Source organism: Deltaproteobacteria bacterium, assembly GCA_016709225.1.
Taxonomy (GTDB): Bacteria; Myxococcota_A; Polyangia; order Nannocystales; family Nannocystaceae; genus Xiheibacterium; species Xiheibacterium phototrophicum.
Genome location: JADJEE010000012.1, coordinates 919018 through 1380390 on the forward strand (window position 1 = coordinate 919018; position 461373 = coordinate 1380390).

Here is a 461373-nt window from a genome sequence, read left to right on the forward strand (position 1 = left end):
GCGAGCGCGGCATTGCCGTAGAAGTGCTGCGACAGCTGCATCGCGTTCAGGTGCCACCGCCGCCGCTCGAGCCACGGCAGCGCCTCGCGCAGCGCGGCCCAGGTGGCTTCCAGCTCGCCGGCGTTGTGGCGGGTGAGGGTGGTGCCGACGTGGACGTCGATGCCGCGGGCGCGCAGGCCGTCGGCGGTCGCGACCGCGCGCGCGAACGATCCCGGGCGGCCGCGGATGCGATCGTGCAGCGCCGCCGGGCCATCGACGCTGATCGTGACGATCAGCTCGACCGCATCGCCACCGCGCGCGCGCAGGCGCTCGCGCAGCCGCGAGCTCTCGTCCAGCACGCGGGCGGTGAACCATCCGTTGCTCTGGAAGTGCAGCACCAGCAGCGCGCGCGCGTGGGTGACGACCGCATCGAACACGGCGCCGATGTCACTGCGCAAGAACGGCTCGCCACCGGTGAGATCGAGCCAGACCAGCTCGGGGCACTGCCGCAGGAACGCACCGATCTCGGCCGGCGTCAGCTCGTGCGCGACCGGCTGCGACCAGGTGTGGCACATCGCGCAGCGCAGGTTGCAGCGGCGCGTCAGATCCAACACCACGCGCGTGGGTCCGGCGGGACGCCGCCACCAGGTCTGCGCGAGCGCAGTCACCAGCTTCGCGCGCGCACGCACGCCGGGGCTCGCGAGGGGCGGCGGAGTCGACGACAAGGGCTGCCTCGCATGATACCGCCGGCCGGCAGCCGTGGTACCTTGCCCCCGCGAGCAGTGGCTTTGGCGTGGCCTTGGGCATGAGCACGAGCACCAGCGAGACACCGCGACGCGTGCTGGTGACGGGTGCCGATGGCTTCATCGGCTCGCACCTGGTCGAGCGCCTGCTGGCGGACGGGCACCGCGTGACCGCGGTGGTGCGGGCGAGCTCGACCGTCGGCACCAGCGAGCTGCGCCTGCGCAACCTCGAGCCGGTTCGATCGCGCCTCGAGCGAGTGATCGCGATCGACATCGCGTCCGCCGATGCGGTCGCGCGCATGGCCGAGGCCCGCCCCCAGTGGCTGTTCCACCTCGCGGCCGAGGCCTATGTCGAGCGCTCGTTCACGCAGCCCCACGAGGTGCTGCGGACCAACCTCGGCGGCACCATGAACGTGCTGCAGCTGGCACGCACCTGCGACGCGCTCGAGCGCACCATCGTGACCTCGTCGAGCGAGATCTACGGCACCGCCCAGCGCGATGCGATCGACGAGCAGCACCCGCTCGAGCCGACCTCGCCGTACGCCGCCTCGAAGCTCGCGGCCGACCGCATGGCCTCGGCGTGGCACCGAACCTGGGGGCTGCCGTTGGTGATCGTGCGTCCCTTCAACTGCTACGGCCCGCGACACACCTACGACGTGATCCCCAAGTTCATCGCGCGCGCGCTCGCGGACGAGCCGCTGCAGATCTTCGGCGACGGCACCCAGAGCCGCGACTTCACCTACGTAGACGACATGGTCGAGGCCTTCGTGCTGGCCGCGACGCACACCGACGCGGTCGGCCAGGCGATCAACTTCGGCAGTGGTCGCACCACGAGCATCGCCGAGCTCGCCCGCCGTGTGGTCGCGGCCTGCGAGTCACGCTCGAAGGTGGTCCACGTTGCGGCGCGCGCGGCCGAGGTCGCGCGGCTGCGCTGCGATGCCGGCCGGGCCCACGCGCTGGGCTGGCAGCCCCGGGTCGCGCTCGACGAGGGCCTGCGCCGCAACATCGCGTGGGCGCGGGAGCAGCGATGACATCCACGCGAGCGATCGCGGCGCTGCGCCACCCGTGGACGCCGGTGGTCGCGATCACGGTCGCGTTCGTGGTGCTGGCGGTCATCGAGGTCGCGCGCGGGCGCTTCGTCCATGACGAGGGCCTGCTCACCTATCACTTCGCGAAGCTGGCGTGGCTCGAGCCCCGCGCGGCGCTGTTCCTGCAGAAGTCGCGGCCACCGATCTCGCTGTTGTACGCGCCCGCGGCGGCGCTCGGCTGGCACGCGTTCGCGCTGCTGCACGTGTTGGTGGCCGCGGCCGCGCTGCCGTGCATCGCCGCGATCGCGGCGCGACTGGGTCACGGACGCCCCGCGATCGCGACGTTGGTGCTGGCCGCGTCGCCGTTGTTCGCGGCGGCCGCGGTGGCGGGCGTCTCGAACAGCGACGGCGTGGCGCTGGCGTGCGTGGCGACGTGGCTGCTGGTCTGCACCCGCCGCGGGGCGCTCGCGGGGGCCCTGCTGGCCGCGCTGCCATGGGTGCGCGCCGAGCTGGCACCGCTGTCGGCCCTGCTGCTGGTCGCCAGCGGCACGCGCCACGGTGGCCGCGCGTGGCTGGGCGCGATCGCGTTCGTCGTCGTCTACGCGCTGCTCGGCGCGCTCGAGCACCGCGACGTGCTGTGGCTGGTGCACTACCCGCCCGCGCTCACCGAGCCGATGGCCGACAATCCCTACTGGGCGCACCACGACGGCCGGGTCGACGCCGCGAGCATCGGCGCCACGCTGCTCGCCTTGACGCCGGCATGGATGCTCGCGATCCCGCTGCGACGCGGCCGCATCGCGCGCGAGCAGTGGCTGTGGTGGTCGTTCGCGGCCTTCGAGCTCGGCGTATTGCTGGCGCTGCCGCGCTGGCGCGTGTTCAACTTCGATCTCTCGCCCCGCTACCTGCTCGGGGTCTTGCCCGCGCTCGCGCTCGCGCTCTCGTCGAACCTGCAAGCCTGGCCCGAGCCGCCGCGCGTGGCCACTCGCGTGGTCGAGACGCTCGCGCTGGCGGGGGCGCTCGCGCTGGGCTGGGCGGCGGCGATGGCCGGGCAGCCGCTCGGCGGGTTGGTCGCGACCGCCGTGGCCGCGACCGCGCTGGCAACTGCACGCGCGGGCTTCGTGCGCGTCGGCATCGCGATCGTCACGCTGCTCGTGATCGTCGGCCCGCTGGGCTTTGCCGACGGCGCGCGGCTGCGACGCGACCACGAGTCGCCGGAGATCGCCGAGTTGCTCGCGCGCCTCCGCGAAGATCCGCGGCTGGCGGGCCGTCCGCTCTACACCAACGCACCGCTGCTGTCCGCGACGCTGGCGGGCCGCCACGGCGAGGTCCACTACATCGTGCAGGCCGATCAGCTGCACGAGCTGGTGGCGCTGACCAACCCCGACAACGGCCAGCGCCAACGCCTGCTCGCCGCGATCGCGCGGGACTTCTACGGCACGCCGGTGTTCCCCGACGCGCTCGCGCCCGAGCTGTTGCCCAGCGACGCGGTGCTGCTGCTGGTCGACGACCCGCGGTTGTCGCTGGTGATGCCGGCGGCGATCTGGGACGACGCCCTGGTGACGCTGTCGGCCAGCGGTCGCGTGCGCGTCGCCGAGCTGCGGCCGCGAGGTGCCCCGTGAGCCGAGTGCTGCGCGACGCCGCGCCGGCGGCCGCGATCGCCATCGCGGCGATCGTGCTCATCGCCATCGCGCCCCCGCGCGAGCCGCCCGCGCCGGCCGCGATCGCGACCGTGCCGGTCGATACCCACATACTCGACGGCCTCGTCGTCGGCGATCGCATCGCCGGCTGGAGCGTCGCTGCGATCGCGGCGACCCCCGACGGTGGCCTCGACGTCACCATGCAGCGCGACGAGCTGCGCTTCGTGTACGCCGTGGTGCCGCTCGGCACGCGGCCCGAGAACCCGCCCTTCCAGTCGGACGCGTACGCCATCTACTACGGGCACGCGACCCCGGCGGGCCGCGAGATCCCGGCCGGCGCGCTGCGGGCGACGAGCGCGGACCTGCTGCGCCGGCTCGAGCGCGTGCGTCGACGTGGCTAGTACCGCTGTCGCATTCGTACAAGATCGCCGCGGCCGCGACCGGCTACTCCCCAGGGAGCATGGCGAAACCGCGATCGGCCAAGGGCACCAAGGACGATCCGTGGCGGCTGAAGACGCCGCCCGGCAGCTCCGAGTACACCATCCACCGCGACGATGCCGTCGACCCGCCGCTGCTGGTGTGCCAGGTCGGCACCACCAAGCTGACCTACCTCGCGCGCATCGTCGACGACCTGCACGCGATGCTGAAGGCGCGCGGCGACTGGATGGCGCTCGGCGCCGCCGACGAAAGCAAGCAGCCCGCCGACGACACCGTCGAGGCGTGGGGCCGTGCGCCGAGCAACCCGGTCGGCGGTTGGTACGGCCAGAAGAAGGGCTACCGCGGCCGCGTCGGCATGTACCTGCCACCGCTGCTCGAAGCGCTCGGACTGGTCGAGCTCGAGCACAACCCCAAGAACAACCGCGTGCGCGCGAAGTGACGCGCGATCACTCGCGATCGGCGTCGTCGAACAGCGCGGCGAACAGGCCCTGCGCGGCGTCGGGCGCCGCCTTCGTGCGGGTCTCCTCGCGGCCGGGCACGGCCTTGCCCGCGATCGGCAGTCGCTTGGACGGACGTGCCATCGGCGCGTCCGCGGCCACCGACTGCGCCCCCACGCCGCCGAACATCTCGGCATGGGCGACGGGCATCGCGGGCTGCGGAGCGAACTCGTCGCGCCCGCGCAGCTCGTCGCCGCCGAAGCGCGCCAGGTAGTGGGCATCGACGCCGACGCAGCGCGACCGCGCGGCACAGTCGGCGCAGACCGGGGCGTGCACGCGGGGCTCGGTGTCGCCGGGCAACACCGACCATGCCGCCATCGGGCCCAACAGACACGCCGGCGCGCCCTCGATCGCCGCGCCCACGCCGGCCCGCCGCGCACGATCCAGGGCGTGCAGGGCAAACGGCAGCGCGAGCCCCAGCCGCGGCACCACGTGATCGAAGCCGGTGCGGGCGCGCCCCGTCGCGTGTGGCACCGTGATGCGCCACGCAGCGACGCCCAGCCGCGCGAGCATGGCCGGCAGCTCGGCCAGCACCCGGAAGTTCGAGCGCGTCAGCACCGTGCGCACGACCACGGTCACCCCGCGCCGACGCAGCAACTCGGCGGTCGCCACCGCAGCCACGAAGCTGCCGTCGACGTCGGTGTGGTAGTCGTGCACGTCGACGCGCGCGCCGTGCAGCGAGAGCTGCACGTCGGACACGCCGGCGTCGACGAGCGCCGACCATCGCATCGCGCTCGCGCGCCCGTGGGTCTGCACGCCGATCGCCTCGAAGCCGCACTCGCGCGCCGCAGCGACCCACTGTTCGAGCGCCGCCGGGCCGTCGGGCGCCGCCAGTGGCTCGCCGCCGACGAAGCCCACCGACGTGTGGCCCGCGGCCCGCAAGGAGCCCAGCGCGACCGCGGGATCCGCCGCGATCGTTGGATCCGGCGCGTCGGCCTGCGCGCAGAAGCGGCAGCGGTTGTCACACGTCGCCGCGACGCGGACCCACGCCCGCGTCACGACAACGGCACACCGAGCGCGGCCCCACCGTGCGACTCGCCGCGCTCGCGCAGGGTCAGCAGCTGCGGGCCGGGCCCCTGCTCGAGCGCACGCAACCGCTCGGCCAGCGCCATCACGCCGAGCCCCTGGGCCTCGTCGGTGCTGGTGCTGCCATCGCCATGGTTGGCGAGGAAGAGGCTGTAGTGCGCGGTGTCGGCGATGCCCCCCGGAGCGTCGGGGTCGCGGGCGAGCACGTCGACCTGGAAGCGCGTGCCCTCGGCGGTCGCGAGCACGATCGGCACCGCGCCGAACTGCGGCGGATGCACGGCGATCACCGTCACCGCACCGATGCGCTCACCCGGGTCGAGCGCCGGCCAGCTGCCACGCGCGCTCGATCGCCGTGTCGTCAGCATCACGCTACCGGCTGCCAGCACCGCCGTGCCCGCCGCGAGCACGCCGAGCACCCGTCGCCGTCCCCACCACGTCACGGCGGCGGCCGGGGCCGCTGCGCCCTCCGAGGAATTGCCCTGCGCGGCGGTGGTGCGATCGTCGACGCTCACGATTGCCCAGTATCGCTGCTGCCACGTGGTGCGGTCAATGTACCGACCACGCACACGCGCGGGCCCGCGCCACCTCGAACGACCGGGCGCCCGGCCGCGCGGGGCGGTAGGCTCGTCGGCGTCGACCCTCCCCGGCCGGCACCCGCGTCGCGCGGCACTTACCTCGTCCGAGAGCTCGAACTGCCATGACCACGACCACGATCCCCTCCGCGTGTGCACCCACCCCGACCACCGGCGCACCCGCGCGAGGCCGCGCGCGATCGAGATCGGCGTGGCTGCCGTGGCTGTGCGTGCTCGGGCTGGCGTGCGGCAAGGAGGCCAACGACGATGGCGGCGACGGCACCGGCTCGACCGGCTCGACCGGCGCATCGGCGACGACCACCAGCGACGCGACCACCAACACCTCGACCTCGGCGAGCACGACCGGACCTGGTACCACCGCCGGCACCACGGTCGGCACCAGCGTCGGCGACAGCAGCAGCGATGGCGGCTCGTCGACCACCGGTGATGCCGAGCCCGCGATCCAATGGGTCGGCCGCATCGACACCTCGGATCCCACGCGCACCCGCATGGGTTGGTCGGGCACCGGCTTCGTGGTGCGCTTCGATGGCACCGGTGCGAGCGTGCGCATGGACGACGCGGCGCACTACTGGACCCTCGTGGTCGACGGCACGGTACAGCCCCGCTTCGACACGCAAGGCGGCGAGCAGGACTACGTGCTGGCCAGCGGGCTGCCGGCCGGCGAGCACGTGATCGAGCTGTACCGCCGCACCGAGGGTAGCTTCGGCACCACCGCCATCGTCTCGGTCGATCTCGAGGGCGAGCTGCTGTCGCCACCACCGGTGTCCCGTCGCATCGAGATCATCGGCGACTCGATCACCTGCGGCTACGGCGACGAAGGCGTGGCGCCCTGCTCGTTCAGCGCCGAGACCGAGAACCACTACCTCACCTACGGCGCGGTCGCGGCGCGGGCGGTCGGCGCCGAGCTCAGCACCGTGGCGTGGTCGGGCAAGGGCATCATCTACAACTACGGCGACGACACCTTCGAGCCGATGCCCGAGCTCTACGATCGCGCGCTCGCGACCGAGCAGAACCAGTGGGACTTCAGCACCCAGCCCGACGTCGTGCTGGTGAACCTCGGCACCAACGACTTCAGCACCGGCAACGATCCCTCCCACGACCAGTACGTCAACGCGTATGTCGACTTCGCCGCCCACCTGCGCGAGGTCAACCCCGACGCGTACATCCTGTTGTTGTCGCCGTCGTTGTTCGGCGCCGAAGCCACCATGGTCGATGGCTACCTGCAGGACGTCGTCGATGCGCGGGCCGCCGCCGGCGACACGCAGATCGACTGGGCCAACATCAACGTCACCTGGGAGGGCTCGGGCTGCGACGGCCACCCCAACGTCGCGACCCACCAGGACATGGCCGACCGTCTGGTCGAAGAGCTCCAGAGCCACGTGGGCTGGTGAGCCCGTCGCCCGCGCGCGATCGACCGCGCCGGCACCCGGTGCGAGTTGGAGCCATCGCCGACCCGCCCAGGGTGGCTTCGCCGGGGCGGTGAACCGCCGCGCGCCGCCGACAACCTTTGAGAACAAGGAAGCTCGCGCACAGCGGGAACGTTTGCGCCGGCCGACACTCCCAGACGTTCCGACGTGCCGACCACTGCAAGGGGATCCTCGACCATGACCCACCATCGACGCCTCGCACTGCTGCTGCTGTGCTCCTGCACCGCGGCCGCGGGCAAGACGCACGGCACCCGCTCGCCCGCGGGCACCACCGCTTCACCGACCCACGAGGTCGCCGCGCGGCTCGTGCACGAGACCAAGGTCGCGACCGCACCGGCGACGCCGCTGCTGCAAGCGATGACCGCGGAGGTCGAGCGTGCCAGCGCGGCGCTCGGCAAGGACGGCAGCGCCAAGCCCTACTACTTCGACTACCGCATCAACGAGGCCGACACCGTCGAGATCGTCGCGAGCCGTGGCGCGCTCGAGCTCTCGACCCGCGACCGCGCGCGCGTGCTCGACGTCGCGATGCGCGTGGGCGACCACGAGTTCGACAACCATCACTGGGATCACCGCAGCGTGCCGGGCATGGTCGGCAGCCGCAGCGCCCAGCTGTGGGGACAACGCCTGCCGATCGACGACGACCCCGGGGCCATCGCGACCGTGCTGTGGATGAGCACCGATGCTGCCTACAAGCAGGCGGTGTCCGGCTACGAGCACGCAAAGGCGCAGAAGCAGCTGGCCGCGAAGTCGGACGACAAGTCGCCCGATTTCGCGAAGGAGCCGGCGGTCGAGGTGCTCGAGCAGCCCGCCGCGCTCACGGTCGACACCAAGGCGTGGGAGCAGCGCGTGCGCGCGCTGTCGAAGGCGTTCAGTAGCCACCGTCACATCATCGAGAGCGAGGTGCGGCTGGTGGCGAGCGCCGACAACCGCTACTTCGTGAGCAACGAGGGCAGCCGGCAGCAGAGCGGCCGCGCCCACGTGCGACTGATCCTGAGCGCAACCGCCAAGGCCGACGACGGCATGGACCTCGCCCACGCCGACATCGTCGACGTCGGCGACTTCGCGTCGATGCCGAGCCAAGAGGAGCTGCTGGGACGGGTCGAGACCCTCGCCAAGACCCTCGCGGCGCTGCGCGAGGCGCCGGTCGCCGAGCCCTACGTGGGGCCGGCGGTGCTCGAGGGTCGCGCGGCCGCGGTCTACTTCCACGAGGTCTTCGGCCATCGCGTCGAGGGCCATCGCCAGGAGGACGAGTCCGAGGGCCAGACCTTCGCCGACAAGGTCGGGACCGCGGTGATGCCGAGCTTCATCGACGTCTACGACGACCCGACGGTGCTGCGACTCGACGACGTGTTCCTGAACGGCCACTACCGCCACGACGACGAGGGCGTGCCGGCGACACGCGCGACCCTGGTCGACGACGGCAAGCTGGTGGGCTTCCTGCTCTCGCGCACGCCGACGAAGGAGTTTCGCCGCTCCAACGGCCACGGGCGCGCGCAAGCCGGCTCCGATGTCGTCGCACGACAGGGCAACCTCGTGGTCGCGCCGTCCGAGGGGCTCGACCACGCCGCGCTCGACGCTCGCCTGCGCGAGCTGGTGGTCGAGCAGAAGCGCCCGTACGGCCTGCGCTTCGTGGAGATCAACGGCGGCGTGACCAACACCAGCCGCTGGGCCGCGCAGGCGTTCCAGGTCACGCCCGTGGTCGTGTTCAAGGTCTACCCCGACGGTCGCGAGGAGCTGGTCCGCGGCGTGACGCTGGAGGGCACGCCGCTGTCGTCGCTCTCGAAGATCGTCGCCGCCGGCGATCGCTACGAAGTCTTCAATGGCTACTGCGGCGCCGAGTCCGGCTTCGTGCCGGTCTCGGCCGCCAGCCCCGCACTGCTGCTCGGGCAGATCGAGGTCGCCCGCGCCCCCGCGGCCCAGGACCGCCCGCCGCTGCTCGCCCCACCCGCGTTCGAGACCCGCCCCGGAGGTGCCCGATGATCGCCACGCTGCTGTCCGCCGCCCTCGCGCTGGCCCCCGCCCTCGCGCTGGCCCCCGCCGCCACCGCCCCCGATCTCGAGGGCGACATCGTGATGAAGGCCATGAAGGACGAGCTCGCGCGCACCAGCGCGATGAAGCTGCCCGACTCGCCGGCGCCGTACTGGGCCTCGTACCACGCCGTCGACGTCCACGACGTGGTCGTGCAATCCAGCTTCGGCGCGCTGCTGAAGTCGGAGACCAACCTCGGCCGTGTGGTCGCGCCGCGTGTGCGCGTCGGCGGCTACGAGCTCGACGCCGTCGGGCTCCCGATGATGGCGCAGCCGCCCTTGGTCACCATCGAGGACGACTACGACGCGCTCCGCCACGCGCTGTGGCGCTTCACCGACGGCGCCTACAAGATGGCGGCGACCGGCTTCAAGGAGGCCCAGACCGAGCAGACCCAGCGCACGGTCGACGCCGACCGCCCCGCGTCGTTCTCGGCCCGCACCACGCCGATCGTCACCGTCCACACCGAGGTCGCCAGCGCGCCCGAGCAACGCAAGCTCGAGGCGCTCGCCAACGAGGTCTCGGCGGTGTTCCGCGAGCACGACTTCGTCGACGCATGCGAGGTCACCGTGTGGGTCCACGACGCCAGGCGGCGCTACGTCGCCACCGATGGCGACGCCTCGATCGAGGACACGCGCTTCGCGGTGCTGTCGATCCAGGCGATCGCACAGGCCGACGACGGCGATCGCATCGGTCGCACGGTCACCCGCGTCGGACGTCTGCGAGACTTCGACGACGCCGCGCGCTACGTCGCCGACGCGCAGGGCCTCGCGCGCGAGCTCGCGGCCCTGCGCAAGGCGCCGATGGTGCGCGACTACCAGGGCCCGGTGCTGATCGAGGCCACCGCGGTCGCCGAGCTCATGGGCATGATCGTCGCGCAGGAGATGACGGCGGGCGGTCGCTGGGGCTCCGACACCGAGGCCAAGCTGGGCCAGCTGGTGCTGCCGCGTGGGGTCACGATGTTCGACGACCCGGGCATCTCGACCCACGGCGGCCACGCGCTGCTCGGGGGCTATGCCGCCGACGACGAGGGCACGCCCGCGCAGCGCGTGGCATTGGTCGAGGACGGCAAGCTGACCGCGCTGCTGACCGGCCGCACGCCCGGCAAGAAGCTCAAGCAGAGCAACGGCCACGCCCGCAGTGGGCCGTACGCGATGGACCTGCGGCCGTCGCCGAGCAACCTCGTGATCGAGGCCAAGCGCGGCCTGAGTGACGCCGCGTTGCAGAAGCAGCTGCGAACACTGGCCACCAAGCGTGGGCTCGAGTTCGGCATCGTCGTGACCGACGTCGCGATGGGCCGCGGCACCACGGTGGCGTACCGCGTGGGCAAGGATGGCAAGCGCGAGCTGGTGCGGGTCGGATTCATGCGCGGGCTCGAGCCCAGCGAGCTGCGCAAGCTCGCCGCGGTCGGCCGTGCGACCGCGGTGGTGCACCAGACCGTGCTCGGCGGCATGCCGTTCTCCGCCGACGAGGCGCCACCCGAGGTCAGCGCATTTGCGACGCTGTCCTCCGTGGTGGCGCCGGCGATGCTCGTCGAGGACGCCGAGTTCCGCTCGTTCGGTGATAGCCACCCCAAGCCACCGGCCTATCCGCGACCGGCACTCAACAAGCGCTGAGCACTCGACCGACTACTCGGCCGGATCGTGCAGATCGGCGACAGGCGCGGCCGCCATCAGCCCCACGCCCTGTCGCCGCACCGTGATGGTGAGGTCGGCGGGCGCCGGCGGCGTCGGTGGAACCGCCGTCACCGAATGCGTCGTCGGGCTCGCGGGCGTTGGTAAGGTCAATCGATAGTTGCCACCCGCCAGCGTGGTCCCGCTCCAGCCGGCACCATCGAGGGCGTAACGCAGGTTCGGCACCGCGCTGCTGGCCCGCTCCAGCGTCAACGCCAGCGCCTCGCCGAGGTTCATGCTCGCATCCAACGAAATCAGGTGTCTCGACGCACCGGCCGTGTCGTGCCACAGACCACCGGTGTCGACGATCAGCGTCAGCGCATTCCCTGCGCTCGTCGTAGCACCATCACTCCACTTCAAGGTCGTGCCCATCTCTCGGATCCTCCGGACGCATTTGTGTTGCGGCGGAGCGAATCGATCCGTCGATCGATGCACTATTGTGAATTTGCCAGCGCCAGCGCCCGCTCGGCATCGGCCGACGCGGTTCCGATCTGCCGATACAGCGTCGCCGCATCGCGGGCGAGGGTGCGAATCCGCGATGACCCGGGTGCAATCTCGGTGAGCAGCTGGGCGTAGTGCAGCCGCAGGTCGGCGAGTTCACGCGGCTCGGCGGCGGCGAGGTCGGCCTCGGCGATGGCGAGTGCGGCCTCGAAGCCCTCTCGCGCCGCGTTCGCGTCGCCGCTCGCCCATGCCACGCGGGCCAGGCCGTGGAGCGCGGCGACGCGATCGGTGTCCTCGGTGGCGAGTCGCCGCAGGCGCTCGAAGTACGGCGCCGCGCCGGCGCAGCGCCGTAGCTCGCACAGCGCCCAGCCGATGTTGCGCGACAGCGGCCGCGCATCGCGGGTGTCGCCGATGGCGTCGAGATCGGCCAGCAGCCGCAGGTTGACGTCGAGGAACGCCGCCGTATCGCCCGAGGTCGCGTGCACCCGCGACAGCACCGCGAGCGCACTGCCGCGCTCCGCGTGTCCCGGCGGCAGGCCGTCGCGTTGCAGTCGCCAGGCGCGCTCGCCGGCCGCTTGCGCGCCGATCAGGTCGCCCTGCTGCAGGTGGATCTGCGCCAGCATCACCAGCGTCGGGGCGAGCACCACGGAGTCGTCGCCGAAGCTCTCGCGCTGCGTCGCGAGCAGCTCGGCGAACGCGATGGCGGCGTCGTCGAAGCGCCCCTGCTCGAAGGCATCGAGCGCGAGGTCGAACGACACCGCGAGCACGTTGGCGCTGCCCGGGCCCTCGCGCACCAGCAACCGCGCCCGCGCCTCGCGGTACAGCGTGTCGGCGCGCTCCCAGTCGCGACGCTGCGCGGCCAACCCCGCCAGCTTCGTGGTCACGCCGATGCTGCGCAGATCGTCCTCACCGCCCTGGGCGGTCAGCAGCGCGCGCGCCTGGTCGAGTGCTCGCGTCACGCCCTCGACGTCACCGGCAATCTCGCGCAGGCTCGCCTCGGCCAACCGCAGGTCGATCGACAGCGGCGCCGGGTCGCCCAGCCGACGGACCACGACCTCGGCCTGCGCGAGCGCGTGCTCGGCCGCCGCGGCGTCATCGAGGTCGACGCTCTCGAGTCGTGCGAGGCGGGTCCACAGCTCGGCCTGCGCGTGATCGTCGGCCTGGACCTGGGCGAGTGCGACGGCGGTGCGCAGCACCTCGCCGGCCTCGACGTCGCGGCCGAGCTGATCGAGCGCGCGGGCCTGCAGGCCCATCGCCGACAGCCGCAGGTCGGGCCGCGCCAGCGCCTGCGCGGTGCTGACCGCCTGCGCGGCGCCGGCTTGGGCATCGAGCACTGCACCGACCGCCAGCTGCACGCGGACCCGATCGAGCGCGGCGAGCAGGGCCTGCACCGCCTCGTCGTCACTGGCCTCGTTCGCCGCGACGCACGCCTGCGGATCCGGCAGCGAGCCCAGCAGCTCGGCACCACCCGAGCCCTCGACCCCGTGGGTCGCGAGCACCTGCGTGAGCTCGACGGCGGCCCGATCGGCGCGCCGCAGGCACGCCAACACCGCGTCGGCCTGGGTCGTGCCGCCGTCGCGCCCGTCGCAGGCTTGTTGCTGCAGCTCGCCGATGCGGCCTCGGCGACGCTCGAGCGCCGCGCGGCGTCGGGCGGCCTCGCTCGCCGGCACCCCACGGTCGACGAGTCCCTGCTCGAAATCCGCGAGGGACTCGTCGCCCAGCTCCGAGCTCCCGCACGGCCGCGAAGCCGGCAACAGCACCGCCGGGAGCAGGCCTGCGAGCGCCACCGCGGGTCCCCAGATCAACGCGCGCGGCCGTCGTGACGACACCGCCCGCAGCGCGTCGGCCAGCGCGTGGAGACTGGGAAAGCGTCGCGTGGGATCGGGCATCAGCCCGCGCGCGAGCACGCGGCCCAGCGGCCGCGGGATCCCGGCAGCACGCAGCCGCACCGCACCGCCGCGGGCCATCTGCGCGATCTGATCCGGGGCGAACGGCCAGCGCCCCGTGAGGCCTTCGAACAGGCTCACGCACAGCGCGAACTGGTCGCTGCGCGCATCCCCGACGCCGTGGGCAAGCTGCTCCGGCGCGGCGTAGCCAACGGTCCCGCCGCTCGCGGTGCCGGTCGGGCCGCCACCGCTGCCGGGCTGGGTCGCCGCCCGCGAGGGATCGGCGGCCGCGAGCCCGAAATCGATCAGGCACACGCGACCATCGGCCCGCACGATCACGTTGTCCGGCTTCACGTCGCGGTGGACCAGCCCGGCGTCGTGCATGGCCGCCAGCGCCTCGGCGACGCCGATGTAGAGCTCGACGCACGCTCGCCACGCTCGCGGCTGCGACTGCCACGCCCGCAGCGTGGTGCCGTCGAGCAGCGCCATCGCGAAGTACACGCCATCGTCGCAGGTGCCGAAGCCGAAGACCTCGACGATGTCCGGCCGTGACATCCGCGCGAGTGTCTGGGCCTCGCGCAGGAAGCGGGCCCGCGCGCGGCCAGGGAGCTCGGCGCTCGCGTGCAGCTTGAGCGCCACCCGGCGTCGCAGGCGGGGATCCCAACCCTCGTACACGCGGCCGAAGCCACCATGACCGATGCGGCGCAGCACCTCGAACCGACCGACGGTGATCGGCGGCAGCGATTCGCCGAGCTCCGTGGTCGCGAACGTGCGCCACGACAGGCGCGCGTCGATGTCCTCGTCCGCGACCTCGAGGGCGACCACGCGCAGCGCCTGCTCGAGCGAATCCCCCGGGTCCTGCATCACGTCTCGCCGCAACTGGAAGTGTCGAACGGTGGCGGAATGATCCGGAAGTGCCCGCACCGGGGGTAGCCCGGCCGCGTCGCGGCACCCGAGGGGGCGCAACGGCCCCCGTGGTAGCATGGCGGAACATGGGCGACGAAGCGCTGTGGACCCGCGCCTGCGAGGGTGAGCACGCGGCGTGGGTCGCCGTGTGCCGCTCGCTGCACGGCCGCGTCCACCGGTTCTTCGCACGGCGGGTCGCGGACGACGACGTCGGCGACCTGACCCAGCAGACCATGTCGGCGTTCATCACGGCCCGCCCGCGGCTGTCGCCGGACACCAAGGTCCGCGGCTACGTGCTCGGCATCGCGTGCAACCTGTTGGCGGCCCACGTCCGCCGACGTCACCAGCACGCCGTCGGCGAGCTCGAGCTGGTCAGCGCCCACGATCTCGAGCCCCGGCCCTCGACCGCGCTGCGCATGCGCGACGACCGTCGCGCGCTGCTCGACGCGCTGCGGCACCTGCCGCTGGCGATGCAGAACCTCATCGAGCTCTATTACTTCGAGGACCTCTCGACACCGCAGATCGCCGCCATGCTCGAGATGCCCGACAACACCGTGCGCAGCCGCCTGGCCCGGGCACGCGCAGCCCTGCGCACCCGCGTCGAGGGTACGCCCACGGCTTCGGTGAACACCGAGCTGCCGACCGACGACGACGACCGCTGGGCGCGGAGCTTCGCGGTCGAGCTCGGACTGGACGAGGCGGTCGCCGCCGACTGACGGCGGCGGCCACCCGCGCCCCGCAAGATCAGCCCTTCGGGCGATCCTTGTACTTCTCCACCAGCGCCTCCTGCACGTTGCGGGGCACCGGCGCGTACTTCTCGAACTCCATCGAGTACTCGGCCTTGCCCTGCGTGGCGGAGCGGAGCTCGGTCGAGTAGCCGAACATCTCCGACAGCGGCACGTGGGCCTCGATCGCGTTCGATCCGGCCTTGGTGTCGGAGCCGACGATGATGCCGCGGCGACGGATGAGCGTGGTCTGGACCGCACCCTGGAAGTCCTCCGGGGTCTCGACCTCCACGCGCATCAGCGGCTCGAGCACGACCGGCTCGGCCTTGCGCATCGCCTCCTTGAAGGCGGCGCGGGCCGCAACTTGGAACGCGATGTCGCTCGAGTCGACGGCGTGGAAGCCACCGTCGTTGAGCTCCATCTCGATGTCGACCACCGGGAAGCCGATGAGCACGCCGCGGTCCTTGGCGATCTGGAAGCCGTGATCCACCGAGGGGATGAACTCGCGGGGGATGATGCCGCCGACGATCTTGTCGAGGAAGCGGTAGTGCTCGCCGGGAGGGGCGTCGACCAGCGGACGCATCGCGCCGCCGATCTTCGCGTACTGACCGGAGCCACCGGTCTGCTTGCGGTGCGTGTACTCGTACGGGACCTCGCGCTGGATGGTCTCGCGGTACGCGACCTGCGGCTCGCCGACGATGGTGTCGACCTTGTACTCGCGACGCATGCGCTCGATGTACACGTCGAGGTGCAGCTCGCCCATGCCGGCGATGATGGTCTCGCCCGACTCCTCGTCGCGGCGGACCTTGAAGGTCGGGTCTTCCTTCGAGAAGCGGTTCAGCGCCTTCGAGAAGTTCGCCAGCATGGCGTTGTCCTTGGGCTTGACCGCGTAGAAGATGACCGGATCGGGCACGAACATCGAGCGCAGCGAGTAGTGCACCTCGCTGCCGGTGAAGGTGTCACCGGCGGCGCAGTCGATGCCGAACAGCGCGACGATGTCGCCCGCGCTCGCGCCGTCGATGTCCTCCATCTTGTCGGCGTGCATGCGCACCAGACGACCGACCTTGCTCTTCTGGCCGGTGCGGGTGTTGTAGATGCTGTCGCCCTTCGAGACCTTGCCCTGGTACAGGCGCAGGTACGTCAGCTGGCCGTAGCGACCGTCCTCGAGCTTGAACGCGAGTGAGCACAGCGGCTTCTCGTCGACCGTCTCGAGCACGACCTCCTTCTCGGTGCCACCCTCGCGGACGAAGGCCTTGTTGGTCACCTCGGTGGGGTCCGGCAGGTAGCTCGTGACGCCGTCGAGCATCGTCTGCACGCCCTTGTTCTTGTAGGCGCTGCCGCAGAAGGTCGGCACGAGCTTGAGCTCGATGGTCGCCTTGCGGATGACCGGCATCATCTCCTCGGCGGTCAGCTCCTGGCCCTCGAGGAACTTCTCGGTGAGGGCGTCGTCGAACTCGGCGACCGCCTCGCACAGCTTGGCGCGCCACTCCTCGACCTTGTCCTCGTAGCCGGCCGGGATCGGGGCCGCGCGCACGGTCTCACCGTTGGCGCCGTCGAAGTAGTAGGCCTGGCGGGTCAGCAGGTCGATGACGCCCTCGAAGAGATCCTCCGCGCCGATCGGCAGGGTCATCATCACGGCGTTGAGCTTGAGCTTGCTGCGCAGCGCCTCGTGCACGCGGTAGGCGTCGGCACCCGAGCGATCCATCTTGTTGATGAAGGCCAGGCGCGGCACGTTGTAGCGGCGCATCTGACGATCGACCGTCAGCGACTGCGACTGCACACCCGCGACGCCGCACAGCACCAGGATGGCGCCGTCGAGCACCGACAGCGCGCGCTCGACCTCGATCGTGAAGTCGACGTGTCCGGGTGTGTCGATGATGTTGACGTGATGGTCGGCCCAGGTCACGTGCGTCGCGGCCGACTGGATGGTGATGCCGCGCTCGCGCTCCAGCTCCATCGAGTCCATCGTGGCACCGACGCCGGACTTGCCCTTGACCTCTTCGATCTTGTGGATCTTGCCGGTGTAAAAGAGGATTCGCTCGGTGAGCGTGGTCTTGCCCGAGTCGATGTGGGCCGAGATGCCGATGTTCCGGGTCTTCGCGAGGTCGAGCATGGCGCTTTCCATCATCACGATCGCAAACGCGTGGCACAACCCACGAGGGGACCGTGAAAGTCGGCGGAGTGTGGCCCCACAACGGCTCGCTCGACCACCGGTGTCAGCGTGAGATGACGCAAGCTTCGTCGCGCTCCGTCGCGGCGGCGGCGCATGGCCACCAGCACCCTCGCAAACGGCCCAAGGGGGGCGCAAGGGCGTCACGCGTCAGCCCGTCGGCACGTAGGGCGCACAGGTCGAGACGCCCGCGCCGAGGATGCGCACCGGCGTGGCTGCGACGGCGATCGAGCTGCCGCCGCCGTCGTCGCCGTCGAGATCCACGCGTGTGACGATCGAGCCGTCGTCGACGCCCGAGTCGGAGAACAACCACGCGTCGCCGCCCCAGAACGCGAACGCCAGGCCGTTCTGGCCGTTGTGGCCCGGCAGCTCGCGGGACTCGAGCACCGCCGCATCTGCGACCGCGAGCTCGAGGAACTGCGCCGAGCCGCTGTCACCGGCGAATGCATACAGCCGCCCCGCACCGCTGCCCGACACCTGCGCCTGCTCGTACGCCAGCGTGCCGACCACCGCGTACTCGCCGCCCGCGTGATCGATGCGCGCGATCCGACCGCCGGCGTCGGCGCTGGGCTCGATGCCGGCGTCGTGATCGAACACGAAGAGATCGTCGCAACCATCGGACGTCCCGCCACCCACGTAGCCCATGCCGTACGGCACGCGATCGTCGGGCAGCGCCAGCTCGACCTCCTCGCAGCCCGAGAGGTCATCGAGCGCGACCCGGAAGGTCTGCAGCGAGGGCCCCCAGCCGCCGCCGCCACCCAAGACCTGGTAGGCCAGCGTCGCGATGCCCTGCCGATCCACGGCCATCGACTGGAAGTAGCCCGTGGGCGGCGCACAAGCGAGGACCCCGAGCTGCGTGAACGAACCGCTCGCGGGGTCGAAGCTCCACAGCTGAGAGCTGTCGCTCATCAGGTAGATGCCGTCGTTGCCGGCGGCACACGGGCACACCGAGACGTCCGAGTCGCTCGCGACGTCGAGCGAGCTCGGCCCGTCGGCGCCAGTGCCCACGGGGCCGCCGGTCGAGGTGCCGTCGGCGAGCCCGCCGTCGTCATCGTCTTCGATGGCGCCGGTGCCCATGCCGGAGCCGACCGTGCCGTCGGCGACCGCGGGGTCGACACAGCCAGACATCACCATCATCACGAAGGCCCACCGCATGCGTCGCTGCATGGTTGCCGAGTGCCGCCATGCGTCGCCTCGGTTGGGCCGTGGGCCGTGACGCACGCCACCTTGGGCGTCACTCGAGCGCGGCGACCAACGCCTCGACCTCGCGCTGTTCGGCGGGGCTGCCCTCGCGTCGGCGACAGATCTCGAGCGCTCGCGTCGCGACCACGCGGGCCTGCGCGAGCTCGTGGCGCTCGCGGTGCCACGCCGCGAGCAGCAACGCCGGCGCGACCACGTCGCGGGCGTCGTCACCATAGAAGCGCTCGAACGCGGCCATCGCCGCCGTGAGCGTCGCCCCGGCGGTCGGGTCCCCCCGTCGCGCCTGGCAGCCGCCGCGGACCGTCAGCTCTTCACCCCGCTCGTCGTCGAGCTCGAGCGGCGATGCCACGCCGTCGAGCACCGCGATCGCCTCCGCGCAGCGATCGGTCTGTGCGAGCACCCACGCCAGCGTGCGCTCGGCCACGCTGCGGAGCTCGGCGCCGCCGTGATCCGGCGCAGCGGCGTTGGCGACGGCGGTGCGTGCCAGCAGCTCGGCCTCGACGCCGTCGCCGGTTCGCACGGTCGCGCGGGCGAGCCGCAGGAGCGTCATCGTGACCCTCGGCGAGCGCGCGCCGAAGGCCGCGACGCGCATCGACAACGCACGCGTCAGGGTCTCTCGCGCGCGGTGCGGCTCGCCCCGCTCGAGCTCGAGGCCACCCAGGTTGTGCAGCATCACGGCCACGTCGGGATCGTCGTCGCCGCGCTCGCGCACCTGGATGTCGATCGCGCGCTGGTACAGCTCCTGGGCGCGGGACAGACGACCGGTGCGGAACGCGAGACTGCCGGCGCCGTTCAGGATCGAGACCAGCTCGATGTCATCGGGGCCGTGCTCGGCAATCGCCGCCGTCAGGGCCTCGTCGGCGATGGCCGCAGCCTCGCTCAGCCGACCTTCGCGCTCGCGCATCCAGGCCAGCTCGGTCATGAGGCCGATCTCCAGCCACGGTGGACGCTCGACCAGCGCGGCGAGGTGGGCCGCCGCGAGCCCGTACACGCGCTCGGCCTCGGCGCGCCCTGCCAACAGGTGCATCAGCTGCTTGGCCGCCAGCGCGGCACGCAGGTGATCGCCGGCAGACTCCGCGGTGAACAGCGCCGCGTCACAGGCTGCGATCGCGGGCTCACGACCGTCGCGTTGCGCAATCACGTGGCACAGGACGTCATGGGCCTGGGCCGCGGCGCCGGTCGCCTGCCGCTGCTCCGCCAGCGCCAACGCGGTGCGGGCCAGCTGCTCTGCGCTCGCGAGGTGGGTCGCGCGCTCGTGCAGACGCGCGCGGCGGAGCAACACATCGAGCTCCGGGTCGGCATGCACCTCCACGTGCGGGCGCAGCACGCAGCTGCGGGGGCTGGTCACGCCGCCCAGCACGCGGTTCAGCTCGCGCACGAGGTCGGCATCGGCATCACCGGCGAGCGTGACCAACTCGCCGATGTCCGACAGCGTGCCGTCGAGACACGCGAGCTGTTCGACGACCTGGGCCGGGGGCGGGTCGGCCACGCCGAGCGATGCACATACCTCGGCACGCACCTCGGCGTGGTCGGCCGCGACCGTCACCAGCTGGGCATCGAGACGAAGCGCGGCGCGCTCGGCCTGTGGCGCCCCGGTGGCGAGCAAGCCCGCCCGTAGCGATGCGCGCGCGTCGTCGTTCCACACCGCCGCTGCGCGTTGCTGACCATCGCTCACGCAGCGCTCGACCGCGCTGGGCTCGGCACCGTGCACGGCAAAGGCCACCACCGCGGCCGCACTCGTCGCGACCGCGGCACGGCCCAGCCATCGTCGCTTGCGCCCGCGACCACGACGCAGCGCCTCGAGCAGTGCGGCCATGTCCGCGAAGCGACCCGCGGGCTCCGGCGAAAGACCGCGATGGATCGCCGCGACCAACCACCTCGGTAGCGCGCCGGCGTACTGCGGCGCGTGGGCGCGCTTGGCCGCCAGCAACACCTCGAGGTCGCGGCCGGCGAAGGGTGCCCGCCCATGCAGCGCCATGAACAGTGTCGCGCAGTAGCCGTACTGATCGGTCCGTGCGTCGGTCTCTCGACCTCCGTGCTGCTCTGGGGCCATCGTCGCCGGCGTGCCGACCACCGCGTGACGAAAGCGATCGCCGCGCTGCGATTGCGACAGCGCCGCATCGGTCGACGCGACCGCGTGCGCGAGGCCGAAGTCCGCCAGCTTCGCGCGTCCGTCCCGACCCAGCAGCACGTTGGCCGGCTTCACGTCGCGGTGGACGACCCCGAGGGCGTGCGCGGCCGACAACGCCTCCCCCACCGGCATCAGCGCGTCGAGCACCGCCGACCAACCATGGCCACCGCGCTGCAACCACTGCGCGAGCGACTCGCCGTCGACGAACTCCATCACCACGAAGAGGCCGCCGGGATCCGCACGCGTGCGTGGCACGGTACCGACATCGTGCACCGCGACCACGTTGGGGTGGTTCAGTCGTGCGATCGCTCGGGCTTCGCGCAGCAGCTCGTCGTCGATCTCGGGGAGCCCACGATTGCCCGCACGCAGCAGCTTGATCGCGACTCGCCGGTCGAGCTCTGGATCGTACGACTTGTACACCACGCCGCTGCTGCCCTTGCCGACCTGCTCGAGCACGACGTAGCGACCGATGCGCGGCGGTAGCTCGGCTTCGTCGAACACCGCAGCGATGACGTCGACGCGGGCGCGCTCGAGCTCGAAGGGGTCGATGCTCGGCGAGCCGATCGCCGCATCGATCGAGCCGCCACCGCCGCTCACTCCCACGACGCGAGCCCCCGCAGCGTCGCGGCCCTGAGCTCGACGCCGACCTCGGCGCGCTCGATGAGCGCGCGCAGTTGCTTGCGCCCCTCGTGCAGGCGCCACTTCACCGTGCCGGGCGCGACCTCGAGCAAGACCGCGATCTCGGCGACCGGCAGCTCCTCCCAGTAGTGCAGCTCGAGCGTGGTGCGCAGCGACTCGGGCAGCTGCGCCATGCTCGCGCGCACCAGCTCCGATTCCTCGGCGCGGACGAAGGCACGGCTCGGCGAGGTCACGGCGCCCGGGAGCGTGGCTTCGGCCTCGCTCGGACGTCGCTCTCGGAAGTACCGCAACAGCGTGTTGCGGGCGATGCCGACCAGGTAGACCCGCACGCTCCCCGTGGGCGCGAACGCCTCGCCGGCCTCGAGGCAGGCCAGGAAGGTCCGCTGCGCGAGGTCCTTCGCAGCCGCGGCGTCGTCGGGCAGGCGGCGGCGCAAGAACGCGTACACCGTGGCGAAGTGGCGGTTCACGAAGGCATTGCCCGCCGGTCGGTCGCCGCCGCGCCACGCGGCCAGCAGCGAGAGATCGTCGGGCTCGGGCGACGCCGCCATCGACGTCGAGGATACACCGAGGCGTCGGCGCACCCACACGCGCAGCGCGCCCGCCGATACCGGCGTGCGCTCGATCGCACCGGCGGCCTCGGTCGCAACGGTCAGCGAGTCGACGCGCCGCACGATCACCCCGGCGGAACGAACCGCGCGCATGCGCCATCCACGGTCGCGATGGCATTCGCGAACGCCTTCGCGTAGTCGCCGTGGATGGAGCCGCGAAAAGCGTTGGCGCCGAGCGACGTGACCACGTCGCCGATCATGGGGCTCGGGTCGGGGCCGATCGCGAGCAACGATACGCCCCGGGGATCGCCGCCCTTGGCGTCGAGCAGCGCCTGGTACCATGCGCTCGGGCCACCGGCACTCGGCCACGGATGCTCACCGGGCAGCGGCTCGTCCTCGTCGCCGAGCCACACCACGACCAAGAGCGCCTCGTCGCGCAGGAAGCCCTCGTTGCAACCACCGGGCTCGGTGAGCGCCGGCGAGATCGCCTGCGTCATCGCGGCGGCCGGCCACTGCCAGTAGGAGTTGGCGCCGATCATCGCCAGACATGTGAAGGCCTCCGCGAAGTCGGGCGCATCGGCCTCGAGCCAACGGGTGCCGGGGGCGACGCCACACGCCACACCGTCGGCGTCGTTCACCAGACCAGCCCCCATCACGTCGTCGCATGCGAACGGCGGTGGGTCTCCGGGGCAGGCGTGGCCATCGCAGGGGCCCGCAGGGTTGCCGTGCTCGCAGACGTACGCGCAGCAGGCATCGTCGACGCAAGGGTACGAGCGCAGGCGTTCGGCGTCGGTATCGACCACCATCACGCGCGCGTCGCCGGTCGGCGCGAACGCAGCGAGTGCCGCGAGGAACCCGGGCACCGCGGCCGCGAGGCGCTCCTGGTAGAGCTCCATCGAGTTGGAGTTGTCGATCACGAACACGAAGTCGATCGCCGCACAGCCCTCGCCTTCGTAGCCGACGTCGGTCGTCCCGAGATCGAGACGCACGCCCGCGTCGTCGTCGCTGCTGGACGCGCTCGACACCGCCGACGTGCTGCCGTCGGAGGTCGCCCCCTCGACCTCGACCTCGGGGGCGTCGGGCCGCACGTGGACGCAGGCCGAAGCTCCGATGAACCCTGCCAATGGCACGCCGAGAGCACGCATCGTGCTTCGTGGGTGCCGTCGGCGTCCGCCGAGGTTGGGTCGCGACGGCCAGCGCATGTGATCGGCGTCATGGCCAGACCGCGACGAGCCAACCTCGGCGGCCGTCGACGGCACGAGACGACAGCGAGCCGCACGACCGCCGCCGGTCGACCGGCTCCGAGGACGAACACCATGCACCGCAGCGCCACCGATCTCACCTTCCTCCTCTCGCTCGGGCTGGTCCCGCTGGCGTGCTCGCTCGACGTCGGCGACGCCCTCAGCGCGACCGATGCCTTCACGACCACCGCCAACGGCACCGACGGCGACATGGGCGGTGGCACCGAGGACAACGCGAGCCAGGGCACCGAGGGTGGCGACGACGACGACGGATCGCCCGATCCCTCCGGCCAGCCCGGCAGCGGCGGCAACCCGGGCACCAGCGCCACCGGTGGCGGCAGCGGCGACCCGACCGTCGGCCCGGCCGACGACAGCGGTGGCTACGGCACCGATGGTGGCTACGGCACCGATGGTGGCTACGGCACCGGCGGCGGCCTCGGACCCGTGCCCGAGATCTGCATGACATGGGCGATGCACGCCAACGAGTGTGGTGTTGGCGAGTACGCGGCGGAGTACTGCCAGCAGATGATGCTGTACGCGGGCTACCTCGGTGCCGGTTGTGCGAGCGCGGTCGACGAGTACTACGCGTGCTTGACGATGGCCGACTGCCCGACGCTCCAGGGCCCACCCGAGAGCGTGTGCAATCCCGACGCAGTCAACATCGCCTGCGGCTTGTAGTCGCGACGCGAAGGCGCACTGATGCGTCTCGCGTCCGATCGGCCGCCGATCGAGTGAGTCGGCGCGGCTCGGTGTGCGGCAGCCGAGCGCGCCGGTGGCTCGCGCCACCGATCTTTCGGCTTTCGTGTCGGATCGCGGGTGCTAGCCTTGAAAAGGTCATGGCGCTCGACGAATCCATGCACGTGCTGCTCGTCGAGGATGATCCCGGCGACGCGCACATGCTCCGTGCATGGCTGGTCGAGTCCACCGAGCCGCGCTTTCGGGTCTCGCACGTCACACACCTCGCAGACGCCGGCGCCCACGCCGAGGCAGTGGCCTACGACGCGGTGATCCTCGACCTCTCGGTGTCGGACGGCCGCGGCGTCGACAGCGTCACGTTGTTCCGCGAGCACGCGCCCGACGCCGCCATCGTCGTCGTCAGCGGCAGCGAAGACGCCTGCGTGGCCACCGACACCGTGCACCAGGGTGCTCACGAGCACCTCGTGAAGCGCGACATCACCGGGCCGACCCTGACGGCAGCGATCGCACGCGCGGTGGTGCGTCGCCGACTCGCTGCCGGCGCGCTCAAGCTGGCCGAGCAGGCGCGCACGAGTGCGTCTCGGCTGCGCCGCCTGCTGCACCACCTCGACTCGGGTTTGATCCTCTGCGACGCCGCGGGCGTGGTGGAGTACGCCAACGCCGCGGCCGAGCTCTGGCTCGGCGTGCGCGTCGGCGACGCGTTGCCCGACCCGTTCGTGCGCATGTCCAAGCCAACGCGAGCCCACGTCGACGTCATCTCGCCGGACGGCGGGCGACACCGCTTCGACGTGCGCACGTGGGCCGAGCCGGCCGACGGTGGGCTCGTCGTGATGCTCTGCGCCGACACGAACGCCGGGGTTGCGCACGTGTCGACCGACCTGGCACCCATCGCCCACGTGACGCTGCGCGCGGGGCTCGACTGCATGGGCTGGCGCCTCGATCGGCTCCGCGAGCTGCTCGATGCATCACTCGCCCAAGACCCGAGTGTGCTCGTGACCGAAGCCCTTGCGCTCGGCGAGGACCTCTCGCGACTGCTCGACGACGCGCGCCGCATGATCGCGCGCCCGCAGGTCCACGCCGGCGCATAGGGGCTCCGGCGCGTGCCCCTGCGCGTGCCAGCCCGTGGTGAAATCCGGGCTGCGCCGGGCATCGAGGTTCACGTGGTGCGGCGTCTCACACAGGCGCAGGCTCGCGGGCGTGGATGAAGTGGCGGCGGGTGTGACTGCCGCTCCACCATGATCTCTCGCCTGTGGAGTCGCTCGTTGGTGCCCGCGCTCGCGCTCACATCGCTCGTGCCCGCGTGTGGCTCTTCCGGGGCACCGGCCACGGCGGACGGTGGATCGGGGGCTGACTCGAGCACCAGCACGACCGCAGGGTCGGGCGCGACGGGGAGCGCGGAAGCCACGACCACCGCCACCGGCTCCGGCTCCACGGCCAGCGAGGGCAGCAGCGCCGACGCCGGCAGCTCCGGTAGTGACGAGTCCGGCACCGATCCCGAGCCCACGGCGCCGCCCTGCGACACGACGATCGCCGCCGACCTGGTCGCGGCGGTGGGCGACGCGACCGATGGCGCGGTGATCTGTCTCGAGTCCGGCACCTACCCTGGCGCCGGTTTCGACGCCGTCGTGAAGACGTCCGACGTCACCATCCGTCCCGCCGATGGGGCCGATGTCACGATCGAGGGCATGAGCCTCGACGCCAGCGCGCACCTGCGGTTCACCGGCCTCGGGGGCAGCATGCGGATCGCCGGCATCGACGTCGATCCGGTCGAGGGTAACCCCGCCTCGATCGCCATGACCTTCGATCACATCGACTTCACCGAGGCGATCACACTGCGCGCACGCGCGGCCGACATGGGGTGGCTCATCGACCACTGTCGGTTCGAGCACATCTCTGCGGCGCTCTACGAGGGCCGCATCACCGTCCGCGGCTACGACCTCGACGCGGATCAAGGCATCGTGATCAGCAACAACCTCTTCCGCGGTGGCGGCGAGCAGCATTCCTCGGACGGGGTCCAGCTGATCGGCGGCGCCAACGGTGTGATCGTCCGCGACAACGAGTTCACCCAGCTCGACCAGGGCGACTATCCCGAGCACGTCGACCCGATCCAAGTCTATGGCGCGCGCAACATCGTGGTCACCGGCAACTACTTCCACGACAACGACGGCACCGGTGGCTTCGTCGACTTCGACGGCCCCAACCCCGGCATGGTCGTGACCAACAACGTCTTCGTCGCCCACGAGGGCGAGTTCTATCCCTGGTCGGTCGCAGCCAACGCCGCCCAGGGTTGGCTCATCCAACACAACACCTTCGTCGGCGGCGGCTCGGTGAGGATCGATGGCGCCGCCATGGACAACGTCGTGCGCGACAACCTGTGGGTCGGCGGCGGTGGCCTCAGCGTCGAGGAAGGGCTCGACGTCGAGCATGACCACAACTTGAACAGCGGATGGCCCGGCGACGGTGAGATCGTCGGCGAGCCGACGTTCGTGGGCGGACCCATGCCGGCAAGCTTCGGTGGTTTCGCGCTCGCGCCGGGATCGATTGGCACCGGCGCGAGCTCGACCGGGAGCGACATCGGCATCATGCCGTGAGCCCGCGGCGTCGTTCCACGCCGCGGGTCGGTCGATGCGCACCGTGCCCGATCAGCCGCAGGTGTTGGCCTCGTCGCGGACGTTCACCGTGATGGTCTGCGCGTGGCGGCGCCCGACATCGTCGAGGCAGCCGTCGGCGTCGCAGACCGACGAGCACTCGCCGACGATGCGGATGTAGCAGCCGTTCGCATCGCCGCCACAGGTGCGCTCGGGCGCGTCCGCGCCGTCGGGCGTGCATGCGAAGAGGGTCGGCGCGTCCGCGAAGAGATCGCCGTAGTAGGTGGCCTCCTCGATGTCGAACGTGGCCGCCTCTTCTTCGGTCGGCTCGAGCGCGGCGATGTCACCGAGCAGCGAGATCTGCACCGACTCACCTTTGAAGTTGGTGCGCGCGACCAGGCATGCGCTGACCCAGCCCTGGCACTCGGCGTCGCAGCTGCCGTCGGTCTGGCCCCACGCGGGCGCCAGCCCCAGCCCGCCCGACAGGCGCTGGGTCTCGCCATCGATGACGACGTCGACGTGCTGCTCGGGCGCCAGCGCACACGACACGGTGTACGCGAGCAGCAGGGCCGTGAAGTCGTCGTCCAGAGCATCAGGCGCGAGCGCCTCACCGAGGGCGCCCGTGGTGAGCGCGACCTCCGACAGCGTGCCCGTGCGCAGGCCGTTGGCGCCGAGCTTGTTGAGCGACACGCCGTTCAGCGACACGCCGTTCAGCGACACGCCGTTCAGCGACACGCCGTTCAAGCCGATCTTGCGCTCTGCCACGCAGGCATCGTCGGAAGCGGTCGCACAGCCGGCCGAGGTGATCGCGAGCAGGAGCAGCGTCAGGGATGCGTGGGTTGGTTTCACGGTCGGGGCGTCCTTGTGACCACGAGGTCGCGCCGCGGGGGCCGGTTGATCACGGCGCAGCGAATTTTTCGACGAAAGCCTGCGCCTCGGCGGCGCGCGCGGCATCGCCCAACCGCGCGAAGTCGGCCGCGGCCACCCGCGCGGCGTCGAGCCCCTCGGCGTCGGGGCGCCCGTGCACCCCCGCGGACGCCTGCGCCAACAGCCAGCGGGCGTCCGCGAGCGACCGCTCGTCGTCGGCGGCGGCACCTCGGCTGAGGATCGTGATGCTCTCGCGGGCATGGGTCGCGGCCTCGGCGTGGGCACCGGCGGCCAGCTCCGCCCGCGCCAGCGTGTGCTCGAGCTGCCCGGTCACCGGATGATCGGCGCCGTGCGTGCGCGTCCACAGCTCGAGCGCGCGCACCAGCTTCTCGCGCGCCGCCGCGACGTCGCCGACCGCGAGATCGAGCTCGGCGAGGTTGTTGAGCAGGTAGGCCTTCTGCGGGTGGTCGGGGTCGCGGCGATCGGCGATCGCGTAGGCGCGCTCGTACGCCGCCCGCTCGTCCTGTGATCGACCCACGGCATCGTAGGCGAGCCCGAGCACGAGCAGCGCGGGGAGGTAGCGCAGATCGTCGGGCTCGACGGTCCGATCCAGCACGTCGACCCCGCGCTCGGCCCAGGCCACGGCTGCAGCGCCGTGGCCCTGCATCGCCTCGAGGTTGGCGAGGTTGCCGAGTGCGGCCGCCAACAACGGACTGGGCGCCAATGAACGCTCCGCGTCCGCGATCACGGACTCGAGTTCGTCGCGCGCACGCGCCACGTGTCCCTCGCGTTCGTCGACGCCCGCGAGGTTGGTCCGCGCCATGATCACGTCGGGGTGCTCGGGGCCCAGCCACGCTCGCTTGATCCGCAGCGCCGCGTCGAACGACACCCGCGCCTCGGCGAACTTGCCCTGCTCGTACTGCATGAGGCCGAGGTTGTTGAGGTCCTGACCCACCCACAGGGAGTCCGCGCCGTGCAAGCGCGTCCCCAGCTCGACGCCCGCCCGCGCGATCGCCTCGGCGTCGGCGAGCTGACCGTGGGCCAAGGCGAGGGTGCTGCGGGCACGCAGCACCTGCAGCTCCACCGACGTCGGTCGTGCGAGCCGCTCGAGCGCCCCCTGCACCCGTGGTGCGAAGGCATCGGCCTGCTCGAGCTCGCCGAGGTCGGACGTGACCGTGAGGCACTTCGCGAGGATGTCGAGCGCAAGCTCGTCGGCGCGCCCCGCCTCGGCCCGCCACGCGGCATCCTCCAGCACCGCCAGCGACTCGGCGTCACGGTGCTCGGACCCGAGCAAGCCCGCGCGCAGGCGCAATGCCTCGGCCTCGGTCGGGCGATGGCCCATGGCCAGCGCGTCCGCCACGATCTGCTCGGCGAGCGCGTGGGCCTCGCGGAGGCTACCGAGCCGACCGAGGGTCTCGACGCGATCGATCCGCACGTGCAGCGCATCGATGGCCGCGAGCTGCTCCGGGCTGGTGGGCACCGCGGCATCGACGTCGCCCCCGTCGCACTCCACCGCGGGCGCGAGCTCGACCGCAGCCTCGACGGCGTGGGCCCACGCGGGCGCGGGCGCTTCGACCAACGCGGTCACCAACGAGTCGACCGCGGCGCGCTGGCGATCGAGGCAGCGCATGCGTCGATCGAAGCGCAGCTGCGAGTCCGTACGGCGCACGTACAGCGCCTCGCAGCTCGCGTGGCGCTCGGCGATCCACGCCGCCGTGTGTCGATCGAGCTCGGCCGCGGTGCCCTCGGCGGCCGCGCGCGCGACCGGCCCCAGCGGGTCCGCCGCGGCGAGCAGCGCCTGCGCACGCGTCGGGTCCCACACCCCTGCCAGCTCCGGGGTTGCGTCGGGGCAGGGATCGGCGTCGGTCCACGAGCGACTCAACATCGCGCCGGCCCCCACGCCGAGCGCGAGCGCGAGTGCGGCGGCGATGCGCACCCGCCGTGCGCCCGAGCGCGCACGATGCAACGCGTCGAGCAGCCCACGCATGCTCTCGAAGCGATCGCCCGGTGCGGTCGCGAGGCCGCGCGCGAGCGCCTGCCGCACGCGTGTGGGCACATGCGACGGCACCGCGATCCGCTCGCCGTCGCCGTCGACCCGCGGCAGCCCACCACCGAGGGCCTCGAGCAGCGCGGCGCAAAAGCTGTACTGATCCCCGCGGGCGTCGACGGGCGCGCCGCGGCGCTGCTCCGGCGCCATGTAGCCGGGCGTCCCGACCGTCGCCCCCACGGCCGTGAGGCGCTCGTCGAGGGTCGCGATCGAGGCCCCGGCCGCGATCGCGTCATCGGGCGCGCTCGGCCCGTGGCCGCGCGCGAGCCCGAAGTCGACCACGCGCACGCGACCGTCCTCGCCGATCAGCGCGTTGTCGGGCTTGAAGTCGCGGTGGATCAACCCGGATGCGTGGGCCGCCGCGAGACCTTCACCCGCTTGCAGGTAGATCGCGACCGTCTCGCGCCACGGCGTCTGCGGCGTGACGCGCTCGCGCAGGGTCGCGCCGCGCACGAACTCCATCGCCAGGAAGACGCCGCCGTCATGCTCACCGACCTCGTAGACCGGCACGACGTTGGGATGCGACAGCTTCGCCAGCGCCCGGGCTTCACGCAGCAGTCGCTCGCGATCCGCGTCGCGCTCGGTCGCCCCAAAGCGCCGCAGCAGCTTGATCGCGACCTTGCGATCGAGCTGCGGATCGTAGGCCGCATACACGACCCCCATACCGCCGGCCCCGAGCGTGTCGAGCACGATGAAGCGATCGACGCGCACCTCCGCGACCGGCTCGTCGAGCAGCTGGGCCTTGACGAGCGCGCTCAGCCGCGCGGCCGCGACCGCGTCGCTCGGGATCTCGACGCGCTCCAGGCGGGCGCCGATCGGCTCGTCGCCGGAGCTCATGATCGAAGGGTAGCCGAGGCTGCGGGCATGCTCGAAGGGTCGGACTCGCGTGGCCGGTCGGCCGATCACGCAGACTGCAAAGATGCTCGCCTTGCTGCTACCTTCGCCCCCGCGTGGCCACCGACGCCGAGCTGCTGACCGCCTGGCAGGCGGGCGATCGCCGCGCCGGCAGCGAGCTCATCGACCGCTTCCTCGAGCCGGTGCGGCGCTTCTTCTACAACAAGGTCGACGGCGGGATCGACGACCTCGTCCAGCAGACCTTTCTCGCCTGCGTGCAGCGGCGCGATCAGATTCGCGACCCCGACGCGTTCCGCGGCTACCTGTTCGCGGCCGCCCGCAACAAGCTCTACGACCACCTCCGTGGCCGCGGGGCCATCGCGGCGGGGCCGATCGATCCGGCGGTGTCGTCGATCCTCGACGCTGGCGTCTCGCCGAGCGGCGCGCTGGCGGCCCGCGACGACGAGCGGCTGCTGCTGGTGGCGCTGCGGCACCTGCCGATCGACCTTCAGGTCGCGCTCGAGCTCTACTACTTCGAGCGCGTGCGCGGCCACGAGCTGGAGATCGCGCTCGGTGTGCCGGCGGGCACGGTCCGCAGTCGTCTGCGACGCGGGCTCGCGCTCTTGAAGGACAAGGTCGAGCAGCTCGCCGACACGCCCGAGTCGCGGCGAGGGTCGAGCGCGAACCTGCAGGCGTGGGCCGAGCGGCTCGACGCCGACGCCGACGCCGACGCCGACGCCGACGCCGACGCTGGATGAGCCGCCCGTCAGGCTCGCGGCGCTCGCTTCGACGACGCCTTGGATCGCGGCGGTGACCGGCGGGCCGCCGCGCCGCTCGAGCGCTCGCCGCAGGCCTCCCGCACGCACTGCCGCAGCCACCGGTGGGCGGGGTCGGCCTCCATGCGGGGGTGCCACAGCAGCGCCACGGTCACCTCCGGCGCGGCGAACGGCAGTGCGAGCGCAGCCATGCCCGCGCGCAGCCCCTGCGTGTGCCGGTCGGGCACCGTCGCGACCAGCTCCGAGTCGCGCGCCAGGGCGATCGCGGTCGCGAAGCCGCCGACGCCGACCACGAGGTCGCGACGCAGGCCCAGGGGCGCGAGCGCGTCGTCGACCGGCCCGCGATCGAGCCCGCGTCGCGTGATGCCGACGTGGCGCGCGGCGGCGTAGCGCGCCGCGCTGAGCCGACCGAGCGTCAGGGGATGCCCCTCGCGCACGACCGCCACGAAGCGATCGCGGAACAATGCCTGCGATCGCACCTCGGGACCGACGGTGCGACCGACCACGCCGGTTTCGAGATCGACGGCGCCCTCGCGCAGTGCACCACTGTCGCGGTCGAGTTTCTGCACGAAGCGCAGGCGGACGCCCGGCGCGTCGGCCTGCGTGCGCGCGATCAGGCGCGGTCCGAAGGTCTCCGCGAAGCCCTCGCTCGTGCGCAGGGTGAAGGTTCGCTCGAGCACGGCGAGATCGATCGCCGCGACCGGTCGCAACACCGCCTCGGCGTCCTGCACCAGCGTGCCGACCCGCTCGCGCAGCTCCAGCGCGCGTGGCGTCGGCACCAGGCCACGGCCCGCACGGGCGAGCAGCGGATCGCCAGTGGCCTCGCGCAGACGCGCGAGTGTGCGGCTCATCGCCGACGGACTGAGCCGCAGTCGACGCGCCGCCGCGACCACGCTGCCGGCATCGAGCAGCACGTCGAGCGCGACCAACAGGTTGAGATCGGGTCGCGACATCCGCCCCGTAGCGTACCCCGTCAATACATGGCGTCCAGTGCATCTATCGAGTGCGTTCATTGCGTCTACCGCCTTGCCTTGGACGAGGCCACGCTCCCGGCATACCCGGCCCGCGAGGGCCCCTGCCCGGAGATTTGGACATGCATCGCCCCTCGACGCCCCCTCCCGCGACCCCAGGCCCGAACGGGCCGAGCGCGCCATTTGCGCAGCTGTCCTTGGCCGCGCTCGCGCTGTCCATGCTGCTGTCGGCGCTCGGCACCAGCATCGCCAACGTCGCGCTCCCGACCCTCGCGATCGCGCTGCACGCCAGCTTCGGCGAGGTGCAGTGGATCGTGCTGGCGTACCTGCTCGCGGTGACCTCGTCGATCGTCGGCGCCGGACGCCTGGGCGACCTGCTCGGCCGACGCCGGGTGCTGCTGGTGGGCCTGGCGCTGTTCACCGCCGCCTCGGCGCTGGCCGGACTCGCACCGAGCCTGGGCGTGCTGCTGCTCGCGCGCGCGGTCCAGGGCCTCGGCGCGGCCGTGATGATGGCGCTGTCGTTGGCGCTGGTCGGCGAGAGCGTGCCGGCGGCGAAGACCGGCGGCGCGATGGGCCTGCTCGGCACCACCTCGGCGATCGGCACCGCGCTCGGCCCCTCGCTGGGCGGCCTGCTGATCGACGCGCTCGGCTGGCCTGCGGTCTTCCTGCTCGAGGTGCCACTGGGCGCGGCCGCGTTCGCACTCGCCCACCGCAGCCTGCCCGCCGATCGCCCCCGAGCCCGCGCGGCGACGTTCGACCTCGCGGGCTCGCTGGTGCTGGCGGCGTCGCTCGGTGCCTATGCACTCGCGGTGACCCTCGGTCGTGGGCACCTGGGCCTCGTCGAGCTCGCGTGGCTTTCGACCGCGGCGCTCGGTGGCGCACTGTTCGTCCGCATCGAGGCCCGCGCGAGCGCACCATTGGTGCAGCTGTCGCTCCTGCGCGACCGCGACCTCGCGGTCGGACTGGCCACGAGCCTGCTGGTCTCCACGGTGGTGATGGCGACGATGATCGTCGGCCCGTTCTACCTCGCGGGTGCGCTGGGCATGGACACCGGCGCGGTCGGACTCGTGATGTCGACCGGTCCACTGGTCGCGGCGCTGGTCGGTGTGCCGGCCGGCCGCATCGTCGATCGCATCGGCAGCGCGCGCACGAGCGTCGCGGGCCTGGCCGCGGTCACCATCGGCGCGGGCCTGCTGGCGATCACGCCGGTCGGCCTCGGGATGCTCGGCTACGTCGCACCGATCGTGGTGGTGACCGCCGGCTACGCGCTGTTCCAGGCCGCGAACAACACTGCGGTGCTGCGCGCGGTGGCGTCCCCGCAGCGCGGGTTGGTGTCGGGCGTGCTGCAGCTGTCGCGCAACCTCGGCCTCGTCACCGGCGCGTCGGTGATGGGCGCCGTGTTCGCCTTTGGCGCGGGTAGCGACGAGCCCGCGCTCGCGGGGCCGACGGCGGTCGCCTCGGGCATGCACGCGACCTTCGCGGTCGCGGCCGGGCTCGCCGCGATCGCGCTCGCGTTGCTGGTGGGCCGACGGCGCGTGCACACGCTGATCGTCGCGGGGTCGCTCGCCGTGCTCGCGTCACCTGGCATTGCGAGCGCGGCCCCACGCGAGGGCGCGGCGCCATCGTCCACCGCGCTCGATCACGCGATGGTGCTGCGCAGCGCCGACGGCGGCAGCAGCCTGCGATTGTTGGGGCTGCTGCAGATCGAGCACGCCCACGCGTGGAACGACCGCGCGCCCGACACGGATGCGATCGGGCTCCACCGCGCGCGTCTCGGCCTCGTGGGCAGCGTGCTGCGCAAGGAGCTGCGCTACACCTTCATCGCCGACTTCGCGGGCACAAGCCCCCGGCTGGTGTTCGCCAACCTCGACTACGCGCTCTTGCGTGAGCGGCTGGTGCTGCGCGCCGGCCAATTCAAGCGGCCGTTCTCGCGGTCGTTCCTCACCCCGGGCAGCGAGCTGTCGCTGGTCGATCGCCCGCCCACCGTCGCTGCGTTCGGCGACAACGCCGATCTCGGCGTGATGCTGCACGGCGGCGCGGGCCATCGGCTCGAGTACGCCGCCGGCGTGTTCAACGGCGCCGGCCCGAACGTCGTGCCCGATCGCGTTCATCCGCTGGTCGCCGCACGGGTCGGCTACGGCAGCCGGGGTGCCACGCCCTACACCGAGGGCGACCTCTCCGGCGGCGCTGCGCGGGTTGCCATCGCCGCCGCCGTGATGCTCGACCTCGACGCCGACGGCGAGCACGCCGGCTCCACTCGTGCGGTGGTCGACGCGACCGTCATGGCCCACGGTCTCTCGCTCGGCGCCGCGGTGTACGCCCGCACGCGGCAACGCGGCGCGCAGTGGTCGCGCCAATTCCTCGACGCGATCGGTCATCACACGCAGCTCGGCTACGTGATCGCCGGCCGCGTCGAGCCGGTGCTCCGCTACGCCGTCGTGCAACCGATCGGCGTCACCGCCACGCACGAGCTCGCCGGCGGCCTCGCGGTGTATCTGCGCGGCCACGCCATCAAGTGGCAGACCTCGGTGTCCGCACGCCTGGGTGGACGCGGGGCACGCTCGACCGCCGCGGTGACCTTGACCTCGCAGCTCGGCGTCGCGTTCTGATGACGCTCACGGTTCGCAGCAGTCGTTCCAGCCGCGCACGGCGGCCCCGGCCAGCGGTTAAACCGACCGCCGCCTTCGTGGCACTGACAGCACGATGGTGCTGCGCCTCCTGACCTTCGTCCCCGTGGTGCTTTCGTTCGTTGCGTGTGTCCCCCCGACGTCCCCGGACGCGGCGAGCAGTGGGTCCGACGAGGGCCTCTCGAACGGCGACGATCCGGACACGACGGGGCCGCGGGAGCCGAGCACCACGTCGTCTTCGGGCCCCGCGTCGTCGAGCGACGACGGGACGACCGCGGCCGAGCCCGCGACCACCGGCGGCGAGTCGACGGGCGTCGGCGAGACCACCGGTGCGCCGCAGCCCGAGCAACCCGAGCTCCCGGCCGATCTCACCCCCGGGTTCATCAACGTGTTCTGGTACCTGCCACAGGTCGCCGGTGGCTACGACGACGCCTCGCTCGACATCCATCCGGCGGTCTCGGGTCCCGACGACGGCACGCTGCAGTACTTCTCGTTCGGCGGCTGGCAGTTCACCCAGGGCCCGCCGGGCAACGGCTTCTACGGCGGGCTGCAGACGCGCATGGGCAATCAGACGCCGGCCAGCGGGTACCGCGGCGTGATCTTCTCGGCCTGGGGCGTGGTCGATGCGATCCCGGCCCCGGGCGCCTACGTCGACGTCGACGAGGTCGCGTGCGACGGTGGCGTCGGAGCGGTCTGCGTGCAGCTCAGCCTCGTCTACGACTGGTCGTCGGGCAACACCTACCGCATGCACTACCGCCTCATCGGCGACGCCCCGGGCAGCCCGGGCAATCAGCTGCTGCGCGCCAGCGTCACCGACCTCACGACCGGCGTCGAATCCGTGCTCGGCGACGTGGTCATCCCCATCGCGTGGGGCAAGCTGCCGGCCGAGTACTACAGCTTCGACGAGACGTTCCCGGAGCCCGAGGGGGCGCTGTGCACCAACTACAACCCGAGCGACGTCGACTACACCAACCTGGTCGCGCAGAGCGCAACGGTGGTGGCCGACAGCTGGGCCCAGGGCGATCCGGCGTACACCGGGCCGTGCATCGATCTGTTCCACTACGATCCGCAGCCCGACGGCTATCGCATGCGCCTCGGGATCTACGAGGCCGGATCCTGACTGCTGGCATCCGTGCCGCTGCTGGCATCCGTGCCGCTGCTGGCATCCGTGCCGCTGCTGGCATCCGTGCCGCTGCTGGCATCCGTGCCGCTGCTGGCCGCGGTGGTATCGTCGCCGCCGCAATCGTCCGGATCGGAGCCGGGTGGGCAGCGGCCACCCGCGTCACGCTCCTCGCAGACGCCACGCTGCGTCGCGCAGCAATCGAACGCGTCGGTGCCGGGCAGACACGTGTACGGCTCGTCGCAGCTGCCGTCTTCCACGTACGGGCAAGGCTGCGGCAACGCACACAAGCCGCCGAAGCACAGAAGACCGGCGTCGCAGCTGCCTTGCTCGCGCTCGGCTGCGAACGCGCAGGGACACGCGAAGGTGCCGGTCTCGCACGGCACGCAGGTGTCGAGCATGCACGCGAGATCGGCGTTGCACGCGAAGCCCTCCGCGCAGTGGCACGCCTCGGTGCCGGGCTCGCACGCGGCACCGGTCGACGCCCCGTCGGAGCTCGACGATTCACTCGATGGCGCCGTCGTCGTCGTCGTCGCGGTGGTGTCGCCCGTGGTCTCGCCGGTGTTCGTGGCGGTGTCGTTGCCCGTGGTCGAGCCGGTGGTCGCAGCGGCATCGGGGGCCTCGCCGCTGCACGAGAGCAGCGCGCCAGCCACGGCGACCGCAGCCACGCGGGCGCGATGGCGTCGACGCCGAGCCGCGCGCAGCCACACCAGCAAGACGCCCGCGGCGAGTGGAACGCTGCCGTCGTCGCCCGCGCTCCGACAACCACAGCCGCCATCGCTCGAGCTCTGCGGCGCCACGCCGCCGGAGGTCTCTGCACCGAGGCCGCTGGTCGATCCGAGCGTGCCGGTGCTGGCAGGCTCGGGCGTGTCGCCGCTCGACGACGCCGCGCCGCCGTCGCTGCTGGTGCCCTGCTCGGGCGCAGCTGGGGGATCCTCGTCGACGCCGATCACGACCTCCGTCGACAGCGCGGTGTTGCCGGCCCAGTCCGTGGCCTCGATCTGCAGCGACCACACCCCGGGCGGCAGCAGGACGTTCCATGCCCACGGCGGACTGCGGCGGATGCCACCGTCGATCACGACGCCACCGATCGCGAGCGCGAGCTGTCGAACCCCGCTGATGTCGTCGGTCGCAGCGGCCTTCACGGTCAGCGGATGATTGTCGGCGCCGTCCTCGATGTCGAAGCGAGCGCGATCCTTCGGCTTGGTGATCGTGGCCTCGGGCGCGAGTACGTCGGGGCTGTCGTCGTAGGCGGGTCCACACGCACTCCCCCACGGCGAGGTCGGGCCGCCGGCGCAGCCCTGCGACCACTGCTTGCCGGTGCCATCGTCGGGGTCGAGCGGGAACTCGCCGCAGGTCGGGCTCGGGTTCCAGTCGCCGTTGGAGTAGTGGCACGGCGTGACGTCGATGCCGCTGCGCTCCTCGATGAACGGCACGGCGAGGAATGACGTGGCGTACCAACCCGCATCGCCGCAGTCGCCCACGTTCGGGCCCGAGACGATGCCGAACGCGCGCCAGCTCCCGTCCGGCAGCTGCACGTAGGCCGGCCCACCCGAGTCGCCGTTGCACGAGCTCTCGCCGTTACCGCCGATGACGGCGACGCCAGCATCGTCGATGTAGTTCAGGTTCGTCTCGACCGCACGCTTCACGGCGAACTCGCCTTGCTCGTCGAGGCCGAAGCCGACCAGCGTGACCGTCTGCCCCGGCACCAACACCGTCGTCTCGCAGCCCACCAGGGGCGGCACGATCGGCACCTCGAGCACCGGCTCCGCCAGCTTGCAGAACGCGAAGTCGGTCGCGCGGAACTCTTGGAGCGACGCGGCCAGGTCGGCGGCCGGGTTCACCTCGCAGTACTCCGTCGCGACCGAGAAGCCCTCGATGGGTGCCTCGGGATCCGAGAAGTCCTCGCCGAAGTAGACCTCCGGGATCCCATCGCCGCAGTGGGCGGCGTACATGACGATCTCGGGGTGGATGAGCGTGCCGCTGCAGCCCCCGAGAAAGACGCTGGTCGGCCACGCGCAGGCGGAGACCGCCTCGCCGCCGTACACCGGGCTGGGGCCCCCGGGCGCCGCGACCGCGGCGATCGGCAGGCCGCTGGCGAGCAACACCGCGAGCATGCGCATCGTCCCGAACCTCCACGCCCCTCGACCCCATCGCATGCTCGCGAACGACATGGCCATAGGGTACGGCCGTCGTGCGCCGAAGTTCCCGCGGCGTGGGACGGTTCGTCTGCGGCCGCGTGCGGCCAACGTCGGCGCGAGCCCGGTCGCAGACCACGCGGGCGCCATCTGGCTATGCTCCGGCCATGCATCGACGGTGGCTTGCAGTGGCGATGGTGCTGGGGTTCGGCTGCGGTGACGACGGTGTCGTCGGCGACGCGTCGTCGTCGAGCACGGGCGGCTCGACGGGCGGCGAAGGCTCGACCTCGAGCGAGGGCTCGGGCACCGCATCGAGCAGCGTCGATGACTCGGGCTCGACGTCGTCGAGCGGCAACCAAGGCACGACCGGGACCGGCAGCTCGGGGAGCGCCGACAGCAGCGGCGATGCGAGCAGCGGTGCGTCGTCGAGCGGCGGGTCGGACTCGAGCTCGAGCGGCGGTGAGACCGGGCTCGTGCTCGGCGACTGCTACGAGGCCAGCCACCCCTGGGCCGGCGCGCTGTGTGGCTCGGCGCTGACGCCCTGCACGGTGCTCGTCGACGAGGCCGTGGACGGCGTGGGGTACTTCCGCAACGGCTCACCGAGCGTGACCCACGACGACACCTGCACGCCCAGCGTGTTGTTCTCGGTCGCCGAGGGCGGCTACTTCGGGCATGTCGCGACACGCACCGGCACCGATGCGTGGGACACCGCCGGCACGCCCGCCGCCGTCGCGCTCGGTGCCATCGCTTGGGACACCGATCTCGACGTGCTGCGCGTGCTCGAGTACGACGGTGCCAGCGCGATCGCCCACCACACCTACGATGGCGCGAGCTTCGGCATCGAGCCCGCGCTGCACGACGGCGAGTACCTGCTCGACGGCGAGGCAGCGGCGAGCCTGGGTCACGGGCATTGGCACATCGCGACCGAGTCGTGGGGCGACGGCATCTACCTGTACGGCGAGTTCGACGGCGCGTGGACGACGGTGCCGATGACGACCGCCACGGCGCTGGCGACTGCGGTGTCCGATCTCGACGAGGCCCACGTGACCTACTACGCCACGTCCGCGGGCAGCTGGGCCCACTACTACGTGCCGGCGCCCGACGGACCGCCGGAGCTGGTGTTCGACAGCGGCACCGACTCGCTCATGGCCGCGGGCTCGGGGATCGCGATGGTCGGCTCGACCCCTCACGTGATCGCTGCGCGTCCGACCGGGGATGGTCTGCAGGAGGTCGTGTATGCCGTTCGCAACGCGGCCGACGACTGGACCGTCCGCACCGTCGTCGCCGACGACACCACCGGCGAGCAACAGTGCGGCGAACCCCAGGTCGACGGCGAGACCTGCGACTACGACTACGTGCGCCATCGCCCGCTCGGCATCGTCGCGAGCCACGGCGGTGACGTCCGTCTGCTGTGGGCCGAGACCCACGCGATGGGTACGCTGACCGCGAGCTGCGACTTCGCGTGCACGTGGACGCCGACCGCCGACGACAGCGAGCACGCCATGTGGATCTCGGCGCCGACCGACGACGACTTCGACGACGCGATCCTCGTCGATCGCGACGTCGCGTCGATCGACGTCGAGGTCGACGGCGTCGGGAACATCCACCTCGCCGCCTACGTGTTCACGACCGACGGCGACACCACGGTCGACTACCTCCTGCTGGGGCCGTGACGGCCCGCCGCGAGGTCGACTAGGCGAGGATCTCGGGGATGACCTCGGTGGCCAGCCCCTCGTCCTGGCCGAACGAGGTCAGCTGGGGCGCGAGCGCGTTCATCAGCGTGAACGGCACGCGGCTGGTGTTCTCGCCGGCGACCCGGTGGTGGATGTCGCCGCGCAGTAGGCCGCCGCCCTTGCCCATCACCAGGAGCGGATAGTCGTCCATGTGGTGGTCCCAGGGCAGGCCCACGCACGAGGTGACGTAGATGATGCTGTTGTCGAGCAACGAGCCGTTGCCGTCGGGCGTGTCCTGCATCCGTTGGCACAGCTCGGCGAGGCAGCCCATCACGTACTCGACGCCGGTGTGGAAGCCCTGGGTGGCGTAGTCGACCCCCATCGGACTGAGGCGATGACCGAAGTCCTCGTGGAAGGTGACGCTGCCGAGCCCGGCTTCGATGAACGGCGCATGGCAGGCGGCGCAGGAGAACACGTGCGTGGCGACCCGCGTCAGCTCGCAGGACAGCGCGTAGACCAACAGGTCGGCGAATGCCTGGCAGCGGGCCCGCGTGATCTCGCCGTCGGCACCGCGCTCGGGGTACGCGACATCGGGATCGACGGGCGTGCCGCAGTCCGCGGCGTCGAGCGTGGCGTTGATCTGCGTCTGCAGCTGGTCGAGGCCTTCGAGGTGCCGGTCGAGCCGCATGCGATCATCGCTGCCGAGCCGCGCGCGCAGAGCCTTCGCGTCGGTCGCCACGACGTCGAGGATCTTCTGCCGTCGGAACAGCATCGGATCGGGCTCGATCGTGCCCGACAGCGACAGCAGCGTGGAGAACAGCGCCGCCGGGCTGTAGTTGGGCGGATTGGGCGCGTTGGGCCCGGAGAACGAGATGTTGAAGTCGAGCGCACCGGCGCCGGTGACGTTGGAGATGCCGACGTGCAGACCGGTCGGGAACACCGTGTCTGCGCTGAGATGCGGCGCCAACAGCTGGTCGATGGACGGCAGGCGCACGTCACCGCCGTCCATCGCCTGCGCACCGGTCAAGACCGCCGAGGGGGCGGACTTGTGCGCGTAGAGCTGCGGCACCTTGACCTCGAAGCCCGAGAGCACCGACATCCACGGCTTGAACGCCGCCAGCGGCATCAGAGCGGGGCTCGGCGTCCACGCAGCCCCCTGCCCGACCGCCGCCGGCACCCAATGGCCCGGATCTGCGCCGTTCCCGAAGAACCACGACAGGAACCGCGGCGTCAGGCCGGTGCCGTCGGCATACGCGACACCGTTGCCATCGAGCATGGCGCCGAGCCGTGGCAACGGCAGTGCGATCGCGGCGCCACCGAGCAGCCCGCGCAGGACGGTGCGTCGTCCCAGGTTGGTGCGTGCGCGCGTCATGGCATCTCTCCATCGTCGGGCGCGATGACGGTCCCGGTGGGGTTGGCGAAGCGGAAGTCCTCGTGGGTGACCAGCGCCAGCAACAGTCGATCGAAGCGGTTGCCCGCGTCGGCGAGGTCGGACTGCACGCGTTCGAGCAGTGGCGCGTCGGTCGACAGCGGCACGCGCCCCGCGGAGTACGCGAACAGTCGGTTCACCAGGCACGCGGGCGCGTCGGGATTGTCGCGCAGCAGGGTCGCGAGCTCGGCCGCGTCGGCGAACGGCACACCATCGAGTTCACCGGTGACGTCGAGCGTGAGTCCGTTGTCGGTCTCGCGGTAGCGTCCGACCGTGTCGAAGTGCTCGAGCGCGAGGCCCAGCGGATCGGTGAGCGCATGGCAGCCCATGCACGCCGGGCTCGAGCGGTGCGGCTCGAGTCGCTCGCGCATGGTCATCGGGCCGTCGGGCTCCGGCAACATGGTGTCGGCACCGGGCGGTGGTGGTGGTGCCGTCCGACACAGCAACGTGTCGGCGATGAACTTGCCGCGCTCGGTCGGCGAGGTCCGAGCGGGCAGCGAGTTCATCGCCAGCACCAGCGCGCTGCCGATGAGACCCCGGCGCGCGTCGCCGGCGGGCAGGGTCGCCGCGCGCAGGCCATCGGGCTCCGCCGTCGGCAGGCCGTAGATCGCGGCGAGCTCGTTGTCGACGAAGACCTTGTCGCTGTCGTAGAGCGAGAAGTAGTCGCCGGGCGCGTCGAACACGACGTCGGTCACGCGTGCGAGCAGCTCGGCGCGCATGCTGGCCTTGAGCGAGTCGGTCCACTCGGGATGCAGCTCGGCGTCCTTGTCCTTCTCACCCAGCGCCCACATGCCGTAGAGCTCGGCGGCGAACACCTCGACGCCCGCGCGCGCGCGCGGATCGGCGAGCATGCGCTCGGCCTGATCGGCGATGTTCTCCGGATCGACGAGCTCGTCGTCCGCCGCGGCGTCGAGCAACACCTCGTCCGGCACCGACGACCACAGCGTGAACGACAGCCGCGAGGCCATCTCCCACGAGTCGAACGCGAGTCGGTTGGGATCGACGCCCGAGGGTGCCCCCAGCTCGACGCGGTAGAGGAAGTACGGCGATTGCAGCAGCGCCCAGGTCGCGTGCCGCATGCCCGTGACGACATCACCCGTCTCGGCGCCGACGTCACCGACGATCGCGACGAAACGGTCGAGTTCATCGGCCGTCAGCGGGCGACGCCACGCGCGTCGACCGAAGCGCGCGAGTGCCTCGCGGATGCACGCGTCGTCCCCGAGCCCGCTGGGCACGCACGCGAGGATCTGCGCCACTCGCTCGGGATCCGCGAACGCCTCCTGCGTCGCGAGCAGCAGCACGTTCTCGTACTCGGCGACGCCGGCGGGCGCGACCGCGAGCTTCGCGGCGCCGATGTTGACGAAGCCCTCGACGCGGAAGTCAGCCGGCAGGGTGCCGATCGTCACGGGCCCCAGCAGGTCGACGACCGCGTGGGAGAACTCGGCGGCGGTGAGCCGCCGTAGGGTCGGCGCGTCGACCTCGCGCGCCGCCTCGCCGCCGCCGTCGCTGCTGCCGGTGTCCGCGCCCATGCCCCCGTCGGTCGCGCCCGACGCGTTCGCGCCGTCGGTGCCGTCGGCGGTGGGGCCGAGCCCGGAATAGCAGGCCGTGGAGCCGCACAGACCCCACACCACGAGCTGTATCGCCTGCTTGCGCCGCATTGAGAAACGACCTCTGCACGGTCACACTACGTGCGCCGCGACACGAGCGTCAACCGGTCGATCGCGCGGATTCCTGCCGTGAAGACGACGTGCCCGTCGGTCATTCGACCGAGTCGTGCACGCTCGCGCGCAAGCGCGACGCCACGCCCATGATCCCGCGTGGCCGCGTGGCCGCGTGGCCGCGCGCGTGCGGTGGGTGACAGCCGATGCAGCGTCGGCGCCCCGTCACCGCGATCGACACCCCTGCGCTCGCCCCGATCGCGCCTGCACGCGATGTGATCGCGACGCCCTGGCCCGCCGCGGCGCGCACGACACCACCGTCACACCTGCAGTGGCGTCCGGCCGCGCCCGCTTCCCCGTCGGCAGCGCTAACTATCTGGGATCTAGCGCATTTTTTCCATGCGACAATCGGTCGCAGCCGCGGCCGAGCAGCTGCATGTGCAGCGTCGCGATGGTGTTGGACGTCTCGCGTTGGAATCTCGGGGGCTCGGTGGGTGCGACCGCAGCGATCGTGCTCGGTGGATGCGGACCGGTGGTGCTCTCACCCGGACAGGACACCGAGAGCACCAGCGATACCGACAGCAGCAGCGTCAGCGAGTCGGAGAGCGAGAGCGAGACCGATCCGCCGACGACGACCGAGACGGTCGGCGGTTGCGACGATGGCTGCCCGAGCGGCTACTACTGCGACGGCAACGCGTGCATCCCGTACGGCTGCGCGGACGGTGGTTGCTGCTACGACGGCGACTGCTGCTACTACGACGGCAGCTGCTACTACAACGAGTGCTACAGCGTGGACGACTGCGGCGGCGAAGCGGTGTGCATGTCGGGCATCGATTGGGGCAACTTCTGCCAGGACGTCCCGATGCTGCCGGAGTGCGAGCTGCCCTTGGCACCGACGCCGATCCCGATGGTCGCGGACGGGCAAGTGCTTGCGCTGACCTTCTTCGCGGCCGACGCCGATGCGTCGCGCGAGCTCGTGGTCGCGACCCCGAGCAACGTGACGGTGCTCGCGGGTGGCACAGGCGTGGCCGGGGCCCCGCTCTTCGCCGAACCGATGCAGGTGAACGACGTCGCGGTGGGTGACCTCGACGGCGACGGCGATGAAGACCTCGCGGTCGCGTTGGCCGACGACGGCGGCCAGGTCGTCACGTTCCTGAACGACGGCAGCGGCATCCTGACGCTCGGCGGCAACACGGCACTGCTGGCCACCCGCGTCGAGATCGCCGACATCGACGGCGATGGTCGCGGCGACGTCGTCGGTCAGTTCGACAGCGTCGAGCCGACCGCGCTCGGCGTGGCGCTCTCGCTGGAGGGCGGCGCGTTCGGCCCCGTGCAGCTGCTGAGCACCGGCATCACGCTCTACGACTTCGCCACCGGTGAGCTCGATGGTGGCAACGGCCGCGAGGTCGTCGCGCACCTCAGCACTGCGACCTGGCGCTGGAACGGCGGCGGTGTGATCGACGACAATCCCGAAGGACAGTTCTGGCTGCAGGCCGCCGGCGACGACGCTCCGGGGCCGCTCGCGATCGCGACCAACTCCGTGCTGGGCGACCGTGTCGCACGGGCGCTCGAACTCTCGTTCCTCACGTATGTCGAGGTCTTCGACGGCTACGGCGGCGGCGTCGGTGCCTTCGCACTGCCCGCCGGCCAGCACGCGCTGGTGGCCGCCGACCTCGACGGCGAAGGTCGCGAGGCGCTGGTGTTCGCGACATCGAGCGGCCGACTGAGCGTGATCCGCGAGGCGCTCGACTGCGTCAGCAGCATCGACCTCGGCTACCGCACCTTGCCGGTCGTCGCCGCCGGCGACTTCAACGGCGACGGCCTGGAGGACATCGCGACCGGATCGGGCATCGACTTGACGATCTGGACCACACTGTCGCCATGACGCGAGGTCCTCGCGCGGCCGGCCTCGGCGGTCTCGGCATCAGCCTCGCGCGACCCGCAGCGCGAGGCTGTCGCTGAAGCAGTCGGGGTCGCAGCGGGCTGGCTCGGTCAGCTCGTAGTGGGGCTCGAAGCGACGTTCGAGCACCACCGCATCCTCCACCGTGACGCGCACGTCGAGCGTGGTCGGTAGATCGTCGACCCCCGCATCGCCCTCGAACGCGGTGAGGAAGAAGGTGTACGGGTTGTCCGGGTCGTCGACGATGACCGGCGAGACGTCGAGGTCGCCGGCATCGCAGTGCGCGGTACGGGAGTCCGCGCCGATCTCACAGCGAGCGTGCAGCGTCTGCGCGTCGTCGACCACGAATTCGAAGGCCCACACGCCGGGACGCAGCGCACCGCTGGGCTCGCGAATCGTGATCGCGAGCCGCGAGTTGCAGAGACTCTCGTTGCAGGTCAGGCAGCCCTCGCCGGCAAGCGCGAACGAGCCGGCCACGCCGAGCGCGAAGCCAGCCGCAGCCACCGGCCGTGCACGCATCCGCATCCACCTCGATCGAGCGCTCATCCGCGTCCACCTCGAAGGTCAGCCTAGCATGGCGTCGTGAGGCCACCGCGCAGCGACGCGCCAGCGCCGAGTTCGCCCCGGCGGGCGGGACGACAGCCATCCGGGTGAGCCCGCGGGCGTCGCACGTGGCTAGCCGCAGGTGCCTTCGATCATCACCGCCGCGAAGTCGCGGATCCACAGATCCCCCACCACCGCCGCGTCGAGCTCGCCGGCCTGCCAGGTGACGCCGTCGTCGCTGTACCACGGCGCAGCGCCCGGCGAGGTGATGCCGGCGTAGACGCCATCGACGAACGCGACCGCACGCAGCTGCGTGCCGATCTCGCCCTTGGTCGTCCACGTGACGCCATCGGAGGAGGTCATCAGCTGCGTGCCAGCGGCGGCGATGAAGCCGTCGTCGTCGTGGCCGAGGTCCTGGATCGAGCCGCCGGTCGGCTGGGTGTAGACCTCCCAGGTCAGGCCGCGATCGGGCGAGCGACAGACGTCACCGGTCGCGACCAACAGGGTGTCGCCGATCATCTCGATGTCGCCGCTGTGCTGGATCGGCGAGGCGCAGTTGCCGTCGAAGCCGGTGCCCTCGGACCACGTGGCCCCTTCGTCCTCGCTGACCACGACGAAGTTGCCCGTCGGATGCTGGTTGCCGCTCTGGCTCTCGACCGCGGCGACCAGCAGCGCGCTCTCGGGGAAGCCTCGCAGCTGCCGCAGCTGCTCGGCGCCCGGCGGCAGCGAGACGTCGGTGGTGACCCAGTCGACGCCGTTGGTCGAGTGCCACACGCGTTGGCTGAAGATCATGAAGGACGACGGCAGGGCCGCGACGCCGCTGGTGTAGATGCCGTAGCCGATCGCGACGCCGTCGTCGACGAAGCTCTCGCTCGGCAGATCCTCCCAGCTCAGGCCGTCGGTCGCGTGCAGGATGTGACCGCCCTCGGCGCCCCAACCGAAGCCCGCCACGAAGCCGCCCGGGCCGTACGCGAGCCCGCCGAAGCCGGTCCACTGGGTGTGATCGCCCTGCTCGTCGGAGAACGCGTGGGTGGTCCAGGTGCGCCCGCGGTCGCACGAGCTCGCGGTCCAACCACCGTCGCCCATCGCGACGAACATCGGCGTGAGCTCGACCGGCGTGCCCGTCGAGCTGCCGTCGTCACTGCCGCTGCCGTCGGTCGCGGTGGTCGCGGCGGTGGTGGTGGCGGTGCCGGCGGTCCCGGCGGTCGTGGCCGAACCCCCGCTGCTGTCGCTGCTCGTGGCACTGCCCATCGTCGTGTTCGCGGTCGTGCCGCTGCCATCGCTCGAGTCGCCCGCATCGCCGTCGTCGGGGTCGCTCGCGCAGGCGGCAGCGCCCCCCAGTGCGCAGGCGAGCGTCAGGGATCGCGCGTGACGAAGTGATCGGCGCCGTGGCTGCATCTGCGTCACCAGAGCACCGCGAGCGCGCTGTGGGGTGAAAACTTCTGCGCGCGCCCGTGCTAGCGTCGAGCGGGGCGCGAAGCCGGCCATGGCGACCACCGATCCCAGCCCGCCCGTGGGCGACATCGAGTACGTGCCGACCCCGCCAGCCGTGCTCGACCAGATGATCGAGGCCGCCAACCTCCGCGAGCACGACGTGGTCTACGACCTCGGCTGCGGCGACGCGCGGCTGCTCATCGCCGCGGCCGAGCGCCACGACGCGCGCGGCTGCGGCTTCGATCTCGACCCCGTGCGGGTGCTCGAGTCGCGCGCCAACGTCGACGCCGCGGGGCTCTCGCAGCTCGTCACCATCGAGCAGCGCGACTTCTTCGACGTCGACCTGCGGCCGGCGACCGTCGTGATGCTGTACCTGTCGCCCGAGCTCAACGTGCGGCTATTGCCGCAGCTGCGCCAGCTGAACCCGGGTGCGCGCATCATCGCCCACGACTTCGACATCGCCGGCATCGACTTCGAGCAGGTCTGGGTGGTCCGCGCGCCCAACCACCGCGCGCGGCCCAAGATGCGCGATCACCTGGTGCTCAAGTGGACCGCGCCGATCTGACTGAGGCTCACGCGAGTGAGCGGTAGCGCTGCACCACCGCGTCGACCGTGAAGCCGAACTCCTTCGCGAGGTCTTCGGCCGGCGCCGAGGCGCCGAAGTGATCGAGGCCCATGTTGTGCGCCGCCCACTTCTGCCAGCCCAGCGTGACGCCGGCCTCGATCGACAGGCGCCGCGTCACCGACGGCGGCAGCACGCGATCGCGGACCGCCTGCGGCTGGCGCTCGAACAGCTCCCAGCACGGCATCGACACCACGCGCACCGCCACACCCTGGGCGTGCAGCGCCTTGGCGGCGTCGTAGGCGAGCGCGACCTCGCTGCCGGTCGCGACCAGGATGCCGTGCAGCGCCGACGCATCGACGCCCTCGGGCTGCCACAACACGTAGGCGCCCTCGTCGATGTCATCGCGGCTCTCGGCGAACACCGGCAGGTTCTGCCGCGTCACGAGGATCGCCGTCGGACCCTCGCCGACCTTGCGCGACAGCGCGTGCTTCCACGCGCCGATGGTCTCGCGCGCGTCTGCAGGCCGCACGACATCGAGCTGCGGGATCATCCGCAGGCTCATGCACTGCTCGACGGGCTGATGGGTGGGCCCGTCCTCACCCAGCCAGAAGCTGTCGTGGCTGAACACGTGCACCACCGGCAGGCCCATCAGCGCCGACAGCCGCACGGCCCCGCGCATGTAGTCGGAGAAGATGAGAAACGTGGCATCGAACGCCCGCAGGCCGCCGTGCAGGGCGAGGCCGTTGGTGATGCCACCCATGCCGTGCTCGCGTACACCGAAGTGCAACACGCGGCCGCCGGGGTGCGCCCGGCTCTGGTCCTCGAGGCCGGAGAGGTGCACGCCGTTGCTCTCGGCGAGATCGGCGGAGCCGCCGACGAAGCCGGCGTCGTTGGCCATGATGGCGCCGAGGATCTTCTGCTGGGCCTTGCGGGTCGCGATCGGCGTGCCGACCGGGAAGCTCGGCAGCGCCGCGAACACCTCGGCGGGCAGCTCGCCCCGCATCGCCGCCTCGAATGAGGCCGCGAGCTCGGGGTGCGCGCTGCGGTACGCCGCGAAGCGCTGCTCCCACTGCACCCGCGTCAGCGCCAGCGCATCGCGTCGCGCATCGAGCTCGCGGCGCAGCTCGGGCGGCACGCGGAAGGTCGGCTCGAGCGGCCAGCCCATCGCCTGCTTGGCGGCCTCGACCTCGGCCTTGCCCAGCGGTGCGCCGTGGCTGGCGGAGGTGCCGGCCTTGGTCGGCGCGCCCTTGGCGATGGTGGTGCGACACGCGATGAGCGAGGGCTTGTCGGTGACCGCCCGCGCGGCCTGCAGCGCAGCCGTGACGGCCTCGCCGTCGTGGCCGTCGACGTGCTGCACGTGCCAGCCATAGGCCTCGAAGCGCGCGCCGACGTTCTCGCTGAAGCTCAGCTCGGTCGAGCCATCGATCGTGATGTGATTGTCGTCGTAGAGAAACACCAGCTTGCCCAGGCCCAGGTGCCCCGAGATGCTGGCGGCCTCGCTCGCGACACCCTCCATCAGATCGCCATCGCTACAGATGCCGTAGGTCAAGTGATCGACGATGGTGTGGCCGTCGCGGTTGAAGCGCTCGGCGAGGATCCGCTCGGCGATCGCGAGGCCGACCGCCGCCGAGATCCCCGAGCCGAGCGGACCGGTGGTGACCTCGACGCCGACGGTGTGACCGAACTCGGGGTGGCCGGGCGTGCGCGAGTGCAGCTTGCGGAAGTGCTGCAGCTCGCCCATCGGCAGCTCGTAGCCGGTGAGGTGCAGCAGCGAGTACAGCAGCATGGAGCCGTGACCGGCACTGAGCACGAAGCGATCGCGGTCGGGCCAGTGCGGCGCGCTGGGGTCGTGCACCAGCACGCGCAGCCACAACGCCGCCGCCATGTCGGCGGTGCCCATCGGCATGCCGGGGTGACCCGACTTGGCCTGCTCGACGCCGTCCATCGCGAGCGCCTTGATGGTGTGGACCATCAGGGTGTGCAGTGCGGCATCACAGGGTCGGGCGGGCAAGCTGCTGCGTGGGCTCATGACGGCCCTGCAGCTATCACGAATCACGACCGTCGGGCACTGCCGCGATGCGCGACCGCGTGCACCCCACGTCGGTGGCCGCGTTCACGGTTCTGGCGTGGTGCTCACGTCGTCCGCGTCGGGCAGCTGGCCGAGCGCCCGACGCACGGCCGCGACGGTCTCGGCCGCGCGCGCGGGCTTGCGCAGCCACCCGCGCGCGCCTGTCTGCTGTGCGAGCTCTTCGAGCTCCGCGTGGGGCAGCCCGCTGTGCAGCAGCAGCGGCGCGTCGATGCCATAGGCCGGATCGAGTGCTCGCATCGCACGCACCGCCTGCACGCCGCTCAGACCCGGCATGTTGACATCGAGCACCACCAACGCGGGACGATGCTTGCGCACCGCGACCGCGAGTCCGAAGCCCGAGGTGTGCACCACCACGCGCATCCCGGCCCGCTCCAGGACCGCACGGAGCAGGTCGGCGACGAGTTCGTCGTCGTCGACCACGAGGATGGTGTCCATGATCGGCGGCATCGACCACGCGCGCGCCGAGCTTGAGGCGGCCCCGCACCTACCGTCCCGCTGCGGGCCAGGTCGGCGCCATCGCCCGCCCGCCGACGAACACGGATCGGGAACCGGGACGCCGGCGGCGGCACTCGTGCTCCGAGACCTCCCGATGCCGACGCCGCGCGCCCTTCGCGATTGTGTGCAATCCCGCCGGGTGCTGCAGCTGCGCCGGGTGCTGCAGCTGTGCTGGCTGTGCGCCGCGCTGGCGTCGGGCGGCTGCGCGCGCGGGAGCGGCAGCCCCGACCTGCCGCGGACGTTCGAGATCCATCGGGTCGAGATCGAACGCGAGGCGGATCGCACCGAGTTGCTCGGCTTCGACCTCGACGGGGTCGAGATCTCCCGCTCGGCGTTCGACATCGACGATCTCGCCGGCGCCGCACGCCTCGAGCGCGACGACGAGTCCTTCATGGTCACCATCGCGCCGCTGACGGGCGGCATGTCGGTGTCGTACGAGCGCGGACCTTGGCAGCTGACATGGCAGCCCGACGACGGCGAACCACTCGACGAGCATGTCACCGAGGCCTGGAACGCGGTCGCACTGGGGTGGCGCGAGGTGCTGGTGTCCGACGATCGCCTGCTGACACCGGTGACCCACGCCATCAATGCGCGAATCGTCGACCCGCCGGCGGAGCTCGACGAGCCCGAGTGGGACCGTGCGTGCGCGACCGTGGTGGATTGGCAGTGCGCGCGCGGTCCGGTGGCGGTGACGCTGACCTGTCGCATGGCCGGCGCGGCGTGGTGCCAGGGGCTCGCCGCGCGCTGAGCCGTCGCGCGGGCGCGCGCTGCCGCGGCGCGATGCTTCTTCGTACCGCGCCGCCTTGGCCACTCAAGGCACGCCCGGCCGGGGTCGATGCTGCCGGCCATGGCCGACGGCACCACGCCCCGCGCGCAGGCATTCGAGGTCCGTCGAGGTGCGAGCGCCGCCCCCGAGCCGCGCGCCGCGTTCACCGAGCTGGCCGCGCAGCTCGCCCAGGAGCATCCGGTCTTCACGCTGTTCTACTGCGCGCCCGAGTACGCCTCCGAGGCGCTCTGCGCGACGCTGGCCGAGCAGTTTCCCGCCGGCCTCGTCGTGGGTTGCACCACCGCCGGTGAGATCGGCCCGCTCGGCTACCTCGACGGCTCCATCGCGGGCGTCAGCATCGGCGGTGACCTCCGCGTCGAAGCGGCTCGCATCGACGACCTCGCGAACTTCCGGGCCGAAGACGCCGCCGCGCTGACGCGGCGTCTCATCACGCAGCTCGAGCAACACGGGACACCCGTCGACGGCAGCAACACCTTCGCGTTCCTCCTCATCGACGGCCTCTGCGGCCTCGAAGAGGTGGTGGTGAGCCAGCTGTACCGCAACCTCGGCGACGTGCAGCTGTTCGGCGGCTCGGCCGGCGACGGCACGCGCTTCGGCGAGACCTGGATCTACCACGACGGCCGCTTCCGACAGAACTGCGCCGTGTTGCTGTTGATGCAGACCTCGCAGCCATTCCGCGTGTTCAAGACCCAGCACTTCGTGCGGGCCGAGTCGCGCCTGGTCGTGACCGGAGCGGACCCGGCGCGCCGCATCGTCACCGAGATCAACGGCGAGCCTGCGGGCCGCGAGTTCGCGCGCATCGTCGGGCTCGACGTCGACGATCTCACGCCGCTCATCTTCGCGTGCCACCCCGTGGTGGTCCGCATGGGCGGTGACGAGTACGTGCGCTCGATCCAGAAGGTCAACGACGACGGCAGCCTGACCTTCTTCTGCGCGATCGAGGAGGGCGTCGTGCTGACCGTGGCACGGGGCGTCGACCTGGTCGCGGGTCTGCGCACGCAGCTCGAGGAGCTCGAGTTCGAGCTCGGCAAACCCCAGCTGGTGCTGGGCTGCGACTGCATCCTGCGCCACCTCGAGTGCAAGGAGCGCAACATCACCGCCGAGGTCGGGCAGCTGTTCGATGCGCACAACGTGATCGGCTTCGGCACCTACGGCGAGCAGTACAACGCCGTGCACGTGAACCAGACCTTCACCGGGGTCGCGATCGGACGCCGGGCGTAGGAACGACCGGTGGGCGACGACGGCGAGCTGGAGCGGCTGCGGACCGAGAACGCGAAGCTGACCAAGATCAATCGCGCGCTCATGAGCCGCGTCGAGCGCAGCCTCGATCAGGGCAGCCCCTTCGCGTTGTTCGAGAGCGCGACCTCGCTCGAGAGCGAGGTCCGCCAGCGCACGGCGGCGCTGCGCAGCGCCATGCGCGAGCTCAGCACCACCAACGAAGAGCTCCGCGCCGCGACATTCGCCGCCGACGCGGCCAGCCGCGCCAAGTCGGAGTTCATCGCACGCATCAGCCACGAGCTACGCACACCCATGAACGGCGTGCTCGGCATGACCGAGCTGCTGCTCGAGTCGCAGCTGAGCCCGGCTCAGCGTCGTTCGGTGCACACCATCGGACGCTCGGCGCAGCTACTGCTGCGCGTGATCGACGACGTCCTCGACTTCACCAAGGCCGAGCAGGGCAAGCTCCGACTCGAGCAGCGCAGCTTCGAGCTCGCACCCGTGATGGACGACACCCTCGATCTGCTCGCGGAGACGGCGCGACGCCGCGGCATCGAGCTGGTGCGCTCGATCGATCCCGAGCTCCCGCGGGCGATGATCGGCGACAGTCTTCGCCTGCGTCAGATGCTCACGAACCTGGTCGGCAACGCGATCAAGTTCACGCCCAAGGGCCACGTCGCCGTACGGTTCCGTCAACGCGCGCGCCGAGGCGACGAGATCGAGCTCGAGCTCGAGGTCGAGGACACCGGCATCGGCATCGAGCCCGCTGCCCAGCGCGCGATCTTCGAGGCGTTCACCCAGGCCGACGGCTCGACCACGCGACGCTACGGCGGCACCGGCCTGGGGCTCGCGATCGTGCGCCAGCTCGCCGAGATGATGGACGGCAGCGTCACGGTCCGCAGCGAGCCCGGCGCCGGCTCGACCTTCACCATCGTCATGCGCATGGTCGCGAGCACGCGAGCGCCAGTGGAGGTGATCGCGACCGAGCAGGTGCGTCGGGCCGAGCATCGTGGACTGCACGTGCTGGTCGCCGAGGACAACGGCATCAACGTCGAGGTGCTGCAGGGCATGCTCGAGCGCCTCGGCTGCACCTGCGAGGTCGCCGGGGATGGTCGGGCCGCGGTGCAAGCGGCCGCGAGCGGGCGCTTCGACGCGATCCTCATGGATTGGCAGATGCCGGTGCTCGACGGGCTCGCGGCGTCGCGGCAGATCCGCGAGCACGAGCGCGCGCAGGCACTGCCGCCGGCGACCATCATCGCGGTGACCTCGAACGCGATGGCGGCCGATCGAGAGCGCTGCCTGGCCGCGGGCATGGATTCATTCCTCAGCAAGCCCCTGACGTTGTCGGCGCTGGCGGCAGCGCTGCCCGGCGGCCCGCGGCCACGGTGCGAAGCCGTGCGCGAGGAGGGGCCGCTCGAGCTCGGCGCCCTGCTCGACCTCGCACAGCTCGACGACGACGGCGCCATGATCACGCGCGTGCTGCAGCTCTTCGTCGACGAGTGTCCCCGCGCGCTGGACCGCCTCTGCGAGGCCAGCCGCGGCGAGGACCTCGGCTGCGTCGCCGACGAGGCCCACCGCCTGCGCTCGAGCTGCGGCTATGTCGGCGCACGCAAGATGGTCTCGCTGTGCGAGGACCTCGAACGCGCCGGCAGGGGCGGGGCCGCCGATCGCGTGCCCGCCTTGCTCGACGCGCTCGCCGCTGCGTTCGAGCAGGTTCGCGTGTCGCTCCCGTGCGCGCGCCTCGAGGCGCTGCGCCGCACCTCGGCGACCGCCGCAACCGGCGCGTCGAACCTGGCCGACTAGTACCTCGACACAGGGATTGTGATGGGTCAGAACGCCGTCATGGCCGCGACTCCGCAAGGCGCCGTGCCGCCGGAATACCGGGCGTATTTCAAGGTGCGGCAACGCAGCGAGGCGCGGTCAGGGCGGTGTTCTGACCCGTCACAATCCCTGTGTCGAGGTACTAGCCGGCTCGCGCGTCCCGCCGCGCGACCACGCGGCCGAAGATCACCAGCGCGAGCGCAGAGACGATCGCGACCCCCACGAACGCGTACCACAGGTGATGCGCCTGCGCGTACGCGGCCGGCAGCTCGCCGTGACCGGCGAGAGCATCGAGGCGCTGCTGCTGGTCGGCGGCGCTCAACGTGCTGGGGTCGGGGCAGTAGCGCTGCAGCAGGAAGCCCGAGCTGACGAAACCGACCAGCGCGGCCAGGAAGGAGTGCAGGTGCGAAAAGCCGAGGTAGAGCCCCTGCTGCCCCGGCGGCGCCTGCAGCGAGAAGTACTCGAGATAGCGCGGCGAGATGAAGCTCTCGGCCAGGCCCTGGAATCCGATGCCGACCACCATCATGAACGCGACCGGCTGCATGCCGAGGATCTCGCCGCGCCCGATCAAGTTGCCTGCGGCCATGCACAACGCCGACACCGGCATGATGAACATGCCGACGCTCATCGATGTCAACGCGCTGCGGCGTCGCATCAGCGCCGTGATCGCACCGACGCTCACCACCACCACCGCAGGGTTGACGTTGGCGTACCACGACGGCGCCGAGTCCTCGCCGGCCATGCGCAGCACGTACTTCGGCATGCTCGCGTAGAGCTGGTACTGCACGATCCAGAAGCCCGTGATGATGCAGATCAACACCACCAGACGCCCCCGCCGCAGCACGGCCACCAACGCGCGACCGATCTCGGCCGTGCTCTTGCCGCCCTGGCCAGCGTCGCGGCCACGGTAGAGCAGCAGCACCAGCACGAACGCGGCCGCGGTCATGCCGGCGGAGAAGAGGTTCAGCACCACCAGCCCTTCGTTGCCCAGCCGCTCACGCAGTGGCTGCACCAGCGTCTTGCCGCCGAACGCCCCGATGTTCACCATCGCATAGAAGATCGAGTAGCCACGCGCGCGGGTGCTGGCGGTGGTCTCGCTCGCGATCGTGCCGGTGATGACCGACTTGATGAACGAGCCCCCGACCATCACGAACAGCATGACCGGCACGAACAGCCACCGCTGCGGGCTGTCCTGCAGACCCGTGAACGCGACCTCGCGACCGTACTGCACCAAGCCCGCGCCCTGCAGCAGCACCGGCAGCAGCCACATGCCGCCATAGCCGATCGTCAGCAGCGCGAACGCCACCAGCAGCGCCCGTCGGAAGCCGATGCGGTCGGCCCACGCACCGCTGAAGGTCGGCAACAGGTAGAGCCCGGCCGAGAACGCGCCCGACACTGCCGCCGCCTCGACGTCGGAGTAGGCGAGGATCCGCGACAGGTACAGCGTGATCGCGACGAACACGCCGTACCACGCGCCCCGCTCGAGCAGCTCCGCGACGTTGGCGGTCCAGAACGCGCGGGAGAAGCCGCGGCCGCGCTCGGCGGCGTCATCGGGGTTGCTCGCGGTGCCCATGCGCGGGCCGACCGTACCCCGAAACCCGCGACCGCGGCCAAGCACCGGCGCCGTCTTCAGCCCTCGTCGGAGGCGGAGCCGACCGACGGCGAGTCGACCGCACCGAAGTCGCACTCCCGCTCGATCACCTGCTCCTGCGCCGCGCACGGCGGCTCGACCTCGACACCGGCACCGCCGCCGTCGGGATCGCTGCCCTCGGTGTCGCCGCCGGCCTCGACCGAGTCCGATCCGATGATCTCCTCGCAATCGAGTGCAGCCATGCAGGCGAAGTAGTCGGAGAGCGCGGCGCGACACTCGACACCGCCGGCGCTGGCGTAGGTGCCGACCCCGGCGACGCACTCGCCCACCAACGACACGTAGCCAGGCGCGTAGCCGTCGTCCTGCGCCGCCTCCTGGGCGTAACAAGCGGCGTAGGTCTGCGCCCACGGAGCACAGATCTCGATCGCCTCCTGCAGCGCGGCGGCCTCGCCACCACCACCACCACCACCGTCCTCGCCGCCATCGCCCTTGGGATCACACCCCCCGGCCATGACCGCCGCGCCCATGGTCCAACCCAACAACCAAGCCAGATCTCGCATCCTCGACATGACGTCCACGCTCTCCGTCGGGGGTAGTGCCCGGCGGGTGCGCCACGATCACGGGGCCGCGCGATTGGCCTACGAATCCCGGGGATAGACCGCGATCTCGGAGCCGACCGCGTAGGCCACATGGCACGGCGGCACCTGGTCGAGGTAGCCCCAGGGTTCGCCGTACAGCTCGGCGAAGTCCACCGCCAGCGACAGCCGCGAGGGGTCGGTCGGATACACCGCCCAGATGGGATGGTGCACGCGATAGACCACCAGCCCACCGCGACCGTCGCGGCCGAAGCCCCACTCGTGCTCCTTGAAGAACGCCTCGCGCGAGTCCGACGGCGGCACGACGGTCGCGCGATCGCCCTCGATCGTCAGCGCATGAATGCGGCCCCCGAGTTCGATGCGCATGTGCAGGCGCCGCACGTCGAGCTCGTCGACGACCTCGCACTGCATCGGCACCGTGCGGTAGTGCTCGTGGTACACGAGGTTTGCGACCATCGCGATCGCGTGCTTGGGGACGAGCTCGGCGATGAACGTCACCCCGCGACGCCCACCCTCGCGTTCGCGCACGTACGCGCGAAGGTTGACCTCGGGGAAATCGGTGTGCAGCGGCACCGCGATGCCCTTCACCTTGGTGTCGAGGAAGCGGAACGCCACGAAGCTGACGTAGGCGACGTCGTCGGGATCGTCCGGCAGGCGATCGGGCTCGAGGCCCGGCGGCAGGTACGACAGCAGCATTGCGGCCGGCACCCGCCAGGTGACGAGCGCGAGGTCTTCCCAGCGAGCGGTCAGGAACGCGGCAGGCACGGACACGCGAAACGATCTTGGGCGCAGCCCCAGCGGCGCGCAAGACCGTGGGCACAAGCAGCGTTTGCGGTGTGCTATGACCTCGGCCCATGCGCATCTGTGTCCTCGGTGCGACCGGACTCGTCGGTCGCGAGACCATCGACCTCGTCGCACGTGCGTGGCCCGAGGCCGAGCTCGACCTCTACGCCAGCCGCGATCAGACCCTCGAGCACGGCGGCCGCAGCTGGTCCGTGACCGGCGCGCCTGCGCTCGAGCGCGACGACGCGCGCCGCGGCGACCTCGCGCTGGTGGCCCTCGACGACGATCACAGCGCGCGCTACGTGCCTCGGCTGCTGACGCTCGGCTACCGCGTCATCGACAAGAGCAACACCTACCGCGGTGATCCGCAGGTGCCGTTGGTCACCGCCGGCGTGAACGGGCATCGCGTCGACGACGGTGTGAAGCTGGTCGCGAACCCGAACTGCACGACCATCCCGTTCGCGCTCGCGATGGCGCCGCTGCTGCGCCGCTTCGGGCTGCAGGCCGCCACCGTCAGCACCTACCAGGCCGTGAGCGGCGCCGGCATTGCGCCGCTCGACGAGTTCCTCGCCGCCGCCGCCGCGGGCTACGCGGCCGGCGATCGCTTCGGCCGGCCGTTCGACGCCAGCGGCTACGCCGGCAACACCGTGCCGCACAACGGCAAGACCGACGACAGCGGCTTCTCGGCCGAGGAGCGCAAGCTGACCTTCGAGAGCCGCAAGATCCTCGAGCTGCCGGAGCTGTCGATCTCGGCGCAGTGCTGCCGCGTCGCGGTGGCAGTCGGCCACACGATGAACGCATGGTTCACGCTCGGCGAGCCGGCGACGCTGGCCGAGCTCGAGGCGGTGCTCGGCGACGCGAAGGCGAGCCCGTTCGTGCGGCTGTTCCCCGGCAGCACCGGCGAGGGCATGAGCGCGCTGTCGTGCGTGGCACACCGCGACCGTGCACTGGTGGGGCGGCTGCGCGCGGATCCACGCGACGCCAGCGGGCGGAGCTTCTGCGTCATGGTGGCGGGCGACAACCTGCGTCTGGGCGCCGCAACCAACGCGGTCCGCGTCGCGAGTCGCTGGTATCCGAGCCGCGACCCGGACCTGCAGGATCCTCGCTGAGCGATCGCGCCGCGCGTGGTATCCTGCCGCCGGCGTGGGCTGGCGGAAGCTGCATCTCGGGCTGATGGCGGGCCTCGCCGCGTGCTCGTTCGACTCGAGCGGCAAGAGCCAGGTCTCGGGTGTGGTCTCGTCGACGACCGCGGCCAGCGACACCAACGACGACGGCCCCGCATCCACCGGCGGCCTCGAGAGCTCGGGCGGCGCAGGTGTGAGCGCGACGCAGGGCGGCAGCTCGGGCGACGCGCCCGATGACAGCACCGCAGCCGATCCCGACACCAGCGGCGATCCGACGCCCGGCGGCTCGAGCACGACGGAACCCACCGACCCGTGCGCCGACCATCCGCCGCAGTCGGTCACGCTGATGGCCGACCAAGCCACGCTCGCCGGCGACATGATGCTCGCGTCGCTGTACGACGGCACCACCTACGTCTACGCCGAGACCGCCGGCATGGGCACGGCGACGTTCGCCTTCGATCTGCAGTGCGCGGACGACTTCGCGGTGTGGATGCTGGTGTTCGATCGCGAGCCCGGCCTCGACACCGCGTTGGTGCCCGGCAATCCCGCCGACTCCGCGCACGTCGACGTCACCGGCGCCGCGACCGACTGGCGCTACGGCTGCCAGAACCTCGGCGCACCGCCGTGGTCGTGGCAGGCGGTCAGCGAGAACGGCGACAACTGCATCTCCAACGATCGCATCACCTTCGCGCTGCCGGCGGGCTCGAACACCATCACGGTGAGCATGCTCGAGGGCGGCACGTGGTCGGGCAACACCATCTCGCCGGGCGACGTCGCAGCGGTCAAGCAGATCCTCGTGACCAACGACCTCGACTTCGAGCCCTGACCCGCGCGCCGTCGCGGGCGAGCACGCCGGCCTGCGCACGCGCGCGCGCCATGGCCCACTGCGGCGGGCGAGCTTGCCGAGCGGCGCGTCCCGGATGCATGCTCGCGCCGACGATGACGTCGCCGCTGACCGAAGCCGTGCTCGAGATCGCCGAGGGCGCCGGACCCAGCGGCGTGGCGATGGGCGCGATCGTCGACGTACTGGCTACGCAGGGCTTCGTGGTCGAACAGATCGAGCGCGAGATCTGGGCCCTGCTCGAGCGCCGTCGGCTCACGCCGACCGGCTTCGTGTGCCGTACGATCCGTCGCCGCGCCGACGACGGCACGCCAGTACGCAGCCGGCTGTACGAGTTCATGTTGGTGCCGTGGTCGGCGGCCTTGGATGCTCAGCTCGACCTCGCGCTGGAGCGGCCGCCGTGACGCCGCCGGTCGAGACCCCGCAAGACGCGACGCGCTTCCTCGCGCTGGCGCCGATGGACGGCATCACCGACGCGACCTGGCGTGCGCTCGCCACCGATCTCGACGACGCGCCGTCCGGCATCAGCCTGTGCGTCAGCGAGTTCGTGCGCGTGACGGCGCACGCCGTGCCCGCGGCGGTGTTGCAGCGGGAGGTGCCCGAGCTCGCCCGTGGCGGTCGGACCCCGCGCGGCGTGCCGGTCGCGGTGCAGCTGCTGGGCGGCGCGCCCGAGCCGATGGCCGCGACCGCAGCGCGGCTGGCCGAGCTCGGCGCGTTGGCGATCGACCTCAACTTCGGCTGCCCTGCGAAGACGGTGAACAACCACGACGGCGGTGCGGCGCTGTTGCGGGCCCCGTGCCGGATCGAGGCGGTGGTCGACGCCGTGCGCAGGGCCGTACCCATGCACGTGCCCGTGAGCGCCAAGATCCGACTGGGCTGGGACTCGGCCGACGGCGTCGAATCGCTCGCGCGTGCGGCCGAGGCCGGTGGTGCCTCGTGGCTGACGATCCACGCACGCACGCGGGCGCAGCTGTACGCACCGCCAGTCGACTGGGTCGCGATCGGCCGTGCCCGCGCGGCCGTGACCATGCCGGTCGTCGCCAACGGCGATCTGTGCACGACGGCCGACCTCGAGGCGTGCGCACGCGCGAGCGGCTGCAACGCGTTCATGATCGGCCGCGGTGCGATGGCCGACCCGTGGCTGTTCCGGCGCGCCCGCGGCGACGCAGACCCGGCGGGCTTCGACGCCGGCGTCGACGGGGTGCGCCTGCGCGCGCTCATCGATCGCTACGTCGTCGCGCTACTCGCCGCCGGCACCCGCGAGGGCACGGCGCTCGGCCGCGTGAAGCAGTGGCTGCGTTTCGCCGCCACCAACCATGCCCCTGGCGCGCGTGCGTTCGAACGCATCAAGCGCTGTGCGAGCCTGGCGGAGGCCGCGGCCGTGCTCGACGACGAGCTCACGGACGTCCGCGCGGCGGCCGTCAGTCGCTGCAGCCCGGCGCGTCCAGCAGCAGGTCTTCGCCCTGCAACGTCCACGTGGTCGCGAACGCCTTCGCCTGCTTGATCACGCGATCGCGTACGCGATGCCCCATGGCCCCGGTCGCGGGCACCGGATGCGGCGCCGGCGACCGCTTCACGTAGGCGGGATGGAAGACCACGCGATCGAGGCAGCTCCCCTGCGCCCGCGCGCGCACGCGCAGCACGCCGGTCAGGCGGGGAATCTCGTTGGTGTTCTCGAACAGGAAGTTGCCCATCGAGTAGGCGATGAGCCCCTTGCCGTAGCGCTCGACCCCCTGCAACACGTGGGGGTGCGAGCCGATCACGAGGTCGGCACCGGCGTCGATCAACGCGTGGGCAGCCTTGACCTGCGCGTAGTTGGGCGCCTCCGCGTACTCCTCACCCCAGTGCACGACCACGATGACGAGGTCGTGGTCGGCGCGCGCCTGCGTCACCACCGGCACCACCTGCTCGTCGATCGCATCGGTCGGCAGGTAGGCCAGCTGCGGTCCCCCCTCGCGTACGGGCGCGTTGGTCCGCGTCGTGATCGCGACGAAGCCCAGTCGCCAGCCCTTGGCCTCGACGGACTCCACGCGGAACACCGGCGGCTCCATCTGTGCGGCACCGACCGGCACGAGCCCGAGCTCGCGCACCAGCTTCGGCGTCTGCTCGACGCCCTCGAGCCGTTGATCGTACCAATGGTTGTTGGCCAGGCTCACCACCGTGAAGCCGGCGGTGCGCAGGTGCTCGGCCAGCTCGAGCGACGCACCGAAGCGGAAGCGGGCACCGATCGGGCTGCTGGTCGGCAGCTCGCGCACCAGCGGCGTCTCGAGGTTCGCGAACACGACGTCGGCCGCGATCTTCTCGCCGATCTCGTCGAACACCGGCTTGCCGGCCTCGGGGATGGGGTCGTAGCCGCTCTCGCGGTAGCGTCCGAAGATCACGTCGCCGACGAACGTGAGCTCGAGCTGGTCGGCGCGCGCGGGCGTCGGTGCGACCGTGGGCGCGACCGTCGGTGCCGGCGCCGGCGCGGCGACCTCGGCCGTGGCGACCTCGGCGGGCGCGACCGCTGCATCGGCGCGGGCGGCCGACGGCAGCGCGCTCGCCCGTGGATCTGCAGCGGTCTCGGTGCCGGTGCGCGCGCAACCAAGCGCCAGCGCCAAGAACCACCAGTTCGAGATCCACCCGCCCGAGCCATGGGTCCGCAACACGCTCGGACCATAGCGCACCGCCCCGGCAACTCAAAGCTTCGGGAACGCGCGGCTGCACTGGTCGAGCAGCCACGGATACTCACCCGCCGCCTCGCGCAGGAGCATCGCGACGCACGTCGCCGCTGCCGGTGAGGTCTCGCGCTCGCAGCCGCTGCGATCGGCGTCCACGACCGCGCGCACCACTGCGTCGGCGGCGGGCGCTTCGCCCTCCGGCGCTGCGTAGGACGTCGCGGCCGCGCCCAGCATGTCGCGACACGCCTCCGCCACCGTGGGCAGTGGGTCGGGCAGCCGCGCGGCGACGCGCGAGCGCAGCTCGCGGGCCATCGCGTCATAGTCGGGCTGATCGTCGACGCCGCGCGAAGGGTTGCCGACCCGCAGGGTCCGCGCGCGCCCCGGCGCCTCCGCGCTGCCCGGCGGCGCACCGTCACCATCGGCGACCGTGTTGCGAGTGCACGCCAGCGACGGTGCCGTGACGGTGACGAGCAGGTAGCCCAGCATGCACGATGCCCACCGCGTCGGCGCGACGCTTGGCGTCCGCGCGCCCGCGGCGTGACGGGCCGCATCGACCCGCACGCCCACAAAGCCGTCGCGGCGCCCTGGCATCGCCGCTACGATAGCCCAACATGTCGACCCCGCGCTCGATGGCCGTGGCTTCCGTGTTGCTGACGATCGCGCCGGTGTGGCTGCCCGCGGGCCTGGCCACGGCCGCACCGACGCAGCCGGGCGAGCTCGACAACCCGCTGGTCACGCCGGCGACCTGCCAGAACTGCCACAGCTTCGGCAACATCGCCCCCCACCGCGACGATCCTTACTACGCACCGTTCTTCGGCTGGCAGGGCTCGCTCATGGCCAACGCAGCGCGCGACCCGGTCTTCTGGGCCGGCGTCGCGATCGCGGATCAGGATCATCCCGGCGAGACCATCGAGTGCATCCGTTGTCACGCACCGCGGGCCTTCCTCGACGGCCGCGGCGACGCGGTCGCGATCGACGAGCTGCTGCCCGACGACCTCGCGGGCGGGGTCGAGTGCGAGCTCTGCCATCGCGCCACCGAGGACCTCGCGACCGCGGCCGGCAACGCGCGCTACCAGCTCGACGACGTCGCGGTCGCCGGCACGGTCGCCCGACGCGGCCCGTGGACCTACGAGTCCAACGTCGGCGATCCGCCACATCCGTGGGTGCAGGACCCGTACACCGGCTCGTCGCGCATGTGCGGCACCTGCCACGACGTCACGACCCCGCGCGAACGCGTCGACGACGACGGCACCGCGCTCGGCATGCTCTTCAACGAGCAGCGCACCTACTCGGAGTGGCTCGGCAGCGCGTACGCGGTGCCCGGCGACGACTTCCGCTCGTGTCAGGACTGCCACATGCCCGCGGTCGATCAGATGCCGGGCTGCTTCGACAACGCCAACGCCGGCCTCACCCACGACACCGGCGGCCGCCGCCACGACCTCGTGGGCGCGAACCGCTTCATGCACGAGATCCTGCGCGGCATCTACGGCGACGGCGGCACCGGCGAGGTGGTCGACTTCTTCTACGACAACGCGATCGCGGCGGTCGATCAACTGCTTCCGACCGCGGCCACGCTCGAGGTCGTCGGTCCGCGCAGCGTCGACCTCGGCGCAGGACTCGGCGCGCTGGCCGTCACCGTCACCAACAACACCGGCCACAAGCTCCCGAGCGGCTACTCCGAGGGCCGCGTGATGTGGATCGAGGTCATCGCGCGCTACGACGACGAGGTCGTGTGGAGCTCCGGCACCTGGACGCAGGGCCAGGGCATCGAGCAGGACGCGCGCCTGCGGACCTACCGCGGCGTCGCAGAAGACCTCGCCGACGGCGCGCAGTTCCACCTGCTGCGCAACAACCACTGGCTCGAGGACACTCGCATCCCGCCGCGTGGGCTGACGCCGTCGATCGAGACCGACCCCGTCGGCGATCGCTACACCCTGCAGGGCGACGGCACCTGGCCGAACTTCGACGAGGTCGAGTACGACTTCGACGGCCGCAGCGACGTGGTCGACGCCACCCCGGCCGACCCCGACGACGACGTGCTCGTGGTCGACGTGCGCCTGCTCTACCTCATCAATACCCCCGAGTACGTGCAGTTCCTCGCCGACGAGAACTCGACCAACAGCGCCGGCGCCGACGTGTTGTCGCGGTTCGAAGACGCCGGCGGCGCGCCCCCGCTGGTGCTCGGCTCGCAGCAGCTGATGATCCCGATCACCGCATTCGGCGGCGTCGCGGACGACAGCGGTGGCTCCACCACCGCCGGCTCGACCACCGGCCCCGGCTCCACCACCGGCGACATGACCGGTGGCACGACCGCGCCGCAGACCACCTCGACCACCGGCGCGGCCGACGACTCGAGCAGCAGCGACGGCGCCGACGCCGATGGCGGAGGCGGCTGCGCGTGCCGCCACCTCGCGGACGACGAACCACCCAGCGGCGCGATGTGGCTCGCCATGTTCGCGCTGGGCCTGCGGCGCCGACGGACACGATGATGCGGTCGCTCGCTGCCGCTGTGATGACGACGATGCTGCTGGCGTGTGGCCGCGAGGCCCCGTCGTCGAGCGTGCGTCGTGCCGATGGCACCGACGCCTCGGCCGAGCCCGCAGCAGCCCCGGCCGAGGTGCCCGCGCCCGCGCGTGGCCCCGACGATCCGCCGCTCGTGCAGCGCGACGGCCGAACCCGCGTCGACCTCGAGCTGACGCGCAAGAAGGCGGTCGCCGCGACGCTCGCGGTTCCGCCTGGCTTCGTCCTGCAGACCCACGAGCGTCGGACCACCACCTGGGCGATCGAGGCCGCCGACGCGCCGCCCTGGGTGCTGACGCTGCAGGCCGGTTGCGCCGGGACCTGCAGTGCCAAGGAGATCGGCGACAACGTCGAGCGGCACCTCACCCAGCTGCGAGCGGTCGGCGTGACGCCCGAGTTCGAGAAGGTGCTCGCGCTCGCCGCGGTGACCATGCAGACCGAGACCGTGCTCGACGAGCGCATCGACGGCGCGCGGTTGTGGGGTCGCATGCGGACCTATTCGGAACCCCGTGGCGATCTACCGCCGGAGACCGTCGAGCTGCACTGCTTCACTGCACCCGAGGGCGCATCGAACTACTTCGAGCTGCGCCTGGTCGCACCGGCCGCCGCTGCCACCGAGGCGGTCGAGCGCTTTCGGGCCGCCTGCACGAGCCTGCGCGCGGCCTGAGCCGCAGCCGGCCCATCGCGGAGCCAGGGCCCCTGCCCCCCGTCCGCATCGACAACTGGTCCGGGACCCCGGCGGAACCTAGACGATCCTGCGAGGTCGCCCTCTTCCGTCGTTCCCATGCTCAGCTTCATCGGACTCGTCATCGTACTCGGCTCGGTCCTCGCCGGGTACACCATGCACCACGGCAATCTCGCGGTGCTGAACCAGCCGCACGAGTTCGTCATCATCCTCGGCGCGGCCATCGGCTCACTGGTCGTGAGCACGCCGATGAAGGTGACCAAGGCCATGATCGGTCAGATCAAGGGCCTGCTCGGCGCGCGGCCGGGCAAGAAGGAGTACCTCGAGCTGCTCACGCTGCAGTACGAGCTGTTCCAGCTCGCGCAGCGCTCGGGCCTGCTGGGTTGGGAAGAGCACATCAACGATCCCACGAAGAGCTCGATCTTCCAGAAGTACCCCTCGGTGCTGAAGGACCACCACGCGCTGGTGTTCATGACCGACACCATGAAGGTCGTGGTCAGCGGCTCGGCAGAGCCCCACGATCTCGACAACCTGATGGACGTCGACATGGAGACGGTGCACAACGAGGAGGCCAAGGCTCCCGCGGCGCTGTCGTCCGTCGCCGACGCGCTGCCCGGCCTCGGCATCGTGGCGGCGGTGCTCGGCATCGTCATCACGATGGAGAAGATCGATGGCCCGCCCAGCGAGGTCGGCATGAGCGTGGCGTCGGCGCTGGTCGGCACCTTCCTCGGCATCCTGCTCTCGTACGGCGTGTTCTCGCCGCTCGCGACCGCGATGGGCCACCGCAACGCCGAGCTGGGCAAGTTCGTCGAGTGCATCAAGCACGGCCTGCTGGCCCACGCCAAGGGCGTGTCGCCACCGATCGCCGTCGAGTTCGCGCGGCGCTCCATCACCTCGCTGGAGCGGCCTAGCTTCGACGAGCTCGAGAAGGCGTGCCGCGCCGCGAAGGGCTAGCCATGGCCGACGCCGAAAAACGACCGATCATCATCGTCAAGAAGAAGGGCCATGGCGGGCACGGCCACCACGGCGGCGCATGGAAGGTCGCGTTCGCCGACTTCGTGACCGCCATGATGGCGCTCTTCATGGTGCTGTGGCTGGTCGCGCAGAGCCCCCAGACCAAGTCGGCGGTGGGCGCGTACTTCCGCGACCCGCTCGGCATCGAGAGCGGCGGCAACACCGAGATCAACACCGGTCCCAACACCGGTGGCGCGGGCTTCTTCGGCGGAGGCAACACCGCGGTCGCCGTCGACACCAGCTTCTCGGCCGGCAACGGTGCCGAGCAGCGCCCGACCAAGGAGCTGCCCGAGCTGTCCAACGCGCGCAGCCGCCTGACGCAGGCGTTGATGGCCCTGCACATGGACTCGTGGGCGCGGCACGTCGAGCTGACCGCGGTCGAAGACGGCCTACGCATCGAGATCCAGGACAGCGACGATCTCCACCTGTTCGCGCCCGGCTCGACCAAGATCGCCGCAGATGCGCGGCCGATGCTGACGACCATCGCCAAGGAGGTCGGGCTGCTGCCCAACCACGTGGTCATCGAGGGGCACACCGATGCCTCGCCGGCCAGCGGCCGGGTCGACAACTGGGTGCTGTCGACCGAGCGCGCCAACGCGGCGCGCAAATTCCTGCTCGCCGCGGGCGTCCGCGACGAGCAGGTGGTCGAGGTGCGCGGCTACGCCGAGCGTCGACCACGGCTGTGGCACAAGCCCGAGGATGCTCGCAACCGACGCATCTCGATCCTCGTGATGATCAACGACCAGCCCGGGCGAGAGGGCGACGAGCCCGAGTCGGGCCATCCGCTGATCCAGCGGCTGCGCGCGCTCGATCTGGAGGCCCAAGGGCCCAGCAACGAGCTCGAGCTCGAGCCCGACGGCAAGGTCGCGCTGCCCCCCTGACGGGGCTCACTTCGCGGCCAGGGTCGCGCACGCCTCCATCTGTCGCTTGGAGGCCTCCTCGGTGTAGCCGCCGCGGTTGCCCTGCTTGCACACCCACTTCTGCCCCGCGAGCTCGACGATCATCGAGAAGTTGTGGCTCGGGGGGCTGCCCTCGTTCTGCATGGTGTAGCGCAGCAGCTTGTCGGTCTTCTCGAGGATCTTGTTGGTGCTGTACTTGCTCTCCGCCATCATCTTCTCGAGATCGCCGAGGTTGGTGTTGAACTCGTTGCCCTTGGCGATCTGGACCCCGAACAGCTTGCCGCTCTCGCGCTTTTCGCCGTAGTCGATGCGGATGGTGGTGGGCTCATCGTTGAAGGTGGTGCAGCCCTTGGGCACGACGATGGTCGCGGGGATCTTGCTCTCGCCCTGATCGAGGGCCAGCGTCTCGGTCTCGGTCGGCAGCGTCGCGGTATCCGCGGGCTTGGGGGCGTCGGCCTTGGCATCGCCGGCCTTGGCGTCGCCGGCCTTGGCATCGCCGGCCTTGGCCTCGGTCTTCTTGGCCTCGGCCTTCTTGGCGTCGGCCTCGGCGGGCTTGGAGTCACAGCCCACCGGAGTGAGCAACGCGAGGGTCACGAGCAGGATCGAAGTTCGCATTCGTTGCGAAGGGACGCGAACCTTCCGAACCCGGTTGCACGGGCCGCCCGCGCGACACCGCGCGGGTTGTGAACGGCCGTGCACGACCCGGAGCCCCCACCGCAACGAGCCCGCTGCGGTGGGATCGTAGGTGCCTCGTCGTCTCACGCGCCGAACGAGACGTGGAGATACAGGGACCCACTCGTGTCGGTCCGCAACTCCGCGCCGATCGGGCGATAGCCCTGCGAGAGCGCGTAGATGATCGCGATGCCGACCAGCACGGTGAAGACCGCCGCCCCTACCGCCAGTACCAGCACTGCGATCGCGATCAGGACCATCGCGACATCATCACCGCCCCACGCCTGCGACACCGAGGCGGCTGGGACCGCGATCACGGGCCGCGTTGACAGCGTGGGCGCGATGTACTGCAGGAGCTGCGTCCGGCTCGACGTCAAGATCCGATACAAGTCGTCGCGCAGCGCGGGTTCGTAGATGTCGAGCGAGAAGCCGTGCTTCGAATCAGCCGCGCGCACGATGGCTTGGGCAGCACCCAGCGCATCGGCGTACGCGTGCCCATCGACGCGAACGGGCACCGGCACGTGGTGAGTCGGTGGCACCCACGTCGGCGGCACGAGCAGCGGCGGCGACGTCACGCCGTCGCCGACATACACGAATGGCAGAGTCACGCTTCCGTGGGCGGGGTGCGTGATCCGAGCCGACAACAGCAAGAGGTCGCTCGGATTCGGCACCCGCGTCTCCTCCCAGTGTCCCCGAGGCGCCCGCGGCGGGTACACACTGCCAGGATCATCCACGACCCAGCGTCGGGGCCCGGCCATGCTCGCCTGCCACTCGCTGGTGGTGCCTGCGAACGCGCCATTGCTCCCGATCGTCGTGGACCAGATCACCTGCTCGCCGCTGGCGTCGAGATCGATGATCTCGACCCTCGCTCCATCGACGCCGAGCGCAGGGCCCCAGGGACCGGGGGCGTAGAAGACGTTTCCCTTCACGTTCAGCTTGGACATGGCTTTCTCCTTCTGCGGACATGCGCGAGTGCGGGTCGTGTAGCGCCGCCTCGCGAGCTCCACGGGCGTGCTCGGCCACCTCGGCGAAGCACATCACGCGTCGCACGGATGGTTGCGGCCACACGCCATCCGCTCCGCCCGGCCCGACGCGCGCGCGATCGGGTGTGCGACGCACCACGTCGAACCGCGGTCCGCCTAGTACCTCGACACAGCGATAGTGATGGGTCAGAACGCCGTCATGGCCGCGACTCCGCAAGGCGCCGTGCCGCCGGAATACCGGGCGTATTTCAAGGTGCGGCAACGCAGCGAGGCGCGGTCAGGGCGGTGTCATGGCCCGTCACTATCGCTGTGTCGAGGTACTAGCGCACCGCGCACGATCGACTGGCGTCAGGCGCCCGCGGCGATGCAGTAGCGGACGGTCGCTGCGGTCGCCCGGCCGTGGGCGGGCAGCGTGAGCACCAACAGCCGATCGTAGACCGCGTGATCGATCGGCGCCGCGGCGCCACCGAGCGCTGCGATGAGCTCGGGCACCGTGTTCGAGTGGCCCGCGACCACCGCGACGCTGGCGGGCGGCAGGCCACGTAGCCGCGCGACCCAACCATCATGATCGCCGGCCGGCACCGTGGTGATCGCGAGCCCCCGGCGCTCGGCGAGGGGCGCCACGGTCTGCTGGGTGCGACGCTTGTCGGTCGCGAGCACGTGCGTGACCGCGAGCGGCTCGAGCGTGTCGGCAAGACACCGCGCCCGCGCCATGCCGAGCTCCGACAGCTCCGCGTCCGCATCCTCGCCGGTCTTCTCCGCGTGCCGCACGAACACCAGCACCACCGGCGCGGGCGCATCGGTCGCGGCCGCATCCGACGTCGGCACGGTGGTGGGCGGCGCACCGCGGGCGCAGCCGAGCAGCAACGACGCGGCGATGCAAAGCTCCCGAATCACGCCGGCAGGCTAGCACGGCACGCATGGCGGCCTCGCCATGGTCACGCGGCGTGCGATTGCCCCACCGTCGAACCGAAGCCAGCACCTGTGCGCGCGGTGCTAGACTCCACGCGCGCCCCGCCCGACGATGCCCGCCGCTGCCCACGACCCCAACGCCATCGCGATCCAGTGCGGTGGCTGTGGCGCGCAGATCCTGATCGAGGCCGGCCTGCGCACGGGCAAGTGCCCCTACTGCGCGTCACCGGCGGTGATCGAGCGGCCGGTGGACCCCGCGCGCCCCGAGCCGACCTTCGCGCTCGGATTCGTGGTCGGCAAGGCGCGTGCGCTCGAGCTGGCGCGCGCGTTCATCCGGCGTCCGTTGTTCGCACCCGGCAAGTTCCGCCGTGCCGAGCCCTCGGACGTGCGTGGGCTGTACCTGCCCGCGTACGTCTACACTGCGGTGGCGAAGGCCGACTATCGCGCGCAGATCGGCGAGCACTACACCGTCACCGAGACCTACACCACGCGCAACGCCCAGGGCCACACCGTCACGCGCACGCGTACGCGCACCGAGACCGAGTGGCGCGATCTCACCGGCGACTGGGCGGGCTACATCGACGACGTCGTCGTCACCGCGTCGCGCGGCCTGCCCAACGCCGAGCTGCAGAGCGTGGAGCCCTTCGATCTGCGGGCGCTGCTGCGGTTCACGCCAAAGCTGCTGTCGGGCTGGATGGCCGAGGATCCCTCGATGAGTGAGGCCGAGTGCCGGCAGCAGGCCCGCGCGGAGCTGGAGTCGCTGGTCGGTGCGCGCTTGACCGCGCACATGCCGGGTGACAAGCACCGCGACCTGAACTTTCGCTGGCGCACCGAACACGAAGACCTCGAGCTGGTGATGCTGCCGGTATGGGTTCTCGCGGTGCGCTACGACGACGGCAAGCCGCCGGTGCGGTTGGTCGTCAACGGCCAGACCGGCCAGCTCGGCGGTCGCGCGCCGTTGTCGTGGCAGAAGATCGTTTTCACGATCCTCGCGTTCATTGCGGTCATCACCGCCATCGTGCTGCTGGGGGCGCTGCGATGAGCGAGCTCGAGTGGACCGACGACGCGCCGGCGCCCGCCGTGACCGCGGCGCTGCAGCCCTGCGAGCGCTGCCACAGCCCGCTCGAGTCCGGTGACCTGCGCTGCGCGATCTGTGGCCTGCCGACGCCGCCGCCGAGCGCGGCGGCGACCGAGCTCGATCGACCCACGGAGACCCTCGCGACGATCCTCCGCTGCGACGGCTGCGGCGCGGCCGTCAGCTACGACGAGAAGGTCGCCGCGCCCAAGTGCAGTTTCTGTGGCTCGGTGATGGCGATCGAGCGCCCCACCGATCCAATCGAGGAGGCCGAGGCCTACCTCAACTTCCGCGTCGATGCCGAGCAGGCCAAGCAGGCGTTGAAGCGCTGGCTCGGTGGCCTCGGCTTCTTCCGCCCCAAGGATCTCCGCGACTCCGCCGTCGTCGACAAGCTGCAGCCGCTGTGGTGGGCGGGCTGGTCGTTCGATGCCGAGGTCGCGGTGAACTGGGCCGCCGATTCCGACGCCGGCTCGCGACGATCGTCGTGGGCCCCCCACGCCGGCAGCTTCGAGCTGCGGTTGCGCAGCGTGCTGGTCTCGGCTTCGCGCGGACTCACCGAGAGCGAGTGCACCGCGCTCGCGCGCGGCTACAACCTCGCCGATCGCTCGCCCGCCCCCGGTGCCCACGGCACCGTCGAGCGCTTCGCGGTGCAGCGCTCGGCCGCCCGCGCGATGATCTCGCGGGCGCTGCAGGCCACCGCCGGCGCCTACGCCGAGAAGCACGTACCGGGTAGCCGCGTTCGCAACCTCCGCCTCGCAGTGGTGCCGCGACAGCTCCGCACTGCGCGGCTTGGCTTCCCCGCGTACGTGCTCGCGTACCGCTACCGCGATCAGGTGTTCCGCGCGATCGTCCACGGCCAGAACCCCAACTTCGTCCACGGCCAGGCGCCGCTGTCGTGGCTGCGGATCCTGGTCGTGGTCGGCGGAGCGATCGCGGCGATCGGCTTGGTCGGGTTGATCGTCGCGCTCGCGAGCGGCCGCTAGTACCTCGACACAGCGATAGTGATGGGTCAGAACGCCGTCATGGCCGCGACTCCGCAAGGCGCCGTGCCGCCGGAATACCGGGCGCGTATTTCAAGGTGCGGCAACGCAGCGAGGCGCGGTCAGGGCGGTGTTATGGCCCGTCACTATCGCTGTGTCGAGGTACTAGCAAGGCGCGACGAACCGCGGCCAGTGCCCGCTCGAGGTCCGCGTCACGGGGGTCGACGCCGCGTCCTCAACCCGCCGGAGCGACGCGGTACACGCTGCCGTCGGTGTACGGCCCGTACACGACGCCGGCCACGGTCGTGATGAACACGTCGCCGTACGTGTTCCAGCCCGAGCCCAGCACCAGCTCGCCGGTGTCGAGCAGACTGCCGAGATCGGTCGGCGTGGTCCCGTCCCACCGCAGGCCGTAGACGTCGCGGCTGCAGAAGTCGCCGTAGACATAGATGCCCTGCCACGCCGGCACCTCGCACGAGCGGTAGACCGCGCCGCCGGCGATCGAGCAGCCCGGCTGGTGGTGGTACTCGAAGATCGGCGCGTACTGCTCGTCGTCATTGGGCTGGTTCGGCCCCGCCGACGCGTCGCAGCCGGGGTCGTTCTCGCAGTGGTTGCCCTCCATCGCGCTCCAGCCGTAGTGCCGACCGGCGACCGCGATGTCGATCTCCTCCCACTCGTCTTGGCCGACGTCGCCGACCCACAGATCGCCGTTGTCGGCGTCGAACGAGAAGCGCCACGGGTTGCGGAAGCCCCACGCCCACACCTCGGGCGCGAAGTTCCCGTCGTCGACGAACGGGTTGTCGGCGGGGATCGTGTAGTCGAACGGCCCGAGGTCGGGGCAGTTGACACCCGCGGCGTCGATGCAGGCCACCGGGTTGTCGGGCATGCCGTCGGGTTCGACGTCGATGCGCAGGATCTTGGCCAGGATGACGCCGGGGTTCATGCCCGTCTGTGCGGTGTCGTAGCCGTCGCCGCCATCGCCGGTGCCGAAGTAGAGGTAGCCGTCCGGGCCGAAGGCGATCATGCCGCCGTTGTGATTGCCGAACGGCTGGCCGGCCTCGATCACCACGCGCTGGCTGTCGGGATCGACGTGACTGTCGTCGGCGAGCATGAACTCCGAGACGCGCGTCGGCGGATTCACGCCCGGCGGCGAGTAGGCCACGTAGACCCGCGGGTCGGTCGGAAAGTCGGGGTGGAACGCGAAGCCCAGCAGGCCCTGCTCGCAGCCGATCGTGGTCGTGGTGGCGCAGTTGACCGGGATGTCGAGAAAGGTGTCGGCGGGCGCGGAGGTCTCACCGGGCTCGAGGATGCGCACCGTGCCGCCCTGCTCGGCGACGAAGAGGCGATCGGGCTCGGTCGGGTGCCCGATCGCGAGCACCGGCCGATCGAAGCCGTTCGCCACCAGCTGCAGCGACACCGCAGGCTCGCCCTCGACGGGCTCGTACGGGCACGGCAGGACACCGGTATCGGTGGTCGAGCCCGAGCCGCTCTCGCTGCCCTGCGAGCTGCTCGAGTCGGCCACCGTGCTCGATGCGGTCGTGCTCGCGGTGGTGGTCGAGTCGGTGGTGCTCGCGGTGGTGGTCTGCGTGGTCGATGCGGTCGTGCCGGTGCTACCGCCCGAGCTGCTGCTGTCGGCCGCGGTGCCGCCGCCACCGCCGTCGCCACAGCCGATCGCGGTCCACAGCAGTACGCCCAGGGGCGTGGTCACCAACGCGCTACGGTGCAAGCTCGCCATGGGCGCGACGATACCATCGCGCACCGGCGGTCGGGGTGACCGACCGCGGGCGCGCACCCGGTGTCGTCACGCGTCACTGCGCCGGCGCGAGGCGGTAGATGCGACCGTCCTCGATGGGGCCGTTGGGCGCCGGCACGTAGACGGTCGTGATGTACACGTCGCCCCATGCGTTGGTGCCGCTGCCGATGATGTTCTCGGAGTTGGGGAAGTCGAAGACCATGCCCATGTCGTCGACGCTGGTGCCGTCCCAGCGCAGCGCGAACAGCTCGCCCGAGCAGTAGTCGCCGTAGACGTAGGTGCCCTGCCAGTCATCGACCTCGCAGGCGCGATAGACCCCGCCGCCCGTCACCGAGCAACGGAAGCCGGCGCCGCCGTTGCCGTGCTGGTACTCGGCGATGGGCGTGATCTGGTCGTCGGCATTGGTCGCGTTGGGCGTGTTGATGTCGTCGCAGCCACCGTTGTTGAAGCAGTGGTAGCCCTCCATGTCGCTCCAGCCGTAGTCGCCACCGGCGACCACGACATCGATCTCCTCGAACTGATCCTGGCCGACGTCGCCAACGTAGAGATCGCCGTTGGCGAGGTCCCACGAGAAGCGCCACGGATTGCGGAAGCCCCACGCGTAGATCTCCGGCGCGAAGTTGCCGTCGTCGACGAATGGATTGTCCGGCGGGATGGTGTAGTCGAACGGCCCGACCGCCATGCACGAGTCGCACGACTCGACCATGTCAGGGGTGCCATCGGGCTCGACGTCGATGCGCAACAGCTTCGAGAGCAGCACGCCGGTGTTGCGACCGGTGTTGAAGGCGTCGTCGGCGAGGCCGCCATCGCCGAGTCCGATGTACAGCAAGCCGTCGGGCCCGAAGCCGATCATGCCGCCGTTGTGGTTGCCCGCCGGCTCGTCCACCGCGATCACCGTGCGCGCGGTGGTCGGATCGACTTGGTTCGGATCGTTGGCGTCGAGCATGAACTCGACCACGGTCTGCGGCGGGCTGTTGCCCATGCCGGCGGGCGTGTAGGCCACGTACACGCGGGGGTCGTCGGGGAAGTTGGGATGGAACGCGAAGCCCAGCAGCCCGCGCTCGTCGCCGATGAACTGATCGTCGGCGTTGGGCACGTCGACGTGGAGGAACACCGCCTCGGGTGCGGTGGTCTGCCCGGGCTCGAGGATGCGCACGTCGCCGCCCTGCTCGACCACGAACAGTCGATCGGGCTGGTGCGGATCGCCGAGCGCCAGCACCGGACGATCGAACCCGGTCGCGACCTCGACCAGCGAGAGGTCACCCGCGGTCGCCGTGTACGGACACGCCGGCAGATCGCCGGTCTCGTTGCCGGTCGACGACGAACCGTCGGAGCCACCGCTGCTGTCGGCCGTGGTGGTCGTCATCGTGGTCGACGCGGTCGTGGCATCGGTCGTCGAGTTGGTGGTCGACGCGGTGGTGTCGCTCTGCGTCGTGGACGCGCTCGTGGAACCTCCGGTACTCGAATCCGAACCTCCGCCGGTGGCACCGTCGTCCCCTCCGGGACAGGCGGCCAACAGCCCGAGCGACAACGAAGACAGCAAGTAGACGAGACGATGGCGATGCATGATGAAGACCTCGGATGCGCGCGAACGCGCCGTGAAGCAAGCGGCTCGGACGGTAGCATCGCTACGTGCGCCCACCCAAGCCTGATAACCTGTGGCGGCATGACGCACTCGAGTGGGACGAGTCGTGTGACCGGGGGTACGACGGCGTTGGCGCGATGCGGCCCACGACGCAGCGGTTGGCGGACCACGATCGCCTGTCTGGGGCTTGCACAATGCGCGAGCGCGCTTGCCCTCGTGACGACCGCCTGCGGTGACGGCGGTGGCGGCACAGGCACCGCGACCACGGCCGCGAGCGGTATCGGCACGCTGAGCACGACCGACGGCACCACCGACGGCGGCACCGCGGCCGACAGCGGCGACAAGCTCGACCTCGGTCCATCGGCCGACATCGAGCCCGAGACCGGCGGCGAGTGCGTCTCGCAGAGCGCCGACGCCGAGCTGAGCTATCGGCCGGTCGACGTGCTCGTCGTGGTCGACACCTCGAACTCGATGGGCGCCGCGATCGCAGCGATGCAAGCCAGCATCAACGACGACTTCGCGGCGATCCTCGGCGCCAGCGGGCTCGACTACCGCGTGATCGTGGCGGCCGATTACCCCACGGTCTGCATCTCGCCGCCGCTGTCGGGCACCGATTGCGAGGCCGCTCCGGTGGCGCCGGTCGTCACCGACCACTACGCCCACTACGACGCGGCCACCGGCTCGGGCAGCTTCCTCGACAACATCGTCGCCTGGGCGACGAACCCCGATCCGGGCGGACTGCTGCCGGGCGGCTACGTCGACGCGCTGCGCCCCGACGCCGTGAAGACCATCGTCGGCATGACCGACGGCACTTCGGCCTCGAACGAGGTCACGCTCGCGGCCGCCTTCGATGACGCACTGCTGGCGCTGCCCGGCAGCCCGTTCGGCACGGCCGGCGATCGGCAGTACGTGTTCCACCTCTTCACGTCGATGCCGGTCAACAACCCGCCGGCGATGCCGTGGGGGCCCGCCGACCCGCTCGCGGGCCAAGGCGAGTCCATCCAGCAGGTCGCGGTGCTGACCGGCGGGCTGCGCTTCCCGTTCACGCAGACCCAGGACTTCGGCGCCGTGTTCAACACCATCGCGACCGGCGTCGTCGAGGCCACGCCGGTGAGCTGCGAGTTTGCGATCCCGGAGCCGCCACCGGGCGAGTCGATCGATCCCGACACCATCGAGATCGACTATACGCCGGGCGGCGGCGGCATCCCCGAGACCTTCCACCAGGTGGTCGGTCCCGCGGACTGTGGTGCCGACGCGTTCTACATCGCGGACGGCATGGTGTTCCTGTGCCCCGCGGCCTGCGGCGTCGTGCAGGCCGACACCATGGCACACCTCGACGTGCGCTACGGCTGCGACGTGGGCTTCGATCCCCAGGGCTGAGCCGCCCTCGGGACACGAGCAGCAGACCGGCGGCGATCAGGGCTCTACGTCGGGCCGTACCCGTAGTCGAGCGTGTACGCCTCGCAGCTCTGATCCGAGAGCTCGACGTAGACCCAGATGTAGGCGCTCTCGTCGGACCCCGGGCAGTTCACGTACTGCTGCACGGTGTCGTCACCGGCGGCGGTGCAGCAGATGCCGTCGCCGAGATTGTCACCGACCGGGCACGCATAGTAGGTGCTGTTGGTCGCGACGCAATCGGGGTAGAGGCACACCCGCGCCGGGCTACCTGCGACCACGGTGACGGTCGCGAGCCCGTCTTCGAAGTCGTTGCAGGTCCACTCGCCGGTATAGCGGTACCAGTCGTTGCCGGTGTTGGTGTCGAGCGCGGCGTCGAGGGTCGACGGCGCGTCGTGGCAGTCGACGCTGCCGAGATCGACGGCGGCGTCAGCATCGTCGTTGGGCTCGTCGGGATCGACGCAGCCGCCGGTGTCCTGACCACCGCTGCCGGTGCTGGCATCGCTGGCGCTGCCCGCATCGGTCTCGCTCAAGCCGGTGAGCGTGACGGTGTCGATCGGCGTGCTGCTGCTGCCCGGATCACCACTGCTGCCCTCGGCACTCGCGGAGGTGGGGTCGCCGCTCGGCCCCGCGCTGGCATCGCTGGTCGTCGACGAGCTGCTGCCGCCGTTGGTGCCCTGCGACGTACCGGTCGACGACATGCCGCCACCGGTCACCGGCTCGGTCGACGCGCTACTGCTGTCGCCGCCACCGTTGCCGCCGGCCTCACCGTTGCTCTCGACGGGATTTCCAGTGCAGGCACCGAGGGTGACCGCGACCAGGAGTCCTCGAACACGCACCATCTCGGCGATGCTACCAGCTTCACCGCGCCCGCGACTGTCGATCGCGGCACGATCCCGGTTCGCAATCGCCCATGGCGCGTGCCCGCGCACCGGTCGCGACGAAATCCCCGCACGGCGGGCGATCGTCCTCACCATCACTGCGGTGAGAGTCGGTACACGAGGCCGTCGCTGATGGGCCCGTTCGGCGGCGCATCGACGGTGGTGATGAACACGTCGCCGTACGCGTTCCAGCCGTTGCCGAGGATGCGCTCACCGGTCGAGAGCACCGCGCCGAAGTCGGTGACCGAGGTCCCGTCCCACGCCGCGGCCGACAGCTCGCCGGTGCAGTAGTCGCCGTACACGTAGAGGCCGCTCCACGCCGGCACCTCGCAGGAGCGGTAGACCGCGCCGCCGGTGATCGAGCACGCCGGACCGTGGCCGTACTCCAGCAGCGGCATCGTCATGCCGTCGCCGTTGACGGCATTGGGCTCGGTGAGTTCCTCGCAGGGGCCGTTGAAGCAGTGGAAGCCCTCCATGCTGCTCCAACCATAGTCGCCGCCGCCGACCACGAGATCGACCTCCTCCCACGCGCCCTGGCCGACGTCGCCGACCCACAGGTCGCCGTTGTCGGCATCGAACGCGAAGCGCCACGGGTTGCGAAAACCCCACGCGAAGATCTCCGGCGCGAAGCTGCCATCGTCGACGAACGGATTGTCGGGCGGGATCGTGTAGTCGAACGGGCCCAGCTGGGCGCACGAGACCCCGGCGCCGGGGTTGTCGATGCAGGCGACGGGATTGTCCGGCGTGCCGTCGGGCTCGACGTCGATGCGCAGGATCTTGGCGAGGATCACCGACGGATCGCGACCGGTCTGCGGGGTATCGCCACCGTCACCGCCGTCGCCGAGCCCGATGTAGAGGTTGCCGTCGGGCCCGAACGCGATCATGCCGCCGTTGTGGTTGCCGAATGGTTCGGCGGCCTCGATCACGATGCGCTCGCTGGTCGGATCGACGTGATCGGCGTCGCCATCGGCGAGCATGAACTCGCTCACGCGCGTGGGTGCGGCCGCGCCGTCTCCGTCGGGCGCGCTGTAGGCCACGTAGACCCGCGGGTCGGTGGGGAACTGCGGATGGAAAGCGAAGCCGAGCAACCCCGCCTCGCAGCCGATCGTGGGGTTGTTGCCGCACACGACGTCGATCGAGAGGAAGGCGTCGTCGGGGGCCGTGGTGGCGCCAGGCTCGAGGATGCGGACGTTGCCGCCCTGCTCGACGACGAACAGACGATCGGGCTCGGTGGGGTGACCGAGCGCGAGCACCGGGCGATCGAAGCCGCTGGCGACGGGCACCAGCGCGAGCTCGGGCATGCCATCGATCGGCGTGTACGGGCACGGCAGCTCACCGGTGGTGCTGGTGCCGTCGGTGGTGCCGCCGCTGCTGGAGTCCGCGTCGGTGGTCATCGACGTCGCCGTCATCGTGGCCGACGCGGTCGGCTCGGTACCCGCGGTCGTCAGGGTCGCAGTGCCGTCGGTCGCGGTGGTGCTCCCACTCGAGTCGGCGCCCGTGCCATCACCGCCACCACCGGGGCAGGCACCGCAAAAGAGCAACGCGAGCGGGAGCAACGATTCACGGTGATGCATGTCAGGCCTCCAAGCGACGGCCCATGCTAACAGCCCGCAGCCGATTGCTCGAACCTGGCGGCCGTCGTCTGCGACGGCGCAGGTGGCAACGTCACTTCTTGTCGGTGACGCAGAAGGTCCCGCGGGCCGTCGGCGGCGGGGCCGGGCGGCGCGGATCGATCTTGGGTGCGAGCACCTTCACGACCGCCGAGCCGTTCCACACCTTGCCGCCGCTGACCCACGCAGCTCCGCCGGGCTTGAGGCTCGTGATCTCGCCTCCGCTGGGCAGACGCCAACCGGTCAGGTTGCCGAACTTGCCCAAGCCCTTGCACTTCGCCGACGCCTGCGCCTCGGACACCGTTGCACCGGTCGACGACTTCGTGAAGTACTTGCCGCCGGCGAGCTTGACCTTCTTGAGGTCCGGCCCCTTGCTGGTCGGATGCGTGCCGCCACCTCCGGTGTCGTGGCCGCCATCGCCCTTGCCACCGTCATCACCGCCACCGCTGGCGGCTCCACCGGTCTCGCCGCCGCCGTCGCCCGAGGCCTTGCCGCCGTCGTCCGCTGCGCCACCCGTGCCGCCGCCGTCGTCGGCCTTGCCGCCGTCGTCCGCTGCCTTGCCGTCGTCCGCGGCCTTGCCGTCGTCCGCGGCTTTGCCGTCGTCCGCGGCTTTGCCGTCGTCCGCGGCCTTGCCGTCGTCCGCGGCCTTGCCGTCGTCCGTCGCGGCCTTGCCGTCGTCCGCTGCCTTGCCGTCGTCCGTCGCGGCCTTGCCGTCGTCCGCGGCCTTGCCGTCGTCCGTCGCGGCCTTGCCATCGTCCGCGGCGGCCTTGCCATCGTCCGCTGCCTTGCCGCCATCGTCCGCTGCCTTGCCGCCGTCGTCCGCGGTCTTGCCACCGTCTGCGGCCACGACCACGTCCTTGCCCTGGCCGCGATTCTTCATCACGTACCAGCCACCCGCTGCGAGGCCACCGACACCGAGCGCGAGCACGGCGACGAGCACGCCCTTGCCACCACCGATGTTGCGATCGGGACGACGATCGTCGTTCACGCCGTCGAACGATCCGAGACCACCGAGGGTCGGCGCCGATTGGGGTGCGCCGCCGAGCTCGTTCGACCACGTCGGGCCCGTCGCCTGCGGACCCCCCGGGGTGCCGAAGGTCGGCGCGCTCGCGGCCATCGCCGAAGGCGGTGGCGCGACCATGCCCGGCGGTGGCGTCGACGCGAACGCGGTCGCGCCCGCACCCGTGACGGGCGGCATCATGCCGGGCGGCATGCCGGTGCTGGCCACCGTCGCGCCCGGTGCGGGCGTGGGTGTGGGCGGTGGCACCGAGACACCCGCGCCGATGGCCGTCGCGCTCGCCGGCAACCACGGGGCACCGGTCGCGTTCTCGTAGGGCGCGAGCACCTCGTACAACGCGTGCGCGCTGGGCCAGCGCTCGTCGGGCTTCTTGCGCATGCACCGACCGACGATCTCGACCAGGCCGCTGGGCACGTGGGGCGAGAGTTGATCGAGCGGCGGGGGCTCCTTGGCGGCGACGTTCATCAACGTGGCCGCGAGTGTCTGCCCGACGAACGGATTCCGCCCCGCGAGCGCCCAGTAGAGGATGACGCCCATCGCCCAGATGTCGGTGCGCGCGTCGACCTGCGCGGCACCCTCGGTCTGCTCGGGCGACATGTACTCGGGCGTGCCCATCAGCACGCCCATGCCGGTCTTGCCGGCGTTCTCGCCCTCGGTGAACTTCGAGATGCCGAAGTCCATCAGCTTGACCAACAACCGCCCCGGCTCTGGCTCGTGCAGGAAGATGTTCTCGGGCTTGAGATCGCGGTGGACGATGCCCTTCTGGTGTGCGGCCGCGAGCCCGATCAGCGCCTGCCGAACGATCATCACGACCACGCCCGGCTCGACCCGCCCACCGCGCTTGACGATGAACTCGGCGAAGTCGCTGCCGTTCAGCATCTCCATCACGATGTACGGCCCGAGTGGCGATCGACCGAGATCGAGGATGTCGCAGATGTGCTTGCTGCCGATGCGGCCGGCGGCGGTGGCCTCGTTGCGGAAGCGGGCCAGCACGCCCTCGTCCCGCGAGAACTGCACGTGCATCAGCTTGATGGCGACGGTGCGCTTGACCAGCGTGTTCTCGGCCTTCCACACCGCGCCCATGCCGCCCTCGCCGAGCTGCCGCACGAAGCGAAACTTGTTGTCGAGCACGCGGCCCTCGAGGGGAACCAACCGCTCGGTGTTGGGACACAGCAACACGTCGTCGGGGTGCTGCTGGCCGCAGTGCGGGCACGGGGCCAGGTTCGCGGTCGCCATCGCTGGGCCAGCTATAGCACGGACGGCGTGACCCCGGGCTGAATCGCGCGGACATCCTGCTAAGCTCCGCCGCGCACATGGCCGCTCGAAACTCGAGTTGCTCACCGCTGCGCGCCGGCGCCCTTCGTCGGCCGCAGATCACCGCGCCGCGTCGCGCGTTCGCAGGCCGGATGTGGCGCCGGACGGCCTTGATTGCACTCGTGGTCGCCGCCTGCGATCTGCTGCCCGCGCACGACCAGCCGCCCAACCCGACACCGGCCGCCGCGCCGCAACCGGAGCCCAGCAAGGCCCCGGAGCCGCCCAAGGTGGTCGAGGCGCCGCCGAAGGAAACCCCGCTCGAGCCCAAGCTCGATCCGAAGACCGGCACCACACCCGAGGTCCCGACCGTGACGCCCGACGGTCGCATCGAAGACGAGCGCAACACCATCGGCGTGTTCCAGGCTGCGGCGCCCGCGACCGTCTTCGTGACCCAGAAGCAGACCGTCATCGATCGCTTCTCCATGAAGGAGTTCGAGGTCCCCGCCGGCGCCGGCACCGGCTTCGTGTGGGACGCCGAGGGCCACGTGGTGACCAACTGCCACGTCGCGCTGCGTGACTGCCAGAAGCGCATCAAGGCCGAGAACCTCTCGGTGACGCTCTACGACCAGAAGAGCTACGACGCGACCCTGGTCGGCTTCGATCCGTTCCACGACATCGCCGTGCTGAAGATCGCCGCCGACACCAAGACGCTGGTGCCGATTCGCCGCCCCGACAACGGCTACAAGCTCGAGGTCGGTCAGAAGACCATCGCGATCGGCAACCCCTTCGGCCTCGATCACACGCTGACCGTGGGCGTGATCTCGGCGCTCGGACGCGAGGTCAAGGGCATCGGTGATGTCACGATCCGCGGCATGGTCCAGACCGACGCCGCGATCAACCCCGGCAACTCCGGCGGCCCGCTGCTCGACTCGCGCGGCCAGCTCATCGGCATGAACACGATGATCTTCAGCACCAGCGGGAGCGCGGCGGGCATCGGCTTCGCGGTGCCGGTGAACACCATCGATCGCGTGGTGCCGCAGATCATCACCACCGGCGCGCCCGAGCGCGTGGGCATCGGCATCACCTACATCGAGGACGAACGCATCCTGCGGAAGCTCGGCGTCGAGGGTGTACTGGTCGGCACGGTCGCGTCGGGATCGCCCGCCGCCAAGGCCGGCCTGCGTCCCGCGACCGAGGGCGCCGCGGGGCTCACGCTCGACGTCATCGTCGGCATCGACGACAAGCGGATCAAGAGCTTCGACGACCTCTACGGCGCGCTCGAGGAGCGCGCCGAGGGCGACGTGGTCAAGGTCTCGGTGCAGCGCCTGCCCGAGAACAAGGTCGAGACCGTCGAGGTCACGCTCATGAAGCTGGCGACCCGCTGACGTGCGCCTGCGCGTCCCGTTGTCCTGCTAGAATGTTCGGCGTGGATCGCCTGCTGCGGGGCATCAACGCCGAGCACACCGTGCGGGTCGTGAGCGCGATCGCGACCGACGCCGTGCGCGACGGCTGCCAGCGACACGGACTGCGCGGGGTCGAGGCCGTCGTGCTCGGCCGGGGGCTACTCGCCGGCTGCCTGCTCGCCACGCTCACCAAACAAGACCGTGAGCGCGTGCGCATCGCCGTCGAGGGAAGCGGTCCGCTCGGGCGCCTGCTCATCGATGCGTTCGGCAACGGCGACGTGCGCGGGTGCCTGAGCCGACGCCTCGCCAGCACCATCACGCCGCCGACCGCCGCGGTGCGCGTCGAGCTGGGCCCGTGGATCGGGCACGAAGGGCGGGTAGTCGTGACCCGCGACATCGGACTCGAGAACCAATACCAGGGCGTGGTCGAGATCGACGAAGGCGAGCTCGATCGCGATCTCGAGCGCTACCTGCAGAGCAGCGAGCAGCTGCCGTCGGTGCTCGCGTGCGAGGTCGTGCTCGACGCCCACGGCGAGATCGCCCGCGCCGGCGGGGTGCTCTGTCAGAGCTTCCCCGGCGCGCCCACTGCGGTGATCGAGCCGGTCCGCGAGCGTCTCCACGGCACCGAGCTCGCGAGCCTCCTGCAGCACGATCGCGACCCCCATGCGCTGATGGGCTTCGCCCTCGGCGGTGAGGAATTCGAGGCCATGGGTGACGCCGAGCTGCGGTTCCGCTGCTCGTGCGGTCCCGAGCGCGCCGCCGCCGTGTTGTCGACACTCGGCGCCGAGGACCTCGACGAGCTGGCGCGCGAGCCGGGTGAGACCGAGGTGCGCTGCAGCTACTGCGGCAGCAGCTATCACGTCGACGCCGAGGCGCTGCGTGCGATCGCCCAGCGCGTGCGTGAGCAGCGATCCTGATCATGGCTCGGCCGCTTCGCTTCCGTGTGGTGCCGCAGGAGGAGGGCATGATGCTCGGCCACCTCGTCGCGCGTCGCATGCGCGGCACGCCGCTCGAGGCCGCCAAGGCGTTGATCCGCGCTGGCGCGGTCTACATGGGCCACCTACGGGTGCGCGTGCCGACGGCGCGCGTCGCCGCCGGTGAGCGCATCACCGTCTACCCGGAGGCCGCCGAGGCCGAGGAGCTCGACATCGCCGAGCTGCGCTTCGTGCATCGCGAGGACCTCTTCGTGGTGCTCGACAAGCCCGCCGGTGTGCCGGTTGCGTCGACCCGCGAGAGCTCGCGCGGAACCTTGGCCGAGGCGCTGCGACGCCGACTCGAGGCCGATGGCGTGGTGCGTCCCTACGTCGGCGTGGTGCACCGGCTCGATCGCGGCGCCGCCGGCCTGGTGCTCTTCACCACCCGCTCGGTCGCGAACGCGAGCCTGCACCACTTGTTCGCCAACCACGCAATCGATCGGCGCTACCGCGTGCTCGTGCACGGCGAGCCCGCGGCATCACCCGGCGAACAGTTCGACTGCGACCTGCCGCTGCTCGAGCTGCACAGCGGCAACAGCAAGGCCGCGCCCGGCAACCCCCACGCGCGCGCCGCCGTGACCCACTTCCGCCGCCTGCGCGCGCGCAACCCGATCGCCGGCACGACGCTCCTCGAGGCGGTGCTGGAGACCGGACGGCACCACCAGATCCGCGTGCATGCGGCGGCCCTCGGTCACCCCGTGGTGGGTGATCGTCGCTACGGTGGCGCCCACGCGAACGACGGCGAGGGTGAGCGCGACGACGCCGACGGCAGCGACCGCCACGGCGGAGCGCTGCATCTGTTGGCGCGCGAGCTGCAGTTCGAACACCCCCTCGCGTCCAGTGCCGATATGCCGGCGCGCCCGCGGATTCACCTGTTCGCCCAGACCCCCGCGTGGGCCTGCAGCGTCGACGACCCACCCGCGCGCGATCTGTTACCGTGACGGACGATGCTCGCAGCGTGGTGGTTGGTGGTGGCGCTCGGTCGTGGCCTCGCACCCAGCGGAGGTGACGCGTACCGCGATCACGAGCTCGTGCAGGTCTTCGTCGCCGACGATGACGCGCTCGCGCGCCTGCTCGCCACCGGCGTCGACCCGTGGACCGATCACCCGCGACCGGGCTGGCTGACGGTGCGCGTGCCACCGTCGCGACGCGCGGCGGTGTGGGCCGACCGATGGCCGCTGAAGGTGCTCGATCACGACCTCGGCCAGCGCGTCGACGACGAATCCGACCGGCTCGCCGCGCGACCCGACGTCGCCGAAGGCGGTGATTTCTTCGCCGACTTCCGCACGCTCGACGAGATCGACGCGTGGATCGACGCGCTCGCTGCCGCGCATCCCGAGCTGGTCAGCATCGAGCAGGTCGCGACCTCGATCGAGGGACGCAGCGTTCGCGCCCTGCGCATCACGGCGGCCGGCTCCGACGACCGCCCCACGCTGCTGGTGACGGCGGGACAACACGCACGCGAGTGGATCAGCGTGAGCTCCGCGCTGTGGCTCGCCGACACCTTCGTGTCCCACGCCGACGACCCCGAATACGCCGCGGCGCTCGGCGCCGGTCAGCTCGTGATCGTGCCGGTCGTGAACCCCGACGGCTATCTCTACACATGGACCGACGAGCGCTTCTGGCGGAAGAACCGGCGCGACGGCGTGGGCGTCGACACCAACCGCAACTGGGCCCACGGCTGGGGTGGCGAGGGCGCCAGCGGCAATCCCTCGGACGAGAACTACCGCGGCGCGGCGGCCTTCTCCGAACCCGAGACCCTGGGCCTGAGCAACTGGATCAGCGAGCAGCCCGAGCTGGTCTCCCACGTCGATCTGCACAGCTTCGGTCAGCTGGTTCTGTACCCGTGGGGCGACGTCTTCAACGCCGCGCCCGACGACGACGAGCTGTCCGCCACCGCCGATGCAATCGTCACGGCGATGTCCGGCGCCGCGCAGTACATCGCGCTGCAGGGCGTGGAGCTGTACCCGGCAGCCGGCAACGCGATCGACTGGACCTACGGCGACGCCGGCCTGATGGCCTACACCTTCGAGCTGCGACCCGACTTCAACAACGACGCCGAGGGCTTCGCGCCCGCGCCCGATCAGATCGCGCCGGTCGGCGACGAGGTACTCGCGGGCATCTGGGTCGTGCTCGATGCGGCGCTCGAGCAGGGCGCGAGCGATACCACGGGCGGCGGCTCGGAGAGCGGCGGCTCGAGCAGCACGGGCGCGCCGGAGCCGGGCTCGAGCAGCGGCGCACCGGGCGATGGCAGCACGGCCACCACGACCGGCGACACGCCGGGCGACGGCACCACCGCCGCGGCGGACGGCACCGGCCTCGCGAGCGAAAGCACCGGCGCACCGGCGCAGGACGGCGATGGCTCCGGCTGCAGCTGCCGCACGGGCACCGGCATCGAACCTCGCGGTGGGTGGTCGTGGTGCCTGCCCATCGCCGCCGTGGTCCGGCGGCGACGCGCGCGAACGTGACGACCAAGCCAGAAGCGCCTTGGTCGTGGGTGAACGCTTGGCGTCGCTGCGCGGGTCAGACCGGGCGCACCAGCAACGTGCAGGTGAGGTCGCCGCCCGGTGGGCCCTCGACGTACTCGACGTGGTAGTTCTTGCCGAACGCGAACTTCCGCGTCGCGCCGACCACGATGCCGTGCTCGAAGTGGCGGGGGTACGGCGTCTCGCAGCGAATCTCCCAGGAGCCGTCGGGACTCCGCGAACAGCGGTAGTGCCCGACGTCGCCACGGTGGTTCGCGTAGTAGATCTCGTCCATCGCCCCGAAGCAGACATCGATGCTGTCGATGAACGGCGGCATGTCGGCGTTCTCGATGGTCGCGATGCCCACCCGGTGCAGGAGGTTGGTGCCGATCTCCTGCTGGATCTCCTTCAACGCATCCAGCCAACGCTGAATCGGGATGAAGTTCTCCGGCCGGAGGTCATCGAGGTGCAGCTGGTGCCGCTCGATGAGGCGCTGACCGAGCGACGGACGCAGCTGGAAGGCATCGAGCGTGGCGCGCACGTTGAGCGCGCGCACGGACGCGTTCGGATCGGGGGAGACGAATTCCATGGGGGGACCTCGCGAGGGCGTCGGGTTCGGCGCTCGCCCGGTTTTCGAGCGGCGCCGGAGGCGTTCGAGCTTACCGAACCGGCATCATAGACGGCCGGTTGGCCAAACTCAACGGCGCCCCGTCAGGTGTCCGATCGGCCGTCAGAACGCCGGTCGAATGCGGCAGTCACCCGGACACGCGGAGGTGCCCTCGTCGGCGTCACACACCGCATCGCCGCAGGTCGGCGTGCAATCGGCTGCGCAAGTGTCGTTGGCCTCGCCGCGACTCACCGAACACACGCCGTCACCGCAGAACGGCTCGGGCAGCGGCGGCGAGTTCGGCCACAACGACGGCTCGCCAACGTCGCCGAGCTCGAACGGGAACCAGATCGAGAGCACGAAGTGCGTGCGATCGAGGACTCGGGTCCAGCCCAGCGCATCGAAATCGCCGCCGAGGGTCGGCGCGAACGCGAGCGCAAAGAAGCTGTTGAAGTCGAGCTCGCCGGGCGCGGGCGGGGCCACGCGACCGCCGATGTAGACGATCTCCACCAGCCGCTCGCTCTTGTTGTAGAGCATCCAGACGCCAGTGAGCCCCATCGCCTGCGCGCCCTGGACCAGCTCCGGCAGCATGGCCTCGAGCATCGCCTTCTTGTTGCCGTTGCCCGGCACCGACCACCGCTCGGTCCGCATCACGACGTGGTCGACCGAGATGTCGCCCAGCTCGAACGCGCCGATGTTGGTCCACTCGTGGCATTCGGGCGCGACCACCTCGGGCCGCGCGAGGAACTGCACGCCGTCGAGCACGTAGTCCTGCGTGACCCACTCGCGATACGCGTGCGCTTGCTGCTTGGTCTCGAACAGGTAGCGGCCGCCGCTCGCCATGTCGCCGGTCTCGGGGTTGATGCTGAGCGGCAAGTGCTTGCCGTAGAGCATCCCCGGCTGATCGGCCATGTACATGCGATCGCGCTCGATGGTCGGCGCAATGAGGGCAGGATTGGTGCCCGGCGCGATGCCGAAGTCGCACGAGAAACCGGCCGCAGCATCGATCTGCGTGGCGCCGGGGAAGTCGTCGTCGTCGTCGTCGTCGTCACAGTCGTGGCCACCACCGTGACCACCGCCGTGACCACCACCGTGGCCGTGCCCGCCGTGGCCGTGGCCGCCGTGGCCGTGGCCGCCGTGGCGGAACTCCATGGCGTCGGATCCGGTGCCATCGTCGGCCGCACAGCCAACGGCGAAGCTCGAGGTCAACAGCGCGAGGACGAGGTTGTAGCGGGTGGGAAGCGTCACGGCGTGGGACTCCTATCCAGCCAACGGGCGCCCCTTGGGGGCCCGCGACAGCGGTTGATGCGGCGACGGGAACGGCTCGACCACGGCGGTTCCTCTGCTGAAGTGGCCTCGGGGGATGAAGCGGACGGTCTGCAAATGCTGTGGCCCCGGGCGCGATTTTATCCAGTCGAAAAAATGCAAGCTAGATTATGTGAAAGTCTTGAGCGGACCGTAAAGGGGACGCAAGCGCGGGAGTCCCGCGTAGGGACAACCCCCGGCGGCCAAGTCGCCAATGTGCTTGATCTCATTGATCATCGATTGTGAGTTCGAACGCGTTGTCCGCTTCTGGTGCCGAGACGCGGCCGACACGCGCTACCAAACGCGCGTGATCCGCCCGAACAAAGACCAACAAAACGTAGGCCACTGTCCATTCGGCCACCCCTGGCAGCCTCGCAAGCCCATGCGATCACTGTCCATTTGGCCATCGTACAGCGTTCCTTGCGTGCCCGTGGCCCACGATCTAACCTCGATTGAGTTGTGAGTTCGGTAGCACACTGCTCGGGGATCGAACATTGCTAACGCAGTCAGGACCATTCGGGTACGCCCCGAGCCCGGCGCCGTCCTTGGGATCGCAGGCCTGCGTCAAGGTCGCTGCGCTCACGGCAGGATTCGGCCTCGGCGCCCAGGCCCAGGAACTCACCGACGTCCTCATGGCCATGCTCGGCGCCCATGCGGGCCGAGGTCTCGACCTCCCGCCCGCGTGGCCCTCCGACATCTGCGATGACCACGGCCCGTTCGAGTTCTCGGTCGCGATGACGCGTCGGTCTTGCTCCCTGCGGGTGTTGGTCGAGACCGGAGCGCCCACGGGCGCGCTCGGGGAGCGGCAACGCAGCGCGGAGGCCACCACCGAGCTGCTCGCCGCGCGCTACGGCGTCCCGCTCACGGGTCTCACCTCGATCGCAGAGCTGTTCGGCGGCGAGCATGCAGACCAGTTCGCTCGCTGGCATGCGGTGGGTTTCGAGCACGGCCGGCCGGTGAACGTGAAGGTCTATCTGAACCCGCAGGCCCGCGGCCGCGACCGTGCGCCGATGGTCGTCCGCGAGGCGCTGCAGCGGCTCGGCTTCGCCGACGCATGGGACGAGCTGGCGCCGGCGCTGGCCCGCGGCGAGGCCGACGAACTCAAGTACGTCGGCCTCGATCTCACCGCCGACCCGGGCGCGCGGGTGAAGGTGTACGTCCGTCACCACGCGATCTCCGGCAACGAACTCGAGACCGCGCTCTCGCAGTGCCGTGGCTATCGAAAGGACGAGGCGCGCGAGTTCTGCGAGCTGATGACACAGCGCGCCGGAAGGTATGACGCGCTGCCGATCATCACGTGCTACGCGTGGACCTCCCAAGCGCGGGGGTGTGCGTCGACGCTGCACGTGCCGATCCGGGCCTACGCCCCGGACGACCTGGTCGCGTACGAGCGCATCCTCGGCTATCTGCAGCAACAAGGCATCGACAGCGCCGGCTATGCGCGCGCCTTGCCGGCATTCGCGATGCGGCCGCTGGATGCGGGCGTCGGCATCCAGAGCTACGCATCGATCAAGGGCACCGCCGACGGCAACGCTGTCACGGTCTATCTGGTACCCGAGAGCTACTCGGTGCAGCCATCGCGCGCACGCGACACGCGGGTCACCCCCACATCCAGCCGAGAGATCGAGCACCCATGAGCACCCATACGCTCGCAGACGTGAGTGTGGCGATCGCCGAGCACCGTGACCTCCTGTCGAAGCACGCGTTCCTGCGCCGCCTGGAAGGGTCGCGAGACATCGAGGATCTGCGGCGGTTCATGCCGCACCTGTACTTCTACGTCTTCGCGTTCCAGGACATGCTGCGGCTCTCCCACGAGCTGATCACGGAGCCTCGCCTGCGCGAGATCGCCGGACGCCACCGCGAGGAGGATGCCGGCCACCAACACTGGTTCGTCGAAGACGCCGCGACCCTGGGATCGTCGCGCGATGTCGGCTGGGTCTTCGGCCCCGCCCACGAGCCCACGCGAGACATCTCGTACGCGTTGGTGGCCGAGGTCATGCATGCGCACGACGATCACGTACGACTCGCGTTGCCGCTGGTGCTCGAGGCGGTGGGCTCGACGTTCTTCTTCCGCGTGAACGACCTCATCGCGCGCTCGGGATACGACGGCCCGCTGCGCTACTTCTCGCGCTCGCACCAGCAGGTCGAGGCCGATCACGACATCTTCACGGCCGAGGGCTCAGCGGCCATCAACGCCGTGGAGCTCGACGAGGCCGCCTACCAGGCCGCGCTCGCGGCCACGGCGCGCTGCTTCGCGCTGTTCGATCGGCTTGCGACCCACCTGTTGCAGCACCTCGACGACGGCGGCCTCGGGCCCGCGTGAGGCCGCAGACCACGACTTGGGGGACCGCATGGGCGACGACTCATCCACTTCTGCGCTCGTCGAACGCCTGCGGGCACTCGACGGCATCGACGTCAGCTCGGAGCACGCCGCGATCGATGCCGCGGGCCGTGACTTCGGCGGAATCACCGGCGGACGCGCGCGCGCGGTCGCGAAGCCCAGGCACGCCGACGCGCTGTGCGGGTTGCTCGAGTTCGCGATTGCCGAGCGACTGCCGCTCACGCCCCGCACGCTCGGCTACAGCCAGAGTGGGCAGTCGATCCCTCGCGACGGCGTGAGCGTCGACCTCCGGGGGTTCGACACCCTCGACATCGATCCCGAGCGCCGGCAGGCACGCTGCGGCGCAGCGGTGCCGTGGCGGGCCCTGCTGGCCGCCGCCGCCGCACATGGCCTCGCGCCGAAGGTGATGCCGTTCAACCTCGACATCAGCATCGGCGGCACCCTGAGCGCGGGTGGCATCGGCAGTACGAGTCACCACCACGGCATGGCGGTGTCGTGGGTCGACGAGCTCGAGGTCGTGACCGGCGCGGGGCAGCGGATTCGAGCGAGTCGCACCGAGCACCGTGAGGTCTACGACGCGGTGCTCGGTGGTCTGGGCCTGTTCGGCCTCATCTGCGAGGCCACGCTGGCGCTACGACCGATGCTGCCGGTCACGCGCACCTACAGCCTGCTGTACGACGATCTCGCGACCATGATGGCCGACGAGCTGACGCTCATGGGCAACTCCGCCTGCGTTCACCTCGAGGGCTTCGCATCGGCGGCAGTCCAAGGCGTGCGCCGCGGCCCCGGGGGGCGCCGCTCACCATTCGCGCGGTGGTTCGGCGGCATGCATCTCTCGCTCGAGCGAGAGCCCGACGACGAGTGCGGTGACGCGCTACTCGATGGTCTGCACCACCGCGAGCAGGTCCACGTCGAGGAGACCGACTCGCTCGAGTTCGCCGCCCGCTACGACATTCGCTTCGAGGTCATGCGAGCCACCGGAGCGTGGCAACAACCGCACCCGTGGTTCGAGTGCATGGTCGCCCGCGACGCGGCGATGGAGCTGCTTCCGACGCTGGTCCCCCAGCTCCCGCTCCTGCTCGGCGACGGCCATCGCATCATGCCGTTCGCCGACGTGGATCGACCGCCGTTCGTGATGCAGCCTTCGCCGTCACCGTGCTTCGGCCTGGCGATGCTGCCGATGGGCATCGCACCGCCGTTTCTTCCGCCGGTGCTCGCGGCCCTGCGCGGCCTCCACGACCGCCTCGTCGAGCGCGGCGGCAAGCGTTATCTCTCGGGCTGGCTGTTCGAGCCCGACGAGACCGCGTGGCGCCGTCACTTCGGTCCGCAGTTCGAGACGTGGCAGGCGCGCCGGCAGCAGCTCGATCCCCACGGACTGTTGGGCTCGATGCTGCTGCCTCCGCGAGCCACCGCCTAGAACGGGATGTCGTCGTCGCCCGGATCGCTGGCCGGATAGTTGTCGCCGAAGTCGTCCGGTGGGGCGCCGTGATCGCCACCGCCGCCTCCGCCTCCGCCGCCGCCTCCGCGACCACCACCGCCGCCGCCGCGACGCTCGCCACCACCACCACCACCACCGCCACCACCGCCGCCGCCGCCTCCGGCACCGCCGCCTTCACCACGGCCGCCGAGGAACTGCACGACGTCGGCGACGATCTCGGTGATGTACTTCTTGTTGCCGTCCTTGTCGTCGTAGTTGCGGGTCTGCAGTCGACCTTCGATGTAGACCTGGCGGCCCTTCGAGAGGTAGTTGCCGCAGGACTCGGCCTGCTTGCCCCACACGACCACGCGGTGCCACTCGGTCTCCTCGACGCGGTCGTTCGACTTGTTGGTGTACGTCCGCGTCGTCGCGACGTTGAGCTGACAGACCGCAGTGCCGCCCTGCGTGTAGCGGATCTCGGGGTCGCGCCCGAGGTTGCCGAGGATGATGACCTTGTTGACGCTCGCCATTTCGCTTCTCGATCCTTCTCGTCGCGCTCGAGCGAAGCCCCGGAGTCGGCGTCCGTGTCGTCCTCGACGCGGGGACATTCGCCGTCCGGATGTCGGTGGCGCGGCCCGAAGGTAGCGCGACGCGAGGTGGTTCTCGACCGCCTCGGAGCCTTGTTTGCAGGTCGTGCGCAGCCGCGCAATTGCGGCCGCACTGCGGGCCCACCGGACCGGCGGGCCTGCAATGGCGTCCTCGGATGTGACTTTGCGCCGGAGCCCGCGGCGCGCGCGAGGGGTTGGATCTCGCCACACTTGACCGGCGCCCCGGATCCTCCTCTAGTGGGCTCGACTCGCGATGATCCACATCGACGTCTCGATTCTGCTGCCCCTTCGCGATGCCGAGCCCATGGTGGCGCCGCTGGTCGACACCGCATCGCTCGTGCAGCGGCGTGTGATGGCGCGGCACCACGTCGACGGTCGGCCGCTGGCGTTCGAGTTCCTCGCCCTCGACGAGCGCTCGGGGGACAACACCGCCAGCGTGCTCTCGGTGTTGCACGCGAAGGTGCCGCAGCTGCGCACGTCGGCAGATCTCGAGCGGGGCAGTGCACTGCGCACCGCGGCTCGCATCGCCCGCGGTGACACGTGGCTGGTGATGGACCACCCCATCGATGCCGATCTCGCCGCGTGGGCCATCGGGCAGATCATCGTGGGACAGCGCGCTGCGATCGTCCCCGGTGAGCTGCTCGCCGTACACCGCAGCGCCGGCGTCGACGTGCTGCGCGAGCTCGATGGGGGCCTGGTGGTGGCCCAGCGGGCGATCGCGCGTCACCTCCGCCGGCTCGGCGAGACGCCGGCATTCAGCCCTGCATCCGGCGTGACCCGCATCGAACGCGCCTTCACGTTCCTGCGCGGGCACAGCAACCGCTTGGGCCTCGGCTTCCTCGATCGCCCGCTGCCGAATCCGCTGCGCTCGCGTGGCTAGACCTGCGGCCATCGCGTGGAGGCGGCTCGCCGGCCCCGGCGGCCCTGCTATAGTTCGCGGACGCCGATGACCGCCTTCGCCGCGATCCTCGCCCTCTGCGTGGTGATCATCATCCACGAGTTCGGGCACTACATCGCAGCGGTCGTGGCCGGCATGCACGTCGATCGCTTCAGCCTGTTCGGCATCGGCCCACCGATCGTCAAGCTCGGCCGCTGGCGTGGCACGGAGTTCGTCATCAGCGCGATCCCCTTCGGCGCCTACGTGCAGATCCGCGGCATGGAGGCCGACGACGGCAGCGGCGAGGCCGTACCGGCGCCCCCCGGCAAGATCGCGTTCCGCGATGCGAGCGTCCGCGCGCGCATGGCCGTGATCGCGGGCGGCCCGGTGTTCAACTACCTGTTCGCGATGCTGGTGCTGTTCGGCGTCTACACCACCGCGGGCGTCGCCGGGCCGGTGGTCGCCATCGAGATCCGTGGCGTGCACGACGGCTCGGCTGCGGCAGCGGCAGGCCTGCAGCCGGGCGATCGCGTGCTCGCGGTCGCGGGCACCCCCATCGATCCGGCGCAGGAGGCACGCGACATCGGAGCCGCGACCCAGGCCAACCTCGGCGGCACGATCGCGATCGAGGTCGAGCGCGACGGCCAACCGCTCGCGCTGGAGGCGACGCTGCCGGCCGAGGGTGATGCACCGCTGGGCGTCGACCTCGCCAAGATCGCTCCGCGCGAGCACGTCGACCTCGGCGTCGCGGCCAGCCGGGCGCTCGCCGATCCCTGGCGGGACACGGCCAACCAACTCGAGGGGCTGTACCTCCTCGCGACCGGCAAGCTCAAGGCGAGCATGCAGGGTCCGGTCGGCATCGTGCGATCGATCGCCCGCGAGGCCGACGTCGGCGTGGTGCCGTTCGTGCTGATGGTCGCGTTCATCAGCACGCTGCTGGGGATGTTCAACCTGCTGCCGCTGCCGGCGCTCGACGGTGGTCGGCTCGCGTTCCTCACCTACGAGGGCATCGCGAGGCGCCGCGCGAGCCCCCGCGTCGAGGAGCTGGTCCACGGCTACGGCATGGTCGCGCTGCTGGCCCTGCTGGCGCTCGTCACCATCGGCGACGTGCGGCGCCTGTTCTAGTCGGGCGCCCGCGCACCGCGAGACCCGAAGCGAGACACGAGATCGATGGCACGCCGCGGCAGCGAGAACCCCGACGCCCCCGCGGCGCAGGCGTCGACCGGCGGCTCGCGTCGCAGCAAGGCACCGCCGTCCGACAGCGCGCTCGCGCGTCGCACCAGCCGCGAGTCGCGGGCACCGGCTGGCTTCGTGCCGCGCATCGTCGACGAGGCCACCCTCGAGGCCGCGCTCGAGCGCCTGCCCGGTGACCCCGGCGTGTACCTCATGCGCGATCGCAGGGGCGAGGTCGTGTACGTCGGCAAGGCCCGCAGCCTGCGGGCGCGCGTGCGGCAGTACTTCAACGGCACCGACACGCGCCTGTTCGTGCCGATGCTCGCGAAGCTGGTCGGCGACATCGAGACGGTGGTGGTCGGGAACGACAAAGAGGCGTTCCTGCTGGAGAACAACCTCATCAAGGAGCATCGGCCGCGCTTCAACGTGAAGCTGCGCGACGACAGCAACTACCTGGTGCTGCGGCTCGACCCGCGCTCGAAGTGGCCGCGGCTCGAGCTCGTGCGTCAGGTCGGCCACGAGGGCGCGTGGTACTTCGGGCCCTACCACTCGGCCCGCTCGGCGCGACAGACGTTGCGGGTGGTGAACCGGCACTTCAAGCTGCGGACCTGCACCGACTTCGTGCTCGGCCACCGCACGCGGCCGTGCCTGCAGTACCAGATCGATCGCTGTCCGGGCCCGTGCGTGTTCGAGGTCGACGCCGACGCGTACACGCAGCAGGTCGGCGACGTGCGGCTGTTCCTGTCGGGTCGCCACCGCGAGCTGGTCGACGGCCTCGAGGGCCGCATGCAGGCGGCCGCCGAGTCGCTCGAGTTCGAGAACGCCGCACGCATGCGCGATCAGCTGGCCGCGGTGCAGACGACGCTGCAGAGCCAGCAGATCGTCGGCACCGACGACGTCGACCAGGACGCGTTCGGCATGTACCGCGAGGGCGGCCAGATCGAGTTCGTCGCGATGCACGTGCGCGAGGGCAAGCTGCAGCAGACGCAGTCGTGGTCGCAAAAGGGTATGGAGCTGCCCGACCAGACCGTGATGGCGAGCTTCCTCGCGGCCTTCTACGAGAAGGCAGCCTTCATCCCCGATGAGGTGGTGATCCCGTTCGCGCTGCACGAGGACGACGAACAACCGCTCGTCGAGTGGCTGCGCGAGCGCAAGGGTCGCAAGGTCGCGCTGGTGGTGCCCGAGCGCGGTGATCGCAAGAAGCTGGTCGCGCTGGCCGGCAAGAACGCGGCCTCGAGCTTCACCAGCCGCCGTGACCGTCGCGAGGACAGCGAACTGGCGCTGCAGCGGCTGCAGGATCGCCTGGGCCTGTCGAAGCTGCCGCGGGTGATCGAGTGCTACGACATCAGCCACATCCAGGGCAGCGACACCGTCGCATCGATGATCACCTTCGTCGACGGCGCCCCCGAGAAGTCGCGCTACCGCAGCTTCAAGATCCGCGGCGGCCTACGCGGCGGCGGTGATGGCCTGCCGCCCGGAAACGACGGCCGTCAGAACGACGACTTCGCCAGCATGTACGAGGTGCTCGGGCGTCGGTTCCAGCGCGCGCTCGCGGGCACCGATCGCGGCGGCGACGACGACGACGCGTGGTCGCTGCCCGACCTCGTCGTGATCGACGGCGGCAAGGGCCAGCTCGCGCAGGTGCTCACTGCGATCGGCGATCTCGGGGTCCCGATCGGCGCCGAGGGCATCGACGTGGTCGCGTTGGCCAAGGAGCGCAAGAACGCCCTCGGTCGGGGCCGCGCCGCGTTCGCGAAGTTCAAGCAACGCCGTGCCGACGCCGAGGCCGCGACTCCACCCGCGCCGGCGGCCGTCCTCGACGACGCGGCGACCACGAGCACGGCCCAGGACGCCGATGACACGCCGGGGCGCGCGTGGATCGACGCAGTGCTGCAGGAGGGTAGCGGCGATGCGCCTGGCGGCGACGTGTTCGAGGTGCGCCCGGAGCGGGTGTTCGTGCCCGGCCTGAAGGAAGCGATCGTGCTCAAGCCTGGCAGCTCCGAGCGCTACCTGATGGAGCGCGTGCGCGACGAGGCCCATCGCTTCGCGATCGGTCTGCACCGCAAACGTCGCGGCAAGCGAGCGCTGCACTCGAGCCTCGACGACATCGAGGGCGTGGGGCCAGCGATCAAGCGCGCGCTCATCAAGCACTTCGGATCGATCGCGGCGATCCGCACGGCCGATCTCGAGGCCCTGTGCGCGGTGCGGGGCGTCGGTCAGGCACTCGCCGAGCGAATTCGAGAGGCGATCGGGCGCGAGACCCCCAATCCGCCCGACGAGACGCACTCCGCGTAGCGGCTGCCACGCTCCGATCGCGGTGATCGAGCCCTACGTCCGCGGCCCGACGAAGCTGTCGCGCAGCGCACCCAACGAGCGCGGGTACGCGCGACGAATTCCCTGCGAGTCGGTCGTTCGTCCGCTTGCGACACGTGGTCGCAATCGGGATGATGTCGTCATGCGGTGGCTCGAGGAACACATCCTCTCGAGGGTGACGCGCGCGCTGGTACCGGCCGCGTTGCTCTCGGGTTGCTACACCGGTCTGAACGGCGGCGGTGCCGGGGGCGGCGATGGTGCCGGCGATGCCGGCGACGCCAGCGGTGGCTCGGGTGGCTCGGACGGTGGCGACACCGACACCGGGCCGACCGCGTCGTGCGACACGCCGCAGGTCGGCGTGACCAAGCTGCGTCGCATGACGCAGGCCGAGTACGAGCACACCGTGCACGACCTGCTGGGCTACGACGGCGACGCCGCGCAGGTGTTCTCGTCGGACGAGCGCGTCGGGCCCTTCACGAGCAACAACAACGCCGCGGTCACCGAGGTGCAGGTCGAGCAGTACATGACCGCCGCCGAGGACATCGCGCAGTGGGCCGCGACCGACGTCGCCGCGCTGCTGCCGTGCGACCCCGCGGCGATGGGCGAGGACGACTGTGCCGCGGCGTTCATCGCCGACTTCGCGCCGCGGGCCTACCGTCGACCGCTCGACGCCGCCGAGCTCGCGACCATCCAGGGCGTCTACGAGGGTGGCAAGGCCACCGGCGGCTTCGACAACGGCATCCGCCTGGTCGTGCAGGGGCTGCTGCAGTCGCCCTGGTTCCTCTACCACATGGAGTTCGGCCAGGCCGACCTCAACGACGGCACCGTCATCGCGCTCGACGACCACGAGATTGCGTCGCGCCTCAGCTACTTCCTGTGGGGCACGATGCCCGACGCCACGCTGTTCGCGGCCGCCGGCGCCGGCGAGCTCGTGACCGACGATGGCCTGTCCGCGCAGGTCGATCGCATGCTCGACGACCCCCGGGCGCGCGAGGCCATCGCCTCGTTCCACACCCAGTGGGTCGGGGTCGACGGCATCGACTCGCTCGAGAAGAACGCCGACGCCTACCCGGCGTACAACGCCGGGCTCGCGAGCGCCATGCGCGAGGAGACGGCCGCGTTCGCCACCCACGTCGTGCTCGATGACGACGGCCTGCTCGACACCTTGCTCACCGCCGACTTCACGCTCACCGAGGATCCCGAGCTGCTCGCGCTCTACGGCGTGACGTTGCCGGCCGACCACGTCGCCGGCGACCCGGTGCCGCTGCCGGCGACCGAGCGCAGCGGCCTGCTGACGCAGGCGTCGGTGATGGCCCGCCACGCCCACGCCAACCAGACCTCGCCGGTCCACCGCGGAAAGCTCGTGCGCGAGAACTTCCTGTGTCAGTCGCTGCCGCCACCGCCACCGACGGTCGACAACACGCCCCCCTCGCCCGATCCGGGCGCGACCACGCGCGAGCGCTTCGAGCAGCACCGTGAAGATCCCAGCTGCGCCGGCTGCCACTCGCTGATCGATCCGCTCGGTTTCACCTTCGAGAACTACGACGGCATCGGTGCCTGGCGCGACCAGGAGGGCGACCTCACGGTCGATGCCTCCGGTGAGCTCATCGAGACCGACGTCGACGGCGTCATCGTCGGCGCCGTCGAGCTCAGCGGCAAGCTGGCGCAGAGCGAGCAGGTGCAGCAGTGCGTGACCACGCAGTGGTTCCGCTTCGCGTTCGGTCGCTTCGAGTCCACCGACGATCACTGCAGCACCGACGCGCTGCAGGTCTCGTTCGCGCAGAGCGGCGGCGACGTCCGCCAGCTCATCCGCGAGCTGGTGTTGTCCGACGCCTTCCGCCACCGCCGCGCCGAGGCGGCGGCCGCACAGCCCGGAGAGGAGCAGCAGCGATGAAGTCACGAGCATTCCGAGCGACCGCGCCCCGCAAGCCGTTCAATCCTCGTTTCTCGCGCCGCGCCTTCCTCGGTGCCGCCGGCAGTGCTGCCGCGCTGGTGCCGTTCGTGCCGCTGCTCGAGCGCGAGGCCGCCGGCGCCGACGGAGCGCCCAAGCGCATCATCACCATCTTCACCGCCAACGGCACGCTGCACGAGCGCTGGGCGCCGACCGGCACCGAGTCGGATTTCACGCTCGGACCGATCCTCGCTCCGCTGGCGCCGTACCAGGACAGGCTCGTCATCCTCGACGGTCTGCAGGTGATCCGGCAGGGCGTCGGCGATGGTCACCAGCTGGGCATGGGCTGCCTGTGGACCGGCAGCCAGCTGCTGCCGGGTGACTTCGGCGGCGGCGACGGTGGCTCGGCGGGCTACGCCGGCCACGCCTCGATCGATCAAGCCATCGCCGAGGTGGTGGGCGCACAGACCCCGTACAAGAGCCTCGAGTTCGGCGTGCAGACCGGCGGCGCGAACGTCTGGACTCGCATGTGCTACGCGGGCCCGAACCAGCCGCTGCCGCCCGAGGACAACCCGCAGGCGATGTTCGATCGGCTCTTCGCCGACATCGGCATGGACCCGCAGGGCATCGAGCGCCTCAAGGCCGAGCGTCGCAGCGTGATCGACCTGGTGAAGGGCGATCTCACCTCGCTGCAGTCGCGCTACGGCGGCGACGATCGCCACAAGGTCGAGGCCCACCTCGATGCCATCCGTGCGATCGAGATGCGCAACGACGCGGCAATCCCCGCCTGCGAGCAGCCGATGCTCGATCTGGCGTTCGATCCCTACGCCAACGACAACTTCCCAACCGTCGTGCAGCGCCAGATCGACCAGCTGGTGATGGCGCTGGCTTGCGATCTCACGCGGGTTGCGAGCCTACAGTGCTCGGCGTCGGTCTCGGGGGTGGTGTTCTCGTGGCTCGGCCACAGTGCCGGTCACCACGACCTGTCGCACCTCGGCGACGACGACCAGACCATGCTCGATCAGATCACCGGCGTGAACACCTGGTACGCCGAGCAGGTGAAGTACCTGCTCGACCAGCTCGCTGCGGTGCCCGAGGGCGACGGCACGCTGCTCGACAACACCCTGGTGGTGTGGGGCAACGAGCTGTCGCGCGGCAACTCCCACGGCAACATGCCGGTGCCGTTCGTGCTCGCGGGCGGGGCCGGTGGCGCCATCCAGACCGGTCGCTGGCTCACGTACGATCAGACCCCGCACAACCGACTGCTGGTGTCGATGGCGCAGGCCATGGACGTCGACATGCAGAGCTTCGGCGACAACGACCCCGGCAGCGGTGGTCTCGCGGGCCTGACCTGAACACCACCGCATGAGCGAGGCCGACGACGGCATCGATCGCGCCGCGCTGGCGCGCCGCTCGGTGCGGACGCTGGCGTGGCTGGGCGACGCGCTCTTCGAGAACGTCGTGCGTCACCGCGTGGCCGCGCGCGGCGACTTCGCGGTCGATCGGCTCGACGCGATCAAGGCCGAGGTCGTCCGCGCCGAGCGACAGGCCGAGCTGCTCGAGGCGATCACGCCGGCGCTGCTCGAGGATGAGCTGGCGGTGGTCCGACGCGGTCGCAACACCGCGCCCCCCGCCTCCGCCCGCGGGCGTCGCAACACCCAGGAGTACCGCGCAGCGTCGGCACTCGAGGCCCTGGTCGCGCACTGGTGGCTCGGCGAGGGCCGTCCGCGCTTCGATGCGTTGCTGGTGCCGCTGCTCGAGCGGGCCATCGACGACGCGCTCGCGCGCCGGGCCCAGCGACCACGTCGGGGCTAGCCGACGTCGACGGTCGCGTCGACCGAAGGGCTCGTGGCCGCGGGCTCGCGGCCGTACACGCGGGCCGGCGGTGCCTTCAGATCCCACACCAGGCCGAGCCAGCTCATCACCTTGAGCGCGTAGAAGGTCAGGTCGACCTCCCACCAGAAGAAGCCCTGACGGGTCGAGCCCATGAAGTGGTGATGGTTGTTGTGCCAGCCCTCACCCATGGTGATGAGCGCGAGCACCCAGTTATTGCGGCTGTCGTCCGTGGTCGCGTAGCGACGCTTGCCCCACACGTGCGAGAGCGAGTTGATGGTGAAGGTGCCGTGCCACAGCAGCACCGTCGACAGCATGAATCCGCCCCACAGGCCTTCCCAGCCCCAGATGCCCCACACTGCGAAGCCGAGCAGCGTCGGCGGCAGCCACCACAGCTTGTCCAGCACCACCAGCTCGGGGTAGCGCGACAGGTCTTTCACGCGGGGCCAATCGGTGTCGCTGTTGCGGTCGTAGATCCAGCCGACGTGCGAGTGCCAGAAGCCGAACTGCACCGGCGAGTGCACGTCCTGCGGAGTGTCGGAGTACTTGTGGTGGTCGCGATGGTGCGCCGCCCACCACAGCACGCCGCGCTGGCTCGAGCTCTCGGCGAGCAGCGCGAGCAGGAACTGCATGACGCGGCCGGTCTTGAAGGTGCGGTGCGAGAAGTAGCGGTGATAGCCGCCGGTGACCCCGAACATCCGCACGAAGTACAGCGTCGCGCACAGCACCCAGGTGCTCGCGCTCATGCCGGTCCACAACAGGCCGAAGACGCCCAGGTGCACGAGCACCATCGGCAACGTGGTGAGCCACTCGTAGTCGCGCCAGGAGCGAGCATGTCGGCCGACGGCCACGCGGGGGGCGACGTCGGGAACTTCGAGCAAACGCATGTCCAGAGTCTTCAGCAGCGGTGTCGCCGCAGCCGTCACACTCCCGTCGTCGCCGGTCATGGTTGTGTTGGCGACGGGGGCGTGCGAGCGCGTGCACATGCGTGCACGCACGCGCCGAACGGGCTCGCAGACCCGCACCTCGGCCCCATTTGATAGCCTCGCGCTCGCCGATGACCCACGAGGCCGACGTCTATCGCGCGTTGTTGCTCGCATGCTTCGCGCTGGCGGGCGTGACCTTCTTCGCCACCGGCGTGCTGACGGCCCCGTACGGCCGCCACACCCGCGCTGGCTTCGGCCCGACCGTGCCCAAGCGCCTCGGCTGGTTCTTGATGGAATCGCCGTCGGTGGTGCTGTTCAGCGCGTTCTTCCTGATGGGCTCGCGATCGGGCGAGTGGATCCCGCGGATGTTCGCGCTGATGTGGCTCGCGCACTACCTGCAGCGGGCCTGGCTCGACCCGTTCCTCATGCGCGGCGCGGCCGGCAAGCGCATGCCCCTGCTGGTCGTGGCCATGGGCATGACCTTCAACACGCTCAACAGCTACCTCAACGCACGCTGGCTCAGCGAGCTCGGCCCGGGCTACAGCTGGCGCTGGCTCGTCGACCCGCGGTTCTTGTACGGCATGATCCTGTTCGTCGGCGGCTACCTCGTGAACCGCTGGGCCGACGCAGTGCTCATCCGCCTGCGGCGGGACAACACCGACTACGCGATCCCCCACGGCGGGTTGTACGAGGACATCTCGTGCCCGAACTACTTCGGCGAGCTGGTCCAGTGGTTCGGCTGGGCCATCGCGACGTGGTCGCTCGGCGGCCTCTCGTTCGCGATCTTCACGTTCGCGAACCTCGTGCCCCGGGCCGTGGCCCACCACGCTTGGTATCGGCGACAGTTCCCGGACTACCCGCGACGTCGCAAGGCGATCTTCCCGGGCCTGCTCTGACGCGACGGCCTGCGCTGACGCGACGCACGGGCCGGGCGACCGCCGGGTGGGATGTCGACCGACGGGCACGGCTGTCATGCCGCGACATCGATGTCAGGCGTGGATCGGTCGGATCGGGCGGCGCGCAGGACACCTGCGTCATGCTGTCGCAGCCCTGCGCGGGACCGTTCCCGCCCGCCAAGCACCCAACTCGTTGAAATCAAGCGGCTTCGATCCAGGCGGCACGCCCACTGCACACAAGGGAGACAGCTGCGACAACGGGTCGCGGGGCCCCGGGTTCGGGGCCGCTCGGGTGGGAAACGGTTGGGGTGGAGTTGGGGCGGGCAGGATGCCTGCCAAGTTGGATGGCGGCTGGTTGGATGGTTGGCTGGTGGGTTGGTTGGTTGGGTTGGGTTGGGTTGGTTCGGATAGGTAGCGAGGGGTTGGCAACGCGACTGGGAATCGAAGCATCAGGGTGACAGTGGCAATGCGGAGCACCTGGGCTCGAACGTGGCGATGATCGCCACGCGCGAGCCCAGGTGCTCCGCGTTCGTGCGCGCGACGATTCCGGGCTTCAGCGCGCGATCAGGTAGTCACGTAGGTGCGGCACGATCGGCATCGCCAGCGCAGCCTCGGCGGACTTGAAGCCGGCCCACACCACCTCGCGGTGATCGACGCTGACGCGAGGCTGCTCGTGCACCTCGACCTCTACGATCGTGACCTCGTCGGTGCGGTTCTCGAAGCGATGCACGCCGACGTAGGCCACGCGAATCGCCGCGGGATCGACCCGCACGTCACACTCCTCGGCGAGCTCGCGCGCGGCCGCGTTGGTCACCGGCTCACCGGGCTTCACATAGCCGCCCGGGAGCGTGTACTGGTCGCGGTACGAGTTCTTCACCAGCAAGATCTCGTCGCGGTACCACAGCGCGATGAGGGCCCCACGCGTGTGCGGGCGGCTCACGCTCCACCACGCGCGCAGCATCCGGTGCGCGGCCTTGTAGGCGGTCTGGAACCCGAGGTCGAGGAGCGTGGCGCTCTCCCCCTCGCCGGCATCGCCGCCTCCGGCGGCCCCTGGGCGATCGTTCACGGCGGCATTTGGCCACGGCCATCGGCCGTCGTCCACTGCTTCGTTGGTGATCGAATGATCGAACGGGGGCCCGTCGTCGCGGCGCACCGCGACGATGGGGCCTGCCGCGCGCCACGGCTCACTGGTACGGCGTGCAGCCCACGATCGAGAAGTCCTCGGGGAACCGCGGCTGCAGCTTGAAGTTGTTGAAGCTGTAGCCCTCGATGCCGATGATCTCGCTGAACATCGTGTTGAGCGGGCACGCGTTGCCGAGGCCGCTGCCGACCGCGTTGTCCCAGATCAGATCGTCGACCCGCAGCGTGCCGGTGACCTCGAACTCGTCGAAGTCCGACGGCGCGTCGGGGTTCACGGTCGTGATGCTCACGGCGCCCACCGAGACCAACATCGACTCCCACTGCTCGGCGGTGGCCGAGGCGGTCGCGAGCTCCGACGGGTCGGCGAACGCGATCGGCAGGAACGGCAGATCGGTGCCGTTGTCGTCGACCGTGATGCTGGTCGACTCGATCTCCGCGAGGCCGAAGTACTCGATGTACGTGCCCTGCACGCTCACGCGGTTGCCGACCTGCACGGTTGGTACGGTGTTGCCGGTGTAGATGAAGATGCCGGAGAACGCCTCGAGCGAGTCGTCCTGCACGTAGAAGCCCTGCGAGCCCATGCCGGCCCGTACCGCGGTGACGTAGGCGTCGGTGATCGACACCTGGGCGCCCTCGCCGGGGTACGCCAGGCTGCTGGGGTCGCGGATGTCCGGGATCGCCAGCGGGCACGGCGAGGGGCCGGGGTTGGCGGCCTGGCAGCTGTCGCAGACATCACCGTGGCCGTCGGCGTCGGTGTCGACCTGGAACGGGTTGTCGGTGTAGGGGCAGTTGTCGCTGGCATTGGCGACGCCGTCGTTGTCGAAGTCGTTGGCGTCCGGCACCACGCAGGCGTCGGTGTTGTCGAGCGGGCACAGGTCGCAGACGTCGCCCACGCCGTCGCTGTCGGCGTCGCCCTGCTCGTCCTCGAGCCAGCGAACCGGGTTGAACACGCTGGCGCAGTTGTCGGTCGCGTCGTCGACCCCGTCGCCGTCGGCGTCACCCACGGTGATGCCGTCGGGGTACTCGTCGCGGGTCGGGATGCAGCTGGGCTCGAGCATCGGCGTGCCGCACTGGATCAGCGGGTAGTAGGTGCCGATCGCCGCGCTCAGCGACGCGATGGTGACGGTGTTCCCGAGCTCGGAAAGGCACGCCCGCTTCTGCACGTCGCAGACGTCGAACGCCTCGCAGCTGCCGGCCTCGAATGCCGCCGACGCGACCAGGTCGGCGTCACCGTACATCGGCACGCCCCCGCGCAGGACCAGCACGGTGTCGGCCAACTCGGCCTCCACCACGGCCTCGTGATCGACGTGGCCGCTGGCCGCGAAGATCGAGATGTCGGCGATATAGCCCGGCTTGAGCAGGCCGATCGCGAGGCCGGTGCCGGTCGCGTAGGTCGCGTTGGTGGTCACCATCCGCCACAGCTGCTCGTACGAGAAGTAGCCGTCGAAGTAGTTGGCGTTGAGATCGGCGGCGCACCGCAGCTCGCGCTGCAGGTTCATCGAACCGCTCAGCACCCAGTCGGTGCCGAGTGCGATCGCGACGCCCATGCGGTCGAGCATCGTCACCGGCGCGGTGTTGCCGTACAGCACCACGTTGGAGCGCGGCGACCAGATGACCTTGGTGTTCTCGGTCGCCATCTCGGCGGCGTCCTCGGGCAACACGCCGATGGCGTGGATGACCGCGGTCTGGGGCTCGATGAGGTCGGTCGCGCCCATGCTGGTGCACACGAACTCGTTGCGGGCCGCGAGGTCGATGCCCTCGGCGATGTGCGGCAGGTAGCCGTCGAGCCCCGCGATGTCCGCGTTGGTCGTGGCGTTGTTGCCGTAGTTGCAGCCCATCTCGTGCATGGTGCCGTTGGCGTCGTCGAGCGGGAACGTGTCGCTGTCGGCTTGCTGCACCGGCAGGCCCTCGAGCTGCGCGGTCGAGCCGTCGAGGTTGCGCAGCAGGCCTGCACGACCGCCGGCGCTGGCCGCCGACGTCGCACCGCTCATCACGAAGCGCAGCTCTGCGGCCTGCACGACCGCGTTCGAAGCACCGCTGTTGTACGGCACATCGGCGTGGCCACCGAGGCCGATGCGCCAGTCGTGGCGGTGCTCGTAGCGGTCGACGCCATCGCCGATCGGGGTGTTGTTGGCGTAGGTGATGTGATCGTGCGGGTTGATGAGCCCGGGCGAGATGACGCCATCGGCACAGGTCACCACCGACGCGAGATCGGCTCCTGGTGCGCCGCTGCAGTCGCAATCGACGCATTGGATGATGCCGGCCGCGTCGACGAACACCGAGCCGCCGTGGAAGACCTCGTCGGCGCCCAGCACGTTGCCCTGCAGGATGACGCCGGCGGTGCCGAGCGTCGTGACCTCGCAAGTGCCCGAGGTCGGCGGCGGCAGCACGCCGCACTCCGTGATCACCGAGCCGCGGGTGTTGCCGTCGGGGTCGCCGGTGGTGCCGCTGTCGCTGCCGCTGTCGCTGCCGCTGCCGCTGCTGGAACCCGTGCCGCTGCCGGTGTCGGTGCCCGGGTTGGGGCCGCTCGATCCACTCGAGTCGACCGACGTGGTGGTCGTCGGCGACGTCGTCTCGAGCGAGCCGTTGCTGGTGCTCGAGTCCGCCACCGTGGTCGACGTCAGCGTCGTGGCGCCACCGCTCGAGCTCGACCCCCCGGTCGAGCTGCCATCGTTGCCGGCGACATCGTCACCGCCGCAGGCCGAAACACCGAGGGCACCAAGCAAAGAAAGAAGCGTCCGCGTGTACCGCATCGGCGCGGGAGCCTATCAGGTCTTCAGCAGCGTCCAGCGCCGATGAACCGCGCGGTTTCGTGACGTCTGTGCGTCATCGCGTGGAGCGCCGGCGGCGGCCGGCGCACCGCGTGAGCACGCTTGCACCGTGGTACCCCCGAGATCCCCTGGGTGCCACGCGCGATGCGACGAAAGCTCGATCGCATGCGCGATCGATCGCCCGCGCGCGCACATGACGTGCTAAGGACGTCGCCCGTGTTGATCACACGGGGACTCGTTCCTGCCGCCCGGCCCGCCGCCGTCGTTGCGCTCGTGCTGGCGTGCAACACCGGGCCCGACAACCAGCTCAATTTCGGTGACAGCTCCACGGGCGCCGCGACGATCGGCGCCGAGTCGAGCAGCACCGCCGTCGATCCTGCGACCACCGCCGCGGTCGACTCGACCGGCGTCAGTGGCTGCATCGCCGACGAAGACTGCGTCGACGACCCAAACGGTCCGCACTGCGACACGGCGACACACAGCTGTGGCGGCGAGTGTGTGCCGGGCGCGATGCAGCAGTGCTACACGGGCCCGGTCGGCACCGCCGACATCGGCGCGTGCGTGTCGGGCAGTCGCATCTGCGGCGACGACGGCACCTGGCCGGACCTCTGCAGCGGCGAGGTCACGCCGGGACCCGACGACTGCAACGCCAACGAGATCGACGACGACTGCGACGGCCTGGTCGACGACAGCGATCGCGACGGCGATGGCTACGGCGCCTGCGCCCACGACTGCTGCGACGTCGATGGTGGCGGCTGCGACGGCGCGGCGCTGGTGAACCCGGGCGCCTACGAGGTGCCGGACAACGGCGTCGACGACGACTGCGACGACGAGATCGACGAGGTCGACCCGCAGTGCGACGCAGGCCTGACCTCCGCCAGCAACGATCCCGACGACTACGCGCGCGCGATGGAGCTGTGCCAGTTCACCGAGGAGAACCCGGCCGATCCCGGCGATCGCGTGTGGGGTGTCATCGACGTCGGCTTCTCGACGGCGGCGGGCGACGGGGTGCCGCTGGCGGTGCAGCGCTCGCTGCGGGCCGACTTCGGCGACATCATCGACCCCGAGGCCGGCGATCGCATGGCGGTGCTCTCGAGCGGCCACGCCGCGGACATCACCGACGCCAACCCCGGCTACTTTCCGTTCCAGCCCGGGGCCAACCTCGGCACCCAGAGCGACGCGCCCGCGGACTGGCTGATGGCCAACGGCGACGCGTTCCCCAACCCCGCCGGCTGCCTCGAGCCGTGGGACACGCTCGCGCACGACCCCATCATGATGACGATGCGCGTGCGGGTGCCGACCAACGCGCGCTCGTTCAGCCTGAAGATGCAATTCTTCTCGGCCGAGTACCCCGAGTGGGTGTGCAGCGAGTTCAACGACTTCTTCGTGGCGCTGGTCGACTCGGCCGCGGTGAACACCGACGACAAGAACATCGCCATCTACGACGACGGCAACACCAAGTGGCCGGTCGGCGTCAACCTCGTGATGGTCGCCGACGGCCTGTTCACCCAGTGCGAGAACGGCGAGGTCGGCTGCGCGAGCGATTTCGCGTTCGACTACGCCGGCTGTCTCGGCACGGCGCTGCTCGACGGCACCGGCTTCGACGCGTCCGACAACGGCTGCGAGGCCAGCCAGACCGTGATCGGCGGCGGTACCGGGTGGCTGCGCATGAGCGGCAACGTCGAGCCTGGCGAGGTGATGGAGCTGCGGCTGGCGATCTGGGACACCAGCGGCCACCTCTTCGATTCGTTGGTCTTGCTCGACGAGTTCGAGTGGTCGCTCGACGCCGCGACCCCCGGCGTGGCCCCGGGCTGACCGCACACGTGCCCGGCGGTCGGCGCTTCGATCCGTCGTCGCTCGCCACCGCACCACCGATGGCGCGGGACGCTGGTATGCTGGCGCGACGATGCTCCATCCCCACGTCGGCGTCGGCCTCGCGCTCGCCACCGCGGCCTTCGGTTGCGCCCTGCTCAACCCGTATCCTGGCGGCGGAGATCCGAACAAGGCGCTGTCCGACTCGGGCGCGGGCAAGGGCGGATCGCCATTCGACACCGGCGACCCGCAGGAGCCGCTGTTCGATCCCGCGGTCGACACCAGCGTGAAGGTGGTGTCGAACGTCGACAAGGTCGTCGCGATCCCGGGCTCGTCGTTCGTGATCGATCTGGCCTTCATCGCCGAGAACGCCAACGTCGTCGGCGGCGGCATCCAGTTCCCCGGTTCGTCGGAGATCCAGTGGACCTTCATCGACGGCCTCGAGGGCCTGTCGAGCGGCGACATCCGCTTCGGCTACGTGGTCGACAAGAACGTCTGCAACGGCATCCCGAACCTCTGCCACGAGATCACGACCACGCAGTTCGCGGTCGCGCGCAACGCCGACGGCGGCGACGTCGACGGCGACGGCAGCAAGGACGGCGAGTTCGTGGTCTCGCCCGGCAAGGAGGTCAAGGTCGTGCTGCAGTGCTCGACCTGCGACTCCGAGAGCTGCCAGGATCTGCTGCCCGCGGGCGAGTGCTTCTTCTGCGGACAGCCCGATGTCTGCGTGGAGTACTTCGACCGCTGCCTCGCGGAAGGTCAGCCCAACGCGATGGACGAGTCGGAGGTGCAGCTGTTCGACACGCTGTTCGGTGAGGACGGCATCCTGTGGTCGACCCGCGATGGTTGCGTGGTCGGCGAGGGTGCATGCTCGAAGGCCCAGGAAAACGCGGAGACGATGCCCGATGAGTGCGGTCTGTAGCCTGCGTTCGACCCTCGCGATCGGCCTCGTCGGCGCGCTGCTGCTCGCGCCGCTGCCGGCTGCGGCCGCGCCCCACGGCAAGGCCAAGAAGCCGCCGGCCGAGACCACCGCAGCACCGGCCGAGCCCGTGGCCGAGGCGGCGCCGCCGAGCGAGCCCGCCACCGCGGCACCGCCGGACACCACCGACGTCGCCGAGACGCCACCGCCCGCCGAGGAGCCCCCGCCGGCGACGGACGAGCCCGCCAGCGACGACGAGCGTCGCGCCCGCGCGGCCAAGGAGTTCTTCGAGGGCTCGCAGAAGTACGAACTGGGCCAGTACCCGCTGGCGATCGAGCACTTCGAGCGCGCATGGGAGCTGAGCCAGGAGCCGCTGCTGCTCTTCAACCTCGGCCAGGCCAACTGGAAGTGGTTCGAGGTCGATCCCGACCCCGAGCACCTGCGACGCGCGCGACAGTCGTTCGACAACTACGACAAGCGCATGCGCGGGACCAAGGACTACGACCCGACCGAGGTGCATCGCATCCTCGAGCGCATCGACGAGCAGATCACCAAGGCGGTCGAGACCGCCGATCAGCGACGCGAGCGCGAGCTGCGGGCACTCGAGGAATCCGAGCGCCGTCGCCTGTGGGTCGAGCGCGAGCGCCGTATCGTCACCAACTTCAACGCCACCGGCATCACCCTCATCACGCTCGGCAGCCTCACGCTGGCGATGGGTTTCGCCGGCCTGCTGACGCGCGTGGCCAACAAGATCGTGCTCGACAACGCCTCGGGCGGACCGCGCACCGTCAACTTGCAGAGCGCCGAGGAAGACGCCAAGCACCGCAACGGGTTCCTCGTGGGCGGTCAGCTGGCGTTCAGCGGCTTCATCATCGGCGGCATCTTGCTGCCGGTGGGCATCACGCTGAAGGTGTTGGGTGGTGTCCGCGAGCGACGTGCGCTGGGTAGCAAGCGCGACAAACCCAAGAAGGCCGACGTCGCAGTCACCGGCGACGGGATCCGCGTTCGCTTCTGACGCCGAGGATCTCGCCCCACGCACGCGGTCGGCCCGCCACATCCGCCGCCCCATGCCAAGTGCCGATGGTGCGGCCGCGTCGCGGATCGCCCGTGATCGAGGGGGCGGTGCGCTCGCATCGCGCCCGTGGTGGGCCACCTTCCACGGCGAGCGCCGTTGCCGATCGCGGTCGTGAGTAGCCACCCACGGCGCCCCTGCGACCTGCGCTGGCGCAATGGGAGCCATCGGATACCCTGCCGCGAACCGAGGAGCCCGCACGCCATGGCACTTTCATTCGAAGAGTTCAAGGCAGGTCTGGACGAACGCGAACGTCGACGCGCGCTGCTCACCCGCGACGGCCGCCCGTACTTCGTGCTGCTGAGCCAGCAGTTCACGCGCCCGGACATCGATTCGCTGTGCGACACCGCGACCTCGATCCGCCGGCTCGAACGGCACGTCGACGGTCGCGAGTTCCTGCGCGGGCTCCTGCGCGGCGTTCGCATCATGAACCTGTTCGCGCAGCCGAGCACGCGCACCGCCGAGTCATTCATCGCGGCGGCCGACAAGCTCGGCGCGATCTCGCGGCTGGTCAGCGACCTGCGGACCTCGTCGTTCGCCAAGGGCGAGTCGATCGAGGACTCGGTGCGTACGTTGTCGAGCTTCTTCGACGCCATCGTGACCCGCCACCAGGACGACGAGTTCGCGTTCCGGGCCGCGTGGTCGCTGTCGTGCAGCCGGCGGCCGATCCCCGTCATCTCGGCGGGCAGCGGCAAGAGCCAGCACGTCACGCAGTCGCTGCTCGACATCTACACCCTGCGCTACTCGTTCGCCGACAACGGCGGCGTCGACGGCAAGGACGTCGTCATCATCGGCGACATCGCCCGCAACCGCGCCGCGCGGTCGCTGGCCTACCTGCTCACGCGCTTCGAGCGGCCGAAGATCCACTTCGTGTCGCCGGCCGCCTTCGCGCCCGACGACGAGCTGCTGCGCTACCTCCATCGTCACGAGGTCGCAACCACGCAGCACGAGTCGCTCGAGCCGCTGCTGCGCAGCTCCGGCATGAACCTCGACGCCATCTACGTCACCCGCCTGCAGCAGGAGTGGGACCGCGGCAACAACGGCATCCCCGACGCCGGCGAGCGCGGCAGCAGCGAGGACTACGTGCTCAAGTCGGAGTACCGCAGCCTGGTGCGCCCCGACTGCGTCGTCATGCACCCGCTGCCGCGCGTGAACGAGCTACCCGAGTCCTGGGAAGACCACCCCGGGTTCATGGTCTGGCGGCAGGTCCGAAACGGCATGTGGATCCGCGCTGCGCTGTTCGCAGCGACCTTCGGTGCCGATGGCGAGATCCGATCGCGCGCGGCTCGACTCGGCCTGCTCTGATCCGCCCCGCCGGTCGACCCGCGTGACACCGCGCGGGCCACCACGCGGGCCACCACGCAGGCAAGCACGCAGACAACGGTGCACTCGATGCGCGCGGCATGATCCCGCCCACGCTTCGCTCACGGCGACGCGACGGCGGCGCTCGATTCGGCATCCTGGGCGTCAGGCGGATCCCACCCGAGCCAACCCAGCCGCCGCATCGACGCCGCCCATGAACTCCGGCGCACGCTCTGGGCGCGCGTGCGCGGCGTAGGTCGAGAGCCGCCAGAGGTTGCGGTTTGCCGGGCCGTTGTGCGATCCTGCCGGAAAGTGTCGGACGGCAATCCTCGCGACCCCGGTGACGGCAAGCCGACGGGCGTCGCCGGTCGACCGCCGCCACCGCCACCGAGCAAGCCCAAGGCCGTCGGAGCCCCGACGCCCGCACCGCGCGAGCCCTCGCGGCCGATCGCCGTGGGTGGTCCGAAGGCCCCACCGCCGCCTCCGATCGCGGGCGCGCGACCACCGGCACCGCGACCGCCGGTCGTGACGGCACGGGATCCCGCACGTCCGTCGGCGGTGCCGGCGGCTCCGACCAAGCCCATCACGACCACGCGCACGCCAGCTCCGAATCCGCCACGCGCCGCCGCGCCGAGCACGATCCCACGGCCAGTCGCGAGCGCGCCCAGCCGGCCGATCGCGACCGCGTCGCCGGCGACCAGCCGCGCCGTGGCGGGCAGCTCGTCTGCGCCGACGCCGGCGCCAGCGCCAGCGGCCGCGAAGGCCGAGCGCAGCCGCTTCCGAGCACTGCACCGGCTGTGGCGCCACCCGCTGGGCGAGGTCAGTGCCGGCACCGACGCGACCACCGGCGCACGCATCTCGGTGATGGTGCTGCACGCCGGGGCCACGGTGCCCGACGCGATCCTCGAGTCGGCGCGCACCGCCGCGCGCGTCGCAGCGGGGCTCGCCCATGCCGCGGTGATCCGCCCCGTCGACGTGCAGCGGATGGCCGACGGTCGCATCGCGATCGCGACCGAGCCGTTCGAAGGCACACCGCTGCTCAACGTCGCGCGCAACCAACCGCTGCCAGTGGTGCGGTCGGTCGCGATCCTGCGACAGGTCTGCAAGGTGCTGGCCGCCGCCCACGACGTCGGGCTGGTGCACCGCGCACTCACGCTGGGCTCGCTGGTCCTGCGCGCCAAGACCGATCGACCCGACACCGTCGCGGTCACCGATTTCGGCGTCGGGCCGCTGCTCGAGGGCGAGATCACGATCCTCAAGGAAGACGCCGCGCAGCAGCCGGTGAGCCCCGAGCGCATCTCGGGCGCCCAGATCGACGCCCGCGAAGACCTCTACATGCTGGGGTGCATCGCCTACGCGCTGTTCACCGGCGGTCCGCCGTTTCGCACCGGCACCAGCGACGCCGTCAAGCGCCGCCACGCGATCGAAGATCCGATGCCGATCGCCGATCGACTCAAGGGCACCCGCGGTGCACCGCCCGCGATCGCGCAGTGGATCCATCGCTGCCTCGCGAAGGAACCCGACGACCGCTTCGCCGACGCGGCGGAGGCCGAGGCGGCGCTGTGCCTGGCGCAGATCGAGGCCCACGTGCAGACGCCGTGGGACGATCTGCCGCCCCCCGATGTCGACGCCGCCATCGTCACGCGCATCACCGCGGGCCTGCGCCGCGGACCGGCCACGACGGCGGCCGACGATGCCTATGACGACGAGGTGACGATCATCCGCGGTCCCAGCCACGACGCATTGCTCGAGGGGCAGACCACGGTCGTGCGCGGCGGCGAGGCCGAGCCGATCGAGGAGGTCTCCTCGCAGCAGATCGACGTCACGCGGCTCGATCGCGACGACACCGTCGTCACCCACGCCGACGACACCGTCGCGACCGCCAGCCCCCGCGCCAACGAGGCCACCGCGATCTCCCGCCGCGACGAGATCGAGGGTGCCATCGACGACGGGCCGCTCGATCTCGAGGGCGCACTCGCGCAGCCGACCTTCGCGACCGTGCCCTCGATGGCGCCCGAGCCCAAGCCGAGCCCGGCGCCCGCGCTCGAGCCGCCCGAAGCGGCGGATCGCACGATGGTGTCGCGGATCCCGAGCGCGCCGTTCGACGTGCCGGATCTGCCGGGCATGGCGGCGGCCGACGCCGTCGATCGCACGCTGCCGGCGCTGACGGCCCCGAGTGCACCGCTGCAGTCGAGCATCCCGACGCTGCCGGGAGCGCTGCCGCAGTCGAGCATCCCGACGCTGCCGGGCGCATCGCCGCAGTCGAGCATCCCGACGCTGCCGGGCGCATCGCCACAGTCGAGCATCCCGACGATCCCCGGCGCGCCACTGACGTCGAGCACCTCGACACCACCGAGCGCCGCGGCAGCGGAGCACCCCGACGCGCCGTCGCCCGCCGCCGACGTGCCGCCGCCATCGCCGGAACCCAACCCCATCACCGCGCCCGCGTTCGCGGCACAGGTCATCGCCGGCTCGCCGAGCGAAGCCCCCGGCGAGGCCGGCCCGATCACCGCGCCCGCGTTCGCGGCACAGGTGATCGCGGCGTCGCCCAGCGTCGCCCTACCGACGAGCCCACCGCCCGCGATCGTGGTGGCCGCGATCGAGCCGCCCGCTGCGAGCGAGCCGCCCGCCCCTGCCATCACCCCACCGCCCTTCGCGGCGCAGGTGATCGCGGCGCCCCCGGTCGCAGCGCCCCCGGTCGCGGCGCCTCCGGTCGCAGCGCCCCCGGTCGCGGCGCCCCCGGTCGCGGCGCCCCCGGTCGCGGCGCCTCCGGTCGTCGCGATCGCACCGACGCTCGCGCAGCCGCTCACGACGACGGGCCCGCTGGGTCCCGCGCCACTGCCCTCGCACCTCGCACCGCCGTGGCCATCGTCGCCGAGCGGCCTGACCGGTGCCTATCCGTCGGCCGGCGCGTCGATGACCGACTTCGATGCCTCGATGATCGCGGCGATCCCTGGTCGCAATCGCGGCCTCTGGATCGCCTTGATCGTCGCGGGTGTGGCGGCGGCGATCGTGGTCGCGGTCGTCATGATGCGGCCGCCCGACGATGCGCAGCCGAAGCAGGCCGACGGCGGCGGTGCCAGCGAGCCCGCGACCCCGGCCAAGACCATCGTCGCGGCGCCCAAGCCCCCCGACGACGGCGTGAGTGACTTCGCGGCCACCCCCAACGACCTCGCGGTCGCAGGCGATCGCGCGCTCGCGGACGGTCGCGGCGGCGACGCGGAGGCGCTCTACCAACGCGCCATCGTGCGCGAGCCGAGGCACCTGGGCGCACTGCTGGGCCTCGGTCGCGTGCAGCTCGCGGCCGGTGATGCCGAGAAGGCCGCTTCGTACTTCCGTCGCGCGGTCGGAGCCCATCCCAACGACGGCGGCGCCCGCATTGCGCTGGGTGACGCGTTGGTGAAGCAGGGCAACGTGACCGAGGCGCGCAAGCAGTACAAGAAGGCGAAGTCGCTCAAGCACCCCGACGCCGCGGCGAAGCTCGCCGCGATCTGAGCCGCCCCGAACGACGAAAGCGCGTGCCGGGGGTGCCGGTCACGCGCTTCGTCGGGGACACACGGGCGAGGCTCGCGAGCGGGGCTCGCAGCTCGCATCACGGGGGCTCGATCAGCCGGCCGAGTCCTCGGGCTCCTCGCCACCGCCGTCGGTGCCCTCTGGATCCTCGCCACCGCCGTCGGTGCCCTCTGGATCCTCGCCGCCCTCGTCCTCGTCGTCATCGGGCGTGCCGTCGTTGTCGTCGTCCTCGTCGTCGTCGTCGGACTCGCCGTCGTTGTCGTCGTCGTCGTCGTCGTCCTCGTCGTCGAGGCCGTCATCGTCGACATCGTCCGCGTCGTCCTCGTCCTCCGAGTCCTCGACGCCGTCGTCGTCATCGTCGCTGTCGTCGGCATCCTCGACGCCGTCGTTGTCGTCGTCGGAATCCTCCGAGTCGACGATGCCATCGCCGTCACGATCGACCACGGGGTCGCTGCTGGCCTGATCACAGCCAAAGGTGGCGAGGCCGAGGGCGCACAGAACCGAAAGGGACAGGGAGCGGGTAATCATCGTTGGGCTTCTCCTGCCGCCTCGATGCGCGAGCGGACGATTGCTTACGGCGAATTCTCGACCCGACCCAACTTTCGCGGCGTGTTCGTAGCCGAAGCTCGGCCGATGTAGGCCCGCGCCTGCGCCGCGTTCGGCCGCTCGACGGCCGCTCAAACCCCGCGCATCAGCCCCAGGGCTGCATCGCACGCAGTTGCTCGACTTCGAGCACGCCGCGCTCCAGCTCGCCCGTCGCGGCGTCGAAGATCCGCCACGCCTGCGTGTGGCCGAACAGCGGCTGAGCCTCGACGAACACACAGCGCAGCTCGCCGGGCTCGAACCCGCACTGCGCTTGGACCGCGCGGAGCAAGCCGTCGTGGTGCAGGTGGCCATCGCCGAAATTCCAACCGAGCACCAGACCCGCCACGAGCTCGCCATCGACGTGCTCGTAGTCTTCGTAGCGCTCGACCGCGCGCGGGATCAACAGCGGCAGCGCGCGTCCGTGCAGGTGCATCATCCGAAAGCCCAATACCTTGCCGACCAGCCCCACCGAGGTGCGCCGATCGTACATGCGATCGAGCTGCGCGTAGATCCACGGCGCGCTCTTGGTGAGGCGCTCGAGCTTGGTGTGGCTGTCGCCGCGGAACAGCCACACACCATAGGCCCAGTTGCCGGCGTAGTAGCGCATCGCGAGCAGGAACGAGACCGCGTGCGGCCACAGGTTGCCAACCAGCGGCACCAGCACGAGCATCACGACCAGCAGCGCGCCGACGGCGAGCGACGCGGGGTCGCTGCCGACCGCGAAGGCGGTCACGCCGGGATGGGCCCAGAACAGCGCGAAGCCGCCATAGACCACCATCGCGTTCCACTCGATCGGGACCCCCATCGGCACGTTGCTGGTGATGTAGCCGTGGAGCATCAGCATCAGCGCGATGCCGACCACCAACGAGGCGCCGCCAGGGCTCGACGCCAACACGATCGGGACCCCGAACTCGAGCGAGGCACCGGCGTGGGCCATGATGCCGGCGAGCCTCGAGGGCCGCAGGTCATCGGGGTAGCTGCGGTACATCCGACGGCGCAACCACGCCCAGCGTGTGAACGGCGAGTTGCTGGTCATCACCGCCACCACCGCGGGGAAGTGCGGCCCGATCTTGGATACACCCGCCCAGAACCACAGCGCCAGCGCGACCGCCTTCGCACCGGCGATCGGCTCGGCCGCGAAGGTGAAGCAGATCAGCGTGGTCCAGTAGTGTTCGCCGCGCGCCGCCAGGAACAGGGTGCGATCGGCGACGCCCATCACCACCACCGCAATCACCACCGGCAGCAGCTCGGTGGGGCCCGGCACCTCCGTGACGAGCACGCGTAGCGACAGTGCAATCGTGGCCGCATACAGCAGCACGTCGACGATGGTGCGGCGGGAGCCGCCCAGCAGCGGCGCGCGCTCGAACAGCGGCAGCTTCGTGGTCCCCGGCCGCAGGAAGTAGAGGAAGCCGCCGACCGGCGGGAAGTAGCGCCCCGTGAGCGGGCCGCTGCCGCATCCGAGTCCCAGCAGCTCGAACACCATGCTCCACGTGATCGCCTTCACGAACGCGATCGGCGACAGCCACCACCGCGCGATGTCCGTGGCACCGCCGAGCTCCGGCGAGAAGCCGCAGAACCACACCCACGCGCCGACATACGCCGCGAGCTTGATGGCATAGACCAGATACACGGCCAGCGGCGTGCCGTAGCCCTGCATCGCCCACGACTGGCACACCATGCGTCCGCGCTCGGCCAGCGGCTTGGTGATCCACTCGAGCGGGTCGTACGGTGGCGGGGTCGGATCGAGCAGCCCCATGTGGGGCCACTCTACCGACGGCGTCGCACCAGCGCGAGCACCAGCAGCAGCCACGGCGCGTCATCGGCCGCAGGCGTCATGGCGCAGCGCGACCGCGTGCCGCCGCCGGTGGCCCCCGGCGCACCACCGGTGCCGCCTTCGCTGCCACCGGTATCGCTGCCGCCACCCGCAGTACCGGCGTTGGTGCCGGAGCCCTCGTCGCCGGGTTGTCCTTCGCGGCACTCACCGGCGACGCAGCTGGCCCCGTCGTCGCAGACGACATCCTCGTCGAGCTGGTCGTCGCAGTCGTCGTCGAGGAGGTTGCAGGTCTCCTCGCTGGGCTTGCCGGGATCGCAGTTCGCCGGATCGCAGGTCCAGGCCTCGCGCGCACACCAGCCGACGCCGCAGATCGGCCGCACGCGCTCGTCGACACGACCATCGCAGTTGTCGTCGTACAGGTTGCACACCTCTTCGGCGCCGGGGTGCTTCTCGGCGTCGTTGGGCTCGCAGTCGCCGGCCTCACCGGCGTAGCCGGGCGTGCCGACACAGCCGACCACCGTATCCGTGCTCGCGCCCTCGACCGCACCGTAGTAGCCGTCGCCGTCGGCATCGGGATAGAGCGTGATGGGGATGGCGTCCTCGTCGATCTCGCCATCGCAGTCGTCGTCGCGCTTGTTGCAGAGCTCCTCGGCGCCGGGATGGACGCTCTCGCGGGTGTCGTCGCAGTCGCCGCCCGCCATCGCGTGATCCGAGGGCGCAGCACCGGCGCACTCCAGCCGCGAGGCGTCGTCGCGGCCGTATGCATCGTCGTCGAAGTCGAGGAAGTACTGCTGCCCCTCGCAGCCGTAGACCAGATCGAAGTGCGCCGAGTCGCCCTTGTCGCCGCTCGACGAGCCGTTGCCGTTGCCCACCAGCACCGAGATCGCGAACCGGACCGCACCGGGCGAGTTCGGTGCCGTCCACCGGAAGTCGAACGAGGTCGATCCGCCCGACATCGACTTCGGCTGCGAGTGCGTGAGCCCGGCGGGGACCGTCGCGAGGCCCTCGCCGCTGATGGTCGTCATGCTGCCGGCGTCGGCCTCCACGAACAGGCCGGCGACCGCACCGCCGGCCGACGACACCGAAATCGTGATGACCACCTGCTCGCCGGGATCGATCTCGGACTGCGACGACTCGAGGGCGAGGGTGATGTCGCCGCCGCCGTGGCAACCGACGCAGCCGGGCCCCGGCTGACCGTTCGAGTGCGCGTGCGCGACCGATCCCACGACCAACGTGCCGATGGCACCGAACCCCACTGCGCGCAGCAACCGCATCTGCGTCGTCGAGCATCGCACGAAGCCCGCGCGCGGAGTTCGGCGGACGGCCGCGAACGACTTGGCCTCGAGCGAGCTCGGGCGCTCTGGCCGAGTCACCGTGGCGGCCTACGAAAAATTCATCCACCTTCGGGCCGCCGCGTTCGTTCGCCGCCCTGCGTCGAGCGGGCGCCATGGGGGCACGAGGCGCGGGCGCCGGCGTTTCGACACCGACGGATTCCCGGCGGTGCAAAGCGACAACTCGGATCCGCGAAGCTGCAAGTCGTGACATCGAGGCGCGTTGATGCGCGTGGGTGGCCGCGTTCGGACCCGATCGGCCCGCACGGTCGTTGGCATGACCCGTGCTCTGTCCCGGTTCGTCCCTGCGGCCCTCGCCCGTCGCCCGCGCCCCAGAAGCCCCGATGACCACCGCCCTCACCGCGCTGCTCCGCCGTCTGCTGCCCCGCCCAGGTGACGCGACGGCGTCCGAGCCGATCGCCGCGCGTGCGCGGATCCGCGGTGCTGCCGGTGTGCTCGAGGTGCGGATCAACGGCCTGGGACGCGAGCTGCTCCACGTGTCGCGGGCCGGCGGCCTGCCGCAGACGCTCGAGCGGGGCCGCGCGATGCTGTCGATCGAGGACGAGACCGGCGCGCTGCGCATCGACATCCCGGTCGCGGTGATCACCGGCGGCGACCATGCGTGGGTGCTGCGCATGCTCGCGCCGCCGCTCGTGCTGCGCCGTCGCACCATCCGCGATCTCACCCTCGCCGAAGCACTCGGTGTGGGCGCGCCCCCGCTCGGCATGGTCGCCTGACCGGCGCGTCAGCCCTCGAGCAGCGTCACCGGCATCATCACGACGTGGCGGGGCGCGACCAGACTGCGCACCACGGCGAGGATCTCCTTGGCGCGCGGCGCCGCCTCGAAGAACTCGAGCACGATCGACTTGCCCTCGATGCTGGCCAACGAGTCCTTCTCCCGCGCGGTGTGACCGAGACCCGCACGCGCATCGAACACCGTCACGCCGCGAACGCCATGATCGTCGTGCAGGTGCTGCAGCAGCTGGTTGACCCTGGCCCGACGCTCGGTCAGGTACACACGGACCAGCAGTGCCTCGCGCTTGTCCATGCGGGGCACATCGGCCGAGTCCGCCCCGGACTGAACCCGCGCCCACCATGGCGGGCGCGCCGGGGGGCGCCGCGTGAGCTTGCACCGCGCGGACCCGCGCGGCCCCTAGAGAAGCGAACCGCTAAAGTCACGCGGCAAGTGCGGCCTGCAGCTCGATGAGGTTGGCGACGGCGGCGTGGCGCCGGAGGTCGAGCGTGTTCTTGCGGGCGCCCTTGTATCGCGCGCGGTCGCTCTGGAGGCCGCCGATGCGTGCGAGCCTGTGCTCGACGACGACTCGAGCGCGAAGATGCTGTCGTCCGTGCTCAGTCGCTCTGCGAGCCTCGAGTTTGCGATGCAGGCTCATGGGGGTGGATTCGGATCGCGCGACCAGCCTTGGCATCAGTGCATCGCGCTCGTAGGCGACAGCGATCGCAGGTCTCGGCACCGAAGTACGCGGTGGGAGTGTTGGCGGAGTACTCGGCCTGTTTGCCAGACGGACAAGTCACGAGTCGTCGGCGAAGGTCGATCTTGAAGGCGCTCTTGCCGAAGCGTCCATGCTTGTTCTGCTCGCGCCAGGGACGACAACGGACTTGCACACCGTCTCGATCGAGCGCGGCGATCTCGGGATGTGCAAGAAAGCCGCGGTCGATGAAGAGCTCGTCGAGCTCGCCGTAGGGCGCTACTTGGTCAACGAGTGAGGGTACAGCCTCGCGTTCGGGTTGGTTGGCGGGTCGCGCTTCGGCTGCGAGCACGAGCGGCGCGTCGATCGAAGTCGCGATGTAGCGCTTGTAGCCGTTGAAGGCCTGTGAGCGGGTTTTTCGGCCGTGGCGCATCTCCGGGTCGCCGACGGAGCAGACGCGGTCTTCAGCGACGCCCTTGCGGATCCGTACTCGTCTCGGTCGCTCGGGATCGGGCTCGGTATCTTGGTGGAGGACGCGCTCGAGCAGAACCGCGGCCTGCTCGACCTCACGCTCCTTCATCGCGTCGGGAGCCCGGGCGCGTGCCCAGTCCAGCAGCGCTTGTGCTTCACCGACGAGTCGTTGCAGCGCTTCACTACGCTGGTCATGATCATCCCAGTCGATGTCCAGTGCAGCCTTGATGCTGCTGCCCTGCAGCAGCGTGAGCCTGGCTTCGGCGATGATCGTGTCCTCCTCGACCGCAGCGATCTTCGCAAGTGCACTGACGAGCTTACCCATCGCCTGTCCGATCAAGTTCCAGGTGTCAGCGACGCGGCCGCGACCTCGCAGCGGCGATGAGTCGAACGCGGCCTTGAGCTTCTGCCAACCGAAGCCGCCAGTCCTCTTCGCGAGCTCGACGGTGCGCTCGAGCAATCTGCGGTCGAGGTCGTGCGCGGCCATCCGCTCGCGGAAGCGCGGCAGACTACCCTGCCCGAACGGAGCCTTCTCTTCGCCAAGTAGCCCCAGCACGAGCTGCCAGCGCGGATTCATCTCGGCTTCTTCGACCGCAGCGGCGTCGCTCGTCTGGGTGTACGCCTGCAACAGCACGACCATCGCCAGCAGCGCCGGCGGTACGGGCTCTTGACCGCGCGGCTCGTAAGCCCGAGCGAGCTCCTCTTGGAACTCCGGCGTGAACAGCTCGGCTCGGATCTCTCGCAGGAACACGAAGAAGCGGCTCGGCTTGCGCATGCGCGCCACCAGCCGCTGCTCCTCGGCGCTCAGCTTCGTAGGGACCTTCCACAGCATCGTGAGTGACCTCGCTCGCCAAACGAGATCACAGCGACACACCCTTGTCGATCCCCCTCGACCTTAGCGGATCGCCTCTCTAGCAGCCCGTGGTGAAACTCCGTGGCGCGAGAACGCTGTCATCGGACCCCGTGGCAAGACGCGAGGGCGAAGGAATACCGGGCGTATTTCGAGCTCCGAGCAACGCCGCCAAGGGGTCCGAGGGCGGTGTTATCGCGTCGCGGAGTTTCACCACGGGCTGCTAGGCCAGGAGGTCGTCGAGCGGATCGGTCGACAGCGCCTCGCCGCCGCCGAAGCTGGTCGCGCTGGGGTCGTACGCGTGCAGGCACGCCAGCGCGATGTCGGAGATGTTGCCGGCCGTCGGTAGATCCGGGGTCGCGACGCCGTTGGGGTCGTCGGCATCGTTGGGCGTCGCCTGGTGGTGGTGCCCCGGGTACTTGAGGTGGCCGCCGCCGGTGCCGATGAGGATGACGGGCTGCCGCGAGATGCTGTGCAACCACCCCACCGAGCAGTCGCTGGTGGCGTAGACGATCGTGGAGTCGAGCAGGTTGGCGCCGCCGAAGTCCTCGGCATCGCGCAGCGCCTGCACGAAGTCGGCGAGCCGCGTCATCTCGTAGACCACGCTCTGGTGCAGCTGCTCGCGCGCGGCGAGGTTGTACTGCGCGTCGTGGCTGAGCAGGTGCTTGGTCGCCGAGACGCCGATCTCCGTGTACGGCGTCTCGCCGGCGAGGCCGAGGAAGGTCACCGACGCCACCCGCGTGATGTCGCAGCGCAGGGCGTAGGTCAGCAGCTCGGCCATCAAGTGGGTCACCGGCGTGATGAGCTCCGATCCGACCGGCTCCTCGTTCTCCTCGTTGGGCTCCTCGGGCATGATGCACGGCGGCGGGAGGGCCTGCAGCTTGTGCTCGAGCTCGTCGACACCCTGCAGGTGCGCGTCGAGGCGCTGCCGGTCCTGGGTGCCGAGTCGCCCACGCAGCGCCTCGCTCTGCGCCCGCACGGCGTCGACCATGAGGGCGCGGACCTGACGATCGTCCTGCGGCGCGTCGGGCCCGGGGAAGATGCCGAACAGCGATGCCCACACCTGCTTGGGGCTCGACAGCGGCGGCAGGGCAGTCAACGCGCCGGGCTCGCCACGGAACGAGATCGCGGTGCCGAGCGAACCCGAGCCAGCGAAGGTGTTCGCCTTCGAGACCGCGACTTGCATCGATCGAACCGGCGTGTCGCCACCGATCGCATCGGCGACCAGCTGGTCGATGGAGGGCCCGCCAGCGTCGTAGCCGGCGCCCGCGAGCACGTACGGATGGCCGGTGAGCGCGGTGACGCCTTCGACGTGGCCGCCGATGTACGAGCCGACCTGGCCGAGGTTGTGGAAGCCGGTGCAGACGTTGACGTAGTCTTTGACCCCGGCCAGCGGCTCGAGCTGCTCGCTCAGGCTCCAATTGGCACCGACCTGATCGGGCTCGAAGCGATCGAGCAGGACCCCGTTGGCGGTCAGCCACGACACGAAACGACGCGGCGGCGCGCTGCCGTCGGCCAGCGCCTCGCCGTGGGCGTCGAACATGGCCTCCAGCAGCGGCAGGCCCATGACCACGCCGGCTCCGCCGATGGTCCCGCGCAGCATGGTGCGGCGCGACATGATGGATTTTCGCAGCAGATGCATTGGAACCTCCTACTGCGCCTCGGTGACCTGCTGGAACGCAGGGTTGGCGACCAAGTCGATCATGAGCGCGCGCAGGTCGTGCGACCCGGCTTCGAAGTTCGCGCTGAGATAGGCCAACGCGTCCGCGGTGCCTTCGTCTTCGACGCGACCGATGGCGTGACGGTAGAGGTTCCGCACCAGGCACGGTGACAGCCGCGGATCGTCGCGCACCAGCGCAGCCAAGCCCACGGCGTCGGCGAACGTGCCGAGGTCCTCGACCTCGCCCGAGGCGTCGATCGGGAAGCCGTTGTCGAGGTCGCGCCGCACGCCCGAGGCGTCGAAGAACTCGAACGCGAACCCCACCGGGTCGGTCTGCGCGTGGCAACCGACGCAGGGCCCTCCCTGCTCGATGTGCCCCTCCATGCGCGCCCGCAGCGTGGTCGGCTCGGTCGGCTCCGGCAGCGTGGTGTCGACGTCGCCGGGCGGCGGCGGCACGTCGTTGCAGAGCAATGTGCGCTGCACGAACAAGCCGCGCCGCGTGGGCGAGTTGCGATCGTGGTGCGAAGCGCTGGCCAACAACGCCGGCTGCGTCAGCACACCCATGCGCCCCTGCCCCGCCGGCAGATCGACGCGGTGGAAGCTACCGTCGGACGGCACCTCGAGCCCGTACAACGGCGCGAGCGCGGCGTCGACAAAGGTGTGATCGGCGTCGAACAGGCGCAGCAGATCGTGATCGCCGTCGGGGTCGAACACCACCTCGTCGACCAGCCGCAGCGTCTCCTGCCGCATCGACGCGGCGACCGTGGGCGTGAACAGCGGGAACAGCTCGGGGTCCTTCGACTTGGTGACGACATCGCGCGTGCGCAGCAGCTCGTCGAAGAAGCGCCCCACCGAGCTACGCGCGTCGGGATGGACGACCATCTGCTGCGCCAGCTCGCGCGGTGCGTCGGCGCCATCGAGCTCACCGGCGTCGATGCGCGCGAAGGTCGAGGCGTCGGGGGCTCGGCCCAGCACGAACAACGCCGCGCGGGTCACCCACTCGTCGGTCGTCAGCCAGCGCTTGCCGTCGTCACGCGGCTCACCGAGCTCCACCGCGTAGAGGAACGCAGGCGCGACCAGCATCGCGGCGACCTCGTACTGGAGGCCGACCTCGAAGCTGTCGCCGTTCTTCGAGCGCGCCAGTCGAGCGATGTCGACCAAGCGGTCGAGCTCGCCGGCGTCGATCGGCCGGCGCCACAGCACGCGGCCCAGCTGCTCCGCGACCGCGACGTAGCAGCCCTCGTCCTTGGGTCCATCGACGACACAGGGCGCCACCGCGGCGATCGATTCCGGCGCCGCGGCGGCTGCGGCCCCAACGGCGATCGCCGAACGCTCGTACTGCTCGACCGCGGCGGGCGACAGCGGCAGCGTGGCGACGCCGATCGAATCGAAGCCCTGCAGCGGCAGGTCTGGGGGCGGCACCGCGGCCGACCCCGCCGGGGGTCCGAGCACGGCCGCAATCGTCTTCACGTACTGATCGGCCCGCAGGCGACGGATACCGGCGGGCGCCGCGTCCACCTCGGGCGGCTGCGGTTCACCACCCGAGCTGTCGCTCGATCCGCCAGGCTCTGTGGTGCCCTCGGAGGTGCCGGTGCCGGTCGAGGTGCCGGCGCCGGTGCTGCCACCGTCCGCACCGTCGTCGACGGACGCAGCGTCGTCACGGCAACCCGCGAGCGCCAAGGCCACCACAAGCACGTGCCATGATCTCGAACGCTGGCCCATCGCGACCCCGGGAGCCCAAGAGACGGCTCAACCCAGGGTAATGGTGCGTTGGGGCACTTTCCATCGCCGACGCCACCCAAGAAGTGCACGACCGGCCCCGCGCAGACGCTTGCGCAGGGGTGCCGCTGCTACCATCGGCCCGTGGTTGTCCATCGGATCGCATGGCGCTTGCTGCTGCCGACCTCGCTGCTGGCCGTGGTGGCGCTCCCGGCCGCACCGGGTTGCTTTGGCCAGGACTGCGTCGCCAAGGACGACGTCGTGCCCGAGGGCGACGTCGTGACGATCGTGCTGCGCAACACCACTGGCGCGGTGCTGTTCGTCGACGCCGGCGAGGGCTGTTCGTCGACCCCGTTCGAGCTCACCCACGACGGCAAGGCCGCCAAGTGGAACCGGGGTGTCTGCGACTTCTCCTGCGAGGACGTGATCGCGGGCGACTGTGCCTGCGCGGCCGACTGCGCCCCCGGTTCGTTGGTGCGGATCGAGCCCGGCGCCAGCCACTCGATCAGCTGGGATCGCTCGATCTACGCCGTCGAAGATCTCTCCCTCGAGTGCCCCGCCGAGGGCTGCCCGACCCAGTGCAGCCGCCGCGCGGTCGCGGGCGACGGCAGCTACACCCTCACCGCGGTGGCTGGCACCGCATGCGATCCCGACTCGGGCACATGCACGTGCAGCGACGGGCAGGACGCGTGCACGCTTCCGGCACGCCTCGACGGCGAGCCGACGATCACCACCAGCGTCACGTTCGCGCTGCCCGACGATGCCGGTGGCAGCGTCGAGCTCGCGCTGCAATGAAACCGCGGCGACCCCGACGCGCGTGAATCGTCGGGGCCGCCGCCTCGGAAGCCGGCGCGGCGCATCACCGCGCCGCGTCGTCGCTCACACGAAACACTCGGGGTACTCGCTGGCGCAGTGTTCCTCGGTCCACGCCTCGGCCTCGCAGTGGGCCAACGCCTCGTCGCAGTTGGTACCGCCACCCTCGGCGCCACCACCCTCGGCGCCACCACCCTCGGCGCCACCGAAGCAATCGGGGTACTCACCCGCGCACTGCTCCTCGCTCCAGCCTTCGGCCTCGCAGTGGGCCGCGGCCTCGTCGCAGTTGGTACCGCCACCCTCGGCGCCGCCACCTTCGGCGCCGCCACCTTCGGCACCGCCGAAGCAGTCGGGGTACTCCGCCGCGCACTGCTCCTCGCTCCAACCTTCGGCTTCGCAGTGGGCGGCCGCCTCGTCACAGTTCACGCCGCCGCCCTCTTCACCGCCGCCCTCTTCGCCGCCGCCTTCTTCGCCGCCGCCCTCTTCACCGCCGCCCTCTTCGCCGCCGCCTTCTTCGCCGCCGCCCTCTTCACCGCCGCCCGCTTCACCGCCGCCCTCTTCGCCGCCGCCCTCTTCGCCGCCGCCCTCTTCGCCGCTGCAGCCCTCGCCTTCGTGCTCGCCCTCGGAGGCCGACTCGCCCTCGCGATCGGAGTTGGAGTCGTTGGTCACGTCGCAGCCGTAGAGGAACAACGGCGCGAGAACGAGGGTGCGGACGCTACGATGAAGCAGGGTGCGAAGCATGGTGATGATCTCCCGGTCGATGTGTCGTGATGGACGGCCAGGCATTCGACGCGTGCTCGGTCTCTCCCCCCCGGGAAGTCCTCGAGCGCGTCGAATGCCCGCCGCACGCCATGAGGCACGCGAGCGCGGTCGCGATTACAGCGGCCCCGAACAATTTTCGGGCGGCCGGCCCGTCGCGCTCGAAGGCCAGGCCATGGACACTTGTCCAAGGGGCGTGGCGAGGTCCCACGCCGAGGCCGCGATCGCTGCGCTGGCGCGGGCAATCCGGCCCGCCGCCGCGCCTGGCACGGATGCTGCGAGTACCCGAGGTCATGCGTCACACCAAGCTGTCACTGTCCGCCATCGCGCTCGCCTCGGTCGTCGCCGGCGCGGGCGGCTGCGAGTTCGAGCAGGCCTCCGCCGCCGAGATGCGGATGGCGGTCGACGAGTCGGTCGCCACGGGCGAGGCCTCCAACCTCGAGGACGACATCTTCGAGATCACGACTGACTTCACCATTGGCCAGGGCCTCGCCGATGCGGCCGCGCACATCCGCGGCGTGCTCGAGAGCCAGATGCCGTGTTCGACGATCTCTGCCCCCGACGCGGAGACCCTCGTGGTCGACTTCGGCACGCTCGACGACGCGTGCAGCTACGAGGGCCGCACCTACGCGGGGGTCGTCACGCTGCACTTCTCCCACGACGACGCGTCGGTCACCGTCGAGCACGGGTACGACGGTCTCACCAATGGTCGCGCGACCCTCGACGGCACCGCCACCGTCACGTGGACGCCGGCCGAGGACGGCGGCGTGACGCGGCACATCGTCAGCAGCCTCGATCACACCGGCCCACGCGGCAGCTTCCACAGCGACGCCGATCGTACGCAGCACTTTGGTGCGGACCGTGGCGCGGGCGTGTTCTCGGTCGAGGGCACGCGCACCTGGGAAGGCCCGCGCGGCCAGACCCACGCCGAGTGGACGGCGACCATCGATCTCGACTTCGCGGTACCGGTCGACGGCTCGGCCGTGATCGACACGCCCAAGGGCCACGAACTCACGCTCGGGTTCGCGCAGATCGACGACGACACCGTCGAGGTGACGGTCAGCGGCGGACGGCGCGATCGCGTGTTCCGGGTGACCCAGGCCGGCAGCGTCGACGGCTGAACCTCCTCGATGGGCTGAGCGCGGGGGCGGCCGCGGTCCCCGGGCGCGGGGCACCGTCACACACGCACCGGTGATCGTCGGTCCCCTTGGGCAACGACGATGTCGGCTTCAGTTCGGACCGTACGCGCTCGGCTTCGCGAGGCGCTCCAGACAGCCCTCGACGAACTCCGTCGGTGGGAAGAAGCGTACGCCGTCCTCGTCGATCTCGGTCGGCAGCGCCAGCAGCGTGCCGTCACGCCACCAATAGAGGCTGGGCGACAGCGAGCCCGGCCCCTCGGCGTGCCGCCGGTGGGCGAGGATCGCCATCGCGTGCAGGGTGTCGACCACGGTCAGGTCGACGATGGGTGCAAACAGCATCGTGTGCCGGTTGGGGACTGCGACCAGCGCCCCCATCGACGACACTGGATCGAGGTAGTCCTCGAGCACGAGCAGTCGTGACGTGACGAAGAACGACTCGCCGACCATCACCTGGAAGCGCGTGCCGTCGTCGAGCTCGAGCGTCTCGATCTCGACCTCGTCCTGCTCGAGCACGTTGCGCAGCGCGACTTCGTAGACCTGGTCGAGCGCGATGGGCCAGGTGCGTGGCGCCTCGGTCGGCACCGTCGCGACCGCGTCGGGCAGATCGTAGACCAGCACCGAGACCAGGTCCTCGCCGACCTCGCGATAGACCGTGCTGTCGGCGAGGTCACCCAGCGAGTCGCGGGCGTACAGCCGCACCTTGAGCATGTGGCAGACCTTGGCGTAGTCCCGCCCCAGTGCGTCGAGGTCGTGGGTATGCGTGCTCACGATGACGCGGTCGAAGTGCTCGCGCACGAGCTCGCGCCAGCCCTCGCGGTCGACCTGGTTGCACAGCTGCGCGAGGTTCTGCAGGCCGAGGCGATGCTGACCACCGCCATCGATCTCCAGCTCGGCGACCCCTTCCTCGATCACGACGTCGCCGCGCCGGGCCAGGTCGGCCTCGACGATGCGCATGAAGTCACCGAACTGCTCCTCGTCGAAGAACGTCGCCCAGCTGGGCACCCCGCGGACCTCGAGATCCTGCATGCCGGTCACCAGCCGCAGGTCCGGCCTTGGTTCTGCTCCTCGAGGTACTTCGAGAGCGGCCCGAAGTACTCGACCATCGCGCTCGCATCCATCTCGCGGCTGCCCGTGAGCACCTCGAGCGCATCGGGCCAGGGCTTGCTCGCACCCAGCTCGAGCATGGCCTTCAGCTTGGCGCCCGCGGCCTTGCTCTCGTAGATCGAGCACTCGTGCAGCGGCCCGGTGTGCCCGGCGAGCTCGCACATCGCCTTGTGGAACTGGAACTGCAGGATGTGGGCGAGGAAGTAGCGCGCGTACGGGGTGTTGCCGGGGATGTGGTACTTGGCGCCCGGGTCGAAGAACTCCTCGCCGCGCTCGCTGACCGGCGCGACACCCTGGTAGTCGCGCTTGAGCTGCCACCACGCCGCGTTGTACTGCTCGGGTGTGGTCTTGCCGGCGAACACGTCCCAGCGCCACTTGTCGATCAGCTTGCCGAACGGCAAGAACGCGATCTTGCCGAGCGCGTCCTGCATCTGCTTGTTGATGACGCCCTTGTCGTTGTCGCTGATGGTGTCGAGCAGACCGATCTTCTTGAGATAGGCCGGCGTGATCGACAGCGCGATCGCGTCGCCGATGGCCTCGTGGAAGCCGTCGTTGGCACCCGCCTGGTAGAGCACCGGCTTGGTGAAGTAGTTCATGTAGTAGTAGTCGTGACCGAGCTCGTGGTGGATGGTCACGAGGTTCTCGTGGTCGATCTTGATGCACATCTTGATGCGCAGATCGTTGTTGAGCCCCACGTCCCACGCGCTGGCGTGACAGATCACGTCGCGATCGGTCGGCTGCACGAACATCGAGCGCTCCCAGAAGGTCGGTGGCAGCGCATCGAGGCCCAGTGAGGTGAAGAAGCTCTCGCCCATCTTCACCATCTGCAGCTCGTCGGTCTTCTTGGCCTTGAGCGCCTTGGTGACGTCGATGCTGGGCTCACCGGGGAACGGCTCGAGCATCGGGTAGACGTTCTGCCAGTCCTGCTGCCACATGTTGCCCAGCAGGTGCGCCGGGATCGGGCCGCTGGCGGGGACCTTGTCGCCGTACTTGTCGTGCAGCTTGGCGCGCACGTGGCAGTGCAGCGCCTCGTAGAGCGGCTTGACCTGGCCCCACAGGCGCTCGACCTCCTGCTCGAAGGCCTCCGGCGGCATGTCGTACTTCGATCGCCACAGCACGCCCATGTCCGCGAAGCCGATGTTGCGCGCGCCCTCGTTGCCGAGCTCGACGAAGCGCGTGTACAGCGGGCGCATGTCCTTGGCGGTGGCGTGCCAGCCCTCCCACGCGTCGAGCTGCTTGGCGTAGTCGCGGTCGTTGGTGAGCACGTCCTCGAGCTGACCGAGATCGCGGCAGGCCTTCTTGCCGGTGCCCTTGCAGTACTTGCCCTTGCCGTACATGCCGTCGAGCTTGGCCATGATCTGCGACAGCTCTTCGCGCTTGGCCGCGTCGTCGGGGGCCGGCAGCGTGCTCGAGAGCTTGAGCAGGTCGATCTGGCGTCGGACCTCGGGGTCGCCGGTCCAGCCGTCGAACTTGGTCGCGAGCTTGATGGCCTTGGTCTCGTAGGCCATGGTCTCGGCGTTCGCGGCCGCGGCGGCCTTCTCGGTCTCGTCGGTGATGTTGGTGGCCTTGGCCCACTCCGCGGTGCCGCCGGCGACATAGAGCCGACGCAGCTCGCCGTCGACCTCCTTCACGAACGCACGCGCCTCCTCGTCGAGCGCCGCGGCGGCGGGGTCGGGCTTCGCATCGGGCTTGGCGTCGGCCTTCGCATCGACCTTGGCATCACCCTTCGCGTCGGTCTTGGCGTCGCCCTTCGCGGCGACACCAGCGGCCTTGACGTCGGCCTTGCCATCCTTCGCATCGGGGGCCTTGGAGCCGCACGCGGTGAGCAGTGCGAGCGTGACGAACGTGAGCGACGACGACGATCGGATCGACATGGCGGCTCGGACGGTATGCCCGTGCGCCGCTCTTTGGCAACCGGTTCGGCGCCGGTCGACGCGCTGTCGCTTGCGTAAGCGGGGGTGCTCGCCTCGACGGGGGTGTTGACCTCGCCGAGACCGGGCGACCCCGGGGTTCGTCCCACCCTCGCGACCGGCGGTCGCCAAAGCCGCTACACTTTCGCGCGATGACACGACGTGGTTGGCTCTTCATCGCGTGCACGCTCGCCGCGGGGTGCTTCGACCCCACCGATCTCACGGGCGCAGACACCGACGCGGGCTCGAGCGGATCGACCGCCGCGACCTCGACTGCCAGCGACACCAACGCCACCACTTCGGTTTCGAGCGACAGCAGCGTGACCGGCGAGGTGACGCTCACGGGCACGACGTCGGCGGACTCGAGCGGTGGGTCGAGCTCGGCGTCGAGCGCCGACGGCAGCAGCAGCAGCGGCACCGTCGACACATCGTCTGGCGGCAGCGAGACCACTGGCGGTCCGGTGTCGTGCGACCTGTTCGATCCGATGTGCCCCGACGGGTCCAAGTGCAACGCCTTCGCCGACGACGGCGGCAGCATCTGGACGGCGTCGCAGTGCTTCGACCTCGATCCGACGCCCGCCGAGATCGGCGAGCCGTGCACGATGAGCGGCAGCCCGACCAGCGGCATCGACGATTGCGAAGCTGGCTCGCTGTGCTTCGACTTCATGGGTGGCGATCTCGCCGGCGTGTGCCACGAGTACTGCGGTGGTTCGCCCGACATGCCGACGTGCCCGTCGGGCTTCGCCTGCGCGGGCCTCGACAGCACCGGGGTGGTGTTCCTGTGTCTGCCGTGGTGCGATCCACTGCTGCAGGACTGTGCCGACGGCGACGCTTGCTACCCCGTCGGCGACGCGTTCGCCTGTGCCCCCGACGCCAGCGACGGGGCCGGCTACGGCGACGGCTGCAACTTCGTGAACGGGTGCAGCCCGGGGCTCTTCTGTGCGAGCGCGGCCGGCGTGCCCGGCTGCGTATCGGCTGGGTGCTGCACCCCGTTCTGCGACCTGTCGGATCCCATGCCCAACTGCCCCGGCCAGGCCGGCGGACAGGAGTGCGTGCCGTTCCTCGACAGCCCGCCGGCGGGCTTCGAAGACATCGGCGCGTGCATCATCCCGGCGTGACGCCGAGCGCATCGCGGAGGTACGGCGCGGTGCGGCTGTCGCCGCAGCTCGCCACCTGCCGTGGTGGGCCGGCCGCGACCACGCGGCCACCGTCGTCCCCAGCGCCCGGACCCATGTCGATCACCCAGTCGCTGCCCGCGACCAGCTGCATGTCGTGCTCGACGACGACGACGGTGTTGCCGGCGGCCACCAACCCCCGCAGCTGGGCGACGAGCAGCTCGACGTCGGCGGGGTGCAAGCCGGTGGTGGGCTCGTCGAGCACGTACAGCGCGTCGCCCCGCTGCACGCGCTGCAGCTCGGTCGCGAGCTTGATGCGCTGCGCCTCGCCGCCCGAGAGCTCGGTCGCGGGCTGCCCGAGTCGCAGGTAACCCAGCCCGACCTCGCGCACCGCCGTGAGCGCGCGCGCCAACGCCGGCTCCGCGGCGAAGAAGGCGTGCGCCTGGTCGACCGTCATCGCGAGCACGTCGGCGATGTTGCGACCGTCGACGAGGATCTCGAGCGTCTTGGGATCGTAGCGCGCGCCATGGCAGCTCGGGCACGGCGTGCGCACGCTGGGCAGGAACAGCAGCTCGACCATCACCGAGCCCTCGCCCGCGCAGGTGCTACAGCGGCCCTTGGCGACGTTGAAGGAGAAGCGGCCGGCATCGTAGCGACGCGCCCGCGCGGCCTTGGTGGCCGCGAAGATGCGACGCACGTGATCGAAGAGGCCGGTGTACGTCGCGAGGTTCGACCGCGGCGTGCGACCGATCGGCCGCTGGTCGACCTGCACCAGGCGACGGATGTTCTCGAGCCCCCCGACGATGCGTCCGGTGGTGGGCACCGCGGCGGTGCGCTCGAGTGCGTCGACCTCGTCGTCGTCGCCGCCGTCCTCGAGCGACTGGCCGAGCGCGCTCGCGACCAGCTCGACCAGCGCTTGTGCGACCAGGCTCGACTTGCCCGAGCCCGACACGCCCGTGACGCACGTCAACACACCGAGCGGGATCTCCACCGCGAGATCGCGCAGGTTGTTGCGGGTGATGTCGGCCAGGCGCAGCCAGCCACGCGGGGCCCGGGGCGGATCGGCGGGCGCGCGTGCAGGCGCGAACAGGTGCGCGGCCGTGCGCGACGCCGCGACCCCGCGCAGGCCCGCCGGCGGCCCGCTGTAGATCACGCGCCCGCCCGCACTGCCGGCCCCCGGCCCGACATCGACGATCCAATCGGCGCGGCGGATGACATCGATCTCGTGCTCGACCACGAACAGCGAGTTGCCGGCCGCACGGAGCTGCGCGAGCGCGTCGAGCAGTGCCTCGGTGTCGGCCGGGTGTAGCCCGGCGGAGGGCTCGTCGAGCACGTACACGACCCCGAACAGGTTCGAGCGCACCTGCGTCGCGAGTCGCAGGCGCTGCAGCTCCCCCGGCGACAGCGTCGGCGTGCTGCGGTCGAGCGAGAGGTAGCCGAGCCCGAGCCGCACCAACACGTCGATGCGCGCCAGCAGATCTTCGGCGATGCGCTGCGCCACCAACACCCGCTCGGGGTGCGCCGCGGCCTTGCATCCGCCGTGTTCACCCCGCGCCGCCGGCCGCAGCAACGCTGCGATCTCGGCCAACGGCAGCGCGCCGAACGCTGCGATGTCGCGGCCCGCGAAGGTCACCGCCAAGGCCTCGCGACGCAGCCGCTTGCCGCCGCACTCGGGGCAGTCGATGCCGAGCATGTACTGCGCCACGCGCTTCTTCATCAGCGCGCTGTCGGTGTTCGCGAAGGTGTGCATCACCCAGCGACGCGCGCTGGTGAAGGTGCCCATGTAGCTGGGCTCTTGCTTGCGCTTCAGGGCCCGACGGACCTCCGCGGGCGTGAACCCGGCGTAGACCGGAACCGTCGGGGTCTCTTCGGTGAAGAGGATCCAGTCGCGGGTCTTCTTGGGCAGCTCGCGCCAGGGCAGGTCGACGTCGTGGCCGAGGGTGGTGAGGATGTCGCGGAGGTTCTGCCCGTGCCACGCCGGCGGCCACGCGGCGACCGCCCGCTCGCGGATCGTCAGGCGATCATCGGGCACCATCGAGCGCTCGCTGACCTCGTAGACGCGCCCGAGCCCGTGGCACCGCGGACACGCGCCCTGCGGGGTGTTGGGCGAGAACGCCTCGGCGTGGACGATCGGCGCCTTGCGAGGATAGTCGCCGGCGCGGGAGTAGAGCATGCGCACGAGGTTCGACAGCGTGGTCACGCTCCCGACCGACGAGCGCGTGGTCGGGGTCCCGCGCTGTTGCTGCAGCGCGACCGCGGGCGGCAGCCCCTCGATGGCATCGACCGCGGGCACCTGCATCTGCTGGAACAGCCGCCGCGCGTACGGCGAGACCGACTCGAGGTAGCGGCGCTGGGCCTCGGCGTAGAGCGTGCCGAACGCGAGCGACGACTTGCCGGAGCCCGACACGCCGGTGAACACCACCAACGCGTCGCGCGGCAGATCGACGTCGACGTGCTGCAGGTTGTGCTCGCGGGCACCTCGCACCCGCACCATGCCCGGACTCACGGCACCGAACGATGCGTCGGCGGACTTGCGGCGGGCGCTCGCCATGCGAGGGCCGCGGTGTACCACGGCCGCCCGGCGGCGGCGGCTGGTGCATCGTGCACACCACCCGTCACTTCGGCCAGCGCGAGCGCTTCGGGCCCCGTCGTCGGTGTAGCTCCGAGAACGCGCGCATCCGGCGGCGTGGCGGCCGAGCGGCCCCACCACGACCCCGCGCGCTGGTGGGCTACGCGCGTGCGACGTACCATGCCGGCGCGTGCGCGACGGGCCGATGACCGGCGGCGCCGGGGAGACGAGTTATGGATCGACATGTCTTGATCGCCATCGCTGGATTGTCCTCGTTGATGCTGAGCAGTCGCGCCGCCGCGGGCGGCTCACTGTACAACCTGCAGGTCGACGCGCTCGATCCCCAGGCCTGCGGTGGACAGGGCTGCTGGACCAACCACATGCGCGTGACGGACCTCGACGGCGACGGCAGCCTCGACATCTTGCTCGCCAACTACAACGACTTCTTCGGCGGCGGCGACGACCCCGAGCCGCTGGTGCTCTACACCAACGACGGCGACGGCGGCTTCACCAACGTGTCGGCTTCTGCCCTGGGCAACTACGCGGGCAACCACCATCAGGTCGCCGTCGGTGACGTCGACGGCGACGGTGCGCGCGACATCTTCGGGCCCGATGGCTCGGGCGGCGCGTACGTGCTGTTCATCAACGACGGCACCGGCAACTTCGTCGACGAGGCCGATGCCCGGCTGCCCGGCGGGCCCTACCCGCAAGGTGGCGCCGCACGCTTCGGCGACGTCGACAACGACGGCGATCTCGACCTCTTCTCGTCCGACGGCTACGGCAGCGACGGCCCGCCATGGGGCCACCTCTACATCAACGACGGCACCGGCGTGTTCGAGGAGCTGGCCGACGCCATCCCCGACTCGATCGCCGGCGGCGACATCGACGACGTCGAGTTCTTCGACGCCGACGGCGATCTCGACCTCGACTTGGTCGTGAATGCCCACAGCGGTGGCACCGGCGCCCTGTGGCTCAACGACGGCGCCGGCATCTTCAGCGCCATGACGACCATCGACCCCCCGGGCATCGGCTCGCAGTTCCACTACAACGTCGCGCCTTGCGACGTCGACGGCGACCGCGACCTCGACCTGTGGATCGACAACACCGGTGGCAACTACACCGAGCAGCTGCTCATCAACGACGGCGTCGGCAACTTCGCCGACGAGACCGCGACCCGCGTGTCCGGCGGCATCGGCGGCAGCGACGACAACGGCGTGGTCTGCACCGACGTCGACGACGACGGCGACTTCGACGCCGTGGTGATCGCACTTGGTAGCCCCGAGCGCTTCTACGAGAACGATGGCAGCGGCAACTTCACCTTCGTCGGCGGCGTGTTCCCCGGCCCGACCGACTGCAGCCTGTGGGGCGAGTTCGGCGACTTGAACGGCGACGGGCGCATCGATCTCGTGACCGGCCAAGGCGAGTGCAGCTCGTCGGACGAGGTCTACTTCGCGAACGACGGCGTGCCGGTCGACTCGACGAACCCGGTGATCCGCAGCGTCGAGGCGCCGCCGGCCGCCGTGAGCGCGGACACCGAGGTCGTGGTCCGCTATGCGGTCAGCGACCGCACCGTCACCGACGAGGGCCCGCGACTCGCTCGCGCCTACGCGGTGGTCGATCCCAGCGGTGCCGCGACCGAGATCGACGCGACCGCGATGGGCGGAGACCTGTTCCGCGTGACGATCCCGGCCCAGCCCACCGGCACCGTCGTCTACACCCTGTGCGCCGAGGATCCCTCGGGCAACGTCGGCTGCTCGACCGAGCAGATGTACGACGTCGGCGAAGGCGGCACCACCACCGGGGGCTCGGATTCGGGCGGCGTCGACACCACGGCGAGCACGGATCCGACCGACCCCGACAGCTCGGGCGGTGCCAGCGCGAGCGCATCCGCGAGCGCGAGCAACACCGGCACCGCGAGCGACAGCGCGACCGCCAGCGCGGGCGACAGCGACGGCAGCGGCAGCAGCAGCAGCGACACCGCCGGCGGCACCGACTCCAGCGGCTGCAGCTGCGACGCGGCGCAGCGCGGCACACCGACGTGGTTCGGGCTCGCGTTGCTCGGCGTCGCGGCCGTGCGTCGACGCCGACGTCGCTGACGCTCGACGAGCCCCGCGGGGCAACACGCGAAGGGGCGCCGCGATCGGGCCCCCTCGCGCACGCGCGGGAACACGCCCGCGGGCCCGCGCGTCCGGTTGGCCCCATGCCCAGCACCGTCATCGAGGTCCGTCGCGCCTACCCCCCGCGCTCGAGCAACGCCTGCTCGAGTCCGTGCACGCCGCACTGGTCGAGGCGTTCCAGATCCCCGTCGAGGACCGCTGCGTCCGCCTGGTGACCCACGACGCCGCGCGATTCCTCTGCTCGCCCAAGCGCAGCCAGCCCGAACGCTACACCATCGTCACGATCACGGCCTTCGCGGGCCGCTCGCTGGCGGCCAAGCGCAAGCTGTACGCCGGCATCGTGTCCCGCCTGGGCGAGCTCGGCATCCCGCCCGACCACGTGAAGATCATCCTCGACGAGGTCCCGCGGGAGAACTGGGGCCTGACCGGCAAGCCCGCTTCGGAGATCGAGCTCGGCTTCGTGGTCGAGGTCTGACCCACGGGAACCGATCGCGGCCGCCGGCATCTGCTCGGGGACATGCGACGCGCGCTGGTGCTGTGGGCGGGGGCGGAGTTCAAGGGCTCGTGCGCGGCGGTGGTGCGTCACCTGGAGCGCGAGCGCTTCAGCTGCCAGAGTACCGACGTGGGCGAGGCCTGGAGCTCGACCCAGCTGTGGATCGACGAGTACCCCAACCTGATGCAGCGTGCCGACCTGATCGTGGTGCTGTCCCACGGCGGTTGGGACGGCCCGATGATCTTCGGTGGCACCCGCAACGGCCTCAGCACCAGCCCGCAGATCGGTCGCCACTACAGCAACCTGGCCTGGCCCGCCGTGTGCCGATGGTTTCGCAACATGCTCACGAGCGATGGACTCGCGATGATCCACGCCTGTCACTCCGCGGGCTCCAACCGCTACGAGAGCACCGACGGCGGCCAGGCCCACCGTTGGGTGGAGGAGCTCTCGAGTGACGCGAGGATCTACACCGTCGGGGTCGAGGGCGTGACGTCGTCGGCGATCGGCAGCCAGAGCGTCGCGCTGCTGCAGTATGCGCTGCGGGGCAGCGCGCCGCCACAGGCCGCCCGCGCCTACCAACCCGGCGGGCGTCAGGCCGCGCGTTGGGGCGGCTGGCTGAACCTCGCCCGCCGCTGACGCGCAACCGCCACCTACCTCGCGATCATGCAGATCGCAATCACTGCTTGAGGCGGTAGCCGCTCTTGACCATCCACCGCACCACCCCGAGCAGCAGCAACAGGAAGCCCACGGTCATGCCCAGGCTCACCCCGACCGCGACGTCGGCGAGCCCGTAGAAGCTCCAGCGGAAGCCGCTGACCAGGTAGACCACCGGGTTGAACAGCGCGACCGTGCGCCAGGTCGGCGGCAGCATGTCGATCGAGTAGAACGCACCGCCGAGGAAGGTCAGCGGTGTGACCACCAGCAGCGGCACGAACTGCAGCTGCTCGAAGCTCTTGGCCCAGATGCCGATCGCAAAGCCGAACAGGCTGAAGGTCGTCGCGGTCATCACCAGGAACGCCGTCATCCACAGCGGATGCTCGATGCGCACGTCGACGAAGCAGAACGCGGTGCCGAGGATCACCAGCCCCACGAGGATCGACTTGCTCGCGGCCGCACCGACATAGGCGATCACCATCTCGAGGTACGAGATCGGTGCCGAGAGGATCTCGTAGATGGTGCCGGTGAACTTGGGGAAGTAGATGCCGAACGACGCGTTCGAGATGCTGCCGGTGAAGAGCGACAGCATCATCAGGCCCGGCACGATGAACGCGCCGTAGGAGACCCCACCGACCTCGGACATGCGCGAGCCGATCGCGGCCCCGAAGACCACGAAGTACAGCGAGGTCGTGATGACCGGCGCGATCAGGCTCTGCATGACCGTGCGGAGGAACCGCGCCATCTCGAAGCGATACAGCGCCCATACCCCGCGATGATTGATGCCCATGCTCACGCCCCCTCGTCGACCAGGCTCACGAAGATGTCCTCGAGTGAGCTCTGTCGAGTGTTGAGATCCTTGTACGCGAGCCCGAGCTCGCCGATGCGCTTCATCAGCGCCGCGACGCCCTCGTGGGCCTCTGCGTCGTAGGTGTACTGCAGCGCGTGGCCATCGGCCTCGAGCGTCAGCGGCCAGTCCGCCAGCTCCGGTGGGATCGACGAGCGCGGCTCGACCAAGGTCAGCGTCAGCTGCCGCTTGCCCAGCTTGGCCATGAGCTTGACCTTCTCTTCGACGAGGATGAGCTTGCCCTTGGCGATGATGCCGATGCGGTCGGCCATCTCCTCGGCCTCGTCGATGTAGTGGGTGGTCAAGATGATGGTCACACCGCGCTCCCGCAGGCCGCGGACCATCGTCCACATGTCGCGCCGCAGCGCCACGTCGACCCCTGCGGTCGGCTCGTCGAGGAACAGCAGCTCCGGCTCGTGCGACAGCGCCTTGGCGATCATGACGCGACGCTTCATGCCGCCCGACAGCGCCATGATCCGCTCGTTGCGCTTGTCCCACAGCGACAGCTGCCGCAGCAGCTTCTCGAGGTACGCAGGGTCGGCCTTCTTGCCGAACAACCCACGGCTGAAGCTGACCGTCGCCCACACGGTCTCGAACGCGTCGGTGGTGAGTTCTTGCGGTACCAGCCCGATCTTCGTCCGCGCCGCACGGAAGTCGCGCTCGATGTCGTGCCCGGCCACCATCACGCGGCCGGTGCTGCGCGTGACCGTGCCGCAGATGATGTTGATCAGCGTCGACTTGCCGGCGCCGTTGGGGCCGAGCAACGCGAAGATCTCGCCTTCTTGGATCTCGAGGTCGACCCGCGCGAGCGCGACCGATCCCGAGGCGTAGGTCTTCTCGAGGCCGGAGACCGAGAGGATGGCCGTCACGGGCCCGAAGCTAGCGCACCTGGGGGCACCCGCGGCCCCGCCGATCGGGCGGTGCGCGGCCTCGTCGAGCTGGTGGGCCTGCCGCGCCCGCGACGACACCGGAGACTCCGCCTTCGACCCCATGTGGGCCACGCTCGTGCAGGCGGCCGGCGCCCACCCTACGGATCGTCGTTGCGAGCACAGCGATGACCGCCCCGGCCCACCGCGCCGAACCGAGCCCACCGCAGGTCTGCGAACCCGCGGACTCGCCGGCCAATCTGCCCACGCGCGACTACGCCGACGACGGCGACGGCGACGGCGACGGCGTGGGGCTGGTGCCGCAGATCGCCCTCGCGCCCGGCGCGGTCGTCGACGGCACACGCTATCGGCTGGTGGCGTGGCTCGGCGATGGCGGCATGGGCGTGGTCTACGAGGCCGAGCACCTCGACCTCGGGCGTCGCGTCGCGCTCAAGGTCCTGCGCAGCGAGGCCTGTCGACGGCCCGATCGGCTCGCGATGTTCCGCGCCGAGGCGCGTGCGCTGGCCTCGATCCGCTCGCCGTTCATCGTCGAGCTCTACGACTTTGCCGAGCTCGGCGACGGCCGTGCGATGTTCGCGATGGAGCTGCTGCGGGGTCGCACGCTGCGATCGGCGCTCGCCCACGGCCCGCTCGAGCTGTCGCACGCGATCGCAGTGCTGCGCCAGATCTGCAAGGGCCTCACGGCCGCCCACGCCGCGGGCATCCTCCACCGCGACGTCAAGCCGGAGAACATCTTCCTGACCACCGTCGACGGTCGACCGGACTGCGTGCGCCTGCTCGACTTCGGCGTGTCGGCGATCATGTCGGAGCGTGGCCGCGTACGTGGTCGCGTCGCGGGCACGCCGTGGTACTTCGCGCCCGAGCTGGTCTCGGGCCTGCCGCACGATGGTCGCGCCGACCTCTACGCGCTCGGGTGCACCGCCTTCGAGATCCTCGTCGGTCGGCGCCCGTTCGAGGGCAACGAAGGCGAGGTGCTGCTGGCCCACATCGGTCGCGAGCCACCACGCTTCGCCGAGGTCGCCGCGGTGCCACCCCAGCTGGCCGCGATCGAGGCGGTGGTGCAGCGCTGCCTTGCCAAGCGACCCGAGGATCGCTTCGCGTCGGCGGTCGAGCTCGAGGCAGCGCTGTGCGAGGTGCAGATCGCCTGCGGCCTCACCACCGCCCACGACGACCTCGCGCTGCCGGAGGTCGAGCCGCGGCGACGCGCGCGGCTGCGCGAGGCGATGCCCCACGCCGACGACCATGCTCGCGCGCACCGACGTCGCGTGCGCGGCTGGTGGCGACTGGGCGGCGCGCTCGCGGGCATGGTGATGGCCGGTACGATCCTGCACACGTGGCCGTCCGAGGCCGCGCGCGCGGACGTCGAGACCCTCGTCGAAGCCGCGCGGCACGCCGCAGCGCAGGCCTACTTCGTCTATCCCCCGCCCGACGATCCCGACCGCGCCACCGCCTACGACCACGTGCTGCGGCTCGAGGCCATCGGCGGACTCGCCGGGGTCGAGGCCAGCCACCGCGCCCGTGAGCTCCGCAGCGAGTTCACCGGCACGCTCGTGCGACTCGGTGATCGCTACTGGGGGCTCGAGGGCGGTGCCGCGTTCGCGATCGACTACTACGCGTGCGCGCTGGTGTTCGACCCCGACCACGTGCACGCGCGCGAGCGGGCATCCCTGACGATCGGCGAGGTCGTCGCGTTGCGGGACAAGGCCCGCGATCACGCCTTCACGCGCGACGAGCTGGCCGCGGCCTCACCGCTACTGGCGCTCGCCGAGGACGACGAGCGCTTGCGGACCGAACGACTCGCCGCGCTCGCACCGCTGGTGGCGGAGCGCAGCGCATCGACCCGCGCCGCGCTCGATCGCCTGTCGCAACGCGACGACCCACCGACACGCGCCCGACCGGTCGCACCGGGGTCGACGCCCGCCGGGCGCCCGCTGCCATCGAAGTCACCCGAGCTGGCCGCGCCCGCCGTCGATACCGCGACGCCGGCACTCGCACCGATCGTCGCCGACGATCCGGCGACTGCCACGGCGGCGTCCACCGCGGGCGACGCCGCGACGGTGCGCGCCCGCGTGCGGGAGGGCCGAGTTGCCCTGACGAGCGGTGAGCCGGCCACCGCGTCGCGTCGCTTCGAGGCCGCGCTCGCGCTCGATGCCGACGACGCAGACGCCCACGCCGGACTCGCGGAGGCCGAGTTCGAGCTCGGGCACGCGAGCTCGGCCATGCGCCACGCACGTCTCGCCGCCCGGCGCCGGCCCAACGATGCCGCCTTGCGATTGCTGTGGGGCGACGCCTGCTTCAAGGCCTATCGCTACGCCGACGCGCTCACGCAGTACCAGCGTGCGCTCGAGCTCGGCCATGCCGCCGCGGCCGCGCGCGTCGCCAAGGTCCGCGCGAAGCTCATCGAGTGAGTGCGCGGGCGCCGAGCGCCTCCTGCAGCGCACGGAGCCTGCGACGCGTCTCCCAGCGAAACACCGCCGCCAGAATCGGCTCGAGCACGAACGCGAGCCACCGCGGTCGCGCTCGGAAGTTGTACGTGTACGTGACGCGGCTGTGCCCGTCGTCGATCGCGTCGTGGCGGATCGACGCCGCCCACCGCTCGAACAGCGGCGGGTGGTTGATCATCTTGACCGCCGCCACCACCCCGCGCTCGAAGCTGACGTAGACCGTGCGCACGGTGAGTCCGCCCACCAGATAGCGCCCGCGGCACACCGCGATCGCCCCGTGCCCCGCCGCGCCGCCGCCCTCGACGAACGCCTCACGCAACAGCGTGTCCCACTCCAGCCGGGCGCCATAGTCGTGCAGCAGATCGAAGACCGCGTCGCACGAGGCCGGCATCGACTCGCTGACCCGTGCGTGCACCACCGCGGGCCAGTGTAGCAACTCGTGGGTCACCGATCGCCGGCGGGTACGGCGTCGCGCCCCCTCGAGGCGTGTCGAGGGACTAGTACCTCGACACAGCGATAGTGACGGGCCATAACACCGCCCTGACCGCGCCTCGCTGCGTTGCCGCACCTTGAAATACGCCCGGTATTCCGGCGGCACGGCGCCTTGCGGAGTCGCGGCCATGACGGCGTTCTGACCCATCACTATCGCTGTGTCGAGGTACTAGAGAGGCGATCCGCTAAGGTCGAGGGGGATCGACAAGGGTGTGTCGCTGTGATCTCGTTTGGCGAGCGAGGTCACTCACGATGCTGTGGAAGGTCCCTACGAAGCTGAGCGCCGAGGAGCAGCGGCTGGTGGCGCGCATGCGCAAGCCGAGCCGCTTCTTCGTGTTCCTGCGAGAGATCCGAGCCGAGCTGTTCACGCCGGAGTTCCAAGAGGAGCTCGCTCGGGCTTACGAGCCGCGCGGTCAAGAGCCCGTACCGCCGGCGCTGCTGGCGATGGTCGTGCTGTTGCAGGCGTACACCCAGACGAGCGACGCCGCTGCGGTCGAAGAAGCCGAGATGAATCCGCGCTGGCAGCTCGTGCTGGGGCTACTTGGCGAAGAGAAGGCTCCGTTCGGGCAGGGTAGTCTGCCGCGCTTCCGCGAGCGGATGGCCGCGCACGACCTCGACCGCAGATTGCTCGAGCGCACCGTCGAGCTCGCGAAGAGGACTGGCGGCTTCGGTTGGCAGAAGCTCAAGGCCGCGTTCGACTCATCGCCGCTGCGAGGTCGCGGCCGCGTCGCTGACACCTGGAACTTGATCGGACAGGCGATGGGTAAGCTCGTCAGTGCACTTGCGAAGATCGCTGCGGTCGAGGAGGACACGATCATCGCCGAAGCCAGGCTCACGCTGCTGCAGGGCAGCAGCATCAAGGCTGCACTGGACATCGACTGGGATGATCATGACCAGCGTAGTGAAGCGCTGCAACGACTCGTCGGTGAAGCACAAGCGCTGCTGGACTGGGCACGCGCCCGGGCTCCCGACGCGATGAAGGAGCGTGAGGTCGAGCAGGCCGCGGTTCTGCTCGAGCGCGTCCTCCACCAAGATACCGAGCCCGATCCCGAGCGACCGAGACGAGTACGGATCCGCAAGGGCGTCGCTGAAGACCGCGTCTGCTCCGTCGGCGACCCGGAGATGCGCCACGGCCGAAAAACCCGCTCACAGGCCTTCAACGGCTACAAGCGCTACATCGCGACTTCGATCGACGCGCCGCTCGTGCTCGCAGCCGAAGCGCGACCCGCCAACCAACCCGAACGCGAGGCTGTACCCTCACTCGTTGACCAAGTAGCGCCCTACGGCGAGCTCGACGAGCTCTTCATCGACCGCGGCTTTCTTGCACATCCCGAGATCGCCGCGCTCGATCGAGACGGTGTGCAAGTCCGTTGTCGTCCCTGGCGCGAGCAGAACAAGCATGGACGCTTCGGCAAGAGCGCCTTCAAGATCGACCTTCGCCGACGACTCGTGACTTGTCCGTCTGGCAAACAGGCCGAGTACTCCGCCAACACTCCCACCGCGTACTTCGGTGCCGAGACCTGCGATCGCTGTCGCCTACGAGCGCGATGCACTGATGCCAAGGCTGGTCGCGCGATCCGAATCCACCCCCATGAGAGCCTGCATCGCAAACTCGAGGCTCGCAGAGCGACTGAGCACGGACGACAGCATCTTCGCGCTCGAGTCGTCGTCGAGCACAGGCTCGCACGCATCGGCGGCCTCCAGAGCGACCGCGCGCGATACAAGGGCGCCCGCAAGAACACGCTCGACCTCCGGCGCCACGCCGCCGTCGCCAACCTCATCGAGCTGCAGGCCGCACTTGCCGCGTGACTTTAGCGGTTCGCTTCTCTAGTCCCCGGCAGCGGACGGCGGCGCGTCGCTCGACCCGGCGCCACGCCAGCCACGGCGCACCAGCTTGCTCAGCTCGACCGCCGATACCGGCACGAATCCAAGTCCGAGCAGCGCCAGCACCTCGAGCGTGGTCATCGGCGCCAGCTCGAACCACGCGCGCGTCTGCGACCAGGCGTGCAGGCCCAGCTGCAGCCCGATCGACACCGCCACCACCACCACGAGCACGACGTTGCGCGACCAGCCCACCTCCCACAGCAGCTTGTCGCGGCTGCGGGCGGCGAAGGCACGCAACAACACGCCGAACACGAGGCTGGAGAACGCCAGCGTGCGCGCGAGCTCGACATCGCCGTGGTGCAGGCCCCACGCGAAGGCGCCGAGTCCGACGGCGGCGTGCATCCCCGCGACCCAGGCGATGTCCAACCACGCCTCGCGGCCCAGCAACGGCGATCGCGGGTCACGTGGCGGCCGCAACATCACGTCGTCGTCGGCCGGATCGATGGCCAGCGCGATGCCCGGCAGCGGCTCGCACATGATGTTGAGCCACAGCAGCTGCAGCGGCAGCAGCGGCAGCGGCCACCCGACGATCGCGGCGACCAGCATCATGACCAGCCCGGCGGCGTTGCCCGACAGCAGGTAGATCACGGTCTTGCGGATGTTGTCGTAGACCACGCGCCCCTCGCGGATCGCGGTCACGACCCCGCCCAGGTCGTCGTCGACCAGGACCATGTCGGCGGCCTCGCGCGTCACCTCCGTGGCGCCCTTGCCCATGGCGATGCCGATGTCGGCCTCGCGGATCGACGGCGCGTCGTTGACCCCGTCGCCGGTCATGGCCACCACCTCGCCGTGCTCGCGGAGCCGTCGGACGATCGCGGTCTTGTCGGCCGCGGTGCGCCGGGCGAACACCGTGTCCTCGACCCCGCGGCCGGCCTCGACGATGCCGAGCTCGCGCGCGATCGCCTCGGCCGTCAGCGCATGATCGCCGGTGATCATCACGACGTGGACGCCGGCCCGCTGGGCCGCGCGCACCGCCGCCAACGCCTCGGCTCGCGGCGCATCGGCGAGCCCGACCAGGCCCAGCATGGTCAAGCCGGCGTCGTCGTCCCCCTCGCCGGTCGCGACCGCGAGCACCCGCAGGCCCCGACCGGCCATGGCCTCGACCGCAGCCTCGAGCTCGGGCAGCACGCTCGCGCACGACGCCTGCACCGACTCGACCGCGCCCTTGACGTAGACCCGCCCATCGTCGCGCCACACCGCCATGCGCCGACGCTCGGTGTCGAACGGCATGGTGCGCACGCGCGGGCGCTCGCGTTCGATGTCGCCGCGACGAATGCCGCGCTCGGCGGCCGCTCGAAGGATGGCGATCTCGGTGGGGTCGCCGACGCCGCCGTCGTCGTCGAGCTCGGCGTCACAGCACGCCGCGGCCGCGAACAACAGCGCCTCGGCGTCGGGCCCCCGCTGCTCGCGCAGCGTCATCACGCCGGTGGTGAGCGTGCCGGTCTTGTCGGTGCAGATCGTGGTCGCGCAGCCGAGCGTCTCCACCGTCGACAGCCGTCGCACGAGCACGCGTCGCGCCGACAAGCGCCGCACGCCGACAGCCATCGCGACGGTGACCACCGCCGGTAGGCCCTCGGGCACCGCCGACACCGCGAGCGACACCGTCGTGAGCAGCACGTCGAACCACGGCAGTCCCCGCCACCAACCCAGCGCGCCGACCAGCGCGACCAGCACGACGGTTGCGTACAGCAGCACGCGGCCGAGCGCCGACAGCCGCTTCTGCAGCGGCGTCTCGCCCACCTCGGTCTGCGCGAGCAGGTGGGCGATCTTGCCCAGCTCGGTCGCCATCGCGGTCGCGATCACCTGCGCCCGTGCGGTGCCGGTCGCGACCGTCGTGCCCATGAACACGCGATCGGTGCGCTCGGCGATCGGTGCATCGTCGGCGATCGCGGTCGGCGACTTCTCGACCGGCTGGCTCTCGCCGGTCAGCACCGACTCCACCACCGACAGCGACGCAGCCTCGAGCACGCGCGCGTCGGCGGCCACGACGTCGCCGGGCTGCAGCAACAGGATGTCGTCGGGCACGATCTCGATCGCCGGGATCAACCGCCCGACGCCGTCGCGCAGCACCGAGGCCCGCGCGGCGGTCATCGAGCGCAGCGCCATGAGGGCCCGCTCCGCGCGCGACTCCTGCACGTAGCCGATCACGCCGTTGACCAGCACGATGAGGGTGATGGCGACGGCGTCGTCGTAGGCCCCGACCGCGACCGAGACCCCGGCGGCCGCGATGAGGATGAGCACCAGCGCGCTGGCGAACTGCGCGGCGAACATCCGCCAGCGTGGGGTCGCGGCCTGGCGCGTGATCTCGTTGGGGCCGACCCGCAGCAACGCGGCCCGGGCGGCGTCGGTGCTCAGCCCGCGGGCGACATCCGATCCGCCGCCTGCCACGGTGGCGGAGGCCAGCGTCGGACGGTCGTTCACGCTGCGCAGACTATCATCGCCAGGCGCCGAAGCGCCGCCGACTCAGTCGGACGCGCGGCTGCCATCGTGCTCGCTGCCGGCCGGGGGCGACTCGCCGCGATACTCCGCCAGGCGGTACTGGATCTTGCGCGGCGAGATCCCGAGAATCTCGGCGGCCTTGCTGGTGCTGCCGCGGACGTGCTCGAGGGTCTTGAGGATCGCGAACTTCTCGATGTCGGCCATCGACGAGCCCGGGATCGGCGGGGTCTCGTCGCCCATGCGCGCGTGGACCATGATGTCACGCGGCAGGTGTCGCGGCTCGATCTCGTGCCCCTGGCACAGGACCACGGCGCGCTCGATGCAGTTCTCGAGCTGGCGCACGTTGCCCGGCCAATCGGCGCTGAGCAGCACCCGGAGCGCGCGGTCCGAGAAGCCGCGGATGAGCTTGCGGCTCTTGCTCGCGTAGCGCTCGAGGAAGTGCATCGACAACGCCGGGATGTCCTCGCGGCGCTGGGCCAGCGGCGGCGTGCGCAGCGTGATGACGTTGAGCCGGTAGAAGAGGTCCTCGCGGAAGCGGCCCTCGCGGACCTCGCGATGCAGGTCGCGGTGGGTCGAGGCGATCACGCGCACGTCGACGCTGACGGGCGTGTCGGAGCCGACCGGCTCGAACTGCCGCTCCTGCAGCACGCGCAGCAGCTTGACCTGCGTCGACATCGGAATGTCGCCGACCTCGTCGAGCAGCAGGGTGCCACCGTCGGCCTTGAGGAAGCGGCCGTCGCGTCGCGCGGTCGCGCCGGTGAACGCGCCCTTCTCGTGGCCGAACAGCTCGCTCTCGAGCACGCCCTCGTTGAGGGCCGCACAGTGCACCGCCACGAACGGGGCTTGCTTGCGGCGGCTCCACGCGTGCAACGCCCGCGCGACCAGCTCCTTGCCGGTGCCGCTCTCGCCGAGGATCAGCACCGAAGCGTCGGAGTCGGCCACCTGCCGCACCAACCCCAGCAGCTCGCGCGACTGCTTCGACTGGCCGATCCACTCGAGCCCGGGCGCGATGCCCTCGCCGACCAGCGCGGTCTTCAGGCGCACGTTCTCGCGGCGCAGCTCGTAGCTCGCCAGCACCCGACGCACGACCACCAACAGCTCGGGAAAGTGCACCGGCTTGGTGAGGTAGTCGTCGGCACCCAGCTGCATGGCCGAGACCGCGTGCTCGACCGAGCCGTAGGCGGTCATCACGACCACCCCGGTGCCCTCGAAGCGCTCGCGCACCTTCTTCATCAGCTCGATGCCGTCCATGCCCGGCATCTTCACGTCGGTGACGATGAGATCGGGGGTCCAGTCGTCGAGCTGACCGAGTGCCTTGAAGCCGTCCGCCGCGCTGCGCACGACGAAGCCCTCTTCGCGCAGCAGTTCGACCAGCGCCGAGCGAGCCGCGGGCTCGTCATCGACCACCAGAATGCTCGCACCCTGCACGTTGGACTGCTCGGTCATGGTCCTGATCTCTCCCAGCGCCCGACGCATCGGGCAATCACGCTTGCCGGCAACTCTTGCGGCAGACCCCCCGCAACGCAACTATTGCGGAGACCGCACCACGAGCACGTTCGCCGGACACCGATGCACGATCTTGCTGGCGGTGGTGCCGAGCAGCCGCTCGAGCGTGCCGTAGCCGTGCGAGCCGATCACCACCAGCTCGGCAGCGATCTCCTTGGCGACGTCGCAGACCACGTCGGCGGGCTGACCCATGCGGACGTGCTTGGTGACCGCGAGGCCTTCGGCGTCCGCGAGCCGGCGGGTCAGGCCGCGCTCGGCCTCCTCGACCAGCGCGACGTCGAGCTGCGCCATCGACATGCTCCACACCGCGTCGGGCAGCCCGACTGGGATCGTCACCGCCCGACAGGCGTGCAACGTGGCGCCGAGCTTCTGCGCGAGGCTCACCGCGGTGCGAAAGACATCGGGCTCGCGCTGCGACCCGTCGAGGGCGACGAGGATGGTGCGGTACATCGCCTGCGACTATGGCAGTCGCCCGCGCCGGGCCAAGACGGGCGCGATGCGCAAAAAATGCGCCCTGGTCAGACCGCCGTTTGGACGATGCTGGCGGGCGTCGTGGCCCAGTTCCTCGAGGACATCCAGGCGTACATCGGCTTCGGCGAGGCGGACGGGGAGCGGCTGCGATCCCTGCACCCGATGCTGTCGCAGCACTTCGAGTCGATCGCCGATCACTTCTATGCCTGCATCCTGCGTCACGATGGCGCCCACTCGGCGATCACCGGCGGCGATGCCCAGGTCCAGCGGCTCAAGCGGACCCTCGTGGCGTGGATGGACTCGGGCCTGCGCGGGCCCTGGGACGAGGCGTTTTTCGAGCGCCGCGCTCGCATCGGTCGCAAGCACGTCGAGATCGGTCTGCCGCAGCAGTACATGGTCACCGCGATCGGCGTGATGCGGCAGGACTACCACGCGACCCTGCGAGAGGAGCTCGCAGAGGATCGCGCGGGACGCGAGGCGGCGATCGTCTCGATCGATCGGCTGCTCGACATCGAGCTGGCGATCATGCTGCAGACCTATCGCATCGACTCCGACGACGAGCTGCGTCGCAACGAGCGTCTGGCGACCATCGGCATGGTCGCGGCCAGCATCGGCCACGACCTGCGCAACCCGCTGGGTGTGATCGAGTCGTCCGCGTACATCCTGCGCCGCCTGGTCGACGACGACCGCGGCCAGCGGCACCTCGACAAGATCGTCAACCAGGTCCGCAGCTGCAACCGCATCGTGACCGCGCTGCTCGAGCTGGCCAAGTCGCGGCCCCCGCGATTCGCCCCCGTCGAAGCCAAGACGGTGGTCAACAACGCGCTCGCGATGATGTCGACCCTCGATGGCATCGAGGTGCGTGTCGAGGTGACCCCGGGCCTCCTGCTGCACGCGGACGCCGGCCTGCTCGAACAGGCCATCATCAACCTCGTCGTCAACGCGGCGCACGCGATCGGCCGCAACCGCGGCGCGATCACGATCCAGATCGCGCCCCACGACGCGGACTTCAACGCGATCGTGGTCCAAGATGACGGGCCGGGCTTCGACCCCGAGGTTCTCCCCAAGGTGTTCGAACCCCTGGTGACCACCCGCGCCAGCGGTGTGGGCCTGGGCCTGGCGTTGGTGCGCAGCGTGGCAGAGCGCCATCGCGGGCGCGCGCAGGCCGAGAATGCGACCGGCGGCGGCGCGCTCGTTCGCCTGCTGCTACCATCCCGGGAGGCGCAGATCGCCCCGGAATCATGAGCCCTGGATCGGTCCTGATCGTCGATGACAACGAGGACTTGGCCGAGAACCTCGGCGAGGTCTTGAGCGACGAGGGCTACGAGTGTGCCATCGCCCACTGCGGCAACGCGGCCATCGCCCGTCTGCGAGAGAGCGACTTCGACCTGGTGATCACCGACCTGCGCATGTCGCCCGGCGACGGGCTCGCGGTGGTCGAGGCAGTCCGCCAGCGCTCGGCGACCACGCCGATCGTCGTGATGACCGCGTTCGCGGGCGAGCTGCACATCGACACGGCGCAGCGCGCGGGTGTCACCACGGTGGTCGCGAAGCCGGTCGATCCCGGCAAGCTGATCCTGCTGGTCCGCGGCCAGCTCGACCGTGAACCACCGGGCGGCGTCCCGTAGGCGCCGCCATGAGCCTCGCGGGCGCACGCATCGTCGTCATCGACGACCAAGCCGACCTCGCGGACAACCTGCGGGAGATCCTCGAGATCGACGGCGCGACGGTGGCGCTGGCCGGCACCGCGGCCGACGGCCTCGAGGTCGCGGCCGCCGGCTGCGACGTGGCGTTGGTGGACGTGCGGCTGCCCGACAGCACCGGCATGTCACTGCTGCCCCGCCTGCACGCGCTCGACCCCGCCACGGCCGTCGTGCTCATCACGGGCCACGCATCGATCGACGACGCCATCGAGGCCGTGCGCGAGGGCGCATATGCGTACGTGCTCAAGCCCTTCGACAGCGTCGATCTGCACGCCACCGTCTCGCGCGCGTGCGCACAGGTCGCGCTCGTCCGACGCACGGCAGCGCTACAGCGCGAGCTCGAACGACGCGAGGACGAGCTGCGTACGCTGGTCGACACCGTCGCCGCGCTACTGCTGGTGCTCGACGGCGACGGCAACGTCATCGACGCCAATCCGGCGGTCGCCGCCGTGTTGCTCACGCCGGTCGAGACCTTGATCGGCCAGGCGTGGGCGAGCTACGTGCCGCCCCGCGATCGACCCGCGCTGCTCGAGGCCTACAGCCAGGTGCGTGCGGGCATGGGCGCATCGTTCGAGGGCCGGGTGTTGCGACAGCACGGCAGCCACGTCGAGGAGCGGGTGATCCGCTGGCGCCTCGCCGGCGCCGCCGGCCGCGACGGGTTCCGCATGTACGCCTCGGGCCTCGACCTCACCGAGACCCGCGCGCTCGAGCGGCGCACCTCGCTGGCCGAGAAGCTCGCCGCGGTCGGCACGGTCTCCGCGGGTCTCGCCCACGAGATCCGCAATCCCCTCAACGCCGCCACGCTGCAGCTGCAGCTGCTCGAGCGACGGCTGCTCAAGGTCGTCGACGCCGAGCGAGCCGGCACCATGCTCGAGCCCATCGGGCTGGTCCGCGAGGAGCTCGCGCGGCTGTCGCGACTGGTCACGGAGTTCTTGCAGTTCGCCCGCCCGGCCGCGCTGCAGGCCCGCGACACCGATCTCGCGAACGTGCTGGCCCAGGTGGTCGAGCTCGAGCGGCCGGTCGCCCGCGAACGCGGCATCGCGCTCGAGCTGCACGCCCCGCAGGACGCGGTCATCGTCGAGGCCGACGGCGAACGGATCAAGCAGATCGCGTTCAATTTGGTGCGCAACGCGATCGAGGCCGCGCAATCGCGCGTACTGGTGTCTGTCGAGGTCGACGGCGCGGGCGCTCGCATCCGCGTGCGCGACGACGGCCCTGGCATCCCCGCGACCGATCTCCATCGCATCTTCGAGCCGTTCTTCACCACCAAGGAGGGCGGCACGGGCCTCGGCATGGCGATCGTGCACAGCCTGGTGGAGCGCCACGGCGGGCACATCGAGGTCAACTGCAACGGTGGCACCGAGGTCGTGATCGCGCTGCGGCGCCACGTGCCGTGAGGCACGAAGGACGAGGGGCCGCTAGCGCGCTGCGGCGGACGTCTCGACCGCGTCGATCGCCGCACGCGCGCGGGTGACCATCGGCGCGAAGCCGGGGTGCGTCGCCCCGAAGTCGATCATCGCGCGCAGGATCTCGAGCGCGCGGGCGTCGTCACCGATCGCCGCGAGATCGTCGGCGTAGTGCAGCGCAGCCTGGGCCGCCGCGTGGTCGTGCTCCTCGAATTCCGGCACGCGCCCGAGCCCGCGCTCCCAGTACGGCACCGCCGCTGCCGGACTGCCCAGCTGATGCAGCACCGAGCCGAGATTGCGCGCCGACATGCGCGCGCTGCTGTGCCCCTCGCCGAACGCGGCCACCTGGATGCGATAGGCCCGCTCCAGCAGCTCGCGCCCCGCGTGCGCACGATCCATGTTGCGCAGCAGCAGGCCCATGTTGTTGAGCACACCCGCCACCGCGGGGTGCTCGGGGCCGTAGGTGAGCTCCTGCAGCCGAAGAGACTCGCGGTAGTGCGCGAGTGCGTCGTCGTGGCGTCGCGAGGCGAACTCGGCGTTGGCCAGCGACGTCAGGTAGGCCGCCAGTCGCAGGTCGTGGCGATCGGGCGCCGCGCGCACGCGCTCGACCGCGCGACCGAGGTGCCCGATCGCGGCCTCCCACTGACCGAAGCGGGTCTCGACCAGGCCCTGCGCCCGCTGCAGCTCGCTCTCGAGCTCGTCGGCCACCACCGGGTTGTGACGCCGCAGTCGCGCGATGAGACCTTCGGCGTCGCGCACACGCGACAGCGCGGCAGCCTCTTGCCGCTGCTCGTAGCCCAGCTGCACGACCTGCCGGTTGGCGGCCGCGATGGCGTCGACGGTGCTCCCGCTGCGCAGCGCGGCCTCCCAGGCCTCCTGTGTCGACGCGAACGCGCCATCGTCGTCATCGAGCTGATCCTGATAGCGCTCGCGCGCCATCAGGGCCCGCGGCAGCAGCCGCTCGTCGTCGAGGCCGCGCGCCAGCTCGACGGCCGATTCGGCCTCGCGCAGCCCGTCGTGGAAGCGTCCGGCGCGGAACATTGCGTCGGCGGCGGCGAGCGCATCGACGGTGGCACCGTGGCGGGCGCGCGCATCGGGCCGGTCGGGCAGCGTCCACACCGGATCGTCGAGCAGCGCCGGCGAGGTGCACTCACGCACCGGCGGCAGCGCATCCACGGCCTCGATCGCGCGGCCCGAGCTGTCGGCCGCCGCGTCCTCGAACACCTGCAGCAGCGCGACCACGGCGTGGCGTCGCGCGTCGAGGCACGCCTGCCGCCGATCGAAGAGCGCGTCCGACTCGACCCCGTCGCGATGGGCGACGCAGACCTCGGTCGCCGCGCCGCGCCACTGCTCGACGTAATCGTCGAGCAGGCGCGCGACCGTCAGCGCGGCCTCGCTGGCGTAGCTGGCCCCCGCACCGCCGAGCTGCACGGTGAGCCGTCGACGATCGTCATCGCTCCACACCTCCGCCATCGCGTCGTCGTCACACCGCGGTGCACCGTCCGAGCCGACCTTGCCACCGATGATCGCGCCGGCCACCACGCCAGCGGGCACCAACGCCAGCAGCCACGGTCGCAGCGAGCGGGCCAGCGTTGCGGTGCCGAGCTCGAGCTGGCGCACCAACGCGGCCATCGACGGCCAGCGGGCCTCCGGCGCGATCGACAGCGCCCGGGTCAGCACCCGCCGCAGCCAGGGTGGCACCGCCGGCTCGCTCGGAGTCGCGATCACGACGCCGGCGCGGTAGAGCTTCCGCAGCTCGGCCCGCGTGCGCGCGGCGTAGGGTCGCGTGCGCCACAACGCCTCGAAGATCGTGACCGCGAGGCTGAACTGATCCGAGCGACCATCGAGCGGCTCGCCCGCCAGCTGCTCGGGTGACATGTACGCGGGCGTGCCGGTCGTGAGGCTCAGCGCCAGCGATTCGTCCGACGACGACGATGCGGGCTCCGAAGGCTGTCGTGTCCGACGGCTGCTGCCGACCGGGAGCGCGACGCCGAAATCGGTGATGCGCACGCGCTCGTCGTTGCCGATGAGGATGTTGTCGGGCTTGACGTCGCGGTGGATCATGCCGGCGGCGTGGGCCGCCGCCAGGCCCAGCGCAGCCTCGCGAAAGACCGCGACGATCGCCGACCACGGGCGCTCGCGCTCCGCCAGCCATGCCCGCAGCGTCCGCCCCGCGACGTACTCCATCACCAAGTACACGCGCCCGCGATCGACCGCGGCCTCGTGGACCGTGACGACGTTGGGATGCGACAGCTTCGCCATCGCCTTGGCCTCGGTCAGCAGGCGCGCGCGCTCGTCCTCCGAAGGGTTCCCGCGGGTGTGCAGCAGCTTGATCGCGACCCGTCGCTCGAGCGCCGGGTCGAACGCCGCGTAGACCGAGCCCATGCCACCGCGGCCGAGCAGCTCGAGTACGAAGTAGCGGCCCAGGCGATCGCCGGGCCGCGGCGCGGCGCCACCGTCGCCTGCGTCGGCCGCGAGGCGCTCGGTGGCGGTCGGCTCCGGCGTCGGCGACGGCGTGGCCTTCTTCACCGCTCGGCGGGTCGGCACCGCCGCCGGATCGGGGGATCCTTCGGGCGCCGCGGTCTCGTCGCTGTTCACCGTCACGCGCTCACCCGCCAGTATGTCCGGCCCGCCGCGGCAATGGAACGCGCGCCGATGATCTACACTCCAAGCGGTATGGACTCACTTGATTCGAAGACTTTGCATCGATCGATACCGCTCGGCCAGACGCGCGCACGGCCCTGGTGCCTCGCGCTGACGCTCGCCATCGCCTGCGGAGGCGATGACGGCGGCACCGCGGCGGACAGCACCGCCGACACCGGCAGCGACACCAGCGGTGGCACCACGGCCAGCACGACCGCCTCGACGACGGCCTCGACCTCCGCGAGCACCTCCGCGGGCACCAGCGCCAGCACCACGGTCAGCACCACCGACACCGACACCGCGACCGACACCGCGACCACCACCGCGACCTCCACCGCGACCTCCGATAGCGGCACCGGCAGCGAGACCGGCTCGGCCGCCTGCGGCGCGATGGATTGCGCCGCCGATCAATACTGCGACTGGGTGATGAACTCCTGCGGCGCCATTCGGGTCGACGAGCCGCAGTGCACGACGATCCCCGACGGCTGTCCCGAGCTGGTCGAAGATCCCGTGTGCGGCTGCGACGGCATCGTCTACTCGGGCGAGTGCTCCGCAGCGCTGCTGGGCGTCGACGTCGACGTCGATGGTGCCTGCACCACGCCCGCGGGCCTGTTCCCGTGCGGCTACAAGTTCTGCGATCCCGCCACCAGTTACTGCCAGCACAGCGTCTCGGACGTGCTGCCCTCGCCCGATGGTTTCACGTGCGTGCCGCTCCCGGACGCGTGCGGCGAGACGCCCGATTGCGAATGCCTCGCCGCCCGGCCGTGCGCGGAGTTCTCGTGTGAGCCGAGCGGTGATGGCCTGGTCGTGATCTGCCCCGGCGGCTGAAGCCGGCCCCGGCCAGGGCGGCCCGGCACACCACTGCGCGGCCGCGTCGGGGCATGCCTCCGGCAATCCGAGGTACTAGTACCTCGACACAGGGACAATCGCTGTGTCGAGGTACTAGTCGCAGGCGAAGCCATTGGCGGCGCCCGGCGTGCCGTACTCACCGCCGACGTTGGCGTCGACCAGGGCGTCGGCGGAGAAGCACCAGTTGCCGACCAGGTCGTTGTCGGCCGGGTCGAGCGCGAACGGGTCGAGGCTCCACGAGCGCCCGGTCGGCGCGCTGCCCCACGCGGCCATCTCGTCGAGCACGTCGAAGGCGTTGAGCAGCACCACGGTGTTGCCGGTGTTGGTCAGCGACGGCAAGGTGCCGAAGTAGCCGTCCGCCGCGACCGCGTACGGCCACGTCGTCATGTCGTGCGAGGCGATCACCGCGTACGACGAAGGGCCGACCACCGCGATGTCGTCGACGATGCCCTCGTTGGTGGCGTCGTCCTGGATCCGCAGGCCTTGGAGATTGATGTCCGCGTCGGTGTTGTTGAAGACCTCGATCCACTCGCAGGTGTCGAGCGGGCAGGTCGGGTTGGCCATCACCTCGGTGACGATGAGGTCGCCCGGCAGCAGGTCGTCGACGCCGAAGGGCGCATCGGTGGCCTCGATGTAGCCCTCGAGATCGGCGGCGGAGCGTGGGGCGATCTTGAACTCGCCGTCGAAGAAGTTGAGCGGGCCCTGGATCGCCGTGAAGCCCGCGTCGAACCAGAACGACGGGAACGACAGATCGTCGGCGGGCGCGCTGTAGAGGAAGTCGTCGATGGTGACCTCGACGCCGCCCGCTTCGACGGCGAACTCCTGCCCCGACAGCGCGACGACCACCAGCGGCTCGTCCTCGACCCGCACGAGCACGGCCTCCCACGGCTCGCCCAGCTGGGCCGCGTCGACGAGGTCCGGCGTCAGCTCGACGCCGGTGGTGCCGGTCGCCGTCACACTGCCGCCACTGGCGTCGATCTCCGTGAGATCGTCGAACTCGGCGGTGACGCCGAGGATGTCGACCTCGTCGCCCACCGACACGCTCGGGACCTCACCCACGTAGACGTAGACGCCGCTGTACTCGCCGCCCGCGGGCTCCTGCACGAAGAACGCGTTGCCCGACACGCCGGTCACCACGACCCCGCGCACGTCGACGTCGGTGCCGGTCGCCAGCGTACCGTCCTGGATCTCGTAGATGGTGTCGTCGTCGGCCCCGCCGCCGCTCGAGCTGCCCTCGCTGCCCGAGCCCTCGGCACTCGCCGAGGCCGAGGTGTCGGTCGCGGTGTCGTCGGTGCCCGGCGCGGTGGTGTCGGTTGCCGCAGCGCCGCTGCTGTCGACCGTGCCTGCGTCGGAGTCACCGCTGGCCGCGGCGGATCCGCCGTCGCTGCTCGACGAGCCCGCCGAGTCGTCGAGGCCGCCGGCCGTCGTGCGCCCCTGGTCGCCACTGGCGCAAGCGGCCACGAGGAGGGGGAGGGAGAGGAATGCGGAGTACGGGATCGCGCGCGTCACGGGGTTGCCGTGCAGCAGACGGGTACGACCGCCGCTCGGTTGCAGCGTGGTCGCGATCGATCAGCTCACCTCGTCGCGGCCCATGCTCTGGTAGACGTCCTCGAGGTCGCTGCGAACCTTCGCGAGGGCGATGACCTCGACGTCGGCGAGCACGAGCTCCCGCAGCAGGTGCGCGGCTCGCTCTTCGCTGCCGTGGATGCGGACCTTGAGCAGGCCGCGATCGGCGGTCTTGGGGTCGGGCTGCGGCTCGCCCTTGTGCAGCGGCTCGATGCGCTCGACCAGGCCCTCGTGCTTGCGCAGCACCTCGATCGCGGTCTGCAGTCCGCGCGTGACGTGGACCTCGTGCAGGCGACGTCCGACCTCGTACTTCGCGATGACGTCGTCGACGCTGCCGTGGACCTCGAGCTTGCCCTTCTGGATCAGCGCCACGCTGTCGACGAAGCCGTCGAGCTCGCGCAGGATGTGCGAGCTGACCACGATGCCGACCCCGCGGTCGGCGACCGCCCGCAGGATGTCGCGCAGCTGTCGACGTGCGAGCGGATCGAGGCCATCGGCGGGCTCGTCGAGCAGCAGCAGCTCGGGGTCGTGGATCATCGCGCGGGCGATCGCGAGGCGCTGCCGCATGCCCTTGCTCATCTCGCCGATGCGCGCGTTGGCCTTGCTCGCGAGATCGAACATCGCGAGCAGCTCGGCCACGCGCTTGGTCGCGACATCGTCGGCCTGGCCGTAGCACTCGGCGAAGAAGCGCAGGTACCCCGCGGCGGTCATCGTCGGGTACAGCGCCGTGCCGTCGCCCAGGAAGCCGACGCGCCGGCGGATCTCGAGCCGCTGCGCCCACGCGTCCTGGCCGTCCCAGTGCACACTGCCGGCATCGGGCCGCTGCAGCGTCGCGAGGATGCGCAACGTGGTGCTCTTGCCGGCGCCGTTGGGGCCGATGAGTGCGAGCACCTCACCACGCTTGATGGTGAGATCGAGCCCGGTGACGGCGTCGCGGACACCGTCGTAGGAGTGGCGGATCTGGCGGCATTCGACCTGTTGCATCGGCGGGACTGTCCAGGGTGCTCGAGTCGGAGCGCCGGGTGCTGCCGGCTGGCGTGGCGGTCGAGCCAGCGGCGCCGCCCGAGGCGCTTGGCTGGGGACGCACCACGGCGCCGAAAGTTTCCGGTGCCTCTGCCCTGCAGCGTAGCAGTCAAACCGCGCCGGATCCGGTCTGCGACGGGAACCCAGCGCTGGCGCCGGGCCGGGCCGGGGCGTACAACCTGAGACCTTCATGCGTACGATGGCCGAGCGAGCGATGCCCACAGCCACGGCGGCGACGTCCGTCCCGCACGATCCACGGCACCACGCCGGCGTCTGCTCCCGATACCGCGGCGGACTCGCGACGTTCTCGTTGCTGGCGATGCTCGTCACCGCCGGATGCCGCCGCGATCCCGGTGCGCTGCAGGGCCCCACCACCGGCAACGCCCGCGGGGAGGATGCCGCGGGCCTGCCCGCGTTCGGCAGCGAAGGCGAAGCCATCGGCGAGACCGAGCGCTTCAAGGTCGAGGTCGGCGATGCGCCGGTGCGGGGCAACCCCAACGCGCCGGTGACCGTGGTGATGTTCAGCGACTTCGAGTGCGGCTTCTGCCGGCAGGGCTACCACACGCTGCGCGAGCTCGAGCACCGCTACGAGGGTCGCGTGCGCATCGCCTACAAGGCGTTCCCGCTCGACTTCCACTCCGCCGCGCTGCCGACCGCGATTGCGGCCCGCACCGCGCAGTCGCAGGGCAAGTTCTGGGAGTTCCACGATCGCCTGTTCTCCGATCAGCGGCTCGATCTCGAGCGGCTGTTCGACTACGCCCGCGACGCCGGCATGGACACCGAGGCGCTCGCGAAGGACCTCGACGCGCTGGCGTGGGGCCCCGAGGTGCGCCGCGACATGCGACAGGCCCGCAAGCTCGGCGTCAGCAGCACGCCGACCTTCTTCATCAACGGTCGCATGATCTCGGGCGCGCGTCCGATCGGCGAGATGTCGAGCATCGTCGACGAGGAACTCGAGCTCGCAGACACCTGGCTCGCGCAGGGCGTGGCGCCGTCGGACCTCTATGCCCACGCGATCAACGGCGGCTACTCGGCCGTGCAGTACACCGAGCGTCGCGGCCTCGACCCCGACGGCGTGTTCGTGGTGCCGCTCGGCAAGTCGCCCGCGATCGGCCCCGCGACCGCACCGGTGACGATCGTCGCGTTCGGCGACTTCGAGTGCCCCTTCTGCGCCCGCGGCAACGACGTCATCTCGCGGTTGCGCGCGCGCTACGGCGAGAAGATTCGCCTGGTCCACAAGCACAACCCGCTGCCGTTCCACTCCCACGCCTTCGTGGCCGCGCGGGCGGCCGCAGCCGCCGATGCGCAGGGCAAGTTCTGGCCCTTCCACGACGCGCTCTACGAGACCCGCGCGCACTTCGACGAAGACACCCTCGACACCATCGCCAAGCGCATCGGCCTCGACATGAAGCGATTCCGCCGCGACATGGCGGGCCGCGAGCTCGACCAGGTGGTCGACGACGACCTCGCACTGGGCGCGATGCTCGGTGTGACCGGGACCCCGGCCTACTTCGTCAACGGCCGCCCCATCGAGGGCGCGCTGCCGGAGCTGCACTTCCGCCTCGTCATCGAAGAGGAGCTCGAGCGCGCCGCCACGGCGCTCGAGCGCGGGGTCGAGCCGGCGAAGCTCTACGACACGCTGTGCCGCACACCCATCGAGTGAGCGCGCGAGTTCTCCTTTGACGGCGGCTCGGTACGCGGGCACCTTCGCCGGCGATGCGAACCCGTTCGTCGACGCTGCTGCTCGCCGTGCACCTCCTCGCGTGCGGCCACGAGGGCGCCGCGAACGGCGACACCGAGGCGATCGCGTGCTTGCTGCCGCGCTGCGACAACCCCAGCCCGAAGACCTGCGCGTGTCCCGACGACACCGACGGCGTCGTCACCAACACCGCCACCGACGCGGGTAGCTCGACGACCAGCGGTACCCACGGTGGCAGCTCGGGCACCGGCGACACCTCGGGCACCACCACCACCACCGAGGCCGGCTCGAGCACCACCACCGACGCAGGCTCGTCGAGCGGCGATGGCTCGTCGAGCGGCGATGGCTCGGGCTCCAGCGACGGCTCGAGCAGCGGCGCGTCGAGCTCGAGCGGCGGCTCGGGCAGCAGCAGCGGAGGTCCGGCGTGAACCCGATCAGCAGGCCGTGGAGCAAGCACCTGCCCGACGGGCGCTGGGACTACGTCGTCATCGGCTCGGGCATGGGTGGCATGGTCGCAGCCGCGCTGCTCGCCAAGCTCGGCAAGCGCGTGCTCGTGCTCGAGCAGCACTACGTGCCCGGCGGCTTCACGCACACGTTTCGCCGCAAGGCCTGGAGCTGGGATGTCGGCGTGCATGCGGTCGGCGAGGTCACACGCCACAGCATGTCGGGCCGCCTGCTCGCGGCCATCACCGACGACCGCTTGCAGTGGGCGTCGCTGGGGCCGGTGTACGACGAGTTCCACTACCCTGCGCGCGACGCCGCCGACGGTGACGGCTTTCGCATCGACTTTCCCGACACGCCCGAGGGCTTCCGCGACAACTTGCTGGCCGCGTTCCCGCGCGAGCGCAAGGCGATCGATGGCTATCTCGCGGCGGTGCGTCAGGTCGCCGGCGCGATGAAAGGCTACTACTCGAGTCGGCTGTTGCCCCGCGGTGCGGTCGCATCGCTGGCGGAGCGTACGCTCGCGCGCACCGCCCACGTGCAGCTGCAGCGACGCGTGAAGGACGTCATCGCCGAGCTCACCGACGATCCGCAGCTCGCGTGCGTACTCACCTCGCAGTGGGGCTACTACGGCGCGCCCCCCAGTCGCGCGTCGTTCGCGATGCAGGCGCTCGTCACCCGCCACTTCATCCACGGCGGCTACTACCCTGTCGGTGGGTCCGCGGCGATCGCCCGCGAGCTGCTGCGCACGGTCGCCGACGCCGGCGGCCACACGATGATCCACGCCGACGTCGCGCGGATCGTCGTCGAGCGCGGGCGCGTGGCCGGGGTCGAGCTCGCCGATGGTCGTCGCATCGCGTGCCCGAGGGTGATCAGTGCGGCCGGCGTCGCCTCGACCGTGACACGGTTGCTACCCGCAGAGCTGCAGCACGCCAGCTGGGCCCGCAGCGTCGCCGCGCTCGAGCCGGCACCGGCCCACGTGTGCCTCTACCTCGGCCTGCGCGGTGACATCCGCCGCGCCGGAGCCTCGCCGGCCAACAAGTGGTTCTACGAGCACTGGAGCTCCGAACAAGAGGCGTGGCAGATCGACGGACCCGATCCGCTGCCGCCGGCGCCGGTGCTGTATTGCTCGTTCCCCTCGCTCAAGGATCCGCTCCACGACGCCGGCCCCGAGCAGCTGCACACCGCCGAGGTCGTGACCTTCGTGCCCTGGTCGAGCTTCGCGCCCTATCGCGACCTGCGGTGGCGCAAGCGCGGCGAGGCCTACGAGGCCCTCAAGCAGCGGCTGCACGATCGTCTGCTGGCGCAGCTGCTCGATCACATGCCGCAGCTGCGCGAGCACATCGCCTACAGCGAGCTCTCGACGCCGGTCTCGACCGATCACTTCGTGCGACCGATGCGAGGCTCGATCTACGGCCTCGCGCCGACGCCCGAGCGCTTCGCGACCGAGGCCCTGCGCCCACGCGCGCCGATCGACGGCCTCTTCTTCGCGGGCTCCGAGGTCGCGACCGTCGGCGTCATCGGAGCGGCGATGGGCGGCGTGCTCGCGGCCGTCGCCGCCGAGCCGCTGCGCAGCGTCCGGTGGCTCGCGACCGCCACCCGCAGCCGCCCGGGCCGCGGTTAGGCCCCGCGCGGGGACTCTCCGTCGTATCCGGCCGCAGCCATCACCTGTTCGAGCTTCCCGAAGAGATCCTGGCCGCGACTGTACCCACGCTCCCGGATTCGTTCGAGCAACATCCGCACCCGTGAGAGATCGAGATCCGGGTTGGCACGAAGCAAGACTTGCGCGTCGACGGCGTCCTGGGGCCGTCGTGGCGAGAGCGAGAGCACCTTCATCGCCAGGAGGTCCTCTGCACACGCGACCTTCACGGGCCCGAGTGACTCCATCGTGATGGAGGTGGCAGCGGCAACGATGTCGGCCTCGATGCCGCTACTCGCGGCGATGATGTCGACGAGCACACCCGATGGCGCGAACAATCGGACCGTGGCCGTCCGACCGGCAGTCTCGTGCTCGACGAGCTTGTAGATGTCATACCCCCGCTGTCGCAGCTCGACGATGAGGTCTTCGAGCCCGCGTTGATCGATCGTGATGGCGATGTCGACGTCACGGGTCGTCCTCACCTCACCGCGTACCGAAACCGCCAGCCCACCGACGACGCTGAAGTCGATGCCGAGCTGCCGGAGCGTTTCGGCCATCTCCGACAGAGCGCGAAGCGGACTCGCGTCGAATTCAGACATCGCGCAGCTGCCAGGCCCGAAATGCTGCCGCGAGCTCAGTCGGCGTTGCCTTCGGATGTCGCGCAAGCAGTCTTGCGCGCTCGAGTTCGTACGCCACGCCCATCTGCTGGATCGCTTGCGCGAGCTTGCGCGCCGGCGGCGTTCGCCGAGCGGCGGCGATTGCATCGTTCGCGGACTCGTCGACCGGCGCTCCGGAGACCCACGGCGTGGGACGCCCCGGCATCCAGCCCAGTAGATCCAGCACCGCGTGTCGCCGACCACACGCCGCACACTCGGCCGGTAGCGCGTTGCGGAATCGCGAGGGCAGGCCACACCACTTCGGACCCGGGACCACGGTGATCGCCTCGGCGGTTCGCGACGCGCTCGCGACCGCGGCCTCCTCACGGAGCAGCACCGCGCCCACGTCGGGGAGCTCCCCGAGGGGGCGGAGGCCCTCGACGACGCCCGGCGGCCAGGACATCGGCCAGCGCCGTTCGAGGATCACCAGGCGCCCGCCGCCGCCGCCGGCGAGCTGCTGCGATGCTGCGCGGATCGAGCGAAGCACACGCTTCACGTACAACCCCGTCGTGGGCTGGAGGGACGTGGACTCCACCTCCAGCGCTGCATCGCTCGCGCGCGATCCGAGCACTGAGACGTGGAGGTGAGCGTCGAGCCGATAGTCTCCCGGCAGCGGCCGCTGGGCCAGCAGCTCGCCTACGGCGGTCCCGGCATCGCGGCCCATCGCGCGCGCGTCCTCCACTGCGGGCGGCTTCGCCTGCGCGCAGGCTTCGAGTCGCTCGATCGGCGGACGTATCTGAACGCGCGCCCCAATCTGGACACCGAGGCGCCGTTGCGTCTCCTGCACGGCCGTATCGAATGCTTCCCAGAAAGAGCCGTCGACGCGCGCGAAGGCGGTGTCCTGCTCGCCGTCGTTGAGCTGCTTCACTTCGCACCCGACGAACTCGTCGACGAAGCGCGCGTTGAAGTCCGGCCGCGGTTCCTGCGTTCGATCCACCCATGTGATGTCGCCGCCAAGCGACATGATCAGCGCGGCCGCTCGGAGTTCGGCCGCTGCGGCATCGAAGCGATCGCGTGACGCCGCGGGATTGGTGGCGTCACCGCGCAGCTCGGCTGCGAATCGCCGGGGCTCTGGTACGAGACTCAGGCACCAACCGAGGTGGAGCAACATGCCCACGCCCCCACCGATTGCGTACCAGTACTCGAAGGGGTGTGGCTGGCGTCGCCCATCGGGAAGCTCCGATGCCCACCTGGCGGTGAACACGGAACGCAGCGCGTTGGTCGACGTCGCGGCGACAGCTGCGTCGGCCATGTAGCCGGCCGCGCTGAGCCAGCTCGACGCAAGGTGCCAGCCGCCATCGGACGGCAACAGCCGTCGAGACACCTCGGGGAACGTCGAGACGAGCGGCATCGTCGCAACCGAAGTTTAGCATGACGGATCGCTGGCAACGCTCGCCCCGCCCGCCGCGATCACCCGCAGCTCGACCCGCCGCGATCGAGGCTGGGGCCGAGCTGCGCCTCCCACCATGCGGTCCAGCGCGTGCGCAGGGCCTCGAAGGCGGCGTCGTCGAGGCCGTAGGTGGTGAGGATCGCCTGGCTGCCGCCGTGCGGCCAGCGATCGTTGGCGGGGCGATCGAGGATCACCAGCAGGCCGTCGCCCCAGCCCTGCACGGTGACGCCGAGCTGATGGTTGCCGCGGTGCCACAGCGTGCCGGTGAGGGTCTCGTCGCCGACGACGACCGGCGCGTACGCGTCGCCCGGCCGCAGCGAGCGCTGCACGAGCCCGAGCGCAGCGGCGGCCAGCGCCCCGCCTTCGCGCTGCGGTGAGCCGGCGAGGTAGAGCGTGCGTCGCTGGGCGCCGCGGTGGCGATCGAACGCGAACGCGAGCTGCTGTGCGAAGGCGATCCAGCCCTGGGTCATGTCCTCGAAGACGTCGTCCCAGTCGCTGTCGGCGGTCGGTGCGGGCCGGACCACGCGCACGACACAGGTGCTGCCGTGGTCGATCACCTCGAAGCGATCGCCGAGGCCGAAGCGCAGCACTCGCGCGGCGTCGTCGGCCTGGGCGTGCTCGAGGAAGATGTAGTCGATCTCCTCGCCCAGCGAGTCGGTCTCCCAGCCGAACCAGTCGCGGATCTTCGCGGGCTCACGGAGCGCGCGCCACACCTCTGCCGCAGGCGCGCTGACGGTGACCTCGACCAACGGGCGATCGAAGCTGGGTGGCGTGGGTGAATCGTCGGTCGTGCTCATGCTGGCTCTCACTGCGTGGGGGTTGTGGGCTTGTTGGCCACGGCGGGATGCGCCGCCGCGAGCAGGCGATAGCGACGCGCGCCCCGGCGCGGGGCGAACGAGCGGGCGATCTCCGCCACCGCCTCGGTGAGGGCGGCGGTGAAGCGATCGAAGTCGGCGGGCGAGCTGAAGCCGAGGTCGGCCTCGAGCGTGAGCGTGAGCAGACGCTTGCCCTCGTCGTCGGCGGCCTTGCGCATGCGTGCGACCTCCCGCACCACCTCCGCCGCGGTACGCACCAGATGATCCGATGCGAAGCGATCCTGCGCGTCGACCTCGGCCGGACGCGGCGCGCCGACCAGCGACGGGTCGAGCACGAACGCATCGGCGCAGGCCACCACGATGCGCTCGACGCAGCCGCGACGCTGCCGCTCCTCGACCAGGCGCACCAGGCCCGCGGCCTCGAGCGCGCGCACGTGATAGGCGAGCTTCTGCCGCGGCATGTCCAGCGTCGCCGCCAGCGAGGCCGCCGAGCCAGGCGTGCGCAGGGCCTCGAGCAGACGCCCGCGGATCGGCGTCAACGCGGCGCGGGCCTGCCGGCTGTCGCTGACCAGGGCGATCGCGGCGTCACTCACGATCGGCATCCTGGATTGGAAAACTTTTATTGTCAAACGCAATCGATCGTTGCCCGAGCGTCCTCGACCGAGCGTCCGCGCGTTGGCGCGCGGGCCAGCGCGGCCTCACCCGTGCGAGGCGCAGCGATTGCCGCGCTGCCCCGCGCTCCGGCGACCTACGCTCGGGCGTGTCCGCCGACGCACTCGTCCCCGCCGAAACCGTAGCCCTGCTCGATGGCACCGGACAGCCACGCCTCACCGAAGCCGTGCTGGCCGCGGTCGCCGAGCTCGGCCTGAGCGGGCCACGGCACGATCTGACTGCCGAGGTGTTCGCGCCCTGTCAGGGCTGCTTCGAGTGTTGGACCGATCATCCCGGCACCTGCAAGGCCAACGACGCCGCCAACGGCGTGATGCGCGACGTCATCGGTGCCGAGCTCGTGCTGTGGACCACGCGCATCCGTTTCGGCTGTTGGGGTCCGACGGCGAAGGCAGCACTCGACAAGAGCATCGGCCTGCTCTCGCCATTCTTCGCCACGGTGGAGCGCGAGACCCACCACCGTCGGCGCTACGATCGATATCCGCGCTGGGGTGTCGTCGCGGTGGTGCCACCGGGTACCGGTGACGACGAACGCCAGCTGTTCCGACGGCTGGTGGCACGCAACGCCATCAACGTGCACAGCGACCGGCACGCGGTCGTGTTCGTCGAGGAGAACGCGAGTGTCGAAGAGATCCGCACGAGCGTGCGCGACGCCCTGGTGCAGCTGCGCGCAGGAGCGCCGCTGCCGTTCGCGGCCCAGGCCGCGTTCGCGCCGCGGGATCCCGCCAGCGGCGTGCCGCTCGACCCTGCGCGAGCTCGCCACGCGGTGCTGTGGGTCGGCAGCGCGAAGGCCCACGGCACCAGCTCCTCGGAGTCACTGGGTCGAGCGATGATCGAGCGACTCGCGGCGCGGGGCTGGACCACCGAGGTCGCCCATGTCGCGAAGCTGGTGCGGCTGCGACGCTCGCAATCCTCCGAGCTGGTCGAGACGCTCGCACGCGCCGATCTGATCGTGCTCGCCAGTCCGGTGTATGTCGACTCGCTGCCGGCGTTGGTGCTCGCGGGCTTGGCTCGCCTCGCCGACGCGCCGCTCGGTTCACGACCACCTGCGCTGTTGCCGATCGTGCAGTGTGGCTTCCCCGAGCTGGCGCACACCGTGCTCGCGCTCGAGGTGTTGGCCACTGCCGCGCGGCGCATCGGGTTGCCGTGGGCGGGTCACCTCGCCTTGGGCGGCGGCGGCGTGATCGGTGGTCGCCCACTGGATACGCTCGGCGGGCGCGTGTCCCACCAGACCGCGGCGCTCGACGCCGCCGCCGACGAGCTCGACGCGGGTGCTCCCGTGTCGCCGGCGACCAGCGCACGGTTTGCCAGGACGTTCATCGGCGCGGGCCTCTACCGCGTGCTGGGCGACCTCGGCTGGATCGGCATCGCGATCCGGCATGGCTCGCTGACGAAGCTGTGGCAGCGGCCGTTCGACGACGCGGCGGGATGAACCCTCGGGCGCGCCCGGCACGCCCTCGCCCACGCCTCGAGCGGCGCCCGGACCCGACACGCGTCGAGGTTCGAGCGATGGCCGTGATCACGACGCCCGCTCGCGGGACCAATGGCTGTCATGACCGAGTTCGACCTCTTCGGACACGACGGCAGCATCCTGCGACTGGCCGACCGCTGCAGCGCCGCGACCGACGCACTCGACCCTGCCGACGCCAGGGCCCGCATCGACGAGCTCGACCGCGGCCAGCTGGTGGCGTTGTGGTTCCAGCACGGCTGGGGCTGGGGCGAGCCGCCGCCGACCGGCCAGCTGCGAGCGTGGTGCGCGAACCTGCTCGAGCACGGCTGGTCGGTGCAACGGATCGCGGGCTCGATCAGCATCACCGCACCGTGCGAGGTCGAGCGCGCCGCGCCGTTCCTGCATGAGCTCACCGACGTCGTGCCACCGCGCACGCGCGAGGTGACGTTGCACCTGTTCGATCGTCGGGGGCGTCGGCTGCATGGCGCGGCGTACGAGGCCGAGTTCGACGGCGGCCACATGAGCGGCGTCAGCGACGACGGTGCCGTGGTCCTCACCGTGCCTGCGGCGACGCGGCTGGTCGCGCTGCGTTGGGGTCGCCCCGACGGCGACCGGCCCGAGGGCGTGTCACCCCTCGAGTTCAGCTCGCGGGTCTACGTCGAGCTCGAGGCCAGCGGTAACACCGACGAAGCCCTACGCCGCAAGCTCCACAACCTCGGACGCGGCCATCGACGGCTCGATGTCGCGGTCGCGTCGTTCCAGGCCTGCAGCGGAGCACGGATCACCGGCCGCAGCGAGGACGCGTCGCCGTTCGTCGAGGCCCGCCACGGCAGCGCCGAGCCGTTGACGCCGGAGGACCGCGCATCGTGACCGATCCGATCCCCGCGGTGCCGCCGACCTTCCTCCTGCGAATGCGCCTGCAGACCGCCCGCGGTGCGACCGATCCCTTCGTGCGACGATCGGCACGGATCGACTGGGGCACCCGGCGACACATCGCCGAGACCAACGACGACGGCGATCTGTGCCAGCGGGTCGACGGCCGGCTCGAAGAGGGCGTACCGGTCGATGCCACCTACGACACCGGCACGCTCTACCTGGGCAACACCGGCGACGACGGCTTCGTGGCGAAGATCGCGGTGCCGCTGCGGCGCAACGACCTCCCCGAGCCGTCGGCGACGCCCGACGACGCGGCCGCGCACGAACTCAGCTGGCGACTCGCCAACCTCGGCTGGTGCACCGACGACCTCTTCGATGCGCTCACGCGGTTCCTCTTCGCGCACGACATGACGCATCACGGTGAGGACCGCCATCGCTTCGGCGACTGGACCTCCGCCGGCGACGTGCTGTGCGACGCCGAGCTGCGCGATCGACTGCTGACCCACGTGGCCGCGCTGCACGACGGATCCGACGCATGAGCCTGGTCGATCGAAGCCCGAGCGCTCCACAGCTCGCGCCCGAGCTCTACGGCTCGCGACGCAGCGACGCCCACGCCACCCGCGTCCACGCCGCCCACGTCCGCGATGGCGTGCGCAGCACCTTCGTCGTGCCGGGTGACTGGCCCGAGGACACCCATCAGTGGCATGCCGACGGCATGAGCACCTACTCGACCAAGGACGACAACGCGGTCGAGTTCTACACCGATGGCGCCTCGACCTACGCGGCGATGGTCGAAGCGCTCGGCACCGCCACCGGCGCCGGACACTTCGTGCTCCTGGTCGGCTGGACCTGCTACGACGACTTTCCGCTGACGTCGGCGAGCGACGATCGTGCGGGCGCACTGGCGGGGCAGAGCCTGCGCGAGATCCTGATCTCCCGTGCGACCGAAGGCGTGGTCGTCCGCGTGTTGCTGTGGAACAACTGGTTCACGACCGGCCCGGCGCGTGTGCCGGGCTCCGACAGCACCGCTGGCTCGGTGATGCCGGCGATGCGCGCGACGTGGATGGCGCTCGACCGCGCGGCCGGTGACCTGCGCTGCGCCATCGACGACGGCACGCGCCTGCGTGGCTCGCATCACCAGAAGCTACTCATCGTCGCCGGCGCGGAGGGGCTGATCGCCTTCTACGGCGGTGTGGACGTGAACCCCGACCGCGTGGGCTCGGGCCGCATGCACGACGTGCACGCCCGGGTGAGAGGACGGGCCGCCGAAGACCTGCTCGCGCTCGCGAAGCTGCGCTGGGCCCACCGTGTCGACCCCGACGGGCCCGACGTGTTCGGCGAGGTGGCGGATCTCGTGCACGGCGCGCCCACGCCGATCGAGGACCTGCGTGCGACCGCCGAGGACGCCGGGACGACGCGGGTGAAGATCGTGCAGACCGTGGGCAATCCTGCGATCGCTCGGCTGTCCTCGGAGTACACCGATCTGTGGCCTTCGATCGCGCACGCGCTCCGGCGCGCGCGTCACTTCGTGTACCTCGAGGACCAGTACTTCTGGAGCCTCGATGCCGCGCGCGAGCTCGCCGACGCGCTCGAGCACATCGCGCATCTGACGATCCTGCTCCCCCACGGCGAAGCCGCCTCGTCGCACGCGGCCGAGACGTGGGCGGAGCAGGCCACGACCGACCTCGTCAGCGCCGCCGATCTGCGCCACGCCGCGCTCTCCGCCCTCTTCCGCGAGGCCGGCGGACATCGCCACAAGATCGGCGTGTACCAGCGCAACGTCGCGCCGGAGTACATCCACGCCAAGACCTGGATCATCGACGACGAGCTCGCGATCGTCGGCTCGGCCAACTGCAACCGCCGCGGCTACGGCCACGACAGCGAGGTCGCCGGGGTCTCGCTCGATCGCATCCATGCGCCATGGCACCGGCTGGAATTCACGGGTGCCCACGCGCTGCGCATGCGCCTGTGGCGGGCGCACCTCGGCATCGAAGGCGCGCGACTGGTCGATGGCGTGGGCGCAGCGGCCTACTGGCGTGCGCCGCCACGCTCGGCCCAGATCGGTGACTACATGGTGCCCGAGGCCGACACCGAGGTGCCGATCGCGACGTGGGCCGCGCGGCACTCCGGCGCGCCCTTCCCCGACTCGGCGTTCATCGACCCAGCGGCGTGAGCTTCGAAGCTGCGTTCAGCAGTCCTGCACCACCGCGACTTCGCCCTCGCAGTACCAGTTGTCGCCGTTCGCATCGCAGCACCCGCCGAGATCGAGTGCACCGCACGGTGCGCCCTCGACGAGCCCGACGGGGCAGTCGATGGGGACCTGCTGCGTCGGCTCGGCGCCGACGAAGCCGCACGCGTAGTAGGCGTTCAGATCATCCCAGCCGCAGGTCCCCGAGGCGCCGGAACTCGTCGAGCCGGCGGTGCCGTCGGCGCTCGTCGAGCCGGTACCCGTGCTGCCATCCGCCGAGCCACTCGCGCCATCGGTCGCACTCGTGCCATCGGTCGCACTCGCCGACGCCGTTGCGGAGTCGGTCGCACTCGCCGACGCCGTTGCGGAGTCGGTCGCGCTCGCCGACGCCGTTGCGGAGTCGGTCGCGCTCGCCGATGCCGTCGCACTCTCGGTCGCGCTCGCCGACGCCGAAGCACTCTCGGTCGCGCTCGCCGACGCCGAAGCCGTGGACGAATCGGCACCGGCATCGTCACCTCCGCAGGCGAGGCACGCGAACATTAGCGAGAGGGAGCAAGACGAACGGACGAGCCTCGACATGTGCCCGCGTACGCTAGCAGGAGGCGCGGCGCGTGCCCGCGCACGTGGCCGTCAGCGGTCCGCGCAGTCATTGCAGCGCGGCCCCGCCCACGCCATCCGCGCCAGGGTGGACGGCAAGGACTCTAGTCGTCGCACGTCACGCGCGGGACCGGGAGGCCGCCGTCGTCGAGCGCGACTGCGCCCCAGGTGCTGCCATCGAGCTGGGTCGCGGCGGGCGTGTCGAGCACGCCCTCGGCCGAGCCGCAGGGCCCGCCGCCGGCCGCGAGGTCGCCGGTCAGGGCGATCACACCGACGCGCTCCATACCGAGGATCGGATCTGCCGCCGCCGGCACGACGAAGGGATCGAAGCGCACCGTGAACGCAGGTGTCATGAAGCCGATGATCTCACCCTCGACCGGCTCGCCGAGCGGCTCACGCGGCGCGCTCGTGCTGCCGACGTCGAGCGACAACGGCTGCAGCGACGCCGTGAGCACGCCGTCGACGACGTCGAGCTGCGCAATGAACTGCAGCGGCAGCGTGGGATCCTCGGGCATCGCGATCGACAGCAGGTAGCCACCGCCACCGCCCGAGCCGCCGACGTCGTAGCGCACGCCGCCCGTGGCGGCGCCAGAGCTGCTGTCAGCACCGCCACCCGAGCTGTCACCACCCGTGGTGGTCATGCCGACCGTCGTGCCGATGCCGCTCGATTCACCGTCGTCGCCCGGCGGCGAGCTCGAACACGCCGCGCCGAGCAGCAACACCAGCGGGATCAGCGGGTCGACGAAGCGCATGGACATCATGCGACCACAGCCTCGGCGTGGACGCCAGCCCGCACGGCGGATGCGGTGCACACCCTCGCGTGCGGGCGATGACGGCCGCTCACTTCGTGATGGGCTTGGTCGACGCGTCGGGCGTCTTCTCGGCCTTCACACCACCGACCACCGCGGCCTTGGCAGGCTTGGCCGGGCGCACGAACTTGAGGGTCATGCGATCGCTCTCGCCGATGGCGGTGTACTTGTCCTTGTCCTTGTCGCCCTCGGCGTAGGTCGGCGGCAACGTCCACACGCCCTTGGGGTAGTCCTTGGTGTCCTTGGGGTTGGCGTTGATCTCGGACTTGCCCGCGAGCTTGAAGCCGGCGGCCTCGACCTGTTGGATCAGCCACGCCTCGGGGACATAGCCCTTGTCGGCGCTCTGCATCGGGTCGGCGCCCTCGGGCGCGCGATGCTGCTCGATGGCCAGGATGCCGCCGGGCTTGAGGGTCTCGTTGGCCTTGGTGAGGAACACGTCGAACTTGCCGCTGCGCACGAGGTTGTGGGTCATGCGCATGACCAGGATCATGTCGAGCGAGCCGGCCGGGCCCATGTCGTAGGCGCCGGGCGCGGTCGGGATGCGCTCGACCTTGCCGTACAACGCCGGCGCCGCGTCGAGCAGGACCTCGGTCGCACGCGCGTAGTACTTCACCTGATCGTCGTCGGAGTTCTTGTCCATCATGCCGACCGCGAGCTGGCCCTTCGCGGCGAGCATCGGCGCCAGCAGCTCGGTCCACCAACCGCCGCCGGGGCCGACCTCGTAGACGTGCATGGTCGGCTTGACGCCGAAGAAGCCCAGCGTCTTGGCGGGGTGCCGGTATTGATCGCGCTCGGGGTTGCCGGGCTTGCGGTGTGGGCTCTTCAGGATCTGGTTCATCGCCTGCTCGACGCCGCGCCACTTGGTGGCGCTCAGCTTCTCGACGCCGGCGGTCATCTCGGGGGTCCAGCGCGCCTGCTCGGCCTTGAACTGCGCCTCGAGCTCGGCCATCGCGGCCTCGTACTGCTTCTTGGCCTCGGCCTTGGGATCGGGCTTGGGCTCCTCGATGGGCTTGGTCGCGGGCTCGGCCTGCTCGACCGGCTTGCCGGCCGACGGATCGGCGACGGCGGTGTCGTTGGGGTTCGAGCTCGAGGTCGACGCCTGCACCGTGCACGCGAGTGCGGCGAGGGTGAACAGGGAGACGAGACGGACAGGACTGCGCATGACGATGAACTCCAAGGGCCGAGTGGGGCCCGGGCAGTCCATACACCACCTGCACCAGGCATGGAACACCCGCGCGCTCGAGAGATCCCCAAGGCTCACGATCATCGCCATGCGGACGGATCCACTGGCAGGGGCGATCACTGCTTTGCCAGCGCGTGTCAGCGCGCGGCGCCGACCACCGACCGGGACGCCCCCTACGGCGCGTCGGACTCCCACCAGCGCCAGTCGACCGCACCGCCGCCCAGCACTCGCTCGCCGCTGCGACGGTACAGCTGCCCATCGCCGACGACCAGCCATGCGCCATCCGACGAGAACGCCATCCGTGAGGTCGGCGCGTCGTTCGCGAGCGCGACCTCGGTCGGTGCGCCATCGCCGAACTCGGTGAGCGCGACGTCGCGGCCGTAGTCACTCGTGCCGTCGTTGCGTGCGTAGGCGACCGCGGTGCCATCGGGCACGACGGCGATGCTGTCGATCGAGCTCGGGTTCACCTCGGAGGAGGTGGGCGAGGTCTCGGTGATCTGCACGCCCGCATCGAGGCCGCCCGGTGCGAGCACGTGGCGCCACAGCGAAGTGCGGTCCTCCCAGTACTCGGCGCCGTTGCGGATGCCCAGCGTGTAGATCTGATCGCCTGCCCGCGACACCGCGAACGTCGCCGAATTGCCGATGAGTGGGCTCGGCAACGGCACCGCCACCACCTCGGGCGAGCCGGACGAGAAGCCGACGACCTTGGTCACACCTTGGTCGACGAAGGCGAGGTGACGCCTGTCTGCGGACACCTGCGGAATGACCGTGCCCGACGCCGACAGTGGCTCGGGGACACCGGCCTCACCACCCGCGAAGGCGACCCAGAACAGGTCGTTGGTCGGGCTGGCGGCTCGGTACACGGCACCGCCATCGGCCGTGAGCACGCCGAGGTCGATGCCGGCCGCGAGTGTGACGGGCGCTTGCAGACCGTCGGGCCCCAGCGCGCGCCCGACCAGATCGTAGATCCCGTCGTCGCCGATGCGGAGCACCACCGCATCGCCGGTGAAGCCGACGACGGCGCAGCGTTCGACCTCGTCGTCGTAGGCGGCGGTCCAGGTGTTGGTGACGAGGCTCGCGACGTGGCACGTCCGCGCGCCGAGCGGTCCGAACTCGCCGGCGACGTGCGTGCCGGCAGCATGGATCGTGCCGAGCTCGATCGACGGCGTCGATCCAACGAGCTCGACCGGCTCGCCATGGCTCGTCGGCCCGACGTCGATGCGATAGCTGGTCTGCGTCGTGACCACCACCAGCACGCCGGCCACCGACGCCCACGCGAGGTCGGTCACGTCGCCGTCGAGCGCGATCGTGGCCGCGGTGCCCTCGGCACCGACCTGGGCGCGTGCGAGCCACAACGCGGCGGGCGCGTCGGCCGACGCCCGGGCCCGTAGCGCCACGAACTCCGTGCCGCTCAGCACCTCGAACCCTTCGACCACGGCGGTCGGCGCGAGCTCGGGATGGAGGTCGCGCGTTTCGAGCTCGCCGCCGTCGCCGAGTTCGACGAATCCCAGGCGCCTGCCGCCCTCGGGGAGGTCCCGTAGCCACAACAGCCGCGGCGGGAAGTCGACCGTGGGCTGCTCGCCGCCGCTCGAGTCGGCGACGCCGGTCGAGTCCTCACCGAGCGTCGCCCCCGACTCGCTGCTCGCTTCGCCGCCCGACGTCGGCGACGCCGCGCTCGGCCCACACCCCACGAGCGCCGCGCAACATGCAACACCGCGACCCCAACGACCACACGCCAACCCAAGCATCACCTCTCCCATGGTCGCCGAGGTGGCGATTCATGACGCGGGGTCGAAAATCGGGGGGTCGAATCGCGCGCCGGACCCAAGGCCGTGCCTACAGCTGCGGCCCGCCGTACATGTAGCGCCACGCCGGATCGAACACGTAGAGGCCGTCTTGCTGCGGCGAGTCGGGCGAGACGCACACCGAGCAGTGCGGGTAGCCATTGGGCACCGACGTCACCAGCCGCCGCGCGTCGCCGTAGGGCGGCATCGCGTCGTCGATGCTGGTCGGCACGCCGAGCATGCCGGCGGCGTCCCACGCCGAGAGGATGCCGTCGTACTGGTCGTCGTCGCTGTGCGCGAGCCCGTAGAACTCGCTCACCGGCGTGACCGAGCTGTCGTCGACCTCCCACCAGCCACCGGAGTGCATGACCACGCGGTGGAACGCGCGCCGCGTGCCGAACAGGCCGCTGCTCGACGCACCGTGGGAGATGCCGGCGATGATCACGTGCTCGTAGCGGAGGTTGTCGTTCTCGTCGAGGTACCAGCCCCAGTCGCCGCCGGGGTGCTCCTGCGCGAGGTACTTGAGCATCGTGACCACACGCCCCTCGGCGCTATCGGCCCGCGATGCGACGATCACATTCGAAGTGTCCTCACCCGTCAGCGCCTCCCAGCGGGTGTCGGTGTTGCAGCTGCCGCCCTGGCCGCCGCAATCCCAGCGGTTGTTGTAGTGGGGCTCGACCACGTGGAAGCCCCAGCTCGCGATCTGCCGGCCATGATTGCGCCACGACGCCGGCGTGTTGGTGTACCCCGACAGGAAGAACACCAGCTTGCCGATCGGCTCGGCGCGGGTGTCGAGGTGGGCATACTGCAGCTCGAGGTTGTCGACGACGCTGGGATCGAGCACCGCGGGATCGAGCTCGAACTCGTAGAGCTGCGGATCGCTGACATCGACGTCGGGACCGTCGGAACCACCGGTGCTCGAGCCGCTCGAGTCCGCTGAGGCGGTGCCTTCGCCGGAGCTGGCGTCGCTGGTCGCACTCGCGGTGGTCATGGCGGTGGTGCTGGCGGTCGAACCGCCGTTGGTCGCCGAACCGGCGGTGGTCGCGGTGCCCGACGACGAGCTCGCGGCGCCGGTCGAGTCACCACCGTCACCGTTCGCGGGGTCGCTCGCGCAACCGATGGTCAAGAGCACTCCGAGGAACGTCGCGCGCCGCATGTCCGCAGGATATCCGACCCGACCGCGACGACGCGCACCGCGTGCCGCATCGATCGGGTCGAAGTGCACGCGGCCGTGATCACGACGTGGGCAAGCGAACACGATCGATCGTGCGAGGCGCGGGCTCGCTCACCCGCTTGCCCGCGCCCGCACACCCGTCACGGCAACGCCGGGCCGCCACCGCCTCCGGGGCCGCCACCGCCTCCGGGGCCGCCACCGCCTCCGCCCGGCATCACCGGGCCGCAGCCCGGCAGCATCGGATTGCGGAGCCACTTCCACGCCACCTCGTCGAAGCTGTCGTAGCAAGGATCCGCCGGCCGCTCGAGCGGTGCGCTCATCGTCACGACGTAGCCAGCGGCGCGCTCGATGTGCTCGCCGCTCTCGAGATCGACGATGCTCGAGGTCGCGGTCACGCGCCAGTGCCGGGTGACGCTCTGGTGTGCCGCGAGCTGGGCCGGCGAGCCGGTGGTGGGCAGCACCAGCGGGCACGTGTCGTTCACGCCGACGCAGACCCACGGCAGGTCGATCGGCTCACCATCGGCGTCGATCTCCTGCGCGGCGAGATCGAACCACGTGCCGCGCATGCGCAGCGCGCCGCCCTCGACCAAGATCTCCGCATCGCCACCATCGGCGATGTAGCCCGGCTCGAGCACGATCGGCGTGCCGGCGACGGCGAGCCGCACCGGCAGCGCGGTCAGCTCGTCGAGACCCCAGAGGTCCTCGGTGAGGGTCATCTGCGGATCCGCATAGCCGAACCCGATACGCCGCTGGGTGCGGCCCTCGGCGTCCACCAGCGTCTGCGCGCCGAGGTACGACGGCATGCTGGGGATGTCGAACACCAACGGCTCCGCGGCGGCGAACTGGTTGGCGCGCGGCAGCAGCGGCCCCACGAGCAGCGTGAACGAGCCATCGAGGGTGATGGGTCCGTCGGCCTGCACGTCGGGTGCGATGCCGAGGCGGGGACCGGCGGCTGCAGGGCCGCGAGCGCCGGCGGCCAGCACCTCGGTGTGCGCGTCGTCCTCGTCGGCGAGTGCGGCGATGAGCAGCGCGACGAAGCCAATCACGCCCGCGATCGCGATCCAACGTGCGATGCGCTCGAGACACTGGATGAGGAAGTGGAGCTGCTCGCGGTGATTGTCCACGCGCGGGAGCACGAGCGTGAGCGCGGTCTCGTACTGCGGCACGAGCTGCGGAATCCCGTACACCGCACCCGCAGCGGCGAGCACGGCGATTCGAGCCGCGCCCGCGCGGCCGATCGCGGCGTGGCCCACCGTGATCATGGTGAGCGCCGTCGCGGGTGCGAACAGCGGCCACAGCGGCGGACCTGCAGGGGCGCCCAGGCGCGCGGCCGCAGCGAGGTTGCGCAGGTGATCGACCAACACCACCGAGAGCGTTGCGAGCTGGGCGGCCGCCTGCAGCGCGGGCCATGCTTCGAACGCCACCAGGTCCTCCGCACGGATGGCGGCGGCCGTGCACGCCTGTGACTCGGCGGGGACCTGGATCTCCTCGCAGACGAGGGCCCCTTCGGCCAGCGAGGTCTGCAGCAGCGAGAGCGAGAACAACGCGACCACGTTCGCGAGCATGTAGTTGTCGAGCTGGGTCGGACACAACCGCCGCGCCCACCACGCTTGACCGCCTGCCCACGCGGCCTGCGGTCCGGGACCACCGGCCTGGACGTCGGGCGCAGCGGCCAGATCGAGCAACGGCTCGGGCAACGGCTCGGGCAACGGCTCGGCGGCGCCATCGACATCGGGCGTGGCCGCCAGCGCATCCGCACAACTGGGCCTCGCGCTCGCGTCCTCGAGCATCGCCTGCAGCAGCGCGCCGCTCGCCGTGCCTGCCGGCACGCCCGGCTCGGCGCTGTCGAACTGCACCCACGGCAGCTCGCCGTTGGCCTCGCCGTCCGCTCCTGCGGCCGCCAGCGTCAGCGTGAAGTCGACGTAGCGATCGGCCTCGACGGACGGTCGCATCTCGAGCTCGAGCTCGAGGTGATCCACGCGTGGATCGAGGGCGGCCGTGCCGGTGGCTGCAACCGTCGACGTGCGCTCGGGCATGGGCCAGTGCGCGGGGTCGGGATCGAGCCCGAACAGGCTCGGGTCCGGCAGCGGTGGCGTGCTGGGAGCGCCCGCGACCACGTCGTACGCGGGCACGGCCGGGTGCCGCGACGGTGTCGCGCCATCGCGCTCGGGGGCCTCACCGGCGTCGTCGGTCTCGACGACGTCGTCGTCGTCGTCTTCGATCTGCGCGGTGTGGGCTCGCTCGCTGCAGCCGGGGATCGCCACGGCCGCAGTGGTGATCGAAAGCAGCATCGCCATCGCGCGTGCCGCCAGGCCAGTCGCTCGCCCGAGGCACTGGGGTGGGGGTTCTCTCGTCGTCATGACCTCGTCCTCTCCAGGGTTGCGGCTGGCGCAGTTGCCACCGCCGCGGCCTACGTCCGACGACACCCCACGATCGATCAGCGCCGAGCGCCCAGAGCCCTGCCCGCACCGACGCCGAGAGAATCGCGGCCGACCCTGATCGATCGCCCACCCTCGCCGGACCTATCCCGCGATGCGGATCGACCACGGGCGCGCGCGACCGAGCTCTAGCGCAGTGCGCGGGCGCAGGCCTCGACCGCGTCCGGGGCCACACCTCGGGCGCCGAGCGCCTCGCGCAGGCGGTCGCGGGCGATGCGAAGACGACTGCGCACCGTGCCCTCGGGGATGCCCAGGATGCCGGCGATCTCCGGTGCGCTCAGGTCCTCCCAGTAGAACAGCTCGAGCGCGACCTGTTGCTCGAGCGGCAGCTCGCGCAGCGCCTCGATCACGTCGGCCTGCGCGCGCGCGAGCGAGAGCACACTCGCGGGTGAGTGGCCGTCGAGCTGGCCCAGCGACGTCGTCATCGGGTCGACGCGACCACGGGGGCCCATGCGCCGCTCGAAGTGACGACGCAGGAGGTTGTACGCGACACCCAACAGGAACGGTCGCAATCCCGCGCCGGCGACCACGACGTCGCGGCGCTCGAGGCAGACGAGAAAGGTGTCTTGGATCAGGTCGTCGAGCGCCTCGTCCGCCTTGAAGCGAAACACCCGCGCGACCGCGGCCATGTGGCGCGCGAACAGCTCGTCGGCGGCGGTCGAGTCTCCCGCGCGCCATCGCACCAGCAGCTCGGCGTCGTCGCTCGCTTGCGCCATGCCCACGCAACACTAGCATGTCGACCCTCTGCCCAACGCCGGACCGGCACGCCGTGTCGTGTACGATCGCCAGCGTGCCGACCGACGCTGCCTCGCCCGACGCGTCGCCGACGACCGGCGCCGAGGCAGCGCTGGGCGCTCGCATGGCGGCCGCGCGACCGGGACTCGACGATCCCGTGATCGCAGCGGCGATGGCACGTCTGCGCAGCGCCCATGGCGTGGGGATGCCCGCGCGGATCGGGCGCTATCAGCTGCGTCGGTGCCTCGGCATGGGAGGTTTCGCGCACGTCTACGCCGCCGATGATCCATTGCTGTCGCGCACGGTCGCGATCAAGCTACCGCTGGCCGGCACCGCCGCCCTCGACGATCGGTTCCGTCACGAGGCGCAGGTGCTCGCGCAGCTCGAGCACCGCAACATCGTGCGCATCTTCGACGTCGGGCGTCGCGAAGACGCGAGCTCGGCCTTCATCGTGATGGAGCTGGTCGTCGGCACGACCCTGGCCACGTGGCTGTCGAGGCCGCGTGCGGTCGCGAGCACGCTGGCGGTCTTCCACGATGCCGCCAGCGGCATCGCGGCCGCGCATGCCCTGGGCATCCTGCACCGCGACATCAAGCCCTCGAACATCCTGCTCGGCGACGACGGCGTCGCCAAGGTCGCCGACTTCGGCATCGCGCGCATCCGCGTCGACACCACCGCCGACGACGCGGCCGACATCGCTTCGCGGCCCGCGTCCGCGCGCAGCGACGACAGCATCGATGCGCGCTGGGCCTCCGGCACCCCGAGATACATGGCCCCGGAGCAACGCAACGGGGTCGCGACCGACGAGCGCTCGGACATCTACAGCTTCGCGGTGACGCTCTTCGAAGCGCTGTATGGCGCGACCCCCAGCTTCGATGGGGATGGGCAGCCGATCATCCCGAGGCGACCGCGGATCCCGGGTCGCGTCCGTCACGCGCTCGTGCGCAGCTTGCAGCCCCGAGTCGGTGATCGCCTCGCGCGGATGAGCGAGTGGACGGTCGCGCTGCGCCCCGCTGCGGCGCGCCCCCGCGTCGCTGTCATCGGTGCGCTCGCGCTGTCGCTGTCGGCGTTGGGGATCGCATGGTGGGGCAGCCACGCCACGCCGCGCGCGACCTCACCGCGCGAGCCCGTGGTCGCGTCCCCGGTCGCAGCCGACGATGCCCCCGACATCGCAGCCGCGCTCGCCGAGGTCGACGCCCGGCTCGACGCCTACGACGTTGCAGGCGCGGCGGTCGTGCTCGAGCGCCTCGCGACGGTCGCGAAGCAGCGGCACGACGACGTCACGCTGCTCCGCGTCGAGCTGCGCCGCGCGATCGCGGCAAATACCGCGGGCCTCGAGCGCATATCCGAGGCGCTGTTGCACGAGGTCGTGCAAGCCAGCGAGCGCCTCGACGATCCCCACACGAAGGCCTCGGCTCACCTCGCGCTCGCGCTCGCGGCTGCGCTGGGCCACCGCGATCGCACGGAGGCGGAGCTGCAGCTCGGCTTCGCGCGGGCCGCCACGGCCCGCGCCGGCTCCCCCTGCGATCTCGTGCTCGCTGCGAGCGCCCGCGCCGGCGAGCTGCTGCGGCTGCAGGGGCACGCCCGCGAGGCGCTCGCGGTGCTCGGCGCCGTCGACAGCAGCGCCAGCAGCTGCCCGTCGCTCCACCCGCGCCAACGCGGGCGCTTCAGCGAGGCGCTCGCCCTGGCAGAGCTCGCCAGCGGCGATGATGCCGGCGCCACCGCGCGTCTCGAGGGTCTACTCGCCGCGCACGAGCGTCGCTGGGGCCCCGCAGATCCGCGCCTGATCGGGCCGCTGACGAACCTCGCGCTCGTGAGCGGTTCGACGCGCGCGTTCGAGGCCTGCGAACGCTACGCCGGTCGCGTGATTGCGCTGGCCGACCTGCACCACCTCGATCGCGGCACGATCGACGCAGCGATCTCCGACCTCGCGATGGCGATGGTCGTCACGGGGCGCCGCGAGCAAGGGCTGCCGGCGCTCGAAGAAGTGCTGCAGCGTCGCATCGCGCGTGGTGCCCATCCACCGCGCATCGCCGAGGCGCGCCTGCGTGTGGGGCAACAAGCCATCGAGTCGGGCCGCTTCGAGCTCGGCCTGCGTCACGCGTGGGGCGCCGTGGCCGACTTCGAGGCCACCAGCGGTGCCGCCGAGCAAGGCGCCGCGATTGCCCGCATCAGCGTCGCGGTCGCCTCGAGTGGCCTCGGCGACGAACGCACTGCGGCCGAGCAGTATCGCCTCGTGCTCGAGCGCTTCACCCCGACGCTCGCTCCCCGCCACCCGCTGATGCTGGCCGCGCGCGCGAACCTCGTGAAGTCCGAGCTGCGATCGGAGCACATCGACGCCGCCGCCCAGGCCCTGGCCGACCTCGAGGCCGCGCTCGGCGACGACGCGCGGCGCCCAGACCGGGCGGCGATGCTCGAGCACATGCACTCGATGCTCGCCTACCGTCAGGGCCGACGCAGCGAGGCGCTCGCGCTGGCGCGTCGCGCCGTCGATCACTTCGGGCACGAGCAGTCGTACGACGCGGCCAGCGCGAGGGATTGGCTCGCAGCATCGAGCGCTCACGAACCGCGACCGTCGGCGATCTACGAGGCTATCCGCTAGGAGCTCACGAGCGGCGGGCACACCTCGGGCTGACGCGCGCACGCCCGCGATGCGACGCCGAGCAAGCCTCGACGTCGCACCGCTTGCGCAAGGCGGTGTTCACGGCTCGAGCGCGACCGAGAGCTCGACGACGGCCCCGACGCTCACCTCGACGTGCGCGGCGCCTTCGGGCGCCACGAAGCTCTCGCCCTGCGCGCTCGCGAGCACGCCACCGTCGGCGTCCAGCGCAGTCCAGCGCCGCAGCGGCTCGCCCTCGTCGAAGCCGGTCGCCGGCGCCGTGAAGACCAGTCCGTCGCGTTCGATCGCGGCCTGGAACCCGGCGAGCGGCAGCTCGGGCGCACCGTTGGTGGCGAGCGAGCCGAAGAACAGCGCATCGACGTCGGTGCCGCGCCAGTCGCAGTGCACGTGGGTGGTGTACTCGACCAGAAAGCCATCGTTCGCACCGCAGGCGTTCTCGGCCTTGGTGAGGCTGACGTTGGTGCCGGTCCAGTCGAAGCCATCGCCGAACATGTGTCGCGAGCTGTTCGCACCCCCGACGGACTGGTTGTAGGCCGGTGATCGATAGCCCGAGTTGACCTTGATGCCGCCGAGCTGGTTGCGAAGGTCCTGCATGCGGCGCACCGCGTGGGGCTGCAGCACCGCGTAGCGACCCTTGGCCCGCGAGACGAACTCGCCGAGCGTGAAGTTGGGCGCGACCTTGGTGGCGAGATCGACCACGTCCAGATCGAGGTACGCGACGGGCTCGCGATAGTTGCTCGACAGCGGCGACGGGTAGTCGTAGCCGCTGGGGTTGCTCGGGGCCGCCAGCGGCAGACACGTGTTGCCCGAGCCGTCGGCGCCCGGGAAGCACACCTGTGGTCCGTCGCCAGGCGCTGGCTCGCCACCGTCGCCGCCGCCGTCGTCACCCTCGCCCGGCTGCGCCGGCGGCTGTCCCGTGCACGCGGTCCCGCCCTGCTTCACCGTGACGGACTCGAGGCCGAGCTCGTTGATGAGGGAGGTGTAGCTGGCCTTGGGGCCGACGAAGAAATCGATGTGCTTGCCGACGATCGCCGAGCCGGTATCCGCCGCGATCACGCAGCCGTCGTGCACCCAACCACCCCACGGCGCCTCGCCCGGCATGGTCTGGCCGTCGAGCTCCGGGATGTACATCCAGCTGCCGTAGGGGATCTTGTTCTTGTCGACCGCGATCGAGCGGAACGGCTCGAGCGCGCGGCCTTGCACGCCCTCACCCCACGGCTTGTCGTCGCCGAGCACCTTGAAGCAGGGCGAGCGCGCGCAGTTGCAGGCGCCGGCGTAGTTGACGATGCGACCGTCGTTGAGCTTGCCGGTGCCCTCGAGCTTGATCGCGCTCCAGAACGCGCTCGGCACCGTCGCGATCTTGTGGCACTGCGTGTCGTAGAAGTTGGTGTTGTTCGAGCCGTTGTAGCTGCTCTGTGATGCGACCCAGTAGTAGGTGAACTGGAACGAGCCCAGGCTCGCACCGGCACCGCGGTCGTCGTCTTCCCAGCTACCGACGGGGTCGTCGGCCGCACGTCCGCCGTCGTCGGCGGCACAGGCCGTGGCCAGCAGCACGGCGGCGAGGTTCATGGTCGAGATCGTACCGGTGATTCGTGATTGCGCGCGCATTGGGTCCGACACACTCCGTCCGAAGTCCGCCTGCCCGTCCCACGTTGGCAGCGTGGCACCCCAGGTTCCCCCGCGGGAGGGTCACACCGGGGTGCTACGCAATTGCGGCAGCAATCGAGGATCAGAGGCCCAACGCGGCCGCAACGGCCCGTTGGATCGCACGATCGCTGTCGCTCGGGCGTCCGCGGTCGAGCCAGACCACGTAGCAGCGTCGCGCCGCGTCGAGGTCGCCGCGCAGCGCGGCGAGCAGGCCGTCGAGCTCCGGCACGGCATCGCGGCGCTCGAGCTGGACGCACGCCCGGGCGCGCTCGATGTCGGCGAGCGCACCCTCGCGATCGCCATCTTGCACCCGCAGCTGCGCACGCAGGTGCAGCGCCTCGGGGCAGGTGTGACCGCCGGCGACCGCTACCGCGACGAGCTCGCGCGCGGCCACCCGATCGCCACCGGCGAGCGCCAGGCGCCCGAGGTTCTCGTTGTGGATGTGCCAGCGACTCACGCCCTTCATGCGCTGCCACAGCGCGGTCGCACGCTCGAGGTCGCCGGCGCAGTCGGCCAGCCGCGCGAGCACGGTGAGGCCATAGGCATCGTTGGGGTCTTTGCCGTGACAGCGCTCGGCCAGCCGTGCCGCGAGCTCGCGCTTGCCGGCCGCGAGCGCGGTGTAGGCGAGCACGCCGAGTTCCTCGGCCGTGCCGGCCTGCGCGAGCCCGAAGCGTTCCGCCTCGTCGAGACGATCGAGCTCGACCAGACACTCGAAGCGCGACTCCTCCCAGCGCCCCAGCCGACCGTCGTCGTCGAGCTCGCCGGCGTCGCTCGCCAACGCGGTCGCCAGCGCGAGTGCTTGCTCCCAGCGGCCGTTCACGTGGGCGATGCGGTAGTCGAGCGGGCGGCGTCGTGGCGCGCGGAGCTCGGGCGGCAGGCCCTCGCACCAGGTGTCGATGGCCGCCACGGCCTCGTCGTCGCGTCGCAGGCCGAGCAACGCGTGCACGCGATCGGCCATGGTCTCGGGCGTCGCAGCGCAGGGCTCGAGCACCGCGAGCGCCTCGGCGAAGCGACCGCGCGCGTTGAGGCGACGCGCGAACCATCGCCGCGGCGCCACACGGTCGGGCGCGGCGGCGATCGCCTCGGCGAACAGCACCTCACCGCGGCGCTCGTCGGCCAGCGATGCACCCATCAACGCATTGGCGCCGTCGGCCACCACCCACGCGTCGCGCGGCGCCAGCTCCGAGAGCCGCGACAGCACCGCGTTGGCGGCCCCCGGCGCCCAGATGCGCTCGAGCAGCAAGCCCACGTGCGCGCGCGCGACCGCGACCTCGCGCGGCTGCTCGTGACCCAAGGTGTTGAAGAACTCGTGGGCGGGGTTGATGCCCTCGACCTCGTGCAGCGCCGCCGCCACGCGATCGAGCTGCGCCTGCTCGAGCGCGCCCGAGCGCGCGGCCCGGCGCAGGTAACCGGCGCCATCGGGGCCGTGGCCGGCGCACACGAGCGCGTCGCCGAGGCGGAACATCGACTCGCCGGAGCCGGTCGCGAAGCCGAGCCCCGCCGCGCACGCGGCGATGGCCTCGTCGAAGCGCCGTGCGTCGAGCAAGGCGCGACCGATCTCGCGGTGCGCCCACGCGTAGGTCGGTCGCCGTGACAGCGCGGCGCGCAGATCCGCGAGCCCGGCCTCCAGCTCACCCTTGGCGCACTTGGCCGCGCCACCGATCGCCAGCGGCGTCGCAGACTTGGGGTCGACCTCGGCGAAGCGGGCACAGGCCGCGAGGCTGGTGTCGTGGCGACCGTGCACGAACGCGAGGTCGGCCAGGCTCATCAGCACGAAGGTGTCGTCGGGCCGTTGCTCGCGCAGGGTCTCGAGGTTGGCGATGGCCTCGTCGACGCGTCCGCGCCGGGCCAGCAGCCGGGCGTGCTCGACCGCGAAGCCGGTCGACTCGGGGCGTAGCTCGATCGCGCGGGCGTAGCTTGCGATCGCATCGTCGAGCGCGTCGCGCCGCGCGAGGATGCGCGCGTACACGTGCCAGTTGAACGCGTTGCGGGGTGCCAGCTCGCGCGCACAGTCGTTGAGCACCGCGGCGAGCGAGTTGTCGCCGGCGTCGAAGGCCATGTCGGCGAGGTTCTCGTTGGAGCGGGTGTGGGCGGGATCGCGGCGCAGCGCCTGCTCGAAGGCCTCGCGCGCGCCAGCACGATCGCCCAGCGCGAGCTTGCAGTCGCCGATCGCACACCAGTTGCTGGGATCGTCGGGATCGCGATCGCGGGCGCGCTCGAACGCCGCCAGCGCCTCGCCGGTGCGGCCCTGCACGTCGCGCACGCGGCCGAGGAATTGCTGCGGCCACTCGTCGTCGGGCCACAGCCGCAGGATCGCGCCGAGCACCTCGGCCAGCGCGTTCTCGTGGGCCTGGCTGCGTTCGCGATCGTAGCGGTCGCGCGCACGGACGAAGCGCAGCACCCACGCCAGCTCGTAGGGCTCGTGCAGCGCGATGGCCTCGTCGACCAGGCGATCGGCGTCGGCGTCGAGCCCGTCGTCGTGGGCCGCCCACGCGCGGTCGGTCGTGCTGATGTACGCGCACTCGAGCGCGCCAGCACGATCGAGCGCCTCGATGAGATCGGTGCGGGTCGCCGGCACCGCCACCAGCGCGCCGTGGTTGGAGAACTCGCGCAGCTTGCCCAGCTCTTCGTAGGGCGTCTCGCGGACCTCGTGGGTCATCGGGTCCTGCACCTCGAGGATCCCGCGGCGGTCGTCGTACCCGATCGCGACCGCCACGTGCCGCGTGGTCGAGTAGTCCTCCTCGATGATCACCGGGATGCCGGCGTCGAGGATCGCCTGCAGGCGCGGGAGATCGGCCTCGACGCGACGGGTGTGGAAGCCGGCCGCGTCCATGTAGCGACGCATCTTGTGCACCGGCGTGCCACCGTCGGGGTGTTTGATCTCGCGGGCGACCGCGACCTGCTCGGCGGTGGTGCCGAAGAAGCGCATGCACAGCTCGACCGATGCGGGGCCGCAGTGATCGCGCAGCTGCGTCACCGAGGGGAACGCCTGCAGGCGCGTGCGCCGGGTGTTGCCCGCCTGGAGCTTGTCGAGCAGGCCGGCGGCCGTGCGCGCGGCCCAGTCGCCGCCACCGCTGGCGGCGATCTTGGTCCACGCCGCCTGCGCGCCGTCGAGATCACCCGCCCGGTAGAGCGCCGATGCGTGCTCGAGCATGAGCGAGCGCGCCGGGTCCGATGCGGGCGAGGCCGCGAGCATGCGCGCGAGCACCTGCGCCGAGCGGGCCCAGTCGGCCTGCGCGGCGTGCAGCCGCCAGGTCACGCGGTGCGCCGCGAGATCACCGGGCGGACGGTCGCCGAGCGCGAGCAGCTGCTCGCGTGCCGCATCGAATTCACCGAGCACCGTGAACAACCGCGCGAGACCGAGTCGCCCCAGCCGCGCCGCGCCCTGCCGGGCCGCGACCTCGCCGTCGCCCTCGGCGAGCGCGAGCGCGGCCTCGAAGGCCTCCTTGGCGGCCGGACGCTGATCGAAGGAGATCGCCAGCTCGCCGCGGGTGGCGTGGACCAGCGCGGCGTCGACCTGCAGCTGCTGCGCAGCGTCGATCTGTCGTTGCGACAGATCGCGACAGCGCTTGCGCGCGAACAGCTGCGCGGCCTCGAGGTGGGCCTCGACCGCGAGCGTGCGCCGTCCGGTACGCGTGGCCTGCTCGGCGGCTGCCAGTGCCATGTCGAGCGCGACGTCGGTCGACCACCAACCGAGCCGCAGCACGCGGGCGGTCGCGAGCTGGGCCTCGAGTCGCTCGGGGACGCCGAGCTCCCGCAGCCCTCGCACCTGCTGCAGCGTGTCGTAGGCGTCGCGTCGCTGCTCGAGCCCGACCTGTACGCGCGCCCGCAGCAGGCCCGAGAGCACCGGTCCGAGCGCGCCGCCGCCCTGCGGATCGGCGAGCTTGGCGAACGCAGCATCGAAGTCGAACGCCTCGATGTCGTCGGCGATGCGTTGGGCAATGGTCGGCAGGGGCTCGGTCGACATGGCCACGCATGATAGCGCTGGCGATGGCAGGCGCGGCATACTGACGTGCGTGCGCGGCCTGACCCAGATCTCGCGCCGGGGCAGCGAAGCCCCGCCGGCACCCCTCGCACTCGCTGGCCCGCTCGACGTGGGCTTGGTGCTGACGCACGCGTGCAACCTCGCGTGCAGCTACTGTTACACCGGCGAGAAGAAGCGGGTCCGCATGTCCGAGGCGCTGGGCCATCGCGCGATCGAGCAGGCGATCGATCTCGCGAGGGCCGCCGGCACCGCGCTGCAAGTGTCGTTCTTCGGTGGCGAGCCGCTGCTCGAGCGGGAGCTGCTCGTCGAGCTGGCGAGCACCGCCCGCGCACGCGCGCAGGCCTGCGGCGTGGCGCTCACGCTGCAGGTCACGACCAACGGTACGCTGCTCGACGACGCGATCGTCTCGGCGCTGGGCGAGCTGGGGGTGCACGTCGCGATCAGCATCGACGGCACGGGTGCGCAGCACGACGCGCTGCGCCCCCGCAGCGGCGGCGGGCCCAGCCACGCGGCCTGCATGCGCGGGCTGACGGCCCTGCTCGCGCAGCGCGAGCGCTGGCCGTTCGACGTGATCTCGGTCGTCGATCCCCGCACGGTCGCCGGGCTCGCCGAGGGTGTGATCGACCTGCTCGACCGCGGCGTCGAGGCCATCACGCTCAACATGAACTGGGGTGGGCCGTGGGACGACGGCTCGCTCGCCAGCTTCGAGCAGCAGCTCGAGCGGGTCGCCGCGGTGTTCCTGGCGTGGCTGCGCCGGGGCCGGTGGTGTCGCATCCAGCCGCTCGAGTCTTCGTTGCACATGCTGGCCGATCGCGGGGAGCTGCTGCCCGCCCACTGCGGTGCCGGCTCGCGGCGCCTGGCGGTTGCACCGTCCGGGCGCCTGTACGGCTGCACGCGGGCGGTCGGCGAGGACACCGGCGAGGGCGCGATCGGCCACCTCGACGATGGCCTGGCGCCGCGCGTGCCCCCGCCGGGCGCGGACGTGCGGGCGTGCAGCTGTGCCCGCCGCGAGGAGACCGGCGACGTCGCGGTGGTCGGGCGCGTGCAGCTGCGGCATGATGAAGCGCTCGCCCGCGTCGCGCGGAGGGTCGCTGCGGTCATCGAAGCGGAGTTCGAGAGCATCCACATCGTCGAGCGAGGCCCCGCGCCATGAGATTCCACGCCAAGATCGTCCACGCCATCGTCGTGTCCGCGCTGCCCACGGCTTGCACGAGCACCGAAGCCCCGCCGGCGAAGCCGACCGTCGAGGGCAAGACCTCGCCGGAATCGAAGCCGGAATCGAAGCCGGAATCGAAGCCGACCATCCGCATCGAGAAGCCCACCGACATCCCCGTCGAGCTCGGCGGTGCGATCGCGCCGTACGAACCGCCGGCGCCACCGCCCAAGGCCGAGGCCAAGCACGAGCTCGGCGCGATGGGTTCCGCGGCCCTGGCCGAGCCCGCCGCCGCCGCGCCGGCGGCCCCCGCAGCTGCCGAGGCGCCCGCCGCAGCACCGGCGGCGCCGCAGGCCCTCGCGCTCGTCCACCGTCACGCGCCGGGTGAGTCGTGCACGTCGCTCACGCGCGACGAGGTCGAGCGCGCGCTCACCGACCTGCAAGCCCACTGATCGCGCCACGCACCGCCGGCGATCGCACCCGCCAGGGCGCGATCGCAGCGGCGATCCGTTTGCCCTCGATGGACCCATGGTTGCCCAACCTGGGCAGCGCCCCCGCGACCCGAAGTACCTGGAATCACTGCGGGGGCGATGAGACTCGCTTCTTGCTCAGTGCCGTCCCCGACGAAGCGGACCTCGCTTGCGAGCCGCCGCGGAGACCAACGAAAGCACGGACGATGGACCCTCTCGAAACGAAGCGAAACGGATACTCCCTGGCCGACTGCGCGGAGATCATGACCCGGCTGAGCGCGCTCAAGACGGAGCACGGCGAGCCGGGCCACCGCGGCCCCTTCCAACAGTTCCTGCGCTCCAAGGGGCTCACGGAGAACGCGTGGGCCGGCGTGTGGAACGACTGGTATCAGGTGATGCAGGCGGACCCGCAGCTCGCCGCGAAGTTCCACGGCTATCAGGCGCAGCTGCAACAGCGGCAGCTGATGGCGAACCAGCCCAACGTCGCCGGCGACGCGTTGGAGGGGGTCACGCTCGAGACGTTCGCGAAGATCAGCGCGCAGATCCAGACCGGCGCCGCCGTGGAGGGCTTGGTCGCGGGCGAGGGCCTCAGCATGGCGCAGTGGCAGCGTGGCCAGGCCGCGTGGGGCCAGAAGATGGGCAGCATCAGCCCGACCGACCCGATCATGATCCAGTTCGGGCAGCTGTACCAGAAGTGGTCGCCGAACCATCAGGCGATGGTGGAGGCATCGACCGCAGCGATCCTCGAAGACGCGGCGAACCGCGAGGGCCGCGGCGGCGGCATGAGCAAGACGCTCGACCTCGACAACGCCGACGAGTTCTTCAACCACGCCGACGTGCGCGTACGTGCCCGCGGCGTACGCGAGATGATCCGCGTGTGGGACCTCGGATCGCAGAAGCGCGGCGATGCCCGCATGCGCGCGCTGACGCAGCGCGCCTACGACGAAGCGATCAGGATCCTCAGCTACGGCGCGGGCGACGATCGACCGGGCATCATGGCGCTCGATCGCCCCGCCGACGCGATGGAGATCCACGCCTGGAGTGCGATCGCCGATCAAGAGGAGGCCCAGCAGGGCACCACCGACCTCGTCATCTCGCCCATCAAGGACCTGGCCGCCGAGAAGTTCATGACGCCGCAGCAGAGCGAGCAGGCCCGCGCGGCGCTCGGTCACGCGATCGCTCGCCTGCAGCCGCGGGCGCAGCGGGTCGAGCAGGCCTTCGGTTCGACCCGTGACGAGCTCAAGCGCACGCAGCTGCGCTCGCTGATCGATGGCTATCGCAGCACGCTCGGTGATCTGCAGGATGCGATCAACGACTGGGAGTACAACCCGCCAGAGACCGCAGCCACCGCGGCCGCCGCGTCGGTGAGCCCGTCGTTCGGCTCGCCGTCGCCGTCCGCTGCCATCGCAGTGCCGACGCCTTCGAGCGGCTTCATGGCGGTGCTGAAGTCGTTGCCGATCATCGGGCCGCTGCTGCGCATGCTCGGCCTGTGACGCACGCCGGCGACGGGGTGAGGCACGCGCGCCGTGCCTCCCTCGACGCGGGCCCTGGCCGTCAGTAACCCGTGGGGCAGGCGGCCTTCACCACATCGATCGCAGGATCGAAGACCCGCCGATAGTCGCTCTCGCAGATCGCCCCTTCGTAGTAGTGATCGAATAGGCGCGCGAAGTCCCCGAGCGCGGGCGACAGCGGGCTGAGACACGGGGTCGCCTCGGTGCTCGCGAGCAGCACCACCACCACGTCGTCGAAGCCGCCCATGGTCTCGGCAATCGCGACACCGGCGAAGTACGGGTCGATGTCCCCGGGTAGCTCGGTGGCGCTCGGATACGACTCGCTGAGGATCACCAGCACCAGCAGCGCACCGTCACCGATGAAGCCCTCGTTGCAGGCGCCCGGATCGACCAACGGTGACGAGATGGCCGACAGCGCCGCCCCCAGCGGGGCGTCGTGGTCGGAGCCACCGACCCCGACCTGCGCGGCGCAGGGGAACTTCGACTCGAGATCGTCGCGGGGCGTCATGTAGTTGCCGCCCTCGCGATAGGGACCGCAGCTGCGATCGCTCGAGCCCAGGCCACCGGTGCGCGTCACCAACGCACCGAGCCCATCGCAGCCGGTGGGATTGGCCGGATACGGCTCCGTCGCGACGACCCCGATGTGGACGGTCTCGATGGTGTCGATGGCCTCCTGGATGCCGTCGATGAAGCCCGCGTAGTTGGCCGCGAGATTCTCCTGGTAGGGCAGCATCGAGATCGAGTTGTCGATCACGAAGAGGAAGTCGACCTCGCGGCACTGCTGCGGCGCGGGCATGTAGGGTTCGTCGTCGTCGTCGTCGTCGTCGTCGCCGTCGATGCCCGACGCCCCCGCGCTGCCCTCGGCCCCCGCCGCCCGCACGTCGCTGCGGCCGCACGCCGAGGACGCGAGCACCAGCCACAACGCGGCCCCGCCACGCCCCACCATCGATCCCACAGCGACGGCAACGCCGGCCGCGGCGCCAGCTTTCACGCCGCCGCGAACCAAACCTCGGGGTCGGCGTATCCCCGGCCAGGTCCGTCGCACCCACCGCTCGCGTGCGCGGACGAAAGGACGACCATGCCCACCAAGTTGTCAGCCACCATCGCGTGGCTCGCCGTCATCGCCTGCGATCCAGGGTCCGACGCGCCCCCTCGCACGGTCGAGCCCGAAACCGACGCCCGCGCAGGCCAGAAGCAGCACGCCAACGCGCACACGTGGTGGGAGCTGCCGCAGGACGGGCTCTGGAACGTCGACGGTGCCATCGGCGTCGAGCAGTTCCCCGGCGACGCGTCGAAGTACTTCTGGGCGTGGTTCTACAATTTCGACAACGGCGACGGCACGTACATCGGCTTGCAGACCACCGGCGGCCCGCGGATGGCGATCTTCTCGATCTGGAACGCGGTCGGCGCGGACGGACCCGGCTGCGCCACGTTCGGTGGCGAGGGCGATGGCTGGTCGTGCCGCATCGCCTTCAACTTCGAGCCCGGCCACCTGTATCGCACGCGCATCCGCCACCTGTGGGGCGATTGGTGGGGTGGCTCGATCATCGACGCCAACACGCTGCAGGAGCACTACATCGGCTCGATCCGCACCCGCTCCGGAGTCAGCGGCATCCAGGGCTGGGCCGACGCGTTCACCGAGTACTACGGCGACGATGTGCCCTGCTCCGACATCGGCATCGCCGGCGCATGGTTCGAACGACCGCTCGCCAACGGCGAGAGCCTCGCGGGCACCGCCGTCGGCCACGACGTCGGGCCGGCGTGCTTCGGCATCGCGAATAACCCCAGCCCGGGTTGGAGCTGGCACCGCTACGGGTGTCCGAGCGCGGACTGCGGGTAGCCACATCTCGCCGAGGGCAGCCGCACGTGATCTGCCCGCGATCGCCGGCGCGACCGCGTGGATCGATGCGAGCCCTCGGGGAGCGCCGACGCGATCTGGGTCGCCCACGGTGCCGATCCGAGTCGCCCCCGCGCCCCACCGACGCGACGACCGCAGCGAAGCTCGGCTGGCATCTGCGTTGCACCGCCTGCTCGGCATGACGCTCGCCGCCGTCGTCGGCCATCCCGGGAACACCTGCACACGTTCGATCCCGCACGGGTGCGGTCGTCGCACGGGCGTGGGCGCAGCGGTGGTGCTCGCCTGGCTGGCGTGCGTGGCGGCCTCGTCGGCCTGCGCACACGCGCCGGGCGCGGAGCCGTCGACCCGCACCGGCAAGCCGGCGCTCGCCGAGCACCCGGGGCGCCGCACGCCCTCGGTGGGCGACCTGCGGATCGATCGCGCCCAGGCCGACGCGCTGATGGCCGCGCTCGCGCGGCTGCCGAAGTTCCCGCTGCGCTTGAGCGAGCTCGAGGCCCACGTCGGCCACTCGCTGCGCCGGCACTTCAACCCCGAGTCCTACGATCCGACGTTCGTCCACGATCGCGGGGGCACGGGCGCAAACATCGGTGGCACCCCGCTCTTCCACCCGAGCCTCGACCCCGCGATCCCGCTGGTGCTCGAGCTGCGCTCGCAGCACTACGCGCGCTACGACCAGGAGGGCAAGTTCCGCCGACGGCCACCCTTCGCCAAGGACGATCCCATCATCGACTGCATCACCCTCTCGGATGCGTACGTCCACGGCGCGCCACCACCGGCCCCGAGCACGGCGGTCTTCGAGGGGGACTACGCCCACGTCGCCGAGCGCTGGTCGATCGCGCCGCTGCACGACGGTTTCCGCTCGTTGATGACCCACGATCGGCGCATCAATCCGGCGGCCGAGCGCTGGGTGTTCACGCTGTCGACGGACCGTGGCCGCTTCTACAGCGCCGCCGAGGTCGAAGCCACCGAGTCGACCTTGATCGGGTTCCTCGAGGCCGTGCGCGACGGCAAGGACATGCCAGCGACGATCGCGAGCTTCGAGCGCGATCACCCGAGTGACACCGGCATCGTCGAGCAGGGCCTGGCGAGCTACAACGTGCGCTTCTTCGACGTACTCGCCGCCGAGGGCCCCCACGCCGGCGAGTTCCTGCGTGCCGAGGGCCTGACGCAGGCGCTCTACATCGACGTGCACTTCGCGGGTGAGGCGAGGGTGCCGCTGCCGCGCTTCTTCGCCGCGCTCGGCTTCCACAGCGCGACGACGGGCGCCCCCGCGGTCGACGAGCTCCCGCCCGGACTGCGCGACGGAGGCATGCTCTACTACGACGATGTCACCGTCGTCCGCGACGGCTGGTCGGTGCGCGCGACGGGCTTCTATCCGGTCGAGGCGGGCAAGGCCGCGGTGACCCTGGACCTGTCGCGCTTTCGCGTGAGCTCGCTGACGATCCGCAACGAGGTCGCCGGCTGAATGGTGCGTCGACGAAGCGAGGTCGTTCGATGAGGCGAATGTACTGGTGCGGTCTCCCGTGGTTGGCGGTCGCGTGTGCGTCGAGCATTCCCGTGACCGCACCGGTCACGACCCATGGGCAGCGCGAGCCGATCGAGGTCGCGTTCTCCAACGACTACAACCTCGTGCTGGTACCGGCCCGAATCCCCGGCATCGAGCGCGAGCTGACCATGATGGTCGACAGCGGCGCGCCGATGGTGCTCAGCACCGCGCTCGCCGAGGAGCTGGGCCTGCGAGCACGCGCATCGAGCCAGCTGCTCGACAGCGCCGGCGCGATGCTCGATGCGGCACCGATCGAGATCCCCCAGCTCAGCGTCGGCGACCTCGAGCTCGAGCGCCTCGGGGGCTTCGCGACCACACTCGACTTCGATCTGTGCCTCGAGATCGACGGCGTGCTCGGCTCGGGGTGGCCGCGGCGCAGCGGCTTCTTCGATCAGACCGCAGTGGAGATCGACTACCCTCGCGCGCGTGTGCGCTTGGCTCCCTCGGGCGAGGACCTCACGCCCGGTGGCGCCATCGTGCCCATCCGCCGTGGAGATCCGAACACCCCGGGCCCACAGCTCTACGCCCAGGTCGCGATCGAAGACCACACGATCTGGGCCCTGCTCGACACCGGCAACGCCGGCCCGGTGTACCTGCCCCCCGCCTTCTTCACCGAGATCGGCCACCGCATCGACGAGCCCGGCGCGCTGCGCAGCCGCGGCGCCGTCAGCTCGGGCGCCACTGGCAAGACGCTGGTGGGGACACAGTACGAGACGCGGCTGCGCTCGCTGCGACTCGACGAGCTCGACCTGCGAGGGGTCGCAATCGCGGTGGAGCACGCCGACGATCCAGCGCAGGCCGGCGCCACGCGACACGCGATGCTCGGCAACGAGTTCATGCGCGACTTCCGGGTCGTCGTGGACGTGCCCGCCGGCATCGCGCGCTTCGTGCTCGAGCCCGGTCGCGACCCCAACACCCCGCGGCCCGGCTACGGGGTCGGCATCCGCATCGCCGGCGGGGCCGTGCGGGTGACTGCAATCTCCGAAGGTGGACCCGCCAGCCGTGCGGGCCTCGAGCTCGACGACGAGGTCGTGGCCGTCGACGGCAAGCCGGTTCACATGACCGATCGCGCGAGCCTGTGCGCGGCCCAACGCGCGATCAAGAACACCGCCGGCACGACGCTGCAGATCCGCACCCGCCGCGACGACGTCGACGAGGACCACGAGCTGGTGCTGGGCCCGACCCTGGCACCGCTGCCGCCGTAGTACCTCGACACGGGGTTTGTGACGGGCCTCTTGTCGAGGTGCTAGTCGCGCGCGCATGCGATCGAGCGCGTCAAGAAGCGGCGTCCCGTGGGCGCCTCGAGCGAGAAGCCGGCCCCTCGACCGGGCACGACGTCGATCACCAGGCGCGTATGCGCCCAGCGTTGCGCCTGATCGCCGCCGATCCAGAACGGACAACCGGCGATCTCGCCGAGCAACACGTCGCGCTCGCCGACCTTGAACTCGCCTTGCACGAAGCACATCGGCGCGCTGCCGTCACAGCAACCACCCGATTGGTGGAACATGAGCGGGCCATGCACGGCGACCAGCTCCGCAATGAGCCGCGCCGCCGCCTCCGTGCACGAAACCGCCGCCTCGTCGCCCATGCTCACCTCCCCTCTCCTCACGCCATTGAATGGGCGCACCCCCGCCGCGCCGAGCCCGGCGTGGCTTCGCCCACGCCGAGGTTCGCCACGGTCGCCCGCACCACGTAGAGCGCCCCGTGGGCGCGACCAAGGCTAAAAGAACCCCATCGGCTTCGGGTCGTAGCTGACCAGCAGGTTCTTCGTCTGCTGGTAGTGGTCGAGCATCATCTTGTGGGTCTCGCGGCCGATGCCGCTCTGCTTGTAGCCGCCGAACGCCGCGTGTGCAGGGTAGAGGTGATAGCAGTTGGTCCACACGCGACCGGCCTGCACCGCTCGACCCACGCGAAAGGCCCGCGCGCCGTCGCGGGTCCACAGGCCCGCGCCGAGCCCGTACAGCGTGTCATTGGCGATCGCGATCGCGTCGGCCTCGTCGGTGAACGACGTCACGCTGACCACGGGCCCAAAGATCTCCTCCTGGAACACGCGCATGCGGTTGTGGCCCTCGAACACCGTCGGCTGCACGTAGTAGCCGCGCGCCAGATCACCCGAGAGCTCCGCCGGGCCGCCGCCGAGCAGCACCTTCGCGCCCTCCTGCTTGCCGATGTCGATGTAGCTGAGGATCTTCTCGAGCTGGTCGTTCGAGGCCTGTGCACCGACGGTGGTCGCGGTGTCGAGCGGGTTGCCCGGGCGATGTCCGCGGGCGCGCTCGACCGCACGCTCGATGAACTCGGCGTAGATGGCCTTGCTCACCAGCGCGCGCGACGGGCAGGTGCATACCTCGCCCTGGTTGAGCGCGAACATTCCGAAGCCCTCGAGGACCTTGTCGGCGAAATCGTCGGCCTGGGCGAACACGTCCTCGAAGAAGATGTTCGGCGACTTGCCGCCGAGCTCGAGCGTGACCGGGATGAGGTTCTCCGACGCGTACTGCATGATCAGGCGGCCGGTGGTGGTCTCGCCGGTGAACGCGATCTTTGCGATGCGCTTGTTCGAGGCCAGCGGCTTGCCGGCCTCGATGCCGAAGCCGTTGACGACGTTGAGCACGCCGGGCGGCAGCAGGTCGCCGATGATCTCCATCAGTACGAGGATCGAAGCCGGGGTCTGCTCGGCGGGCTTCAGCACCACGCAGTTGCCGGCCGCCAGCGCGGGCGCGACCTTCCACGCCGCCATCAGCAGCGGGAAGTTCCACGGGATGATCTGCCCGACCACGCCGAGCGGCTCGTGGAAGTGATACGCGTAGGTGTTGGCATCGATCGGTGCGATCGAGCCCTCCTGCGCGCGGATGCAGCCCGCGAAGTAACGGAAGTGATCGACGGTGAGCGGCAGGTCGGCGGCGAGGGTCTCGCGCACCGGCTTGCCGTTGTCCCATGTCTCGGCGACCGCGAGCCGCTCGAGGTTGGCCTCGATGCGCGCGGCGATCTCGAGCAGGATGTTGGCGCGCTCGGTCGGCGAGGTCGCGGCCCAGCGAGCCTTGGCGCCGTGGGCGGCATCGAGGGCGCGTTCGATGTCCTCGGCGGTCGAGCGCGGGATCTCACAGAATGGGCGGCCGGTGACCGGGGTGATGTTCTCGAAGTACTGGCCCTTGGTCGGGGGCGTCCACTCGCCGCCGATGAAGTTGCCGTAGCGGGAGGCGAACGAGACCACTGCGTCCGAGGCGTTGGGATTGGCGTACAGCATGGCGTGCTCCTGGTGGCGACAGCACATCGCAAGTGCGGTGCCGCCCTGCCCGCCGCCGTGGGATTGCAGGACATTCGTGGACACTGTGTTGCGCCTACATGTCTCGGATCGATACAGGTGCACCGCCGTCGCCGCGACAACCCCCGCGCGCAGTGCGGTAGAGTGGAGACTGGAGGTGCCCGATGCTGATGCTGGCCCCCGGCGCCACGCCGCGGTGGGAACGATTCCAGGAGCGGCGCTACAGCGAGGACGAGATCTCGGCCGACCCGCTGTTGTCGCGATGGGCTCGGGTCGCGCGCGCCGGCGTTCGGGCCGATGCCGATCCCCATCCCATCGCGCCCGCGAACGCACCCGCGCCGCCCGAGCTCGACGCGGCCCTCGAGCTCGACTCGCCATTCGGGGCCTTCGGCGCCGCGATGGCCGCGGCCGGCTTCAGCGCGCTGCTGTGCGACGCGATCGGTGTCATCCGTCGGCAGCACACCGGTGGCGCGCTGCAGCCGAAGCTCTCGGCGACGCGACTGGTCGAAGGCGCGTGGTGGGGCGAGCAAGCGCGGGGTACCAACGCGATCGGCACTGCGATCGTCGAGCGCGCCCCGGTGGCAGTGCTGGGCGCCGCGCACTTCGAGCGCAGCAACCACGGCCTGTGCTGCTACGCAGCGCCGCTGCACGACCCGCGCGGCGATCTGGTCGGCGTGCTCGATGCGACCGGACCCGCCGAGATGGCGCACCCTGCCCTCGAGGCCGCGGTGCTCGGGGCCACCGCCGCGGTCGAGGCGTGGCTCGCCGCACACAGCTACCGCGCGCTCACGCCGGGGGGCCTCGATGCACTGCGGCGACGACTCGCCGCGACCGACGGCACTGCGTTCGTGCTCGAACGCAGTGGGCGCGTGCGACTGTGCAACGCCGACGGTCGCCGCCTGCTCGGGGAGGGCGATCGACTCGGCGACGACTTCGCGCGGCGTCTCGGCCTGCCGCTGCTCGCCGCCGGCACCCGCGTGGTCGGAGGCATGCGCGTCGAGGTCGAGCCGATCGGCGAGCACGACACGCCGTGGTCGGCGGTGGTCCGGATCTCGCGGGCGCGCACGCCGACGCGCCGTAAGCCACCGGAGGTCGCGATCGACGATCCCTTCCGCGACATCGTCGGCAGCGATCCCGCGATCACCCACGCCCGCGAGCGCGCGCGTCGCTTCGCGCCGTCGCAGCTGCCGGTGCTGCTGCTGGCCGAGACCGGCACCGGCAAGGAGTTGTTCGCGCGGGCGATCCACGGCGCCAGCGATCGCCGCCGCGGGCCGTTCGTGGCGGTGAACTGCGGCGCGCTGACGGGCTCACTGCTCGAGTCGGAGCTGTTCGGCTACGCCGCGGGCGCGTTCACTGGTGCGCGCGCGAGCGGGCACGATGGCAAGCTCGCGGCCGCCGATGGTGGCACCTTGTTCCTCGACGAGCTGGCCGAGATGTCCGCCGGTGCGCAGGCGCTGCTGCTGCGATTCCTCGAGGACGGCTCCTACTACCGCGTCGGCGACCACCACGAGCGCCGCGCGGACGTGCGGGTCGTCGGCGCCACCTGTCGCGACCTCACCGCGGCCGTGCTCTCCGGCAGCTTCCGCAGCGACCTCTACTACCGCATCCACGGCGTGGCGATCCGACTGGCGCCGCTGCGCGAGCGCCGGGACCTCGACGAGCTGATCGACGCCCTGCTCGGCCGCATCGCCGTGCGCTATGGCGCCGCAGGCCAGCCGCGGATCAGCGCGGCCGCGCGACGAGCCCTCTCGCAGCATGGATGGCCGGGCAACGTTCGCGAGCTGCGGACCGCGCTCGAGCACGCGTGGGTGCTCGCCGGCGAGCACGAGTGCATCGAGCCCGAGCACCTCCCGCTCGAGCCCACGCGAGCGCCTGGCAACGACACCCGCGAGGCCGCCGAGCGGGCCGCCACCGCAGGCGCGTTGATCGCCGCCGGCGGTAACCTCAGCGAGGCGGCGCGCCGTCTCGGGGTCTCGCGCAGTACGCTGTACCGGCTGCTGGATCGTCACGGCCTCCGCAGCGACTGACGCGGGTCCACGAGGGCCTGTCCGAGGACGTCGCCGGTGCGACGCGCGTCCGACTCGATCGAGGAGCCGCAGCCCACATGAACGAGCCGACGACGGTGCGCCGCAGCTGGCACTACACCAAGCGCATGTTGCAGGCGGTGGGTGTGGCGCTCGTGCTCGCCTCCATCTACGCGGTCATCGACGGCTGGCGCGCGTTCGGCCACGGCGCCGACGGCGAGCGTCTCGCGAGGATGCAGCGATCACCGCAGTACGGCGACGGCGTGTTCGAGAACCCACAGTCGCTCGTCAACCACTTCGGGCTGATGGTCTCCGGCATGTTCTCGGCCAGCGCCGACGCGACCCCCGGCTCGACGCCGCCGTTCGAGCGGGTGCCGGCGAGCCGCTTCGCGACCCCGCCCGCATCCGGCCTGCGGATCACATGGCTGGGACACTCGACCTTGCTGCTGGAGATCGACGGCCACCGTGTGCTCACCGATCCGGTGTGGGGCGAGCGCAGCTCGCCGCTGTCGTGGATCGGACCGGCGCGCTGGTATCCCCCGCCGCTGTCGCTCGGCGACGTGCCGAAGCTGGACGCCGTGCTGCTCTCGCACGACCACTACGATCACCTCGACTACTGGACCATCGTCGCGATGAAGGACTGGGACACGACCTTCATCGCGCCGCTCGGCGTCGGGGCCCACCTGGCGTACTGGGGGGTGCCCGAGTCGAAGATCGTCGAGCTCGACTGGTGGGAGCGCCACGAAGTCGGTGGTCTCGAGATCGTCGCGACCCCCGCCCGCCACGCGTCGGGCCGCACGCTGTTCGACAAGGACGAGACGCTGTGGGCGGGCTACGCCGTGCTCGGCGCGCAGCATCGGGCGTACTTCTCCGGCGACACCGGGCTGTTCCCCGCGATGCACGACATCGGGCAGCAGCTCGGGCCGTTCGACCTCACGATGATCGAGGCCGGTGCCTACGGCAGCGCCTGGCCCGACTGGCACCTCGGCCCCGAGCAGGCCGTGACCGCCCATCGCATGGTGCGCGGCGGCGTGCTGCTGCCGGTGCACTGGGGCCTGTTCAACCTCGCCTATCACGGCTGGACCGAGCCGATCGAGCGCGTGCTCGCGGCGGCCGAGCAGGCCAGCGTGTCGGTCATCGCGCCGCGCCCGGGTCAGAGCATCGAGCCCGCCGCGCCGCCAGCTGTCGAACGTTGGTGGCCCACGCTCGCGTGGCACACCGCCGCGCAGGACCCCATCGTCGCGACGAAGATGGAGGGCGCGATCCTCCCTTGAGCGGCCGCGATCGCCCGGCGGCGCGCTGGCAGGGGTGGTGCGGCGCGGCTACTGCCCCGCGTTCCACTCGCAGAAGGGGGTCCACGCCGCCTCGGCGAGCAGGTCGTTCTGCACGTTCGCCTGCGGGCACGCCTCGTCGGCACGCCAGTCTTTCCAGCCCAGCGGATCGTGGTCGCGGAAGGCCTGATAGCCGCCATCGACGGCCATGAACGGCAGCGGCTCCACACACGCGTCGCCGGCCTGCTCCTGCAGCTCGTCGTTGAGCGACATGATGGTGCGGAACATGACGTCGTTGGTCGAGTTCCAGCAGCAGGTCTTCGACTGCTCGTAGACCAGCTCGGCGAACACGTAGTCCTCGAGGATGCGGTGCTCGGCATCGACCTCGTCGCGGGTCATGCCGAACTCCTGCTCGAGCACGGTGTAGAGATCTTCGAAGGCGTCCTCGCGGGCGATGCGGGCGCTGCACGAGGCGGGGAAGTTGCGCAGGTGGGCACGCTTGCCCTCGATCACGTCGAGCAGCAGCTGGCGGTGCTCGTCGGGGGTGAGCTCGCCGAGCAGCGCGTCGAGCTGGGCCGGACGGGCGCGGATGCGATCGAGGTCGTCGTCGGGGATCCACGCCGCCTCGTCGGACTTCATGATGGTGTTCACCCAGAAGCCCGACGACGACTTGGTCACGCGGAAGCGCTTGAGGCCGCCGTTGAACTTGGCGTAGTCGGTCGAGCCATCGACGCCGCCACCCTCGGGGTCGCTGTAGTTGCGCTCGGTGCCGGCGGGGTTGGTCCACCGCGGCTGCGCCGGCGGCAGGTTGCCGAAGACGCTCTCGGCGGACATGCGGCCCTCGCCGAGCTGCTCGGCGCGCACGGTCACCATCGTGTGACCGACGCCACTGCTCGAGGTGCGCCACAGCATCACGTCGCCGGCGCGCAGCGACTCGGGCACGAGGTTGAAGGTGTTGCGGCTGTCGGCGAGGTTGACCGAGCCGGTGAAGATCATCGTGAGCCGGATGAGGTGGGCGGCGCGCTTGTTGAGGTGCAGCTCGTCGAGGTACGTGCCCGTGCGCGCGCCCTCGCCGATCATCGGCTGGTCGTCACCGCTCTGGACCCCGAGCTTGCGCAGCTTGGCGTCCTGCGGCCAGCTGGCCTGCACCTGCGCCGCCGACTTCGCCGAGTGATCGGCGTAGGCGTTGGCGAACTTCGGCATGTTGTTCCAGATGCCGTTCTTGGTGCGGATGCCGAAGTGACCAAAGTACACCGGCGTCTTGCCATCGAAGGCGACCACGAAGAACGGCAGGCCGTACCACGCCGCGAAGGTCGAGCGCAGCATGAGCGCCGTGTCGGCGCAGTCGAGCTTGGGTGCCGGCAGGGTCTTGCCCCACGGCGTCGCGATCTCGAAGGTCTCGCCGAAGCCATCGAAGGTCTCGACCTTCGGCATCGACTGCAGCCACGCCGCGAACTTCTCGTCCCAGCTGAGCCCGCTGTTCGCCGGCCACGCGATGCCAGCAGCGCGCGCCGCCGGGGTGTCGGTGTCCTCCCACTGGTTCACGACCTTCCACGCGGTGGTCGACGCGTAGTTGCCGTTGACGGGCAGCCCCGGCTCCTCGAGATCGTCGTACTTGCCGACGGCACCGCCGGGCGCGAGTTCCTCCTCGTCCTCGAAGGCGTCGGTGGCCTCGTCGCCACCGCAACCCGCGGGCACCACGAGCGTGGCTGCGGGCAACGCGAGAGAGAACGCGGCAATCACACAGGAGCGCAGGCTGGTCACGCCCTGTGGTGTGTCCAGCCCACGCTTGGTTCACCGCGCGACCGCGAAACCCCTGCATTGCGCCCCGTGTGGGCCACAATCGCGCCGACACGTTCGAAGCCGCGCGCGGTCGCCATCGCCGCGCGGGTGCCCGCCTGCGCGTCGGGCACGCGGCGGCCCCGTACGTGGATCGCTCTACCGCCACTGGTTTGCGGCGCGCACCCGCGCGGTGCGTGACCGAGCGCTCTGCGATGCTCGGCCCGATGATCACGCGTGCATCGATCGTGACCGCGTCGCTGTTGCTCGCGTGCGGTGGTGGCCAGCCCGCGGGTTCGAGCACGACGGTCGCGAGCGCCTCGTCGTCGTCGGGCGCGACCGGGGGCGAGGCAAGCACGGCCAACGACGGCAGCGGGGAGCCCAGCTCCACCGGCGCGGTCACGTCGACCGACGACAGCACCGGCGCGACCACGCGACCGGACGGCTGGTCGTGGCGCTTCGAAGACGGCGAGCTCGGCACGGCGGTACCGACCGCACCCGATGCGATCGTCGACGACAGCGGCAACGCGCTGCACGGCACCGCCACCGGCGAGCTGCGCTACGTCGCGGGCCTGCACCCCGACGCGCGCGCGATCGCCTTCGGCGGCGACGGTGGCTACCTCGCGCTCGAGCCGGCCGCCGCAGCTGCGGATCTCGACGATGGCGAGCCGATGCAGCTGGCGCTCACGTTCCGCACCGATCACCACGGACGCGACGGCCTCGAGGGCGCGGGCACCCTCGTCGCGCGTGGGGGCATCGACGGCGACGGTCCGTGGTGGATCGGCATCGTCGACGGCCACCTGCGCGCGCGCGTGGGTGAGGGCGCCGCGGCGGTCGAGGCCGAGGGTGCACGCGAGGTCGCCGACGGCGTGTGGCACCGCGCGGTGGTCGGGATCGATCGCGACACCGGCGAGCTGGTGATCGGCCTCGACGGCACCGACGTGCTGCGGGCACCGGCGGGCCTCGGCGCGGTGGTCGGCGACGCGTCGGTTCGGGTCGGCCTCGATACCGCCGGCGCGGCGCCGTGGATCGGCGAGCTCGACGAGATCGCGTTCACCCGCGAGACCCCGTGGCCGGGCGTTGCCGGGCCGCACCGGGATCACACGACCGTGTTCGAGACCAACACCATCCCTGCGCCCGGCGGCGGCCACTACTTCGCCGCGCGGATCCCCGCCGTGGTGGTCACACCGAGCGGACGCTTGCTCGCCTTCGCCGAGGGCCGCGTCCACAACACCTGCGACATCGGCAACATCGACATCGTGCTGGCGCATAGCGACGACGGCGGCGCGACCTGGTCGGACGCCGAGACCATCGTCGACCCCGGTGCCGCCCGCGTCGCCAACCCGGTCCCGGTGGTCGACGCGATCACGAGCCGCGTGGTGCTCATCACCATGACGCAGCAGCTCGGCGCGGGCTGCTCGCCCGAGGCGAGCAACTGCAGCTGCGAAGGAACCGGCGCCGCCATCATCGAGGCCCGCTTCAGCGACGACGAGGGCGAGAGCTGGGGCGAGCCGCTCGACATCACCGACAGCGTGATCGACCCGGCGGGCAACAGCACCCTCATCGGCCCCTCCCACGGCATCCAGCTCCGCGACGGCGCGCTGTTGGTGCCGGCGATGCACCGCCGCACCGGCGACGGCAAGCGCGGGGGTCACCTGTTGCGCTCCGACGACAGCGGGCAGAGCTGGTCGATCTTCGCGAGCGAGACGCAGAGCCCGGTCAACGTCAACGAGAGCACGGCCGCCGAGCTCGCCGATGGTCGCGTGCTGGTCAACACACGCCATCAGCTCGGCGCGCCCGATGTCACGCCCAGCGAGGTCGCCGCGGGTCTGCGGGGCATCGCGACGGTGGGCGATGACGGCAGCTGGCTGACCGACCCGCCCTACCAGCGCGTGCCGGTGCTGCGCGGTCCGGTCGTGCACGGCACCGTGCTGGCGTGGCCGGGCTCGTCGCGGCCGGGCGACGCGCGGCGGTTGTTCTTCTCGTTGCCCGCCGGCGAGCACGGCAGCAACCAGGGCCGTCGCCACGATCTGCGGGTGTGGGTCAGCCACGACGACGGCGAGACGTGGGTCGACGGCGTGCGCGTCGACGGCATGTGGGCGGCGTACTCGGACCTCGTGGCGATCGACGAGAGCCACCTGGGCGTGCTGTACGAAGCCGGCGCCGACGCGAACGGGTTCTATCGTCGCGTCGAGTTCTTGCGCGCCGCGGTCCACACCCTCGACGAGCCGACCCTCGCCGCGTGGAGCTTCGAGGGCGTCGCCGACGGGAACATCGACGATGTCGACGACCGCGGGCCGCTCGGCCTCACGCTCGCCGCCACCGGTGACGTCGTCGCGGTTCGCGGTCGCGACTCGACCACGGCCGCACGCTTCGACGGCGACGCACGGCTGTGCCGCAGCGAGTCGTCGCTGCACTCGGCGCTCGACCTCGGCGCCCGCGACGGCTTCGCGATCGAGGTCGTGTTCCGCACGGAGGCGCACGGCAGCGGTGGCGCCACGGCGGCCGGCACGTTGATCTCGAAGACCCGCACCGGCACCGAGCCGGCGTGGTGGCTGCGGATCGAAGACGGCCACGTGCGGTTCCTGGCCACCGCGTGCAACGCCGCGACCATCAACTGCGGCGTGCTCGACGGCGAGTGTGACGCCCTGCCCAGCTGCGACAACGTCGGGCTCACCGCGACCACCGCCGTGAGCGACGGCGCCTGGCACCGCGTGGTGCTGGTGCGCGACGTCGCGAACGAGGCGATGCGCATGCAGGTCGACGACGAGGTCGTCGACGCCGCGTGGCGGGCCGAAGGCGTGGTGAAGAACGACGAGGCCGTGTGTCTCGGCGCGTTCGCCGACGGTGCGCGTGGTTTCGACGGCGACCTCGATCTGGTGCGGATCCGGTCGCGGGAGTGAGCCCGCACGCGCTGTGTCGACCCGGTTGGGTGTAGCCTGATGCCAATGCAGTCGCAGCACGCGATCGTGGTCGTCGGCGGGCTCGCGCTCGCGGCCACCGCGTGCCTGCAACCGCGTCAATACGCGTGCACCGACGACGAGCAGTGCCGCGTCGGCGAGCGCACCGGCAGCTGCATGGTCGATCTCGGCTGGTGCGCCTATCCCGACGACGACTGCGACTCGGGCCTGCGCTACTCGGCACTCGCGAGCACGCAGCTGTCGAACCACTGCGTGCCGCTCGCGGGGACGAGCTCGTCGGGCGGCTCCAGCGACGGGACGCACGGCAGCGGTGACACCAGCTCGAGCGGTGGCACGTCGGGCTCGAGCTCCACCGGCGATGCATCCTCGTCGACCACCGGCATCCCGGATTGCGAACGGACCTGCGTATCGGGCCCGCACGGCACCGCGACCTGCGACACCACCGGCAACTGCGTGCTCACCTGCGAGGCCCCCTGGCAGGACTGCGACGGCGAGCTCGCCAATGGCTGCGAGGTCCCGGTCGGCGTCGCGCACCAGTGCAGCATCACCGGCCTCGATCCGGTGGCCGGCTGCTGGACCGCGTACTGCGGCAGCAGCGACATCGAGGGCACCGCCAACTTCGGCAGCTACTACTGCGTCGACTGCGTCACGTGTCAGGAGCCGCTGCCCGGTCAGTGCCAGTGGTGCAACCACGACGACGGACACTGGCACCCGATGGATGCTTGCTCGTGCGGCACCGACCTCGGCGCCGTCTGCAACCCGTGATCGCGGTGCCGCTCGCGGAGTGCCGCTTCAGTCGAGCGTCACCGCGATGTCGACCCAATCGTGCCCGTGATCGACGACCTCCACCACGGCGTCGCGACCATGCGACGGACGCACGAGTGCGCCCAGCAGCGCGCGCAGGTAGTGGCGATACAGCTGGTCGTCGAAGAAGGGGAACTGGGTGTAGTGCAGCACCGAGCGCGGCCCTTCCTGATCGACGGTGACCTCGGCGGGTCCGCGGCGCAGCACCGCCCACAGCGTCGGGCAGCGCCGCAGCACGAACGCCGGTGACGACATCGACAGCACCAGCTTCGCGAAGGTCTGCACGCCCAGCGTCGTGCACTCCGCGATGACCTGCTCGAACCGTGGCAGCTCGCCGCCCGCGACGGTGTCGAACACCGCACGCAGCACCTCGGCATGCATGCGCTCGGGAAACCACTGCGTGGCGGTCGCATCCCGCACGCGCTCGCGCGTGCCGGCGGGCAGCGCTGCCAGGTAGCGCGTACGCAGCTCGGCATCGCCGCACTTCGACATCCAACGCGCCACCGTCACGAAGGCGCTGCCCTTCACCTGATGCGCGCCCTCGGAGGCGTCCGTGCCGCCCTGCCCCTGCCCCTGCGCCATGCCGTCCTCGCGATCATCGTCGAACCCGCGCGCCAGGGGAAGTACCGCGCGCCCGACCGCCTTCGCGTGGCTGTGCCCGCGCACTGCCGGATGAGCCGCCGGCAGTCGTGCGTCGTGTCGCGCGTTGGTGGTCGGGTTGGGCGTGGTTCAGCGATGACGAGCTCGTCGTGTAGCTCTCGAGCGATCGGCGAGGGCGGCGGCAGCTTCGACATCCATTCCGCGACCGCCAACGCGCGCGCACATCGACGCGACGAGGGCGGCGGCCCCCCGCGAGCGGGGGCGCCCGACGGCTCGACCGGCCGACCATCGCCCCGTACGGTGATCCCATGATTCGATCGCCCGTCGTCCACGCGTGCATGGTCCTGGCGCTCACGGTCGGCTGCCCCGCCGATCGGACAGCCGGCGACGGATCATCGGGCGGCAGCGCGGACGACTCCGGCGATCCAAGCGGCACCGATCCGACCGGTGCCTCGACCAATCCCAGCGCCACGGCCGATTCGACCGGCATGTCCACGTCGAGCTCGGCGTCGACGTCGAGCTCCGGCGACACGGCGACCGACACGAGCGCGACCGACTCCACCGCGGCCGGCGAGGACCCACCGGTCGGTTGCTACGACTACGACGCGTTCGCACCGTCATCGGTCAGCTACCGCGCCGACGTCATGCCGATCTTCGCGACCTGGTGCTCGCCGTGTCATGCCGATCCCAACGCGAGCATCTACTTCGGCACCGGCGGCACCAGCGAGACCGAGGCCGTGGCCGTGCGCGACAAGCTGCTCGCGGGCGTGCCAAAGCAGGCGCCCGAGCTCGCGTTCGTCGCCCCGGGCGATCCGCTGCACAGCTACATGATGGCGAAGATCGAGTACCCGATCCCCGGCGGGACGTGCTCGGTGATCCAGTGCAGCGAGCCCGGCTGCGAGCTCCCGGCACCGCCGGCGGCGCCGTTGTCGGAGTCCAACAAGTCGACCGTGCGTTCGTGGATCATGCTCGGTGCCGCCGACGACTGATCGCAACGGTCGTGCGGATCCACAGAAGCCGATGCTCGCGTGGTCGCACGTGGCGATCGATCTGCCCCGCAACGACTTCGGCGCCGCGGGGCCTTCTCGTCACAGATCCACCGCGCCGCGTGCATGAGCCTGCCATGTCGCGATACCTCCGCCACTCGCTGTTCGTGCTCGGTCTCGGCTGCAACTCCACCGCCGCGGAGCCGCAGGGCGCCGAGTCTGGCACCGCGAGCGCGGGCGCGGCGAGCACGGACGGCACCGGGGCCTCGACGATGCTGTCGACGATGTCGGCGGGCGACAGCGGCGACGACGCGGCCGAGGCCTCGTCGGTGGGCCCACTGGACGAGACCGGCCCCGCGCCCGATGTGCCGGCGAGCTGCCGCGCGTTCGTGCCTCCGACCGCGACCCCGCCGATGCTCGAGCCCGGACGTTGGACGGACCTCTCACCGCCAGGACTGCATCGGCCATATGGCGAGGCACCGCCGTTCGGCTGCATGGACATCCACGTGCTGCCGTGTGCTCCGTCGACGCTCTACCTCACGACCGACAGCGAGGGGATGTGGCGCTCGACCGACGGTGGCGCGAGCTGGTCGACGATCGGTGACCTGCCGGAGCCCGTGAGCCCCGGGGTGATGGAGATCGATCCCGCCGACGCGCAGCACATGGTCTACGTCGGTGGCGTGCGCGGGTCGTCGCTCGGCTTCTGGATCTCGAACGACGGCGGTGACACGTGGTCGACGCCCACGGGCTTCGCCGAACACGCCGACAACTCGATCGGCGGCTGGACCAACGACGTCTATCACGTGGCCGCCGACCCCACCGACTTCGATCACCTGCTGCTCACGTTCCACTCGGGCTTCGAGTTCACCGGCGACGCCGGCGTGCTCGAGTCCCACGACGGCGGACAATCGTGGACGCGCCATGACGCGATGCCCGGCTGGGGTGCGGGTCACTCGATCTGGTTCGTCGGTGACGCGGACACGTGGTTGCTCGGCACCCAGGGCGACGGCTACTGGCGCACCGCCGACGCCGGCGCATCGTGGACGCAGGTCATCGAGCTCGACATGCAGCACGGCGGCGTCGCGGCGTACTACGCCAGCAACGGCGTGCTGTACGTGGGCGCGCTGGGCCAGATCCTGCGCAGCGAGGATGACGGCCTGAGCTTCGATCTCGTGGGGCCCGCGACCTCGGATGGCTACTACGCCGTCATCGGCGATGGCACGACGCTGTACGCCCAGCTCGCCAACACCGGCGGCAACACCACCGGGCCCCAGCCCTTCGTGGTCTCGCCCGAGAGCGACGGCTTCGAGTGGAGCGTCTACAACGAGCAGACCTTCAGCGACGGACCGTATCGCATGGCCTTCGACCCGGTGCATCGCATCGTCTACGCGTCCAGCTGGAACGAAGGCGTGTGGGCACTCGCGGTGCCGTGAGCGGGCGTCACCGCCCGCGGCGTGCCAGCACCTCGCGCAGGAACTCAGCGAGCTCCGCACGGTCGAGCTGCCGCTCGAACACCACGTCGGCGGCGTCACGCACACCGGCGCCGTACTCGTCGTAGCGACTGAAGGTCGCCAGCCGCACGCTCACGCGACGGGCCCGCGCACCGGCGGGATCCATCGCGACCACACCGTGCAGCGCGGCGGCGGCGAGATCGGCCAGCGCATTCGGATCGCCGGTGTCGACCTCGACCCGCGAGAGGTCGACGAAGATCTGTAGCTCGTCGCCCGCGAGCATGCTCTGCACGCTCTCGCCGCCCAGCTCCGGCAGCAGCGCCGGCCAGTCGGCAGGCACGTCGGTGAACGCGTCGGCGACCGCGTCGATGGTCGGATCCTCGTCGACCGGCGGGCGCCCGAACGCGGGCACACGACCGCGCAGGTGCTCGCGCAGCGCGGGGTAGACCCGGTCGCCCAGCAGATCGGCGGCCGCGTCGATGGCCCACGGCGCGGCGTGGTGCGAGCGGTACGGCGGGCTGCCGAACGGCGACAGATCGAGCGCGCTGCGCATGAGTTCGTCGCTCAGGTCGACCACGGTGAAGCCCGCATCGGCGGCCATGGTCTTGAAGCGCTTGTACTCGTCGAGCCCGCGACGCAGACCATCGCGACCGGCCCCGACCAAGGCGGAGTCGTCGAAGAACACCACCATCGTGTCGTGCCGCCGCGCGATCGCGTCGAGCTCGGCGAGGATCGTGCGCATGCGCTCCGGCGAGGAGTCCTCGAGGAAGAAGCCGCGCCGGCGGCCACCGAGCTCGATGAACAGCACGTCGATCTGCGCGCCATCGTCGATGAAGCTGCGCAAGTGCTGCATCACGTGCTCGGAGCGCACGCCGGGATAGCTGCGCTGCACCAGATCGAGCCCGATGCCGTCGCGGTAGCCGAGTGCCTCGCGCAGGCGGGTCTCGAGCCGCACGCCGAACGAGTACGAGCCGATGATGTCGCTCTTGGCCAGCATCGACGAGCCGATCACGAGCCCGAAGTACGGCCCTGCCCGCGGGTGCGGCTCGATGCGGCGATCGAGGAAGCGATCGGGCCGCAGACGCGCGAGCGTCTCGGTGCCGCTGGCGACCCCGAGCAGGTCGCGGTAGCCCCACAGATCGAGGTCGCGGATGTGGCCGATCTTCGCCACGCCGAGGATGCCATCGGCGAAGTGGAACAACCGCGAGCGACCGCGCTCGAGCCAGAAGGTCGTGGCGGTCGCCTGATCGATCGCCATCGAGCCCTCGTGGAAGTAGCTGACGAACGAGTTGCTCTTCTTGTTGTAGAGCGCGTAGCCGCCACCGTGCACGATGGGGCGCAGCCACGGGTAGATCAGGCGGTCCTCGAAGTCGATCGCGCGCAGGTGGATGCGCTCGGTCAGCTCGGCACCGCCCTGCTTGCCGGGCGGGATGTCGTCCTGCACCAACAGCAGGCCGTAGCGTGCGACCCAGGTCATGCCGACCACGTGGGCGAAGCGCAGCTCGTCGAACTCGAGCGGAAAGTAGAGGCCCTTGACCTGCGGCATCACGGCCGCGCCGTCGTTGGCGAACACCAGCTCGAGCCCGTCGGCTTCGGTGGCCCCGAGGCTCGCCGGCGCGCCGGCGCCGAGCGACGGCAGCAACCAGATCGCACCGGTTGCGTCGGCGAGGAACAGGCGCCCGTCGCCGGTCGGGGCGATCACCTCGATGCGTGCGTCGCCCTGCGCCTCGACCAGCAGTCGCGTGCTGCCGGCGTCGGGATCGAACACCAGCACCCGCGCGCCGCGGTCGAGCAGCAGCAGCTGTCGACCATCGCCGACCAGCGCGGTGAGTTCACGCCACTTCGGCCCCTGCAGCACCTGGCGCGTGGTGACCTCGCCGTCCTGCAGGCGACGCAGGCGCTGGCCCTGCTGATCGATGAAGTACACCGCGTCGCCGACCAGCACCGGATCGCGCGGACTGTCGAGCCGCGCGGCGTGCCACGGGCCATCGAGATTGCCGGCGTGCTTGGCCCCACCCGCGATCACGCGCACGGTCTGCCTGGCGCCGGTCAACTCGCGCAGCACGTGGTTGCCGGTGTCGGCGATCACGACGCGTGCGCCGCCCGGTGACACCGCGATGCCGTCGGGCTGGTGGAACAACGCCTGCCAGGCAGCGCCGTCGCTGTAGCCGACCTCGGTCCGTGCGACCAAGGTCGCGTCGGGACCTTCGACGTGGGCGAGCTCCTCGCGCTCGGGCACGTCGGCCACGCCGATGCCGAGCTCGACCAGCAGGTTCACGGCCAGCCGGCGGTTGCCCTCGGGGCCGAGGTGGCAGTGATCGAGGAACAGCGACGCGGCGAACAGCGGATGATCGAGGTTCACCAGCGTCACCGTGGGCGCGTCGGCATCTTCGACCAGGCGCGACATCCTCGCGACGTAGGCACCATAGGCCTGGGGCTCCATCGCGTCGGCGAGGAAGCCGTCCTCGAGCGGGGTGGTGAAGAACACCGCGCGACGCCCGTTGGCCCGCAGCCGTGCGACGGTCTGCTCGAGCGCGCGGATCTGCTGCGAGCGACCGTCGAGCCGCAGGCTCTGATAGTGCGCGAGCACGCGAGCACGCGCGGTGAGATCGTCGGCATCGTCGCCGCTGCCGGGGCCGATGATGGCGCCCAGCGCAGCGCGCAGGCCGTCGCCGTCGAGCCAGCGACGGTGCCGTGCCACGGGCAGCAGCTCGAGCAGGCCGTCGTGCACGAGCCCCGCGAGCCACGGGCCGGAGGACAACGCGGCCCACGTGGCCCTCGCCACCCCGGTGCCGCCCTGGCCCTCCCGACCCAGCTCGGGGCCCAGCTCGCACAGCCACGCGCGCGTGCATTCGCCGAGATCGGCGTAGCTGCGCGAGAAGTAGCGCGGATTGAGCTCGACGACGATCGGCACCCGACCGCCGGGATCGTAGGCGTCGAGCTCGCGCACGACGTGCAGCACGTCGACCGGCAGTAGGGCATCGAGGGCGATCTGGTGGAAGGTGACCTTGGCGTCCGGCTGCACCGCCGCGCGCAGCTCGTCGATCACACGGTGTTGCTCCCAGTGATCGACGCGGCCGCGCATGACGTCGCCGGCCAGCACGGAATCGCCGACCAGCAGCCAAGCGTGCTCGGGATCGTCGACGGTCGCACGCAGCTCGGCGCGGGCGCTGGCGCGGTCGTGCACCTCGGTGTGCACCGCCGCGGGCACCAGCCACGCGACCAGCTGCAGCGCGAGGTCGACGAGCACCACCAGCGCGACGATGCCGAGCAAGAACGCCCACGGTCGCGCCGGCACCACCGCGTCGTCGACGACGCGACCGTCCTGCCAGACCAGCGTCGGTTCTGGTGCCGTTCGCGCGGCGGTGGTGGTGGTGGGCTTGGACATCGGCGATGGGCGTCTAGAACTGGAAGTAGATGAACGCGGGCCCCTCGCCGGCGCCGAGCAGCGACATGAGCGCGACCAGGCCGCCGTAGAAGACCACCGAGGCGCCGGCGTCGGCGTCGATGCGCGCGAGCAGGTGGTGGTGACGCTCGACCCGCGCCATCCACAGCAAGCCCGCGAGCGCGGTGAAGAAGGCCAGCTGCAACGCGCTCGGCCCGGCACCCGCGAGCAGGCTGGCACCGATGCCCGAGCCGATGCCCTGCAGAACCGCGAGCGCGTCGCCCATGGTCGCGGCGCGGAACATCACCCAGCCGATGACGACGAGGTGGAAGGTCAGGAACCACCCCAACGCCGCGGTGGCCTGCGGCCAGCGCCTGCGCACCGCCGCAGCGCTCGGCGTGCGACGCAGCAGCACGTCGAACAGCAGCAGCACGCCGTGGTAGAGCCCCCAGAACACGAAGGTCCACGCCGCGCCGTGCCACAGTCCCGACAGGAACATCGTGAGCACGAGGTTGAACAACACCCGCGGACGGCTGCCTCGATTGCCGCCCAGCGGCAGGTAGACGTAGTCGCGGATCCACGTCGACAGCGAGATGTGCCAGCGTCGCCAGAACTCGCTGATGTTGGTGACCAGGTACGGCTGATCGAAGTTGCGCATGAGGTCGACGCCGAACAGGCGCGCCGAGCCACGGGCGATCTCCGAGTAGGCGGTGAAGTCGAAGTAGATCTGCAGCGTGAACGCGTAGGTCGCGACCAGCAGCACCCAGCCGTCGTAGTGCGACGGCGCCGCGTAGACCGGATCGACCAGGCCGGCACAGGCATCGGCGAGGAGCACCTTCTTGGCGAGGCCCCAGATGATCATGCGGGTGCCGACCACCAGGTTCTCGACCCGGAAGCGCGCCCGCACCACGCACTCGAACTGCGTGAGCAGGTGACCGGCGCGCTCGATGGGACCGGCAACCAGCTGCGGGAAGAACGTGACGAACAGGAACAGCCGCGAGAACGATCGCGTCGGCGTGATCTCGCGCCGATACACGTCGATCGTGTAGCTCATGGTCTGGAAGGTGTAGAAGCTGATGCCCGGCGGCAGCACGATCGACAGGCCGTCACCGAGCACGCCGTCGCCGAACACCGCGTGGATGTTCTCGAGGAAGAAGTTGGCGTACTTGAAGTAGCCCAGCAGGCCCAGGTTCGACAGCAGGCTGAGCAGCAGATAGGCCTTGCGACGCCCCGGCGTGCGCGCGGCATGGATGCCCAGCGACGCGGTGTAGTCGATCATCGCCGACAGCACGATGAGCCCCGTGAACGGGATGCTCCACGCGGCGTAGAACACCAGGCTCGCGGCGATCAGCAGCCAGGTGCGGGCCCGCGGGCCCAACGCGAAGAAGGCCACCAGCGTGGTGACCAACAGCAGCACATACGACAGCGAGTTGAACTGCACGACACGTGATCAGTCGTCGTCGTTCTCGGGTGCGGCCGCAGGCTCGGTGCCCTCGGTCGCGGCCGCGCCGGCCTCGGCGGGCTTGGGCTTGCCCGGCCGCTTGCCCGCCGGTCGCTTGCTGCCGCGGCTGCCGACCTCGAGCTGTCGCTCGACGCGATCGACCCGTGCGCGCAGATCGTCGAGCGGTGCCTGCGTCGCCTCGGACGGCGCACCCCGCAGCTCACTGGCCAGACGACCGAGCGAAAGGTGCAGCACGCCGAGCCACGCGAACGCGAGCCCGACCAGCAGCCCGATCGCAGCGGTGCGTGCCCGCGGCGACGGCGGTGCGGTCGGCACTGCCACCGCCGCCTCGGGCCCGGCCTGCTCGCCCACGCGCTCGCGCATGCGCTCCCAGGTCGCGGCCAGCTCGTCGCCGACGATCACCGTCTGGCTGGGCCGGTGTACGAGCACGAATTGTCCGGTCGCCGACTGGCTGAGCTCGAACATGGCAGGTCTCCCCGGCCGCGTGATCGCGGTGCGCTAGATCTCGCCGGCCTTGGCCTTGGCGATCCACTTCTCGATCTCTTCGCCCAGGACCTTCTCGACCTTGCCCTGGAACGGCCGGAACAAGAACGGCATGTCGCCCTCGACGCGGAGTTCCTCGGGGCCGACCTCGATGTCGGCGTTGATGGTCTTGCCGAGCACGGTGAAGCCCAGCACGGCTGCGTTCTCCGACTTCCACGTGAGCGAGGGGTTGTGGTCGGCGAGCTTGACCTTGTAGGCCTCGTAGGCCTTCTCGACCACGGCGCGGGCGCGCGCGCGATCCGACAAACCGTGCTTTGCAACGTACTTCATGGCGGTCGGCGCGGACTATAGCAGCGGCGGGGGGGCAAAGGCTATCGTCCGCGCGCCATGGACATGCCCGCCCCGGGATCCTCTCACGCGGCCCCCCATCCGCTCGGCATCAGCCGCTTCCGCTCGCTGTTCCTGCTGTTCTTCCTGTCTGGCATCAGCGGGTTGATCTACGAGTCGATCTGGTCGCGCTACATCAAGCAGATCGTCGGCAGCGCCGCGACGGCGCAGATCCTCGTGCTCAGCCTCTTCATGGGCGGGATGTCGCTGGGCGCGCTGCTGTCGGGTCGCTTCGTCGCGCGCACGCGCTCGCCGGTGGTGGTGTACGGCATCATCGAGGGCCTCATCGGCGTCTACGCGCTGGCGTTCCCGCACCTGCAGGAGCTCACGGCGCGCTTCGCCTACGACACGCTGTTCCCCGCGCTCGGCGGCGGCAGCTCGGTCGAGCTGGCGAAGTGGTCGCTGGCGGGCCTGCTCATCTTGCCGCCGTGCGTGCTGCTGGGCACCACGTTCCCGCTGATGAGCGTCGGCATCCTGCGGCGTGAGCCCAACCGCTCGGGCGAGATCCTGAGCATGCTGTACTTCACCAACAGCCTCGGCGCCTCGTTCGGCGCCCTCTTCTCCGGCTTCGTGCTGGTCGCGCGCATCGGCCTGCCCGGCGCGCTGATGGTGGCGGCGGCGCTCAACCTGCTCATCATGCTGATCGCGATGCGCGACCGTACGCCGACCACGGCGATCGCGTCGCGCCCCGAGAGCGAGGCCGGCGTCGCGAGCCGCGGCAAGGTCACGCTCTACCTCGCGGTTGCGTTCGGCACCGGGCTGTCGTCGTTCATGTACGAGATCGGCTGGATCCGACTGCTCTCGACCGTGCTGGGTGCCGCGACCCACTCGTTCGAAATCATGCTCTCGGTGTTCATCATGGGCCTGGCGCTGGGCGGCCTGTGGGTCCGCAAGCGGATGGATCGCTTCAAGCGCCCCGAGATGGCGCTGGCGGTCGTGCAGATGATCATGGGCCTGTCGGCGATCGCGACCCTGCCGCTGTACCGGCTCGGCGTGCTCGGCATGGGCGGGCTGCTGTCGGAGTACTGGATGAACCTGACCGCGGGCGGCGAGCGCACCGAGGGCCTGTGGCTGCAGTTCAACCTGCTCAAGTACCTCATCTGCGCGATCATGATGCTGCCGGCGGCGTTCTGCGCGGGCATGACGCTGCCGCTGCTCACCCACGTGATGCTCAAGCGCGGCCAGCCCGAGGGCGTGGTCGGCAAGGTCTACGGCAGCAACACCCTGGGAGCGATCACCGGGGCCACGTTCGCGGGCCTGGTGTTCATGCCGATCATCGGCTTGAAGGGCGTGCTCATCCTCGGCGCGCTGGTCGACATGCTGCTGGGCCTCATGCTCATCCGCACCGAGATCCTGAGCGGTGACGCGCCGAGCAACGCCGGCAAGATCCTGCGCAACGCGGCCATCGGTACCGTCGCGGTGGTGTGCTCGGCGTTGATGTTCATCCACATCGATCCCACCGTGTTGACCTCGACGGTGTTCCGCAACGGCCGCATCCGCCTGCCGTCGAGCTACGAGGTGCTGTCCTACGTCGACGGCCGCACCGCCAGCGTCACGGTGGTCGCGACCGACGTGCAGGCCGGCCACCACGTCATCTACACCAACGGCAAGCCCGACGCGTCGGTGGTGCTCGACCGCTGGCCGTCGGACCGCCCCAAGGACCTCGGCCCCGCCATCGCCGGCGACGAGCCCAACCAGTTCCTCGTGGGCCTGTTGCCGCTGATGACCCGGCCGGACTCGGTGCACGGCGCGCTCATCGGCTTCGGCTCGGGCGTCACCTGCCACACGTTGCTGTCGTCGCCCCACCTCGAGCGTCTCGACACCGTCGAGATCGAGCCCGAGATGGTGCGCGGCTCGATGTACTTCAAGCCGGTCAACTACCGCGCCTACGACGACCCGCGCAGCCACATCCACTTCGACGACGCCAAGGCCTACTTCGCGTGGGCCGGCGACAAGTACGACTTCATCATCAGCGAGCCGACCAACCCGTGGGTCTCGGGCGTTTCGAGCCTCTTCACCGTCGAGTTCTACCAGGAGGCCAAGCGCTACCTGAAGCCCGGTGGCGTGCTGGCGCAGTGGATCCAGGGCTACGAGTCGTCGAACGCGCTCATGACCGGGGTGCTCGCCGCGCTCGACAGCGAGTTCGAGGACTACCTCATCGCGCGCATCGGCTCGTCGGACTGGGTCATCATCGCCTCGCCCGACGCCAAGATCGGCCAGCTCGATCCCGAGCCGCTGTCGTGGCCCGACGCGCAGGAGGCCTTCGAGCTGCTCGGCATCCACGACATCGGTCAGCTCGACGGGCTCATCACCGCCAACCGCGAGATGCTGCACCCGTACCTGGTCGACAAGGTGCCCAACCGCGACAGCCACCCGCTGCTCGACACCGGCGCCGAGAAGGCGCGCTTCCTCAAGGGCCGCGCCGAGTTCCTGCACAGCCTGCGCTGGACGCCGGCGCCGGTGCTCGAGGTGCTCGGCCACATCCCGCGACGGCCGTACCCGCTGGGCGGCATCGGTGACTACCGCGAGCCGCACATCCTGTTCGAGAACGAAGAAGCTGCGCTGCTGATGCGCCGCTACGAAGACCCCAACGCGCGCGTCGCCGAGGAGCTCTCGGCGGCGGAGATGTCGAGCTGGCGCGAGTCGAACAACGCCGTGCTGGTCACCGCGCAGCCCGACTGGAACGGGTGGCTGGGCGCGACCTACGAGGTCTACGCCGCGGTCGCCTCACACTTCGACCTGGCAGAGATGCCGTGGTGGCGCGAGGTCCTGCGGGTCGCCGCGCGCGACGACGCACCGCCGGAGGTCAAGGACGGCATCGCCCTGCTCGACGCGCTCGTACGCGTCGACGGCCCGCGCATCGCCACCGCGCTCGAGGCCACCGAGCGCTACGGCGACGACTATGAGATCCCGCGCGGCCTGCAGGCCATCGCCGGCGTGATCGCGCTGGAACTGAACGGTGCCGACATGGCCACGCGCGAGGCGTGGGCCACCCGCAAGATGGCGCCGGTGCACAGCGACAACAACGACGACGAGGTCGCGTTCCGCGTGATCCAGGCCTACCTGCTGCGACGGTGAAGCGGCGTGCGGGCGTCGGTCGGGCCCTCGCGCCCGACCGCGCCGCGGCCCAAGGGCGGGTCGTCAGCCGAGCTTGGCCTCGCGACCGCCGAGCTTCTCGAGCCAACCACCCATGTGGGTGATCGTCGAGGTCATCAGCTCCGGCGACGACGCCAGGGTCTCGACCTCGGTGCGCAGGCGCTCGGTGCCGCGGCGGATCCGGCCGGCGACGGTGCCGAGCGGGATGTCGAGGGCGTCGGCGAGCTCGGGCGCGCTGAAGCCCTCCCAGTAGTAGAGCTCGAGGATCATCTGATCGTTGAGCGGCAGCCGACGCAGCGCCTGCAGGAGCAGCTGTTGCTCGGCGTGCTTGGCATAGCCGGTGCTGACGCCGGGGCCGATCGCGGCGAGCGACATCTCGTCGGCGTCGAGATCGGTTCGCTTGCGTCGCACGAAGCCGAACAGCACGAAGCGCGCGGCGCCAAACAGGTATGCGCGGAAGGTGCCGTCGTCGCGCAGGCGATCGCGGCCCTGGACGCACGCGAGCATCGTCTCCTGGATCAGATCCTCGATGCCGCGATCGGTCTTGTTGCGGAAGAAGCGGAGCAGCGCGGTGTAGTGGCGCCCGAAGAGCTGGTTGCCGGCGGCCTTGTCACCCGCCCGCCAGCGGGTGAGCAGGTCGCGGTCGACTCCGTCGGCCTCGTCGTTGGTGTCACTCACGACGGGTGAAAGCGTAGCGCTGATCACCGGGGCTGCGCAGCCGGATCCCAAGGGGCGGCAACGCGGGCGAAAACGAGGCCGTGGGAACCCAGCCGTCCGGCTCGCGACCGCGCCGGCTCGCCCGAGCTGGCGCGAGGCGGCCCGCGCGAACGACAGCGAATTGGGCAACCAGCGCAGCGGTTCGCGCTTGCACGCGCCGATGCGATGCCGCGAAGATGACGATGAACGGTCCTCGCTGCCCCGCGAACAGACCGCGACACCGTCGGCATCGAACGCGCGCGCTCCCCCGCCTGGGATCGCGTCCGTGGCCCCCCACCACGAGAGAGCTCGACATGCGCCCCAGCCCCCGCCTCGCGTCCCTCGCCCTGCTGCTCGCTCCCGCCCTCGCCGCCTCGCCGTCCGCAGCGTCCGCTGCACCTGACGGGTTCGTCGAGCGACCGCGTGGCGGCTACGTCCCCAGTGAGGCGGTCGAGCTCGTCGATCCGAAGGGCCCGAGCTACGCCGGACCCCCGCACATCCTCTTCCTCAATCGCTGCACCGGCGGCGAGACCATCGACCCCGGCTACGACGACTCGACCACGAACCACTCGTCGATCCTGAGCGGCCAGGTCACCTTCCCCGAGTTCCCCTACGGCGATGGCTCGTGGGGCGTGGTGATGGAGAACAGTCGCGAGTTGTTCGCGCCGTTCAACATCCAGGTCACCGACGTCGATCCCTCGCCCTCGCCCCACGACGAGGTCATCGTGTGCGGCTCGGCCGAGCAGGCCGGCTTCGCCGGCGCCGGCGGGGTGGCACCGTTCGCCTGCGGCATCATCGACAACCCCATCACCTACGTCTTCGCCGAGACCATGGGCAATCAACCCGAGGCGATCGCGATCGTGATCGGGCAGGAGGCCGCGCATGCGTGGGGCCTCGACCACGAGTACAAGTGCGACGACCCGATGACGTACCTGCAGTGGTGCGGCGACGTGGCCTACCAGCAGGGCGCGTACCCCTGCGGTGAGTACAGCGAGCGCGCGTGCTCGTGCGGCGGCAACACGCAGAACTCCTACCAGATGATCCTCGAGGCGTTCGGCGCCGGGGTGCCCGACACGCAGTCGCCGATCGCGACCGTGACGAGTCCGACCGACGGCGCCACCTACGACGTCGGTGCAGAGTTCATGATCGCGGTCGATGTCACCGACGACGTGCAGGTGGTCGAGGTCACGCTGTACATCAACGGTCAGCCGCAGGGCTCGGACAGCAGCGAGCCGTTCGGCCCGTGGCCGGCACTCGACACCCCCGAGGGCACCTACGACATCTACGTGGAGGCGACCGATTTCGCCGGCAACGTCGGCACCAGCAACACCGTGACGATCGAGGTCGGCCTCGGCGGTGCGAGTGGTGGCTCGGCCAGCGCGGGCGATAGCGGCGGCTCGGCCAGCGCAGGCGACAGCGGCGGCGTCGACACGGCCGACGGCGGCAGCGATCCCGATGGTGGCGGGGGCGGCAGCGGCGGCGCGACGGCCGACGGTGACGACGCCCTCCCGCCGGCGTTCGGGGTCGGCAACGACGACGCGCTCGGCTGCGCGTGCACGGCCCAAGCGACGGGCGACAACGCGCTGCCGTGGCTCGGTCTGTGGATCGTGTGGGCGAGCCGACGTCGCCGCCGCACGTGAGCTCGAGTCGTCGCGCCCGCCCGCGAAGGCGCGGCGCCGTTGACCGCCGTCGCGTCGGCCGGGCAGACTGCCCGACGATGCGACGGATCTCGATCGCCGTGCTCGCGGCCCCGCTCCTCGGTGCGTGTGCGGGCTCGCCGGTGGAGTCGGCGGGCGGGGACTCCACCAGCGGCACAGTCGAGGACTCCACGGGCGTGCCCGCCACGACGACGAGCACGGGCGACGACGACCACGCGGAGGCCAGCACCGCTGCCGACGGCGACGGCAGCGGCAGCGCCGACGCGCCCGATCTCGGCACGCCCGCCCTCGGTGCGCCCTACCCCGTCGTGTTGGTGCACGGCTTCTTCGGCTTCGACGAGCTCGCCGGCCTCGAGGCCGCGACGTACTTCAACGGCGTGGTGCCGCGGCTCGCCCTCGATGGTGAGCTCGAGATCTACACGCCCGCGCTCGACCCTTTCAACGACTCGACCGTGCGCGGGATGCAGCTGCTCGAGCACGTCGAGGCCATCGTCGCGAGCACCGGACGCGCCAAGGTCAACCTCGTCGGTCACTCGCAGGGCGGCCTCGATGCACGGGTGGTCGCTCACCTGCGCCCCGACCTCGTGGCCTCGGTGACGACCATCGCGACGCCGCACTTGGGCACGCCGATCGCCGACCTCGTGCTCGACGGCGGCGGCCCGGGCGGCCAGGCGCTGGCCGACGAGCTCGCGCAGCTGCTCGGCGGCGTGTTGTGGTCGGAGCTCGACGGCAACAGCTCGGTCGCGGTCGCACTGGCGCAGCTCGGCAGCGAGGGCATCGCGACCTTCAACGCGACCTACACCGACGCGCCGGGTGTGCCGTACCGTTCGATCGGCGGCCGCTCGTCGCTCGCCGGCGTCGACGACGACTGCGAGGCCGCCGACGTGCCGGACTACATCGCGGCGTTCGAGGATGCCCGCGATCCGGTCGACCCGGCGCTCGCGATCGCGGCCGGCATCCTCAGCGCCGACCTCCTCGATCCGATCGCCAACGACGGCCTGGTGCGCGCGATCGATGCCCACTGGGGCGAGTTCCGCGGCTGCATCCCCGCCGATCACCTCGACGAGGTCGGCCAGCTGTTCGGCGATGGCCCCGGCCTGGGCAATCCCTGGCAGCACCTCGAGTTCTACGCCGCGTTGGTGGCCGAGCTGCGCGACGACGGGTTTTGAGGCTTCCTCGATCGCTTGGTCGCGCCCCATGACCTTCGGAGGATGGTGCGCCGCGATCGCGCGGGCTACCCCTGTCTTGCGTGCCTCACCTTGCCCGATGGTTCTTCGTACCGTGGCTCTGCGGCTGCGCCGAGGGCTTCGATCTCGTTCCGCCGACGGTGGACGAGGACCGCAGCTTGCCGGCGCTCGAATGGAACGGCTCGCGGTTCCATGTCGTGCGCGAGGGCGCCGACGACGGCACCCCGATCGTGTTCCTCGCCGGCGGGCCCGGCAACGACGCGTCGTATCTACGTCGGCTGGACACGACCTGCGACGGTCGATGGCTGGGCGAAGATCACCCGCTGGTGTTCTGGGACCAGCGCGGCTGCGGGCTTTCGCGACGGCACCGCGACGACCTGCTCGAGATGGAGGTGTTCCGCGAGGACCTCGACGGCCTGGTCGACCTGCTCGACCCCGCGCGCGAGGGCGTCATCCTCGTCGGTCACTCGTGGGGTGGCATGTTCGCGACCGACTACACCGATCGCCACCCCGAGCGCGTGCGCGGGCTCGTGCTGCTCGAGCCTGGCGAGCTCACGCAGGAGCTACTCGACGACAACCCGACCCCCAGCATCGTGACGCCCGCCTCGGAGTGGGTGAACGACTTCGGCTGGGGGCAGGAGCTGGTCACGCTCGACGACCACGCGCGGCTCGACTTCTACGCGTTGCTGGCTGCAAAGGATGCGCAGGCCTACCGCGTCAACCGTGAAGAGGCACCGAGCGTGCGGCTCGGCGGCGCGGTGATCCGTCAGTCGTTCCTCGGCAACTTCTACCCGCCCGACTACGACTTCACCCGCAACCTCGACCGCTTCACCACGGAGGTGCTCGTGATCGCCGGCGACACCCCCACCAGCGATCTCGGCGCCGCGCTGCAGCGTCGGCAGTTGCCATTCTTCGTCGCCGCCACACTCGAGGTCTTCACGGGCGACGGGCACACGGATGTGGTGTGGGCCGATGGCTGCCGCGCGGCGGGCTCGATCGCCGACTACCTCGCACGCATCGAGGACGACCGATGATCGCGACGTACCTGTTGGTCGCCATGATGTCGGAGCTGCCGACCGTCCCGATGACGCGCGATCGCGGACGCCCCACCGCGGTCGGGCTGAGCAGCGGCTACGACGACGCTCTGCTGCCCCTGTCGCTGTCGTATGCCACCGGCTTCGCGCTCGCCGGGCGCGCGCTGAACCTGGGCGGGGCGCTGACGATGCCGATGCTGCGGCCAGGCGCGTCCGACCTCCGCGGACGCGTCGACACCGAGATCGAGCTGAACCGGAGACTCGGTTGGATGGTTCGCATCGCCCACGGCTGGTCGCTCACCGGCACGCAGAACACCGCGTTTCGAGCCATCGGCCTCGCGACGCGCGTCGGAGTCACCGCGGGCTGGGCGACCCATCGCTTCGCGATCGGAGCCGAGCTGGTCGCCGGACTCACGGTGTTCACCACGATCCGAACCACCGCGTGGGCGCGCGAGATCGGCGGGCTCACCTTCACCCGCGGCACCCTGGGGGCGCCGGCCTGGGCGCTCGAAGCCGGGGTCCGCGCGGGGGTGCGGCTGGGCCGCTGCGAGCTGTTCTTGCGCGCCGGGTTCGACCGCAAGGGTCGGTACAATCTCGCGATCCCGCCGGTGTATGCCACGCTCGGCGTGGCGGTTCGCTGGGGCGCCGACGAGTTCCGAGGCCGCCCACGACGCGCACCGAGACGACCGCGCGCATGATCGAACCAGCGTCAACCCACGATCGCACGGACGGCCCCAGCGAGGTGTCGACGCTGTTTCGTTGGGGCAGCCAGGTGGTGGCGGCCGCCGGCTGGGGGAAGTCCTTGTTCACCCAGCCGCACATCTCCTTGCTCGTGGCCGGCGTGGTGTACAGCGCGGCGCTGTGGCTCGCGACCGGCAAGGTGACGTCGCGGACGCGCGCGGCATCCCACGCGATCGCGGTGGCGTCGCTCTTGGCCTGCATCGCGAGCAGCCAGGGCGAGGCGCTGGTCTCGTTCGCGCCGCTCATCCCGATCATCGCGCTCGCCTGGGGACTACGTGCGGCCTTCATCGTGATGACAGCCGTGACCCTGTGGTCGTGTGCCATCGCGCTGTACATCGGCGAACAACCGACGGGCCTGTCGCAGATCTTCATCGCGATGTTCGGCAGCGGCGTGTTCTTGGTCGAGTTCTCCCGTCTGTTGCTGCGCGAGCGCGAGACCGCCGACGCGATCGCCCGCCAGGCGCAACGGATCGCGGAGCTCTCTGCCGTCGTCGAGCGACACCGCGTCGCCCAGCAGATGCACGATGGGATCGGCCACTATCTGTCGGCGGCGATCGTCCAGCTCGAGATCGCACGGATGAACCGGCAGGCCGCGCCCGAACGCGTCGCCGCCGGCGTCGATCGTGCGCGTGAGCTCGTCGCGGACGGCATGGCCGAGGTCCGGCGCGCTGTCGCTGCCCTGCGCGAGCACGCACCATCATCGTTCGAGGCAGCGGTCAGCGAGCTGATCCAGGCGAGCGAGGAGGCCGGCATCCCCGTGGATTTGTTCCGCCACGGTGCGGAGCGACGCCTGAGCGCCGAGGCTGCGTGGGCGCTGTACGCCACGTTGCAGGAGGCACTGACGAACATTCGCAAGCATGCGCGCGCCGCTCGCGTGCGCGTCGACCTGCGATACCTCGACGAGGCGGTCGAGCTCACCGTGGTCGACGACGGCGTCGGAGTCGCGACCATCGAGCCGAGCAACGGCCTGCGCGGCATCGAGGCGCGAGCGGCGGTGCTCGGCGGTTTCGCGCGGTTCAACTCCACCCCCGACGGCGGGTTCGAAGTCACGCTGCGACTGGCGACATGACACCGATCCGCATTCTCTTGGTCGACGACGCCGAGGTATTCCGCGGCGGCATCCGCTCGTTGCTGGCCGACGTCCCCGAGTTCACGATCGTCGGCGACGTCGGTGACGGTCGGGCTGCGCTGCGCTGCGCCGCCATCGAGCGACCCGACGTGGCGCTGGTCGACCTGCAGATGCCCGAGTTCGATGGCGTCGAGGTCACCCGCCGCCTCCGTATCGATCTGCCCAGCTGTCGCGTGGTCGTACTCACCGCCTTCGACGACGACGACCGTCTGTTCGCGGCCCTGCGTGCCGGCGCGAGCGGCTACTTGCTCAAGGACATGTTGGCGCCGCGACTGATCGAAGCGGTCCGTGCGGCGGCGCGCGGCGAGTCCGTGCTGGCCTCGCGCGTGGTCGGCAAGGTCATCGCCGAGTTCGCGCGGTTGCCGGCCCGCAAGACCCCCGAGGGCATCGCACTCTCGCCGCGCGAGGGCGAGGTCCTGCGCCTGCTCGCCCGCGGCGCGGTCAACAAGGAGATCGCGGCCACGCTCGGCATCAGCGAGGGAACCGTCAAGAACCATCTGACGAGTCTGTTCACCAAGCTCGGCGTCAGCCATCGCACCCAGGCGGCCCTGCGCGCGCGCGAACTCGGGCTGCTGTGATTCCGAATCGGCGGCGGCTCAGCGAGGCATCCGCCGCGCGACCCACAGGCCCAACGCGATGACCCCGACGGTCGCGATCGCCATCGCGGTCGCCACCGGTGGCAACGCAGCGCCGAACATGAACGCGACCGTCGCGAGCACGCCGGGCAGCTGCGTGATCGAGGTCGACAGCAACATCGCGTCGTACTCGCAGGAGACGCGCTCGGCCTCGGTGCGGCGCGCCGCCGGCAGCTTCGCGAGCGATCGCGCGACCAGCCACCGCTGCACGGCCGCGGCGACTGGGATCGCGACCACACCGAGCGGCACCGCGATCCACGTCCACGGCGTGATCGCGGGCCGCAGCCACAGTCGCACCTCGTCGAACTCCGGCGGGAACGTCAGGCGCCGCATGCCGGTCTCGACCAGCATCGCCAGCGGCGTCGAGGTCGCGACCACGGCCAGCACGCCGTAGAACTTCGCGCGTCCCGGGGCCGCCATGCCCGGTCAGGATCGCCGATCACGAACCGTGCGTGAAGCGACTAGTACCTCGACTAGAACCGCATGGCGAACGACACCCCGAGCTCGTGCGCCCCTGCGGTCGGGGCGAGCCGCGCGTTGCGCCGGCGCGCCGCACCACCGACGGCGAGCAACGGAACGCCCACCAGCACACCGACCGCGGCCACCGTCGCAAGCCCGATGACACCGCGGTTCACGGCGCGCCCGCGTTGGCCGAGATCTTCGAGGTGCGCCATCTCGTCGGCCCCGGGGACAGATCCGCCGGACGCCTCGCTCGCCAACTCGTAGTCGCTCTCGATCCTCCGCGCACGGGGCATCAGCGCGACCACACCGATCGCCGCCGCGACGCCGAGGCCGAGCACCACACCGCCGGCGATCATCATGCGTCCAGCCTGCCTGCGATCGAGCGCCGGCGCGTCCGTCCGCGCCGTGCGAGGCTTGGCGCGCGCATCGGGGGCCGTCGGCGTGGGCGCAGGGATGACAGCGGCGCCTTCGATGTCGATGCGAGCGAGCATCGAGATCGCGCGGGCTCGGTCGTCGCGCTCGGCGGTCGTCAGCGCGTGCTGGGGCCGATCGACCCACGCCACGAAGCCCTCGAGTAGCGGCCGCGCGGTCGCGAGGTGCGTGCGATCGCCATCGCGCTCGAAGGCACGCACGTGGGCCTGGCCGAGATCCAGCTCGAGCACGTGACGCGCGGCGTTGAGCTCGGGCTCGGTGGCCATCAGCGCATGGGCCTGCGTCCAGTGGGTCACGGCCTCACCGTAGTCGCCGGCCTCGTAGGCCGCGAGCCCGCGGCGGAAGTGGGCTCGCGAGAGCTCGACCGCCGGGTCGGCCGCATCGGCCACTGCAGGCTCGGGCGTGACCTCGGCGGCGGGCTCGGGTGCGAGCGTCTCCGCGGGCTCCGCCGGCCCGCGACGCGCCGCGGCATGCACCCCTGGGGGCAACGCCAGCGCGACGACGGCCACGAGCGCGGTGAGGGCGGGCGACACGGCAACGCGGCCGGAGCCGAGGCGCCGCACGGGCGAGCGAAGGTCGAGGGACATCATCGTGGGCACTCCTTGGAGCCGAGCAGGCCGGTCTCGTCGGGGTGGTAATCGCCACCCACCGACCGATTGCCCCGCGATGTTCTTTTTCTCCGCGACCTCGTCCGGGCTCACGGCGACCTCCGCAGCCCACGCAGACCCGCCGCCCACGCGTCGAGGTCGGTGATGGTCGAGTGCACCAGCTCCGGCCGAGCGCCCAGCGCCTCGACCTCCTGGACCAGCAGCTCGCGTGCGCGTCGGAGTCGTGTGCGGATGGTGCCCTCGGGCACGCCCAACACGTCGGCGAGTTCGCGACCGCTGCACTGCTCCCAGTAGAACAGCTCGAGCAGGATCTGGTGGTCGATCGGCAGCCGTCGAAGCGCGTTCAGGACCAGTGTCTGCTCGTGATCGCGGTGCAGCAGCGACGACGGTGAGGCCGCAATCGCGGCCACGCTGTCGTTGCCGGGCTCGATCCGCTCGGCGCGGCGCTGCTGGGCGAAGAACACCAGCAGCTGATTGCGGGCGATCGCGAACAGCCACGTGCGAAAGCTGCTGTCGCCGCGGAAGCCCGCGCCGCCCTCGAAGCACGCCAGCAACGTGCGCTGCACCAGCTCGTCTGCGGCGGCGTCGGCCTTGTTGCGGAAGAAGCGGTAGAGCGGGTCGAAGTGGCGTTCGAACAGCGCCTCGGCGGCCTCGGCCTCGCCCGCGCGCCACGCCGCGAGCAACTCGTCGTCCCCCCGCTCCACGCCAGCATCAGACTACACGTCGCGCGCCACCTCGGCGCGCGTGCCCAAGACGGCTGTCGCTGCTCGCGGCGGTACCATAGGATCGCAGCCGTGGCGGCCGACGAACCCGACACCGGGGAGGCACCGGCGCCGCCGACCGCAGCGCCGGCCCAGATCCGCGCCGCGATCAAGGCCCGCGTGCTCGCGGCGTCGCTTGGTGGCGCGGCCCCGCAGCGTCCGCCGCCGAGCATCGATGGGCGCTACCGCCTGCTGCACGAGCTCGGTCGCGGCGGCATGGGCACGGTGTGGGCCGCCGAGGTGCTGCCGATCGGCAAGCGTGTGGCGCTCAAGCTGCTGCGTGGTCGCCACGGCGACGGCGGTGGTCGATTGCTGCGCGAGGCCCGGGCGGCCTCGGCCCTGCGCCACGATCACATCGTGCGGGTCGACGACTTCGGGATCGATCCCGAGGCCGGCCCCTATCTCGTGATGGAGCTGCTGCAGGGGCACTCGCTCGCCGTCGAGATCGCTCGGCACGCGCCGCTGCCGTGGCCGCGGGTCGCGGGCATCCTCGTGCAGCTGGCCGAAGCGCTCGCGGCAGCCCATCGCGCCGGCATCGTCCACCGCGACCTCAAGCCCGCCAACGTGTTCCTCGTGGCGCGCGAGGGCGGCCTCGATCACTGCAAGCTGCTCGACTTCGGGCTGTGCAAGCCGCTGCCCGCGGCCGAGTTCGATGGCACCCTGACCGCCGGTGACATGCGCATGGGCACGCCCGGCTACATGGCACCCGAGCAGATTCGCGGTGAGGCACTCGATGGTCGCGCCGATGCCTACGCACTCGGATGCATTGCGTTCGAGCTGCTCACCGCAGAGGTGCCCTTCGCCGAGCTCCCGCGCAGCGAGCTGCCCAAGGCACACCTCGAGCGCGCGCCGCCGTCGCTGCGTGCGATGGTGCCGACGCTGCCCGCCGCGGCGGCGCAGCTGCTCGAGCAACTGCTGGCGAAGACGCCCGAGCAGCGCTTCGATGATCTCTCGACGTTCGCAAGCGCGCTACGCGGCCTCGTCGACGCTCACCTGCGTCGTGACGTGACCGTACCCGCCGATGGGCCTGCCGACGGATCCGCAGCCGTGCCCGCGGCCAGCACCGCGCCGCGGCGGCGAACTGCGATCGCGATCGCGGTCGTGCTCACGCTCGGCTTCGGTGTCGGTGCGCTCGGGGCCCTGCTCACGCAGCGCCCCGCACCGGCCGTGACCGACGACGATGCCGCCCCGGCCCCCGCGACCGCGCCCGCGCTCGAGGCCGCGATCACACCCCATCGATCGATCGCGCCCGCGACTGCGCCGCGCTCACCACCATCACCACAGCCGGCGGCGAGCACACCGTCGTCCGACGTGACGCGCGGCGCCATCGAGTCAACGCCCCCGCCGCGTCGCACACGGGCCGGCGCGCGACGGCCCACCGTCGCGCCGGCTCCCCAATCGACGGCGATACCGTCCGCGTCCGAGCCCACCGCCGCGCCGGCGCCCAAGCCCACGCTCGTCGATGGCATCCGCGATCCCTTCGACGCGCTGTAGCGCGAGCACGGGCGCCGCCGCTACGGCGGTGCCAGGTGGAACTCGATGCGACGGTTCTTCGCGCGGCCCTTGGCGGTGCGGTTCTCCGCGATCGGCTCGTCGGGCCCCGCGCCCCGCGTCGTCATCCGTGCGGCGTCGATGCCCGCGTCGGCCAGCCACTTCGCGACCGCTTCGGCGCGCCGCCGCGAGAGATCGAGGTTGTGCTCACGCGAGCCGGTCGCATCCGTGTGTCCCGAGATCTCGACCTTCGCGCCGGGGAACTTCTCCAGCAGCGCCGCCGCGCGTTCGAGCACCGGCTTCGAGGCGGGCGTGATGGTGTCGCGATCGAGATCGAAGGCGATGCCCTCGAGCGTGCCAGTGAACGCCGCGAGCTCGCTCGGCACCGCGTCGGGGCAGCCGTCTGCGTCCTCGAAGCCGTTGCGGGTCTCCGGCTGCTCGACGCAGCGATCGTCGCCATCGACGATGCCATCGCCGTCGCGATCGCTGGGTGCGGGCTCGCTCGACGCGGGCTCGCTCGACGCGGGCTCGCCCACCGGCGGCGCGCTCGCGGGCGTCGGAGCTACGACCGGAGGCGTCGACCCACCATCGATCAGCACGGTGCCGCCGTGGCAGCCCTGCTGCCCCGGCCGACACCCGGGTCGTGCAGCGGCGTCGCGCACCTCGTCACCCGCGCCGGGGCCGACACGCGGCGAAGCGTCGCCTCGTACCGGCGGCGCGGTGCGCTTGCGACCGAGTGTGACGGACACGCCGAGCAGCGCCTCGAGCGTGCCCGTGACGCCCCTGTCGACGCCGCGCTTGGCGGTGACGACGTCGCGAACGTCGAGCCGCAGCGCGACGTAGCGGTGCATGAACACCTCGATGCCGGCACCGAAGTGCAGCGCCGCGTCGATGTCCTTGCCCAGCGCCGAGCGCCGGCTCGAGACCCCGAACGCGCCAGCACCCGCGAGCACGAACGGCACCACGCTCGAGAAGCCCAGCCGCACCATCACATGACCGCGCACGCCGTAGAGCGTGGCTGCGCGATCGCCCACGGTCCGCGCCGGCATCGCCCCACCTTCGATCTCGACACCCAGCACGCGCAGCGGGAAGTAGCCCGCGCGTAGCCCGAGATCCGCGGCTGGCTTGCGCAGGCGCGACCAGCCTTGGTTCGGCAGGTCGATGTCGGCCTCGAACAGCTCGAGGCTGCCCGACGGCACCATCACGCCACCCCACACGCCGAGCTCCCACTGGCCGCGCTCGGGGGCCCAGCGCTCGATCCACCGCAGTCGTCCACGCGCGGGCGAAGGTGCGACCGCGATCGGGCCATCATGGGCCAGCAGCGACACGCGCCCGATCTCGATCGTGTGCGGCGCTGCGCCGGTGGTCAGCGTGAGCGTACCGTCGGCGGCATCGCGATCGGCCCGCACGCGCACGTGCCAGTGCCCCGACGCATCGCGCACCGGCGTGTCGGCGTGATGACCTGCCGAGGTCGCGGCGTCGATCGTCGACGGCACGAACTCACCCGAGCTCAGCGTCAGTGTCAGCTCGACCTCGGCGCCGCGCTGCACCGACACGCTGCCGCTCGCGTCACCGCCCTCGGCGACCACCGCCCACGGCACCACTTCGATCGACAGCGGCGCGGCGTCGTTGCAGCGCACGGCCGCGGCGCCGGCAGTCGCGAGCACCTCGGTCGCGCTGCCGTCGGGCGCGATGCAGGTCGAGCCCTGCGCGCCGGAGATCACGGTGCCGGCCGGCACGCGCAGCGGCGGTGGCAGGGCGTCGTCGACCGCAGCCGCCGGCGCGAACACGGTGCCATCGGGCAAGGTCAACGTCGCAGTGGTGACGTGTACGGCGTGCGCGTCGTTGGGGACGCCCTCGAACGCATCATCGTCGATCGACGCCACCGACAGCCAGTAGTCGCCGGGCGGCAGGCCGTGCAGCTCGACGCGCGAGACCTCGCGCGGCGCGATCGCGTCGGCGACCACGTCGCGACCGTCGGGCTTGCGCGCCAACTCGATGCGGTACGATGCGGCCTTGGGCTCGGGCTGCCACGCCGCCACCACACTGGCACCGCGGGCACCGATCGAGACGAATCCGCTGAACTGATCGGCGGCCCACGCCGGCGGCGGCGGCAGCGGCTTGGGCTTGCTCGGGGCCTTGCGCGGCTCGACCTTCGAGCCCATGCGACTGGCGACCTTGACCTCGAGCTTCGACGGGCCGCGCCCCCGCACCGTCGCGCGACCGGTGCCGTGGTTGGCCACCCGCGAGGTACCGCCGTCGTCGACGGTGACCAGTGCCTTGCCGCCGACCAACTCGGTCTGCGCGCTCGGGCTCTCGACCTTCAGCGTCGCGCCACCGGCGAGCTCGCCCAGGCGCGATCGCAAGGCCCCGCGATCGAGCGTCGCCGAGGTCGTCATCCGACGCGCGGTGTTCTGACTGGCGCCGAAGATGATGACCAAGGTGTTCTCGCGCAGCTCGAGCACCGAGGTGTCGCGGAAGGTCAGCTCGGCCCACGCGCGCGCCAGCGTGTTCACACGCCAGCCACGGAAGAGATCGAGGCCGATGGCGGCGGCGTCCCACGCGTCGGCGTTGGCGGCCTTGGCCTCGACGCTGCGGCGCGTGCCGGTGACCTCGGCGTCGGGGCCGGAGCCCTGGGCGGTCGCGACCCGCGGCAGCAACAACATGCGCCCCGCCTCGAGGTGATGCGGCGTGGGGCCCATGCCGGGGTTGTACTGGTGGATGATGTCGTAGCGCTTCGCGTCGCCGTAGAAGCGCTTGGCGATCGCGGCACAGGTGTCGCCGTCGACCACGGTGTACTGGAACGTCTCGACGGTGCCGGCCTCGGGCGCCGGCGCGGTCGCGAGCGCCACTTGGACGATGCTGGGGATGGATGACGACCACATGATCAGCTTCGTTGCTCCCGACCGGCGCGATCGAACAGCCGCCGGACCTTGCGCGCGAGATCGTCGATGCGAATCGGCAGCACGAGCACCTCGCGCACGCCGAGCCGCAGCAGCGTCGCCAGCTGATCGACCTCGCCGGCCAGGGTTGTCGCGACCACCGGCACGCCGGTGGCGGTGAGACGCGCGAGTCGCTCGGGCGGTTGCCCGATGGCGAGCACGACATCGATCAGCTCCGCCCGGGGATCGACACCGTCGTCGAGCGCGATGGGCTCGATGCCGTTGCTCGCCAGCGACAGCGTCTCCTCGTGGGTCAGCCGCCCGACGATCGCGAGCCGCACCCCGTCGCGCGGGAGCTCGATCGTCAGCGGCAGCTCGCCGTCGGTCAGCGTCTGCTGCACCGGCTTGACCGAGACCATCCGCGCCGCACGCCCCTGCAACGGCAGCGCATCGCGCCCGCGGTGGCGCTCGCCCGTCAGCGTCCGTCGCACCAGCGACAGCTGGGCGAGGACATCCGACGCAACGGGGCGATCGGCCTCGCGCTTGGCCATCATCTGCACCACGAGTTCGTCGAGCTCGCCGGGGATGCCGACCTCGGGCGCGCGCTCGCGTGGGCGCGTGGGTGCGACGTAGAGGTGTTGCGTGAGCACGTTGACCTGACTGCCTCGGAACGGTGGCACGCCGGTGACGAGCTCGTAGAGCACGCAGCCGAAGGCGTAGATGTCTGCCGGCGGGCCCACGTGCAGGCCCTGTGCCTGCTCGGGCGCGAGATAGGCCGGTGTCCCGACCACCAGCCCCTCCCGCGTCATGCGACCGAGCTCCGCACCGCCGTCGATGAACGCGAGCCCGAAGTCCACCACCCGTGCGCGCAGCGGCGGCTCGACGAAGATGTTCTCGGGCTTGAGATCGCGGTGGACCAGCGAGATGGCGTGGGTGGCGACCAACAGGTCGGCGAGCTGGGCCGCGAGCTCGACTGCGTCGCCGAGCGGCATCGGCACGCCCTCGGCCATGAGGCTGCGTAGCACCGCGCCGCTCAGCAGCTCCATTGCGATGAACACCAGGTTCTCGTCGACGCCGACGTCGTAGATCTCGACTGCGCAGGGGTGGTGGAGCACCGCCGCGACCCGGGCCTCGCGCATGAAGCGGTCGACGCCGCTGCTGCTCTCGAAGATGCCGGGCAGCAGCACCTTGAGCGCGACTCTACGACCGAGGTTGAGCTGGGTCGCCTGGTAGACGCGACCCATCCCGCCCTCGCCCAGCGGAGCCTCGACGCGGTAGCGGTCGCCGACGATCGTACCGGCGGGCAGGTTGTCGGGGCGGCGGCTCAAGGCACCAGCTCGTAGAGTACCAGCGGCTCGGCTCGCCCTGCGATCGGACGCGGGCCCAGCTCGACGAAGCGGAATCGATCGCCCGCCAGTCGGCGGGTCTCGGCCGTCACCAGCACCTGCTGCGGCCGTGCGATCGCCTCGAGGCGCGCGGCGACGTTCACCACATCGCCGATGGCGGTGTACTCCATGCGACGTTCGCTACCGATGTTGCCGACCACCGCCTCGCCGGAGTTGATGCCGATGGCGATCTGGATCTGTACGCCGTGGCTGCGCTGCCACCCGGCGTTGCCGGCCTCGAGCCACGAGAGGATCTCCTCGGCTGCCGCGGCCGCCCGCGCGGCGTGGTCGGGCAGCGCCGTGGGTGCGCCCCACAGCGCCATCACGCAGTCACCGACGAACTTGTCGATGGTGCCACCGTGGCGGAACACGATTTCGGTGATGATCGTGAACAGCTCGTTGAGCAGCTGCACGACCTGCTCCGGCGGCAGCTTCTCGGTCAGCGGCGTGAACGCGACCACGTCCGCGAACATCACCGTCAGCGGCACCCGCTGCCCGCCGAGCGCCATGTCCTGCTCGCGGCGCACGACCTTGTCGACCAGCTCGGCCGGCAGGTAGCGACCGAGGTCGGCCCGGATGGCGTGCTCGGCCTGCAGCCGCTGCTCGCCGACACGCAGGTCATCGGCGGCGCGGGTCATGGCGCGGGCCAGCAGCGCGACCTCGTCCTGGGTCTGGATGTCGATGCGGCTGTCGAACTCCCGCCGCGCGATGGCGCCGGCGTAGGCGGACAGCTGCTCGAGCGGCGAGGTCACCCGCCGCGACAGCACCACGCTGGCGCCGATCGCCAGCACGATCGCGACAGCGATCGTGATGAGCACGATGTTGCGCATGCGCTCGACCGGCGCGTAGGCGAGCTCGCGCGTGGTCTGGGCCGCGACCGCCCACGGGCGATCCGCCAGCGCGACGACGGTGCCGACCATCTCGACGCCGTCGTCGGTGGTGAACTCGCTCGCGCGGGAGAACCGTGACGGTAGCTCGATGCGCTCGAAGCCGTCGAGGATGCCGGTAGCCGGCAGCGTGGCGAGGCTGTCGACCAGCTCGCGATCGGGGTGCGCGAGCACGCGGCGGCGCGCATCGACCACGAACACGCCGCCGGGGACGTCGGTGAAGTGGGTGTCGGCGAGCGACTCCACGCGATCGTCGATCGCCGCGGTCGACAGCCACGTCGCCGCAAAGCCGGTCACGCGCTCCTGCGCGCGCAGCGGTACCACCACGGGCACACGTGGGCCGAGCGCGGTCGCGACGACCTCACCGACCGCGAGGTTCTCCCGCGCGGCCACCTCGCGCAGCCCCGCGTCGAGCTCGTGCGGCGGCCCCAGCTCCGCCGCCGTGCGCTCGAGGATCGGCGTGATGAGCGAGCCATCCGCGGCGTAGACCGCGACGTGATCGAGCGCCTCGCTGCTCTCGACCACGTGCACCGCCGTGTCGATGCGAGCATCCTCGTCCATGGTGCCGTCGGTCAGGGTGCGACCAACCACCTCGAGATCGTCCTGCGCGTGGGTGAACTCGGCCGTGATGGCGTGGGCGACGTCCTGCAACACCGCGATCTGCAGCTCGCGCTGCGAGGTCTGCACGGTGTCGCTGGTCAGCGCCATCGCGGCCAGCCCGACGCCGACGATGCTCGCGATCAGGAGCGCGCCGGCGAAGATTGTCAGCTTGAGGCTGAGCGGGAACCGCACCCGCGGCCGCGGGGCCACCTCGGTGCGCGCGTTCACCGGGTGCCGCCGCTCGCGGGTGGCGCAGTCTCGGCGACCGCAGCGAGGATCGTCGCTCGGAGCTGCGCCGCGCGCTCGGCCCGTTGCTCCGCGGTCCCAGAGAGCACGCCGTCGATGGCCTGGACGCAGCCCATCAGCGCCGTGCGCAGCGGCCCCTCGGCGAGCGTGGCAGCGGCGATCGTCGCCGCGGCGTGGGCGTCGGACAGTGGATCGCGTCGGCCGTCGGCGGCGGCCTCGGCGAGGCATCGCAGCAGCTCGGCGATGCGATCGCCGCCATGGCTCGCCGCGACACCCACCGGCGCGATCGCCTCGGTCTCGCCGTAGGTCGCATGGACCATCGATGACGGCGCAACCGCGACCGCGACTGGCAACGGCAGCTCGAACCAGAACCGCGAGCCGCGTCCGGGCGTGCTGATCACCCCGATGCGACCGCCGGAGGCCTCGATGATGCGCTTGCAGATGACCAGCCCGAGCCCCGAGCCCCCGCGCGCGCGGCTGTCGGAGGCGTCGAGCTGCGAGAACTTCTGGAACAGTCGCGGTTGATCCTCGGCCGCGATGCCGGGCCCCTGGTCGGTGACCTCGACGCGGGCGAACGCGCTGCGCTGCATCATCGCGATCTTCACCGTGCCGCGCGTCGGCGAGAACTTGATGGCGTTCGACAGCAGGTTGACCAGCACCTGCACCAGGCGGTCGCGGTCGGCGATCAGCTGTAGCTCGATGCCATCGGCCGAGCCGTGGTCCAGCGTGACACCGATGTGCGCGGCGAGCCCCGCCATCTCGTGCATCGAGGCTTCGATCACCTCGCGCAGCGCCAAGGACTGTCGCTGCAGCTCGAGCAGGCCCTCCTCCATCTTGTCGAGATCGAGCATGTCGCTGATGAGCCGCACCAGACGATCGGTGTTGATGCGCGCGATCTGGACCAGCTCGTGGGCACGCTCGGGCAGCGCCCCCACGACCCCACCCTCGAGCAGGCCCAGCGAGCCGCGGATCGAGGTCAAGGGCGTGCGCAGCTCGTGGCTGACGATCGACAGGAACTCGTCCTTCATGCGCTGGACCCGAACGCGTTCGCTGACGTCGGTCGCGACCCCGACCACGCCGTCGATCTCGTCGCTGGACCCGAGCAGCGGCGAACACCGCACCTCGAAGGCGAGCCGCCCGATCTGCACGGTGGTGACGCCGATGTCGCCCCGCAGCGCCGCATCCACGATCTCGAGCAGCGCCGGCATGTGGGCGTAGCTGGTGAAGATCGAGCTGCCGACCTGCTCGGGACCCGCGAAGCCACCACCGCCGGCGCCCATGCCTTCGACGAGGGTGAAGACGCCGCGGGCGTCGAGCGAGAACAACACCAGCGGCGCGCCGGTGAGGATCGTGCGCAGCCGCGCCTGGCTGCGCTTGAACGCAGCCTCGGTGCTGCGCGGGTGCGTGACGTCTTCGTGGGTGACCAACACGCAGCCGTGCTCGACCCGGCGCACGGTCGTGGTCCAGTGACGCAGCGACCGCGCCTCGCCGAACGCGTACTCGATGCGCCAGGTCGCGATGCCGGCGTCGGCTCGGGCGCGGGCGATGGCATCGGCCACGGCACGCGCCTCGTCGTGCACGCGACTCTCGTCGGCGCGCAACGCCGCCTCGTAGTCGCCCTGGGCGAGGCCGACCCACGGGTGGACGCCGGCCCCGACGCGCCAGCCCGCGTTGGCGTGGACGAGCCGCCCATCGGCGTCGACGATCCCCACCGCCATCGGCAGGGCGTCGAGCACGGACGGTAGCGTCTGCGGGTCGATCATCGAAGGGGCGGCTCGCGTCGGGTCCTCGACGGGTCGCCCCGTGCGGACGAGTGGGACGTCAGATCAAGCGTACACCGAGCAGCAGCGAGGTGATGGTGTCGAGGTTGCGAACGCCCGGCAGCGGCTGGTTCTCGTAGCGCAGCGTGAAGGTGGTCGCGAGCGTGAAGCGGTCCGACAGCGCGACCGTCAGCGCGTTCACCCAGTTCATACGAAAGCGCTTGGCGACCAGGAAGCTCTGCAAGTACTCGAAGCCGGTGTCGAACGTGACGTACTTGCTGAGATTGTTGGTATAGCCGGCGAACAAGCGCGCGGCGTGGTTGACCAGCGTCTTGGGCGGGCGCGTGCCGGTGAGCGCCTCGGAGGTGTCGCGGCCGTCTTCGCTGCGGAGATCGAACTGGAAGTCGTAGCCGACCTCGAACCACAGCTTGTGCTTCTCCTCGGCCAACGCGTACATCGCGATGCCGGGGTCGACGTTGAGACGCAGATCCAGGCCCTGGAACTTGTCGTAGCGCGCCGTCGACATCAGGAACGCCGAGAAGCGCGGGTGGAAGAACACGTCGTAACGGACCTGCCCCTGCACGTTGCCGACGGTCTGCTTGATGTCGCCTTCGTTGACGCCCTCGGTGGCCGGGTCGTCGCGGACGGCCAGCGCAGCGCGGCCGTAGTTGCCGGCCGCGGCCGCGGTGAACTGGTGGATCTTGCGGCGCAGCAGGAACTTGCCGAGTCCGGTCACCGCCAGCGAGCGCGAGTTACCGGTGTTGAAGATGCCGCCGAAGTTGAGGTTGAGCTCGGTCGCGTCGGTCGACTCGGCCGGCTTCGCGGTCGGGGCCCCGAACTGGCCCGAGCCGCCGAGGTCGGTGCTGCCCGAGCTTGCCGGATCCTTCGTGACTGTACCCGCGGGCACGGCCGGTTCTTCGGCGGTAACGACGTTGGCGTAGGAGACCGCGAGTGCAGCGGCAAGGACTAGGGTGCTCATGGACGTTCCTCTCGTGACGGTTGCGCCGACGGAACCGTCGTGGCTTCACCCCACGACGGCGGGACCGGACGCGCAGCCTGTCCCCAGTGATCGTTGGTCGCGCGACGATGTGCACGCGACAGGCCAAGCGGCGCGGCGATCGATCGCCGCGATCGAAACACAGCGTTGCTTCCTTGGGGCAATTTGCCCCGAGCTCGACGAGGCATCCTCGGACGCGAAGTGGGTCGAACACACGTCCTGCCCTCGCTGGCGGCCACGAGCCGACGATTAGTATACCTTCGGTCGACGAGGCAAGGTTTCTCGTCAACGGCTTTGGGTACACGCGTGGAAAGTTCGCAGTCTTGGTCCGGTCGTGTCCTCGTCGTCGATGACGATGCGGACCTGTGTTCGTTGCTCGTCGCGGGCCTGGCCGCGCAGGGCTTCACCGTCGACGCGCGACAGAACGCGGAGGCTGGCCTCGCTGCACTGATCGAGGTCGAGTACGACGTCGTGCTCGCCGACCTCAACCTACCGGGCATGAGCGGCCTCGAGTTCTGCGCCAAGCTGGCGGCGGAACGCCCGGAGCTGACGGTCATCGTGATGACCGCCTTTGCGAGCATGCGATCGGCGATCGAAGCCATCCGCGCGGGCGCCTACGACTACATCGAAAAGCCCCTCTCCGTCGAGGGCGTGGGCCTGCGGGTCACCCGAATCGTCCGGGAGTGCCGCATCCGCGACGAAGCGGCCCGGCTGCGCGAGCTGGTCGCACCGACCACCGGCTTCGGTGGCCTGTCGGGCACGAGCTCGGCGATGCGCAAGGTCTACGACCTGCTGGCGCGCACCGCAGCAACCGATGCGTCGGTGCTCATCACCGGTGAGAGCGGCAGCGGCAAGGAGCTCGCGGCCCGAGCGCTCCACGACCACGGCCCCCGACGGGAGGGACCCTTCGTGGCGGTGAACTGCTCCGCGGTCCCCGAACAGCTGCTCGAGAGCGAGCTCTTCGGTCACACCCGCGGCGCCTTCACGGACGCCCGCAACGACCGCGTGGGCCTGTTCGTGCAGGCCCACGGCGGTACGCTCTTCCTCGACGAGATCGGTGAGATCCCGCTGGCCATGCAGCCCAAGCTGCTGCGCGCGCTCGAGGAGCGCTGCGTCCGTCCGGTCGGCGCCAACAAGGAGGTCGCGTTCGACGTGCGTGTGATCGCGGCCTCCAACCGCGACCTCGAAGCCGCGGTCGAAGAGGGTCGCTTCCGCGAGGACCTGTTCTTCCGCGTCAACGTGATCGGCGTGCAGCTGCCGCCGCTGCGCAACCGCGGCACCGACGTGCTGGTGCTCGCGCAGCAGTTCATCTCGCGCTTCGCGACCGCGAACGCCAAGACGGTGAACGGTCTCACGGGCGCTCGCTGCCCAGCGCATGTGCGACTACGACTGGCCCGGCAACGTCCGCGAGCTCCGCAACAGCATCGAGCGCGCGGTGGCGCTCGTGCGTGGCGAGGAGATCGACCTCGCGGACCTGCCTGAACGCATCCGCACCCATCACCGCAATCATGTGGTGATCGCGGCCGACCCCGCGACGCTGGTCCCGCTCGAGGAGGTCGAGCGTCGCTACATCGCGCGGGTGGTCGAGGCCGTCGGGGGCAACAAGACCCTGGCGTCCAAGATCCTCGGTCTCGATCGCAAGACGCTCTACCGCAAGCTCGAACGCTATCGCGCCGCCGGCGATGGCGCCTGACGCTGGCCCGCGGCCTGCACCCAGCGCCCGCACCCGATGTCTACCGAACGATCGATCGCGAAGGTCTTGCTCGTCGACGACGACGACGACGTGCGACTCATCGCACAGATGGCGCTGCGCGACGTCGGGGGTTGGCCGACGATTGCGGTCTCGACCGGTCGGGCCGCGATCGCGCTGGCGCCGACCGAGCGTCCCGACGTGATCCTGCTCGACGTGATGATGCCCGACATCGACGGCCCGACCGCCCTGCGGCTGCTGCGGGCCGATCCACGCTCTGCCGCGATCCCCGTCATCTTCATGACCGCCAAGGCCCGCGCCTCGGAGTCGGCGCGCTACCTCGAGCAGGGGGCCGCGGGGGTCATCGCGAAGCCGTTCGACCCGATGACGCTCGCCGAGCAGGTGCGCGCGATCGTCGAGCGGACGCGCCAGGGCCAGCGGCCGTGAGCGACACACCCGCGGACCCCCGCGAGTCGCTCGCCGCGGTGATCGCTGCCTTCGGCGCGCGCCTGCCCGGGCGCGTGCGGGAACTGACGGACGCGCTCGCGCGAGCCCGCGGTGGCGACGCGACGGCAACCGCCGAGGCGCACTCGCTCGCGCACCGCCTGGCGGGGACGGCCGGGTCATACGGCCACGTCGAGGCCGGACGCCACGCCGCAGCGATCGAGGATCAGCTGGGTTGCGATGCGCCCGACTGGGCCGCCGTCGATGTGGCCCTCGCCGCGCTCACGGCGTCAGCGGCACGACCTTGAACTCGATGCGCCGGTTCTTCGCGCGGCCGGCCTTGGTGCCGTTGTCGGCGATCGGGGCATCGGGCCCCTCGCCCCGCGTCTTCAGGCGATCGCCCTCGACACCGGCATCGACCAGGTACTGCTTGACGGCCTCGGCGCGCGCCTGCGACAGCGCGACGTTGGCCTCACGCGCGCCGGCGTCATCGGTGTGACCGACGATCTCGATGCGCACGGTGGGGTTGTCCTTCAAGGTCTTGACGACCTTGTCGAGCACCGCGCGCGAGCTGGGCCGGATGGTCGAGGCGCTGCTGTCGAAGGTGATGCCTTCGATGACGCCGGTCAGCTGTTGCAGCGCTGCGGGTGGCACCGCGGGCGCCTCGTCGGGGCAGCCGTCGGCGTCCTTGAAGGCGTTGTGCGTCTCCGGCTCGGTCTCGCACTCGTCCTTGCCGTCGAGCACGCCGTCGCCGTCGGTGTCGGGCACCGGACAACCACCCGCACCGTCGCCCCACTGCTTGGGACAGCGATCGCGGGTGTCGGGCACGCCGTCGTTGTCGGCGTCGCGGTCGGTCGGGCAGCCATCGTCGGTATCGGCGGCCTCGAACGGGCAGGCGTCGTCGCGATCGTAGAGACCGTCGTCGTCGCGATCGAGCTTGCGGGGTCGCAGCAATCGCCGCAGTCGCACCGTGAGGTCGAGGCCGAACACCAGCTCGCCATAGCTGCGCGGCGAGGCCCCCTCGCCCGGCGTGACGATGTGCCGGCCGTCGACCCGCATCGCGAGCCACTGGTTGGCGTGGATCTTCAGGCCCGGGCCCCACACGAACGCGCTGTCGAGGTCGTGCAGGATCCGCGGCGTCGCACGGAGCCCGACCAGACCACCACCGAGCGCGAGCGTCGGTGTCACGCGGTACGGCAGCTGTCCGAAGACCAGCATGCGGAAGGTGTACATCGAGGTCTTGGCGCCCTCGCTGGGGCTGCGACCGGGCATGCCGCCGACCTCGAGCGAGACGCCCAGGAACGACAGCACGTTGTAGGCCACGCGCACGCCGCCCGCGAAGGCACCGCGTTGCAACGAGGGCCGCGGGCCGAAGCCGGCGTCCCACAGGCCGTGCCGCTTGGGCAGGAAGAAGCCACCGAGGTAGAAGCCCACCTCGAGTGTGTCGCGCTGCGGGATCCAGCGCTTGATCCACGGCTTCTTGCGCTCGATGCCCTTCGCGGCGGCGCCACGGTTGCGATCGAGCGGGAGGTAGGGCTCGGGCTTGGCATCGGCGGCCGAGGACTTGCTGCGCTTGCCCTTGGCCTTGCTGCGCTTGCCCTTGGTGCCCTTGGCGTCGACCTCGACGCTCGCGCTCGCCTCGGGGGCCTCACGACGCGGCGGCGCGGCCTCGTCGTCGGTGGCTTCGTCGGCACTGGGCGCGGCCTCGTCGTCGCCGACCTCCACGGTGTCGTCCGAGGAGTCGGGCTGTGCCGCGAGAGCCGAAGGCGCGAGCGCCATCGCCATCGCCATCGCAGCGCGTGGGGCCCAAACACCCGAGAAACGGACGAGATGCGCTGCGGTCACGGTGGTCGCCGTGGGCAGCCTACGCCATCGCGGCGCGCGGGGTCAAAAGCCGGGCACGTTCGCAGCTCGGCGCGCCGGCGCCGTCGGGCAGCGTACGCCGCGATCGGTGCGCGGCCACCTGCGCAGGCCTTCAACCGAGCTGGCACACCGCGTCGGTGTCGAACTCCGCCTCGTAGTCGACGTCGGCGACCTCGAAGCCCCGCGTGCGCGCGTACTCGGCCAGGAAGCGATCGTGCAGCGCGAGCGGGAACGCGTCGCCGGGCTTCGAACCCTCGAAGCGGCGCGCCAGCTCCGACTGGATGTCGGCCTGCAGCTCGCGATCGTCCATCCGCAGCAGGTGGTCGGCGTCGAGGGTCGGACCTGCCGCGCCGAAGTGATCGTCGAACATGCGCTGCATCGACGCCAACGGATCCTCGAAGCGATCACCCATCACCTCGAGCAAGTGGGCGAGGTAGAACGGCACGCCGGGGATGCCGCCCGAGGCCTCGGTGACGACCGCGGGCCCCTCGACCGCGATCGCGCGACCGCCGTACTCGCGCTTCGCGATGGCATCGAGCGCGCGGGTCTGGAACTCGAGGTCGGCCTTGGCGAGCCCGATGAGCCCCTTGCGGTACACGCCCTCGTTGAGCGGGTTGCCGCGGTAGCTGATGGTGAGCAACGTGAAGCCGGGTGCGAGCACGCCGGCGGTGCTCAGCGCATCGACCCACTGCGCGACCACGCCACCACCCATCACGAACACGGTGGCGATGGCCTCCTCGGGCGACCCCGGCGGGATCTCGACGGTCGAGACCTGCGGCATGGTGTCGCCGTCACGCCCGCTGAAGGTCTTGATCGTCACGCTCTGCCCGAGCGGTCGCAGCGCGCTCGCGACGGCATTGCCGGTGCGAGGATCGATGGCCCGCGGCGCGGCCAGGGCCCACACGATGCCGTCGAGCTTGCCGCCGAAGTGCGTACGGATCTCGTCGACCACCTGGGCCATCATCGCGGGGGCGAAGGCATCGCCGTCGAGCGAGCGCGCGGTGAGCCCCGCGGCCCGTAGACCGCGCTCGATCGCGAGGTTGCGATGGAAGCCGGGCGATCCGATCTTGCGGATCTTGTTGCTGCTCTCGGGGTTGGGCTGGGCGTCGAACGAGAGGTTCAGCGTGTGGGCGCCGCGGCGCAGGCCCAGCACCGCCCGCGCGGCGCTGCCGAAGCCGCCCGAGCCGCCGACCACCAGCCAGTTGCCACCGCTGCCGGCCGCGGGTGCCGTCGTGGGCTTCGCACGCGCCATCATCGACTCGGCACCGCGCTGGGCCCCGACGGGGTGGAAGTTGCCGGGGTGGATGACGTTGCCGAGTGCGGGCACGAAACGGAACTGGAACTTCGGAATCGACAGCAGCATGGGCGGACGCGATGGTGACAAACAAAGCCGGTGCCTGGCCACCACTTCGCCGCGGGAGCTGCCACAGGCGTCACGCCCCGCCGCAAAGCCGCTTGAGCGCAGGATCGCTTTGGGCTATGCCGGCGCCACGATGATGCGCGTCCGCGAAGTGGTGTGGTCGCTGGGGTTCGCGGCGCTGCTCGGCTGCGGCGCCGGACAGGGCAAGCACCTGCAGGCCGTGACACCGCCCGATCCGCCAGCGGTGCCCGAAGGCTTCGACGCCAAGGACGAAGCCGCGCTGCCGCAGCACCGTGACGCCGCGATGGCGGCCTGCGCGTGGTACCTCGACGTCGCGCCGGCGACCGCCGACGGCAAGCGATGGGTGCGTACCCGCGACTTCGCGATCGACTGGATCGAGGCGATGAACGACCCGAAGCTGCCGGTGTTGCAGCCGGTGGTCGCCTACGTCGCGACCGACCGTCGCTACATGTACGGCGCGTACATGCGCGCGGCGTATCAGTGCGGCAAGGCCGAGTACCTGCTGCGCATGCACGACGCCGACATCGACGTGCCGGAGTTCAGCATCGAGGCCGAGACCGCGGGCATCGAGGCCATGCAGCGGCTGTTCCGCGCGATCGCCGAGTGGGACCCCAAGTCCTACTCGAAGCGGCTGCGCAAGTACGCGCGCAAGCACAAGCATGGCAAGCTCGAGCCCTTCATCGCCAAGCTCATGGGCAAGAAAGAGCGAAGCCGCCGACGCTGACCTTCTTGGGGGGGCAAGCGCGGCGGCTCGGGTGTCACCCACGGCGTGGCCGCAAGTGACGTTCAACGGTGATCGATCACTCGCCGGTGATGATCGTGCAGTGCTGCTGGTAGACCACGCCGAGGATGTCCATGGTCTTGTAGTCGAGCGTGTCGACGCGACCGATGCCACCGGCCTTCTTGGCGCCGTCGAGGCTCATGTCGCCCCACGAGGCCACGCCCAGGACGCCCGAGGCACACGCCTTGCCGGTCTTCGGGCCCGGACGAGCGGTGTCCGAGATCTGCATCTGGGTCGAGGGGTTGATGCCCTTGGCGCCGGCGTAGATGCCACCCACCGGCGGCTGGTAGCCGAGCGCACCGGCGCAGCCGGTGCCGAGGACGGAAGCGAGGACGAGGGACGAGAAGATACGTGCGCGCATGGGATTGATGCTCCGTTGGATGCGACGACGTTCCGCGAAATCGGTTGCACGGAAGTGCACGTCGCGCGGCGGGACGATAAGACGCCCGCTTCGGATGCGTCAAGTTCCGGGCACGCCGTGGTGGTGTTGCAAAACGACCACGCTCGCGCACGCGCGAGCACGATCGCGAGGCATCACGCCGGGACCGGGCCCTTGCCCTCGCGCAGGACCTCGATGACGTCGTCGACCAGACGCAACACCGTCGACGGATCGGGCCAAAGTGCCCCGCCATCGATCACCACACCGACCTCACGCGCAAATTTTCGCTCGTAGTCGTCGGGATCTTCGAGTGCGGGCTCCTGCTCCGCCGGCGTCACCGAGCCGGTCAGCAGCGGCTCCTCGAGCAGGTCCACGAGCATGCGGCACACCGGATGATCGGGCACGCGCAGCCCGACCTCGTGGTTGCGGTTCTTCATCGCCCGCGGCACCTCGGAGGTCGCACGCAGCACCATCGTGTACGGGCCCGGCAGCAGCCGCCGAATGGTGCGGAACACCTGGTTACCCACATGGCCGTAGCGCGCGAGCTCGGCCAGGTCCCGCACCAGCATCGTCAACGGCTTGGGGTGCTTGTCGTTCATGCCCTTCAGGCGACGCAGCGACGCGATGCCCTTCGAGGACGACAGCGCGCAGCCGAACGCGTAGCCGGTGTCGGTCGGATAGATGATGACGCCGTCGTCGCGCAGGGCATCGACGGCGGGTCGCAGGATCCGGGGCGCCGGACGCTCGACATCGATGTGGACGATCATGAAGCAGTCGAAGCCCCACCGCCGCCTACGGGGACGGGGGATGGGGCGCGGGTTCTGCCACGGATGCGCGCGCCGGTCCAGTGTCACCGGCGCTAGGGCTGCGTGAGCGCGCGCGCCCGCGCGTCCTTGCGGCGCCGGTGGCCCTGCACGCGGGCCTGCACGCGGGCCCACAGCCACAGGTAGCCCTCGGCCGCCAGCAGGAACGCATACGGATCGTAGGGCGTGCGCAGGCGGATGGTGCCGAAGAAGATCGCGGCCACCACGATCGAGCTGACAATCTGCCAGGCCACGAGCGTGAGGTCGGGCCGCCGTCGCAGCCACACCAGCGCCAAGCCCATGCCCAGCATCGACGGTGCCCACACGAAGATCTGGAACAGCACCGAGTAGACGTCGAGCGGCCACAGGAAGCGCTGGCGGCCCTTCTCCATCTCGGGCCACTGGCGATCCATGAACCACGACAGCGCGACGTTGACGACGCTCATCCGCAGCTGCTGCCACACGCCGGTGGCTGCGTAGCAGCGCCTGCGGATCTCGCGGTGGATCTCCGGATCACCGATGTAGCCGACGAAGCGAATGGTCTCGTCACCGAGCGCCGGTCGCACCGCCAGCGGATGCCGGGCCGGCAGCTTCCACGCGATGCGGAAGTTCGGCAGGCTCACGCGGCGGCCGTCGTCGGTGTTGTCGCGCGACTCGGAGCGCCGCAGCTGCGCCTCGGACTTGAACGCCTGCGTGACGACGTTGTGGCAGCGCCCCGCGGTGAGGTTCATGTTGGCGTTCTCGGCCACGCCGGCCCAGTAGCCGGTGTGGTAGTGGAATCGCCACGCCGAGAACGCGAGCATCGCGACCAACGGCAGCGCGATCGCCAGCAGCGTTCGCACGCGCACCCACGGTAGGCGCCGGCGATCGATGAACCATGTCAGCAGCACCAGCAGGTAGAACAACGCCGACTGTGGACGCACCGCGAAGCTGATCGCCGACAGGATCCCCGCGGTCCACGCGAAGCGTCCGGTCTGCAGCGCCACCACCAGCGTCAGCGTCGAGCCCAGCGCGAAGCACAAGAACGGCGTCTCGCTGAGGAAGTAGCCGGTGTTGGAGAGGTTCGGGTGCCACAGCAACAGCAGCACGCCCATCACCGGGGGCACCCGCGGGTGCTTGGCGATCCGCACCGCCAGCAGGTAGCCGAGCGGCACCGCCGCGGCCCCGAGCACGGCCCACCACAGCGCCGCGGCGACCAGCGCATCGAGCCCGAACAATCGCAACGGGATCGCCAACAGTGCGTGCGTCCCCCACGCCTGCCACGCCCACGTGCGATCGGCGGGCTCGTAGCCATGCGCGGCCAGATCATGCGCGCGGTCGAGGTACTTGCGCATGTCGCTGAACACGTAGTCCCCCGGGGGGTGCACCCACACCACCCAGATCACGCGGGTCAGCAGCGCGAGCGCGAACAAGCCCCACAGCCAGCGGCGATCGACCCGCAGGTGCGGCCCGAGCTGCCAGCCTTCGCCAGCGGGTTGCGGAGCATGGACCATGTCGACGGCGAGCAGCGATGCGCGGCCAAGGGCGTTGGAGACCGGTCACGCGCGGCGCGACCCGCCGCGAAGCGTCGACGGCGACGCCGGGCTTGTCAATGCGAAGGCGAGCATTCTCCGCTACAACCATCGGCGTGAGCTCGCAAACCTCGGCCTCCGTGTTCCAACGCCGTCGCGCCGTGGTCGCCGCGCGGCTGGGCTCCCGCGCGGCGCTGGTGTTCGCCGGTGGCCAGGTGCCGCGGAACTACCCCGCCAACGTGCACCCGTACCGCGCCGCGAGCCACTTCTTGTACCTCGCCGGCGTTGCGATCCCCGACGCGATGCTGTGGTTGCACGGCGGCCGCAGCGAGCTGTTCGTGCCGCCACCGGCGGATGACGACGCGCTGTGGCACGGCGAGGTGCCGAGCTTCGACGAGATCGCAGCGGCGACCGGCGTGGACACGGTGCGCTCGCGTACCGAGCTCCACGACGCCGTGCTCGTGCACGGCGTGCACAACATCGCGACGCTGCCGGCGATCGACACCCGCACGCGCAACCACCAGCGCGCGTGGCTCGACCGACGCTGGCCCGACGACGCCGCGCCGCGGGTCGACCTCCTCGACGCGGTCGACCTCGAGCTCGCCGACGCGATGATCGCGGCGCGCCTGTGCCACGACGAACACGCCATCGCGATGGTCCGCACCGCCGTGGAGGGCACGCGAGCGGCCCACCTCGCCGGCATGGCCATCACACGCCCGGGCCTGCGCGAGCACGACGTCCGCGCCGCGATGGAGCGCGAGCTCGTCGCCCGCGGCATGCCCTGCGCGTACAACAGCATCGTCACGGTGCACGGACAGGTGCTGCACAGCACCACCTACGATCGCACGCTCGCCGACGGTGATCTGCTGCTGGCGGACCTCGGCGGCGAGCACGAGGGCTTCGCGAGCGATGTCACGCGCACTTGGCCGGTCAACGGTCGCTTCTCGGCCACCCAGCGCGCGATGTACGAGCTGGTGTTGGCGGCCAACGAGGCCGCGATCGATCGCGTGCGCCCCGGCGTGCGCTACCGCGACGTGCACCTGCAGGCCGCGCGCGTGCTGGCGCGGGGCCTGGTCGATCTCGGGGTCCTGCGCGGCGAGGTCGACGGCTTGGTCGAGCGCGGCGCGGTCGCGATGCTGTTCCCCCACGGCGTCGGTCACCTGCTCGGGCTCGACGTCCACGACATGGAGGACCTCGGCGATCGTGCCGGCTATGCGCCCGGCCGCACGCGGTCGTCGCAGTTCGGCCTCGGCTACCTGCGGTTGGATCGCGACCTCGCGCCCGGCATGATCGTCACCATCGAGCCGGGGCTGTACCGCGTGGACGCGCTGCTGCGCGACGAGACCCTGTGCGGGCCATTCGTCCGCGACGGCGCGCTCGATCGCGACGCGCTGGCGCGCTTCGTCGACGTGCGAGGCATTCGCATCGAAGACGATGTGCTCTGCACACCCACCGAGCCGGTGGTCCTGACCGCGGGCATCCCCAAGGCCCCCGACGCGGTCTGTGCTGCGGTCGGCGTGGTCTCGGCCGACGCGCGTTCGTGATAGGCTGCAGCGACCCCTCTGGCGATACGGATGGCCCCCGATGGCCGCGCGCGCAGGGGGCCGACCAGGGAAGCGATCATGCGAGTTCAGGCCTTGACCTTGGCGGCGGCGGCGAGCTTCGTGTCGGCGTGCACCGACGATCTCGACGCGCCCTACAACTACCTGCAGACCACCGGTTACGCGACCGGCGGCGACATGCCGATGGTCGACTGCGATGCGATTCCCGCGGCCGCGGTCGCGGCCGACTTCTCCCACGTGCTCACCGTCGCCGGCGGCGAGATGCCCTACAGCTTCGCGTCGAGCAACCTACCGCCGGGACTCACCCTGGACGCCGATGGGACCCTCGCCGGCACGCCGACCCAGGCCGGCGACGCCTCGTTCGACATCACCGTCACCGACGCCGGCGGCGTCGCGGGCACCACCACCTGCCAGCTGTCGATCGCCGATCAGATCTCGGTCGAGCTCGCGCTCGACAGCGTGCCCTACTGCCTGACCGGCACCGATACCCTGCTCGCCCACGTGGTGCCCGGCACCGGCGACGGCACGCCGATCACCTGCGACCACCCCGGCGGTAGCGGCAACGGCACCATGCCGGCGGGCATCTCGGTCGATCCCGAAACCTGCGCCCTGACCGGCACCGTGCAGGACACGCGACTGGGCACCTGGGCCTTCATCGTGCGCGGCACGCAGGCCGGCGCCGAGGTCTTCATCCCGTATTGCGCCACCAACGACACCCCGGCCGCCGGCACGTTCGCGATCGAGGTCGATCACACCGGCGCGACCGCCCAGACCCTGGTGCCGCTGATGCGACTGTTCAACCCCGACGCCAGCATCATGGTGGGCGCCCCCGGCGACCCGCTGTTCCGCGCCGAGGCCGGCAGCGCCTGCCCGGGCGGCGTGTGCTCGTACAGCTTCTCGTTCTTCATCAACGCCTCGCCGTTCGATCTGCAAGACGGCGCCGGCAACGACAAGGCGGTCATCGTCGACGACATGCTCGCCAGCGACGCCGACGGCTACTTCATGACCCACGGCCTCGAGCTGTCGACCAACACACCGGTCGCCGACGCCTTCAAGAACCGCCCGTGGGTGGTCAACCTGGCGATCGACTACTGCTTCGACGTCGACGGCAACAACTGCGACACCTCGATGACCCCGACCTTCGACGGATTCCTCGAGTGGTCGGTGATCATGGTCCCGCAGGGCTAGAGAGGTTTACGGAGAACTAGTACCTCGACACAGCGATAGTGACGGGTCATAACACCGCCCTGACCGCGCCTCGCTGCGTTGCCGCACCTTGAAATACGCCCGGTATTCCGGCGGCACGGCGCCTTGCGGAGTCGCGGCCATGACGGCGTTCTGACCCATCACTATCGCTGTGTCGAGGTACTAGTCGACGAAGTGCACGTCGCCGGGCCCGTCGACGTCGACGTGCCGCGTGGCGGGCTGGCCCCACACCCGCACGTCGCCGGGTCCGTCGAGCGCGACGTCGATGTCTTCGCCGGCGAACACGCGGGCGTCCAGCGGGCCGTCGCCGTCGAGGGTCAGCGCGGCCGCACGCAGGCCGCGGGCATCGAGCGACAGCGGGCCATCGAGCACGAGCTCGGCGTGGTCGACCTCGCCCGACAGCGCGACGTCGGCGGGGCCATCGACGTCGACCGTCACCGCGGCGCCGACGATGCCGCGCACGGTCACGTTCGCCGGGCCATCGATGGTGGCGTGCTCGAGCGCGAACGGGCCCTCGACGAGCGCGTCGCTGGGCCCGTCGACGTGCAGGCGCGTCAGCGTGGTGGTCGTGACCTCCAGCTCGCAGTCGACGTGTGGACGCAGCCGTCGACGCAGCGCTCGCACCCGCAGCACGCCGGCTTCGACGGTGGTCTCGATGTCGTCGACGAGATTGTCGTCGCAGGTCAGCAGGCCAGGTAGCTGCCGCGAGCCGGGGCTCGCCGCGCCCACGCGCAGCGCGACCACGGTGTCGTTGTCGATGGCGTCGAACGCCGCCAGCTCGCGCTCGACGGTGATGGGGTCACCGCTGCCGAACACGCACGCCGAGGACAGCAATGGCGCACACAACGACAGGCGCGCCGCGAGGGTGGACATGGACATGCGGGTGCAACACCGCGGGCGTCCGCCGGTGTCACCCCCCGCGCGGCGGACCGCCGCGGACCGCCGCGCGGTGCCGGCGCTCGCGCGCGGCGGTGTCCTGGCGATAGAAATCCCGCATCAGCTCGTACATCGCGCCGTGATCGCGCTGCATCTCGAGCGGCTGCTCGAAGAAGTGCTCGCTCGCGACCGCGAAGAACTCCGCACCGTTGGTCAGCGCGTAGGTACCGAGGTAGCTCGATGCGCCCCGCTCGGTGCGGCGGCGCAGCTCCTCGTACTCCTGCGTGAAGACCTCGACCCAACGATCGTAGGTCGCGCGATCGTGCAGCGGTGGAACCCCGTCGGCGCTGCCGCTCAGCATGTCGAGCTTGTGGGCGAACTCGTGGTAGACGACGTTGCGACCGTCGGTGGGGTTGGCGGCGCCGCGACGCACCGCGTCCCAGACCAGGATCACGGGCCCGCGCGCGAAGGCCTGGCCGTGGATGGGCACACCCGCCGGTGGCAGCGTGCCGCCGGGCGCGAAGAAGCCCGGCTTGGGCGGCGGCACCACCACCGTGTACGGGTAGACCACGATGCTCTCGACCTGGCGGTACAGCGCGTGCTCGAGCCCGAGGATGAGCAGACACGCCTGCGCCGCGATGGTCACGCGGATCTCGTCGTCGAGCACGAGTCCGGCGGCGCCCTCCCAGTGCTTCTCGGCCACGAACACCTGCACGAGCTCGCGCAGGTGGGCCGCCTCGGCGTCGTCGAGCCACGCCAGGTGGGGCACGCGCACGCGCAGGATGCCGTGCCACGCCTCCGGGAACGGCTGGGCCAGGATGCGTCGTCGTCGTCGATCGTCGAGCCAGGAGAACAACATCGAAGGTGGGCGCCCCCCGAGCAGTAGCGTGGACCTGCGGCGGATCTCCGCGCAAGCGGACGAAGTGCCGAGGGTGGCGCGCGCGAACCTGCTACAGTCGGCGGCGGTGGCCCAGGCGCCCAACCTCCGCGAAGAACGGACCGCACGCGTGATCGACCGCGAGGTCGCACCGCTGTGGCACGACCGCTTCGCTCGCGCGATGTGGCGGCACCTGCCAGGCGAGCAGCCGGCGCTCGTGCTCGACGTCGCCTGTGGCGGTGGTCGCACGACCGCCGAGCTCATGCAGCGCGTGCACGCCGACACGAAGGTGATCGGGCTCGAGGCCGACCCGCTGCTGCGTGAGCTGGCCAAGGCACGGCTCGGCGAGTGGAAGGATCGTGTCTACCTCAAGGCCGGCAGCCTCGACGACGTCGCCTCGATGACGGCCGGCAGCTACGACCTCGTGCTCGCCAACCTCGTGCTCGGTGAGGTCACCAGCCTGCCCGAGGCGCTGCGCGAGTTGGTGCGCGTGACCAAGCCGGGCGGACAGCTGTTGGCGACGCTGCCGCTCGACGGCAGCTGGGCCGAGGCCGAGGATCTCTACCGCGAGGTGCTGCGCGACGCGGGGGCCCGCGACGCGGGACGACGGCTGCGTCGGCTCGCGCAGCTGCGCCCGACCGGCCACGAGCTCGCGCGCGCGCTGACGGAGATCGGCGTGTCGCCGCATCACTTCGTGATCGAGCAGGAGCGCTTCGAGCTGCTGTTCGCCGGCGGCCGCGAGTTCCTGTTCGCGCCGGTGGTCGAGCTCGGGCCGCTGCGGATGTGGAAGGCCATCATCGGCGATGGTGGCAAGCCGCAAGAGCTGTTCTGGCGCCTGAAGGAGTCGATCGACACCTACTTCGCGGGCCACGTGTTCGCGGTCACCGTGGTCGCCGGCTTGGTGCGGGTGCGCGTGCCCGAGCGCGGCGCAGCTGCCCACGCCGCTGCCGAGACCGCCGGCGAACACTGGCGACAGTGGCCGCAGCTCGACGCGCTGTGGCAGGCGGTCGAGCGCCGCGATCAAGCCGCGACCGACATCGATCTCGACATCGATCTCGACGCCGAGCCCGAGCCCGCCGCACCCGCCGTCGTCGCCGCGACCACGTCGCGCCCCGAGACCCCCGCGACCTCGATGTCGGCCTCGATGCCGCTGACCGACGAGGACGAGGCCATCTTCGCCCTGCTCGAGCAGCCGGTACCCAGCCGCGCCGGCAACGACGAGCTCGATGCGCTGCTCGATCAAGTGCTCGAGTTCGCCGCGCCGCGCGAGGACGTCACCGAACTCGACGAAGACGAGCTCGAGGAGGCCGAGCCGGACGCGCCCGCGGTCGATCGCCCGGGCGACACGCTGCAGCGGATCCGTGCGCTGCTGCCCCCGCCACCGACGCTCTCGACGCCTCCGCCTCCGCCGGGCCGACGCCAGCGCTGACGCGCCGCGCGGAGGTTGCATGTCGCCCGCCGGCCGTGCTCTGCTCACGCCGTGATCGTCGTATCCGGCACCAAGCGCAGCGGCACGAGCATGTGGATGCAGGTGCTGGCCGCCGCGGGCCTGCCCGTGCTCGGCCAGCAGTTCCCGCGCAACTGGGAGCAGAGCCTCAAGCAGGTCAACGCCGACGGCTTCTACGAGTCGATTCTCCGCCAGGGCGTCTACTACCGCACCAATCCCCATCCCGTCACCGGCAAGTACTTCTTGCCCGAGCAGGTCGCGGGCTACGCGGTGAAGATCTTCGTGCCGGGCGTGGTCCGGACCGAGCGCGCGTACATCGAGCGCCTGGTCGCCAACATCCGCGAGTGGCGGGAGTACGAGGCCTCGATCCTGCGGCTGTACGCGATCGAGCGCGAACACGATCTCGCCCGCAACCCCAACGCACCCGAGCCGGTGGTGTTCCCGCCGGCGTTCGAGTGGTGGATGGAGAACTTCGCGTTGGTGCGCGACATCAGCATCCGCCGCTACCCCGCGCGGCTGCAGACCTACGACCAAGTGCTCGCCGACCCCGCCAAGGTCATCGCCGCGACCATGGAGTGGATCGGCGTCGGCGACGTCGAGGCCGCGGTCGCGGCGGTGAAGCCGGAGCACCGCAACTTCGTGCGCCCGGAGTCGGACAGCATCGAGCCGCGCTTCGCCAAGGTCTTCGACGACCTGTACGCAGCCATCGCCGACGGCGGCACCTTGAGCGGCACGCTGCTCGACACCCTGAATCGCACCAACCGCGAGATGCTGCCCAAGCTGGTCGAGCTGCAGACCGCCGTCGCCAAGTACCACATGAGCCAGCCCGGCCCGAAGCCGGAGCAGGTCTTCGGCCTCCCCGACACCTGACGACGCCCACCACGCCCAACCACGCCCAGCACACAAGAGAGCGCCAGCGCATCGCGTCCCGCGCCGCTGGCGGTCGCAGCGGCGATGCGCTACATCCGAAGTGGGGATGCTCGGATGGATGGCGAGTGGGTGGGTCGCGGCCGCGTGCGCGTCGTGGTCGGGCGACGCCGCCGGCTCGCCCTTCGTGGGTGACCTCCGCGCTGCCCCTGGCGTGCCAATCGACGAGATCGTGGTCGCCCCCCGAGGCGGCGCGCGAGACTTCACCGCCGAGCTCGAACCGCGCGCGGCACAGAGCACGGTCGTCTACATCAACTTCGACGGCGCCTCACTGTCGTACGGACTCGACGACTCGACCCGCAACGTCACGGCGCTCGAGGACCAGGCCGGCGAGTTCCCCGACTACGGCGGCAGCTCGCAGCGGGCCGCCGTCGTGCAGGCAGTGGCCAACGACTTCGCGCCGTACGACGTGGTGTTGGTCGAAGAGCGCCCGCAGGGCATCGACTACACCATGGCGCTGGTCGGACCCAACGGCGTCGGCAGCGTGCTGGGCGTGGCCCTGCTCGACTGCGACAACGACTCGCCCAACAACATCGTGTTCGCCTTCCACCACGACGGCGACGGCTACAGCGCGGGTTCGCAGGCCAACACCATCAGCCAGGAGGTCGCCCACTCGTTCGGCCTCGAGCACGTCGATCACGCCGGCGACGTGATGTACCCGGTCTCGACCGGTGGCGATCCGCTCTTCATGGACGCGTGCCTGCCGATCGTGCCCGCCGACGACGTCGTGTGCGCGGCGCAGCACCGACGGCAGTGCGAGCCGGGCTATCAGAACTCGTTCCGTGAGCTGTTCGACCTGCTGGGCCCGGCCCGCAGCGACGACGAGCCGCCGGTGGTCTATGTGAGCGCGCCGGGCGACGGCGACGAGCTGGCGACCGCAACCCCGTTCGACATCATCGCGCGTGCCTACGACGACCACGCGGTCGCGAACGTGGTGCTGTTCGTCGACGACGCCAACATCGGCAGTCGCATGTCGGCGCCCTACAGCTGGGCGGTCGCCGGCCTCGACGAGGGCATCTACGAGGTCTACGCGATCGCGGTGGACATCGCCGGCAACATGACGCGCAGCGACACCATCGAGCTGTATGTCGGCGTCGACAATCCCAGCCGCAAGCACGGTGGGTGCGCGTGGTCCCCCGACGCGTCGCGCGCGGGCGTGTGGTGCCTGCCCCTGCTGCTCGTCGCGCGCCGGCGCAGGCCGAAGATGGCGAGCTCGCGCACGCGCGACGCGAAGGCGCCCGCGGCCTGCTAGGCTCGCGCCCCGTGACGTCATCGCGGGTCGGTTCGAGCCTCGGCCGGTGCGGGGTCCTGCTCGGGGTGCTCGCCGCGTTCGCCTGTGGCGACGCGCGCACGCCGAGTGCCGCGAACACGGACGCGACGCCCCCGCCGGCGAAGCGCGAGGGCGTGGTCGCGAAGGAAGCCCCGCCGCCGGCCCCCGAACCGCCGCGACGCGAGGCCCCGCCGGTGCGCAAGGACGGCACCATCTTCGCCGAGAGCGCGCTGATGGGCACGCACTTCAGCATCAACGTGTGGCTGGGCAGCGAGCGCACGCCCGCGGAGGCCGGCCTCGCGATCCAAGCTGCGTTCGACGAGATCGCACGCATCGAGCACGTCACCAGCGAGTGGATGGCCGACAGCGAGCTGAGCCGCTTCAACGACGCCGCCGGTGGGCCGCCGATGAAGCTCTCGCCGGATCTCTTCGCCGTCCTGCTGCGCAGCCGCGAGATCAGCGAGGCCACCGACGGCCGCTTCGACGTCACGTTCTACGGCGTGGGCCAGCTGTGGAAGTTCGAGCCCGGCGCCAAGCCGCCGGCGGACGCCGAGATCCAGGCCAAGCGCGCGCTGGTCGACTGGCGCCGCATCGAGCTCGACGCCGGCACCCGCAGCGGTCGCCTCGCCACGGCCGGCATGAAGGTGGGTCTGGGCGCGATCGCCAAGGGCTATGCAGTCGATCGCGCGTCCGCGTTGCTGGTGGCGCGCGGCTTCGCCGACCACGTCGTCGAAGGCGGCGGAGACACCTACGCGTCGGGCAACAAGGGCGGCAAGCCGTGGATGGTCGGCGTGCAGAATCCTCACGAGGGCGGGGTCGTGGGTGCGCTACCGAGCACCGACATCGCGGTCGTGACCTCCGGCGATTACGAGCGGTTCTTCGAGTACGAAGGCCGCCGCTATGCGCACATCCTCGACCCCACGACGGGCTATCCGCTGGAGTCGGCGAAGTCGTTCCAGAGCATCACCGTGGTCGGTCCCAATGCGATGGATGCCGACGCGTTCGCGACCGCGGTGGCGGTGATGGGGCCCGAGGGCGGCATGGCATTCATCGAGTCGCAGCCGCAGCTGGAGGCGGTTCTCATCACACGCGACGACCGCGTGCTGGTGTCGAGCGGGCTCGCCCACCGCTACATCCCCGCGCCGCCGGGCGACGCCCGTGCGACCTCGCCGGCCCCACTGCAGGGGCCCACAGCATCGCGTCGGGGGGCTGCCAGCGATCCCGCCGCCACCCCGAAGTGAACACGCGCTGCAGCGAAGGCGATCGCTGCGACACTCGCGACATCGCCTGATCGTCGCGAGGGTCGAACATCGCGTGGCGTCGCGGAGCCCTGCCCGCCAACGCTTGGTGCACGGGTGTGCGAAGCCAGCCGGTGGCGCGCGGGCGAGCGACCGATCGCGGCCTTGCGACTCGCGCGCAAAGGCAGCTATGGTGGACCGTGGCATTCGTCTGATCCGCCGCCCCTCGTCCATCCCCCGCGACCGCCACTCCCAGCCAAGGAGCCCCGCCATGCGACTGTCCCCCCCAGCACGCCATGGTCACTTCCCCACGCCGCGCCGCGCCCCGGCCCTGGCGTCGACGACCCTCTGCGCCACCGCACTGCTGTGTCTGGCGGCGCCCGCCCATGCCGCACCCGACGACACCCTGCACCCCTCGACGTGGGAGCTCGCACCCGACGAGCTGCAGACGCTCGGCCTGGGGCAGTCCCGCGGCGCGCCGCAGCCGGTGCCGGCCGAGGCCCCGCGCCTGCGATGGCCGGGCGAGCCCAAGGCCGCCTCCCAGGGTCGCATCTTCGTGAACTTCGGCGGCGCGCAGCTCTCGAGCGGGTGGGACGACGCGCAGAACGACGTCACCCAGATCAACGAGCTGGCCGGCAACTTCGCCGCCTACGGTGACGGGGCCAAGCGTGACGCCGTGATGCAGGCCGTGCGCGACGACTGGGCGGCGTACGACGTGATCATCACCGACTCGCGTCCCGCGTCGGGCAACTACACCATGTGCATGACCGGTCCGACCAACCCCTACGGCGGGGGCGTACTCGGCATCGCGCCGCTGGATTGCGACGACTCGCAAACGCCGAACAACATCGTCTACGCGTTCCACAGCGTCAACGACAGCTTCGATGCCTCCACCACCGCGACCACCATCGGTCAGGAGGCCGCGCACTCGTTCGGACTCGAGCACGTCGACGAGCCCGGCGACATCATGAACCCGTACAACTCGGGTGGCGATCCCAGCTTCACCGATCAGTGCATCGGCATCGTCGGCGGTGTGGTCTGTGGCAGTCAGCACGCCGCGGAGTGCGGCTCACAGAACCAGCAGAACTCGCACCAGGAGCTGCTGACCCTGTTCGGCGCCTCGAGCCCCGACGCACAGAACCCCGTCGTCAGCATCACTTCGCCGAGCGACGGCGCCACCTTCGACGTCGGTGCGAGCTTCGAGATCACCGTAGAGGCGAGCGACGACGTCGGCGTGGAGCAGGTGGCGCTGTTCAACAATGGCGAGCAGATCGAGACCGACGCCGCTGCGCCCTACGGCTGGACCGTCAACAGCGCGCCCGCGGGCACCTACGAGTTCTACGTCGAGGCCACCGATCCATCGGGCAACATCGCGACCAGCAACACCGTGGTGGTGACGGTCGGCGACGCGCCCTCCGGAAGTACCGATGGCGGCAGTGCGAGCGGCGGCAGTGCGACCGGCGGCAGCGCGACCGGTGGCGACGCCGGCAACCCCACCTCGGCGGGCGGCGACGACACCGGCGGCGGCGATGGAGCCGGCGACGGGGCCTTCGACGAGGGTGGCGACGGCTCGCTCCCGCCCGGCTACGGGCTCGACGGCACCGACACCGAGGGCTGTGCGTGCAGCCAGCGCGGGCCCGCCGACGCAGCGTTGCCCCGCGGCCTGCTGGCGGCGGTGCTGTTGCTCGGCGTGCGCCGGCGAGGTCGTGGCCGCGCGATGTGAACCCGCGTGCGAGCGACGAGCGTCGTGGGTGGGGCCGCAAGTGGGCCCGGTGGGCCGCGGGGTCGCGAGCGACTGCCAACCGGGTTGACGGCGTCGCGCCTTCGCGCCCGCGCCAAAGCGACGCGACCCACGGCCTTCGCACATCCAGCGCTGGGAAAGCTGCGGCGTGATCCGTAGACTGGATCGAACACCGGTCGTTCGCTCATGCCCAAGACGCCGCTGGCCCCGAACTCCGACCGACCGTCGACGATCCCGAGCGTGGTGCCGCCGACGCCCGCGATCGCGGCGGTGAAGCCGGCTGCCGCGTCGGTTCGCGAACCCGCGCGCACGCGGATCGCCAGCGGTGGTGTGGTGCCACCGCCCGAGCGCGCCCAACCCAAGCCGCCGGAGCCGAGCGGCGCGGGCGCGCGCGCGAGTCGGGTCGGCACGCGGATGCAGGGCACCGATGGGCTCGTCGAGCCCCGGCGCCGAGGCGCCCAAGCTGCGGCTCACCGCCGGTCGCGTGGTGCCCGGCACCCGCTATCGCATCCTGCGCTGGCTCGGTGAGGGCGGCATGGGCGTGGTCTACGAGGCGGAGCACATCGACATCGAGCGCAAGGTCGCGCTCAAGATCCTGCGCTTCGATCTCAGCAAGCAACCGCGGATGGTGCAGGTCTTCCGCGACGAGGCCCGCGCGGCCGGACGGTTGGGCTCGCAGTACATCGTCGAGATCTACGACTTCGGCGAGCTGCCCGATGGCCGCTCTTTCTTTGCGATGGAGCTGCTGCAGGGCCAAGACCTGGTGCCCAGCGACACCACGGTGACGATGGAGCCGGCGCGCGTCATCGGCATCCTGCGGCAGATCTGCAAGGGCCTGCACGTGGCCCACAAGGCCAAGGTCGTGCACCGCGACGTCAAGCCCGAGAACCTCATCGCGACCACCGAGCATGGTCGCGCCGACGCGATGAAGATCGTCGACTTCGGCATCTCGTCGATGTTGGCGGCCGGCAACACCGAGAACACCATCGCCGGCACGCCCCACTACATGGCGCCCGAGCAGGTGCTCGGCGACGCCTTCGATGGCCGCGTCGACGTCTACGCGCTGGGCTGCACCGCCTACGAGCTCATCACCGGCACACCGCCGTTCGACGCCGACAGCGTCGAGGAGCTGCTGCAGCTGCAGCTGTCGAAGGCGCCCACGTCGATGCGGGAGCGTCGGCCCGATCTGGCGATCCCGCCGGCGCTGGATCGCGTGATCCTGCGCTGCCTCGCCAAACACGCCGACGATCGCTACAGCGACATGGCCGACCTCGAGGCCGCGCTGTGCGAGGCACAGATCGAAGCCAAGCTGCAGACGCCGTGGGACGACCTGCCGCTGCCGGAGCTGCCGGATCTCGAGCGCCGCGAGCGGCTGCTGCGCGAGATGCCGACCACCGGCGCGATGCCGGGCCCGACGCGCAACCGGTGGTTGTGGCCGCTGGTGGCCGGGGCCAGCACCCTCGCCGCGGTCTCGCTGGGCCTGTTCCTCGCGTTCGGCCGCACGCCGCCACCGGCCCCTGCCGCCATCGATCGCGACACCTCCCAAGTCGATCGCATCGCCACGCAGGCGCGCGACGCCGCCGCGCACCTCGACTGGGTGCTCCCGCCGCCCGACGCCCCCGATGCGCCGACCGCCTACCGCAAGGTGCTCGAGCTGGAGAGCGAGGTCCACGGCGAGGCCGAGACGCTCGCGCACGAGCGTGCCGGCGAGTTGCGCCGGGAGTTCTCGACCACGCTCACGCGCGAGGCCGATCGCCTGTGGGACATGGGCGCGAAGGTGGCGGCCACCAACCTCTACCTGTGGGCCGCGACCTTCGACGGCGGCAACGCGCATGCGTTCGAACGCGCGGGCATCGACGCCGGCTTCCTCGCCGACTTCGTCCGACGCGTGAAGAACGGTGACCTCAGCCAGTCCGAGCTCGCGATGGGCCTGCTCGCGGCCGTCCAGGCCAGCGAAGACGAGGCCGTCCGCACCGCACGCAGCGAGGAGCTCGACCGCGCCGAGGAGCAGCTGTCGCCCATGGTCGCCAGCGTGATGGGTGAGGAGCTCGCGGTCTCGGGCTTGCGTCCGCGTCGCAAGCCCAGCACGACGCCGGTGCCCACGGCGGTGCCCACGACGGTCGCGAGCGCCGATCCGCTGCCCGACGCGAGCGTGGCCGAGTCGAGCACCGACGCGAAGGCGGCGGCCAGGAAGAAACGCATCGCCGCCGATCCGCGCGCGCTGCTGGGGAACGCCGAGCGCGATCCCGCGAAGGCCAAGGAGCTCGCCGAGCAGGGGCTCGCAGCGCTGCGGGCGGGACGGCGCAGCGAGGCCTCGTCGCTGTTCAACCAGTCGATCGCGTACGACCGCAGCAACGCCGCCGCACTGATGGGCCTGTCCGACATCGCGTTCGACACCGGCGCCGATCAGAAGGCCGTGGTCTACGCGGAGAAGGCCGTCGAGGCCTCGCCGGGCAACCAGCAGTATCGGCTGAAGCTCGGTGACGCCTACTTCAAGGTGCTGCGCTACCGCGACGCACTCGAGCAGTACGAAGAGGCCAAGCAGCGCGGCTCGACCAAGGCCGACGATCGCCTCGCCCGCGTCAAGGCGAAGCTCGGCGGCTAGTACCTCGACACCAGGGTCAGAAGCGGCCCTGCACCACCAGCGAGCCCGGGCCCACGCCGACCCGCGCGCGACGTTGCGAGTCGCCGCGATCGGCCTTGCGCTTGCCGGCGCGCGCTCGCTTGCCGGCGCTGGTCAGCAACACCGCGACGCCCAGCGTCACCAGGGTCGCGGCCGCCAGCGAGGTGCCGAACACGATCCAGTCGGTGTCCCACAGCCGCCGGCAGCGGCCGCGCGCGTCGACGTTGCCGCCCTCGCATGCATCGCCGATCTCGAAGGGACGGTCATCGAGCGCCGCGAAGGTCGCGGCCACACCGACGCCGGCGATGCCGACCCCCAGCGAGACCCAGCCCCACGGTCGCTTGGGCAGGCGGCTGGGCATCTTCTCCAGCTCGAAGCCGATGTCCTCGGCGACGCCCTCGACCACGGTCACCTCGCGCTCGACCGCGATGTAGCCGTCTTTGCTGACGCGCACGACTCGCTTGCCGGCGATGATCGGGCGCTCCAGCGGCGTGACGCCGACCAACTCACCGTCGACGGTCACCTCGGCGCCGTCCGGCTCGCTGCGCACCGACAGCACCGAGGGGCCCTGGGCGAGCGCATCGAGCTTGGTCCGCAGCGTCGCGGCCGCGGAGGCCATCAACGCACCGGCATCGACCACGCCGCAGATCTCGCAGCCCTGCTTGTTGCGCGCGACGACCTCACCCGACTTGCCGTCGACGAGCTCGACGCTGACGTCGTAGTCGCGATCGCGCACCACCACGCTCGCACGCACGACGTGGCTGGCGCCGGTGGCCTTGGCGACCCGCTGATAGCAACGTCGCTCGCCGCAGTCGTCGGCCTTCGCGTCCGCAGCGAGCACGTCGGCCGGCGAGGCCACGTCGAAGTCACCGCGCTGCAGCCCACCGACCAGCTCGCCCAGCAGCGCGTCCCGGTCGCCCTCGGCGAGCTCACCGTCGACCGCCAGCGGCAGGATCGCGGCCCGCAGGCGGGTGCTGGCCTGCGCGGCCGCAGTCGCAGGCGCGCCGTCGGCAGCCACCGCGACCGGCACCGTCGCCATCGCGAGGCTGCCGCACAGCGCCCAGGCCACGGCGACAGTCATCGAATCGACACGGCGCCAAGGCGTGGGACGCACGAGCGCAGGCTATCACGCTTGACCTTCGGCCAGCCAGCACGCGACGGTTCCCCGCGATGCACACGCGCACACGGCGGAGCCGAGCAGGGACGTCCGCAGGGTCGTCGTCGCGGATGTCGAAGCCGGCTGTCGTCGCGGCTGGCTGTGTCGCTGCAGCGCTGGCCATCGGCGCCACGGGTTGCGCGCGCGAACCCGAGGGACGCTTCGCCCAGACCGAGGAGGATCCACCGACCAAGCCCGACGGCCCGTTGCGGTACGCCGAGACCATCGCCAAGGCGCGCAGGGGCGACGACGTGATCGAGCCACTGCTCGAGCTCGGGCGCGGCAACAAGGGCGAGCTGCAGGCCGTGGTCGCGGTGGTGCACGTCGATGGCAGCGCTGCGATCGAGCTGTGGCGCTTCGATCAGAGCGGCAGCACGCAGGTGCTCGAGCCCCGCGGAGAGCCAGCACCGCTGCTGCGCCTCGACACCAACGCCACGGCCTCGGCGGCGCTGCCCGAGTTCCGTCTCGCGCTCGCGTCCCCCGGGGCCGAGCTACACCGACGCTTCGGCATGCCCGCGGCGCCCGGCCAGGCCGAGGCGATCGAACAGGGGCTGGTCGCGCTCGCGCAGGCGGCCGTCGCAGCGCGGGCCGCGGGCAGCACCGCCCAGGCCCGCGTGCAGGCCCTCGCCCAGGTCTTCCACGCGCTCGACGATGGCCCGCTGTTCACCCGCGATCAGCTGGGCCTGGCCCTCGACGCGCTGGCGGCGGGTCGCTGGCGCGCGACCGAGATCCAGCGTCCGTCCGACCGCCGCGCGGTGGTTCGCACCGAGGGCGGCGACACGCTGGAGCTGCTGCGCAAGGGCGATGGTTGGGTGATCACCACCATCCGCGAGGGCGCACCAACGCCGCCCCTCGCGCCCGCGACACCTTAGCCCCGCGGCCGAACGGACGCGGGCGCGATCGAGGGCGGGCTGACGGTGTCGGTGGCCGCACCGAGCGATGCGGTTGCGCGCCGCGGGACGATGCCGGTCCGCCCCTCCCACGCGCCGTACTCGCCGAGGCAGCTGAAGCGCAGGGTCGTGAACTCGACGTGGAAGTCCTTGCGTCGACGCTCGCGCATCGCGATCGCATGGCGCTGTGGCGCCGCGATGGCGCCATGCCCCTGGACCATCTCCAGCATCGCCCGCGCGGTCTCCCACACGGTGAAGGTCGCGATCGTGCGCGACGGGCGGGTCGCCGCCAGCGCGAGCGTCGTGCCGGGATGATCTCGGACCAGCCGCTCGACCGGCAGGCCCCACCGGATGAAGCGCGGCACCTGCAGCATCCGCAGGCGCGCGACGGTCACCGCGACCACGGGCGCGTCGAGGTCGGTGTCCGCGGCGGTCGCCGGCAGGCCGTCGAACGCCGCGACGTGCCCCCACCGTCGCAGGAACTGCAGCCGTACGTGCCAGCCCGCCGCGAGCGCGCGACCCAACCGCGTGCCGACGAGGAACTCCTCGATCGCCGCTTCGCTCTCCCAGGCCGCGAACATCGCGAGGCGACCGAGCTGCCAGCGGCGCGGCGACAGCATCGGCAACCCCAACTGCATCGGCATCATGCACTCGGCGTGCTGCAGACCCGCGACCACGCCGGCGCGCGGCGGGTGGATCATCGCCCCGAGCGTGGTGAGGACACCGGCCCGGGCGAGGTGGAAGCTGTGGACCACCACGGCCCGCTAGTCCTCGACGGCACCAGCGGCCGAGCCGTCGCCGACGGCTCCGCGTCGCTGGTACAGCTCGACCGCGGCCTCGTGCTCGGCGACCGTCTTGCTGAACTGGTGCGTGCCGTCGTTGCGGGCCACGAAGTAGAGGAACCGCGACTTCTTGGGGGCGAACACGGCCTCGATCGCCGCGCGACCGGGATTGGTGATCGGCCCCGGCGGCAGGCCCTCGTGGGTGTACGTGTTGTACGGGTTGTCCTCGTCGCGCAGGTGGATGCGGCGGATGCGACCCTCGAACTTCTGACAGGCGGGCGACTTGGTGGTCGGGACCGTGCAGCCGTAGATGATGGTCGGGTCGGTCTGCAGCAGCTTGGGCTTGAAGCTGGAGAACGACAGGCGGTTGAGGAAGACGCCGGCGATGAGCGGACGCTCGTGCTTGGCACCGGTCTCTTTCTCGACGATCGAGGCCAGGGTGACGACGGCGTTGTCGTCGAAGCCGAGCTTGTCGCCGAGCTCTTGGGCCTCCCTGCGGTAGCGCCGGCGCAGCTCGCCGTAGACCTCGCGGTGCCGCGTGACCAGCTTCTCGACGATCGCCGCGGGCGTGTCGTCGAGGTTGAACTGGTAGGTGTCGGGGAACATGTAGCCCTCGGCGGTCTCGCCGGTGATGCCGAGCCGATCGAGCAGCTCGCGGTCTCGCATCGCGGCCTCGAGCGCGGCGGCGTCCGAGAGCCCGGCGTGGGCGAGGATGCCGACGACGTCGAGCATGTTCTTGCCCTCGGCGATGGTGACCCGCAGGGTCTTGCGCTTCTGCTTGCGCTGCAGCTCCTCGAGCACCTCGGTCGGCGTCATGTCGCCGCGGAAGCTGTGCTTGCCAGCGGTGACCTTGCGGGCCGCGCCCTTGTGCAGCACGAACAGGCGGAACTTGGTGGCCTCGTCGGGCGGGATCACCCCGGCGCCCGTCAGCAGCTCCAGCACCTGCGGGAAGCTGGCACCCGGCGGCACCTCGACCTCGATGGCCTCGCTGCCGCCCACGCCGGGCCGATCGGGGTACTCGACCAGCGCGTCGTAGGCCGAGCGCAGCGTGCACACGCCGAACACCGCGGTCGCAACCACGGCGACCAACGCGATGCGCTGCCACATGCGCGAGCGCTTCGGCTTCCACCACTTGCGCTTCACGTCGAGTGCTCCGTGGTGTGGGCGTCGAGCCAGCCCTGCAGGATGAACTGCGCCGCCATGGCGTCGATGTGCTGCTTGCGACGCGCGCGGGAGAGGTCGGCCTCGACCAGCGTGCGCTCGGCGGCCGCGGTCGAGAAGCGCTCGTCCCAGGTCTCGACCGCCACCGGCACGGCGGCCGTGACGACCTGCGCCTGCAGCTCGCGCATGAACGCCCGCACCGCGCGGGCGCGTCGGCCCTCTCGACCATCGAGCTCGAGCGGCAGCCCGATCACGACCCGGGCGACGCCGCGGTTGCGCACCCAGGCCAACACCGCGCCTGCGTCCGCGACCTGGCCACGGCGCGTCAAGGTCTCGCAGGCGCTCGCGATCACGCCACCCTCGTCGCTGACCGCGAGACCGATGGTCTTGCTGCCGACATCGAGCGCCATCGTGCGCATCAGGTGGTGGGCCCCATCGGTTGCAGGCTTTTTAGCATGGCCCCCGGCGGTTCCAACAGCCGGGGTCCGTGCCTGACCGCGTACGGTGCGGTAGAGTTCGATGCGGCACACGCCGGCCCACGCGGATGGACCCAGCGAATCCGACCGTGAGCGCGACCATCGCTGCGGACCCGAGCGGGTCGCGGTGGGAGCTCGGCGAGGAGCTCGGCTGCGGCGCCATCGCCCGCGTGGTCCGGGTCCGCGATCGCGTGGGTGGCGAGACCTATGCCGCCAAGCTGCTGCACCCTCGACACGAGCGCGATGCAACCGCGGTCACGCGCTTCCGTCGAGAGGCCGAGTTGTCGGCGCGGCTGGTGCACCCGAACCTCGTGCGAGTGTGGGGCGCGGACACCATCGCCGGCCACACCGCACTGCTGATGGAGCTGGTCGAAGGCCCCACGCTCGCGCGGGCGTTGGCGCGCTTGGGCCCGTTCGACGAGCCGGCGCTGCTCGGCATCGCCGAGGGCCTCGCCGCAGGGCTCGCGTACGCCCACGGCTGCGGTGTCATCCACCGCGACCTCAAGCCCGCCAACGTCCTGCTCGCGCCGAGCGGACCCAAGATCGCCGACTTCGGCATGGCGCGGGCGTCGTCGTTCGCCGAGGCCGACCGCGGCGCGATGACGGTGCTCGGCACGCCGCCGTACATGGCCCCCGAGTGCCTCGATCCGCTGGCCGTCGATCCCCGTGCCGACCTCTACGCGCTCGGCTGCATGTTGTTCGAGCTCGCGACCGGCTCGCCGCCGTACGGCGGTGCCACGCCATTCGCGGTGCTCGAGGCCCATCGCAGCGCGCCGATTCCGGCGTTGCCCGAGCAGCTGTCGCCACGGCTGCGACGCCTGATCACGCAGCTGCTGGCCAAGAGCGCCGGCGACCGCCCGCAGTCGGCCGGCGCCGTCCTGCACGCGCTCGCCGAGCTACGCGACCCCGAGAGCGTGGCGCTGATGCTGCCGGCGCGTCATGAAGATCCCGACGACGGTCGCTGCGCCGGATGTGGTGCCGACGTGCTGGCCGACGTGCGCGTGTGCTTCCGCTGCGGCCTGATCCCCGTGATCCTCGAGCCCGGCTCCGACTCGGTCATCGTGGTCGGGCCCGGTCGCATCTCCGACAAGCTCGACAGCGAGCGACGCGATCGCCTGGTGAAGTGGCTGCGCGCCAACGCAGCGGTCGGCTTCCGCACCGAGCGGCTCGAGCAACGCATCCCACGACTGCCGTTCGTGCTGCTGCGCGGGGTCTCGGGCGCCAGCGCACGCAGCGTGGTCGCGTCGCTCGAGCGGCTCGATCTCCAGGCCGATCTCAGCAGCCGCTCGCCGATGGCCCACCCCGCCATGCGCGCGCACGTCCGACGCATGACCGGCCGCAGCTTCACGGTCGCCGCGGCCGTCATCATGACACCGGCGCTCGCCTACGGACCGATCGCGGTGGCCCTCGCACCGCTGGTGGGTGTGGCCGGGTTGATCGCGTGGCAGGTCTCCCGTCGGGCGGCCGGCCGCACGTCGGTGACCGGCTCGTCGCACGCCCGCCCGGCGCTGCCACCGGCGCTGTCGCGGCGGCTGCTGGCGCTGCCCCACGCGGTGCCGAAGATCGCCCAGCGCCGCCATCGCGAGGCGCTCGGCGCCGTGGTACGCCGTGTGATGGGGCTCGTGCACGGTGCGGGCGCACCCGCCACCCAGATGGCCGACCACGAACTCGACCACGCGCTCAACCTCGCGACGGTGGCCGCGGGCCGCATGGACGAGATCGAGAGCATGATGTCGAGCAGCACGTTCGATCCCGCCGATGCCGAGCACCGCGCGCTCATGCAGGAGCGCGACATGTGGGCCGCGCGGCTGCTCGACCTGACGGCCACGCTCGACGCACTCACGGCTCGCATGGCCGCCGCCCACGCCCGCAGCCGCGTGGCGGACTCGGAGGAGCTGCTCGCCTCGCTGCGCGCCAACGTCGAGGCGCTCGAGGAGGTCCAGCGACCGTGACCACGACGCTCGCCACCGCGTCCACGCTCCAGTTCCTGCCGCTGCCCCACGCGGTGACGGGCGACGCCGTCGACGTCGGCACCGAGACCCGGTGGACGGTACGACTCGCCGATGGCCGCATCGCCGTGGTCGGGCAGCTCGCCCCCGATCTGGCGCGTGACGAGTCGATCCGCCGCCGCTGGGTGCGGGACATCGAGCGCGTGCGAACGCTGCCGGCCCACAGCCTCGCGCCGACGCTGGCGATCGGGCCGCAGCCCGATCCCCGCGTGGTGGGGCCCGTGGCGCCGTGGCGACTGCGGCTCGAGCCGACCGGCGAGCGCCTCTCGGCCATCCTCACCCGCGCGCCGCTGCCCATCGACGAGGCCGCGATCCTGTTCGCCGCGATCGCCGACGCGGTGCATGCCGTGCACCGCTGCGGCGCCGTGCTGCGCGATCTTCGGCCGGAGCAGATCGTCCGCACCGACGAGGGCCACATCGTGCTGGTCGACGTCGGCCTCGCGCGCGTCGACGTGCTGTCGAGCCACACCGCCTCGAGCCTGCTGCTGCGCGGCTCGACCTACGCGGCGCCCGAGCAGCTGGTCCGCACCGCGGTCGACCAGCGCAGCGACGTGTGGAGCCTCGGCATGATGCTGTGGCAGGCGCTGACCGGCGCCCTGCCCTTCGGCGACGGCCCCGCGCTGCTCGCCGATCACCAGTCGCTGCCCTCGATCGAGCGCCTGCGCGCCGATGCCCCCGCGGCGCTCGAGGCGTTGTTGCGGCGCTGCCTCAGCGTCGATCCCGGCGGGCGGCCCGGCAGCGTCAGCGAGATCGCGTGGGTGCTGCGCGGCGGTGAGACGCCGTGGGACGACAGCGAGTCCGCGAGCTGTCAGCACTGTGGCGCGCGCCTGCGTGTGGGCCAGCGACTGTGCACGGGCTGCGGCCGCGTCGCGGTCCGCTTCGAGCACGCGCCCGAGGGCGAGCCCGCGTTCGCGCTCGACCTGCTCGACCTCAACGAGGAGGCCGAGCCGCTGCGGTGGTTGCAGAACACCATCGGCGACGTGTCCGAGCACCCCATCCGCCGCCCCGAGTTCGTGATCGGCTCGATCCACATGTACTCGGAGGAGGAACGGGTGCAGCGCATTCGCCTGCCCGCGCGGCTGTACAACCGCCTGACGCAGGACACCGCCCTGAGCCTGCAGCAGCTGGCCAAGGAGCACGGTGTCCGCACCCGCATCGTGCGTCCCGAGGCGCTGAAGAAGGCGTGGCTGTTGGTCGGTAGCACCGTCGGCGTCACGTCGCTGCTCGCGCTGTTGTTCGCGCTCGTCGGCCTCTCGCCGTGGTGGATGCTGGCGCCGGGGCTGGTGTCGATGTTCGCCGGGCTCGCGCTGGTCAACGAGCGGGTATCGCGGGAGCGCGTACCGCCGCACTACCGTCTGCGTCCGATGCCGGCAGCGCTGCCCGCCTCCGATCCCCTGGTCGCGCGTCTGGCCGCGCTGCTCGCGGCACACCCTCCGAGCGACGTCCGCTCGGTGATCGGTGAGCTCGCGCTGCTGGTGCAGCGCCTGGTCGACCACCGCGCCCGCCTGCTCGGCCCCGAGGCGAAGGAGGTCGCGATGCTCACGGCGCCGGTCGAGCCAATCGTCGCCGCGGTCGAGCGGCTGGTCGCCGATCTGCGCGACGCCAGCCGCGAGCTCGGCGAGCTCGACGAAGGCGCGATGGTGCGGGCGCTCGCCGCCTGCGACGCCCGCGGTGACGGCGAAGCGGTGCGCCTGCCGATCCTCGAGGGGCTCGATCGACTGCGCACGCTCGAGGATCGGCGCGCCGAGCTCTTCCATCGCCTGCTCGAGTCGAAGTCGCTGCTCGAGCGCACGGTTCGCATGGGCCTGGCCGTCCACGACCCCGCAGGTGAGCAGGCGCGGCAGGTCGCGCTCGCGTTGGCCACGCTGACGCGGTAGTCACCGCACGCCGGACGGGTTGCCCAGCTCCGCGAGCAGGCTTGCGGCCTGCGCGACCTGTTCGCGCGTCCGCGGGCCATCGCCGAAGCCTTCGATCGCCGCCGTCAGACGGGCGCGCACCTCGGCCTCCGGGCGATGCGCGGCCCGCAGGGCCTTGGCGAGCACCAACCGCGTGGTCGCCAGCTCGATCGGATCGACCTGCGCGGCCACGCGGGCCTCCTCGGCGCGCTCCAGCATCTCGACCGCCGCGCCGGCGTTGCCGAGCGCGAGATGGATCTCGCCGAGCGTGTGCAGGGCGTACGACGTATAGGGATGGGCGTCGCCGACCCGCCGCTGCAGGTGCGCGAGCGCCTGCTCGGCCAGCGGCAGCGCGAGATCGAGTCGTCCCTGGGCCAGGTAGGCGTCGGCGAGGTTGTTGCGGGTGATCGCAGTGCTCGGGTGGTCGGCCCCGATGGTGCGCTCGCGGATGTCGATCGCCTCCTGGTAGAGCTCGATCGCCCGCTCGGTATGACCGAGCTCCCGCTCGCAGACGCCGAGATTGTGGCAGGTGGTCGCGATCTCGGGGTGATCCGCGGCCAGCGAAGCCCGACGCATGCGCAGCACCGACTCGAGCTGCTCGGCCGCGGCCGCGTAGTCGCCGACCGCCTGCAGCGAGACACCGACGTTGTTCAGCGCGGTCGCGACGTCGGGGTGATCGGGGCCGAAGGCATCCCGCTTGCGCGCCGCCGCGGCCTCGAAGTACCGCCGCGCGCGTCGATGATCACCGCGCATGCCCCACGCTGCCCCGAGGTTGTTCTCGATCGCGGCCAGCTGCGACTCTGGGGTGTGCTCGCGCCCGGCGATCTCGAGTGCGTGCTCGAGTGCCTCGCACGCGTCGACATACTCGCCGCGCGACATCGCAGCGATGCCGACGTTCAGCGCCAGATCGACCTGCAGGGTCGGCACGTCGCCCAGGCGCTCGATCCAGATCTCGGCCTGCTTGCGCGCGCGATCGGCCTCCTCGAAGTCGGCGGCCGCGCTCGCGACCCGCACCAGCTGGATCCACGCGTAGGCCTCGGCGCGATCGTTGCCGGCCTCGGCGGCGGCCGTCAGCGCGGCGCGATACAGCCCGAGCGACAGCTCGCGATGGGCCGCGAGATCGTGGGCCTCGGCCAGTGCCAGCCGTGCGTCGGCCAGCAGCCACGGCAGCTGCTGCAGCTCCGCGCGCCGGATGACATCCTCGATGATGTCGATCGCGTCGTCGAAGCGCGCGGCGTGGGTGCGGGCGCGGCCACGCGCGACCAGCTCGCGCAGCTCGACCACGGCCTCGTCGGTCTCGTTGGCGCTGCGCGAGCCCTGCGTGCGTTGGGCCACCGTCGAGCAGCGCGACGGGTCGGGCAGCTGATCGACCATCGCGATCGCCTTGCGGGCGATGCTGTCATCGGCGCGGCCGAACAGGTCGACGGTGGCATCGAGCTCGAACAGCGCGTCGCCGAGGCACGACATCGCGCGATCGAGCTCCCGCCCCCTGCCCGCCGATGCGCCCTCGCACGCGTCCTGATAGGCCTCGTCCCAGCGCACCACCCAGCCGTCGATCGCCGACGCCACACGTCGCGCCCCGTCGGCTGCGTAGGCCTTGCCCAGCTGCGTGAAGGTGTCCTCGACGTTGGTGCGACGCTCGGCGTTCCATACCGCGGCCGTCCGCGCGGAGCCGTCGTCGCAGGCCTGTCTGCGCGGTACACCGATCGCGATCGCAGCGGTCGCTGCCACCGCGGCGACCATGCCGCCCGCGAACAGCAGGCGACGCCGGCGACCGCGAGCGCGCAGCAGCGCCAGCAACAACGCGTCGATCGACCCGTGCCGCGCGGCGGGGTCGACCCGCAGGCCCCGCAGCAGCGCGCGCCGAAGCGGTGCAGGCACGTCGGCGGAGGCGGGCACGCGCACGGCGCCCGCGAGCACGTTGCGTCGCAGCTCGACGAGCGTCTCTCCGGCGAATGGACCCTGGCCGTAGAGCGCACCGAACAACGCGACACAGAACGCGAACTGATCGGTGGCCGGGAGCAACGCGCCGCCGCGGAACTGCTCCGGCGCCATGAAGCCTGGGGTCCCGCGCACCGAGGTGTGCCCCGACGAGCCCTGCCGGCCCTCGCTGACGGTCACCGGGGCCTGACCGATGGGACGCGCGAGCCCGAAGTCGAAGACGCGCGGGCGTCCATCGGCGCCGACGATGACGTTGCTGGGCTTGAAGTCGCCGTGGACGATGCCGGCGGCGTGCGCCGCCGCGAGCCCGCGCCCGACCGGCACGAACAAGTCGACCAGCTCGCGCCACGAGGGCGGGCCGCCTTCGGCGTGGATGCGCGAGCCCAGCCAGGTCTGCAGCGTGCGGCCCTCGACCAGCTCCATCGCCACGAACACGCGCGCGCCGTGGGTGCCGGCGTCGAACACCTGCACGACGTTGGGATGGGACAGCCGTGCGAGCGCCTGGGCCTCGGCGACCAGCAGCCGCTGCTCATCGAGATCGGCGCCGGCGCCCGGGTGCACGAGCTTGACCGCCAGCGTGCGGTCGAGCTCGGGATCGAAGGCCTCGTAGACCTCGCCCATGCCACCCGCGCCGAGTCGCATCCGCACGATGTAGCGACCGATCCGGCTGCCGGGCTCGAGCGCGATCGACAGCGGCACCGCGCCGCGCGGCAGGTGACCGAACGTCTGCGTCTGGTCGCCGAGCTCGTCGTCGATCGCATCGCCGTCGTGCAACGCCCTCGATCGTAGCAGCCGCCGCGTCAGCTTCGGCAGCGACGCGCGGCGCGAGCTCGAGCTGGATGCGGCCCGTCGTTGCACACCCGCCCGAGACCGCGCGCGGACGCCAGGGGCCGCGATGTGTGCGTCGCGAGGCCTATGTGCTGGCGTCGGCGGTCTTGCGCGCGCCGTGGCACTTCTTGTAGCGCTTGCCCGAACCGCACGGGCAAGGGTCGTTGGCGCCGACCTCGGGCATCGTCGGTGCCGACGGCTTGGCGGGCGCGCGCGCGGGTGCCTCGGCCCCAGGCGCCGCAAGCCCTGCGGCGCGCAATTGCTCGGTGGCCTCGCGCGCGGCCTGCTGCATGCGGTCGATCTGCGCCCGCGCGGCGGCCGTGCGCTGTTGCCCGGCGGGGCCGCGCTGGCGCGAGTTGGCACGGGTCAGCGCGGTCTCGTACTCGGCGCCCTCCTCGGCCTGCTGCCGCTGCTCCTCGGTGAGGCGCATGTTGATGACCTTGTCGAGCACGGTCTGCTCGATGCCCTCCCACATCTCGCGGAACAGGTTGTAGCCGCGGATCTTGTACTCGTTCTTGGGATTGCGGGTCGCGTAGCCCACCAGGCCGATGCCCGTGCGCAGGTGCTCGATGTTCTTGAGGTGAGCGATCCACTGCGCGTCGATCTCACCCAGCCACAGCTGGCGGATGTGGAACAGGTAGACGTAGAGGCCGAACTCCTGCTCGCGCGACAGCAGCAGCTTCTCGACCGACGCCCAGCAGAGATCGATGAGCTCCTCGAGGTCCTGCGGCACCTCGCGCAGCGAGATGGTGGCGCCGTAGCGCTCCTTGATCTGCTGCTCGAGGGCCTCGATCTCCCACTCGTCGGGGTGGACGTCGGCGGGGCACAGCTGCTCGACGATCTTGCCGACGTTGGCGTAGGCGAGGTCGTGCAGGCGCTCGCGCTGCTGGATGAGCGCGCGCGCGATGTCGTCGACCGCGAGCTTGAGGATCGCGTCGTAGTCGTGCTTCACCGCCGCGAACGGCACCATCGCGCCGAAGTGGCGGTACAGCTCGTGGGTCAGCGCCTCGGGCTCGATGCCGTCCTTGGGGAAGCTCGGTCGCGCGGGGTCGGGCTCGGCACCGCCGGCGAGGCGCTTGGCGCAGTAGCCATCGATGATGCTCTGCACGCGCTCGCGCACGGTCTTCGACAGCGAGTCGACGGTGTGGGGGCCCGAGGTCTCGGGCGCCGCCGGCAGGCGATGGCCCTGCTCCTTGCGCGCGGCGTCGTCGAGGATCTCCGGGTGGTAGCGCCCCTCGAGGATCTGCTTGCGCAGGGCGTAGATCGCCTTGCGCTGCTCGTTCATGACGTTGTCGTACTCGAAGAGGTTCTTGCGCGTGTCGAAGTGCATGGCTTCGACCTTCTCCTGCGCGTTCTCGATGGCACGGTTGACCAGCGGCGCCTCGATCGGCACGTCCTCTTCCATGCCGAGACGCTCCATCAGCCCGCTGATGCGGTCGGCGCCGAAGATGCGCATGAGGTCGTCCTCGAGCGACAGGTAGAACGCCGACGAGCCGGGGTCGCCCTGACGACCGGCGCGGCCGCGGAGCTGGTTGTCGATGCGGCGGCTCTCGTGGCGCTCGGTGCCGAGGATGTGCAAGCCGCCCAGCGACAGCACCTCCTTGCGCTCGTCCTCGCACTGCTTCTTCAGGCCGTCGTAGAGCTTCTTGTACTCCTCGGGCTTGCTGTCGGGGTCGAAGTGCTCGCGCGCCATCATCTCGGGGTTGCCGCCGAGGATGATGTCGGTGCCGCGACCGGCCATGTTGGTCGCGACGGTGACGCCATACTTGCGACCCGCCTGCGCGACGATGAAGGCCTCGCGCTCGTGCTGCTTGGCGTTCAGCACGTTGTGCGGGATGCCCTCGCGCTCGAGCAGCGTGTGGATGACGTGCGACTTCTCGACGCTGGTGGTACCGACCAGGATCGGCTGGCCCTTGCCGTGGCGATCGCGGATCTCCGCCACGATCGCGCGGAACTTGCCGCGTTCGTTCTTGTAGACCAGGTCGTGGGCGTCGTCGCGCCTCACCACGCGGTTGGGCGGGATCACCATCACGTCGAGGCCGTAGATCTTGTGGAACTCCTCGGCCTCGGTGTCGGCGGTGCCGGTCATGCCCGACAGCTTGCCGTACATGCGGAAGTAGTTCTGGTACGTGATGGTCGCGAGCGTCTGACTCTCGGGCTGGATCGGGACGTTCTCCTTGGCCTCGATGGCCTGGTGGAGACCGTCGCTCCAACGCCGCCCCTCCATTTTTCGACCGGTGAACTCGTCGACGATGATCACCTCGCCGCCCTGCACGAGGTAGTTGACGTCCTTCTTGTACAGCGTGTGGGCCCGCAGGGCCTGGTTCACGTGGTGGAGGACCTCGTTGTTCTCGGGCGCGTAGAGGTTGCCGCACTTGAGCAGCTTCTCGACGCGGTCGACACCGGCATCGGTCAGCTGGCTGCTGTGGGCCTTCTCGTCGACGACGTAGTCGAGGTCGCGACGCAGCGACGGCATGATGCGATCGACCTTCTGGTACAGGTCGGCCGGCTTGTCGGACTCACCGCTGATGATGAGCGGGGTGCGGGCCTCGTCGATGAGGATGGAGTCGACCTCGTCGACGATCGCGTAGTGCAGCTCCCGCTGCACGTACTTCTCGATCGTCTCCTTCATGTTGTCGCGCAGGTAGTCGAAGCCGAACTCGTTGTTGGTGCCGTAGGTGATGTCGCAGCGATACGAGCGCTGGCGCTCGCCCGGGAACAGCCCGTGCACGATGGTGCCGGTCGACATGCCGAGGAACTTGTAGATCTGCCCCATCCACTCGGCGTCACGCGACGCGAGGTAGTCGTTCACCGTGATGAGGTGCGCGCCCTTGCCCGGCAGCGCGTTGAGGTACAGCGCGCAGGTGGCCGTGAGGGTCTTGCCCTCGCCGGTGCGCATCTCGGCGATGGTGCCGCGGTGCAGCGCCAAGCCACCGATCAGCTGCACGTCGTAGTGGCGCAGGCCGAGCGTGCGGCGCGAGGCCTCGCGCACCGTCGCGAACGCGTCGGGCAGCAGGTCGTCGAGCGTCGCGCCCTGCGACAGCTTCTGCTTGAACTCGGCGGTCTTGCCCCGCAGCTGCTCGTCGCTGAGCGGCTGGAACTGCGCCTCCAGCGAATTGATGCGCTCGATAATCGGCCGAATCTTCCGCATCTGGCGGTCGAACTTCGTGCCGAAGACTTTCTTGACGAGGGACGAGAACATGTCGAATTCCAGGCGCTGCCTGCCGCCTCGCGCGTGCGTGCGAGGCGGTGGGCGGGAAGCGTACGGGCGCGGGTGCGTCCGTGTCCATGCGGGAAGTCCGGCGCGGGGCCGTGCACGCTTTGGCGGCGGGTCGCCGGCCCCCAAGGCCGCAGATTAGCGCCACGAAGCCGCTGATCTGACGCGGCGTCCGGGTGCCCTTGGGCGGCGCGCTCGCGCCCCCTTGCGCCCGCGCGCCCCGGGCCACGCGCGGGCGCTACGGGGTACACTGCGCGCCCGGCCCAGCCCTCCCGCCTCGACATCAACGCCATGTACACCGACCTCGCGTACGAACGAGAGGGTGCGCTGGCGATCGTCACCCTCGATCGCCCCGATGCCCGCAACGCCTACTCCAGCGCCATGGTCGACAGTCTCGTCGCCGCGCTCGATGCCGCCCAGCACGACGACGACGTGCGCGCGGTGGTGCTGACCGGCGCCGGCAAGGCCTTCCACGCCGGCGGCGATCTCAAGCAGATGCGCGACGCCTCGGGCATGTTCGCCGGCGATCCGGTCGCGCTGCGCCGCCAGTACATCGACGGCATCCAGCGGGTGCCGCGAGCCCTCGCGCAGTTCGACAAGCCCATCGTCGCCGCCATCAACGGCGCCGCGATCGGAGCCGGCCTCGATCTGGCGTGCATGTGCGATCTGCGGGTCGCCGCACGCGGCGTGAGCCTGGGTTCGACCTTCGTGAAGGTCGGACTGGTGCCGGGCGATGGCGGCGCGTACTTCCTGGCGCGCACCATCGGCTTTGCGCGCGCGCTCGAGCTGGTGCTCACGGGGCGTCTGGTCGACGCCGACGAGGCGCTCGCGCTTGGCCTCGTACACCGGGTCGTCGCGCCCGAGGAGCTCATGAACGCCGCCCGCGAGCTCGCGAATCTCGTGGCCGCCAATGCACCGCTCGCGCTGCGGCTGACCAAGCGCGCCGCCTATCGCAGCTGGGACCTCGACATGGACACCGCACTCGAGCTGGCCGCGACCTATCAGGGCGTGGTGCAGAACACCGCCGATCACCGCGAGGCGGTCGAGGCCATCCTGGCCAAGCGGCCACCGGACTTTCGCGCCCGCTAGGCCGAATTCTCGCTCGCAGGCCCCCCTGGCGTCTCGACGGCAGGAATGCATGATTTTCTAGGAATCATGGTTTGACTCGACTACGCTGGTGGCATGGGTCGAGTTTGGCGGTGGTCGGGATTGGCGATCGGGCTCGTGTCGTGTGGCCCGCAGGTGGATGCGGGCGACGGGACCGACGTCGACACGGCCTCGGGCGGGCTCGACACCAGCACGAGCGTCGGCAGCTCGGTCGGCACGTCCGTCGGCACGTCCGTCGGCACCAGCGTTGGTTCCTCGACCACCACCGACACCACGGGCGACGACGACACCGCGACCACGATCGGGCCGAAGTTCGATCTCCCGAGCGAGTGCAGCGTCTGGGATCAGAACTGCCCGCCCGGCTACAAGTGCTCGATCCGCGCGAGTGAGGGCAGCGGCTCGTTCGACGAGACCGTATGTGTACCGGTCGATGCAGACGCCAAGCCGATCGGTGCGAGCTGCTCGAGCGGCGAGCTGCCGTATGATGGAATCGACGACTGCGCACACGGCTCGCTGTGCTGGCTCGGTGACGAGGCGGCCGGCACCGGCATCTGCCGCGCCTTCTGTAGCGGCTCGGAGTCCGATCCCACCTGCCCCGACGCCTGCGACTGGTGCACGATCTCCGGCGACGGCATCTTGACCCTGTGTCTCCCGCAGTGCGATCCGCTCGCGAGCGACTGCGCACCGGGGGAGGGTTGCTACGCCGCAAACGGCGAGACCTTCGCGTGCGTACCCGATGCGTCGATGGGCGAGATGATCGGCAGTGGCTGCGAGTACATCAACGCCTGCCCGTCGGGCCTCGCCTGCATCGGCGCCGGTGCCTTCCCGGAGTGCCCCAATGCCACGGGGTGTTGCTCGCCGTACTGCGACATGGACGCGGCAGTCGATCCCTGCGACGCGCTCGCGCCGGGCACGGTGTGCACGCCGTGGTACCCCGAGGGGCCGCCGGATCCGGCCTGCACCGGCATGGGCTCGCTCGGCGTGTGCACGGCGCCATGAGTGCACGGCGTCCGGCGTCGACGTCGTGCGCCACGCCCTGACCCGCCAGCGCACGGGCGGCGGCGCACGCCCGTGCGTCCGCGCGTCGACGGGCGTGGGCCGAACCGACGCCCACGCCTGCGCGATGCCGCGGTACGCCCCCTGCATTGGCCTGTGCGCATGTCTGCCGCCATCTTCGAAGCGCTCCGCAAGGACCACGAGACCCAGCGCGACCTGCTCGCGCGGCTCGCCGAGACCCAGGGTGACACGCCCACGCGCCGCGAGCTGTTCGCCATGCTCGCGTCCGAGCTCGAGGCCCACGCGACCGCCGAAGAGAAGAGCCTGTACGCCGCGCTGATGACCGTCGACGGCGGCCAGGAGGTCGCGCGCCACTCGGTCGCGGAGCACAAGGAGCTGTCCGACCTGCTCGATGCCGTGCGTGAGACCGAGTTCAGCAGCCCAGCTTGGCTCGGCAAGCTCGCCAAGCTGTCCGAGCGCGTGCACCACCACCTCGACGAAGAGGAGCACGAGGTGTTCCAGCAGGCCGGACGCATCCTCACCGATGGCCACAAGGCCACGCTCGAGCCCATCTTCAGCAATGCCCGTGCCGCCGAGGCGTGAACGTGTATGGAGGGCCTCGACGAGTGGTTTCGCCTTCGCTACGAGCTGCGGCTCCACGGCCTGCGGCAGCGACTGCTCGCGGGGACCGATCCGCTGATCATCCGCTGCGGCGATGACCTGGTGTTCCTCCACGACCGCCAGCGCCGTCGCGTGCCGGTCGTCACACGGCGCTACCACGCATGCAAGGCGCTCGCGCACCTGCCGGTCGCGACCTACGTGTGGCTCGCCGAGCTCACCGGCACCGCGTTGACCCCCGACGACCATCGCGCGCTCGAGCGGATGCATCGCGACACCACCGCCGCGCTCGGACGCGCGGCGGTGCCCGCGGAGCGCGAGGTGCTGGCCGCAGTCGCCAACGCGCTGCGTTCCACGCTGGCACGGGGCGGCGTCGACCTCGAGGCGCTGACGACGATGGCGACCGCGGTCGACCCACCGACCCGCGCGCTCATCGACGAGGCCACGCGACTCGAGCTGGTCGGCCTCGACGCCGCCGTGCGGCGCCACACCGCGTCGCTGACGATCGCGCAGTGGCAGCGCCTGCACGTGGTCGTCTGCGCCAACCATCAGGCCCGCTACAAGGAGTCGACCAAGCAGTACTTCCAGCGCCTGCTCGGCGAGTCGGAGGGGCCTGGTGCCCAGCGCGAGCATCGTGTGCTCTACGCCGAGAGCGGCGAGAGCATCGACGACGCCGTGACGCTGCTGGCGACCCACCTGCTCGACCGCGAGCTGGCCGGCTTCTTCCTCGACTCGCCGATGGCGCTGCAGCGCAACGTCCTGGGTGACGCCGCCAGTCGCGTCCTCGACGAGCTCTTCGCCGAGCGCATCGGCTAGTACCTCGACACAGCGATTGCTGTGTCGAGGTACTAGCCCGCGAGCGGCAGCACCGCGTCGTCGTCGACGTCGGCCACGAGATCCGTCTCGACGCGGGCCCACACCGGCAGGTGATCGGAGGCCACGCGGGCGTGGCGATGACTGCCGACGTGGATCTCCTGCAACCACGCCCGCGGTCGGGTCCAGATGCGATCGAGCGCGAACACCGGGCGCCGGCACGGGAAGCTGCGCGGCGCCGGCTGAGCGCCGAAGCGGGCGCGCAGCGGACCCAGCACGTCGCCCCGCGGCAGCCAGGCGTTGAAGTCGCCCATCATCACCTGTGGCAGCACCGGGTCGTCGTCGAGCACGCGGTGACAGGCCCGGATCTGCGCGTGGCGCTCGCGGACGCGAAGCCCGAGGTGGGTGTTGAACACGTCGATGTGCGAGCCGCCGAACTCGACCCGCGCGTGCAGCAGGCAGCGCGGCTCGTAGCCCGCGACGCTGAGGTCGATCACGCGGACGTCCGAGATCGGCAAGCGCGAGAGCAACGCGTTGCCATAGCGGCACTCGCCCCGCTGCATCGTCGAGCCGACCACCGCATCCATGCCGAGCCGCACCGCCAGCTCGGCGAGCTGGCCGTCGACGCCCTCGCGGCCGGCCAGCACCTCCTGCAGCGCGATGACGTCGGCGTCGAGATCGGCGAGCACGTCGGCGATGCGCGCGACGTCGACGATCCCGTCGAGCCCGACGCAACCGTGGACGTTGTAGGTCGCAAACACGAGGGAAGAGTCGAGTGTCGTCATGTCGTCCGTTCCGGCCGGGCCACGACCCCGCCACCGCGCGCGGCCCAGCGCTTCACCGCCCAGGTCACCACCACCACCAACGCCGCCAGTCCCACGGCGACCGCCGTCAATGCCCAGCCATCGGTGGCGCCGCCGCGCAGGCGATGGCCCAGGACGGTGAGCACGAAGGCGCCGGGCGTCATCACCAGCATCGTCGCGAGCATGTACTTCCACCACGGGATGCGGGCCGCGCCCGCGGCCAGCCCGACCACCATGTGGGGTGCGACGGGCAGCACCCGCAGCAGTGCCACCGCGAACACGCCGCGTCGTGCCACGCGACGCAGGGTCGCGCGCACGCGCGGACCAGCCAGGGTGTCGATCCACGCGCGGGCGCCGAGTCGGCCCAGGCCGTGGTAGAGGGCCGCGCCGGTGAAGGCGCCGAGCAGGCCGTAGCCGAGCCCCAGCCACGGGCCGAAGGCCGCACCGCAGCTCGCGATGAGCAGCGTCACGGGCACGAGCACGATCCCGCCGATCACGAACACCGCGATCACGGCCATCGCGGCGAGCCACGGGTGGCCCTGCCCGGCCGCCAACGCCTCGGTGAAGAGCGCGTCGTCGAGCACGCCGGTGACCCGCAGCACCACCAGCACCGCCACGCACAACGCCCACCATCCCGCGGCAGCGAGCTTCCATCGCCGCGAGCGCGCGGCGGCGACCGACGGCTGCGTCAGCCAGCGTCCGATCTGCTGCGAGCCCAGCGGCCGATCGGGATCGATGAGCTCGGCGGGCGGTAGCAGCACCTCGGCCAGCGGCGAGGGCTGTGGTCGATAGGGGCGCAGCGCCCGATCACCGTGGGCGAGCTCGCGGATCGTCGCGCGCAGCCCGGTCTGCGCCGTGGCCTCGGCGACGTGTGCCTCGTGGCAGTCGAGGTGCTCGGCCATCAGACGCACCCGCAGGGCCGCGATCGCAGCGCGAACGTCCTCGCGATCGCCCGCCTCGATCACCAGGTCGCACTCGCTGTCGAGCCCCATCGACCGGTTGGTGAGGTTGGCGGAGCCGATGCGGACGAAGGCATCGTCGATGATGCATACCTTGCCGTGGAGGTTGAGCGAGATCGGCTCGCTGGCCGCCTCCGCCGGCGGCAGCCAGGGCGACACGATGCTCAGACGATCGTGATCGTCGGCCTGGCGCGTGGCCGCGATCGCACGCTCACGCAGGACGCCGACCGTGATGTCCTCCATCCAGCCGCTGCTGTCCTGGGGCAGGACGACCGCGATCTCGGGCCCTTGCGCGGCGCGCAGCGAGGCCTGCAGCGCCCGCGAGACCGCCTCGCTGGTGAGGTAGGGGTTCTCGATGTAGATGAGCGACCGCGCGGCGGCGACGCTGTCGTGCCACAGCTGCTCGACCTCGCGAACGGGCGCGCCGTCGTCGATTGGACCGCGCGTGCGCGCGATGCCGACCTCGACGTCGCGCACGTCGACGCGCAGCAAGGGCGGCCAGCAGTCCGTATGCTGGGCCGGCGGCGGCAGGGCACGCCCACCGCCGTCCGCCCACCGCTGCCGCACCAGCTCGCCCAGCGCTGCCGCGGCCGCGCCATCCACTGCCATCTGCACGTCGTGGTGGGGCCGATAGCACTTGCCGGTCAGGTCGACCCGCCGGGGATCGCAGGGGTCGTGCGCCGGGGTATCCCAGCGGACGTCGCACAGGTCGAGGCCGCCGCAGAACGCGACGCTGTCGTCGATGACGACCAGCTTCTCGTGGTGTGCTCCGCCGGCGGCGTGGTGGGCATCGAGGCGGTAGTGCACGCGCTGCGGGGTGCCCCAGGCGAAGCGCAGCCGCGACAGCACGCCGCGCTCGAAGACGTAGATCGGCGAGAAGTCCCAGCCCAGCACCCACGCCCGCAGTCCTGGCTTGGCGCGCACGCAGGCACTGAGCGCGTCGGCGAGGCTGACATCCTGCTGCTCGTGCCGCATGCGCACCCGCGCGTCGATGTCCCAGCCCACGATGATGATGTCGTGCTCGGCCCGGTCGAATGCCTCGAGCACCGCCGCATAGTAGGCGGCCGCGTCGACCACGAACGCCACACGATCGGCTTTCGCGATGCGCCAGCAATTCCGCCCGGGCTGCAGGATCCGAGCGCCCGCCGGCGCCGATGTCGATGCCTCCACCAACGGTGCCACGGCACGCGTGCGCGCACTCGAGTTCGCTCCGACCATGTCCGGCTCCGTCCCGTCGTCGACCCGCGCGTGCGCGTCGCGGGGGCAGCCTTAGCAAGCGCGATGCCGTGGCACGCAGCGAGCGCTGCGGCGTGCAGCGACCCCGACTCGGGGTGTGCTCGCCCGACGCGACGTGGCGCCAGCGCACGGTGCAACCAGGTGGACGCGGCGCGACCGGGTCGACGCGGTGCGACCGGGTCGACGCGGCGCGACCGGGTGTACGCGGTGCGACCGGGTCGACGCGTCAGGGCGCCGCGTCGGCCGTGGGGCCCTCGGCCGCAGCGGCGCGCGCGTCCAGGTGCGCCGACAACAGCTCGCGCAGGTGTGGCGCGTCGAGCTGCGCCGCGGCCTCGAGGATGGTGCCGCGCTCGTCGACCAGCACCGCGTAGGGCAGCGTGCCGGTCTCGAACACCTCGTACAGCCGATCGCGGGCTTCGCCGGCGAACGCGTGGGTCCACGGCATCGGCCAGGTCTCGCGGAAGCGGATCACGTCGTCGGCCCGCTCGTCCATCGAGATGCTGACGATCTCGAAGCCGGGACGCCCCGGCGCGGGCGGCCCACCGAAGCGTTCGTGCAGCGCGTGGAGCTCGGGCATGGCCTCGACGCACGGCCCGCACCACGTCGCCCACAGCTCGATGAGCACCACCTTGCCGCCGAGATCCTGGTTGCTCACGGGTGCGGCGGCATCGACGAGGCCGGGCGCCGCGAACGCGGGCAGCTGGCCGCCGCGCTCGACCTTGCGATCGGGTCGCCATGCGGCACCGACCTCGAGCAGGCCGAGCTCGGCGTAGCGCGGCTGCTGCAGCTGCGCCCACACCCGTCGTCGCCCCGCCATGTCGCCGCGATCGGCCGCCTGCGCCAGCTGCTCGATCAGCAGCATGCCGGTGGCCTCCGCCGGCAGCTGCTCCCCGAGCACGCGTTCGACCCGCGCCACGAGTTCGGCCCGGCCGCTGGCCTGCGCCGCGCTCACGAGGCCTCGCGGCGCCAGGCCCCACAGCGTGTCTCCGAACGCGCTGCGCTCGACCGCCTCGATCGCCAGCGCCTGCTCGCCCGCCGAGAGCGCCGAGAACTCGCGCGCATCGAGCTCGAGCGCCATCGCGGTGGCGGCCCGACGCAGCTGCGGCAGCTCGCCCGCGGCGGCCACCCGCCACAGCGCGGTGGCATCGCTGGCATCCGAGCTCGCGCGCGGTGGCCAGTGCTCACCGAGCGCGGCCACGCGCGCCGCGAGTGCCTGCGGATCTGCAAAGTGCAGCTGCGACTCGACCCCCTTCGGGGCGAGCGCGAGATCGACGTCGAGCACCAGCTTGCCGCGCACGACCGGCATCACCGAGAGGTAGTCGCCGCCGCCGTCGTACTCGAAACGATCCGTCCCCGGCACGTTCATCGCCCGACCCTCGCCGGCGAAACCCGTCAGCTGCACGCGCAGCGGCGCGACGCCACCGGCGATCTCGACCCGCGCGTGGCCGTCGGTGCCACGCACGAGCGGGAGCTGCTGGGGCGGTGACGACGCGGGCGAGCCCGACCACACCAACGCGCGCAGGGTGTCGTCGGGTCCGGCGGGCGCGTACGTGCCGAGCCGGACCTCGAGCTCGAGCGTGCTGCCATCGAGCCACACCGGCACGCGCAGCTGGGCATGATCGACGCCGGTGAACTCGAGCAGCGCGAAGCCGGTGCGACGCGTCGACAGGCGAAAGCGACCGCCGCGACCGGCCGCGACGGTGTCGGCGGCCGCGGTCGCCGGGTCGATCACACGCACGTGGGCCATCGGCAACACGCGACCGTCGGCGCCATGCAACGTGCCGACGATGCGAGTGCGGGCGTGCGCGTCGGCGGGTGCCACCGTTGCACCTCCGCGCTCGCAGCCCGCGGTCGCGGCCAGCGCTCCGAGCAGCGAGAGCCCCAGCATCAGTCCCCGGGCGTAGCGCCCCGCGACGTGGCCTGTGTCGTCGTCGATCGATCGGTCCATGCCTTCGCCATGTTCGACGCCGGCGGTCGTCGGGTTCCCGGGCCCCGCACGGGGCCCTACGGCCGGCCCGGCGGTGATCGCGGCAGGCGATCGCGACGCAACGCGACCAGCAGCGATCCGGTCTGCAGGACCAGCACCAGCGTGAACGGGATCGCGCCCACGATCGCGACCGCCTTCACCACGTCGACGCGTCCGCTCAGCACCGGGCCGGCGCCGAGCAGACCCAACACGACGCCCCACGCCAGCTTCCGTCGCGGGCTGGGGTCGGCAGCGCCGCCGCTGGTGATCACGCCGAGCACGTACGCCGCCGAGTCGACGCTCGTGACCAGGAAGAGGAACACCAGCACCACCGCGAGCGCCGAGAGCACCGACGCGAAGGGCATGCGCGCGAGGGTCTCGAACAGCGCCGTGGGTGGATCGGCGACCGCGACGCGAGCGATCGCACCGTCGCCGTCGAGCGCGGCAGCGGTGCCGCCGAGCACCGCGAACCACAGCATCGAGAACACCGTCGGCACCAGCAGCACGGCCACGATGAACTCGCGGAACGTGCGACCACGGCTGATGCGCGCCACGAAGACGCCCACGAACGGCGCCCACGCGATCCACCACACGAGATACGCGATCGTCCAGTCGTGCATCCAATCGCGGGCCTGCGACCATGGGCCCGACATCGTGGACATCGGCAGCAGCAGCCGCGGATAGTCGAGCAGCGAGGTCGCGAACGCCTGCAATCGCAGCGCCGTGTCGCCCCACAGCAGTAGCAGCAGCATGAAGCCCACCGCCAGCACGACGTTGAGTGCCGAGAGCCACTTGATGCCGCGATCGAGCTTGGTCACCGCCGATGCCGTGTAGGCCGTGACCAGCAGCACCAGGATCGCCACGGTGAGCAGCGGCGTGTCGTCGACCACGCCGAACGCACGCGACAAGCCGCTGCGGATCTGCAGCACGCCCATGCCGACCGAGCCCGCGACGCCGAACGCGATCGCGAGCACACCGATCAAGTCGGCCACGGCCGCGAGTGGTCGCCCCCAACGCCGCGACATCACCTCGCGCATGGGCGCGCCCGGCAGGTAGTCGGTCCCCCGGCAGAAGTGGAAGTACCCCAGCACCAGCGCGGCGACCCCGTAGATCGCCCACGCGTGCAGGCCCCAGTGCATGTCGGCGATCGCCAGCGCCTGGCGCCGAGCCTGCGCGACGCCATCGATCGCCAGCGGCGGCTGGGCACCGTGGATCAGCGGCTCCGCGACGCCCCAGAACATCAGACCGCTGCCCATGCCGGCCGCGAACAACATCGAGATCCACGCGAAGCTCGAGAACTCCGGCTGCGCCGTGGGACCGCCGAGTCGGCGGCGTGCATGGCGACCGAACGCAAACCACGCCGACAGCACCACGAGCGCGAGGGTGATCGCGAGGAACACCACGTCGAGCGCATCGATCACGCCCACGACCGCGCCGACGACGAACTCGGACAGCAGATCGGGCGTGACGACGCCGAGCACCGCCACCGCCGCGCATGCCAGGAGCGCCGGCACGAAGCTGCGATCCCGGGCCTTGGGGGCCACCTCCACCTGCGGGCCAGCATCGCAGTGCCGCCCACAGCACACAACCCAAAGCTGCGCCGGCGCGCGTCTTGGGCGAAGATGCCGGCGGTGAGGTCGCGTGCGCCCGCTTGGTTGTCGTCGCAACCCATCGCCCACCGCGGCCTCCACGATGGCGAGCGCGCCGAGAATTCGTTGGCCGCGTTCGAGGCCGCGGTCGAGCACGGCTACGCGATCGAACTCGACGTGCACCACACCCGTGCGGGCGAGCTGTTGGTGTTCCACGACGACGACCTCGCGCGCATGACCGGCGAGGCCGGCCCGGTCGACGCGCTCGAACGCGGCGCGAGTGCCGACCTCCGACTGCGCCCCGGCGGCGAGGCCGTCCCGACGCTGGCGCAGGCGCTCGCGCACGTGCGTGGGCGCGCGCCGATCGTGCTCGATCTGAAGTCCAAGCGACGCCCGGGCGCGCTCGAGCGGGCGGTCGCCGCGACCATCGCAGGCTACCGCGGCGCGCTCGCACTGCAGTCGTACCAGCCGTTCGCGCTCGCGGAGCTGCGACGGCTCGCACCGGAGCGCACGCGCGGCCTGTTGGTGTCGGATTTCCGTGACGCCCAGCTCGCACCGCACGAGCGCTTCGCGCTGGCGAACGCGTTGCTGAGCCCGCTGGCACGGCCGCACTACGTCGCGTGGGAGCTGCGCTGCCTGCCGTCGCTCCCCGCGGGCGTGCTGCGGCGACTGGGCCTACCGCTGATCGCGTGGACCATCGCCGACCCGGCTGCCCTGGCGCGCGCACACGCGGTTGCGGACAACGTCATCTTCGAGGGCGTGCGGCCCTGACGCGCCGCCACGCGAGCCCTGCACTACCCGCCGCCGTGCGCCTCCAGCCACGCCTGTGCGGCTTCGGCCTCGTCGCGTGAGGACAGCGCGCCCTGCCCCACCGCGGACACGAACGACTGATGCGCCGCGCGCATCAACGCGAGCGAGCGGGGGTTGTCGCCGTCGCGCTGCCACAGCAGCTGGGCCAGCTCCGATGCCACCAGACCGCGTCGGTCGGCCCGATCCTCGTGACGCTCGAGCAGCTGCAACGCCCGCTCGAGCGCAGCGATCGCGCCGTCGAGATCGCCGGTCGCGACCGCGGTCCTCGCGAGCCCCAGCAAGCCCGGCACGAGCTGCGGATGCTCGCGCCCGACCGCACGCTCGGTACCTGCGATGACCCGCTCGAACATCGCCCGCGCCTCGAGATTGCGATCGGCGAACATCAGCGTGGCCGCGAGGTTGTTGAGCATGCCCAGCACCTCCAGGTGATCGGGCCCGAGCGCGCGCTCGGCCTGTTCGACGGCGCGGCCGAGGTGGTCGATCGCGTCGTCGAGGCGGTTGCCGCTGGCCTCGGCCATGCCGAGCTCGGCGAGGTGGGCGGCGATGCGGACATCGTCGGGGTCGTAGCGCTGCTCGGCCTGCTCGACGACGTCGCGCAGCAGCGCGATGCCCTCGGCGTCGCGCTCGACCAGTCCGAGATCGGTCGCGAGTGCGCCCTTGGCCGCGAGCACGTCGGGGTGCGCGGGGCCCAGCGCCGCCTCGAGCACCGCGAGCGCCTCGGTGCGGGCGGCGACCGCCTCGTTCGCGCGGCCGAGCGCAGCGAGCTGCGTCGCGACGCTGTTGAGCTGCCGGCCGTAGTCGGGATGATGGGTGCCGAAGCGATTGGCGGTCTGCTCGACGTTGGTCCGCAGCAGCGCGAGCGCGCCCACGAGATCGCCGCTGCGCCCCTTCGCCAGCGCAACGCCTTGGCGCGCATGCAGCTCGGCGGGCAGATCGCGGGGCTCGAGCGCGCTCGCGAGCTCGAGGGCGTGGATGTAGCCGCGCTCGGCCGCCGGGTAGTCGCCGCGCTCGAGCGCGGCACGGCCATCGACCACCGACAGGCGCGCGCGCAGACGTGGATCGGACACCCGGGCCAGCGCGGCCGCGGCATGATCACGCCACAGCTCGCACTCGGCCAGCCGCGCGCGGCGGCACGACGCCACCGCCAGCTCGGTCGCCGCGCGGGCGACGGTCTCGTCGTGCCCGGCCGCGAGCGCGTGGGTGAACGCGTCGTGCAGGATCCGCTCGGACTCACGCTCGCGGCCCTGGGCCCACAACGCCAGCGCGAGCTCGAGCTCGGCCTGGGCGAGCACCGCGTCGTCGCCCTGCGCGGTCGCGGCCGCGATCGCGCGCTCGGCCGCGAGCTGGGCGTCGACGTGGCGACCGAGCTCCCGCAGCAGCTGCGACGCAGCCAGATCACCGCGCACGGACTCGTCGGCGAGCATCACCGCCGCAGGCGCATCGGCGCGCAGACATGCCGCCGGTGCACCGAGCGCTTCGACGGCCTCGCTGCCGCGTGCGAGCGACTCCACGTCGGCCTCGCGGAGCACGTCGACGATGGCGCGCACGCCATCGAGCTGCCGCAGCAGGCACACCGCCGCGCCGGGGTTGGCATCGGCGGCACAGTAGTCGCGCTGCGCGTCTCGCCACTGCGATACGAACGCATCGAGATCGCGCTCGACGCGGCCGCCAGCCTCGAGCGCGAAGCTGGCGTGGCTGGCCGCGATCGCCTCGTGCAGCTCGGCGTGCGCCTGCGGGCCCCACAGCGCGTCGACCTGGCGCTCGACCTCTTCGCACCAACCTCCAGCGAGCGCCGAGCGGCGATCGCCGACGCCGAGCGCGATCACGGCCGCGACTGCGCTCGCGGCCGCCAGCCCCAGCCAACGTCGACCACCGCCGCGCACGGCCAACGCCTGCTCGAGCTCGGCCAGCCCCGGGCCGTCGCGATCGTCGCGACCGCGGCGCAGCAGCGCCAGCAGGCGCAGGCCCACGGCAGCTCGCGTGCCCGGCCGCTCCTCGTCGAGCACCCGCAGCGCGAGCTCGCAGAACCGCTGCCGATCCGCAATCGCGTTCGCACCCTCGCTGACGCGCAGCAGGCCGGTCAGCCGCGGCGCACCGCCCTGCGCCACGCAGACCGCATCGGCGTCGACGCTGCCGTGGGCGACGCCCGCGGCATGGATGGCACCGAGCCCGGCGGCGATCGCCTGCAGCAGCGCGCGCCGCCGCGGCACCGACGGCTGGGTCGCGAGCCACTGCAGCAGCGGCTCGCCGACCACGCGCTCGGTCACCACGTGCGCGACGCCGTGCTCGACGACCACGTCGTGGACCCGCGCGACGACCGGATGCACCACCGTCGCGAGCGCGCGGGCACGATGCCGCAACGCCGCCAACCGAGCCGGGTCGACGGCATCCGAGCGCTCGAGCACGACCTCGCGACCGAGCTCTGGATCGAACGCGATGGTCTGATCGACGTCCGAGGCGAGCCCGACGTAGCGGCCCACGCCGGCGTCGGAGTCCGTCATCGTTGCCGCGTGGCGCCGGCGTCAGCCCGCCGGCGTCGGGATCGTGCCGGCGTTCTTGAGCGCGAAGCCGGTCATGTCGCTGTACGTGTACGGCAGCGTCAGACCGCTGAAGGTCTGCACCATGTGCGAGGTGGGATCGGCCTTGTACGCGTACGGCTCCTGCAACGTCACGCCCCACACATAGCCGTCGAAGTCGACGCTCACGCCGTGGGCGTAGCTGGGGATGTCGATGGTGTCGACCACCGCGAGCGTGGTGGTGTCGACCGCGACCAGCGGATCGGAGGCGAGCCAGATCTTGCCGGCGCCGTCACCCATGCAGCCACCGCTGCCACCGACACCCATGGCGGTCTGCCAGGTCTGACTCTCGGGATCGAAGCGCGCGACGTCGAACGAGCACGCCCACACGAAGCCGTCGGAGTCCACCGTCATGCCGTAGCTGCTGATCGGCACCGGCCACACCTGGTGATCGAAGGTCAGCTTGTCGACGCGGGTGAGCAGGATGCCGCCCAGCATGGTGCCCCAGAAGTTGCCCTCGCCATCGACCGCACCGCCGTAGATGCCGTAGCCGTCGAAGGTCATCTCGCCGATGTGGGCCATGCCCAGCTGCGTGCCGGTGTCGCCATCGTGCAGGTAGACGTCGATGCCCGCGGCGCTCGAGCCGGTCGCGGTCCACACGTCTTCGTTGTCGTAGGCGCAGGTCTGGGCGTTCCACGTGCCGGGCGCCCACGCGACCGGACGCTGCGACTCGGTCTGGTAGGGCACGTGCCACAGCACGCACTCGTCCTGGCCCCACGGCAGGTAGGCCGCGCCGTTGGCGGTCGTGATCATGCCGTCGCCATTGACGTCGACACAACGCTCCGCGGTGGCCGCGACCTTGGTCAGGCCACCGGCACGGTTGGCGATCGCGACATCACCCGAGAGGTTCACCGAGGTGCGCGAGGGATTCCCCGCCTGATCAGGGCGCACGACGTAGCGGCCTTCCTCCACCATCGTGCGGGTGTTGATCTTCGACATCGTGCCTTCGCCGCTGTTGGCGATCCAGATGTACGAGAAGTCGAGATCGCCGTCGCCCCCGGTTCCGCCACCGCCGCCGCCGTGACTGTCGCCACCGCAGCCCTCGAGTCCGAGATCGCCGATGGCCTGCGCATCGAGCTTGACGTCGTCGTCGCCGCCGTCACCGTCGACGTTGCCGCTCGCGCTGTCGGTACCGGTCGCACTCAAGGTGCCGATGCCGTCGCCCGCGGAGTTGCTCGCCGAACCACCCTGGCCGCCGCGAGCATCGTCACCGCAGGCTGCCATCGCCGCGATCGCGAACCCCAGCACCGTGCGCCCTTGCACTCCGCGCGTCGACCTCGTCATGCCACCAGCGTATCAGTCCCGCCGCATCGCCGGCGTCACGCGGTGGGGCGGCTCGGCCCTCGCGCATGCGGCAGCGACGGGTGCGTGCGCGCGCTTGCAGGGATTGCGCGCGCCGTACTCCGCGGCGAGAGCGGCCTCGCGAGCCCGCGATGTGGCGTCGAACCACCCGAGCGATGTCGCGCCGTGCTGCGGTTGACGGGGTCGCGTCAGCCGGTATCCTCGCGAGTCCGTACCCCGCCGATGACCGCACAGAGCCACGTTCGCGTCCTGTATCGCCACGTCGAGATCGCGGCCGCGGCCACCGTCGCCGAGCAGGACGGCGGGCTGCGGTTCGTCAGCCTCGAGGCACCTCCGCCGGTACGAACCGTACTGCAGCTCGCGGCCGCGGACGGCAGCTCGACGGCGGTCGAGGTCGTGCGCGCCGTCGAAATCGCCGACGCCGCCGACCGCGGCTGCGTCGTGCGCGTGCTCGAAGCGAGCCCGCCAGCGCGGGTCGGCAGCGAAGGGCTCCCCGACGGTGTCGCGCCGCCGCGGCCCGAGCCCGCCGCGCGCGCGAGCGATCCGGACGCCAGCGACGCTGCGGGTGGAGCGACGGCGATGGTCGACGAGCCCGGGTACGGCGCGCACATGGCCGTGCCCGCGCCGGTGATCGGCGACGACGACTCCGAGCCGGTCGACGTCGGCGAGGCCTCCGCGAGCACGAGCGACGACGACGGCAGCGACGAGTCCGGCACCCCCGCGAAGAAGCGACGCGGGCGGAAACGACGATGAGCCTGCGGGGCCGACCGGTCCACGATGGTGATCGCGCCCGCGTGATCGCGCCGTCGGGTCCCGTGCCGGTGGAACGCTTCGATCGCGGTGTCCGAGCGCTGCGTCGGCGCATCGATCTCGAGCTCTTGCACGCCGACAACCTGCTCGAGCAGGAGGGCTACTTCGCGGGCAGCGACGCGCAGCGGCTGGCCGCGACCCAGCTCGCGCTCGCCGATCCGGAGGCCAGCTGCGTGTTGTGTGCGCGCGGGGGCTACGGCGCCACGCGTCTGCTGGCGGCCCTCGATCCCGAGCGCCTGCGCGCGCACCCCAAGCCGATCGTCGGCTTCTCCGACATCACGGCGCTGCTGTGCTGGGCGTGGATGCGCTGCGGCGTGGTCGGGCTGCACGGCCCGGTGCTGACCCAGATGTCGACCTTGGTGCCCGAGGATCTCGATCGCGTGGTCGACTGGCTGCGCGGCGAGGTGCCGGCCCCGCTGGTCGCAGAAGAGGGCTCGGTGCTCCACGGCGGCACCGTCGAGGGCACGCTGCTGGCCGGCAACATCGAGGTGCTGCGCGCGCTGGTCGGTACCCGCATGATGCCGAGCTTCGCGGGCGCGATCCTGGCGCTCGAAGAGATCGGCGAGCGCCCCTATCGCATCGATCGATCGCTGACGCACCTGCTCTCGAGCGGCGCGCTGCGGGGCATCCGCGGCGTGGTCGTGGGGCAGTTGATCGGCTGCGAGGAGCCGCCCGACGGTAACTTCGGGCCCACCGCCGCGCAGGTCGTCCACGAGCGACTCGCGACGCTGGGCGTGCCGGTCGTGACCGGCTTCCCCTTCGGCCACGACCACCAGCGCAACGCCGCGCTGCCGTTCGGGGCCCGCGCGCGGCTGTCGGCCGACCACTGCACGCTCGAGTTCCTCGAGCCCATCACGACGTGATCGCCGTGCGTGGATGCGCCGTCGCCGTTGTTGCTGCGCTTCGCCCGAGGCTGCTACGCTCCCGTAGCTGATCTCGCCCGTGATGATCGCGTCCATGTCGTGGTCGGTTCGCAACATCGCCTTGCTGGTCGCGGCGCTCTCGGTTGCATGGTGGCTGCTGCGTCGCCTGCTGCGGCCCAACCCCCAGCAGTTCGTGCACGCCCGGCTCGAGCAGGACGCGGCCGATCCGTTCAAGCGCTGGGTGCAGAACTGCTTCCTGGTGGTGACCGGCGACTGCGACTACGCCCACCTGCCGCGCGGCGAAGCACTGCGCATGCTGTCGTCGTGGTGGGATGTGCACGGGCCGACCGAGTTCCGACGCGAGCTGGCCGCGTTGCTCGACGCCGGTCGACCCGACAACGCGTGGGACCTGGTCCGCTACGTGTTGCTGTCGCGGCTCGGCGTGGCCGCGGGCTGGCTCGACGAGGCGGGCTCGTGGGCAGCGGTGCGTCCGGCCGCGCTGCGGCTGCAGGCGGCCTACGGCGAGTGGTCGGCGATGGCCCACGCGTACCTGCTCGCGCGCCGACAGGCACGCTCGCTGGCCGCCGACGGCACCGAGGACGACGCCTCGACCACCGCGATCCGGGACAACATCGCCCACCTCCACGGTGGACGCTGGCGCGAGCTGCCGTGGACGCTGCCGCTCGCGGAGCGCCATGGCTGACGAGACGCTGATCGAGCTCGAGCCCGATCGTCTGGGACCCCGCGGCGATGCGGCCGCCCGCGACGCCGACGGCAAGCCGATCTACGTCGCCGGTGCGATCCCCGGGGAACGCGTGCTCGCGCGCGTGTACAAGACCGGGCACGTCTGCACCGGCACCGACGTGGTCGAGATCCTGCGACCCTCGCCGCACCGCGTGAAGCCGCCCTGCCCGCTGTTCGGCCACTGCAACGGCTGCCAGCTGCAGCATGTCGACTATGCCCACCAGCTGGTGCTCAAGCGGGGCCTCGTCGCCGAGGCCCTGCGCGAGATCGGTGGCTTCGTCGATCCCGCGCTCGGCGATGTGTTGCCGGCACCCTCGCCGTGGCACTACCGCAACCACGCACGCTTCACGGTCAAGCACGGTCGACTCGGCTTCGTGCGACGACAGCGACGCGCGTTCTTCGAGGTCCCCACCTGCCTGCTGATGGAGCCGCGCATCGACGCCCTGCTGCAATCGTTGCAGGGTCGGCTGCACGAGACCACGCAGTGCAACATCCGCGTCGGCGCAGCGCCGACCTCGATCTCGATCCAGCCGCGGCTCTCGCTCGAACAGCCGGCGAGCGGCCAGGCTTACGTGGTCGAGTCGCTCGGCGGGCGCGAGTTCCGGGTCTCGACGCCGGCGTTCTTCCAGGTGCACCGCGCCCAGGCCGAGCGCATGGCCGCGCTGGTCTGCGACGCCGTCACGGCGATCGACGCGCGCGTCGCCGTCGACGCCTTCGCCGGGGTCGGCACCTTCGCGGCGCTGCTGGCCGCATCGGTCGAGGTGGTGATCGCGATCGAGGAATCCGGCCCCGCGGTGCGTGACGCCGCGTTCAACTTCGGCGGGCTCAGCAACGTCGTGCTGCGGCTGGGCAAGGCCGAGCTGGTGCTGCCGGCGCTGGTCGCCGAGGGCTTCGCGATCGACGCGGTGATCCTCGATCCTCCGCGCTCGGGTTGCCTGCCCGCGTCGCTCGACGCCGTGATCGCCCTCGCGCCGCGCCGCGTGGTGTACGTCTCCTGCGATCCGTCGTCGCTGGCACGCGATCTGCGGCTGCTGTGCGACCACGGCTACGTGCTCACGCAGGTGCAACCGCTCGACATGTTCCCGCACACCGCCCACGTCGAGAGCATTGCGGTGCTCGACTCGCGCGCCCGCGGGTGAGGCCGCAGCCGGGCCCGGGGTCCCCACCCGCGGGGCCGAGGGTGTACCCGGGAACGGCGCGTAGAAGCACCTCCTGTAAGATATTGATTGAAAATGAAATTAATTTTCATTATCTATGACACCCCGTGACCCGCGTCGCTGCCTCGACGGTGCTGTTGTTCGCGCTCGCCTGCGATGCCGACGAGCGCGACAGGCCCATGCTCGTGGGGCCCGATCCCAGCGGTGCGCCCATCGCCTCGTTGTCGACGCAGTGGCGCACGCGCTTCGACCTCGGCGACACCGCGTTCGAGCTGGCCTATCGCCCCGCGCAGGGGCTCGGCCCACTCTACGTGCGCACCGCATGTGCCTCGTGCCACGCCGACGACGCCAAAGGTCCGGGCTTCGTCACCAAGATGTCCGCCCCCGACGACGCGCCGCTGCCGTGGGGTGACACCGCGCGGCCGTACACCGGCGGCGGTGCGACGACGCCGATCGCACCGGGCGAGGGCGTGCGCACCGCGACGCGCATCGGCCCCGCGGTGTTCGGCCGCGGCTACATGGAGGCCATCGACGTCGCCGAGCTCGAGCGCGTCGCGGCCGAGCAGGCCGCGGTCGGCGATCGCATCCATGGGCGCATCCACCGGGTGTCGTGGCACTCCGCCGCCAACCCCGACGCGCGCTTCCACGACGCCGCCCCCGGCGACGATGCGCTGGTCGGTCGCTTCGGGCTCAAGGCCAGCATCGCCACGCTCGACGACTTCGCCGCTGGCGCGCTGGTCGGCGACATGTCGATCACGTCGCCCATGCGCCCCGACGAGCTCGCCAACCCCGACGGCATCACCGACGACGAGCTCCCCGGCGTCGACGATCGCCTCGAGACCGTGAACCTACTGGCGGACTACGTGCGCATGCTCGAGATCCCGTCGCGCGTCGACGACGACGCCCAGCGGGCGCGGGGGCGGGCGCTGTTCGCCGAGGTCGGCTGCGCGCGCTGCCACGTGCCGAGCCTGCGCACCGCGGCGAGCTGGCCGCTGCCGCAGCTCGCCGACATCGACGCGCCGATCTACAGCGACCTCTTGCTGCACGACATGGGCGAAGCGCTCGCCGACGGCGTGCGCGAGGGCGACGCGGGCCCCCGCGACTGGCGAACCGCACCCCTGATGGGCCTGCGTCACCTGCGATCGTATCTCCACGACGGACGCACCGACGACCTCGACGACGCCATCGTCGCCCACGGCGATCCGGATTCCGAGGCGTTCGATGTCGTCACCGACTACCTCGCCCTGCCCGACGACGACCGCGACGATCTGCTCGCGTTCGTCGGCAGCCTCTGACACCCGAACGAAAGCCACGCCATGACCTGCCCCGTTCATCCCCGAGTCCTTCGCGCCGCGCTGTTCGCCCTCGTGACCGCGGCCTGCGCTGCCAACGACGACGACCCCGAGCAGGTCGCGATCGATCGCGTCAAGCAGATCGTCGCGCGCGAGCTCGACGGGCTCGTCGCCGGGGCCGAGGGGTTGCGCACGACCGCCCCGGCCCCGGACGCCGATGGTTGGAACGCCCAGGCCGATGCCACCGCGGTGGCCGACATGCGCGCGCATTGGGGTGACGCGCGCGATGCCTACGAACACGTCGAGGGCGCGATCGCGGTGCTGTTCCCCGACCTCGATGCCGCCACCGACGAGCGCTACGACGGCTTCATCGCCGAGGCGCCCGACGACGACCTCTTCGACGACCAGGGCGTGATCGGCATCCACGCGGTCGAGCGCGTGCTGTGGGCCGATACCCAGCCGGGCTGGGTCGTCGAGTTCGAGTCGGCGCTGCCGGGCTACCAACCGGCCGCGTACCCGGCCGACGCGACGCAGGCGACCGCGTTCCGCGAGCAACTGCTCACGCGCCTCGTCGACGACACCCATCGCATGCGCGACGACTTCGAGCCGCTCGCGCTCGACGCCGCGGCTGCGTACGGCGGCGTGATGGGCTCGATGGCCGAGCAAGCCGAGAAGATCTCGCTGGGTGCCACCGGCGAGGACGAGTCGCGCTACGCCCAGCGCACGCTCGCCGACATGCGCGCCAACCTGGCCGGCGCGCGCGAGATCTTCGATGCGTTCACACCGTGGCTGCAGGACGCCGGGGCCCACGATGTCATCGACGATGTCCACGCGCAGCTCGACGTGGTCGCGGCGGCATACGACGCCATCGAGGGCGACGCACTGCCGGCGGTGCCGGCGACCTGGTCGGCCACCGCGCCCAGCGAGGCCGACCTGCAGACCCCGTACGGCCAGCTGTGGCAGCTGCTGCAGCAGCAGAACCAGGCCGACACCGGCGTGGTCGCGCGCATGCTCGACGGTGCCGATCGGCTCGGCATCCCGGTGTCGCCGTGACGCGACGCCACGCGCTCGCGCTCGTGCTCGCGCTGACGTCGTGCGCGGACGAAGCTGGCGACGACCCCGAGGTCTTCATCGCGCTGCAGCGCGACTTCGCCGACTTCCAGCGCTGGCCGGTGTTGTGGCAGGGCGACGGCGAGACCGTGCCGGGCCACCCCGCCGGAGCGCGCACCGTCTACGGCGACGTGCATGCCGACGGCGAGGTGTTCGGCGTCGGCAGCATGCTCGTCAAGACCATCGAGGTCGACGCCGCCGATCTCGACCCCGCTGCCGCCGCTGGGCCGCTGGTGTTCGCGATGGTCAAGCGCGGCGGCGGCTTCAACCCCGAGGCCAACGGCTGGGAGTGGTTCGAGCTGACCATCTCCGACGACGGCCAGCCGCTGGTGGTCTGGCGCGGCGAGAAGCCGCCCAACGGCGAGTGCTACGGCTGTACGCCGGGGCTCATGCCCGGTGTGGACCTCGAGATGGCCAGCTGCACCGGCTGCCATGCCGGCGCCGGCGACAACGACCTGGTCTACTCGGTGCCGCTGCCACGCTGATCCGTGGCGATCACAGCCCGCGGTCCTGACACACCGCCTGCTCGCTGACGTTGACCTTCTTGCTGTCCGCGACCGCGGCCTTGGCCTTCGCGATGAAGGCCGCACGATCGGCCTGTGCGAGCCCGGTGAGGATGAAGCACTCGTCGTGCTCGCCTTCGCGGCCCCAGTGTCCGGTCGCACGCACGACCCCGGCGACGCCCGCGACCGCCTCGTCGAGTCGCTGCGAGGCCGCCGCGTCGGTGCCATCACCAGGGCTGAAGAAGCTGACGACGAGGTCGTAGCTGCGACCGGGCTCGACGGCCGCGATCGGCTCCGCCGGCTGTGGCTCGTCGGGCACCGCGGTCGCGTCGGGCGGCGTGTCCGGCGGGGGTTGCTTGGCCGACGAGTGGCAGGCGATTGCGAGCAGCACAGAGGTGAGGAGGATGGGGGAACGCACGGGCGGCTGCGAGTGTGCCATCGCTCGCCGCCCGCGTGCGCGTGGTCGATGGCGCCGCCGCGGACCCACGCCTGCGCGAGGTCTTCGGCGACGGGTGGGTCGGGGCACCACGCCGCAATGTCCAGCACTGCCCCTTGGCCGCGGTCTCGATGTGCCGGAAGCCCACGGTCGGCGGCCGTGGCACCGGGCTTGCTGGACGCCGCGGCGTGACCACCGAAGTCGTGAACTTGTTGCTGGAGAAGGCCGTCGACGTCGGCTCCAAGCTGCTGGGCGTCGTCGTCCTCTGGATCGTCGGGCGCTTCGTCATCCGGGCGATCCAAGCCGTACTCGAGCGCAGCCTCCGGGCACGCGCGGTCGAGAAGACGCTCATCACCTACGCCGACAACATCGTCAACGTGCTGCTCAACATCATGTTGGTGGCGGCGCTGCTCGGGTTCGTCGGCATCGAGACCACGACGTTCGCGGGACTACTCGCCGCGGCCGGCCTCGCGATCGGTGCCGCGTGGGGTGGCTTGCTGGCAAACTTCGCTGCCGGCGCGTTCCTGGTGCTGCTGCGCCCCATCAAGAAGGGCGACTTCGTGGCGGCTGGCGGCTTCGTGGGTACCGTCGAGGAGATCGGGATGTTCGTCACCGTCATCAACACGATGGACAACGTCCGCACCATCGTCGGCAACGCCAAGGTCTTCGGCGAGCCGATCCAGAACTTCTCGACCAACCCCTATCGCCGCGTCGACCGGAGCGCCCAGCTCGCCCATGGGGCCGATCACGCCCGCGCGATCGCGATCCTGCGCGAGGCAGTGTCGGCGATCGAGCACGTGCAGACCACGCCGGCCCCCGACATCGAGGTGCTCGAGTTCAACCTCGCCGGCCCGGTGCTCGCGGTGCGCCCCTACTGCCACAACGACCACTATTGGCAGGTCTACTTCGATACCAACCGCGTGATTCGCGAGGCACTGGGCGCGGCCGGCTTTGCGGTGGCCGAGACCCATCATCACGTGCGCTCGTAGCCGCGCCGACGCCGGTCGTGCACGGGCGTACACAGCCTCGCATGCCCGGCCACGCAACCGCGGCATTCGACCGCCGTCTAGCGGGCCATGGGGTTCTTCGACAAGGCCAAGGCATTCATGGGCGGCAAGGGCATGGCGGACGTCTCGATCACGGTGATCGAGCGTCAGCCTGCGGCGACCGCGACGTTCCCAGTGACCGACAGCGTGTTGAAGGGCACCATGGTCATCGACGTGAAGCAGGACTGCACCCTGCTCGCGACCAAGTACGAGCTGTGGCTGTACGTGAAGAAGGACGGCGCCGAGCACCCGAACTTCGTGTGCTCCGCCAAGGACCCCGAGCCCAACACGTCGTACGGCGAGGGCTGCCTGATCATGCCCTGTGAGCTCAAGGCGGGGCAGAGCATCCGGCAGTCGTGGCTCGTGATGGACGTCGACCTCGCCAAGGTGCTCGCGAACAACGGCATCCACGATCCGAACGCAGCGGTCGACAACCCCAACATCCGCCTGCAGGTGAAGTGCATCGCCGACGTGAAGGGGTCGCCGTTCGATCCCAGCGCGGAGGTCGACGTGCGCCTGGTCGGCGGCTGACGTCCGGGTGGCGCGGCTTCGCGCCGACGCGGGGGCCTTGATCGAATCGACGCACCGGCGGTCTCCCGCAGGCACGTCATGTCTGCCCGCACCGTCCCGCTCGCCACCCTCGGGGTGCTCGCCGTCGCCGGCGGCCTCGCGCTCCCCTCCACGCCCGCGGGCCTCGACGTCGCGCCGCCGCGCGAAGAGCCGCGCGACGGCGGCACGCCGCTGGTCGCCGCCAGCATGATCGCGGCGGCGACCAACGCAGCCTCGGCGACCTGCACCAAGCCCAAGCCGGTCAAGCTGGCCAGCGCCTGGCGCACGTGCACGTGGGACGGCGAAGGCAAGAAGCCGCAGGCCTGCGCCAAGTACGGGCCCGTCATGTCGGACAAGTGCGCCGCCGAGGCCGGTCGCAGCTCGGGCGTCGAGGTCGACTACCGCTTCTTCGGCGAGGTCGACTGTCGCTCTTCGGACCGCAAGGATGCGATCCACCGCATCGTCATCCACAACGGCGACACCGGCGCGAACAACAACGAGAACTGGAAGTGCCGCCCATCTTCGGCGCACTACACCGTCGACCGCGACGGCAAGATCTTCCAGCACATCGGCGAGGAGCGGGTGTCGTGGCACGCCGCGCCGGAGAACCACGACACGGTCGGCATCGAGCTCGCCATCAAGCGCAAGTACGGTGGCACGTGCAACTCGCTGCCCAAGGTCGCGAAGATCGCGGCCGCCGAGGGCATCGCCGAGGAGGACGTGATCGCGGATCTGTGCGGCCCGACGCTCGCGCAGTACCAGGCACTCGCGAAGCTGGTCGACGACATCGGCAGCCGGCACGCCATCGCGAGCACCGACGGCATCTTCGGGCACTGCGAGGTGGTCGGCACCTCGCACGGCGACCCCAAGGCCTTCGACTGGCGGCGCGTCGGCGTGGCCCCCCGCAAGGCCAAGAACATCTGCGGCTGGTATCACGTGATGGCGATCAAGGGCACGGTCATCGGCATGCTGCCGAAGAAGGGTGGCACGCTGCTCAAGCTCGACATCGGCGCCGGCTCGGACATCGAGGCCGGCGATCACGGCTACATCGAGAACGACGCCGAGGTCATCAAGGGGTGGTTCACGGTCGACAGCGTCGATGCCACCAGCGCGATGGCGTGGGTACCGGTGCCGTTCTCGCAGATGGTGGGCAACCTCGCGGCGACCGTGGTCGCGACCCCGGGCCGGACGCCCGCGCCACTCGCCGGCAAGGCGCTCGGCGGCGCAGCGGCGGGTACCACGGCCAGTGCCAAGCCGAGCCTGGGCTCGTGCGAGAGCGACTACACCTACTGGAAGTCGGGGCGCATCCGGAGCTGGACCACCAACGACGACGGCACGCTCGCGACGCTCACGCTGGAGGGCGTCGGCTGGAAGCACCGCGTGTGCGACGACGCAGCGGGGATGATCTACGTCGGCGACGCATCCGACGCGTACGTCACCGATGCAGGCGGCACCAAGCTGCGCTTTCGCATGACGAAGGTGGACGAGACCACTGCCGTCGCGCGCGTGTTCGAAGGCAAGGTGCGCGAGGCCGACCTCGGCAGCAGTCGTCGCGTGGTGGTCCGCGCGAAGAAGTGAACGTAACCGGCGATCGAATCGCGGCGGCGAAGGTCCAACGCCGCCGGAGACCCTCCCGATGTCGAACACCACCAAGCGCACCGCCACCTGCCTCGGAATCATCGCCCTCGTCACCACCGTCGGCGTGGTCGGCTCGGCCGCCGCTGCCCCCGCCAAGGGAAAGCTCGGGCTGGGCGGCAACATCGTGCAGAACCTGCCCAGCACACCCGCCGCGGCACCGGCCACCATCACGCCGGCCGACGCGAAGAAGCTCATCATCGACGGCACGCCGGGCGACTGGAAGTTCATCACCACCCGCACCGGCGCGCTGACCTCGGGCGCGCGGGTCAAGGTCGGCAGCGACTACTCGGGTCACTGTCTCACGTACAAGTCGCAGGATCGCGGCATCAACCTCGGCCACGTGTCCGACTGCAGCAAGACCAAGGGCGGTGACAACATCGCGTTCGAGAAGACCGTCGGCGACACTGCAGGCGCCGAAATCCACTACGGCGATGTGGTGGCGATCTCGATCGCGCGCGACGGCGATCGCGGCTACATCTGCTACGGCGAACGCGACCACGGCATCAACCTGAACTGGGGAAAGAACGACGCCGAGTGCAAGGCCCGCGCGGGCAGCAAGGGCAACGGCGCGGTGCAGTGGAAGCTGCTCCCGCCCGCCGGCAGCTCGAAGAAGGTCGGCGACACCGTGCAGCTCGGCGATCGCTTCGCGATGCACAGCATCGTGATCGACAAGCCGGTGGTGAAGTGCGCGCGCATCTACGCGGCCGGCGTGACGCCGACCTGGTGGGCCGGTGATCTCAAGTGGCGGGGCGACTGCATGCACCACGAGCTGATCTGGACCCACAAGGATTTCCTGAAGCAGCTCGGCGAGGACCCGAAGGCGCTCGCGCTGCAGTTCGTGCCCGGCCAGTACCGCGCGGTGCTCGAGAAGCTGCTGTAGCCGTTCTGGAACCCGCGGGCGTCAGCCGGTGCCGCTGCCGCTGCCGCTGCCGCTGCCACTGCCGCTGCTCGACCCGCCGCCGTCACACGCACCGCATCCGTACTCGACCAGCTCGTCGGTGCACAGCTCGTCCCACTGGCCATCGCAGCAGTACGCATCGATCGCGCACACGCAGGTCTGGATCTCCGGATCCAGGCACCCAGGCGCCATCGATGGCGTGCAGCACGTGACGTCATCGGACGGCGGCGGCATGCAGTCACCACAGCCGTTGGCTGCGATCGCGTCGACGCAGACGTCGTCCCACGCGACGTCGCAGCAGAAGGGATCGCTGGCGCAGACGCACTGCGCCAGCGGTCGATCGCCACAGCCGGGGCCGTCGTGGGGCTGGCAGCACTCGAGCAGGCTGACGTCGACCCCCTGCGGGCCCGGCATGTCGCATGACCCGCACGACAGGATTTCGACGTGGGACACGCACAGCTCGTCCCACGCGGACGCGCAGCAGTACGGATCCGCCGTGCACACGCAGTCCTGCACGGTCGTGTCGCCGCAGCCGGATCCCGACGCCGGCAGGCAGCACTCGCCGTCGTTGTGCGGTGGCGGGTCGCCGCGGTTGTCGTCGCCGTCGCCGGCCCCGAGGTCGAACACCGGCGCCGACCCGCCGCCGGCGCCGTCACCCGACGACGCGCCATCGGTGGTGGCCTCCGGCCCGCCACCGGCTCGCGTACCGCCGCCGACCTCGTCGCCACCGGGCGCCATCGTGCCGCCGTCGCCGGTCGTCGCCCCCGATGGTTGCGGCAGATCGTCGAACGGGAGGATGCAGGCGGCCGGAGCCGACATCGCCGCCATCGCGACGGCGCGAGCGAGCACGGTCCTCGCCATGGCGTCAGCCGACCGGCGTCGTGAAAGGCGGCGCGCCGGAGCAGGTCCACTCGAAGTGATCGAGTGCGACCGCGCTGTCGTACTTGCCGTTGTTCATGTCGAAGATCGAGAACACCAGCGTGATGACCTCGCCGGCACGCACGGGCGCGTTGGTGGCGAGCCAGCGCGTCGCGGCGTGGCCCTGCATCGCGAAGCCCGCGAGCTCCGGCGCGGCACACTCACCACAGCTCGCGCTGGGCGCGTCTTTGTAGTCGAGCAGCACCGTGTTCACCGAGATGGGGTTGCCACCCTCGTCGAACGAGATGTTGCCCGTCCACGACTCCGACTCGAGCCACGCGATGTACATGTCCGAGAACGGCGCCGCGTGGTTGACGTAGTCAGGGTACTCCGCCGTGAAGAACGCGAACTCGTACGAGAGTCCGTCGACGTTGCCGGGCACCTCGGTCTCGACCCGCAGCTCGGCGTAGTCGTAGGCGCCACCGCCCCGCTGGAACAGCTCCTCGATCGAATTGGAGCAGTCACCCGAGCCGACCAGCTGGGGGTCGTCGCTGCAGTCGACGCCCGAGTCGGACACGCTGCGCACGTCGATCGGCGACGGCAGCACCCCGAGCACCTCGTCGCTCAGCTGCGTGCTGGGGCACTGCAGCGGGTTGCACGACGGGTCCTCGATCTGCAGCTGCGCGGGCGTGCGGGGCAGCTGCCCCGCCTTGCCCGTCGACAACACGACGAAGCGCTCGCCTTCGCGCGGGCCGTACTCGCCGGAGGTCCCGATGACACCGCGGTGCACCATCATCGCAGAGCTGTGACCGCGGAAGCTGCCGTGCACCGTCGCGTCGCCGGGACAACCCATGCCGAGCGCGTGGATCGGATCGTCGTCGTCGTCGCACGGGTCGTGCGTCGGTGGCTCGCACGATGCCGGCGCATCGGGGAGCGCGACGTCGAAGCGCAGTGACGTGGTCTCGCCCGGGCCGTCGTCCGCCACCGTGCCGGCATCGTCCGCACTGCCGGTCGCGGGTGTGGTCACCGAGCCTTCGTCGCCGGGCCCGCTGCCACCGGTGCCGTCGCCACCGGCGTTCGAGCCGATGAAGCCGTGCACCTCGCAGGCCAGCAGCAGGCTGATCGCCGCCCCCAGCCCCGCGTTGCGTCGCGCCTCCACCATGGTCCCACCATAGCCCAGGTCGGCGCCACGGCGCCACCCTCGGACTTTCAGTCGGGGCTGTCGGTGCCCGCGATCGCGCGACGAACGGCCTGGGCATAGGGCCCGTCGCCGGAGCTGGCCAGGAACGCGTCGGCCTCGGCCCGCGCCTCGTCCATGCGACCCAGTTGCGCGAGCGCACGGATCGAGATGGCGCGGCGCTCTTCCACCAGCGCGCCCTCCGGGTACTCGCGCGCGTGCTGCTTCGTGAGCGCCAGTGCGGCCGCGGGATCGCTCGTCAGCTGCTTGCGGGCACGGGCGACCAGCTTGGCCTCCTCGAGGTACCGGTTCGCGTCGGCACTGGGGGCGTCCACGGTCGCAGCGTCGGCGCCGTCGCGCTCGCGCGTCGACGCACGAGCGGCGTCGTCACGGGCGGGCCGGCGCTCCTTGGTGGGTGCGAGGTCGACCTCGGCCGCGGCGACCGGCGGCACGTCATCGGTGATCACGATCGGCTCGGCGTCGGGCACCGGCTCGGGCCGCGGCGGCGCGACGACGGTGGGGCTCGACCTACGCTCGGGCACGGCGATCGGCGCGGCGGCGACCGGCGCTTGCACGTGCGTCTCCGCAGCCGCGGGCACCGTGGGTGGAACGGACTGCGACGCGGGGTTGCGCAGCGCCAACCAGCCCGCCGCAACCACGCCGATCGCGAGTCCGCCCACCAGCCCCAGCGTCTTCGCGCCGGCGGCCTTGGTGGCGGCGGCCAGCGGTGCCGCCGGCTCGATCGCGATCGCGCCGCGCAACGCGGCCAGTCCGCCGGCGTGATCGAGGCCGACCACGCGGGCACCGGCGACCTGCGCGAGGTCTGCACGCAATCCAGCGGCGGCGCCGGGATCGTCGAGCCAACGGGTCGGCTCACTCATCGATTCGTCACTCATGCACCTGCTCCGACAATCGCCTTGCCTGCGCGGGGCTCCGCCGCGGGTGGATCCGACGAGAGCCGCTCGTGGACCCTTGCGAACTCGCGGCGGGCGGCGTGCAGCCGCGAGTAGACCGTGCCCACCGGAATGCCGAGCGCGCGCGCGATGGCATCGCACGACTCGCCCTCGAGCTCGAACAGCACGAACACCGCGCGCTTGTCCACCGTGAGGGCATCGAGCGCCCGCTGCACGCGGTCGAGCGCCTGTCGCGACTCGGCTGCATCACCGGGGGTGGCCCCGGCGGCGGCTGCGAGCACGATGGAATCGGTGTCGGCATCTTCGAGCTTTCGCTTGGTCTTCTTGCGGCGATCGGATGCGACTCGGAAGGCAATCTCGGCCAGCCACGTGGTGGGCTTCGCGGGGCCGAGCACGAACCCACCGCGGCGGTGGGCGACGAGGAAGACCTCTTGGAGATGATCGGCGACGTCTTGTCCCTGCACCCCCAAGCGCAGCAGGAAACGGGCGACGAAGTCGGCGTGGGCGCGGTAGAGCGCTTCCGCGTCCAGGTGCTCACCGGTCACGACCGGAAGGAGGGTCCCACGGTCTGCATGGCTCTTCCAGGCCTTTCCCTTCGCAGCTGTCAGCGATCGCACGCACGTGGCAAGGTGTTTCGCAGAGGTCCGCGCCTGGGCTGGCGCCGCCCCGCCTCACGGCGACCAGATGAGGAATGTGAAGCCCACCCTGGCGAGCACGCCGAAACGCGCATACGCCCGGCTGACCAGCTCCGAGCGCTGGGTGAGACCCTCGAACACCGGCCGCGTGACGCCGACCAGGCCCTCGACGCCGAGATCGAGCCCGAAGCGATCGGTCAGGCGGACCTCGAGGTGGGCCCCGATCGGCACCGCCAGCCACGGGAGGGTCGAGCTGGTCGCCCGTGCGAACCCCTGCCCGGCCGCCAGCGCCGCGCCGGCGAGGAAGCCGCCACACCCACGCGGATGCAGGCGACCGAAGCTGCGGCCACCGCAGAGATCCGCGCGCCCCGCGACCGCCGAGAACAGCGCCCCGGCGTCCCCGACCCGCTCGCGCCCCGACGAGACCCCGACCGCCCCGAACCCGAGATCGAGCGCGTCGCGCCACCGCGCGACCAGGCCGAAGTGGACCCCACCGCCGACCCCCGGCGGCATGCCGAAGGACAACACGCCATCGAGGCTCGCGCGCAGGCTCCACGGCGATACGCGACCGGTCGCAGCTGGCGGCCGCGGGCGCGTGAGGTTGGCCGGCACCTCGTCGTCGTGCGCGGGCGCGGGCGCGGGCGCGGGCGCGACGTCGTCGTCGCCGCGGGTACCCGCGGTCGGATCGCCCGACACGGCCTCGATCAGTGTCGCGTCGATCGCGAGCGCGATCGCGAGTCCGACCACTGCGTGCAGGTCGGCGCAGCGCTTGGGCGCGGGCTCGAAGCGACGCACGGCGATGACGTGCTCGTCGCGGCGCAGCGTGAACGCCAGCTTGTAGGGATCGCGGGCGTCACCGACGACCTCGACCACCAACCGCGGATCGAGATCGTCGATGTCGAGCCAGGTTCGGATCTGCGTGACCAGTCGCGCGCGATCGAGACACGTCGCGCCAGCCTTCACGGCCACGGCGTCGGCCAACGCCTGCGCCGCCGGGTCGTCGGTGGGCGGCGCGACGACCTCGGCAGGCGCGACCACGGCCTCGCCGGGCGCGACCACGGCGTCGCCGGGGTGTGCGATGGCATCGGCCGCCGGCACCCCGCGGGCGGGCCCCGGCGTCGGCGCCAACGACAGCACCAACGACGCCGCTGCGATCACGCGTCGACCGTGGCACGAGCGAGGATCGCGGCCACGTCGACGTCGGCGGGCAGCGTGCCGTAGATCGCTGGCGCATCCCGTGCGAGGCGCGTGCGACAGAACGCGTCGGCGACCGCAGGGTCGCCGTGCTGGACCAGCAGCGCACCCTCGAGCGCGAGCGCGAGCGCCTGCACCAGGGTGCGCGCGCGCGGCTCGAGCTCACCGCCGCGCAGCAGCGCCTCGATGCCGCGCACGTGCTCGGCCAGCTCGCGCCGCTGCGCCGCCGCCGGTCGCACCTCGTCGAGCAGCATCGTGAGCGCGTCGGGCTCGCGCTGCAGCGTGCGCAGGACGTCGAGGCAGATGACGTTGCCCGAGCCCTCCCAGATCGAATTGAGCGGCGCCTCGCGGTACAGCCGCGGCATCATCGTCTCCTCGACGTAGCCGATGCCACCGTGGCACTCGAGCGCCTCGACCACGACGCCCGGCACGCGCTTGTTGATCCAATACTTGGCGACCGCGGTGGCCAGCCGCGCGAAGGCCCGCGCCGCAGGATCGTGGGCGCCCTCGTCGAACGCGCGGGCGACCCGCAGCCCGAGCACGGTGGCGGCCTCGATCTCGACCTCGAGGTCGGCCAGCACCGCACGCATCAGTGGCTGCTCGAACAACCGCTTGCCGAACGCGTTGCGCCCGCGGGTGTGGTGCAGCGCCTGCGTGAGTGCCTGCCGCATGAGCCCCACGGGCGCGACCGCAGCGTCGATGCGGGTGTGATGCACCATCTCGATGATGGTCGCGACACCGCGGCCCTCCTCGCCGACCATGCGCGCCCACGTATCGGCGTACTCGATCTCGCTCGACGCGTTGCTGCGATTGCCGAGCTTGTCCTTCAACCGCTGGATGAAGAAGTTGTTGCGAGTGCCGTCGTCGCGAAAGCGCGGCACCAAGAAGCAGGTGAGCCCGCGCTCGGTGTGCGCGAGCGTCAGGAAGCCATCGGACATCGGCGCCGAACAGAAGTACTTGTGCCCGGTCAACAGGTACGCCTGCCCGGGGCCGCCGGTGCCGAGCGGGCGGGCGCGGGTGGTGTTGGCGCGCACGTCGGAGCCGCCCTGCTTCTCCGTCATCGCCATGCCGAAGGTCGCGGCGTGCTTCTGTTCGACCGGCACGAAGCGCCGGTCGTAGCGCTCCGAGACCAGCTTGGGCTCCCACACCGCGGCCAGCTCCGGCTGCACGCGCAGGGTTGGCACCGCCGCGTAGGTCATCGCCATCGGGCACAGCACGCCGGCCTCGACCTGCGTCATCAGGTAGACCAGCGCCGCGTGGGCCACGTGCGCGCCCGGCCGTGGGTCGTGCCACGCCAGCGAGTGCACACGGTGCTGCATCGCGATGCCCATCAGCTCGTGGTACGCGGGGTGGAACTCGACCTCGTCGATGCGCTGGCCGTACCGATCGAAGGTCTTGAGGAGGGGCTTGTGCTCGTTGGCCAGCGCGCCGAGCTCGAAGACCTCCGGCCGACCGAGCGCGCGGCCGAGCGCATCGCACGGCGCCAGCGCCCACTCGCCGCCCTCGCGCCGCACGCCCTCGCGCAGCGTGGGGTCGCTGCCGAACAGATCGTAGGCGGGCATCGGACCCGGCACGTTGTGCACCTCGTGGGTCGGCAGCGCGACGATGGGGCCATGGTCGGACATGCCGGCATTGTACCCGCGCGGCGCGGAAACCTCCGTTGGGACCAGGAACCCCGGGAACCCCGCCCTACCCCGGCACGTGGGCCATCGAACAACGGCATGGCAAGCGCGCACACGGATCCACCCACGGCCGGCCAAGGACCCTGCGACATGGCGCAGCCTTCTGGTCGGGCCCGCTTGGACCCCACGCCGCATGCTCCGTTGGTGCGCCGGGCGCTGCGTAGCCTCGGGGTCGACGCCGATGCGATCGACGATGCGATGCAGGATGTCTTCGCGGTGCTCGTGCGCCGGCAGGGCGACTTCGATCGCGAGCGCTCGCTGGTCAACTGGATCTGGGGCATCGCGCGCGGCGTGGCCTCGACCCACCGCCGCTCCCGTCGACGTCGCGCGGCGTTGCTCGAGGCGCTGTGCGCCGAGCCGACGCCAGCTTCGCCGCAGCCCGACGACGTCGTCGCGCGCACCCGCGCGGCGCGGCGCATCGCCGAGTTCGTCGCGCGGCTGCCCGCGATCCACCGCGAGGTCTTCGTGCAATCGGAGCTGCAAGGCCGCGCGGGGCCCGAGATCGCCGCGGCGCTCGGGCTCAACCTCAACACCACCTACGCACGCCTGCGAGCCGCGCGTCAGCGCTTCGAGGCCACGTTCGTCGAGCCCGACGGTCGCGGGCGCATGCCAGCCTGGCTGGCGTGGTTGCCGCTGGTACCCAAGCCGTGGCTGACCGCGAGCGTGGGTGCATCGTTGGTGGCGATGTCGGCGGCGGTACCCACCACCGCGTTGGGCGGCCGCGACCTCGACCCCGCGCCGCGTCCGACCATCGCCGCGCGCGAGCCGTCGGCGACCGCACTCGCAACGAGCCCGAGCTCGCCACGGATTCACGGCGCGACGGACAAGGACGTCGACATGAAGCCCACGCGAACCATCGCCACCGCCGTCGTCGCCACCACCGTCGCGCTCACCGCGGGCACCGCAGCCGCGGCGCCGGCCAAGGCGCGTCGCGCCGAGCCCCAAGCAGCGAACGACACCGACGCCGACGAGGCCGCGCGCAAGGACGGCAGCGGCAACATCACCGCGGTCTACGATTTCGTCGAGGGCGATCGCCTGACCGGCGAGGTGCTGAGCCCGACCGGCACGCAGGTCGACGCTCGCGCCAAGCTCAAGTTCCCCAGCCTGCTCACGCTGCGCGGCCACTTCCTGCCCGAGCTGATCCAGCTCGGGCGCGAGCTGTGACGTCCGGCCTCGCGCCGCGACCATGATAGATTGGGCGCCGCGCAGCGATGCGCGCGCCCGATGCGGATCCTCTACTTGTCGCAGTACTTCCCGCCCGAGATGGGCGCGCCGGCGGCACGGGTATCGGAGCTCGCGGCGCGTTGGGTGGCCCGCGGACACGAGGTCGCGGTGCTCACGGGCTTCCCCAACCACCCCACCGGGGTGATCCCGCCAGAGTACCGCGGACGCGTGCTGCAACGCGAGCGCTACCGCGGCATCGAGGTGCTGCGCACGTGGATCTACGCCGCGCCCAACAAGGGCGTGCTGCGACGCGGGCTCGCCTATGGCTCGTTCGCCGGCTCGTCGGTGCTGCTGGGCGGGCTCGCACGCGAGGTCCGCCGCGCCGACCTGGTGCTCGCGACCTCGCCACAGTTCCTGTGCGCGCTGTCGGGGCTCGCGCTCGCACGCGCGTGGCGGGTGCCCTACGTGCTCGAGATCCGCGATCTGTGGCCGCAGAGCATCGTCGAGGTCGGCGCGCTGCCACCCTCGCACCCGATCGTGCTGGGGCTGCGCGCGCTCGAGCGCTTCGCCTACGCCCAGGCCGATCTGCTGGTCGGCGTGACCGACTCGTTCGCCCGCATCTGGCGCGAGCAAGGCGTCGATCCGCAGAAGATCCGCACCATCAAGAACGGCGTCGACCTTGGCTTCTTCCGCCCCGACCAGGACGGCCGCGCCATGCGTGCGACGCTCGGGCTGACCGACGACGCGTTCGTGGTCGGCTACATCGGCACCATCGGCATGGCCCACGGTCTGGGTACGCTGCTGGACGTGGCCGAGCGTCTGCGCGACCACCCCGGGATCGAGTTCGTGTTGGTCGGCGAAGGTGCGCAGCGCGGCGCGCTCGAGCAGGAGGCACGCGCCCGCGGCCTCACCCACGTGCACTTCGTCGGCCAGCTGCCGCGCGCGCAGATCCCCGCGGTGCTCGCCGCCACCGACCTCCCGGTGGTGATGCTCAAGGACACGCCGCTGTTCGAGACCGTGCTGCCGTCGAAGCTGTTCGAGATCATGGGCTGCGCGCGGCCGTTGCTGCTGGCGGTGGGCGGTGAGGCCAAGCAGCTCGCGCTCGAGGCCGACTGCGGCTGGGTCATCCCACCCGAGGACGCCGACGCGATGGCCGACGCGATCCTCCGGGTGCGAGCGTCGCCCGACGAGGCCGCGCGACGCGGCCGCGCCGGACGGGCCTACGTCGAGCAGCACTTCGATCGCGAGCAGCTCGCCGATCGCTATCTCGACGAGCTACGAGCGCTGGTCGGCGGTTAGGCGCGCCGCTTGGCACGGCGCGGAGCTGCCGCGCGCGGGGCCGCGGCGCCGAGGTACTGCGCGAGCGCGTCGCCGAGGTGATCGAACACGCGGCGTACCCGGCCGGCGCCACGCAGATCTTCGTGCATGACCAGCCACGCCTCGAGCTCGAACGCCACCGCCGGCAGCACCCGCCGCAATCGCTCGTCGCGGGCCGCGATGCCGTGCTGGCACACCCCGATGCCGACCCCGGCCCGCACCGCCGCGAGCTGGGCGAGGTCGTTGTCGCAGCGCACTGCGAAGTCGCGAGGCCGCGCCGACACCCCGAGATGCCCGAGCGCGTCGATCAGCCCCCGCTCCCGATCGGCCCCCACCAGCACGTGCTCGAGCAGATCGCCGACCGCACGCGGTGGCTCGCGCACCGCGAGGTAGTCGACGCTGGCGTAGAGCCCGAGGCCGACCACGCCGACCTTGCGCGTCACCAGGCCCTGCTGGGTCGGCCGCACCATGCGGATCGCGACGTCGGCGTCGCGCCGCAGGAGGTCTTCGTTGCGGTTGGACAGCGAGAGCTCGAGCTGCAGCCGCGGGTGCGCCCGCAGCAGCCCGGCGACCAGCGGTGGCAGCACCTCGGCGCCGACGATCTCGCTACAAGCGACCCGCACGGTGCCGCGATCGTCGTCGACGCCACCGGACAGCGACCGCACGATCGCGCGGGTACTGGCGGCGATCGACTCGGCGTACGGCACCGTCGTGCGCGCGAGCTGTGTCGGCACCAGGCCGTTGCTCGCGCGGGTGAACAACACCACGCCGAGGGCCTGCTCGAGCGCCTCGATGTGCCGCCGCACGGTTGGTTGCGCGACCCGCAGCGCCCGCGCGGCGGCCGACAGGCTGCCGCCCTGCATGACCGCCAGGAACGCCTCGAACAGGTGCCACGCCGGGGCCTCGCCGCTCATCTATTATGTATGATCGCATCGACACATTTGGACAATGTGTTTTAGCGGCCCGCGGCCGCATGCTCGCGTCATGGCGGGGGCCACGAAGGCCGCCGCCACGGAGCCACCATGAACGCCGCGACCCTCTCGATGCCCGCCACCGCCACCACCTCGCTCCCCACCGCCACCGCCACCGGCGCGGTCGCAGGCACCGCCAGGCTGCTGCTGCGCCTCGAGGGCGCGGCCTCGTTGGCGGCGTCGGTCACCGCGTTCGCGCTGATGGGCGGCGCGTGGTCGACCTTCGCGCTCACCTTCTTGCTGCCCGATCTCTCGCTGCTCGGTTACCTCGCCGGCGCGCGGGTGGGCGCGGTCGCCTACAACGTCGGTCACAGCACGATCGGGCCGGTCGTGCTCGCCGGCCTCGGGCTCGCCCTCGGCACCCCGGCGGCGTGGTTGGCCGCGTCGATCTGGCTCGCGCACATCGGCTTCGACCGCATGCTCGGCTACGGCCTGAAGTACGCCACCGGCTTCCGTCACACGCACCTTGGCCTCGTCGGCCACGCCTAGGCGACGTAGCCGACGACGCTCGGGCCGCGGCTGCCGTCCCGAGCGTCCGACGCGGCGAGCCGCCTGCGCCGGGACGCGCAAGGGCGGGCATCGCGGGAGTTGGCGAGGCTCGTCAAAGCCGGGCAACATCGCCCCGGACGCTCGGGCCCCGACGGGAGCCGACGCCGACGAGATCCAACGATGACCGAAGCCGCCGAGCACGACCGAAGCCGCGCCGTGTTGACCATCATGCTCGAGGACGAGACGCGTGTGGAGCACGAGCGCGTGGGCCAGGCGACACCCGGTGATCCGTCGCTGGTCGAGCGCCGACTCGAGCGCGCACTCGAGTCGCTGGAGTCGCTCGGCGTGGGCGCGACGTTCTTCGCCGAAGGCCGGCTCGCCGCCGAGCTGCGGCGGGACTGCTGGGCACCGCTGCTCGCCCGCCACGAGCTCGGTTCGCAGGGGCTGTCACGCACCTCGGTCGCGCGGCTGGGGCCGGAGCGCTTCGGCGACGACGCCAAGCGCGGCCGTGACGCGCTCGAGGACGCCAGCGGCACCGCGGTGCGGTGCTTTCGTGCGCCGGACTTCTCCGCCGACGGCTGCGAGCCATGGTTCGGCGAGGCGCTGGCGACCGCCGGCTACACGCGCGACGCGTCGCTGCGTTGCGCGAGCCTCCCCGACGACGCCCACGACGGCTGCTTCGCACTGCCTGGCAGCGATGGCCGCGTGATCGCGCTGCCGATGCCGATGTTGCCGGCGAACCTGCCGATGGCGGGGCAGAAGATCATGTTCCTCGGTAGCGCCGCGTTCCGCATGCTGCCACTGCCGACGCTGCGCGTGGTCTTCGAGCTCGCCGAAGGTCAGGGTTTCGTGCCGCAGGTGCTGTTGCAGCTGGCCGACTTCGACCCCTACGGGCCGACCGGGTTCGAGTCGGAGACCGGCTGGCGTGCGCGCTTCGAACACATGCTGCGCAACACCGGTCGCGACGGTGTGCACACCAAGCTGCAGCAGCTGGGCTGGCGCTGGCGCTTCGACACCGTCGCGTCGGTCGTCGGTGCGCCGTGAGTCGTCAGCGGTCGCGCCGACCGAACCAATGCTCGAAGGTCCCGATGAGCGCCACGTAGACCGCGTGCTGCGAGCGAGCGAGGCCGGCGTCGCCGTCGTGGATTGCGGCGCCTCGGTAGAAGAAGCCCGCGGTCGCGTTGCTGCGATCGTAGCGATACTCGACCCGCAGCTGCAGGTACTCGAACAGCCGCAGGTCGCTGCTCGCCACCGCCGAGCCCAGCAGCTGCGGCACCCCGTAGATGCGCCCGTCGCGATCCCAGAAGGCCTCGCCGCGGGCCGCCAGCCACCAGTGGATGGCATCGCGTCGAAAGCTCGCGATCTGCACGCGGGGTGAGACCGCGCCGGTCACGTACAACGCCACCGGGCTGCCGGGCAACGCGGTGACGCGCTCGCGCATCACGTCGAAGGTCGCGACCAGTCCGACGCGCCCGTGCTCCCACGCGGCCCAGGTGTCGCTCAGCATCCGCCACGCGCGCGGTCGCGTGTCGTGGTCCTCGGCCCCGAAGTGCACGAACTGTCCGAGGTGGACACCGGTGACCGGCTCGACGATCAGCCCGGCGAGGTAGCTCGGCACCCGGTTGAGGTCCGCGAACGTGGCCCAGCCGTTGTGCACCCAGGCCTGCAGCAGCACGCGCTTGCCGATCGGCTGCAGCACACGCAGGCCCATCAACACGTAGGGCGCCGCGTTGAGGTGCCACGGGGTCGAGTAGGTCCAGTTGTCCTTGGCCCAGAAGCTCCAGTAGCCGATCGGCGTGCCGAACAGGCCGCCGCCGATCTCGGTGCGGAGCTTGGGGACGCGCACGCCCGCGTTGGCACGCCCGATGTGCTGCCACACGTTGGCGCCGGCGAGGCGACTGGCATCGCCACCGGGCTCGGGATCGCTGGCGACCAGGCCGGTCGCGGCGGGCCCGACCTGCAGCGCGAGCTCGAGGAACCACGGCTCGCGACGGTCGGCGTCGTGGCGCACGTACGCCGCCGCGAGCGGCACCGAGAACTCGCCGCTGCGCGGCGCCGTGCCCATGCCACGGTTGATGTGGTTGCGCGGCAGGTTCGAGTTGAACACGTAGTCGGCGTCGACGAAGCCGCCGACCACCCACGTGCGCCGCGGGCCGCCATCGCCCGGACGCGTCACGCGGCGCACCAAGGTCTCGTCCGTCGCGCGCTCACGCGGGCGGGGATGCACCTCCGCCGACGCCGAGCTCGCGCCTGGCGGCGTGGCAGCGCGCAGCTGGGGCGCGACCTCGTCGGGCGCCGAGGGCTCACCCGACGACGCCGACGGCGCGGGCTCGGCGACCGCTGCGGGCTCTGCGACCGCTGCGATCGCGTCGGGCCCCGCGTACGTCCGCGGCCCGGCGAGGGCGATGGTCGGCACCACCAGCAACAGCGAGGCGATCGACGCGAGCATGTCCTGATGCGTGGATACCCCAGGCGCGACCGCGCGCGCCACTGTTCGGCGAAGCCTCCCGCGCCGACCCCAGGCGCCCGTGCGTGCTACCTTCGATGTGTGGCCGTGGCAGCGTCGAAGGCTCCGGCGTCGCGCCGCATCGACCTGCGCACGCGCGACCGCTCCCCCATGTGGTGGTTGGGCGCGGTGATGCTCGCTGGCGCCTGCGGCCGGGGGCCGTTCTGGGAGTTTCCCGAGGATCCCTGCGGCGACGATGCCTGCATCTCCGTGTCCACGCTGCAGCGCTCGGTCGACATCTTGTTCGTGATCGACAACTCGGGATCGATGGGTGTGGAGCAGGGCACGCTGGCGGCCAACTTCCCCGCCTTCGTCGAGGTGCTCGAGCAGCAGCAGTTCGGCGCCAGCTATCGCATCGGCATCACCACCACCGACGCCGGCGGTGCCCTGCGCGTGAGCAGCTGCCGCGAGCGTCTGTGGGAGTTCGTGTTCGACGACAACGCGGGCACGTACATCGACGAGTCGTTCGCGGGCTGCCTCGCATCGTGTGGCCACGACGCCGTCGCGACGGTCGCCACCGGGGCCGACGCCGTGGGTCAGCCGTGGATCGAGCAGACCGCTGACGGCAGCAACCTCGGCGACGGACTCTCGATCGCCGACGCAATGCGCTGCGCCGGGCCACAGGGCATCAACGGCAGCGGCTTCGAGGCCCCGCTCGAGTCGATGTACGGCGTCCTGCAGGGCAACGGCAACTCCGCGGGCTTCCTGCGCGACGAAGCCCTGCTCGCGATCGTCTTCGTCACCGACGAGAACGACTGCTCGCTCTCCGACGACGATCGCGCGCGTCTGCAGAGCGACGCCGGTGCCGCACTGTGGACCGATCCCGAGGCCCCCAGCTCGGGCGCGTGCTGGAAGGCCGGCACGATCTGCAGCGGCGGACCTGGCACCTACGACGAGTGTCATGTCGAGGACATCGGCTGGAACGGCCAGCCGACCACACCCGACGAGGCGGTGCTGTACCCCATCTCGCGCTACGTCGATGCGCTGCGTGGTCGATCGAAGGAGAAAGCTGCCCGCGGGGGATCGTCGCAGGTGCTCGTCGGTGTGATCGGCGGGGTCCCGCTCGACTATCCCAGCACCGGTCGCATGGTCTTCGCCGACTCGGCGATCCCCGAGTTCAACCTGCAGTACGGCATCGGCCCCGGCTGCGGCATCGGCACCGAGACCACGACGAGTCCCCCGGGCATCCCGCCGGTGCGACTCGCAGCGTTCGCCGAGGCCTTCGCGACCGACGATCGCAACCTCTTCTCGGTGTGCTCGAACGACTACACCGCCGCGCTGCAGCAGATCGTCGATGGGCTCGCGCAGCTATCGGCGCGCACGTGCGTGCCTGGCTGCGTCGCGGACCACGATCCCGACGAGCCCGGCCTGCAGCCCAACTGCCGCCTCGTCGAGCGCACCACCGATGGTGACGAGCGCATCGTGCCGCGCTGCAACGTCCGCAGCGACGGCTGGAGCTTCCCCGCCACCAGCCCGACGCTGTGCCACCGTGCGCTGCTCGACACCGACGGCGCGACAGCGACCGGCGCCGACGACATGTCGCAGCAGTGCGTGACACAGGGCGCGAACCTCGAGCTCGTCGTCGAACGCCCACCGGGCGCGCTCGAGTCGCCGGGCACGCGCGTCGAGGTGAAGTGCGAGCTGACGCGACCGGTCGGCGAGGCCTGCGAGGAGCCGCCCGGCTAGTTTGCGGCGCGATGCGCCGCCGTGGCACGATCGAGGCGGCATGCCGCACGACGAGCGCGAGCCGCCCGACGACACCGGCGCATCGGCGGGGGTCGAGACCGTGGCCGCGGGCGACGACGCCCGTGTCGAGGTCGAGACCGTGGCCCTCGCCGATGGCGAGCTCGCGACCGAGGCGCGACACGTGCTGGCCCAGGGCCGCACGCCGCGGTCGGACCCCGCGCCGACGGTGCTCGGCCGCTATCGCGTGCTCGAGCGCATCGGCAAGGGTGGCATGGGCGTGGTCTACCTCGGCCACGACGACGAGCTCGATCGCGACGTCGCGATCAAGCTGCTGCGCAGCGACCTCTCCAAGGACCTCTCGGGTCGCGAGCGACTGCTGCGCGAGGCCCAAGCGATCGCCAGGCTCTCGCACCCCAACATCGTGCACGTGTACGAGGTCGCTCAGAGCGACGGCCACGTGTTCATGGCGATGGAGCTCATTCGCGGCCAGACCCTGCGACACCACTGCAAGGGCAAGCGCTGGCAGGACATCGTCGATGCGTGCATCGGCGCCGGCGAGGGGCTCGCGGCCGCGCACGCGCAGGGCGTGGTGCACCGCGACTTCAAGCCCGACAACGTGCTGGTCGACGAGCGCGGTCGAGCGCGCGTCGTCGACTTCGGCCTCGCGCGGGCCCCCGGGGTCAGCGGCGGCGGCGACGACACCGGCAGCTCCGACGGCCAGGCGGCCCTGCTCGCGACCCCGACTTCGGGCACCCGCGCGCGCCTGCTCGACCTCACCGGCACCGGCACCGTGATCGGCACGCCGGCCTACATGGCGCCCGAACAGATCGCGCGCGCCGACCCCGACGCGCGCACCGATCAATTCGCCTTCTGCGTCACGCTGTTCGAGCTGCTGTACGAGCGACGCCCCTTCGCGGGCTCGACGTACACCGAGCTGGTGCGGTCGATCGTGACCGGGCTGCAGGTCGAGGCCGACGCAGGTCCGCTCGGCGTGCCACGAGCGGTGCGAAAGCTGCTGCTGCGGGGACTCGCACGCGACCCCGAGCACCGCTTCGCGTCGATGGACGAGCTGCTGGCGGCACTGCGCAAGGCTCGGGCCCCGGGCTCGCGACGCACGTGGGTCGCCGCGCTCGTGGCCGCGGGTGCAACCGCTGCGGTCGTACAGCTCGGCGGCGGCGAGCCAGCGCGCGCGGTGGTGTCGACGCCGCAGAACCAACCCGAGCTGCCACCCGCCGATCCGTGGCACGAGATCGTCGCGGCGACCGATCTGCCGCCGACCATCGATCGTCCCGACGCCGACGATCCCGCGGGCGTGAGCGTGCATCGGCTCCGCAACGGCCTGACGGTCTATCTCGCACGACGTCCGCTCGAGCCGTCGATCGCGGTGACGATCGCGGTGCGGGCCGGCAGCGAACAGGAGCGCGGCTTCGGCCCCGGCCTGGCCTACCTCGTGATGAACACGCTGTACCGCGGCGGCGACCAGCTCGGCGTGCTCGAACCGACGCTCGCGCGCCCCTCGTTGGTGCTACAGCACGAGCTGCTCGCGGCGCTGCCGACCGTTCGCGACGCCGCGGCTCGCGATGCGATGATCGCTGCGATCAGTGCCGCCGAGCACGCCGAGCTGCCGTGGGTGGCGCCAAACGATCTGGACGACGGCGCACGCGCTCTGGTCGGGGATGGCGTGTCGGGCTCGCGCACCGGCAGTGGCACGACGTTCGAGATCGAGGTGCCCGCCCACCGCCTCGACGCCGTACTCGCGCTCACCGCCGAGGCGCTGCAGCGCCCCGCGTTCCGCGACGTCTTCGCGCAGGTGCAGTCACAGCTCGATCTGTATGCGTCGACGACCTCGAACGAGCGCGCGTGGCAGCTGCTGCAGCGCGAGCTGACGCCGGCCACCGGCCTGCGCGAGGACTACGAGACCGCCAGTGCGTACGTGCTCGGGCTACCGCTCGCCGACGCGCGGCGCTTCTACGACGCGTTCTATCGCCCCAACAACACCGCGATCGTGCTGGTCGGCGACATCACGCCCGAGCAGGCGTTGCCGCTGGTCGAGGCCCACTTCGGCCGCTGGGTCCCCGCCAGCGTGCCGTTCACGCCGCCGCAGGATCAACCGCTCGCGCAAGGCGTCGTGCGCCACGAGATCGAGGACGGCGGTGCACCGGCGGTGTTCATGTCGTGGCCGTTGCCGCCGACACAGAGCCCCGAGTACCCCGCATTCGTGGCGCTGGGGCAGGCGCTCGGCCACCACGACGGACTCGGCTCGACCTTGCGCTCGGCGACCGCCGACGTGCTGTGGGACATCACGCCCTACCGCAGCCTCGACGTCCGCGTCACCGCGCTGCCGGGGCAGACGCTCGATCGAGCGGAGGCCGCGACGCTCGCGACGTTGCAGGACATCGCCACCGATCGCCTCCCCGACGAGGCCTGGCGACCCGCGCTCGCACGCGCCGAGCTCACGCGCCTGCGCTGGTCTCGGAGCGCGAGCTCGCTGGCGGACACCATCGCGACGTCGTTCGTCGAGCGTCGAGCGTGGCGCGATGTCGCCGGCGAGCTGAGCACGCCGCCGGCGCGCGCCGAGCTGGTGGCGGCCGCCAAGGCCCTGCTCGATCGCTCGCGGGTCGTGGTCTACAAGCGCACCGGCGACACCTGGCATCAGCCGATGCCATCGCTGCCCGGTCGACGACTGCCGCTGCAGTACGGCCGCCAGTCGGCGTTCGTGCGCGCGCTGGTCGACACGCCGGTGACTCCGCCCGAGCCGCGCTTCCTGGTCGCGGGCAGCCACTACCGCGACGAGCTCGTCGGCACGCGCCGCTTCATCTCGACCGCATCCGAGGCGCCGCTGGCAACCGTCGCGTGGGTGTACCCCGTGGGCGTCGACGAGGATCCCTTCGTCTGCGACGCGGTGCGTGCCCGCATGTGGGCCGTGGGCATCCCTGGCGTCGACTTCAGCGCGTACTGTACGAACGACTTCGTGTGGGTCGACGTCGTGGCGCCTGCCCACCGCTTCGTGCAGGACGCCACGTTCGTGTTCGACTGGCTCGAACGCGGCATGCCCAGCGACGCGCAGATCCACGACTACATCGAGCGCGCGCTGCAGCAACGCGCTGCCCGCCGCACCAGCGCGACTTGGCGCGAGGGAGCCTTCCACGCCTTCGCGCTGCGGGGCGAGCACGCGATCGACGCCCACATGCCGTCGGACGATCAGCTGCGCCGCCGCGGCGCTCAGGAGATCCCGGACGCGCTCGCACGCCTGGGCACGCGCGCCGCCGATCTGCTCTACGTCGGTCCGACCCCCGAGCGCATCCGCGAGCTCGTGCCGGCCTCGAAGGGCATCGGCGCCTCCGGCACCCGACGCCCTCGCGTGCGCACGCCCCAGCACGACATGGTGTTCGTGCTCGACGATCCCTCGATGGAGTCGGTCGAGATCGTGGCGTCGACGACCTGGCCGGATCTCCCGCCGCGGCTGCAGCTGGCGGCGGAGATCCACGCCGACGCGATCAACGATGCGGTCGGGCTGGGCCCGCCATCACTCGAGCCCCGCTGGCAACGGGCGCCGTGGTGGGCGACGCGGCACCCACTGGCGACACGGGCCGCCTATGCGTGCGCGCCGAACGACGTCGATCTCGCCGCCCAGACGCTCCACGAGCTGATGCGTACGCGCGTCGCGGCCGTGGACTTTGCCGCCGACCATCACGCGCTCGAGGTCTCGTTCCGCAGCTACCGCACGCCCGCGCGCCTGGTGCCAGAGACCGTGCGCCTGTGGGACGAGGACAGCACCGACCCCCGTGTCGCGCAGTGGCTCGCGCTGCCGGGTCTGACGCACGAGGACGTGCAGCACTACGAAGAGGGCCTCGCGCGTCAGCCCATCATCTACTCGGTGATCGGCGACGTACGTCGCATCGACCTGCAGGCGCTCGCTCGCCACGGTGAAGTCGTGCGCGTGGACCTCGGTGCGCTCGACGATCTCCTGCGCGACCCCGACGGCTCCGAGGGTTGAACCCACTGGCGCGTCAGCGCGCGCCCTGGCACCTTTGCGGGCGTGAGTGGCAAGCGGACGCGGTGGATCCTGCTCGGTGTCGTGATTGCGGCGGTGGCCGCGGTCGCAACGATGGTGTCGATGCGCCGGGGCTCGGTCGCCGACGTCGAGCGGCTGTGGAGCGAGGCCGACCTGCCGACGCTGCCGCCGACCGCGAGCAACGGCTGGCAGGTCGTGGTCGACGCGCGGGCGCAGCTACCGGTCGACTACCCCACCGAGAACCTCGCGGAGGTGTCGGCGCTACTGGCCGACCCCGACACGGTGTGGAGCGAACTCGAGGCCCGCGATGCCACGATGTCGCCGATCATCGCGGCGTTCAAGCGCAGCGCCTACCGCGACGTGTGGCATCGCGCGCGCGCCTTGCCGGCGTTCGCCGACGGCTGCGCCTGGGTCGCGATGGCCGACTGCCCGACGATCATGTTGGTGCAGCTGCATCGCATCGCGGTGCTCGACTTCCTGCTCGACGCGCGCGGCGAACACTGGGACGAAGCGCTCGAGGGCATGCATCGCCTGCTGCAGATCGAGCTCGACTTCCAGGCCTCCGCGCGTGACGTCGTCGCGCAGGTCGCCGCCGCCGAGATGCTCGCCGATGGCATGTCCGCCACCGTCGCGCTCGTCACCCGCGCGGGTGCACAGGGCCAACAGCCGCAGCTGCGTGCCAAGCTGCTCGAGCTCGCGAGCACGGCCGAGTTCGGCCCCCACCTCGATCGCGCGGTGGTGGCCCACTACCTGCGCACGATGGTCGGCCTCGAGCAGCTCGCCGCCGCCCAGGCCACCGCAGGCGTGCCGGGCGACCTCGCCACGTGGTTGTTCTCGCCGGCGAAGACCGGCGCAGAGCTCAACCGCTACTTCCGCGTCCTGATGAAGGTCGTGACCGACGAGGCCGGCAGGCCGGAGCCCGCCGACGCGCAGGAGTGCCAGCTGCGCTTCGACCCCGCCGGCTGCCAGCTGCTCGAGATCGCCGTCACCGCCCACCAGCTCCGCGACCACCGCGACCAGGTCCTGCGCGCACTGGCGCGGGTCGAGGCCGCGCAGGCCAAGCTCCCGGTCGACGCCGACTGACGCGGGCGCCCGTGCGGGCCGTGTCCGCGCGCGCAGGCCGTCAGGTGTGTTCGCGCGTCGCCGAGAAGCGCACGTCGGGGAAGCGCTCCTCGACCTTCTGCAGGTTCCACTTGTTCGGGGCCAGGTACGCGAGATCGCCGTGGGCATCGATCGCGAGGTTCATGTCGTTCTTGCGCTGGAACTGGTCCATCAGCTTGCGCACCTCGTCGGCCGACTTGCCCTCGACCTTCGGCGTGATCCAGCGCGCGGTGGTGTACTCGACGGCCTCGTAGTCCGCCTCGACGCTGTACTCGTGCAGCAGTCGGTGCTTCATGACCTCGAGCTGCAGCTGGCCGACCACGCCGACCACGTACTCGGCTCCGAGCAACATCTTGAACACCTGGATCGCGCCCTCCTCGGCCAGCTGCTCGAGCCCCTTGCCGAGCGCCTTGGCCTTGAGCGGGCTCTTGAGCAGCACGCGACGGAAGATCTCGGGTGCGAACGACGGGATGCCGGTGAAGCGCAGCAGCTCGCCCTGCGTGAAGGTGTCGCCGATCTTGATGGTGCCGTGGTTGGGCAGGCCGATGATGTCGCCGGCGAACGCCTCTTCGACGATCTCGCGGTTCGCCGCGAAGAACATGGTCGCGTTGCCGAGCCCGACCTCGCGCCCGAGCCGGCAGTGGAACGCCCGCATGCCGCGCTCGAAGCGTCCCGAGCAGATGCGCAGGAACGCCATGCGATCGCGGTGCTTGGGATCCATGTTCGCCTGGATCTTGAACACGAAGCCCGAGAACCCCGGCTCGTCGGGCTCGATCTGTCGGGTCGGCACCGGCTGCCCGGGCGCCGGGGGCGTGACCGCGGCCGGCCCGGTGATCGCGACCCGCGGCTGTGGACGCGGCGCGAGCCGCAGATAGGTCTCGAGCAGCTCGCGCACGCCGAAGTTGTTCATCGCCGATCCGAACAGCAACGGGCTCTGCTTGCCGGTTGCGAACGCCTCGGGATCGAACTCGGGGGCCGCACCCGCGAGCAGCTCGAGCTCGCCGCGCAGCTCGTCGGCCTGGTCGCCCAGCAGCTCGTCGAGCTTGGGATCGTCGGGACCGCTCACCGGGATGCCCGCATCCGGCCACTGGTCCTCGCCGTGGCTGTCGGCGTAGCGAAACAGGTGCACCTGCTTGTGCACGATGTCGTAGACCCCGCGGAAGCGCTTGCCCATGCCGATCGGCCACGTCATCGGCACGCAGTGGATCGAGAGCTTGGCCTCGACGTCGTCGAGGAGCTCGATCGGCGAGCGGCACTCGCGGTCGAACTTGTTCACGAACGTCACCACCGGCGTGTCGCGCAGGCGACAGATCTCGATCAACTTCTCGGTGCGCGACTCGACGCCCTTGGCGCCGTCGATCACCATCAGCGCGGCATCGACCGCCGTGAGCACGCGGTAGGTGTCCTCGCCGAAGTCGGCGTGGCCGGGCGTGTCGAGCAGGTTGACCTCGAAGGGCGCGACCGCCTCGGCCTGCTCGGGCAGCCGATACTGGAAGCTGAGCACGCTGGTGGTGACCGAGATGCCGCGCTCCTGCTCCATGGCCATCCAGTCGCTCACCGCGTGGCGGCCGGCCCGACGCGCTCGCACGGCGCCGGCGATCTGGATCGCACCGCCGAAGAACAGCAGCTTCTCGGTCAGCGTGGTCTTGCCCGCGTCGGGGTGGCTGACGATGGCGAAGGTTCGCCGACGCGACCAACCTGCCGCGGCGTGGTCGGTGGTCGGGTCGCCCGCGGTCGCGGCGGAGTCATGGGGGGCTGCGGTCATGGGGCGCTCGTCGTTCTCGCGCGCGGCCCGATCGAAGGGCCGCGTTGGCGGGCGCAGCAAAGAACAATTCGGCGCCGCATTCAAGCTGCGCCCCCCGCCGGGGACTTTAAAGGCCATTCGCCGTCGATACCGCGGGCGCCTTCGTGTTAGGGTGATGCCATGGCGTCGCTTGCGTGGCTCCGGACATGCATTCGGTGTGGTTGGATCGGACTTGCCTCGGCCGCGTGCAGCTTCGACAGCAGCGGTGGCAGCGGCGGCTCGGATGGCAGCAGCGGCAGCGAATCGAGCGCGGGCGCCACGCTCACGACCACGACCAATACCGCAACGACCGCGGGCACCACCGCCTCCGACAGCAGCGGAAGCGGCGATGGCCCCACCTCGGGGGCGACCACGACCACCGACCCGAGCGGTTCCAGCAGCAGCGACGGCGCCGATGGCAGCTCGTCGACCGGCGTGCCCACTGGCGACTTCGGCGAGCCGATCGCCGTCGACGCACTCAACAGCGAGTCGGACGACGACGACGCGACGCTTTCGACCGACATGCTCGAGGTCTACTTCGCGAGCACGCGCCTCGGGAACGAGGACATCTTCGTCGCGCACCGCGGCAGCGTGACCGAGGACTTCGACGAGCCGGTGCGCGTGGACGAGCTGAGCAGCACCTTCGTCGACTCGACGCCGGAGCTCTCGTTCGATGGCCTCACCATGACCGTCACGAGCGATCGCCCGGGCACACTCGGTGGCCTCGACGTATGGGTGAGCACCCGCGACAACCGCGACGACGCGTGGAGCAACCCCACGCACATCGGCGAGCTGAGCACGATCGCCAACGAGGGCAGCGTCGTGCTCACCGGCGACCTCCTGACCGTCTACCTGTGCGAGTCGGGTGATCCGCCAGACTACGACCAGATCGTATTCGCCACCCGCGAGCACACCGGCGACGCATTCGGAGCGCCAGCGGTGTTCGCCGATCTCAACGCCGACGGCCGCGACTGCACGCCGTTCGTGGTCGCCGACAACACCGAGCTGTGGTGGGCGAGCACCCGCGCCGGTGGCGAAGGCGCGGAGGACATCTGGCGCATCGACCTCGTGGATGGACTGCCGAGCGGCACCGCCGAGGTGATCGACGAGGTCAACGACGACTCGCGCGACGAGGACCCGTGGGTCTCGCCCGATGGCGCGACGCTGTTCTTCTCGAGTACGCGCGCGGGCATGGGCGGCCAGGACATCTACATGGCGATGCGCCAGTAGTGCGCCTGGCCGCCGGCGCGGCCCGTCAGCCCGACCAGAACACCCGCGCCACGCGGCTGCTGCCGCGCTCGATCACGACCGGGAAGCTCTGCTTGCCGTTCGGGGTCCGCAGCTCGAGCACCGCTCGGATCGGCCGCGCGGCCTCGTCGGCGAGCCCGGTGCCGTTGCGGGTGACCTCGACGAACACCGACTTCTTCACCTTCGCGAGCGCGACCTGCTCGAGCCCTGCGGCTTCGCGCACGGTCAGGCCGAGCGGGTGCGTGGCGCCGAGGCGCCGGCCCTTGGCGTCGACGACCGCGATGTCGAGATCGTCCTCGCCCGTCCACGTCAGCGTCGCCTTGAGCTGGCCCTTGAGCGCCGGCAGGGCCGCCGGCGCGCCCGCAGCCAGCTCGGCCTCGGCGAGCGCGAGCGCACGCGAGGTCGCCTTGGTTCGCACCATGCCATCGCGCAGCGCGACGCGGGCCTCGGTCACGCGACCGCTACGGCCGAGGCACTGCGCGAGCGCGGCGTGGGCGTCGAGATTCGACGGGTCGATGCTCACCAGCGCCCGACGGTGCGAGCACGAGCGCCGAAGATCGCCCTTGCTCGCGAAGGCACGCGCAAGCGCCTCGTGCTGCGACTTCGAGAACGGCGTGACCTCGAGCGCGCTGGCGTAGGCACGCGCCGCCAGGGGATCGCCCTGCGACGCCAGCACGTCGGCCAACGACTCGAGCGCGGGCGCGTGGTCGGGATCGGTGTCGGCCCAAGCGCGGGCAAACGCGAGCGCCTCGGGGTGACCGACGCGGATCGCGGCCCGCACGAGTGCGCCGTGCGACGAACGTCGCGTGGGGTCGAGCGCGAGCGTGCGCTGGAGGCCCGCGATGGTCGCGAGGTTCTTGCTCGAGGGGCCGCTCGACGCGGCGATCTTGAGCACCGGGATGCGCCGCAAGAAACCACCCCAGCCGCCCGACCGACGCGAGCGCTCGTCATCGAACGCGACGCCACCGCCCCATGGGTCGGCCGGTCGGCTGCTCGACGACGACGAGGGCTTGGCCGGCGCCGGGGTCTTCTTCGCCTTCGCGACGTCCTTGGTGCGCACCTCCGATGCGGCATCGGCCTCGGCATCGGAGCCATCGCCCTCATCGAGCGCCGCGCCGAGGTCACCGGGGGCGTCGTCGGGCGCGAAATCACCGCTGGCCGGGCCCTGCGCGCGGCCGCCCTTCTCCGCTTCCTCCTCCGGGGCGACCTCGCGACGTGGTGCGGGCGCGGGATCGGGCGACGGCGCGAAGTTGTCGTCGCGATCGGTCTTGGGCTCGGCGGCCGCCGGCGGTGCGGGTGCGGGCGTGACGGTGGCCGGTGGCGCCTCGGTCGGCGTGGGGGTGGGCTCGGCCTTGCGGGCGTCGACGTCTTCGTGCCTCGCGACGGGGCCGCTGGCGAGGCCGCCCTGCACGTTGCCCGGCACTTCGGCCGCGGGCTGCTCCGCCTCCTTGTTCGCGTCGACCTTGCCGCCCCACTTGTCCGTGCTCGCGGCGGTGCGCACGACGTTGAACTCGCGGTACATCGCGTCGTTCTCGAGCACCAGCAGCGCGGTGAAGCGCGACAGCACCGTGTAGTCCTTCGAGAGCGCCACGATGCGGTCGTGGGCATCGAAGCCGGCGGTCTTCGTGAGGTGGGCGATCTGCATCGCCGCCCAGGTCCGAGGCAGGTGTTGGTTCTGCGCCGGCGCCCCCGTGCGCGTCGCCGTGATGTCGACCGGGAACGTGGCGCGCACAGGCCCCTGGGGCCCGTCCGCGAGCAGCGTCACCTCGCCCTTCACGGGGTGCGAGAGCTTGCCCGTCACGACCAACTCGTCGCCGGGGCGCAGGCCCGCGGCCTCGGAGTGCCGGACATCGACCATGCCGTCGGGCAGCTCGAGCCGCACGTTCTTGGCCATCGGCACCTGTGCACGCAGCCGCAGGTCTCGCACGAGCTCGCGCAGATCATCGCGCGCATCGATCTGCACGACATCGCCGCCGGTGGCCTCCACCACGGCACCGAGCGCGACGAGATCGGCGCGGGCGCCCAGCGCGAGCGCCTCGACGCGCACGTCGGGCAGCGCATCGCGCACCAGGCCGGCCAACTTGTCGGGCGCGAGCTCACCGCTGCTCGGCGAGCCATCGCCGATGTACACCACGACCTTCTGCGCGTCGGTGCCACCGCTGCGCGCGAGCGCCTCGCCGGCCTCGATCATCATCGAGCCGACATCGCTCGCGCCGGCCATGTCCTGCTCGTCGAGGAAGCGACGCGTGGCGTCGATCGCCGCCGCGGTGGGGGTCTGCAGGCCGCTCGGCAGCTCGTCACAGGCCGCGTCGCAGGCCAGCACGGTGAAGCGATCATTGGATTCCATGCCGCCCGCCATGGCCTCGACCATGCCGCGCGCGACCGTCCACAGCTCGGGGGTGGTGCTGTGGCTGCGGTCGACCACGAAGGCGAAGTTGACCGGCCGCTCGTCGCGGGCGAACTCCAGCTTAGGGTCGAGGGTCAGCATGAAGTAGGCCTGGCCGTCCTGATCGAGGTGCGTGCTGGCCGAGAAGCCCGACTCGCGCTGCGCGACCGGCAGGTCGACGCCGAGGTCGTAGGTGGGCTGGAAGTTCTTCTGCTCCGTCGACAGCTGCAGCGTGTTGCCCTCGTCGCGCCGATCGAGCGCGAGCATCGGGGTGTCGATCTCGTCGAGGTGCGCGAGGTCGAGCTGGCTCTTGTCGACGTTGACCGTCAGCGAGAAGTTGTCGACCGTGGTGCCGCTGGCTCCGGTGCCGCCGAGCGGGAAGCGGTAGCGCACGGCATCACCGACCTCGGGCAGCACCTGCGTGTACGACAGCTTCACGCGTCGCTCGCCGCGGCCGGGGATCGGGAACAGCCGCAGCTTGAAGACGTTGCCGCGCTCCCACTCGAGCAGGGCCGGATCCCGCGGTACGGTGGCGTCGACGATCTGCTGGAAGATCTGTCGTGCGCGCTGCTTCTCGACGATCTCGCCCTGCATCCACGTGTTGCCGACCAACAGGTCGAGCCCGGCGATCGAGGCGTCGCCCGGCAGCGGGAAGCGGTAGATGCCCTCGAGCACCGCGGCACGCTCGTTGAAGAACGCCTGCTCGATCTCGGTGTGGGCCATGCGGCCGGTGATGTTCACGCTCACGCGCTGCTCGGTGAGGCGGATCTTCTGGCCCTGCTCCTGCTGCGATCCGGGCACGCGCGCGGTCAGGCTGCCGATGCCGCGCGGCACCGCGTCCATCGCAGCGGCGGCCTGCTCGAACGTGCGCGACCAGCCGGTCTCGCTCAGCGGACGCAGGCTGAGCTCGGGTCGATCGCGACGCTCGGGCGCCGCCAGCGGCGCGGTGATGCGCTCACCGGCGCCGAGCTCGACCCGCTGCCCGCTCGATTCGACGACCGCGCGTCCGTGCACCACGGCGACCTGCCGCGTGGCCCCCGCATGGACGATCTGGACCTCGCCGCCCTCGACCCGGATCAGATCGTCTGCTGCACGCACGAGCAGCGGCGTGGTCACCCCCCCGTCGACCAGCGCGACCACCTCGCCACGCGTGAGCGTGACCTCGCCGCCCTCGGTGGGGACCACGAGCCCGGTGTCCTCGTTCACGCGCAGCCGCGTGCCGCCGGTCAGCGCGATCTCGGCCAGCGTGCCCTTGGGCGTCTCGACCGACTGCCCCGCGTCGAGCTTCGCACCCTTGCCGAGGAAGGTGCCCTCGGCCAGCGCGCTCGAGCGCAGCCCACCGGGTCCGCTGATCGCGGTGACCTCGGCGGACTTCGCCGCCGTGGCCGCGGCATCGGCCAGGGGCGCCGCTGCACCGGCCTGCTGTGTGATCTGGTCGACCGGCACCTGATTGCAGGAGGTCGCGAGCGCGAGTGCGACCAGCGGCGCGCGAACCGAGTGGGGACGAGTGAGCGACATGGGCATGGGCTCCCTTTCAGGGTGCGGCGAGGAGCGACGGAACGCGCGAGCGCCCGCGTCCGGTCTCGGAGATGGGGCCGCGACGAGCCTTCGGCCCCTGCCGGGACTGGACGCGCGGGCCCAGCCGAGGATCTGCGATTGCCACCACCCCCGGCAATCCACCGCGGGCGATGCACCCAGAAACGTCACCCGCGGGGGCATGACAAGACCGCCCGTTGGCGAATACGCTTGCGACTGTCGATGCAGAACCCGCGCGAGTCGTTCCTCGCCCAAGTCCGGACCCCGGACCTCGACACCGAGGTGTTCGAGCTGCGGCAGAACCTGACCAACCTCAAGCGAGAGGCTTTGGCCCAGGCCAAGGTGGTCGAGGAGGAGCGCGCGCGGCTGGTGATGCCGGGCCTCTACGAGCAGATGGTGCAGATCGAAGTCCAGCTCGCCGGCCACATCGGGCTCGGGGTCGCGCTGGCGCTCTCGGTGCTCGACGAGCACCACAGCGGCGCCTCGCTGTCGCAGTTCGACCGCGAGCTCCGCGAGCAGATGAGCGAGACCGCGAGCAACCTCGCGACCCGCCACGGCAGCCGCCTGGCCAAGATGGTCGCGCAGGTCGAGGCCCAGCGGCTGGTCTGGCGCCACAGCCACGAGTTCATGTCGTGGCTCGCGTTCCGCCGCGCCGACGAGCGCTACCCCGCCAAGGATCGCCTCGAACGCCTCGACGCGTTCGGCGTGCAGTCGCGCCTGCTCGAAGCCCGCACGGTGGTGATCGGCGTGGCGGGCGTGCGGCTGTCGGCCGCGCTCGAGGGCGCCGATCGCTTCAACCTCGGCAACCGCTGGCGACTCTCACCGACCCCCGAGCACGCGCTCGAGCGCTACGTGTGGCCGCTGCTGTCGTACATGCCCGCGACGACGGTGAAGATCGAGCGCTTCCGCTGGGAGTACGACACCATGGTCGAGGCCGGTGCGCCCGACAACATCCTCGAGGCCGAGCGGGCGAAGCTGGCGGGCATGCTCGAGGCCCAGTTCGCCGACGCACTGGGCGACGTGCCCGAGACGGCGCGCGCAGGGATGCTCTGACGCGGGCGCGCCGCGGACGACGACCGCTACGCGCGCTCGCAGGCCTTGGTCAGGTCGGCCGCATAGCGATCGAACACCGGCGCGAAGTCGGGCAGCGAGCCCTTGATCATCGGCAGCATCAAGCCGCGGAACTCCTCGACCATCTCGAACTCGGTCACGTCGCCGCGGGGCGTGAGCGTGAAGGTGCGCGTGCCCTGGAACATCGGCGCGAAGCCGTCGCGCCAGACCATGCGCTGCTGCGGCACCAGCTCGACCACCTTCGGCGTGAACGCGCGGCCGGGTGCGATCGGCACCCGGATGCTCAGCTTCTGGCCCACCGCGATCTCGCCCTCGATCGACGACACCGTCGAGTTCCAGCTGGGAAAGCCCGCCGCATCGGTGAGCCGGGCCCAGATCGCCGCCGGGCTCGCGTGGATCGACGCGCGCACGGCGTAGCGCAGGGAGAAGGTCGACTGGGTTCGCTCGGCGGTCACGGCCGCTAGCCTGCCCGGGCTCGGGCTCGCCGTCTTGTACGAACACGACGACGTGGGGCGGCTATCCGAGCGGGTAGATCGTCCAGCACTGGCCGGCCCAGCCCGAGTCGTCGCCCATGACGACCTGCAGCGAGTCGAGGACGTTGCTCAGCGAGCGCATCTCACCGAGGTACATGTTGGTCATCAACGTGCAGCTATCGTCGATCTCGATGGGGCGCCAGAACTGCCCGCTGTACGGCGCCGTCTCGCCGAGGCTCGGCGCCTCGGTCGAGCTGTCCAGCGAGTGCTCGAGGTAGTAGACGTTGTCGAAGCGGAAGTAGCCGTCGCCGAGGTCCCGGACGATCCACCGCGCCCGGTCGCCGGCGACATCGAAGTCGGCCATCTGCGGCGGTGACGAGGTGCCCGCCGCCGACAGGCCGTAGAAGCCGCCCATGTACTCGTTGCTGAGCGTGACCAGGGTGCCGTCGGTCGGGCAGATCTCATCGACCGCGTCGTCGCAGTCGTCGTCGAGGCCGTTGCACCACTCGTTGCCGGTGGGGACGCACCCGGGCTGGGGCTCGGGCTCCGGCTCGGGGCTCGGACCCTCACCACCCGACGAGTCGCCACCCGACGAGTCGCCACCCGAGCTCCCGCCGGTCGCGTCGCTCGCAGGGGCCGGGCCGCCGCTGGACTCGTCGTCGCCCGAGTCATCGCTGCTCGAACCGCTCGACCCGCTCGAGTCGCCCGAGTCGTCGCCGCCGATCGCCCCGGGATCGGCGGGCGCGGTGCAAGCGGCGCTCGCCACCGCGATACCGGCGAGGCAGAGGATGGAGGTGGCGTGATGGCAGAGGCTTTGGATCGTCATGGTCGTTGCTCGCGACGAACATCCGGCGACCGGCCGGTTTGATTGCGTCGGCCGAGCGAGCCGGCGGGCCCGGTCACTCGCGCACGATGGTGATGACCTCGTGCGCGGTACCGACGGCCAGCACGATGCCGACGCTGTCTTGCATCGCGAATCCGAACTGATGATTCTCACCCTCGGTGAGAGGCACCCGCGCGACCGCGACGAGGTGACCGACGCGAGTGCTGGCGTCGATCGTCGCGTACGTCGCCCCATATTCGTCGTCGACGCCGTTGTGGTGGAGGTTCACCGCCAGGTTCATGATGTGGTCGGTGGCGTCGGTCTGGGTCTGGAAGCTGGCCGTGAGTTGGATGATGGCAACTTCGTTGGGACCGGCGAGGTAGATCGGGTCGTCGGAGTACCGACTCCACGTTCCCGCTTGCGCCCAGAAGTCGCCCAACGACGCATCGAAGCTCAGCGTGGTCACCGTTCCCGGGGCGCCCGCGGGACCCTGCGCGCCCGCGGGACCCTGTGCACCTTGCTGGCCCGGTGGGCCCTGTGACCCCTGCGGGCCGGCCGCGCCGGGCGTGCCGTCCTTGCCCGGGAGTCCGTCGACACCCGGGGTCCCATCCACGCCGGGTTGTCCCGGTGGCCCCTCGGGTGTGCATGCCGCGAGCAAGCACGCCCACAACATGGCGGCCTGCGAGTGCCGGCCGCCAGAGATTCTCACTGCGTCGATTCTGCGTTCGTGCATCTCGTGCTCCCGTGTGTCGAAGTCGAAGCGATCGCGCGAACGATCCACCGTGCGCGCGTCGAAAGCCGCCGGCTAGTAGCATTCGGTGTTCGCGAGATCGAGGTCGCGGACCGCGAAGGACTCGGGCGTGCACGCGCCTCGCGTGATCTCCATCCGATCGAGCGTCAGCGTGCGTCCCACGGCAATGCCCTCGGACTCGACCTTGTCGGCCTCGGTGTGGTCGATGCGGAGCTCGCACGTGGGTTGGACATCGTGCTTCTCCGCGTCGGTGATCGCGATCTCGACGAGATACGGCGCGTCCGCCTCGCTGCTGGCGCGCTCGATGGTGGTGATGACCCCCCGATACTCGTCGACCGCCTGGTACTCACACGGGCCGCCGTCGAGGTCGTCCGCGTCGCACGCGACGCCAGCGAGGAGGCATGCCACGCAGACCGCCCATGCGGCCGAAGCAACGGAGGCGAGGCGAGAGGTGTTGGGGATGGTGACGTCGATGGTCATGTTCGGTTCTGCACCGACCATCCGACGCCGGCCCGGTTTGATTGCGCTGCGGGTCGTATCGAGCGCGCGACGCCGCCCAAGGACCCGCAAGGCCCGAGCCCTGGCCCGACGATGGTCCACGCGGCGCGCCCGGAGTACCCTGGTGGGATGCAGGCCGACCTCGATCTGCTGAGGGCGTGGCGTGGTGGCGATCGTCGTGCCGGTGCAGAGCTGTTCGACCGACACTACGGCGCGCTCGAGCGTTTCTTCGCGAACAAGGTCAGTGGCGACACTTCCGACCTCATCCAAGAGACCTTCGCCGCGTGCGTGAGCGGCGTCGAGAAGATCCTCGATGGGAAGTTCAGCGCCTTCCTGTTCGGCATCGCGTACAACAAGCTCAAGAAGCACTACGAGAAGCTCCGGCTCGACGGCGAGCGGCTCGACTACGAGGCAGTCAGCAGCGCCGACCTTGCTCCCGGCGCGTCGACCATGATGGCGAAGTCCGAGGAGCAGCGCCTGCTACTCGAAGCGCTGCGGCGAATTCCGGTGCAGCACCAGGTCGTGCTCGAGATGTTCTACTGGGAGGACATGACCTCCGCGGACATCGCGGTCGCGCTCGGCGAGCCGCACGGGACCGTGCGCACCCGAATCCGTCGTGCACGCGAGCTGCTCCAAGAGGCACTCGGCAAGGTCTCGGCCGACGGTGCGGTGGTCGAACGGACGCGCTCGGATCTCGATGGCTGGGCGGCGATGGTTCGCTCCGCCAACACCGGCGCGCGATGACAAGCACCGCGCGATCGCGTCGGGGCACGCCCGCGAAATCGTACTAGCCGTGCGCGGCAAGCCAGGCTTCGGCCTCCGCGAGCGCCTCCGCCTTCGACGCGCCCGCGGCGCGATAGGTGCGCGCGGCTGATCGCGCGAGCTCGAGTGCACGTGCGCGATCGCCATGGGTCGCAACCAATGCTCGCGCGAGCCCGAGCTGCGCGCTCGCCTGGTCGTGGGGATCGCTCTGGTGCGTCGTGTACAGGCCAAGCGCGCGCTCGAGACCCGGTACCGCCGCGGCCGGATCGCCGGACTCGAGAGCGACGAGCCCCAGCAGGTGGAGCGACTGCGCCACCTGTGCGTGCTCGGAGCCGAAGACCCGCTCGCGGATCGCCAGGGCTCGCTCGCCGAGCGTTCGCGCCTCCGCGTAGCTTCCGACGGCCAGCAGCGCCGTTCCGAGGTTCGACAGCTCGGCGGCCACCTCGGGATGCTCCGCGCCGAGGCGCGCCTGCTTGATCTGCAGCGCGTTGCGATAGGCATCGACCGCCGCGTCGCGCTCGCGCAGCGCCGAGTGCACCGCGCCCAAGCTGCTCCACGAGTTGGCGACCGTGGGGTGATCGGCCCCGAGTCGCTTGGTCTTGATCTCGATTGCGCGCCGGAGCAGCGCTCCGGCCTCGTCGATCGCCGGCGCGGGTCAACGCGATCGCCAGGTTGTTCAGGCTCTCCCCCACCTCGAGGCTGTCTGCGCCCGCGCGCTCGCGGATCGCGAGCGCGCGGCGATTGTGCGCCACGCCGTTGGCCGTGTCGCCGGTCGCGACGCACGCGTTGCCGAGGTTGGTCAGGGTCGAGGCCAGGTCGGGATGATCCGGTCGCAGCACCCGCTCGCGCAGCTCGAGTGCGCGCAGGTAGAGCGCCTTGGCGCCTTCGTTGTCGCCGAGGGCGAAGTGGAACGAGCCCAGCGTATCGACGGCCTGCGCGGTGTTGGGATGGTCGGGACCGAAGGCCGCCTCGCGCGTCGCGAGTGCGCGCTGCTGCAGTTCCTTGGCCTGCTCACCTTCACCCATGTAGAAGCGGATGATCGCGATGTTGGTCAGATCCGCCGCCACGGCGGGGTGCTGCTCGCCGAACACCGCCGTGCGGATCGCGAGCGCGCGCTGCTGGAGCTCGAGCGCCTTGGGGTAGTCGGCCTTGTCGCGCGCCACGCCGGCGAGCTCGCTCGACAACGAGGCCACATCGGGATGGTCGGGCGGCAGGCCCAGCTCGTCGACGGCGGCCCACCCGAGCCGGCCCCAGTGCTCGGCGACCGCGTGCTGGTCGAGGCGCTCACCCGTGAGGTAGACCAGCTGGCTGCATGCCGCCAACGCGCTTGCGTGATCGTGCGCCGCGATCGCGTCGAAGTAGGCATCCTCGAGCGTTCCCGCCGCTGATTCGAAGGCGCCCGCGCTCGACTGCAGTCCGCCCACGGTGAGCCGCGCGTCGGCGAGCAGCTCCCGATGCCCGAGCTCCGACGCACGTGCCAACGTGGCCTCTGCGATCACGAGGCCGGGCTCGAACTTGCCCGCGGCATCGAGTGCGCGGGCCTCGGCGAGCTCTCGGTGGATCTCTGTGACGGCCTCACGCTGGGCCGCGTCGGGTGGTGCGGGGAGGCGACGCAGCAGCTCGGGCTCCCGACACGCATCGACCGAGGCGATGCCCGTGGCCATGGTGATCGCGCCGTTGATCACGGTCGAGTCGACGGCGAGCAACGCGTCGCGGGTGGCACCGAAGGCGAGCGCGCGCTGCTCGAGGCACCAGCTCGCGCGGTCATGATCGTCGTCCGCGAGGGTCCGCGTGACCCTGGCGGCGATGCAGGTGTCGGCCGTCGCGGCCTCCCACGTGCCCACGTACACCGCGAGCGTCGGCAACACGCGAAGGGCGGTGGTCTGGGCGATGGGCGCCCCCGTGGCGATCAGCGCCTCGCGCAGCGCCGCTTCGGTCTCGTCGCTCCACAGCGCGCGCGCGCGGTCGGCCGCCTCGGTCTCGCAGCCGCGCCGCCGTGCGTCGTCGATCCACGACTCGGTCGCCCACCCGCCGACCACGAGCCCCGGCATGCCGAGTCCCAACCCCAGCGCGAGTCGCCGTCGCCGACGTGCTCGTGCAGGGTCGACGTCATGTCGCGCGAGCTCTTCGAGCAGGCTCGGCAAGTCGGGCCATCGCTCGTCGCGGTCGGCCCTCAGGCCGCGCTCGAGCACGCGTCGCAGCGCGACCGGCACGTCGGAGCGCGGCGGCTCGATCAACTCGCCGGCGTCGATCCTCGACGTGAGCTCGGTGATGCTGACGCCTGCGAACGGCCGCCCGCCGAACAGGCCCTCCCACAGCGAGACGCAGAACGAGAACTGATCCGCGCGATGATCGACGGCCGCGCCAGCGAGCTGCTCCGGCGCCATGTAGGCCGGCGTTCCCATGACGGCACCGGTCTGGGTGAGCGCCGTGTCCAGTGCGTGCAGCCCGGCGCCGGGGGGCGTGGCGTCGAGCTGCGCCGGCGCATCGCGTCGCGCTGCGAGTCCGAAGTCGAGCACTCGCACGCGGCCGTCCTCGCCGATCATCGCGTTGTGGGGCTTGAAATCGCGATGCACGATTCCCACCGCGTGCGCGGCCGCCAGTCCACGCCCGGCCTGCAGATACGCCTCGAGCACGTCGCGCCACGGGTGATCCGATCGCTGCCACTGCTGCAGCGCGACGCCGCGGACGAACTCCATCGCAACGAAGAGCTGCTCGTCGTGCGTACCCACCTCGAACACCGGCACGACGTTGGGATGGCTGAGCTTGGCCATCGCCTGTGCCTCGCGGAGCATGCGGAGCCGGGCATGCTCGTCGGCCACGCCCCGGATCAGCTTGACCGCGACGCGGCGATCGAGCTGGTCGTCGAAGCAGGCGTACACCGTGCCCATGCCACCCTCGCCGAGGATCTCGAGCACTGCATAGCGACCGATCCTGGGCGCCTCGAACTCGGGGAACAGCTTGGCCTTGACCGCCGCGCGGCGGACCTCGTTGCCGCTCGGCGCCGCATGAACGCCAGGCGCAGGTCGGGTGTCGCCCTCGCCGTCATCCGATCGTTCGAGCCCTGCGCGTGCCGGGTCTTCGGCGACGGCAGGTGCGTCGATGGGCTCCGACGAGCTCACCCAGGCATGGTAACGCCCCTCGCCAGGGACGCGGGACCCCGATCGCGCCGCGGGCCGGGCTTTGGTCGACCAGCTGGCGGCGGACGACGACGGATCGACGCTCGCGCGCAATCAATCCCGGCTCGTCGCGGATGTCCCTCGCGAGAGGTGATGATGGCGTATCGACGATTCTCCCCGCTCGACGGCGTCGAGCGGCGCGGCCACACAGGTCGTGCAACGTGGTTTCGGCTTGGCGGGGCGGTCGTCGCGATTTCGGTCGCGATCGGCCCGGGCGCCGGTTGCCTGCTCGGCGGCTCCTCGCGCGACACCGAGAGCGGTGAGCTCGGCGCAGGGGCGTTCACCTACCGCTGTGCCGGCGTCAGCGATCCCTACTGCACCGACGGCGAAGCCAGCGAGTTTCCCCGTACGCTCGCCGTAGGCGCGGCGTTTCGGCTCGACTACGAGACCAGCGACGGCATCCCAGCGATCGTCGAGGGCGGATCCGACGCGCTGGTCACCACCGACGACCACTTCTCCCTCGGCCGGGCCGGCTATGTCGCGGTGATCGCCCGCGATGGCGCGCAGCGAGTCGTCGACCTGATGCACCTGCGGGGTCGAGACGTGGCGTCGATCGAACTCGCCGTCGACGAGGGGGGCGAGGATGGCGACGTCCGCCTGGCCGCGGGTGAGCGCACGACGATCCACGCGACGCCGAGGGACGCCGACTCCGCGGTCCTCGGCGGCTCGCTCGAGTACGCGTGGACCGTCGACGACCCGACGATCGCCGCATGGATGGCGACGGACCGCGGCGACGCAATCGAGGTCGTTGCCGTTGCGGCCGGCCTGACGTCGGTCACGGTGACCGCAGGGGAACGCACCGAGGTGGTCACGCTCCGCGTCGAAGATGGATCGACGGGCGCCTCCGGCAGCGAAGGCACCACCGCGGACGGGACCGAGGACAGCGGCAGCTCACAGGGCGTCGGCAGCAGCTCGGGGGAGACCGGGCAGGTGGGGAGCACGACATGACGAATCGGTGGCCGACGTTTCCACGAGCTCGCTTCGTGGTCGTTCTCTGGATGGCTGCGTGCGCACCGGCCTACGACGGAGTCGCACTCGAGATCGTCAACACGCCGCCCGTCGATGTCACGGTCGACGACGCGCGGATCGAGCTGCCCGCAGGCGTCGCGGTGCTCGTCCGGGCCCACGCCGAGCGGCACGGATCGGCCGTTCACGATCCCGAGATCGACGTTGCGCTCGACAGCGCGGACGACGAGGTGCTGCGCATACGTGACGCGGCGAGGCCGAGAACGTTCGTGCTGCTCGGCAACATGCCGGGGACCATGTGTATCGAGGCCCGGGTCGACGGCGACGACGTCGGCTGCATCGACGTCGTCGTCACGGCGCCGGTCGGCGACTGACCACGGTGGAGGGGGACGGCTCGGCTTCGGCGTCTCGTACGAACACGACGACGTTGGGCGCAAAGTGCTCGGGCGCCTGCTTCGGGTAGTAGCCGCGATAGCCACGCGGAACCCCGCCGGTCATGCGCTTGAAGTCCTTGATGAAGTGGGCCTGATCGAAGTAGCCCGCATCCGCCGCGACCTCGGCGAGCGTGACCTTGGGATCGCGCATCAGCGCCCGCAGCGTCCGCTGGAACCGCAGCACCTTGGCGACCGCCTTGGGCGCGATTCCGAGGTAGCGCGCGAACAGGCGATCGAGCTGGCGGGTCGAGACCGCGAGCTCACCCGCCACCGACTCGACGCTGTGGTTGCCATCACCCTCGACGAGGCGCTCGAGCCCGCGCGAGAACACTGCGAGGCCCTCATCGAGCACGAGTTGATCCAACAAGAAGCGATCGAGCGCGGCGGCCTGCGCGTCGAGATCGTCGAGCCCAGCGAGCTCGCGATCGAGCCGGGTCGCGGCGGCGCCGAGCACCGCGTCGACGCTCGGCGTGGTGTTGGTCCAGGGGCGCAGCGGCGCGCGCACGAACGGGCCCAAGCCGCCGAGGTGGAAACGAACGCCGGTGGTGCGCACCATGCCGCGCTGGAGGATGCGGATCGGCACCAGTCGCTGCGCGTCGAGGTTCGACGCGTGGTGCGACGAGGCGGCGCCGCCGATGATCTCGCGGGTGTAGGGCGCGCCGAAGTTGAAGATCAGATCGGCGCGGGCATCGACGAACACGTCGACGCGCAGATCGACCGGGCCATCGTCCGGGGTCACGAACCAGTAGTGCTCGACGAAGCGCCGCAGCGCCGCAGCCGGGGGGCGCAGTGCATACACCCCAACCACGCTACTACGCGGGCACGCCGCCGCGGCGCGGGTTCAGCCACCCAGGTAGAACTGCTCGAAGAACGCCTTGGTCGCGTCGGTGCCGATCGACGGCCACTCGTGACCGGCGGGGTGCGAGCAGAACGTCACCGGCGTCGCCGCGTCGCAGCCGTCGTAGTTCACGCAGCCGTCGGGGCTGCCGGGGGTCGAGGTCGCCTCGCAGCCGGCACGGTCGCGGAAGAAGTCGCGGTAGGCCTCGCGGTCGGCCGTAGTCTCCTGCTCACCGATCGTGATCCACGCCGCCGGCGTCGCCACGCAGTCCGCCGGCTCGAAGTAGATCACGCTGCCGCCGACCGCAATCGCGCGGATGTACTCGCGCCGGCAGCCGAGCACGCCGGAGAACGAACCGCCGCCCGAGAACCCCATCGAGAACACGTTGCCGTCGTCGATGCACAGCGCGGTGCGGGCCTCCTCGAGCACGGTGTCGAAGTAGTTGAGCTCGAGCTCGATGCGCGCCGGCCAGGTGGACGGATCGGCGGCGTAGTCCCGCCACTGGTGATCGATCGCCTCCGCGACCACCACGATCGCCTCGTCGGCAAACGCGGCCCGGATGTCGCGCACGCCACCGGGCGAGTCCCAGTAGCTGACGTCGCCGCCGTTGCCGTGCAGCGCGAAGACCAACGGCCACGGCTGATCGGCGGTGTAGTTCTGCGGCAGGCGCAGGATGTAGCGCCGGTCGTAGCCGTCGAGCATGAAGGTGTGCTCGCCCTCGGCGAGCCCGGCCCCGCCGTCGCAGCCGGGGCTGCCGACCATGCCGCCCGAGCTGCTGCTCTCGCCACCACCCGAGCTGCCGTCGGCGCCCGTGGTGTCGGCGTCGGTGGTGGTGCCGCTGGCGGAGGTCGCGGTCGCGTCGCTCGTCACGCCCGCCGACGACGCGCTCGCGCCGGTGGTGGTGGTGAGGGTCGTGGCCGAGCCACCGCTCGAGCTGCCGCCGGTGCTGGAATCGTCGCCCTCGCCGTCGTTCGACTCGGCCCCACACCCGCACGCCAGCGCCACCGCGATGAAACCGCTCCCGTACCGCATGACGCCACCTTAACACGGGCGCCCGCACGGCACGTGCATCGGGCTACGTAGCCATGCCACGGACACGACGACGCGAATGGGGCCGCGCGCGGGCACGATGACGTTCGCGTGGCCTGCGTCTCGGTTTGGGCACGGCGCGAAGGCGACACCCGACGGACCGCACTTTGCGGGCGCCGTCGTGCTGCTCGTGGCAGCGCGACGACGACGCAGCCGGCGCGTCAGCCGGGGAAGTTGACCGAGCCGACGTCGCGCGCGCGATACAGCGACCAGAAGCGCTCGGCAATGTCGCCCGCCTCGAGCTGACCATTGCCGTGATCGAAGGCGGTGCCCTTCACGATGCCGAGCACGACGACCTCACCGACGTAGATGCCCTCGCCGGTGAGGCGCTGCCGCAGCACGCCGACGGCCTTGTGCTGCGAGGCCTTCGCGACGGCCAGGCCCATCGCGCCCCAGCTCACCGCCATCGCATCGACCTTCTCGTCGTAGTAGGCGAGGCCGCCACCGGTCACCAACAGCGCCGCGCCGTCCTGCCCGCGCAGGCTCGGCAACGCCGACTGCACCGCAGCAAAGAGATTGGTGGTCGAGAGATCGACGGCGCGTCGCAGATCGTCGAGCGCACCCGTGGCCAGGTCACCGGTGCCGCCGCCGTAGACGTTCCAGTGCACGACCGTGACGGGACCGAATGTGTCGCGGATATCGTCGAACACGCGGGTGACCGCGGCGGTATCGGCGAGATCGGCCGGAAATGCCTTGGCCGTGACACCCTCGGCCTCGAACGACTTCGCCGCGCTCGCGAGCCGCTCGGGGTTGCGGGCGACGAGCGCCACGCGGAAGCCCTCCTTCGCGAAGCGCTGCGCGACCGCATGGGAGATGCCGGGACCGTGACCGCAGATGACGATGGTGCGTGACATGAGTCGTTCCTCCGAGAGCCCGTTCCAGACGCCACCCGCGACACGGGGGTTACGCGTCGTCACCCGAGCTGGCGCAGACGGTATGACAGCTTGTTGTGCCAGTACAACGGCGCGAACAGGCGTGCCTGGTCCGGGAACGGCACCGCGCCGAAGCGTCCGAGCCACGCGAGATGGGCAGCGGGCTCGATCGCACCGCTGCGCAGCGCGGCCATGTGGGCCTCGACGTGGCGGTACGCCGGCATGCGCACGCCGTCGCGCTCGCACTCGAGCCGCCACATCGACGCCCACTCGAAATTCTGCCGCGCGTAGCCGGCGATCTGCTGCTCGCAGTAGTCCATGGGGTCGGGCTGCTGCATCGCCCGCAGTCGGTCCTGCCGCATGATCTCGAACAACCCCTCGCCCAGGCGTCGCTGGGCGCCGATGTAGCGGTCGGCCCAGATTTCGTCGGCGAACGACTGCTCGCGGAAGCCCGGCATCCGCAGGTAGACGTAGCCCTCGGTCTCGAGCGACGCGGCGAACTCGACCCCGTTCATCTTGCGGTACCACGCGGTGAACAGCGCGTCGGGGTCGTAGGTCATCGACACCGCGTGCACCATCTCGTGCAGGTAGTAGAGATCGGAGATCGCCGGCTCGACGTAGTCGCGCAGGTACGTCATGCCGAAGAACGTGCCGAAGTGCGGCGTCTCGAGCTGCTCGTCGCTCATGCGTGCGAACACGCTGGGGTGAGCGGCGAAGCGCTCGATCCAGCCCGCGACATAGTCGCTGCGACGGAATGCGTCGGTGCGAAGCAGGCCGTAGACGTAGTCACGCGCGGCCGCGGGTGTCTCGAGCAGGATCGGGTCCTTCATGCGGTGCTCCCCTGCTCGCAGGATCGCACCGCCCCCGCCCGCTGCGGGCGAACCGCTTCAGAGCCCCGGCCAGTAGCCGTCTTCGGGGGCGCGGGCACGGGCCCGCAGCCACGCACCGACGCCGACCAGGAGCGCCAGCATCACCGCTCCGGCGAGCCCCAAGGCCACGAACGCCAGCAGATCGACCGCCTCGAACGCGAGCAACACCATGGGCTCGATCGAAGCCGATCGCGGGCCCGAGTCCACGCGAAAGCTTTGCAGCGCGGCCTCGTGCGTTGACGCTGCGGCGGTGGATCACGATCCGCGTGGTGCCGGACGGCGCCGGTTTTGCGCGACCGCACCGCGACCGGCTCGGGACATGCTCGAGGGCGATGGCTGGCTTGGGTGTGTCTTCGCTGCTGGCGCTCTCGTCCGATCGCGTGCCCAACCTCGAGGCGCGCGCGCTGTCGCCGACGGTCGGCTGGCTGGTGCTGCTGGCGCTGGCGAGCTTCATCGGCCTGTGCATCCTGCACGCCGATCGCTGGCGTCGCGTGTGGCTGCGCGCCGAGGATCCCCGCACGATCGGGCTCTTCCGCATCCTGTTCGCCATCGCGCTGCTGCTCAACGTGGTGGGCATGTGGGAGCAGCTCGAGTTCCTCTTCACCGACGAGGGCCTGTTCTACACCGACAGCGCGCGCAAGCTGCTGGCCGCCAAGCAGTTCGCCGGCTATATCGAGGGCGAGCACGAGGGCTTCGTCAGCGGCGCGGCGGTGCTCGAGTTCCTCCGCGGGCCTCGCTACTCGCTGTTGCTGCTGCGCTCGGATCCAGCGTTCTTCTGGCTGCACCTGTGGGCCTTCGTCGGCGCAACGGTGGCGATGTTGGTCGGCTGGCGCACGCGCACTGCCACGATCGTCGCGTGGCTGCTGATGACCAGCCTGACCGGCCGCAACCCCATCTACTGGACCGGCGCCGACGTGGTCTACAAGGCGTTCTTCTTCCTGCTGGTGCTCTCGCGCAGCGGGCACGCGTACAGCGTCGACAACTGGCTGCGCTGCCGGAAGCTCCGCCGCGCCGGTCGCCTGCGCACCCGCGAGCACCAGGCCGACACCACCCGCGAGCCGATCCACCGCCGCATCCCGGCGTGGCCGCGCATGCTGATGATCCTGCAGCTGGCGACGGTCTACCTCTACACCGGCTCGGCCAAGACCGGCGGCATCTGGGCCGCCGGCGACTCGCTCTACTACGCGCTCAACCTCGATCACTTCTATCGCATGCCGCCGCAGCTGATGTCGCAGCTGTTCGCCACCAACATCTTCCGCGTGATGACGTGGACGGTGCACTTCTGGCAGATCGGCTTTCCGCTGCTGCTGGTCGGCATGGTCACGCGGTTCCAGCTGCGCGAGGGCTTCACGCCGCTGCCCGGCTGGCGAGGTTGGCTGACGCGCCTGGGCTGGACCGTGATCGGCCTGGCCTCGCTCGGCGTCTGCGTGGTCGCGCTGCCGGTGCACTACGTGCAACACCCCGGCGGTCCGAGCGTGCAGGTGGTGCAGTGGTCGGTCGCGACCGGATGGCTGCTCGCGATGGTCGCGATCGCGTTGCTGTGGCGCAAGCTGCGGGACCGTCCGCCGGTCTTCACGGTGCTTGGTCAGCGCATTCGCGTGGATCTGCAGACCGCGTGCACGTGGTTCCTGGGTCGACGACTGTGGCTGACCATCGGCGTGTTCTTCCACCTGCAGATCTTCATGCTGATGAACATCGGCATGTTCGCGCCGATCATGATCATGGTGTACCTGTGCTGCCTCAACGGCAGTGAGACCGCGTCGCTGCTGCGTGCGCTCGGCCGCATCCTGCACCGCCTGCGCGTGCCCGGCATCCCGGCCGACGTCGCGCGCGGCGAGCCGCCGCTGCCGGCCGAGTCCGCCGACTCTCCGCGTCTGCACCACGACGGCGCCGCGATGCCGCGCGCGGCGTTGCTGCTCGCGCTCTTGGCCGCGATCGGCTTCGTGTGTGCGCACGCGTTCGCGTGGCCGCGGCCGCTGGCGCCGAGCTTCGTCGCGCTCGGCGTGTTGGGCCTCGTCGCGGGCGCGATCTCGGGCTGGCGTCGACGCGGTACCGCGGGCGGCGATCATGGGCCGTGGGCCTACGGCCCGGTGGGCCGCACGCTCGCGAACGCCATCGTGGTCACCCACATCACCGCGGTCGCGCTGCACTGCATCCCCGACAAGGACTCGTGTTGGTCGTTCCGCGGCACCGCGGGCGCGCTCGTGAAGCCGTGGCTCGACGTCACCCAGACCGCGCAGAGCTGGGACATGTTCGCGCCCAACCCCATGCGCACCAACGATTTCCTCGAGGTGCTCGTGACCGACGCTGCCGGCGAGACCTGGGATCTGCGCACCGACGTGAACTCGCCGCGCAACAAGCAGATCCCGTGGATCTGGTACGACCGTGCCGGCAAGATCACGCGCCGCGTCATCGGCGAGGGCAAGTGGTACCGCTCGTGGCTGGCGCGCTACCACTGCCGGCGCTGGGCGCTCGACCACGACGGCGAGATGCCGCGCACCGTCGAGCTCGTGCGCGTGTGGTACGAGATTCCGCCGCCCGACAAGGTCGCGCGCCTGGGCTACTACCGCCCCGCCGAGTTGCTCGCCCGCGAGGGCCATCGCAGCTCGCTGCTCACCGTCACCTGCGCGACCGAAGAGGACGGCCAGCTGACCAACGAGATCCGTGCACGCCACGGCCTGCCGCAGGTCGACGAGCGCACCATCCGGCGTCGTCACCCCAAGCGCGACACCGGCCGCTTCGATCCCGACGCGGCCGACTGACGCGCGCCGCTGCGTCGTCAGCCGCCGCGCAGGCGCGAGAGGAACGCTTCGACGTCCATCGGCGGCTGCACGCCGCTGTCGTCGAACTCATCACGCGCGAGCACGCCGTGCCCGCGGGCGATCTCGTACTCCCGCAAGCGCACGTCGAGGGTCGCCGCAAAGAAGTAACGCAGCCCGCGACGCATCGCGTCGGGCTCCTCTTCGATGCCGAACACCAAGGCGTCGCGCACCAGCTGCACCTGATGGGGCTCGACCGCGATCGTCAGCAAGCGCTCGAGGTTCTCGGCGGCTGCGCGGGCCCCGGGGGCGTCGAGCGGCCCGGTGGCGAGCAACGCGGGCAGTGCCCGCTGCAGCGACTGCATGCCTGCGAGCAGGTCGTCCGCGCCGTCGAGATCGGCGCGCGCGAGGATCGAGGCCGCATGGGTCGGATCGAGCGCGAGCGCGGCTTGGTAGTGCCCGCGTGCGACCTTCGGCTGCTTGCGCGCGCGCGCGATCTCTCCCTGCAGGAATCGAGTCTCGGCGAGGTGGGCGTCGTCCTTCACCGAGGTGTAGAGCTGCGCTGCGTCGCGCGCGAGCGCATCCGCCTTGTCGAGATCGTGGTCCTCGAAGGCGATCACCGCGAGCATGAAGGTGACCGCCGGGTGATCGAAGCCGCCTTCTTGCGCCTGTAGCAGGAACGGACGCGCCGCCGAGCCCGAGAAGCGCGACATCTGCACGCCGGCCCACATATAGGCGAGATCGGGCGTCAGGTGGCCCTCGGCCGCCAGTGTCGCGAGATCGGCCTCGACCGACTCCTGCGCCATGGTGGCGACCTCCTCGTTGGCGGCGCACTGCTGCGCGAACGCGGCCACGCGGGCCCGTGCGATCCGAGCCTGGGTGGTGAGCACCGGATCGCCCGCGGTCGCGGCGGCCTCGAGGTTGACCAGCGTGGCCTCGACCGAGACATCACCGGGCTCGACACGGGTCTGCTCGGAGAAGTCGGCGCGCCGCTCGGTGGCCTTGGGTTGCTCGCCGTCGTTCAAGCGCAGCGCGACGCCGCGGATGCACAGCGTGAAGTGCAGCGCCACCAGATCCCCGCGCGCGATCGAGATCCAGTGCCGCCCCGCGCCGTCGGAGGCCGCCGCGAGCGCGCGATCGGCTGCGGCGGGCTTGCCCTCGCGCAGCAGCCCCGACGCGCGCTCGAGCGCCGCGACCGCGGGGCTCGGCGCATGATCGCGGGCGATCTCGACCAGCGGCGAGAGGTCCCGCCACGCGGGCCAGCTGCCCATCGCGGTCGCGTCGGCGGCCTGAGCCCCGGCGGGGACCCGATGGCGACATCCTCCCGCGAGCACCAGCGCGAGCGCGAGCGCGAGCCGAGACAGCCGCGGCGGCATCACGACGCCAGCTCCATGTCGAGACGATCGCACCACTGTCGCGCGGCCCCGCGGACCTCGGCATGGGCGCCGCGATCGACCAGCCGCCGCAGCGCGTCGGGGCCGAGCCACGCCAGGCCCTCGCGGCGCACGCGGGGATGCAGCAGCGCACCGACGGCCGCCGAGTCGCACAGCCATCGTTCGCCCTGATCACTGGCGATGGCGTAGATGATCTCGGGCAGCTGCAGCCACGTGCGGCCGATGGCGGCGATGCCTGCCGAGCGGTGCTCGACCAGCAGCGGCAACAGCTGCGCGAGGTCCTCGGCGACGACCTTCATGAGCGTGGCGGGCACCGGCGCGCGGAACTCCTCGACCCGCAGCTGGAGTGCATCGGCGACGCCGTCGATGAGCGCTGCGTCCCGTAGACCCAGCTGGCCCAGCGCGTCGCGCAGCGCGTCGACGCGCGAGCCGACCCGCCCACCCGTGGTGAGCGCGTACTGCTGACTCGCCCGCGCGCGTCCACGCGCCAGCAGGTCGCGCAGCCAGTCCCATTGCCGTCGCAGGCTTGGCATCGCGCACGGGTGTACCCCAGCGCGCCCCCGCCATGTAAGGCTGCGGCGCGCGCCGGCGTTCGGTCGCGTGACGGCCCTACGCCCCGCCCGTCAGAGCGCGGCCAGCCCCCTTCTCCTCGCGATCCTGGAGCTTTGCATGCGGTCCACGAAGTCCATCCTCTCGGTGTTCGCGGTTGCCCTCGCGCTGTCGGCCTGCAGCCGCGCCAACGATCGCGGCACCGCCGCACCGATCGCGGCACCGATCGCCGGCGCGCCCGTGAGCGTCACGCTCGAGAGCCCGGGGATCGGTGCGCTGCCCTCGGCACTGTTCGGCGGCTCGCTCTACTACGCGGGCCAAGACGGCCAGCAGTACGTCGTGCGCGTCGCCAACAACACCGCGCGCCGCGTCGAGGTCGTGGTCACCGTCGACGGCCGCGACGTGGTATCGGGTCAGCTGGGCGACTACCGCAAGCAGCGCGGGTACATCATCGAGCCGTTCGGGCAGATCGCGATCGACGGCTTCCGGCAGTCGTTCGACCAGGTCGCAGCATTTCGCTTCAGCGGGCTGCAGGACAGCTACACCGCGCTGCAGGGCACGCCGCAGCACGCCGGCGTGGTCGGCATCGCGGTGTTCGAGGAGCGCGGCAACCCCAAGGCCAGCGGGCCGCTCGCGGTCGGCCCGAGCACGCCGACGCCGTTCCCCAGCAGCGGTGGCGATCACGACGTCGCCACTGGGCGAATCGCGACCGCGCCCCACGACTCGCGCATGGCGGCCGATGACGCGCCGGCCGCACCCGCGGCAGAGGCCGGTGCGAGTGCCGACTTCAATGCGCGCAAGTCCGAGGTGGCCCCCAGTGCCGCGCCCGGTGGTGGCAACTTCGCGCCCCCACCGGTGCCCCGCAACGAGCTCGGCACCGAGTACGGCGAGTCACAGGCGTCGTCGGTCCACGAGGTCGCCTTCAAGCGCAAGCACAAGCGACGACCCGACGCGGTGTTCTCGGTCTTCTACGACAGCCCCAACGGCCTCGCGGCGCGCGGCATCCCGCTCGGCGGCGGCGGAGCGTTCGCGCCTGCCCCCGCGCCGCAGCCGTTCCCCGACCGCGCGCCCCGACGCTGAAGCGCCGGGTTTCGCCCGCGGCGGGCGGGGTGCCGCCGCGAGGGACTAGTACCTCGACACAGCGATAGTGATGGGTCAGAACGCCGTCATGGCCGCTGTGTCGAGGTACTAGCAACGCCAGACGCCGTCGAGGTCGTCCGACGCCATCACGCACTTGGCGTAGCGGGCCCAGGCCACGCGCCCGCGCAGCTGGATCTTGTCGAGCTTGTGCTGCATGCAGCGCTCGCGCAGCTGTCCGATCACGGCCGACTCCGACTCGGGCGTCATCGCAGCACCGCCCGACTCGCGCAGCGTGACCTCGACGATGTGCTCGCAGACGTCGGCCGGCCCTGGTGCGCGCACGAACGCCCACCACAGCCCGAACAGCAGGCCGACCGCGCCGAGCATCCCCACGGAGAGCGCACGCCGGACCGCTGGTCTCATCCGCCCCCGTCGATCACCTTGAACGCGGCGCGCCGCTTCTGCACGGCTTCTTGATCGGTGTCGGTCGCCGACGCCGCGGGCGGCAGCGCTGGCTCGTCGGCGGGCGCTTCGTTCTCGGCCTCGGTCGGCGGGGTCGCGGGGTCAGCCCCGGCGACGCTGCGCAGCGCCGGCTTCGCGGCGGGCGCCGTCGCGGGCGGCCGGCCGTAGCGGCTGCGCTTCACCGACTCGGGCATGTTCTGGTCGAGCACGATGCCGCGCCCGGTGCTGCGGTCGGCCACGACGTACACGGCGCCGTACGGGAACGTGCAGCGCGTCACGTAGCCACCGAACGAGAGGTCCGCCGAGAGCGTCTCGGCGGTGAACGTCAGGTCGAGCGGATAGCTCGGGTCGAGATCGATGATCAACCGCTCGCGCCACTGCTCGCGGATGAAGTCCGGGCACACCACGCCGTCGCCCATCGCATTGACGTGCAGACGCGGGCATCGGCCAGCGGCATACAGCGACTCGATGACGCTCTGCACCGGATGAGTCACGTTTCGACGAAGCCTATCGCACGGCCGGCGCGGGCGCGACCCTTGTCGACCGACAATCTCCCGCGCCGGCCGCGGCTTCGACCGGCCGTCCGGCACGGTGTCCCGTCCTTGCACCCGTTCGCCGGTTCGCGGCTGGCCCACGCACGACATGCTCGGGTGGCGGGCGGGCCGGGCGCAGGCCGCGAGGGCGACCTTTGGGGGGCCCTGCCGCAGGAGATCGCGCGGGCCGGACCGCACCGGCTTGGGCCACACGCCGAAGCGGGCTCAGGCGAACGCGGCGAGCCCCGTCAACGCGCGACCGATCGCCAGCGTGTGCACCTCGTGCGTGCCCTCGTAGGTGAAGACCGTCTCGAGGTTGCACAGGTGCCGCATGATGCCGAACTCGCCCATGATGCCGTTGCCACCGAGCATCGAGCGCGCGGTGCGGGCGGTCTGCAGCGCCATGCGGACGTTCTCTCGCTTGAGAATCGAGACTCGCTCGGGCGACAGCTTGCCGTTCTGCTTGATGCGACCGAAGTGGTACGCGAGCAGCAGACCCTTGCCGATCTCGTTGTGCATCTCGACCAGCTTCTGCTGCGTGAGCTGGAACGACGCCAGCGGACGATCGAACTGCACGCGGTCCATCGTGTAGCTGCGCGCGCGCTCGTAGCAGTACATCGCGGCCCCGAGCACGCCCCAACCAATGCCGTAGCGTGCCTGCGTCAGGCAGCCCAGCGGCCCCTTCAGGCCCTGCACGCCCGGCAGCAGGTTCTCCTTGGGCACCCGCACGTCGTCGAGCACGATCTCGCCGGTCATCGACGCGCGCATGCTGAGCTTGCCGTGGGTCTCGGGGGTCGACAGGCCCTTGGTGCCACGCTCGACCACGAAGCCGCGGATGACCGGTGCGTCGCTGCCGTGATCGAGGGTCTTGGCCCAGACCACGCACAGGTCCGCGATCGGGCTGTTGGTGATCCAGAACTTCTGCCCGTTCAGCACGTAGTCGCCGCCCTTGCCGTCCTGCTTGGCGTGGGTGCGCATCGAGCCGGGGTCGCTGCCGGCGTTGGGCTCGGTGAGCCCGAAGCAGCCGACGATCTCGCCCTTGGCCATGCCGGGTAGCCAGCGCTCGCGCTGGGCCTCCTCGCCGTAGGCGTAGATCGGCCACATCGCCAGCGAGGTCTGCACCGAGCAGAACGAACGGATGCCGCTGTCCTGGCGCTCCAGCTCGATCTGCGTGAGGCCGTAGGCGACCGGGTTCATGCCGGCACAGCCGTAGCCCTCGAAGGGCGCGCCGAGGAAGCCCATCTTCGCGAACTCGGAGATGAGCTCGCGCGGGAACGTGCCGCGCTCGTAGTGCTTCTCGAGGTCCGGCGCGACGGTGCGCTCGCAGAACTCGCGCGCGGCCTGCCACACCAGGCGCTCGTCGTCGGTCAACAGGTCATCGATCGAGATCAGATACGGCGTGGCGTCGCGCGACATGGACCTCGTCTACCACAGCCGTACACGGGCGCGCAGCGCCCCTTCGGGCCGCGGCACGTGAGCTACGCCGGCTGCGGCGTCGCACGCCGGGGCTGCCACCACGCAGCGACCACGATCGCCACCAGCAACGCGACGTCCCGCCACAACGTCGGCCAACCGACGGCGTCGGCGGCGGCCTGCTTGCCGAAGCAACCGCACTGCAGGTCGATGCCGCGCACGATCACCGAGGCGATGAGCGCGATGAAGGCGACGGTCAACACCCCCAGCAGCAGGCCGCCGGCGCGGACCCACCGCGGATGCCCCGAAAGCAGCGCGGCCGCACCGACCAGCTCGAGCATCGGCACGATCGCTGCGATCACGTGGAGGCTGCGTTCGGGAAACACCTGGTAGTTGCGGATGTCGGCCGCGAAGCTCAGCAGGTCGCCGGCCTTGGGCACCGCTGCGACCACGAACACCGCCGCGACACCGATGCGCACGGCCCACGACAGCAGCTGCTGCGCGAGCACGCGACGCCGGCGAGCCGGCTCGGCGAGCTCAGCCACTCTGCAGCGCTCCTTCGACCGGCGCGCCCGCACCGACCCACGCCTCGAAGCCGCCGTCGAGCACACGCACGCGATCGCAGCCCAGCGCGTCGTCGAGCAGGCGGCCGACGTACTCGGCGTCCCCACCCGGCGCACCGTCGCAGTAGGTGACGATGTCGCGATCGATCGGGATCGGCAGCGTCTCGGACGCGAGGATCGACGCCGCGTCGGCTGCCGGCAACGAGATCGCCCCGGGGATGTGACCGTCGAGGAACGCCTCGCCCGAGCGCGCGTCGACGATCACGACCGGGTCGTCTTGCACGCGGCGCGACAGCTCCGCGACCGCCACCCGCGGCAGCGCCTCGGGCTCGACGCTCGGCGGCAGCTCGTCCATGCCGCAGGCCGCGACCACCTCGGGCTGCGGGCCTGGCACCCACGGCACGTCGAGCTGAATCGCGAGCGCAGCGACGCCGAGCAGCCCCGCGGCCACGCCGAGCAACGCCGAGTCACGCAGGGTCGCCAGCCACGGCCTCACGGTGACCATCAGCCTAGCAAAGCCGATGGCACCGCGCACATCCCCGCGTCCGCGGGGCGCCGCGGCCGCTCGAGCTGCGCGCGGGTTCGCGGGCTTTTGGGGTGGCTCGACGAGCGTCTGATAGCATCTTTGCCGCGAACGCAGACGCCCGCCCGCACGGCGGCGCCTGCCCAGCCAAGGTCGAGAGAAACGATGCGCGCAGCCAGGCTTTCCGCTTCGATCCCCGCGAGCCCTCGCCGCTCGCTCCGGGCCCTGCTCCCCGCGGTGGCCTTCGCGTGCGCGGGCGTGGCCGCCACCGCTTCGGCAGCCCCGGCGGGCGGCTCGGCGCAGGTGCAGGTCGGCAACCAGGGCACCAGCGCGTCGAGCTCGGGCAAGGGCAAGAGCGGCAAGTACAAGTGGCCCGAGGTGGTGGTCTCGGGCAACGCGATCTCCTTCCTCGCGCCGCTGCAGTTCGGCATCGCCGGCTATCTGCCCAAGGCCCGCTTCGCGTTCCAGTACGATCGTCAGATCCGCAAGGGCCACTGGTTCCACGTCGGCGTGGCGGCGCTGTTCGATCGCGGCGACTACCACAACTTCCGCATGAAGAGCTGCGGCCTCTCGGGCACCGGCGTCTGCGGCGAGGGCGGGGTCGTCGGCGTCGACGTCTACGCCGGCTACACCTACCGCTTCTTTCTGCAGAAGCGGCCATGGTTGGTGCCCTACGTGCGCGGCACTGTCGGCTACACCTTCTTCGATCTGCCCAAGGTCGGAGGCGGCGACGGCAATCGTCGGCAGGAACGCATCCACACCAACTCGTTCTCGATCCGCCCCGGCGGCGGTCTGCGCATCTTCCCGATCGACCAGCTCGGACTCGGCATGGACGTCGCGCTGCCGATCGGCTTCCTGGTCCACAAGCAGCTCAACGATGCCGCCGACGCCTCCGTGAAGAAGAAGGGCGGGTTCCTGTTCGGCATCGAGGTCCTGCCGGTCGTGGTCGAGTTCCGCTTCTAGCCGCCGCGGAGCTCCCGAGATGGCCAAGCTGTACTTCCGCCACGGCGCGATGGAGAGCGCCAAGACCATGAACCTGCTGGCGGTGGCGCACAACTACCGCAAGCAGGGCAAGCAGGTGCTGCTGCTCAAGCCCGCACTCGACGATCGCTACGGCCAGGCACGCATCGCCTCGCGCACCGGCATGGAGGCGCCGGCGGATCTGCTGGTGGCCGACGACACCGTGTTCGAGCTCGACCGCTTCCGCGGCATCGACTGCGTGCTCGTCGACGAGGCGCAGTTCATGTCGCCGGCGATCATCGATCAGCTGCGGGTACTCTCGCTCGCGCTCGACATCCCGGTGATCTGCTACGGCCTGCGCACCGACTTCCGCACGCGTGCGTTCCCGGGTGCCCTGCGACTGCTGGAGCTCGCCGACAGCATCGAAGAGGTCAAGGTCACCTGCCAGTTCTGCGGCCGCAAGGCCGTCTTCAACCTCCGCAGCGCCGACGGCAAGGCGGTGGTCGAGGGCGAGCAGATCGTGCTGGGCGACATCGAGTACGCGCCGGTGTGCGGCAAGCACTACTTCGCTCGCGTGGGTGCCGAGGGGCTGCGGCGGCTGGGCATGACGCTGCCGCGCGGCTACGACGACCCGCCGCGCTGATCCGCGGGCGCCCGCCTGCGGTGGGCCGGATCTGCACCCGCGAAAAAGCCCGCCCGAGCTCTCGCGAGCAGGGGCGGGCCGGCATGCAGGGCTGCGGCTCGACTAGGCCGGGCAGTCCATCTCGCCTGCATCGCAGCAGAAGCAATCCGGCGGCGTGCTCTCGGCGTCGCAGAAGCCGCTGTCGTAGGTGACGCCCATGTCGTCACCGATCTCGTTGCAGATGCGAGCGCAGCTGTCTTCGGTCAGACGACCGTAGAGACAGGTGTTGATGACGTCCGCGTCGGCACAGGTGGCATCGGCGCTGCCGTCACACGCGGCGCCGCTGCCGTTGCCGCAGATGAAGCCGACCTGGGTGCCGTCGTCGACGCAGCCGTACGCGAAATCGTAGCCGTCGAAGCTGCACGACTCATCACCGGCTGTCGGCATCTCCACCCACTCGCCGGACATGCAGGTCCAGAAGCGGCTGCCCTCGGGGCCGTCGGCCGCGAGGTTGCTGCAGAACACCGCGCCATCGGCCGAGGCGTCGCAGTCGGCGGGATCGGGCTCGAACCCGCTCGTGCCACCGCCACCGCTGCTGTCGGCGACGTCGGTGGTGGAGCCGGTGCCACCGGTGCTGCCGTCGCTACCGCTGCCGCTGCCGGCCACCGTCGGATCTTCGGTGCCGCCCGCAGCGTCCTGCGCCGGATCGATGCAGCAGGTGTAGTCGTTGGGATCGCTGGGGAAGCACCAGTTGTACCCGACCGCGCAGTAGCAGGTGTTGCCCTGCAGCACGTTGTTCGGGTTGTCGCAGGCCGCATCGCCGCTGCCCTTGCCGGAGATTTCCTCGCAGTCGTAGTCGTTGGGATCGTCGGGATTCTCCCACGTATAGCCAGCGTCGCACTTGCAGTCGGCACCGCCGTTGACCTCGTGGCTGTGCGAAAGCGGCGAGCCGCACTCGTCACTGCCACCGCCATTGGTCGTGATCACGCAGCCGAGGGTGAGGCCCGCGGCCGCACCCGCGAACACGGAGAACAGGGACTTCATCGAAATGCTCGTCATGGCTAGTGTCCTCGTCACAGGGGGCTCCGTCGGGTTCGGACGGCATGCTCCGGTGGTTGATTCGGCGCCGCACCGTGGGCGGTGTGACCGCACTCGGCCCCTTGGGTTGGGAACGCGATGCGCCAAGAGCTTGCACCGCCCAGGCGGCGTTGTCATCCGCTGCCGCGCTCGGTTTCACCGACGCCGCTGTGCGCCGCGCTACTCGACGCGCCAGGTGTGGCCACCGCGCAGGAGGCGATCGATGTCGCCCGCGCCCGACTTCTCGACCGCCGTCGCGTTCTGGGCCGTGACAGCACTGTCATAGCTCGGCACGGGGTCGCAATAGAGCACGCCGAACGCCATCGGGAAGTCGGGCAGCGCGAGCTGTGCGAGCAAGAACGCGAGCGTTCGATTGGTCTGGTCGTGCACCGCGACGTCGGCCTCGGTGACACCGCCTTCACCGAGCGTCACGACCTCGACGTGGCTGCCGCCGGGTGCCAGACGCAGGCCCTTGCGCTTGTCCTTGCCGAACAGCAGCGGCTTGCCGTGCTCGACCCACAGCTGGTTCTCGCTGGCGATGTCGCGCATGGTCACGTTGTCCCACGCGCCGTCGTTGAAGACCGGGCAGTTCTGCAGGATCTCGATGAAGCTGCTGCCACGGTGGCCGTGCGCCGCGACGAAGAGGTCGCCGAGCGTGCTGGTCGAGGTGTCGATGCCACGCGCGACGAACCGGCCGTTGGCACCGAGCGCCAGCAGGCAGGGGTTGATCGGCATGTCGAGCGAACCGAGCGGCGTCGACGGGGTCTTGAGGCCCACCAGCGAGGTCGGCGAGTACTGCCCCTTGGTCAGGCCGTAGATGCGGTTGTTGAACATCAGGATCTGCAGATCGACGTTGCGCCGCAGCACGTGCAAGAAGTGGTTGCCGCCGATCGACAGGCCATCGCCGTCACCGGTCACCATCCACACGTCGAGCTCCGGATTCGCCAGCTTCACACCGGTCGCGATCGCGGGCGCGCGGCCGTGGATGGTGTGGAAGCCGTACGTGCTCATGTAGTACGGGAAGCGGCTCGAGCAGCCGATGCCCGACACGAACACGGTCTTCTCGCGCGTGACCCCGAGCTTGGGCAGGGTGTGCTGTATCGCAGCCAGGATCGCATAGTCGCCACAACCAGGGCACCAGCGCACCTCCTGGTCGGAGACGAAGTCTTTCTGGGTGAGCGGCTTGTTGGGGGTGTCCATGGTCGGCTCCGAAGATCTCTAGCTGAGGCGGTTGTTGCGGACCAGGGGCGCAGCAAGCTTGACGCGGATCTCCTGCTCGAGCTCTGCCACGCGGAAGGGCATGCCGGAGATCTTGTCCATCGGGTCGGCGGGGATGAGGTACTCGGCCCGCAGCAGACGCACGAGCTGGCCGTTGTTGAGCTCGGGCACGAGCACGCGCTCGAAGCCGCCGAGCAGATCGGCGAGGTTGCTCGGCAGCGGCCACAGGTGGCGCACGTGCACGTGCGACACGTCGAGGCCGTCTTTGCGGGCACGACGTACGGCCTGGTGGATCGAGCCGTAGGTCGAGCCCCAGCCGACCACCACCATCTTGCCGCGCTCGTTGCCGATCTCGACCTTCTGCAGCGGCAGGTCCTTGGCCACGCCGAGCACCTTGTCGGCGCGCGTCTTGGTCATCTTCTGATGGTTCTCGGGGTCGTAGCTGATGTGGCCCGAGGCGAAGTTCTTCTCGATGCCGCCGATGCGGTGCTCGAGCCCGGGCGTGCCGGGCTTGGCCCAGTTGCGCGCGAGCGTCTCGGGATCACGCACGTAGGGGTGGAAGCCCGCCGGGTCGGTGCGGAACGCGACCGGGATCTTGGGCAGGTCCGCGAAGCTCGGGATGGCCCATGGCTCCGCGCCGTTGGCGATGTAGCCGTCGGACAGCACGATGACCGGCGTCATGTACTTGATCGCCAGCCGCACGGCCTCGATCGCCATGTAGAAGCACTCGCCCGGCGTCGCCGGTGCGAGCACGACCAACGGCGCGTCGCCGTTGCGACCCCACACCGCCTGGAACAGGTCGCTCTGCTCGGTCTTCGTGGGCATGCCGGTCGAGGGCCCGGCGCGCTGCACGTCGAAGATCACGAGCGGCAGCTCGGTCATGATCGCCAGGCCCATCGCCTCGCCCTTGAGCGCCATGCCTGGGCCCGAGGTCGCGGTCGCACCGATGATGCCCGCGTACGATGCACCGATCGCCGAGCAGATCGCAGCGATCTCGTCCTCGGCCTGGAAGGTCGTCACGCCGTAGTGCTTGAGACCCGCCAGCGAGTGCAGCACGCTCGACGCCGGCGTGATCGGGTACGAGCCGTAGAACACCGGCAGCTCGGCCAGGCGGCCGGCGGTGGCGAGGCCCCACGCGAGCGCCTCGTTGCCGGTGATGTTGCGGTAGTGGCCGCGCGGCAGGTCGGCCTTGGGGATCTTGTAGGCGGCGACGCCGGTTGGCAGCTCGGCGGTCTCGCCGTAGACGTGGCCGGCGTTGAGCGCCGCGATGTTGGCCTCGGCGATGTCGGGACGCTTGGCGAACTTCTTCTTCAACCACTCGATGGTCGGCGTGCGATCACGACCGAACAGCCAGTAGAGCAGGCCGAGCGTCCACACGTTCTTGGCGCGCAGCGCCTCCTTCGTGCCGAGGCCGAACGGCTCGACCGCAGCCACCACCAGCTTCGAGACGTCGATCTCGAGCTTGCGGTACGGATCGAGCGTGCCGTCCTCGAGCGGATTCTTCTCGTAGCCGGCCTTCTTGAGGTTCTGCGGCGTGAACGCGCCGGTGTTCAGGATGATGAGCCCGCCGCTCGGCACGTCGCGCAGGTTGACCTTGAGCGCCGCGGGGTTCATCGCGACCAGCACGTCGGGCTCGTCGCCGGGCGTGAGCACGTCGTGGGATGCGAAATGGATCTGGAAGCCCGACACACCGAAGGTGGTGCCGGCGGGGGCGCGGATCTCGGCGGGGAAATCGGGGAAGGTCGCGAGGTCGTTGCCGGCGACGGCGGTCGTCTGCGTGAACTGCATGCCCGCGAGCTGCATGCCGTCGCCCGAGTCGCCCGCGAATCGGATCACGACGGAGTCGAGGATCTCGCGGCCATCGGCGTCTTTGGATCGAACCGGGGTGTCCATGGTCGTCAACCTTGCGCTCGCTTGGAGTCGTCGAACGCGTGCGGCGTCGGATGCACCGCGTTCGCGTCGTTGCTGGTCGCGCGAGTATGGGCGAAGTGACACGCGCTTGTCACCGGCCGCGCCGGCACCTGGCGGGCGAGGACTCCGCACGCGGCCGACGCGTCGCGAAGCGTCGCGCGGCGCGGACCCACGCCGCACTCGAGGCATGCGCTCGCTCACACCCACCGCGACGCCGTGCATGCGGCTCTCGGCTAGTGTTGCGCTCCATGGCCAAGGGAAAGACCACCGACGTCGACGCACTCGTGGATCAGGCACTACGTGCAGTCGACGACGACGAGCTCGATACCGCCGAGAGCATCCTCGACGACTGCAAGGGCAGCGTCGGTGAGAACCACCCGCGGGTGCTCCACCTCGCCGGCATGCTCGCGTGGGCACAGGGCGACCTCGAGCGCGCCAACGGCTTCCTCATGCAGGCCGCCGACGGCGCCCCCGATCGCGCCGACATCCAGCTCGACTGCGCCGAGTGCCTCTTCACCGGCGAGGAGCTCGACGAGGCCGAGGCCCAGGTCCGCGCCGCGCTCGCGCTGCCCAGCCTGACCAAGCCGCAGGGCGACGACGCGCGCCTGTTGCTGGCGCAGATCCGGCTCGCGGGCGACGACCCCGACGAGGCACTCGAGGTGCTCGCCGAGATCGATCCGCAGCTGCACGGACACCCCGCGTTCCTCAGCACCCGCGGCTCGGCGAACATGCACGCCGGCAAGCTCGACGAGGCGATCGCGGATCTCGGCGCGGCCGTCGAGCTCGACCCGGAGGATGCCGACCTCCACTACCAGCTCGCGATCGTGCTCGGCACCGCCGGCAAGCACGACGAAGCCACCGCGCAGATGCAGAAGGTCCGCGAGCTCGACGCGGCCGAAGACGGCCCCAGCGAGGAGCCCAGCTTCGCCGAGGCGCAGGAGCTGCGCTCGCGACTCGAAGACGTGTTCGAGCAGCTGCCCGACCCGCTGCTCAAGCTCGTCGCGCACGCGCCCATCACCGTGCAGACCCGCGCCAGCGAGGAGCAGGTCGCGGCCGGCGTCGATCCCCGCAACGTCATCGCCTTCCTCGGCACGCGCAAGCGCGGCAACGACGACGCCGAGCTCACCGGCATCGTCGTGATGCGCGACCTCCTGCCGGCCGAGGACGAGGCCGACGAAGAGGGCGACGATGCCGTCGAGACCGAGCTGTTCTACGGCCTCATGGACGAGCTGCAGAGCTTCTTCGATCGCAACGACCTGGTGATGGCGGAGGCCTAGACGACGATGTCCGTGCCGACCGATTCCGCGGCCCTGGTCTACGACTGGAACGAGAAGGATCGGCACGGGCCGCTGCTGCGCAAGCCGCCGCGGTTCGTCGACGAGAGCATACGCGACGGCCTGCAGTCGCCCTCGGTGACCGACCCGAGCATCGAGCAGAAGATGGAGCTGGTGCGGCTGATGGACCGCCTCGGCATCCACGTGGTGAACCTCGGGCTGCCCGGCGCCGGCGCTCGTGCACAGCACGACGTCGAGCTGCTCGCGCGCTTCATCGTCGAGGAGAAGCTGCGCATCCAGCCCAACTGCGCGGCGCGCACGATGGAGGCCGACATCCGCCCGATCGTGGACATCTCGCAGCGGGTCGGCGTGCCGATCGAGGTGACCGCGTTCATCGGCTCGAGCCCGATCCGCGCGTGGGCCGAGAACTGGGAGCTCTCGCGGCTCGAGGGCCTGACGCGCGACGCGATGAAGTTCACCGTGAAGCACGGCCTGCCGGCGTCATTCGTGACCGAGGACACCACGCGCGCGCATCCGCAAACGCTCGATGTGCTGTTCCGGACCGCCATCGATCACGGCGCGACGCGGCTGGTGCTGTGCGACACCTGCGGCCACGCGACGCCGGACGGCGTGCGCAACCTGTTGAACTTCACCCGCAGCCTGCTGCGGGCCGTGGGCGCCGAAGATCGCGTCGAGCTCGACTGGCACGGTCACAACGATCGTGGGCACGCACTGCCGTTGGCGCTGTTCGCCCTCGAGTACGGCGTCGATCGAGCGCACGGCTGTGGGCTCGGCATCGGCGAGCGCGTCGGCAACACCTCGATGGACCTGTTGTTGCTCAACCTCTACCTGCTCGGGCAGCTCGACCCGGCGCAGCACGACCTGTCGTGCCTGGTCGAGTACGTGACCAAGGTCAGCGAGTACACCGGCGTGCCGATCCACCCCGCCTATCCGCTGTCGGGCCGCGACGCGTTTCGCACCGCGACCGGGGTGCATGCGGCCGCGGTCATCAAGGCCGAGGCCAAGGGTGACTTCGACCTCGCCGACCGCGTGTATTCGGCGGTGCCCGCCCGCGTGTTCGGGCGTCAGCAAGAGATCGAGATCGGTCACTACAGCGGCCGCAGCAACGTCGTGCACTGGTTGAAGGCCCGCGGCATCGACCCCGCCGATGCGGTGGTCGATCGCGTCTTCGCGGCCGCCAAGGCCAGCAACCGCACGCTCGAGGAGCACGAGGTGCTCGCGCTGGTCGGCGGCGGCTGACGCCTTCGGGGCATCGCATGGCCGCGGACGGCTTCCTCCAACGCGCCGCTGCGCTGCCGCGGCTCGGCCTCGGCCTCAGCACCGAGTACGGCGCCAGTCGTGCCGATGGTGCGCTCGATCCGAACGCGATGCGCCGCGAGCACCCCGAGCTCGCGCGCTTCCTCGAGGTCGGCGTCGAGATCGCCAAGGGCCTCGACGACGACGCGCGCACGTGGGCCGAGAGCGGCGCGGCGACGACGTACCACTTCCTCGACATCAACCTCGACGATCCGGCCGACTTCGACGACGCGTGGCTCGCCGACGTGCGTGCGTGCGCCGCCACGCTGCGCCCGGCGTGGCTGTGCGGCGATGCGGGGCTGTGGCACTTCGGCGCCCGCGATCGTGGACAGATGTTGTTGTTGCCCCCGGTGCTCGAGCCCGAGGCCGTGGGGCCGATGGCCGCGGGCATCGTGCGCCTGCGCGATGCGATCGGCCTCGAGGTGCTGCCCGAGAACCCGCCGTGCACGCACTTCGTCGGGCGCATGCACCTGCTCGAGTTCTTCGCCGCGGTCGCCGAGCAGGCCGACACCGGTCTGCTCGTCGATTGTGCGCACCTGGGTATGTTCCAGCGCATCCGCGGGCACGGCTTGCTCGACGGCTTCGACGCGCTGCCGTGGGATCGCGTGATCGAGGTCCACGTCGCGGGTGGCCGCGAGCGCAGCCACGACGGCTACGCATGGGTCGACGACGATCACGGCCCGACGATCCTGGACGACACCTGGACGCTGCTGGACGAGGTGCTCGCGCGCGCGAGCAACCTGCGCGCGTTGGTGGTCGAGTGCGAGCGCAACCCGCTGCCCCGCGCGGCGGCGATGCTGCGCGAGGTGGGCGAGCGGTGGCGGTGATCGACCCGGAGCGGCTCGATCCGCACCTCGTGCAGTCGAGCCTGGTCGCGATGCTGTTCGATCCGGAGCACGCCGCGAGCCTGGCGTGCGGCTGCCCCGAGATGGCGCTCTCGGTTCGCGAGCAGGCGCTGCTGCAGGCGATCGATCCGCGTGCGCTCGCGGTCGACGCGTTCCGTCGCGGCCGCGCGCTCGCGGCCCTCGTCGACGAGTATCCCGTGACCATCGCGCTGCACGGACCGACGCGCTGCCAGGCGTTCTTCGCCAGCCCGCGCTTTCGTCGATCGATCGTCCTGCGCGAGCGCATGGCGTTGGCGTTCGGCGCGTGGATCGGCGAGCGCGAGCGCGGCATCGGTGTGCTCGAGACCGCGATGGCGACGGTACGACGCGCGACGCCACCTCGCGCCCTCGGCCTCGTCTGCGCGCCGCGCGTGCGCGCGTGCGTGCTGCCCGAGGGCACGCTGCGGTTTCACGCCGAGGCGCGTGCGCGACTGGGCCCCGACCCTGCCGCCACGATCGCCGCCGGTGCACCGAAGCTCGGCTCGCCCCCGCGACGCGGCAGCGAGCACGTCATCGTCGAAGCGAAGCCTGATGGCTCGATCGACGTTGGCACCGCCTCGGCGGCGCTGGTGCGGCTGCTGCAGTTCGCCGAGCGGGAGCGGTCGCACGCCGAGCTGGCTGCCCATGCGGTGCGGTGCGGCGCCGAGGCCGACGAGGCCGACGCGCTGCTCGACGATCTGTGCGCGCAGGGCCTGCTCGCGGGTCGCTAAGTACCTCGACACAGCGATAGTGACGGGCCATAACACCGCCCTGACCGCGCCTCGCTGCGTTGCCGCACCTTGAAATACGCCCGGTATTCCGGCGGCACGGCGCCTTGCGGAGTCGCGGCCATGACGGCGTTCTGACCCATCACTATCGCTGTGTCGAGGTACTAGCGGCCGCATGGCCACGCCGGCGTGGGCTGCAACGTCGCCCCGCGCTGGGCCGACGTGGGTGCCCGCATGCGATCCATCCGACGCACCTTCCTCTCGCTTGTCCTCCCCGCCATCGGCCTCGGGGCGTGCGAAGTCACCGAGTCGAACCCGTACTTGCAAAACGGCGACGACGAGACCGGTGCCGCGGCCGACTCCGCCGGCGAGTCCGGCAGCGGCACCACCGGAGACCCCACGACCGGCGATGCGCCGACGACCGGCACCGACCCGACCGACGCTGACCCGACCACGGGTGACGACGGGCCGTGCTCGGGCGCCTGCATCCCCGAGCCCGCCGCACCCGATGGCTGGCAAGGTCCCGTCCGCCTGGCGACCGGCGAAGGTGACGAAGCACCGACGTGCAGCGGTGCGTGGCGCGACGTGCAGGCGCTCGCCTACGACGGCATCGAGGGCGCGCCAGCCGAGTGCAGCTGCAGCTGCGATGCGTCCGCGGTGCAGTGCCCGACCGAATTGACGTTGGAGCAGCGCGCCGACACCCCCGGCGATTGTCACGATTCGACGCTCATCCACACGGTCACCGTCGAGCCAGGCTGCAACCTCATCAGCAGGTACGAATCGACGGTCTGGCTCCTTCGTACACCCGAGCCAGAGGGCGGATGCGTCCCGGTCGAGGGCTCCGCCGTCCCCGAACCTGAATTCGGACGATCCCATGCATTGTGCGGGCCCAGCGAGGGCGCCACCGGCAGCTGCGACGAGGGCACGACGTGCCACGCTGCGCCCCCGGAGGATGACGCGCCGATCTGCATCTGGCAGGCCGGCGACCTCACCTGCCCTCCAGGCGGCTACAGCGCTCGACATCGCTTCGACACCACGTACTCGGATGGCCGCGGCTGCACCGAGTGCACCTGCGGACCACTCGCTGCGAGCTGTGAGGTCGGGAGTCTGGTCGGGTACCCCTACTCCACTGCATGCGGCAGTTCCGTGGTGCAGCTCGACCTCAACGAAGAAGGGTGTGTCCCGGCGCCCGGCGGCATCGGCAGCGTGGACTACCCCGTCGGATCGATCCCCAACCTCGTGGGGGGCAGCTGCGATCCCACCGCGTCGGTGCCGACCGGTGAGCTCGAGGTCACCGGCCACATCACCGTTTGCTGCCTCGAGTAGCCCGCACGCGCGACGCGAGCGATGGACACGCGGCGATCCGAGCGATCGACCGCGTGTTCGCGCGTCAGCTCGGCTGCTGCGTGACCACCAACTTCGAAAGATCGTAGCCCTGCCCGCGCAGCCGCTCGAGGATCGCGTCGTAGGTCGCCTGCGGCAGCACCGGCTCGCGCGACAGGATCCACAGGTACTCGCGGCTGGGGTGCCCGACCACCGCGTATTCGTAGTCGTCGCCCAGATCGATGATCCAGTAGTCGCCCCAGAACGGCCCGAAGAAGCTCACCTCGAGCTTGGCGTTGCTGGTGGTGTCGACCACCCGCGCGCGACCGACCGCCTCATCGAGCTTGCCGTCCAACGAGCCCTTGCGGCAGCGGTTGCGCACGACGATCTCGCCATCGTCGCCGGGCGAGTAGTTCGCGGTGGTGGCAGTGCAGCCGCGCTGGAAGCGTTGCGGATAGCTGGCGATCTCGTACCAGGTGCCGAGGTAACGCTGCAGCTCGACGTGCTCGACCGTGCGCAGCGGCGGGCCGTCGACCTTGCGGGTGCCACAGGCAACGGCCGCGAGTGCCGCGAGGAGCAACACGGTGCGTCGCATGCCCGGAGTCTGCGGCAGAATCCGGCGGCGTCCAGTCGGCGACCGCGCTGGTCGCCGCCTACCGCCCCGGCTTGAGCGCCTTGGGCGTCGAGGTGCTCGACGTGGTCCCGACCGGCCGCGACAGCACGATCGACCGGCCCGCCGACTCGCCCTCGGCGTAGCCGCTGCGATGGGCGCTGCCGCGCGAGCTGATGTTGACGATCCGCGGATGCCGTCGGCGGTAGTACGAGTCGACGTCGGCATCGCCGACCCATACCAGGCCCTCCTGCTCGGCACCGGCTCGCTGGGCGCGGAGCTTCTTGTCGAGCCCGCGCACCGCACCGGTGAGGAAGTTCCGGCGATCGCGGTCCGACCGCAGCTTCGCAGTACGCTTGTGCTCCCGCCACAGCCGCTCGATCGTACGCAGCACGAACGCGTGCACGTACTCGGCCATCGCGAGGTTCTCGGGCCGCCCGCACACCTCGAGCACCGAGCCGCGCTTGGCCTCGAGCGGTCGGTACGCGCCGACCCAGATCACCTGGACGAAGAAGTGCTCGCTCAACAGCATCGCGAGCGCGCGCTCGTGCGACTGCACGCGCCCGGTCGGGTCGCCGAGCCACAGATGACCGCAGGGTTCTTCGTCGGACGACGGCGCGCGCTGCAGCTCGAGGTTGTACTTGAGCATGATGCGCTGGGCCGTGGCCGCAGCGAGCTCCGCCTCGTGCTGGTTGGAGCTCTCGGCCAACGCCAGCAGCTTCTGCACCCGCGCGACGATGCGCAGGCGCTCCGAGGTCTCGCCCGACGCTGCGCCGTCGACGGCGGCATCGCCCGCGGCCCCTCGCGCACGCGCATCGATGCCGCGCAGCCGGCAGACCTCCTGGAAGCGAGCGCCGTGGGCGGTCGCGTCACCGCCCAGGACTTCGTCGACGTACTGGTGCGCCGCTTCGTGCTTGAGCACCTCGATGGTCTCACCCCACGGGCCGTGCATCGCAAGCTCGCGCGAGATCGCAATCGTCCGATGCTCGGCATGCCACGCGCCGAGCAGGCTCGCGGTGTCGACCAGCTCGAAGGTCGGCGGCCGCATGCGCTCGCCGAACAACGCCCAGTTGATCGCGTGCCATTCTCGCACGAGCTCGTGCAGCACCAACGACTCCAACCACCCCTCGACCGGCGCCGTGGTGTGACGTTCGCGCGTCATGACCACCGACAGCCTCGACCGAGCGCGGCCACGCGGTCAAGCCCGGTCATCACTTCGTTGGCGGCCAGCGACGCGAACGCGTCCGCATCCCAGCGATCGCGGGCACGCCGGCGAGCCCATCGCGGGCATTGGCCATGTCCGCAGCCCGGCCGATGACAATCCCGTGACGCCGCGCTTCTGTCGGCGATCGAGGCGTGTCCGCGGGTTTCTCGTTTGCGCCTGCCGATGGCTCTGGCACGATGCAGCGCATGAGTGCGGGTCTCGACGAGGCGGCGCGGGCCCAGAACTGCAGCTGCGAGTAAGCTCCCATGCAACGCGACCCGGAGGAGCCGTTCCGTATCGCGTGGGACGGTGGTTGCTGCTGCGCGGGCTACCTCGGCCGCAACAGCTGGCGATGTCGGTTGTCGACGGGTGTCGTGTCCGAGGCATCGACAGCGATCGATGCCACGACGCTTCTGCTGAACGATGTCTTCGCAGGAATCCTCGCAGGCGAGGAAGTCCGACGGCGTGCGCCCATATCCGTTCGCGTCGGGTCGGTGTGCGAGTTCGAGCTGTTTCGTGATGCGCGAATGACCAACGGCTGGAGGTTCAGCAGTGTACACAGCCGGGGAGACATTGGAGACCACTCGCGGCTGGCTGCCTGGCTCGAGGCGATCGCGCGGCGGAACGTGGACAGGCTATGGGCGCGAGAGGAGAAGCGTCCGGAGTGCGCGCCGCTGGGTGACGAGTTCTCGTTCGGCGCGTTCCAAGCCGACACCGATCCAGCGGAGCGATGCAAGAGACTCGAGTCGATACTCTCTGCGCGGCTGCTCGATCATCCGTCTCCCGAGGCGGTCCTCGAGGTGGCGGTTGCCGACCTTCGAGCCCTCGGACATGACCTGTGGAGCTGGGATCCGGACCGGGTGTGGGGACCGGACTACGTCACTCGAAGGGTGGGAGCCGGCATGATGTTGTCGCTCTGCGGCGCGGGCGACGACGACGACGCAACACTGCGCATCGCGGTCGAGTTCAGCCTGCCGCGCTAGCGCCAGCTCCTTGTTGTCATCGCCCGCCGGAAGTCTCCGGGGCCGCATTTCTCCAGCGGCCCCACTCGGGCCGTTCGTGCACCGCCACGCCCTCGCCACCGAGGGGGCGTTCGCGCGGGCACCGCAACCATCACGCCCGCAACCATCACGCCCGCAACCATCACGCCCGCCAACAACGCCCCACCGATTCGACCCACCATGACCACCTCCCGTCTACGGCGTCGACCGAAGCACTGTGGCGGCGACTCTGCCATCGGGGAGGGACCAACTCCGCGGGGGCTCAGGGCATGCACACCAGCACGTTTCCGCCCGGCGCGATCGGGCCGAGATCCACGCACCCCATGCCCGTCGGGCACGGATCGCCGTTGTCGCACTCGAGCACGCACATGCCGTCCATGCAGGCCGCCCGCGTCCCCGTCTCCGCGAACTCGGGGCACGGATGGAACTCGTCGCACGCAACCGTGCACATGCCACCGCCGTTCTCGAACAGCGGCGGCGCAGCGCAGTACGGCGTCGGCTCGCCGCAGTCCGCTTGCGCATCACAGCTCGCGTAATCGCTGCACGCACCGCAGTCGATCGGGCAATCCCCGCAGCCTTCGCCCAGGGCACAGACCGCGTCGCCGCACACGTCGGGCGGGGGTTCGTAGCCAGGGCAATCGATCGCGCGGTTCTGCGAGAGCCGACACCGCGGCTCGATGCGACAGCCCACCTGCGAAGGATCGGCGCGCACCACCACGATCTCCACCGGCCAGTCGTCGTTGATGCACTCGGCCGAGCGTGCGGTGTCCATCCGGACGTCGACGCACATCGCAGCGCCGGGCGGCAGCACGCCGCCCGGATCGCACGGCAGCATCTCGGTCTCGGTCGTCCGGCCCGCCGCGTCCGTGCCGATCTCCGTCGCCGCGCACTCGACCTGCAGGCCATTCGCGATCGGATCCGCATCCGCGAGACACGACGTGACACAGAACTGATCGTCGGCGATCTCGCCGGCACCACACGCGTAGGCGACCGGCGGCGGCAGGTGGGTGACGATGCCATCGGAGCCCGACGTCCCGCTGTCCGGCGCTTCGGTGTCGCCGCCCGAGCCGTCCGCGCCGTCCTCGGCCGCGCAGCCCTGGGTGAAGGACAGCAGCACGCCCAACGACCATGCGGCCCGATGAGCACTCGAACGGGAGAATGGACGGATCACGCCGAGGAGGTGCGGCTCGGTGGGATTTCGATCCCTGTCGCCGACGATTCGTCAGCCCGCCACCTCCCGCATGCTCTACTGGCCTCGCATGCTCGTGGTGCTCGAGCCCGCGGTCACCACGACCCGCACGCCGTCCGGCACCGCCGGGTGGATGTGGCTCGCCCTGATCGCGCTCGGTGTCCTGACGTTGATCATCGGCTCGTACCGCCGCACGCGGAAGACGGGCGGCCGCACGATTCCCCGCACGCACCGCGGCGGTGTCGGCAACGCGCTGCAGGATCTGTCGTCGATGCTGATGCCGAACCACCCGGACGTCGCGGTGATCGCGTGCGTCGACGAGGAGGGCGAGCACGACGATCGCGGCGACGGCCGGAATCCCGATCCACCACCACGCTGAGGCACCACCTCAACGCTTCGCGCCACCTCAACGCTTCGCGCCACCTCAACGCTTCGTGAATTGGGGCAGCTCCGCGTCGAACGCCATGCACTCGCTGCGGTCCCCGACCGCCCATACCCAGGGATCGCCTTCGCGTACACCTCGTTCAGCGCCCGCCAGATCACATAGCCCTCGGTATCGAAGCACTCCTCGAGCACGAGGTCGCCGTAGGCCAGATCGCCCTCGCCGTCGATCGACGTGATCGTGTCCTTGCCCACACCCGCGCCGTCGGCGTTCCACTGCAGCTCGAGCGTCATGCGCTCGCGCTCGGGGCCGCTCCATACCTGCGCCTGGAACTTGCTCACCAGCGAGAACACGAACTCGCCCGCGCCGTCGGCGTTGCGGAGGAAGCTGTACTCGTCGGCACTGAAGTACTCCTTGATCGGCTCGTCCTGGATCACCCACCGTCTGCCGACGATGCGGTGGAGCGCTGCGCATCGTCGCCGCGATCACCGACGCCCAAGAGATCGCTCGGCTGCTCCACGGCGCCAGGCCACCGCGTCGTTCGCCACCGGCCGCCCAGTTGATCCCGTGCCACTCTCGCACGAGCTCGCGCTGCACCAACGCCTCCAACCACCCCTCGACCGGCGCGTGGTGTGACGATCGCGCGTCGTGACCACCGACAGCCTCGACCGAGCGCGGCCACGCGGTCCAGCCCGGTGGTCCATCCCCGGGTCGGCGCTTGCAGCCTGCAACGCAGGGCGACGCACGGCGAGTGCCCTCGCCGCGACGATGGCCTCGCGGGCCGCCTGCTACGATGCGCGCGGAGGTTCGTGCATGGGTTGGCTATCGCGATTGTTCAGTGGTGAGGATGCCGAGACCCGCGAGGCGCGCAGGCGCATGGCGGTCGACATGCAGGATCCCCGGAAGACCTTCGTGTGGGGCGTCGTGTCGATCTCCTACGAGCTCGATCCCGCGTATCTGCCCGCGCACGCGAACACCGCGATCCGCGAGTGGTACGGGGTCCGCAGCGCCGACGACATCCTGCGCTGGACAGCCGCCGACTTCACCGCCAACGCGCATCCTGGCTACAACCAGTACCGCCTGTGCTTCCTGGCGCGTGCGGGCTACGGCGCGGGCGTGCTCGACGAGGCGACCTCGTGGTCACTCGCGATCCCTCACGCGGCGGTGTTGCAGCAGCACTACCCCGATTGGCTCGCGTACGGGCACGGCTACCTCGAGGGCCACCTCTCGTACCGTGCCGGTGAGGGTGACGATGCGGCGAAGCTGGCGGAGATCCGCAAGCGCACCGAGGAGCGCATCGCCCTGCGACAGCGCACCGTGTGGTGCGCGATCCCGTGGCACACGCCGATGTCGTGACCTCGTCGATTACGTTCGATGAGGCAGGCGAGCCCGCAGCGGCGGCGGAATGGCCGAGTCGACCGCTGCCTACTGTCGGACCCGGCGCACCAGCACCGCGCCGACGCTCGGGTCGACGACCTCGACGTAGTGCTCGAGCGCCGAGCGCACGTCGAAGGCCACCAGGTCGCCCTTGGCGGCGACGCGGATCTGCGCACGCGCACAACCGCCGCAGCCGATCAGGCCCAAGCCACTGTCCCAGGGACGCTCGCCGTCATGCCCCCGCGATAGCGCGACCAGGCCAGCGGTGTGGATGCGCCACTGCAGCGCGCCGCTGTCGCGGTCGAGCGCGATGAGCTCGCGATCGAGCGCAACGATGACGCTGGCGCCGATTTCGAACACGTGCGCGTCGGGCATGGTTCCAGTGGCGTACCAGTCGATCTCGGCGCCATACAGCGGACGATTGCCGCCCAGACGCGGGGCCTGCCGCGGTCCCACCGGCGCGGTCCACCGCACGCGCCCGGCGTGGCTCGCCTCGAGCGGCCAGCGATCGGCCGCACGCGCGCCGCGATTGCCCTTCGCGGCCCCGCGCGTGACGAAGCGGTAGCTGTTGTGCCCGTTGATGACGTGAGACTGCGGGCTCACGCCGAACACCTCGGGCTCGGGCTCGAGCGCGGCCAGCTCGCCGGGCAGCACTCGGGTCGCGTGCACGCGCGCGTCGGCATCGAACGCGTCGACCGCGAGCACACTGCGACCGGCGACACGCTGCTTGCTATAGACCAGAAGGCCCGTGCCGGCCGCGCAGCTGATCTGCGGCGGCGCTTCGAGCGTGCCCGCGAGCGCGCGCGTGCGCGTGGCCAAGGTCTCGCCGCGCCGCCCATCGAGCTGCCACACCCCGTACTCGGAGTCCCCGATCGCACCGTAGGCCACGAACACCGAGGACCCGCACTCGAAGATCCTCGGCTCGACGGCGTCGTTCACCGCGAGTGTTGCCCGCCAGCCGTGATCTCCGTCGCGGCGGGCTTCGAGGCGCGAGGCATCGACGCACGCGACTGCGAACGGCGGGACGCCGCCGACTGCATCGGGCACGCCGCAGCCGCCGTAGCACTGCGCGCGCAGCTCCTCGTTCTCGACCCAGACCCAGGCCTCCGTGCTCTCGGCCAGCACGGGCAGGATCGGCGGCAGCGGGGCGCGCCCCTCCTCGGTGTGCTCGTCGATCGATTGCCGGGCGTCGAGCAGCGCGTCGTCGACCAACGGCGCGCTGCTGGTGCACGACGGCACCCCACTGGTGACAGCCAGTACGAACGCAATGCGGGCAGCGGTCGAGGTGGGCAAGGCCGATGGGGGACAGCCGTTCGGTCGCGAAGTTCCGCGCGCCACACACGGTGCAGCGCCTTTCGTCGCGAACGAACCGCACGTCCGCGATCACCCCTGCGCGGGCACGATCGGCACGTCGTCCGTCTTCGCCGCCTTGTGCCGGTGGTCCTTCGCGATCAGCACATACACCGACGGCACCACGAACAGCGTGAACAAGGTCCCGATCGTCATGCCGCCGACGAGCACCAGGCCGATCGAGTTGCGGGCGACGGCGCCGGCACCCGTGACCAACGTCAGCGGGAAGTGGCCGACCACCGTCGCCACGGTCGTCATCAACACCGGGCGCAGCCGGGTCGACGCGGCGACCTTGATCGCCTCGAGCTTGCTGAGGCCCTGCTCCTGCTGCGCATTGGCGAACTCGACGATGAGGATGCCGTTCTTCGCCACGAGGCCGACCAGCGTGACCAGCCCGACCTGCGAGTAGATGTTGAGCGTCGTGGTCCAGCCGTCGGTCAGCGGGAAGTCCATGCCCGGCGGGCCCGCGAACTTGAGGAACGTGAAGCACAGCGCGCCGAACATCGCCAGCGGCACCGAGCCCGCCAAGATCACGAACGGATCGCGGAACGAGTTGAACTGCGCCGCGAGCACCAAGAAGATGAGCAACACCGCGAGGCCCATCGCCGGCAGGAACTTGCCGCCCTCTTGCCGGAGCTGGCGCGACTCGCCGGTGTAGTCGATGCGATAGCCCGGCGGCAGGATGCGCGTCGCCGCGTCCTCGAGGGTCCTCAGCGCACCGTCGAGGGACTGCGTCGCGATGCCGGACAGCTTGATCGCGTTGAGCTGCTGGAACCGCGCGAGCGTGCGTGGCTCGACGCCGTCCTCGAGCGACGCGACCGCCGACAGCGGCATCAACGTGCCATTCGGACCCGTGATGTGGATCTGCGTGAGCTGCTCGGGCGTGAGCCGCGACATCCGCTCGACCTGCGGGATCACCTTGTACGCGCGGCCCGCGAGATCGAAGCGGTTGACGAAGTTGCCGCCCATCATCGCCGCGATGTCGGCACCGACCTGCTGCATGCTGAGGCCCATCGTCGCGACCTTCTCGCGGTCGATCGCGATGCGAGCGTTGGCCTGGTCGATGCGCACGTCGGTGATCGGCGGGAACGCGAACTGCCCGCTGTTCGCCGCCTCCTGCACCAGCTGCTCGGCAAATCGCAGCAGCTCTTCGTGGCTCGCGGTGGACGCGATCACGAACTCGACCGGGAAGAAGCCCGAGCTCGGCAACGCCGACGGCAGGAACACCGGCGCGCGGATGCCCGTGAGCCCCGCGAGCTTCTCGTTGACCTCGTGCTGGATCGGGAAGATCGAGCGATCGCGCTCCTCCCACGGCTTGATGATGAGCCCGCCGAAGCCACCGCTCGCAAACGAGATCTGGAAGCTGTGATCGTACTCGGGTGTGTTCTCGAAGATCTCGCCGACCTGGCCGGTGTAGTGCGTGACCTGCTCGAGCGTGGCGTTGGCCGGCACGTCGAGCGCACCGAAGATCACGCCTTGATCCTCGTTGGGCGCGAGCTCGCCGGGCGAGAACATGTACATCGGCACGGTGAGCAGCGAGAGCGTGATCCACACCGAGTAGACCAGGCCCCGCGAACGCAGCGTGCCCGCGAGCATCCGCGAATACGTGCGCCGCACCGCCTCGAAGGTGCGATCGATCGTGCGCGCGAGCCACCCCTGCGAGTGCTCCGCCTTCAGCAGGTTCGCCGCCATCATCGGCGACAACGTCAGCGCGACGACCCCCGAGATGACCACGGCGCCCGCGAGCGTGAACGCGAACTCGCGGAAGAGCGCCCCGGTCAGACCGCCCTGGAAGCCGATCGGGGCGTACACCGCCGCCAGCGTGATCGTCATCGAGATGACCGGACCCACCAGCTCGCGTGCACCCACGAACGCGGCCTCGCGCGGCGTCTTGCCCTCGCGGATGTTGCGTTCGACGTTCTCGACCACGACGATCGCGTCGTCGACCACCAGACCCACCGCCAGCACGATCGCGAGCAGCGTGAGCAGGTTGAGCGTGAAGCCCAGCACCATCATGAGGAACACCGCGCCGACCAGCGACACGGGGATCGCCACCAGCGGCACGAGCACGGTGCGGAACGACCCGAGGAACAGGAAGATCACCACCACGACGATGAGCACCGTCTCGGTGAGCGTGGTGACGACCTCGTCGATCGCGGATTGGATGTACTTGGTCGAGTCGAAGGCGATCGACGCCTCCATGCCCGTGGGCAACTCGGCCTGGATCTGCGCCATCTCGTCGCGCACCGCTGCGATCACGTCGAGCGAATTGGCGTTGGGCAGCACGTAGACGCCCATGAACGCCGCCGTCTCACCCGAGAAGCGCACGTCGGTCTCGTAGTTGTCTGCGCCCATCGCGACGTCCGCGATGTCCTCGAGCCGCACCACCGCGTCGCCCGAGCGGCGCACGATGATGCGCTTGAACTCGTCGACCGTGGCGACGTCGGTGGCCGCGGTGAGGTTGACCTGCACGAGCGCGCCCTTGGTCTGGCCCACCGCCGCGAGGTAGTTGTTGGTCGCCAGCGCCGAGCGAACCATCGCCGGGCTCACGCCGAGCGCCGCCATGCGATCGGGCTGCAGCCACGCCCGCAGCGCGAACGTGCGACCGCCCTCGATCTCGGCCCGCTGCACGCCACCGAGCGCCGTGAGCCGCGGCTGCACCACGCGCAGCAGGTAGTCGGTGACCTGGTTCTGCTCGAGGATCGTCGAGCCGAACGTCAGGTACATCGCGGCGATGCGGCCGTCGGACGGCTCGATCGCGATCGACGGCACCTCGGCCTCGGGCGGGAGATCGGCGCGCACCTGGTTCACGCGCGCGCTGATGTCGGCGAGCGCATCCGAGGCATTGTGGTTGAGCTCGAGCCGAACGTTGATCGTCGACAGGCCCTGCACGCTCTGCGACTCGATGAAATCGATGCCGTCGGCCGCCGCGATCGAACGTTCGAGTGGCGATGTGATGAAGCCGCGCACGAGCTCGGCGTCGGCGCCCACATACGCGGTGCGCACCACCACGGTGGCGCTCTCGAGCTTGGGGTACTGCCGGACGTTGAGCGAGCGGATCGCCTGCAGCCCCGCGATGATGATCACGAGGTTGACGACGATCGCCAGCACCGGCCGCCGGATGAAGATGTCGGTGAAGCCCATGGCGACCTCAGCGGTTCTCCGGCCGCGGCTCGAGCGACGCCGTCAACGCCTTGGCGTTGTCGATGTAGATCGCCGCATTGTTGCGTAGCTTGAACGCACCCTCGGTGACGACCTCTTGGCCCGCGGTGACGCCCTCGAGGATCGCCACGTAGTCGCCGCGGCGCTCACCGAGCCGCACGAACTGCTGCCGAGCGATCATCACGGTCTGGCCGTCGGGGCCCGTGGCGCTCGCCGCCGGCGACGGATCCTCGCCTTCGGCCGGCGGAGGCACCGGCTCGACGATGAACACCGAGTCGCCATACGTCGCGTAGACGATTGCGGTGGCGGGCACGGCGACGACATCGACCTGCTCGTTCTGCAGCAGCGCGACGTTGACGAACATGCCCGGGTGGAAGTCGTCGTCGGCGTTGCTGATCGTCGCGCGGACCTTGGTGGTGCGCGTGGTGGCATCGACCGTGGGATCGATCGCCACGATCTCGCCGGTGCCGATGAAATCGGGCCGCCCGGTGATCGTGACGCGGACCTTCATGTCGAGCGCGACCTCGGTCTGCTGCGGCAGATCGAAATCGACATAGACGCCCTCGACCGACTCGAGCGTGGTGACCACGGTGCCGGGGTTGAGATACTGGCCGATGTCGACCTCACGAATGCCGAGGCGGCCGGAGAACGGCGCGCGGATGGTCTTTCGCGCGATCTGGGCGCGGAGCACCTCGACCTCGGCGGTGGCCGACTCGGCCGCGCTCTCGTCGGCGTCGATCTGCGCCTGCGACTCGGCGCCCGACCCCGCGAGCGCCCGCGCGCGCTTCGCGGTGGTCAGCGCCAGGTTGCGCCTCACCTGTGCCGACGACAGCTGCGCCTTCTCGACGCGCGCGTCGAGCTGCAGCAGGATCGCGCCCTTCTCGACCGTCGCACCCGACGTGAACTGGATCGCCGACACGACGCCGGCGACCTCGGTGCTGATCGCCACGCCCTTGCTCGACGCGACCGTGCCGACCGCCGGGATGCTCGCCTCCCAGCGCTGATCGCCGGCGACCGCGGTGCTCACCGCCTCCGGCGGCGGCCCGGACACGGCCATCGCGTCGCCCATCGCGATCAGCGAGGCGATCTGCTCGTACTTGACGAAGACCAGCCCGCCGATGACCGCCGCCAAACCAAGGATCGTGAAGAGGTAGCGCATGCGTGCCGCGGACCTCTTAGCAAATCGCCCCCCGTTGTCGTGGGGTTACTTGGTCACGACTCGATGACGACGCACGAACTCCGGGCCCTCCCGCCCGATCGGCGGGGTCGTGCGCCAGCGCCCGAGGCGCGTGCCTCGCCCCTCGCGGTCGAACGGCACCGTGAGCTCCGCGTGACACCGAAGCGCGGCACGCGGTCGGTGCGGAGTCGCCCCTCGCGCAGCCGTCATCGGCCCTCGAAGCGGTAGGTCCAGCCCCGATCGTGGACCGCCCGCTCCGCGAACGTCGCTCTCGAGACTTCGACCACCTGCCCATCCAGTGCAGCGCTTCCCAGCAGCATCCACCGGCGGGACTGGGACCGGTGCTCTGACGTCGCGAGCTCTCATGTACGTTCGAAACGGTAATACCAATTGTGGCCCCGAGCCACGGCATCGACTTCGAATGCCGCGCGGGAGACCTCGATCACCGTGCCGTCCGAGCACCGGATCTCGATGCCGTCGAAGTCCTCCGATAGCCAGCGTGCCGGGGGATTGCACAGACCGTGATACCGGCACGTACCAATGATTCCCGTGGCGCCGGGCTCGACGTCACGCCAATCTGGATCCCCCTTCCGACGACCGGACACCACCGCGCCCGACGCGTTCTCGAGACGAATGCCGACTGGATAAGCCTCCCACGCCGCGAGGGCACCGAGGCTTCCGAGCAAGAACACGCGACGCTTGAGCTGTCGGTTCATCAGGTGTTTCCAGGTCGCAGAGTAGGCGGAGCAGGCCGGGCGCCGCGCGCAGCGGACATCATTTGCAGTTCCCCTCGCGCAGCCGTCATCGGCCCTCGAAGCGGTAGGTCCAGCCCCGATCGTGGACCGCCCGCTCCGCGAACGTCGCTCTCGAGACTTCGACCACCTGCCCATCGGCAAGCTTGATCTCGAGCCCACTGAACTCCGGCGGAAGATAGCGGTCTGGCGGACTGCAGAGTCCCTCATACCCGTAGCCGCCCAGATCGACGTGTGCCCCAGGCACTGCTTCGATCCAGACGTCTGTTCCCGAGATGCGCGCATGTACGGGCGCGCCGGAAGCATTCGTCACGTAGAATTCGATCGGAATGGGCAGCCATGCCGCGAGGAGTACAGCGCTTCCTACCAGCATCCATCGGCGGGACTGGACGGTTGTTTTCATGTCAATTCCAGATCGCCGATGGAGACGAGGCGCATGACGTCCGCATTCGACGCATGCACGCGAGCATAGAAGTCGCTCGCAGGGGGGTCAGGCTTGAGAAAATACAGCATCATCTCGATCTCGATGGGGGCCGGGGGGTAGTGAGGCGTCTGAGCGTGGGTCGCTTGCCTCAGCGTCGTACTCCCCTTGTGCGTCCACGAAAAGTGCGTGCTGCCGGCGAGCTGCAGCACAGTGTGCCCAAACTCGTGCGCCGACGTGTACTCGAACCGCGCATCAGCATCTGGTTGAGTCGCAAAGGCTCCCGCGTTGTAGAACACGTGCCCGTCGATGATCCCCGTGTTATGCGAGCGCACGTACTCCGGATCATTCGTCCAGTAGATCTCGAAGTCCAGCGTGTTCTCGTCGGCCTGGGTCAGCGCCTCCGCGTGCACGCGCACGGCGTAGCGCTCCCCGTCGATCTCCGGCCCGTCGGCGTGGTTCCGTGACCAGTACTTCTCCACGCCGCCGACGAACAGGCTCGCGTAGCGACTCTTCCCACGTCGCGCATGGTCGTCCATGAACTGGAGGCCGAACCGGATCCAGACATCGGCCTGCTTCTTGGCCTTGTCGATCTCGACCCATAGCCACCTCCGCCAGCGTCCTCGGTTCGCGCGCACGTCGACGTAGCCGATGTCGCCCGTCGCCAACGGATAGTGACGGGCGACGACCATCACCTGGATTCGCGTGCCGACCAGATCCCACGTGGAGTACTTCCCTTGGTCGGTGAAGCCATCCCACGTCCACTCGTGCGTGCCCAGCTGCGTCAGTGGCCCGCGGTCGTGGTGCTCCTCGTGCACGCGCTCGTCGTCGACGAACACGCGAATCGTGACGTTGTCCAAGCCGTAGTCGCCGCCGGCGTAGGCCTTGGCGATGGTGATCGCGAAGCGCGCGCCCGGCTGCAGCGAGGCGGCGCCGGTCTCGGACTCACCGATCACCAGCGGTGCGAGGGCACCCGCGAGCACGCTGACCTCGACGTCGAAGTGGACGCCGTCACTGCGGAGCAGGTTGAGGCCTCCCAAAGCAGTGAGCGTGGTCATCGGCGTCGTTCTCCTCAGCACCCGTGCTCGCGTGCGAGTCGAGCGCGCGTGTCGTCATCGGCCGATCCCGTGGACTCGATTGCGCAGCGCCGCTGGAACCCGGCCAGCGCCGCCGCGACCGCATCGGGCTGCCCCAGCGCAGGCCCGGTGTCGAAGCCGAGGTTGCGCAGTCGTGCCTCCACGCCGACCTCGTCGTGCACCGGGCGCAGTCCGCCGAGGACGAGCTGCCGCTCCTGGCCGCGCCCGTTCGGAGCTTGCACCCACAACGTCGCGTCGCGGGCCTCGGCGGGAACGCGGAATTCGACGTAGCCGTCCGCGCCAGAGGTCGCCTCGTGGCTCGCCGCACCAAGCGCGAGACGGCAGGCGAGCCCGGCCTGCGGCGCCCCACCTTCGTCTTGCAGGCACAGCCGCACCATCGCGAATCGCGAGCACACGATGGTGCCGTACGAGCGGCGGCAGACATCGTCGCCGTAGATCGCCGCGGGCGTCGGCGCGCCCCCGAGCGCGGGCAGGGCGGCGGCGTCGTAGAAGATCACATCGACGCGACGATTGCGGGCCGATGCCCGCCGATCCACGCCAGGGAACTCGGCCGGGTAGGCCTCACCGCACGCGAGGATCGGTGGTTCGCCGAAGCGCAACGTGTCCAGCACCGCGCCGATGGACGCCCACGATTCGCCCAGCTGCTCCGCCAGGTTCTTGCGGTAGCAGTCGAACGCGGCACACCAGTCGTCGGCGACGAATGGGCCCTCGATGGCGAGGTGCCCGCCGTGCCGTGCATTGTAGCTCGCGCGAAACCGGTGCATCGCGGCCTGGGTCTGCTCGCCGAGATCGTTGTCGATCTCGCCGGGGTCACAGTTCATGCCCATCACGACGTGCGCCCACTGCAGGAACGCCTGCCAGTCGGCGACGCACTGGTGCTCGACTGCGAGCGCCGACCAGGCAGCGCGCTCGCCGGCGAGGAAGAGATGTACCGTCTGCGCACGGCGTTGCGAGAGGCCGACGTTGCTCGCGGCCGTGCCCACGCTGTCGGCGTGACCCACCACGCACGCACGCTGCCCGGGGTGCGCCCGCGCGTGCTCCACCACCTCACGAATCGCGTCGATGCCGGTGAGATGGTGATAGTTCACGTCGGCGCTCGGGCCATCGATTCGCGTGGGCACGAAGGTCTCGCGGTCGGACGCGAAGCACAGACCACCGGTATCGAACACGACGATGCTCGGCGTGTCGATCGAAGGATCCGGCAGGTCACTGGGCCGCACGGGCTCGGCGGTGTCGCCCCCCTCCAGCCCCGGCGGTGGCACGGGCGCCACGACACCTTCGCCGTCCATCGTGTCGGCGCCCGCGCCCGCGCCTGCCTGCGCGGACGCGTCGTCGCTCGGCCAGCACACGTCGTCCATCGTCAACGATACCCGCGCGTTGCGACGAATCGGCCGGTAGTCGACCACCGCGCCGCCATAGCGACCTTCGCGGCGCTCGACGTCGATCACACAGTCGTGGTGGGCACGCAGGGGCAACCCGCCCTCATCGACGAGGATGAAGGCGACCCAGCCGGTTTCGTAGGGTTGCTGCGGATCCACCACCAGCGTTCGCAGCGGCACGCTGGGCTCGTCGAAGACGGTCGGCCGCTGCGGCCACGCGCCCGCGAGCCGCCGCGGGTGCTCGTCGAGCCGCAGCAGCCCCCGCGTCAGCAGGGCCGCGAGGGCTGCCACGATCTGGCGATCGCTGTCGTCGGGCGCGAGGCCGAAGCGACGCTGTTGCGCGAGCCGCCGTAGGGTCACGCGGTTGCCCCGCTGCGCGGCGCACAGGCGCTCGAGCAGGTCGCGATACTCGCGACGGACGTGCCACGCACCCGGCACGCCGCCATCGGGCTCGAACAGCTCCCAATCGGCCTCGTGGGACCAGAACGTCGCGATCGCCCGCGTCATCCGAACGAAGAGCGTTCAAGCTGCCTGCTCGCTGGACATCACGCAAGCTGGCCCGCAGGGACAGCTGCTCCGATGGTGAGTGGCCGCGCGGCCATGCACCACCGGTCGCCCACGTCGTTCTCGGTCTGCCCGCGGCTTGACACTCGACTACCACGGTAGTACTAACTCGGTAGTACTCACCTCCGACGCAGGGGCGCACATGGGCCAGGAACACCTCGGGAAGCTGCAACTCGCCATCATGCGCGTGCTCTGGGCGCACGGCGAGTCGACCGTGCAGGACGTGCAGCAGGCGCTCGAGGCCAGCCACGGCCTCGCACTCACGACCATCGCCACGATGCTCAAGAAGATGGAGGCCAAGGGCGTGGTCGAGCACCGCACCGACGGCCGCCGCTTCGTGTACCGGCCATGTGTCACCGAGCAGGGGGTGCGCCGCTCGATGGTGAGCGACCTCGCCGAGCGGCTGTTCGATGGCAGCACCGCGGCGCTGGTCTCCCACCTGCTCGAGGCCCACCAGGTCGATCGCGACGAGCTGCTCGAGCTCAAGCAACGCATCGATGCCGCCGCGCAAGCCGCCGCGGCGAGCAAGGAGAAGCGACGATGATGCTTCAGGCGTTCACCAGCTGGCAGGCGCCGGCGCTCGCGGTCGTGGCATGGCTGGCGACCTTCGTCATCCACAGCACGGTGCTGCTCGCGATCGCGTACCTCGTGCACCGCCGCTTCCAGGCGCGCCCGGAGATCGTCGACGTCGTGTGGAAGACCGCGATCGTCGGCGCGCTCGTGAGCGCGAGCGTCCAGACCGCGCTCGGGGTCGACCCCGCCGGTGGACGGCTCTCGGTCGCGGCTGCGCCGGAGGCCGCCGAGCTCACCACCGATGCGACGCCGCCGGTGGTGCGCCCCAGCGGTACGCTCGCGCCGGCACGCTCCGCCGACATCGCGACCCCCGAGGGCGTCGTGCGAACCACCGCACCGACGCCACCGCGACGCGACGACGATCGCGACGAGGCGATCGGCATCACCGCGCGGGTGCAGCCCTCGGCGCTGCCGCACGCACCGCGTGATCGCGACGACGCGTCGACGACTCCCGTCCGCGCCACCGTGGTCGGCCAGCTGCGCCCGGCCGAGCCCGCGCGCCCGGCCGTCGAGCCGCATTCGCCGGTCACCAGCGCCTGGGCCTGGCTCGCCGCCGCGTGGCTGGTGATCGCCACCGCCGGCCTGCTCGGCCTCGCCCGTGCGTGGTGGCGTCTTCGGCGAGCGCTCTGCACGTGCGTGCCGGCGCCACCCGGCATGATGCAGCTGCTGGCCGAGCTGCAGCGGGGCGAGACGCCGGTGCGGCTGTCGCTGTGCCCACGGATCGCGGTGCCCATCGCCACCGGCGTGTTCACGGCGCACATCGTGGTGCCGCCCCGGGTCTTGCAGCTCTCCCGCGACGCGCAGCGCACCGTGCTCGCCCACGAGCTCGCGCATGTCCGTCGCCGCGATCCCGCGTGGCGCTTGGTGCTCGCGCTGCTCGAGCGGATGCTGTTCGTGCAGCCGCTGCTGCGGGTCGCACGGGCGGGCATCGAGCACAGCGCCGAGTACCTGTGCGATCGCTGGGCGGCCGCGCGCACGCAGGCACCGATCGAGCTCGCGCGGTGCCTGACCGAGATCGCGACCTGGACCCCCGCGGTGCGCATCGGCCTGGCCGCGACGCTGCCGGAGCCGCAATCGATCCTCGGTCGCCGGGTCGTGCGGTTGCTCGAGCCCGCGGCCGTCGCGGCACCGCGCGTGCACTTGCGATCGCTCGCGGCGATGTCGGCGGCAGGGGCTGCGTTGGTGGTGCTCGCACCGACGGTGTCGTCGGCCCGCGATCCTGCGCCCGCACCCGCGCCGTCGTTCGGCGAGCCACCGCCGCTGGTGTTCGTGCGAGCACACGTGCCCGACGCGGCACCGGAGCCGGTCGTGGTGCGCGCGCTCGCGTCGCACGGCGAGGCCGAAGCACAGGGCACGCCGAGCACGGCAAAGCAACGACGCAGCACGCGACGTCGGCTGCGTCGCGCCATCGCGCAAGCCCGTCACGAGCATCGCGACGTGGAGCTCGATGAGCTCGCGCGCGCCCTCGGCACAGCCCCCGGCAACGGCGAGTCGCTCGTGATCGTGCTCGATGAAGGTGGCCTACGGATGCGCGTCGACGCCGAGGCGATCGAAGCCATGCGGCGAGCCGATGCCGAGCTCGCCGGCCTCGACGCCCGCGCCGCGCGGGCCGAGCGAAGCGAACGCATCGAGGCCGCGCACGCACAGGCCGCGCACGCACGCGCACGGGCGGCGTCCCAGCGGCGGCGTGCATTCGAAGACATCGCGCGGGCGCGGGCCCATGCCGAAGCCGCGCGCCACCAAGCGCGGCGCCACCGCGACGCGCCCGCGCCACCTCCTGCTCCTGCGGCCCCCCATGGACCCGGCGCTCCGCCGGCACCACCCGCACCACCCGCACCACCCGCACCACCCGCACCACCCGCGTGGATCGAGGTCGATGCTGCCGAAGCACCGGCATGGTTCGAGCTCGAAGCCCCAGAGGCGCCGGCGTGGATCGAGATGCAAGGGCCCGACTTCGAGATCGATGCCCCGGAGCCGCCGACCTGGATCGAGATCGATGCCCCGGATGCACCGACGTGGCTCGAGGTCGCTGCGCCGGAACCACCCGCGTGTGCCGACGCCCCCGAGGCGCCTGCGCCACCGTCGGCGCCGACCTGAACCCACCCACCATTCGATTGGAGAGTGCCTGATGTCGATCCGCTCGCCCTTGCTCGGACTGGTCGCGATGTGTCTCGTGACCCCGCTCGCCCACGCACGGCCCCGCGTGGCCGCCACGCCGCCCACACCACCGCAGCCACCGGCCGCCGTCGCTGCGCCGACACCTCCGATGCCGCCGTCACCGCCCGCGGGCCTGCACGCGTTCTCGTTCTCGTTCGGACGCGGCCGCCTCGGCGTGTCGGTGACCAGCATGACCCCCGAGCTGCGGGCCTTCTTCGGCGCCCCGGAGGACAGCGGCATCCTCGTGCAGCGCATCGAGACCGACGCACCCGCGGCCAAGGCCGGCGTACGCGTCGGCGACGTCATCGTGCAGGTCGATGCGCAGCCGATCACCGATGCCGCCGAGGTCGCGCAAGCGCTGGCCGATCACGCCGCGGGTGACATCGTCGAGGTGGTCGTGCTGCGCAGCAAGAAGCGCGTGCAGCTGCGCGCCGAGCTCACCGACGAGGCACTCGAGGGGCCGGGCTGGAACGTCGTCGCGCCGCCCGGCGCCGGCTGGGCGCTGCAGGATCCCGCGGCCGTGCAGCAGCAGCTCGAGCGCCTCGACGAGGCCATGCGGCGGCTGGAGTCGCGGCTCGATCGCGTCGATCCCAAGGGCCGCACGCGCAGCAAGCCGGTCGCCCCCTCGGCACCCGCACGCCCTCGGGCACCGCGCGCCAAGACGCCGCCGCGAGCGCCGTGATCACTCCGCGGTGCCGAACAGCTTGTCCCAGAACGGCGTGATCGAGGCGTAGTTGCCCCCGCGCATGCTGGTGTGGTGCAGGTCGTGCTTGCGCGCGAGGTAGCCGATGACGCGCATGCCGAACACCGGCACGTCGAGGCCGCAGTGCACGACCACGTTCACCAGCGAGTGCACGGTGATGACGATGCCGAAGGTCACCAGCGAGACCGGCCCGAACAACGCGATGCACGAGAACAGCAGCGAGAGCCCCATCAGGTTCTCGATCGGATGCAGGTACAGCGAGTCCGGCGCAGTCGGGTGCCGCACCAGGTGATGCACCGTGTGGACCTTCTTGAGCCACGCCCACTGGTGGAACGCGTAGCGGTGCATGAAGTAGTAGAGGAAGTCGTAGACCAGCAGGATCGCGACCGCCTGCCACAGCACGCGCCACCACGGGTCGCTGCCCCCGTGCATGAACACGCGCTCGAGCAGCAGCGACAGCCCCACGACGAAGATCGCCGACAGCGTCGCGTTGCCGACCACGCGGGCCCACAGCCCGAAGCCCCGCACGCGACGGGTCGGGTCTTCCTTGATGCGGCACGGCGCCAACATGCGCGAGCGGTACGCGGCGTACAGCGCGGTGATGACCACCGCCGACGCAGCGAACATGAACAGCAGAATTCCGGGCAGGCTCACGGGCGACGGCGACGGTAGCACCGCGACGGCGCGCGGGGCCAGTGCGCCCCGTTGCGCGCCCGGCAGCGTTTGCGCGACGGCGGCCGCGGGCGCGCGGGCGCGCGTCAGCGGCGGCGGTTGGCCTTGCGTGCCGCCTTCTGTCGCTGCTTCGCGCGCTTGTCGGCCTTGGCGCCGCCGTGGGCCTTGGTCGCGTGGCGCGTGCGCAGGCCGAGCTCCACCAGCACGTCGTTGTAGGTACCAATCACCTCGGTCTCCACGACGTTGGCCGCGTAGGCGCGGGCGATCACGTCGACGTGCTCCCTGGCCCCGAGCTCGACCAGCACCTCGATGATCGCAGCATTGGTGACGGGCGCGCTGCGGTCGGCCTGCTCGAGGCGTGCGAGCAAGCGCGGTAGCACGCGCGCGCGCAGCTCGTCGTGGGCCCGCGTGATCTCGACCAAGGCCGCGCACGCGATGCCGCGGATCTGGTCCTCGCGCGCGGTGTCGTCGACGTAGTCCAGCAGCGGCGCGATCGCGTCGGCGCCGAGCACCAGCACGAGGTCGGGCAGGTCTTCGGCGAGCCAGTCGTCCTCGAGGTCGAGCAGCGGCTCGAGCAGATCGAGCGCGGCCGGGATCAGCTCCTGCGCGCCGAGCTGTGCCAGCGTCCGCCACGCGTGCACCGGGGCGAACACGCCGACATCGTCGCGGTCGCGGCCCTCGAAGTGATCCGGATCGGCCCACGCGGCCATGAGCTCGAGCAGCGCCGGCACATCGGCTGCGCCCACGCCGGTGGCCTGCACGTAGCGCGGCCACGCAGCGGGTTCTTGATCGGGCGGCTCGCCAAAGGCCGCCAGTGTGCGCGTCAACGTGTCGTAGTCCATGGCCATGACGTTCGTTCTCTTGGTGGTCGCGCCTCAGGGCGGCACGAACTTGTAGCCCGCGCCGCGCACCGAAACGAACAGCACTGGGTTGCGCGGGTCGGGCTCGAAGTGCCGACGCAATCGCATGATGAAGTTGTCGACCATCCGCTGGCTGGGATAGTCGTTGAGCTTCCAGACCTTCTGCTGCAGCTCCTCGCGGCCGAGCACCCGCCCCGGATGCTCCGCGAAGTAGCGCAGCAGCTCGAGCTCGAGCGCGGTCAGGTGCACCGGCTGACCGGCGACCGTGACCACGTGGGTGTCGAAGTCGATCACGGCGCCGCCCAGGCGCAGCACGTTGCTCGGGCGCGCCGCGTCGGTGGGCTTGCCGTCCCACGCGCGCCGACGCAGCAGCGATCGCAGGCGCGCGCGCAGCTCCTCGAGGTCGAAGGGCTTGGTGAGGTAGTCGTCCGCGCCGACGTTGAGGCCCTCGACGCGATCCTCGGTGCTGCCGCGCGCGGTGAGCATCAGCACCGGGGTCGTGTTGCCGCTGTGACGAAGCTTCTGGCACAGCGAGAAGCCGTCGACGTCGGGCAACATCACGTCGAGCACGATGGCGTCGTAGTTGGCGTCCTGCAGCAGCAGGCGCGCGGCCTCGCGACCGGTGCCCGCGACCTCGACCTCGTAGCCGTCGAGCTCGAAGTTCAGCTTCAGGCCCGCCGCGAGGTGTTGTTCGTCCTCCACCAGCAGGATGCGTGTGGGCGGCTTGTCGGGGGCGCTCATGGTCGAGACGGGGACTCGCCCGGGGCCGCGCCCGCGGATGGCGTGGGTCGGGACGCCGGCGTGGGCTCGCGTTGGGGTAGCACGATCGTCATCCGCGTCCCAGTGCCGGGCCCGTCGGAATCGGCAGTCAGCCGCCCGCCGATGCCGCGCACCAGCGCACGCACCACGAACAACCCGAGCCCGGTGCCCCGACGGGCGCGCACGGCCTCCTCGTCGACGCGATAGAAGCGATCGAACACCCGCCGCAGCGCCCGACGCGGGATCCCGATGCCGTGATCGCGGACCTCGATGCGCACGTAGCCGTTGCCGTCGGTCGCGGTGAGCTCGACCTTGGCGGGGGGATCCGAGTACTTCACGGCGTTGTCGAGCAGGTTCTTGATCGCGATCTCGAACGCGGTCGGGTCGGTGTAGACGACGAGACCGTCGGGGATCGTGAGATGCACGGCGTCGACCTCGACGCCGTGACGCCGGCGCACCTGCGCTGCGCAGCGGTCGACCAGCGCGCGGACGTCGACCGCTGCGACCGCGTGCCCGCGACCACCATGCTCGATGCGCGAGGCCTCGAGGATGTCGTCGATGAAGCCCGCGAGTCGATCGACGTCGTTGCGCATCATCTCGTGCAGGCGGTCGCGCTGCGACTCGACCAGCTCTGGCCGCCGCAAGGTCTCGAGGCACAGCCGCAGCGAGGCCAGCGGACTGCGCAGCTCGTGGGTCACGGAATCGACGAACGTGGTCTGGCGACGGAACTCGAGGATCGATCGCGCGAGCACCACCGAGAACAGCACCAGCACCGCGATGATCGCGGTGAACGAGACCGTGCCCGCGACCAGCAGCCAGATGTTGCTCGACGCCCACTGCTGCGTGAGCCCCTGCGAGCGCACGATGACGTAGATCCACCCGACCAGCAGCGCGGTCGTCAGCACCACGGCGAACGAGCCGTAGATGATCGGACCGGAGATCGAGCGGGTGGCCCGTCGGCTCATCGCGGGGGGCATCATCGCACCGCCCCCGCCGCCGCGACCGCTCCGGCCGAGCAATGTCGACCGGCCAGGGCCCGCGAGATCCCCCGTGCCCACGCGCTCCATCCCCGCCCCATCCACAGGCCGTCCACCGACTGTGGATGGTGTGTCCGATCGGCCAAACGCCCCCAAACCGCTCGTTGGAGCCCACGTAGGAGGATGTGGGTTTCGCGCGCGCGGGCGCGTTGGGCCCCGCGCCTTCGCGGCGGGGACCGCCGGCCAAGGCTGCTACGATGGCGCGCTTCCAAGGAGCGTCCATGACCTTCGTCGTCACCTCGAACTGCAACGGCTGCCGCTTCACGGACTGCGTGGCCGTGTGTCCCGTGGAGTGCTTCCACGGCGACGACAAGATGCTCTACATCGATCCCGACGAGTGCATCGACTGCGGTGCGTGCGTGCCCGAGTGTCCGGTCGAGGCGATCTACGACGAGACCGAGCTGCCCGACGATCAGCAGGTGTGGAAGCAGACCAACGCGGACAAGGCCAAGGGCCTGCCGGTGGTCAACGAGAAGGGCACGCCGAGCCCTGGCGCCGAGGATCGCAAGAAGGAACTCGGCTTCTGATCCGCGCCGCGCGGCGCGTCACGCCGCGCGCTTGCGCTTGGGCTTCGCAGCGCCCGTATCGCGCGCGCGATAGGCCGCCAACACCTCGGCCTCGCGCTGCGGCAGCCACCCCGCATGCAGCGTCTTGCGACGCGGCTCCGGCAGCGTCTCGAACCACGCCAGGGTGTCGGCGATGGTCTCGCGGGCGGGGCGTGTGGTCAGCCCGGTCGCGATCGCCTTGGCGTTGCTGACCTGCGCGAAGCCGAGGAAATCGCCGACCGGCGGCACGCAGATGGGTAGGTCCGCGCCGATCTCGACCTTCTGCTGCTCGAGGAAGCCGTGGTCGACCCACGTCAGCTTCGCGTCGCTGCCGCTGACCTCGATGCACTGCTGCAGGAAGTCGCCGGCGGTGGTGGGCTCCCGCGGGCCCACGAGGTTGTACACGCCCACGTGGCGCTGCTCGATCGCGCCGATGATCCAAGTCGCGAGGTCGCGGGCATCGATGAACTGCACCGGATCCGCCGGTGTGCCCGGCGCGATGACGTCGCCGCCGCGGGCGATGCGAACCGGCCAGTAGGTGAAGCGATCGGTCGGGTCGAGCGGCCCGACGATGTAGCCAGGCCGCACATTGGTGACGCGACCGGGCATGATGGATTCCGCCGCCTGCTCGCACAGGGCCTTGAGCGCGCCGTAGAACTCCATCACGCGCTCGTTCTCTGGGTCCGGCATGGTCGCGACCGGGGCGCCCTCGTCGATGCCCGCGACGTCGAACTTCGCGTACGCCGAGATCGAGCTGACGAAGACGTACTGCTTCACGTGATCGGCCAGCAGACTGGCCGACGCCTTCACGATGCGCGGGACGTAGCCCGAGGTGTCGACGACCGCATCCCACTCGCGGCCGATCAGCGCGTCGAGCTTGCCGTCGCGATCGCCGATCAATGTCTCGAGATCGGGGAAGCGCTCGGGGTGGCTCTTGCCGCGGTTGAACAGGGTGATGTGCCAGCCCTTGGCCCGCGCGGCGTCGACGATGTGCGGACCGAGGAAGCCGGTACCACCGAGCACGAGCAAGCGCGGGGCCTTGGGTTCGCTGGCGCGCAAGGTCTCGGGCAACGGTTCCGGCTGACGCGTGGTGGTCGGCTCGCGCACCGCCGGCTGCCGTCCTGCGCAGCCCCAGAGTCCGGAAGCGAACGGTAGTGTCGCGCATCCGAACAGGAAGCGACGACGATCGCAGGACTCGACGCGGCGGCGTGGGGCAACCATGGCTGCGTTCGACCCCACGACGGCGGCGATGGTTTCGTGCGCCGAAACCCTGCACGCGGTGCATCCTCGCCGCTCGCGGCGGTGTCCAACGACGCGTCGTCGCGCGCACCATGTCTGCACTGTCCGGCACCTCGCAGCTCCCCGCGATCGATCGCCCACCGGCGCGCTGGGCCTTCGCGCAGTTCGTGTGCATCATGGCCGCGAACTTCGTGCTCCGAGCGGTGCGCGAAGAAATGGGCGTGGCCGGTGGGGTCGACAACCTGCCGTGGCTGTTCACCGCCACCTTCACCGGCACGTTGTTGCTGGTACCGCTGCACGGCTGGGCGGCGTCGCGGTGGGGTCGTCGCACGCTCGCACGTGTGGTGTTCTTCGGGCTCGCGGCCTCGCTCGTGGTGCTGATGCTCGCGCACCGCGGGGCCTTGCTCGGCACCGACGTGGTGCTCGCACGGGCTGTGTTCGTGTGGGCCAGCGTGATCAACATGTTCGCGGTCGCGAGCTTCTGGGCCGCGGTCGTCGACATCTGGCGCGGCGCATCGGCGCCGCGGGTGTACGCCTTCGTCGCGGCCGGCGGCACGATCGGCGCGCTGCTCGGTCCGTCGTGCGCGTTGGTGTTGGCGCCGCAGCTCGGCGCGACCGGTCTGCTCGGCGTCGCGGCGACGTTCTGGGCCCTCGCCGGCGCGTGTGCCGGTGGCCTCGAGCGCAGCCTCCGCGATCGGCCCGACGTCCCGAATGCGGCCGTCGCGATCGGCGGCTCGATGTTCTCGGGCCTGCGCGCGATCGTGCGCGAGCCGGCGCTGCGGGGCCTGGCGATCTACGTGCTCGCCTTCACCGCGACGTCGACCGCGATCTACCTGCTCCAAGGACGCATCGTGGTGTCCGCCATCCAGGACAGTGCGCAGCGGACTGCGCTATTTGCCAAGCTGGACCTGGCAGTCAATGTGCTCGCGCTCACCCTGCAGCTCGGCGTGTCGGGTCGCCTGCTCGCAACGGCGCGGCTTTCCGCCACGCTCGGGCTTCTGCCCCTCGTCACGTTGGTGGTCCTGATCGCACTCGCAGTGACACCGATCCTCCCCGTGCTCGTCGTTGCGCAGTGTCTCCGGCGGGCCTGCGAGCACGCCGTCGCGAAGCCTGCGCGCGAGCTGCTCTACGGCGGCCAGTCGCGGTCGGGCAAATACCAGGGCCAGAACGCCGTAGACACGGTGATCTACCGTGGGGGAGATGCCGCCAGTGCGTGGCTCGTGCAGGCCGCGGTGGTGCTGGTGGGTACCAGCGGCGTCGCCGTGATCGCGGCGCTCGGCGCCGGCGCGTGGCTCCGCTTCGCACGTCACCTGGCCGACACGCGGTCGAGGCCCGCCGATGCCGCGGCGGCGCCCCCAGAAAGTGCCCCGCGGGGTTGATGCGCGGGCGACCAGCGTCTAGCCTGATCCAGCATGTCGGACAGGCTGTTCGCGATGGAATCGCGCCAACGAGATGATGCGGAGCTCGACGCGGATTCGGCGGAGCCGGACGAGACGCCCACCTCGCAGTGGGAGGAATTCCGCATCGACTTCGCGATCCATGGTCGCTCGGTGAAGAACCCCGCGGTGTGGGCGATGGGCGTGTACCGCCTCGGCCGCTGGTCGCTCGCGCAGCCGCGGGGCCCCGCCCGCTGGGTGTCGTCCAAGCTCTACGGCGCACTGTTTGCCGCGTCGCGCTTCTTGACAGGTGTGCACATGGACCGGACCTGCACGCTCGGCAGGGGCGTCCACCTGATCCACTGCGAGGCGCCGATCTCGATCCACCCCCGCGCGGTGATCGGCGACCGCGTCGGCATCATGCACAACGTGACCATCGGCGAGACCCCCGACGGCGGCGTCCCGACCATCGGCAACGACGTGTTCATCGGCGTGGGCGCGGTGATCCTCGGCAAGGTCACCGTCGGTGACGGCGCCCAGATCGCAGCCAATAGCCTGGTGATCTCCGATGTGCCCCCCAATCACATCGCGGTCGGCGTGCCCGCGCGCGTGTACCCGTCGATCGACACCAAGCGAAAGCCCAAGCCCGCCGTCAACTGATGTCGTCGAGCGGCGACGTCCTCGACGTCGCGCCCACGCCCCCAGCGTCATCGCAGCATGGATCCGTTCCCTCGAGCCCCAGCCCGCAGCCGCACCGACGCGCTCGACGAGCTCTACGCCACCGACCTGGTGTACCGCGCAGGCTGCCACACGCTGTGCGGCGACGCGCACTGCTGCAGCTTCTCGCGGCACAAGTCGCGCTTCGCGATCCTGGGGCGCAAGCACTTCCAGGAGCTGCCGCTGCTGGCGGGCGAGTTCGAGTACCTCGAGGCCCGCGGCCTGCTGGCCCAGTTCGGCGAGTTCGAGCGCAAGCACTTCGAGCTCGCGTTGCCCGACGGCCGCACCATCCACGCCGACTCCATCGTCAGCACCCGGACCGGCTGCGCCTGCGATCACGACACGCGACCGGTGATCTGTCGCCTGTATCCGCTGCTGCCGGTGTTCGAGCTCGATGGTCGCCTGGCCGGCGTCGAGCGACTGACGATCTACGACGAGCTCGAGCGCATTGCGGGGCAGCCCCCCAGCTGCGCCATCGATGCCATCCCGCTCGACCAGCTCGATCTCTTCGCCCGCTTCTGCCGTACGCTGGCGAGCCGGCCGGAGTGGTTGTTCCAGCTGGCCGCGTATCGACTGATCAAGGACCACGCCGCCGCTGGCATCGCGGCCGCGGTCGCGAGGGACGGCAAGGACGCGTTCGCAGCGTTCGAGTGGGGCTTCCTGCGGCGGCGTCTCGTCGACACGAACGTGGTCGGGCCGCAGCTCGCCACGCTCGCAGCGCAGCACCACGAGCAATTCGGCGAAGGGTTCGTGCTGCCATGAATGCTTGCCAAGGCGGGAACCTCGCCCTCACCGCCTGGGAGCTGTTCGCGGAGAACCTGCGGCTCGAGCCCTCGCGCGTCGCCATCGTCGACGGCAACCACGCGCACGACTATGCCGCCGTGGCACTGCGCGTGGCGAGCTACGTGGGCTGGCTGCGCGATCTCGGGGTCGCCCGCGGCGACCGCGTCGGCATCTGCCTTCGCAAGAGCACCGACGAAGTTGCGGCCCAGCTGGCGGCGTGGTGCGTCGGCGCGGTCGCGGTGAACGTCAGCGCGCAGTGGACGGTCGCCCAGCTCGAGTACGTGATGCAGGACTGCTCCGTGCGCGCGCTGTTGTGCGACGGCAAACGTGCGACCGAGCTGGCCCAGCGACCGTGGCCGCGCGCGCTGCAGCGGGTGCTGAGCATCGGCGGCCAGGCGGTCCACGATCGCATCCAATCGGCCGCGACGCTGCCCCAGGCAGATTGCGCGCCCACGCCAACACGCATCATCGACAGCGACCTCGCGGCCATCCTCTATACCTCGGGCTCGACCGGCGCGCCCAAGGGCGTGATGGTCACGCACGCCAACCTCGTGCTGGGCGCCCGCAGTGTGGCGCAGTACCTGCGACTGCGCAGCGACGACCGCATCCTCTCGCTGCTGCCGCTGTGCTTCGACTACGGTCTCAACCAGCTCCTGACCGCGTGCCTCATGGGTGCGCGCCTCGTGCTGCAAGCGGTGCCGATGCCGTCGGAGGTCGCCAAGACCATCGCGCGCGCGGAGGTCACCGTCATGGCCGCCGTGCCACCGGCATGGGTGCAGCTGGTGCGCTACCTCGACGAGGTCCGCTCACCGCTGCCGTCGCTGCGGCTCGTCACCAACTCCGGCGGCAAGATCCCACCTGCCGTGCTCGACGGCTTCGCCCGCGTGTTCCCCGGCACCGACGTGGTGTTGATGTACGGGCTCACCGAGGCGTTCCGCTCGACCTGGCTGCCGCCCGAGAAGTTCGCACGCAAGCCCGGGTGCATGGGCGGTCCGATCCCCAACGTCGAGACCTGGATCATCGGCGCCAACGGCAGCATCTGCGGCCCCGGCGAGCAGGGTGAGCTGGTGCACCGAGGGCCGCTGATCTCGCGCGGTTACTGGGGTCGACCCGACGACACCGCCGAGAAGATCAAGCCCTGCCCGGCGCTGGCCCACCTCATCGGCGACGAGCCGGTGGTCTACAGCGGCGACATCGTGCGCATCGACGACGACGGCGACTATTGGTTCGTCTCGCGCGCCGACGCGATGCTGAAGTCGAGCGGGTACCGCATCAGCCCCACCGAGATCGAGGACCTCGCGTTCGCGAGCGGCCAGCTCGCCGAGGTGGTCGCCTTCGGAGTCGACGACGACCTGCTGGGCCAGGCCGTTCACCTCGCGGTGGTCGGTCGCGACGGGGCCGAGGTCGATCTCGAGGCGCTGGGTCGCCACGTTCGCGCCCACATGCCCCACTACATGCAACCGCGTGAGATCCACTGCAGCTCGCAGTCCTTCCCGCGCACCGCCAGCGGCAAGATCGATCGTCCTGCCGTGATCGAGCAGTGCCTCCGGGCGCGCTCTTAGCTCGCGCGAGGACCTGAGGAACCATGGACTTTTCAGAAGCCTCCCTGCTCGACTACCTGCGCCGCAAGACCGGCCTGCCGGAGCTCGATGGCGACACGGTGTTGTTCTCCGATGGCACCGTGGATTCGGTCACCATGATCGACCTCATCGTGTTCCTCGAGGACTCGCTGGGCATCGAGATCCGCCAAGAAGACGTCACGCTCGACAACTTCGACACCGGCCGCGCGATCATGGCGCTCGTGAACGCGCGCATGACCGAGTGACGGGAGCCGGAGTGATCGATCCTGCGGCGACGCGGTCCATCCCCGCGTGATGCCCCTCGCCCCGCCCGCGATCGCCCTGGTGACGTCGCTCCTGTCCGCCGCGGAGCCGGAGCCCGCTGCCGAGCAGCTCGGCACGATCTGCTACGCCGACGGCACCAGCCGTCGCATCACGCCGGACGATGCCGTGCAGATGGCAAAGATGATCGACGGCGAGACCTGGGGCAGCCCGTCGGTCGACGATGCCCGCGCGATGCTGTGGGCAATCGCGCAGCGCAGCGGCATCTGGGCCTTCCCGCGCTGGACGCTGGCCGATCTCATCCGCGCGTACTCCCAGCCCATCAACCCCAAGTGGACGCGCACGGGCTCGGCCTGCAGGCAGTACTACGCGCCGTCCTTCAGCGGGTCGATCCCCGACAGCTGCTCGCTGCGACGAGTCGAGCGCCGCGAGCACAACATCACCATGGTGTGGGCCGACCTCGCAGCGCTGGCGCGCCGCGAGGTGCTCGACTTCGCCGCCGGCAAGACCGCCAACCCGGTACCCGGCGCGGTGGGGTGGTTTGCGCCCGGCATGTGGAAGAAGCGCGAGGGCAACGGCAGCAACACACGCGATCACATGGTCGCGGGGCCGAGCATCGACGGCAACGTCTACGTGAAGCTGTCGTCGAACCCCGACACCACCGCCTGGACGGCCGACCGCACCCGCGTGGTCGGCCCCGGTCAGAGCTGCGCCGCGACCGGCCAACGCCCGGCGACGCCGAGCCCGGCGACGCCGAGCTGCGCGACCAACTACACGTATCACCGCACCGGCACGATCAGCTTCATCCCACCGCTCGTCGATCGCATCACCACCATGGTCATCGTCGACGCCGGCACCCGCCAGGGCGTGTGCGCCGACTCGACCGGCATGATCTTCCTCGGCGACGCCGATGATGCCTACCTCACGGACGCCGACGGCCAGCCGGTGCGGTTCAAGGTCACCGCCATCGACACCGACGCGGCCACGGTCGAGATCACCCACGGCACGCTGACTCGCAAGATGCTCGACGGCAATCGCCGCGTGGTGGTGCGCCGCCACAAGTGATCGGCCTGCGCCGACGCGGAGTCCCTGTGGTACTCCCTCGGGGTGATGAGCGAGCCGGTCGTCAGCGAGCGGTATGCCGAGGTCCTGCGCGACATCGCGGCGCAGCGCGGCACGCCATGCTTCGTCTACTTCACCGCGCCGATCCGCGAGCGCGTGCAGGGCATCGCCCGCGCGCTCGGATCGCGGGTCTCGGTGTCCTACGCGATGAAGGCCAACCCCAACGTCGCGTTGGTGACCGCGATGCGCGGCCTGGTGCCGCGGCTCGACGTGTCGTCGGGCGGTGAGCTGGCGCGGGCCGTGGCGTGCGGCTGGGCCCCCCACGCCATCAGCTTCACTGGCCCTGGCAAGTCCCACGACGAGCTGGCGCTGGCGGTCGAGCACCGCGTCGAAGTCGTCCTCGAGTCGGTGACCGAGGCCGAGCGACTGGCCGCGCTGGCGGGCGCCGCCGGCGTCGTGATGGACGTGCTGCTACGGGTGGCGCCCTCGCGGGTGCCCGCCGGCTTCGGCGATCAAATGGCCGGGCGACCGACCGCGTTCGGCATCGACGAAGACGAGATCGACGACGCGGTCGCGTGCGTGCGGCGCTCGTCGTCGCTGCGCTGGGTCGGGCTGCACGCCTACTCCGGCACGCAGTGCCTGCGCGCCGACGCGATCGCGGAGAACTGGGCCATCTTTGCCGAGCTGTTCCGTGCGATCGCACAGCGACACGACGCGCGGCTGCAGCGGCTGGTGTTCGGCGCCGGCCTCGGCATCGCCCACCACGACAACCAAGTCACCGTCGATCTCGACGCGGTCGCCACGAACGCCGTGCCGACCCTCGATGCCCTGCGCCAGGAGCCGCTGCTCGCCGACGCCGAGCTGGTGCTCGAGTCGGGCCGCTACCTCGTGGGCGAGGCCGGCGTCTACCTGACGGCCGTCAACACGGTGAAGCGCTCGCGCGGTGCCGACGTGATCATCTGCGACGGCGGCATGAACCATCACCTCGCCGCCGCCGGCCACTTCGGCATGGTCATCCGGCGGCCCTATCGCCTGCGCAAGCTGGGCGCCGCGCCCGACGCCCCGCGCAAGAAGCTACTGGTGTGCGGTCCGCTGTGCACCTCCCTCGACGGCTTCGGTCGCGACGTCGAGCTGCCGGAGCTCGCGGTCGGCGACGTGCTGGCGATCTCGCCCAGCGGCGCCTACGGCTTCACCTCCTCGCCGCTGGGCTTCATCAGCCACCCGGCGCCGGCCGAGCACCTGGTCGAGGACGGCGAGCTGCTACGCTGATGCGCGGCAGCGCCGATGATCCTCGACCCCTCGATCGCGCTCGCGCTCGCGCTGCTCGCCCCGCACCGACCGGGTGACGAACTCGCGCCGGGGCTGCGGTGGTGCGCGTTGCAGGTCGAGCTCGGCGTCGCGCTCGAGCTGCAGTGGCGTGGCGGCGACGTCGTCGTCGAGCTCATCCCCCGCGACGGCGTGCGACAGCATCGGATCGTGACCGCATCGTTCGGCATCGCCCACCGCGACGGCACCCTGCCCGAGCCCGACGCACTCGCAGCGTGTGAGCTCGTCGCGGCGATCGTCCGCGTCAACGAGGCCCATGCGTTGGTGCAGCGCCCGCACCACGACGCCGCGGCCCCGCGTGTGCGCGCCGTGACGGGTCTGCGCGCACTGGTGCCCGATCGCAGCGGCGAAGCCTACGCGCTCAGTCCCTACCGCGGCTGCGGCATCGGCTGCCGCTTCTGCTACGCGCAGTCGCAGACCCAGCCGTGGCGACGGTGGCTGCAGGGCGACGCGGTGCCGTGGGGCAGCTGGGTCGATGCCCGACAGGACCTCCCCGCGCTGCTGCACGACGAGCTGCGACGGCTGCCGCCGCGGCCCATCAAGCTGTGCCCGATCGTGTCGGACCCGTATCAGCCGATCGAGCGACGCCTGCGACTCACGCGGCGCTGCGTCGAGATGATCCGCGACGCCCCGATGCCGTGGCCGACGCTGGTGCTCACGCGATCCCACGCGATCCTCGACGACCTCGCGCTGTGGGCGAGCCTGCCCGCGGCGTGGATCGGCGTGTCGCTGCCGACGCACGACGACGGTGTGCGGGCCCACTTCGAGCCGCGGGCCGCCAGCGTGTCGCAGCGCCTCGAGATCCTCGAACGGGCGCGGGCGGCGGGCCTGCGCACCTTCGCGGTGGTGCAGCCGTTGCTGCCGGGCGACGTCGAGGTGCTGGCCGAGGCGCTCGCGCGTCGCACGGATGCGGTGGCGGTCGGTACCCTCGATGGTGAGGAGGACGCCGGCCCCCTGTTCGACAGCGCAGGCGAGGCCGAAGCGCGCACCGCCGCGTGGCAGCGGGCACGCGCCGACCAGCTGCGCGAGGCGCTGCGGCGACGTGGGATTGCGCTGTGGCAGGGCGAGCTGCCGCCGGGGTTGCGACCATGAGCATGCGCGAGCGCGTCGATGTGATCGTCATCGGCGGTGGCCCGGCCGGCGCCACCGCGGCGGCCCGCTGCGCCCGCGACGGCCTGCGCACGTGCCTGCTCGAGGCCACCCGGCATCCACGCACCCACGTCGGCGAGAGCCTGTTGCCCGGCATCATCCCGATCCTCGCCGACATCGACGCGCTCGACGCGGTGTCGCAGGCCGGCTTCGGTCGCAAGACCGGCAGCACGCTGTGGCACTGGGGTCGCACGCCGCGATGGGACCTATGGTTTGCCGACAGCGACGCGTACGACGCGGCGTGGCTGGTCGAGCGCGCGCGGTTCGACGCGATCCTCTTCGACGCCGCCAGACGGGCGGGCGCCGAGCTGCGCACCGACGCCCGCGTGCGTGCGGTGCTGCGCGAGGGCACGCGGGTCGTCGGGGTGCAGTGGCAACGCGCCGGCGACGAGACCCCGCACGAGCTCGAGGCGCCGCTGGTCATCGACGCCAGCGGGCAGTCGTCACTGCTCGCCCGCGAGCTCGGCACGCGCGAACGCATCGCCGGGCTCGAGCACCAGGCGATGTGGGCCCACTTCGAGCACGCCGGACGGCTACCACCGCCACGATCCCAGCAGGCGCTGTTCGTCGCGCAGTCGCAGCAGTGGTGGTGGATGTTCCCGTTGTCGTCGACGCTGACCTCGGTCGGCGTGGTGCAGCTCGATGCCCACGCCGAAGGCGCACCGATGCGCACGGCACCGCGGCCCGATTTCGACGCCGAGCTCGCGGGCTGCGACGAGCTGGTCGCTGCGCTCGGGCCCCGGGCGCGTCGCGTCACCAAGGTCCACCACGAGCGCGACTGGAGCTACCGCATGCGCGAGACCAGTGGCCCCGGGTGGATCGCCGTGGGCGACGCGGCGGGCTTCATCGACCCGGTGCTCTCGACCGGCGTGATGCTGGCCATGCACTCGGGCTGGCACGCCGCCCGCACGGCCGCCGCGATCCACCGTGGCGACGACGAGACCACCTCCCTGGCCGCGTACAGCCGACACCACCGCGGCATGTTCGACGACCTGCTGCGCATGGTTCGCTTCTACTACCAGCAGAACCTCGATCGCGACGACTACTTCTGGGAGAGCAAGCGCATCCTGCTGCAGGAGACCACTGCATTGCGCCCGCAGAAGGCCTTCGTGGTGCTGACCTCGGGCTTGGTGCAGAACCTCGCGCTCGCCGATCGCAAGGACGAAGCCGTTCGGCGAGTCGAACGCGACGACGCGCCGCCGCTCGAGACGCCCGCGTCGCTCGGCTTCGTGTGCCTGCACCTGCGCGCACGCGAGGCGGACGAGATCGTCGAGGGCCCCGATCCATTCGATGCCGTGTACGTGCTCGTCGAGCCCGCCGATGCGGCCGCACCCACGCTCTTTCGCAGCCGCAACTTCCACGTCAACGCGATCGCGCCGCGGCACGGCAACGATCCCATCGCAGAGCCCCGCTTCGCCGCGCCGCTGCGCGCGATCGGGGCCTGGGTCGCCGAGCTCGACGACGTCGATGGCGAGTCGCTGGCGGACTTCTGGCGCCGCCGTCGCGCGGCGTTGCTGGCTCGGCTGCGCAGCTTGCCGGGCGCGCTGGCGCTGGCGCGTGTGTTCGGCGAGTGACGATCGATCACGGGGTGCCCACGTGGGCCGCGTTGTGGTCCAATGATCCGTGATGCTGGGCGTGGTGGCTTCGTGGTGGTGGTGGGCGATGGCGGCGCAGCTGCAGGCGGTCGACGATCCGCAAGCGCTGGTCGGTGGCACCGAGGCCGGCGTCTGCGCGTGGCCCACCGCGGTCTCCGTGGGTGGCTGCAGCGGCACGCTCATCCACCCCGAGGTGGTGATCTACGCGGCGCACTGCGGTGCCGGGGCCACGCAGGTGGCGTTCGGCGAGACCTCGACGGGTGCGCGCGTGGTCGCGACCTCGAGCTGCGCGACCCATCCCGCGTTCGTCGAGCCCGGTGGCGACGACTTCGCGTACTGCGTACTCGCCGAGCCGGTGACCGATCTCGCGATTGCGCCGGTTCTCATGGGCTGCGAGCTGCAGATGCTCGCCCCCGACGTGATGCTCACGACCCTCGGCTTCGGCGGCGCCCCCGACGGACCGGCCGGCATCAAGCGCTGGGTCGAGATGCCGATCGCGCAGGTCTTCCTCGACACCGCGATCCTGCACGCGGGTGGCGACGGCGTCTCCCTGTGCGGCGGCGACTCGGGCGGCGGCAGCTTCGTGCAGCTCTTCGACGGCTCCTGGCGCCTCGCGGGCGTCAGCTCGGCGACGATCGGCACGCCGTGCACCGACGCGCAGGCGTTGCTCGCGATGCCGTTCAACGGCGTCGAGTGGATCGAGGCGAGCTCGGGCATCGATGTCACGCCGTGCCACGACGCCGACGGCACCTGGAACCCGGGCACGGGCTGCCAGGGGTTCGCGCAGGATCCGGCCACCGGCGTGGGGGCGTGGCCGAGTTGCGGCACCGGGCCGGTGTCGGGCTACGGCTCGAGCTGTGGCGCGCCGTCGGGCGGCCCCGACGATGTCACCGCACCGCTGGTGGAGATCGTGATGCCGATCGATGGCGCCACGTTCCCGCTCGATGGCGACGCCGCGTCGGTGGTCGTGACGATCGACGCCAGCGACGAGGGCTGGGGGCTCTCGCACACGCTGCTGCGGATCGACGGCGTCGATGTACCCGGCAGCATCGACGACGTCATGCCCTTCGAGATCCCCACCCTCGACGTGCCCGAGGGCGCCTACGAGCTCGTCGCGGTGGCGGTCGACTGGGCCGGCAACGAGGGCCTGTCGGCGACGCACGCGATCGTGGTCGGTGATCCGCCGATGTCGACGACGGGAGACGACGGCAGCGGCAGCGGTGACGCCGGCGGGACGTCGGCGACGAGCGACGGGTCGAGCTCGATGGGCACGAGCGGTGGCGATGCGACCGCGAGCACGGGGGCCGACAGCTCGGGGGGCAGTGGCGGCGCGCCGCTGGACGGCACCGAGGGTGGCGACTCGGGGTGTGCGTGCGGCGTCGCGCGTGGGCGCGGCGAGGCGCTGCCGTGGATGGTGTGCGTCGTGTTGGGCGGCCTCGCCGTCCGGACCAGGGCCGCTTCAACGAAACGCCGCGCGGTACGAGCGTGGGCTGGTGCCGACGACGCGCTGGAAGTGGGCGCGAAAGGCCGCGATCGAGCCGAAGCCGCAATCGTCGGCGACCCGTGACATCGCATGCTTGGTGCGCTCGAGCAGCTGTTGGGCACGGCGCACGCGTGCACGCAGGATCCACTGCGTCGGTGAAGTGCCGACCTGCTCGCTGAAGCGGCGACTCTAACGTCCGCGTGCTCATGCCGGACCTCCTGCGCGCCGCGATCCTCGGGCTGCCGGATGAGTTCGTCGTTCGGCTGTGCGGTCTGCGATGCGATCCTGGCGGCGTGGTTCCTGTGCGACGCGCCGGCGGTGCTGCGATCGCGCCAGGTCGCATCCACGTAGGACCTGCTACGCTGGCGGACCCGCGCGTTCGCCATGACGGAGCCCGCCGCACCACCACGCTCCCGCGTGCGTCGCATCGTCGGAGTCGCGATCGGCCTGGTGGTGCTGTCGTGGCTGCCCGAGCCGTCGGTCGCGGTGCCGCCCGGGCCGGACGGTCGCGCGTTCGCGTGGGACGCCGATGCGATGTTCGCGGAGCTGAAGCGCCGCTTCGAGACCAGCCGCGAGCACGGCTGCGTCGACGCCACCGACGAGCTCGAGCCGCTGCTCGCCGCACTCGAGCGCGAGCCGCCGGCGCCCGATGACGCCGCGTGGGATCGCCTGCAGCAGCACCTGTTCGAGCGCTTCGCGGACGCGGGCGCGTGCCCCGATCGCATCGGCGAGCTGCTCGCGCTGCGGGCCCGCGTGCGCACGGTCGCAAAGCGAGCCAGCCGCGCGTGGCCGCCGGGGCCGAAGACCCGCGATCGGCTCTACCGGCTGCTCTACGGCTCGCGCGCGGCGCTCGAGGAGGTGCTGCTGCAGCTACGCCCCGACGATGTGCCCACGCTCGAGCACGGCACCGAGGTGGCTTCGGCAACGCCGTCGCTGGTGATCGAGGGCGTGCGCGTGCACAGCGGTGACATCCTGCTCTCGCGCGGCGGTGCGCCGACCTCGGCTTTCATTGCGCGCGGCAACGACTACCCCGGCAACTTCTCCCACGTCGCGCTGGTGCACGTCGACGCGCGCACCGGCGAGGGTGCGGTGATCGAGGCCCACATCGAGCGCGGCGTCGCGATCACGGATGCCGCCGGCTACCTCGCCGACAAGAAGCTGCGCATTGCCGTGCTGCGCCTGCGCGCCGACCATCCTGCGCTGCTCGCCGATCCCCTGCTGCCGCACCGCGCCGCCGCGGCAGCGCTGCACGAGGCCCGCGCGCGCCACATCCCCTACGACTTCGCGATGGACATCGCCGATCACCGCGCGCAGTTCTGCTCGGAGGTCGCGGCCGCGGCTTATGAAGCCCACGGCGTGCGGCTGTGGGATCAGCTCTCGACCTTCTCGTCGGGTGGCCTCGCCCGTTGGATGGCCGCGCTCGGCGTGCGCGAGCTCCAGACCCAGGCGCCCGCCGACCTCGAGTACGACCCCGCGCTCGACGTCGTCGCCGAGTGGCACGACGCCCGCACGCTGCTCGACGACCACATCGACAACGCGGCGATCGACGCCATGCTCGAGCAGGCCGAGGCCGGTGCCGTGCTCGAGCACGACTGGCGCCTGCTGCCGCTCGCGCGCGCGATGAAGGCCTACAGCGCGGTGCGGGTGCTGCTCGGCGGCGAGGGGCCGATCCCCGAGGGCATGTCCGCGACCGTGGGCCTGCGCGCGCAGTGGCTCGCCGCGCGGCATGGGGCGATTCGCGAGCGCGTGCGCGAAGCGGTCGCGCGCGCGCAGATCGAGAGCGGCGCGACGCCGCCGTACTGGGAGTTGGTCGCGCTCGCGCGCGAGGCCGCCGCCGCGCAGTAGCGGGCACAGATGCCGATGTCGCGCCGCAGCGGGTCCGGTGACGCAACCGAGCTCGATCGGTCGGTTCCCTGCAAGTCGCACAGGCGATTCACGTTCATGCCAAAGATGCGAGTGCTCGACGCCCTGGGGTTCGTCTCGATCTCGCTCGCCGTCGGCGCGTGCGAGGGCAGCGACGAGCTTCCGGTCGAGCACACCGAGCACCTCGACGTCTATCCCAGCGACGAGGACCGCGTCTGCGCGGGCACGCTCGACGACATGGAGGCTTCGATCGCCGCGTTCACGGACTTCCTCGGCGTCGAACTCGAGTCTCGCATCACCGTCTACTATGGCGGTGGTGCTGTCGAGGAGCACTGCCCGGCGACCGCCAGCGGGTGCGCTTGGCCGGTCGATGCGCACGCGGCCGTGGCCACCCTACCTCAATCGGTCGACCACGAGCTCGTCCACGGCGTCCGTTACGCCACCGGCATCCGCGGCCGCCGGTTCTTCGAGGAAGGCATCGCCGTCTACGTCTCCGCGATCTTCTCGCGCGGGTATGAAGTCGGTGGCACGCCTACGGGCGCAGATGCTCGCGGGCCGCTGCAGCTCTACGACCTACCCTCGAACGAGATCACCGCAGATGACTACCCAACCGCGGCCAGCTTCACCCGCTGGATGTTCGAGACCAGCGGCGACGCACAGGCCCTCGGATTCCTCGAGGACCCCCGCTACGCCGATGCAAGCGACGTCGATGGAGCCTTCATCGATCATCTCGGACAACCCATCGCCGACGCCGACGCACAGTGGCGCAGCTCTGGCGACGACATCGACACCTTCGGCGAGCGCTGCAGCGGCGCGATCGAGCGACCGTGGTCGGCCGACGGCTTCGTCTTCGAAGGCGTGCTCGACTGCGCCGACCACGACACGCTCGGCCCCGTGAACGGGTCGATGAGCCACCGTACGCTCTGCATCGAGATCCCTGCGGCGATCACCCTCGACGTCGCGCTCGAGGGCGCCGCCGGCGATGTCTACCTCGGCTCCGATGGCTGCGCCGCCAGCCAAGGCCTCGGAGCCGAGGCGTACCAGGACAAGCATGTCGACGCCGCGATGCTCGAGCGCCACGAGTTCGCGGCGTGCAGGTGGATCGTCGTCGTCAACGGCGAGCCGGATGGTCGCGGCGGCGCGTTCACGCTGCGCATGACGCCGTGATGGTCGAAGCGCATCGTCGAGCGGCGCGGACACGACGGCCGATACCACCGCCTTCGCCGATGCGAGCAGCGAGGGCACGATGACCGGCGACACCACGGACGACGGAACCACCTCCGCGGGTGTCGACTGCGCGCTGCCGGCCGCGAGCTCGTGGGACGAGGGCTTCGACCGCCCCGACGCCGACGAGATCGGGAATTGTTGGATCGAGAAGACTCCGGCGGTGTGGCAACTCGTCGCCGGCGAGGTCACGTCGCCCGGTGTCGGGGCGACGATGCCCGGCGATCACCTCGTATGGCGCGACGGCCTCGTCAGCGCGGACGTCGAGGTCAAGCTCGAGTTCCGCGTTCGATCCCCGGATCCGCCCAACGAGCCCCATGTGCTGGCGCGGCTGACCGACGACGCACTCCAACCGGGCGGCGCCTACCACGGCTACGCGCTGCTCCCCCGCGCAGCCAAGGGCGGCACCCCGATGCAGCGTGCATGATGCGATTCGACGGCGCTCGAGATTCCGGCGAGCAACGCTGCGAGAACTTGCCTGCGCCCCTCGAGATCGGACCCACACGCCATCGACTGGTGCTGCAGGTCACCGGCCCCGGCCCGGTGCTGATCGACGGTCGGCTCGACGTCCTGCACGACGGCGACCAGGACTGGACTCCCCTGCTCACGCTGCAGCAGTGGCAGGACACCTCCCCCGATCAGATCGTCACGGCCGGTACGGCGGGCTTCTCCGGCGGCAGCGTGATCGACGTGCTCGACAACTTCGCGATCGAAGGCGTGCAGATCTTCACCTTCGGCTGAAGCCGCAGCACGCCCGACGCTAGCCTGTCACGCGCGCCGTCGGGCCACGCGCGCGACGATCACCACCACCAACGCGACCAACGCGACCAGCCATACCGCCGCGAGCCACAGCCAGTGCAACGCGACGTACGGCGGCGCGTGCATCGTCATCACCATGTGGCCGAGCAGGTACGGAGCACCGAGTATCACCACCACCACGAGCCGGCCGACCGAGTGGTCGAAGCTCAGGGGGCGGACGATTGCGTAGAGCACCGCGACCTCGACGGTGAGCAGCACCGAGAACCACGCGACCCCGCTCGTCGGATACGGATGCGGCAGCGGCACGCCCTGCACGTTCAGCAAGTAGCCATCCACCCGGGTGCCGGCCCAGACCAACACCGCGATGCCCCCAAGCCACGCGAGCAGGAAGGGGACCAACCGTGGCAACGCCTTCGGCATGCGACGCCATCGTAACAGCCGCGAGCGACCTGAGACGCCGCATCACGGCGCCGGCGTCGTGGAGAGTTGCAGCTGTTCATGTAGTGGCGCCCGCCGAAGCGACAGTGTGCCGACGATCGAACGGCACGTTCGTATCGTGGCGCCGCGCATCGTGATGGCGAAGTCGTTCGCAAATCGCTATTGGTCGGCCATGCCGTCGAAGGTTCATCGCAAGCGACTGCTCCACTCGCTGGGGGCCGGGCTGTGGGCTGTGGCGTTCGGCTGCGGACCAACGATCTCGGGCGCCGACGGGTCGCAGACAACGACCGGCGAGGTGTCCGGCACGGCGGATGGCTCGACCGCGGATGCAGACGACCAGGGCGACGCGGCCGACGACGAGTCCGGTGCGCCGCCGAGCGTCTGCGGCGACGGGATCCAAGCGGCGGACGAAGCGTGCGACGACGGCAACACGACCAACGCCGACGGGTGCAGCGCTGAGTGCTTGGTGAGCGGCACGCTGCTGTGGAGCCTCGAGCTCGATGCCCAACAAATGGGCTACAGCGTCGGCATCGATGCCCGCAACGGCGAGGTGTACACCGCGGTGCAGGTCTATGAGGGGCCCGCTCCGGCAATCATCGCGTCGCGGGTCGATCGTCAGGGCGCGCTGCTGAGCAGCTACTACGACTTCGGCGGCTTCTCGGACGTCGACCTCGCCCGACAGCCCATCGCGAGCACGTCGCAGGGGCAGATCATCGCCGGCTACATCACCGTGCCGGCCGAGGGTCGACCTACCGACAGCCGCCGGGCTGCGGCGCAGATCGACTTGGAAAGCGGCCCAGTGTGGACCCACGAGACGATGCAACGGTGGCCCAAGTTCTTCGGCACGATCTGGCGCGACGACAGCGCCTTCATCTTGCACGCCGTCGATGTCGAGGATGGCGACATGCTGGTCATCGACTGGTTCGGCGCCGACGGAACGCACCTCGGCGAGTTGCCGTTGGGTGTGACGGTCGCCGAGGCTTCGCCGCTGGGTCACGGGGCCCTGATGTCGCAGCCATACTCGCCATCCTTGAGCGTGCTCGCCGTCGATCCGAACAGCCTCGCGATCTCGCTGCATACGGCACGACTCCCAACGCCAGGCTTCGTGACGCCGCCGCCCTGGTACGTCGAGACGGTGGCGATGGTCACGCCCGGCGCCGCGCCGAGCCGGGCCTTCGCCCACAGCCTCGAGGTGGTGGTGTGGACCGACGACGAGCGGATCGCCCTCGACGCCCAGGACCACATCCAGCCAGCGACGCGCCGCAACACCGTCGGCACCGTATTGGCGTCGTTCGACGTCGGCGTCGCGCTGGTCGAAGACTCGACGATCTCGGTGCACGACACCGGTGAAGTCGAGCGCTGGCGCGCGGCAGCGCCCCTGTATCCGAGGTACGCACGCGCCGACGGAGACGCCGGACTCTTCGTCCTGTGCGACGGCGACATCGCATCCGGCGAGGTGACGCTCTCGTACTTCGTACTGTAGCGCGGCAGGCCGAGTCAGTACGGCGGCGGTGCCATACGAGCGGCAACACCTCGACCGCCAGCGCGCTTCGCTTGGGCAGCCATGTGCCATCGCGCAGCGCCTTGCGGGTCGAAAGTTGTTCGTCCGCCAGCCGCTCGGGATGGTCGCGTGCCTGCGGGTGAAAGCCATCACTGCGGCCGCCGTTCTGCACGGCGCGGATGTTCGCTGGGTTGCACCGTCTGCGTCGCGCCGTGCTCCTTGCCGTGCTGGGCAGTGCGGCCTGCTGTCTCGACGCGCGGACGAGGTCTGCCTCGAACACCCCACTGCACACGCGTGACACCGTGCGGCCGCGGATGGTGCTCGAGCCCCATCCGGTGCTGCAACTCGTCCGTTCCGAGCGGCTATCGAGGAACCCACCACCCGCGCCCGCTGCCACGCCTTCCCCGCGCACCGACACGCCCGAGCGAGAGCCGTCGACGGACGAGGCATCCGAAGCGCGAGACAGCGCGGACGACGAGACCGATGACGAACCTGCGTCGGCCGCCGTGACCGAGGGCGACGTCCGACGCGTCGTCGTGCGACGCCGACGCTTCGCCACGACCACGGACCTCATCGCGGCGATGGTTCGCCGCGCAGAGCCGCGACGGCCCCGGCAGCTCCACGGCGACCGCATGATCCTCCGCGCATCGGCTGCGGCGTGCCACTGCGACGGCGACATGACCGAGCTCGCGCGAGTCCAGGCGGCCATGCGGGCGCTCGTACGCAGCGCGCGGCCCAGCCTGAAGCGCTGCCTCGGCGAAGCGATCGCGGACGACCCTCGCGTCATCGTGAAGGCGCCGATGACCCTGGTGATGACGCAGGCGATGCTCTTCGGCCCGATCGTCCACCGGTTCACGCCCGAGTTCGACATCGGCCCTCGCGGCGTGCAATTGCGGGACCTCGGCTGGCCCGACGCGCCCGCGGCCCTGTCGACGTGCCTGGCACGCGCCCTCGACCATGCGCGTGTCGCCGACACCTCGCACATTCACGCGCAGCACCGCGTACGCCTGCCGCTGGTTGCGTTTTCACAGCGCGCCGAGACCCACGAGCCTCGCGGCATCCACTGGATGCTCTCACTGCAGGCGGCGGCGATGGGCTGGCTGCACTACGAGCGCGGCGAGATCGAGGAGGCGCTCGCGTACTTCGAAGATGCCCACTGGGTGTACCACGAAGGCGAGTACCTCTACCTCGTCGGACTCGCCCATGAACGCCTCGGCGCACACGAGCGGGCCGCGTCGGCGTTCGAGCGATTCCTGCGCGAGCGGCCCTACGCGCCCGAGGCCGAGCCCCTGCGCGCGCACATTGATGCACTCCGTCGACCGCAGTTCGCCGTCGCCGACTGACATCGCAGCGCCATGCCGACCAGCGGCATGTCGTGCAGCGCGCCCTGCACGAAGATGTGCACGTCGCTCGGCCGCGCGCCGCTGGACGAGCCTCTCACGCGCCCCCGCTCGTCGGATACGGATGCGGCAGCGGCACGCCCTGCACGTTCAGCAAGTAGAGGTCCACCCGGGTGCCGGCCCAGCCCAGCACCGCGATGCCCCCAAGCCACGCGAGCAGGAAGGGGACCAACCGTGGCAACGCCTTCAGCATGCGACGCCATCGCAACAGCCGCGAGATCGCGGGGCCGGCGTCGTGGGTTGCGTCCGCTCCGATGCTCCCAGAGGCGATCGCGTCCACCGACGTTCTCGGGTCGTGCAGGGGGTGCGCAACCAGGTCGCCCGCGGTCCGTCTGACAAGCGATGGGCCTGCTGCGTTTCGTGCTCCAGGGAGTCGGCTGGCGGGTCGGTCGCGAGATCGCAGAGGAGGGCATCGACGAGGTGCGTGCGCGCACCGATGCCGAGCCGCCGCCGCCGTCCGCGGCGGAGCGCGCCCGGGTCGCCGCCCGCGACGCTCGGGCGCATGCCAAGGCCGAGCGCGTGCAGGCCCGCGAGCGCGAGGCGGCGGTTCGGGCGGCGGAGAAGGCCAAGCGCGAACGCGATGCGCAGATCGAGCGAGAGCTCGAGGCACTACGACGCAAGATCGATCGCGACCAGGCTTGATCGCGCGCGTCGTCGAGCATGGCGACCGTTCGCCCACGCCCGACGCCCCGCTCACCCCGCGCCAGGCACGGCGATGTCGGCCGCGAACAACCGCGGCTCGTCGACATGCTCCGCAATCGCGGCCGCCGCGGCATCGCGCAGCGCGACCACGTCGGCGACCTCGCGACCCGTGGGCTGCAGCGCCGGCAACACCTCGACCACCAGCGCGCTGCGCTTGGGCAGCCACGTGCCATCGCGCAGCGCCTTGCGGGTGCCTCGCATCGCGCACGGCACCACCGGCACGTCGTGCTCGCAGGCGAGCCGGAACGCGCCCAGCTTGAACGGGCGCAGGCCGATCTCCGCGCTGAAGGTGCCCTCGGGGAACACCAGCACGCGTCGACCCTCACGCAGCAGCGCCACCACCTGCTCGAGATCGGCGAGCGAGCGCGCGGTGCTGTGACGATCGACGAACAGGTGACCGAGCCGGCGCAGCACCACACCGACCAGCGGCGTGTCGCGCAGCTCGCCCTTCACGAGGATGTGCACGTCGCTCGGCAGCGTGGCCGCGGCGACGATGAAATCGAGGTAGCTGCAGTGGTTCGCGACCAACAGCGACGCGCCCTCGGGCAGCGACGCGGTGTCGATCCGCCGCGGGCGCAGGCCGGCGAGCGTGAGCGCGAGCGTGGCCTCGAAGCTCGCGAGCCGCCGTGCCGGCGCGCCGGCGGGCCAGATGCGCCCGAGCAGCAGCGCCATCAGGCAGACGCTGCCGATCGCGAGCGCAGCCCACAGGCCATACGCCAGCGCGAGGCCGCCGCGCAGCCAGCCGCCGATCCGCGACGGCAGCCCGCGCAGGTACAGCCCCGCGGCCTGGCGCGCGAACGATCCGTGGCGCTGCTCGAGCGCGCCCTCGAGCCACAGCGCGCGCGTACGGGCGCGCTGCACCTTGCCACTCGAGGTCTTCGGCACCACGCCGGGCGCCACCAACACCACGCGATCGGGCGGCACACCGACCCGCGTCGTGATCGACTCGACCACGCGGCCGACCAGGCTCTCGCGGCTCACCGCGTCGCGCTCGCGGGTCTCGGCGACCACCACGATCTGCTCGGTGCCGGCCTCGTCGTCGCGCTGCGCGAACGCGACCACGCAGCCCTGGCGGATGCCCGCGACCATCGCGGCGGCCTCTTCGATCTCGTGCGGGTAGTAGTTGCGCCCGCCCTTGATGATGATGTCCTTCGCGCGACCGACGATGAAGAGCTCGCCCTCGGCGATGTAGCCGAGATCGCCGGTGTCGACCCAGCCGCCCTCGCGCTTCACCGCCGCAGTCGCATCGGGCCGACGGTAGTAGCCCTTGAAGGTCGAGGGCCCGCGGAAGCGCACGACGCCGCGGCGGCGCTCGGGCAGCGGCACCTCGTTGGCGTCGACCACCTGGATCTCGTGGCCAGGCACCGCACGGCCCACGCCGACGAACGACAGCGCGTCCGCGGCCTCGCTGGGCACCGCCATGCCCTCGGCCTCGAAGCGCGCGCGATCGATGCGATCGATGCGCGGCGGCCGTGACACCGGCGGGAACGTGACCGCGACCATGTTCTCGGCCAGGCCGTACGCGCAGAAGATGGTGTCGCGCCGCAGGCCCACCGCCTCGAAGCGACCGACGAAGCGATCGAGTGTCGCCGGCAGGATCGGCTCCGAGCCGTTGAGGATCGCACGCACGCGGTGCAGGTCGAGGCCGACCAGCTCACTGGGCTCGATCCGCTTCACGCACAGATCGAACGCGAAGTTCGGCGCCACCGAGCAGGTCGCCCGATAGTCGCTGAGCGCCGCGAGCCAGCGGCGCGGCCGCGACAAGAACGACAGCGGCGACATCACCACCGTCGGCACGCCCCCGAACAGCGGCATCAGCCAGCCGGCGATGAGGCCCATGTCGTGGTAGAGCGGCAACCAGCTCACGAGCACGTCGCTGCCCACCAGTGCGCAGCCGGCCGCGGCCGCGCGGATGTTGGCGAGCACGTTGGCGTGGGTGAGCTCGACGCCCTTGGGATCGCCAGTGCTGCCCGAGGTGTACTGGATGAGCGCGGTGTCGTCGGGGCCCAGCTCGGCCTGCGCAGCGCCGACGGGCGACGGCGCGGCCTCGCGGGCCAAGCTCTCGACCGCGAGCACGTGCTCGATCGAGGCCACACGATCGCGGGCGATCTGAGCCACCCGCGCAGCGCGATCGAAGGTCACGAGGATCTGCGCCTGCGCGTTGTCGAGGATGCCGGCGCAGCGCGCCACGTACTCGGCGATGCGATCGAGCCGCATCGGGGGATAGAGCGGCACCGGCACGCCGCCGGCCATCAAGGTGCCCATGAAGGTCGCGAAGTACGGCAGCCCGGTCGGCAGCATGATCGCGACCGTGCGACCGCGCTCGAGCCCGCGGGCCCGCAGCGCGCTGGCCATCGCGGTGGCGGCAGCATGCAACGCGCGGTGGGTGACCGCGGTCGCGGTGCCGTCCTCGTCTTCGAGCACGATGTGCACGCGATCGGGCTGCAGCCGCAGGTGGTACTCGAGCAGCTCGACCAGCGTGCGCGCCTCCATCGGCGGTGCGACCGGCGGCTCGCGGCTCAGCAGCGCGGCCCGGTCGGCGGCCGTGCTGGCGACCGACGGCGACGAGCCGCGCGCCGGCGCGCCGAGCAGCTCCAGCAGCTGGCGCACCGAGTCGACCGTGCCGAACGCGGCCTCGGGCAGCCGCACGCCGAGGTCACGCTCGACGCGGACCGCGAGCTCGACCCGCTCGAGGCTGCCCAGGCCCAGCTCGCGCTCGAACGAGGTATCGAGGCCGATGCGGCCGACGCCGCGGCCATCGCTCAGGTCGACCACCACCGCGCGCACGATCTCGAGCACGCGGGCGGTCGCGTCGGTCAGGTCAGGCTCTGCACCCACAGTCGTTGGCTCTGCGGCCCCTCGCCGCGCTTCTCCACGCGGACCAGACGATAGCGCGCGCCGGCCTCGATGTCGTCGTGCAAGCCGCGGATCGACGCCGGATCGTCGACATCGATCGCTCGATCACCGCCGTCACGTTCCCGTTGCCATCCGGGGTGCAGCGGCGCGACCAGGCGCGCCCAGTCGACGTCGATCCGATACGTGAACGTGTCGGGATGGGTGTGGGCCGGCGTGTAGGCGTTCAGCAGCAACATGTCGCCCAGCGACAGGTGCAGGTTGAGGCTGCTGCTGGTCCACTGGGTCGCACCGTACTGCTGCACCGCACGCGCCAGTCGCATCGCGTAGATCTTGGTGATGGTGCCGATGCCGGGCAGCGCCTCGGTCGAGGTGACGTAGTTGCACGACGAGAGGTTGTGACCGAACCATGCGCCGTCTTGGGCGCAGCGGATCGCGACCCACATCGACAGCGGCACGAAGGTGTCGTCGTGCTCCGAGGCCTCCACGCGATAGGCCTTGCGCAGGTCGGGCCCGAGTTCGCGCGCAGGCCGTCCGAAGCCGAACACGATGCCGGGGAACTCGCCGCAGTCGAACAACACCCACCGCGGCATGAGCATCTCTTGGCCGCCGAACGAGAACGCATCGAGGTGGTGCAGGCCGTCGATGACGTGGCGGCTCGACAGCCGCGTCGGATCGTAGATGTGCTCGGGCGCCAGCCGCAGACCGAACGGCGCCAGGTCGAGCGCGCCGTGGTTGGCGGGGTACGTGACGAGGTACGGCTGGCAGTCGCGCAGGATGTCGGCGTAGCGGGGCGAGAGCGCGTCGGGCCTCAGGTCCACGATGCGCCTCCGAGCAGGAGCAGCAGCACGGCCTTCTGCGCGTGCAGGCGGTTCTCGGCCTGGTCGAACACCACCGACCACTTGCCGTCCATCACCGCCTCGTCGACCTCCTCGCCGCGATGCGCGGGCAGGCAGTGCATGAACAGCGCCTTGTCCTTACCGGTCGCGGCCATCATCTTCGGCGTGACCATGAAGCCGTCGAGCTTGGCGATGAGCGCCTTGGCCTGTTCCTCCTCGCCCATGCTCACCCAGGTATCGGTGTAGATGACGTCGGCGCCGACCACTGCGCGCATCGGATCGGTGTCGACCGTGACGGTGGTGCCACCGGCCTTGGCGTCGTCGCTGGCGCGCGCGAGCACCTGCTCGTTGACCGGCAGGCTCGTCGGCGAGCTCACGACCACGTTCATGCCCGCGCGTGCGCCCGCGAGCATCAGCGAGTTCGAGACGTTGTTGGCCGCGCCGACATAGACCAGCTTCTTGCCCGCCGTGGTGCCGAGGTGCTCGCGAATCGTGAGCAGGTCGGCGAGCGCCTGGCAGGGGTGGAACATGTCGGTGAGCGCGTTGATGATCGGGATCGAGCCGTACTCAGCGAGCCCGTCGATCTGATCCTGACCGAAGGTGCGGATGACGATCGCATGCACGAACCGCGACATCACCTTGGCGGTGTCCGAGACGGTCTCGCCACGACCCATCTGCATGCCGGTGCCACCCGAGGTCGACAGCGACAGCGCCTGGCCGCCGAGCTGGTGGATGCCGACCTCGAACGACACGCGGGTGCGCGTCGACTGCTTGGCGAAGATCATCGCGATCGACTTGCCCGCGAGCTTGGTCGCGTACGCGGCGGGGTCGCGCTTCACGGCTTGGGCGAGGTCGATCACGCGGGTGGTGTCGGCCGCCGAGAGATCCATCAGGCTGCGGAGGTGTCGGGTCATGGCCGGCACATGCTCGGGCCAACCGCAGCGATTGGAAATCGGCCCCGACGGCCGCCCCCCCGGGTCGTACGCGTGCGAAGCGTCACGACCCCGCGTCAGAACGGCTCGCGGGCAAGCACGCGGTAGATCCCGCCATCGAGCTGGTCACCCCGGGCGATGACCGCCTGGAAGTAGAGATACGTCTCGCCCCCGGGTTCGCGCGAGAGGCTCGGCTCACCCAGCGCGACCACCGAGCCCGCGGCGAAGTCGGGCACGTTCATCGCGAGCTGCGTGAGCACCGGATCCCACGCCATCGGGTCGGCGGGGTCGGTGCCGATCATCGTCGCGGTCGAGATCGCCGCGGTGTTCTCGGTGAAGTAGAGCGTCAGCTCGACGGCGTCGTACCACGGCTGGATCTCGTCGACGTCGTCCTGGCAGAAGCCGACCATCGCCGCCGCATCGAGCGGCGCGTCGAGCCCGTCGGGCGCGCCGGCGAACCACAGGTTGAGATCGGCGGAGCCCTCGTCGTCGAACCACAGGCCCATCGCCCCCAAGCCGGGGTTGCCCTGCGCGCCATCGCGATCGGCGAGCTCGAGCGGCGCGACGCCGTCCCAGGTGGTGACGTTGGTGTCGGGATTGAAGACGCCGAGCGTCCATGGCGTGCCGAAGCTGGCGGTGCTGGCGAGGAAGACGTCGTTGTCGAGGGTCCCCTGCGTGACCAAGTCCTCGTAGAGGCGATGCGCGAACACCAACTGCGCATTGCCGCCCGCGGGATCCTCGACGAACTGGAATCCGAACGGCGCGCCGGTGAAGCCGTCGTTGTCGAGCGCGATCGGGAACGCTTCATCGAACGCACCGCCCTCACCGCGGTGGAAGCCATAGGCCGCCACCGGCGGCAGGGCCCCGACGTCGATGTCGATCACCGACGGCACCTCGTGGGTGATCTCGGTCGGCGAGACGATGCGATCGGCGCCCGGCATGCCGGGCCGCTCGGGCTCGGCGTAGGGGCCGATCGCCGCGTTGCAGGCGGGGTTGTCGACACCCGACGGCGTCCCGCTGCACTGCGGCACGCCGGCGGCGTCACCGAACAGGCAACAGTAGAGATCGACCGGCGAGTACGTGCCGACGATCAACCACTCGCCGTTCGGACTCACCGTGATCGAGTCCTCGGTGCCGTCGGTGTTGACCAGGCCGCGGACCTTCTCGGCGTGGGCCCAGCGGTCGTCGACCTGCGGCAGCACGAGTGCGATCGTCGTGCCCTCGGCGGCGCCGGCGTCGGCGGTCAGCCGGACCTCGCCCGAGCCCGAGTCGCCGGGGAGGTTCGGCACCACGTTCGCGTGGAAGCGGCCGCCGCCGAGGGACTCGATGGGGCCGACCGTGCCCGGGCTCGCACTCATCGTCACGCCCTGCCCCTGCCACGGCTCCGAGGTGGCGTCGAACACCGCGACCTCCACGTCGATGCTGCCGTCCGCGGCGCGTTCGAGGAAGAAGGCGAGTGTCGCGGCCTCGGGGATCCCCGCGCTGCTCTCGGAGCCCGACTCGGCGCCGCCGCTGCTGGAATCCGCGCCGAGCGTCGACGTCGGCGACATGGTCGTCGACGCGGTGGTCATGACGGTGGTGCCCATCCCACCCGAGCTACTGCTCGAGTCGGCGGCATCGCCGTCGTCGCCGCGACAACCTACGAGGACAAGCACCGTCGACCACCGAAGAACCCCGCGCATGTGCGACCCAGTCTACGCCGATCGCCGCCGGCGTGCGCGCGCGCAGCTTGCCTCGCCAAGACGGGCAGCGACCGTGATATCCAATCAGGATGATCCGTTGGTGTCGTCTGCTCCCTTGCTCGACGCTCGCGCTGCTCGCCTGCCAGTCCGAGACCGCCAACCAGACCGGCACCGACGACGGACCGAGCTCGTTGAGCGCCACCACCGATCCGGGCGCCAGCACCGGCACGGGCACCAGTGGCGCGGGCCCGGGCACCGTGACGGTGGCGAGCACGGTCGGCGGCGGCGACTCGTCGTCGGGCCTGGGCCCCTTCGATCCACCGGTGGTGTTCGACGTGATCCCGCCGCCGCCCGTGGATCTCGGCACCGGCGCCGAGGGCCCCGTGATCCCGGAGGACTGCGAGCAAGCCTCCGCCGGTGAGAGCACGGTGGGCTGCCTGTTCTACGCGGTCGATCTCGATCAATACGACTCGTCCGAGAACGACCAGTACGCGATCGCGGTCTCGAACGTGCAGCTGTCGGGCGCAGTCGACGTGGTCGTCGAGCAGAAGGTCGGCGGCGCGTGGCAGATCGTGGATGGGCCGGTGAGCGTGCCGTCGCTCGACCTCTACACCTTCATGCTGCCGGATCACCACCACCAGGGCAGTGGCGTGATGGAGGGCGGCACCTACCGCGTGACCGCCGAGCGGCCGATCATCGCCTACCAGTTCAGCCCGTTCACGCAGGTGTCGGCGACCTCGGACGCGTCGATGCTCTACCCCGCGAGCTCACTCGACACGCTGGCCTACGTGCCGCACTGGGGCGGCGGCCAGGGCGGCTCGTCGTACATCACCATCGTCGCGGTCGAGGACAACACCAACGTCGAGGTCACGCCGACCGCCAACACGCTGTCTGGCAGCGACGTGCCCGCCGGCAGCGCGGGGGTGCCGTTCATGATCTCGCTCGACGAGGGCGACATCGCCGAGGTGATGGCTTCGGCGCCCAACATCTCGCTGACGGGCACGCGCATCGAGAGCAACGCGAACCATCCCATCGGCATCTTCACCGCCCACGAGTGCGCCAACATCCCCGCCGCGGTGTACGCCTGCGATCACCTCGAGGAGCAGCTGAGCGGCGTGCGGTTGTGGGGGCGCGACTTCGCAGCGGCCCGCGTGCCACCGCGAACCGCCGGCAACCCCGAGACCTCGCTGTGGCAGATCCAGGCCAGCGAGGACGGCACCACGGTGCACCTCGACGCCGACGCCGCGGTCACCGGGCTGCCACCCTCGCCGCTGCAGATGAGCGCCGGCGAGACCGTCGAGTTCTACGTCGGCGGCACCGGCGACCAGCCCGGCGACTTCATGATCCAGTCGGACGCACCGATCGCGGTCATGAACTACATGACCGGCGCCGACAACCCGCCCGCCAGCGGCCTGGGCGATCCCGCGATGGTGCAGCTGAGCCCGCTGCAGCAGCTGCTGCCGCGCTACGTCGTGATGGTGCCGAACCAGTGGACCACCGACGTCCTGGTGATCACGCGTCCCTCGGGTGTCAGCGTCGATCTCGACGGCGACACCATCTCGGGCACGGAGTTCACCGACATCGACAACGGCGCGTACCAGGTCGCGCGCATCGTGGTCGAAGACGGCGTCCACACCCTCGAGGCCGGCGAGGGCTTCTCGGTGGTGGTGGTCGGCTACGACGAGTACGACAGCTACGCGTACCTCGGCGGCACCGGGACCGGGAAGATCAACCCCAACCCACCGGGCTGATCACGACGGCATCGGCGGCTCGTCGGCTTCGACGGGCGCGTCGTCCTCGGGGTCGCCGACGCCGGGCAGCGGCGCAGGGGTCGGCGCGGGCGCCGGCTCGGCGGGAGGCTCGGCGGGGCGCGTCGCGCTCGGGTCGCCCGACGCACCGCTGCCGGGGGTCGAGGGCGCAGGGGCACTCGGTGTGTCGGCGGCGGGTGCCGCCGGCAGCGACTGGATCACGTCGGCAGAAGGTTGCCTGTGGCTCGGTCGCGCCGCGCCCGAGGCCGTGCTCGTGTGGGTCGCAGGCTCGCGGGTCGATCCGGCGACGCCCGACACCGCGGACGGAGCCACCGCCGTCGTCGTGCTCGCGCCCGCGTGCGGCTTGCCGCGGCGCGCGACCGGAGCCGCCGCGAGCGAGCGCGTGTACGCGACCGTGATCGCGTCGGTGCGCACGGCCTCGACCACTGCGACCGTGGAATCGAGTGAAGCCCGCAGCTGCGGCTCGAGCACGGGCACGGCGTCGGCATCGTCGCCACCGCCGGCCACCATCGCGATCACCAGCGCGAGCAGGCCACCGGTGGCCGCGGCGACGAACAGGCCCCGCGACGCGCGGTTGGGCTGCAGCCCGTGCATGGTCGCGGCGGGCCGCTCGGCCGACAGGTCCACCTCGAGTGCGACCTCGGTGTCGCCGGTGCGCGGCATCGCGATCGCGAGCTCGGGGGCGTGGGGGTCCGACGTGGTCGTCATGGCGCTCTCACTTCCGACGCACGACTGCCATCCGGGGCTTCCGGACGAGGTCGGCGGCAGCGGAATCTAGTGCCCCGATCGGGGCGGCGCAACTTTGGGGACGGGCTTGCGCGACGCCGGAGTGCGGATCGCCGCGCTTGCGCGCCGGAGCCGACGACGCCGATGTGTTATGCCTTGCACCGATGACAGGATGGTTCGCGTCGTCGGGTTCGCGCACGCGTCATTTCGGCCCGCGCCGCGCAGCAAAGCGGTGCGCCGTCGCACTGGTGGCGTCGGCGTCGTGGGCCCAGGCGCCCGTGCTGGCGCGCGCACACGGGCCGGCACCCGCGGTCGCGGAGCCCACGCCCGTCGAGCGCGAGACGTCGGCGACCCCGGCGCAGCCGGCCGCTGCGCCCGCCCCGATCATCGGCGACGACGAGGTCGAGCTGGTCGGCGGTGGCTTCCTGCGCGGTCGCATCGTCGAGCTGCTGCCCAACGAGCGCGTGGTGCTGCTCGTCGATGGCACCGGTGAGCGGCGCGAGATCCCCTGGGCGCAGGTCGCCGACGTACGACGGGGCCGTGGCACCGGCGACACCGAGGCCCCGGCGTGGCCGCGCGAGCCCGGCCCCGCATCAACACCGCCGCCGGCCCACGGCCCCCGCGTGCACCTGTCGCTGACGCGGGACAAGCCGGTCACGCTCTACGAGGTGCGCAGCGAGGTGATCGCGGGTGGCTACAACGCGTCGCTCTACGGCATGAGCTTTCGCAGCGTGTGCACGGCCCCGTGCGATCGCGTGATCGATGGCGGCGGCGGCCAGCAGTACTTCCTCGCCACCGGCGAGGGCGTGGTGTGGACGGCGTCGCGCAAGTTCACGCTCGAGCAGGCCAGCGGTGCGCTCGACATCGCGGTGCGCCCGGGTGGCCGAGGCCTGCGGATCGTCGGTGCGATCCTCCTGGGCATCGGCATCGGCGCGGCGATCGGCGGCAGCATCCTCGTGATCGGGAGGTCGACGCGGACCGCCGGCTTCGGACTGCTCGGCGCAGCGGTGCCGGGACTCGGCGCGGGCATCCCGATGACGATCCTCGGCCGCACGCGCTACCGCATGGGTGAGCGCGTGCGCGAGGGCGACGAGCGCGACGACCCCTGAAATGGCGCCGCGTCAGCAGGTGAGGCCGCAGATGCTCGCGACCTCGCCGACGCACTGCGCGTCCCAGCCGAACGTGCAGCAGAAGCTGTCCTGCGCGCAGATGTCGGCCACGCAGGTCCCGAGCCCAGTGTTGTCGCAGCCGCTGGCGAGCGCGTTGCCGGTGAGGCACGGCGAGTGGGCGCAGCTCGTGCACGACCAGTCCGAGCAGTACTCGACCACCTCCGCGATGCACTGCGCATCCCAGGCCGTGGTGCAGCAGAAGGCATCGAGCGCGCAGATGCTGCTCACGCACGACGAGCAACCGTTGGCGAGCGCGCCCGCGTTGGCGCACAACGAGTGCGCGCAGCCGCAGCCGTTGTCGGCGGCGCCGTTGCAGTCCTCGTCGAGACCGTTGCCGCAGATCTCCGCGGTCGGGAACACCGTCTGCGCGCAGGCCTGCGCGCCGTTGCTGCAGGCAGTGACGCCGGTCGCACAGGCGCCGGGGATGCCCGTCGCACAGCCATTGCCACCGCCCGGGTTGCCCTCGTCGACGCCGCTGTCGCAGTCGTTGTCGAGGCCGTCGCAGATCTCGGTCGACGGATTGACGTTCTGGTTGCAGACCACGCTACTGCCGACGCACGCGGTCGTGCCGGCCGCGCACACGCCGAACTGACCGGTGCTGCAGCCCTGGCCGCCGCCGGGGTTGCCCTCGTTGGTCATGCCATCGCAGTCGTTGTCGACCGCGTCGCAGACCTCGGTGCCGGGCTGCTGGTTCTGCACGCACTGCAGCGCGCCACCTGTGCACTGATGGACGCCAGCGGCACAGATGCCGAGCAGCCCGGTGTTGCACATGCCGCCGCCGCCGGGGTTGCCCTCGTCGACGCCGGTGTCGCAATCGTTGTCGAGTCCGTCGCAGGTCTCCGCGCCGGCGGCGGTGTCCTGCACGCACGAGAGCGCCCCCGACACGCACTGCTGATGTCCCTGCGCGCACACGCCGACCAGGCCGGTCGCACACGCTGCACCGCCACCGGGGTTGCCCTCGTCGGTGGCGGCATCGCAATCGTCGTCGAGTCCGTTGCACGACTCGCTGCCCGGCAACACGTCGCCGTCGCAGCTGGCCGGCCACGCACCGCCGACGCAGGTCTGCGTGCCGCCGACGCACACGCCCACGTCCTGCGTGCCCATGGGACCGCCGTAGCAAGGCTGTTGCTCACCGTCGAGACAGCTGCAGCCCTCGTCGATCTCGGCGTCGCAGTCGTCGTCGAGGCCGTTGCAGATCTCGGTCGCGGGCTTGCCGGGCACACACCGGGCGGGCTCACCATCGGCGCAGGTGTCGACTGTCACCTGGCAGATGCCCTCGCCGCAGGTCTCGCTCCCGAAGTCCTCGTCGATGTCGCCATCGCAGTCGTCGTCGACGCCGTTGCAGGCCTCGTCGATCGGCGTGAGCTCGTCGGCGCACGAGCCCCAGCTGCCCGCATCGGAGCACTGCTGCTTGCCTGGGTGGCACAGGCCGACGCCCTGGGTGCCCTCGGGCCCCGAGTAGCAGGACTGCGTCGCGCCGGGGTTGCAGTCGCAGTCCTCGTCGACCGCGTCGTCGCAGTCGTTGTCGACACCGTCGCAGATCTCGGGCTTGCAGTCGCTGCCACCGCTGGTGCTGTCGGCACCGTCGCCGCCGGAGCTACCGTCACCGGAGCCGCTGCCGTCGCCCGCGGTGACACCGGTGGTGACCTGCGTCGCACCCGAGGTCGCAAGCGTATCGGACTCGGCACCGCCGAAGCTCGTCACCGAGAGATCGGTCCCGCCGGCGCACGCCGCGAGGCTCGCCAGACCGACCAGACACAATCGCTTCGCACGGATGCGCATCGCGTTGGTCAGGCTATCACGCGTCCGCGCAGCGACCGAAGTCGACGACGCTCGCGTTCACCGGCGACTACGCACGACGAGCATGTCGCCGCGGTGGGCAACTTGCGACGAGGCGCCCGCAGTGGTGAGTTGGCTTGCCGACGGTGATGCCTGCGATGGCGCGAGTCCGCCCCCGCGCACCGTCGATCGCACCTTGGATGGGCCCCGGGCCCGCCCTACGCGTTGGTCGCTCGCGCCGTCCGAGACCGGCGCATCATCCCGGTCGATCGTGCTCCTCGGCCTCGCAGGTGAGCTCGCAGCGCTGGGCACCGCCGTCTGCTGGACCTTCACCGCGCTGTGGTTCACCGCCGCGAGTCGCCGCGTGGGCGCGCTGCCGGTGAACCTGCTGCGCATGCCGGTCGCGTTCGCCTGGCTCGCGGCATGGGGGCTGGTGACCCGCGGACACGCGCTGCCGAGCGACGCCAGCGCCCACGCGTGGACGTGGCTCACCGCATCGGCGCTGGCCGGCTTCGCGCTCGGCGACCTGTGCCTCTTCCGCGCCTTCGTCTTGATCGGGCCGCGACTGGCGTCGCTGGTGATGGCGACCGCACCTGCCTTCACCGCCGTGATCGGCTGGCTCGTGCTCGACGAACGGCTCGAGGCGCTGGCGATCCTCGGCATCGCGTTGACGGTGTCGGGATTGATGATCGCGATCCGCGAGCGCACCGCGGCACCGACGACGTCGCCGGCGACAGAAGTCGGCGCGCCCGCCCGCGGGCTCGTGCTCGCGCTGCTCGGCGCGCTCGGCCAGGCGCTCGGCTTGGTGCTCGCCAAGCACGGCATGGGCGACTACGACGCATTCGCGTCGACGCAGATCCGCGTGTTGGTGGGCGCGGTCGCGTTCGTCGCGATGACCACGGCTGCACGCGGCTGGCCGCAGGTCCGCGCGGCGCTGCGCGACCGCACCGCGATGCTGCGCTGTGCGCTCGGCGGCACCTTCGGCCCGTTCCTCGGCGTGGGCCTGTCGCTGTACGCCGCGCAACACACCGCCGCCGGCATCGCGGCGAGCCTCATGGCCACCCAGCCGCTGCTGGTGATCCCGTTCGCAGTGTGGCTGCAGGGCGAGCGTGCCGGCCCGCGCGCGGTGGTCGGTGCCGCGATCGCGGTGCTCGGCGTCGCGCTGCTGCTGCGCTGACGCGCTCGCGGACCGCACCAGGACCGAGGCCAGGCCGAACCATGACCGTCCGCCACGAACCGGGCGCCGCGTTCGGTCGTCTGCAATTGCACGATGCAACGCGCCTGTTCGACCCGCCTCCTCGTCGCCCTCGCCATCCTCGGTTCCGCATGCTCGCAGCGCGAGGCCTCACCGAGCCACTTCGATGCACGGCAGGGCCACCCCGAGCCGGCCGCACGGATGGAGGAGCGCAAGGCCGAGAGCCGCGAGGACTACACCCGCATCGTCGAGAACGCGGTCGTCGCAACCAGCACCGACGCGGTCTCGACCTTCTCGATCGACGTCGACACCGCCGCCTACAGCAACATGCGCCGATTCCTGCGGGACGGCACGCTGCCGCCGGCCGACGCGGTGCGCATCGAAGAGCTCATCAACTACTTCACGTACGACTACGAGCGGCCCACCGGCGACGAGCCCTTCGCCGTGCACGCCGAGGTCGCGCCGTGCCCGTGGGCCAGCGATCACCAGCTGATGCGCATTGGCCTGGCCGCCCGCGCGCTCGACGAGTCCGCGGTGCCCACCCGCAACTTGGTGTTCTTGCTCGATGTCTCGGGCTCGATGAACGACCCCGACAAGCTGCCACTGTTGCAGCGCGGCCTGGGCATGCTGGTCGACACGCTACGTGAGGGTGATCGCGTCTCGATCGTGGTGTACGCAGGGGCCTCGGGCGTCGTGCTCGAGCCGACCTCCGACAAGGCCGAGATCATGGCTGCGCTGCAGCGCCTCCAGGCCGGCGGCGCCACCAACGGCGGTGCCGGCATCGAGCTGGCCTATCGTCTCGCCGAGGGTAGCTTCGTGCAGGGCGGCATCAACCGCGTGATCCTGGCCACCGACGGCGATTTCAACGTCGGCACCACCGACCAGGCGGCACTGGTGGAGCTGATCGAGGCCAAGCGCGCGTCGGGTGTGTTCTTGAGCGTGCTCGGCTTCGGCACCGGCAACCTGAAGGACTCGACGATGGAGATGCTGGCCGACAAGGGCAACGGCAACTACGCCTACATCGACTCGATCGCCGAGGCCCGCAAGGTGCTCGTGACCGAGGCCGGCTCGACCCTCGTGACCGTCGCCAAGGACGTGAAGATCCAGGTTGCGTTCGACCCCGAGCAGGTCGCGTCGTACCGCCTGGTCGGCTACGAAAACCGCATGCTGGCGGACGCCGACTTCATCGACGACCGCAAGGACGCCGGCGAGATCGGTGCCGGCCACACCGTCACTGCGCTCTACGAGATCGCGCCGCGCTCGCGCGACGCCGCCACGACCCTCGCATCGGTGAAGCTGCGCTACAAGCAACCCGACGGCGACACCAGCGTCGAGCGCAGCCTCGAGGTGCACGGCAGCGACATCGCGCTGCCGGCTGCCTCGGATGACCTGCGCTTTGCCGCCGCGGTGGCCGAGTTCGGGCTCTTGCTGCGTGACTCGGCCCACCGCGGCGACGCCAGCTTCGCGCAGGTGCTCGAGCTCGCCCGCGGTGCGCTCGGCCGCGATGCCCGCGGTCTGCGGGCCGAGTTCATCACCCTGGTCGAGCGTGCGCAGGGGCTCTCCCACGCACGTGGATGAGGGCTCGGGCGGGCCGTCTGGCCCGCCGATGTCGCCCGTAGATCGATTCCCGGGCGACGTCCGTTCCTCCAGCCTGCGTGCCAGCCCAGAGCCCCATCCGCCCCGCGACCTTCCGCCTCTCCTGCGCCGCCCTGGCCTGCCTGACGCTCTTCGCGGGCTGCGGGCAGGAGGCACCGGCACCCGCCGCGGCCGCTGCTGATTCGCGGGCATCGACCCAGCCGACGACAATCGCAGCCGGTGAGCAGGGCTCGGCGGAGCGCGTCGCCCTGCCGAGGCCCACCTCCGCACCCGTCAGCGACGCCGACGTGGAGAAGGCCCCGCGCGAGGAGTCCGAGGTCGCCGATGCGACCCAGCGTGCCCAGCCAGGCACCAAGGGCGACACGTCCGCGACGACCGCCTCGCCTGCGGCCCCGCCGATGGCCGAGCCCAGCAAGGACTTCGCGGCTCGCAGCGAGTCGAAGGCCAAGCGCGCCATGGGTGGTTGGGCCGGTCCAACCACCGAGGTCGCCAGCGGTGAGGACTACGCCGCGATCGCCGAGAACAACTTCGTCGCGGTCGCCGACGATCCGCGCTCGACGTTCTCGATCGACGTCGACACCGCCTCGTACGCCAACACGCGTCGCTTCCTGCAAGACGGCACGCTGCCACCCGCCGACGCCGTGCGCATCGAAGAGCTCGTCAACTACTTCGACTACGACTACGCCGCGCCCGAGGGCAACACGCCCTTCTCGATGACCCACGAGGTCTCGAGCTGCCCATGGAATCAGGATCACCTGCTCGTGCACGTGGGCCTGCAGGGGCAGACCATCGACGCCTCCGACGTGCCCGCGCGCAACCTGGTGTTCCTGCTCGATGTCTCGGGATCGATGAACAGCCCCGACAAGCTGCCGCTGCTGACCCAGGGCCTGGGCATGCTGGTCGACGGCATGCGCAAGCAGGACCGCATCTCGATCGTGGTCTACGCCGGCGCTTCGGGGGTCGTGCTCGAGCCCACCGCCGACAAGGCCGAGATCAACGACGCCCTGCGCAGGCTCTCTGCCGGCGGCTCGACCAACGGCGGCGCCGGCATCGAGCTGGCCTACCGACTGGCCGAGAAGACCATGATCGAAGGCGGCATCAACCGCGTGATCCTGGCCACCGACGGTGACTTCAACGTCGGCACCACCAGCCAGGGCGACCTGGTGAAGCTCATCGAGGCCAAGCGCAAGTCCGGCGTGTTCCTGAGCGTGCTCGGCTTCGGCAGCGGCAATCTCAAGGACTCGACGATGGAGATGCTCGCCGACAAGGGCAACGGCAACTATGCGTACATCGACTCGATCGCCGAGGCCCGCAAGGTGCTCGTGAAAGAGGGCGGCTCGACGTTGGTGACCATCGCCAAGGACGTGAAGATCCAGGTCGAGTGGAACCCCAAGGAGGTCGCATCGTATCGCCTCATCGGCTACGAGAATCGCAAGCTCGCCCATACCGACTTCAACGACGACACCAAGGACGCCGGTGAGATCGGGGCCGGCCACACCGTCACTGCGCTCTACGAGGTCGTGCCCGCGGGCGGCCGCGGCAGCGCCGGCGTCGACCCGCTCAAGTACCAAGGCGAGGCCACCGCGCTCACGCCGGCCGCCAGCAGCGGCGAGCTCATGACGGTGAAGATCCGCTACAAGCAGCCCAGCGGCGACAAGAGCGACCTGCTCAGCTTCGCCGTCAGCCCCGACGATCGCCCGCTCGACAAGACCACCGACGACTTCCGTTTCGCCGCCGCGGTCGCCGAGTTCGGCATGGTGCTGCGCGGCAGCGAGCACCGCGGTCAGGCCACCTTCGACACCGCGCTCGATCTCGCCGCCGGTGCGCTCGGCAAGGACCCCGAGCACACGCGCGCGGAGTTCGTGACGCTGGTGCGGACCGCGAAGTCGCTGCAGGGCCGCCGCGTCGCGATCGCGAAGTGACGCGCGCGTCCGTGGACGCCGCCCGACGATGGCCGCGATCGCGGCCCCGACGAAGCTCTCGCGCGACAGAGCTTCGCTCGGGGCTTGCTACCCCTGCGGGCGCCCGAGTGGATGCGTGTCCAGGAAGTTTGCCGCCCACGTCAGGCCCCGTGCCGCGTCGCCGACGACGTGGACGAGGGCGTCGGCTGGGACGCCGGCCGCGACGAAGCGATTGCCGATCACGCGTGTGTCGAGCGAGGCCCGCTGGGCGCCGTTGGTCTCGGCGACGCCGAGCTTGATCGCGGCGGTCTCGTATCCGCAGCCCACCATGACGTTGTGCAGAAGCACGCAGGAGCGGCAACCGAGCACATCGAAGGGTCGCGCGACCCGCTCGAAGCGGTTGTGCGCGGCCACGATCTCGCGTGCCGCGTAGTGCTCGGGGTCGTGGTCGCAGGTGGCGCCACAGCCGTCGCCCAGGGCGAGCGCCCCCGCGGGGCCACCAATGTCGCGGAAGAGGTTCGCTTCGACCCGCACCTGACGGGAGCCACCCTTGATCTGTAGCGCGCCATCGTCGCCCGCGTGCCAGTCGTGGAAGACGTTGTTGCGAATCGTCAGGGCTTGCGCGCCCGTGATGCTGATCGGGATGTGACCGAATGCGCCGTGGAATTCGCAGCTCTCCACCAGCACGCCGGTCGCCATGCCGCGGATCTTCAGCTGGTCGTGGCCGCCGGTGACCACGCAGTCACGCAACACCACCCCCCGGCCATGCCGGCCCTCGTCGCCTTCGATCACGACGACGTTGTGCTCGCCCACCGTCGGCGTGCCCTCGAACGCGAGGCCGCGAACGATCACATGGTTCGCAGCGACGGCGAGGGTCGGGCCATCGGCGATCGCACTGCCGTCGATGATCGCGTCGCCCTGCGCCGCGATCACGATGGGCGCACCTGGCTCACCCGAGCGATCGATCGTCGCGGTCGAGTGGAGGACGTGGCGCCCGGCGCCCAGGTGGATGCAGCTCCCGGGGCTGGCCTGCGCGAGCGCGTCGTCCAAGAGCTCGCCCGGCGCGATGACCTGCAGTGTCGCGCAGCCCGACGCCGCAGCCGGCGGGTCCGATGGCCCGGAACGCTCGCAGCCGAGCGCGAGAATGGCCAACGCAGGCGTGCGGCACCAGGGCGACACACCGCAGCTGTCTCACATCGCGGGTGCCGACGCCACCGCGGGAACCATCGGCGGGCTCGTGCAATGCCGCCTCCGAGGAGTCCGCGGCCGACCGCCGCGCACGAGCCCATGATCGCCGATCGAGTTGCTTCCCTTGTTTCTGTCCCTCGCCCTGCGCCGGTGCAGCGCGCCGCGTTCGTCTGCGGGCTCACGCTCTCGACCTTGCTGAGCGCATGCGACGGCAGCGGCGCGATCACGTCGACCGACACCGCCACCTTCGGCCCGGCCCCCGACACCGATGGCGCGACCCAGGCGACCGCGTCGGGCTCCGACACCGCGTCCACCGCAGACGCGTCCACGGGCAACGACGACGGCGCGACGCCCACGACGACCACCGACGGGGGCTCGGCGACCGCGAGCGACACCACGGGCAGTGACACCGGCGCGATCGACTGCGACTTCGACACCCTCATCGAGGGCCTCGATGCTTCCGAGCCGACGCTGGGGGGGCCTCGGCCGGCATTGGGCACCTTCTACGACGACGAGCACTACGGCTTGTCGGTCGCGCGGGTCACCGACGCTTCGCAGGTCACCGATCGCGACTTCCCCAGCTGGGTTCGTCACGAGTACTCGCGACGCCCGGCCTTCAACGCCAACGGCACCCGGGCGGTCATGATCTCGTCCAACGGCTGGGTTCGCCTGTACGACGTCGCCGCCGAAGGCACCTTCTCGTTCGTGCAGACGCTCGATGTCGCCGAGTCGCAGGAGCCGAACTGGGACGCAACCGATCCGAACGTGCTGTACACACTCGAGCCCTACGGCGGCGGCACGACCATCACGCGGCACGACGTGGCGGCCGGCACCCAGACCGTCGCGAGCGACCTCGGCCCGCGCATCGCTGCGCTGTTCCCCGGAGCGCAGGGTATGTGGACCAAGCAAGAGGGCCGTCCCTCGAACGATGGCCGCGTGTGGTGCCTCGAGGTCGGCAGCGCGACCGGCCCCGGCGGGGCGTTCGTTGCGGCGGGCTTCATCGCCTACGACTTCACGGCCGACGAGATCCTCGGCAGCATGGCGGCCGACGAGACCCCCGATCATCTCTCGACCGCCCCGTCGGGCGACTACTGCGTGATCTCGTGGCTCTACCCCACCGGCACGCGGGCCTACACCACCGACTTCGCAGACTCGGTGCAGCTACACGACCGCTCGGAGCATAGCGACCTCGCAACCACCGCCAGCGGCGACGACGTCTTGGTCTACACCGCGTACGACGGCGATGACGCGGGCTTCGTGAACATGGTCGCGCTCGACGACGGCGAGGTCACGCCGCTGTTCCCGCTGTACGGAGACAACCACTCGCTGTCGGCGTTCCACATCAGCGGGACCGCGCGCGATCGTCCCGGGTACGTGGTCGTGAGCAGCTACGGCTGTCGGGAGGACTACGGCAACGCGCCGTGCGATCCCAGCACGCAGTGGTTCTACGACAAGATCTTCATGGTCGAGCTGGCCGCCTCCCCGAGCATCTACAACCTCGCGCACAGCCACTACGGCCCGGTGCCCTACTGGGGCGAGACCCAGGCGGTCGCCAACCACGACCTGACCCGGGTGCTGTTCGTGTCGAGCTGGGAGAGCGACGCCGAGGCCGACCTCGCGAGCTACGTCATCCGTGTGCCCGACTGCGCGCCTTGAGCGTGCGACTCACGGCAGCTCGGCGCCGCCGAGCTGCGCGAGCACGGCACCCGTGGCGGTGTGGTCGAGACCGAGTTCATGCAGGATCTCGCGCAATCGCGTGCGGGCGCGGAACAGGCGGCTTTTCACGGTTCCCGCCGCAATCTCGCAGACCGTGGCGAGCTCGGTCACCGCGAGCTCTTCCCAGTAGTAGAGCTCGAGCAGCGTCTGTTGCTCGAGCGGAAGTCGCCGCAGGGCCAGCAGCAAGAGCTCGCGCTGGTCCTGCGCCGCTAGCCGCTCGCTCGGCCGTGCCGACGTCCGCGCCACGCTGGTCGACAGCGGACCGGTGAACTGCCGCCGAGCATAGCGTCGTGCGCGGAGCAGCATCAGCAAGTGATTGCGGGCGATGCCCAGCAGGTAGGCCGCGAAGCCGATGTCCTCGGGGATCCGCTCGCGCGCCGCGACACACGCTGCGAAGGTGTCCTGCACCACGTCCGCGATCGGCCCGTCGAGCTTGTTGGAGAAGAAGCGATGGAGCACCGGGATGTAGCGCGTGACGAGAGCATTGCCAGCGGCGCGATCGCCCTGCCGCCAGGCCAGCAAGAGTTGACGATCGTCGTCGTCGCTCATCGCGGACGCTCCTGGGCGGCGACGTTGCGTGCGGCCAGGAACAGCGCCGAGGTGGCGCGGCTCGACGTGGCCTCGACCGGGCTGCCCGCGCGGCTCCACTGCGCCGCGACCCCGGCGTGGGCCGCCGCTAGCGCGAGCTCTCCCTGCTCGGCGGCGAGCTCGGCCGCCAGCGTGTCGAGCTCGGCCCACGCGGCGACATCGGTGACGCTGCTCGACACCGCGTGCGCCCGCGCCAACGCGCACGCCTGCTGCGCGGCCGCCAGCGCACCGGCACGGAGCTCGACGCGACACATCAGGCGGTGACTCACTGCGAGGTCGCGACCCCGGCCCGCACGCAAAGCCGCGACGCCGGCCGCCCGCGCAGCTGCAAGGTCTCCACGGGCGAGCTCGGCCGCCGCAATGCCGCCGTAGAGGTACCACCACGCGCCGCGGGCGTCCTCGGGCACCAACACTCGAGCGTGTCGCGCCCAACGCAGCGCGTCGTCGGGACGCGACATGGTCTCACCGAACAGGTAGACGAGCTCGATCGCAGCCTCGCGTGCGACGGCGACGGCGGCCGCGTCGTCACCCAACGCCAGCGCGTCGAAGTACGCGGCCTCGAGCGAGGCACGGGCGCGTTCCAGGTCGCCCAAGCGATGCGCGGCCGCACCGAGCTGACGCAGCGCAGCCACACGTACGTGGGGTGCCGAAGGTTGTGCGGCGCCGGCGAGCGCGTCCTCGGCGAGCGCAGCCGCCTCCGCGAAACGTCCCGCGAGCCCCATTGCATGGGCGCGCTCGAGGTGCTCCGAGGACTCGAGCGCCCGGCGTTGCGCGAGTTCGTCGCGCGCCGCTGCGTCGGCCTCGAGCGCCGTGGGGTCGGCGCAGCGCCGAGGTGACGGCAAGCCCGCGAGCGCGATGCGAACCGCCTCGGCCGTGATCGGCGCAACCGGCCGTGCGAGCCGATCCCGCAGCTCGCCGCGCACGGCGTCGAGGCACGCCTGCGCCTGCGGTCGCCATCGCGCCGCGGGTGACTCGCAGATCGCCTGGCGTGCGGCCAGCCACTGGTCGTGGAACTCTTCGATGCGCCGGTGGGCCGACGCGAACCCCGCGGGCACCAGCGCAGCGTCGGCCTCCCAGGGCAGCGACGTCGCATCGTCGCAGCGCGACACCGGACGCACCGACGCCACCACGCCCACCGTCGCGACGGCGAGCGCGGCAGCGGTGAGCCATTTCATCCGGACGCGGCGCCGGGGCTTCGCCGCAGCCGCCGCGCCCAGGGCCTCGAGCAGCGACGTCACGTCGGGGAAGCGCGCCTCGGGATCCTCGGCGAGCCCGCGCGAGAGCGCAGCCACGGTCGCGGGCGTGAGCGACGATTGCCATGCGTCGTCGCAGCGCGGCGAGTGGCCGGTGATCGCCTCGATCCAGGTGACGCAGTACGCATACTGATCCGCACGGGCGTCCACAGGGCGACTCCGGCACAGCTGCTCGGGCGCCATGTACCCGAGCGTGCCACCGGACGGCATCGAGCCGCCCTCGCAACCTCGCGCGAGCCCAAAGTCCGCGACCGCGACCCTCCCCTCGGCGCCGAAGAGCACATTCGACGGCTTGAAATCGCAGTGCACGACACCGTGCGCGTGGGCGATCGCGAGCCCGCGTCCGGCGGCTCGCAGTGCGGCCTCCACCTGCGGGCGATCGAGCGTCGGGAGCACCTGATCCAGCGAACCGTGGGGGAACAGCTCCATGACGAGGAATCCACAGTCCTCGGCGGAGCCCGGCGGTCGGTAGCTCCCCACGTCGAACACCGTCACGATGTTCTCGTGGGACAGCCGCGCCAACGTGCGTCCTTCGGCGACGATCCAGGCGCGGGCATCGATCCCGGGGCGGAGGGTCTTGAGCGCGACGTCGCGACGCAGCTCGGGATCGTAGCCCGCGTACACCTCGCCGTGCCCGCCGCGACCGATACGCTCGCGCACCAAGTAGCGCCCGATGGTCGGCACGTCGGTGTGGATCCCGAACAGCCTCCGGCACACCTCGGCCCGCAGCGCATCCTCGGCCAGCCGCGAGAGCGGCGGCAACGCGGCACGATGGGCCGTAGGCGCTGACACGCGATCACGATACCAGCTTCGCCAGGACCCCTCCTGCGCTTGGGCTCGCGATCGCGCGATGACGGCGCGCCGACCACCAGCGGCGCGAGAGCAACGTGGACGCTCGACGAGGCGTCGTGCTAACCACGTCGAGGTGGTGGCTAGACGCGCCCGATCGTGGCTCGCCGGCCTGGCGGTCGGCGCGGCCTCGGGGTCGTGCTTGCCGACGCCGGTGTATCGCTGCGACGCCAACGACGCGTGCGCTGACCTCGGCGTCGAGGCGCGCTGCGAGCCGGAGGGCTACTGCAGCGAAGCCGACGCGGGCTGCACCTCGGGCCGTCGCTTCCACGCGTGGGCCGGTGAAGGGCTCGCCGATCGATGCACCGACGTGCGCTGCGGCGACGGGGTGATGCAGGCCGACGAGCTCTGCGACGACGGCAACGACATCGAGGGCGACGGCTGCAACGGCGACTGTCGCCCCTCGGGCCAGGAGCAGTGGAAGGTCGGCTACGCCAGCCCCGGCGACGTGCCCGATCGCTGCTACTCGGTGGTGGTCGACAGTCACGGCGACATCACGCTGATCGGCGAAGTCGGCTCGACCGACGTCGGTCAGAACCTGTGGGTCCGCCAGTACGACCCGAGCGGCGAAGCGCGGTGGACCTGGGTGCTCGACGGCGACGCGCACCTCGACGAAGAGGGCTGGTCGGTGGTGCTGCTCGAGAACGACGAGCTGCTCGTGGTCGGCTACGTGACGCGCGTCGACACCGGCGGCGATCTCTGGCTCGGGCGCATCGATCACGAGGGCATCTTGCAGTGGTCGGTCGCGCAGGACGGCGGCCAGGCGTGGGGCGACGCCATCCGCGATGTCACCTTCGCGCCCGATGGCGACCTGGTCGCGATCGGGTACGCGACCACCGACCTCGATCGCGAGACCGATCTGTGGTTCCAGCGACGCAGCCCCGATGGCCAGCTGGTGCGGTGGACGCAGCACCGCGACGGCCTCGAGGACGACGCCCAGGATCGTGCCCACGGCATCGCTGCGATCGCCGGCGGCTATGTCGGCGTCGGCATGAAGCAGACCACCGCGGGCCAGCGGTTCTGGGTCGAGTCCTTCGACGAGATGGGTCGCACGCGATGGACCGACGAAGCTGCGGCCGACGACCCGCAGTCGGTGTGGACCGCCGTCGCCGCGCTACCCTCGGGCGACGTGCTGCTCGCAGGTTGGCGGGCCGCCGCCGCCGGCGACACGGACATGTGGCTGCAGCGTCGCGCCGCCGACGGCAACGTGGTGTGGGACGAGATCGTCGCGAGCCCCGGCCACGACGACGACAAGGCCAACGTGTTGTTGGTCGACGAGCGCGGCGGCTTCCTCGTCGGTGGCGAGATGGGGGCGGGTGCCGGCAGCACCGACGCGTGGATCCGCCGCTACGACGCCGACCGCAACGAGGTGTGGACCTTCGGCTACAGCGGCCCAGCGGGCGATCGCGACACCACCTGGGGGCTCGCCTTCGCCCCCGACGGCGCGGTCGTGGCCTGTGGCTACGAGTCCTCACCGGGCACCGATTGGGATCTCTGGGTGCGCCGCATCACGCCGTGATCCCGCGCGTCGTCGAGGAATCGACGCGACCTCACCGCGGGCGTGGGACAAGCGGACGACTCGCGTGACTGGGGACCACGAGTCGCTGACGATGCACCGTCCCCGCCCCCTCCCTTCCTGGCCGAACCCCGCGCTCGCGCGCGCGATGCTGCCGTGGGTCACGTTCGCACTCGCCAGCGGCTGCTATCGCGGCGTCGAGGTCGGCCAGGCCGACGGCGCGGCCGATGGCAGCGGCGGCACCGACGGCTCCAGCGCGGGCGAGAGCGACGACGATACCGGCGACGCCGGCTGCGCGCAGACCAGCGTGTCGCCCCTGCGGCGGCTGTCCGAGGCGCAGTACCGCAACACCCTGCGCGACCTGTTCGCGCCCGCCGGCATCGACGTCACCGTCGAGGCGGCCGGCGAGCTGGACCGCATCCCCGTCGACGACGCCGGTGCGACCTTCGGCATCCTCGACGCGCGCGTGTCGGACCAGCACGCGCGGGCGTACTACCGCCTCGCCGACAAGCTCGCGGGGCTGGTCGCGAACGACCCTACGCACCTCGCCGCGGTCGCGGGTGACTGTGCCACCGCGGGCACGCTCGACGCCGCCTGCCTCGACGCCCTGCTCGACGACTTCGGCCGACGTAGCTTTCGGCGACCGCTCGACGCCGACGAGCGGGCGACCTATCAGGCCCTCGCGGCGCAGGCCGACACCGCAGTCGAGGCCTATCGCAGCGTGATCTTCTCGCTGCTGCTCTCGCCGCAGTTTCTCTACCACGTCGAGGTCGACGGCGACGGCGACGACGCACTCTACACCCTCGATGGCTACGCGCTGGCCTCGCGGCTGTCGTTCCACTTCTGGCGCACGATGCCGGACGACGAGCTCTTCGCCGCCGCCGAAGATGGCTCGCTGCTCACCGACGAGGGCTATCTCGCCCAGCTCGAGCGCGTCTTCGACGACCCCCGCACCGCCGACGGTGTCGACCGCTTCTACGACGAGTGGCTGCGCCTGGGCGGCATCACGTCGTTCCCCGCGACCCCGGCATTCGCGACCTTCGCCGAGGATCTCGGGCTCGACGAGCCCGATGCCGATCACCTCGCCGCCGCGCAGGACGAAGTGCACGCGCTCGTGCGCCACTTCACCTTCGACGAGGACGGCGACCTCGCCGACCTGTGGCTCACCGATCTCTCGCTCACACGATCGCCGCACTTGGCCGCGATCTACGGCGTGCCGGCGTGGGACGGCGTGTCCGAGCCGCCGCGCATGCCCGCGGGTGAGCGCGCCGGGCTGCTCACGCGCACGGCACTGCTGCTCACCGGCGACGAGCAGACCCATCCGGTCCATCGCGGCGCGGCGATCCGTCGACGGATCCTCTGCGACGACCTGCCCGCCCCCGACCCGACCATGCTCCCGCCGGGCGCACTCGACCGCCCGCCGGTGACCGCCGATCAGACCACACGCGCGCGCTACGAGGCGAAGACGGCCGACGGCCAGTGCCAGGGCTGCCACACCGCGATCAACCCGGTCGGCTTCGTACTCGAGCGCTACGACGCGTTCGGCCGCTACCGCACGCAGGAGCGCGTCATCGACGAAGCCACCGGCGAGGTGCTCGCGACGCTGCCGATCGACGACGCCGCTGCGCCCGGACTCGCCGGCGACGAGGCGGTGATCGCCGGTGGCATCGCACTCTCCGAGCAGGTGGTCGCGAGCGGGCGCAGCGAGGCCTGCTTCGCGCAGCAGTACTTCCGCGCGGGCTTCGGCCGCGAGGACGGCAGCGACGACGCCTGCACCATCGACCGCGTCGAGGCAGCGCTGCGCGACGGCGGCTCGCTGCGCGCGGCCATGCACGAGCTCGCGCTCGACACCAGCTTCCGCACCCGGAGGGTCCAATGACCACGCCACGCACCGGCCGACGCATGTTCCTTCGCAGCGCCAGCGGCATGGCCCTGGGGTTGCCGTTCCTGCCGTCGCTGCTGCCCCGCAGTGCGCGCGGTGCCATCGACGGCCCGCCGCGACGCCTGATCGCCGTGATGTCGCAGAGTGGACAGATGGTCGGCGACTTCTGGCCGACGGCGTTGCCGGCCGGCTACCAGTCGCGCGACGCGATGTACGGCGGCGCGCGGGCCGACGGCACCACCGCGCTGCACACCGACATGCCCGGCAGCAACGCGAAGTGGGCCCCGCTCGCCGACTTCGCGGGTGCACCGATGTCGAACGTGCTCGGCACCGCGCTCGAGCCGTTCTTCCCCAAGCTGCTGCTGCTGCGCGGCCTCGACTACCTGCAGGGCACCAGCCACGGCAACGGAATGATGCTCGGCAACTACGCCAACTGTGCATCGGGTGCGGAGTTCGAGGCGCGCGGCCTGGGTGCGATGCCGACCATCGATCAGGTGCTGGCGTACTCCGATCGGTTCTACCCCACGGCCCCGCTCGAGCGCGCACTGGTGCTCGCCACCGGCAGCCCGGGATCGATCTCCGACACCGACTACGGTCAGCCCGGTGGGCCGATCGAGAACATCCCCGCCTACCTCGAGCCCCACGATGTCTGGGAGGATCTGTTCGGCAGCTTCATGGAGCCCGGAATGCCGACCGAGCATCCCAATCGCAGGCTCGTCAACGCGGTCTACGACGACTACGCGCGGCTACGTCAGCACAGCCGGCTCAGCGCCGACGATCGTGCCGCGCTCGATCGCCACATGAGCTTCCTCGACGACATCGAGCGCGAGCTCGCCAGCGGGCTGGGTGCCGGCTGCAGCAAGCCGGACGAACCACCCACCTACGGCGTGGGTTACCCGTGGCAGGAGGTCAGCAGCGTCGCCGACTTCGAGACCTGGGTCGGGCTGCTGGTCGACATCGCGTGCGCAGCGGTGCGCTGCGACCTGACGCGGCTGGTCACGTTCCAGGCGCAGATGGGCATCACCGACGCCTCGGGCACGAAGATGAACTCGTACCACGAGAGCGACGACGTCATCGGCGACTGGCACGACTTCGCCCACGACGCGGTCGACGATGCCGGCGACCACGCCAACATCAACAGCCTCAATCGTTGGGTCGTGGAGGCGGTGTTCGGCCGCTTCCTCGCGCAGCTCGACGTCGAGGAGGCCGAGGGACTGACCTTCCTCGACAACTCGGTGGTGTACTTCGGCAGCGAGCTCGCGATGGATCACTACGTCATCGGCATGCCGACGATCCTCGCCGGTGGCGCGGGCGGCAGCTTGAAGACCGGCTACTACGTCGACTACTCGCAGATGAGCCACGACTACGCCAACCCGATCCTCCCGTGGGGCGTGCTGATCCCCGGCGTGCCGCACAACCGGCTGCTGGTGACGCTGCTGCAGGCGATGGGGCTGCAACCCGCCGACTACGAGCGCGACGGTCGGCCGGGCTACGGCCACAGCGACATCTTCTACGGGCCCTACAACTGGCCCGCGGACGCGTACGTCGCGGCCGACCTCGGCAAGCCGTTGCCGGGCATCTTCGGCTGACGCCGGACGCGTCGCCACGCCCGCGGCAACGTGCCCGACGCGCTACGTGCCCGGGCACATCGCGCTGGGTTCGGCGTGTCCGAACGCGATGAAGAAGATCGGGTGGCCGGGCGTGAAGTCGCCGTCGGGCAGCGACGCCCAGGTCACGCCGTCCGTGCTGCGCAGGAACGCCTGCTGCTCGTAGCCGAGCCACACGTTGTTGACCGCGACGAGCGTGCCCTCGGGGCTGCGCGCAACCGGTCCGATGTCATCGGGCGCGTCGATCGGCGTCGTCGTCCACGTGATCCCATCGGCACTGCTGTAGCGGCTGCCGAAGCCCCAGAACCAGAACTCGTCGCCGGTCCACACGCCCGAGGAGGCGATGCGGCTGTCGGTGATCGTGTGCGCCGTCCAGCTCGAGCCGCCGTCGTCGGAGCGACACGCGTGGCCGTCGCCGTCGACCATCACGATCACACCGTTGCCAGCGATGATGTCACCGTAGGCACCCGGACCCTCGCCGAGGCAGTCGCTCGGCATGGACCGCGGCCGCCACCAGCTGTCGCCGCCGTCGGAGCTGATCAGCGTGTCGACGCTGGTGTCGCCGCTGGCGTAGGCGACGAAGCGTCCGCCATCGACGTCGGCGAAGCCGAAGCGACGGACGCTCCAGATCGTCACGCCGTCGTCGCCGTGGAAATCGGCCTCCTGCGACGCCGTCCACGTGATGCCATCGAGCGAGGTCTGCGGCGTGCGCGAGGCCACCACGAAGCGCCCGCCGCCGTAGCGCAGGCCTCCGAACGTGTCGCCATCGAGGGTGGTCTGCCAGTCGAAGCCGTTGGTGCTCGTCGCGACCGCGCCCGGCCATCCCCAGCCCCAGGTCGCGACGAAGCGTCCAGCGCCGTGCTCGACGCCCTTGCTGAAGCCGGGGCTGTGCCCGCAATCGCAGGCCTCCTCGCTGCAGCTGCCGTCGAACCACCGCTGCGTGCACGTCGAGCCCGAACCGCTGCAGTCGACCGGCGTCGTCGAGCCACACAGGTGCGCGTCACCCTCGACGTCCCACGAGCGCTCGCCGATCCACGTCAGACCGTCGTCGCACGAGACGGTCGTGCGACCGACCATGCCCTGCGCGACGAACATCGGCACGCCCAGATCCGCACCGCCGCTGCTGCTGGCCCCGTCGTCGCCGGTCGTGTCACCGATCGTCGCGCCGTTGGTGTCGCCCGCTTCGGTGGTCGCACTGCCCGTGCCCGCGCTACCGGACACGGTGGTCGAGCCGCCGCTCGTACCGGTGGCGTCGCTCGACGTGGGTGACGCCGGTGCCGCATCGCGGTCGGGGCCCGCACAGGCCAGCGCGACCGCGCCGAGGACGAAGGACGAGCTGCGTCGCATGGCCGGTGGTAACGCGAACCGGCGGCTTGTCTCACCGACGCGCGTGGGTCGGCGTGCTCGAGCGCGACACCGGCCGGCGACGCTGCAGGACCGCAAGCCACACCCCCGCGCCGACGATCGCCACCGCGCCGGTGCACAGCAGCCCGACTCCGCCCCAGTACTGCGCCCGCGCGCCCCGGACCCCGCGCTCGAACGCGTCGACACCGGACTCGCGCTCGGCCGCGCGCTGCCGTGCGAACGCAGTCGCGAGCAGCACCGCACCGATCGGGGCCACCACCGCCCCGGCCGCGAGCACGCCGATCGCCGCGCCTCGCCCCCGCGGCGGCGCTCGATCGAGGACCGTTGCCGATGCGGGCGTCACCTCGACGCGGGGCGACGGCACCGCCGGCGGTGGCGGCTCGGGCGTCGCCGACACGCAGCGCTCGAGGTTGACGCGGGTGTCCTGCGCCGCGGACTCGGACGGACCGGTCTGCAGATAGGCGGTGAAGCGCTCGCGCGCGCGCTCGCAGTCGCCCTGCAAGCGCGAGAGCTGGCCGAGCGCGTAGAGCAGGATCGGCACCGACTGCTGCGCGTAGGCCCGCTCGAGCTCGGCCTGGGCGGTCGGGTAGTCATCGCGCAGCCACGCTGCCATGCCGGCGGCAAAGTGATCGCGCGCCGCAGCGTCGGTGATCTCGGGCGGCACCTCGATGGGCCCGGCGGCGGGGGCCGCGAGTGCCAGCGAGAGCAGCGTGCTGAGCAGGCGCGTCATCTCCGGGAACTCGACGGATCATCGCAGACCCTTCGCGCGTTGCGGAGGCGGGCTCGCGGGCACCGCTACTCGCCACGCGGGAGCAGACCGTCGACGCCACGCACCGGACGCGCCACGACGGGCGCGGGCGCAGGCTCGCGCGCGGCGGCGGTGGTGGTGGTGGCCCGTCGCGCACGCTCGTTGCGACGTGCACGGGTCGGCGCCGGCGGGTCGTCGGGTGCGACGATCGTCGGCACCTCGGCTGCGACGTCGGAGCTCGCGGTCGAGGACGGCGGGCGCTCCGGTGTCGGATCGCCCGCCGGTGCCACGGGCGTGCGTGCGTCGGCGGTGGGCGCCTCGCTCGGCGGCGGCGCCTCGGTGCGAGCGCTCGCCGTCTGGGCAAGCGACGGCACCTCGGCGGGCATCGGCGGCGCGAGCTCGGGCGGCGAGGCGGCCGCGGATGTCGTCGTGCGCGACGACGAGGCCGCGACGCCGGCGGCCCCGACCGCAGCCCCGGCTGCGAGCGCGAGCACCAGACTCAGTCGACGGCGACGCACCGGTGCGACGGCCCCGGGCACCACCAACGTCGACGCGCGCGGCCCCTCGAACTCGTGGCTCGGATCGACGCAGGGGTACTCGCGCTGACCGCAGAGCTCGATGAGGTGGCGGCCCAGTGCGGCTGACGACGGCATCACGGCGTGGGCCTGCGCGAAGGCCTCGAGGTCGTCGTGCAGCGCCATCGCGTCCTGGTAGCGGGCCTGCACGTCGCGCTGCAGCGCGCGCGCGAGGATCGACGCCAACGCAGCCGGCAGCTCGGGCGCGTGGTCGAGGGCCGACGGCGCGTCGAGGCTGGTGATCTGATTCATGATCGCGAACTCGTTGTCGCCGCGGAACAATCGTCGCCCGGTGCTCAGCTCCCACAGCACCACGCCGAGCGCGAAGATGTCGCTGCGTCGGTCGACCTGCGCGCCGACGCACTGCTCGGGCGACATGTACGCGACCTTGCCCTTGCGCGCGGGGCCCAGGGTGATCGAGGTGCGGCTCGTCGCCTTCGCGATGCCGAAGTCGAGCAGCTTCACCCCACCCTCGTAGGTGATGAACACGTTGCCCGGTGACAGGTCGCGGTGGACGATGCCGAGTGGACGGCCGTCGACGCCGCAACGCTCGTGGGCGCAGTGCAGGCCGGCGGCCACACCGAGGCCGATCGTGACCACGTGCGGGAGCGCGATGCGTTCGTCGCGGGCGACCGCGGCGTTGAGCAGGCGCCCCAACGACTCGCCGTGCAGGTACTCCATGACCATGAAGCAGCTGCCGGCGTCTTCGACCAGGTCGTAGGTGCGCACGACGTTGGGGTGATCGAGCGCCGCCGCGAGGCGGGCCTCGTTGAGGAACATCGACACGAACTCGGGATCGCCGGCGTACTCGGGGCGCACGCGCTTGATCGCGACCAGCTTCTCGACCCCGCGCGCACCTGCGGCACGCGCCAGCAACAGCTCGCCCATGCCGCCGGTCGCGATGCGCCGCAGCATGGTGTAGCGGGTGTAGCGACCGTACGAGCCGCTCGCCAGCGGCGGCGGCGTGAAGGAGTCCGTGCTCGCCCCCAGGCCCGCCATCGGGATACCCAGCATAGCCCAGATCCGCGCGCGCAGCCGAGCCGAGGCCACCTCCACGGCCGCGCGAGCCGAGGCGGTGCGCGACCTCGCGAGCCAAGGCGGTGCCCCACCGACATGCTTGCGAGCGACGCGCCCGTGGTCCACAACAGGGACCGCATGCGATCCGACCCCGAGCTGCTCGAGGCGTGGGCGCGGGGGGAGCAGGACGCCGCCTCCGAGCTGGTGGGTCGCTACTACCGCTCGGTCTTTCGCTTCTTCGATCTGCGCGTGGGTTGGCTCGCGGAGGACCTCACCCAGCGCACGTTCCTCGCCTGCGTGGAGAGCCGCGGCCGTCTGCGCCAGGCCGAGAGCTTCCGTCCGTTCCTGTTTGCGATTGCCCGCAGCCTGCTGCTCAATCAGATCCGCACGCGCACCGTCGAGGCCAACGTCTTCGAGACCGGCGACATCAGCGGCGCCGTGGATCCCGGACCGAGCGCGAGTCGCTTGGTCGCGCGGTACGAAGAACAGACCCTGCTGCTGCGCGCGCTGCAGACGCTCGACGTCGACACCCAGCTGCTGGTCGTGCTGTTCCACTGGGAGGGCCTGCGCACCACCGAGATCTCGGAGGTGCTCGGAATCGGCGTGAGCACGCTGACGACCCGACTGTCGCGCGCACGCCAGGCGCTGCGTGACAGCATCGCGGCGATGCCCGCGGTGCCCGAGCATCGTGCCTCGCTGCTGGCCGACCTCGAGCAGTGGCTCGCCTCGGTGTCGGCGCTCGACATCGGCTGACGCGCGACGACGGCAGTGGGCGGCATGTGGGTGCGGCGGACCGTCCACCCGCCACCAGGGCCCAACAGGGCCCAACAGGGCCCAACAGGGCCCAACAGGGCCCAACAGGGCCCAACAGGGCCAAGACCCGTGAGGCCACACCGTTTCGGAATGCGTGCACGCTCTGGTACACCTTGCTGCGATGACGCCCTCGTCTGCCCCGTGCTCGCGGTCCTGCGTGCAGCTGTGTCTCTCACGCGTCGGCCCGTGCGTGGCCGCGACGCTGCTCGCCTGCAGCTCCGGTCCCGCACCCGGCGAAAGCGAGACGTCGTCGTCCGGGTCGACCACCATGGTCGACCCCACCTCGTCGGGCGGCTCGTCGGGCGGCTCGTCGGGCGCCACGTCCACCGGTAGTGACAGCGGCGGCGTCGATTCGAGCAGCGACGGTGGCCCGCCACCCGACCCCGTCACGTTGATGCTGATCGACGAGGTGATCTTCTACGACGGCTACGCCGCGACCGTGGACGAGCCGGTGCCCGAGGGCATCGTCCGCCACACCAACGCGCTGGTGGCCACGCGCCTCTCGGACGAGGACCGCGCGGCCCTGCAGCAGACCCTCATGCTCGGGGTCGTGGTGGGGGCCCGCTGCGACAACTACGACCGCATCGGCACCGTGCACCTCGCCTTGGTGCCCAAGGGCGCCGAGAGCTACGTGCCCGCCGAGGTCGACCGCATCGAGGTCGCTCGCTTCATCACACCGTTCATGGACATGAACGTCTCGCCGATGACGGTGCCCTATGAGTTCGAGGTCGACAGCCTGCTGTCGGTGCTGAAGGACGACGCGCTGTGGCAGAGCTACGATCCATGGTTCGAGCTCGGGGTCTTCGGCGTACCCTATGCCGCCAACGACGAGATCGCGGGCTGCGCGGGCCGCAACGACACGCAGTCGGGCTCGCTGCTGCTCTACAGCGACAGCGCCCACGAGTCGCCGCGCTTCGACGTCATGCTGCCGCTGGCGATCGAGCAGCCGTTCAACAACTACGCCGAGGGTGCCAGTGATGCGATCGGGACCACGCGCAAGACCCTCGAGTTCGAGCTGCCCGGTGACAGCGAGCAGACCCAGCTCGTCCTCATCACCTCGAACCACGGCGCCAACGCGGGCGGCGAAGAGTACGTTCGTCGCGATCACTACGTGTACGTCGACGAGATGCTCGCGGCGCACTACAAGCCCGGTCGCACCACGTGCGAGCCGTTTCGCAAGTACAACACCCAGGCCAACGGCATCTACGGCCCGAGCCCGATGTCCGACGAGGCCTGGCAGTCGTTCAGCAACTGGTGCCCCGGCGACGTCATCGACATCCGCATCGTCGAGCTCGGCGCGCTGCCGTCGGGCCCGCACACGTTCGTGATCGATGTGCCCGACGCGGTCTTCACCGGCGGGCAAGGCGACTTCCCGCTCTCGCTCTACGTGCAGGCCCGCACCGGCCCGTAGAACGTCGATTCCACGGCATCGGGCGCTGGAACACGTGGCGGCCGCCGCGGCCCCCTAGCTCACGGGGCAGTTGGCCCGTGGGGTGTCGGATTGGGCGATTTTCGCCGTATCCTGCCGCCACACGAGAGACCCTCGAGGAGCACCATGACGATCCGACTCGGCGACATTGCCCCAGACTTCACCGCAGAATCCACCGCAGGCACGATCCACTTCCACGAGTGGCTCGGTTCGAGCTGGGGCGTGCTGTTCTCGCACCCCAAGGACTTCACGCCGGTGTGCACCACCGAGCTCGGCGCGGTCGCGAAGCGCAAGCCCGAGTTCGACAAGCGCAACGTCAAGGTGCTGGGCCTGTCGGTCGACTCGGTCGACGACCACCAGCGCTGGGTCGGCGACATCGAGGAGACCCAGGGCGTGGGCTTGAACTTCCCGCTGCTCGGCGACCCCGATCGCAAGATCTCGAACCTCTACGACATGATCCATCCCAACGCCAACGACACCCTCACGGTGCGTTCGGTGTACGTGATCGGGCCCGACAAGAAGGTCAAGCTGATCATCACCTACCCGGCCAGCACCGGCCGCAACTTCGACGAGATCCTGCGCGTGATCGACTCGCTGCAGCTCACCGCGAAGCACGCCGTGGCGACGCCGGTGAACTGGCAGCAGGGCGAAGATGTGATCATCGTGCCGAGCGTGTCCGACGAGGACGCGAAGTCGAAGTTCCCGGGCGGCTGGAAGACCATCAAGCCGTACCTGCGCGTCGTGCCGCAGCCGAAGTGATCAGCCCTCGGCCGCGAGCTTGCGCAGGCGATCCTTCACCCGCTCGAAGCGCTTGCGCAGCATCGCCGAGGTCTTGGTGACCTCGGCCTCGGGCGCCCCGGGTGTCTCCGAGAGGAACACCCGGGCGATGTCCGTCCACGACAGCTTTCGATCGATGCGCAGGATCAGCAGCGTGCGATCGTCGGGCTCGAGCTGCTCGCGCAGCGCCTCGGCGCGCGAGGCTGGATCGGCGCCGCGATTGAGCATGGCGGTGGTGCGGATGTGCACCGCGAGCTCCATGAACTCCTGCGATCCCGTGATCGCGACCTTTGGTCGACGTCGCTCGGGATCGCGGGTCAGTCGCGAGAGCGCGTGTCGAGCGACGGTATACGACCAGGTGCGGAAGCTCGAGGCCCATCGGAAGCGCGGCAGTCCCTTCCAGACGTCCTCGCAGTACAGCGAGAACGCATCGGCGGCGTCGACCTCGTTCTTGGTCATCGCCACCAGGTAGCCCATCACCTCGGGGCCGAAGCCCTTGAGCGCGAGCGTCACCGCCTCGCCGAAACGCTCCTGGTCGCACGCGCGACGGATGTCGTCCTCCAGCCGTGCCCGCGCGTCGGTTTCCATTGCGGTCGTGATCTTCGCCCAAGCCGGGCCGAACCGCGAGGGCACCCGCGAAAGCCGACGCACCGGTGGTACGATGCCGGCACGCATGAAGAGCACGGCCGAGCTGGTGCGGGTCAAGCAGGCGATGGCGTGGATCGAGGAGCAGCGCGCGATCCACATCAAGGCCGCACTGCCCAAGGGCGAACCGGTCGAGCTGACCGCCGCCGAGGCGCGCCGCTTCGCCGAGCGGCTTGCAAAGCTCGCCGACGTGCTCGACAGCCTCGACGAACCCGAGCCCTGAACCGCCGCCGGCGCGCCGCGAGCGGGCTGCGTCGGCCAGGGTCTCGCGTCCGGGGCAGCGCCATCACCGTCGGGCGCCGCCGGGCACGAGGCGCGAGCCCCACCGCGTCCGGGTGCTCGACAACCCCGCGGGGCTGGCCGTAGAGTCCGCTCCCGTGAAGCGCACCGTCGTTCCTTGGTTCAGTGCCCTGTGGCTCGTCCACGCCGTCGCCTGCACGCAGACCACCCCCGAGGCCCCCGCGAAGACAGAGGTCAAGGCGGAGACCAAGGCGCCCGAGACCGCGACGCCCGAGGCCAAGACCGACAAGCCCAAGCCGCGCGGCAAGCAGGTGCCGCCGCCCGAGGACGTCGCTGCGCCGCCGGCCGATGCCCAGCGCACCGACAGCGGCATCGCCTACCGCGTGATCACGCCGGGCACCGGCCCGAGCCCGAAGCTGAACGACTCGGTGAAGATCGAGTACACCGGCTGGACCACCGACGGCACCACCGTCGAGCTCGCCGAGGAGGGCAAGCCGCGCACGGTCGCGGTCGCGAAGGCGCTGCCGGGCTGGACCGAGGCGTTGCAGCTCATGCACCAGGGCGAGACCGCGCGACTGTGGATCCCCGAGGCGCTGGCCTACAAGGGCGCCAAGGGCCGTCCCGCCGGCACCATCGTCTATGACATGAAGGTGGTCGAGGTCTTGGCCGCACCCGAGGTGCCCGCCGACGTCGCCGCGCCGCCGGCCGACGCGAAGAAGACCGCAGAGGGCGTCGCGTACAAGCAGCTCGCGCCCGGCACCGGCAACGAGCACCCGCGCGAGTGGGACAAGGTCACCGTCCACTACTCGGGCTGGACGACCGACGGCAAGATGTTCGACAGCTCGGTGACCCGCGGCAAGCCGGCCTCGTTCAACCTCAAGCAGGTGATTCCGGGCTGGACCAAGGGCATCCCGATGATGGTCGCCGGCGAGAAGATGCGCTTCTGGATCCCCAAGGAGCTCGCGTACGACGGCAAGCCCGGCAAGCCCGCCGGCATGCTGGTGTTCGACGTCGAGCTGCAGAGCATCGAGAAGCTGCCCGAGCCGCCGCCACCGCCCGAGACCCCCAAGGACGTGGCAGCGCCGCCGACCGACGCACAGAAGACCGCCAGCGGACTCGCGTACAAGGTCCTCAAGAAGGGCACCGGCACCGATCACCCGACCGCGGCCAGCAACGTCAAGGTCCACTACTCGGGCTGGACCACCGACGGCAAGATGTTCGACAGCTCGGTCACCCGCAACAGCCCCGCGCAGTTCCCACTGGGCAACGTGATCAAGGGCTGGACCGAGGGTCTGCAGCTGATGGTGGTCGGCGAGAAGACGCGCTTCTGGATCCCCGAAGCGCTGGCCTACCAAGGCAAGCCGGGCAAGCCCGCCGGCATGCTGGTGTTCGACGTCGAGCTGCTCGAGTTCAAGTGATCGCGCCCGCGTCGGCGTCGTCAACCGCCGACCGGGACGTCGCCGGCCGAGCTGGGTAGCTCGCCGGGGTCGTTCCCGATGTCGTCGACGGTGCCGTAGCCGAGCTGGCCCGCAGCGGCCTCGCCCCAGCAGCGCACGCGTCCGCCGTCGAGCCGGGCGCAGGTGTGGTCGCCGCCCGCGACGATGTCGAGGACCTGCGCGGTCGGATCGTCGTCGACCACGACCGAGGGGATCAGCGCCGGCAGGTCGCCGGCGGCGTCACCGAGGTTGTCGGTGGCGCCCTGCCCGAGCTTGCCCGCCGCGCCCTGCCCCCAGCAGCGCACGTCGCCACCATCGAGCAACGCGCAGGTATGCGCGCGGCCGGCCGAGATGCGAAGCACCGCAGCACCGCCGACGTCGAGGGTGGACGACATGAGATCTTCGTTGTCACCGAGGTCCTGCGTGTCGCCGTAGCCCAGGCGTCCGTCGCCGCCGTTGCCCCAACAGACGGCCGCGCCGGTGTCGAGGATGACGCAGGTGTGCTGCGAGCCGGCGCTGATGTCGATCGCGGGCGAAGGCAGTGAGACCTTGGTCGAGGCGCTCGCGGGCTCGTCGTCGCCGATGTCGGGGTTGTTGGTTTGGTTGCCGAGGATGCCCTGTGCAGCGTCGCCCCAGCAGTAGACATCACCGCTGACGGCCTCGATCACGCAGGTGTGACCGGCTCCGGCGGCCACCCGCGCCGCGACCCGTCCGAGCGGCACCGGCCCCTGCTCCATCGGGGTGTTGGTCAGCCCCACGGGGTCGGTTGCGGAATAGCCGAGCTTGCCCGCGTTGCCGTCGCCCCAGCAGTACACCGCGCCGTCGTCGATGACGGCGCACGCGTGCGACCCTCCGACCGACACATCGATCACGTTCGCGGGCAGCGGCACAGCCCCCGCGCGAACCGGCGACTCGGAGTCGCCGATGTCCTGCATCACGCTCGGCCCCAGGCCCAGTCGACCGAGCTCGTAGAAGCCCCAGCAGTACACCTGGCCGTTGCGGCGGAGCGCGCACGAGAACGCGGAGCCCAGATCGACCGCCACCGCAGCGCCACCGATGTCGACGTCCGTCACCGTCGCAGGCAGCTCGTTGTCGCCGATGTTCGCGGTGTCGGCGTGGCCGGTCTTGCCGTGGTCGCCGTTCCCCCAGCAACGCAGGCGACCGTCGTGGGTCATGCCGCAGGTGTGATCGTGACCGAGCGCGAGCGCGGCGATGCCGGGTGACACGGTGCAGTCGGCCTCGCAACCCTGGTCGGGCCCGTCGTCGGGCGGGTCGCACTGCTCGCTGCCCTCGAGCGTACCGTTGCCACACACCGTCACGCAGGTGCCGTCGACACACCCGAGGTCTGCTTGGCACATGCCGTCGTTGCAGGCGCAGCCGAGGGTCCCGGGTTCGCACGGACCCTCGCCGGCGCTGCTGCTGCCGTCGCTGTCACCGGTGCCGACCGTGCCGTTGGTCGCGGTCGCTGAGCTCGTGCTCGCCGTGGTGGTCGGCTGCAGGGTCGCGTCACCGCTGCCGCTCTCACTGCTGCTGGCGCTCGCGACCCCGGAGCCGCCGTGTCCGCTGCTGTCGAACTGGCACGCCAATGCGCATGCCCACAGCGACGGCCACACCCACGGGTTCGATGCTCGAGTGCTACGCGTGGTGCCCCGCATTCGTCCCGACCGTCGCCCCAGGATAACAGCCCCCGAGGAGCCTTTGGGGGCCGCAATCCGAGGTTGCACTTTCGCGCGCGCATGCATGCGCCTATCTTGCGCGACCGACGAGGCCGCGATGTCCGAGCAAGAAACCACCACGACGGTGCGCGACGACGATCTCCGGGTGGTCGCCAGCGGCGGCGCCGTCCATCGCGAGCTCGTGATCCCCGGCGCCGAGCTATCGTGGACCGCCGTGCGCTCCGCCGGTCCGGGCGGGCAGAACGTCAACAAGCTCGCCACCAAGATCGATCTGCGATTCGACGTGGCCGCGTCACGCGTGCTCCCCGAGGCGGTCAAGACGCGCCTGCTCGCGCTGGCGGCGGGTCGCCTCGACGCGCGCGGCTGCATCATCGTCACGGCCCAGGAGTCGCGCAGCCAGGGCGCGAACCTCGAGCGCGCACGCGCGAAGCTGGCGGATCTCATCGGCGCCGCGCTGGTGCCTCCGAAACCGCGGCGCAAGACCAAGCCCACCGCGGGCGCGAAGCGGCGACGGCTCACCGCCAAGCGCGAACAATCCGAGAAGAAGGCCGCGCGCGGCCGTGTGCCGACCGACTGATCGCCCGGGCAACGCGCTCAGCCGGCTCGCGACGCGTCGACCAGCACCGAGCTCGCGAAGACCTTCCAGGCGTGCTCGAGGTAGACCTCCGCGTGGTCGACACGGCCATCGTCGAAACCCGTCGCGAAGCCGCCCTCGTCGAACCACGCGTTGACGAGGCCCAAGAAGATCATCAACACGAACTCGGGCGGCATCTCGGGCCGCAACACCCCGGCCTGCTGCGCCGCCGCGATCTGGGCGATCGCCCGCGTCCGCAGGTCGACCACGAGGTCGGCGCACTCGCGATCGCCCTCGAGTCGCATCCACGTGATCATTCGATGCACCTGCGGGTTGGCGCGCAGGAAGTGGAAGTAGGCGTGCATCGAGGCCTTGATGGTCTCGTGCGTGAGGCCGCGGGCGTACAGCGCCAGCTGGGCGGCGTGGTAGCTGCCGAAGCGACGGCGCTTGATCTCGGCCCACAGGCCCTCTTTCGAGCCGAAGTGGTGGTGGATCAGACTCTTGGTCACGCCGCTGCGCTCGGCGATCTCGCTCATCGAGGTCGCCGCGAAGCCACGCTCCAAGAACAACCCCTCGGCCGCATCGAGGATCGCGGCCCGCGAGGCCTCGGGATCGTGCTTGCGTGCGACGATGGCCGCCACCGCTTCAGCATGGCTCAAACTGGTCGACCGGTCAAACCGCCGGCGGTACTTCCGCGCGGCGAACATTGCTTCGTAATTCCAGCGGCTTTTGACAAATGACCGCGGGTCAGTCATGTTCGTGCCGGAGTTTCTCGCCATGCCCGGATCGCCCGCTTTGCCCCTGCGCGACGCCCACAGCCTCGACGCGATCGTCGACGGGCACGTCGCCCGCCAGCGCCAGTACTTCGACAGCGGGGTGTCGCTCGATCGCGAGTTCCGCGAGACCCAGCTCGGCCTGCTCGGCCACGCGATCCGCAAGTTCGAGCCGAAGATCCTCGCCGCGCTCCACGACGACCTGCGCAAGAGCAGCACCGAGGCCTATGCCACCGAGATCGGCTTCACGCTGTCGGAGCTCCGACACACGCGCAAGCACGTCGGCAAGTGGATGCGGGGCTCGAGCTGGTTCTCGCCGCTCGCGGTCGGGCCCTCGCGCAGCCGCATCCACATGCAGCCGCTCGGCTTGAACCTCATCATCGCGCCATGGAACTACCCCTTCCAGCTCGCGATCGCGCCGCTGGTCGCAGCGATCGCCGCGGGCAACGTCGCGCTCATCAAGCCATCGGAGCTGGCGCCGGCGACCTCGGCGGTGGTCGCCGAGCTGGTCGCCGACACCTTCGCGCCCGAGTTCGTCGCCGTGATGGAGGGTGAGATCGCAGTGGCGCAGGCGCTTCTGGCCCGCAGCTGGGACCACATCTTCTTCACGGGGAGCCCGAGCGTGGGCCGCATCGTCGCGCGCGCCGCCGCCGACCAGCTGTGCCGCGTCACGTTGGAGCTCGGCGGGAAGAGCCCGGCGATCGTCACCGCGACCGCGGACATCGAGGTCACCGCGCGTCGGCTGGCGTGGGGCAAGTTCACCAACGCCGGACAGACCTGCATCGCCCCCGACTACCTGATGGTCCACGCCTCCGTGCATGACCGGGTGATCGACGCCCTGCGCGAGGCCATCCGCAGCTTCTACGGCGCCGACCCCCGGCAGAGCGCGGACTTCGGCCGCATCGTGAACGCCCGCCACTGGCGGCGCCTGGTCGGTCTCATCGACGCCGACAAGGTCGCGATCGGCGGCAACCACGACGAAGACGATCGCTACATCGCGCCGACGGTGCTCATCGACGTCGAACCCGACGACGCCGTCATGGCCGACGAGATCTTCGGGCCACTGCTGCCGGTGATGCGCTATGAGGCGCTCGACGACGCGTTCGCCATCATCCGGCGACACCGCAACCCGCTCGCGGCGTACCTCTTCACCGCCGACACCGCCGAGGAGCAGCGCTTCGTCGAGCAGGTGTCGTTCGGTGGCGGATGCATCAACAACACGCTGGTGCACATGGCCGATCCCGATCTGCCGTTCGGTGGCATCGGCACCAGTGGGCTGGGGGCGTACCACGGTCGCACCGGCTTCGAGAGCTTCAGCCACCGCAAGTCGGTGATGCGTACGGGCACGTTCCTCGACCCGAGCGTGAAGTACCCGCCCTACACCGACGCGAAGCTGTCGATCGTCCGCAAGCTGATCGGCTGAGCGGAATGAGGGCGCGAGCTCGCAACCCCGCCGACAAGCTCGCTCGGCGCGAGTCGATCCTCGCGATTGCCGAGGGCGTGCTGTCGCGACGGCAGTACGGCAGTCTGACGATGGCCGAGGTCGCCGACGCGTGCGGCCTCGCCAAGGGCACGCTGTACCTCTACTTCGCCTCGAAGGAGGAGCTGTTCCTCGCGACGCTCGAGCGGGAGTTCGCGCGTTGGTTCGATGACCTCGGCCGCGAGCTGCTGCGGCGGGCGCCGGTCTCGGCGCGGGAGTTCGCCGACGCCGTCGCGCGCAGCCTCGCCATGCGGGGTACGCTGGCCGATCTATTGCCGCTGCTGCACACGGTGCTCGAGCACAATCTCGCCGCCGACACGGCCTTGCGCTTCAAGCGAATGTTGCGCGACAAGGTCGTCACCGGAGGCGCCCTCGTCGAGCAAGTCTTGCCCGGCCTGCGCGAGGGTGACGGCGTGCGCCTGCTGCTCCGCACCCACGCGCTCGTGGTGGGCCTGCGGCAGCTGTCCGATCCGCCGCCCGACATCCAAGCCGTGCTCGCGCTCGACGAGCTGTCGGCACTGCGCGTCGAGTTCGAGCGCGAGCTCGCCGACGCGCTCGCGGCCATGGCCGCCGGCATGAGCACTCACCTGCGCTCGGTCGGCACCAGCGAGCGCACGTGAGCCGCGACGGCGAGGCGATCGGCCTCGCTGAGCACCGCAGCGAAGCCCGGCATCTCGCGCTCGGGGTCGAACTGCCGCGGGTCTGCGATGTAGGCCGCAAGCGTGGCGTCATCGGCGAAGTGGTCGATGAGCCCCTGCGCCCACGCCCGCAGCTCGGCCGGATCGCGACCGTGACAGTAGTGGCAGCCGGCGCGGAAGAACACGTGCTTGCCGGGATCGAGCCGCGTGCCGGGGATGAGATAGTCCGCCGACTCCGGCACCGCGCGCGCGACCTGGGGCGCGGCGCTCAGATAGGCGTAGATCGCCGCGACCTCGGTGTCGTCGAGCTCGCCGTAGCGCGGCATCGGCCATCGCACCAGCTCGCCGTCGGGCCCGAAGCCCTCGACCAAGGCGCGCCGGAATTCTTCGTACGACCAGTTCGCGATGCCATGCACGGGATCGAACGTGATGTTGGCGGCGTAGATCGCCTCGCCGTTGCGGTCGAGCAGCCGCTGGCCGCCACCGAGGAACTCCGGGTCGTCGATCGGATGCTCGAGCGCGAGGCTCTCGGGCCCCGAGCCATGACAGCCATTGCACTGCAAGAGATCCTCGACGAGGTAGCGACCGAGCTCGCGTGGCTCGTCGCGGGACGGTGCCGGCACCGCCTCGCTCGGTAGCTGCGGCGGCAGCCAGTCGTAGCGCGCGTGCAGCTTCACCCACAGTGACGGCGCGCTCGCGGGCGGCTGCGCGGCGTCGGCGATGACCCACGGGTGATCGCTGCGCAGGAACACCAGCGTCGCATCGAGGTCGTCGCTCGACATGCGGGTGAACCGCGGCATCGTCGGCGGCACCCAGACGTGCTCCTTGTCGATGCCGCCGCGCAGGAGCAGCGCGAGCTCCGTGTCGCTCCAGCCGCCGATGCCGGCACGGGGATGCGCGGTGAGGTTGGTCGCCGACGCGGCGCCCAAGCGCGACGGCAGCTCCCGCATCGCGCGTCCCGTCAGCGGCCCGCCCGCCGGCCCTGCGTGGCAGCGACGACACGCGCCCGCGACGACCTTGCGTCCGCGCGCGAGCAGGCGCTCGCGCGTCGCGTCATCGTCGATCACGATCGAGACCTCGGGCGCGACGATCTCGTCGTACCGCGGCAGATCACCGAACGCGATCCATGCCAGCACAGCGGCCACCAGGGTCGCGAGCGTCGCGATCACCAGCAACACCACCCGCAGGGCTCGACGGCGTCGCGCACGGCGCGTTCGTGGGCGCGTGGGCAAGGCTGCGGCGGTTGTAGCAGGTGCCTTCGCGGGGCTTCAACCGCAGGACTCGCAGACAGCCATCGTCACCGATGGCCGGCCTGGGCGTGGGTCAGCGGGACCTCCCGGCGCGATGGGCGAGCCACGCCGCGGCGGCGCTCGCGAGCCCGAGCGCGACGAGCAGGAGCTCGATGCGCGTCACCGCCGGGAGTGCCAAGGCCGCGACCGGCAGCGTGAGCGCGTCACCCATCACGATCGCGAGATCGAGCGCGCCGGCGATCGCCAAGTCGACGGCCGCGACCGTGGCGAGCCGGGCTCGCGTCACCATGGCGAGCGACAACGCGAGCATCCAGGTGGCGATGAAGGCCCACCACTCCGTGCTGGCGCGGGCGTCGACATGGTCGGGCAGTCGTCGGTTCAGCGCGAAGTACACCGCCACCGCGAGGACGAGCCCCGCACAGGCCCCCACGCCGACACGGGCCACCCACCCGCGCCCCGACGATGCCGCCGGCCGCCGGTCGACCCAGACGACTTGTCCGAGCACGATGAGCACGCACACCGCGAGGGTCAGCACCACGTAGCAGCAACGTGCCGCGTCACCGCCGAACCACGCGAAGTGCAGCGCGTAGAGCGGCTCCTCGAGCGTGCGCGTGGGCGTGCGTGCGTGGCTGGTGTCGAGCAGCACCTCGCCATCTCGCGCGCGCACGAAGACGTAGCGCCACGGCGCGCTCAGCCGACTCTCGAAGAAGACGAACACCCACGCATCGGCGTCGCCGCGCAGTACGAGGCCGACGTAGTGCGGCGGTTCCGACGTGCCGACGCTGGCCTGCGCGCGCCCGACCAGCTCGGCGATCGACATCGCGGGCGCTGCCACTGCGCTGCGAGCTTCGGGCGCTCCGCCGTAGCCCCGGACGGTCTGGACCGCGGACATGCTCCCATCAAAGGATGTCGCGGCCAGGCCCGCGCCGATCAGGTTGCCGAGCGACAGCGTCGCGCCCGACCACGCCATCGCGATGACGAACGGCAGCGCGAGCAAACCCCAGGCTCTTGTGCGCGTCGGCGGCCCACCAACGCCGGCGCAACTGCGGACGATACCGCCACAGGTTCTGCCGCAGTCGGCCCAGCAGCAGCATGAAGCCACCGATCGCCGCGATCAGCAGGGCGATCGCAGCGACGCCCGAGAGCTCCATGCCCACCACCGGCAACGGTCGTAGGAAGTGCAGGCCGTAGAGCGCATCGGCGAGCTCGCTGCGCGGGCGCAGCAAGGTCCCATCCCGTGCATCGACCCAACCCAGCGTGTCTTCGCCGCTGCTCACGCGCACGTAGGGGTTGTCGTGCGAGAGCTCGAAGCCAACGTCCGCCTCGGGCGGTACGACGCCGGCGGCACCGAGGTCCGCGGCCAGCTGCTCGAGCTCCGTCGGCGATGGCGGCCCACCGGCGACCTGCAGCCCCGGCTCCTGCCACACGACCAGCTCGTCGTGGAACAGCGCGAAGACGCCGCAGTAGAACGCGATGAACAACGGCACCGCGAACAGCACGCCGATCCAACCGTGGAGCTCCCACTGCACCGCGTAGGCGCGCGGCGACAGCTTCACGTCTCACCCCCGAACACCAACGACACCGCGACGGCGATGGCCGCACCGCACCAGGCCCACGCCCTCGCGCCGCTGCTGCACAGCGGCAGTGCGAGCACCAGGCCCACCCACGCCCACAGCATCGCGTGGGCGCCGATGGGAAAGCGGACCGGGAGCGGCAGCGGCAACCGCTCCACGAACGCGGCACCGATCGCGAAGGCGGTGAGCGGCGCGCCGAGGATCACGGCGAGCCCGCGCGCAGGCGACCGCACGCGCGTCGTCATTGCAACCCCCTCGGAGCGCAACACGACACCGCCGCCACCACCCACGACGACCACGCGAGACGCGACGCCAACGACGGCCGCGCTGCCAACACGCACACCGACGAGCACGCCGCTGCCATCAAGGCGACGAGCGAGAGCACCGCACCTTCGATGGCTTCGCTTGCGTACCCGACGACGAGCGCGAGTGCGGCCGACGAACTCGAGGCCAGCGCGCGCACGCGCGTCGACCACCGCGGACACGCTGCGGCCGCGACCGCCGCAACCGCGAGCGGGAGGATGGAGAGCGTCGTCACGGCTCCGACTCTACTTGAAATCAATTTTCATTTTCAATACAAATCAGTCGTGACGACCGTCTACGCCGCGTTCGGCGCCGTGATCTGCCTGAGCCGGCTGGCGACGTCGGAGCCACCACCGCCGGGCGCCCCGGTCCTCGAGGAGGGCGCGGATGATGCCGAGCGCGACGATGCGAGCCTCGATCAGGGGCCGCGCGACGAACACGGCGACGGCGACCCAGCGCACATCGGCGGCGACGATGCATCGCCCCCGAGCGACGTCGGCGAGCAACCGTCCCCACCGTCCCCGACGACCGAGAGTCGTGCGACCGCCACGTCACCCGACACGCCGACGCCGACGCGCGGGCCCATCGACGACGCGACCGAGGTGACGCCCGCCGCCGCGACGACGGATGAAGGAGCGCGACACGTAGTCGTGCGATCGCCAGCCGACGAGATGATGGGGTCCGCCGAGGCTGTCGAGGTCGTCGACCTCGCGGCGGCGCAGCGGCAGACCGCGGACCTCGGCCAGGTGCTCTCGCGTAGCCGCGGCGTGATGTTGCGACGCGCCGGCGGACTCGGCAGCAGCTCCGACTTCGCCCTCGGCGGCCTCGGTGGCGCGCAGGTACCGTTCTTCGTCGACGGCGTCCCGATCGAGTTCTCCGGCTTTGCACTCGACCCCGCCAACATTCCCGTGGGGCTGGTCGACAGGGTCGAGATCTACCGCGGCGTCGTGCCCATTCGCTTCGGCGCCGACGCGCTGGGCGGCGCCGTGAACCTCGCTCGCGACCTGCGGATCTACGGCACGCGCAGTTCGGTCTCGTACCAGGGTGGTTCGTTCGACACGCACCGCCTGCTCGCGCAGAGCTCGACGCTACTCGAGGGACCCGGGCTCTACGCCGCAGCGTTTGGCTTCCTCGATCACAGCCGCAACGACTACCGCATCGACGTCGAGGTCGGCCAGCCCGATGGCAGTCTGGTTGCGACGACGCTCCAGCGACGCCACGATCGCTACCTCGCGGGCGGCGGCGGCATCACGCTCGGCGTCGTCGATCGCCGCTGGGCTGATCGCTTGCTGGTGACCGGCTTCGTCAGCGCGCTCGACAAGGAACTGCCGCACAACGTGGTGATGACGGTGCCCTACGGCGGCGCGAGCTGGGGCGAGATCCGCCCCGGCGCCAACCTGCGCTACGACAAGCAGCTGCCGCGCGATCTCGCAGTGTCGCTGACAGCCGCGTTCGCGCAGCGACGCATCCGCTTCACCGACACCGATCACTGCGTGTACGACTGGTACGGCCGCTGCGTGCTCGAGAAGACCACGGCCGGCGAACTCACTGCGATCGGCACCGATCAACGCATCATCCAGAACGGCGCCTACGGCAACCTCGGGCTGTCGTGGAGTCCAGGACGACACGCGCTGCGGCTTGTGATCGCTCCGGCTGGTTTCGGGCGACAGGGCAGCAACGCGCTCGCCAACGCCGACGCCCGCGATCCCCTCACCGCGCGCCGGCAGCTGTTCAACCTCGTGACTGGCCTCGAGTACCAGGTCGACGTGCTGCGCGAGCGGCTGCAGAGCGTCTCGTTCGTGAAGGACTACGTGCAGGCGGCCATCGCCGATCGCGTGGTGCCTGGCGCCGATGACTACCCGACGATGCGACGCGTCGACCACGAGCTCGGCGCGGGCCAGGCGCTGCGCTGGCGCTTCACAGACTGGGCTCAGGTGAAGGCATCGTATGAGTGGGCCACGCGGCTCCCGAGCGTCGACGAGCTGTTTGGCGACGGCGTCCTCGTCGAGCCCAACCTCGAGCTGCGACCGGAGCGCTCGCACAACTTCAACCTCGGTGCGTCGGTGAACCGAACCACCCGCGCAGGACGGTGGTGGAGCGATGTGCTGACCTCGGCGCGACTGGTGCGTGACGCGATCGCGCCGATCCCCGAGGACAACCGCATCTCGTCGCAGAACGTGAACGACGCGCGCGCGCTGGCCGTCGATGCGGCGCTCGGCTGGACCTCGCCAGGCCGGTGGGTGACGATCGACGGCAACGTCACCTTCGTCGACTACCGCAACGCGTCGGCGGACGGGCCGTTCGGTCCCTACGACGGCGACCGCATGCCGGCCCGCCCGTGGCTGTCGGCCAATGCCCACGGTCAGCTGTTGCTCACCGAGTTCGTCGCGACCGGCGACAGTCTCGCGCTCGACTGGACCACGCGCTACGTGCACGGGTTCTTCCGCGGCTGGGAGAGCGCCGGCACCACTGCGTTCAAGCAACGGGTGCCCCCGCAGGTGCTGCACGGCGTGGGGGTTTCCTACGTGGTCGCGCGGCGCCGCTGGGAGGTCGCGACGGCCCTCGCCGTGAGCAACCTGCTCGACGCGCGCGCCTTCGACTACGTCGGGGTCCAGCTGCCCGGCCGAGCATTTCAAGCTCGCGTCACGGTCGCGTTCTGAGCGCCACGTGGCATTTCTCGCCCGTTTTCGTTGATTTTGATTTTGATTTTCAATTTTATTTAAGTCAAGGTCCGGTCGATGGCTCGACGACACCAAGTCCCTCACGTCCTGTTCGCGATGCTCTCGACGACGCTTCCTTCGTGCGGCGAGGACAGCGATCCGAGCGCCGGCGCCACGGCCAGCGCGGCGGATGACGCCGCCGGCGACGACTCGACCGGAGACGCTGGTGGCGACGTCGTCACCGGTCACGTGTTGGCCTCCGTGGTGATCACCGACACTGGCCGCACGACCTACGTGCAAGTGGTGCCCGAGCTGAGTGGGCACATCACCAACGCCGCGGGCGTGGAGATCCCCGGCAACGGCGTGTTGTTGGTCTCGGGTCGCGACGTACTCGTCGGCCTCGCGGAGGAGCCCACGTGGGTGAAGTACGGCGTCGCCGCCGACGGCACGCTGTCGGAGACCGGGCGCATGAGCTTGGCGAGCTACGGTCTCACCGCGGTCGACTACGGCAACACGCTGGTCGACGAGGACACGGCCGTCTCGATCTCCAGCGACGCACTGGCGGCGATCGTGTGGAACCCCAAGACCATGACGATCACCGGCACGATCCCGCTGCCTCACCTCGCGCAGGCGGGCTTCGACCTCGAGAACTGGACCACCGCCGCCCACGACGGGCTGGTCTACGTGCCGGCACGGTGGGCCGACTGGGACAACGGCGTGATCCTGGGCCGCGTGGTGACCACCATCCTCGATCCCGCGTCGCTCGAGATCGTCGGCGTCGCAGAAGATGACCGCTGCGCGAGCGGAGGCAACGTCGTCTTCGATGCGGACGGCTACGCGTACGTGATGGGCGATGGCCGCACCTACTCGGCGCAGATGTTCGCGAACGCAGCCGGCGAGCCCGCCCCCGAGAACTGCATCCTGCGCATCGCGCCGGGCGAGACCGACTTCGACGAGAGCTGGATGGTCACGGTGAAGAGCCTGACGGGCGGCCTCGAGTCGATCACCGAGCTCGCGACCGCAACCCAGGGCTCGGGCCACGCGATCGCGAAGATGTTCTACCCCGACGCGCTACCCGACGGCGTCGAGCCGATCGACTTCGAGTTCTGGAGCTACAACGCCCACCGCATGTGGCGGATCGAACTCGGCGAGTCACCCGTCGCGATGCCGGTGACCGACGCACCGCTGTCGGCGATCGGCTTCACCGGCGCGGCCTCGGGCGGCTTCTACTACCAAGGCGAGAGCGAGGATGGCGGCGGCACCACGACCGTCTACCGCATCGACCTCGCGGCCAACACGATGAGCCCGCTGTTCACGATGGACGGCTACTTCTACGGCACCTACCCGCTGCCGCCGGCGTGAAGAAGACTCGCACTGGCCCACCGCGGCGTCGAGTTCAGAGGCTGCGGACGTAGGCGATGATCGCCGCGCGCTCTTCGGCGGGCAGCTGGGTGCCCCACGCGTGCCCAGGGACGGCACCCGGGCCGTGCACACCACGGGTGAATTGCGGCGACATGCGCTCGGGGTCGAGCACGTCCTCGAGCGTGGCCACGCTGCCGTCGTGGAAGTACGGTGCCGCCGCGGCCACCGCGACGAGCGGCGCAGGTCGGTAGGTGCCGGTGCCGCGCGCGGCCGAGTTGGCGAGCGCGGCATCCGTACCCACCAAGGTCGCGGCCACCGGCGGGCCGCTGCCCGCGGGGCCATCGTGGCAGCGGCGACAGTGACGAGCGAACGCAGCTCGTCCCTCGCGCATGCCTTCGACCTCGGCGAACGGCCCGGTCGGCGGCTCGAGTGATGCGACGAACATTGCCATCGCCCACGTCAGCTCGCGGGGCGGCCGGGCCCGCTCGCCGTTGGCTTGGATCACCTGCGTCTCCTGGCGGATGGCCAGCACCACGAGATCGCGGGCGTGTCGCTCGGCGGGATCGGAGAACTCGCGACCGCCGAGCCGCAACGTCGCGCCCTGCGTGAGCGCGGTGAGCTCGGGCAGTCGCCAGAGGTCGGGGATCGCGACCGGATCTTCGTCGTCGTCGCCGGTGATGTCGGCCCGCCCACGACCCCACCGCGCCATCCGTCGCGCGAGCGCATCATCGAGCGGGACGGCGGTCTCGGCGTGGTACTGCAGCCGCGCGCGGCCGTAGTCGAGCGCGCGACGAGCCATGCCCAGGAACGCGCGCCCGTCGTGCGGGGCGCTGTGGCACAACGCGCACGTGATGCCGACGCGAGCGGTGCCGTCGAGATCGTCGAATACCACCAGCCCTGGGTAGCTGCCGTCGCTCGTGGTGAAGAGTCCGAGCTCGCTCGCGCGCGTCTCGTCGCGCAGCGCGTGGGCGAGCGAGTCGTCGGCCCGCAGCGGCAACGAGACGAACACCCGCTGGCCCAGCTCGCGCCAGCCATCTTCGTCGTTGGGCACCACGCCATCCCACAGCGGCTGCGTCGCGCGAGGGAGCTGCAGCTGCCCGCTGCGCAGCGCCGGCAGCATCGCGCGCGTCATCGGCACGACGCGCGGGTTCCACAGCGGCAACAGTTCCCAGCCCGCATCCGTCAGACCGTAGGCGGCCAGGCGATCGCGGGAGTAGCCGTTGTCGGGGTTGCCCAGCGAGGCCTCGAGCACCCGCCGCCGCACGCGTGGATCGTCGAGGTACGCCTCGCGCTCGCGCTCCTCCGGCGACGATGCGACCTCACCGTGCTCCTCGGGCAGCGGCTCGGCCACGATCGCGGGCTCGCGGCCACACGCGGTCGCGAGCAACACGATCGAAGCAAGTCGCACGCGCGTCACGTTCGGGCCTCTACGTCACGATCACGTGCGGCTGTTCGCGCTGGAACTCGGGCGAGCGCAGCGTGATGGTACGGCCCTCGAAGGTGACATCGAGCTCGAGCACGAGCCGGGCGCCATCGTCGGGCCCGAGCGCATCCTCGAGCTGGGCGCCCGCAGCGGCCCCGAGCTTGTACGAGACCTTGAGCTCGCGCGCGCGCGGCAGCGACTCGTTCCATGCGACGTAGCGGCCATCGTCGTTCCAAACGCTGGGCGCGCGCACCGCGAGCGTCGCGATCGCCTTGCCGTTGGCGGCCGTCGTGACCCGCGCTGCGGTCACGCGAAACGGCAGATCGCCGGCCCCATCGTGGGACAGCGCGAGCTGCACCGTCGACTGCGTGCACGGCTGCGACCAGCCGCGCCCATCGCCCGGCAATGCAGCCCCCGGCGCGACATCACCCGCGGGACGCTCGCGCATGACGGGCTGCGCGGCGCTGGCCGGCATCGCGGCTGCCGGCGCGGCGTCGGCGGGTGCATCGGGGCAGTCCTGCACGAGCTGGACCGAGGCGATCATCGCGCGCAGTTGCACACGCGGCGCCTCGACCTTCGGCGTCGGCGGCGGGGTCTCGCCCACGGGCGGCTCGTGGCCCGTACACGCGGCCAGCGCCGCGATCAGAGCCACCGTGAACGACGCAGACCTCGACATGGCACCTCGCATGACCCAAGGTAACGCGTCGAGCGGCGCGATGGGTGTCCTGGAATAGCTCGACACCGCACCGACTACTCCGGCCCCAAGTCCACGATGTCCCTGCTCGGCAATATCATCTGGTTGGTGTTCGGCGGCCTGCTCTCCGGACTAGCCTACATCGTGGTCGGACTGCTGCTGTGCCTGACGATCGTCGGCGCGCCCTTCGGTCTGCAGGCGATCAAGATCGGCGTCGCGACCTTCGCCCCGTTCGGCAAGCGCATCGTCGACCTCCCGGGTGCGAGCACCCCGCTGCGGTTCCTCGCGAACCTGCTGTGGCTGGTGTTCGTGGGCTGGGAGCTGGCGCTGGCCCACCTACTGTGGGCAGGTGTGCTCGCGCTGACCATCATCGGGCTGCCCTTCGCGATGCAGCACCTCAAGCTGGCGCCGCTGTCATTGATGCCGTTCGGTCGCGATCTTCGCTAGTACCTCGACACAGGATTGTGATGGGTCAGAACGCCGTCATGGCCGCGACTCCGCAAGGCGCCGTGCCGCCGGAATACCGGGCGTATTTCAAGGTGCGGCAACGCAGCGAGGCGCGGTCAGGGCGGTGTCATGGCCCTTCACAATCCTGTGTCGAGGTACTCGTGGGCCGGGCCCTCGCGGCGGCGGCCCGACCTGCTACGCTGATCGTTCGTGCATGACGATGGTCTACAGCTGACGTGGAGCGTGCGCGAGCCAGGCGAGGACGACGCCACCGCGACGCGGGTACTCGCAGATCTCTCGCGCTTCGCCCGTGAGGCCTGTACGGCCGCGTTCCCAGAGTCTGCCGGCTATTCGGTGGTGCACCAACGCCTCTCGGGCGCACTCGACGGCATGACCACGACCATCCGCCGCCACCGGTTCCACGGCATGGTCAGCGTGCAGCGGTTTTGTCGCTGCCACGGCGCGCCCAGCGAGGGCATCGAGTTCCGCGTCGTCGCGATCGGCCGCCATCAACCCGAGCAGGCGCTCGAGCCAGTGCCCAAGCGACCCGCGCGACACTGGGGCGTGGTCGGCTTCGTCGCCGGCGCGACCGGGATCGGCATCGCGGTCATGCACCTGCTGGGCATGCTCTCGACGTGGGGACAGCTCATGGCGTTGTTGCCGGCCTTGATGGCCTGGCGCATGGCGATGGCGATGCGACTGGCCGACGAACTGCGCCGCGACGCCCAACGCCAGGCGCTCGCGGCCGCGCCGGTCGACCCCCAGGAGCAGCAGGGCGATGCGCTGCGCTGGCAGCGGGTGCTCGATGCGCTCGCCGCCCAACGCGACGCGGTGGTCGAGCGCTTCCAGGCCACCGGTTTTCGCACCCCCGGTGCTCTGCCTGGCACCATCGCAGCGTTCACGCCGCTGCCGATCGAACATCACGTGGTGCCGCGCGCGTTGCCGGTGCCCGATCTCGCGCTACCTCCGCTCGGGCGCTCGACCGCGCTGTGAGCCCGATCGATCGCGCCAACGCGCAGCGACCCGCGCGAGCGGCTGCTCGAGCGAGAAGAACGGCGCATACGCGACGCCGAAGAGCTGGTAGGGGAACCCGATCCACATGAGCGCGACCACGCCGACGTGGAAGCCCCACGCCGCCGCGCACCACCACCGGCCCACGCGCGCGTGCAGCAGCGCCAGCGGTGCGCCGAGCTCGACCGCCAGCGAGACCGCGGCCAGCCCTACGAAGATGGCGCCGTAGGGCACCAACGCCACGCCGAGACCCGAGTAGGCGTCGCCGAGCTCGGCCTTGCGCAGGTTGTCGAACGCCACGAGATTCCGCAGCGTATCGCCCGTCACCCACCGCCAGCCCGACGCGCGCAGCTTGCTGACGCCGGCGATCGCATAGGTGACGACGGTGACGAGCGCCAACAGTCGGATCGGCGCGCCGTAGCGTGTCCGCGCCGCGCCGTCGACGGCGTCACCGCGTCGGCGGGCGTCGAGCGACCACGCATCGGCGGCGGGCGTGATCGCGAGCACACCGACGTGGAGCACCATCAGGTTCTCGGTGTGGAACACCATGCCCCAGGAGTTGCGGAAGCTCAGCAGCCACAGCAGCGCGAACGCGAACAGCGGCGCGCTCACGCGATGGCGCCAGCCCAGCACGAACGCGCCGCCGCCGACGACGCTCACCACCAGCGCCGCGATCACCGGTGCGAGCGTGGGCGGTGCCGAGCTCCACGCGAGCGCACCGACGCCGCGGAACTGCCACGCAGGATGGCCCACGGCCGTGACGAGCCCGACCGAACGGATCGCCACGTAGATCAGCGCCGCCGCGCCCATCACGATGCGCAGCGCCGCCAAGCGCTGCGGCGGCGCTGCCGGGAACAGCCGCTCGCCGATCACGTCGCGCCCCCGGCAACCGGGCAGCTCGCGTGCAGCGTGCCGTCGAGTGGTCGACCGGTCTGCCAGTACGCGACGATGTCGTAGCGATCGGTGCGCACCTCGACCGCGACGAACTCGGTCGCGAGCGCGGCGTCGTCGTGCAAGGCCGCGGCCACGCGCGTGCAAAGGCGATCGGCGTGATCGGAGCGCTTGCTCGCGATGCGGGCGCTCTGCGCGGCCTGCATGACCTCGAAGGTCCCGAGCAGGCGCGGTGGGAGTGGTCGCACCTCACCGCCCGCGGTGCGGCCGACCACGTGGGCGAGCCTCACGATGCGACCGCGATCCTCGGAGAACATCGGGTAGGTCGACAGCGGGAAGCCATCGCGGCCGTCGACGAGTGGCCACAGCAGCAGCGCCAGCAACACCGCGCCGACCAACCCCCACGCGACGTGCTCTCGCGACATGGTGGATCGCCCTGCGCTAGCGCGTCGGCGCCAGCAGCCCGAGCACGGCCCCACCGTGCCCCATCGCGGCCATCGCGTGCTGCACATAGTCGATGCGGATGTGCGGCGAGGCCATGTTCTCGCTGATGCCACCGGCGATCGGATGCGGCCCCGAGGTCGCGAACGCGTTGCGAGGATTCCACTGGTGGTGGAGCAGGAACCCGAGCGCGTGACGCAGCGCCGCGGCGGTCTCGGGCAGCTGGTCGCCGCGCTGGGCCGCGATGGCCAGCGCGGCCGCCGCGGCCTCGCCGAAGCCCGACGAGCCGGTGTTGTGCGGCGTGAGCACGTTGCTGAAGCCGTAGCCCCCGACGAAGTCGACGTCCACGTCGTCCTCGGGTCCGAAGATGAGGCGGGTCTTGTAGCGCACGTAGTCGAGGCAGAAGCGCTCGTAGCCGTCGTGGCGATGATGTCCGAGCGACGCGCGCGCGGCCAAGCAGTGCCAGTTCTCCTCCATGAAGAAGAAGTCGGCGGCGAACATCGACCAGTAGTCCTCGGCGATGTACGCCATCGCGCGCTCGACCGCGTCGCGCACCGCCGAAGGCTCCGCGAAGCGATCGAGCGCGGGCGCGTCGAGCTGCAGGCGCTCGAGCAGCGTCAATGCGAACACCGCCTGTCCCACCGCGTAGAGCGGATCGGGGCCCGGCTGTGGCGCGCCGTCGCGAATGTCGATGCGCGGGAAGAAGCCACCGTCGTCGCGCTGCATCGCCAGCAGGAAGCGGGTCATCCGATCGATGTCGTCGTCGAAGCGATCGCCGACCAGATCACGACACGACAGCAACGCGATGGTCGCCAACGCGGTGTCGCCGAGGCCGATGAAGCTGACGTCCTTCTCGGCTGGGTACGCCAGCGCCGCCAGCTCGCCATGGCGCCGCTGGGTGGACACCAACATCGCGAGCGCTTCGGTTGCGACGCCACGCGCACGCTCGCGGTCCTCGGCGAGCTCGCACACGACCAGCGTGGTGCCGGCCTGCCGTGCCAGCGAGAATCCGTTGAAACCGACGCGGCCGACGAACGGATCGAGGCGGTACTCGAAGCGACCATCGTCGGCCTGTGCCGACAGGATGTAGCGCTCGGCGGCCAGCTTGGCGCGGTGGAGGTGCTCGGCATCGAGGCCCGGCCCCGCCTCACGGAGCCGACGCAGCCGGTGGACGCCGTCGTCGTCGATCACGAAACTCGCGGTCTCGAACCGCACCAAGCCTTCGATCTCCCCGCGCGGTCGCTGCGATGGCCAGAGGCTGTGACGCAGCGCAGCGGCATCGAAGCCGAAGCGGAACTCCGGCACCACCGACAGTGGTCGCGACGCGGTGAACGCATCGAGCGCGAGCAGCTGCCACGGCACCAGGCAGCGCTCGCCTTCACAGACGCCATCGAGGCCGGGACGCAGCAGCATGCCGTCGACGATCGGCGCGAGGTGCTGCAAGGCTCGCGTCGCGGTGACGACGTCGATGGCGATCGGCCCCGGCGCGGCCGCACCCGCGAGCCGGGCGTGGGCCAGCGACAGCGCTGCGTCGAGCGTTGGGCCCTGCACGCAGTCGTGCTCGACCACGCCGTCGCCGTCCTGGCTGCGCAGCCAGGTCACGAACACGGTCGCGGCAGCATGCTCCGGGGCCTGCTCGCAACTCGCGGCGGCGGTGGTGACGAGCGCGCGGGGTCGCGACGGCGCCGGGCCGCGATGGCGCGGCGCGACCGCGCCGACGCTGCGTGCGAGCTGATCCGCATCGACGTCGACCGCCGTGAGGGGCTGCGCCTGTGCGCTGGCCCGCGCCGACACGCCGCCGACGCCGAGCCCGACCACGGCCAACGTCGCGACCACACCGGCACGGCGTCGGGCACGGATGCCACCGGTGACCGCGAGTCCCCACGCCGATAGCGGCACCGTGACGAACGCCGCGAGACACCAGACCAAGCCCAGCGAGACCGCCACACCCCGGCCGAGTCCGCCGTAGAGCGCGGCGATGTAGCTGGCCGACACCACCAGGTTCCACGTCAGGTAGGCGAGGTAGCCCAGCGAGACCATCGCCTGCACGCGCCACATCGGCGCGCGGGCGCGATGCCCGAGCACCGCCAGCACCAAGGTCATCGCGTGCACGAGGCCGAGCGCGCCGGTGACGATTGCGAAGGTCGTCCACGCCTTCCACGGCAGCACCGACGCCGCCCATCCGCACAGCACTGCGACCGGCAGGCAGCACAGCGCCAGCGTCCAACGCGGAAGTGAGGGCTCGCCCGTGATCAGGTCGGCGACGCCTGGGTCAGCTGCATGCGCCAATCGACGCCGACGATGTCACCCGGGCGCATCGCCGTCCACACGTTTTCGCCTTGCAGCGGCTCACTCGACACCACCAGATGGTTCACGTGGCCGTCGGGCGTCGGCTGCTCGCAGCTGGGCCCGAAGCGCGGGCACTCGTCGCGCTCGGGGCAGCGACGCTTGTAGGTGGTGAAGTACAGCGACTTGCCGCCATGGTGCGCGACCATCGTGGCGCCGTTGGTCACCACGAACGTGAGGTAGGTCGAGTCGGGTGGGCCGTCGTCGGTCTCGCACGGGGGCCCGGCGAGCTCGACCACGTCTTGCACGGTCGCGCGGATGGACTCCACGAGATCACCGACCGGATAGCCGGGCCGCGCCAGATCGCAGCGCCGGGCCATGTGGCTGAGCAGCAGGTAGAACAGCACCTCGCTGTCGGTGTCGCCGAGGATGAAGCGACGCAGCACCGGCGCGATGCGGTCGGCGAGCTGCGGCTTGATGTCGGCGAAGCGCGCGACGTTGCCGTTGTGCACGAACACCCACGGGCCGTACTGGAACGGGTGGGTGTTGATGATCGACAGGTTGCCCTGCGTCGCCTTGCGCAGGTGCGCGAGCACGGTCTCCGACGACACGATGCCCGAGACCCGCCGGAACAACGCGTCGTCCATGGCGGTGGCGACGCTCTTGATGACGTGCGGCGCGCCGGCGTTGTAGTAGGCCACGCCCCAACCGTCGGGGTGGCGCCCGCTCTGCTGCATGAGCGCGTTGTCGGCACTCACCAGGGAGCGGTGCACCTGGCTCTGCAGGACCGAGCGAAACCCGAAGATGCGACACATGGCGTGCTGGAGTCGCGAGCGCAGCGACCCGATCGAGGCTAGCAGCGCGAACGCCCTCGTTCCAACTTCGTGCACTTGCCGAGCCGCCGTCCAACCCACCCTTTGCGGCCGCGGAGCTTTTGGGGTTAAGTTGTCGCGAGGACGCTTCGCTTGACTTCGATGGTGGCTCGCTGGAGTTCGTTTCCGTGCATTGTGTGGGCGCTGCTGCTGGCGGCTGGCTGCCGCGGCGAGGCGTCGTCGGACGACGCCGGCAGCTCGACCGGCAGCGGCTCGACCAGCGCGACGACCACCACCGCGACCGGCAGCGAGTCCGGCACCTGTCCACAGCCGGTGCTCGGCTGCCCGTGCGAGGCCGGCGAGTGTGTCGCGCCTGCGGTGTGCATCGCCGGCACCTGCAGCGCGATGTCGACCACCGGCGTCGGCGAATCGTCGAGCAGCGGCGACGCCAGCGACAGCTCGAGTGGCACCGGGCCGATCGCGTGCAACGACGGACAACCCCACGCCGGCGAGCTGTGCCTCGGCAGCCCGACGCTGCTCGTGATGGGCGCGGCACCGACCGGCGTGGTGCTGGCGAACTTCGATGGCGATCCCTCGCTCGATCTGGCGACCTGCAACCGCGACGGCAACGAGGTCGCGCTCCGCCCCGGCGACGGCGGCGGCAACTTCGGCGCGCGCACGACCTACGCCGTCGGCGCGAGCCCCAACGACGTGGTCGCGGGCGACTTCGACGCCGACGGCCACCTCGACGTGGTCACCGCCGACACCGGCGCGGCCACGGTCTCGTGGCTGCGCGGGGCCTCGAACGGCAGCTTCACCGCCGGCGGTGCGATCGCGGTCGGCATGGCCCCACAACAGCTCGTCGCGACCGACTTCGGCGGCGAAGGCCGCGACGACCTCGTGATCTCGAACGCCACCGACGACACCGTCGGCGTGTTGTTGTCCGAGCCGGCGCCGTTCGCCGCGATGGTCACGTTCGGTGTCGGCATCGCGCCGCGCGGCCTGGCGCTCGCGCAGATCAGCGACGACAGCGAGCTCGATCTGCTGGTGACCAACACCGGCGCGGCCACGGTGTCGCTGCTGCTCGGCAACGGTGCGGGTCAGTTCGGCGCGGCCGCACCGTTCCCGGTCGGCGCCGACCCGCGCGCCATCGCAGGTGGCGACGTGAACGGCGACGGCCTCGGCGATGCGGTCACCGCCGAGGCCAGCGGCAACCTCACGCGGTTACTCGGCAACGGGCTGGGCAGCTTCGGCGCCGGCCTGCCGTTCGCGACCGCCTCGGCACCCAGCGCGCTCGAGCTGGTCGACCTGGACCTCGACGGCGACCTCGACCTCGTGGTCGCGAGCTCCGGCGACATGACGCTGCGCGTGCTGACCAATGACGGTGCTGGCGAGTTCATGGAGGCGATCCAGCTCACCACCGACGCCGGCCCGGGCGCGCTCGCGATCGGCGACTTCAACGAGGACGGCCTGCCCGACATCGCGTGTGCGAACACCGGCGGCAGCACGGTCACGTTGGTCGAGAGCAGCGCTTGAGGCGTCCGGCCGTGGTCCGGTCGGAAACCTCTAGAAGCGACCCGACCAGGCCAGCCCGGCGCCACCACGGGGCAGCAGCAGCGCGACGTCGCCGCGGCCGCGCTTGCGCGCGAGCACGCCATAGCGAATGACGCCGGCCAGCACCAACGCACCCCCAACCACCAACGAGGCGATGCCACCCGCGCGCAGGCCCAGCGCCGACTTGCGGGCGTCGAGGTAGGCGAGGTTGTCGTCGGCCTCGTGGGCGAGCTTGGCCTTCTTCGCGGCCGTGACCGCCAGCGCGGTGCCGACGACCAAGCCCACCGCACCCAGCGAGACCAGCACCGCACCCGCGGCATCGCGACCGACCGGCTTGGCTTCGCGCACGTCCGCCGGCGGCGTCGGGTCCTTCGGCCGCGGCGGTGGATCCGGGTCGACCGCCGGCTCGGGCTCGGGCTCGGGCTCGGGCTCGGCCGCGGCGAGCGCTTCCTCGCAGCGGTCGATGTTCTTCTGCGCGTCGTCGACCATGCGTTGCGACGGCGCCGACTCGATGAACTGCCGATAGAGATCGATCGCGACCGCGCAGTGGTCGAGGTTGCGCTCGGCCTGGGCCCAGGGGTAGAGCAGCACGGGGTTCGGCTCGAGCATGTACGCGCGCTCGAGCAGCTTGCTCGCAGCGGCGAAGTCCTTGGCCTCGAACGCGGCCTGGGCCTCTTCGAACGCCGCCTGCGCCTGAGGATCGCCGAGGATCGACGACGGCCCGATCGCCAGCGACGACGACAACACCCACGCGACGACACCGGCGAGCATGGTCATTGCGGCAGGAACGCGTCGAGATCGTGGGACTCGCCACCCTTCGAGGGCGCGTCCGGCTTCTTCGTGGTGGTCGCGCTCGACTTCTTGCGGGTGCGCTTGGCGACGTCGTCCTCGACGATGACGACGGGCTCGCCTGCGGCTTCGTCCGGCGACGGCGTCGCGCGGCGCTCGGCGGGCGCGGCCGCCACCGCCGGCGCGGACACTTCGACAGCCTTCGCCGCCGGCGCGGGCGCGGCCTCCATCGCCGGCGCCGACGCTTCGGCAGCCTTCGCCGCCGGCGCGGGCGCGGCCTCCATCGCCGGCGCGGGCGCGGCCGCAGCGGGCGCAACCGCCTGCTGCGTCGAGGCGGCCGCCGGCGCGATCGGGGCCGCAGCATTGCCGGCCGGCGCCCCGGCCTCGGGCTGCGTGCTCATCGAGTACAGCGCGACCGCGCCGACCGAGATCAACGCGACCGCGGCCACCGCACCAAGCCCGATCGCAACCCCTCGCAGCGTGCCGTGCGATCGCGGCGCGGTCGAAGCGATCATCGATCGCGAGCGGCCCGCCGCGGTGCTCGAGGGATGCGACGCCGGCGTGACATCGGGCGGCATGCGCACCGCCGGCACCGACGAGCCCGATCGCTGGCTGTGCTCGCCGGTCTGCGACGCGGCCGCGCTCGCCACCGGCGAACCGAGCAGCGCGCCGAACGGGAACGGCCGCGGCTCGAACAGGCCGTGCATGAACTCGCCGAGGCCCGACTGCGTCGAGCGCAGCTTGCGTTCCCGTGCGAAGCGCTCGAGATCCGCGGCCAGCTCGGCCGCGCTGCCGTAGCGCTTGTCGCGTTGAGGCGCGAGCGCCTTCATGATGATGCGCTCGAGATCCTTGGGGAAGTTCGCACGCCGCGTCGACGGCAGCGGCACGTCGCCGTTCACGATGCGGTTCATCAGGCCGAACTCGTTGTCGCCATCGAACAGCCGCACCATCGTGGTGCACTCGTACAGCACGATGCCGAGCGCGAAGACGTCGCTCCGACGGTCGAGCGTCTCGGCCCGGCACTGCTCGGGCGACATGTACGGCACCTTGCCCTTGCGGATGCCGGCCTGGGTGACGTCGGTGCGCGAGGTGACCTTCGCGATGCCGAAGTCCGCCATCTTCACGCAGCCGTCGTAGGTGACCATCACGTTGGTCGGCGACACGTCGCGGTGGACCAGCTGCAGCGGCATGCCGTCGAAGCCGACCCGCTCGTGGGCGTAGTGCAGCCCGGTCGCGGCGCCGATTCCGATCGCGATCGCGAGCTCGATCGGCAGCGCGTCGCCCTTGCGGCGGACCGCCCGCAGGATGGTCTGCAGGTTCTCGCCGTAGACGTACTCCATCGTGAAGAAGAAGGCCGAGCCCTCGCGGCCGATGTCGAACACCTGCACGACGTTGGGGTGATCGAGGATCGCGGCGAGCCGGGCCTCGGCCAGGAACATGCGCACGAACTCCGGGTCCGCGGCGAGGTGC

Annotated in this window: 371 protein-coding genes and 6 pseudogenes (2 of these 377 cut by a window edge); 189 read left to right on the forward strand and 188 right to left on the reverse strand. The window is 70.9% G+C overall.

The genetic code is table 11. The annotated features are described in order from the left end of the window. Positions 1-704 carry the 5' portion of a radical SAM protein gene (locus tag IPH07_28795; GenBank protein MBK6921431.1) on the reverse strand. It extends 424 nt beyond the left edge of the window, so the window shows 704 of its 1128 coding nt (coding positions 1-704); its start codon is at positions 702-704; its stop codon lies beyond the left edge, outside the window. Positions 705-784: 80 nt separating this feature from the next. Between IPH07_28795 and IPH07_28800 the strand changes: the two genes are divergently transcribed. Genes IPH07_28800 through IPH07_28815 form a run of 4 tightly spaced genes read left to right on the forward strand, consistent with a single transcriptional unit; the run spans position 785 to position 4264 of the window. Next, the gene (locus IPH07_28800; protein ID MBK6921432.1) at positions 785-1753 is read left to right on the forward strand and encodes a GDP-mannose 4,6-dehydratase; all 969 of its coding nucleotides are present in this window, start codon (positions 785-787) and stop codon (positions 1751-1753) included. Further along, positions 1750-3369 (forward strand): hypothetical protein, encoded by a 1620-nt coding sequence (locus IPH07_28805; GenBank protein MBK6921433.1) that lies wholly within the window; start codon positions 1750-1752, stop codon positions 3367-3369. Before IPH07_28800 ends, IPH07_28805 begins: the two co-directional genes overlap by 4 nt. Further along, positions 3366-3788: a hypothetical protein gene (locus IPH07_28810; GenBank protein MBK6921434.1), complete on the forward strand. Its 423-nt coding sequence runs from the start codon at positions 3366-3368 to the stop codon at positions 3786-3788. The genes IPH07_28805 and IPH07_28810 overlap by 4 nt, the downstream gene beginning before the upstream one ends. A gap of 59 nt (positions 3789-3847) precedes the next feature. Next, on the forward strand, positions 3848-4264 hold the full coding sequence (locus IPH07_28815) for a hypothetical protein (GenBank protein ID MBK6921435.1): 417 nt from the start codon (positions 3848-3850) through the stop codon (positions 4262-4264). A gap of 7 nt (positions 4265-4271) precedes the next feature. On the opposite strand, the gene IPH07_28820 is transcribed toward IPH07_28815, so the two are convergent. Beyond that, the gene (locus IPH07_28820; protein MBK6921436.1) at positions 4272-5321 is read right to left on the reverse strand and encodes a radical SAM protein; all 1050 of its coding nucleotides are present in this window, start codon (positions 5319-5321) and stop codon (positions 4272-4274) included. Next, on the reverse strand, positions 5318-5860 hold the full coding sequence (locus tag IPH07_28825; protein ID MBK6921437.1) for a hypothetical protein: 543 nt from the start codon (positions 5858-5860) through the stop codon (positions 5318-5320). Before IPH07_28825 ends, IPH07_28820 begins: the two co-directional genes overlap by 4 nt. A 185-nt stretch (positions 5861-6045) precedes the next feature. Between IPH07_28825 and IPH07_28830 the strand changes: the two genes are divergently transcribed. The 3 genes from IPH07_28830 to IPH07_28840 all read left to right on the forward strand — a co-directional run bounded on the left by IPH07_28830 (position 6046) and on the right by IPH07_28840 (position 11009). Continuing rightward, positions 6046-7332: an acetyl xylan esterase gene (locus tag IPH07_28830; GenBank protein ID MBK6921438.1), complete on the forward strand. Its 1287-nt coding sequence runs from the start codon at positions 6046-6048 to the stop codon at positions 7330-7332. A gap of 213 nt (positions 7333-7545) precedes the next feature. After that, positions 7546-9348 carry a peptidase U62 gene (locus IPH07_28835; GenBank protein MBK6921439.1) on the forward strand — a complete coding sequence of 601 codons (1803 nt, stop codon included), beginning with the start codon at positions 7546-7548 and terminating at the stop codon, positions 9346-9348. Continuing rightward, complete coding sequence (locus tag IPH07_28840) at positions 9345-11009, forward strand: hypothetical protein (GenBank protein ID MBK6921440.1); 1665 nt, start codon at positions 9345-9347, stop codon at positions 11007-11009. The genes IPH07_28835 and IPH07_28840 overlap by 4 nt, the downstream gene beginning before the upstream one ends. A 12-nt stretch (positions 11010-11021) precedes the next feature. On the opposite strand, the gene IPH07_28845 is transcribed toward IPH07_28840, so the two are convergent. Then, entirely contained in the window at positions 11022-11438 is a 417-nt protein-coding gene (locus IPH07_28845) for a hypothetical protein (GenBank protein MBK6921441.1), read from the reverse strand. A 62-nt stretch (positions 11439-11500) separates the two neighbouring features. Then, positions 11501-14260, reverse strand: coding sequence for a serine/threonine protein kinase (locus IPH07_28850; protein ID MBK6921442.1), 2760 nt, complete (start codon positions 14258-14260; stop codon positions 11501-11503). A 125-nt stretch (positions 14261-14385) separates the two neighbouring features. Between IPH07_28850 and IPH07_28855 the strand changes: the two genes are divergently transcribed. Beyond that, positions 14386-15015, forward strand: a complete 630-nt coding sequence (locus tag IPH07_28855) for a sigma-70 family RNA polymerase sigma factor (GenBank protein ID MBK6921443.1) — start codon at positions 14386-14388, stop codon at positions 15013-15015. A gap of 28 nt (positions 15016-15043) precedes the next feature. On the opposite strand, the gene IPH07_28860 is transcribed toward IPH07_28855, so the two are convergent. The 5 genes from IPH07_28860 to IPH07_28880 all read right to left on the reverse strand — a co-directional run bounded on the left by IPH07_28860 (position 15044) and on the right by IPH07_28880 (position 22857). Then, positions 15044-17149 (reverse strand): elongation factor G, encoded by a 2106-nt coding sequence (locus IPH07_28860; protein MBK6921444.1) that lies wholly within the window; start codon positions 17147-17149, stop codon positions 15044-15046. A 195-nt stretch (positions 17150-17344) separates the two neighbouring features. Beyond that, a complete protein-coding gene (locus IPH07_28865) occupies positions 17345-18361 on the reverse strand; it encodes a hypothetical protein (GenBank protein MBK6921445.1) in 1017 nt (338 codons plus the stop codon). Positions 18362-18428: 67 nt separating this feature from the next. Next, entirely contained in the window at positions 18429-21128 is a 2700-nt protein-coding gene (locus IPH07_28870) for a serine/threonine protein kinase (GenBank protein ID MBK6921446.1), read from the reverse strand. Then, the gene (locus IPH07_28875; GenBank protein ID MBK6921447.1) at positions 21119-21865 is read right to left on the reverse strand and encodes a sigma-70 family RNA polymerase sigma factor; all 747 of its coding nucleotides are present in this window, start codon (positions 21863-21865) and stop codon (positions 21119-21121) included. Before IPH07_28875 ends, IPH07_28870 begins: the two co-directional genes overlap by 10 nt. Then, positions 21838-22857: a hypothetical protein gene (locus IPH07_28880; protein ID MBK6921448.1), complete on the reverse strand. Its 1020-nt coding sequence runs from the start codon at positions 22855-22857 to the stop codon at positions 21838-21840. Before IPH07_28880 ends, IPH07_28875 begins: the two co-directional genes overlap by 28 nt. A gap of 171 nt (positions 22858-23028) precedes the next feature. On the opposite strand from IPH07_28880, the gene IPH07_28885 reads away from it, so the two are divergent. The 3 genes from IPH07_28885 (at position 23029) to IPH07_28895 (ending at position 26240) form a co-directional block, all read left to right on the forward strand. Further along, a complete protein-coding gene (locus IPH07_28885) occupies positions 23029-23631 on the forward strand; it encodes a hypothetical protein (protein MBK6921449.1) in 603 nt (200 codons plus the stop codon). Positions 23632-23789: 158 nt separating this feature from the next. Further along, positions 23790-24737 (forward strand): response regulator, encoded by a 948-nt coding sequence (locus IPH07_28890; protein ID MBK6921450.1) that lies wholly within the window; start codon positions 23790-23792, stop codon positions 24735-24737. Positions 24738-24884: 147 nt separating this feature from the next. Further along, entirely contained in the window at positions 24885-26240 is a 1356-nt protein-coding gene (locus IPH07_28895) for a right-handed parallel beta-helix repeat-containing protein (protein MBK6921451.1), read from the forward strand. 51 nt (positions 26241-26291) lie between these two features. On the opposite strand, the gene IPH07_28900 is transcribed toward IPH07_28895, so the two are convergent. Both IPH07_28900 and IPH07_28905 read right to left on the reverse strand, forming a co-directional pair. Beyond that, positions 26292-27086, reverse strand: a complete 795-nt coding sequence (locus IPH07_28900; protein MBK6921452.1) for a hypothetical protein — start codon at positions 27084-27086, stop codon at positions 26292-26294. Positions 27087-27135: 49 nt separating this feature from the next. Further along, positions 27136-29988: a tetratricopeptide repeat protein gene (locus tag IPH07_28905; GenBank protein MBK6921453.1), complete on the reverse strand. Its 2853-nt coding sequence runs from the start codon at positions 29986-29988 to the stop codon at positions 27136-27138. 113 nt (positions 29989-30101) lie between these two features. On the opposite strand from IPH07_28905, the gene IPH07_28910 reads away from it, so the two are divergent. Then, positions 30102-30743 (forward strand): sigma-70 family RNA polymerase sigma factor, encoded by a 642-nt coding sequence (locus IPH07_28910; protein ID MBK6921454.1) that lies wholly within the window; start codon positions 30102-30104, stop codon positions 30741-30743. Positions 30744-30751: 8 nt separating this feature from the next. On the opposite strand, the gene IPH07_28915 is transcribed toward IPH07_28910, so the two are convergent. Next, a complete protein-coding gene (locus IPH07_28915; GenBank protein MBK6921455.1) occupies positions 30752-31714 on the reverse strand; it encodes a LysR family transcriptional regulator in 963 nt (320 codons plus the stop codon). A gap of 140 nt (positions 31715-31854) precedes the next feature. Between IPH07_28915 and IPH07_28920 the strand changes: the two genes are divergently transcribed. Next, positions 31855-34341, forward strand: coding sequence for an MFS transporter (locus tag IPH07_28920; protein ID MBK6921456.1), 2487 nt, complete (start codon positions 31855-31857; stop codon positions 34339-34341). A 94-nt stretch (positions 34342-34435) separates the two neighbouring features. Beyond that, entirely contained in the window at positions 34436-35479 is a 1044-nt protein-coding gene (locus tag IPH07_28925; GenBank protein MBK6921457.1) for a hypothetical protein, read from the forward strand. Here IPH07_28925 and IPH07_28930 read toward each other — a convergent pair. Continuing rightward, positions 35461-37602, reverse strand: a complete 2142-nt coding sequence (locus tag IPH07_28930; protein MBK6921458.1) for a trypsin-like serine protease — start codon at positions 37600-37602, stop codon at positions 35461-35463. The genes IPH07_28925 and IPH07_28930 overlap by 19 nt on opposite strands. Positions 37603-37784: 182 nt before the next feature. On the opposite strand from IPH07_28930, the gene IPH07_28935 reads away from it, so the two are divergent. Next, positions 37785-39290: a hypothetical protein gene (locus IPH07_28935; protein MBK6921459.1), complete on the forward strand. Its 1506-nt coding sequence runs from the start codon at positions 37785-37787 to the stop codon at positions 39288-39290. 19 nt (positions 39291-39309) lie between these two features. On the opposite strand, the gene IPH07_28940 is transcribed toward IPH07_28935, so the two are convergent. Next, positions 39310-40662: a DUF1552 domain-containing protein gene (locus IPH07_28940; GenBank protein MBK6921460.1), complete on the reverse strand. Its 1353-nt coding sequence runs from the start codon at positions 40660-40662 to the stop codon at positions 39310-39312. Then, positions 40659-42377 carry a DUF1592 domain-containing protein gene (locus tag IPH07_28945; GenBank protein ID MBK6921461.1) on the reverse strand — a complete coding sequence of 573 codons (1719 nt, stop codon included), beginning with the start codon at positions 42375-42377 and terminating at the stop codon, positions 40659-40661. Before IPH07_28945 ends, IPH07_28940 begins: the two co-directional genes overlap by 4 nt. A 451-nt stretch (positions 42378-42828) precedes the next feature. Here IPH07_28945 and IPH07_28950 point away from each other — a divergent pair, with 451 nt between their 5' ends. After that, complete coding sequence (locus IPH07_28950; GenBank protein MBK6921462.1) at positions 42829-44262, forward strand: VCBS repeat-containing protein; 1434 nt, start codon at positions 42829-42831, stop codon at positions 44260-44262. A gap of 39 nt (positions 44263-44301) precedes the next feature. Here IPH07_28950 and IPH07_28955 read toward each other — a convergent pair whose 3' ends face one another. Both IPH07_28955 and IPH07_28960 read right to left on the reverse strand, forming a co-directional pair. Then, a complete protein-coding gene (locus tag IPH07_28955) occupies positions 44302-44802 on the reverse strand; it encodes a hypothetical protein (protein ID MBK6921463.1) in 501 nt (166 codons plus the stop codon). Positions 44803-44952: 150 nt separating this feature from the next. After that, positions 44953-46071 carry a hypothetical protein gene (locus tag IPH07_28960; protein ID MBK6921464.1) on the reverse strand — a complete coding sequence of 373 codons (1119 nt, stop codon included), beginning with the start codon at positions 46069-46071 and terminating at the stop codon, positions 44953-44955. A 235-nt stretch (positions 46072-46306) separates the two neighbouring features. Here IPH07_28960 and IPH07_28965 point away from each other — a divergent pair, with 235 nt between their 5' ends. Further along, positions 46307-46819, forward strand: coding sequence for a 50S ribosomal protein L11 methyltransferase (locus IPH07_28965; GenBank protein ID MBK6921465.1), 513 nt, complete (start codon positions 46307-46309; stop codon positions 46817-46819). A 7-nt stretch (positions 46820-46826) separates the two neighbouring features. On the opposite strand, the gene tkt is transcribed toward IPH07_28965, so the two are convergent. Then, positions 46827-48848 (reverse strand): transketolase, encoded by a 2022-nt coding sequence (gene tkt, locus IPH07_28970; protein ID MBK6921466.1) that lies wholly within the window; start codon positions 48846-48848, stop codon positions 46827-46829. 84 nt (positions 48849-48932) lie between these two features. Next, on the reverse strand, positions 48933-49343 hold the full coding sequence (locus IPH07_28975; GenBank protein ID MBK6921467.1) for a response regulator: 411 nt from the start codon (positions 49341-49343) through the stop codon (positions 48933-48935). 154 nt (positions 49344-49497) lie between these two features. Between IPH07_28975 and IPH07_28980 the strand changes: the two genes are divergently transcribed. The 3 genes from IPH07_28980 (at position 49498) to IPH07_28990 (ending at position 53211) form a co-directional block, all read left to right on the forward strand. Beyond that, positions 49498-50151 carry a hypothetical protein gene (locus IPH07_28980; GenBank protein MBK6921468.1) on the forward strand — a complete coding sequence of 218 codons (654 nt, stop codon included), beginning with the start codon at positions 49498-49500 and terminating at the stop codon, positions 50149-50151. Between the two features lie 99 nt (positions 50152-50250). Further along, the gene (locus IPH07_28985) at positions 50251-51411 is read left to right on the forward strand and encodes an FIST C-terminal domain-containing protein (protein MBK6921469.1); all 1161 of its coding nucleotides are present in this window, start codon (positions 50251-50253) and stop codon (positions 51409-51411) included. Positions 51412-51420: 9 nt separating this feature from the next. Further along, on the forward strand, positions 51421-53211 hold the full coding sequence (locus IPH07_28990) for a response regulator (protein ID MBK6921470.1): 1791 nt from the start codon (positions 51421-51423) through the stop codon (positions 53209-53211). 160 nt (positions 53212-53371) lie between these two features. Here IPH07_28990 and IPH07_28995 read toward each other — a convergent pair whose 3' ends face one another. The 3 genes from IPH07_28995 to IPH07_29005 all read right to left on the reverse strand — a co-directional run bounded on the left by IPH07_28995 (position 53372) and on the right by IPH07_29005 (position 56187). Beyond that, positions 53372-54802 (reverse strand): MFS transporter, encoded by a 1431-nt coding sequence (locus tag IPH07_28995; GenBank protein MBK6921471.1) that lies wholly within the window; start codon positions 54800-54802, stop codon positions 53372-53374. Between the two features lie 56 nt (positions 54803-54858). Continuing rightward, positions 54859-55389 (reverse strand): hypothetical protein, encoded by a 531-nt coding sequence (locus IPH07_29000; GenBank protein MBK6921472.1) that lies wholly within the window; start codon positions 55387-55389, stop codon positions 54859-54861. A gap of 69 nt (positions 55390-55458) precedes the next feature. Continuing rightward, entirely contained in the window at positions 55459-56187 is a 729-nt protein-coding gene (locus IPH07_29005) for a DUF2071 domain-containing protein (GenBank protein MBK6921473.1), read from the reverse strand. A gap of 83 nt (positions 56188-56270) precedes the next feature. On the opposite strand from IPH07_29005, the gene IPH07_29010 reads away from it, so the two are divergent. The 4 genes from IPH07_29010 to IPH07_29025 all read left to right on the forward strand — a co-directional run bounded on the left by IPH07_29010 (position 56271) and on the right by IPH07_29025 (position 59668). Further along, positions 56271-57308 (forward strand): aspartate-semialdehyde dehydrogenase, encoded by a 1038-nt coding sequence (locus tag IPH07_29010; protein ID MBK6921474.1) that lies wholly within the window; start codon positions 56271-56273, stop codon positions 57306-57308. A gap of 34 nt (positions 57309-57342) precedes the next feature. Beyond that, entirely contained in the window at positions 57343-58149 is an 807-nt protein-coding gene (locus IPH07_29015) for a hypothetical protein (protein ID MBK6921475.1), read from the forward strand. Between the two features lie 113 nt (positions 58150-58262). Further along, complete coding sequence (locus IPH07_29020; GenBank protein ID MBK6921476.1) at positions 58263-58568, forward strand: hypothetical protein; 306 nt, start codon at positions 58263-58265, stop codon at positions 58566-58568. After that, positions 58565-59668: a tRNA-dihydrouridine synthase family protein gene (locus IPH07_29025; GenBank protein MBK6921477.1), complete on the forward strand. Its 1104-nt coding sequence runs from the start codon at positions 58565-58567 to the stop codon at positions 59666-59668. Before IPH07_29020 ends, IPH07_29025 begins: the two co-directional genes overlap by 4 nt. Here the strand turns inward: IPH07_29025 and IPH07_29030 are convergent. Next, positions 59586-60812 carry a CapA family protein gene (locus IPH07_29030; protein MBK6921478.1) on the reverse strand — a complete coding sequence of 409 codons (1227 nt, stop codon included), beginning with the start codon at positions 60810-60812 and terminating at the stop codon, positions 59586-59588. The two genes, IPH07_29025 and IPH07_29030, sit on opposite strands and share 83 nt — an antisense overlap. Positions 60813-60842: 30 nt before the next feature. Further along, positions 60843-61415, reverse strand: a complete 573-nt coding sequence (locus IPH07_29035; GenBank protein MBK6921479.1) for a hypothetical protein — start codon at positions 61413-61415, stop codon at positions 60843-60845. 20 nt (positions 61416-61435) lie between these two features. On the opposite strand from IPH07_29035, the gene IPH07_29040 reads away from it, so the two are divergent. The 4 genes from IPH07_29040 to IPH07_29055 all read left to right on the forward strand — a co-directional run bounded on the left by IPH07_29040 (position 61436) and on the right by IPH07_29055 (position 65924). Further along, positions 61436-63313, forward strand: coding sequence for a hypothetical protein (locus IPH07_29040; GenBank protein MBK6921480.1), 1878 nt, complete (start codon positions 61436-61438; stop codon positions 63311-63313). Between the two features lie 23 nt (positions 63314-63336). Next, complete coding sequence (locus tag IPH07_29045) at positions 63337-64011, forward strand: hypothetical protein (GenBank protein ID MBK6921481.1); 675 nt, start codon at positions 63337-63339, stop codon at positions 64009-64011. 117 nt (positions 64012-64128) lie between these two features. Continuing rightward, the gene (motA, locus tag IPH07_29050) at positions 64129-64983 is read left to right on the forward strand and encodes a flagellar motor stator protein MotA (protein ID MBK6921482.1); all 855 of its coding nucleotides are present in this window, start codon (positions 64129-64131) and stop codon (positions 64981-64983) included. Between the two features lie 2 nt (positions 64984-64985). Further along, positions 64986-65924: an OmpA family protein gene (locus tag IPH07_29055; GenBank protein ID MBK6921483.1), complete on the forward strand. Its 939-nt coding sequence runs from the start codon at positions 64986-64988 to the stop codon at positions 65922-65924. A gap of 6 nt (positions 65925-65930) precedes the next feature. On the opposite strand, the gene IPH07_29060 is transcribed toward IPH07_29055, so the two are convergent. From IPH07_29060 to IPH07_29070, 3 genes are all read right to left on the reverse strand, one after another. Next, positions 65931-66557 carry a hypothetical protein gene (locus IPH07_29060; protein ID MBK6921484.1) on the reverse strand — a complete coding sequence of 209 codons (627 nt, stop codon included), beginning with the start codon at positions 66555-66557 and terminating at the stop codon, positions 65931-65933. Between the two features lie 143 nt (positions 66558-66700). Then, a complete protein-coding gene (locus IPH07_29065; GenBank protein MBK6921485.1) occupies positions 66701-67558 on the reverse strand; it encodes a hypothetical protein in 858 nt (285 codons plus the stop codon). A gap of 387 nt (positions 67559-67945) precedes the next feature. Then, entirely contained in the window at positions 67946-68494 is a 549-nt protein-coding gene (locus tag IPH07_29070; GenBank protein ID MBK6921486.1) for a histidine phosphatase family protein, read from the reverse strand. 157 nt (positions 68495-68651) lie between these two features. On the opposite strand from IPH07_29070, the gene IPH07_29075 reads away from it, so the two are divergent. Both IPH07_29075 and IPH07_29080 read left to right on the forward strand, forming a co-directional pair. Continuing rightward, positions 68652-69551 (forward strand): hypothetical protein, encoded by a 900-nt coding sequence (locus tag IPH07_29075; GenBank protein ID MBK6921487.1) that lies wholly within the window; start codon positions 68652-68654, stop codon positions 69549-69551. After that, positions 69548-70567, forward strand: a complete 1020-nt coding sequence (locus IPH07_29080; protein ID MBK6921488.1) for a hypothetical protein — start codon at positions 69548-69550, stop codon at positions 70565-70567. Before IPH07_29075 ends, IPH07_29080 begins: the two co-directional genes overlap by 4 nt. Before the next feature lie 232 nt (positions 70568-70799). Here the strand turns inward: IPH07_29080 and IPH07_29085 are convergent, their stop codons facing one another. Together IPH07_29085 and IPH07_29090 are read right to left on the reverse strand one after the other, a co-directional pair. Beyond that, positions 70800-72299 (reverse strand): PQQ-dependent sugar dehydrogenase, encoded by a 1500-nt coding sequence (locus IPH07_29085; GenBank protein MBK6921489.1) that lies wholly within the window; start codon positions 72297-72299, stop codon positions 70800-70802. Positions 72300-72372: 73 nt separating this feature from the next. Next, complete coding sequence (locus tag IPH07_29090; GenBank protein MBK6921490.1) at positions 72373-73683, reverse strand: PQQ-dependent sugar dehydrogenase; 1311 nt, start codon at positions 73681-73683, stop codon at positions 72373-72375. Here IPH07_29090 and IPH07_29095 point away from each other — a divergent pair. Together IPH07_29095 and IPH07_29100 are read left to right on the forward strand one after the other, a co-directional pair. Next, complete coding sequence (locus IPH07_29095) at positions 73670-73864, forward strand: hypothetical protein (protein ID MBK6921491.1); 195 nt, start codon at positions 73670-73672, stop codon at positions 73862-73864. The genes IPH07_29090 and IPH07_29095 overlap by 14 nt on opposite strands. 254 nt (positions 73865-74118) lie before the next feature. After that, positions 74119-75282 carry a hypothetical protein gene (locus IPH07_29100; GenBank protein ID MBK6921492.1) on the forward strand — a complete coding sequence of 388 codons (1164 nt, stop codon included), beginning with the start codon at positions 74119-74121 and terminating at the stop codon, positions 75280-75282. A gap of 44 nt (positions 75283-75326) precedes the next feature. Here IPH07_29100 and IPH07_29105 read toward each other — a convergent pair whose 3' ends face one another. The 3 genes from IPH07_29105 to IPH07_29115 all read right to left on the reverse strand — a co-directional run bounded on the left by IPH07_29105 (position 75327) and on the right by IPH07_29115 (position 80042). After that, positions 75327-76139: a hypothetical protein gene (locus IPH07_29105; protein ID MBK6921493.1), complete on the reverse strand. Its 813-nt coding sequence runs from the start codon at positions 76137-76139 to the stop codon at positions 75327-75329. A 134-nt stretch (positions 76140-76273) separates the two neighbouring features. Next, positions 76274-77752 carry a PQQ-dependent sugar dehydrogenase gene (locus IPH07_29110; GenBank protein ID MBK6921494.1) on the reverse strand — a complete coding sequence of 493 codons (1479 nt, stop codon included), beginning with the start codon at positions 77750-77752 and terminating at the stop codon, positions 76274-76276. A 91-nt stretch (positions 77753-77843) separates the two neighbouring features. Beyond that, entirely contained in the window at positions 77844-80042 is a 2199-nt protein-coding gene (locus IPH07_29115) for a serine/threonine protein kinase (protein ID MBK6921495.1), read from the reverse strand. A 170-nt stretch (positions 80043-80212) separates the two neighbouring features. Here IPH07_29115 and IPH07_29120 point away from each other — a divergent pair, with 170 nt between their 5' ends. From IPH07_29120 to IPH07_29135, 4 genes are read left to right on the forward strand one after another with little or no spacing between them, the layout of a single operon-like run. After that, positions 80213-81445: a trypsin-like peptidase domain-containing protein gene (locus IPH07_29120; protein ID MBK6921496.1), complete on the forward strand. Its 1233-nt coding sequence runs from the start codon at positions 80213-80215 to the stop codon at positions 81443-81445. Positions 81446-81486: 41 nt separating this feature from the next. Next, positions 81487-82380: an Hsp33 family molecular chaperone HslO gene (locus IPH07_29125; protein MBK6921497.1), complete on the forward strand. Its 894-nt coding sequence runs from the start codon at positions 81487-81489 to the stop codon at positions 82378-82380. 2 nt (positions 82381-82382) lie between these two features. Next, positions 82383-83378: an RluA family pseudouridine synthase gene (locus IPH07_29130; protein ID MBK6921498.1), complete on the forward strand. Its 996-nt coding sequence runs from the start codon at positions 82383-82385 to the stop codon at positions 83376-83378. A 6-nt stretch (positions 83379-83384) separates the two neighbouring features. Continuing rightward, positions 83385-84905 carry a hypothetical protein gene (locus IPH07_29135; protein MBK6921499.1) on the forward strand — a complete coding sequence of 507 codons (1521 nt, stop codon included), beginning with the start codon at positions 83385-83387 and terminating at the stop codon, positions 84903-84905. A 55-nt stretch (positions 84906-84960) separates the two neighbouring features. Here IPH07_29135 and IPH07_29140 read toward each other — a convergent pair whose 3' ends face one another. Together IPH07_29140 and IPH07_29145 are read right to left on the reverse strand one after the other, a co-directional pair. Further along, on the reverse strand, positions 84961-85491 hold the full coding sequence (locus IPH07_29140; protein ID MBK6921500.1) for a hypothetical protein: 531 nt from the start codon (positions 85489-85491) through the stop codon (positions 84961-84963). A gap of 141 nt (positions 85492-85632) precedes the next feature. Continuing rightward, positions 85633-86757: a hypothetical protein gene (locus tag IPH07_29145; protein ID MBK6921501.1), complete on the reverse strand. Its 1125-nt coding sequence runs from the start codon at positions 86755-86757 to the stop codon at positions 85633-85635. A 509-nt stretch (positions 86758-87266) separates the two neighbouring features. Between IPH07_29145 and IPH07_29150 the strand changes: the two genes are divergently transcribed. The 3 genes from IPH07_29150 to IPH07_29160 are packed head-to-tail and all read left to right on the forward strand — an operon-like array spanning position 87267 to position 90572. Then, complete coding sequence (locus tag IPH07_29150; GenBank protein ID MBK6921502.1) at positions 87267-88451, forward strand: hypothetical protein; 1185 nt, start codon at positions 87267-87269, stop codon at positions 88449-88451. After that, positions 88448-89137, forward strand: a complete 690-nt coding sequence (locus tag IPH07_29155; protein MBK6921503.1) for a hypothetical protein — start codon at positions 88448-88450, stop codon at positions 89135-89137. Before IPH07_29150 ends, IPH07_29155 begins: the two co-directional genes overlap by 4 nt. Before the next feature lie 28 nt (positions 89138-89165). Then, a complete protein-coding gene (locus IPH07_29160) occupies positions 89166-90572 on the forward strand; it encodes an FAD-binding oxidoreductase (protein MBK6921504.1) in 1407 nt (468 codons plus the stop codon). Here IPH07_29160 and IPH07_29165 read toward each other — a convergent pair. Further along, the gene (locus tag IPH07_29165) at positions 90569-91102 is read right to left on the reverse strand and encodes a single-stranded DNA-binding protein (GenBank protein MBK6921505.1); all 534 of its coding nucleotides are present in this window, start codon (positions 91100-91102) and stop codon (positions 90569-90571) included. The genes IPH07_29160 and IPH07_29165 overlap by 4 nt on opposite strands. Before the next feature lie 331 nt (positions 91103-91433). On the opposite strand from IPH07_29165, the gene IPH07_29170 reads away from it, so the two are divergent. From IPH07_29170 to IPH07_29195, 6 genes are all read left to right on the forward strand, one after another. Continuing rightward, the gene (locus IPH07_29170) at positions 91434-92060 is read left to right on the forward strand and encodes a hypothetical protein (protein ID MBK6921506.1); all 627 of its coding nucleotides are present in this window, start codon (positions 91434-91436) and stop codon (positions 92058-92060) included. Positions 92061-92126: 66 nt separating this feature from the next. Next, positions 92127-93182 carry a site-2 protease family protein gene (locus IPH07_29175; protein ID MBK6921507.1) on the forward strand — a complete coding sequence of 352 codons (1056 nt, stop codon included), beginning with the start codon at positions 92127-92129 and terminating at the stop codon, positions 93180-93182. Positions 93183-93227: 45 nt separating this feature from the next. Beyond that, positions 93228-95525 carry an excinuclease ABC subunit UvrC gene (gene uvrC / locus IPH07_29180; GenBank protein MBK6921508.1) on the forward strand — a complete coding sequence of 766 codons (2298 nt, stop codon included), beginning with the start codon at positions 93228-93230 and terminating at the stop codon, positions 95523-95525. Between the two features lie 160 nt (positions 95526-95685). Next, on the forward strand, positions 95686-97437 hold the full coding sequence (locus tag IPH07_29185) for a DUF1592 domain-containing protein (GenBank protein ID MBK6921509.1): 1752 nt from the start codon (positions 95686-95688) through the stop codon (positions 97435-97437). Continuing rightward, complete coding sequence (locus IPH07_29190) at positions 97434-98789, forward strand: DUF1552 domain-containing protein (GenBank protein MBK6921510.1); 1356 nt, start codon at positions 97434-97436, stop codon at positions 98787-98789. The genes IPH07_29185 and IPH07_29190 overlap by 4 nt, the downstream gene beginning before the upstream one ends. A 10-nt stretch (positions 98790-98799) precedes the next feature. Then, positions 98800-99249 (forward strand): ribonuclease III, encoded by a 450-nt coding sequence (locus tag IPH07_29195; protein ID MBK6921511.1) that lies wholly within the window; start codon positions 98800-98802, stop codon positions 99247-99249. Here IPH07_29195 and IPH07_29200 read toward each other — a convergent pair. Then, the gene (locus IPH07_29200; protein MBK6921512.1) at positions 99246-100058 is read right to left on the reverse strand and encodes an acyl-CoA desaturase; all 813 of its coding nucleotides are present in this window, start codon (positions 100056-100058) and stop codon (positions 99246-99248) included. The two genes, IPH07_29195 and IPH07_29200, sit on opposite strands and share 4 nt — an antisense overlap. 266 nt (positions 100059-100324) lie before the next feature. Here IPH07_29200 and IPH07_29205 point away from each other — a divergent pair, with 266 nt between their 5' ends. After that, positions 100325-101089 (forward strand): 3-oxo-5-alpha-steroid 4-dehydrogenase, encoded by a 765-nt coding sequence (locus tag IPH07_29205; protein ID MBK6921513.1) that lies wholly within the window; start codon positions 100325-100327, stop codon positions 101087-101089. Between the two features lie 553 nt (positions 101090-101642). Here the strand turns inward: IPH07_29205 and IPH07_29210 are convergent. After that, positions 101643-102155, reverse strand: coding sequence for an NUDIX hydrolase (locus tag IPH07_29210; GenBank protein ID MBK6921514.1), 513 nt, complete (start codon positions 102153-102155; stop codon positions 101643-101645). Between the two features lie 118 nt (positions 102156-102273). After that, positions 102274-103641 (reverse strand): thrombospondin type 3 repeat-containing protein, encoded by a 1368-nt coding sequence (locus IPH07_29215; protein MBK6921515.1) that lies wholly within the window; start codon positions 103639-103641, stop codon positions 102274-102276. A 1575-nt stretch (positions 103642-105216) separates the two neighbouring features. Here IPH07_29215 and IPH07_29220 point away from each other — a divergent pair. The 5 genes from IPH07_29220 (at position 105217) to IPH07_29240 (ending at position 113600) form a co-directional block, all read left to right on the forward strand. After that, entirely contained in the window at positions 105217-106815 is a 1599-nt protein-coding gene (locus IPH07_29220) for a choice-of-anchor L domain-containing protein (protein MBK6921516.1), read from the forward strand. Between the two features lie 91 nt (positions 106816-106906). After that, entirely contained in the window at positions 106907-107734 is an 828-nt protein-coding gene (locus IPH07_29225) for a hypothetical protein (GenBank protein ID MBK6921517.1), read from the forward strand. After that, complete coding sequence (locus IPH07_29230) at positions 107718-108746, forward strand: hypothetical protein (GenBank protein ID MBK6921518.1); 1029 nt, start codon at positions 107718-107720, stop codon at positions 108744-108746. The genes IPH07_29225 and IPH07_29230 overlap by 17 nt, the downstream gene beginning before the upstream one ends. A gap of 261 nt (positions 108747-109007) precedes the next feature. Then, entirely contained in the window at positions 109008-110108 is a 1101-nt protein-coding gene (locus IPH07_29235; GenBank protein MBK6921519.1) for an aspartate carbamoyltransferase, read from the forward strand. Positions 110109-110417: 309 nt separating this feature from the next. Then, on the forward strand, positions 110418-113600 hold the full coding sequence (locus IPH07_29240; protein MBK6921520.1) for a tetratricopeptide repeat protein: 3183 nt from the start codon (positions 110418-110420) through the stop codon (positions 113598-113600). A 111-nt stretch (positions 113601-113711) separates the two neighbouring features. Here the strand turns inward: IPH07_29240 and IPH07_29245 are convergent, their stop codons facing one another. From IPH07_29245 to IPH07_29255, 3 genes are all read right to left on the reverse strand, one after another. Next, a complete protein-coding gene (locus IPH07_29245; protein MBK6921521.1) occupies positions 113712-114146 on the reverse strand; it encodes a hypothetical protein in 435 nt (144 codons plus the stop codon). Between the two features lie 163 nt (positions 114147-114309). Then, positions 114310-115959 carry a DUF3556 domain-containing protein gene (locus IPH07_29250; protein MBK6921522.1) on the reverse strand — a complete coding sequence of 550 codons (1650 nt, stop codon included), beginning with the start codon at positions 115957-115959 and terminating at the stop codon, positions 114310-114312. 11 nt (positions 115960-115970) lie between these two features. Continuing rightward, the gene (locus IPH07_29255; GenBank protein ID MBK6921523.1) at positions 115971-117251 is read right to left on the reverse strand and encodes a hypothetical protein; all 1281 of its coding nucleotides are present in this window, start codon (positions 117249-117251) and stop codon (positions 115971-115973) included. A gap of 401 nt (positions 117252-117652) precedes the next feature. Here IPH07_29255 and IPH07_29260 point away from each other — a divergent pair, with 401 nt between their 5' ends. Then, the gene (locus tag IPH07_29260) at positions 117653-118045 is read left to right on the forward strand and encodes a hypothetical protein (protein ID MBK6921524.1); all 393 of its coding nucleotides are present in this window, start codon (positions 117653-117655) and stop codon (positions 118043-118045) included. 8 nt (positions 118046-118053) lie between these two features. On the opposite strand, the gene IPH07_29265 is transcribed toward IPH07_29260, so the two are convergent. The 4 genes from IPH07_29265 to IPH07_29280 form a co-directional block, all read right to left on the reverse strand. Beyond that, the gene (locus IPH07_29265) at positions 118054-118356 is read right to left on the reverse strand and encodes a DUF190 domain-containing protein (protein MBK6921525.1); all 303 of its coding nucleotides are present in this window, start codon (positions 118354-118356) and stop codon (positions 118054-118056) included. Between the two features lie 302 nt (positions 118357-118658). Continuing rightward, on the reverse strand, positions 118659-119846 hold the full coding sequence (locus IPH07_29270; protein MBK6921526.1) for a transposase: 1188 nt from the start codon (positions 119844-119846) through the stop codon (positions 118659-118661). Positions 119847-120279: 433 nt separating this feature from the next. After that, positions 120280-121698, reverse strand: a complete 1419-nt coding sequence (locus IPH07_29275) for a DUF1552 domain-containing protein (GenBank protein MBK6921527.1) — start codon at positions 121696-121698, stop codon at positions 120280-120282. 9 nt (positions 121699-121707) lie between these two features. Beyond that, a complete protein-coding gene (locus tag IPH07_29280; GenBank protein MBK6921528.1) occupies positions 121708-123411 on the reverse strand; it encodes a DUF1588 domain-containing protein in 1704 nt (567 codons plus the stop codon). Between the two features lie 168 nt (positions 123412-123579). Between IPH07_29280 and IPH07_29285 the strand changes: the two genes are divergently transcribed. After that, positions 123580-124230 carry a hypothetical protein gene (locus IPH07_29285; protein ID MBK6921529.1) on the forward strand — a complete coding sequence of 217 codons (651 nt, stop codon included), beginning with the start codon at positions 123580-123582 and terminating at the stop codon, positions 124228-124230. Positions 124231-124314: 84 nt separating this feature from the next. Here IPH07_29285 and IPH07_29290 read toward each other — a convergent pair whose 3' ends face one another. After that, positions 124315-124989: a hypothetical protein gene (locus IPH07_29290; GenBank protein ID MBK6921530.1), complete on the reverse strand. Its 675-nt coding sequence runs from the start codon at positions 124987-124989 to the stop codon at positions 124315-124317. Positions 124990-125300: 311 nt separating this feature from the next. Between IPH07_29290 and IPH07_29295 the strand changes: the two genes are divergently transcribed. Further along, entirely contained in the window at positions 125301-126128 is an 828-nt protein-coding gene (locus IPH07_29295; protein MBK6921531.1) for a hypothetical protein, read from the forward strand. A gap of 108 nt (positions 126129-126236) precedes the next feature. Here the strand turns inward: IPH07_29295 and IPH07_29300 are convergent, their stop codons facing one another. Then, positions 126237-127181: a hypothetical protein gene (locus tag IPH07_29300; GenBank protein MBK6921532.1), complete on the reverse strand. Its 945-nt coding sequence runs from the start codon at positions 127179-127181 to the stop codon at positions 126237-126239. Further along, positions 127178-129124 (reverse strand): M2 family metallopeptidase, encoded by a 1947-nt coding sequence (locus IPH07_29305; protein MBK6921533.1) that lies wholly within the window; start codon positions 129122-129124, stop codon positions 127178-127180. The genes IPH07_29300 and IPH07_29305 overlap by 4 nt, the downstream gene beginning before the upstream one ends. Before the next feature lie 188 nt (positions 129125-129312). Here IPH07_29305 and IPH07_29310 point away from each other — a divergent pair, with 188 nt between their 5' ends. After that, entirely contained in the window at positions 129313-130278 is a 966-nt protein-coding gene (locus IPH07_29310; protein MBK6921534.1) for a hypothetical protein, read from the forward strand. Here the strand turns inward: IPH07_29310 and IPH07_29315 are convergent. Then, positions 130265-132826: an excinuclease ABC subunit UvrA gene (locus IPH07_29315; GenBank protein MBK6921535.1), complete on the reverse strand. Its 2562-nt coding sequence runs from the start codon at positions 132824-132826 to the stop codon at positions 130265-130267. The genes IPH07_29310 and IPH07_29315 overlap by 14 nt on opposite strands. A 296-nt stretch (positions 132827-133122) precedes the next feature. Between IPH07_29315 and IPH07_29320 the strand changes: the two genes are divergently transcribed. The 3 genes and pseudogenes from IPH07_29320 (at position 133123) to IPH07_29330 (ending at position 136090) form a co-directional block, all read left to right on the forward strand. Next, on the forward strand, positions 133123-134940 hold the full coding sequence (locus tag IPH07_29320) for a VCBS repeat-containing protein (protein ID MBK6921536.1): 1818 nt from the start codon (positions 133123-133125) through the stop codon (positions 134938-134940). Positions 134941-135044: 104 nt separating this feature from the next. Next, positions 135045-135436 (forward strand): annotated as a pseudogene (locus tag IPH07_29325) (tautomerase family protein). A 42-nt stretch (positions 135437-135478) separates the two neighbouring features. Next, a complete protein-coding gene (locus IPH07_29330) occupies positions 135479-136090 on the forward strand; it encodes a hypothetical protein (GenBank protein MBK6921537.1) in 612 nt (203 codons plus the stop codon). Positions 136091-136130: 40 nt separating this feature from the next. Here the strand turns inward: IPH07_29330 and IPH07_29335 are convergent, their stop codons facing one another. Together IPH07_29335 and IPH07_29340 are read right to left on the reverse strand one after the other, a co-directional pair. Beyond that, positions 136131-136892 carry an ABC transporter permease gene (locus IPH07_29335; GenBank protein ID MBK6921538.1) on the reverse strand — a complete coding sequence of 254 codons (762 nt, stop codon included), beginning with the start codon at positions 136890-136892 and terminating at the stop codon, positions 136131-136133. 8 nt (positions 136893-136900) lie between these two features. Beyond that, positions 136901-137824, reverse strand: a complete 924-nt coding sequence (locus IPH07_29340) for an ABC transporter ATP-binding protein (protein MBK6921539.1) — start codon at positions 137822-137824, stop codon at positions 136901-136903. A gap of 185 nt (positions 137825-138009) precedes the next feature. Here IPH07_29340 and IPH07_29345 point away from each other — a divergent pair, with 185 nt between their 5' ends. Continuing rightward, complete coding sequence (locus IPH07_29345; GenBank protein MBK6921540.1) at positions 138010-140250, forward strand: serine/threonine protein kinase; 2241 nt, start codon at positions 138010-138012, stop codon at positions 140248-140250. Here IPH07_29345 and IPH07_29350 read toward each other — a convergent pair. Then, on the reverse strand, positions 140240-140704 hold the full coding sequence (locus IPH07_29350) for an SRPBCC family protein (protein ID MBK6921541.1): 465 nt from the start codon (positions 140702-140704) through the stop codon (positions 140240-140242). The genes IPH07_29345 and IPH07_29350 overlap by 11 nt on opposite strands. A gap of 326 nt (positions 140705-141030) precedes the next feature. Between IPH07_29350 and IPH07_29355 the strand changes: the two genes are divergently transcribed. Further along, on the forward strand, positions 141031-142587 hold the full coding sequence (locus IPH07_29355; protein MBK6921542.1) for an IS1182 family transposase: 1557 nt from the start codon (positions 141031-141033) through the stop codon (positions 142585-142587). A gap of 18 nt (positions 142588-142605) precedes the next feature. Here IPH07_29355 and IPH07_29360 read toward each other — a convergent pair whose 3' ends face one another. The 3 genes from IPH07_29360 to IPH07_29370 all read right to left on the reverse strand — a co-directional run bounded on the left by IPH07_29360 (position 142606) and on the right by IPH07_29370 (position 147057). Next, positions 142606-145083: a cation-translocating P-type ATPase gene (locus tag IPH07_29360; GenBank protein ID MBK6921543.1), complete on the reverse strand. Its 2478-nt coding sequence runs from the start codon at positions 145081-145083 to the stop codon at positions 142606-142608. A gap of 42 nt (positions 145084-145125) precedes the next feature. Further along, positions 145126-146547, reverse strand: a complete 1422-nt coding sequence (locus tag IPH07_29365) for a sigma-54-dependent Fis family transcriptional regulator (protein MBK6921544.1) — start codon at positions 146545-146547, stop codon at positions 145126-145128. An 81-nt stretch (positions 146548-146628) separates the two neighbouring features. Further along, positions 146629-147057, reverse strand: coding sequence for a universal stress protein (locus IPH07_29370; protein MBK6921545.1), 429 nt, complete (start codon positions 147055-147057; stop codon positions 146629-146631). 102 nt (positions 147058-147159) lie between these two features. Between IPH07_29370 and IPH07_29375 the strand changes: the two genes are divergently transcribed. The 3 genes from IPH07_29375 to IPH07_29385 are packed head-to-tail and all read left to right on the forward strand — an operon-like array spanning position 147160 to position 150178. Then, positions 147160-148323 (forward strand): histidine kinase, encoded by a 1164-nt coding sequence (locus IPH07_29375; GenBank protein ID MBK6921546.1) that lies wholly within the window; start codon positions 147160-147162, stop codon positions 148321-148323. Next, positions 148320-148706, forward strand: a complete 387-nt coding sequence (locus IPH07_29380) for a response regulator (GenBank protein ID MBK6921547.1) — start codon at positions 148320-148322, stop codon at positions 148704-148706. The genes IPH07_29375 and IPH07_29380 overlap by 4 nt, the downstream gene beginning before the upstream one ends. A gap of 8 nt (positions 148707-148714) precedes the next feature. Further along, a complete protein-coding gene (locus IPH07_29385; protein ID MBK6921548.1) occupies positions 148715-150178 on the forward strand; it encodes a response regulator in 1464 nt (487 codons plus the stop codon). A 21-nt stretch (positions 150179-150199) separates the two neighbouring features. Here the strand turns inward: IPH07_29385 and IPH07_29390 are convergent, their stop codons facing one another. After that, entirely contained in the window at positions 150200-152791 is a 2592-nt protein-coding gene (locus IPH07_29390) for a serine/threonine protein kinase (protein ID MBK6921549.1), read from the reverse strand. A 96-nt stretch (positions 152792-152887) separates the two neighbouring features. Here IPH07_29390 and IPH07_29395 point away from each other — a divergent pair, with 96 nt between their 5' ends. Next, positions 152888-153658: a hypothetical protein gene (locus tag IPH07_29395; GenBank protein MBK6921550.1), complete on the forward strand. Its 771-nt coding sequence runs from the start codon at positions 152888-152890 to the stop codon at positions 153656-153658. 114 nt (positions 153659-153772) lie between these two features. Here IPH07_29395 and IPH07_29400 read toward each other — a convergent pair whose 3' ends face one another. Further along, the gene (locus IPH07_29400; protein ID MBK6921551.1) at positions 153773-155188 is read right to left on the reverse strand and encodes a lamin tail domain-containing protein; all 1416 of its coding nucleotides are present in this window, start codon (positions 155186-155188) and stop codon (positions 153773-153775) included. 60 nt (positions 155189-155248) lie between these two features. Further along, the gene (locus tag IPH07_29405; GenBank protein ID MBK6921552.1) at positions 155249-156229 is read right to left on the reverse strand and encodes an ABC transporter ATP-binding protein; all 981 of its coding nucleotides are present in this window, start codon (positions 156227-156229) and stop codon (positions 155249-155251) included. A gap of 253 nt (positions 156230-156482) precedes the next feature. On the opposite strand from IPH07_29405, the gene IPH07_29410 reads away from it, so the two are divergent. Genes IPH07_29410 through IPH07_29420 form a run of 3 tightly spaced genes read left to right on the forward strand, consistent with a single transcriptional unit; the run spans position 156483 to position 160032 of the window. Next, positions 156483-157931 (forward strand): thioredoxin domain-containing protein, encoded by a 1449-nt coding sequence (locus IPH07_29410; GenBank protein ID MBK6921553.1) that lies wholly within the window; start codon positions 156483-156485, stop codon positions 157929-157931. Positions 157932-157984: 53 nt separating this feature from the next. Next, a complete protein-coding gene (locus IPH07_29415) occupies positions 157985-158395 on the forward strand; it encodes a hypothetical protein (GenBank protein MBK6921554.1) in 411 nt (136 codons plus the stop codon). Then, positions 158392-160032, forward strand: coding sequence for an NAD(P)/FAD-dependent oxidoreductase (locus IPH07_29420; GenBank protein ID MBK6921555.1), 1641 nt, complete (start codon positions 158392-158394; stop codon positions 160030-160032). The genes IPH07_29415 and IPH07_29420 overlap by 4 nt, the downstream gene beginning before the upstream one ends. On the opposite strand, the gene IPH07_29425 is transcribed toward IPH07_29420, so the two are convergent. The 4 genes from IPH07_29425 to IPH07_29440 all read right to left on the reverse strand — a co-directional run bounded on the left by IPH07_29425 (position 160029) and on the right by IPH07_29440 (position 163510). After that, positions 160029-160604 carry a nucleotidyl transferase AbiEii/AbiGii toxin family protein gene (locus IPH07_29425; GenBank protein ID MBK6921556.1) on the reverse strand — a complete coding sequence of 192 codons (576 nt, stop codon included), beginning with the start codon at positions 160602-160604 and terminating at the stop codon, positions 160029-160031. The two genes, IPH07_29420 and IPH07_29425, sit on opposite strands and share 4 nt — an antisense overlap. A 34-nt stretch (positions 160605-160638) precedes the next feature. Beyond that, positions 160639-162012: a hypothetical protein gene (locus IPH07_29430; protein ID MBK6921557.1), complete on the reverse strand. Its 1374-nt coding sequence runs from the start codon at positions 162010-162012 to the stop codon at positions 160639-160641. A 101-nt stretch (positions 162013-162113) separates the two neighbouring features. Continuing rightward, positions 162114-162890 (reverse strand): hypothetical protein, encoded by a 777-nt coding sequence (locus IPH07_29435; protein ID MBK6921558.1) that lies wholly within the window; start codon positions 162888-162890, stop codon positions 162114-162116. Positions 162891-162898: 8 nt separating this feature from the next. Continuing rightward, entirely contained in the window at positions 162899-163510 is a 612-nt protein-coding gene (locus IPH07_29440; protein MBK6921559.1) for a helix-turn-helix transcriptional regulator, read from the reverse strand. A gap of 158 nt (positions 163511-163668) precedes the next feature. Between IPH07_29440 and IPH07_29445 the strand changes: the two genes are divergently transcribed. The 4 genes from IPH07_29445 (at position 163669) to IPH07_29460 (ending at position 168076) form a co-directional block, all read left to right on the forward strand. Then, a complete protein-coding gene (locus IPH07_29445; protein MBK6921560.1) occupies positions 163669-165009 on the forward strand; it encodes an NAD(P)H-dependent oxidoreductase in 1341 nt (446 codons plus the stop codon). 120 nt (positions 165010-165129) lie between these two features. Continuing rightward, entirely contained in the window at positions 165130-165897 is a 768-nt protein-coding gene (locus IPH07_29450) for a hypothetical protein (GenBank protein ID MBK6921561.1), read from the forward strand. Then, entirely contained in the window at positions 165894-166442 is a 549-nt protein-coding gene (locus tag IPH07_29455) for a hypothetical protein (GenBank protein MBK6921562.1), read from the forward strand. Before IPH07_29450 ends, IPH07_29455 begins: the two co-directional genes overlap by 4 nt. Then, complete coding sequence (locus IPH07_29460; GenBank protein ID MBK6921563.1) at positions 166439-168076, forward strand: hypothetical protein; 1638 nt, start codon at positions 166439-166441, stop codon at positions 168074-168076. The genes IPH07_29455 and IPH07_29460 overlap by 4 nt, the downstream gene beginning before the upstream one ends. A 15-nt stretch (positions 168077-168091) precedes the next feature. On the opposite strand, the gene IPH07_29465 is transcribed toward IPH07_29460, so the two are convergent. The 7 genes from IPH07_29465 to IPH07_29495 form a co-directional block, all read right to left on the reverse strand. Further along, a complete protein-coding gene (locus IPH07_29465; protein ID MBK6921564.1) occupies positions 168092-168631 on the reverse strand; it encodes a hypothetical protein in 540 nt (179 codons plus the stop codon). A gap of 161 nt (positions 168632-168792) precedes the next feature. Then, positions 168793-169449, reverse strand: a complete 657-nt coding sequence (locus IPH07_29470; GenBank protein ID MBK6921565.1) for a hypothetical protein — start codon at positions 169447-169449, stop codon at positions 168793-168795. Positions 169450-169528: 79 nt separating this feature from the next. Further along, positions 169529-170659: a class I SAM-dependent methyltransferase gene (locus IPH07_29475; GenBank protein MBK6921566.1), complete on the reverse strand. Its 1131-nt coding sequence runs from the start codon at positions 170657-170659 to the stop codon at positions 169529-169531. Positions 170660-170853: 194 nt separating this feature from the next. Then, a complete protein-coding gene (locus tag IPH07_29480) occupies positions 170854-172371 on the reverse strand; it encodes a hypothetical protein (protein ID MBK6921567.1) in 1518 nt (505 codons plus the stop codon). A gap of 145 nt (positions 172372-172516) precedes the next feature. Beyond that, the gene (locus tag IPH07_29485; GenBank protein ID MBK6921568.1) at positions 172517-173620 is read right to left on the reverse strand and encodes a hypothetical protein; all 1104 of its coding nucleotides are present in this window, start codon (positions 173618-173620) and stop codon (positions 172517-172519) included. A gap of 158 nt (positions 173621-173778) precedes the next feature. After that, entirely contained in the window at positions 173779-175998 is a 2220-nt protein-coding gene (locus IPH07_29490) for a hypothetical protein (protein MBK6921569.1), read from the reverse strand. A gap of 206 nt (positions 175999-176204) precedes the next feature. Then, positions 176205-176792, reverse strand: a complete 588-nt coding sequence (locus tag IPH07_29495) for a sigma-70 family RNA polymerase sigma factor (protein MBK6921570.1) — start codon at positions 176790-176792, stop codon at positions 176205-176207. A gap of 74 nt (positions 176793-176866) precedes the next feature. Between IPH07_29495 and IPH07_29500 the strand changes: the two genes are divergently transcribed. Continuing rightward, entirely contained in the window at positions 176867-179413 is a 2547-nt protein-coding gene (locus tag IPH07_29500; GenBank protein MBK6921571.1) for a serine/threonine protein kinase, read from the forward strand. A gap of 99 nt (positions 179414-179512) precedes the next feature. Here IPH07_29500 and IPH07_29505 read toward each other — a convergent pair whose 3' ends face one another. Together IPH07_29505 and IPH07_29510 are read right to left on the reverse strand one after the other, a co-directional pair. Next, positions 179513-181000 carry a hypothetical protein gene (locus tag IPH07_29505; GenBank protein ID MBK6921572.1) on the reverse strand — a complete coding sequence of 496 codons (1488 nt, stop codon included), beginning with the start codon at positions 180998-181000 and terminating at the stop codon, positions 179513-179515. Positions 181001-181160: 160 nt separating this feature from the next. Continuing rightward, positions 181161-185045 (reverse strand): tetratricopeptide repeat protein, encoded by a 3885-nt coding sequence (locus IPH07_29510; GenBank protein ID MBK6921573.1) that lies wholly within the window; start codon positions 185043-185045, stop codon positions 181161-181163. Positions 185046-185094: 49 nt separating this feature from the next. On the opposite strand from IPH07_29510, the gene IPH07_29515 reads away from it, so the two are divergent. The 3 genes from IPH07_29515 to IPH07_29525 all read left to right on the forward strand — a co-directional run bounded on the left by IPH07_29515 (position 185095) and on the right by IPH07_29525 (position 188179). Then, positions 185095-186216, forward strand: coding sequence for a radical SAM protein (locus IPH07_29515; protein MBK6921574.1), 1122 nt, complete (start codon positions 185095-185097; stop codon positions 186214-186216). Then, positions 186213-186668 carry a hypothetical protein gene (locus IPH07_29520; protein ID MBK6921575.1) on the forward strand — a complete coding sequence of 152 codons (456 nt, stop codon included), beginning with the start codon at positions 186213-186215 and terminating at the stop codon, positions 186666-186668. Before IPH07_29515 ends, IPH07_29520 begins: the two co-directional genes overlap by 4 nt. Positions 186669-186892: 224 nt before the next feature. Then, the gene (locus IPH07_29525) at positions 186893-188179 is read left to right on the forward strand and encodes a hypothetical protein (protein ID MBK6921576.1); all 1287 of its coding nucleotides are present in this window, start codon (positions 186893-186895) and stop codon (positions 188177-188179) included. Positions 188180-188240: 61 nt separating this feature from the next. On the opposite strand, the gene IPH07_29530 is transcribed toward IPH07_29525, so the two are convergent. Continuing rightward, positions 188241-189143 carry a hypothetical protein gene (locus IPH07_29530; GenBank protein MBK6921577.1) on the reverse strand — a complete coding sequence of 301 codons (903 nt, stop codon included), beginning with the start codon at positions 189141-189143 and terminating at the stop codon, positions 188241-188243. 132 nt (positions 189144-189275) lie between these two features. Between IPH07_29530 and IPH07_29535 the strand changes: the two genes are divergently transcribed. The 3 genes from IPH07_29535 to IPH07_29545 all read left to right on the forward strand — a co-directional run bounded on the left by IPH07_29535 (position 189276) and on the right by IPH07_29545 (position 192806). Beyond that, positions 189276-190037: a hypothetical protein gene (locus tag IPH07_29535; GenBank protein ID MBK6921578.1), complete on the forward strand. Its 762-nt coding sequence runs from the start codon at positions 189276-189278 to the stop codon at positions 190035-190037. A gap of 178 nt (positions 190038-190215) precedes the next feature. After that, positions 190216-191520, forward strand: coding sequence for a hypothetical protein (locus IPH07_29540; protein MBK6921579.1), 1305 nt, complete (start codon positions 190216-190218; stop codon positions 191518-191520). Between the two features lie 92 nt (positions 191521-191612). Next, positions 191613-192806, forward strand: a complete 1194-nt coding sequence (locus IPH07_29545; protein MBK6921580.1) for an aspartyl protease family protein — start codon at positions 191613-191615, stop codon at positions 192804-192806. 41 nt (positions 192807-192847) lie between these two features. On the opposite strand, the gene IPH07_29550 is transcribed toward IPH07_29545, so the two are convergent. Then, positions 192848-193189, reverse strand: coding sequence for a DUF779 domain-containing protein (locus IPH07_29550; protein ID MBK6921581.1), 342 nt, complete (start codon positions 193187-193189; stop codon positions 192848-192850). Between the two features lie 132 nt (positions 193190-193321). Further along, positions 193322-194842, reverse strand: a complete 1521-nt coding sequence (locus tag IPH07_29555; GenBank protein ID MBK6921582.1) for an aldehyde dehydrogenase family protein — start codon at positions 194840-194842, stop codon at positions 193322-193324. Between the two features lie 182 nt (positions 194843-195024). Here IPH07_29555 and IPH07_29560 point away from each other — a divergent pair, with 182 nt between their 5' ends. Together IPH07_29560 and IPH07_29565 are read left to right on the forward strand one after the other, a co-directional pair. Next, the gene (locus IPH07_29560) at positions 195025-196887 is read left to right on the forward strand and encodes a sigma-54-dependent Fis family transcriptional regulator (GenBank protein ID MBK6921583.1); all 1863 of its coding nucleotides are present in this window, start codon (positions 195025-195027) and stop codon (positions 196885-196887) included. A 125-nt stretch (positions 196888-197012) separates the two neighbouring features. Beyond that, positions 197013-198158 (forward strand): MBL fold metallo-hydrolase, encoded by a 1146-nt coding sequence (locus IPH07_29565; protein MBK6921584.1) that lies wholly within the window; start codon positions 197013-197015, stop codon positions 198156-198158. Between the two features lie 48 nt (positions 198159-198206). Here the strand turns inward: IPH07_29565 and IPH07_29570 are convergent, their stop codons facing one another. Beyond that, complete coding sequence (locus IPH07_29570; protein MBK6921585.1) at positions 198207-199919, reverse strand: hypothetical protein; 1713 nt, start codon at positions 199917-199919, stop codon at positions 198207-198209. Positions 199920-200161: 242 nt separating this feature from the next. On the opposite strand from IPH07_29570, the gene IPH07_29575 reads away from it, so the two are divergent. Further along, positions 200162-202837 (forward strand): exo-alpha-sialidase, encoded by a 2676-nt coding sequence (locus IPH07_29575; GenBank protein ID MBK6921586.1) that lies wholly within the window; start codon positions 200162-200164, stop codon positions 202835-202837. 45 nt (positions 202838-202882) lie between these two features. After that, positions 202883-203620, forward strand: coding sequence for a hypothetical protein (locus IPH07_29580; GenBank protein MBK6921587.1), 738 nt, complete (start codon positions 202883-202885; stop codon positions 203618-203620). 27 nt (positions 203621-203647) lie between these two features. Here the strand turns inward: IPH07_29580 and IPH07_29585 are convergent, their stop codons facing one another. Next, positions 203648-204241 (reverse strand): hypothetical protein, encoded by a 594-nt coding sequence (locus tag IPH07_29585; protein MBK6921588.1) that lies wholly within the window; start codon positions 204239-204241, stop codon positions 203648-203650. Positions 204242-204567: 326 nt separating this feature from the next. Here IPH07_29585 and IPH07_29590 point away from each other — a divergent pair, with 326 nt between their 5' ends. Continuing rightward, positions 204568-205248, forward strand: a complete 681-nt coding sequence (locus IPH07_29590; GenBank protein ID MBK6921589.1) for a hypothetical protein — start codon at positions 204568-204570, stop codon at positions 205246-205248. A 134-nt stretch (positions 205249-205382) separates the two neighbouring features. Next, positions 205383-206678: a hypothetical protein gene (locus tag IPH07_29595; protein ID MBK6921590.1), complete on the forward strand. Its 1296-nt coding sequence runs from the start codon at positions 205383-205385 to the stop codon at positions 206676-206678. Between the two features lie 7 nt (positions 206679-206685). Here the strand turns inward: IPH07_29595 and IPH07_29600 are convergent, their stop codons facing one another. The 4 genes from IPH07_29600 to IPH07_29615 are packed head-to-tail and all read right to left on the reverse strand — an operon-like array spanning position 206686 to position 212356. Then, a complete protein-coding gene (locus tag IPH07_29600) occupies positions 206686-210084 on the reverse strand; it encodes a hypothetical protein (GenBank protein MBK6921591.1) in 3399 nt (1132 codons plus the stop codon). Positions 210085-210097: 13 nt separating this feature from the next. Then, positions 210098-211522, reverse strand: a complete 1425-nt coding sequence (locus IPH07_29605; GenBank protein MBK6921592.1) for an MBOAT family protein — start codon at positions 211520-211522, stop codon at positions 210098-210100. A 9-nt stretch (positions 211523-211531) separates the two neighbouring features. Then, positions 211532-212008, reverse strand: coding sequence for a hypothetical protein (locus tag IPH07_29610; GenBank protein ID MBK6921593.1), 477 nt, complete (start codon positions 212006-212008; stop codon positions 211532-211534). A gap of 33 nt (positions 212009-212041) precedes the next feature. Beyond that, on the reverse strand, positions 212042-212356 hold the full coding sequence (locus IPH07_29615) for a polyhydroxyalkanoic acid system family protein (protein MBK6921594.1): 315 nt from the start codon (positions 212354-212356) through the stop codon (positions 212042-212044). 57 nt (positions 212357-212413) lie between these two features. Between IPH07_29615 and IPH07_29620 the strand changes: the two genes are divergently transcribed. Further along, positions 212414-215491, forward strand: coding sequence for a spermidine synthase (locus IPH07_29620; protein ID MBK6921595.1), 3078 nt, complete (start codon positions 212414-212416; stop codon positions 215489-215491). A gap of 63 nt (positions 215492-215554) precedes the next feature. On the opposite strand, the gene IPH07_29625 is transcribed toward IPH07_29620, so the two are convergent. Continuing rightward, positions 215555-216187 (reverse strand): sigma-70 family RNA polymerase sigma factor, encoded by a 633-nt coding sequence (locus IPH07_29625; protein ID MBK6921596.1) that lies wholly within the window; start codon positions 216185-216187, stop codon positions 215555-215557. Between the two features lie 332 nt (positions 216188-216519). On the opposite strand from IPH07_29625, the gene IPH07_29630 reads away from it, so the two are divergent. The 6 genes from IPH07_29630 (at position 216520) to IPH07_29655 (ending at position 222532) form a co-directional block, all read left to right on the forward strand. Continuing rightward, positions 216520-217845: a hypothetical protein gene (locus IPH07_29630; GenBank protein ID MBK6921597.1), complete on the forward strand. Its 1326-nt coding sequence runs from the start codon at positions 216520-216522 to the stop codon at positions 217843-217845. A 77-nt stretch (positions 217846-217922) separates the two neighbouring features. Next, complete coding sequence (locus tag IPH07_29635; GenBank protein MBK6921598.1) at positions 217923-219032, forward strand: alpha/beta fold hydrolase; 1110 nt, start codon at positions 217923-217925, stop codon at positions 219030-219032. Positions 219033-219112: 80 nt separating this feature from the next. Continuing rightward, positions 219113-220084: an alpha/beta hydrolase gene (locus tag IPH07_29640; protein MBK6921599.1), complete on the forward strand. Its 972-nt coding sequence runs from the start codon at positions 219113-219115 to the stop codon at positions 220082-220084. Beyond that, entirely contained in the window at positions 220081-220782 is a 702-nt protein-coding gene (locus tag IPH07_29645) for a hypothetical protein (protein ID MBK6921600.1), read from the forward strand. The genes IPH07_29640 and IPH07_29645 overlap by 4 nt, the downstream gene beginning before the upstream one ends. Next, entirely contained in the window at positions 220779-221894 is a 1116-nt protein-coding gene (locus tag IPH07_29650) for a sensor histidine kinase (GenBank protein ID MBK6921601.1), read from the forward strand. Before IPH07_29645 ends, IPH07_29650 begins: the two co-directional genes overlap by 4 nt. Next, on the forward strand, positions 221891-222532 hold the full coding sequence (locus IPH07_29655) for a response regulator transcription factor (protein ID MBK6921602.1): 642 nt from the start codon (positions 221891-221893) through the stop codon (positions 222530-222532). Before IPH07_29650 ends, IPH07_29655 begins: the two co-directional genes overlap by 4 nt. Before the next feature lie 18 nt (positions 222533-222550). Here IPH07_29655 and IPH07_29660 read toward each other — a convergent pair whose 3' ends face one another. From IPH07_29660 to IPH07_29670, 3 genes are all read right to left on the reverse strand, one after another. Beyond that, complete coding sequence (locus IPH07_29660; protein ID MBK6921603.1) at positions 222551-223009, reverse strand: hypothetical protein; 459 nt, start codon at positions 223007-223009, stop codon at positions 222551-222553. 53 nt (positions 223010-223062) lie between these two features. Further along, entirely contained in the window at positions 223063-224073 is a 1011-nt protein-coding gene (locus IPH07_29665) for a hypothetical protein (protein ID MBK6921604.1), read from the reverse strand. Between the two features lie 107 nt (positions 224074-224180). Continuing rightward, the gene (locus tag IPH07_29670) at positions 224181-224795 is read right to left on the reverse strand and encodes a sigma-70 family RNA polymerase sigma factor (GenBank protein MBK6921605.1); all 615 of its coding nucleotides are present in this window, start codon (positions 224793-224795) and stop codon (positions 224181-224183) included. A gap of 90 nt (positions 224796-224885) precedes the next feature. Between IPH07_29670 and IPH07_29675 the strand changes: the two genes are divergently transcribed. Further along, positions 224886-226346, forward strand: coding sequence for a protein kinase (locus tag IPH07_29675; GenBank protein ID MBK6921606.1), 1461 nt, complete (start codon positions 224886-224888; stop codon positions 226344-226346). A gap of 20 nt (positions 226347-226366) precedes the next feature. Here the strand turns inward: IPH07_29675 and IPH07_29680 are convergent, their stop codons facing one another. The 5 genes from IPH07_29680 to IPH07_29700 are packed head-to-tail and all read right to left on the reverse strand — an operon-like array spanning position 226367 to position 235082. After that, positions 226367-229228 (reverse strand): OmpA family protein, encoded by a 2862-nt coding sequence (locus IPH07_29680; GenBank protein ID MBK6921607.1) that lies wholly within the window; start codon positions 229226-229228, stop codon positions 226367-226369. A gap of 2 nt (positions 229229-229230) precedes the next feature. Continuing rightward, positions 229231-230553 carry a serine/threonine protein kinase gene (locus tag IPH07_29685; GenBank protein ID MBK6921608.1) on the reverse strand — a complete coding sequence of 441 codons (1323 nt, stop codon included), beginning with the start codon at positions 230551-230553 and terminating at the stop codon, positions 229231-229233. Then, positions 230550-232325: an adenylate/guanylate cyclase domain-containing protein gene (locus IPH07_29690; protein ID MBK6921609.1), complete on the reverse strand. Its 1776-nt coding sequence runs from the start codon at positions 232323-232325 to the stop codon at positions 230550-230552. Before IPH07_29690 ends, IPH07_29685 begins: the two co-directional genes overlap by 4 nt. Next, positions 232322-234106: a PAS domain-containing sensor histidine kinase gene (locus IPH07_29695; protein MBK6921610.1), complete on the reverse strand. Its 1785-nt coding sequence runs from the start codon at positions 234104-234106 to the stop codon at positions 232322-232324. The genes IPH07_29690 and IPH07_29695 overlap by 4 nt, the downstream gene beginning before the upstream one ends. 58 nt (positions 234107-234164) lie before the next feature. Further along, positions 234165-235082 carry a DUF481 domain-containing protein gene (locus IPH07_29700; protein MBK6921611.1) on the reverse strand — a complete coding sequence of 306 codons (918 nt, stop codon included), beginning with the start codon at positions 235080-235082 and terminating at the stop codon, positions 234165-234167. Between the two features lie 381 nt (positions 235083-235463). On the opposite strand from IPH07_29700, the pseudogene IPH07_29705 reads away from it, so the two are divergent. The 3 genes and pseudogenes from IPH07_29705 to IPH07_29715 all read left to right on the forward strand — a co-directional run bounded on the left by IPH07_29705 (position 235464) and on the right by IPH07_29715 (position 237542). Further along, positions 235464-236793: pseudogene (locus IPH07_29705) on the forward strand (sigma-54-dependent Fis family transcriptional regulator). A gap of 36 nt (positions 236794-236829) precedes the next feature. After that, positions 236830-237237: a response regulator gene (locus IPH07_29710; protein ID MBK6921612.1), complete on the forward strand. Its 408-nt coding sequence runs from the start codon at positions 236830-236832 to the stop codon at positions 237235-237237. Further along, positions 237234-237542 (forward strand): Hpt domain-containing protein, encoded by a 309-nt coding sequence (locus tag IPH07_29715; protein MBK6921613.1) that lies wholly within the window; start codon positions 237234-237236, stop codon positions 237540-237542. The genes IPH07_29710 and IPH07_29715 overlap by 4 nt, the downstream gene beginning before the upstream one ends. Here IPH07_29715 and IPH07_29720 read toward each other — a convergent pair. Then, positions 237517-239013, reverse strand: a complete 1497-nt coding sequence (locus tag IPH07_29720; protein ID MBK6921614.1) for an OmpA family protein — start codon at positions 239011-239013, stop codon at positions 237517-237519. The genes IPH07_29715 and IPH07_29720 overlap by 26 nt on opposite strands. Before the next feature lie 196 nt (positions 239014-239209). After that, complete coding sequence (locus IPH07_29725) at positions 239210-240460, reverse strand: hypothetical protein (protein MBK6921615.1); 1251 nt, start codon at positions 240458-240460, stop codon at positions 239210-239212. Between the two features lie 130 nt (positions 240461-240590). Between IPH07_29725 and IPH07_29730 the strand changes: the two genes are divergently transcribed. Then, complete coding sequence (locus tag IPH07_29730; protein ID MBK6921616.1) at positions 240591-241202, forward strand: hypothetical protein; 612 nt, start codon at positions 240591-240593, stop codon at positions 241200-241202. A 76-nt stretch (positions 241203-241278) separates the two neighbouring features. Here the strand turns inward: IPH07_29730 and IPH07_29735 are convergent, their stop codons facing one another. From IPH07_29735 to IPH07_29745, 3 genes are all read right to left on the reverse strand, one after another. Further along, entirely contained in the window at positions 241279-241620 is a 342-nt protein-coding gene (locus tag IPH07_29735; protein ID MBK6921617.1) for a hypothetical protein, read from the reverse strand. 173 nt (positions 241621-241793) lie between these two features. After that, a complete protein-coding gene (locus IPH07_29740) occupies positions 241794-242405 on the reverse strand; it encodes a threonylcarbamoyl-AMP synthase (protein MBK6921618.1) in 612 nt (203 codons plus the stop codon). Positions 242406-242497: 92 nt separating this feature from the next. Further along, complete coding sequence (locus IPH07_29745) at positions 242498-243934, reverse strand: hypothetical protein (protein ID MBK6921619.1); 1437 nt, start codon at positions 243932-243934, stop codon at positions 242498-242500. A 98-nt stretch (positions 243935-244032) separates the two neighbouring features. Between IPH07_29745 and IPH07_29750 the strand changes: the two genes are divergently transcribed. Beyond that, a complete protein-coding gene (locus tag IPH07_29750; GenBank protein MBK6921620.1) occupies positions 244033-245496 on the forward strand; it encodes an aminopeptidase P family protein in 1464 nt (487 codons plus the stop codon). Positions 245497-245574: 78 nt separating this feature from the next. Then, entirely contained in the window at positions 245575-246702 is a 1128-nt protein-coding gene (locus IPH07_29755; GenBank protein MBK6921621.1) for a putative Ig domain-containing protein, read from the forward strand. A gap of 180 nt (positions 246703-246882) precedes the next feature. On the opposite strand, the gene IPH07_29760 is transcribed toward IPH07_29755, so the two are convergent. Both IPH07_29760 and IPH07_29765 read right to left on the reverse strand, forming a co-directional pair. Further along, positions 246883-247599 carry a DUF2807 domain-containing protein gene (locus IPH07_29760; GenBank protein MBK6921622.1) on the reverse strand — a complete coding sequence of 239 codons (717 nt, stop codon included), beginning with the start codon at positions 247597-247599 and terminating at the stop codon, positions 246883-246885. 31 nt (positions 247600-247630) lie between these two features. Beyond that, positions 247631-248455: a zinc-dependent peptidase gene (locus IPH07_29765; protein ID MBK6921623.1), complete on the reverse strand. Its 825-nt coding sequence runs from the start codon at positions 248453-248455 to the stop codon at positions 247631-247633. 73 nt (positions 248456-248528) lie between these two features. Between IPH07_29765 and IPH07_29770 the strand changes: the two genes are divergently transcribed. The 6 genes from IPH07_29770 (at position 248529) to IPH07_29795 (ending at position 257701) form a co-directional block, all read left to right on the forward strand. Further along, a complete protein-coding gene (locus tag IPH07_29770; protein MBK6921624.1) occupies positions 248529-249902 on the forward strand; it encodes a class I SAM-dependent methyltransferase in 1374 nt (457 codons plus the stop codon). Positions 249903-249953: 51 nt separating this feature from the next. Further along, complete coding sequence (locus IPH07_29775; protein ID MBK6921625.1) at positions 249954-250790, forward strand: hypothetical protein; 837 nt, start codon at positions 249954-249956, stop codon at positions 250788-250790. Between the two features lie 118 nt (positions 250791-250908). Further along, a complete protein-coding gene (locus tag IPH07_29780; GenBank protein MBK6921626.1) occupies positions 250909-252099 on the forward strand; it encodes a hypothetical protein in 1191 nt (396 codons plus the stop codon). Between the two features lie 11 nt (positions 252100-252110). Continuing rightward, on the forward strand, positions 252111-253358 hold the full coding sequence (locus tag IPH07_29785) for an FAD:protein FMN transferase (protein ID MBK6921627.1): 1248 nt from the start codon (positions 252111-252113) through the stop codon (positions 253356-253358). A gap of 268 nt (positions 253359-253626) precedes the next feature. Further along, positions 253627-255078, forward strand: a complete 1452-nt coding sequence (locus tag IPH07_29790; protein MBK6921628.1) for a hypothetical protein — start codon at positions 253627-253629, stop codon at positions 255076-255078. A 445-nt stretch (positions 255079-255523) separates the two neighbouring features. After that, positions 255524-257701, forward strand: coding sequence for a protein kinase (locus IPH07_29795; protein MBK6921629.1), 2178 nt, complete (start codon positions 255524-255526; stop codon positions 257699-257701). Between the two features lie 16 nt (positions 257702-257717). Here the strand turns inward: IPH07_29795 and IPH07_29800 are convergent, their stop codons facing one another. After that, the gene (locus IPH07_29800) at positions 257718-258800 is read right to left on the reverse strand and encodes a PEGA domain-containing protein (GenBank protein MBK6921630.1); all 1083 of its coding nucleotides are present in this window, start codon (positions 258798-258800) and stop codon (positions 257718-257720) included. A 146-nt stretch (positions 258801-258946) separates the two neighbouring features. On the opposite strand from IPH07_29800, the gene IPH07_29805 reads away from it, so the two are divergent. Next, positions 258947-259747, forward strand: a complete 801-nt coding sequence (locus tag IPH07_29805; protein MBK6921631.1) for a hypothetical protein — start codon at positions 258947-258949, stop codon at positions 259745-259747. Between the two features lie 83 nt (positions 259748-259830). On the opposite strand, the pseudogene IPH07_29810 reads toward IPH07_29805, so the two are convergent. The 3 genes and pseudogenes from IPH07_29810 to ruvX all read right to left on the reverse strand — a co-directional run bounded on the left by IPH07_29810 (position 259831) and on the right by ruvX (position 262127). Then, positions 259831-260523, reverse strand: a pseudogene (locus IPH07_29810) (hypothetical protein). A gap of 6 nt (positions 260524-260529) precedes the next feature. Next, positions 260530-261690: an endolytic transglycosylase MltG gene (gene mltG, locus IPH07_29815; protein ID MBK6921632.1), complete on the reverse strand. Its 1161-nt coding sequence runs from the start codon at positions 261688-261690 to the stop codon at positions 260530-260532. Then, positions 261687-262127, reverse strand: coding sequence for a Holliday junction resolvase RuvX (ruvX, locus tag IPH07_29820; protein ID MBK6921633.1), 441 nt, complete (start codon positions 262125-262127; stop codon positions 261687-261689). Before ruvX ends, mltG begins: the two co-directional genes overlap by 4 nt. A gap of 146 nt (positions 262128-262273) precedes the next feature. Here ruvX and IPH07_29825 point away from each other — a divergent pair, with 146 nt between their 5' ends. Beyond that, the gene (locus IPH07_29825) at positions 262274-264136 is read left to right on the forward strand and encodes a serine/threonine protein kinase (protein ID MBK6921634.1); all 1863 of its coding nucleotides are present in this window, start codon (positions 262274-262276) and stop codon (positions 264134-264136) included. Further along, a complete protein-coding gene (locus IPH07_29830; GenBank protein ID MBK6921635.1) occupies positions 264133-266070 on the forward strand; it encodes a protein kinase in 1938 nt (645 codons plus the stop codon). Before IPH07_29825 ends, IPH07_29830 begins: the two co-directional genes overlap by 4 nt. Here the strand turns inward: IPH07_29830 and IPH07_29835 are convergent, their stop codons facing one another. Both IPH07_29835 and secA read right to left on the reverse strand, forming a co-directional pair. Beyond that, a complete protein-coding gene (locus IPH07_29835) occupies positions 266071-268803 on the reverse strand; it encodes a serine/threonine protein kinase (GenBank protein ID MBK6921636.1) in 2733 nt (910 codons plus the stop codon). 139 nt (positions 268804-268942) lie between these two features. Further along, positions 268943-272059 (reverse strand): preprotein translocase subunit SecA, encoded by a 3117-nt coding sequence (gene secA, locus IPH07_29840; GenBank protein MBK6921637.1) that lies wholly within the window; start codon positions 272057-272059, stop codon positions 268943-268945. A gap of 306 nt (positions 272060-272365) precedes the next feature. Here secA and IPH07_29845 point away from each other — a divergent pair, with 306 nt between their 5' ends. From IPH07_29845 to IPH07_29860, 4 genes are all read left to right on the forward strand, one after another. Then, positions 272366-273163 carry an enoyl-CoA hydratase/isomerase family protein gene (locus IPH07_29845; GenBank protein ID MBK6921638.1) on the forward strand — a complete coding sequence of 266 codons (798 nt, stop codon included), beginning with the start codon at positions 272366-272368 and terminating at the stop codon, positions 273161-273163. 93 nt (positions 273164-273256) lie between these two features. Further along, entirely contained in the window at positions 273257-274180 is a 924-nt protein-coding gene (locus IPH07_29850) for a hypothetical protein (protein ID MBK6921639.1), read from the forward strand. Between the two features lie 159 nt (positions 274181-274339). Beyond that, complete coding sequence (locus IPH07_29855) at positions 274340-274780, forward strand: hemerythrin domain-containing protein (protein MBK6921640.1); 441 nt, start codon at positions 274340-274342, stop codon at positions 274778-274780. A 6-nt stretch (positions 274781-274786) separates the two neighbouring features. Beyond that, positions 274787-275611 carry a hypothetical protein gene (locus IPH07_29860; GenBank protein ID MBK6921641.1) on the forward strand — a complete coding sequence of 275 codons (825 nt, stop codon included), beginning with the start codon at positions 274787-274789 and terminating at the stop codon, positions 275609-275611. A 32-nt stretch (positions 275612-275643) separates the two neighbouring features. Here IPH07_29860 and IPH07_29865 read toward each other — a convergent pair whose 3' ends face one another. The 4 genes from IPH07_29865 to IPH07_29880 form a co-directional block, all read right to left on the reverse strand. After that, a complete protein-coding gene (locus tag IPH07_29865) occupies positions 275644-276393 on the reverse strand; it encodes an endonuclease/exonuclease/phosphatase family protein (protein MBK6921642.1) in 750 nt (249 codons plus the stop codon). Continuing rightward, positions 276390-278447 (reverse strand): VTT domain-containing protein, encoded by a 2058-nt coding sequence (locus tag IPH07_29870; GenBank protein MBK6921643.1) that lies wholly within the window; start codon positions 278445-278447, stop codon positions 276390-276392. Before IPH07_29870 ends, IPH07_29865 begins: the two co-directional genes overlap by 4 nt. Positions 278448-278832: 385 nt before the next feature. Further along, positions 278833-280554: a TlpA family protein disulfide reductase gene (locus IPH07_29875; protein ID MBK6921644.1), complete on the reverse strand. Its 1722-nt coding sequence runs from the start codon at positions 280552-280554 to the stop codon at positions 278833-278835. Between the two features lie 56 nt (positions 280555-280610). Continuing rightward, the gene (locus IPH07_29880; GenBank protein ID MBK6921645.1) at positions 280611-282122 is read right to left on the reverse strand and encodes a BCCT family transporter; all 1512 of its coding nucleotides are present in this window, start codon (positions 282120-282122) and stop codon (positions 280611-280613) included. Positions 282123-282203: 81 nt separating this feature from the next. Between IPH07_29880 and IPH07_29885 the strand changes: the two genes are divergently transcribed. Further along, the gene (locus IPH07_29885; protein ID MBK6921646.1) at positions 282204-282932 is read left to right on the forward strand and encodes a glycerophosphodiester phosphodiesterase; all 729 of its coding nucleotides are present in this window, start codon (positions 282204-282206) and stop codon (positions 282930-282932) included. A 23-nt stretch (positions 282933-282955) separates the two neighbouring features. Here IPH07_29885 and IPH07_29890 read toward each other — a convergent pair whose 3' ends face one another. Together IPH07_29890 and IPH07_29895 are read right to left on the reverse strand one after the other, a co-directional pair. Then, entirely contained in the window at positions 282956-285472 is a 2517-nt protein-coding gene (locus IPH07_29890) for a tetratricopeptide repeat protein (GenBank protein ID MBK6921647.1), read from the reverse strand. Between the two features lie 21 nt (positions 285473-285493). After that, a complete protein-coding gene (locus IPH07_29895) occupies positions 285494-286831 on the reverse strand; it encodes a hypothetical protein (GenBank protein MBK6921648.1) in 1338 nt (445 codons plus the stop codon). 240 nt (positions 286832-287071) lie between these two features. Between IPH07_29895 and IPH07_29900 the strand changes: the two genes are divergently transcribed. From IPH07_29900 to IPH07_29930, 7 genes are all read left to right on the forward strand, one after another. Beyond that, positions 287072-287602, forward strand: a complete 531-nt coding sequence (locus IPH07_29900) for a hypothetical protein (GenBank protein ID MBK6921649.1) — start codon at positions 287072-287074, stop codon at positions 287600-287602. Then, a complete protein-coding gene (locus IPH07_29905; GenBank protein ID MBK6921650.1) occupies positions 287599-288522 on the forward strand; it encodes an LD-carboxypeptidase in 924 nt (307 codons plus the stop codon). The genes IPH07_29900 and IPH07_29905 overlap by 4 nt, the downstream gene beginning before the upstream one ends. A 94-nt stretch (positions 288523-288616) precedes the next feature. After that, positions 288617-289225 (forward strand): DUF1266 domain-containing protein, encoded by a 609-nt coding sequence (locus tag IPH07_29910; protein ID MBK6921651.1) that lies wholly within the window; start codon positions 288617-288619, stop codon positions 289223-289225. Further along, on the forward strand, positions 289218-290405 hold the full coding sequence (locus tag IPH07_29915) for a class I SAM-dependent RNA methyltransferase (protein MBK6921652.1): 1188 nt from the start codon (positions 289218-289220) through the stop codon (positions 290403-290405). The genes IPH07_29910 and IPH07_29915 overlap by 8 nt, the downstream gene beginning before the upstream one ends. A 125-nt stretch (positions 290406-290530) precedes the next feature. Next, on the forward strand, positions 290531-291718 hold the full coding sequence (locus tag IPH07_29920) for a hypothetical protein (GenBank protein ID MBK6921653.1): 1188 nt from the start codon (positions 290531-290533) through the stop codon (positions 291716-291718). Between the two features lie 21 nt (positions 291719-291739). Beyond that, complete coding sequence (locus IPH07_29925; GenBank protein ID MBK6921654.1) at positions 291740-292768, forward strand: EfeM/EfeO family lipoprotein; 1029 nt, start codon at positions 291740-291742, stop codon at positions 292766-292768. Continuing rightward, the gene (locus IPH07_29930) at positions 292765-293310 is read left to right on the forward strand and encodes a hypothetical protein (GenBank protein ID MBK6921655.1); all 546 of its coding nucleotides are present in this window, start codon (positions 292765-292767) and stop codon (positions 293308-293310) included. Before IPH07_29925 ends, IPH07_29930 begins: the two co-directional genes overlap by 4 nt. A gap of 10 nt (positions 293311-293320) precedes the next feature. Here IPH07_29930 and IPH07_29935 read toward each other — a convergent pair whose 3' ends face one another. After that, positions 293321-293746, reverse strand: coding sequence for a hypothetical protein (locus tag IPH07_29935; GenBank protein ID MBK6921656.1), 426 nt, complete (start codon positions 293744-293746; stop codon positions 293321-293323). Between the two features lie 149 nt (positions 293747-293895). On the opposite strand from IPH07_29935, the gene IPH07_29940 reads away from it, so the two are divergent. The 4 genes from IPH07_29940 (at position 293896) to IPH07_29955 (ending at position 297877) form a co-directional block, all read left to right on the forward strand. Further along, positions 293896-294753 carry a mechanosensitive ion channel family protein gene (locus tag IPH07_29940; protein ID MBK6921657.1) on the forward strand — a complete coding sequence of 286 codons (858 nt, stop codon included), beginning with the start codon at positions 293896-293898 and terminating at the stop codon, positions 294751-294753. An 87-nt stretch (positions 294754-294840) separates the two neighbouring features. Further along, on the forward strand, positions 294841-295341 hold the full coding sequence (locus IPH07_29945; protein MBK6921658.1) for a hypothetical protein: 501 nt from the start codon (positions 294841-294843) through the stop codon (positions 295339-295341). Positions 295342-295419: 78 nt separating this feature from the next. Beyond that, positions 295420-296937 carry an N-acetylmuramoyl-L-alanine amidase gene (locus tag IPH07_29950; protein ID MBK6921659.1) on the forward strand — a complete coding sequence of 506 codons (1518 nt, stop codon included), beginning with the start codon at positions 295420-295422 and terminating at the stop codon, positions 296935-296937. 58 nt (positions 296938-296995) lie between these two features. After that, positions 296996-297877 (forward strand): hypothetical protein, encoded by an 882-nt coding sequence (locus IPH07_29955; protein ID MBK6921660.1) that lies wholly within the window; start codon positions 296996-296998, stop codon positions 297875-297877. Between the two features lie 21 nt (positions 297878-297898). Here the strand turns inward: IPH07_29955 and IPH07_29960 are convergent, their stop codons facing one another. The 6 genes from IPH07_29960 to IPH07_29985 form a co-directional block, all read right to left on the reverse strand. After that, on the reverse strand, positions 297899-298744 hold the full coding sequence (locus IPH07_29960; GenBank protein MBK6921661.1) for a hypothetical protein: 846 nt from the start codon (positions 298742-298744) through the stop codon (positions 297899-297901). 16 nt (positions 298745-298760) lie between these two features. Continuing rightward, entirely contained in the window at positions 298761-299915 is a 1155-nt protein-coding gene (locus IPH07_29965) for a choice-of-anchor L domain-containing protein (protein ID MBK6921662.1), read from the reverse strand. Positions 299916-299962: 47 nt separating this feature from the next. Beyond that, positions 299963-300811 (reverse strand): hypothetical protein, encoded by an 849-nt coding sequence (locus tag IPH07_29970; GenBank protein MBK6921663.1) that lies wholly within the window; start codon positions 300809-300811, stop codon positions 299963-299965. Positions 300812-300822: 11 nt separating this feature from the next. Beyond that, positions 300823-301389 carry an RNA polymerase sigma factor gene (locus IPH07_29975; protein MBK6921664.1) on the reverse strand — a complete coding sequence of 189 codons (567 nt, stop codon included), beginning with the start codon at positions 301387-301389 and terminating at the stop codon, positions 300823-300825. Positions 301390-301515: 126 nt separating this feature from the next. Further along, positions 301516-302637 carry a hypothetical protein gene (locus IPH07_29980; GenBank protein MBK6921665.1) on the reverse strand — a complete coding sequence of 374 codons (1122 nt, stop codon included), beginning with the start codon at positions 302635-302637 and terminating at the stop codon, positions 301516-301518. Then, positions 302634-304298: an acyl-CoA dehydrogenase family protein gene (locus tag IPH07_29985; protein ID MBK6921666.1), complete on the reverse strand. Its 1665-nt coding sequence runs from the start codon at positions 304296-304298 to the stop codon at positions 302634-302636. Before IPH07_29985 ends, IPH07_29980 begins: the two co-directional genes overlap by 4 nt. A 147-nt stretch (positions 304299-304445) precedes the next feature. Here IPH07_29985 and IPH07_29990 point away from each other — a divergent pair, with 147 nt between their 5' ends. Further along, a complete protein-coding gene (locus IPH07_29990) occupies positions 304446-305519 on the forward strand; it encodes a sigma-70 family RNA polymerase sigma factor (GenBank protein MBK6921667.1) in 1074 nt (357 codons plus the stop codon). Positions 305520-305579: 60 nt separating this feature from the next. Then, complete coding sequence (locus IPH07_29995; protein ID MBK6921668.1) at positions 305580-306818, forward strand: glycosyltransferase family 4 protein; 1239 nt, start codon at positions 305580-305582, stop codon at positions 306816-306818. Here the strand turns inward: IPH07_29995 and IPH07_30000 are convergent. Continuing rightward, entirely contained in the window at positions 306815-307750 is a 936-nt protein-coding gene (locus IPH07_30000; GenBank protein ID MBK6921669.1) for a LysR family transcriptional regulator, read from the reverse strand. The genes IPH07_29995 and IPH07_30000 overlap by 4 nt on opposite strands. Before the next feature lie 129 nt (positions 307751-307879). Between IPH07_30000 and IPH07_30005 the strand changes: the two genes are divergently transcribed. Both IPH07_30005 and IPH07_30010 read left to right on the forward strand, forming a co-directional pair. Continuing rightward, positions 307880-308296 (forward strand): DUF4260 domain-containing protein, encoded by a 417-nt coding sequence (locus tag IPH07_30005; GenBank protein MBK6921670.1) that lies wholly within the window; start codon positions 307880-307882, stop codon positions 308294-308296. 180 nt (positions 308297-308476) lie between these two features. Then, positions 308477-309340 (forward strand): polysaccharide deacetylase family protein, encoded by an 864-nt coding sequence (locus tag IPH07_30010; protein ID MBK6921671.1) that lies wholly within the window; start codon positions 308477-308479, stop codon positions 309338-309340. A gap of 4 nt (positions 309341-309344) precedes the next feature. On the opposite strand, the gene IPH07_30015 is transcribed toward IPH07_30010, so the two are convergent. After that, the gene (locus tag IPH07_30015) at positions 309345-310745 is read right to left on the reverse strand and encodes an outer membrane beta-barrel protein (protein MBK6921672.1); all 1401 of its coding nucleotides are present in this window, start codon (positions 310743-310745) and stop codon (positions 309345-309347) included. 168 nt (positions 310746-310913) lie between these two features. On the opposite strand from IPH07_30015, the gene IPH07_30020 reads away from it, so the two are divergent. From IPH07_30020 to IPH07_30030, 3 genes are read left to right on the forward strand one after another with little or no spacing between them, the layout of a single operon-like run. Next, positions 310914-312488 carry a hypothetical protein gene (locus IPH07_30020; protein ID MBK6921673.1) on the forward strand — a complete coding sequence of 525 codons (1575 nt, stop codon included), beginning with the start codon at positions 310914-310916 and terminating at the stop codon, positions 312486-312488. A gap of 40 nt (positions 312489-312528) precedes the next feature. Beyond that, positions 312529-316485: a protein kinase gene (locus tag IPH07_30025; GenBank protein MBK6921674.1), complete on the forward strand. Its 3957-nt coding sequence runs from the start codon at positions 312529-312531 to the stop codon at positions 316483-316485. A gap of 42 nt (positions 316486-316527) precedes the next feature. Next, positions 316528-317586, forward strand: a complete 1059-nt coding sequence (locus IPH07_30030; GenBank protein MBK6921675.1) for a hypothetical protein — start codon at positions 316528-316530, stop codon at positions 317584-317586. Between the two features lie 40 nt (positions 317587-317626). On the opposite strand, the gene IPH07_30035 is transcribed toward IPH07_30030, so the two are convergent. Next, on the reverse strand, positions 317627-319369 hold the full coding sequence (locus IPH07_30035) for a peptide chain release factor 3 (protein MBK6921676.1): 1743 nt from the start codon (positions 319367-319369) through the stop codon (positions 317627-317629). Between the two features lie 159 nt (positions 319370-319528). On the opposite strand from IPH07_30035, the gene IPH07_30040 reads away from it, so the two are divergent. After that, positions 319529-320617: a PD40 domain-containing protein gene (locus IPH07_30040; protein MBK6921677.1), complete on the forward strand. Its 1089-nt coding sequence runs from the start codon at positions 319529-319531 to the stop codon at positions 320615-320617. 25 nt (positions 320618-320642) lie between these two features. On the opposite strand, the gene IPH07_30045 is transcribed toward IPH07_30040, so the two are convergent. Next, positions 320643-324539: a FecR domain-containing protein gene (locus IPH07_30045; protein MBK6921678.1), complete on the reverse strand. Its 3897-nt coding sequence runs from the start codon at positions 324537-324539 to the stop codon at positions 320643-320645. Positions 324540-324779: 240 nt separating this feature from the next. Between IPH07_30045 and IPH07_30050 the strand changes: the two genes are divergently transcribed. Continuing rightward, positions 324780-325610, forward strand: coding sequence for a hypothetical protein (locus tag IPH07_30050; GenBank protein MBK6921679.1), 831 nt, complete (start codon positions 324780-324782; stop codon positions 325608-325610). Between the two features lie 26 nt (positions 325611-325636). On the opposite strand, the gene IPH07_30055 is transcribed toward IPH07_30050, so the two are convergent. From IPH07_30055 to IPH07_30070, 4 genes are all read right to left on the reverse strand, one after another. Next, positions 325637-326083, reverse strand: coding sequence for an SRPBCC domain-containing protein (locus tag IPH07_30055; GenBank protein ID MBK6921680.1), 447 nt, complete (start codon positions 326081-326083; stop codon positions 325637-325639). A gap of 61 nt (positions 326084-326144) precedes the next feature. After that, positions 326145-326927: a hypothetical protein gene (locus IPH07_30060; GenBank protein MBK6921681.1), complete on the reverse strand. Its 783-nt coding sequence runs from the start codon at positions 326925-326927 to the stop codon at positions 326145-326147. Between the two features lie 73 nt (positions 326928-327000). Beyond that, positions 327001-327657 (reverse strand): collagen-like protein, encoded by a 657-nt coding sequence (locus IPH07_30065; GenBank protein ID MBK6921682.1) that lies wholly within the window; start codon positions 327655-327657, stop codon positions 327001-327003. A 72-nt stretch (positions 327658-327729) separates the two neighbouring features. Then, positions 327730-328155 carry a hypothetical protein gene (locus tag IPH07_30070; GenBank protein MBK6921683.1) on the reverse strand — a complete coding sequence of 142 codons (426 nt, stop codon included), beginning with the start codon at positions 328153-328155 and terminating at the stop codon, positions 327730-327732. 147 nt (positions 328156-328302) lie between these two features. Here IPH07_30070 and IPH07_30075 point away from each other — a divergent pair, with 147 nt between their 5' ends. Then, positions 328303-328917 (forward strand): sigma-70 family RNA polymerase sigma factor, encoded by a 615-nt coding sequence (locus IPH07_30075; protein MBK6921684.1) that lies wholly within the window; start codon positions 328303-328305, stop codon positions 328915-328917. A gap of 43 nt (positions 328918-328960) precedes the next feature. Here IPH07_30075 and IPH07_30080 read toward each other — a convergent pair whose 3' ends face one another. The 3 genes and pseudogenes from IPH07_30080 to IPH07_30090 all read right to left on the reverse strand — a co-directional run bounded on the left by IPH07_30080 (position 328961) and on the right by IPH07_30090 (position 331826). Further along, on the reverse strand, positions 328961-329473 hold the full coding sequence (locus tag IPH07_30080) for a tetratricopeptide repeat protein (GenBank protein MBK6921685.1): 513 nt from the start codon (positions 329471-329473) through the stop codon (positions 328961-328963). Between the two features lie 172 nt (positions 329474-329645). Further along, positions 329646-330599: pseudogene (locus IPH07_30085) on the reverse strand (tetratricopeptide repeat protein). Positions 330600-331067: 468 nt separating this feature from the next. Next, positions 331068-331826, reverse strand: a pseudogene (locus tag IPH07_30090) (serine/threonine protein kinase). 1232 nt (positions 331827-333058) lie between these two features. Between IPH07_30090 and IPH07_30095 the strand changes: the two are divergent. Next, positions 333059-333454, forward strand: a complete 396-nt coding sequence (locus IPH07_30095) for a hypothetical protein (GenBank protein MBK6921686.1) — start codon at positions 333059-333061, stop codon at positions 333452-333454. Here the strand turns inward: IPH07_30095 and IPH07_30100 are convergent. The 5 genes from IPH07_30100 to IPH07_30120 form a co-directional block, all read right to left on the reverse strand. Further along, positions 333432-334313, reverse strand: a complete 882-nt coding sequence (locus tag IPH07_30100; protein ID MBK6921687.1) for an AraC family transcriptional regulator — start codon at positions 334311-334313, stop codon at positions 333432-333434. The genes IPH07_30095 and IPH07_30100 overlap by 23 nt on opposite strands. A gap of 42 nt (positions 334314-334355) precedes the next feature. Continuing rightward, positions 334356-335384 (reverse strand): hypothetical protein, encoded by a 1029-nt coding sequence (locus tag IPH07_30105; protein ID MBK6921688.1) that lies wholly within the window; start codon positions 335382-335384, stop codon positions 334356-334358. 218 nt (positions 335385-335602) lie between these two features. Then, on the reverse strand, positions 335603-336295 hold the full coding sequence (locus tag IPH07_30110) for an SDR family NAD(P)-dependent oxidoreductase (GenBank protein ID MBK6921689.1): 693 nt from the start codon (positions 336293-336295) through the stop codon (positions 335603-335605). 59 nt (positions 336296-336354) lie between these two features. Beyond that, positions 336355-337143, reverse strand: coding sequence for a hypothetical protein (locus IPH07_30115; GenBank protein MBK6921690.1), 789 nt, complete (start codon positions 337141-337143; stop codon positions 336355-336357). Positions 337144-337200: 57 nt separating this feature from the next. Next, positions 337201-337353 (reverse strand): hypothetical protein, encoded by a 153-nt coding sequence (locus IPH07_30120; protein MBK6921691.1) that lies wholly within the window; start codon positions 337351-337353, stop codon positions 337201-337203. Between the two features lie 161 nt (positions 337354-337514). On the opposite strand from IPH07_30120, the gene IPH07_30125 reads away from it, so the two are divergent. Beyond that, entirely contained in the window at positions 337515-339944 is a 2430-nt protein-coding gene (locus IPH07_30125; GenBank protein MBK6921692.1) for a hypothetical protein, read from the forward strand. 17 nt (positions 339945-339961) lie between these two features. Here IPH07_30125 and IPH07_30130 read toward each other — a convergent pair whose 3' ends face one another. Further along, the gene (locus IPH07_30130; protein ID MBK6921693.1) at positions 339962-341320 is read right to left on the reverse strand and encodes a hypothetical protein; all 1359 of its coding nucleotides are present in this window, start codon (positions 341318-341320) and stop codon (positions 339962-339964) included. Further along, positions 341317-341868 carry a hypothetical protein gene (locus tag IPH07_30135; protein MBK6921694.1) on the reverse strand — a complete coding sequence of 184 codons (552 nt, stop codon included), beginning with the start codon at positions 341866-341868 and terminating at the stop codon, positions 341317-341319. The genes IPH07_30130 and IPH07_30135 overlap by 4 nt, the downstream gene beginning before the upstream one ends. A 136-nt stretch (positions 341869-342004) precedes the next feature. On the opposite strand from IPH07_30135, the gene IPH07_30140 reads away from it, so the two are divergent. After that, complete coding sequence (locus IPH07_30140) at positions 342005-342964, forward strand: hypothetical protein (GenBank protein ID MBK6921695.1); 960 nt, start codon at positions 342005-342007, stop codon at positions 342962-342964. Between the two features lie 108 nt (positions 342965-343072). On the opposite strand, the gene IPH07_30145 is transcribed toward IPH07_30140, so the two are convergent. The 5 genes from IPH07_30145 to IPH07_30165 form a co-directional block, all read right to left on the reverse strand. Beyond that, the gene (locus IPH07_30145; GenBank protein ID MBK6921696.1) at positions 343073-343351 is read right to left on the reverse strand and encodes a hypothetical protein; all 279 of its coding nucleotides are present in this window, start codon (positions 343349-343351) and stop codon (positions 343073-343075) included. A gap of 32 nt (positions 343352-343383) precedes the next feature. Beyond that, positions 343384-343920, reverse strand: coding sequence for a hypothetical protein (locus tag IPH07_30150; GenBank protein ID MBK6921697.1), 537 nt, complete (start codon positions 343918-343920; stop codon positions 343384-343386). Positions 343921-344184: 264 nt separating this feature from the next. After that, positions 344185-345375 carry an acyl-CoA dehydrogenase family protein gene (locus IPH07_30155; protein MBK6921698.1) on the reverse strand — a complete coding sequence of 397 codons (1191 nt, stop codon included), beginning with the start codon at positions 345373-345375 and terminating at the stop codon, positions 344185-344187. Between the two features lie 62 nt (positions 345376-345437). Next, the gene (locus IPH07_30160) at positions 345438-345917 is read right to left on the reverse strand and encodes a hypothetical protein (GenBank protein ID MBK6921699.1); all 480 of its coding nucleotides are present in this window, start codon (positions 345915-345917) and stop codon (positions 345438-345440) included. Further along, positions 345910-346431, reverse strand: coding sequence for a rhodanese-like domain-containing protein (locus tag IPH07_30165; protein ID MBK6921700.1), 522 nt, complete (start codon positions 346429-346431; stop codon positions 345910-345912). Before IPH07_30165 ends, IPH07_30160 begins: the two co-directional genes overlap by 8 nt. Positions 346432-346695: 264 nt before the next feature. Here IPH07_30165 and IPH07_30170 point away from each other — a divergent pair, with 264 nt between their 5' ends. Both IPH07_30170 and IPH07_30175 read left to right on the forward strand, forming a co-directional pair. Further along, positions 346696-347421, forward strand: coding sequence for a hypothetical protein (locus IPH07_30170; GenBank protein ID MBK6921701.1), 726 nt, complete (start codon positions 346696-346698; stop codon positions 347419-347421). Positions 347422-347440: 19 nt separating this feature from the next. Continuing rightward, positions 347441-348061, forward strand: a complete 621-nt coding sequence (locus IPH07_30175) for a thymidine kinase (protein ID MBK6921702.1) — start codon at positions 347441-347443, stop codon at positions 348059-348061. Between the two features lie 102 nt (positions 348062-348163). On the opposite strand, the gene IPH07_30180 is transcribed toward IPH07_30175, so the two are convergent. The 3 genes from IPH07_30180 to IPH07_30190 all read right to left on the reverse strand — a co-directional run bounded on the left by IPH07_30180 (position 348164) and on the right by IPH07_30190 (position 352228). After that, positions 348164-349099 (reverse strand): hypothetical protein, encoded by a 936-nt coding sequence (locus IPH07_30180; GenBank protein ID MBK6921703.1) that lies wholly within the window; start codon positions 349097-349099, stop codon positions 348164-348166. Positions 349100-349297: 198 nt separating this feature from the next. Continuing rightward, positions 349298-350317 (reverse strand): 2-oxoacid:ferredoxin oxidoreductase subunit beta, encoded by a 1020-nt coding sequence (locus tag IPH07_30185; GenBank protein ID MBK6921704.1) that lies wholly within the window; start codon positions 350315-350317, stop codon positions 349298-349300. 18 nt (positions 350318-350335) lie between these two features. Next, positions 350336-352228, reverse strand: a complete 1893-nt coding sequence (locus IPH07_30190) for a 2-oxoacid:acceptor oxidoreductase subunit alpha (protein ID MBK6921705.1) — start codon at positions 352226-352228, stop codon at positions 350336-350338. Positions 352229-352494: 266 nt separating this feature from the next. Here IPH07_30190 and IPH07_30195 point away from each other — a divergent pair, with 266 nt between their 5' ends. From IPH07_30195 to IPH07_30215, 5 genes are all read left to right on the forward strand, one after another. Continuing rightward, complete coding sequence (locus IPH07_30195) at positions 352495-353523, forward strand: tetratricopeptide repeat protein (protein MBK6921706.1); 1029 nt, start codon at positions 352495-352497, stop codon at positions 353521-353523. Between the two features lie 6 nt (positions 353524-353529). Beyond that, positions 353530-354780: a 2-isopropylmalate synthase gene (locus tag IPH07_30200; protein ID MBK6921707.1), complete on the forward strand. Its 1251-nt coding sequence runs from the start codon at positions 353530-353532 to the stop codon at positions 354778-354780. 17 nt (positions 354781-354797) lie between these two features. Then, the gene (locus IPH07_30205) at positions 354798-355664 is read left to right on the forward strand and encodes a DUF692 family protein (protein ID MBK6921708.1); all 867 of its coding nucleotides are present in this window, start codon (positions 354798-354800) and stop codon (positions 355662-355664) included. Beyond that, entirely contained in the window at positions 355655-356431 is a 777-nt protein-coding gene (locus IPH07_30210; protein MBK6921709.1) for a hypothetical protein, read from the forward strand. Before IPH07_30205 ends, IPH07_30210 begins: the two co-directional genes overlap by 10 nt. Positions 356432-356662: 231 nt before the next feature. Then, positions 356663-357754, forward strand: a complete 1092-nt coding sequence (locus IPH07_30215) for a hypothetical protein (protein MBK6921710.1) — start codon at positions 356663-356665, stop codon at positions 357752-357754. A gap of 64 nt (positions 357755-357818) precedes the next feature. Here the strand turns inward: IPH07_30215 and IPH07_30220 are convergent, their stop codons facing one another. Together IPH07_30220 and IPH07_30225 are read right to left on the reverse strand one after the other, a co-directional pair. Beyond that, positions 357819-358346 (reverse strand): lipocalin family protein, encoded by a 528-nt coding sequence (locus IPH07_30220; protein MBK6921711.1) that lies wholly within the window; start codon positions 358344-358346, stop codon positions 357819-357821. Between the two features lie 58 nt (positions 358347-358404). Beyond that, entirely contained in the window at positions 358405-359523 is a 1119-nt protein-coding gene (locus tag IPH07_30225) for a DUF2786 domain-containing protein (GenBank protein ID MBK6921712.1), read from the reverse strand. Between the two features lie 308 nt (positions 359524-359831). Here IPH07_30225 and IPH07_30230 point away from each other — a divergent pair, with 308 nt between their 5' ends. Beyond that, positions 359832-360548, forward strand: a complete 717-nt coding sequence (locus IPH07_30230; protein MBK6921713.1) for a hypothetical protein — start codon at positions 359832-359834, stop codon at positions 360546-360548. Positions 360549-360828: 280 nt separating this feature from the next. Here IPH07_30230 and IPH07_30235 read toward each other — a convergent pair whose 3' ends face one another. Further along, positions 360829-361683 (reverse strand): hypothetical protein, encoded by an 855-nt coding sequence (locus IPH07_30235; protein ID MBK6921714.1) that lies wholly within the window; start codon positions 361681-361683, stop codon positions 360829-360831. A 73-nt stretch (positions 361684-361756) separates the two neighbouring features. On the opposite strand from IPH07_30235, the gene IPH07_30240 reads away from it, so the two are divergent. After that, positions 361757-362134 carry a hypothetical protein gene (locus IPH07_30240; GenBank protein MBK6921715.1) on the forward strand — a complete coding sequence of 126 codons (378 nt, stop codon included), beginning with the start codon at positions 361757-361759 and terminating at the stop codon, positions 362132-362134. 816 nt (positions 362135-362950) lie between these two features. Next, a complete protein-coding gene (locus tag IPH07_30245; GenBank protein MBK6921716.1) occupies positions 362951-363493 on the forward strand; it encodes a DUF1266 domain-containing protein in 543 nt (180 codons plus the stop codon). A 69-nt stretch (positions 363494-363562) separates the two neighbouring features. On the opposite strand, the gene IPH07_30250 is transcribed toward IPH07_30245, so the two are convergent. The 7 genes from IPH07_30250 to IPH07_30280 form a co-directional block, all read right to left on the reverse strand. After that, positions 363563-364807, reverse strand: coding sequence for a hypothetical protein (locus tag IPH07_30250; GenBank protein MBK6921717.1), 1245 nt, complete (start codon positions 364805-364807; stop codon positions 363563-363565). A gap of 90 nt (positions 364808-364897) precedes the next feature. Next, positions 364898-368008 carry an efflux RND transporter permease subunit gene (locus tag IPH07_30255; GenBank protein ID MBK6921718.1) on the reverse strand — a complete coding sequence of 1037 codons (3111 nt, stop codon included), beginning with the start codon at positions 368006-368008 and terminating at the stop codon, positions 364898-364900. A gap of 7 nt (positions 368009-368015) precedes the next feature. Further along, the gene (locus tag IPH07_30260) at positions 368016-369185 is read right to left on the reverse strand and encodes an efflux RND transporter periplasmic adaptor subunit (GenBank protein MBK6921719.1); all 1170 of its coding nucleotides are present in this window, start codon (positions 369183-369185) and stop codon (positions 368016-368018) included. 380 nt (positions 369186-369565) lie between these two features. Next, positions 369566-369919 carry a hypothetical protein gene (locus IPH07_30265; GenBank protein ID MBK6921720.1) on the reverse strand — a complete coding sequence of 118 codons (354 nt, stop codon included), beginning with the start codon at positions 369917-369919 and terminating at the stop codon, positions 369566-369568. Between the two features lie 85 nt (positions 369920-370004). Then, positions 370005-370358 carry a hypothetical protein gene (locus IPH07_30270; protein MBK6921721.1) on the reverse strand — a complete coding sequence of 118 codons (354 nt, stop codon included), beginning with the start codon at positions 370356-370358 and terminating at the stop codon, positions 370005-370007. After that, positions 370355-371434 (reverse strand): hypothetical protein, encoded by a 1080-nt coding sequence (locus IPH07_30275; GenBank protein ID MBK6921722.1) that lies wholly within the window; start codon positions 371432-371434, stop codon positions 370355-370357. The genes IPH07_30270 and IPH07_30275 overlap by 4 nt, the downstream gene beginning before the upstream one ends. 14 nt (positions 371435-371448) lie before the next feature. Beyond that, complete coding sequence (locus IPH07_30280) at positions 371449-373359, reverse strand: OmpA family protein (GenBank protein ID MBK6921723.1); 1911 nt, start codon at positions 373357-373359, stop codon at positions 371449-371451. Between the two features lie 199 nt (positions 373360-373558). Between IPH07_30280 and IPH07_30285 the strand changes: the two genes are divergently transcribed. From IPH07_30285 to IPH07_30295, 3 genes are read left to right on the forward strand one after another with little or no spacing between them, the layout of a single operon-like run. Then, positions 373559-373960 carry a BlaI/MecI/CopY family transcriptional regulator gene (locus tag IPH07_30285; GenBank protein ID MBK6921724.1) on the forward strand — a complete coding sequence of 134 codons (402 nt, stop codon included), beginning with the start codon at positions 373559-373561 and terminating at the stop codon, positions 373958-373960. Next, positions 373957-376086 (forward strand): M56 family metallopeptidase, encoded by a 2130-nt coding sequence (locus IPH07_30290; protein MBK6921725.1) that lies wholly within the window; start codon positions 373957-373959, stop codon positions 376084-376086. The genes IPH07_30285 and IPH07_30290 overlap by 4 nt, the downstream gene beginning before the upstream one ends. A gap of 31 nt (positions 376087-376117) precedes the next feature. Beyond that, positions 376118-376828 (forward strand): PDZ domain-containing protein, encoded by a 711-nt coding sequence (locus tag IPH07_30295; GenBank protein ID MBK6921726.1) that lies wholly within the window; start codon positions 376118-376120, stop codon positions 376826-376828. Here the strand turns inward: IPH07_30295 and IPH07_30300 are convergent, their stop codons facing one another. The 4 genes from IPH07_30300 to IPH07_30315 all read right to left on the reverse strand — a co-directional run bounded on the left by IPH07_30300 (position 376829) and on the right by IPH07_30315 (position 380105). Continuing rightward, on the reverse strand, positions 376829-377503 hold the full coding sequence (locus tag IPH07_30300) for a sterol desaturase family protein (GenBank protein ID MBK6921727.1): 675 nt from the start codon (positions 377501-377503) through the stop codon (positions 376829-376831). A 104-nt stretch (positions 377504-377607) separates the two neighbouring features. Then, complete coding sequence (locus IPH07_30305; GenBank protein MBK6921728.1) at positions 377608-378363, reverse strand: DUF1186 domain-containing protein; 756 nt, start codon at positions 378361-378363, stop codon at positions 377608-377610. A gap of 33 nt (positions 378364-378396) precedes the next feature. Continuing rightward, on the reverse strand, positions 378397-379122 hold the full coding sequence (locus IPH07_30310) for a response regulator transcription factor (protein MBK6921729.1): 726 nt from the start codon (positions 379120-379122) through the stop codon (positions 378397-378399). Continuing rightward, on the reverse strand, positions 379119-380105 hold the full coding sequence (locus tag IPH07_30315; protein ID MBK6921730.1) for a HAMP domain-containing histidine kinase: 987 nt from the start codon (positions 380103-380105) through the stop codon (positions 379119-379121). Before IPH07_30315 ends, IPH07_30310 begins: the two co-directional genes overlap by 4 nt. Positions 380106-380398: 293 nt before the next feature. On the opposite strand from IPH07_30315, the gene IPH07_30320 reads away from it, so the two are divergent. Next, positions 380399-380704: a ferredoxin family protein gene (locus tag IPH07_30320; protein ID MBK6921731.1), complete on the forward strand. Its 306-nt coding sequence runs from the start codon at positions 380399-380401 to the stop codon at positions 380702-380704. 18 nt (positions 380705-380722) lie between these two features. Here IPH07_30320 and IPH07_30325 read toward each other — a convergent pair whose 3' ends face one another. Continuing rightward, positions 380723-381943 carry an NAD-dependent epimerase/dehydratase family protein gene (locus tag IPH07_30325; protein MBK6921732.1) on the reverse strand — a complete coding sequence of 407 codons (1221 nt, stop codon included), beginning with the start codon at positions 381941-381943 and terminating at the stop codon, positions 380723-380725. Positions 381944-382053: 110 nt separating this feature from the next. On the opposite strand from IPH07_30325, the gene IPH07_30330 reads away from it, so the two are divergent. The 10 genes from IPH07_30330 (at position 382054) to IPH07_30375 (ending at position 393377) form a co-directional block, all read left to right on the forward strand. Continuing rightward, a complete protein-coding gene (locus tag IPH07_30330) occupies positions 382054-383340 on the forward strand; it encodes an MFS transporter (GenBank protein ID MBK6921733.1) in 1287 nt (428 codons plus the stop codon). A 33-nt stretch (positions 383341-383373) separates the two neighbouring features. After that, complete coding sequence (locus IPH07_30335; GenBank protein ID MBK6921734.1) at positions 383374-383997, forward strand: serine acetyltransferase; 624 nt, start codon at positions 383374-383376, stop codon at positions 383995-383997. Positions 383998-384054: 57 nt separating this feature from the next. Continuing rightward, complete coding sequence (locus IPH07_30340) at positions 384055-384816, forward strand: hypothetical protein (protein MBK6921735.1); 762 nt, start codon at positions 384055-384057, stop codon at positions 384814-384816. Then, entirely contained in the window at positions 384813-386399 is a 1587-nt protein-coding gene (locus IPH07_30345) for an AMP-binding protein (GenBank protein MBK6921736.1), read from the forward strand. Before IPH07_30340 ends, IPH07_30345 begins: the two co-directional genes overlap by 4 nt. Before the next feature lie 23 nt (positions 386400-386422). Then, the gene (locus IPH07_30350) at positions 386423-386662 is read left to right on the forward strand and encodes an acyl carrier protein (protein ID MBK6921737.1); all 240 of its coding nucleotides are present in this window, start codon (positions 386423-386425) and stop codon (positions 386660-386662) included. Between the two features lie 46 nt (positions 386663-386708). Next, the gene (locus IPH07_30355) at positions 386709-387743 is read left to right on the forward strand and encodes a hypothetical protein (protein ID MBK6921738.1); all 1035 of its coding nucleotides are present in this window, start codon (positions 386709-386711) and stop codon (positions 387741-387743) included. A gap of 45 nt (positions 387744-387788) precedes the next feature. Continuing rightward, positions 387789-389009 carry an alanine racemase gene (locus IPH07_30360; GenBank protein ID MBK6921739.1) on the forward strand — a complete coding sequence of 407 codons (1221 nt, stop codon included), beginning with the start codon at positions 387789-387791 and terminating at the stop codon, positions 389007-389009. A 15-nt stretch (positions 389010-389024) separates the two neighbouring features. Further along, a complete protein-coding gene (locus IPH07_30365) occupies positions 389025-390158 on the forward strand; it encodes a radical SAM protein (GenBank protein MBK6921740.1) in 1134 nt (377 codons plus the stop codon). Further along, the gene (locus IPH07_30370; GenBank protein MBK6921741.1) at positions 390155-391789 is read left to right on the forward strand and encodes a tryptophan 7-halogenase; all 1635 of its coding nucleotides are present in this window, start codon (positions 390155-390157) and stop codon (positions 391787-391789) included. The genes IPH07_30365 and IPH07_30370 overlap by 4 nt, the downstream gene beginning before the upstream one ends. A gap of 61 nt (positions 391790-391850) precedes the next feature. Then, a complete protein-coding gene (locus IPH07_30375; GenBank protein MBK6921742.1) occupies positions 391851-393377 on the forward strand; it encodes a trypsin-like serine protease in 1527 nt (508 codons plus the stop codon). On the opposite strand, the pseudogene IPH07_30380 reads toward IPH07_30375, so the two are convergent. Beyond that, a pseudogene (locus tag IPH07_30380) lies at positions 393270-393636 on the reverse strand (helix-turn-helix domain-containing protein). The gene IPH07_30375 and the pseudogene IPH07_30380 sit on opposite strands and share 108 nt — an antisense overlap. A 41-nt stretch (positions 393637-393677) precedes the next feature. Between IPH07_30380 and IPH07_30385 the strand changes: the two are divergent. The 4 genes from IPH07_30385 (at position 393678) to IPH07_30400 (ending at position 397121) form a co-directional block, all read left to right on the forward strand. Then, on the forward strand, positions 393678-395138 hold the full coding sequence (locus IPH07_30385) for a hypothetical protein (GenBank protein MBK6921743.1): 1461 nt from the start codon (positions 393678-393680) through the stop codon (positions 395136-395138). A 96-nt stretch (positions 395139-395234) separates the two neighbouring features. Beyond that, positions 395235-396323: a hypothetical protein gene (locus IPH07_30390; protein MBK6921744.1), complete on the forward strand. Its 1089-nt coding sequence runs from the start codon at positions 395235-395237 to the stop codon at positions 396321-396323. 79 nt (positions 396324-396402) lie between these two features. Next, positions 396403-396807, forward strand: a complete 405-nt coding sequence (locus IPH07_30395) for a hypothetical protein (GenBank protein MBK6921745.1) — start codon at positions 396403-396405, stop codon at positions 396805-396807. Positions 396808-396854: 47 nt separating this feature from the next. Further along, entirely contained in the window at positions 396855-397121 is a 267-nt protein-coding gene (locus IPH07_30400; GenBank protein ID MBK6921746.1) for a hypothetical protein, read from the forward strand. 27 nt (positions 397122-397148) lie between these two features. Here the strand turns inward: IPH07_30400 and IPH07_30405 are convergent, their stop codons facing one another. Beyond that, positions 397149-397559: a hypothetical protein gene (locus tag IPH07_30405; protein ID MBK6921747.1), complete on the reverse strand. Its 411-nt coding sequence runs from the start codon at positions 397557-397559 to the stop codon at positions 397149-397151. Between IPH07_30405 and IPH07_30410 the strand changes: the two genes are divergently transcribed. Together IPH07_30410 and IPH07_30415 are read left to right on the forward strand one after the other, a co-directional pair. Next, a complete protein-coding gene (locus tag IPH07_30410; protein MBK6921748.1) occupies positions 397504-399060 on the forward strand; it encodes a DUF4215 domain-containing protein in 1557 nt (518 codons plus the stop codon). The genes IPH07_30405 and IPH07_30410 overlap by 56 nt on opposite strands. 524 nt (positions 399061-399584) lie before the next feature. Beyond that, positions 399585-400421 (forward strand): tetratricopeptide repeat protein, encoded by an 837-nt coding sequence (locus IPH07_30415; protein ID MBK6921749.1) that lies wholly within the window; start codon positions 399585-399587, stop codon positions 400419-400421. A gap of 94 nt (positions 400422-400515) precedes the next feature. Here IPH07_30415 and IPH07_30420 read toward each other — a convergent pair whose 3' ends face one another. Further along, positions 400516-400758, reverse strand: coding sequence for a hypothetical protein (locus IPH07_30420; protein ID MBK6921750.1), 243 nt, complete (start codon positions 400756-400758; stop codon positions 400516-400518). A gap of 62 nt (positions 400759-400820) precedes the next feature. Between IPH07_30420 and IPH07_30425 the strand changes: the two genes are divergently transcribed. Beyond that, positions 400821-401120 (forward strand): hypothetical protein, encoded by a 300-nt coding sequence (locus IPH07_30425; GenBank protein MBK6921751.1) that lies wholly within the window; start codon positions 400821-400823, stop codon positions 401118-401120. Positions 401121-401171: 51 nt separating this feature from the next. On the opposite strand, the gene IPH07_30430 is transcribed toward IPH07_30425, so the two are convergent. The 4 genes from IPH07_30430 to IPH07_30445 all read right to left on the reverse strand — a co-directional run bounded on the left by IPH07_30430 (position 401172) and on the right by IPH07_30445 (position 407459). Beyond that, positions 401172-404018, reverse strand: coding sequence for an AMP-binding protein (locus IPH07_30430; GenBank protein MBK6921752.1), 2847 nt, complete (start codon positions 404016-404018; stop codon positions 401172-401174). Next, on the reverse strand, positions 403997-404854 hold the full coding sequence (locus IPH07_30435) for a hypothetical protein (GenBank protein MBK6921753.1): 858 nt from the start codon (positions 404852-404854) through the stop codon (positions 403997-403999). The genes IPH07_30430 and IPH07_30435 overlap by 22 nt, the downstream gene beginning before the upstream one ends. Beyond that, positions 404845-405786: an ornithine carbamoyltransferase gene (gene argF / locus IPH07_30440; protein ID MBK6921754.1), complete on the reverse strand. Its 942-nt coding sequence runs from the start codon at positions 405784-405786 to the stop codon at positions 404845-404847. The genes IPH07_30435 and argF overlap by 10 nt, the downstream gene beginning before the upstream one ends. Positions 405787-405881: 95 nt before the next feature. Further along, positions 405882-407459, reverse strand: coding sequence for a hypothetical protein (locus IPH07_30445; GenBank protein MBK6921755.1), 1578 nt, complete (start codon positions 407457-407459; stop codon positions 405882-405884). A gap of 116 nt (positions 407460-407575) precedes the next feature. Here IPH07_30445 and IPH07_30450 point away from each other — a divergent pair, with 116 nt between their 5' ends. After that, positions 407576-409237, forward strand: coding sequence for an IgGFc-binding protein (locus tag IPH07_30450; GenBank protein ID MBK6921756.1), 1662 nt, complete (start codon positions 407576-407578; stop codon positions 409235-409237). Here IPH07_30450 and IPH07_30455 read toward each other — a convergent pair whose 3' ends face one another. Further along, complete coding sequence (locus IPH07_30455; GenBank protein MBK6921757.1) at positions 409238-409963, reverse strand: hypothetical protein; 726 nt, start codon at positions 409961-409963, stop codon at positions 409238-409240. A 296-nt stretch (positions 409964-410259) separates the two neighbouring features. On the opposite strand from IPH07_30455, the gene IPH07_30460 reads away from it, so the two are divergent. After that, positions 410260-411090, forward strand: coding sequence for a hypothetical protein (locus IPH07_30460; protein ID MBK6921758.1), 831 nt, complete (start codon positions 410260-410262; stop codon positions 411088-411090). A gap of 12 nt (positions 411091-411102) precedes the next feature. Here IPH07_30460 and IPH07_30465 read toward each other — a convergent pair whose 3' ends face one another. Further along, a complete protein-coding gene (locus IPH07_30465) occupies positions 411103-412932 on the reverse strand; it encodes a hypothetical protein (GenBank protein ID MBK6921759.1) in 1830 nt (609 codons plus the stop codon). A 268-nt stretch (positions 412933-413200) separates the two neighbouring features. Here IPH07_30465 and IPH07_30470 point away from each other — a divergent pair, with 268 nt between their 5' ends. From IPH07_30470 to IPH07_30480, 3 genes are all read left to right on the forward strand, one after another. After that, positions 413201-414106 carry a DMT family transporter gene (locus tag IPH07_30470; GenBank protein ID MBK6921760.1) on the forward strand — a complete coding sequence of 302 codons (906 nt, stop codon included), beginning with the start codon at positions 413201-413203 and terminating at the stop codon, positions 414104-414106. Positions 414107-414199: 93 nt separating this feature from the next. Further along, on the forward strand, positions 414200-415702 hold the full coding sequence (locus IPH07_30475; protein MBK6921761.1) for a von Willebrand factor type A domain-containing protein: 1503 nt from the start codon (positions 414200-414202) through the stop codon (positions 415700-415702). 416 nt (positions 415703-416118) lie between these two features. Beyond that, the gene (locus IPH07_30480; GenBank protein ID MBK6921762.1) at positions 416119-417642 is read left to right on the forward strand and encodes a VWA domain-containing protein; all 1524 of its coding nucleotides are present in this window, start codon (positions 416119-416121) and stop codon (positions 417640-417642) included. Between the two features lie 87 nt (positions 417643-417729). On the opposite strand, the gene IPH07_30485 is transcribed toward IPH07_30480, so the two are convergent. Continuing rightward, a complete protein-coding gene (locus tag IPH07_30485; protein ID MBK6921763.1) occupies positions 417730-418773 on the reverse strand; it encodes a right-handed parallel beta-helix repeat-containing protein in 1044 nt (347 codons plus the stop codon). 186 nt (positions 418774-418959) lie between these two features. Between IPH07_30485 and IPH07_30490 the strand changes: the two genes are divergently transcribed. After that, a complete protein-coding gene (locus IPH07_30490) occupies positions 418960-420465 on the forward strand; it encodes a hypothetical protein (protein MBK6921764.1) in 1506 nt (501 codons plus the stop codon). A gap of 9 nt (positions 420466-420474) precedes the next feature. Here IPH07_30490 and IPH07_30495 read toward each other — a convergent pair whose 3' ends face one another. Continuing rightward, positions 420475-421074: an RNA polymerase sigma factor gene (locus tag IPH07_30495; protein ID MBK6921765.1), complete on the reverse strand. Its 600-nt coding sequence runs from the start codon at positions 421072-421074 to the stop codon at positions 420475-420477. Further along, complete coding sequence (locus tag IPH07_30500) at positions 421071-423158, reverse strand: serine/threonine protein kinase (protein MBK6921766.1); 2088 nt, start codon at positions 423156-423158, stop codon at positions 421071-421073. The genes IPH07_30495 and IPH07_30500 overlap by 4 nt, the downstream gene beginning before the upstream one ends. Positions 423159-423294: 136 nt before the next feature. Here IPH07_30500 and IPH07_30505 point away from each other — a divergent pair, with 136 nt between their 5' ends. The 3 genes from IPH07_30505 (at position 423295) to IPH07_30515 (ending at position 428202) form a co-directional block, all read left to right on the forward strand. After that, the gene (locus tag IPH07_30505) at positions 423295-424734 is read left to right on the forward strand and encodes a DUF4215 domain-containing protein (protein MBK6921767.1); all 1440 of its coding nucleotides are present in this window, start codon (positions 423295-423297) and stop codon (positions 424732-424734) included. A gap of 91 nt (positions 424735-424825) precedes the next feature. After that, positions 424826-426610 carry a DUF1588 domain-containing protein gene (locus tag IPH07_30510; GenBank protein MBK6921768.1) on the forward strand — a complete coding sequence of 595 codons (1785 nt, stop codon included), beginning with the start codon at positions 424826-424828 and terminating at the stop codon, positions 426608-426610. After that, entirely contained in the window at positions 426607-428202 is a 1596-nt protein-coding gene (locus IPH07_30515; GenBank protein ID MBK6921769.1) for a DUF1552 domain-containing protein, read from the forward strand. The genes IPH07_30510 and IPH07_30515 overlap by 4 nt, the downstream gene beginning before the upstream one ends. Positions 428203-428244: 42 nt before the next feature. Here the strand turns inward: IPH07_30515 and IPH07_30520 are convergent, their stop codons facing one another. The 3 genes from IPH07_30520 to IPH07_30530 form a co-directional block, all read right to left on the reverse strand. Further along, positions 428245-429567, reverse strand: coding sequence for a hypothetical protein (locus IPH07_30520; GenBank protein ID MBK6921770.1), 1323 nt, complete (start codon positions 429565-429567; stop codon positions 428245-428247). A 31-nt stretch (positions 429568-429598) separates the two neighbouring features. Further along, a complete protein-coding gene (locus IPH07_30525; protein MBK6921771.1) occupies positions 429599-430315 on the reverse strand; it encodes a hypothetical protein in 717 nt (238 codons plus the stop codon). A gap of 65 nt (positions 430316-430380) precedes the next feature. Then, the gene (locus IPH07_30530; protein MBK6921772.1) at positions 430381-431907 is read right to left on the reverse strand and encodes a protein kinase; all 1527 of its coding nucleotides are present in this window, start codon (positions 431905-431907) and stop codon (positions 430381-430383) included. 156 nt (positions 431908-432063) lie between these two features. Between IPH07_30530 and IPH07_30535 the strand changes: the two genes are divergently transcribed. From IPH07_30535 to IPH07_30545, 3 genes are all read left to right on the forward strand, one after another. Beyond that, on the forward strand, positions 432064-432678 hold the full coding sequence (locus IPH07_30535; GenBank protein MBK6921773.1) for a sigma-70 family RNA polymerase sigma factor: 615 nt from the start codon (positions 432064-432066) through the stop codon (positions 432676-432678). 328 nt (positions 432679-433006) lie between these two features. Beyond that, a complete protein-coding gene (locus IPH07_30540) occupies positions 433007-434149 on the forward strand; it encodes a hypothetical protein (protein ID MBK6921774.1) in 1143 nt (380 codons plus the stop codon). A gap of 144 nt (positions 434150-434293) precedes the next feature. Next, entirely contained in the window at positions 434294-434926 is a 633-nt protein-coding gene (locus IPH07_30545; protein ID MBK6921775.1) for a peroxiredoxin, read from the forward strand. Here the strand turns inward: IPH07_30545 and IPH07_30550 are convergent, their stop codons facing one another. Next, positions 434927-435532, reverse strand: coding sequence for a sigma-70 family RNA polymerase sigma factor (locus IPH07_30550; GenBank protein MBK6921776.1), 606 nt, complete (start codon positions 435530-435532; stop codon positions 434927-434929). Between the two features lie 73 nt (positions 435533-435605). On the opposite strand from IPH07_30550, the gene IPH07_30555 reads away from it, so the two are divergent. Then, positions 435606-435812: a hypothetical protein gene (locus IPH07_30555; GenBank protein MBK6921777.1), complete on the forward strand. Its 207-nt coding sequence runs from the start codon at positions 435606-435608 to the stop codon at positions 435810-435812. 328 nt (positions 435813-436140) lie between these two features. Further along, positions 436141-437247, forward strand: a complete 1107-nt coding sequence (locus IPH07_30560; protein ID MBK6921778.1) for an FKBP-type peptidyl-prolyl cis-trans isomerase — start codon at positions 436141-436143, stop codon at positions 437245-437247. A 20-nt stretch (positions 437248-437267) separates the two neighbouring features. Here the strand turns inward: IPH07_30560 and IPH07_30565 are convergent, their stop codons facing one another. Continuing rightward, positions 437268-438878, reverse strand: coding sequence for a hypothetical protein (locus tag IPH07_30565; GenBank protein ID MBK6921779.1), 1611 nt, complete (start codon positions 438876-438878; stop codon positions 437268-437270). A gap of 160 nt (positions 438879-439038) precedes the next feature. On the opposite strand from IPH07_30565, the gene arfB reads away from it, so the two are divergent. Continuing rightward, positions 439039-439518, forward strand: a complete 480-nt coding sequence (arfB, locus tag IPH07_30570) for an aminoacyl-tRNA hydrolase (protein MBK6921780.1) — start codon at positions 439039-439041, stop codon at positions 439516-439518. 17 nt (positions 439519-439535) lie between these two features. On the opposite strand, the gene IPH07_30575 is transcribed toward arfB, so the two are convergent. Beyond that, the gene (locus IPH07_30575) at positions 439536-440156 is read right to left on the reverse strand and encodes a TetR/AcrR family transcriptional regulator (GenBank protein MBK6921781.1); all 621 of its coding nucleotides are present in this window, start codon (positions 440154-440156) and stop codon (positions 439536-439538) included. A gap of 112 nt (positions 440157-440268) precedes the next feature. Between IPH07_30575 and IPH07_30580 the strand changes: the two genes are divergently transcribed. Further along, positions 440269-441711, forward strand: coding sequence for an aldehyde dehydrogenase (locus IPH07_30580; GenBank protein ID MBK6921782.1), 1443 nt, complete (start codon positions 440269-440271; stop codon positions 441709-441711). A 5-nt stretch (positions 441712-441716) separates the two neighbouring features. Continuing rightward, positions 441717-442388 (forward strand): TetR family transcriptional regulator, encoded by a 672-nt coding sequence (locus IPH07_30585; GenBank protein ID MBK6921783.1) that lies wholly within the window; start codon positions 441717-441719, stop codon positions 442386-442388. Here IPH07_30585 and IPH07_30590 read toward each other — a convergent pair. The 5 genes from IPH07_30590 to IPH07_30610 all read right to left on the reverse strand — a co-directional run bounded on the left by IPH07_30590 (position 442352) and on the right by IPH07_30610 (position 445768). Continuing rightward, the gene (locus IPH07_30590) at positions 442352-443638 is read right to left on the reverse strand and encodes a hypothetical protein (protein ID MBK6921784.1); all 1287 of its coding nucleotides are present in this window, start codon (positions 443636-443638) and stop codon (positions 442352-442354) included. The genes IPH07_30585 and IPH07_30590 overlap by 37 nt on opposite strands. A gap of 91 nt (positions 443639-443729) precedes the next feature. Further along, positions 443730-444653: a PepSY domain-containing protein gene (locus IPH07_30595; protein MBK6921785.1), complete on the reverse strand. Its 924-nt coding sequence runs from the start codon at positions 444651-444653 to the stop codon at positions 443730-443732. Next, complete coding sequence (locus tag IPH07_30600; GenBank protein ID MBK6921786.1) at positions 444556-445212, reverse strand: PepSY domain-containing protein; 657 nt, start codon at positions 445210-445212, stop codon at positions 444556-444558. Before IPH07_30600 ends, IPH07_30595 begins: the two co-directional genes overlap by 98 nt. Further along, positions 445209-445475, reverse strand: coding sequence for a hypothetical protein (locus IPH07_30605; protein ID MBK6921787.1), 267 nt, complete (start codon positions 445473-445475; stop codon positions 445209-445211). The genes IPH07_30600 and IPH07_30605 overlap by 4 nt, the downstream gene beginning before the upstream one ends. After that, positions 445472-445768 carry a hypothetical protein gene (locus IPH07_30610; protein ID MBK6921788.1) on the reverse strand — a complete coding sequence of 99 codons (297 nt, stop codon included), beginning with the start codon at positions 445766-445768 and terminating at the stop codon, positions 445472-445474. The genes IPH07_30605 and IPH07_30610 overlap by 4 nt, the downstream gene beginning before the upstream one ends. Positions 445769-445817: 49 nt before the next feature. Between IPH07_30610 and IPH07_30615 the strand changes: the two genes are divergently transcribed. Both IPH07_30615 and IPH07_30620 read left to right on the forward strand, forming a co-directional pair. Further along, positions 445818-448193 (forward strand): TonB-dependent receptor, encoded by a 2376-nt coding sequence (locus IPH07_30615; protein MBK6921789.1) that lies wholly within the window; start codon positions 445818-445820, stop codon positions 448191-448193. Positions 448194-448310: 117 nt separating this feature from the next. Further along, positions 448311-449555, forward strand: coding sequence for a hypothetical protein (locus IPH07_30620; protein ID MBK6921790.1), 1245 nt, complete (start codon positions 448311-448313; stop codon positions 449553-449555). Positions 449556-449589: 34 nt separating this feature from the next. Here IPH07_30620 and IPH07_30625 read toward each other — a convergent pair whose 3' ends face one another. Both IPH07_30625 and IPH07_30630 read right to left on the reverse strand, forming a co-directional pair. Beyond that, a complete protein-coding gene (locus IPH07_30625) occupies positions 449590-450972 on the reverse strand; it encodes a c-type cytochrome (GenBank protein ID MBK6921791.1) in 1383 nt (460 codons plus the stop codon). A gap of 10 nt (positions 450973-450982) precedes the next feature. Continuing rightward, positions 450983-451654 (reverse strand): hypothetical protein, encoded by a 672-nt coding sequence (locus tag IPH07_30630; protein MBK6921792.1) that lies wholly within the window; start codon positions 451652-451654, stop codon positions 450983-450985. A gap of 96 nt (positions 451655-451750) precedes the next feature. Between IPH07_30630 and IPH07_30635 the strand changes: the two genes are divergently transcribed. Both IPH07_30635 and IPH07_30640 read left to right on the forward strand, forming a co-directional pair. Next, the gene (locus tag IPH07_30635) at positions 451751-452119 is read left to right on the forward strand and encodes a YccF domain-containing protein (GenBank protein ID MBK6921793.1); all 369 of its coding nucleotides are present in this window, start codon (positions 451751-451753) and stop codon (positions 452117-452119) included. Between the two features lie 210 nt (positions 452120-452329). Next, entirely contained in the window at positions 452330-453112 is a 783-nt protein-coding gene (locus tag IPH07_30640; protein ID MBK6921794.1) for a hypothetical protein, read from the forward strand. On the opposite strand, the gene IPH07_30645 is transcribed toward IPH07_30640, so the two are convergent. From IPH07_30645 to IPH07_30660, 4 genes are read right to left on the reverse strand one after another with little or no spacing between them, the layout of a single operon-like run. After that, positions 453080-453940 (reverse strand): HTTM domain-containing protein, encoded by an 861-nt coding sequence (locus IPH07_30645; protein ID MBK6921795.1) that lies wholly within the window; start codon positions 453938-453940, stop codon positions 453080-453082. The genes IPH07_30640 and IPH07_30645 overlap by 33 nt on opposite strands. 59 nt (positions 453941-453999) lie before the next feature. Then, complete coding sequence (locus IPH07_30650; GenBank protein ID MBK6921796.1) at positions 454000-454446, reverse strand: hypothetical protein; 447 nt, start codon at positions 454444-454446, stop codon at positions 454000-454002. 16 nt (positions 454447-454462) lie between these two features. Beyond that, positions 454463-456751 carry a hypothetical protein gene (locus IPH07_30655; GenBank protein MBK6921797.1) on the reverse strand — a complete coding sequence of 763 codons (2289 nt, stop codon included), beginning with the start codon at positions 456749-456751 and terminating at the stop codon, positions 454463-454465. Continuing rightward, complete coding sequence (locus tag IPH07_30660) at positions 456715-457563, reverse strand: class II glutamine amidotransferase (GenBank protein ID MBK6921798.1); 849 nt, start codon at positions 457561-457563, stop codon at positions 456715-456717. Before IPH07_30660 ends, IPH07_30655 begins: the two co-directional genes overlap by 37 nt. A gap of 159 nt (positions 457564-457722) precedes the next feature. On the opposite strand from IPH07_30660, the gene IPH07_30665 reads away from it, so the two are divergent. Further along, positions 457723-459096, forward strand: coding sequence for a VCBS repeat-containing protein (locus tag IPH07_30665; protein MBK6921799.1), 1374 nt, complete (start codon positions 457723-457725; stop codon positions 459094-459096). A 30-nt stretch (positions 459097-459126) separates the two neighbouring features. Here IPH07_30665 and IPH07_30670 read toward each other — a convergent pair whose 3' ends face one another. Together IPH07_30670 and IPH07_30675 are read right to left on the reverse strand one after the other, a co-directional pair. Continuing rightward, positions 459127-459891: a hypothetical protein gene (locus IPH07_30670; protein ID MBK6921800.1), complete on the reverse strand. Its 765-nt coding sequence runs from the start codon at positions 459889-459891 to the stop codon at positions 459127-459129. After that, positions 459888-461373, reverse strand: partial view of a serine/threonine protein kinase gene (locus IPH07_30675; GenBank protein MBK6921801.1) — the 3' portion only. 188 nt of this gene lie beyond the right edge of the window; the window shows 1486 of its 1674 coding nt (coding positions 189-1674); its start codon lies off the right edge, out of view; the stop codon is at positions 459888-459890. The genes IPH07_30670 and IPH07_30675 overlap by 4 nt, the downstream gene beginning before the upstream one ends.

Coding starts and splice junctions, on each gene's coding strand:
- IPH07_30530 (MBK6921772.1), bottom strand. CDS start 431,907: ATGGCGGGCCTGGGGGCGAGCACGGACTCCTTCACGCCGCCGCCGCTG.
- IPH07_29205 (MBK6921513.1), top strand. CDS start 100,325: ATGACCCACGAGGCCGACGTCTATCGCGCGTTGTTGCTCGCATGCTTC.
- IPH07_29310 (MBK6921534.1), top strand. CDS start 129,313: ATGACACGACGTGGTTGGCTCTTCATCGCGTGCACGCTCGCCGCGGGG.
- IPH07_29355 (MBK6921542.1), top strand. CDS start 141,031: ATGCTGTGGAAGGTCCCTACGAAGCTGAGCGCCGAGGAGCAGCGGCTG.
- tkt (MBK6921466.1), bottom strand. CDS start 48,848: ATGAGCCCACGCAGCAGCTTGCCCGCCCGACCCTGTGATGCCGCACTG.
- IPH07_28985 (MBK6921469.1), top strand. CDS start 50,251: ATGGCCGACGGCACCACGCCCCGCGCGCAGGCATTCGAGGTCCGTCGA.
- IPH07_30110 (MBK6921689.1), bottom strand. CDS start 336,295: ATGTCACGCACCATCGTCATCTGCGGTCACGGTCCCGGCATCTCCCAT.
- IPH07_30425 (MBK6921751.1), top strand. CDS start 400,821: ATGGGCCTGCTGCGTTTCGTGCTCCAGGGAGTCGGCTGGCGGGTCGGT.
- IPH07_30450 (MBK6921756.1), top strand. CDS start 407,576: ATGATCCGTTGGTGTCGTCTGCTCCCTTGCTCGACGCTCGCGCTGCTC.
- IPH07_30550 (MBK6921776.1), bottom strand. CDS start 435,532: ATGGAAACCGACGCGCGGGCACGGCTGGAGGACGACATCCGTCGCGCG.
- IPH07_29555 (MBK6921582.1), bottom strand. CDS start 194,842: ATGCTGTACGCCAATCCCAACGCCTCGGACGCAGTGGTCTCGTTCGCC.
- IPH07_29120 (MBK6921496.1), top strand. CDS start 80,213: ATGTGGCGCCGGACGGCCTTGATTGCACTCGTGGTCGCCGCCTGCGAT.
- IPH07_30525 (MBK6921771.1), bottom strand. CDS start 430,315: ATGACGCGCCTGCTCAGCACGCTGCTCTCGCTGGCACTCGCGGCCCCC.
- ruvX (MBK6921633.1), bottom strand. CDS start 262,127: ATGCGCACGATGGCGCTCGATGTCGGCAGCAAGACCATCGGTCTCGCG.
- IPH07_29320 (MBK6921536.1), top strand. CDS start 133,123: ATGCTGAGCAGTCGCGCCGCCGCGGGCGGCTCACTGTACAACCTGCAG.
- IPH07_29170 (MBK6921506.1), top strand. CDS start 91,434: ATGATCCACATCGACGTCTCGATTCTGCTGCCCCTTCGCGATGCCGAG.
- IPH07_29040 (MBK6921480.1), top strand. CDS start 61,436: ATGTCGACCCCGCGCTCGATGGCCGTGGCTTCCGTGTTGCTGACGATC.
- IPH07_30010 (MBK6921671.1), top strand. CDS start 308,477: ATGACCGAAGCCGCCGAGCACGACCGAAGCCGCGCCGTGTTGACCATC.
- IPH07_28940 (MBK6921460.1), bottom strand. CDS start 40,662: ATGACGCGCGCACGCACCAACCTGGGACGACGCACCGTCCTGCGCGGG.
- IPH07_29750 (MBK6921620.1), top strand. CDS start 244,033: ATGCGAAGGCGAGCATTCTCCGCTACAACCATCGGCGTGAGCTCGCAA.
- IPH07_29655 (MBK6921602.1), top strand. CDS start 221,891: ATGACACCGATCCGCATTCTCTTGGTCGACGACGCCGAGGTATTCCGC.
- motA (MBK6921482.1), top strand. CDS start 64,129: ATGCTCAGCTTCATCGGACTCGTCATCGTACTCGGCTCGGTCCTCGCC.
- IPH07_29345 (MBK6921540.1), top strand. CDS start 138,010: ATGACCGCCCCGGCCCACCGCGCCGAACCGAGCCCACCGCAGGTCTGC.
- IPH07_29955 (MBK6921660.1), top strand. CDS start 296,996: ATGTCGAACACCACCAAGCGCACCGCCACCTGCCTCGGAATCATCGCC.
- IPH07_29945 (MBK6921658.1), top strand. CDS start 294,841: ATGGGGTTCTTCGACAAGGCCAAGGCATTCATGGGCGGCAAGGGCATG.
- IPH07_30230 (MBK6921713.1), top strand. CDS start 359,832: ATGCAACGCGACCCGGAGGAGCCGTTCCGTATCGCGTGGGACGGTGGT.
- IPH07_29660 (MBK6921603.1), bottom strand. CDS start 223,009: ATGGCGGCCCCGGGACGCGCGAAGTTCTACGGCGTGCTGGCCGTGGTC.
- IPH07_29755 (MBK6921621.1), top strand. CDS start 245,575: ATGCGAGTTCAGGCCTTGACCTTGGCGGCGGCGGCGAGCTTCGTGTCG.
- IPH07_29435 (MBK6921558.1), bottom strand. CDS start 162,890: ATGAGCACGACCGACGATTCACCCACGCCACCCAGCTTCGATCGCCCG.
- IPH07_29185 (MBK6921509.1), top strand. CDS start 95,686: ATGCGGTGGCTCGAGGAACACATCCTCTCGAGGGTGACGCGCGCGCTG.
- IPH07_29580 (MBK6921587.1), top strand. CDS start 202,883: ATGCAGTCGCAGCACGCGATCGTGGTCGTCGGCGGGCTCGCGCTCGCG.
- IPH07_29905 (MBK6921650.1), top strand. CDS start 287,599: ATGAGCCTGCGGGGCCGACCGGTCCACGATGGTGATCGCGCCCGCGTG.
- IPH07_30065 (MBK6921682.1), bottom strand. CDS start 327,657: ATGCACGAACGCAGAATCGACGCAGTGAGAATCTCTGGCGGCCGGCAC.
- IPH07_30120 (MBK6921691.1), bottom strand. CDS start 337,353: ATGGTGTTGCTCGCGTTCGAGGCGGTCGATCTGCTGGCGTTCGTGGCC.
- IPH07_29215 (MBK6921515.1), bottom strand. CDS start 103,641: ATGGTGACCACCAACGCGACCTACGCGACCGGCACCGGCCTCGCGATC.
- IPH07_30630 (MBK6921792.1), bottom strand. CDS start 451,654: ATGTCGAGGTCTGCGTCGTTCACGGTGGCTCTGATCGCGGCGCTGGCC.
- IPH07_30035 (MBK6921676.1), bottom strand. CDS start 319,369: ATGACCGCAGCCCCCCATGACTCCGCCGCGACCGCGGGCGACCCGACC.
- IPH07_29730 (MBK6921616.1), top strand. CDS start 240,591: ATGATGCGCGTCCGCGAAGTGGTGTGGTCGCTGGGGTTCGCGGCGCTG.
- IPH07_28955 (MBK6921463.1), bottom strand. CDS start 44,802: ATGCGGATGCGTGCACGGCCGGTGGCTGCGGCTGGCTTCGCGCTCGGC.
- IPH07_29610 (MBK6921593.1), bottom strand. CDS start 212,008: ATGTTCGAGCTCAGCCAGTCGGCGACCGGACAATTCGTGCTCGTACAC.
- IPH07_30475 (MBK6921761.1), top strand. CDS start 414,200: ATGCAACGCGCCTGTTCGACCCGCCTCCTCGTCGCCCTCGCCATCCTC.
- IPH07_30060 (MBK6921681.1), bottom strand. CDS start 326,927: ATGACGATCCAAAGCCTCTGCCATCACGCCACCTCCATCCTCTGCCTC.
- IPH07_29645 (MBK6921600.1), top strand. CDS start 220,081: ATGATCGCGACGTACCTGTTGGTCGCCATGATGTCGGAGCTGCCGACC.
- IPH07_30365 (MBK6921740.1), top strand. CDS start 389,025: ATGATCCTCGACCCCTCGATCGCGCTCGCGCTCGCGCTGCTCGCCCCG.
- IPH07_28975 (MBK6921467.1), bottom strand. CDS start 49,343: ATGGACACCATCCTCGTGGTCGACGACGACGAACTCGTCGCCGACCTG.
- IPH07_29265 (MBK6921525.1), bottom strand. CDS start 118,356: ATGGACAAGCGCGAGGCACTGCTGGTCCGTGTGTACCTGACCGAGCGT.
- IPH07_30620 (MBK6921790.1), top strand. CDS start 448,311: ATGCTCTCGACGACGCTTCCTTCGTGCGGCGAGGACAGCGATCCGAGC.
- IPH07_29965 (MBK6921662.1), bottom strand. CDS start 299,915: ATGGTGGAGGCGCGACGCAACGCGGGGCTGGGGGCGGCGATCAGCCTG.
- IPH07_30660 (MBK6921798.1), bottom strand. CDS start 457,563: ATGTGTCGCATCTTCGGGTTTCGCTCGGTCCTGCAGAGCCAGGTGCAC.
- IPH07_30215 (MBK6921710.1), top strand. CDS start 356,663: ATGCGATCCATCCGACGCACCTTCCTCTCGCTTGTCCTCCCCGCCATC.
- IPH07_30040 (MBK6921677.1), top strand. CDS start 319,529: ATGGCGTCGCTTGCGTGGCTCCGGACATGCATTCGGTGTGGTTGGATC.
- IPH07_30635 (MBK6921793.1), top strand. CDS start 451,751: ATGTCCCTGCTCGGCAATATCATCTGGTTGGTGTTCGGCGGCCTGCTC.
- IPH07_29035 (MBK6921479.1), bottom strand. CDS start 61,415: ATGCCAGGGCGCCGCGACGGCTTTGTGGGCGTGCGGGTCGATGCGGCC.
- IPH07_29460 (MBK6921563.1), top strand. CDS start 166,439: ATGAGCCTGGTCGATCGAAGCCCGAGCGCTCCACAGCTCGCGCCCGAG.
- IPH07_30020 (MBK6921673.1), top strand. CDS start 310,914: ATGTGGTGGTTGGGCGCGGTGATGCTCGCTGGCGCCTGCGGCCGGGGG.
- IPH07_30095 (MBK6921686.1), top strand. CDS start 333,059: ATGACGAATCGGTGGCCGACGTTTCCACGAGCTCGCTTCGTGGTCGTT.
- IPH07_29595 (MBK6921590.1), top strand. CDS start 205,383: ATGTCGCGATACCTCCGCCACTCGCTGTTCGTGCTCGGTCTCGGCTGC.
- IPH07_29915 (MBK6921652.1), top strand. CDS start 289,218: ATGGCTGACGAGACGCTGATCGAGCTCGAGCCCGATCGTCTGGGACCC.
- IPH07_30360 (MBK6921739.1), top strand. CDS start 387,789: ATGAGCGAGCCGGTCGTCAGCGAGCGGTATGCCGAGGTCCTGCGCGAC.
- IPH07_30545 (MBK6921775.1), top strand. CDS start 434,294: ATGACGATCCGACTCGGCGACATTGCCCCAGACTTCACCGCAGAATCC.
- IPH07_29080 (MBK6921488.1), top strand. CDS start 69,548: ATGAGCGAGCTCGAGTGGACCGACGACGCGCCGGCGCCCGCCGTGACC.
- IPH07_30535 (MBK6921773.1), top strand. CDS start 432,064: ATGCGATCCGACCCCGAGCTGCTCGAGGCGTGGGCGCGGGGGGAGCAG.
- IPH07_29710 (MBK6921612.1), top strand. CDS start 236,830: ATGTCTACCGAACGATCGATCGCGAAGGTCTTGCTCGTCGACGACGAC.
- IPH07_29520 (MBK6921575.1), top strand. CDS start 186,213: ATGAGATTCCACGCCAAGATCGTCCACGCCATCGTCGTGTCCGCGCTG.
- IPH07_30465 (MBK6921759.1), bottom strand. CDS start 412,932: ATGCGCATCCGTGCGAAGCGATTGTGTCTGGTCGGTCTGGCGAGCCTC.
- IPH07_28930 (MBK6921458.1), bottom strand. CDS start 37,602: ATGCGCATGCTCGCGGTGTTGCTCGCCAGCGGCCTGCCGATCGCCGCG.
- IPH07_30405 (MBK6921747.1), bottom strand. CDS start 397,559: ATGCCGAAGGCGTTGCCACGGTTGGTCCCCTTCCTGCTCGCGTGGCTT.
- IPH07_28865 (MBK6921445.1), bottom strand. CDS start 18,361: ATGCAGCGACGCATGCGGTGGGCCTTCGTGATGATGGTGATGTCTGGC.
- IPH07_28950 (MBK6921462.1), top strand. CDS start 42,829: ATGGTGTTGGACGTCTCGCGTTGGAATCTCGGGGGCTCGGTGGGTGCG.
- IPH07_29525 (MBK6921576.1), top strand. CDS start 186,893: ATGGACCCTCTCGAAACGAAGCGAAACGGATACTCCCTGGCCGACTGC.
- IPH07_28885 (MBK6921449.1), top strand. CDS start 23,029: ATGCACCGCAGCGCCACCGATCTCACCTTCCTCCTCTCGCTCGGGCTG.
- IPH07_29765 (MBK6921623.1), bottom strand. CDS start 248,455: ATGTTGTTCTCCTGGCTCGACGATCGACGACGACGACGCATCCTGGCC.
- IPH07_29200 (MBK6921512.1), bottom strand. CDS start 100,058: ATGGTGCTCGTGCACCTGGGCGTCTTCGGCCTGTTGTGGACCGGCATG.
- IPH07_30670 (MBK6921800.1), bottom strand. CDS start 459,891: ATGACCATGCTCGCCGGTGTCGTCGCGTGGGTGTTGTCGTCGTCGCTG.
- IPH07_29665 (MBK6921604.1), bottom strand. CDS start 224,073: ATGATGTCCCTCGACCTTCGCTCGCCCGTGCGGCGCCTCGGCTCCGGC.
- IPH07_29620 (MBK6921595.1), top strand. CDS start 212,414: ATGGACATGCCCGCCCCGGGATCCTCTCACGCGGCCCCCCATCCGCTC.
- IPH07_29195 (MBK6921511.1), top strand. CDS start 98,800: ATGAGCGAGGCCGACGACGGCATCGATCGCGCCGCGCTGGCGCGCCGC.
- IPH07_30195 (MBK6921706.1), top strand. CDS start 352,495: ATGGCCAAGGGAAAGACCACCGACGTCGACGCACTCGTGGATCAGGCA.
- IPH07_30325 (MBK6921732.1), bottom strand. CDS start 381,943: ATGGTTGCCCCACGCCGCCGCGTCGAGTCCTGCGATCGTCGTCGCTTC.
- argF (MBK6921754.1), bottom strand. CDS start 405,786: ATGACCCGACACCTCCGCAGCCTGATGGATCTCTCGGCGGCCGACACC.
- IPH07_29940 (MBK6921657.1), top strand. CDS start 293,896: ATGTGCCGGAAGCCCACGGTCGGCGGCCGTGGCACCGGGCTTGCTGGA.
- IPH07_29485 (MBK6921568.1), bottom strand. CDS start 173,620: ATGCGGCGCGCGACGTTCCTCGGAGTGCTCTTGACCATCGGTTGCGCG.
- IPH07_30390 (MBK6921744.1), top strand. CDS start 395,235: ATGCCAAAGATGCGAGTGCTCGACGCCCTGGGGTTCGTCTCGATCTCG.
- IPH07_29330 (MBK6921537.1), top strand. CDS start 135,479: ATGCGACGCGCGCTGGTGCTGTGGGCGGGGGCGGAGTTCAAGGGCTCG.
- IPH07_30270 (MBK6921721.1), bottom strand. CDS start 370,358: ATGAAAACAACCGTCCAGTCCCGCCGATGGATGCTGGTAGGAAGCGCT.
- IPH07_29895 (MBK6921648.1), bottom strand. CDS start 286,831: ATGACGAGGTCGACGCGCGGAGTGCAAGGGCGCACGGTGCTGGGGTTC.
- IPH07_30125 (MBK6921692.1), top strand. CDS start 337,515: ATGGCTGGCTTGGGTGTGTCTTCGCTGCTGGCGCTCTCGTCCGATCGC.
- IPH07_30280 (MBK6921723.1), bottom strand. CDS start 373,359: ATGACGCGGGCGATCGCGACGTTCTGGTCCCACGAGGCCGATTGGGAG.
- IPH07_29085 (MBK6921489.1), bottom strand. CDS start 72,299: ATGGCGAGCTTGCACCGTAGCGCGTTGGTGACCACGCCCCTGGGCGTA.
- IPH07_30275 (MBK6921722.1), bottom strand. CDS start 371,434: ATGACCACGCTCACTGCTTTGGGAGGCCTCAACCTGCTCCGCAGTGAC.
- IPH07_30190 (MBK6921705.1), bottom strand. CDS start 352,228: ATGGACACCCCGGTTCGATCCAAAGACGCCGATGGCCGCGAGATCCTC.
- IPH07_29385 (MBK6921548.1), top strand. CDS start 148,715: ATGAGCCTCGCGGGCGCACGCATCGTCGTCATCGACGACCAAGCCGAC.
- IPH07_30265 (MBK6921720.1), bottom strand. CDS start 369,919: ATGAACCGACAGCTCAAGCGTCGCGTGTTCTTGCTCGGAAGCCTCGGT.
- IPH07_30350 (MBK6921737.1), top strand. CDS start 386,423: ATGGACTTTTCAGAAGCCTCCCTGCTCGACTACCTGCGCCGCAAGACC.
- IPH07_28965 (MBK6921465.1), top strand. CDS start 46,307: ATGGCGACCACCGATCCCAGCCCGCCCGTGGGCGACATCGAGTACGTG.
- IPH07_29465 (MBK6921564.1), bottom strand. CDS start 168,631: ATGTTCGCGTGCCTCGCCTGCGGAGGTGACGATGCCGGTGCCGATTCG.
- IPH07_30480 (MBK6921762.1), top strand. CDS start 416,119: ATGGCCGAGCCCAGCAAGGACTTCGCGGCTCGCAGCGAGTCGAAGGCC.
- IPH07_29510 (MBK6921573.1), bottom strand. CDS start 185,045: ATGTCGACCGAGCCCCTGCCGACCATTGCCCAACGCATCGCCGACGAC.
- IPH07_29790 (MBK6921628.1), top strand. CDS start 253,627: ATGCGACTGTCCCCCCCAGCACGCCATGGTCACTTCCCCACGCCGCGC.
- IPH07_29020 (MBK6921476.1), top strand. CDS start 58,263: ATGACGTCGCCGCTGACCGAAGCCGTGCTCGAGATCGCCGAGGGCGCC.
- IPH07_29110 (MBK6921494.1), bottom strand. CDS start 77,752: ATGCATCACCGTGAATCGTTGCTCCCGCTCGCGTTGCTCTTTTGCGGT.
- IPH07_29890 (MBK6921647.1), bottom strand. CDS start 285,472: ATGACGGACTCCGACGCCGGCGTGGGCCGCTACGTCGGGCTCGCCTCG.
- IPH07_29140 (MBK6921500.1), bottom strand. CDS start 85,491: ATGGAATTCGTCTCCCCCGATCCGAACGCGTCCGTGCGCGCGCTCAAC.
- IPH07_28945 (MBK6921461.1), bottom strand. CDS start 42,377: ATGCGGCGCAAGCAGGCGATACAGCTCGTGGTGTGGGGTCTGTGCGGC.
- IPH07_30180 (MBK6921703.1), bottom strand. CDS start 349,099: ATGACGAGCATTTCGATGAAGTCCCTGTTCTCCGTGTTCGCGGGTGCG.
- IPH07_29405 (MBK6921552.1), bottom strand. CDS start 156,229: ATGCAACAGGTCGAATGCCGCCAGATCCGCCACTCCTACGACGGTGTC.
- IPH07_30025 (MBK6921674.1), top strand. CDS start 312,529: ATGCCGCACGACGAGCGCGAGCCGCCCGACGACACCGGCGCATCGGCG.
- IPH07_28830 (MBK6921438.1), top strand. CDS start 6,046: ATGACCACGACCACGATCCCCTCCGCGTGTGCACCCACCCCGACCACC.
- IPH07_29090 (MBK6921490.1), bottom strand. CDS start 73,683: ATGACGACCACCACGGCCGACAGCAGCGGTGGCTCCGACGGTTCGTCG.
- IPH07_29865 (MBK6921642.1), bottom strand. CDS start 276,393: ATGACGACACTCGACTCTTCCCTCGTGTTTGCGACCTACAACGTCCAC.
- IPH07_29650 (MBK6921601.1), top strand. CDS start 220,779: ATGATCGAACCAGCGTCAACCCACGATCGCACGGACGGCCCCAGCGAG.
- IPH07_29065 (MBK6921485.1), bottom strand. CDS start 67,558: ATGTCCAAGCTGAACGTGAAGGGAAACGTCTTCTACGCCCCCGGTCCC.
- IPH07_29995 (MBK6921668.1), top strand. CDS start 305,580: ATGCGGATCCTCTACTTGTCGCAGTACTTCCCGCCCGAGATGGGCGCG.
- IPH07_30005 (MBK6921670.1), top strand. CDS start 307,880: ATGCCCGCCACCGCCACCACCTCGCTCCCCACCGCCACCGCCACCGGC.
- IPH07_29410 (MBK6921553.1), top strand. CDS start 156,483: ATGCCCACAGCCACGGCGGCGACGTCCGTCCCGCACGATCCACGGCAC.
- IPH07_29275 (MBK6921527.1), bottom strand. CDS start 121,698: ATGCATCTGCTGCGAAAATCCATCATGTCGCGCCGCACCATGCTGCGC.
- IPH07_29000 (MBK6921472.1), bottom strand. CDS start 55,389: ATGTCGAGGATGCGAGATCTGGCTTGGTTGTTGGGTTGGACCATGGGC.
- IPH07_29370 (MBK6921545.1), bottom strand. CDS start 147,057: ATGTACCGCACCATCCTCGTCGCCCTCGACGGGTCGCAGCGCGAGCCC.
- IPH07_30320 (MBK6921731.1), top strand. CDS start 380,399: ATGACCTTCGTCGTCACCTCGAACTGCAACGGCTGCCGCTTCACGGAC.
- IPH07_29900 (MBK6921649.1), top strand. CDS start 287,072: ATGACCGCACAGAGCCACGTTCGCGTCCTGTATCGCCACGTCGAGATC.
- IPH07_30290 (MBK6921725.1), top strand. CDS start 373,957: ATGATGCTTCAGGCGTTCACCAGCTGGCAGGCGCCGGCGCTCGCGGTC.
- IPH07_29305 (MBK6921533.1), bottom strand. CDS start 129,124: ATGTCGATCCGATCGTCGTCGTCGCTCACGTTCGTCACGCTCGCACTG.
- IPH07_29850 (MBK6921639.1), top strand. CDS start 273,257: ATGGGTCGAGTTTGGCGGTGGTCGGGATTGGCGATCGGGCTCGTGTCG.
- IPH07_29235 (MBK6921519.1), top strand. CDS start 109,008: ATGGCACTTTCATTCGAAGAGTTCAAGGCAGGTCTGGACGAACGCGAA.
- IPH07_29535 (MBK6921578.1), top strand. CDS start 189,276: ATGCCCACCAAGTTGTCAGCCACCATCGCGTGGCTCGCCGTCATCGCC.
- IPH07_29315 (MBK6921535.1), bottom strand. CDS start 132,826: ATGGCGAGCGCCCGCCGCAAGTCCGCCGACGCATCGTTCGGTGCCGTG.
- IPH07_30330 (MBK6921733.1), top strand. CDS start 382,054: ATGTCTGCACTGTCCGGCACCTCGCAGCTCCCCGCGATCGATCGCCCA.
- IPH07_30295 (MBK6921726.1), top strand. CDS start 376,118: ATGTCGATCCGCTCGCCCTTGCTCGGACTGGTCGCGATGTGTCTCGTG.
- IPH07_30045 (MBK6921678.1), bottom strand. CDS start 324,539: ATGTCGCTCACTCGTCCCCACTCGGTTCGCGCGCCGCTGGTCGCACTC.
- IPH07_28925 (MBK6921457.1), top strand. CDS start 34,436: ATGGTGCTGCGCCTCCTGACCTTCGTCCCCGTGGTGCTTTCGTTCGTT.
- IPH07_30145 (MBK6921696.1), bottom strand. CDS start 343,351: ATGCTCGGCGCGGTCGGCCTGCTGTTCGGGCTGTGGTGGGCGTTCGTG.
- IPH07_28920 (MBK6921456.1), top strand. CDS start 31,855: ATGCATCGCCCCTCGACGCCCCCTCCCGCGACCCCAGGCCCGAACGGG.
- IPH07_30340 (MBK6921735.1), top strand. CDS start 384,055: ATGGATCCGTTCCCTCGAGCCCCAGCCCGCAGCCGCACCGACGCGCTC.
- IPH07_30225 (MBK6921712.1), bottom strand. CDS start 359,523: ATGACGCGCGAACGTCACACCACGGCGCCGGTCGAGGGGTGGTTGGAG.
- IPH07_28805 (MBK6921433.1), top strand. CDS start 1,750: ATGACATCCACGCGAGCGATCGCGGCGCTGCGCCACCCGTGGACGCCG.
- IPH07_29450 (MBK6921561.1), top strand. CDS start 165,130: ATGACCGAGTTCGACCTCTTCGGACACGACGGCAGCATCCTGCGACTG.
- IPH07_28905 (MBK6921453.1), bottom strand. CDS start 29,988: ATGAGCTCCGGCGACGAGCCGATCGGCGCCCGCCTGGAGCGCGTCGAG.
- IPH07_30015 (MBK6921672.1), bottom strand. CDS start 310,745: ATGCTCGCGTCGATCGCCTCGCTGTTGCTGGTGGTGCCGACCATCGCC.
- IPH07_29470 (MBK6921565.1), bottom strand. CDS start 169,449: ATGATGTCCATGCGCTTCGTCGACCCGCTGATCCCGCTGGTGTTGCTG.
- IPH07_30175 (MBK6921702.1), top strand. CDS start 347,441: ATGGCCAAGCTGTACTTCCGCCACGGCGCGATGGAGAGCGCCAAGACC.
- IPH07_28835 (MBK6921439.1), top strand. CDS start 7,546: ATGACCCACCATCGACGCCTCGCACTGCTGCTGCTGTGCTCCTGCACC.
- IPH07_29270 (MBK6921526.1), bottom strand. CDS start 119,846: ATGGTCGTGCTGTTGCAGGCGTACACCCAGACGAGCGACGCCGCTGCG.
- IPH07_30305 (MBK6921728.1), bottom strand. CDS start 378,363: ATGGACTACGACACGTTGACGCGCACACTGGCGGCCTTTGGCGAGCCG.
- IPH07_30135 (MBK6921694.1), bottom strand. CDS start 341,868: ATGCCAAGCCTGCGACGGCAATGGGACTGGCTGCGCGACCTGCTGGCG.
- IPH07_28895 (MBK6921451.1), top strand. CDS start 24,885: ATGATCTCTCGCCTGTGGAGTCGCTCGTTGGTGCCCGCGCTCGCGCTC.
- IPH07_29255 (MBK6921523.1), bottom strand. CDS start 117,251: ATGCGGTTGCTGCGCGCAGTGGGGTTCGGTGCCATCGGCACGTTGGTC.
- IPH07_30155 (MBK6921698.1), bottom strand. CDS start 345,375: ATGTCGCGCGACGCCACGCCGTATCTGATCTCGATCGATGACCTGTTG.
- arfB (MBK6921780.1), top strand. CDS start 439,039: ATGTCCGAGCAAGAAACCACCACGACGGTGCGCGACGACGATCTCCGG.
- IPH07_29585 (MBK6921588.1), bottom strand. CDS start 204,241: ATGGCGCAGGGGCAGGGGCAGGGCGGCACGGACGCCTCCGAGGGCGCG.
- IPH07_29970 (MBK6921663.1), bottom strand. CDS start 300,811: ATGAGTGAGCCGACCCGTTGGCTCGACGATCCCGGCGCCGCCGCTGGA.
- IPH07_29695 (MBK6921610.1), bottom strand. CDS start 234,106: ATGATCGACCCGCAGACGCTACCGTCCGTGCTCGACGCCCTGCCGATG.
- IPH07_30185 (MBK6921704.1), bottom strand. CDS start 350,317: ATGGACACCCCCAACAAGCCGCTCACCCAGAAAGACTTCGTCTCCGAC.
- IPH07_29800 (MBK6921630.1), bottom strand. CDS start 258,800: ATGACTGTCGCCGTGGCCTGGGCGCTGTGCGGCAGCCTCGCGATGGCG.
- IPH07_30510 (MBK6921768.1), top strand. CDS start 424,826: ATGCACCGTCCCCGCCCCCTCCCTTCCTGGCCGAACCCCGCGCTCGCG.
- IPH07_30520 (MBK6921770.1), bottom strand. CDS start 429,567: ATGCGACGCAGCTCGTCCTTCGTCCTCGGCGCGGTCGCGCTGGCCTGT.
- IPH07_28880 (MBK6921448.1), bottom strand. CDS start 22,857: ATGCGTGCTCTCGGCGTGCCATTGGCAGGGTTCATCGGAGCTTCGGCC.
- IPH07_30665 (MBK6921799.1), top strand. CDS start 457,723: ATGGTGGCTCGCTGGAGTTCGTTTCCGTGCATTGTGTGGGCGCTGCTG.
- IPH07_30315 (MBK6921730.1), bottom strand. CDS start 380,105: ATGAGCCGACGGGCCACCCGCTCGATCTCCGGTCCGATCATCTACGGC.
- IPH07_28980 (MBK6921468.1), top strand. CDS start 49,498: ATGCCGACGCCGCGCGCCCTTCGCGATTGTGTGCAATCCCGCCGGGTG.
- IPH07_30585 (MBK6921783.1), top strand. CDS start 441,717: ATGAGGGCGCGAGCTCGCAACCCCGCCGACAAGCTCGCTCGGCGCGAG.
- IPH07_30255 (MBK6921718.1), bottom strand. CDS start 368,008: ATGGGCTTCACCGACATCTTCATCCGGCGGCCGGTGCTGGCGATCGTC.
- IPH07_29495 (MBK6921570.1), bottom strand. CDS start 176,792: ATGGCGCAAGCGAGCGACGACGCCGAGCTGCTGGTGCGATGGCGCGCG.
- IPH07_29160 (MBK6921504.1), top strand. CDS start 89,166: ATGGGCGACGACTCATCCACTTCTGCGCTCGTCGAACGCCTGCGGGCA.
- IPH07_30540 (MBK6921774.1), top strand. CDS start 433,007: ATGGTCGACCCCACCTCGTCGGGCGGCTCGTCGGGCGGCTCGTCGGGC.
- IPH07_29190 (MBK6921510.1), top strand. CDS start 97,434: ATGAAGTCACGAGCATTCCGAGCGACCGCGCCCCGCAAGCCGTTCAAT.
- IPH07_30645 (MBK6921795.1), bottom strand. CDS start 453,940: ATGGGCGCGGCGGCGCTGATCTACGTGGCGATCCGTTCGGTCGGGCTC.
- IPH07_29250 (MBK6921522.1), bottom strand. CDS start 115,959: ATGGGGCTGCTCGATCCGACCCCGCCACCGTACGACCCGCTCGAGTGG.
- IPH07_30515 (MBK6921769.1), top strand. CDS start 426,607: ATGACCACGCCACGCACCGGCCGACGCATGTTCCTTCGCAGCGCCAGC.
- IPH07_29105 (MBK6921493.1), bottom strand. CDS start 76,139: ATGGTGCGTGTTCGAGGACTCCTGGTCGCGGTCACCCTCGGTGCCTGC.
- IPH07_29135 (MBK6921499.1), top strand. CDS start 83,385: ATGCTCGCAGCGTGGTGGTTGGTGGTGGCGCTCGGTCGTGGCCTCGCA.
- IPH07_29615 (MBK6921594.1), bottom strand. CDS start 212,356: ATGAAGTACGTTGCAAAGCACGGTTTGTCGGATCGCGCGCGCGCCCGC.
- IPH07_29680 (MBK6921607.1), bottom strand. CDS start 229,228: ATGTGGTCGTCATCCATCCCCAGCATCGTCCAAGTGGCGCTCGCGACC.
- IPH07_28935 (MBK6921459.1), top strand. CDS start 37,785: ATGCATCGACGGTGGCTTGCAGTGGCGATGGTGCTGGGGTTCGGCTGC.
- IPH07_29760 (MBK6921622.1), bottom strand. CDS start 247,599: ATGTCCATGTCCACCCTCGCGGCGCGCCTGTCGTTGTGTGCGCCATTG.
- IPH07_29010 (MBK6921474.1), top strand. CDS start 56,271: ATGCGCATCTGTGTCCTCGGTGCGACCGGACTCGTCGGTCGCGAGACC.
- IPH07_28855 (MBK6921443.1), top strand. CDS start 14,386: ATGGGCGACGAAGCGCTGTGGACCCGCGCCTGCGAGGGTGAGCACGCG.
- IPH07_29780 (MBK6921626.1), top strand. CDS start 250,909: ATGGCGAGTGGGTGGGTCGCGGCCGCGTGCGCGTCGTGGTCGGGCGAC.
- IPH07_28915 (MBK6921455.1), bottom strand. CDS start 31,714: ATGTCGCGACCCGATCTCAACCTGTTGGTCGCGCTCGACGTGCTGCTC.
- IPH07_29575 (MBK6921586.1), top strand. CDS start 200,162: ATGATCACGCGTGCATCGATCGTGACCGCGTCGCTGTTGCTCGCGTGC.
- IPH07_28845 (MBK6921441.1), bottom strand. CDS start 11,438: ATGGGCACGACCTTGAAGTGGAGTGATGGTGCTACGACGAGCGCAGGG.
- IPH07_30050 (MBK6921679.1), top strand. CDS start 324,780: ATGCAGAACCCGCGCGAGTCGTTCCTCGCCCAAGTCCGGACCCCGGAC.
- IPH07_29155 (MBK6921503.1), top strand. CDS start 88,448: ATGAGCACCCATACGCTCGCAGACGTGAGTGTGGCGATCGCCGAGCAC.
- IPH07_30140 (MBK6921695.1), top strand. CDS start 342,005: ATGCGGTCCACGAAGTCCATCCTCTCGGTGTTCGCGGTTGCCCTCGCG.
- IPH07_30335 (MBK6921734.1), top strand. CDS start 383,374: ATGTCGGACAGGCTGTTCGCGATGGAATCGCGCCAACGAGATGATGCG.
- IPH07_30605 (MBK6921787.1), bottom strand. CDS start 445,475: ATGACGACGCGCGTGCGGTCGCCTGCGCGCGGGCTCGCCGTGATCCTC.
- IPH07_30650 (MBK6921796.1), bottom strand. CDS start 454,446: ATGTCGCGAGAGCACGTCGCGTGGGGGTTGGTCGGCGCGGTGTTGCTG.
- IPH07_29425 (MBK6921556.1), bottom strand. CDS start 160,604: ATGGCCGAAACGCTCCGGCAGCTCGGCATCGACTTCAGCGTCGTCGGT.
- IPH07_29165 (MBK6921505.1), bottom strand. CDS start 91,102: ATGGCGAGCGTCAACAAGGTCATCATCCTCGGCAACCTCGGGCGCGAC.
- IPH07_29260 (MBK6921524.1), top strand. CDS start 117,653: ATGACCACCGCCCTCACCGCGCTGCTCCGCCGTCTGCTGCCCCGCCCA.
- IPH07_29735 (MBK6921617.1), bottom strand. CDS start 241,620: ATGCGCGCACGTATCTTCTCGTCCCTCGTCCTCGCTTCCGTCCTCGGC.
- IPH07_29725 (MBK6921615.1), bottom strand. CDS start 240,460: ATGCTGCTGTCGATTCCGAAGTTCCAGTTCCGTTTCGTGCCCGCACTC.
- IPH07_30285 (MBK6921724.1), top strand. CDS start 373,559: ATGGGCCAGGAACACCTCGGGAAGCTGCAACTCGCCATCATGCGCGTG.
- IPH07_29795 (MBK6921629.1), top strand. CDS start 255,524: ATGGGCTCGTCGAGCCCCGGCGCCGAGGCGCCCAAGCTGCGGCTCACC.
- IPH07_29985 (MBK6921666.1), bottom strand. CDS start 304,298: ATGTCCGACCATGGCCCCATCGTCGCGCTGCCGACCCACGAGGTGCAC.
- IPH07_30410 (MBK6921748.1), top strand. CDS start 397,504: ATGCCCCCAAGCCACGCGAGCAGGAAGGGGACCAACCGTGGCAACGCC.
- IPH07_29045 (MBK6921481.1), top strand. CDS start 63,337: ATGACGACGATGCTGCTGGCGTGTGGCCGCGAGGCCCCGTCGTCGAGC.
- IPH07_28815 (MBK6921435.1), top strand. CDS start 3,848: ATGGCGAAACCGCGATCGGCCAAGGGCACCAAGGACGATCCGTGGCGG.
- IPH07_28995 (MBK6921471.1), bottom strand. CDS start 54,802: ATGGGCACCGCGAGCAACCCCGATGACGCCGCCGAGCGCGGCCGCGGC.
- IPH07_29290 (MBK6921530.1), bottom strand. CDS start 124,989: ATGCTTCGCACCCTGCTTCATCGTAGCGTCCGCACCCTCGTTCTCGCG.
- IPH07_29635 (MBK6921598.1), top strand. CDS start 217,923: ATGCGACGGATCTCGATCGCCGTGCTCGCGGCCCCGCTCCTCGGTGCG.
- IPH07_30395 (MBK6921745.1), top strand. CDS start 396,403: ATGACCGGCGACACCACGGACGACGGAACCACCTCCGCGGGTGTCGAC.
- IPH07_30370 (MBK6921741.1), top strand. CDS start 390,155: ATGAGCATGCGCGAGCGCGTCGATGTGATCGTCATCGGCGGTGGCCCG.
- IPH07_30495 (MBK6921765.1), bottom strand. CDS start 421,074: ATGAGCGACGACGACGATCGTCAACTCTTGCTGGCCTGGCGGCAGGGC.
- IPH07_29990 (MBK6921667.1), top strand. CDS start 304,446: ATGGCGCAGCCTTCTGGTCGGGCCCGCTTGGACCCCACGCCGCATGCT.
- IPH07_29700 (MBK6921611.1), bottom strand. CDS start 235,082: ATGAGCACCCTAGTCCTTGCCGCTGCACTCGCGGTCTCCTACGCCAAC.
- IPH07_30105 (MBK6921688.1), bottom strand. CDS start 335,384: ATGCGGTACGGGAGCGGTTTCATCGCGGTGGCGCTGGCGTGCGGGTGT.
- IPH07_29745 (MBK6921619.1), bottom strand. CDS start 243,934: ATGGTCCATGCTCCGCAACCCGCTGGCGAAGGCTGGCAGCTCGGGCCG.
- IPH07_29590 (MBK6921589.1), top strand. CDS start 204,568: ATGATTCGATCGCCCGTCGTCCACGCGTGCATGGTCCTGGCGCTCACG.
- IPH07_29550 (MBK6921581.1), bottom strand. CDS start 193,189: ATGGGCGACGAGGCGGCGGTTTCGTGCACGGAGGCGGCGGCGCGGCTC.
- IPH07_29440 (MBK6921559.1), bottom strand. CDS start 163,510: ATGCCGATCGTGAGTGACGCCGCGATCGCCCTGGTCAGCGACAGCCGG.
- IPH07_29565 (MBK6921584.1), top strand. CDS start 197,013: ATGTTGCAGGCGGTGGGTGTGGCGCTCGTGCTCGCCTCCATCTACGCG.
- IPH07_29365 (MBK6921544.1), bottom strand. CDS start 146,547: ATGACCGAGCAGTCCAACGTGCAGGGTGCGAGCATTCTGGTGGTCGAT.
- IPH07_29560 (MBK6921583.1), top strand. CDS start 195,025: ATGCTGATGCTGGCCCCCGGCGCCACGCCGCGGTGGGAACGATTCCAG.
- IPH07_29060 (MBK6921484.1), bottom strand. CDS start 66,557: ATGCGAACTTCGATCCTGCTCGTGACCCTCGCGTTGCTCACTCCGGTG.
- IPH07_30075 (MBK6921684.1), top strand. CDS start 328,303: ATGCAGGCCGACCTCGATCTGCTGAGGGCGTGGCGTGGTGGCGATCGT.
- IPH07_28860 (MBK6921444.1), bottom strand. CDS start 17,149: ATGGAAAGCGCCATGCTCGACCTCGCGAAGACCCGGAACATCGGCATC.
- IPH07_29490 (MBK6921569.1), bottom strand. CDS start 175,998: ATGACGACGAGAGAACCCCCACCCCAGTGCCTCGGGCGAGCGACTGGC.
- secA (MBK6921637.1), bottom strand. CDS start 272,059: ATGTTCTCGTCCCTCGTCAAGAAAGTCTTCGGCACGAAGTTCGACCGC.
- IPH07_29415 (MBK6921554.1), top strand. CDS start 157,985: ATGCGAACCCGTTCGTCGACGCTGCTGCTCGCCGTGCACCTCCTCGCG.
- IPH07_30245 (MBK6921716.1), top strand. CDS start 362,951: ATGGGTTGGCTATCGCGATTGTTCAGTGGTGAGGATGCCGAGACCCGC.
- IPH07_28875 (MBK6921447.1), bottom strand. CDS start 21,865: ATGCGCGCGGTTCGTTCCGCCGGGGTGATCGTGCGGCGCGTCGACTCG.
- IPH07_29380 (MBK6921547.1), top strand. CDS start 148,320: ATGAGCCCTGGATCGGTCCTGATCGTCGATGACAACGAGGACTTGGCC.
- IPH07_29740 (MBK6921618.1), bottom strand. CDS start 242,405: ATGATCGTCCACATCGATGTCGAGCGTCCGGCGCCCCGGATCCTGCGA.
- IPH07_30115 (MBK6921690.1), bottom strand. CDS start 337,143: ATGAAGGACCCGATCCTGCTCGAGACACCCGCGGCCGCGCGTGACTAC.
- IPH07_29175 (MBK6921507.1), top strand. CDS start 92,127: ATGACCGCCTTCGCCGCGATCCTCGCCCTCTGCGTGGTGATCATCATC.
- IPH07_29855 (MBK6921640.1), top strand. CDS start 274,340: ATGTCTGCCGCCATCTTCGAAGCGCTCCGCAAGGACCACGAGACCCAG.
- IPH07_30580 (MBK6921782.1), top strand. CDS start 440,269: ATGTTCGTGCCGGAGTTTCTCGCCATGCCCGGATCGCCCGCTTTGCCC.
- IPH07_30555 (MBK6921777.1), top strand. CDS start 435,606: ATGCCGGCACGCATGAAGAGCACGGCCGAGCTGGTGCGGGTCAAGCAG.
- IPH07_30220 (MBK6921711.1), bottom strand. CDS start 358,346: ATGCGACGCACCGTGTTGCTCCTCGCGGCACTCGCGGCCGTTGCCTGT.
- IPH07_30205 (MBK6921708.1), top strand. CDS start 354,798: ATGGCCGCGGACGGCTTCCTCCAACGCGCCGCTGCGCTGCCGCGGCTC.
- IPH07_29720 (MBK6921614.1), bottom strand. CDS start 239,013: ATGGCGCTCGCGCCTTCGGCTCTCGCGGCACAGCCCGACTCCTCGGAC.
- IPH07_29845 (MBK6921638.1), top strand. CDS start 272,366: ATGTACACCGACCTCGCGTACGAACGAGAGGGTGCGCTGGCGATCGTC.
- uvrC (MBK6921508.1), top strand. CDS start 93,228: ATGGCACGCCGCGGCAGCGAGAACCCCGACGCCCCCGCGGCGCAGGCG.
- IPH07_29230 (MBK6921518.1), top strand. CDS start 107,718: ATGAGTGCGGTCTGTAGCCTGCGTTCGACCCTCGCGATCGGCCTCGTC.
- IPH07_30070 (MBK6921683.1), bottom strand. CDS start 328,155: ATGACCATCGACGTCACCATCCCCAACACCTCTCGCCTCGCCTCCGTT.
- IPH07_29225 (MBK6921517.1), top strand. CDS start 106,907: ATGCTCCATCCCCACGTCGGCGTCGGCCTCGCGCTCGCCACCGCGGCC.
- IPH07_30200 (MBK6921707.1), top strand. CDS start 353,530: ATGTCCGTGCCGACCGATTCCGCGGCCCTGGTCTACGACTGGAACGAG.
- IPH07_29805 (MBK6921631.1), top strand. CDS start 258,947: ATGTCGAAGCCGGCTGTCGTCGCGGCTGGCTGTGTCGCTGCAGCGCTG.
- IPH07_29910 (MBK6921651.1), top strand. CDS start 288,617: ATGTCGTGGTCGGTTCGCAACATCGCCTTGCTGGTCGCGGCGCTCTCG.
- IPH07_29505 (MBK6921572.1), bottom strand. CDS start 181,000: ATGAACCTCGCCGCCGTGCTGCTGGCCACGGCCTGTGCCGCCGACGAC.
- IPH07_30345 (MBK6921736.1), top strand. CDS start 384,813: ATGAATGCTTGCCAAGGCGGGAACCTCGCCCTCACCGCCTGGGAGCTG.
- IPH07_30260 (MBK6921719.1), bottom strand. CDS start 369,185: ATGCGCTACCTCTTCACGATCCTTGGTTTGGCGGCGGTCATCGGCGGG.
- IPH07_29600 (MBK6921591.1), bottom strand. CDS start 210,084: ATGTCCAAGCCCACCACCACCACCGCCGCGCGAACGGCACCAGAACCG.
- IPH07_30385 (MBK6921743.1), top strand. CDS start 393,678: ATGACGGAGCCCGCCGCACCACCACGCTCCCGCGTGCGTCGCATCGTC.
- IPH07_30310 (MBK6921729.1), bottom strand. CDS start 379,122: ATGAGCGCCCCCGACAAGCCGCCCACACGCATCCTGCTGGTGGAGGAC.
- IPH07_30000 (MBK6921669.1), bottom strand. CDS start 307,750: ATGAGCGGCGAGGCCCCGGCGTGGCACCTGTTCGAGGCGTTCCTGGCG.
- IPH07_28800 (MBK6921432.1), top strand. CDS start 785: ATGAGCACGAGCACCAGCGAGACACCGCGACGCGTGCTGGTGACGGGT.
- IPH07_29130 (MBK6921498.1), top strand. CDS start 82,383: ATGGCTCGGCCGCTTCGCTTCCGTGTGGTGCCGCAGGAGGAGGGCATG.
- IPH07_29115 (MBK6921495.1), bottom strand. CDS start 80,042: ATGGCGACCGCGAACCTGGCCCCGTGCCCGCACTGCGGCCAGCAGCAC.
- IPH07_29875 (MBK6921644.1), bottom strand. CDS start 280,554: ATGGACCGATCGATCGACGACGACACAGGCCACGTCGCGGGGCGCTAC.
- IPH07_29245 (MBK6921521.1), bottom strand. CDS start 114,146: ATGATTACCCGCTCCCTGTCCCTTTCGGTTCTGTGCGCCCTCGGCCTC.
- IPH07_29530 (MBK6921577.1), bottom strand. CDS start 189,143: ATGGTGGGGCGTGGCGGGGCCGCGTTGTGGCTGGTGCTCGCGTCCTCG.
- IPH07_29860 (MBK6921641.1), top strand. CDS start 274,787: ATGGAGGGCCTCGACGAGTGGTTTCGCCTTCGCTACGAGCTGCGGCTC.
- IPH07_28890 (MBK6921450.1), top strand. CDS start 23,790: ATGGCGCTCGACGAATCCATGCACGTGCTGCTCGTCGAGGATGATCCC.
- IPH07_29475 (MBK6921566.1), bottom strand. CDS start 170,659: ATGCGCAGTCCTGTCCGTCTCGTCTCCCTGTTCACCCTCGCCGCACTC.
- IPH07_28840 (MBK6921440.1), top strand. CDS start 9,345: ATGATCGCCACGCTGCTGTCCGCCGCCCTCGCGCTGGCCCCCGCCCTC.
- IPH07_29055 (MBK6921483.1), top strand. CDS start 64,986: ATGGCCGACGCCGAAAAACGACCGATCATCATCGTCAAGAAGAAGGGC.
- IPH07_29295 (MBK6921531.1), top strand. CDS start 125,301: ATGCGTCACACCAAGCTGTCACTGTCCGCCATCGCGCTCGCCTCGGTC.
- IPH07_30455 (MBK6921757.1), bottom strand. CDS start 409,963: ATGACGACCACGTCGGACCCCCACGCCCCCGAGCTCGCGATCGCGATG.
- IPH07_29925 (MBK6921654.1), top strand. CDS start 291,740: ATGACCTGCCCCGTTCATCCCCGAGTCCTTCGCGCCGCGCTGTTCGCC.
- IPH07_29630 (MBK6921597.1), top strand. CDS start 216,520: ATGCGCCCCAGCCCCCGCCTCGCGTCCCTCGCCCTGCTGCTCGCTCCC.
- IPH07_28960 (MBK6921464.1), bottom strand. CDS start 46,071: ATGGGCAGTGCCACGAGCAGCGACAGCAGCGGGGGTTCGGCCACGACC.
- IPH07_29950 (MBK6921659.1), top strand. CDS start 295,420: ATGTCTGCCCGCACCGTCCCGCTCGCCACCCTCGGGGTGCTCGCCGTC.